Annotated in this window: 441 protein-coding genes, 8 tRNA genes, 2 pseudogenes and 2 riboswitches (2 of these 453 cut by a window edge); of the genes and pseudogenes, 193 read left to right on the forward strand and 258 right to left on the reverse strand. The window is 63.6% G+C overall.

The features are described from left to right. The 4 genes from V8J83_RS05920 to V8J83_RS05935 form a co-directional block, all read right to left on the reverse strand. A protein-coding gene (locus V8J83_RS05920) for an ATP-binding protein (RefSeq protein ID WP_339984439.1) crosses the window boundary here: on the reverse strand, positions 1 to 1,449 show its 5' portion. It extends 1,218 nt beyond the left edge of the window; 1,449 of the gene's 2,667 nt are visible here — the first part of the coding sequence; it begins with the start codon at positions 1,447 to 1,449; its stop codon lies off the left edge, out of view. A gap of 1 nt (position 1,450) precedes the next feature. Beyond that, entirely contained in the window at positions 1,451 to 1,810 is a 360-nt protein-coding gene (locus V8J83_RS05925) for a hypothetical protein (RefSeq protein WP_339984441.1), read from the reverse strand. A gap of 3 nt (positions 1,811 to 1,813) precedes the next feature. Then, positions 1,814 to 2,245 carry a response regulator transcription factor gene (locus V8J83_RS05930; RefSeq protein ID WP_339984443.1) on the reverse strand — a complete coding sequence of 144 codons (432 nt, stop codon included), beginning with the start codon at positions 2,243 to 2,245 and terminating at the stop codon, positions 1,814 to 1,816. Between the two features lie 102 nt (positions 2,246 to 2,347). Next, positions 2,348 to 3,652 (reverse strand): short-chain fatty acyl-CoA regulator family protein, encoded by a 1,305-nt coding sequence (locus V8J83_RS05935; RefSeq protein ID WP_339984445.1) that lies wholly within the window; start codon positions 3,650 to 3,652, stop codon positions 2,348 to 2,350. A 198-nt stretch (positions 3,653 to 3,850) separates the two neighbouring features. Between V8J83_RS05935 and V8J83_RS05940 the strand changes: the two genes are divergently transcribed. Continuing rightward, positions 3,851 to 4,381 (forward strand): hypothetical protein, encoded by a 531-nt coding sequence (locus tag V8J83_RS05940; protein WP_339984447.1) that lies wholly within the window; start codon positions 3,851 to 3,853, stop codon positions 4,379 to 4,381. 83 nt (positions 4,382 to 4,464) lie between these two features. On the opposite strand, the gene V8J83_RS05945 is transcribed toward V8J83_RS05940, so the two are convergent. The 9 genes from V8J83_RS05945 to aptA (V8J83_RS05985) form a co-directional block, all read right to left on the reverse strand. Continuing rightward, positions 4,465 to 5,460: an ABC transporter substrate-binding protein gene (locus V8J83_RS05945; RefSeq protein ID WP_339984449.1), complete on the reverse strand. Its 996-nt coding sequence runs from the start codon at positions 5,458 to 5,460 to the stop codon at positions 4,465 to 4,467. Positions 5,461 to 5,512: 52 nt separating this feature from the next. Then, complete coding sequence (locus tag V8J83_RS05950) at positions 5,513 to 6,352, reverse strand: ABC transporter permease (RefSeq protein ID WP_339986006.1); 840 nt, start codon at positions 6,350 to 6,352, stop codon at positions 5,513 to 5,515. Positions 6,353 to 6,481: 129 nt separating this feature from the next. Then, on the reverse strand, positions 6,482 to 7,384 hold the full coding sequence (locus V8J83_RS05955) for an ABC transporter permease (RefSeq protein ID WP_339986008.1): 903 nt from the start codon (positions 7,382 to 7,384) through the stop codon (positions 6,482 to 6,484). A gap of 60 nt (positions 7,385 to 7,444) precedes the next feature. Next, positions 7,445 to 8,218, reverse strand: coding sequence for an ABC transporter ATP-binding protein (locus tag V8J83_RS05960; RefSeq protein ID WP_339984451.1), 774 nt, complete (start codon positions 8,216 to 8,218; stop codon positions 7,445 to 7,447). After that, positions 8,215 to 8,682 carry a hypothetical protein gene (locus V8J83_RS05965; RefSeq protein WP_339984453.1) on the reverse strand — a complete coding sequence of 156 codons (468 nt, stop codon included), beginning with the start codon at positions 8,680 to 8,682 and terminating at the stop codon, positions 8,215 to 8,217. Before V8J83_RS05965 ends, V8J83_RS05960 begins: the two co-directional genes overlap by 4 nt. Positions 8,683 to 8,689: 7 nt before the next feature. Then, a complete protein-coding gene (hydA, locus tag V8J83_RS05970; RefSeq protein WP_339984456.1) occupies positions 8,690 to 10,153 on the reverse strand; it encodes a dihydropyrimidinase in 1,464 nt (487 codons plus the stop codon). A gap of 25 nt (positions 10,154 to 10,178) precedes the next feature. Further along, positions 10,179 to 10,430: a hypothetical protein gene (locus V8J83_RS05975; protein ID WP_339984458.1), complete on the reverse strand. Its 252-nt coding sequence runs from the start codon at positions 10,428 to 10,430 to the stop codon at positions 10,179 to 10,181. Beyond that, positions 10,427 to 11,677: a Zn-dependent hydrolase gene (locus tag V8J83_RS05980; protein WP_339984460.1), complete on the reverse strand. Its 1,251-nt coding sequence runs from the start codon at positions 11,675 to 11,677 to the stop codon at positions 10,427 to 10,429. The genes V8J83_RS05975 and V8J83_RS05980 overlap by 4 nt, the downstream gene beginning before the upstream one ends. Positions 11,678 to 11,749: 72 nt before the next feature. After that, the gene (aptA, locus tag V8J83_RS05985; protein ID WP_339984462.1) at positions 11,750 to 13,081 is read right to left on the reverse strand and encodes an omega-aminotransferase AptA; all 1,332 of its coding nucleotides are present in this window, start codon (positions 13,079 to 13,081) and stop codon (positions 11,750 to 11,752) included. A gap of 251 nt (positions 13,082 to 13,332) precedes the next feature. Here aptA (V8J83_RS05985) and V8J83_RS05990 point away from each other — a divergent pair, with 251 nt between their 5' ends. Continuing rightward, positions 13,333 to 13,944 (forward strand): TetR family transcriptional regulator C-terminal domain-containing protein, encoded by a 612-nt coding sequence (locus V8J83_RS05990; protein ID WP_339984464.1) that lies wholly within the window; start codon positions 13,333 to 13,335, stop codon positions 13,942 to 13,944. A 16-nt stretch (positions 13,945 to 13,960) separates the two neighbouring features. On the opposite strand, the gene preA is transcribed toward V8J83_RS05990, so the two are convergent. Both preA and V8J83_RS06000 read right to left on the reverse strand, forming a co-directional pair. Then, positions 13,961 to 15,265, reverse strand: coding sequence for an NAD-dependent dihydropyrimidine dehydrogenase subunit PreA (preA, locus tag V8J83_RS05995; protein ID WP_339984466.1), 1,305 nt, complete (start codon positions 15,263 to 15,265; stop codon positions 13,961 to 13,963). 19 nt (positions 15,266 to 15,284) lie between these two features. Further along, positions 15,285 to 16,619 (reverse strand): NAD(P)-dependent oxidoreductase, encoded by a 1,335-nt coding sequence (locus V8J83_RS06000; protein ID WP_339984468.1) that lies wholly within the window; start codon positions 16,617 to 16,619, stop codon positions 15,285 to 15,287. A gap of 278 nt (positions 16,620 to 16,897) precedes the next feature. Here V8J83_RS06000 and accB point away from each other — a divergent pair, with 278 nt between their 5' ends. The 3 genes from accB (at position 16,898) to aat (ending at position 19,706) form a co-directional block, all read left to right on the forward strand. Then, positions 16,898 to 17,392, forward strand: a complete 495-nt coding sequence (accB, locus tag V8J83_RS06005) for an acetyl-CoA carboxylase biotin carboxyl carrier protein (protein WP_339984470.1) — start codon at positions 16,898 to 16,900, stop codon at positions 17,390 to 17,392. An 18-nt stretch (positions 17,393 to 17,410) separates the two neighbouring features. Beyond that, positions 17,411 to 18,757, forward strand: a complete 1,347-nt coding sequence (accC, locus tag V8J83_RS06010; RefSeq protein WP_339984472.1) for an acetyl-CoA carboxylase biotin carboxylase subunit — start codon at positions 17,411 to 17,413, stop codon at positions 18,755 to 18,757. A 322-nt stretch (positions 18,758 to 19,079) separates the two neighbouring features. Then, positions 19,080 to 19,706 carry a leucyl/phenylalanyl-tRNA--protein transferase gene (gene aat, locus V8J83_RS06015; RefSeq protein WP_339984475.1) on the forward strand — a complete coding sequence of 209 codons (627 nt, stop codon included), beginning with the start codon at positions 19,080 to 19,082 and terminating at the stop codon, positions 19,704 to 19,706. A gap of 35 nt (positions 19,707 to 19,741) precedes the next feature. Here the strand turns inward: aat and V8J83_RS06020 are convergent, their stop codons facing one another. From V8J83_RS06020 to V8J83_RS06030, 3 genes are all read right to left on the reverse strand, one after another. Then, positions 19,742 to 20,332 carry a DUF2155 domain-containing protein gene (locus V8J83_RS06020; RefSeq protein WP_339984477.1) on the reverse strand — a complete coding sequence of 197 codons (591 nt, stop codon included), beginning with the start codon at positions 20,330 to 20,332 and terminating at the stop codon, positions 19,742 to 19,744. Continuing rightward, on the reverse strand, positions 20,332 to 20,787 hold the full coding sequence (gene mlaD / locus V8J83_RS06025) for an outer membrane lipid asymmetry maintenance protein MlaD (protein WP_339984479.1): 456 nt from the start codon (positions 20,785 to 20,787) through the stop codon (positions 20,332 to 20,334). Before mlaD ends, V8J83_RS06020 begins: the two co-directional genes overlap by 1 nt. A gap of 70 nt (positions 20,788 to 20,857) precedes the next feature. Further along, positions 20,858 to 21,235, reverse strand: a complete 378-nt coding sequence (locus V8J83_RS06030; protein ID WP_339984482.1) for an NADH:ubiquinone oxidoreductase subunit NDUFA12 — start codon at positions 21,233 to 21,235, stop codon at positions 20,858 to 20,860. Positions 21,236 to 21,540: 305 nt separating this feature from the next. Here V8J83_RS06030 and V8J83_RS06035 point away from each other — a divergent pair, with 305 nt between their 5' ends. Both V8J83_RS06035 and V8J83_RS06040 read left to right on the forward strand, forming a co-directional pair. Further along, positions 21,541 to 22,833 (forward strand): O-acetylhomoserine aminocarboxypropyltransferase/cysteine synthase family protein, encoded by a 1,293-nt coding sequence (locus V8J83_RS06035; protein WP_339984485.1) that lies wholly within the window; start codon positions 21,541 to 21,543, stop codon positions 22,831 to 22,833. 239 nt (positions 22,834 to 23,072) lie between these two features. Then, the gene (locus tag V8J83_RS06040) at positions 23,073 to 26,048 is read left to right on the forward strand and encodes a hypothetical protein (protein ID WP_339984487.1); all 2,976 of its coding nucleotides are present in this window, start codon (positions 23,073 to 23,075) and stop codon (positions 26,046 to 26,048) included. Between the two features lie 57 nt (positions 26,049 to 26,105). On the opposite strand, the gene mgtE is transcribed toward V8J83_RS06040, so the two are convergent. Further along, a complete protein-coding gene (gene mgtE / locus V8J83_RS06045; RefSeq protein ID WP_339984489.1) occupies positions 26,106 to 27,506 on the reverse strand; it encodes a magnesium transporter in 1,401 nt (466 codons plus the stop codon). A 97-nt stretch (positions 27,507 to 27,603) separates the two neighbouring features. Here mgtE and guaD point away from each other — a divergent pair, with 97 nt between their 5' ends. Then, positions 27,604 to 28,884 (forward strand): guanine deaminase, encoded by a 1,281-nt coding sequence (gene guaD / locus V8J83_RS06050; protein WP_339984492.1) that lies wholly within the window; start codon positions 27,604 to 27,606, stop codon positions 28,882 to 28,884. 123 nt (positions 28,885 to 29,007) lie between these two features. Here the strand turns inward: guaD and glmM are convergent, their stop codons facing one another. Both glmM and folP read right to left on the reverse strand, forming a co-directional pair. Beyond that, the gene (glmM, locus tag V8J83_RS06055; protein ID WP_339984495.1) at positions 29,008 to 30,351 is read right to left on the reverse strand and encodes a phosphoglucosamine mutase; all 1,344 of its coding nucleotides are present in this window, start codon (positions 30,349 to 30,351) and stop codon (positions 29,008 to 29,010) included. A 22-nt stretch (positions 30,352 to 30,373) separates the two neighbouring features. Then, a complete protein-coding gene (gene folP, locus V8J83_RS06060; RefSeq protein ID WP_339984498.1) occupies positions 30,374 to 31,387 on the reverse strand; it encodes a dihydropteroate synthase in 1,014 nt (337 codons plus the stop codon). 106 nt (positions 31,388 to 31,493) lie between these two features. On the opposite strand from folP, the gene V8J83_RS06065 reads away from it, so the two are divergent. Further along, positions 31,494 to 31,937, forward strand: a complete 444-nt coding sequence (locus V8J83_RS06065; RefSeq protein ID WP_339984500.1) for a GNAT family N-acetyltransferase — start codon at positions 31,494 to 31,496, stop codon at positions 31,935 to 31,937. Here the strand turns inward: V8J83_RS06065 and V8J83_RS06070 are convergent. From V8J83_RS06070 to V8J83_RS06095, 6 genes are all read right to left on the reverse strand, one after another. Beyond that, positions 31,921 to 32,850, reverse strand: a complete 930-nt coding sequence (locus V8J83_RS06070; RefSeq protein ID WP_339984502.1) for a dihydroneopterin aldolase — start codon at positions 32,848 to 32,850, stop codon at positions 31,921 to 31,923. The genes V8J83_RS06065 and V8J83_RS06070 overlap by 17 nt on opposite strands. 103 nt (positions 32,851 to 32,953) lie before the next feature. Further along, entirely contained in the window at positions 32,954 to 33,637 is a 684-nt protein-coding gene (locus tag V8J83_RS06075) for a cell wall hydrolase (RefSeq protein WP_339984504.1), read from the reverse strand. Positions 33,638 to 33,799: 162 nt separating this feature from the next. After that, positions 33,800 to 36,343 (reverse strand): putative PEP-binding protein, encoded by a 2,544-nt coding sequence (locus V8J83_RS06080; RefSeq protein ID WP_339984506.1) that lies wholly within the window; start codon positions 36,341 to 36,343, stop codon positions 33,800 to 33,802. 147 nt (positions 36,344 to 36,490) lie between these two features. After that, the gene (gene glyS / locus V8J83_RS06085; RefSeq protein ID WP_339984508.1) at positions 36,491 to 38,707 is read right to left on the reverse strand and encodes a glycine--tRNA ligase subunit beta; all 2,217 of its coding nucleotides are present in this window, start codon (positions 38,705 to 38,707) and stop codon (positions 36,491 to 36,493) included. 64 nt (positions 38,708 to 38,771) lie between these two features. Further along, entirely contained in the window at positions 38,772 to 39,248 is a 477-nt protein-coding gene (locus V8J83_RS06090) for a DUF6446 family protein (RefSeq protein WP_339984510.1), read from the reverse strand. Continuing rightward, a complete protein-coding gene (locus V8J83_RS06095; RefSeq protein ID WP_339984512.1) occupies positions 39,245 to 40,186 on the reverse strand; it encodes a glycine--tRNA ligase subunit alpha in 942 nt (313 codons plus the stop codon). Before V8J83_RS06095 ends, V8J83_RS06090 begins: the two co-directional genes overlap by 4 nt. Before the next feature lie 233 nt (positions 40,187 to 40,419). On the opposite strand from V8J83_RS06095, the gene V8J83_RS06100 reads away from it, so the two are divergent. The 11 genes from V8J83_RS06100 (at position 40,420) to V8J83_RS06150 (ending at position 51,645) form a co-directional block, all read left to right on the forward strand. After that, complete coding sequence (locus tag V8J83_RS06100; protein ID WP_339984514.1) at positions 40,420 to 42,246, forward strand: serine protease; 1,827 nt, start codon at positions 40,420 to 40,422, stop codon at positions 42,244 to 42,246. A 159-nt stretch (positions 42,247 to 42,405) separates the two neighbouring features. Next, positions 42,406 to 43,395 (forward strand): cobaltochelatase subunit CobS, encoded by a 990-nt coding sequence (gene cobS / locus V8J83_RS06105; RefSeq protein ID WP_339984517.1) that lies wholly within the window; start codon positions 42,406 to 42,408, stop codon positions 43,393 to 43,395. After that, complete coding sequence (locus V8J83_RS06110; protein WP_339984519.1) at positions 43,388 to 43,696, forward strand: hypothetical protein; 309 nt, start codon at positions 43,388 to 43,390, stop codon at positions 43,694 to 43,696. The genes cobS and V8J83_RS06110 overlap by 8 nt, the downstream gene beginning before the upstream one ends. Further along, on the forward strand, positions 43,693 to 44,664 hold the full coding sequence (locus tag V8J83_RS06115) for a hypothetical protein (protein ID WP_339984521.1): 972 nt from the start codon (positions 43,693 to 43,695) through the stop codon (positions 44,662 to 44,664). Before V8J83_RS06110 ends, V8J83_RS06115 begins: the two co-directional genes overlap by 4 nt. A gap of 82 nt (positions 44,665 to 44,746) precedes the next feature. Further along, on the forward strand, positions 44,747 to 45,208 hold the full coding sequence (locus V8J83_RS06120) for a hypothetical protein (protein ID WP_339984524.1): 462 nt from the start codon (positions 44,747 to 44,749) through the stop codon (positions 45,206 to 45,208). A 74-nt stretch (positions 45,209 to 45,282) separates the two neighbouring features. Continuing rightward, positions 45,283 to 45,654, forward strand: a complete 372-nt coding sequence (locus V8J83_RS06125) for a hypothetical protein (RefSeq protein ID WP_339984526.1) — start codon at positions 45,283 to 45,285, stop codon at positions 45,652 to 45,654. Positions 45,655 to 45,701: 47 nt separating this feature from the next. Continuing rightward, positions 45,702 to 46,643, forward strand: coding sequence for a threonine/serine dehydratase (locus V8J83_RS06130; RefSeq protein ID WP_339984528.1), 942 nt, complete (start codon positions 45,702 to 45,704; stop codon positions 46,641 to 46,643). A 143-nt stretch (positions 46,644 to 46,786) separates the two neighbouring features. Continuing rightward, positions 46,787 to 47,194 (forward strand): hypothetical protein, encoded by a 408-nt coding sequence (locus V8J83_RS06135; protein WP_339984531.1) that lies wholly within the window; start codon positions 46,787 to 46,789, stop codon positions 47,192 to 47,194. Positions 47,195 to 47,322: 128 nt separating this feature from the next. Further along, positions 47,323 to 49,203 (forward strand): cobaltochelatase subunit CobT, encoded by a 1,881-nt coding sequence (gene cobT / locus V8J83_RS06140; protein WP_339984533.1) that lies wholly within the window; start codon positions 47,323 to 47,325, stop codon positions 49,201 to 49,203. Positions 49,204 to 49,393: 190 nt separating this feature from the next. Then, positions 49,394 to 51,196, forward strand: a complete 1,803-nt coding sequence (locus V8J83_RS06145) for an aminopeptidase P family protein (protein WP_339984535.1) — start codon at positions 49,394 to 49,396, stop codon at positions 51,194 to 51,196. Positions 51,197 to 51,303: 107 nt separating this feature from the next. After that, on the forward strand, positions 51,304 to 51,645 hold the full coding sequence (locus V8J83_RS06150; RefSeq protein WP_339984537.1) for a DUF427 domain-containing protein: 342 nt from the start codon (positions 51,304 to 51,306) through the stop codon (positions 51,643 to 51,645). A gap of 11 nt (positions 51,646 to 51,656) precedes the next feature. Here the strand turns inward: V8J83_RS06150 and V8J83_RS06155 are convergent, their stop codons facing one another. From V8J83_RS06155 to V8J83_RS06245, 19 genes are all read right to left on the reverse strand, one after another. Then, positions 51,657 to 52,721 carry a hypothetical protein gene (locus V8J83_RS06155; RefSeq protein ID WP_339984540.1) on the reverse strand — a complete coding sequence of 355 codons (1,065 nt, stop codon included), beginning with the start codon at positions 52,719 to 52,721 and terminating at the stop codon, positions 51,657 to 51,659. A gap of 62 nt (positions 52,722 to 52,783) precedes the next feature. Continuing rightward, the gene (locus V8J83_RS06160; protein WP_339984543.1) at positions 52,784 to 54,472 is read right to left on the reverse strand and encodes a chloride channel protein; all 1,689 of its coding nucleotides are present in this window, start codon (positions 54,470 to 54,472) and stop codon (positions 52,784 to 52,786) included. Between the two features lie 185 nt (positions 54,473 to 54,657). Then, entirely contained in the window at positions 54,658 to 56,319 is a 1,662-nt protein-coding gene (recN, locus tag V8J83_RS06165; protein ID WP_339984545.1) for a DNA repair protein RecN, read from the reverse strand. A 41-nt stretch (positions 56,320 to 56,360) separates the two neighbouring features. After that, positions 56,361 to 57,299, reverse strand: coding sequence for an outer membrane protein assembly factor BamD (locus V8J83_RS06170; protein ID WP_339984547.1), 939 nt, complete (start codon positions 57,297 to 57,299; stop codon positions 56,361 to 56,363). A 150-nt stretch (positions 57,300 to 57,449) separates the two neighbouring features. Then, positions 57,450 to 58,367 (reverse strand): UDP-3-O-acyl-N-acetylglucosamine deacetylase, encoded by a 918-nt coding sequence (gene lpxC / locus V8J83_RS06175; RefSeq protein ID WP_339984550.1) that lies wholly within the window; start codon positions 58,365 to 58,367, stop codon positions 57,450 to 57,452. Between the two features lie 277 nt (positions 58,368 to 58,644). Next, positions 58,645 to 60,291 carry a cell division protein FtsZ gene (gene ftsZ / locus V8J83_RS06180; RefSeq protein WP_339984552.1) on the reverse strand — a complete coding sequence of 549 codons (1,647 nt, stop codon included), beginning with the start codon at positions 60,289 to 60,291 and terminating at the stop codon, positions 58,645 to 58,647. A 189-nt stretch (positions 60,292 to 60,480) separates the two neighbouring features. Further along, positions 60,481 to 61,809, reverse strand: coding sequence for a cell division protein FtsA (ftsA, locus tag V8J83_RS06185; RefSeq protein WP_339984554.1), 1,329 nt, complete (start codon positions 61,807 to 61,809; stop codon positions 60,481 to 60,483). Further along, positions 61,806 to 62,720, reverse strand: a complete 915-nt coding sequence (locus V8J83_RS06190; RefSeq protein WP_339984556.1) for a cell division protein FtsQ/DivIB — start codon at positions 62,718 to 62,720, stop codon at positions 61,806 to 61,808. Before V8J83_RS06190 ends, ftsA begins: the two co-directional genes overlap by 4 nt. Beyond that, positions 62,708 to 63,658 (reverse strand): D-alanine--D-alanine ligase, encoded by a 951-nt coding sequence (locus V8J83_RS06195; protein ID WP_339984558.1) that lies wholly within the window; start codon positions 63,656 to 63,658, stop codon positions 62,708 to 62,710. Before V8J83_RS06195 ends, V8J83_RS06190 begins: the two co-directional genes overlap by 13 nt. 78 nt (positions 63,659 to 63,736) lie before the next feature. Then, the gene (gene murB, locus V8J83_RS06200) at positions 63,737 to 64,669 is read right to left on the reverse strand and encodes a UDP-N-acetylmuramate dehydrogenase (RefSeq protein ID WP_339984560.1); all 933 of its coding nucleotides are present in this window, start codon (positions 64,667 to 64,669) and stop codon (positions 63,737 to 63,739) included. Continuing rightward, positions 64,666 to 64,953 (reverse strand): hypothetical protein, encoded by a 288-nt coding sequence (locus V8J83_RS06205; protein ID WP_339984563.1) that lies wholly within the window; start codon positions 64,951 to 64,953, stop codon positions 64,666 to 64,668. Before V8J83_RS06205 ends, murB begins: the two co-directional genes overlap by 4 nt. Then, on the reverse strand, positions 64,953 to 65,222 hold the full coding sequence (locus V8J83_RS06210; RefSeq protein ID WP_339984565.1) for a DUF2484 family protein: 270 nt from the start codon (positions 65,220 to 65,222) through the stop codon (positions 64,953 to 64,955). The genes V8J83_RS06205 and V8J83_RS06210 overlap by 1 nt, the downstream gene beginning before the upstream one ends. Further along, positions 65,222 to 65,488 carry a DUF2484 family protein gene (locus V8J83_RS06215; protein ID WP_339984567.1) on the reverse strand — a complete coding sequence of 89 codons (267 nt, stop codon included), beginning with the start codon at positions 65,486 to 65,488 and terminating at the stop codon, positions 65,222 to 65,224. The genes V8J83_RS06210 and V8J83_RS06215 overlap by 1 nt, the downstream gene beginning before the upstream one ends. Continuing rightward, positions 65,461 to 65,799 carry a hypothetical protein gene (locus V8J83_RS06220; RefSeq protein WP_339984568.1) on the reverse strand — a complete coding sequence of 113 codons (339 nt, stop codon included), beginning with the start codon at positions 65,797 to 65,799 and terminating at the stop codon, positions 65,461 to 65,463. The genes V8J83_RS06215 and V8J83_RS06220 overlap by 28 nt, the downstream gene beginning before the upstream one ends. 34 nt (positions 65,800 to 65,833) lie before the next feature. Next, positions 65,834 to 67,258 (reverse strand): UDP-N-acetylmuramate--L-alanine ligase, encoded by a 1,425-nt coding sequence (murC, locus tag V8J83_RS06225; protein WP_339984569.1) that lies wholly within the window; start codon positions 67,256 to 67,258, stop codon positions 65,834 to 65,836. Between the two features lie 15 nt (positions 67,259 to 67,273). Next, entirely contained in the window at positions 67,274 to 68,368 is a 1,095-nt protein-coding gene (locus tag V8J83_RS06230) for a UDP-N-acetylglucosamine--N-acetylmuramyl-(pentapeptide) pyrophosphoryl-undecaprenol N-acetylglucosamine transferase (protein WP_339984570.1), read from the reverse strand. Between the two features lie 3 nt (positions 68,369 to 68,371). After that, complete coding sequence (ftsW, locus tag V8J83_RS06235; protein ID WP_339984571.1) at positions 68,372 to 69,538, reverse strand: putative lipid II flippase FtsW; 1,167 nt, start codon at positions 69,536 to 69,538, stop codon at positions 68,372 to 68,374. A gap of 155 nt (positions 69,539 to 69,693) precedes the next feature. Further along, complete coding sequence (locus V8J83_RS06240; protein ID WP_339984573.1) at positions 69,694 to 70,455, reverse strand: hypothetical protein; 762 nt, start codon at positions 70,453 to 70,455, stop codon at positions 69,694 to 69,696. Next, entirely contained in the window at positions 70,452 to 70,952 is a 501-nt protein-coding gene (locus tag V8J83_RS06245) for a hypothetical protein (RefSeq protein ID WP_339984574.1), read from the reverse strand. The genes V8J83_RS06240 and V8J83_RS06245 overlap by 4 nt, the downstream gene beginning before the upstream one ends. 195 nt (positions 70,953 to 71,147) lie before the next feature. Between V8J83_RS06245 and V8J83_RS06250 the strand changes: the two genes are divergently transcribed. Continuing rightward, on the forward strand, positions 71,148 to 71,540 hold the full coding sequence (locus V8J83_RS06250; protein WP_339984576.1) for a hypothetical protein: 393 nt from the start codon (positions 71,148 to 71,150) through the stop codon (positions 71,538 to 71,540). Here the strand turns inward: V8J83_RS06250 and murD are convergent. The 10 genes from murD to V8J83_RS06300 form a co-directional block, all read right to left on the reverse strand. Beyond that, positions 71,509 to 72,909, reverse strand: a complete 1,401-nt coding sequence (gene murD, locus V8J83_RS06255) for a UDP-N-acetylmuramoyl-L-alanine--D-glutamate ligase (protein ID WP_339984579.1) — start codon at positions 72,907 to 72,909, stop codon at positions 71,509 to 71,511. The genes V8J83_RS06250 and murD overlap by 32 nt on opposite strands. Before the next feature lie 193 nt (positions 72,910 to 73,102). Beyond that, positions 73,103 to 74,188, reverse strand: a complete 1,086-nt coding sequence (gene mraY, locus V8J83_RS06260) for a phospho-N-acetylmuramoyl-pentapeptide-transferase (protein WP_339984582.1) — start codon at positions 74,186 to 74,188, stop codon at positions 73,103 to 73,105. Positions 74,189 to 74,205: 17 nt separating this feature from the next. Further along, a complete protein-coding gene (locus tag V8J83_RS06265) occupies positions 74,206 to 75,609 on the reverse strand; it encodes a UDP-N-acetylmuramoyl-tripeptide--D-alanyl-D-alanine ligase (RefSeq protein ID WP_339984584.1) in 1,404 nt (467 codons plus the stop codon). After that, positions 75,606 to 77,078: a UDP-N-acetylmuramoyl-L-alanyl-D-glutamate--2,6-diaminopimelate ligase gene (locus V8J83_RS06270; protein ID WP_339984586.1), complete on the reverse strand. Its 1,473-nt coding sequence runs from the start codon at positions 77,076 to 77,078 to the stop codon at positions 75,606 to 75,608. Before V8J83_RS06270 ends, V8J83_RS06265 begins: the two co-directional genes overlap by 4 nt. A gap of 12 nt (positions 77,079 to 77,090) precedes the next feature. Then, the gene (locus V8J83_RS06275) at positions 77,091 to 78,872 is read right to left on the reverse strand and encodes a peptidoglycan D,D-transpeptidase FtsI family protein (protein ID WP_339984589.1); all 1,782 of its coding nucleotides are present in this window, start codon (positions 78,870 to 78,872) and stop codon (positions 77,091 to 77,093) included. Next, positions 78,869 to 79,210, reverse strand: coding sequence for a cell division protein FtsL (ftsL, locus tag V8J83_RS06280; protein ID WP_339984592.1), 342 nt, complete (start codon positions 79,208 to 79,210; stop codon positions 78,869 to 78,871). The genes V8J83_RS06275 and ftsL overlap by 4 nt, the downstream gene beginning before the upstream one ends. Continuing rightward, positions 79,210 to 80,181: a 16S rRNA (cytosine(1402)-N(4))-methyltransferase RsmH gene (rsmH, locus tag V8J83_RS06285; RefSeq protein WP_339984595.1), complete on the reverse strand. Its 972-nt coding sequence runs from the start codon at positions 80,179 to 80,181 to the stop codon at positions 79,210 to 79,212. Before rsmH ends, ftsL begins: the two co-directional genes overlap by 1 nt. Further along, positions 80,178 to 80,708 carry a division/cell wall cluster transcriptional repressor MraZ gene (locus V8J83_RS06290; RefSeq protein WP_339984597.1) on the reverse strand — a complete coding sequence of 177 codons (531 nt, stop codon included), beginning with the start codon at positions 80,706 to 80,708 and terminating at the stop codon, positions 80,178 to 80,180. Before V8J83_RS06290 ends, rsmH begins: the two co-directional genes overlap by 4 nt. Before the next feature lie 575 nt (positions 80,709 to 81,283). Continuing rightward, positions 81,284 to 82,375 (reverse strand): Mrp/NBP35 family ATP-binding protein, encoded by a 1,092-nt coding sequence (locus V8J83_RS06295; RefSeq protein ID WP_339984599.1) that lies wholly within the window; start codon positions 82,373 to 82,375, stop codon positions 81,284 to 81,286. A gap of 27 nt (positions 82,376 to 82,402) precedes the next feature. Then, complete coding sequence (locus tag V8J83_RS06300) at positions 82,403 to 83,611, reverse strand: MFS transporter (RefSeq protein WP_339984601.1); 1,209 nt, start codon at positions 83,609 to 83,611, stop codon at positions 82,403 to 82,405. A 188-nt stretch (positions 83,612 to 83,799) separates the two neighbouring features. Between V8J83_RS06300 and V8J83_RS06305 the strand changes: the two genes are divergently transcribed. Then, positions 83,800 to 84,021 carry a DUF1127 domain-containing protein gene (locus tag V8J83_RS06305; RefSeq protein WP_339984603.1) on the forward strand — a complete coding sequence of 74 codons (222 nt, stop codon included), beginning with the start codon at positions 83,800 to 83,802 and terminating at the stop codon, positions 84,019 to 84,021. A 292-nt stretch (positions 84,022 to 84,313) separates the two neighbouring features. Here V8J83_RS06305 and V8J83_RS06310 read toward each other — a convergent pair whose 3' ends face one another. Beyond that, complete coding sequence (locus V8J83_RS06310; RefSeq protein WP_339984605.1) at positions 84,314 to 84,766, reverse strand: Lrp/AsnC family transcriptional regulator; 453 nt, start codon at positions 84,764 to 84,766, stop codon at positions 84,314 to 84,316. A 73-nt stretch (positions 84,767 to 84,839) separates the two neighbouring features. Here V8J83_RS06310 and V8J83_RS06315 point away from each other — a divergent pair, with 73 nt between their 5' ends. Beyond that, complete coding sequence (locus tag V8J83_RS06315; RefSeq protein ID WP_339984607.1) at positions 84,840 to 85,445, forward strand: LysE family translocator; 606 nt, start codon at positions 84,840 to 84,842, stop codon at positions 85,443 to 85,445. On the opposite strand, the gene V8J83_RS06320 is transcribed toward V8J83_RS06315, so the two are convergent. From V8J83_RS06320 to V8J83_RS06330, 3 genes are all read right to left on the reverse strand, one after another. Then, positions 85,442 to 86,008 (reverse strand): hypothetical protein, encoded by a 567-nt coding sequence (locus V8J83_RS06320; RefSeq protein ID WP_339984609.1) that lies wholly within the window; start codon positions 86,006 to 86,008, stop codon positions 85,442 to 85,444. The genes V8J83_RS06315 and V8J83_RS06320 overlap by 4 nt on opposite strands. A gap of 83 nt (positions 86,009 to 86,091) precedes the next feature. Beyond that, positions 86,092 to 86,631, reverse strand: a complete 540-nt coding sequence (locus V8J83_RS06325) for a hypothetical protein (RefSeq protein WP_339984611.1) — start codon at positions 86,629 to 86,631, stop codon at positions 86,092 to 86,094. Continuing rightward, on the reverse strand, positions 86,618 to 89,062 hold the full coding sequence (locus V8J83_RS06330) for an ATP-dependent helicase (protein ID WP_339984614.1): 2,445 nt from the start codon (positions 89,060 to 89,062) through the stop codon (positions 86,618 to 86,620). Before V8J83_RS06330 ends, V8J83_RS06325 begins: the two co-directional genes overlap by 14 nt. 188 nt (positions 89,063 to 89,250) lie before the next feature. On the opposite strand from V8J83_RS06330, the gene V8J83_RS06335 reads away from it, so the two are divergent. Continuing rightward, the gene (locus V8J83_RS06335) at positions 89,251 to 90,402 is read left to right on the forward strand and encodes an alpha-hydroxy acid oxidase (protein ID WP_339984616.1); all 1,152 of its coding nucleotides are present in this window, start codon (positions 89,251 to 89,253) and stop codon (positions 90,400 to 90,402) included. On the opposite strand, the gene V8J83_RS06340 is transcribed toward V8J83_RS06335, so the two are convergent. Together V8J83_RS06340 and V8J83_RS06345 are read right to left on the reverse strand one after the other, a co-directional pair. Then, positions 90,383 to 90,796: a hypothetical protein gene (locus tag V8J83_RS06340; RefSeq protein WP_339984618.1), complete on the reverse strand. Its 414-nt coding sequence runs from the start codon at positions 90,794 to 90,796 to the stop codon at positions 90,383 to 90,385. The two genes, V8J83_RS06335 and V8J83_RS06340, sit on opposite strands and share 20 nt — an antisense overlap. A gap of 62 nt (positions 90,797 to 90,858) precedes the next feature. After that, positions 90,859 to 91,299: a BLUF domain-containing protein gene (locus V8J83_RS06345; protein ID WP_339984621.1), complete on the reverse strand. Its 441-nt coding sequence runs from the start codon at positions 91,297 to 91,299 to the stop codon at positions 90,859 to 90,861. A 170-nt stretch (positions 91,300 to 91,469) separates the two neighbouring features. Here V8J83_RS06345 and V8J83_RS06350 point away from each other — a divergent pair, with 170 nt between their 5' ends. Continuing rightward, positions 91,470 to 94,910: a pyruvate carboxylase gene (locus V8J83_RS06350; protein ID WP_339984623.1), complete on the forward strand. Its 3,441-nt coding sequence runs from the start codon at positions 91,470 to 91,472 to the stop codon at positions 94,908 to 94,910. 92 nt (positions 94,911 to 95,002) lie between these two features. Here the strand turns inward: V8J83_RS06350 and V8J83_RS06355 are convergent, their stop codons facing one another. Then, positions 95,003 to 95,545 (reverse strand): superoxide dismutase family protein, encoded by a 543-nt coding sequence (locus tag V8J83_RS06355; protein WP_339984625.1) that lies wholly within the window; start codon positions 95,543 to 95,545, stop codon positions 95,003 to 95,005. 196 nt (positions 95,546 to 95,741) lie between these two features. Between V8J83_RS06355 and V8J83_RS06360 the strand changes: the two genes are divergently transcribed. The 5 genes from V8J83_RS06360 to V8J83_RS06380 all read left to right on the forward strand — a co-directional run bounded on the left by V8J83_RS06360 (position 95,742) and on the right by V8J83_RS06380 (position 98,892). Continuing rightward, positions 95,742 to 96,578 carry a metallophosphoesterase gene (locus V8J83_RS06360; RefSeq protein ID WP_339984626.1) on the forward strand — a complete coding sequence of 279 codons (837 nt, stop codon included), beginning with the start codon at positions 95,742 to 95,744 and terminating at the stop codon, positions 96,576 to 96,578. Between the two features lie 120 nt (positions 96,579 to 96,698). Beyond that, positions 96,699 to 96,773: transfer RNA gene (locus V8J83_RS06365), tRNA-Gly, on the forward strand. Positions 96,774 to 96,964: 191 nt separating this feature from the next. Beyond that, positions 96,965 to 97,552, forward strand: coding sequence for an imidazoleglycerol-phosphate dehydratase HisB (hisB, locus tag V8J83_RS06370; RefSeq protein ID WP_339984628.1), 588 nt, complete (start codon positions 96,965 to 96,967; stop codon positions 97,550 to 97,552). Between the two features lie 128 nt (positions 97,553 to 97,680). Next, on the forward strand, positions 97,681 to 98,319 hold the full coding sequence (gene hisH / locus V8J83_RS06375; RefSeq protein WP_339984630.1) for an imidazole glycerol phosphate synthase subunit HisH: 639 nt from the start codon (positions 97,681 to 97,683) through the stop codon (positions 98,317 to 98,319). A 144-nt stretch (positions 98,320 to 98,463) separates the two neighbouring features. Continuing rightward, complete coding sequence (locus tag V8J83_RS06380; protein WP_339984633.1) at positions 98,464 to 98,892, forward strand: hypothetical protein; 429 nt, start codon at positions 98,464 to 98,466, stop codon at positions 98,890 to 98,892. Positions 98,893 to 98,967: 75 nt separating this feature from the next. Here the strand turns inward: V8J83_RS06380 and V8J83_RS06385 are convergent, their stop codons facing one another. Next, entirely contained in the window at positions 98,968 to 99,360 is a 393-nt protein-coding gene (locus V8J83_RS06385) for a DUF2147 domain-containing protein (RefSeq protein WP_339984635.1), read from the reverse strand. A 137-nt stretch (positions 99,361 to 99,497) separates the two neighbouring features. Here V8J83_RS06385 and hisA point away from each other — a divergent pair, with 137 nt between their 5' ends. Then, the gene (hisA, locus tag V8J83_RS06390) at positions 99,498 to 100,214 is read left to right on the forward strand and encodes a 1-(5-phosphoribosyl)-5-[(5-phosphoribosylamino)methylideneamino]imidazole-4-carboxamide isomerase (RefSeq protein WP_339984637.1); all 717 of its coding nucleotides are present in this window, start codon (positions 99,498 to 99,500) and stop codon (positions 100,212 to 100,214) included. A 169-nt stretch (positions 100,215 to 100,383) separates the two neighbouring features. On the opposite strand, the gene V8J83_RS06395 is transcribed toward hisA, so the two are convergent. Beyond that, positions 100,384 to 100,830 (reverse strand): DUF302 domain-containing protein, encoded by a 447-nt coding sequence (locus V8J83_RS06395; protein ID WP_339984639.1) that lies wholly within the window; start codon positions 100,828 to 100,830, stop codon positions 100,384 to 100,386. Positions 100,831 to 100,936: 106 nt separating this feature from the next. On the opposite strand from V8J83_RS06395, the gene hisF reads away from it, so the two are divergent. From hisF to ybiA, 3 genes are read left to right on the forward strand one after another with little or no spacing between them, the layout of a single operon-like run. Further along, complete coding sequence (gene hisF, locus V8J83_RS06400; RefSeq protein WP_339984641.1) at positions 100,937 to 101,698, forward strand: imidazole glycerol phosphate synthase subunit HisF; 762 nt, start codon at positions 100,937 to 100,939, stop codon at positions 101,696 to 101,698. Next, complete coding sequence (locus V8J83_RS06405) at positions 101,695 to 102,006, forward strand: phosphoribosyl-ATP diphosphatase (RefSeq protein ID WP_339984644.1); 312 nt, start codon at positions 101,695 to 101,697, stop codon at positions 102,004 to 102,006. The genes hisF and V8J83_RS06405 overlap by 4 nt, the downstream gene beginning before the upstream one ends. After that, on the forward strand, positions 101,999 to 102,448 hold the full coding sequence (gene ybiA, locus V8J83_RS06410) for a riboflavin biosynthesis intermediates N-glycosidase (protein WP_339984646.1): 450 nt from the start codon (positions 101,999 to 102,001) through the stop codon (positions 102,446 to 102,448). The genes V8J83_RS06405 and ybiA overlap by 8 nt, the downstream gene beginning before the upstream one ends. On the opposite strand, the gene V8J83_RS06415 is transcribed toward ybiA, so the two are convergent. The 5 genes from V8J83_RS06415 to rlmB all read right to left on the reverse strand — a co-directional run bounded on the left by V8J83_RS06415 (position 102,445) and on the right by rlmB (position 105,568). Further along, a complete protein-coding gene (locus tag V8J83_RS06415; RefSeq protein WP_339984648.1) occupies positions 102,445 to 103,350 on the reverse strand; it encodes a hypothetical protein in 906 nt (301 codons plus the stop codon). The two genes, ybiA and V8J83_RS06415, sit on opposite strands and share 4 nt — an antisense overlap. A gap of 100 nt (positions 103,351 to 103,450) precedes the next feature. Then, a complete protein-coding gene (locus tag V8J83_RS06420) occupies positions 103,451 to 103,924 on the reverse strand; it encodes a CoA-binding protein (RefSeq protein ID WP_339984650.1) in 474 nt (157 codons plus the stop codon). A 174-nt stretch (positions 103,925 to 104,098) separates the two neighbouring features. After that, positions 104,099 to 104,416, reverse strand: coding sequence for a YHS domain-containing (seleno)protein (locus tag V8J83_RS06425; protein WP_339986010.1), 318 nt, complete (start codon positions 104,414 to 104,416; stop codon positions 104,099 to 104,101). 51 nt (positions 104,417 to 104,467) lie between these two features. Beyond that, positions 104,468 to 104,782, reverse strand: coding sequence for a hypothetical protein (locus tag V8J83_RS06430; RefSeq protein WP_339984651.1), 315 nt, complete (start codon positions 104,780 to 104,782; stop codon positions 104,468 to 104,470). A gap of 6 nt (positions 104,783 to 104,788) precedes the next feature. Continuing rightward, entirely contained in the window at positions 104,789 to 105,568 is a 780-nt protein-coding gene (gene rlmB / locus V8J83_RS06435) for a 23S rRNA (guanosine(2251)-2'-O)-methyltransferase RlmB (protein ID WP_339984653.1), read from the reverse strand. Positions 105,569 to 105,675: 107 nt separating this feature from the next. Between rlmB and V8J83_RS06440 the strand changes: the two genes are divergently transcribed. Then, positions 105,676 to 105,759 (forward strand) — tRNA-Tyr (locus V8J83_RS06440). 197 nt (positions 105,760 to 105,956) lie between these two features. On the opposite strand, the pseudogene V8J83_RS06445 reads toward V8J83_RS06440, so the two are convergent. The 4 genes and pseudogenes from V8J83_RS06445 to puuE form a co-directional block, all read right to left on the reverse strand. Continuing rightward, positions 105,957 to 107,377, reverse strand: a pseudogene (locus V8J83_RS06445) (uracil-xanthine permease family protein). A 28-nt stretch (positions 107,378 to 107,405) separates the two neighbouring features. Then, positions 107,406 to 107,918: an ureidoglycolate lyase gene (locus V8J83_RS06450; RefSeq protein ID WP_339984655.1), complete on the reverse strand. Its 513-nt coding sequence runs from the start codon at positions 107,916 to 107,918 to the stop codon at positions 107,406 to 107,408. Continuing rightward, entirely contained in the window at positions 107,915 to 108,703 is a 789-nt protein-coding gene (locus V8J83_RS06455) for a bifunctional allantoicase/(S)-ureidoglycine aminohydrolase (RefSeq protein ID WP_439649776.1), read from the reverse strand. Before V8J83_RS06455 ends, V8J83_RS06450 begins: the two co-directional genes overlap by 4 nt. A 79-nt stretch (positions 108,704 to 108,782) precedes the next feature. Continuing rightward, a complete protein-coding gene (gene puuE, locus V8J83_RS06460) occupies positions 108,783 to 110,201 on the reverse strand; it encodes an allantoinase PuuE (RefSeq protein ID WP_339984659.1) in 1,419 nt (472 codons plus the stop codon). A gap of 145 nt (positions 110,202 to 110,346) precedes the next feature. On the opposite strand from puuE, the gene uraH reads away from it, so the two are divergent. Next, on the forward strand, positions 110,347 to 110,691 hold the full coding sequence (gene uraH / locus V8J83_RS06465; RefSeq protein ID WP_339984661.1) for a hydroxyisourate hydrolase: 345 nt from the start codon (positions 110,347 to 110,349) through the stop codon (positions 110,689 to 110,691). A gap of 6 nt (positions 110,692 to 110,697) precedes the next feature. Here the strand turns inward: uraH and V8J83_RS06470 are convergent, their stop codons facing one another. After that, a complete protein-coding gene (locus V8J83_RS06470) occupies positions 110,698 to 111,600 on the reverse strand; it encodes a LysR family transcriptional regulator (protein ID WP_339984664.1) in 903 nt (300 codons plus the stop codon). A 102-nt stretch (positions 111,601 to 111,702) separates the two neighbouring features. Between V8J83_RS06470 and V8J83_RS06475 the strand changes: the two genes are divergently transcribed. From V8J83_RS06475 to V8J83_RS06485, 3 genes are all read left to right on the forward strand, one after another. Further along, positions 111,703 to 112,953 (forward strand): urate hydroxylase PuuD, encoded by a 1,251-nt coding sequence (locus tag V8J83_RS06475; protein WP_339984666.1) that lies wholly within the window; start codon positions 111,703 to 111,705, stop codon positions 112,951 to 112,953. A 117-nt stretch (positions 112,954 to 113,070) separates the two neighbouring features. Then, on the forward strand, positions 113,071 to 115,500 hold the full coding sequence (locus tag V8J83_RS06480) for a GcvT family protein (protein WP_339984668.1): 2,430 nt from the start codon (positions 113,071 to 113,073) through the stop codon (positions 115,498 to 115,500). A 102-nt stretch (positions 115,501 to 115,602) separates the two neighbouring features. Beyond that, positions 115,603 to 116,568, forward strand: coding sequence for a GT-B fold glycosyltransferase domain-containing protein (locus V8J83_RS06485; RefSeq protein ID WP_439649753.1), 966 nt, complete (start codon positions 115,603 to 115,605; stop codon positions 116,566 to 116,568). A 166-nt stretch (positions 116,569 to 116,734) separates the two neighbouring features. Here the strand turns inward: V8J83_RS06485 and clpX are convergent, their stop codons facing one another. Both clpX and V8J83_RS06495 read right to left on the reverse strand, forming a co-directional pair. Then, positions 116,735 to 118,000, reverse strand: coding sequence for an ATP-dependent Clp protease ATP-binding subunit ClpX (gene clpX / locus V8J83_RS06490; RefSeq protein ID WP_339984672.1), 1,266 nt, complete (start codon positions 117,998 to 118,000; stop codon positions 116,735 to 116,737). Positions 118,001 to 118,153: 153 nt separating this feature from the next. Then, a complete protein-coding gene (locus tag V8J83_RS06495) occupies positions 118,154 to 118,774 on the reverse strand; it encodes an ATP-dependent Clp protease proteolytic subunit (RefSeq protein ID WP_339984674.1) in 621 nt (206 codons plus the stop codon). Between the two features lie 128 nt (positions 118,775 to 118,902). Here V8J83_RS06495 and V8J83_RS06500 point away from each other — a divergent pair, with 128 nt between their 5' ends. Beyond that, positions 118,903 to 120,102, forward strand: coding sequence for an FAD-binding domain-containing protein (locus V8J83_RS06500; protein WP_339984676.1), 1,200 nt, complete (start codon positions 118,903 to 118,905; stop codon positions 120,100 to 120,102). A gap of 95 nt (positions 120,103 to 120,197) precedes the next feature. Here the strand turns inward: V8J83_RS06500 and V8J83_RS06505 are convergent, their stop codons facing one another. From V8J83_RS06505 to V8J83_RS06520, 4 genes are read right to left on the reverse strand one after another with little or no spacing between them, the layout of a single operon-like run. Further along, complete coding sequence (locus tag V8J83_RS06505; protein ID WP_339984678.1) at positions 120,198 to 120,602, reverse strand: PaaI family thioesterase; 405 nt, start codon at positions 120,600 to 120,602, stop codon at positions 120,198 to 120,200. After that, on the reverse strand, positions 120,599 to 121,606 hold the full coding sequence (locus V8J83_RS06510; protein WP_339984680.1) for a phosphotransferase family protein: 1,008 nt from the start codon (positions 121,604 to 121,606) through the stop codon (positions 120,599 to 120,601). The genes V8J83_RS06505 and V8J83_RS06510 overlap by 4 nt, the downstream gene beginning before the upstream one ends. Next, entirely contained in the window at positions 121,603 to 122,838 is a 1,236-nt protein-coding gene (locus tag V8J83_RS06515; protein ID WP_339984682.1) for an acyl-CoA dehydrogenase family protein, read from the reverse strand. The genes V8J83_RS06510 and V8J83_RS06515 overlap by 4 nt, the downstream gene beginning before the upstream one ends. Further along, positions 122,839 to 123,747 (reverse strand): NAD(P)H-dependent flavin oxidoreductase, encoded by a 909-nt coding sequence (locus V8J83_RS06520; protein ID WP_339986013.1) that lies wholly within the window; start codon positions 123,745 to 123,747, stop codon positions 122,839 to 122,841. 181 nt (positions 123,748 to 123,928) lie between these two features. On the opposite strand from V8J83_RS06520, the gene V8J83_RS06525 reads away from it, so the two are divergent. Continuing rightward, positions 123,929 to 125,143, forward strand: coding sequence for an acyl-CoA dehydrogenase (locus tag V8J83_RS06525; protein WP_339984684.1), 1,215 nt, complete (start codon positions 123,929 to 123,931; stop codon positions 125,141 to 125,143). A 91-nt stretch (positions 125,144 to 125,234) separates the two neighbouring features. After that, positions 125,235 to 125,621: a SpoIIAA family protein gene (locus V8J83_RS06530; RefSeq protein ID WP_339984686.1), complete on the forward strand. Its 387-nt coding sequence runs from the start codon at positions 125,235 to 125,237 to the stop codon at positions 125,619 to 125,621. Here the strand turns inward: V8J83_RS06530 and V8J83_RS06535 are convergent. After that, positions 125,618 to 126,013 carry a hypothetical protein gene (locus V8J83_RS06535; protein WP_339984688.1) on the reverse strand — a complete coding sequence of 132 codons (396 nt, stop codon included), beginning with the start codon at positions 126,011 to 126,013 and terminating at the stop codon, positions 125,618 to 125,620. The two genes, V8J83_RS06530 and V8J83_RS06535, sit on opposite strands and share 4 nt — an antisense overlap. Before the next feature lie 147 nt (positions 126,014 to 126,160). On the opposite strand from V8J83_RS06535, the gene xth reads away from it, so the two are divergent. Beyond that, the gene (gene xth / locus V8J83_RS06540; RefSeq protein ID WP_339984690.1) at positions 126,161 to 126,943 is read left to right on the forward strand and encodes an exodeoxyribonuclease III; all 783 of its coding nucleotides are present in this window, start codon (positions 126,161 to 126,163) and stop codon (positions 126,941 to 126,943) included. A gap of 143 nt (positions 126,944 to 127,086) precedes the next feature. Next, positions 127,087 to 127,794, forward strand: coding sequence for a hypothetical protein (locus V8J83_RS06545; RefSeq protein ID WP_339984692.1), 708 nt, complete (start codon positions 127,087 to 127,089; stop codon positions 127,792 to 127,794). 142 nt (positions 127,795 to 127,936) lie between these two features. Here the strand turns inward: V8J83_RS06545 and V8J83_RS06550 are convergent, their stop codons facing one another. The 3 genes from V8J83_RS06550 to V8J83_RS06560 are packed head-to-tail and all read right to left on the reverse strand — an operon-like array spanning position 127,937 to position 129,696. Continuing rightward, positions 127,937 to 128,818 carry an MBL fold metallo-hydrolase gene (locus V8J83_RS06550; protein ID WP_339984694.1) on the reverse strand — a complete coding sequence of 294 codons (882 nt, stop codon included), beginning with the start codon at positions 128,816 to 128,818 and terminating at the stop codon, positions 127,937 to 127,939. An 11-nt stretch (positions 128,819 to 128,829) separates the two neighbouring features. Then, positions 128,830 to 129,261, reverse strand: a complete 432-nt coding sequence (locus V8J83_RS06555; protein WP_339984696.1) for a DUF6691 family protein — start codon at positions 129,259 to 129,261, stop codon at positions 128,830 to 128,832. Between the two features lie 3 nt (positions 129,262 to 129,264). After that, the gene (locus tag V8J83_RS06560) at positions 129,265 to 129,696 is read right to left on the reverse strand and encodes a YeeE/YedE family protein (RefSeq protein WP_439649754.1); all 432 of its coding nucleotides are present in this window, start codon (positions 129,694 to 129,696) and stop codon (positions 129,265 to 129,267) included. Between the two features lie 139 nt (positions 129,697 to 129,835). Here V8J83_RS06560 and V8J83_RS06565 point away from each other — a divergent pair, with 139 nt between their 5' ends. The 13 genes from V8J83_RS06565 to V8J83_RS06625 all read left to right on the forward strand — a co-directional run bounded on the left by V8J83_RS06565 (position 129,836) and on the right by V8J83_RS06625 (position 144,277). After that, positions 129,836 to 131,425 carry an ABC transporter substrate-binding protein gene (locus V8J83_RS06565; RefSeq protein WP_339984700.1) on the forward strand — a complete coding sequence of 530 codons (1,590 nt, stop codon included), beginning with the start codon at positions 129,836 to 129,838 and terminating at the stop codon, positions 131,423 to 131,425. A gap of 240 nt (positions 131,426 to 131,665) precedes the next feature. Then, the gene (locus V8J83_RS06570; RefSeq protein ID WP_339984702.1) at positions 131,666 to 133,276 is read left to right on the forward strand and encodes a glutamate synthase-related protein; all 1,611 of its coding nucleotides are present in this window, start codon (positions 131,666 to 131,668) and stop codon (positions 133,274 to 133,276) included. Next, positions 133,273 to 133,644, forward strand: a complete 372-nt coding sequence (locus tag V8J83_RS06575) for a hypothetical protein (protein WP_339984704.1) — start codon at positions 133,273 to 133,275, stop codon at positions 133,642 to 133,644. Before V8J83_RS06570 ends, V8J83_RS06575 begins: the two co-directional genes overlap by 4 nt. Further along, entirely contained in the window at positions 133,641 to 134,699 is a 1,059-nt protein-coding gene (locus tag V8J83_RS06580; protein ID WP_339984706.1) for a Rieske 2Fe-2S domain-containing protein, read from the forward strand. The genes V8J83_RS06575 and V8J83_RS06580 overlap by 4 nt, the downstream gene beginning before the upstream one ends. Further along, positions 134,696 to 135,472, forward strand: coding sequence for a hypothetical protein (locus V8J83_RS06585; protein WP_339984708.1), 777 nt, complete (start codon positions 134,696 to 134,698; stop codon positions 135,470 to 135,472). The genes V8J83_RS06580 and V8J83_RS06585 overlap by 4 nt, the downstream gene beginning before the upstream one ends. Beyond that, positions 135,469 to 135,756: a hypothetical protein gene (locus V8J83_RS06590; protein ID WP_339984710.1), complete on the forward strand. Its 288-nt coding sequence runs from the start codon at positions 135,469 to 135,471 to the stop codon at positions 135,754 to 135,756. The genes V8J83_RS06585 and V8J83_RS06590 overlap by 4 nt, the downstream gene beginning before the upstream one ends. After that, entirely contained in the window at positions 135,749 to 137,725 is a 1,977-nt protein-coding gene (locus V8J83_RS06595; RefSeq protein ID WP_339984712.1) for a thiamine pyrophosphate-binding protein, read from the forward strand. The genes V8J83_RS06590 and V8J83_RS06595 overlap by 8 nt, the downstream gene beginning before the upstream one ends. Before the next feature lie 125 nt (positions 137,726 to 137,850). Next, on the forward strand, positions 137,851 to 138,285 hold the full coding sequence (locus tag V8J83_RS06600; protein WP_339984714.1) for a universal stress protein: 435 nt from the start codon (positions 137,851 to 137,853) through the stop codon (positions 138,283 to 138,285). 262 nt (positions 138,286 to 138,547) lie between these two features. Continuing rightward, complete coding sequence (locus tag V8J83_RS06605; protein WP_339984715.1) at positions 138,548 to 140,101, forward strand: ABC transporter substrate-binding protein; 1,554 nt, start codon at positions 138,548 to 138,550, stop codon at positions 140,099 to 140,101. 322 nt (positions 140,102 to 140,423) lie between these two features. Next, entirely contained in the window at positions 140,424 to 141,428 is a 1,005-nt protein-coding gene (locus tag V8J83_RS06610; protein ID WP_339984717.1) for an ABC transporter permease, read from the forward strand. After that, positions 141,428 to 142,390 (forward strand): ABC transporter permease, encoded by a 963-nt coding sequence (locus V8J83_RS06615; RefSeq protein WP_339984719.1) that lies wholly within the window; start codon positions 141,428 to 141,430, stop codon positions 142,388 to 142,390. Before V8J83_RS06610 ends, V8J83_RS06615 begins: the two co-directional genes overlap by 1 nt. Then, entirely contained in the window at positions 142,390 to 142,572 is a 183-nt protein-coding gene (locus V8J83_RS06620; protein WP_339984721.1) for a hypothetical protein, read from the forward strand. Before V8J83_RS06615 ends, V8J83_RS06620 begins: the two co-directional genes overlap by 1 nt. A gap of 1 nt (position 142,573) precedes the next feature. After that, the gene (locus V8J83_RS06625) at positions 142,574 to 144,277 is read left to right on the forward strand and encodes an ABC transporter ATP-binding protein (RefSeq protein ID WP_339984723.1); all 1,704 of its coding nucleotides are present in this window, start codon (positions 142,574 to 142,576) and stop codon (positions 144,275 to 144,277) included. Between the two features lie 110 nt (positions 144,278 to 144,387). On the opposite strand, the gene V8J83_RS06630 is transcribed toward V8J83_RS06625, so the two are convergent. The 7 genes from V8J83_RS06630 to V8J83_RS06660 form a co-directional block, all read right to left on the reverse strand. Then, positions 144,388 to 147,486 (reverse strand): alpha-mannosidase, encoded by a 3,099-nt coding sequence (locus tag V8J83_RS06630; protein WP_339984725.1) that lies wholly within the window; start codon positions 147,484 to 147,486, stop codon positions 144,388 to 144,390. Between the two features lie 16 nt (positions 147,487 to 147,502). Beyond that, positions 147,503 to 149,230 (reverse strand): ABC transporter ATP-binding protein, encoded by a 1,728-nt coding sequence (locus tag V8J83_RS06635; protein ID WP_339984727.1) that lies wholly within the window; start codon positions 149,228 to 149,230, stop codon positions 147,503 to 147,505. A 1-nt stretch (position 149,231) separates the two neighbouring features. After that, complete coding sequence (locus V8J83_RS06640; RefSeq protein ID WP_339984729.1) at positions 149,232 to 150,185, reverse strand: ABC transporter permease; 954 nt, start codon at positions 150,183 to 150,185, stop codon at positions 149,232 to 149,234. Positions 150,186 to 150,189: 4 nt separating this feature from the next. Beyond that, on the reverse strand, positions 150,190 to 151,185 hold the full coding sequence (locus V8J83_RS06645) for an ABC transporter permease (RefSeq protein ID WP_339984731.1): 996 nt from the start codon (positions 151,183 to 151,185) through the stop codon (positions 150,190 to 150,192). Between the two features lie 79 nt (positions 151,186 to 151,264). Then, on the reverse strand, positions 151,265 to 153,004 hold the full coding sequence (locus V8J83_RS06650; protein ID WP_339984733.1) for an ABC transporter substrate-binding protein: 1,740 nt from the start codon (positions 153,002 to 153,004) through the stop codon (positions 151,265 to 151,267). 95 nt (positions 153,005 to 153,099) lie between these two features. Further along, positions 153,100 to 153,780, reverse strand: a complete 681-nt coding sequence (locus V8J83_RS06655) for an MBL fold metallo-hydrolase (protein ID WP_339984735.1) — start codon at positions 153,778 to 153,780, stop codon at positions 153,100 to 153,102. Positions 153,781 to 153,941: 161 nt separating this feature from the next. Then, positions 153,942 to 154,769, reverse strand: a complete 828-nt coding sequence (locus tag V8J83_RS06660) for a phytanoyl-CoA dioxygenase family protein (protein ID WP_339986015.1) — start codon at positions 154,767 to 154,769, stop codon at positions 153,942 to 153,944. 149 nt (positions 154,770 to 154,918) lie between these two features. On the opposite strand from V8J83_RS06660, the gene V8J83_RS06665 reads away from it, so the two are divergent. Together V8J83_RS06665 and V8J83_RS06670 are read left to right on the forward strand one after the other, a co-directional pair. Further along, positions 154,919 to 155,764 (forward strand): helix-turn-helix transcriptional regulator, encoded by an 846-nt coding sequence (locus V8J83_RS06665; RefSeq protein ID WP_339984737.1) that lies wholly within the window; start codon positions 154,919 to 154,921, stop codon positions 155,762 to 155,764. A gap of 54 nt (positions 155,765 to 155,818) precedes the next feature. Beyond that, positions 155,819 to 156,391, forward strand: a complete 573-nt coding sequence (locus V8J83_RS06670) for a peroxidase-related enzyme (RefSeq protein WP_339984739.1) — start codon at positions 155,819 to 155,821, stop codon at positions 156,389 to 156,391. 3 nt (positions 156,392 to 156,394) lie between these two features. Here V8J83_RS06670 and V8J83_RS06675 read toward each other — a convergent pair whose 3' ends face one another. Next, positions 156,395 to 157,936: a tetratricopeptide repeat protein gene (locus tag V8J83_RS06675; protein ID WP_339984741.1), complete on the reverse strand. Its 1,542-nt coding sequence runs from the start codon at positions 157,934 to 157,936 to the stop codon at positions 156,395 to 156,397. A 217-nt stretch (positions 157,937 to 158,153) separates the two neighbouring features. On the opposite strand from V8J83_RS06675, the gene V8J83_RS06680 reads away from it, so the two are divergent. The 4 genes from V8J83_RS06680 (at position 158,154) to V8J83_RS06695 (ending at position 162,363) form a co-directional block, all read left to right on the forward strand. Continuing rightward, positions 158,154 to 158,582 (forward strand): GtrA family protein, encoded by a 429-nt coding sequence (locus V8J83_RS06680; RefSeq protein WP_339984743.1) that lies wholly within the window; start codon positions 158,154 to 158,156, stop codon positions 158,580 to 158,582. Continuing rightward, complete coding sequence (locus V8J83_RS06685) at positions 158,579 to 159,880, forward strand: FAD-binding oxidoreductase (protein WP_339984745.1); 1,302 nt, start codon at positions 158,579 to 158,581, stop codon at positions 159,878 to 159,880. The genes V8J83_RS06680 and V8J83_RS06685 overlap by 4 nt, the downstream gene beginning before the upstream one ends. Then, positions 159,877 to 160,611, forward strand: a complete 735-nt coding sequence (locus V8J83_RS06690) for an SDR family oxidoreductase (protein ID WP_339984747.1) — start codon at positions 159,877 to 159,879, stop codon at positions 160,609 to 160,611. Before V8J83_RS06685 ends, V8J83_RS06690 begins: the two co-directional genes overlap by 4 nt. A 270-nt stretch (positions 160,612 to 160,881) precedes the next feature. Beyond that, on the forward strand, positions 160,882 to 162,363 hold the full coding sequence (locus V8J83_RS06695; RefSeq protein WP_339984749.1) for a hypothetical protein: 1,482 nt from the start codon (positions 160,882 to 160,884) through the stop codon (positions 162,361 to 162,363). Between the two features lie 269 nt (positions 162,364 to 162,632). On the opposite strand, the gene V8J83_RS06700 is transcribed toward V8J83_RS06695, so the two are convergent. Both V8J83_RS06700 and V8J83_RS06705 read right to left on the reverse strand, forming a co-directional pair. Then, positions 162,633 to 163,661, reverse strand: a complete 1,029-nt coding sequence (locus V8J83_RS06700; protein WP_339984751.1) for an SUMF1/EgtB/PvdO family nonheme iron enzyme — start codon at positions 163,659 to 163,661, stop codon at positions 162,633 to 162,635. After that, the gene (locus V8J83_RS06705; RefSeq protein WP_339984753.1) at positions 163,661 to 165,370 is read right to left on the reverse strand and encodes a hypothetical protein; all 1,710 of its coding nucleotides are present in this window, start codon (positions 165,368 to 165,370) and stop codon (positions 163,661 to 163,663) included. The genes V8J83_RS06700 and V8J83_RS06705 overlap by 1 nt, the downstream gene beginning before the upstream one ends. 389 nt (positions 165,371 to 165,759) lie before the next feature. On the opposite strand from V8J83_RS06705, the gene V8J83_RS06710 reads away from it, so the two are divergent. The 5 genes from V8J83_RS06710 to V8J83_RS06730 all read left to right on the forward strand — a co-directional run bounded on the left by V8J83_RS06710 (position 165,760) and on the right by V8J83_RS06730 (position 173,194). Then, positions 165,760 to 166,167: a tetratricopeptide repeat protein gene (locus tag V8J83_RS06710; protein ID WP_339984755.1), complete on the forward strand. Its 408-nt coding sequence runs from the start codon at positions 165,760 to 165,762 to the stop codon at positions 166,165 to 166,167. Positions 166,168 to 166,437: 270 nt separating this feature from the next. Then, the gene (gene xsc, locus V8J83_RS06715) at positions 166,438 to 168,219 is read left to right on the forward strand and encodes a sulfoacetaldehyde acetyltransferase (protein ID WP_339984757.1); all 1,782 of its coding nucleotides are present in this window, start codon (positions 166,438 to 166,440) and stop codon (positions 168,217 to 168,219) included. A gap of 1 nt (position 168,220) precedes the next feature. Continuing rightward, entirely contained in the window at positions 168,221 to 169,216 is a 996-nt protein-coding gene (gene pta, locus V8J83_RS06720) for a phosphate acetyltransferase (protein ID WP_339984758.1), read from the forward strand. A gap of 133 nt (positions 169,217 to 169,349) precedes the next feature. Beyond that, positions 169,350 to 170,684: an omega-aminotransferase AptA gene (gene aptA / locus V8J83_RS06725; RefSeq protein ID WP_339984759.1), complete on the forward strand. Its 1,335-nt coding sequence runs from the start codon at positions 169,350 to 169,352 to the stop codon at positions 170,682 to 170,684. Between the two features lie 71 nt (positions 170,685 to 170,755). Continuing rightward, positions 170,756 to 173,194 (forward strand): GcvT family protein, encoded by a 2,439-nt coding sequence (locus V8J83_RS06730; protein WP_339984760.1) that lies wholly within the window; start codon positions 170,756 to 170,758, stop codon positions 173,192 to 173,194. Here the strand turns inward: V8J83_RS06730 and pdxR are convergent. Next, positions 173,191 to 174,666, reverse strand: coding sequence for a MocR-like pyridoxine biosynthesis transcription factor PdxR (pdxR, locus tag V8J83_RS06735; protein ID WP_339984761.1), 1,476 nt, complete (start codon positions 174,664 to 174,666; stop codon positions 173,191 to 173,193). The two genes, V8J83_RS06730 and pdxR, sit on opposite strands and share 4 nt — an antisense overlap. Before the next feature lie 131 nt (positions 174,667 to 174,797). On the opposite strand from pdxR, the gene ltaE reads away from it, so the two are divergent. Next, positions 174,798 to 175,847: a low-specificity L-threonine aldolase gene (gene ltaE / locus V8J83_RS06740; RefSeq protein ID WP_339984762.1), complete on the forward strand. Its 1,050-nt coding sequence runs from the start codon at positions 174,798 to 174,800 to the stop codon at positions 175,845 to 175,847. Then, entirely contained in the window at positions 175,847 to 176,806 is a 960-nt protein-coding gene (gene denD / locus V8J83_RS06745) for a D-erythronate dehydrogenase (RefSeq protein ID WP_339984764.1), read from the forward strand. Before ltaE ends, denD begins: the two co-directional genes overlap by 1 nt. A 4-nt stretch (positions 176,807 to 176,810) precedes the next feature. Here the strand turns inward: denD and V8J83_RS06750 are convergent, their stop codons facing one another. Then, positions 176,811 to 177,053 carry a hypothetical protein gene (locus V8J83_RS06750; protein WP_339984765.1) on the reverse strand — a complete coding sequence of 81 codons (243 nt, stop codon included), beginning with the start codon at positions 177,051 to 177,053 and terminating at the stop codon, positions 176,811 to 176,813. 172 nt (positions 177,054 to 177,225) lie between these two features. Between V8J83_RS06750 and V8J83_RS06755 the strand changes: the two genes are divergently transcribed. Further along, a complete protein-coding gene (locus V8J83_RS06755) occupies positions 177,226 to 178,350 on the forward strand; it encodes an aminotransferase (protein WP_339984766.1) in 1,125 nt (374 codons plus the stop codon). A 109-nt stretch (positions 178,351 to 178,459) separates the two neighbouring features. After that, positions 178,460 to 179,128 carry a GntR family transcriptional regulator gene (locus tag V8J83_RS06760; protein ID WP_339984768.1) on the forward strand — a complete coding sequence of 223 codons (669 nt, stop codon included), beginning with the start codon at positions 178,460 to 178,462 and terminating at the stop codon, positions 179,126 to 179,128. Between the two features lie 134 nt (positions 179,129 to 179,262). Here the strand turns inward: V8J83_RS06760 and V8J83_RS06765 are convergent, their stop codons facing one another. The 5 genes from V8J83_RS06765 to V8J83_RS06785 all read right to left on the reverse strand — a co-directional run bounded on the left by V8J83_RS06765 (position 179,263) and on the right by V8J83_RS06785 (position 182,340). After that, positions 179,263 to 180,120 carry a DUF4394 domain-containing protein gene (locus tag V8J83_RS06765; protein WP_339984770.1) on the reverse strand — a complete coding sequence of 286 codons (858 nt, stop codon included), beginning with the start codon at positions 180,118 to 180,120 and terminating at the stop codon, positions 179,263 to 179,265. A gap of 522 nt (positions 180,121 to 180,642) precedes the next feature. Beyond that, the gene (locus V8J83_RS06770) at positions 180,643 to 181,338 is read right to left on the reverse strand and encodes an anti-sigma factor (RefSeq protein WP_339984772.1); all 696 of its coding nucleotides are present in this window, start codon (positions 181,336 to 181,338) and stop codon (positions 180,643 to 180,645) included. Next, on the reverse strand, positions 181,335 to 181,877 hold the full coding sequence (locus V8J83_RS06775; protein ID WP_439649755.1) for a sigma-70 family RNA polymerase sigma factor: 543 nt from the start codon (positions 181,875 to 181,877) through the stop codon (positions 181,335 to 181,337). The genes V8J83_RS06770 and V8J83_RS06775 overlap by 4 nt, the downstream gene beginning before the upstream one ends. A gap of 105 nt (positions 181,878 to 181,982) precedes the next feature. Further along, positions 181,983 to 182,057, reverse strand: a tRNA-Phe gene (locus tag V8J83_RS06780). A gap of 100 nt (positions 182,058 to 182,157) precedes the next feature. Continuing rightward, positions 182,158 to 182,340 carry a DNA gyrase inhibitor YacG gene (locus tag V8J83_RS06785; RefSeq protein WP_339984776.1) on the reverse strand — a complete coding sequence of 61 codons (183 nt, stop codon included), beginning with the start codon at positions 182,338 to 182,340 and terminating at the stop codon, positions 182,158 to 182,160. A gap of 136 nt (positions 182,341 to 182,476) precedes the next feature. Here V8J83_RS06785 and V8J83_RS06790 point away from each other — a divergent pair, with 136 nt between their 5' ends. Further along, a complete protein-coding gene (locus V8J83_RS06790) occupies positions 182,477 to 183,739 on the forward strand; it encodes a lytic murein transglycosylase (protein WP_339984778.1) in 1,263 nt (420 codons plus the stop codon). A gap of 110 nt (positions 183,740 to 183,849) precedes the next feature. On the opposite strand, the gene V8J83_RS06795 is transcribed toward V8J83_RS06790, so the two are convergent. From V8J83_RS06795 to V8J83_RS06840, 10 genes are all read right to left on the reverse strand, one after another. Further along, entirely contained in the window at positions 183,850 to 184,887 is a 1,038-nt protein-coding gene (locus V8J83_RS06795) for a ribonuclease E/G (RefSeq protein WP_339984780.1), read from the reverse strand. Further along, positions 184,884 to 185,453 (reverse strand): Maf family protein, encoded by a 570-nt coding sequence (locus V8J83_RS06800; protein WP_339984782.1) that lies wholly within the window; start codon positions 185,451 to 185,453, stop codon positions 184,884 to 184,886. Before V8J83_RS06800 ends, V8J83_RS06795 begins: the two co-directional genes overlap by 4 nt. 12 nt (positions 185,454 to 185,465) lie before the next feature. Further along, positions 185,466 to 186,023 (reverse strand): hypothetical protein, encoded by a 558-nt coding sequence (locus V8J83_RS06805; protein ID WP_339984784.1) that lies wholly within the window; start codon positions 186,021 to 186,023, stop codon positions 185,466 to 185,468. Continuing rightward, positions 186,020 to 186,238: a translation initiation factor IF-1 gene (gene infA, locus V8J83_RS06810; protein ID WP_011455993.1), complete on the reverse strand. Its 219-nt coding sequence runs from the start codon at positions 186,236 to 186,238 to the stop codon at positions 186,020 to 186,022. The genes V8J83_RS06805 and infA overlap by 4 nt, the downstream gene beginning before the upstream one ends. 70 nt (positions 186,239 to 186,308) lie before the next feature. Next, a complete protein-coding gene (locus V8J83_RS06815) occupies positions 186,309 to 187,190 on the reverse strand; it encodes a carbon-nitrogen hydrolase family protein (protein WP_339984786.1) in 882 nt (293 codons plus the stop codon). Next, positions 187,181 to 187,771, reverse strand: coding sequence for a GNAT family N-acetyltransferase (locus V8J83_RS06820; protein WP_339984788.1), 591 nt, complete (start codon positions 187,769 to 187,771; stop codon positions 187,181 to 187,183). The genes V8J83_RS06815 and V8J83_RS06820 overlap by 10 nt, the downstream gene beginning before the upstream one ends. Then, the gene (locus tag V8J83_RS06825; RefSeq protein WP_339984790.1) at positions 187,768 to 188,178 is read right to left on the reverse strand and encodes a ketosteroid isomerase-related protein; all 411 of its coding nucleotides are present in this window, start codon (positions 188,176 to 188,178) and stop codon (positions 187,768 to 187,770) included. The genes V8J83_RS06820 and V8J83_RS06825 overlap by 4 nt, the downstream gene beginning before the upstream one ends. Before the next feature lie 44 nt (positions 188,179 to 188,222). Beyond that, positions 188,223 to 189,068: a metal ABC transporter permease gene (locus tag V8J83_RS06830; protein WP_339984792.1), complete on the reverse strand. Its 846-nt coding sequence runs from the start codon at positions 189,066 to 189,068 to the stop codon at positions 188,223 to 188,225. Next, positions 189,068 to 189,811: an ATP-binding cassette domain-containing protein gene (locus V8J83_RS06835; RefSeq protein ID WP_339984794.1), complete on the reverse strand. Its 744-nt coding sequence runs from the start codon at positions 189,809 to 189,811 to the stop codon at positions 189,068 to 189,070. Before V8J83_RS06835 ends, V8J83_RS06830 begins: the two co-directional genes overlap by 1 nt. After that, complete coding sequence (locus tag V8J83_RS06840; RefSeq protein ID WP_339984796.1) at positions 189,808 to 190,305, reverse strand: Fur family transcriptional regulator; 498 nt, start codon at positions 190,303 to 190,305, stop codon at positions 189,808 to 189,810. Before V8J83_RS06840 ends, V8J83_RS06835 begins: the two co-directional genes overlap by 4 nt. 56 nt (positions 190,306 to 190,361) lie before the next feature. On the opposite strand from V8J83_RS06840, the gene V8J83_RS06845 reads away from it, so the two are divergent. Beyond that, positions 190,362 to 191,381 (forward strand): zinc ABC transporter substrate-binding protein, encoded by a 1,020-nt coding sequence (locus V8J83_RS06845; protein WP_339984798.1) that lies wholly within the window; start codon positions 190,362 to 190,364, stop codon positions 191,379 to 191,381. Positions 191,382 to 191,488: 107 nt separating this feature from the next. Beyond that, the gene (locus tag V8J83_RS06850) at positions 191,489 to 192,742 is read left to right on the forward strand and encodes an adenylate/guanylate cyclase domain-containing protein (protein WP_339984800.1); all 1,254 of its coding nucleotides are present in this window, start codon (positions 191,489 to 191,491) and stop codon (positions 192,740 to 192,742) included. Between the two features lie 10 nt (positions 192,743 to 192,752). Here the strand turns inward: V8J83_RS06850 and V8J83_RS06855 are convergent, their stop codons facing one another. From V8J83_RS06855 to V8J83_RS06885, 7 genes are all read right to left on the reverse strand, one after another. Further along, on the reverse strand, positions 192,753 to 193,247 hold the full coding sequence (locus V8J83_RS06855) for an arsenate-mycothiol transferase ArsC (protein WP_339984801.1): 495 nt from the start codon (positions 193,245 to 193,247) through the stop codon (positions 192,753 to 192,755). Positions 193,248 to 193,252: 5 nt separating this feature from the next. After that, positions 193,253 to 193,720: a UPF0262 family protein gene (locus tag V8J83_RS06860; RefSeq protein WP_339986017.1), complete on the reverse strand. Its 468-nt coding sequence runs from the start codon at positions 193,718 to 193,720 to the stop codon at positions 193,253 to 193,255. Between the two features lie 2 nt (positions 193,721 to 193,722). Further along, on the reverse strand, positions 193,723 to 195,036 hold the full coding sequence (gene hisD / locus V8J83_RS06865) for a histidinol dehydrogenase (protein WP_339984803.1): 1,314 nt from the start codon (positions 195,034 to 195,036) through the stop codon (positions 193,723 to 193,725). Between the two features lie 115 nt (positions 195,037 to 195,151). Then, complete coding sequence (locus V8J83_RS06870; protein WP_339984805.1) at positions 195,152 to 196,159, reverse strand: GNAT family N-acetyltransferase; 1,008 nt, start codon at positions 196,157 to 196,159, stop codon at positions 195,152 to 195,154. Further along, the gene (locus V8J83_RS06875) at positions 196,156 to 196,638 is read right to left on the reverse strand and encodes a DUF2948 family protein (RefSeq protein ID WP_339984807.1); all 483 of its coding nucleotides are present in this window, start codon (positions 196,636 to 196,638) and stop codon (positions 196,156 to 196,158) included. The genes V8J83_RS06870 and V8J83_RS06875 overlap by 4 nt, the downstream gene beginning before the upstream one ends. After that, positions 196,635 to 197,894, reverse strand: coding sequence for a UDP-N-acetylglucosamine 1-carboxyvinyltransferase (murA, locus tag V8J83_RS06880; RefSeq protein WP_339984809.1), 1,260 nt, complete (start codon positions 197,892 to 197,894; stop codon positions 196,635 to 196,637). The genes V8J83_RS06875 and murA overlap by 4 nt, the downstream gene beginning before the upstream one ends. A gap of 10 nt (positions 197,895 to 197,904) precedes the next feature. Continuing rightward, positions 197,905 to 198,081, reverse strand: coding sequence for a hypothetical protein (locus V8J83_RS06885; protein WP_339984811.1), 177 nt, complete (start codon positions 198,079 to 198,081; stop codon positions 197,905 to 197,907). A gap of 86 nt (positions 198,082 to 198,167) precedes the next feature. On the opposite strand from V8J83_RS06885, the gene V8J83_RS06890 reads away from it, so the two are divergent. The 11 genes from V8J83_RS06890 to V8J83_RS06940 all read left to right on the forward strand — a co-directional run bounded on the left by V8J83_RS06890 (position 198,168) and on the right by V8J83_RS06940 (position 209,112). Continuing rightward, positions 198,168 to 198,242, forward strand: a tRNA-Thr gene (locus V8J83_RS06890). Positions 198,243 to 198,631: 389 nt separating this feature from the next. Continuing rightward, positions 198,632 to 199,663, forward strand: coding sequence for a LacI family DNA-binding transcriptional regulator (locus V8J83_RS06895; protein ID WP_339984813.1), 1,032 nt, complete (start codon positions 198,632 to 198,634; stop codon positions 199,661 to 199,663). Positions 199,664 to 199,757: 94 nt separating this feature from the next. After that, entirely contained in the window at positions 199,758 to 201,077 is a 1,320-nt protein-coding gene (locus tag V8J83_RS06900) for an ABC transporter substrate-binding protein (protein WP_339984815.1), read from the forward strand. Between the two features lie 125 nt (positions 201,078 to 201,202). Beyond that, on the forward strand, positions 201,203 to 202,069 hold the full coding sequence (locus V8J83_RS06905; RefSeq protein WP_339984817.1) for a carbohydrate ABC transporter permease: 867 nt from the start codon (positions 201,203 to 201,205) through the stop codon (positions 202,067 to 202,069). A gap of 13 nt (positions 202,070 to 202,082) precedes the next feature. Further along, entirely contained in the window at positions 202,083 to 202,913 is an 831-nt protein-coding gene (locus V8J83_RS06910) for a carbohydrate ABC transporter permease (RefSeq protein ID WP_339984819.1), read from the forward strand. 47 nt (positions 202,914 to 202,960) lie between these two features. Beyond that, positions 202,961 to 203,965 (forward strand): ABC transporter ATP-binding protein, encoded by a 1,005-nt coding sequence (locus tag V8J83_RS06915; RefSeq protein ID WP_339984821.1) that lies wholly within the window; start codon positions 202,961 to 202,963, stop codon positions 203,963 to 203,965. Then, positions 203,962 to 204,729 (forward strand): L-iditol 2-dehydrogenase, encoded by a 768-nt coding sequence (locus tag V8J83_RS06920; RefSeq protein WP_339984823.1) that lies wholly within the window; start codon positions 203,962 to 203,964, stop codon positions 204,727 to 204,729. Before V8J83_RS06915 ends, V8J83_RS06920 begins: the two co-directional genes overlap by 4 nt. Then, entirely contained in the window at positions 204,729 to 206,213 is a 1,485-nt protein-coding gene (locus tag V8J83_RS06925; RefSeq protein ID WP_339984825.1) for a mannitol dehydrogenase family protein, read from the forward strand. The genes V8J83_RS06920 and V8J83_RS06925 overlap by 1 nt, the downstream gene beginning before the upstream one ends. Positions 206,214 to 206,316: 103 nt before the next feature. Continuing rightward, a complete protein-coding gene (locus V8J83_RS06930; protein ID WP_339984827.1) occupies positions 206,317 to 207,510 on the forward strand; it encodes a 3-hydroxybenzoate 6-monooxygenase in 1,194 nt (397 codons plus the stop codon). A gap of 23 nt (positions 207,511 to 207,533) precedes the next feature. After that, a complete protein-coding gene (locus V8J83_RS06935) occupies positions 207,534 to 208,631 on the forward strand; it encodes a cupin domain-containing protein (RefSeq protein WP_339984829.1) in 1,098 nt (365 codons plus the stop codon). Then, positions 208,615 to 209,112 carry a DinB family protein gene (locus V8J83_RS06940; RefSeq protein WP_339984831.1) on the forward strand — a complete coding sequence of 166 codons (498 nt, stop codon included), beginning with the start codon at positions 208,615 to 208,617 and terminating at the stop codon, positions 209,110 to 209,112. The genes V8J83_RS06935 and V8J83_RS06940 overlap by 17 nt, the downstream gene beginning before the upstream one ends. Here the strand turns inward: V8J83_RS06940 and V8J83_RS06945 are convergent. The 5 genes from V8J83_RS06945 to V8J83_RS06965 all read right to left on the reverse strand — a co-directional run bounded on the left by V8J83_RS06945 (position 209,109) and on the right by V8J83_RS06965 (position 215,482). Beyond that, entirely contained in the window at positions 209,109 to 210,245 is a 1,137-nt protein-coding gene (locus V8J83_RS06945; RefSeq protein WP_339984833.1) for a CapA family protein, read from the reverse strand. The two genes, V8J83_RS06940 and V8J83_RS06945, sit on opposite strands and share 4 nt — an antisense overlap. Positions 210,246 to 210,297: 52 nt before the next feature. Next, the gene (locus V8J83_RS06950) at positions 210,298 to 211,500 is read right to left on the reverse strand and encodes a winged helix-turn-helix domain-containing protein (protein WP_339986019.1); all 1,203 of its coding nucleotides are present in this window, start codon (positions 211,498 to 211,500) and stop codon (positions 210,298 to 210,300) included. Positions 211,501 to 211,506: 6 nt separating this feature from the next. Next, on the reverse strand, positions 211,507 to 213,399 hold the full coding sequence (locus V8J83_RS06955) for an acyl-CoA synthetase (protein ID WP_339984834.1): 1,893 nt from the start codon (positions 213,397 to 213,399) through the stop codon (positions 211,507 to 211,509). Positions 213,400 to 213,505: 106 nt separating this feature from the next. Next, positions 213,506 to 215,320: an ABC transporter transmembrane domain-containing protein gene (locus V8J83_RS06960; protein ID WP_339984836.1), complete on the reverse strand. Its 1,815-nt coding sequence runs from the start codon at positions 215,318 to 215,320 to the stop codon at positions 213,506 to 213,508. An 88-nt stretch (positions 215,321 to 215,408) separates the two neighbouring features. Continuing rightward, a tRNA-Gly gene (locus V8J83_RS06965) sits at positions 215,409 to 215,482 on the reverse strand. Between the two features lie 187 nt (positions 215,483 to 215,669). Between V8J83_RS06965 and nthA the strand changes: the two genes are divergently transcribed. The 6 genes from nthA (at position 215,670) to V8J83_RS06995 (ending at position 218,973) form a co-directional block, all read left to right on the forward strand. Next, positions 215,670 to 216,272 (forward strand): nitrile hydratase subunit alpha, encoded by a 603-nt coding sequence (gene nthA, locus V8J83_RS06970; RefSeq protein ID WP_439649756.1) that lies wholly within the window; start codon positions 215,670 to 215,672, stop codon positions 216,270 to 216,272. Continuing rightward, positions 216,269 to 216,931, forward strand: a complete 663-nt coding sequence (nthB, locus tag V8J83_RS06975; RefSeq protein ID WP_339984840.1) for a nitrile hydratase subunit beta — start codon at positions 216,269 to 216,271, stop codon at positions 216,929 to 216,931. The genes nthA and nthB overlap by 4 nt, the downstream gene beginning before the upstream one ends. Further along, positions 216,928 to 217,236: a nitrile hydratase accessory protein gene (locus tag V8J83_RS06980; RefSeq protein ID WP_339984841.1), complete on the forward strand. Its 309-nt coding sequence runs from the start codon at positions 216,928 to 216,930 to the stop codon at positions 217,234 to 217,236. The genes nthB and V8J83_RS06980 overlap by 4 nt, the downstream gene beginning before the upstream one ends. A gap of 57 nt (positions 217,237 to 217,293) precedes the next feature. Then, positions 217,294 to 217,494, forward strand: a riboswitch (cobalamin riboswitch). A gap of 37 nt (positions 217,495 to 217,531) precedes the next feature. Next, a complete protein-coding gene (locus V8J83_RS06985; RefSeq protein ID WP_339984843.1) occupies positions 217,532 to 217,696 on the forward strand; it encodes a CbtB domain-containing protein in 165 nt (54 codons plus the stop codon). A gap of 15 nt (positions 217,697 to 217,711) precedes the next feature. Further along, positions 217,712 to 218,413 carry a CbtA family protein gene (locus V8J83_RS06990; RefSeq protein ID WP_339984845.1) on the forward strand — a complete coding sequence of 234 codons (702 nt, stop codon included), beginning with the start codon at positions 217,712 to 217,714 and terminating at the stop codon, positions 218,411 to 218,413. A 68-nt stretch (positions 218,414 to 218,481) separates the two neighbouring features. After that, positions 218,482 to 218,973: a hypothetical protein gene (locus V8J83_RS06995; protein WP_339984847.1), complete on the forward strand. Its 492-nt coding sequence runs from the start codon at positions 218,482 to 218,484 to the stop codon at positions 218,971 to 218,973. Positions 218,974 to 219,034: 61 nt separating this feature from the next. On the opposite strand, the gene V8J83_RS07000 is transcribed toward V8J83_RS06995, so the two are convergent. The 7 genes from V8J83_RS07000 to cbiE are packed head-to-tail and all read right to left on the reverse strand — an operon-like array spanning position 219,035 to position 224,433. Beyond that, positions 219,035 to 219,358 carry a DUF1636 family protein gene (locus tag V8J83_RS07000; protein WP_339984849.1) on the reverse strand — a complete coding sequence of 108 codons (324 nt, stop codon included), beginning with the start codon at positions 219,356 to 219,358 and terminating at the stop codon, positions 219,035 to 219,037. After that, entirely contained in the window at positions 219,355 to 220,092 is a 738-nt protein-coding gene (gene cobF, locus V8J83_RS07005; RefSeq protein ID WP_339984851.1) for a precorrin-6A synthase (deacetylating), read from the reverse strand. Before cobF ends, V8J83_RS07000 begins: the two co-directional genes overlap by 4 nt. After that, complete coding sequence (gene cobA / locus V8J83_RS07010) at positions 220,089 to 220,811, reverse strand: uroporphyrinogen-III C-methyltransferase (protein ID WP_339984853.1); 723 nt, start codon at positions 220,809 to 220,811, stop codon at positions 220,089 to 220,091. The genes cobF and cobA overlap by 4 nt, the downstream gene beginning before the upstream one ends. Continuing rightward, positions 220,808 to 222,112: a cobyrinic acid a,c-diamide synthase CobB gene (locus tag V8J83_RS07015; RefSeq protein ID WP_339984854.1), complete on the reverse strand. Its 1,305-nt coding sequence runs from the start codon at positions 222,110 to 222,112 to the stop codon at positions 220,808 to 220,810. Before V8J83_RS07015 ends, cobA begins: the two co-directional genes overlap by 4 nt. Next, the gene (gene cobM / locus V8J83_RS07020) at positions 222,105 to 222,899 is read right to left on the reverse strand and encodes a precorrin-4 C(11)-methyltransferase (protein WP_339984855.1); all 795 of its coding nucleotides are present in this window, start codon (positions 222,897 to 222,899) and stop codon (positions 222,105 to 222,107) included. The genes V8J83_RS07015 and cobM overlap by 8 nt, the downstream gene beginning before the upstream one ends. Then, positions 222,896 to 223,264, reverse strand: a complete 369-nt coding sequence (locus V8J83_RS07025) for a cobalamin biosynthesis protein (RefSeq protein WP_339984856.1) — start codon at positions 223,262 to 223,264, stop codon at positions 222,896 to 222,898. Before V8J83_RS07025 ends, cobM begins: the two co-directional genes overlap by 4 nt. After that, positions 223,246 to 224,433, reverse strand: coding sequence for a precorrin-6y C5,15-methyltransferase (decarboxylating) subunit CbiE (gene cbiE / locus V8J83_RS07030; protein WP_339984857.1), 1,188 nt, complete (start codon positions 224,431 to 224,433; stop codon positions 223,246 to 223,248). Before cbiE ends, V8J83_RS07025 begins: the two co-directional genes overlap by 19 nt. Between cbiE and V8J83_RS07035 the strand changes: the two genes are divergently transcribed. Beyond that, a complete protein-coding gene (locus tag V8J83_RS07035) occupies positions 224,432 to 225,184 on the forward strand; it encodes a cobalt-precorrin-6A reductase (protein WP_339984858.1) in 753 nt (250 codons plus the stop codon). The genes cbiE and V8J83_RS07035 overlap by 2 nt on opposite strands. Here the strand turns inward: V8J83_RS07035 and cobJ are convergent. From cobJ to V8J83_RS07070, 7 genes are read right to left on the reverse strand one after another with little or no spacing between them, the layout of a single operon-like run. Continuing rightward, positions 225,160 to 225,897, reverse strand: a complete 738-nt coding sequence (gene cobJ, locus V8J83_RS07040) for a precorrin-3B C(17)-methyltransferase (RefSeq protein WP_339984860.1) — start codon at positions 225,895 to 225,897, stop codon at positions 225,160 to 225,162. The genes V8J83_RS07035 and cobJ overlap by 25 nt on opposite strands. Beyond that, positions 225,894 to 226,634 carry a precorrin-2 C(20)-methyltransferase gene (locus tag V8J83_RS07045; protein WP_339984862.1) on the reverse strand — a complete coding sequence of 247 codons (741 nt, stop codon included), beginning with the start codon at positions 226,632 to 226,634 and terminating at the stop codon, positions 225,894 to 225,896. Before V8J83_RS07045 ends, cobJ begins: the two co-directional genes overlap by 4 nt. Next, positions 226,631 to 227,260, reverse strand: a complete 630-nt coding sequence (locus V8J83_RS07050) for a precorrin-8X methylmutase (protein ID WP_339984864.1) — start codon at positions 227,258 to 227,260, stop codon at positions 226,631 to 226,633. Before V8J83_RS07050 ends, V8J83_RS07045 begins: the two co-directional genes overlap by 4 nt. Beyond that, positions 227,250 to 228,119, reverse strand: coding sequence for a ferredoxin-like domain-containing protein (locus tag V8J83_RS07055; RefSeq protein WP_339984866.1), 870 nt, complete (start codon positions 228,117 to 228,119; stop codon positions 227,250 to 227,252). Before V8J83_RS07055 ends, V8J83_RS07050 begins: the two co-directional genes overlap by 11 nt. Next, positions 228,116 to 231,361: a cobaltochelatase subunit CobN gene (gene cobN, locus V8J83_RS07060; protein WP_339984868.1), complete on the reverse strand. Its 3,246-nt coding sequence runs from the start codon at positions 231,359 to 231,361 to the stop codon at positions 228,116 to 228,118. The genes V8J83_RS07055 and cobN overlap by 4 nt, the downstream gene beginning before the upstream one ends. 6 nt (positions 231,362 to 231,367) lie before the next feature. Then, positions 231,368 to 232,423, reverse strand: a complete 1,056-nt coding sequence (cobW, locus tag V8J83_RS07065; protein WP_339984870.1) for a cobalamin biosynthesis protein CobW — start codon at positions 232,421 to 232,423, stop codon at positions 231,368 to 231,370. 3 nt (positions 232,424 to 232,426) lie between these two features. Continuing rightward, on the reverse strand, positions 232,427 to 232,828 hold the full coding sequence (locus V8J83_RS07070; protein ID WP_339984872.1) for a DUF1636 family protein: 402 nt from the start codon (positions 232,826 to 232,828) through the stop codon (positions 232,427 to 232,429). Between the two features lie 33 nt (positions 232,829 to 232,861). Continuing rightward, positions 232,862 to 233,043, reverse strand: a riboswitch (cobalamin riboswitch). A gap of 79 nt (positions 233,044 to 233,122) precedes the next feature. Between V8J83_RS07070 and cobO the strand changes: the two genes are divergently transcribed. Together cobO and V8J83_RS07080 are read left to right on the forward strand one after the other, a co-directional pair. Then, positions 233,123 to 233,737, forward strand: a complete 615-nt coding sequence (cobO, locus tag V8J83_RS07075) for a cob(I)yrinic acid a,c-diamide adenosyltransferase (RefSeq protein WP_339984874.1) — start codon at positions 233,123 to 233,125, stop codon at positions 233,735 to 233,737. A gap of 32 nt (positions 233,738 to 233,769) precedes the next feature. Then, positions 233,770 to 235,215, forward strand: coding sequence for a cobyric acid synthase (locus V8J83_RS07080; RefSeq protein WP_339984876.1), 1,446 nt, complete (start codon positions 233,770 to 233,772; stop codon positions 235,213 to 235,215). Positions 235,216 to 235,346: 131 nt separating this feature from the next. On the opposite strand, the gene V8J83_RS07085 is transcribed toward V8J83_RS07080, so the two are convergent. The 3 genes from V8J83_RS07085 to V8J83_RS07095 all read right to left on the reverse strand — a co-directional run bounded on the left by V8J83_RS07085 (position 235,347) and on the right by V8J83_RS07095 (position 238,073). After that, entirely contained in the window at positions 235,347 to 236,000 is a 654-nt protein-coding gene (locus V8J83_RS07085; protein WP_339984878.1) for an SOS response-associated peptidase, read from the reverse strand. A 116-nt stretch (positions 236,001 to 236,116) separates the two neighbouring features. After that, positions 236,117 to 236,284, reverse strand: coding sequence for a hypothetical protein (locus V8J83_RS07090; RefSeq protein WP_339984880.1), 168 nt, complete (start codon positions 236,282 to 236,284; stop codon positions 236,117 to 236,119). A gap of 190 nt (positions 236,285 to 236,474) precedes the next feature. Next, positions 236,475 to 238,073 carry a bifunctional metallophosphatase/5'-nucleotidase gene (locus V8J83_RS07095; protein WP_339984882.1) on the reverse strand — a complete coding sequence of 533 codons (1,599 nt, stop codon included), beginning with the start codon at positions 238,071 to 238,073 and terminating at the stop codon, positions 236,475 to 236,477. A gap of 124 nt (positions 238,074 to 238,197) precedes the next feature. Between V8J83_RS07095 and V8J83_RS07100 the strand changes: the two genes are divergently transcribed. The 3 genes from V8J83_RS07100 to arsC are packed head-to-tail and all read left to right on the forward strand — an operon-like array spanning position 238,198 to position 239,931. Next, positions 238,198 to 238,533, forward strand: coding sequence for a DUF952 domain-containing protein (locus tag V8J83_RS07100; protein WP_339984884.1), 336 nt, complete (start codon positions 238,198 to 238,200; stop codon positions 238,531 to 238,533). Position 238,534: 1 nt separating this feature from the next. After that, the gene (locus V8J83_RS07105) at positions 238,535 to 239,593 is read left to right on the forward strand and encodes a quinone-dependent dihydroorotate dehydrogenase (RefSeq protein WP_339984886.1); all 1,059 of its coding nucleotides are present in this window, start codon (positions 238,535 to 238,537) and stop codon (positions 239,591 to 239,593) included. Beyond that, on the forward strand, positions 239,584 to 239,931 hold the full coding sequence (gene arsC / locus V8J83_RS07110) for an arsenate reductase (glutaredoxin) (RefSeq protein WP_339984887.1): 348 nt from the start codon (positions 239,584 to 239,586) through the stop codon (positions 239,929 to 239,931). The genes V8J83_RS07105 and arsC overlap by 10 nt, the downstream gene beginning before the upstream one ends. 141 nt (positions 239,932 to 240,072) lie before the next feature. On the opposite strand, the gene V8J83_RS07115 is transcribed toward arsC, so the two are convergent. From V8J83_RS07115 to V8J83_RS07125, 3 genes are read right to left on the reverse strand one after another with little or no spacing between them, the layout of a single operon-like run. Further along, on the reverse strand, positions 240,073 to 241,419 hold the full coding sequence (locus tag V8J83_RS07115) for an MATE family efflux transporter (protein WP_339984889.1): 1,347 nt from the start codon (positions 241,417 to 241,419) through the stop codon (positions 240,073 to 240,075). A gap of 4 nt (positions 241,420 to 241,423) precedes the next feature. After that, a complete protein-coding gene (locus V8J83_RS07120; protein ID WP_339984891.1) occupies positions 241,424 to 241,927 on the reverse strand; it encodes a PaaI family thioesterase in 504 nt (167 codons plus the stop codon). Next, on the reverse strand, positions 241,924 to 242,379 hold the full coding sequence (locus tag V8J83_RS07125) for a PaaI family thioesterase (RefSeq protein ID WP_339984893.1): 456 nt from the start codon (positions 242,377 to 242,379) through the stop codon (positions 241,924 to 241,926). The genes V8J83_RS07120 and V8J83_RS07125 overlap by 4 nt, the downstream gene beginning before the upstream one ends. A gap of 125 nt (positions 242,380 to 242,504) precedes the next feature. Between V8J83_RS07125 and V8J83_RS07130 the strand changes: the two genes are divergently transcribed. The 10 genes from V8J83_RS07130 to V8J83_RS07175 all read left to right on the forward strand — a co-directional run bounded on the left by V8J83_RS07130 (position 242,505) and on the right by V8J83_RS07175 (position 252,362). Continuing rightward, positions 242,505 to 242,870 (forward strand): MerR family transcriptional regulator, encoded by a 366-nt coding sequence (locus tag V8J83_RS07130; RefSeq protein ID WP_339984895.1) that lies wholly within the window; start codon positions 242,505 to 242,507, stop codon positions 242,868 to 242,870. 199 nt (positions 242,871 to 243,069) lie between these two features. Further along, entirely contained in the window at positions 243,070 to 243,459 is a 390-nt protein-coding gene (locus V8J83_RS07135) for a MerR family transcriptional regulator (protein WP_339984897.1), read from the forward strand. Positions 243,460 to 243,495: 36 nt separating this feature from the next. Next, positions 243,496 to 245,271, forward strand: a complete 1,776-nt coding sequence (locus V8J83_RS07140) for an acyl-CoA dehydrogenase C-terminal domain-containing protein (protein WP_339984899.1) — start codon at positions 243,496 to 243,498, stop codon at positions 245,269 to 245,271. A gap of 205 nt (positions 245,272 to 245,476) precedes the next feature. Then, complete coding sequence (locus V8J83_RS07145) at positions 245,477 to 246,046, forward strand: hypothetical protein (RefSeq protein ID WP_339984901.1); 570 nt, start codon at positions 245,477 to 245,479, stop codon at positions 246,044 to 246,046. Further along, positions 246,046 to 246,258, forward strand: coding sequence for a hypothetical protein (locus tag V8J83_RS07150; protein WP_339984903.1), 213 nt, complete (start codon positions 246,046 to 246,048; stop codon positions 246,256 to 246,258). Before V8J83_RS07145 ends, V8J83_RS07150 begins: the two co-directional genes overlap by 1 nt. Positions 246,259 to 246,591: 333 nt before the next feature. Further along, positions 246,592 to 247,215, forward strand: a complete 624-nt coding sequence (locus V8J83_RS07155; protein WP_339984905.1) for a glutathione S-transferase family protein — start codon at positions 246,592 to 246,594, stop codon at positions 247,213 to 247,215. A gap of 81 nt (positions 247,216 to 247,296) precedes the next feature. Then, on the forward strand, positions 247,297 to 247,848 hold the full coding sequence (gene yidD / locus V8J83_RS07160) for a membrane protein insertion efficiency factor YidD (RefSeq protein ID WP_339984907.1): 552 nt from the start codon (positions 247,297 to 247,299) through the stop codon (positions 247,846 to 247,848). A gap of 120 nt (positions 247,849 to 247,968) precedes the next feature. Next, on the forward strand, positions 247,969 to 249,180 hold the full coding sequence (locus tag V8J83_RS07165) for an acetyl-CoA C-acetyltransferase (RefSeq protein WP_339984909.1): 1,212 nt from the start codon (positions 247,969 to 247,971) through the stop codon (positions 249,178 to 249,180). Positions 249,181 to 249,195: 15 nt separating this feature from the next. After that, positions 249,196 to 250,164, forward strand: a complete 969-nt coding sequence (locus V8J83_RS07170) for a hypothetical protein (protein ID WP_339984911.1) — start codon at positions 249,196 to 249,198, stop codon at positions 250,162 to 250,164. Next, positions 250,161 to 252,362 carry a 3-hydroxyacyl-CoA dehydrogenase NAD-binding domain-containing protein gene (locus tag V8J83_RS07175; RefSeq protein ID WP_339984913.1) on the forward strand — a complete coding sequence of 734 codons (2,202 nt, stop codon included), beginning with the start codon at positions 250,161 to 250,163 and terminating at the stop codon, positions 252,360 to 252,362. Before V8J83_RS07170 ends, V8J83_RS07175 begins: the two co-directional genes overlap by 4 nt. A 64-nt stretch (positions 252,363 to 252,426) precedes the next feature. Here V8J83_RS07175 and V8J83_RS07180 read toward each other — a convergent pair whose 3' ends face one another. After that, positions 252,427 to 252,993, reverse strand: coding sequence for an outer membrane beta-barrel protein (locus V8J83_RS07180; RefSeq protein ID WP_339984915.1), 567 nt, complete (start codon positions 252,991 to 252,993; stop codon positions 252,427 to 252,429). 178 nt (positions 252,994 to 253,171) lie between these two features. Then, positions 253,172 to 253,867: a VPLPA-CTERM sorting domain-containing protein gene (locus V8J83_RS07185; RefSeq protein WP_339984917.1), complete on the reverse strand. Its 696-nt coding sequence runs from the start codon at positions 253,865 to 253,867 to the stop codon at positions 253,172 to 253,174. Positions 253,868 to 254,068: 201 nt separating this feature from the next. On the opposite strand from V8J83_RS07185, the gene V8J83_RS07190 reads away from it, so the two are divergent. Further along, complete coding sequence (locus V8J83_RS07190) at positions 254,069 to 255,700, forward strand: AMP-binding protein (RefSeq protein ID WP_339984919.1); 1,632 nt, start codon at positions 254,069 to 254,071, stop codon at positions 255,698 to 255,700. Between the two features lie 111 nt (positions 255,701 to 255,811). Beyond that, on the forward strand, positions 255,812 to 256,831 hold the full coding sequence (locus tag V8J83_RS07195; RefSeq protein ID WP_339984921.1) for a hypothetical protein: 1,020 nt from the start codon (positions 255,812 to 255,814) through the stop codon (positions 256,829 to 256,831). A gap of 86 nt (positions 256,832 to 256,917) precedes the next feature. Here the strand turns inward: V8J83_RS07195 and V8J83_RS07200 are convergent, their stop codons facing one another. The 9 genes from V8J83_RS07200 to V8J83_RS07240 all read right to left on the reverse strand — a co-directional run bounded on the left by V8J83_RS07200 (position 256,918) and on the right by V8J83_RS07240 (position 267,172). After that, positions 256,918 to 257,688, reverse strand: coding sequence for a hypothetical protein (locus V8J83_RS07200; RefSeq protein ID WP_339984923.1), 771 nt, complete (start codon positions 257,686 to 257,688; stop codon positions 256,918 to 256,920). Between the two features lie 74 nt (positions 257,689 to 257,762). Further along, positions 257,763 to 258,395: a uracil phosphoribosyltransferase gene (gene upp / locus V8J83_RS07205; protein ID WP_339984925.1), complete on the reverse strand. Its 633-nt coding sequence runs from the start codon at positions 258,393 to 258,395 to the stop codon at positions 257,763 to 257,765. Further along, on the reverse strand, positions 258,392 to 259,366 hold the full coding sequence (locus V8J83_RS07210; RefSeq protein ID WP_339984927.1) for an adenosine deaminase: 975 nt from the start codon (positions 259,364 to 259,366) through the stop codon (positions 258,392 to 258,394). Before V8J83_RS07210 ends, upp begins: the two co-directional genes overlap by 4 nt. Then, on the reverse strand, positions 259,363 to 260,571 hold the full coding sequence (locus V8J83_RS07215) for a phosphopentomutase (RefSeq protein ID WP_339984929.1): 1,209 nt from the start codon (positions 260,569 to 260,571) through the stop codon (positions 259,363 to 259,365). Before V8J83_RS07215 ends, V8J83_RS07210 begins: the two co-directional genes overlap by 4 nt. After that, on the reverse strand, positions 260,571 to 261,881 hold the full coding sequence (locus V8J83_RS07220; protein ID WP_339984931.1) for a thymidine phosphorylase: 1,311 nt from the start codon (positions 261,879 to 261,881) through the stop codon (positions 260,571 to 260,573). Before V8J83_RS07220 ends, V8J83_RS07215 begins: the two co-directional genes overlap by 1 nt. Next, positions 261,878 to 262,279, reverse strand: coding sequence for a cytidine deaminase (locus V8J83_RS07225; RefSeq protein WP_339984933.1), 402 nt, complete (start codon positions 262,277 to 262,279; stop codon positions 261,878 to 261,880). The genes V8J83_RS07220 and V8J83_RS07225 overlap by 4 nt, the downstream gene beginning before the upstream one ends. A gap of 83 nt (positions 262,280 to 262,362) precedes the next feature. Beyond that, on the reverse strand, positions 262,363 to 263,955 hold the full coding sequence (locus tag V8J83_RS07230) for a response regulator (protein ID WP_339984935.1): 1,593 nt from the start codon (positions 263,953 to 263,955) through the stop codon (positions 262,363 to 262,365). Between the two features lie 82 nt (positions 263,956 to 264,037). Next, positions 264,038 to 266,314 (reverse strand): NADP-dependent malic enzyme, encoded by a 2,277-nt coding sequence (locus V8J83_RS07235; RefSeq protein WP_339984937.1) that lies wholly within the window; start codon positions 266,312 to 266,314, stop codon positions 264,038 to 264,040. A gap of 90 nt (positions 266,315 to 266,404) precedes the next feature. Further along, complete coding sequence (locus V8J83_RS07240; RefSeq protein ID WP_339984939.1) at positions 266,405 to 267,172, reverse strand: NAD kinase; 768 nt, start codon at positions 267,170 to 267,172, stop codon at positions 266,405 to 266,407. 213 nt (positions 267,173 to 267,385) lie between these two features. Here V8J83_RS07240 and glyA point away from each other — a divergent pair, with 213 nt between their 5' ends. Continuing rightward, positions 267,386 to 268,681 carry a serine hydroxymethyltransferase gene (gene glyA / locus V8J83_RS07245; protein ID WP_339984941.1) on the forward strand — a complete coding sequence of 432 codons (1,296 nt, stop codon included), beginning with the start codon at positions 267,386 to 267,388 and terminating at the stop codon, positions 268,679 to 268,681. A gap of 94 nt (positions 268,682 to 268,775) precedes the next feature. Here the strand turns inward: glyA and V8J83_RS07250 are convergent, their stop codons facing one another. From V8J83_RS07250 to V8J83_RS07260, 3 genes are all read right to left on the reverse strand, one after another. Beyond that, positions 268,776 to 269,051, reverse strand: coding sequence for a hypothetical protein (locus V8J83_RS07250; protein WP_339984943.1), 276 nt, complete (start codon positions 269,049 to 269,051; stop codon positions 268,776 to 268,778). Between the two features lie 25 nt (positions 269,052 to 269,076). Beyond that, a complete protein-coding gene (locus V8J83_RS07255) occupies positions 269,077 to 269,766 on the reverse strand; it encodes a PspA/IM30 family protein (protein ID WP_439649757.1) in 690 nt (229 codons plus the stop codon). Between the two features lie 81 nt (positions 269,767 to 269,847). After that, positions 269,848 to 270,447, reverse strand: coding sequence for a TetR/AcrR family transcriptional regulator (locus V8J83_RS07260; RefSeq protein ID WP_339984945.1), 600 nt, complete (start codon positions 270,445 to 270,447; stop codon positions 269,848 to 269,850). 260 nt (positions 270,448 to 270,707) lie between these two features. Between V8J83_RS07260 and V8J83_RS07265 the strand changes: the two genes are divergently transcribed. Further along, complete coding sequence (locus tag V8J83_RS07265; protein WP_339984947.1) at positions 270,708 to 271,751, forward strand: fatty acid desaturase; 1,044 nt, start codon at positions 270,708 to 270,710, stop codon at positions 271,749 to 271,751. Between the two features lie 5 nt (positions 271,752 to 271,756). Here V8J83_RS07265 and V8J83_RS07270 read toward each other — a convergent pair whose 3' ends face one another. Beyond that, positions 271,757 to 272,341, reverse strand: a complete 585-nt coding sequence (locus tag V8J83_RS07270) for a TetR/AcrR family transcriptional regulator (protein ID WP_339984949.1) — start codon at positions 272,339 to 272,341, stop codon at positions 271,757 to 271,759. A gap of 77 nt (positions 272,342 to 272,418) precedes the next feature. Between V8J83_RS07270 and V8J83_RS07275 the strand changes: the two genes are divergently transcribed. From V8J83_RS07275 to V8J83_RS07305, 7 genes are all read left to right on the forward strand, one after another. Then, positions 272,419 to 272,667: a hypothetical protein gene (locus tag V8J83_RS07275; RefSeq protein ID WP_339984951.1), complete on the forward strand. Its 249-nt coding sequence runs from the start codon at positions 272,419 to 272,421 to the stop codon at positions 272,665 to 272,667. A gap of 76 nt (positions 272,668 to 272,743) precedes the next feature. Further along, entirely contained in the window at positions 272,744 to 274,030 is a 1,287-nt protein-coding gene (locus V8J83_RS07280; protein ID WP_339984953.1) for a homoserine dehydrogenase, read from the forward strand. A 3-nt stretch (positions 274,031 to 274,033) separates the two neighbouring features. After that, positions 274,034 to 275,461: an alkaline phosphatase D family protein gene (locus V8J83_RS07285; RefSeq protein ID WP_339984955.1), complete on the forward strand. Its 1,428-nt coding sequence runs from the start codon at positions 274,034 to 274,036 to the stop codon at positions 275,459 to 275,461. A gap of 185 nt (positions 275,462 to 275,646) precedes the next feature. Beyond that, the gene (gene glpX, locus V8J83_RS07290; protein WP_339984957.1) at positions 275,647 to 276,609 is read left to right on the forward strand and encodes a class II fructose-bisphosphatase; all 963 of its coding nucleotides are present in this window, start codon (positions 275,647 to 275,649) and stop codon (positions 276,607 to 276,609) included. 17 nt (positions 276,610 to 276,626) lie between these two features. Then, the gene (locus V8J83_RS07295) at positions 276,627 to 277,184 is read left to right on the forward strand and encodes a cysteine hydrolase family protein (RefSeq protein ID WP_339984959.1); all 558 of its coding nucleotides are present in this window, start codon (positions 276,627 to 276,629) and stop codon (positions 277,182 to 277,184) included. Continuing rightward, positions 277,181 to 278,920, forward strand: coding sequence for a single-stranded-DNA-specific exonuclease RecJ (recJ, locus tag V8J83_RS07300; RefSeq protein WP_339984961.1), 1,740 nt, complete (start codon positions 277,181 to 277,183; stop codon positions 278,918 to 278,920). Before V8J83_RS07295 ends, recJ begins: the two co-directional genes overlap by 4 nt. Before the next feature lie 77 nt (positions 278,921 to 278,997). Beyond that, positions 278,998 to 279,072 (forward strand) — tRNA-Glu (locus tag V8J83_RS07305). Between the two features lie 273 nt (positions 279,073 to 279,345). Here V8J83_RS07305 and V8J83_RS07310 read toward each other — a convergent pair. The 6 genes from V8J83_RS07310 to V8J83_RS07335 all read right to left on the reverse strand — a co-directional run bounded on the left by V8J83_RS07310 (position 279,346) and on the right by V8J83_RS07335 (position 285,472). Next, positions 279,346 to 280,587 (reverse strand): cytosine deaminase, encoded by a 1,242-nt coding sequence (locus tag V8J83_RS07310; RefSeq protein WP_339984963.1) that lies wholly within the window; start codon positions 280,585 to 280,587, stop codon positions 279,346 to 279,348. Positions 280,588 to 280,592: 5 nt separating this feature from the next. After that, the gene (locus tag V8J83_RS07315) at positions 280,593 to 281,648 is read right to left on the reverse strand and encodes an ABC transporter ATP-binding protein (protein WP_339984965.1); all 1,056 of its coding nucleotides are present in this window, start codon (positions 281,646 to 281,648) and stop codon (positions 280,593 to 280,595) included. Beyond that, positions 281,645 to 282,418 carry an ABC transporter permease gene (locus tag V8J83_RS07320; protein ID WP_339984967.1) on the reverse strand — a complete coding sequence of 258 codons (774 nt, stop codon included), beginning with the start codon at positions 282,416 to 282,418 and terminating at the stop codon, positions 281,645 to 281,647. The genes V8J83_RS07315 and V8J83_RS07320 overlap by 4 nt, the downstream gene beginning before the upstream one ends. A 3-nt stretch (positions 282,419 to 282,421) precedes the next feature. Then, on the reverse strand, positions 282,422 to 283,264 hold the full coding sequence (locus V8J83_RS07325) for an ABC transporter permease (protein ID WP_339984969.1): 843 nt from the start codon (positions 283,262 to 283,264) through the stop codon (positions 282,422 to 282,424). Positions 283,265 to 283,329: 65 nt separating this feature from the next. Continuing rightward, positions 283,330 to 284,457 carry an ABC transporter substrate-binding protein gene (locus V8J83_RS07330; protein ID WP_339984971.1) on the reverse strand — a complete coding sequence of 376 codons (1,128 nt, stop codon included), beginning with the start codon at positions 284,455 to 284,457 and terminating at the stop codon, positions 283,330 to 283,332. 136 nt (positions 284,458 to 284,593) lie between these two features. Then, on the reverse strand, positions 284,594 to 285,472 hold the full coding sequence (locus V8J83_RS07335) for a LysR substrate-binding domain-containing protein (protein ID WP_339984973.1): 879 nt from the start codon (positions 285,470 to 285,472) through the stop codon (positions 284,594 to 284,596). Positions 285,473 to 285,568: 96 nt separating this feature from the next. Here V8J83_RS07335 and V8J83_RS07340 point away from each other — a divergent pair, with 96 nt between their 5' ends. The 3 genes from V8J83_RS07340 (at position 285,569) to V8J83_RS07350 (ending at position 288,078) form a co-directional block, all read left to right on the forward strand. Beyond that, positions 285,569 to 286,315 (forward strand): BtpA/SgcQ family protein, encoded by a 747-nt coding sequence (locus V8J83_RS07340; RefSeq protein WP_339984975.1) that lies wholly within the window; start codon positions 285,569 to 285,571, stop codon positions 286,313 to 286,315. Further along, on the forward strand, positions 286,312 to 286,968 hold the full coding sequence (locus V8J83_RS07345; RefSeq protein ID WP_339984977.1) for a phosphoribosyltransferase family protein: 657 nt from the start codon (positions 286,312 to 286,314) through the stop codon (positions 286,966 to 286,968). The genes V8J83_RS07340 and V8J83_RS07345 overlap by 4 nt, the downstream gene beginning before the upstream one ends. 99 nt (positions 286,969 to 287,067) lie before the next feature. Then, positions 287,068 to 288,078, forward strand: a complete 1,011-nt coding sequence (locus tag V8J83_RS07350; protein WP_339984979.1) for a GlxA family transcriptional regulator — start codon at positions 287,068 to 287,070, stop codon at positions 288,076 to 288,078. A gap of 39 nt (positions 288,079 to 288,117) precedes the next feature. Here V8J83_RS07350 and V8J83_RS07355 read toward each other — a convergent pair whose 3' ends face one another. The 9 genes from V8J83_RS07355 to V8J83_RS07395 all read right to left on the reverse strand — a co-directional run bounded on the left by V8J83_RS07355 (position 288,118) and on the right by V8J83_RS07395 (position 297,862). Further along, a complete protein-coding gene (locus V8J83_RS07355; protein WP_339984981.1) occupies positions 288,118 to 289,320 on the reverse strand; it encodes an aminopeptidase P family protein in 1,203 nt (400 codons plus the stop codon). Positions 289,321 to 290,423: 1,103 nt separating this feature from the next. Beyond that, complete coding sequence (gene pcaG, locus V8J83_RS07360) at positions 290,424 to 291,038, reverse strand: protocatechuate 3,4-dioxygenase subunit alpha (protein WP_339984983.1); 615 nt, start codon at positions 291,036 to 291,038, stop codon at positions 290,424 to 290,426. Beyond that, positions 291,035 to 291,772, reverse strand: coding sequence for a protocatechuate 3,4-dioxygenase subunit beta (gene pcaH, locus V8J83_RS07365; protein ID WP_339984985.1), 738 nt, complete (start codon positions 291,770 to 291,772; stop codon positions 291,035 to 291,037). The genes pcaG and pcaH overlap by 4 nt, the downstream gene beginning before the upstream one ends. 87 nt (positions 291,773 to 291,859) lie before the next feature. Beyond that, positions 291,860 to 293,188 carry an ABC1 kinase family protein gene (locus tag V8J83_RS07370; protein ID WP_339984987.1) on the reverse strand — a complete coding sequence of 443 codons (1,329 nt, stop codon included), beginning with the start codon at positions 293,186 to 293,188 and terminating at the stop codon, positions 291,860 to 291,862. 319 nt (positions 293,189 to 293,507) lie between these two features. Beyond that, the gene (locus V8J83_RS07375; RefSeq protein ID WP_339984989.1) at positions 293,508 to 294,521 is read right to left on the reverse strand and encodes a GGDEF domain-containing protein; all 1,014 of its coding nucleotides are present in this window, start codon (positions 294,519 to 294,521) and stop codon (positions 293,508 to 293,510) included. After that, positions 294,518 to 295,105: a heme NO-binding domain-containing protein gene (locus V8J83_RS07380; RefSeq protein ID WP_339984991.1), complete on the reverse strand. Its 588-nt coding sequence runs from the start codon at positions 295,103 to 295,105 to the stop codon at positions 294,518 to 294,520. Before V8J83_RS07380 ends, V8J83_RS07375 begins: the two co-directional genes overlap by 4 nt. Before the next feature lie 85 nt (positions 295,106 to 295,190). Continuing rightward, positions 295,191 to 296,753, reverse strand: a complete 1,563-nt coding sequence (locus V8J83_RS07385) for a trimethylamine methyltransferase family protein (RefSeq protein ID WP_339984993.1) — start codon at positions 296,751 to 296,753, stop codon at positions 295,191 to 295,193. A 125-nt stretch (positions 296,754 to 296,878) separates the two neighbouring features. After that, entirely contained in the window at positions 296,879 to 297,580 is a 702-nt protein-coding gene (locus V8J83_RS07390; RefSeq protein ID WP_339984995.1) for an HAD family hydrolase, read from the reverse strand. Between the two features lie 3 nt (positions 297,581 to 297,583). Continuing rightward, positions 297,584 to 297,862, reverse strand: a complete 279-nt coding sequence (locus V8J83_RS07395) for a DUF3572 domain-containing protein (protein WP_339984997.1) — start codon at positions 297,860 to 297,862, stop codon at positions 297,584 to 297,586. Positions 297,863 to 297,974: 112 nt separating this feature from the next. On the opposite strand from V8J83_RS07395, the gene V8J83_RS07400 reads away from it, so the two are divergent. Next, positions 297,975 to 299,366 (forward strand): diguanylate cyclase, encoded by a 1,392-nt coding sequence (locus V8J83_RS07400; RefSeq protein ID WP_339984999.1) that lies wholly within the window; start codon positions 297,975 to 297,977, stop codon positions 299,364 to 299,366. Between the two features lie 13 nt (positions 299,367 to 299,379). Here the strand turns inward: V8J83_RS07400 and V8J83_RS07405 are convergent, their stop codons facing one another. The 4 genes from V8J83_RS07405 to V8J83_RS07420 form a co-directional block, all read right to left on the reverse strand. Beyond that, on the reverse strand, positions 299,380 to 299,880 hold the full coding sequence (locus V8J83_RS07405) for a periplasmic heavy metal sensor (protein ID WP_339985001.1): 501 nt from the start codon (positions 299,878 to 299,880) through the stop codon (positions 299,380 to 299,382). Then, on the reverse strand, positions 299,873 to 300,250 hold the full coding sequence (locus V8J83_RS07410) for a hypothetical protein (RefSeq protein WP_339985003.1): 378 nt from the start codon (positions 300,248 to 300,250) through the stop codon (positions 299,873 to 299,875). The genes V8J83_RS07405 and V8J83_RS07410 overlap by 8 nt, the downstream gene beginning before the upstream one ends. Further along, positions 300,240 to 300,827 (reverse strand): RNA polymerase sigma factor, encoded by a 588-nt coding sequence (locus V8J83_RS07415; protein ID WP_439649758.1) that lies wholly within the window; start codon positions 300,825 to 300,827, stop codon positions 300,240 to 300,242. The genes V8J83_RS07410 and V8J83_RS07415 overlap by 11 nt, the downstream gene beginning before the upstream one ends. A gap of 70 nt (positions 300,828 to 300,897) precedes the next feature. After that, the gene (locus V8J83_RS07420; RefSeq protein WP_339985005.1) at positions 300,898 to 301,395 is read right to left on the reverse strand and encodes an EF-hand domain-containing protein; all 498 of its coding nucleotides are present in this window, start codon (positions 301,393 to 301,395) and stop codon (positions 300,898 to 300,900) included. A 153-nt stretch (positions 301,396 to 301,548) separates the two neighbouring features. Between V8J83_RS07420 and V8J83_RS07425 the strand changes: the two genes are divergently transcribed. Continuing rightward, entirely contained in the window at positions 301,549 to 301,941 is a 393-nt protein-coding gene (locus V8J83_RS07425) for a DUF983 domain-containing protein (protein WP_339985007.1), read from the forward strand. Further along, positions 301,914 to 302,642: an NUDIX hydrolase gene (locus V8J83_RS07430; RefSeq protein ID WP_339985009.1), complete on the forward strand. Its 729-nt coding sequence runs from the start codon at positions 301,914 to 301,916 to the stop codon at positions 302,640 to 302,642. The genes V8J83_RS07425 and V8J83_RS07430 overlap by 28 nt, the downstream gene beginning before the upstream one ends. Before the next feature lie 33 nt (positions 302,643 to 302,675). Here the strand turns inward: V8J83_RS07430 and V8J83_RS07435 are convergent, their stop codons facing one another. Together V8J83_RS07435 and V8J83_RS07440 are read right to left on the reverse strand one after the other, a co-directional pair. Continuing rightward, the gene (locus V8J83_RS07435; protein WP_339985011.1) at positions 302,676 to 303,590 is read right to left on the reverse strand and encodes a DMT family transporter; all 915 of its coding nucleotides are present in this window, start codon (positions 303,588 to 303,590) and stop codon (positions 302,676 to 302,678) included. Positions 303,591 to 303,627: 37 nt separating this feature from the next. After that, positions 303,628 to 304,497 (reverse strand): fatty acid desaturase, encoded by an 870-nt coding sequence (locus V8J83_RS07440; RefSeq protein WP_339985013.1) that lies wholly within the window; start codon positions 304,495 to 304,497, stop codon positions 303,628 to 303,630. Between the two features lie 127 nt (positions 304,498 to 304,624). Here V8J83_RS07440 and V8J83_RS07445 point away from each other — a divergent pair, with 127 nt between their 5' ends. Together V8J83_RS07445 and V8J83_RS07450 are read left to right on the forward strand one after the other, a co-directional pair. Further along, a complete protein-coding gene (locus tag V8J83_RS07445; RefSeq protein WP_339985015.1) occupies positions 304,625 to 305,488 on the forward strand; it encodes a helix-turn-helix domain-containing protein in 864 nt (287 codons plus the stop codon). After that, on the forward strand, positions 305,485 to 305,925 hold the full coding sequence (locus tag V8J83_RS07450) for a MaoC family dehydratase (protein ID WP_339985017.1): 441 nt from the start codon (positions 305,485 to 305,487) through the stop codon (positions 305,923 to 305,925). Before V8J83_RS07445 ends, V8J83_RS07450 begins: the two co-directional genes overlap by 4 nt. A gap of 19 nt (positions 305,926 to 305,944) precedes the next feature. On the opposite strand, the gene V8J83_RS07455 is transcribed toward V8J83_RS07450, so the two are convergent. From V8J83_RS07455 to V8J83_RS07465, 3 genes are all read right to left on the reverse strand, one after another. Then, positions 305,945 to 307,078, reverse strand: coding sequence for a thioesterase family protein (locus tag V8J83_RS07455; protein WP_339985019.1), 1,134 nt, complete (start codon positions 307,076 to 307,078; stop codon positions 305,945 to 305,947). Positions 307,079 to 307,161: 83 nt separating this feature from the next. Further along, positions 307,162 to 307,869, reverse strand: a complete 708-nt coding sequence (locus V8J83_RS07460; RefSeq protein WP_339985021.1) for an SGNH/GDSL hydrolase family protein — start codon at positions 307,867 to 307,869, stop codon at positions 307,162 to 307,164. 19 nt (positions 307,870 to 307,888) lie between these two features. After that, positions 307,889 to 308,932 carry an aldo/keto reductase gene (locus V8J83_RS07465; RefSeq protein WP_339985023.1) on the reverse strand — a complete coding sequence of 348 codons (1,044 nt, stop codon included), beginning with the start codon at positions 308,930 to 308,932 and terminating at the stop codon, positions 307,889 to 307,891. A 271-nt stretch (positions 308,933 to 309,203) separates the two neighbouring features. Between V8J83_RS07465 and V8J83_RS07470 the strand changes: the two genes are divergently transcribed. The 6 genes from V8J83_RS07470 to metG all read left to right on the forward strand — a co-directional run bounded on the left by V8J83_RS07470 (position 309,204) and on the right by metG (position 315,780). Continuing rightward, positions 309,204 to 309,833: an ImuA family protein gene (locus V8J83_RS07470; protein ID WP_339985025.1), complete on the forward strand. Its 630-nt coding sequence runs from the start codon at positions 309,204 to 309,206 to the stop codon at positions 309,831 to 309,833. Between the two features lie 140 nt (positions 309,834 to 309,973). Continuing rightward, positions 309,974 to 311,257, forward strand: coding sequence for a 3-oxo-tetronate kinase (gene otnK, locus V8J83_RS07475; RefSeq protein WP_339985027.1), 1,284 nt, complete (start codon positions 309,974 to 309,976; stop codon positions 311,255 to 311,257). Beyond that, positions 311,254 to 311,901 carry a 3-oxo-tetronate 4-phosphate decarboxylase gene (otnC, locus tag V8J83_RS07480; RefSeq protein ID WP_339985029.1) on the forward strand — a complete coding sequence of 216 codons (648 nt, stop codon included), beginning with the start codon at positions 311,254 to 311,256 and terminating at the stop codon, positions 311,899 to 311,901. The genes otnK and otnC overlap by 4 nt, the downstream gene beginning before the upstream one ends. Continuing rightward, positions 311,898 to 312,662 carry a hydroxypyruvate isomerase family protein gene (locus tag V8J83_RS07485; protein WP_339985031.1) on the forward strand — a complete coding sequence of 255 codons (765 nt, stop codon included), beginning with the start codon at positions 311,898 to 311,900 and terminating at the stop codon, positions 312,660 to 312,662. The genes otnC and V8J83_RS07485 overlap by 4 nt, the downstream gene beginning before the upstream one ends. A 94-nt stretch (positions 312,663 to 312,756) precedes the next feature. After that, a complete protein-coding gene (locus V8J83_RS07490; protein WP_339985033.1) occupies positions 312,757 to 313,992 on the forward strand; it encodes an MFS transporter in 1,236 nt (411 codons plus the stop codon). A gap of 78 nt (positions 313,993 to 314,070) precedes the next feature. Then, complete coding sequence (gene metG / locus V8J83_RS07495; RefSeq protein ID WP_339985035.1) at positions 314,071 to 315,780, forward strand: methionine--tRNA ligase; 1,710 nt, start codon at positions 314,071 to 314,073, stop codon at positions 315,778 to 315,780. A 72-nt stretch (positions 315,781 to 315,852) separates the two neighbouring features. Here the strand turns inward: metG and V8J83_RS07500 are convergent, their stop codons facing one another. The 10 genes from V8J83_RS07500 to coxB form a co-directional block, all read right to left on the reverse strand. After that, positions 315,853 to 317,253: an FAD-binding oxidoreductase gene (locus V8J83_RS07500; protein WP_339985037.1), complete on the reverse strand. Its 1,401-nt coding sequence runs from the start codon at positions 317,251 to 317,253 to the stop codon at positions 315,853 to 315,855. 31 nt (positions 317,254 to 317,284) lie between these two features. Beyond that, positions 317,285 to 317,869 (reverse strand): GNAT family N-acetyltransferase, encoded by a 585-nt coding sequence (locus tag V8J83_RS07505; RefSeq protein ID WP_339985039.1) that lies wholly within the window; start codon positions 317,867 to 317,869, stop codon positions 317,285 to 317,287. Then, complete coding sequence (locus V8J83_RS07510) at positions 317,869 to 319,131, reverse strand: M16 family metallopeptidase (RefSeq protein ID WP_339985041.1); 1,263 nt, start codon at positions 319,129 to 319,131, stop codon at positions 317,869 to 317,871. The genes V8J83_RS07505 and V8J83_RS07510 overlap by 1 nt, the downstream gene beginning before the upstream one ends. Beyond that, a complete protein-coding gene (gene thrC / locus V8J83_RS07515) occupies positions 319,128 to 320,513 on the reverse strand; it encodes a threonine synthase (RefSeq protein ID WP_339985043.1) in 1,386 nt (461 codons plus the stop codon). Before thrC ends, V8J83_RS07510 begins: the two co-directional genes overlap by 4 nt. 18 nt (positions 320,514 to 320,531) lie before the next feature. Further along, entirely contained in the window at positions 320,532 to 321,200 is a 669-nt protein-coding gene (locus V8J83_RS07520) for an SURF1 family protein (RefSeq protein ID WP_339985045.1), read from the reverse strand. A 110-nt stretch (positions 321,201 to 321,310) separates the two neighbouring features. Further along, positions 321,311 to 322,120 (reverse strand): cytochrome c oxidase subunit 3, encoded by an 810-nt coding sequence (locus V8J83_RS07525; protein ID WP_339985047.1) that lies wholly within the window; start codon positions 322,118 to 322,120, stop codon positions 321,311 to 321,313. 22 nt (positions 322,121 to 322,142) lie between these two features. Beyond that, a complete protein-coding gene (locus V8J83_RS07530) occupies positions 322,143 to 322,703 on the reverse strand; it encodes a cytochrome c oxidase assembly protein (RefSeq protein ID WP_339986023.1) in 561 nt (186 codons plus the stop codon). 14 nt (positions 322,704 to 322,717) lie between these two features. Beyond that, a complete protein-coding gene (locus tag V8J83_RS07535; RefSeq protein WP_339985049.1) occupies positions 322,718 to 322,915 on the reverse strand; it encodes a cytochrome c oxidase system small membrane protein in 198 nt (65 codons plus the stop codon). Continuing rightward, a complete protein-coding gene (gene cyoE / locus V8J83_RS07540; RefSeq protein WP_339985051.1) occupies positions 322,915 to 323,850 on the reverse strand; it encodes a heme o synthase in 936 nt (311 codons plus the stop codon). The genes V8J83_RS07535 and cyoE overlap by 1 nt, the downstream gene beginning before the upstream one ends. A gap of 9 nt (positions 323,851 to 323,859) precedes the next feature. Then, entirely contained in the window at positions 323,860 to 324,750 is an 891-nt protein-coding gene (gene coxB / locus V8J83_RS07545; RefSeq protein ID WP_439649759.1) for a cytochrome c oxidase subunit II, read from the reverse strand. Positions 324,751 to 325,079: 329 nt separating this feature from the next. On the opposite strand from coxB, the gene V8J83_RS07550 reads away from it, so the two are divergent. The 5 genes from V8J83_RS07550 to V8J83_RS07570 all read left to right on the forward strand — a co-directional run bounded on the left by V8J83_RS07550 (position 325,080) and on the right by V8J83_RS07570 (position 332,182). Next, positions 325,080 to 326,504: a TldD/PmbA family protein gene (locus V8J83_RS07550; RefSeq protein WP_339985053.1), complete on the forward strand. Its 1,425-nt coding sequence runs from the start codon at positions 325,080 to 325,082 to the stop codon at positions 326,502 to 326,504. A gap of 133 nt (positions 326,505 to 326,637) precedes the next feature. Beyond that, positions 326,638 to 327,837 (forward strand): DNA-processing protein DprA, encoded by a 1,200-nt coding sequence (gene dprA, locus V8J83_RS07555; RefSeq protein WP_339985055.1) that lies wholly within the window; start codon positions 326,638 to 326,640, stop codon positions 327,835 to 327,837. Positions 327,838 to 328,081: 244 nt separating this feature from the next. Further along, positions 328,082 to 330,781, forward strand: a complete 2,700-nt coding sequence (gene topA / locus V8J83_RS07560) for a type I DNA topoisomerase (protein WP_339985057.1) — start codon at positions 328,082 to 328,084, stop codon at positions 330,779 to 330,781. 85 nt (positions 330,782 to 330,866) lie between these two features. After that, positions 330,867 to 331,472, forward strand: a complete 606-nt coding sequence (locus V8J83_RS07565) for a nitroreductase family protein (RefSeq protein WP_439649760.1) — start codon at positions 330,867 to 330,869, stop codon at positions 331,470 to 331,472. Next, positions 331,469 to 332,182 carry an EI24 domain-containing protein gene (locus tag V8J83_RS07570; RefSeq protein WP_339985061.1) on the forward strand — a complete coding sequence of 238 codons (714 nt, stop codon included), beginning with the start codon at positions 331,469 to 331,471 and terminating at the stop codon, positions 332,180 to 332,182. Before V8J83_RS07565 ends, V8J83_RS07570 begins: the two co-directional genes overlap by 4 nt. On the opposite strand, the gene V8J83_RS07575 is transcribed toward V8J83_RS07570, so the two are convergent. Then, on the reverse strand, positions 332,145 to 332,432 hold the full coding sequence (locus V8J83_RS07575; RefSeq protein WP_339985063.1) for a DUF1467 family protein: 288 nt from the start codon (positions 332,430 to 332,432) through the stop codon (positions 332,145 to 332,147). The two genes, V8J83_RS07570 and V8J83_RS07575, sit on opposite strands and share 38 nt — an antisense overlap. After that, positions 332,432 to 332,836 (reverse strand): methylmalonyl-CoA epimerase, encoded by a 405-nt coding sequence (mce, locus tag V8J83_RS07580; protein ID WP_339985065.1) that lies wholly within the window; start codon positions 332,834 to 332,836, stop codon positions 332,432 to 332,434. Before mce ends, V8J83_RS07575 begins: the two co-directional genes overlap by 1 nt. Before the next feature lie 155 nt (positions 332,837 to 332,991). Between mce and V8J83_RS07585 the strand changes: the two genes are divergently transcribed. Continuing rightward, on the forward strand, positions 332,992 to 333,699 hold the full coding sequence (locus tag V8J83_RS07585; protein WP_339985067.1) for a response regulator: 708 nt from the start codon (positions 332,992 to 332,994) through the stop codon (positions 333,697 to 333,699). A gap of 15 nt (positions 333,700 to 333,714) precedes the next feature. On the opposite strand, the gene aspS is transcribed toward V8J83_RS07585, so the two are convergent. From aspS to V8J83_RS07600, 3 genes are all read right to left on the reverse strand, one after another. Beyond that, complete coding sequence (gene aspS / locus V8J83_RS07590; RefSeq protein WP_339985069.1) at positions 333,715 to 335,490, reverse strand: aspartate--tRNA ligase; 1,776 nt, start codon at positions 335,488 to 335,490, stop codon at positions 333,715 to 333,717. Positions 335,491 to 335,568: 78 nt separating this feature from the next. Then, positions 335,569 to 336,348, reverse strand: a complete 780-nt coding sequence (locus tag V8J83_RS07595) for an FG-GAP repeat domain-containing protein (RefSeq protein ID WP_339985071.1) — start codon at positions 336,346 to 336,348, stop codon at positions 335,569 to 335,571. Between the two features lie 56 nt (positions 336,349 to 336,404). Beyond that, positions 336,405 to 336,728, reverse strand: a complete 324-nt coding sequence (locus V8J83_RS07600) for a 2Fe-2S iron-sulfur cluster-binding protein (protein ID WP_339985073.1) — start codon at positions 336,726 to 336,728, stop codon at positions 336,405 to 336,407. 113 nt (positions 336,729 to 336,841) lie between these two features. Between V8J83_RS07600 and V8J83_RS07605 the strand changes: the two genes are divergently transcribed. Together V8J83_RS07605 and V8J83_RS07610 are read left to right on the forward strand one after the other, a co-directional pair. Further along, the gene (locus V8J83_RS07605) at positions 336,842 to 337,225 is read left to right on the forward strand and encodes an OB-fold nucleic acid binding domain-containing protein (RefSeq protein ID WP_339985075.1); all 384 of its coding nucleotides are present in this window, start codon (positions 336,842 to 336,844) and stop codon (positions 337,223 to 337,225) included. A 67-nt stretch (positions 337,226 to 337,292) separates the two neighbouring features. Next, positions 337,293 to 337,871, forward strand: coding sequence for a peptidoglycan-binding domain-containing protein (locus V8J83_RS07610; RefSeq protein WP_339985077.1), 579 nt, complete (start codon positions 337,293 to 337,295; stop codon positions 337,869 to 337,871). A gap of 195 nt (positions 337,872 to 338,066) precedes the next feature. Here the strand turns inward: V8J83_RS07610 and V8J83_RS07615 are convergent, their stop codons facing one another. The 7 genes from V8J83_RS07615 to V8J83_RS07645 all read right to left on the reverse strand — a co-directional run bounded on the left by V8J83_RS07615 (position 338,067) and on the right by V8J83_RS07645 (position 345,806). Further along, on the reverse strand, positions 338,067 to 339,569 hold the full coding sequence (locus V8J83_RS07615; RefSeq protein ID WP_339985079.1) for a Do family serine endopeptidase: 1,503 nt from the start codon (positions 339,567 to 339,569) through the stop codon (positions 338,067 to 338,069). A gap of 240 nt (positions 339,570 to 339,809) precedes the next feature. After that, positions 339,810 to 340,004, reverse strand: a complete 195-nt coding sequence (locus V8J83_RS07620) for a DUF2065 domain-containing protein (protein ID WP_339985081.1) — start codon at positions 340,002 to 340,004, stop codon at positions 339,810 to 339,812. A gap of 6 nt (positions 340,005 to 340,010) precedes the next feature. Further along, positions 340,011 to 340,910, reverse strand: coding sequence for a protease modulator HflC (hflC, locus tag V8J83_RS07625; RefSeq protein ID WP_339985083.1), 900 nt, complete (start codon positions 340,908 to 340,910; stop codon positions 340,011 to 340,013). 1 nt (position 340,911) lies between these two features. Further along, on the reverse strand, positions 340,912 to 342,090 hold the full coding sequence (gene hflK / locus V8J83_RS07630; protein WP_339985085.1) for an FtsH protease activity modulator HflK: 1,179 nt from the start codon (positions 342,088 to 342,090) through the stop codon (positions 340,912 to 340,914). Between the two features lie 103 nt (positions 342,091 to 342,193). Then, entirely contained in the window at positions 342,194 to 343,666 is a 1,473-nt protein-coding gene (locus tag V8J83_RS07635; protein WP_339985087.1) for an FAD-dependent oxidoreductase, read from the reverse strand. Between the two features lie 566 nt (positions 343,667 to 344,232). After that, on the reverse strand, positions 344,233 to 345,021 hold the full coding sequence (gene rpiA, locus V8J83_RS07640) for a ribose-5-phosphate isomerase RpiA (protein WP_339985089.1): 789 nt from the start codon (positions 345,019 to 345,021) through the stop codon (positions 344,233 to 344,235). Between the two features lie 50 nt (positions 345,022 to 345,071). Then, a complete protein-coding gene (locus V8J83_RS07645) occupies positions 345,072 to 345,806 on the reverse strand; it encodes a thiamine diphosphokinase (RefSeq protein WP_339985090.1) in 735 nt (244 codons plus the stop codon). A gap of 104 nt (positions 345,807 to 345,910) precedes the next feature. Here V8J83_RS07645 and V8J83_RS07650 point away from each other — a divergent pair, with 104 nt between their 5' ends. Then, on the forward strand, positions 345,911 to 348,691 hold the full coding sequence (locus V8J83_RS07650; RefSeq protein ID WP_339985092.1) for a hypothetical protein: 2,781 nt from the start codon (positions 345,911 to 345,913) through the stop codon (positions 348,689 to 348,691). A 64-nt stretch (positions 348,692 to 348,755) separates the two neighbouring features. Here the strand turns inward: V8J83_RS07650 and V8J83_RS07655 are convergent, their stop codons facing one another. Together V8J83_RS07655 and V8J83_RS07660 are read right to left on the reverse strand one after the other, a co-directional pair. Continuing rightward, positions 348,756 to 348,983, reverse strand: a complete 228-nt coding sequence (locus tag V8J83_RS07655) for a DUF2842 domain-containing protein (RefSeq protein ID WP_339985094.1) — start codon at positions 348,981 to 348,983, stop codon at positions 348,756 to 348,758. A 22-nt stretch (positions 348,984 to 349,005) separates the two neighbouring features. After that, a complete protein-coding gene (locus V8J83_RS07660; protein ID WP_339985096.1) occupies positions 349,006 to 350,301 on the reverse strand; it encodes an adenylosuccinate synthase in 1,296 nt (431 codons plus the stop codon). A 268-nt stretch (positions 350,302 to 350,569) separates the two neighbouring features. Here V8J83_RS07660 and secG point away from each other — a divergent pair, with 268 nt between their 5' ends. The 3 genes from secG to V8J83_RS07675 all read left to right on the forward strand — a co-directional run bounded on the left by secG (position 350,570) and on the right by V8J83_RS07675 (position 353,585). Next, entirely contained in the window at positions 350,570 to 350,938 is a 369-nt protein-coding gene (secG, locus tag V8J83_RS07665) for a preprotein translocase subunit SecG (protein WP_339985098.1), read from the forward strand. Positions 350,939 to 351,131: 193 nt separating this feature from the next. Continuing rightward, positions 351,132 to 352,775: a CTP synthase gene (gene pyrG / locus V8J83_RS07670; RefSeq protein WP_339985100.1), complete on the forward strand. Its 1,644-nt coding sequence runs from the start codon at positions 351,132 to 351,134 to the stop codon at positions 352,773 to 352,775. A gap of 84 nt (positions 352,776 to 352,859) precedes the next feature. Continuing rightward, on the forward strand, positions 352,860 to 353,585 hold the full coding sequence (locus tag V8J83_RS07675) for a porin family protein (RefSeq protein WP_339985102.1): 726 nt from the start codon (positions 352,860 to 352,862) through the stop codon (positions 353,583 to 353,585). A 90-nt stretch (positions 353,586 to 353,675) separates the two neighbouring features. Here V8J83_RS07675 and V8J83_RS07680 read toward each other — a convergent pair whose 3' ends face one another. Then, positions 353,676 to 354,884: a DegT/DnrJ/EryC1/StrS family aminotransferase gene (locus tag V8J83_RS07680; protein WP_339985104.1), complete on the reverse strand. Its 1,209-nt coding sequence runs from the start codon at positions 354,882 to 354,884 to the stop codon at positions 353,676 to 353,678. A 32-nt stretch (positions 354,885 to 354,916) separates the two neighbouring features. Then, entirely contained in the window at positions 354,917 to 355,582 is a 666-nt protein-coding gene (locus V8J83_RS07685) for an HAD family hydrolase (RefSeq protein WP_339985106.1), read from the reverse strand. Positions 355,583 to 355,708: 126 nt separating this feature from the next. Here V8J83_RS07685 and glmU point away from each other — a divergent pair, with 126 nt between their 5' ends. The 4 genes from glmU (at position 355,709) to V8J83_RS07705 (ending at position 360,350) form a co-directional block, all read left to right on the forward strand. After that, the gene (gene glmU / locus V8J83_RS07690; protein ID WP_339985108.1) at positions 355,709 to 357,067 is read left to right on the forward strand and encodes a bifunctional UDP-N-acetylglucosamine diphosphorylase/glucosamine-1-phosphate N-acetyltransferase GlmU; all 1,359 of its coding nucleotides are present in this window, start codon (positions 355,709 to 355,711) and stop codon (positions 357,065 to 357,067) included. 4 nt (positions 357,068 to 357,071) lie between these two features. Continuing rightward, positions 357,072 to 358,880, forward strand: a complete 1,809-nt coding sequence (gene glmS / locus V8J83_RS07695; RefSeq protein ID WP_339985110.1) for a glutamine--fructose-6-phosphate transaminase (isomerizing) — start codon at positions 357,072 to 357,074, stop codon at positions 358,878 to 358,880. Positions 358,881 to 359,079: 199 nt separating this feature from the next. Beyond that, a complete protein-coding gene (locus V8J83_RS07700) occupies positions 359,080 to 359,670 on the forward strand; it encodes a GNAT family N-acetyltransferase (protein ID WP_339985112.1) in 591 nt (196 codons plus the stop codon). Then, on the forward strand, positions 359,667 to 360,350 hold the full coding sequence (locus tag V8J83_RS07705) for a DNA alkylation repair protein (protein ID WP_339986027.1): 684 nt from the start codon (positions 359,667 to 359,669) through the stop codon (positions 360,348 to 360,350). The genes V8J83_RS07700 and V8J83_RS07705 overlap by 4 nt, the downstream gene beginning before the upstream one ends. A gap of 90 nt (positions 360,351 to 360,440) precedes the next feature. Here V8J83_RS07705 and V8J83_RS07710 read toward each other — a convergent pair whose 3' ends face one another. Both V8J83_RS07710 and V8J83_RS07715 read right to left on the reverse strand, forming a co-directional pair. After that, on the reverse strand, positions 360,441 to 361,412 hold the full coding sequence (locus V8J83_RS07710) for a threonine dehydratase (protein ID WP_339985114.1): 972 nt from the start codon (positions 361,410 to 361,412) through the stop codon (positions 360,441 to 360,443). A gap of 154 nt (positions 361,413 to 361,566) precedes the next feature. Further along, entirely contained in the window at positions 361,567 to 362,577 is a 1,011-nt protein-coding gene (locus tag V8J83_RS07715; RefSeq protein ID WP_339985116.1) for a glycoside hydrolase family 113 protein, read from the reverse strand. A 108-nt stretch (positions 362,578 to 362,685) separates the two neighbouring features. On the opposite strand from V8J83_RS07715, the gene V8J83_RS07720 reads away from it, so the two are divergent. Both V8J83_RS07720 and V8J83_RS07725 read left to right on the forward strand, forming a co-directional pair. Next, positions 362,686 to 363,327: an SDR family NAD(P)-dependent oxidoreductase gene (locus V8J83_RS07720; protein WP_339985118.1), complete on the forward strand. Its 642-nt coding sequence runs from the start codon at positions 362,686 to 362,688 to the stop codon at positions 363,325 to 363,327. A gap of 66 nt (positions 363,328 to 363,393) precedes the next feature. Continuing rightward, positions 363,394 to 364,632: an aspartate kinase gene (locus tag V8J83_RS07725; RefSeq protein ID WP_339985120.1), complete on the forward strand. Its 1,239-nt coding sequence runs from the start codon at positions 363,394 to 363,396 to the stop codon at positions 364,630 to 364,632. A 181-nt stretch (positions 364,633 to 364,813) separates the two neighbouring features. Here V8J83_RS07725 and V8J83_RS07730 read toward each other — a convergent pair whose 3' ends face one another. Both V8J83_RS07730 and V8J83_RS07735 read right to left on the reverse strand, forming a co-directional pair. Then, the gene (locus tag V8J83_RS07730) at positions 364,814 to 365,131 is read right to left on the reverse strand and encodes a hypothetical protein (protein WP_339985122.1); all 318 of its coding nucleotides are present in this window, start codon (positions 365,129 to 365,131) and stop codon (positions 364,814 to 364,816) included. A 174-nt stretch (positions 365,132 to 365,305) separates the two neighbouring features. Next, on the reverse strand, positions 365,306 to 366,223 hold the full coding sequence (locus V8J83_RS07735) for a DMT family transporter (protein ID WP_339985124.1): 918 nt from the start codon (positions 366,221 to 366,223) through the stop codon (positions 365,306 to 365,308). A 141-nt stretch (positions 366,224 to 366,364) separates the two neighbouring features. Between V8J83_RS07735 and V8J83_RS07740 the strand changes: the two genes are divergently transcribed. The 5 genes from V8J83_RS07740 to V8J83_RS07760 are packed head-to-tail and all read left to right on the forward strand — an operon-like array spanning position 366,365 to position 369,207. Continuing rightward, positions 366,365 to 366,808, forward strand: a complete 444-nt coding sequence (locus V8J83_RS07740; protein ID WP_339985127.1) for a hypothetical protein — start codon at positions 366,365 to 366,367, stop codon at positions 366,806 to 366,808. A 4-nt stretch (positions 366,809 to 366,812) separates the two neighbouring features. Then, positions 366,813 to 367,379, forward strand: coding sequence for a hypothetical protein (locus V8J83_RS07745; protein ID WP_339985129.1), 567 nt, complete (start codon positions 366,813 to 366,815; stop codon positions 367,377 to 367,379). Then, positions 367,376 to 367,927 carry an SCO family protein gene (locus V8J83_RS07750; protein WP_339985131.1) on the forward strand — a complete coding sequence of 184 codons (552 nt, stop codon included), beginning with the start codon at positions 367,376 to 367,378 and terminating at the stop codon, positions 367,925 to 367,927. The genes V8J83_RS07745 and V8J83_RS07750 overlap by 4 nt, the downstream gene beginning before the upstream one ends. A gap of 1 nt (position 367,928) precedes the next feature. Further along, positions 367,929 to 368,387, forward strand: a complete 459-nt coding sequence (locus V8J83_RS07755; protein ID WP_339985133.1) for a rhodanese-like domain-containing protein — start codon at positions 367,929 to 367,931, stop codon at positions 368,385 to 368,387. Beyond that, positions 368,374 to 369,207: a CE1 family esterase gene (locus tag V8J83_RS07760; protein WP_339985135.1), complete on the forward strand. Its 834-nt coding sequence runs from the start codon at positions 368,374 to 368,376 to the stop codon at positions 369,205 to 369,207. Before V8J83_RS07755 ends, V8J83_RS07760 begins: the two co-directional genes overlap by 14 nt. Positions 369,208 to 369,323: 116 nt before the next feature. On the opposite strand, the gene mdoH is transcribed toward V8J83_RS07760, so the two are convergent. From mdoH to V8J83_RS07790, 6 genes are all read right to left on the reverse strand, one after another. Beyond that, entirely contained in the window at positions 369,324 to 371,216 is a 1,893-nt protein-coding gene (gene mdoH / locus V8J83_RS07765) for a glucans biosynthesis glucosyltransferase MdoH (RefSeq protein WP_339985137.1), read from the reverse strand. Next, on the reverse strand, positions 371,213 to 372,727 hold the full coding sequence (locus V8J83_RS07770) for an OpgD/OpgG family glucan biosynthesis protein (RefSeq protein WP_439649761.1): 1,515 nt from the start codon (positions 372,725 to 372,727) through the stop codon (positions 371,213 to 371,215). Before V8J83_RS07770 ends, mdoH begins: the two co-directional genes overlap by 4 nt. After that, entirely contained in the window at positions 372,724 to 373,986 is a 1,263-nt protein-coding gene (locus V8J83_RS07775) for an OpgC family protein (RefSeq protein WP_339985141.1), read from the reverse strand. Before V8J83_RS07775 ends, V8J83_RS07770 begins: the two co-directional genes overlap by 4 nt. An 18-nt stretch (positions 373,987 to 374,004) precedes the next feature. After that, positions 374,005 to 375,369 (reverse strand): tetratricopeptide repeat protein, encoded by a 1,365-nt coding sequence (locus V8J83_RS07780; RefSeq protein ID WP_339985143.1) that lies wholly within the window; start codon positions 375,367 to 375,369, stop codon positions 374,005 to 374,007. 210 nt (positions 375,370 to 375,579) lie between these two features. Next, positions 375,580 to 376,815 carry a CaiB/BaiF CoA transferase family protein gene (locus tag V8J83_RS07785; RefSeq protein WP_339985145.1) on the reverse strand — a complete coding sequence of 412 codons (1,236 nt, stop codon included), beginning with the start codon at positions 376,813 to 376,815 and terminating at the stop codon, positions 375,580 to 375,582. Continuing rightward, complete coding sequence (locus V8J83_RS07790; protein WP_339985147.1) at positions 376,802 to 378,412, reverse strand: thiamine pyrophosphate-binding protein; 1,611 nt, start codon at positions 378,410 to 378,412, stop codon at positions 376,802 to 376,804. Before V8J83_RS07790 ends, V8J83_RS07785 begins: the two co-directional genes overlap by 14 nt. Positions 378,413 to 378,605: 193 nt before the next feature. Between V8J83_RS07790 and V8J83_RS07795 the strand changes: the two genes are divergently transcribed. After that, entirely contained in the window at positions 378,606 to 379,457 is an 852-nt protein-coding gene (locus V8J83_RS07795; protein WP_339985149.1) for a rhomboid family intramembrane serine protease, read from the forward strand. A gap of 60 nt (positions 379,458 to 379,517) precedes the next feature. Here V8J83_RS07795 and efp read toward each other — a convergent pair whose 3' ends face one another. Further along, positions 379,518 to 380,081, reverse strand: coding sequence for an elongation factor P (gene efp, locus V8J83_RS07800; protein ID WP_339985150.1), 564 nt, complete (start codon positions 380,079 to 380,081; stop codon positions 379,518 to 379,520). Between the two features lie 213 nt (positions 380,082 to 380,294). Between efp and V8J83_RS07805 the strand changes: the two genes are divergently transcribed. Together V8J83_RS07805 and gnd are read left to right on the forward strand one after the other, a co-directional pair. After that, positions 380,295 to 380,606 (forward strand): DUF6280 family protein, encoded by a 312-nt coding sequence (locus V8J83_RS07805; RefSeq protein ID WP_339985152.1) that lies wholly within the window; start codon positions 380,295 to 380,297, stop codon positions 380,604 to 380,606. 128 nt (positions 380,607 to 380,734) lie between these two features. Next, positions 380,735 to 382,126, forward strand: a complete 1,392-nt coding sequence (gnd, locus tag V8J83_RS07810; protein ID WP_339985154.1) for an NADP-dependent phosphogluconate dehydrogenase — start codon at positions 380,735 to 380,737, stop codon at positions 382,124 to 382,126. Between the two features lie 103 nt (positions 382,127 to 382,229). Here the strand turns inward: gnd and V8J83_RS07815 are convergent. From V8J83_RS07815 to V8J83_RS07830, 4 genes are all read right to left on the reverse strand, one after another. Then, positions 382,230 to 382,316 (reverse strand) — tRNA-Leu (locus V8J83_RS07815). Positions 382,317 to 382,553: 237 nt separating this feature from the next. Then, positions 382,554 to 383,090: an adenine phosphoribosyltransferase gene (locus tag V8J83_RS07820; RefSeq protein WP_339986029.1), complete on the reverse strand. Its 537-nt coding sequence runs from the start codon at positions 383,088 to 383,090 to the stop codon at positions 382,554 to 382,556. A gap of 13 nt (positions 383,091 to 383,103) precedes the next feature. Then, on the reverse strand, positions 383,104 to 383,799 hold the full coding sequence (locus tag V8J83_RS07825) for a DUF2927 domain-containing protein (protein WP_339985156.1): 696 nt from the start codon (positions 383,797 to 383,799) through the stop codon (positions 383,104 to 383,106). Between the two features lie 81 nt (positions 383,800 to 383,880). Then, the gene (locus tag V8J83_RS07830) at positions 383,881 to 384,357 is read right to left on the reverse strand and encodes a GNAT family N-acetyltransferase (protein WP_339985158.1); all 477 of its coding nucleotides are present in this window, start codon (positions 384,355 to 384,357) and stop codon (positions 383,881 to 383,883) included. A gap of 73 nt (positions 384,358 to 384,430) precedes the next feature. Here V8J83_RS07830 and V8J83_RS07835 point away from each other — a divergent pair, with 73 nt between their 5' ends. Then, positions 384,431 to 385,036: a flavin reductase family protein gene (locus V8J83_RS07835; RefSeq protein ID WP_339985160.1), complete on the forward strand. Its 606-nt coding sequence runs from the start codon at positions 384,431 to 384,433 to the stop codon at positions 385,034 to 385,036. A 123-nt stretch (positions 385,037 to 385,159) separates the two neighbouring features. Here the strand turns inward: V8J83_RS07835 and V8J83_RS07840 are convergent, their stop codons facing one another. Further along, on the reverse strand, positions 385,160 to 386,770 hold the full coding sequence (locus tag V8J83_RS07840; RefSeq protein WP_339986031.1) for a SulP family inorganic anion transporter: 1,611 nt from the start codon (positions 386,768 to 386,770) through the stop codon (positions 385,160 to 385,162). A 292-nt stretch (positions 386,771 to 387,062) separates the two neighbouring features. Here V8J83_RS07840 and V8J83_RS07845 point away from each other — a divergent pair, with 292 nt between their 5' ends. Together V8J83_RS07845 and V8J83_RS07850 are read left to right on the forward strand one after the other, a co-directional pair. Continuing rightward, positions 387,063 to 387,932 carry an S-methyl-5'-thioadenosine phosphorylase gene (locus V8J83_RS07845; protein WP_339985162.1) on the forward strand — a complete coding sequence of 290 codons (870 nt, stop codon included), beginning with the start codon at positions 387,063 to 387,065 and terminating at the stop codon, positions 387,930 to 387,932. Positions 387,933 to 387,973: 41 nt separating this feature from the next. Next, positions 387,974 to 388,600 (forward strand): LysE family translocator, encoded by a 627-nt coding sequence (locus tag V8J83_RS07850; protein WP_339985163.1) that lies wholly within the window; start codon positions 387,974 to 387,976, stop codon positions 388,598 to 388,600. A 106-nt stretch (positions 388,601 to 388,706) separates the two neighbouring features. Here the strand turns inward: V8J83_RS07850 and ptsP are convergent, their stop codons facing one another. The 4 genes from ptsP to V8J83_RS07870 all read right to left on the reverse strand — a co-directional run bounded on the left by ptsP (position 388,707) and on the right by V8J83_RS07870 (position 394,841). Further along, a complete protein-coding gene (gene ptsP, locus V8J83_RS07855; protein ID WP_339985165.1) occupies positions 388,707 to 390,950 on the reverse strand; it encodes a phosphoenolpyruvate--protein phosphotransferase in 2,244 nt (747 codons plus the stop codon). Between the two features lie 174 nt (positions 390,951 to 391,124). Then, positions 391,125 to 392,519 carry a hypothetical protein gene (locus V8J83_RS07860; protein ID WP_339985167.1) on the reverse strand — a complete coding sequence of 465 codons (1,395 nt, stop codon included), beginning with the start codon at positions 392,517 to 392,519 and terminating at the stop codon, positions 391,125 to 391,127. Positions 392,520 to 392,722: 203 nt separating this feature from the next. Continuing rightward, positions 392,723 to 394,111: a TolC family outer membrane protein gene (locus tag V8J83_RS07865; protein ID WP_339985169.1), complete on the reverse strand. Its 1,389-nt coding sequence runs from the start codon at positions 394,109 to 394,111 to the stop codon at positions 392,723 to 392,725. A 76-nt stretch (positions 394,112 to 394,187) separates the two neighbouring features. Then, positions 394,188 to 394,841, reverse strand: a complete 654-nt coding sequence (locus V8J83_RS07870; protein ID WP_339985171.1) for a protein-L-isoaspartate O-methyltransferase family protein — start codon at positions 394,839 to 394,841, stop codon at positions 394,188 to 394,190. A gap of 375 nt (positions 394,842 to 395,216) precedes the next feature. On the opposite strand from V8J83_RS07870, the gene V8J83_RS07875 reads away from it, so the two are divergent. Beyond that, entirely contained in the window at positions 395,217 to 396,500 is a 1,284-nt protein-coding gene (locus V8J83_RS07875) for a mechanosensitive ion channel family protein (RefSeq protein ID WP_339986033.1), read from the forward strand. Positions 396,501 to 396,550: 50 nt separating this feature from the next. After that, positions 396,551 to 396,624, forward strand: a tRNA-Cys gene (locus V8J83_RS07880). 416 nt (positions 396,625 to 397,040) lie between these two features. Here V8J83_RS07880 and V8J83_RS07885 read toward each other — a convergent pair. Next, the gene (locus V8J83_RS07885; RefSeq protein WP_339985173.1) at positions 397,041 to 397,883 is read right to left on the reverse strand and encodes an EamA family transporter; all 843 of its coding nucleotides are present in this window, start codon (positions 397,881 to 397,883) and stop codon (positions 397,041 to 397,043) included. Positions 397,884 to 398,034: 151 nt separating this feature from the next. On the opposite strand from V8J83_RS07885, the gene V8J83_RS07890 reads away from it, so the two are divergent. From V8J83_RS07890 to V8J83_RS07905, 4 genes are read left to right on the forward strand one after another with little or no spacing between them, the layout of a single operon-like run. Next, on the forward strand, positions 398,035 to 400,416 hold the full coding sequence (locus V8J83_RS07890; protein ID WP_339985175.1) for a trimethylamine N-oxide demethylase: 2,382 nt from the start codon (positions 398,035 to 398,037) through the stop codon (positions 400,414 to 400,416). A gap of 3 nt (positions 400,417 to 400,419) precedes the next feature. Beyond that, entirely contained in the window at positions 400,420 to 400,824 is a 405-nt protein-coding gene (locus V8J83_RS07895) for a group II truncated hemoglobin (protein ID WP_339985177.1), read from the forward strand. Beyond that, entirely contained in the window at positions 400,821 to 401,201 is a 381-nt protein-coding gene (locus tag V8J83_RS07900; RefSeq protein WP_339985179.1) for a hypothetical protein, read from the forward strand. Before V8J83_RS07895 ends, V8J83_RS07900 begins: the two co-directional genes overlap by 4 nt. Beyond that, the gene (locus tag V8J83_RS07905; RefSeq protein ID WP_339985181.1) at positions 401,198 to 401,623 is read left to right on the forward strand and encodes a hypothetical protein; all 426 of its coding nucleotides are present in this window, start codon (positions 401,198 to 401,200) and stop codon (positions 401,621 to 401,623) included. Before V8J83_RS07900 ends, V8J83_RS07905 begins: the two co-directional genes overlap by 4 nt. Before the next feature lie 87 nt (positions 401,624 to 401,710). Here V8J83_RS07905 and V8J83_RS07910 read toward each other — a convergent pair whose 3' ends face one another. The 5 genes from V8J83_RS07910 to V8J83_RS07930 form a co-directional block, all read right to left on the reverse strand. Then, positions 401,711 to 403,045 carry a trimethylamine monooxygenase gene (locus V8J83_RS07910; RefSeq protein ID WP_339985183.1) on the reverse strand — a complete coding sequence of 445 codons (1,335 nt, stop codon included), beginning with the start codon at positions 403,043 to 403,045 and terminating at the stop codon, positions 401,711 to 401,713. An 81-nt stretch (positions 403,046 to 403,126) separates the two neighbouring features. Continuing rightward, positions 403,127 to 404,455, reverse strand: coding sequence for a type III glutamate--ammonia ligase (gene glnT, locus V8J83_RS07915; protein WP_339985185.1), 1,329 nt, complete (start codon positions 404,453 to 404,455; stop codon positions 403,127 to 403,129). A gap of 84 nt (positions 404,456 to 404,539) precedes the next feature. Continuing rightward, complete coding sequence (locus V8J83_RS07920) at positions 404,540 to 405,877, reverse strand: FMN-binding glutamate synthase family protein (protein ID WP_439649777.1); 1,338 nt, start codon at positions 405,875 to 405,877, stop codon at positions 404,540 to 404,542. 103 nt (positions 405,878 to 405,980) lie between these two features. Next, positions 405,981 to 406,658, reverse strand: coding sequence for a GltB/FmdC/FwdC-like GXGXG domain-containing protein (locus tag V8J83_RS07925; RefSeq protein ID WP_339985189.1), 678 nt, complete (start codon positions 406,656 to 406,658; stop codon positions 405,981 to 405,983). A gap of 42 nt (positions 406,659 to 406,700) precedes the next feature. Then, complete coding sequence (locus V8J83_RS07930; protein ID WP_339985191.1) at positions 406,701 to 407,597, reverse strand: class II glutamine amidotransferase; 897 nt, start codon at positions 407,595 to 407,597, stop codon at positions 406,701 to 406,703. A 195-nt stretch (positions 407,598 to 407,792) separates the two neighbouring features. Here V8J83_RS07930 and V8J83_RS07935 point away from each other — a divergent pair, with 195 nt between their 5' ends. From V8J83_RS07935 to V8J83_RS07960, 6 genes are all read left to right on the forward strand, one after another. After that, positions 407,793 to 409,178: an ammonium transporter gene (locus V8J83_RS07935; protein ID WP_339985193.1), complete on the forward strand. Its 1,386-nt coding sequence runs from the start codon at positions 407,793 to 407,795 to the stop codon at positions 409,176 to 409,178. 15 nt (positions 409,179 to 409,193) lie between these two features. After that, the gene (locus V8J83_RS07940) at positions 409,194 to 409,376 is read left to right on the forward strand and encodes a hypothetical protein (RefSeq protein ID WP_339985194.1); all 183 of its coding nucleotides are present in this window, start codon (positions 409,194 to 409,196) and stop codon (positions 409,374 to 409,376) included. A 164-nt stretch (positions 409,377 to 409,540) separates the two neighbouring features. After that, the gene (locus tag V8J83_RS07945) at positions 409,541 to 410,692 is read left to right on the forward strand and encodes an aminomethyl transferase family protein (RefSeq protein ID WP_339985196.1); all 1,152 of its coding nucleotides are present in this window, start codon (positions 409,541 to 409,543) and stop codon (positions 410,690 to 410,692) included. 67 nt (positions 410,693 to 410,759) lie between these two features. After that, the gene (gene dmmA, locus V8J83_RS07950) at positions 410,760 to 411,362 is read left to right on the forward strand and encodes a dimethylamine monooxygenase subunit DmmA (protein ID WP_339985198.1); all 603 of its coding nucleotides are present in this window, start codon (positions 410,760 to 410,762) and stop codon (positions 411,360 to 411,362) included. Beyond that, positions 411,359 to 412,342 carry a PDR/VanB family oxidoreductase gene (locus V8J83_RS07955; protein ID WP_339985200.1) on the forward strand — a complete coding sequence of 328 codons (984 nt, stop codon included), beginning with the start codon at positions 411,359 to 411,361 and terminating at the stop codon, positions 412,340 to 412,342. Before dmmA ends, V8J83_RS07955 begins: the two co-directional genes overlap by 4 nt. Before the next feature lie 14 nt (positions 412,343 to 412,356). Beyond that, complete coding sequence (locus V8J83_RS07960) at positions 412,357 to 413,424, forward strand: heme-dependent oxidative N-demethylase family protein (protein WP_339985202.1); 1,068 nt, start codon at positions 412,357 to 412,359, stop codon at positions 413,422 to 413,424. 21 nt (positions 413,425 to 413,445) lie between these two features. On the opposite strand, the gene V8J83_RS07965 is transcribed toward V8J83_RS07960, so the two are convergent. Then, positions 413,446 to 414,084 carry a helix-turn-helix domain-containing protein gene (locus V8J83_RS07965; RefSeq protein ID WP_339985204.1) on the reverse strand — a complete coding sequence of 213 codons (639 nt, stop codon included), beginning with the start codon at positions 414,082 to 414,084 and terminating at the stop codon, positions 413,446 to 413,448. A gap of 74 nt (positions 414,085 to 414,158) precedes the next feature. On the opposite strand from V8J83_RS07965, the gene V8J83_RS07970 reads away from it, so the two are divergent. Continuing rightward, positions 414,159 to 415,163, forward strand: a complete 1,005-nt coding sequence (locus tag V8J83_RS07970) for a GlxA family transcriptional regulator (RefSeq protein WP_339985206.1) — start codon at positions 414,159 to 414,161, stop codon at positions 415,161 to 415,163. Here V8J83_RS07970 and V8J83_RS07975 read toward each other — a convergent pair. From V8J83_RS07975 to V8J83_RS07990, 4 genes are all read right to left on the reverse strand, one after another. After that, entirely contained in the window at positions 415,160 to 415,723 is a 564-nt protein-coding gene (locus V8J83_RS07975) for a sarcosine oxidase subunit gamma (protein ID WP_339985208.1), read from the reverse strand. The genes V8J83_RS07970 and V8J83_RS07975 overlap by 4 nt on opposite strands. Continuing rightward, positions 415,716 to 418,670 (reverse strand): sarcosine oxidase subunit alpha family protein, encoded by a 2,955-nt coding sequence (locus tag V8J83_RS07980; RefSeq protein ID WP_339985210.1) that lies wholly within the window; start codon positions 418,668 to 418,670, stop codon positions 415,716 to 415,718. The genes V8J83_RS07975 and V8J83_RS07980 overlap by 8 nt, the downstream gene beginning before the upstream one ends. After that, positions 418,667 to 418,957 (reverse strand): sarcosine oxidase subunit delta, encoded by a 291-nt coding sequence (locus V8J83_RS07985; protein WP_339985212.1) that lies wholly within the window; start codon positions 418,955 to 418,957, stop codon positions 418,667 to 418,669. Before V8J83_RS07985 ends, V8J83_RS07980 begins: the two co-directional genes overlap by 4 nt. 61 nt (positions 418,958 to 419,018) lie before the next feature. Beyond that, a complete protein-coding gene (locus tag V8J83_RS07990) occupies positions 419,019 to 420,269 on the reverse strand; it encodes a sarcosine oxidase subunit beta family protein (protein WP_339985214.1) in 1,251 nt (416 codons plus the stop codon). A 305-nt stretch (positions 420,270 to 420,574) separates the two neighbouring features. Here V8J83_RS07990 and V8J83_RS07995 point away from each other — a divergent pair, with 305 nt between their 5' ends. From V8J83_RS07995 to V8J83_RS08005, 3 genes are all read left to right on the forward strand, one after another. Further along, positions 420,575 to 421,519 carry an ABC transporter substrate-binding protein gene (locus V8J83_RS07995; RefSeq protein WP_339985216.1) on the forward strand — a complete coding sequence of 315 codons (945 nt, stop codon included), beginning with the start codon at positions 420,575 to 420,577 and terminating at the stop codon, positions 421,517 to 421,519. Positions 421,520 to 421,588: 69 nt separating this feature from the next. After that, a complete protein-coding gene (locus tag V8J83_RS08000) occupies positions 421,589 to 422,611 on the forward strand; it encodes a quaternary amine ABC transporter ATP-binding protein (protein ID WP_339985219.1) in 1,023 nt (340 codons plus the stop codon). Between the two features lie 98 nt (positions 422,612 to 422,709). Further along, positions 422,710 to 424,596, forward strand: a complete 1,887-nt coding sequence (locus tag V8J83_RS08005) for an ABC transporter permease (RefSeq protein WP_339986035.1) — start codon at positions 422,710 to 422,712, stop codon at positions 424,594 to 424,596. 272 nt (positions 424,597 to 424,868) lie between these two features. On the opposite strand, the pseudogene V8J83_RS19050 reads toward V8J83_RS08005, so the two are convergent. After that, positions 424,869 to 425,455, reverse strand: a pseudogene (locus V8J83_RS19050) (Hint domain-containing protein). Between the two features lie 242 nt (positions 425,456 to 425,697). On the opposite strand from V8J83_RS19050, the gene V8J83_RS08010 reads away from it, so the two are divergent. After that, complete coding sequence (locus tag V8J83_RS08010) at positions 425,698 to 426,066, forward strand: hypothetical protein (RefSeq protein ID WP_339985221.1); 369 nt, start codon at positions 425,698 to 425,700, stop codon at positions 426,064 to 426,066. Positions 426,067 to 426,195: 129 nt separating this feature from the next. Here V8J83_RS08010 and V8J83_RS08015 read toward each other — a convergent pair whose 3' ends face one another. Genes V8J83_RS08015 through V8J83_RS08025 form a run of 3 tightly spaced genes read right to left on the reverse strand, consistent with a single transcriptional unit; the run spans position 426,196 to position 429,123 of the window. Then, positions 426,196 to 427,704 carry a tripartite tricarboxylate transporter permease gene (locus V8J83_RS08015; protein ID WP_339985224.1) on the reverse strand — a complete coding sequence of 503 codons (1,509 nt, stop codon included), beginning with the start codon at positions 427,702 to 427,704 and terminating at the stop codon, positions 426,196 to 426,198. Positions 427,705 to 427,708: 4 nt separating this feature from the next. Beyond that, positions 427,709 to 428,143: a tripartite tricarboxylate transporter TctB family protein gene (locus V8J83_RS08020; protein ID WP_339985226.1), complete on the reverse strand. Its 435-nt coding sequence runs from the start codon at positions 428,141 to 428,143 to the stop codon at positions 427,709 to 427,711. Further along, positions 428,140 to 429,123 (reverse strand): Bug family tripartite tricarboxylate transporter substrate binding protein, encoded by a 984-nt coding sequence (locus V8J83_RS08025; protein ID WP_339985228.1) that lies wholly within the window; start codon positions 429,121 to 429,123, stop codon positions 428,140 to 428,142. Before V8J83_RS08025 ends, V8J83_RS08020 begins: the two co-directional genes overlap by 4 nt. Before the next feature lie 276 nt (positions 429,124 to 429,399). Here V8J83_RS08025 and V8J83_RS08030 point away from each other — a divergent pair, with 276 nt between their 5' ends. The 4 genes from V8J83_RS08030 (at position 429,400) to V8J83_RS08045 (ending at position 434,347) form a co-directional block, all read left to right on the forward strand. After that, positions 429,400 to 430,359 (forward strand): hydroxymethylglutaryl-CoA lyase, encoded by a 960-nt coding sequence (locus V8J83_RS08030; protein ID WP_339985230.1) that lies wholly within the window; start codon positions 429,400 to 429,402, stop codon positions 430,357 to 430,359. Further along, positions 430,356 to 431,561, forward strand: coding sequence for a CaiB/BaiF CoA transferase family protein (locus V8J83_RS08035; protein WP_339985232.1), 1,206 nt, complete (start codon positions 430,356 to 430,358; stop codon positions 431,559 to 431,561). The genes V8J83_RS08030 and V8J83_RS08035 overlap by 4 nt, the downstream gene beginning before the upstream one ends. 672 nt (positions 431,562 to 432,233) lie before the next feature. Continuing rightward, positions 432,234 to 433,697, forward strand: coding sequence for a TrkH family potassium uptake protein (locus V8J83_RS08040; protein ID WP_339985234.1), 1,464 nt, complete (start codon positions 432,234 to 432,236; stop codon positions 433,695 to 433,697). Between the two features lie 2 nt (positions 433,698 to 433,699). Beyond that, the gene (locus V8J83_RS08045) at positions 433,700 to 434,347 is read left to right on the forward strand and encodes a potassium channel family protein (RefSeq protein WP_339985236.1); all 648 of its coding nucleotides are present in this window, start codon (positions 433,700 to 433,702) and stop codon (positions 434,345 to 434,347) included. Here the strand turns inward: V8J83_RS08045 and V8J83_RS08050 are convergent. The 7 genes from V8J83_RS08050 to V8J83_RS08080 form a co-directional block, all read right to left on the reverse strand. Continuing rightward, positions 434,344 to 435,708, reverse strand: coding sequence for an MATE family efflux transporter (locus tag V8J83_RS08050; protein ID WP_339985239.1), 1,365 nt, complete (start codon positions 435,706 to 435,708; stop codon positions 434,344 to 434,346). The two genes, V8J83_RS08045 and V8J83_RS08050, sit on opposite strands and share 4 nt — an antisense overlap. A gap of 86 nt (positions 435,709 to 435,794) precedes the next feature. Further along, on the reverse strand, positions 435,795 to 435,992 hold the full coding sequence (locus V8J83_RS08055; protein ID WP_339985240.1) for a CsbD family protein: 198 nt from the start codon (positions 435,990 to 435,992) through the stop codon (positions 435,795 to 435,797). A gap of 51 nt (positions 435,993 to 436,043) precedes the next feature. Continuing rightward, on the reverse strand, positions 436,044 to 436,271 hold the full coding sequence (locus V8J83_RS08060; protein ID WP_339985242.1) for a hypothetical protein: 228 nt from the start codon (positions 436,269 to 436,271) through the stop codon (positions 436,044 to 436,046). Between the two features lie 67 nt (positions 436,272 to 436,338). Further along, the gene (locus V8J83_RS08065) at positions 436,339 to 437,967 is read right to left on the reverse strand and encodes a thiamine pyrophosphate-binding protein (protein WP_339985244.1); all 1,629 of its coding nucleotides are present in this window, start codon (positions 437,965 to 437,967) and stop codon (positions 436,339 to 436,341) included. Continuing rightward, positions 437,967 to 439,307, reverse strand: a complete 1,341-nt coding sequence (gene gdhA / locus V8J83_RS08070) for an NADP-specific glutamate dehydrogenase (RefSeq protein WP_339985247.1) — start codon at positions 439,305 to 439,307, stop codon at positions 437,967 to 437,969. Before gdhA ends, V8J83_RS08065 begins: the two co-directional genes overlap by 1 nt. Positions 439,308 to 439,388: 81 nt before the next feature. Then, positions 439,389 to 439,556 carry a DUF1328 domain-containing protein gene (locus V8J83_RS08075; protein WP_339985250.1) on the reverse strand — a complete coding sequence of 56 codons (168 nt, stop codon included), beginning with the start codon at positions 439,554 to 439,556 and terminating at the stop codon, positions 439,389 to 439,391. Between the two features lie 62 nt (positions 439,557 to 439,618). Next, the gene (locus tag V8J83_RS08080) at positions 439,619 to 439,972 is read right to left on the reverse strand and encodes a hypothetical protein (protein WP_339985253.1); all 354 of its coding nucleotides are present in this window, start codon (positions 439,970 to 439,972) and stop codon (positions 439,619 to 439,621) included. A 111-nt stretch (positions 439,973 to 440,083) separates the two neighbouring features. Between V8J83_RS08080 and V8J83_RS08085 the strand changes: the two genes are divergently transcribed. Further along, complete coding sequence (locus V8J83_RS08085) at positions 440,084 to 440,812, forward strand: Crp/Fnr family transcriptional regulator (protein WP_339985255.1); 729 nt, start codon at positions 440,084 to 440,086, stop codon at positions 440,810 to 440,812. A 46-nt stretch (positions 440,813 to 440,858) separates the two neighbouring features. Here the strand turns inward: V8J83_RS08085 and V8J83_RS08090 are convergent, their stop codons facing one another. Genes V8J83_RS08090 through V8J83_RS08105 form a run of 4 tightly spaced genes read right to left on the reverse strand, consistent with a single transcriptional unit; the run spans position 440,859 to position 442,313 of the window. After that, a complete protein-coding gene (locus tag V8J83_RS08090; protein WP_339985257.1) occupies positions 440,859 to 441,050 on the reverse strand; it encodes a PLD nuclease N-terminal domain-containing protein in 192 nt (63 codons plus the stop codon). Positions 441,051 to 441,067: 17 nt separating this feature from the next. Beyond that, positions 441,068 to 441,280, reverse strand: a complete 213-nt coding sequence (locus tag V8J83_RS08095; protein WP_339985258.1) for a hypervirulence associated TUDOR domain-containing protein — start codon at positions 441,278 to 441,280, stop codon at positions 441,068 to 441,070. Continuing rightward, on the reverse strand, positions 441,277 to 441,453 hold the full coding sequence (locus V8J83_RS08100; RefSeq protein ID WP_339985260.1) for a hypothetical protein: 177 nt from the start codon (positions 441,451 to 441,453) through the stop codon (positions 441,277 to 441,279). The genes V8J83_RS08095 and V8J83_RS08100 overlap by 4 nt, the downstream gene beginning before the upstream one ends. Before the next feature lie 41 nt (positions 441,454 to 441,494). Further along, positions 441,495 to 442,313 carry a formate/nitrite transporter family protein gene (locus tag V8J83_RS08105; RefSeq protein WP_339985261.1) on the reverse strand — a complete coding sequence of 273 codons (819 nt, stop codon included), beginning with the start codon at positions 442,311 to 442,313 and terminating at the stop codon, positions 441,495 to 441,497. 114 nt (positions 442,314 to 442,427) lie between these two features. On the opposite strand from V8J83_RS08105, the gene V8J83_RS08110 reads away from it, so the two are divergent. Beyond that, on the forward strand, positions 442,428 to 442,925 hold the full coding sequence (locus tag V8J83_RS08110; protein ID WP_339985262.1) for a Dps family protein: 498 nt from the start codon (positions 442,428 to 442,430) through the stop codon (positions 442,923 to 442,925). A gap of 51 nt (positions 442,926 to 442,976) precedes the next feature. Here V8J83_RS08110 and V8J83_RS08115 read toward each other — a convergent pair whose 3' ends face one another. Next, a complete protein-coding gene (locus V8J83_RS08115; protein ID WP_339985263.1) occupies positions 442,977 to 443,804 on the reverse strand; it encodes a response regulator in 828 nt (275 codons plus the stop codon). A gap of 87 nt (positions 443,805 to 443,891) precedes the next feature. Here V8J83_RS08115 and V8J83_RS08120 point away from each other — a divergent pair, with 87 nt between their 5' ends. From V8J83_RS08120 to V8J83_RS08135, 4 genes are read left to right on the forward strand one after another with little or no spacing between them, the layout of a single operon-like run. Beyond that, positions 443,892 to 444,065, forward strand: a complete 174-nt coding sequence (locus V8J83_RS08120) for a NepR family anti-sigma factor (RefSeq protein WP_339985264.1) — start codon at positions 443,892 to 443,894, stop codon at positions 444,063 to 444,065. After that, positions 444,055 to 444,603: an RNA polymerase sigma factor gene (locus V8J83_RS08125; protein ID WP_339985266.1), complete on the forward strand. Its 549-nt coding sequence runs from the start codon at positions 444,055 to 444,057 to the stop codon at positions 444,601 to 444,603. The genes V8J83_RS08120 and V8J83_RS08125 overlap by 11 nt, the downstream gene beginning before the upstream one ends. Then, complete coding sequence (locus tag V8J83_RS08130; protein ID WP_339985268.1) at positions 444,600 to 446,375, forward strand: sensor histidine kinase; 1,776 nt, start codon at positions 444,600 to 444,602, stop codon at positions 446,373 to 446,375. Before V8J83_RS08125 ends, V8J83_RS08130 begins: the two co-directional genes overlap by 4 nt. A gap of 14 nt (positions 446,376 to 446,389) precedes the next feature. Beyond that, positions 446,390 to 447,883, forward strand: coding sequence for a phospholipase D family protein (locus V8J83_RS08135; protein ID WP_339985270.1), 1,494 nt, complete (start codon positions 446,390 to 446,392; stop codon positions 447,881 to 447,883). A gap of 460 nt (positions 447,884 to 448,343) precedes the next feature. On the opposite strand, the gene V8J83_RS08140 is transcribed toward V8J83_RS08135, so the two are convergent. Together V8J83_RS08140 and V8J83_RS08145 are read right to left on the reverse strand one after the other, a co-directional pair. Next, positions 448,344 to 449,345, reverse strand: a complete 1,002-nt coding sequence (locus tag V8J83_RS08140) for a DNA topoisomerase IB (RefSeq protein ID WP_339985272.1) — start codon at positions 449,343 to 449,345, stop codon at positions 448,344 to 448,346. 3 nt (positions 449,346 to 449,348) lie between these two features. Beyond that, a complete protein-coding gene (locus V8J83_RS08145; protein WP_339985273.1) occupies positions 449,349 to 449,606 on the reverse strand; it encodes a DUF7218 family protein in 258 nt (85 codons plus the stop codon). Between the two features lie 128 nt (positions 449,607 to 449,734). On the opposite strand from V8J83_RS08145, the gene V8J83_RS08150 reads away from it, so the two are divergent. The 4 genes in view from V8J83_RS08150 to V8J83_RS08165 are tightly spaced (at most 31 nt apart) and all read left to right on the forward strand, a layout consistent with a single transcriptional unit that may run on beyond the window. Next, positions 449,735 to 450,193: a DUF2383 domain-containing protein gene (locus V8J83_RS08150; protein WP_339985275.1), complete on the forward strand. Its 459-nt coding sequence runs from the start codon at positions 449,735 to 449,737 to the stop codon at positions 450,191 to 450,193. Between the two features lie 31 nt (positions 450,194 to 450,224). After that, entirely contained in the window at positions 450,225 to 450,725 is a 501-nt protein-coding gene (locus tag V8J83_RS08155) for a hypothetical protein (protein ID WP_339985277.1), read from the forward strand. Next, complete coding sequence (locus V8J83_RS08160) at positions 450,725 to 451,117, forward strand: phage holin family protein (protein WP_339985279.1); 393 nt, start codon at positions 450,725 to 450,727, stop codon at positions 451,115 to 451,117. Before V8J83_RS08155 ends, V8J83_RS08160 begins: the two co-directional genes overlap by 1 nt. After that, on the forward strand, positions 451,110 to 451,462 hold the beginning of the coding sequence (locus V8J83_RS08165; RefSeq protein WP_339985281.1) for a hypothetical protein. It continues 592 nt past the right edge of the window; 353 of the gene's 945 nt are visible here — the first part of the coding sequence; its start codon is at positions 451,110 to 451,112; the stop codon falls past the right edge of the window. Before V8J83_RS08160 ends, V8J83_RS08165 begins: the two co-directional genes overlap by 8 nt.

Here is a 451,462-nt window from a genome sequence, read left to right on the forward strand (position 1 = left end):
CTGAAGCCCAAGCGGCGTCGCGGGCGCGAGCCAGCCGATGCCAAAAGGACCCTCCGACAGGACCACGGGCATCAGGCCGCCGGTCTCCGCGACGTTGGGCAACAACAACAGCCACATCCAGATCAAGAGCCCCGCGCCGATCCCCAGCGCCGCCCCAAGCCGCGTGGCCCCGCGCCACAGGATGCCGCCGACCAGCGCCGGAAGGATCTGCGCCACGCCCAGAAACGAGATCAACCCGATGGAGGCCAGCGCCGCCGTGCCCCCCGACAGCCGATAATAGACCCAGCCAAGCGCCAGGATCGCCGCAATCGTTAGCCGCCGCGCGGTCAGGGCCACCTTGCGCATATCTTGGCTCATCGCCACGCGTGAGTTCGACGAATGCAGCCACAGCGGCACGATGATATGGTTCGACACCATCGTCGACAGGGCCAGCGCCGCGACGATCACCATGGAGGTGGCTGCGGAAAATCCACCCAGAAACACCAACAATGCCAACCAATCCTGCCCAAGGCTCAGCGGCACGGTCAAAACGTAAAGATCGGGGTTGTCGCCTGTGCCCGGCAAGCTCATTCCCGCCACCGCAATCGGCACTACGAAGAGCGAGATCACCATCAGGTACAATGGAAAGGCCCACCCTGCCGTCGCCAGGTGCCGCTCGTCCGAGTTCTCGACCACCATCACCTGGAACATCCGCGGCAGGCACAGGATCGCCGCCCCCGCCAAAACCGTCAGACCCAACCATCGCGCGCCGTTGACCGGCGTGTCGGCCACCGGTGAGGCCTCGATCCGCGCCAGCATATCCCCTGGCCCGTCCGCCACGCCCCAGACGACGAAAATCCCGACCGCGACGATTGCGGTCAGCTTCACGATGGCTTCCGCCGCGATTGCGCTGACAAGACCGGGGTGGCGTTCGTTGAGATCCAGCGATCGGGTGCCGAAGACAATCGTGAAAAGCGCCAGCCCCGCCGCAACCCAAAGCGCCGTATTGACCGTGTCGCCCGCGTCGGTGAACACCGAGAACGACAGGGCAACCGATTGTAATTGAAGTGCAATGTAGGGTGTCGTCCCCAGCACCGCCAGCAATGTGACAAGCACCGCAAGCCCGCCGGATTTGCCATAGCGGCTGGAGATCATATCCGCGATCGACGTCACTCGCTGCGCGCGCCCGATCCGCACCATTTTCCGCAAGAGCCAGAACCAGCCCACGAAGACCAGCGTCGGCCCGAGATAGATTGTCAGGTATTCCAATCCCGACCGCGCCGCCGAGCCGACCGCGCCGTAAAACGTCCAGGCGGTGGCATAGATCGACAGGGACAGCGTGTAGGTAATCGGCGAGTTCAGCCACCGCACCTCGCCCCGCTTCGCCGCGCGTTCGGCCCAGAACGCCACACCGAAAAGCACCAAGACATATAGGATACAGATCGTGACGAGGCCGTTGAAACTCAACATCTCAGCCGTCCCCGGGGCGCCCCGAACCGGCGGGGGTGTCGTCCACGCCCTGGACGCGGCTCGGTTCGTCCACGCCCTGGACGCGGCTCACATCGTCCACGCCATGAACGCGGCTCACATCGTCCAGCCCCTGCATACGGCTCAAAGCACGGCTGACCAGCGCGGTGAGCACGATCAGGCCCATCCAGATGGCGAAATAATAGACGAGCGTCGCCGACAGATTGACCGGCTCCGAGCCCGAACCCCGGATGAAAATCGGGCCGAAGATCAACACAAGACCCAGCACCGGCAACAACCGCGCAGCGTCTTGCAATCGGTTCAACCGATAGGTCCGCCGTTCCAGAAACAGCTGCCGGGCCATCCGTCAGCCCCGTCCCGCTGCCGCCTGCGGCATCATGCGATCGGGGGCGATCTCTTTGACAACGCTCAGCAATTCGTCGTTTGAGAATGGCTTGGTCAGAAACGCATTGGCGCCCAAAGCCTGCGCCTGATCGCGGTCCTGCGCCTGCCCCTTGGCGGTCAGCATCACAACCGGAAGATCACGTGTCTCGGGTGCGGCCCGGAGCCCGCGCAGGATATCGAAGCCCGAGCATCCCGGCAGCATCACGTCCAGCACCAGCACATCTGGGTTGAGCCGGGCGACCTCGGCCAGCGCGCTGTCGCCCTTGCCATGCCCCCGCACATCCCAACCCGCCCGGCTCAGGATAAAGGTCAGCGCCTCAAGGATATTGGTCTCGTCCTCGATGATGAGGATCGTGCCAGGTCCCGTGTCGGGCGATAGGTGTTCTTGTATCATGCCCAGTCCTCCGCCACGGGGCGGCTTCGGGGGAATGGTCGTTCACCCGCGCCTGATGTTCCAACATTGCCCAAAACGCGGGCAACACGCAACAATTTTGCGTCAAACCGCGGGCGCGCCTGCGCGACGGGCCGAACAGGCCGCGCGGGAACAGGTCTCGCACCCCGGCCCTGCGGCGATCAACGCAAGGCTGCGCGCGCGCGGGCGCGCCTGCATGATCAACATCACGCCTTGCACATGGGCGGCCGCCCCGAAATCCGCGCCATCGTGGATGTCTGCCACCGCCCATACGTGAAACCGCGCACCGTGCGGCATCTCGATCTCGGCCTCCTCGGCCTGTCCCGGGCGCGACAACGCGCGGTAAAGCGGCCACAGCGGGCACCCCGCCACCACCCGCGGCAGCGCAAAGCCCGACAATCGCCGCCGGTGCACCATCGCGCCCGCAGCATCGCAAATCGCCAGCCCAACAGGCGGCGCGCCGCACTCCATCGGAAGGTTCGCCATCCGCCGCAGCACCGGGGCCACGCCAACACCCATCCGCGCCACCAGGGCGACCGGATCAAACCCGACCTCTTGCGCGGCGCGGGTGAAGGGCGCAAGCGGTAACAGCTTGGCATCACGCGCATAATCCGCCAGCCGCGCCGCCCCCATCGCGCGCGCCTTCGGATGATCCATACCCGGCGCACGGTCCAGAACCGCCTCTATCGCACCCTCCCCACCGGCCTCGATCTGCGCAAACAGATGGCCCGCCGCCTCGAACATCGCCTCGACAGTTTCCGCAGGTGATCCGACATCCGCGTCGGGGGCCTCGAACTGCGCCAGAAGGCCCGTGGCCTGGGTCGACAGACGCTCCGCCTCCTCGTGCAGGTTGCGGTGAAACCGTCCGCGCCAAGCCGGGTCCAGGTCGGTCTCGCGCACCAGAATGTCGGCCGTGGACCGGATCGCCGCGACCGACGAGAGCACATCATGCATCGCCTCCGACAGGACCGGATCATGGGTCAACCGGTCGCGCAGCGCCTCGACCTGCGCATCAAGCCGTTGCACCCGCCGTTCCTGCGCCGCGATCAGCGCGGTCCAGCCAGGAAACCGTGCTGCCAATTCGTCGATCCGCTCGCTTTCCGGGCCCAGATCGCCCTGCGCCCGCGCCGCCGCATCCAACAGCGCGCTGACCTCCGCATCCGCCCCTTCCGTAAGCGCCGAGGGATCGACAACCAGAACCCGGGCGATCTCCAGCAAAAGCTTGCCGCCGATCCGCCGGTGGTTGTGTTCGATCAGGTTCAGATACGAGGGGGAAACCCCGACAGCTTCCGCCAAAGCCGCTTGTTTCAACCCGCGCGCCAGCCGCTGCTCGCGGATCCGGCTGCCGGTGATTTCCGACGGGGCGCTGGCGTTCGCCGTCTCTTTCATGGCGTTTTTCATGGGCAACCTTTACCATCTTTACAAGAAATTTACACGCTGAATTTCGCCGTGCCGTTCACCTCTTAATATTCTGATTTATAGCAACTTTGCCGCACTTTTGGCGCCGCGTTCATGGCTTGTTAAGGCGTGCGTATTATATGATGTCCGTGGGGCACTCTGAACGCATTGCGTTTGAGGAGAGCGAGAATGGACATTACAAACACACCGTCACGTGTGGAATTGGCGGTCTCCCCCGCGCGGGCCGACATCCGCACCAACGCCGGAAGTATGACCGGGCGGGCCGAAACCAAGAACCCCGTGACGGCCACCGACAAGACCGAAAGCACGGGTGCCGCCCGCCAACACGAAACCGCGTCGCAAAACCCCGGCCAAAGTGCCCGCGCGGTCAAACCTCTTGATGTCTTTCAAGTTGGCGATAACGACGATATCCCGCCACCGCCGGAACCGCCCCGGCATCCGCTGGCCATGCTTGCCATGGCCCCGCCGGATCCGGCGACCGAGGGTGACATTCTTGAGGTCGACAGCGACGCGGACGCGGCCGCACGCCAGGCCGACGCGACGATCGAAGGGCCGGACGGGGCCACGGGTGACACCCAGACGTCACAGACAAAGGTCCAGCCTTCGCCACCTGCCCCGGACCCGGCTGCGGCGGCACCGGAGTTCTACCAATCCGGCGCGCCCGAGCCGATCAATCGCACCGTCGATATCCGCCGCTGATCCGCTGCCCATCCCGTGCAGGAAAGAAAACGGCCCCGCGCAGAAGATCCGCCCGGGGCCGCTCGAAACTTTGGTCTACGCCATCATTCCGCCAGCGCGGCATCCGTGATCACGTGGGTGAAGGCACCCTCGGGCTCCGCCGAGATCACCGGGTCCGACCCGCCACCCAGAAGCGTATCAACCGTCCGCTGATAGGCCTCTTCATCCAGACGACCATCGCCGCCCTCCACAAGCAGCGCGATCTCGCCCATCATGCGCAACTGATGCTCCTCAGTCTGCGCACCGGTCTCGTCGTAATCCAGCACGATCATCGCCGCATCGTCGGGATTCTCTGCGGCCCAGGCCCACCCCTGCATCGAGGCACGCACAAACCGCGTCATCTTGTCGACAAACTCCGGATCCTCAAGGTTCTCCTCAAGCGCCCAGATGCCGTCTTCCAGCGTCGCAACCCCCTGATCTTCATAGCGGAACGTCACCAACTCTTCGGGCGTCACGCCCGCGTCGATCACCTGCCAATATTCGTTGTAGGTCATCGTCGACATGCAATCGGCCTGCCGCTGGATCAGCGGATCGACGTTAAAGCCCGCCTGCAAAAGCGTGACCCCATCGTCCCCGCCTTCAACACCGATGCCAAGCTGCGACATCCACGACAGGAACGGATATTCATTGCCGAAGAACCAATGCGCCACGGTCTTGCCCGCCAAATCTGCAGGTTCCACCACGCCGCTGTCGGCCCAACACGTCAGCATCAGGCCCGAGCGCACAAACGGCTGCGCGATGTTGACGACCGGAAGCCCACCTTCGCGCGCCGCCAGCGCCGAGGGCATCCAGTTCAACATCACATCGGCGCCGCCACCGGCCAGAACCTGCGGCGGGGCGATGTCCGGCCCGCCAGGGATGATGTTCACCGCCAGCCCTTCTTCCTCGTAATAGCCGTTCTCAAGCGCCACGTAATAGCCCGCGAATTGCGCCTGCGTGACCCATTGCAGCTGTAGGTTCACCTCATCGAGATGCCCATCCGCCCAGGCCATACCGCCCGAAGCCAGAAGTGCTGCCCCCGCAAATGTCAGTTTTTTCATCGTGTTTTTCCTCCAGGTTGGTCTTCTTGTTGGTCTTTGTGCCGGCCCCGCATCACCGTTGCGATGGGTGCCAGAAGGTCAATCGCCGCTCCAGAAGCGTCATCACTCCATAAAACCCCGTCCCAGCCAGCGCCGCCACCGTGATCGAGGCCCAGACCACGTCCATGGACAACCGCCCGACCTCGATCTTGATCCGAAACCCCATGCCCACGGTGGGGGAGCCGAAAAATTCCGCAACAATCGCCCCGATAAGCGCAAGCGTTGTGCAGATTTTCAACCCGTTGAACAGGAACGGCAAGGCCGTCGGCAGGCGCAGTTTCACCAGGCTCTGCCAATAAGACGCGGCATAGGTGTGCATCAGATCACGCTGCATCTTGTCGCTGGCCTTGAGCCCTTCGACCGCATTCACCAGCATCGGAAAGAACACCATCGCCACGACAACGGCGGCCTTCGACGCGGGCCCAAACCCAAGCCACATCACGAAAATCGGCGCTGTCCCCACGATGGGCAACGCCGCCAGGAACGCGCCCACCGGCAACAGCCCCTTCTGCAAAAATGGCGAGCGGTCGACGGCCAATGCCACTAAAAGCGCCGCCCCGCACCCGATCACATAGCCCACCAACGCACCGCGCAGGATCGTCTGCACGAAATCCGCCCACAGGATGTCTGTGTTCGCCGCAAACGCCGCCGCAATGGCACTTGGCGCGGGCAGGATCACGGGGCTGATCTCGTAGAGGCGGACGGTCATTTCCCACAAAACCAGCAGAGTTGCCCCGAAGATTAACGGCACCAGAACCCGCGCTCCCGGCACGCCGCGCGCGAGCGCGGCATTGAGGCACCAGGCCCCGAACCACACCGCCACGATGGCCGCAAGCCGTACATCATGGAGCATCGCGGCCGCCAGAAGCACGACACCCAATCCGTGCCAGATCACGCGTGCGTCAATCGCCATGGTCGCGCTCCCCGCCCTTCTTTGCTTCGAAAATCCCCCCGCCGGAGGCGTCCGTACCGCGCCACATGCTCATGCGCTCAACCCCATGCGTCGGAGCGTGCCACGCTCGATCAAACTTAAAACCGCCACCAAAACCGCCGCACAGATCGCCGCCATGAACAGCGCGCTCCAGATCTGGATCGTCTGACCGTAATAGCTCCCGGTCAGCAATCGCGCGCCCAATCCGAACCGCGCGCCGGTGGGCAATTCCGCCACGATGGTCCCCACCAACGCCGCCGCGATCCCCACTTTTAGCGAGGCGAACAGGAATGGCACCGATGCGGGCAGGCGCAGTTTGAACAACGTCGCCGTCCGGCCCGCCGAATAGGTCCGCAGGAGGTCCAGGTCCATCGCGCTGGGGCTGCGCATCCCCTTCACCATGCCCACGACCACCGGGAAGAACGACAAATACGCCGAAATCAATGACTTCGGCACCATCCCCGTGAGCCCCACCGCGTTCAGCACCACGATCACGATCGGCGCCACCGCGAGGATTGGGATCGTCTGCGACGCAATCGCCCAAGGCATCACGCTGAGGTCCATCGCCCGGTTATGCACGATCCCGATGGCGAGCATCAGCCCCGCCAAAGACCCGATCAAAAACCCCAACATCGTCGGCGCAAGGGTCTGATACGCATGGAAAAACAGGCTTCGTGGATTGGGGCGCAACTCGCCGCGCCGCTCCCGGAACATCTCTTCGCCCGCGGTCGTGTTCCACAGCTCCACCGCCACCTGATGTGGCGCGGGCAGCCGGGGTCGCTCTTGCGCCATCGTGTCGGCGAACACCTCTGCCGTGCTCAACGCCACCCCCCGCCGCTCGGCGGTGTCCAGTGTAATCGACCGGTTCATCAAATACGCACCCGCGTACCAGATCGCCACGATCACAGCGACCACGGTCAGAACCGGCAAAACCGCGCCCGCAATCCGCCGCATCGCCATGCAGAACGCGCAGGGCGCGACCTCGTTCTGGTCCAGCGCTACACTCATGCCGCCTCACTCATAGGCATGTCCTTCGCGCAGCCCCTCGCGCACCCGATGCGCCAGCGCCAGAAACTCGGGCGTGTCGCGGATATCGAGCGGACGTTCGCGCGGCAGATCGCTTTCGATCACATCCGTGATCCGCCCCGGACGCGGGCTCATCACGACGATCTTCGTGCTCAGGTAGACGGCTTCGGGGATCGAATGCGTCACGAACCCGATCGTCTTCTCCGTCCGAGCCCAGAGCTTCAGAAGCTCCTCGTTCAGGCGGTCCCGTACGATCTCATCGAGCGCGCCGAACGGCTCGTCCATCAGCAGGATATCGGCGTCGAACGCGAGCGCCCGCGCAATCGACGCGCGCTGCTGCATCCCACCGCTGAGTTGCCAAGGGAATTTCTTCCCAAACCCTTCCAGATCAACGAGTTGCAAGACGTGGTTCACGCGATCCTGCTGGTCCTTCGCTGAATATCCCATGATCTCCAACGGCAGCTTGATGTTCTTCTCAATCGTCCGCCACGGGTAGAGGCCGGCGGCTTGAAACACATACCCATAAGCGCGCGCTTTGCGGGCCTCATCTGGGGTCATCCCGTTCACGGTGACCTGCCCGCCCGTGGGCTGCTCCAACGCGGCTATCACCCGCAAAAACGTCGTCTTCCCACAACCCGAGGGGCCGATGAACGACACGAAGTCGCCCTTCTCGATGTTGAGGTCCACATCCTTCAACGCATGGACCGGGCCATCGTTCGTCTGAAACGTCAGGTTCAGGGCTTGGGCGGAGATTACGGTCACGCAACGGTTTCCAATCTTGCTATTTCAATCAGCGTTAAAACGACCGCTCCAAAACCTAAAAGAACAAGCAAAACCAGTATCATGGCAGCTATTTGCGACAACCAGATCGCGCTGCCTTTCTCATTCATGAGTCGATTTATGAAGAAGTAGACGAGTTTCGACGCGAAGAAGTCGTAGTTTAGCATTGCGATGCACACCACCATATAAAAAGCGAAGGCTGAGAAAGCCGAAGCCGACAAAAGCAATGACACAAGAGTTGCTCTGTAGAACAGGTCATGGTCAGGCCAGCCTGCAACTCGTTCAGCGAATAGCGCCGAGCAGACTATCGCAAGAGTAACAAAGACCAAAAACCGGATATGAAATGCCAGATAATCAGACCACAACTTTGCTCTTTCGAATGACTGGCGCGGTTGCTCAAATAGTTCTTCCACCCGCTTCAAAGTATCTTCCGCTTGGTTAGACACCAATAACTCAAACCCCCGCCGGAATATTCAGCGGATCGCGCTCGATCTTGCGGGGCGTGTTCAGCGCCTTCCACTTGCTCAAAGCTTGCGTCGGGCTCGCCGCAGGGGGCCGCTTCACAAACCGCCCGCGCCCGGGCTGCGGCTGGCTGTTCTGCCCCGCCGCCCAGACCACGTCCCCACGCGACAGCGTGTACCGGGGCGAGGCGCTGACCTCCATCCCCTCGAACACGTTGTAATCAAGGATAGATTTCGCCGTCGCCGTCGAGATCGTCCGCCCCAGTTTCGGGTCCCAGACCACCACATCGGCGTCGCCGCCCACGTTGATGCCGCCCTTCATCGGGTAAATGTTGAGGATCTTGGCGATGTTGCTCGACGTCACCGCCACAAACTCCTCCGGCGTCAAACGCCCCGTCTCGACCCCACGGGTCCAGAGCATCGCCATCCGCTCCTCAAGCCCGCCGGTCCCGTTGGGGATCATCGCGAAATTGTCCACACCCATGCGCTTTTGCTCGTCCGTGAAGGCCGCGTGGTCCGTCGCCACAACCTGCAACGATCCGGCTGCCAGCCCATTCCACAACCCGTCCTGATGGTCCTTGGACCGGAACGGCGGCGACATCACGCGGCGCGCGGCATATTGCCAATCCTTGTTGAAATACTCGCTCTCATCCAGCGTCAGGTGCTGGATCAACGGCTCGCCATAGACGCGCATCCCCTTTTGGCGCGCGCGCCGGATCGCCTCATGGGCCTGCTCACAAGACACGTGCACGATGTACAAAGGTGTGCCCGCCGCGTCGGCAATCATGATCGCGCGGTTCGCCGCCTCACCCTCAACCTCGGGCGGGCGGCTATACGCGTGCCCCTCCGGCCCGAAGACCCCTTCGGCGAGATATTTCTGCTGCAACTCCTGCACGATGTCGCCGTTCTCGGCATGGACCAGCGGCAGCGCGCCTAGCTCGGCGCAGCGCTTGAACGAGGCGAACATCTCGTCGTCCTCGATCATCAACGCGCCTTTATAGGCCATGAAGTGCTTGAACGTGTTGATGCCGCGCTTTTTAACAACGGCCTCCATCTCATTGAAAATGCTCTCGTTCCAGCCGGTGATCGCCATGTGGTACGAGATATCGACGCAGATCTGATCCTTTGACTTCGCGTCCCAGGCATCAATCGCGTTGAGCAGGCTGCCGTCCTCGCCCGGCAGGCAGAAATCGACCAACATGGTGGTCCCGCCCGCCGCCGCCGCAAAGGTCCCGGTCTCGAACGTTTCCGCCGCCGTCGTGCCCATGAAGGGCATCTCCAGGTGGGTATGCGGGTCGATGCCGCCGGGGATCACATAGGCGTCGGAGGCGTCGATCACCTCATCGCCGTTCAGGTTCTCGCCAATCTCGGCGATCTTCTCGCCCTCGATCAGCACATCCGCCACCCATTGACGGTCAGCGGTCACGATCGTGCCGCCCTTGATCACCTTGCTCATCTGGTCCCCCTCGTGTGTTAAACCCTTACGCTGTCACGCAAATCATCCTCTGGTCCCGCGTCATCAATGGGATGTAGGTGCTTTCGACCGGCCCGCGATGCAGATACCAATAACACCCGTCGGCCTCCAACCGGACCGAACTCGTATCCTGCCCCGGCCCGACAAGCGCCAGGACCTCTTCGGGAAGGCCTTCCTCGAACTGCCCCTCCGGCGTCGTCGCCACGCATCCCGCCAGCGCGATACTTGCGCCAAGCGCCAGCCAAATTCTTGATATCATTCCATAATCTCCGCCGTTTCCACGACCGCATGGAACAAGACATCCGTGCCGGCCGTTGCCCATTCCGGGCTGATTTCCTCGGCCTCGTTATGGCTCAAGCCGTCCACGCAAGGACACATCACCATCGCCGTCGGGGCCACATCATTGATCCAGCACGCATCGTGCCCTGCCCCGGATACGATATCCATATGCGAATATCCAAGCCTTTCAGCCGCTTGGCGGAGGCTCGTGACACATTTGTCATCAAACGCCGGCGGGTCGAACTGCCCCACGATCTCGGCCTCGAACGACACCCCGATCTCCTCGCAAAGCGTCGGCGCACGCGCCATCAAATCGTCAACCATCGCGTTCAGTTTATCCAACAGATGCGTGCGCATATCGACCGTGAACACGACCTTTCCCGGAATGATGTTGCGGCTATTGGGATAGACATCCACATGCCCGATCGCACCCACCGCACCCGGCTGGTTCTTCATTGCGATCTCATGGACCAACTCGGTGATCAACGCCAAACCACGCCCCGCATTCCTGCGCATGTGCATCGGCGTCGATCCGGTGTGACTTTCCTTGCCGGTGATGGTGCATTCGATCCAGCGCAGGCCCTGCCCATGGGTGACGATGCCGATATCGACGCCTTCCGCCTCCAAAATCGGCCCCTGCTCGATATGAAGCTCGAAGAACGCGTGCATGCGTCGCGTTCCGACCTTTTCCGTGCCCTTCCAGCCGATCCGCTCCAACTCGTCGCCGAACCGCTTGCCGTCGGCATCCACCTTGTCGAGCGCCCAGTCGAGCGTGTGCTTGCCCGCGAACACGCCCGAGGCCAGCATCGCCGGCGCGTACCGCGTGCCTTCCTCATTGGTCCAGTTCGTGACCACAATCGGGTGCTTGGTTTTGATCCCTAAGTCATTGAGTGTGCGTATGATTTCCAGCCCGCCAAGAACCCCCAGAACGCCGTCATATTTTCCGCCCGTGGGCTGGGTATCCAGGTGTGAGCCCACATAAACCGGCAGCGCGTCGGGGTCCGTCCCCTCACGCCGCGCGAACATGTTGCCGATCTCATCGACCCCCATGGTGCAGCCCGCTGCCTCGCACCAGGACTGGAACAGCGCGCGCCCTTCCGCATCCTCATCAGTCAGCGTCTGGCGGTTGTTGCCGCCCGCGACACCGGGGCCGATCTTGGCCATTTCCATCAGCGAGTCCCACAGGCGCTCACCATTGATTTTCATGTTTTCGCCGGGGGCTGGCATCTTTCGTCTCCGTTTGCGGTGGCGGACTACGCGCGTAATCCCGGCCGGAAAAAGCGCGTTTTCCGGTTGCGTTCAATGCAGCTGTTTCAACACATCACTCAACGTCCCAAACAACTGATCTATCTCGCTTTTCGAGATGATCAGCGGCGGCGACATCGCGATGATGTCGCCCGTAGTTCGGATCAGAACGCCCTTGTCGTAGCACTCCAGAAACGCCTGGAACGCGCGTTTCGTCGGCTCGCCCGCAATCGGCTCCAACTCCACCGCCCCGATCAGGCCCATGTTGCGGATGTCGATCACATGGGGCAGGCCGCGCAAGCTGTGCAGCCCCTCCTCCCAATAGGGCGCAAGCTCCGCCGCGCGCTCGAACAACCCGTCCTCCTTGTAGGTCTCCAGCGTCGCAATCCCGGCTGCCGAGGCAATCGGATTGCCCGAATAGGTATAGCCGTGGAACAACTCGATCAGATGCTCCGGCCCCTGCATGAACGCGTCGTGAATGGCCCCCGTGGCCAAGACCGCGCCCATCGGAATAACCCCATTCGTCAACCCCTTGGCGCAGGTGATCAGGTCCGGCATCACGTTGAAATGCGCCGCCGCGAAGCTGCTGCCAAGCCGCCCGAACCCGGTGATCACCTCGTCAAAGATCAGCAAGATCCCGTGTTTCGTGCAGATCTCGCGCAGCCGTTCCAGATAGCCTCTCGGCGGCATCAAAACCCCCGTCGAGCCCGCCATCGGCTCCACGATACAGGCCGCAATCGTCTCGGCCCCGTGGAGCGCCACGATCCGCTCCAACTCCTCGGCCAGGTGCGCGCCATGCTCGGGCTGGCCGCGCACGAAACTATTTTCGTCCGGTAAATGCGTGTGCGGCAGGTGATCCACACCCGTCAACAATGACCCGAAAACCTTACGATTGTTCACGATCCCGCCAACGGAAATTCCGCCGAAATTCACCCCGTGATAGCCGCGCTCGCGCCCGATCAAACGGGTCCGTGACCCCTGCCCGATGGCGCGTTGATAGGCGATGGCGATTTTTAGGGCCGTCTCGACCGACTCGCTGCCGGAATTGGTGTAGAACACATGCTCCATCGGGTCGGGCGCCATGTCGCGCAGCCGGTTGGCCAGCTCGAACGCCTTGGGATGGCCCATCTGGAAGGCCGGCGCGTAATCCATCTCGGCGACTTGTTTCTGGATTGCCTCCACGATCCGCGGCTGGTTGTGGCCCGCGTTGCAGCACCAAAGCCCCGCCGTGCCATCCAGCACATCGCGCCCATCGGCGGTCCTGTAATGCATCTTGTCCGCACCCACGAACATGCGCGGGGTCTGCTTGAATTGCCGGTTCGCCGTGAACGGCATCCAGAAGGCGGAAAGGTCGTTGGGAACCGGATTGCTGCGGTCAAGTGCCATGGCTGTCTCCCCATCGCCCGGTGGCCCGGTGGCCGGATGCCTGGCGATCTGATGGCCGAATGGTCGGCTTCATTTTCTTTTTGACCATTTGGTCAAGGACACGCTAGCAAATGCCTTGAGCCAGTCAACGGAAACGATACCACGATACGTTCAACTGAACGCATATTTTCAAGGAAACCCGTTCAGATGCATGGATATGCAATTTGGAAAACGGGATTTGCCCGCAGATCGGGCACAAAATGGACAGGCCCATGAGCAGCGAAAAACCCCGTACCCGCATTCAGGAAAAGAACCGCGCCCTGGCGTTGGAAGCCGCGTTGGAGGTGTTTTCAAGGCAGGGGTTTCGCGGTGCCACGCTGGATGAAATCGCGCGCGAGGCGGGGCTGTCAAAGCCCAATCTGCTGTATTATTTCGCTTCCAAGGACGAGATCCATGTGACACTTCTCGAAGGCCTCGTCGACACCTGGCTCGCCCCTCTGCGCGAGATGGATGCCGAAGGCGACCCGCGCGAGGAATTACTCGCCTATGTCCATCGCAAGCTTCAGATGAGCCGGGATTATCCAAGAGAATCAAGGCTTTTCGCGCAAGAGGTCGTGCAAGGCGCGCCCCGCATCGGTGCTGGTTTGTCCACCGATCTCAAAGCCCTGGTCGATGAAAAAGCCGCCGTGATCCGCGCTTGGTCACGGGCCGGAAAGATCGCCGATGTCGATCCGCATCACCTGATTTTCTCCATCTGGTCCCTCACGCAGCATTACGCCGATTTCGACGTGCAGGTCCGCGCCGTTCTTGGGCCCGGGCGCGACCCGGTGGCCGAGGCCGAGGGGTTCCTCGACACGCTTTTCCGCCGCCTGCTCGCGCCCTGATCGCGGCCGCGCCGGTCTATTCCGCCGCCTTCACCGCGCCCGGGTTGTTGGGATGCGTCGTCCAGTTCGCATAGTCCGGCGACACCACATTCCCCGTCCGCTCGTCCGTCGCGCCCGCGTCCAGCTCTTCCATGGTGATGCACCCCTCGACCGGACACACGTTCACGCACAGATTGCAGGCCACGCATTCCGCGTCGATCACTTCGAACACGCGATCCTCGCTCATGGAAATCGCCTGATGCGACGTGTCCTCACAAGCCGCATAGCAGCGCCCGCACTTGATGCAATCGTCCTGCGAAATCCTTGCTTTTGTTACATAGTTCAGGTTCAGATATTGCCAATCCGTCACATTCGGAACGGCCTTTCCGACCAGATCCTCAAGTCCTATATCCTTCTCATCGAGGTATTGCGACAGGCCGGAAATCATCTCGGACACGATCTTGAAACCATAGGTCATCGCCGCCGTGCAGACCTGCACATTGCCCGCGCCAAGCGCCATGAACTCCGCCGCATCGCGCCAGGTCGTGACCCCGCCGATGCCCGAAATCGGCAGGCCGTGTGTCTCGGGATTGCGCGCAATCTCGGACACCATCGACATCGCAATCGGCTTGACTGCCGGGCCGCAATAGCCCCCGTGGCTGCCCTTCCCGTCAATCGACGGCTCGGGCGACATCGTGTCGAGGTTCACCGACGTGATCGAGTTAATGGTGTTGATCAATGACACCGCGTCCGCCCCGCCGCGCTTGGCCGCTTCGGCCGGTTTGCGCACGTCTGTGATGTTCGGCGTCAGCTTCACGATCACGGGCTTGGAGTAATACTGCTTGCACCAGCGCGTGACCATTTCGATGTATTCGGGCACCTGCCCCACGGCCGCGCCCATGCCGCGTTCGGACATCCCGTGCGGGCAGCCGAAATTCAACTCGATCCCGTCCGCGCCCGTGTCCTCGACCAGCGGCAGGATCGCCTTCCACGCCTCTTCCTCGCACGGCACCATGATCGACACGATCATCGCGCGATCCGGATAATCGGCCTTCACGCGCTTGATCTCTTCCAAGTTCGTGTAAAGGTCGCGATCGGTAATAAGTTCAATGTTGTTAAGGCCCAACAGCCGCCGGTCCGCCCCGTAAATCGCGCCGTACCGCGGCCCGTTCACATTCACCACCGGCAGCCCTTCGGCCCCCAGCGTCTTCCAGACGACGCCGCCCCACCCGGCCTCGAACGCGCGGCGGACGTTGTATTCCTTGTCCGTCGGCGGCGCCGAGGCGAGCCAGAACGGATTCGGCGATTTGATCCCGAGGAAATTGCTTGAAAGGTCTGCCATCTGTTCGGCCCTCTCCGGATTACGCGCCAAGCGCAGTGTGAATGTCTTCCGCCGCGTCACGCCCTTCGGCCACGGCGGTCACGGTCAGGTCCTCGCCCCCATTGGCGCAATCACCGCCTGCCCAGACGCCCGCCATGCTGGTGCGCCCCGCGCCGGTCACGGTGATCTTGCCCCCCTCGATCAACAGCCCGTCCGGCGTCGCGCCAAGCGTCTGACCGATGGCCTTGAGGACCTGGTCGGCGGGAATGTCGAAGGTCTCGCCCGTGCCCTGCACCGACCGCCCTTCAATCCGCGTGTACTCGCAGCGCAACGCCGTGGCCGTACCATTTCCAAGCACCTCTAACGGCATGGCATTGAACACAAATCGCACGCCCTTGGAGGCCGCGAGGTCCTGTTCATAGGGGCTCGCGGGCATCGCCTCGCGTCCGCGCCGATACACCAATGTCACGTTTTCGGCCCCCAGCAATTTCGACTGCACCGCCGCATCAATCGCCGTCATGCCGCCCCCGACCACAACCACGTTGCGGCCCACCGGCAGCGCACCAAGGTCATCGGCCTGCCTCAGGTCGGCGATGAATTCGACCGCGGCGCGCACACCGTCGCGGGTCTCGCCGTTGGCCCGCAGCGTGTTCACACCACCAAGCCCCATGCCCAGAAATACCGCGTCGTAATCCGATTGCAGCTCCCCAAGCGTCAGTTCGTTGCCCAACGCGCGGTCCGTCAGAAGCCGGATCCCGCCAATTTTCATCAGCCAATCCACCTCCGACTGGGCGAAATCCTCGGTGCTCTTGTAGCTGGCGATACCGTATTCGTTCAGGCCGCCACCCTTGGACTTTTTGTCAAAGATATCGACGGCGTGCCCCTTCATCGCCAGACGATGCGCGCAGGCCAGCCCCGCAGGCCCCGCGCCCACAACGGCGACCTTTTTGCCGGTCGCCTCGGCGCGCGCGAAGGGATGCGCGCCCTTGGCCATCACGATGTCGGTCGCAAACCGCTGCAACCGGCCGATCTCAACCGGCTTGCCTTCCGCAGCCTCGCGCACGCAGGCCTCTTCGCAGAGCGTCTCGGTCGGACACACCCGCGCGCACATGCCACCCAGGATGTTCTGGTCAAAGATCGTCTCCGCCGCCGCTTCCGGCGTGCCGGTTGCGATCTGGCGGATGAACAGGGGGATGTCGATGGTCGTCGGGCAGGCCGTGATGCACGGTGCGTCGTGGCAGAAATAACACCGGTCCGCCGCGACCAAGGCTTCGTGCCCATCCAGCGGCGCGTGCAAGTCCGCGAAGTTCTCTGCAAGCGCCTCTGCGGGCAGGCGCGCTGGTGCAATTCCGGGAGTGAACGGGCTGTTTGTCATGCGTCTTTTGCCTCGCGTATCGAATTGGCTCGGGTACAATCACGCTGGCATGAGTTCAAAAATTTATCAAATGGTAAAAAATGAATGCGGGTGATAGCGGGGGGCTTTGCATCTGAAACGGCACGTTGCCCTGTTTTTGTGCGTCTCGGGGATGACCCTGCGCCCCTCGCTGCCCACATGTTCGCGAACGCGGCGGCTTTTCCCCGCGTCACCCCTGCGCTATAGCGCGTGGACCAACAGCCCCGGAGACGGGCATCAGGCGGATGGTGAGGAGCGACATGGCTGAAAAGACGCGCGACGAAGATGTGGCCTTTATCAAGGCCTTGGCGGAGCTTCTGCGGGAAAATGACCTGACAGAACTCCATGTGAAGCGCGAATATGCCGAATCCGATTGGCTGAATGTGCGCGTGGCCCGGCAGACGATGCTGGCCCCGGCCCCGGTACAGGCCGCTCCGATGGCGGCTCCGGCTCCGGTGGCACCTGCCGGTGCAGCTGCTCCGTCGGCACCAAGCGGCGCGTCCGATGATCCCGCGCAGGCGCCCGGCGCCGTGACCTCGCCGATGGTCGGCACCGCCTATCTGCAGCCCGAACCGGGCTCCGCCCCCTTCGTCAGCGTCGGCGACAAGGTCGCCGAAGGGCAAACCGTGCTGATCATCGAGGCGATGAAGACCATGAACCAGATCCCCGCGCCGCATGCCGGGACAATCAAACGCATTCTGGTCGAAGACGGGGCCGCGATCGAATACGGCGCGCCCCTGATGATCATCGAATAAACCGGAAAGGGGCGTCCGATGTTCCGCAAGATCCTGATCGCCAACCGCGGCGAGATTGCGCTTCGTGTCATCCGCGCCGCCCGCGAAATGGGCGTGGAAACAGTTGCGGTGCATTCCACCGCCGACGCCGACGCGATGCATGTCCGCATGGCCGACGAGGCGATCTGCATCGGTCCGGCCCCCGGTACCGACAGCTACCTGTCGATGTCCGCGATCCTTTCGGCCTGCGAAATTACCGGCGCCGAGGCGATCCACCCCGGCTATGGCTTCCTGTCCGAGAACGCCGCCTTCGTGCAGGCGGTCGAGGATCACGGGATCAAGTTCATCGGCCCCTCCGCCGAACACATCCGAATGATGGGCGACAAGATCACCGCCAAGGACACGATGATCAAACTGGGCGTGCCGTGCGTGCCGGGCTCCGACGGTGGCGTGCCCGATCTGGACGCCGCCCTCAAGGTCGGCGATGCTGCGGGCTACCCGGTGATCGTCAAGGCCACCGCCGGCGGCGGCGGGCGCGGCATGAAGCTTGCCAAATCACGCGACGAGATGGAGATCGCCTTCCGCTCTGCGCGGTCCGAGGCGAAATCGGCCTTCGGCAACGATGAGGTCTATATCGAGAAATACCTGGGCCGTCCGCGCCATATCGAGGTGCAGATTTTCGGCGACGGACGGGGACGGGCCGTGCATCTGGGCGAACGGGATTGCTCATTGCAACGCCGCCACCAGAAAGTCTTCGAAGAGGCCCCCGGCCCCTCCATCGACGCAGAAACGCGCGCCCGCATCGGCGAGACCTGCGCCAAGGCCTGCGCCGATCTGGGCTATGAAGGCGCAGGCACGATCGAGTTTCTCTATGAAGACGGCGAGTTCTTCTTCATCGAAATGAACACCCGGCTGCAGGTCGAACACCCCGTGACCGAGGCGATCATGGGCGTCGATCTGGTCCGCGAACAGATCCGCGTCGCGGCGGGCGAACCGATGAGCTTCCGGCAGGAGGATCTGCAGGTGCAGGGCCACGCCATCGAAGTCCGCATCAACGCCGAAAAATTGCCGAACTTCGCCCCCTGCCCCGGTACGATCACCCAATACCACGCCCCCGGCGGGCTCGGCGTGCGTATGGACAGTGCTCTGTACGACGGCTACCGCATCCCACCCTATTACGATTCGCTGATTGCCAAACTGATCGTGCATGGCCGCGACCGACCCGAGGCGCTGGCCAGGCTCAACCGCGCGTTGGGCGAGTTGATCGTAGATGGCATCGACACGACCGTGCCGTTGTTTCACGAGCTTCTGAAGGCCGACGCCGTGCAGACCGGCGACTATACGATCCACTGGCTGGAAGGCTGGCTGGATCAGAACATGGGCTAAGTTACAAAGTCGAACCGGCACCAAACGGGGTGAGCGCCCGTGGTGCCGGTTCTGATTTTCATCCTGTGACTTCGCCATGGGCCACAGGCTATTTCGGATTGTGCGCTTCGGCGTCTGACCCAACGGGGGTGGGTGGCACCGGACAAGCCCGCCAATCATTTCTTGGTCGAACTGGAACATGCGGTATTCCAGTCCCGACAAGCTGTATACAACCACACAGGCGTTAAACATCGGTGAATCGTCATAGGAGAATTCGCCTCTGCGCGTGATTTTGGTGGGCCTTTGTGCCCGCCTACCCTACGTATGCACTATGGCTCATGACATGTACCCTTCTGATCGGCCGCTCCTGACCCCGGAGCTGATGATCCGTGCCTATGCAGCCGGGATCTTTCCGATGTCCGAAGGGATCGACGATCCGAACGTTTTCTGGGTCGATCCGCAGCGTCGTGGCGTCTTTCCGCTGGACCGATTCCATGTGTCCAGGTCGCTGCGCAAACGCATCCGCAGGGGGGGCTACTCCGTTCATATCAATCGTGATTTTTCCGGTGTGATCGATGGATGCGCCGATCGCGAACCGACTTGGATCAACCATGACCTGATGGCGTGCTATCAGGTGCTGCATGCGCAGGGCCTGGCCCATTCGGTCGAGATCTGGGATGCCGATGGGCTGGCCGGTGGCGTCTTCGGTATCACTCTTGGCGCGGCGTTTTTCGGAGAAAGCATGTTCTCGCGCCGGACCGATGCGTCGAAACTGGCGCTTGGGCACCTGACCCATCGCCTGCGCGCGGGCGGCTTTACCCTGTTCGACACGCAATTCGTCACCGACCATCTTTTGTCGCTGGGGGCGTTGGAATTGCCGCGCGCCGATTACCGAGCCGAGCTAAGCCATGCGTTGCTGTTGCCGGCGGATTTCTTCGCCTTGCCCGAAGACGCCCCACTCGACGTCTGAGCGCCGCGCCGCACCCTGACGGCCGCACGCGGACGTCATCCGGTGCAGCGCAAAACCCAAACGTCATAGCGCGAATGTTCCAGCGCGCTCAGTGCCGGGCTGGATGCCACCATCCAACCGTCGAACAGGGCATTTCCTTCAAGATCAAGCACTTCCAGATGCGCGAATGCGTCTCCACCGGGATCCCCGGCCGGATAGCGGCATTCCACGGCACGGATCGCAATGCGCCCGAACACCACCGTCTGACCCATCGACAATTCCAGATCCGTGGGCTGGCCCAGTAATTTGTCGAGCGCGCGCAAGGTCACGATGGTGCCCTGTTCGGTCGCGGGTTGGCTGACGGATGTCACCGGTCCGGTGACACCCGGGAAGCTTTCGAATGTGCCCTGCGACCCACCATCGCCGAGGTTGAGCTGAACATCGCCGTCGCCGTTGTTGATGATCAGGCCACCATCCTCGAACAGGGTCAGATCGGAACCCTCGCCGTCCTCTGCCGCATCCTCGCCGGTGCCAAGCTGGAACCCGTCGAGTGCGTTGTCGTCATCGAAATTGTCGAATTGCTGCGCGGCCAACTGTCCGGCCAGCAGCGCCAGGATCGCAGCAAACAGAAGCGGCGCGCGGCGCATCACGTGTCTCCGTTCCCGCCGAAGAACCGCAACAGCAGCGTGATCAGGCTGACGGAGGATTGCGTGTCGATGAACTCGCCCCCCGCTTCGAGATTGAAAGGGGATCCGCCGGGGATGACCTCCACGAACGAGCCACCCAGAAGCCCTTCGGAGGCAATCGCAATCGCGCTGTCATCGGGCAGGATGATCGTGTCGGAAACGCTGATCGTGGTCTCGGCCAGGAAGGTGTCGGGGTTCAGCTCCATCGCCGTGACCGTGCCGACCGGGACCCCACCCAGGCGCACTTCGGTGCCCACGCCGATGCCCTCCGCGGAGCGGAAATGCGCCTGCAAATCATAGCTGTCGCCGCCCGCCCCGGCCCCGGAACCGCTGGCATAAAGGAAAAACCCCACCGCTGCGGCCAGTACGGCGCCGCCGGTGGCGATCTCGGTTATGGAATAGTCTGCGTCAGCCATGGCATGGGGATAGCCGTCGCGGCCGGTGAGGCCAAGGGGAAGCTGTGCGCATTCCCGCGCACCGGTGCGATTATTCCGGCGACCATGCCTCATAGTCGCGGCGATCTTCCGGCTCGGCGCGGCGGATCGAGCCTGCCGGCGCATAGGCCGCTGCCGAACCGGTCAGGTTCGGCAGGTGCGGCTTTTCCCACTCCTTGTGGACCAGCGGCGCATCGGTCGGTGGCTCATCCCAGGTATGATGCAACCAGCCATGCCATTCCGCCTCGACCCGACTCGCCTCGGCCTCGCCATTGAAGATGACCCAGCGCTTGGTGTCATCGGCGTTGCGGTAGAAGATATTGCCTTGTCCATCCTCGCCCACACGCTCGCCATTGCGCGCGGTGAAGAGCTGCGTGCCGAGGGTCTGGCCATTCCACCAGGTTACGGCGCGTTTGAGGAAATCGAGCATGGGGCGTTCCTGCTTGGTCTGTTGCTTTGCGTTCTGCCCGTTTGCCACGCAGCCGTCCAGTGCCAAGCCGTCGCGCCCCTTCCGAAATTGCGCGGCGCTCGCCGCAGGTCTTTGTCTTTGGTTTCAGGGGGCGTTGCCCCCATCGCCTTGCGGCGATTCCCCCGGAGTATTTCGAAAACGAGGAAGAACGGATGTTTCGGTGTTTCGCCATCGTCGGAACGGGCGGCCCTGCTTGGCCGGTGGCGGTTGCCGGTTGGCGACGGCCTGTTCTACAACCGCTGCGAAACATGACGACGGAGACTTCCATGACAGACGGCCCCAGCTACGGCTTCGACACCCTGCAGATCCACGCGGGCGCGCGCCCGGACCCGGCCACCGGCGCCCGGCAGACCCCGATCTATCAAAGCACCGCGTTTGTGTTTCGCGATGCCGAGCACGCCGCCGCTTTGTTCAACCTGCAGGAAGTCGGCTACATCTATTCGCGCCTGACGAACCCGACCGTGGCCGTTCTGCAGGAACGTATTGCGACGCTGGAGGGCGGCGTAGGAGCGGTGTGCTGCTCGTCGGGGCATGCGGCGCAGATCATGGCGCTGTTCCCGCTAATGCGGCCCGGCACGAACGTGGTTGCCTCCACCCGCCTCTACGGCGGCACGGTCACGCAGTTTTCCCAGACCATCAAACGCTTCGGCTGGTCCGCGAAATTTGTCGATTTCGACGATCTGGAGGCTGTGAAAGCTGCCATCGACGATGACACGCGCGCCGTCTTCGGTGAAGCCATCGCCAATCCAGGCGGCTATATCATGGACGTGCGCGCGGTGGCCGATGTCGCCGATGCCGCCGGGGTGCCGCTGATCATCGACAACACGTCGGCCACGCCCTACCTCTGTCGCCCGATCGAGCATGGCGCCTCGCTGGTGGTGCATTCGACGACCAAATACCTCACCGGCAACGGCACCGTCACCGGCGGTTGTGTTGTCGATTCGGGCAAGTTCGATTGGTCGGCCTCCGACAAATTCCCCTCTCTGAGCCATCCCGAGCCCGCCTACCACGGCCTCAAGTTCCACGAGACGTTCGGCCCGCTTGCCTTTACCTTCCACGGCATCGCCATCGGGTTGCGCGACCTGGGCATGACAATGAACCCGCAGGCCGCCCATTATACCCTGATGGGGATTGAAACCCTGTCGCTGCGCATGGAACGCCACATCGAGAACGCGGTGAAGATCGCCAAATGGCTGGAAGCCGATGATCGCGTCGATTTCGTCACTTACGCAGGCCTTGAAAGCTCGCCGTACTTCACACGTGTGAAGGACGTCTGCCCCCGGGGCGCGGGCGCACTCTTCACCTTTGCGGTGAAAGGCGGATACGACGCCTGCATCAAGCTGGTCGATTCGCTTGAGATCTTCAGCCACGTGGCGAATTTGGGCGACACACGCAGCCTGATCATCCATTCCGCCTCGACAACGCACCGGCAATTGAGCCCCGAACAGCAGGAAGCCGCCGGTGCCGCGCCCAACGTCGTGCGGGTCTCGATCGGCACCGAAGATGCCGACGACCTGATCGCTGATCTGGACCGCGCGTTAAGCGCAGCGACCGCGTAAGAAGAGAAAATTAACCAGTTTCGCGTTAGGTTTACCCCTGACGCGACCAAGTAGCCCGAGGGGGGCGCGGTCGCATCGCGGCAGCGCCCCCTTTTGCAAGGCGGGCAAAAGATTTACACTTGCACGCGCGGGGCGGGCCTGTGCGGCGATGCAACGGTTTTCCCCAGGCGGAAAGCACTGTAGAAGGGGGCGATTGTGGCGGGCGCGCAACGCCCTGGGATAAATGACTGAGGTCTGACTTGACGGTGAATATCGCACTCTTCCTTTCGGCAGATGGCCTCGCACTGGCGCATCGCCAGACCGCGGGCCATTGGGCCATGATCGGTGAGACGCCGCTGGCCATCGACGATCTTGATGGCGCGCTGGCGGCCCTGCGCGACGAGGCGGTCGCGCGCGAAGGCGAAAACTTCAAGACATTGCTCGTCCTGCCCGACGATCAGATGCTCTACACCTCGCTCACGGTGCCGACCGCCGACCCGGAATTGACCGCGTTCCGCATCGAGGAAGGCCTCGACGGCATGACGCCTTATGCCGTGACCGAGCTCGAATACGACTGGCGCGTCCTGGAAGAAGACCGCGTTTCCATCGCGGTGGTGGCCCGCGAAACCCTTGATGAGGCGAAGGGATTCGCCGCGCAATACGGCTTCAAGGGGGCCGGGTTCGCCGCCATGCCACCGATGCAACGCTTCCCCGGCGTGCCAACCTTCGCCGTCGATGCCGATGCGGATGATTTCGGCTTTTCCGCCGATGGCATTGCGTTCGGGCCGGACCGCCATGGCCAACCCGATCCGGAGCCAGAACCAGAGCCGGAACCCGAGGTCGCGCCGGACCCTGCGCCCGAAATTGCGGCACCCGCCGCGCCGGATACTCCACCAGCAGAAGCCGCCCCGGACCCTGCGCCAGACCCCGCCTCAGCGATCGCGGACACGCAATCGCCTGCCCCGACCGATCCGATGGACGCGCCCGATGCGCCCTCCGATGGGCCTGTTCAAGATGTGCCCGTCATCGACGACATCACCACGCCGATCCAACCGCTCACCGACGCGGAAATCGACCCGTCGCTCGACGATTCCCTGCCCGCAGCCCCCTCGCCCGCAGCGCAGGAGGCCCGGCAGCGCGCGCGCATCATTCGCGGCGAGGCCTCGACGCCCGTTCCCGCCACCGGGACCGAGCCGCAAGTCACGGCAAAACGTGGGCAGGTCGCGGCCCCTGATACCGGCACCGGCTCGCTTGTCGGCCAACGCAGTGCACGGATCGACCTCGCCGCGGCAGAAAACGCCGCGCCCACGGCGCCCGCGCCCGTCACTGACCCGGCGCCAGCGCCAGAGGTCGGCACCGCCCCGCAGGGCAAGGCAGGTATGCCGCGCCTGGCCGAACAGCTTCAGCGTGTGCGCAGCGCCAGCAAGACCAAGCCCAAATCCGACGCAGCTGGCGCGCCGCAGACCCGTCCCCGGGTCGAGATCGAGCCGCGCCCACCCGAAGAAACCTCCGCCCGCGGTCTCGACGACCGGACCTCGCCCTTCGAGGCCCCGCCACAGGGCGCCGCCGATACGACAAGCGCCCCGCGCAAGGGTGGCCTTGGCGGCGCATTGCGTGGCCTTGGTGGTGCGGCCGCCCCCACCGGGAAGGCCGCCACCGGCGCGGCCTCCGGGGGCTTCTTCCGGCGTGATCGCGGCGACGCCGCAAGCAGTGAGCCCGCCCAAGGCACCGACCCTGACGCAGCCGGGACCATGGCCGACGATGGCACCTTCGCCTCCGGCCTTCTGGCGCGCAAATCCGTGCCCGCCGCTAGCGGGCCGTCATTCAGGACCGGCCTTGTTCTGACCGTTATCCTGTTGCTTTTGCTGGCCCTTGTCGCGATCTGGTCGGCGGTGTTCCTGCCCAACAGTGCCGTCGCGCGCCTCTTCGGCTTCGGCGGAACCGACGTTCAGACAACGGCGGCGGCCCCCGCCGATGTGCAGGCCCCTGACGTCTTCACCGCCGCGCCGAGCATCGGTGGCACGGCCGCTCCGACGCTGGAAGACGAGGCCGCCGCCGATGGCATGGACCTCGCTGCCCTGCCCGAGATCGACGATGCGCCGCTGCCCCTTGATGACACGCCTGCCGCCGCGCCGGACGCGGCGACGGATGCCGATCTTCCCGATATCGACGCCGAGTTCGATCTCCCGCCGTTGCCGCCCATCGATCAAGGGCAGAACCCCTCCGTGGAAGAGGCCGAGGCGCTCTATGCGGAAGACGGGATCTGGGCGCGCTCGCCGGACCGTCCGGACTTGCGCCCATTCGATCTGCTCGACAGCATCTACACCGCCTCAATCGACCCGCGCATCTCCGCGCTCGACGCCGTGGCCCTGCCAGAGCCCGGCGTCAATCCGGGTGAATTGCTGCGCCGCTTCCCGCCGCCGCCGCCGTTCGGAACCGAGTTTAGCCTGACAAACCAAGGCCTTGTGGCCGCGACCTCGCAGGGCGTTGTGACGCCCGAAGGCGCCTTTGTCGTCGCCGGCGCGCCTCCCGTCTTCGCCCGTCAGCGCCCGCGCGAGATCGCCGATCCGACCCCCCCCAACACCTCGGTCGATGACGCGGTCCTTGGGACGTTCCGCCCCACCCAACGGCCCTCGAACCTGGCCGAGTTGCGTGAACGGCAGGTCCTGGGTGGGTTGACGCAATCCGAACTGGGCGAACGTCGCCCGACCTCGCGCCCGCAATCCCCGCAGGAAGCCGCCGCGGCCGCCTCCCTCTTCCCTTCCGAAGATAGCGCCACGGACACCGAGACCGCCACCGCGGTCCCCGACACTGATGTCACCGCAGCCCTCGAAGCGGCCATCGGCGGCACCGAGCTGGCCGTGGCGCGGTCGCGCCTGCCCGCCACCCGGCCCTCCAACATCTCCCAGATCGTCGCCAGCGCCGATCGCCAGCCGACCGCAGCGCCCACCACCGTGGCCGCCGCAGCCGTCGCACCCGGCCCCGACATCCCCTCCAACGCCGACGTCAGCCGCGCCGCGACCGAACGCGACGCCATCCGCCTGCGCAACGTGAACCTGATCGGGGTAACCGGCACCAATTCCGACCGCCGTGCCCTCGTGCGCCTGTCGTCGGGCCGCTTTGTCAGGGTCTCCGTGGGCGACCGCCTTGATGGGGGCCGGGTCGCCGCCATCGGCGAAACCACGCTGCAATATGTGCGCAGCGGGCGCACCGTCACGCTGGAAATCCCAGGCTGATCCAAGCGGCAAGACACACCGCAAACCTGGCGAGACGCGCACCGCCAAATCGCCGCCTCACAGCAGCAAGATCACCGCCAGGCCCAGGAACGAGAAGAACCCGACCACATCCGTCACCGTGGTCACAAACGCCCCCGACGCCAGCGCCGGGTCGATGCGCAACCGATCGAGCACCACCGGCACCAGGATCCCCGCCAGGCCCGCGACCAGCAGGTTGATCACCATCGCCGCCCCGATCACCACGCCCAACAACGGCGTGCCAAACCACACCACGCCCACGATCCCCATCACCACCGCAAAGACCGCCCCGTTGATCAGGCCCACACCGGCCTCGCGCGTGATCACCCGGATCAGGTTCGAAGACGTCAAATCCTTTGTCGCAATCGCGCGCACCGCCACCGTCAGCGCTTGCGTCCCCGCATTGCCGCCCATCGACGCCACAATCGGCATCAACACCGCCAGTGCCACGATTTGCGCAATCGCTGCCTCGAATTGCGCAATCACCAGCGACGCCAGGATTGACGTGATCAGGTTCACGAACAACCAAGGAAACCGCCGCTTCGTCGTCTCGACCACCGAATCCGACAGGCTCGATTCCTCGCCCACACCAGCGAGGCGCAGGATGTCCTCCTCCGCCTCCAGATCCTGCACGATCATCGCGTCATCGATGGTGATCACACCCACCAACCGCCCGTCGTCATCCACCACGGGGGCGGAGATCAGGTGGTATTGGTTGAACGCATAGGCCACCTCGCCCTCGGGCTGGCTGGCCGGAATCGGGCGGAAACTGTCCTCGGTAATGTCGCGCAACATGACCGAGCGGACCGAGGCCAACAACCGCCCCAACATTACGTAACCCGTTGGCTTCCAACGCGGATCTGTCAGGATTACATGGTAGAACTCTTCCGGCAACGCGCCGGCCTGCGCCCGGATATGATCAATCGCCTCCCCCACCGACCAATGCTCCGGCACCGCCACGATCTCGCGCTGCATCAGGCGGCCGGCGGTCTCTTCGGGATAATTCAGCGCTGCCTCGACCGCCGCCCGGTCCGCCGGTTCCAGCGCCTCGAGGATCTGCTCTTGCTGCGCCTCTTCAAGGTCTTCGACCAGGTCGACCACATCATCACTGTCTAGCTCGCGCACCGCGTCCGCGATCACCTGATCGGGCAGGATAGCCAGAACCGCCTCGCGCAGCCCCTCATCCAATTCCGACAGCACCTCGCCGTCGATCCCCTTCGACCACAGCGACAGCCATCCGTCCCGCTCAGCCGGCGTGATCTGCTCCAGAAGGTCGGCGATATCGGCAGGGTGCAGAGGCGCCATCAGCGCGTCGATCGAGGCCACATCCTGCGCCGCGACCGCCGCGCGCAACGCTGCCCTGAGCGAGATATCCAGCGAATAGGTGTCGCGCGTCTCCTCGCGCGGCTCGTCGATGACCTCTTCCGCTTCGCTCGACATGGCGCGCCCCCTCGTGACCGGTGTGATTGCCCCTAACATGGGCCGCGCGGAAGGGCTATCAATTGGCACGCCCGATCCACCTCCAAAGGGGCCGCAGATGCCAGACCGCCTGATCCTTGGGCAATGCCTGTTCTATGACGCTGACCCACGGCAGGCGGGGCCCGACGGGCTGCGTCACACCTCGCGCGGCGCGGTTTTGGTCCGCGCGGGCCAGATCATCGAAACCGGCGAAGCGGATGCCCTGCGCGCCGCCCATCCACAGGCCGAGATCACCGATCATGGCGACGCTCTGATCGTGCCGGGCTTCGTCGATGCCCATGCTCACTACCCGCAAACCGCGATCATCGCGTCGTGGGGCAAGCGCCTGATCGACTGGCTCAACACCTACACATTCCCCGAAGAGATGCGCTTCGACGACGACGCATATGCCGCTGAAATCGCGTCGCTTTACTTCGATCTGATACTGGCCAACGGCACCACCACCGTCGCCAGCTACGCCACCATCCACCCGGCCTCCGTCGATGCGTTCTTCGCTGAGGCCAAGGCCCGAAATCTGCGCGCGCTTGCGGGCAAGACCTGCATGGATCGCAACGCGCCCAAAGGGCTGCGCGACACCGCGCAATCGGCTTATGATGACAGCAAGGACTTGGTGGCGAAATGGCACGGTATCGGGCGCTTGTCCTACATCATCACGCCGCGGTTTTCACCGACATCGACGCCCGACCAGCTCTCCGCGCTTGGCGCGCTCTGGGCTGAGCATCCTGATTGCCTCATGCAGACCCATCTGAGCGAGCAGGTCGACGAAATAGCCTGGGTCCGTGACCTTTTTCCCGACGCGCGCGATTACCTCGACACCTACGAGGCGCATGGCCTTCTGGGCGCGAACGGCGTTTTCGGCCACGCCATCCACCTCGAGCCGCGCGAGGTGGACCGGCTGGCGGAGGTCGGCGCGGCGCTGGTGCATTGTCCGACGTCGAACACCTTCATCGGATCGGGTTTGTTCGACATGAAGCTGGCGGATCGGATGCGGGTCGGGCTGGCCACGGATACCGGCGGCGGGTCAAGCTTTTCGATGCTGCGCACGATGGCCGCCGCCTACGAGATCGCGCAGTTGCGGGGCCATGCGCTCCACCCGGCTGAGCTGCTTTGGCGCGCCACAGCCGGCTCGGCCGAGGCGCTGCGGCTGGACGACAGGATCGGAAGCCTCAAGCCCGGAATGGAGGCCGATCTTTGCGTGCTTGATCTGGCCTCAACACCGGCCATCGCGCAGCGTGCGGCGCGGGCCGATGACATCTGGGAGGCGCTGTTTCCCACCATCATGATGGGCGATGACCGCGCCATCGCGCAGGTCTATGTGGCGGGCGATCCACGGGGCTGATCGGTGCGGGCCGTGGGGGTCCTGAGCACGTTGATCATTCAAAAATGAATAGATAGCGGCTAAAATCGACGCCTGCCTATTCAAAAATGAATGAGCAACGCGCATCGAACACGCCAAAGCCGCCTAAATCGCGGCCTCAACCGCGCCGACGATATCGTCGACGACCTGCTCCATCAGCCCCTCATCCTCGGCCTCGGCCATCACACGGATCAGCGGCTCGGTCCCGGATTTGCGGATCAAAAGCCGCCCCGTCCCAGTGAGCCGCGCCTCGCCCTCGGCAATCGCCTGCTTGACCGCAGGCGCGTCCAACGGGGTTGCGCCAAGCTCGTAGCGGACATTTTTCAAAAGCTGCGGGACGGTCTCGAAACTCCGGCTGAGCGCGCTGGCGGGTTGGCCGGTGCGCACCATCTCGGCCAAAAATTGCAGCCCCGCCACCAACCCGTCGCCGGTGGTGGCGTAATCCGTCATCACGATATGGCCCGATTGCTCGCCGCCCAGGTTCAATCCATGGGCGCGCATCGCCTCGACCACATACCGATCACCCACCGCCGTGCGGTGCAACCGGATCGAGCGATCCGCGAGAAACCGCTCCAACCCGAGGTTCGACATGACGGTCGCGGCCAAAGTGCCCCCCTTCAGGCGCCCCTCTTCGGCCCACCGGTTCGCAAACAACGCCATGATCTGATCGCCGTCGGTCACTGCACCCGTCTCATCAATCAAGATCACGCGGTCCGCGTCGCCATCGAGGCAGATGCCGACATCCGCGCCGGTCTCGCGGATCATCGCGGCCGCCGCCTCGGGCTTGGTCGAGCCACAATCGAGGTTGATGTTATAGCCATCGGGCGCGACGCCCATCGGAATGACCTCGGCCCCCAATTCCCACAACACCTCGGGCGCGGCCTTGTAGGCGGCCCCATTGGCGCAATCGACAACCACCTTCAGTCCATCAAGGCGCAATTCCTGCGGAAAGGTGGATTTCACCCGCTCCAGATAACGAAACCGCCCATCATCAATGCGTTTGGCCCGCCCGATATTGTGCGGCTGCGCGGGCTCGATCTCACCCAGTGCGATCTCTTCAATCTCGCGCTCGGCGGCATCGTCAAGCTTGAAGCCGTCGGGACCAAACAGCTTGATGCCGTTGTCTTCCCACGAATTGTGGCTGGCCGAGATCATCACGCCGACATCCGCGCGCAACGATGGGGTCAACATGCCAACGGCGGGCGTGGGCACCGGGCCGAAGAGATAGACGTTCATGCCGGTGGAGGTGAACCCGGCGGTCAGCGCGGTCTCCAACATGTAGCCCGAGCGGCGTGTGTCCTTGCCGATCACCACCCGATGCTCGGATTTGCCATCCCGGCGGAAATAGCGCCCCGCCGCCGCCCCGATCTTGAGCGCCATTTCGGCGGTCATCGGATAGGTGTTCGCCCGCCCGCGCACGCCGTCGGTGCCGAAGAGTTTGCGTGTCATTTTACTCGTACCCCGGTTCTGCTCAGCCCGCCGCGAGGGCCGCCTGCCACAGGTCGATCGCCTGCCTGTGCAGGCTTATATCATGAACGCGCAGGATTTGAACGCCCTGCGCAAGCGCGTGCAGGCCGATGGCCGCCGAGCCGGGGCCACGGTGATCGGCGCGCGCCTCTCCCGAGATGCGCCCGATGAACCCCTTGCGCGACACGCCAAGCAGGATCGGACAGCCAAGCCCATGGAACAGCGACATCCGCGCAATCAGGGCGAGGTTCTGCGCCTCGGTCTTGCCGAAGCCGACACCGGGATCGACGACGATGCGCGTGCGGGCGACGCCCGCGGCCTCGGCGGTGGCAATCGCGGCCTCAAGCCCATCGTAGACGTCGAGCAGCACGTCGGAATACGCGGTCTCGGCGGCGGCCTGCATCGTGGCGGGGGTTTCGATGGAATGCATCACGATCAGGGGCTTATCGCTGTGCGCGGCGACCTGTGCCAGCGCCGGGTCGAAGCGCAGGCCGGACACATCGTTGAGCGCGCCGGCCCCTGCGGCGAGCCCTGCACGGGCCACGTCGGCCTTGCGGGTGTCAAGCGACACGAAGGTCGGGCCGGCGTCCTGAATGGCGGCGATCACCGGGGCAGTGCGGGCGATTTCGTCGGCGACCGGCACCTCGGTCGCGCCGGGGCGGGTGGACTCACCGCCGATGTCGATCAGGTCGGCACCCGCGGCGCGCATCGCGTGGGCATGTTGAACCGCCGCGTCGATCTGCATGAAGCGATTGCCGTCGGAGAAGCTGTCGGGCGTGGTGTTGAGGATACCCATCAGGCGCGGGCGGTCCATGGCGAGCGGGCCGAAGGGTGCGCGAGGGGCGCTGAGGCGGGCCAGATCGTCGACGGGTACGTCCGGGAGGGGTTTGATTTCGGGGGCCGCACCCCGACGGAGAATTTCGACGCGGTCAAACCACGCCCATCCCCCCGCCAGCGGCAAGGCGTCGGGCGGGCGGGCCGGGTCGATGGACGGGATCGGGCGAACATAGCAGCGCATGGGACCGGGGTATAATGTGCGGAAATCATGAGCAAGTCCGGGATGAATACCGGCGGTGGGCAAATTGAGTCTCGCGGGACGGGGCATTCTCTGAGAAGGTATGCAAATGTCAGATGCGGTCGCCTTTCGTACCATTCGCCTTTCGGGGCGCGCGCCCGGGCCGCAGGCGCTCGGGCTTTACAATGGCCTGTTCGATGGCCGCGGGGAAAGCGATCTGGACCGGGATATGCAGGATTGGCAACGCCACCGCATCGCGCCCTGGACCCTGTCGCATGCGGGCCATGATGTCGGTGTCGGCGGGTTTCGCATTGGCTTCGGCGATGACGGGCTTGAGGTGATTTTTCACTTTCTGCCCGAGGTCTGGGGTCAGGGGCTGGCCAGTGAGTTTTTGATCGCGGCGCTGGATCATGCGACCTATTCGCTGCGCGCGAACCGGTTTTTCGGGCGTGTGCCCGAGGCATCCGAACAATCGCGGCGGATCATGCAGAAGGTCGGGTTTCGGGCGGTGCAGGACGCGCCCGGGGGGGACGTTCTCATGCGCCTCGGGTGATCTCGGCGCGGCTCGGCAAGGCGTCGGCGGGGAATGCGGCGGGGTCATTTGCGCCGAAGATCAGCAGTGATTGCGCCTCGAACGCATCGGCCAGCCAACGGGTGAGCGCCAAGGGTTCGGTGACGCTGGTGTCGAGGCCATCGACCGCATCCAGCACCAGTTTCGAGGGGGCCCAAACGCTGATCTGGCCTTGTTTCATGGCCCAATCCAGCTCGGTCCGGCTTTCGACGACGACGCAGCGCGGGTCGCGGGCGGCCAGGACCCAGGCCCCCTGTTCGATGGCCAGCAGGGCAATCCGGCGCTGCGGCATGGCGTGATCGGCCAGGGGATGGGCCAGATCGGGCGTGTCGACGCACAGGATCACCGGCGCGTCGGCTTCTTCCAGCCGGTCGAGCAAAGCCGACAGGTCGGGGCGGGCGATGGCGGCGTTGGAGAGGAACACGACGATCGGATGCGGGGCGGCCTCGGCCAGAAGGCGCAGGCGGCGACGGCCCTTGGGGGGCGTGCGTACGATTTCGACGCCCAAGGTGTAGGGGCCGCGGTCGAGCTTGCCGATGCGGACGAAGACGCGGGCGGCCAGCGGGTGTTCGAGAATGCCGTCTGCGATTCGCGCAGCCAGCGTTTCGAGCAGGTTCACGCGCTCGGCCTGCAGCGCGATGTCGATGGCCTCGACAATGGTGTCATAGCTGAGAATACGGTCGACATCATCGATGGCCTGCTCGGCGCGGGTTTCGACCTCAACCACCACATCGAACTGGATTTTCTGGGTGATACCGCGCTCGGCCTGGAAGGCGCCGATCTCGACCTCGCGGATGTGGTCGGTCATCGAGATGCGGTCACGCGGCATGTCGCCGGCGGTGGCCTTGGCGCGCTCGGACGGATGCGTGAAGGCCTGGGAAATCTCGTCGCTCATGGGGTCCCTCGGGTTCGACGGGGGTCGGTCTACCATGCGACGCGCGCGCCGCAACGATCAGCTTGCGGCGCGTCCGGTGCCAATTCCGACCTTATGGCAAAGGTCAGTATTGCTGACGATAGAAGTAGTGGATGCCGATATCGGCGGTCCGGGGATAGAGCGAGGCCCATTGCGGGTTCACCCAATCGGCGTGGTAATGCGTGGCCCCCGCCGTCAGATCGCGCGGCGCGCCGTCGATCATGATGCGCGAGATCTGGCCCAGACGGCCCCAGGCGCCCTGATCATCGATGTCTTCGGGCCGCCCGTCGCAGGTGTAGGTGAACTGACAGGCAAATTGCCGCCCCGTCCCCTGATTGATCACACCGCATATGGAGTTGGGGTAATTCGGGTGATCCACGCGGTTCAGGATCACCTCGGCGACGGCATATTGGCCTTCGATCGGCTCGCCGCGCGCTTCGAAATAGAGCGCTTCGGTGAGGCAGCGCCATTCGTCGCCTCCCGTCGCGGCCCCCATCGACGCCAAACGGGTTGCGTCCATGATCCGGGGATCGTCGCCGATCGCATCGCGATAGGGGGAGGCCAGCGCCCGCAGGCGCAGCGCGTTCAATCCCGCGAGAGACGCGTTTTCAACGCCCATCAATTGATCCAGCACGCCAGACAAGCCCACCGCCGAAGCCGATGTGCTTTGCGTGACATCCAATTCCGTAACATTCTGCGCCGCCACCCCCGTGGCCGCACAAAGCCCCATCAGGCCAGCGGCAAGCGCGGCCTTGATCCCATGCGTCATCTTCGTACCCTTCCAGAGGCTCGATTATGAACCCGTTCTGCTCAACGGATCCTGACCCCTTGTAGTTTTCAGACTAGTTAACGCATTTTTCATAATCGGCAAAATTCACCCTGAATCTTGCGATAAACGGTTACCATGCCCCTAGGGATTGCGTTCACGCCCTTAAAGCGTCGCGTGAACGTCTTCCGCCAAACCCTTGTCACGAATGGCAAATTGCGCCGCCGCCAGTTTCGCCACCGGAACCCGGAACGGCGAACAGGACACGTAGTCGAACCCCGCTTTGCGCGAAAAATCAACGGCTTCGGGGTGGCCGCCATGCTCGCCACACAGCGCCAAAGTCACATCCGGACGTGCCGCACGGCCCCGTTCCGACCCCAAAAGCAACAATTCGCCGACCCCGTCGACGTCCAGTTCGCGGAATGGATCCTCGGGGAACACGCCCTGTTGCACGTAGTCGGACATGAAGCGTCCGGCGTCATCGCGCGACAGGCCATAGGTCATCTGCGTCAGGTCATTGGTGCCGAAGGACAGAAAAGCGGAATGCTCGGCGATCTCGCCTGCGCGCAGGGCAGCGCGGGGCGTTTCGACCATCACGCCAAGGCGATAGGTGAAGTCCTTGCCGGATTTCAGGCGCACCTCCGCGGCAATCGCATCGACACGCGCCTTGATCAATTCGACCTCGCGGCGGGCGGAGACGAGCGGGATCATGATCTCGGGCACAACCGGCGCGCCCTTGTTGGAGACCTTGATCGTCGCCTCGAAAATCGCGCGGGCCTGCATTTCGTAGATTTCGGGGATGGTGACGCCCAAACGGACTCCGCGCAACCCGAGCATGGGATTGAATTCCTGAAGGTTTTCAATGCGCGAGGCGACACGGCTGACCGGCAGGTCAAGCGCCTCGGCCAGCGCGCGGGTGCCCTCTCGGTCGCCCGGCAGGAACTCATGCAACGGCGGATCGAAGAGGCGGATTGTAACGGGCTGACCCCGCATCAGTTTGAACAATTCGATAAAATCCGCGCGCTGCATCGGCAACAAGCGGTCGAGCGCGGCCTGCCGATCCTGCGCGTTTTCGGCGAAGATCATCTCGCGCATCACGGTCAGGCGCAGCGGGTCGAAGAACATGTGTTCGGTGCGGCACAATCCGATGCCATCAACCCCGAAACGATGCGCCATTGCGGCATCTTCGGGGGTGTCGGCATTGGCCCGCACCCCGATATCACGCGCCTCATCAGCCCAATCCATCAACGTCGCGAAGGCCCCGCCGAGGGCCGGTTCGACCATCTCGACCGCCCCGTTGATAACCTCACCGGCGGTGCCGTCGATGGTGATAATGTCGCCCTCATGGAAGACTTTACGGCCCGCGACGGTCAGGGTTTTCTTGCGCACGTCCATCTGCAAACGGGTGGCGCCGCTGACGCAGGGCAGGCCCAATCCGCGTGCAATAACAGCGGCATGCGAGCTTGCGCCGCCGCGTTCGGTCAGGATCGCCTGCGCGGCGTGCATCCCGCGGATGTCTTCGGGGCTGGTCTCGCGCCGTACGAGAATGCAGGGCTCTCCCTGGGCGGCGGCGGCTTGCGCGGCGGCGGCGGAAAACACGATCTTGCCGGTGGCCGCGCCGGGCGCGGCAGCGACACCGGTGGTCAACACGTCGCGGTCGACCCCGACGGCGATCTGCCGGTGCAGAAGGCCGTTGAGGGTGAAGGGGGGAATACGGCTGAGCGCTTCGTGGCGCGGGATGACGCCATCCTCGGCCAGCGCGACGGCAATGGTCACCTCGCCCCGGGCCGAACGCGGCGTGCGCACCGCATCGAGAATCGACAATTGCCCATCCATCAGGGTGAATTCGGTTTGCATTTCCTCGCGCAGACGCACGCGCATGAGGGCGGCCGCCTCGCGCAGCGCCTGCACCTGCTCAGGAGCGACATCTTCGAGCGAGGGGCCGCGGGTGTCGTGTTCGATGAACTGTGCCTCGCCATCGGTAAGGGTTTCGCGGCCCTGTCCGCGCGGCAGGTAGCGGCCGGTGACCTGCGGCTCGCCGGTTTGCGACGAGACGAATTGCACGACGCCCGCGCCGGAAATCCCCTGACCCGGACCAAGCGCCATGTTCTGTACAACAAGGCCAAGGCCGGCATCGGCAGGCGCGCCCTGGGCCTGGCGCAGGATGCGGGCGGTGGTGCCGTCCCAGGCGCGGGCCATCGAGCGCAGCACTTCGGCCAGTTGCGCGGTCGGATCCTGGGGAAACGGCTCCTCCATTTCGGCCTCATAGGCCTCCTTCGCGATCCGGGGCGTGATGGGACCTTCGAATTCGTCGGCATCAAGGCGGTGCACGTCGACGGCGAAGGTTCGGATGAAGGCGGTGTAGGCGGCGTTGGCGACATCGGGTCCGTGGGTTTCGGACAGGCGCGCGGCGACCTCGTCGCCCATCCCGATGTTCAGGATCGTGCCCGGTCCACCCCAATCGGACATTTCCGAGGACGAGCGCACGGACAAGAGCGCGCCCTTGCCGAAGACGCCGACAAGCGCGTCGAGATCGGGCATGCGGCCATCAGCGATTGCGCGCACGGTATCGAAACTGAGTGCGACGGTGTGAGGGACGGGCAGGTCAAGGCGGATCAGCCGCTGCAGACACTTCGCGCGGTTGCCATGCCGGTCCTTGCGGATATCGGCGGTGGGCGTGATCTCGACAAAGTTTGGCGTGGTGAGCAACGGCGCGCCTCCGGGTTAACCTGTACACAAGATACAACCGAAAGGCACTGCGTCTACTGCGCCCAACGGGGAAAGTGTCATGTTATACACGAAAATGCTGCAATTGCGAAAAAAATGCGTGCTGCACTGCCGCATGGTTAACCGGGGTCAGCTTTCGATGCGGGACAGATCGGCGATGGCCCCGCAGGTCTGCGTGATATCATGCAGCAGGTTCAGACGGTTACGCCGGATGATGTCACTGTCGGCATTGACCTGCACCGCTTCGAAAAACGCATCAATGGGGGCGCGCAGGCGGGCCATTTCGGCCATGGCATCGGCGAAACGCTCGTCGGCCATGGCGGGCGCGATGGCGGTGTTGGCGGCGTCGAGAGCGGCAAAGAGGGCGCGTTCCTCAGTGGTTTCGGCGAATTTGACGTCGGCACCGTAGCGGTATTCGACGCCGTCCTTGTCCTCGGCCTGCGCAAGGATATTGGCGGAGCGTTTGTAGCCCTGGATCAGGTTTTCGCCATCGGGCGTGTCGAGGAAGGCTTGCAACGCGCGGGCGCGGGCGACGACGAGGGTGAGGTCGTCGGTTGGCGGTTTGGACAGCGCCGCGTCGATGACGTCGTGGCGGATGTTCTCGGCCTTGAGGTGGACCTTGAGGCGGTCGTGGAAGAAGGCGAGGAGGTCGTCGGATTTGTCGGGCACCTGCGACGCCATGGCCTCCAACCCATTCGAGGCTTTGCCACGGGCCTCCTTCACGGCCCGGAAGGCCGCGCCGAAGACGCCATGCTCCGCGATTTCCCGCAACAGATCCATGACCTCATCGGCTTGCACGTCGTCGATCAAGGCCCCCTTTTGGCGCACCAGCTGCGCGTCGAAGAACCGGTCGAGCCGCAGGCGGAGCGTGTTGGTCTCCACGATCCGAATAATTCCCAAAGCGGCGCGGCGGAGCGCAAAGGGATCTTTCGATCCCGTGGGCTTTTCATCAATCGCCCAGAAGCCGGTCAGCAGGTCGAGCTTGTCGGCAAGTGCCACGGCCACCGAAAGCGGCGCGGTGGGGACGGCGTCGGTGGGGCCGAGGGGGGCGTAGTGCTCTTCGGCCACCGCCGCAATCGCCGGATCCAGCCCGGCCTCAAGCGCATAGTATTTGCCCATAACCCCTTGAAGTTCCGGAAATTCATAGACCATCTCGGAGTTCAGATCGGCCTTGGCGATGCGGGCGGCGGTCTCGGCCGCCGTCGGGTCGGCGCCGACCATGGGGGCGATCTCGCGGGCCAGTGCCGCGATGCGCTCCACCCGTTCGGCCTGCGTGCCCAAGCGGCGCTCGAAGGTCACGTTTTTCAACGCCTCGCGCCACGCGCCCATGCCGTCGCGGGCGATGCGCAGATCGTTGTCCCAGAAAAATTTCGCGTCCGCCAGACGGGCCGACAGCACCTTGGCATTGCCCGCGATGATCGTGGCGCCGTGGTCGGCGGTTTCGCGGTTGGCGACGGTGATGAAACGCTCAATCCGGCCTGTAGCAGGGTTGCGGACGGAGAAGAATTTCTGATGCTCGCGCATGGAGGTTTGCAGGACCTCTGCGGGCAGGCCCAAGAAATCTTCCCCAATCTCGCCCATCAACACGACGGGCCATTCGACGAGGCCCGCAACTTCGGCCAAAAGCGCTTTGTCGTCAACGACTTCCATACCGGCGGCAAAAGCCATGTTGGTGGCGTCGTGCCAGATCGTCTCGGCCCGCGCCTCTGCCGACAAGACAACCTTGGCGGCGCTCAGCTTGGCCTCATAATCGGCAAAGGACGACACGGCGAAGCGGCCCGGGGCCATGAAACGATGGCCTTCGGTGGTGTTGGAGGCGGTGAAGCCGTCGACCTCGAACGGGACGACCTCCGCCCCGGCGTCACCGGACAGGACACACAGGATAGAGTGCAGCGGGCGGACCCAACGCAGGGTTCCGGTGCCCCAGCGCATACTCTTGGGCCACGGGAAATTGCGGATCACGCCGGGGACAATGTCGGCGATGATGTTGGCGGCGGGCCGGCCTTGGGTGACGACCCGGGCGAAGTAGAAGCTGCCCTTTTTCTCTTCGCGTTCAACGAGATCCTCGCGCGCGACCCCCGCCCCGCGAAGGAAGCCTTCGATCGCCTTGTCGGGCGCGCCGACCTTGGGGCCTCGGCGTTCTTCCGTGGTGGTGGGCGAGGCATCGGTCAGCCCCTCGATCGTCAGGACAAGGCGGCGCGGCGTGGCGAAGGCCCCGGCGGAGGCATAAGTCAGCCCCGCCTCGACCAGCCCATTCGTGACCAGCCGCTTGAGATCATCGGCGGCGCGGCCCTGCATGCGGGCCGGGATTTCCTCGGAGAAGAGTTCCAGCAGAAGGTCGGGCATCTTGATGGTCCTGTCAGGCGGTGTGCGCGGGTCTATCGCGCGCAGTGGTTAAGGGGCAAGCGGGCTATTCGAGCGTGCCGTTGAGCTGGTGCCAGGCGAAGGCGCGGCCATCAGGGAACAATGCGCCGACGCGGTCGACACCACGGGTGATGTCGCGCTGGATCAGCAGGGCCTGCGCATTGCCCTGCTCAAGTGCGGTTCCGATGGCCTCGGCGTCGAAACACCCGAACCAACCGGGCGCGCCAAGCGGTGTGGGGTCGTCGTACGGGAAGGCCTCGGCCAGAAGCGCGTCGGCCTGCGCGGGGTCGAGCGTGAAGCAGGCGCGGAAGCGCAGCGGAGAGGAGGAGGCATCAATCGCACGCACGGCATTCTGCGCCGGGTCGAGCGGCAGCTCGAAGCTTGAGCCGTCGCCGCGCTGCACGCTCAGGGAAAGGTCGTCTAGCTCTTCGTAGAACGCGTAGTTGACGAACCACCACAGGGCGGCGCCGAAGATCGCGGTGACGCCGACGATGACAGAGACAAGGATGCGCCCGGAGGTCATGCCGCGTCCGTCTGGTCGGCCGTGCCCCCGGCCTCGGTTTGCACGAAGGCGTCGGCGCACATCCGGGTTAACGCGCGCACGCGGCCGATATAGGCCTGCCGCTCGGTGACGGAGATCACGCCGCGCGCGTCGAGCAGGTTGAAAACGTGGCTGGCCTTGATCGCCTGGTCATAGGCGGGGTGGGCCATGATGATACGCTTGGCCGTCTTGGGGTCGTCATGGGCCTGATCGAGGATGTGTTTGCATTCGGCCTCCGCGTCTTCGAAGTGGCGCAGGAGGATCTCGGTCGTGGCGGTGTCGAAGTTGTGGCGGCTGAATTCCTCTTCGGTCTGGCGGAAGACGTCGCCGTAGGTCAACGGGATTGGCGCGTCTGGGTCGTTGAAGGGCATGTCCATGACGTGGTCGATGCCAAGCACATACATCGCGAGGCGTTCGAGCCCGTAGGTCAGCTCGCCCGAGACGGGGTGGCAATCGTGCCCGCCAACCTGTTGAAAATAGGTAAACTGCGACACTTCCATGCCGTCGCACCAGACCTCCCACCCCAGGCCCCAGGCGCCGAGCGTGGGGCTTTCCCAATCGTCTTCGACGAAGCGGATGTCGTGGATGTCGGTGTCGATGCCAATCGCGCGCAGCGACCCGAGGTAGAGGTCCTGCAGGTCGGGCGGCGAGGGTTTTATGAGCACCTGGTACTGGTAGTAGTGCTGCAGGCGGTTGGGGTTTTCGCCGTAGCGCCCATCGGTGGGCCGCCGCGAGGGCTGCACATAGGCCGCGGCCCAGGGTCTGGAGCCGAGCGAGCGCAGGGTGGTGGCCGGATGGAAGGTGCCCGCGCCGACCTCCATATCGTAGGGCTGCATGATCGCGCAGCCCTTCGCGGCCCAATATGATTGCAGCCGCAGGATGATTTCCTGAAACGAACGGGGGGCGGTTTGATCGGCCATGTGGGGCACTCCGTGGCTCGGGTTCGGCGCCTGACTAGACCCGCGAACGGCAAGGGTCAACGCGCCGCCTTGCGGGGGTTGTCCCATCTGCGCCACGCCCTGTGGAAAACTATCGCAAAACAGGGTGCAATTGGCCGAATCCAAAGATAAGTTCGCGGCTGGAGCGCTGCCGGCCCGCCTTCACGGGTCGTGCGCGATGACACGGGTTTAGCAACAGGGTTTCGATAGCACTCATGGTGAAACGATTTTTGCCGGGCCTTCTGGCCCTTACCTTCGTGGCCGTCTTTGGCCTGACGACCACTGCAACGGCACAGGCGCAGGACCGCGTTTGGGTACAGATCGAGGCACACGTGACCCAAGGGGCTGCCGAGGAGCGCATGCGCGCCTACACGCAGCTGGTCGAGAATGTAAACGGGTTTCGGGCGACGACAGGGCTTTATGCGATTGGCCTTGGCCCCTACGAGCGCGAACTGGGGCAGCTGGTGTTGCAGCAATTGCTGGCGCAGGGGCTGATCCCGCGCGACTCGTTTCTGGAAGATGGCGACCTTTACGCGAGCCAGTTTTTCCCGGCAGGCGTGAACACACTCGATGGGAGTGAGGCCGTCGTGCCGGACGCCGCCGAAGCGGCGGTGGAAGAGGAAGAGGTGATCGTCGACGGCCCGGTGGTCGTGGACGAGGGCGAAGAAGAAGTCGCAGCCGTTACGGAAGAGGCCGCACCCGAGCCGGAGGTCGTGCTGGAAGAAACGCCACAGGAAGCCCGGCAATCCGAGGCGCAGCTGACCCGGGAAGAGCGCGACGCACTTCAGATCGCCCTGCAATGGTTCGGCTTTTACACCGGTGGCATCGACGGACAATTCGGGCCCGGCACGCGCGCCTCGATGTCGGCCTATCAGGAAAGCCGCGGCATGGAGGTCAGCGGCGTTCTGACCACGCGCCAGCGGGCGCAATTGCTTGATGAATACAACGGTGAACTGTCGGCGCTTGGCATGCAGAACATCCTTGACCAGCGCGCGGGCATCCAGATCGACCTGCCGATGGCGATGGTGGACTTTGACAGCTACAACTTCCCCTTCGCGCAATACGAAGAGATCAACGACAGCGGCGTGCGGGTCCTTCTGATCAGCCAGCCGGGCGACCGGGCGACGCTTTTTGGCCTCTATGAGATCATGCAGACGCTTGAGATCGTGCCGCTCGAAGGCGAACGCCAGCGGCAGGGCGACAGCTTCCTTCTGACCGGTCAATCGGCCAGCCTGCGCAGCCACACCGAGGCGCGCCTTGTGGGCGGAGCCGTGAAGGGCTTCACCCTGATCTGGGAGCCATCCGCCGATGCGCAGATGGAACGCGTCCTGCCGATGATGCAGGCCAGCTTCACCGCCGTCGCAGGGTCGCTGGACCCCGCCGCCGTTCCCGAAGGCCTCGACGAGAGCATCGACATGGTGTCCGGCCTGACCGTGCGTACGCCCGACCTGGTACGGACCGGGTTCTTCCTGGATGGGCAGGGCACGGTTTTGACCACGACGGAGGTGGTGGGCCAATGTGATCAGATCCTGATCGACAACGTCTACCCCTCGTCGGTCGTCTACCGCGACGATGGTCTTGGCGTGGCTGTGTTGCAGCCCGATCAGGCGCTTGCGCCGCTTGGCTTTGCGCGGCTTGCAGATGTCCCCGGACGCCTGCGGGCCGACATCGCGGTGGCGGGTTATCCCTTCGGCGGCGCGCTTTCGGCGGCCTCCACCACCTTCGGAACGCTGGCCGATCTGCGCGGTGTGAACGGCGAGACCAACGTACAGCGCCTTGAGGTTGCCACCGCCGACAGCGAGGCGGGCGGCCCGGTTCTGGACGTGACCGGCAATGTGATCGGCATGGTTCTGCCCGGCACCGTCGAGGGGCGCACCCTTCCCGAGGAGGTCACGCTGGCGCTTCGGGCCGATCAATTGGTGAGCCTTCTGCAGGAGGCGGGCATCGGGGTGTCGGTGGCACAACCCGCAGGCGCGTTGAATCGCGAGAACCTGAGCCGGGAAGCCGCGGACATGACCGTGCGCATCAGCTGCTGGAACTGAACCGGCGTTCAGACCCTCAGGACAGGCCGGGCCACGCGCCCGGCCTTTTCATGTTCCGGTACATGTTATTCTCAGGCTCCCCTTCCCCTTGCAGCCCCCCGAGATATGTTGCATCCCGACGCGCACATGCGATGCGACATTTGACGGGGCGAGGGCACTATGGCCGACGGCAGCAGCTTGAATATTGATGCAAATCCGACCGAGGAACTTTCGGTCCGGGACGTCTTCGGCATCGACACAGACATGAAGGTCAAGGGCTTCGCCGAGCGCACCGACCGTGTGCCGGAGATCGACAGCACCTACAAATTCGACCCCGATACGACGATGGCGATCCTTGCGGGCTTCGGCCACAATCGCCGCGTCATGGTCCAGGGCTACCACGGCACCGGCAAATCCACCCATATCGAACAGGTGGGCGCGCGGCTGAACTGGCCGACGGTGCGGGTGAACCTTGATAGCCACATCTCGCGGATCGACCTGATCGGGAAGGACGCGATCAAGCTGCGCGATGGCAAGCAGGTCACGGAGTTCCACGAAGGCATCCTGCCGTGGGCGCTGCGCAATCCGGTGGCGATCGTGTTCGACGAATATGACGCGGGCCGCGCGGATGTGATGTTCGTGATCCAGCGCGTGCTGGAGCATGACGGCAAGCTGACGCTGATGGATCAGAACGAGATCATCACGCCGAACCCGAATTTCCGCCTGTTCGCCACCGCCAACACGGTGGGCCTTGGCGACACGACCGGTCTTTACCATGGCGTGCAGCAGATCAACCAGGCGCAGATGGACCGTTGGAGCCTCGTGGCGACGCTGAACTACCTCAGCCACGACGCCGAAGTCGCGATCGTCCTGGCGAAATGCCCGCATTACAACACCGAGGCCGGGCGCAAGCAGATGAACCAGATGGTGACGGTGGGCGAGTTGACCCGCACGGCCTTCATGAACGGTGAGCTTTCGACGGTCATGAGCCCACGCACGATCATCAACTGGGCGCAGAATGCCGAGATTTTCCGCGACGTGGGCTATGCGTTCCGGGTGTCGTTCCTCAACAAATGCGACGAGCTTGAGCGTCAGACGGTGGCGGAGTTCTACCAGCGCTGCTTTGACGAGGAACTGCCCGAAAGCGCGGCATCCATGAGCATTGGCTGACGACGCCGCGTCCTCGCGGCCCCGCCGCCCGGTGGCGTGGTGGGTTCTGTTTACCTTCGTCCTCCTTCTGACATTTCAGACAGCGGTGCCTGTCTACATCGTAATCTCGCAGGGGCTTGCACCGGGGTTTGACTGGGGCGGTTTCATCGCCGCGTCGCTTGGGTTCATTGCAATCCCCATGCTGTTGGGATGCCTTGGTTTGGTGTGGCGCAGCCGTCGGGGGCTTGGCTTTTGCATCGTGGCGGTGGCGGTGTATTTCGCCTTGGAGTTTGCCAGATTGACAGCGGCGGTTGGTGCATGAAACACGTCGGATTTCTTTGTCTTTTCAGTGTCTTTGCGATGGGGCCGGTGCAGGCTGGTCCACCGTCTGACGTGCCGCACGCCATGGCACAGAGCCTGTCGGACATTCGCGCTGCCATTGCTTGGCACGGGGCGGCCTGCGTCATGGGGGCGTCCGAGATCGACACCATGGACGGCCCTGTCTCGCTGAGCGGTCTGGCCGAAGAAACCGGCGTTGCGTTGGAGCAGATCACGGCCTGGGCCGCCGGGCGTGACGTGGAGCATTCGATTGCCGTGGACGTGCTGCTGCGCGGAGGAGAGCCATTGCGCGACCCGCCCGAGCCGTTCCTGACGATCCTGCGGCAGGCGCAGGTCGATTGTCAGGACGTTGTCCGCGAACGGCGCATGCTGCAGGCCGCGCTGGATCGGGGGAACGTGCCCGAGCGTGTGGCGCGCACGCCCGGGGCTTTGCGCACAGAGCTTGATCCCCTGCCCTTCGACTTCGATCGCCTTACGCGCCTGTCCTTCGTTCTGCGCGGTGTCGACGAGGGGTTGGCGGCAGGCGACTACACGGCGGATATCGAGGCGCTTTTGCAAGCGGTCAGCGGACGCGAGAGGCTGACGTTGGATGACATCGCGCAGATGCGGCCGCTCTATGACGCTATGCCCGATCCCCCGGCCCCACAATTGCTGTTTTTCGAGCCCATGGCGGCGGATCTTCTGTTGCCCAACCCCGAGACGGCGACCGACCTCTCAGCGGAAGAGATGGCGGAGGTTCTGGCGCGGTTGGAGGCGGATCCGACCGGCCCTTTCACGCGCTATTTCGTGGGCTTGCTGATCGCCAACCGCGACCGGCTTCCCGACGATATCGGGTTTTTCTGGAGCGATAACCTCGTGGAGGCGTCCCCCGTTGACCCCGAGGCCGCCACCGTCTTGCCCCAGTGCCGGCGCGTGGCCGACAGCGCGGCCATAGCCTGCACCGTGCCGTGACGCGGGGCCGGTGGGGCCATGTTTCCCCTAGACCGGACGGCGCGCCGTCGGGCTAGATCGGCGCATTATGCTGCGTGTTTTCATGACCCTGTGCGCTATCGGCGCGATGCTTGCGGCCTGTCAGCCGGTCCATGCGCCCGGGCATGCCGTGCCGCTGCCCGATGGAGAGGTGTGTCAGGTGCTGGGGCCCGACCCGCAGGGCACGCGCCTGCAATGCCCCACGCGCGGCGCCATCATCGCCGACATCCGTGCGCCCGACATCAACGAGCAGCTCAACCCCGAGATCGCGCCGGGCGTGAACCTGAGCGACATTCCCGGCGTGCCGAATATCCCGATCATCCCGCAAACCCGCGCCGAGGCGGAGTGCCGTGCAGGCCAGAACGTACAGGGCCGGGTGCGAGGCGCGGTGGAGGACGCGGTTCTGGACGCCGTGGGCCTTCCGGGCAACACGCTTGGCATCCTGCGCCGCAGTCAGGACATCGCGCGCCGGATCGAAGGGCGCCCTGCCGCGCCCGCCAGTCCGGATCCCTGCGACGGGCGTTGACGCACCCTTGACCCTTCGGGCATATGAAACAACCATCGACCTTGGCAGAGTGAAACGGCAGAGGTACGGTATCCATGGGACCCAAGCAGATTGCCCTCGCGACAGGTCTGGCGTTCGCAGCCGTTCCCACATCCGTCGTGGCCGATCCGGCGCGTGACGCGCTCGCCTGTGCCGGGTTCTGGCAGGCCAATCACCGCTATGAGCAGCAGACCTTCCTCGCGATCGATGTGGACGATACATGGGCCAGCATGGCGCAGGCCGGGGCCGCCGCCGCGACCCGTTTGGGCGCCACACGGGCGGCAGCAACGGTCGAGGCCACCGCGCGCGATATGGCGCCGCGGTTGCGAAACTTCCTGAACGGCGGAAACCGGCAGTGGTTCGAAGCCATCTCGCGGCTGTGCAACCGGGTACTGGACCGCGAACCCGAGCTTGCCCCGTTCCGCTAGAACGCCGCGCGATTGACGCTCGCCTCGCTCCGGTCCATCGTCGCGCCATGCCTTATCCCACACCCGACGACATCGCCAAAGCCGCCCCCCTGATCGCGCCGCATATCCGCGCAACGCCGATCCTGTCTGTCCCGCCCGAGGCACTGGGCCTTCCGGTTCCGATCACACTGAAACTGGAACACACACAGGTGACGGGATCGTTCAAGGTGCGCGGCGCGTTTTTCAACATGCTCACCCGCACGGTGCCCGCGGCGGGCGTCGTTGCGGCCTCGGGTGGCAACCACGGCGCGGCGGTCGCCCATGCGGCAACGAAACTGGGCCACAAAAGCCGCATCTATGTACCGCGCGCCATCGCCAAGGAGGAAAAACTGCGCCGGATGCGGGCGTTCGGCGGCGAGGTGGTGCTGACCGACGGCTCGGTCGCGGAGTGCATGGCGGAATATGCGGCCTATGCCGAAGACAGCGGCGCGCTGTCGGTGCATCCCTATGACAGTGTTCCGACGCTGACAGGTCAGGGCAGTGTGGCGCGCGAGATCGAGGCGCAGACGGGCGGGATCGACACCATTTTCGTCTCCACCGGGGGCGGTGGTTTGATCGGGGGCGTGGCGTCGTATTTCCGCGACCGGGTCAAGATCGTCTCGGTCGAGACCGAGGCCACCAACACGTTGGAGCGCTCGTTGCGCGAGGGGCCGGATATCGATGTCTCCGCCAGCGGTGTGGCGGCCGGGTCGCTGGGTGGGCCGCGCCTTGGCATCGACAGTTTCGAGGCGATCCGCGCCCATGTGGATAAGGCGATCCTGGTGGATGACGCCGCGACCTATGCGGCGGCGCAACGCCTGTGGGACGGGACGCGTTTGGTGGGCGAGCCGGGCAGCGCGGTGGCGTTGGCGGCGCTGACCTCGGGCGCTTATACGCCTGCACCTGATGAACGGATTTGCGTGCTTTTGTGCGGAGGCAACGCCGAGCCGGATTGGTTCACCCATCCTTAGCGGTCGCTTTCGCGCAACATCAATGGCTTAAGACGGCAGCTGCGCCATTTCCCGCTTTGGCGCTTTTCCGCATTCTGTTAGCATTTTGTTTAGCGTGTGGGTTTAGGCAGAGCCCACGCAGCACTTTCTTGTAGGGGAAAACGATGCGTCACTACCGGCTTTGGGCCGCCTCTTTTGCCGTGGCCTTGCTTGCCCCACCCGCCGGGGCCGTCTCGCCGCTGAACTGGCCCGATGAGGGCGCGGAAATGGCGGTGCATTGCGCCGCCGTTCTGTCGGCCTATGGCTATGCCTATGAATTCGCCAATGATTTGGCAGAGGTTGAGGCGCTGCCGTTTGGCGGGCCGCCCGCCTCCTTGCTGCAGGAAGCCGGTGGCATCGCCAGCCTTGCGGAAATAGCGGATCGCGCGGCGGGGTTCCAAAGCCACGCGGAAAGTGCCGCAAGAACAAGCTTCTATCCCCGCCTTGTCGGCGACGGCACGCCTTATCTGGCCGATGACGGGCGTGAATTGGTGATCGCGGTGCAATCCTGCGTGGATCGTTACGCGCTTTGATCTGTCGCTGCCGCGCGCTGGTTTCAGGCCAGGTTCGGGCGAGCTGAGCCGGCTTTATCCGCGCGCGCCCCCCCGCAATTGGCCCACAATCCCTTGCCCTCCCCGCCCCTGCGGTCCACATATCGGACATGAGCAAGTTCAACCCCTCCGACAATCCCGCAGATCCGTTCAAGAAGGCTCTGGCCGAGGCGACACGGGTGATGGCCGATGACCCTGAACTGGCGGTGACCTATACAGTCGACCCGCCGGGCCTGTCCGGCGATAGCGTGCGCCTGCCACAAGTAAGCCGCCGCATGACGCGCGAAGAGGTCCTTCTGGCGCGCGGGACAGCCGACGCATTGGCGCTGCGTCACAAGTACCACGATCAGGGCACCGCTGCGCGGTATGCACCGCAAGGCGCGATGGCACGCGACCTTATGGAAGCAATGGAAACCGCCCGTTGCGAGGCGATGGGCGCACGCGACATGCCGGGCACGGCGGGCAATATCGACGCCAAGATCGGCTCGGACGCGCGGCGCAAGGGCTATGGCGATATCAGCGATGCCGCCGATGCGCCTCTGGCCACAGCCGCGGGCTACCTGATCCGGCACCTCGCAACCGGGCGCGAAATGCCCGCCGAGGCCGCCAATGTCATGGAGCTTTGGCGCGGATTTATCGAGGATCGTTGCGACGGGACGTTGGGAAACCTGCAAGAGGTTTTGTCCGACCAGACTGGGTTCGCCAGACTTGCGCGGCAGTTGATTGACGATCTGGGTTATGGCGATCAGTTGGGCGATGACCCCGACGACATGGACGACGAAGCCGATGAAGAGGCGGGCGAGGATCAGGAAGAGGATCAGCCCGACTCGACCGGCGACGATGACGATCAGGACGAGGAGGCAGAAGCCTCGCCCGAGCGCAGTCAGGAAGAGCAGCAGGACGCCAGTCAGGCCCAGGTCGAGATGGACGATCAGGGCGACAGCGAAGAGATGGAAGAGCAGGAATTGCCCGACGGCGAGGCCCCGCTTGAGCCACCGCCCCCTGCCCCGCATTCCGAGGCCGACCCCGGGTATGTCGTGTTTTCCACCGACAATGACGAGGAAATCGCCGCCGAAGATCTGGCCGAGGCGCAGGAGCTTGAACGCCTGCGGGCCTATCTGGATCAGCAGTTGGAGCCGTTGAAGGGGGCCGTTTCGCGCCTGGCCAATAAGTTGCAGCGCCGCCTGCAGGCGCAACAGAACCGGTCGTGGGAGTTCGACAAGGAAGAGGGCATTCTTGATGCCGGGCGTCTGGCCCGTGTGGTGGCGAACCCGACCACGCCGCTGAGCTTCAAGATCGAGCATGACACCGAGTTCCGCGACACGTGTGTGACGCTTTTGTTGGACAATTCCGGCTCGATGCGGGGGCGGCCGATTTCCATTGCGGCAATCTGCGCCGATGTTCTGGCGCGCACGCTGGAGCGCTGTGGCGTGAAGGTGGAGATCCTGGGCTTTACCACACGGGCGTGGAAGGGCGGCAAGGCACGAGAGGAATGGCTTGGACAAGGGCGCCCGCAACAACCCGGGCGCCTGAACGATCTGCGCCATATCGTATACAAATCGGCGGATGCGCCGTGGCGACGGGTGCGCGATAACCTTGGCCTGATGATGAAAGAAGGCCTGCTGAAAGAAAACATCGACGGTGAGGCGCTGGAATGGGCCCATCGGCGGATGGCGGGGCGGCCCGAGGCGCGCAAGATCCTGATGGTGATCTCGGACGGTGCACCGGTCGATGACAGCACTTTGTCGGTGAACCCGGCCAATTACCTTGAAAAGCACCTGCGCGATGTGATCGCGATGGTTGAGAAACGCCGCGCGGTGGAGCTGCTGGCGATCGGGATCGGCCATGACGTCACGCGCTATTACGAGCGCGCGGTCACGATCACCGATGCGGAGCAACTGGCCGGTGCGATCACGGAACAGCTGGCCTCCTTGTTCGACACCGACCCGCGCGCGCGGGCACGGGTGATGGGGATCCGCAGGGCCGGCTAGCGATTGCGCCGGCTGCGCCGTCGCCGGGGGGCAATTTTCCAAGGGAAAATTGGGGCACCGTGGCGGGCGGAGCGCACCCGACGGGGGTTGGGACATGTTGATATGTCGGAGCCTCCGGCGGAGGTTTTTCTGGCAAGATGAAGGGGCACGCGCGCCGCGTCTCGGCGCGCCCCGTGTTCGGGAGAGGTCGATGTTTCAGAGTTTTGAGGCGACAACGCGTCCGGAGGATGGGATTGCGCGGCTTACGGCGATGCGGGCGCATCTGGCCGACGGTGGGCTCGACGGGTTTCTGGTGCCGCGTGCGGATGCCCATCAGGGCGAATATGTTGCGGGTTGTGACGAGCGGTTGGCGTGGCTGACCGGGTTCACCGGGTCGGCGGGGTTTGCGGCCGTGTTGCCGGAGATTGCGGGGGTCTTCGTCGACGGGCGCTACCGCGTGCAGGTGCGCGCGGAGGTGGCGGATGTGTTCACACCCGTGCCTTGGCCGGAGACGCGCCTGGAGGATTGGTTGATCGAGATGTGCCCGGGCGGTGGCAAGATCGGATTCGATCCGTGGCTGCATACCGAGGCGGAGATCGCGCGTCTGGGCAAGGCGTTGTCGCCGCATCAGATTACCCTGAGCCCAGAGGCAAATGCCGTTGACGCGATCTGGACGGATCGGCCCGAGCGCCCCGACGGTGCGGCGCGCCCCTATCCGGAGGCCCTCGCGGGGCAGAGCAGTGCGGCCAAACGCGCGGGCCTTGTGGAGGTGATGAACGCCGATGGCGACGCGGCTGTGGTGCTGACGCTGCCGGATTCAATCAATTGGCTGTTGAACATTCGAGGGCAGGATCTGAAGCGGCTTCCGGTATTGCAGAGCTTTGCGATCGTGACGGCAGACGGGCGGGTGCAGGTGTTTTGCGATCCGGGAAAACTGGACGATATCGCGCTTGATGAGGCCGTTTGCGTCGCCGATTGGCAGGCGTTTATCCCCGCCATGGCCGCACTCAACGGGCCGGTCCGGATCGATCCCGACAGCGCGCCGCGCGCGGTGTTCGCCGCCGTCGAGGAGGCGGGCCTTGAGGTTCACAGGGCGCAGGACCCGTGCCTTTTGCCGAAAGCGCGCAAGTCCGAGGCCGAAATTGCCGGGACAACTCAGGCACATCTGCGCGACGGTGTGGCTGTTGCGCGGTTCCTACATTGGTTCGACGCGGCTGCATCGAGCGGGGCGCTGACCGAGATCGACGTGGCGCAGAAGCTGGAGCAGTTCCGCGTGGAGACCGGGGCGCTCAAGGACCTGTCGTTCGACACGATCGCAGGGGCCGGTCCAAACGGGGCCATCGTGCATTACCGCGTGACCGAAGGGACCAATGCGCCGCTCATGCCGGGGCAGTTGTTCCTGATCGACAGCGGCGCGCAATATGAGGACGGCACCACCGATATCACCCGCACGCTGCCCGTGGGCGATGTCGGTGCGCAAGAACGGGAGTGTTTCACGCTGGTCCTGAAGGGGATGATCGCGATCCATCGCGCGCGCTTTCCCGAGGGTGTGGCCGGTGCGCATCTGGATGCGCTCGCGCGGGCGCCGCTTTGGGCGACGGGGCGTGATTACGACCATGGCACCGGCCATGGCGTGGGCGTCTACCTGAGCGTACATGAGGGGCCGCAACGCCTGTCGCGGGCCGGGCGCGTGCCGTTTGAACCGGGAATGATCCTGTCGAATGAGCCGGGGTATTACCGGGAGGGCGCGTTCGGCATCCGGATCGAAAACCTGATCCACGTGGTGGAGGCCCCCGAGGGCGCGGATGCGCATCGCAAGATGCTGGCCTTCGAGACATTGACCTTTGCGCCCATCAACAGGCACCTGATCGAGGCGGCGCTGCTTGGCCCGGACGAACGCGACTGGCTTGATGGCTACCACGCGGCGGTTCGCACAAAGATCGGGCCGCGGCTTCTGGCGGAGGGGCATGCGGAGACGGAGACGTGGCTTCAAAAGGCCTGCGCACCGATCTGATCGACGGGCCTGACAGAACGCGCGGCGCAGGTTGACACAGCGCCCTTGTGCCCACCCGTCGCCAGGGGATAAAAGCACCTTTCATCACCGCTTTGGGGAGGTTCAGCATGGCAGACCATATCAAAATCCGTCCGGCATCGGGCACTTGGGTCGTGCGGGCCAGCGGTGCTGTTCTGGGCGAAAGTGCAAATGCGCTGGAACTGACCGAGGGCACCTATCCGCCGGTGATCTACTTCCCGCGCGAAGACATCGGGATGAGCTTTCTGGAGCAGACCAGTTCGACGACGCGGTGCCCGCACAAGGGCGCCGCGACCTACTTCACCGTGTCCGGTCCCGATGGAGAGGCCGTGGACGCGGCGTGGAGCTATGAGACGCCGTTGGAGGACGTCACGGCCATCGCGGGCTACATCGCGTTCTATTCGGATCGTGTGGCAGTCGAAAAGCTTTAGAAGCATGCGCCCTAGCGCGACAGCATGAAGCCCAGGCGGCCACCGTTCAAAACACTCAAAAACACCTCATACGCGGCGTTGGTGGCTGCGCCATCCTCGCCCCAATCGCTGCGCATGGTGACGGTGACGCTGCGCGCATCCGCGGTGATTTCAGGGTCCGCCGGGGACGGCAATTCCGACAGAACCGGCCAAGCCTCGCGAAGGTTGTCTGCGAAGGCCTCGGCATCGCGGCCCTCTTCCAGCAACAGGACCATCGCTGCGCCTTCGGTCTCGCGGTTTGCGTAATCGGCAAGGGCCAGCGCCTCGATCGGGCCGCTTTCCGCACCGGCCACCGGCACCTCGGCCCCGTTGCGCAACCAGCATCGCACCGACACCAGCCCGCCCAGATTGCCAACCCGCCGCAAGCCGTTGATCACGGCCTGCGCATCCGCGCGTTGAGCCAGCGTTGACCCGCTTGGCGAGATCACCATATCAAGCGCCGGCCACCCCGTCGCCCAGATCGCGCGATCGCCGATGAACGCCACCCGAAGCGGCAGGCCCAGATCGCCGCCGAACGGGTTGGAGGCGTCCCGCCGCTCGGGGCTGGGTTCGAAATCCGCCTCTCCGGTCCACATCACGGGCGCGCCGCCGCGGATCTCTTCGGTCAGGCCGCGGACGTAGAGCGCGCCGCGCAGGCGCATTTCACTGTCGGGGAAGATGTCCATCGCGCCAACGCGGGCCACACCCTGCGCCACCTCCCAGGTGTTGACCCAATCGCTGGCCTGCAGTCCGATGGCGGCCCGCAGCGCGGCATCCTCGCTGGCGGCGATGACGGCCCGCTGGTTCGGAGCCGCGGAACGCAGGGCTGCAAAACGGTTGGGCGTGTTGGGATTGCGACCGGCCTGCGCGCCGCGCACCGCGATCCAGCGTACCGCATCGCCGTTGCCAAAGCCTGCCACGATGGGCCCCTCGCCCGCTGCAAGCGCGGCCTCCGGCACAAACCCCAGGGTACTTCGCAAGCGTTCCGCCGCACCTTGGGCCATGGCCCCGCTGGCGGAAAGGCTCAATACAATCGCACAAAAAAGAATCCGTTTCATCATGGTCAAAGCATGCCGCGCCTTTGCGAAATCGCCAAAGAAAAATTGTGTTTCCGGATGGTTCAGGAATGCTCTTCCGCAGCCGTCGCCGCCAGCGCGCGATTGTAGGCCTTGAGCGCATCGACATGGAACAGCGCCCCCTCCACCGCCGGCGCGCCCCCTTGCGGAGACAATTGCACCACCGGAATGAAGTCGAGCCCGGTACGGTCAAAGATCGGCAGGGCGCTTTCCAGCGTCGACTGGGTGTCGGTGAAGATGCCCTGCTCGATCAGGGTCAAGAGCCGGTCCTGCGGGGCGGCGTTTTCATGGGCCATCGGGCGCATCACATTGCCGACGCGGAACATGCTGAGCAGGTAGGCCTGCGGCCCCGCGGCGAGGTGGATGTTGCGGCGTTCAAGCTGCGTCAGGAAGAAGGACCGGTGCACCATCTTGGTAGAGATTGCCGTGGACATCGACACGGCGACCATCACGGCCAGCCCGGTCTGCCAGTCGCCGGTGAGTTCGAACACGATCAGCGTCGTTGAAATCGGTGCGCCCAAAACCGCCGCCGCGACCGCGCCCATGCCCGCCAGCGCATAGAGCGTCTCGGAACCGGAGACGTCGGGGAAGATGCCGGTGGCCACCAGGCCAAACGCCAGCCCCATGATCGCTCCGATCATCAGCGACGGCGAGAACACCCCGCCCCCCATGCGCCCGGCAATGGTGATGGCCGCCGCAATCGCCTTGAGGATTGCAAAAACCACCGCCTCCCACAGCAGCAATTCCCCGGTCAGCGCGGCGGAGGTGGTCTCGTAGCCAACGCCGATGATATGCGGGAACCAGATTGCGATGCCCCCCAGCAACAGCCCCGCAATCGCCGGACGCAGCCAGCGCGGCAGGTTGATCCGGTTTTGCAGGGCGGTGCCCATATCCTCGGCCCAGAAGGTGCCGCGCATGAACAACACGGCCACGAAACCGCTGAAGATGCCGAGCAGAAGGAAGGCGGGCAGTTCGACGTAAAATTGCAGCATCTCGTCGTTGACCAGCATGAATTCGGTCACGTTGCCGAATTCGATCCGGTTGATGATCGTGCCCGCAGCGCTCGCGATGACAATAGGGGCGAAGGCGTGTACCGCAAAATGGCGCAGCACGACCTCCAGCGCAAAGATCGCGCCCGCGATGGGGGCATTGAAGCTTGCCGATACGGCGGCGGCCACGGCGCAGCCCAGAAGGTCACGCCCGGTGATCCCGTCCGCCTTGATCCAGATCGAAATCTTCGATGAGATCACGGCGGCAAGGTGTACCACCGGCCCTTCCCGCCCGCTTGACCCGCCGGAGCCAAGCGTGATCAGCGACGCCAGCGCCGAGGCCAGGCCCGCGCGCCCCTCCACCCGGCCATCGTTCAGGGCCGCGCCCTCGATCACGTCGGCGACCGAGCGCACGCGTCCGTCGGGGGTGAAACGGTGCAAGATGAGGCCAACGACCAGTCCGCCGCAGACCGGGATGATCAGGATCATCCACCACGGCAGGCTTTCGGCGAAGGAGTGCAGCATGCGCACGTCCTCGACCCCGTAAAGCGTGGTTTGCAACCACGAGATGCCTTTGCGGAACAGCAATGCGGCAAAGCCCGCCAGAACGCCGATGATCAAGGCGATCAGCCAGAACTGGAACTGGCTTGGGCCCTTTTCCAGCAGAAGCGCCCAGGCCCCGCGCGCGCCCACAGCCGCCCGGTGGGCCTGCTGTTGGAGATATCCGCGCGTCGGTTCGGCCACGGTGGGCTCGCTTTCTGTTTGGCGCGGTGACGGCGTCCGAATGGGTTGCCCGGGCCCGGCATCCCGCGACCTGCCATTGTCCGGGGACAGGCCTCAAGTGGTAGACGAGGGCCAAGGCTTTGAAAACCCGGCATCTCTGCAATTCAGCGTTTCCGGCGTACGGCCCGGCGCCGGTGAAGCGCGCCCTAGCCTGCCGTGGCCCCGCCCAAAAGCGCGCGTGCGGCGTCCCGGGCGGCGTCGGTGATCGTGTCGCCGGCGACCATGCGGGCCACCTCGTCGACACGCTCTTCATCGGACAACGGCACCACGCGGCTGAAGGTGACGCCCTTCTCGACCGATTTCGCCACCTGCCAGTGATGCGCGCCCAGGGCCGCCACCTGCGGCGAGTGGGTGACGACCAGCACCTGCCCCTCGGCGGCAAGCGACGATAGGCGACGACCGACGGCATCGGCGGTGGCTCCACCCACGCCGCGGTCGATCTCGTCGAAGATCATCGTCAGGCCCGTGGCATCCGCCGTCAGACAGACCTTGAGCGCCAGTAGGAACCGCGACAGCTCGCCGCCCGACGCGATCCGGTTCAACGCGCCGGCCGGGGCGCCAGGGTTGGTGGCGACGGTGAAGGTGATCGCGTCGATGCCGTCGGGACCGGCGGGCGCGGCGTCGCGCCGGGTCTCGAACACCGCGCGCTCCATCTTCAGGGGGGCCAATTCGACGGCCATGGCTTTGTCGAGTTTGCTGGCCGCCGCGGCGCGCTTGGCGCTGAGCTGCTCGGCGACATCCGCGAAGGCAGCTTCGGCGGCGGTCAGGCGGGCCTGCAAATCCCCCAGCTCCGCTTCGCCGCCATCGAGGGCCGCAAGACGCCTGGACAAGGCCTTGGCCAAAACGGCCAGCTCATCGGCCAACACGTTGTGTTTGCGGGCCAGACCGCGCAGGGCGAACAGGCGTTCTTCGACCATTTCCAATTCAGACGGGTTGAATTCCAACCGTTCGGCAAAGGCCGCGACACCGGCCTGCGCGTCGCCCAGTTCCACCATCGCGCGCTCAAGGGCGGCCAGTGGGCCTTCCAGCTTGCCCTCGGCCTGATCGACGACCCCGTCGAGCCAACGCTGCGCATCGACGATCGCACCTTCGGCCCCGTTCAAGCCAAGCCCGTCAATGGCGCGGGCCACATCTTCGCGCATCTTTTCCGCGCCCTGCATGAGGCGGCGGCGGGTATCGAGTTCGGCCTCCTCGCCTTCGAGCGGGGCAAGCTTGTCCAATTCGGCCACCGAATGACGCAGAAATTCCTCCTCTGCGCGCATTTCGGCCAGGCGTACCTCGGCGGCGGTCAGTGCCTTTGCGGCGGCGGCCCTGTCGCGCCACGCGGCGGCAACCTTGGCGCGCAACGGGTCGAGCCCGCCAAAATCGTCCAGCATCGCGCGGTGGTTTTTCGGATCAAGCAGGCCCTTGTCATCCTGCTGCCCATGCAGCTCGACAAGGCAATCGGACAGAGCGCGCAGAACCTCACCCGAAGCACGGCGGTCGTTGACCCAGGCGGTCTTGCGGCCCTCGGGTGTGTTGATGCGGCGCAGGATCAATTCGTCGGACACCGGCAATCCGGCCTCCTCCAACACAGCGCGCGTGGGGTGGCCGGGGGACAGGTCGAACACGGCCACCACTTCGCCCTGCTCGGCCCCGCTGCGCACCAGATCGGCGCGCCCACGCCAGCCCAAGACAAACCCCAACGAGTCGAGCAGGATCGACTTGCCCGCCCCGGTTTCCCCGGTCAGCACGTTGAGGCCGGGCTGAAACGCAAGTTCCAGCCGGTCGATGATCAACATGTCACGTATGTCGAGATGGCGCAGCATGGGTCAGCCCGTCGGGTGGGGCTGCCCCCACCGCTTGCACATTACAGCCAATCGCCCCGAACCGTCTGCTGCCAGACTTCGCGCAACCAGTTCTCTCCGGCCGCCTCAAGTGACAGGCCCTGCCCGGTCAATTGCCGGAATGCATCGTCATAAAACGGCGAGGATTGGAAGTTGTAGCCAAGGATCGCGCCCGCGGTCTGCGCCTCGTCGGTGAGGCCAAGGGCGAGGTAGGCCTCGACCAGCCGCAGCAGAGCTTCGGGCGTGTGCGATGTGGTCTGGAATTCCTCGACCACGACGCGGAACCGGTTGATGGCCGATGTGTAATGCTCACGCCGCAGGTAGAAGCGCCCGACCTCCATCTCCTTGCCCGCCAGATGGTCGAAGGCCAGATCGAAGCGCAGGATCGCATCCTGGGTGTATTCGCTGTCGGGGTAGCGTTCGATGACCACGCGCAGGGCTTGAAGCGCCTGGTAGGTCACGCCTTGATCGCGGCCGACCTGATCGATTTGATCGTAATAGCTCAGCGCGAGAAGGTATTGCGCGTAAGCGGCGTCTTCGTTGCCCGGGTAGAAGTCCAGGTAGCGCTGCGCCGCGACACGGGCGGATTCGTAATCGCCATCCTCATGGTAGGAAAACGCCGCCATGATCAGGCCCCGCTCGGCCCATTGCGAATAGGGATGCAGGCGCTCGACCTCGATGAACAGCCCGGCCGCCTCATCGAAATTGCCGCGATCAAGTTCAAACTCAGCCTGCTGGTAAATCGTTTCGGCGTCCAGTTCTTCGAGTGGAAGGTTTGCACTGCGGCTGGCAAAGAACCCGCCGCGCTCGCCGCCGCCGCCACCAAAAAGGCCACCACCGCCGCCGCCGAACAGGCCACCGCCGCCACCGCCGCCGCCCAAAAGGCCGCCACCGCCGCAGCCCGCCAGAACGAGTGTCAGCGCAAGTGCTGCACCGGAGAGACGGATACGGGTGGTATTCATGCAGACGACCCCAAAAACAAAGCGCCCAGACCCGGCGCATCAATTCCAAATCGCCCCTTTCGAGGCCAATCGCGCAAGCTCTAGCACATTCCTTTTGTGTGCAAAATCCCCGATCCACCCCAGCGGATCAAGGATGCGTGCAAGACCGGGTCAGGCGACCTCGGCCAGATCGCGGGTCTTCACGCCGACGCCCGGCAGGCTGGCGGCCTGGTCCGCGGAGCACTCAACCAGACGCACGGCACCCGGCGTCGCGAAGAGCGCGCGCAGCAATTTGTTGGTCAACATATGGCCCGAACGCACGCCGATATAGCGCCCCAGGATCGGCGCGCCGGCCAAAGCCAGGTCGCCGAGCGCGTCGAGCATCTTGTGGCGCACCGCTTCATCCGCATGGCGGAATCCGCCAGGGCTGAGCACAGTGTCGCCATCCACGACGACCGCGTTTTCATAAGTGCCGCCAAGCGCCAACCCCGCTTGGCGCATCATATCGACATCGGCGCGGCGGCAGAAAGTGCGACTGTCGCAGAGCTCGCGCACGAAGCGGCCATTGGCCAGCCTTTCGAAGCGGCGTTGATAGCCGATCGCAGCATCGACGAAATTGATTGTGTAGTCCATCTCGAGGCCCGGCGCGGGCTCAAGCTCGGCCCAGGCGTCGCCGTCCTCCACCCGAACGGGCTTCAGCACTTCAAGCGCGTGGATCGGCGCGGATTGCCGTTGAATGCCTGCATCCAGGATACCGCGCACAAACGGGGCGGCCGAGCCGTCGAGGATCGGAAGTTCCGGCCCATCCACTTCGACCAGCGCGTTATGGATGCCACAGCCCACCAGCGCCGCCATGATGTGTTCGATGGTCGAAACCTCGGTCCCGTCTTCGGCGACCAGACGCGTGCAAAGGCGGCTTTCGGGCACAAGATTGTAGCGCGCGGGGATCATCGGCGCATCGTCAAGGTCGGTCCGGCGGAACCAGATACCGACATTGATGGATTGCGGAAGGATACTGACCGAGGCGCTTTGCCCGAGGTGGAGGCCAACGCCGTTGAACGCTACCTTCTTGCGGAGTGTCGCCTGCATGAGTTCGCCTGCCTTACTGTCCCAATGGTATCGCGGCACCCATTTCTTGTGCGTGCTCTGCGACATCGCGGCGAAGGTGACGCAACACCTTTCCGCTATTGAACGGCCTATCGGGGGGGCGCGCCAGGCGCAATTCAAGCTTTATGACGCGCTGCAACAATGCCTCAAAGTGTCGGCGAATTCTTGCCTGCAGTGTTAATGGCGTGCGCCAAGCGGTTGATAAGGCATAAAAAAAGGCCGGCGCGTGGCCGACCCTTTCTTGTTGTTTGTGACCCGTTCAATTGGCCTGTCGGCGCAAAAAGGCGGGGATTTCGATGCGTTCCTGATCCGGATCCACAATCCCGTCATCCGCAGCGCTCGGTTGCTGCGGCGCGACGGGGGGCGGTGCGGCCTGCATTGTGGGCTGACGACGCTCCACCGGGGCGGGGCCGTCATCGGCGCTGCCGGTCATCCGGTTGATCAGGGAATTAATCCCGAACCCACGCTTGGGTTCCTGCGACGGGGGCGTCACTTCTGCCTCGCCGCGCGGAAGGTCGCGTTGGATCGCAGCGCGCAGACGGGCCAGCGCCTCGGGCGTGGGCGAGCCAGCGGCGGCGGCGGGCTTCGGCGCCAGGTAGCCATGTTGCGGTTGCTCGGCGGCATGCGCCACCGGGGCGGCGCGCATCGGCGCCTGATTCAGGACCGGCGCTGGCTGCGGCGCGGGTGCCGGAACCGGCGCGGGCCGGTAGGCTGGCGGCGGGACATCATCGGAGGCCGCAACTTCGGGCGCGTCGGTCGCCGCTGCTGCTGCGTCGAACCCTTCGAAGAGCGAAGGCTCGGTGCCGGCGTCCGCGCCACCCTCTTCCGCCACCAGATCCGATGCGGCAGGCGCTTCTGCCTGCGCCTCAACCTCGGGGGCGGCAACCGCAGCGGCCGCCATGTGGCGCGCCGGGAGCGGGGCCGCTTCCTGCCGTTCGGCAGCGTCGATGCCGGTTGCCACGACGCTCACGCGCATTTGGCCTTCCATGTCGGTGTCGAGGGTGGAGCCGACGATGATGTTGGCTTCCTGATCCACTTCCTCACGGATGCGGTTGGCGGCCTCGTCCAGCTCGAACAGGGTCAGATCGTAGCCACCGGTGACATTGATCAAAACACCTTTCGCGCCTTTCAGACTGATCTCGTCCAGAAGCGGGTTGGCGATGGCCTTTTCGGCGGCACCCAAGGCGCGATTTTCGCCCTCGGCCTCGCCTGTACCCATCATGGCCTTGCCCATTTCGTTCATCACCGCGCGCACGTCGGCGAAGTCGAGGTTGATCAGGCCCGGGCGTACCATAAGGTCCGTCACACCCTTCACACCCTGGTAAAGCACATCGTCGGCAAGCGCGAAGGCTTCGGTGAAGGTGGTCTTTTCGTTGGCGAGCCGGAACAGGTTCTGGTTCGGAATGATGATCAGCGTGTCAACGACCTTCTGAAGGGATTCGATCCCGTCATCGGCCTGCTTCATGCGCTTGTTGCCTTCGAACTGGAACGGCTTGGTCACCACCCCTACGGTCAGAACGCCAAGTTCCCGCGCGGCCTGCGCGATGATCGGGGCCGCACCGGTTCCGGTGCCGCCGCCCATCCCGGCAGTGATGAAGCACATATGTGCGCCCGCCAGGTGATCAACGATTTCCTCGATGCTTTCCTCGGCGGCACTTGCACCAACGGCGGGCCGGGCGCCGGCGCCCAGGCCTTCGGTGACGCGTGCGCCCATCTGGATGCGGCTGTGCGCACGGCTCTGGCTCAGCGCCTGAGCGTCGGTGTTGGCGACCACGAATTCGCAACCGTCCAGCTGCTGGTCGATCATGTTGTTGACCGCGTTTCCGCCGGCTCCGCCGACCCCGAAAACGGTAATGCGCGGTTTCAACTCGGGCTGCGCGTCGGGCATGGTAAGATTAAGTGTCATAGGTACTGTCCGCCTGTTTCTATCCTGGCCCCGGTCTTCCGCCGGATCACCGTGCTGCCTCGTTTATTGCGCGCAAGACTACCGAGTCGCGGCGCGGGCGTCACGTGGAAAATACCCCCAATGGGCGAAATATGGCCACTTTGTGACGAGAACACGGGCGATTTAGCGTATACACCCCAGATGAAGGGGCTACCAGTTGTCGCGGAACCACTTCATGGCCCGACGCACGGATCGCGCGGGCAATCGGTCGGCGGGCAAATCGAAATCCCACCACTCGTCCTGAGGCGACGCCGCAAACAGCGACAGCCCCACACAAGCCGCAAACGCCGAGCCGTAGGCCGATTGCGGCAGGCCCGCCACGCGCATCGGGCGCCCAAGGCGCACCTGGTTGCCGAGAATGCGGCTGGCCAACCCGTCGAGGCCTGGGATCTGCGCACTGCCGCCGGTCAAAACGATGCGCTGCGAGGGCAGATGTTCGAATCCTGCCGCATCCAGACGTGCGCGCACCTCTTCGAGGATTTCCTCTACGCGCGGACGCATCACGCCGATCAATTCGGCGCGGCTGACGGTGCGGCGATCGTGGTGCCAATCGCCGGTCTGCCCTTCCAGCTCGATGATTTCGCGATCGTCGAGGCCCGTGGCCATCAGCCCGCCGAACTTGGTCTTGATCCGTTCGGCATCATCCATCGGGATTTGGAGCCCTTGCGAAATGTCGCGGGTCACATGCGCGCCGCCCATGCGGACGGTATCGGCGAAGATCATGTGCTTCTTCATGAAAATCGACAGCGACGTGGCCCCTGCCCCAAGGTCGATACAGGCGGCGCCAAGCTCCTGCTCGTCCTCAACCAGCGACGACATCGCGGCCACGTAGGGCGCGCTGGCAACACCGGCCAGTTCCAGGTCGCAGCGTTTCACGCAATGCAGAAGCATCTCGATCGCGGCGGCATCCACCGTCAGTAGGTGCATGTCACAGGCCAGCTTGTTGCCCACATGCCCGCGCGGATCGCCGAGGCCGGTGCGGTGATCGAGCGAAAAGTTCACCGGCTGCGCATGCAGCACTTCACGGCCCGGCCCGATATCGGGCATGTCGCACATCGACAGGACGCGGCCGATGTCCTGATCCTCGACGGTGCCGGTCTGAATATCGACTTCCCCGGTCAGGCCATAACTGCGCGGACGCGCGCCCGACAGGGACACGATCACATGATCGACGCGCGCGTTGGCCATCTTCTGGGCCGCCTGGACGGCGGTGCGGATCGCGCGCTCGGTCTCGTGCACGGTGTCAATCTCACCGAATTTCACCCCGCGCGAGCGCGTCGTGGCGGCGCCGATCACGCGAAAGGCCGATTGCCCGGCCATCGCGCCGATGCCCTCCTCCTCGACCTCTGCACCGTCGAAGCGCAGCACCAGGCAGGCAACCTTGAAGGTGCCGATGTCGAGCACGGCAATGACGCCGCGCCGCATGGCTTCGGTCCGCTTGGCGCGCATCGCCCGCTGCGTCTGATAAAGCAACGTCATCCCTGGTTCTCTCCACTCGTCCCGCTCGCCACAAGCCCACGGATGCGGCGAAACTCTTCCATTGCACTGTCGGACAGGCGCACCGTCAGGCGGCCCGGATTGCGCAGGTCCACACTGAGCAGATCGCGCGACAGGATCTCGCCGACATCGTGCAGCGCCAGCACCCGGTCAAAGGCCCCGCGCGCGCCGGTTTCCGGCAGCATGATCCGGCTGTCATTGGTCAGAACCACGTCCCAGCGCCGCTCGCCCATCCGCACCAGGCCGTGCAGGCGTTCGCCAAGGGGCGCGGCCGCCTCCACCAGCGCCAGCGCTTCCTCCACGGCCAGATCGGCCCCCTGTCCGGCCAGCAACGGCAGCGGGCGATCAAGCTCATATTGGCCGAACCCGGCGATGAAATGCCCCTCGCGGTCGATGATCGCCAAGCCCTCATGGGTCAGCCAAAGCGCCGCGGGCACGCGTTCGTCGATGCGCACGGCCAGATATCCGCCCGCCTGCACCCGCAAATCCGCAGTGCGCACGGCGGGCAAGGCCTCCAGTCGACCACGCAATTCCTCAAGGTCGAGATCGAAGGACGACATCGGCAGATCGAGCGCCAGTGCGGCCCGGACCTCTTCTGTTACTCCCTCGCTTGCACCGTCGATGCCAAGCACGTTGACGCGGAACTCTGGCCTGTTCTCGACCTCGCGCCGGATCTCGGAGGCCGCATCCACAAGGCTCGTCACCCGCGCTTCATCGCTCAGATACCAGGTGATCGCGGCGCACAGGATCAGCAGCGGCACCCCGATATTGAGCGCCCGGCGAAACAACGGCGTCAGCCACAGACGCTGCGCCCGGTAGCTCAGCCGCGACGGCGCCGGATCAAGCGGTGCTGCAGGAAGCGCCGCGGGACGGCGGGCAATCAACGGTCGCATGTGGCATCCTCCACCAACCAACGGCACAACGCGCCGAAACTCAGTCCCCGCGCCTCGGCCTGCTCCGGCGTCAGCGAGGTCGGCGTCATGCCGGGTTGCGTATTCGTTTCCAACACGATCAGGCCGTCGAGCCCCTTGCCCTCGTCCCAGCGGAAATCGGTGCGGCTCACGCCCCGGCATCCCAGCGCGGTATGCGCGCGAATGGCCATATCCATGCAGGCGTCGAAAATCTCGGACGGCACGTTCGCAGGCACCTCATGGCGCGATCCGCCGGGCTTGTACTTCGCGTCGTAATCGTACCAGCCGTCGGTGATGATGTCGGTCACGGTCAGCGCACCGGGGTCGTTCGGGCCGTCGCCAAGCACCGAACAGGTCAGCTCGCGGCCCGGTGCGAATTGCTCGACCAGCACCTCTTGCGGCATATGATCGTCAAGCTTGGGCGGGCCGTTCGCCACCTCGTTCACAAGGTAGACGCCGACCGACGAGCCTTCGTTGTTGGGCTTGACCACATAGGGCGGCGTCATCACGTGGCGCGCCGACACGTCGGCCTTGGCGCAGATCAGACTGTCGGCCACCGGAAGCGCGTGGCGACGATACACATCCTTGGCGCGGGTCTTGTCCATCGCGATGGCCGAGGCCAGCACGCCGGAATGCGTGTACGGCAGGCGCATCCATTCCAGCAGGCCCTGCACGCAGCCATCTTCGCCCCAGCGTCCATGCAATGCGTTGAAAACGACGTCGGGCTTCGCGGCGCGCAGCTTGGCGCACAGATCCTCGCCCGACCCAAAGGGGCCGGGATCAAGTTCGATCACGTCAAAGCCTTCTCCGCGTAGCGCTTCGGCGCACCCTGCTCCGGTGCTCAGCGACACCTCGCGCTCGGCAGAGGGGCCACCCATCAAAACAACGACACGGGAGGGGAGGCTGCTCTGCCCTGCCACCGCCTGGTCCTCAAATTGCCCGTTGGATACGTGCCCGCCGGGTCGGTTTTGCCCGCGATTTTTCGCGGACCCTTGCTCTTATATATCCTGCGCGGGTTTGCCCACGCGCATGATTTCCCATTCTAATTCGATGCCGTGCGACGCGTACACCCTTTTTCTGACCTCTTCGCCCAATCCTTCGAGGTCTGCGGCAGTTGCGCCACCCTTGTTAACGAGGAAGTTGGAATGCATCTGCGACATCTGCGCGCCGCCCCGCGTGGCCCCGCGCATGCCCGCCTCGTCAATCACCTTCCAGGCCTTGAGCTCATGGGTATCATCGGCCTGCCCGGTCGAGCTGAAGCCCGCGGGATTTCGAAAGGTCGAGCCTGCCGTCAGCTCCTTGGTGGGTTGGGTCGCATCACGCTTGGCCAGTTGGTCGGTCATCCGGGCGTGGAGGGTGTCGGGCTCGGCGTGATCCCCGCGCAAGGTCACGCTGGTGATGACCGCGCCCTCGGGCAGGTCCGTCTGCCGGTAGGCAAACTTGATGTCCTGCGCGCCAAGCGTGATCCGCGTGCCATCGCGCAGGACCGCGTTGGCCGAGACGAAATGATCCGCGACATAGCTGCCGTAGCAGCCGGCATTCATCTTGAGCGCGCCGCCGAGCGAGCCCGGGATCGTGCGCAGGAACGTCAGATCGATGCCCGCGTCGGCCGCCGCCTTGGCCACTCGCGCGTCCAGCGCGGCCGCCCCCGCGGTCACGGTGTCGCTGTCGACGGCCACATCCATGAACGGGCGTCCCAGCTTGATCGTGACGCCGGGCAAACCGCCGTCCCGCACGATCAGGTTCGAGCCCACGCCCATTGCGAACACCGGGATATCGCGGTCCAGCGCCGACAAAAAATCGCTCAAATCATCTTCATCGGCGGGCTGGAACAGCCATTCCGCCGGTCCCCCGACCCGCAACCACGTCAATCCCGACAGATCGCGGTTCGGCGTCAGCCGGCCACGTGGGTGCGGCAGCGGCTGCGTCACGTCCGGTCGCCCCGCGCGAAAACGGCGCGCATCACCGCGCCCGAGACGCTGCCTGCGAGAACCCCCATCGCAAAGGGAATTAGTCCGAAATACAACACCGTCGGTGCGCCCGGTATCTTCGATCCGACGCCGCGATCAAGCCAGATCGGGTAGAGGATCACGGCCAGCGCCGCGATCCCCCAAAGCGCCATCACATGGCTCTTTCGGCCGATCCGAGCCGCGATGTAGCCCGCCAGAACGCCCGCCATGGTGGCGAAGCCGGTGAACAGAATGGCCTGATCCATCACTGCCGCTCATCCTCTATCCGCGGCGGAAACAGCGCGCGGCGGATGCGTTGGCCAAGCCGGATGAGCGGCCACCGCAGCACCGAGGCGCCAGCGCATAACAGAACAAGGCCCCAGACCGGACCGGCCTGATAGGTGACAAAGCCCAAAAGCGGGATGCCCGTCAGGATCAACACCCAGGCCGCCGGAATATGGAACCGCCGTGGCCCCATGCCAGCCGCGCAAGCGATCAACGCCCAAAGGCACGCGAGGATCAACGACACCGGCATCAGGTGGGCCGCCCCATCAGGCGTTTCGCAAAATAGATCAGCGGATTACGGAACATCGAGGCCACCGCAAACAGAAACAGCCCAACCCAGATGAAACCATGGCTGATGCCGATGAAGATCAGCAGCGGCACGGACAGGAACAGAAGCGCGATGCCCGGCGGGAATTGCATCCGGTAGGGCAGCATCGCGGTGATGGCCGAGGCCAGGACCCAAACGCTTGCCAGGATCAACGCCGCGCTCATGCGGGCCGCGCCACCCGGCGCCATGCCCCCACGGTCGCGCCAAGCGCGGTCGCGACAAGGGTGGCGACGGCAAAGGCCGGGGCGGCGCTCGCCGTAAAGTCTACAAAACCAAACGCCGAGGCATCCGGCACGGCATAGGCCTCCACTTCGGTGCCTGGGCCGGGTCCGGTGGAGCTGGCCCGAAAAACCAGAAAGCCCACGATGTTGGGCACGTTCAGCAAGGCCACGCAGCCCACCATGAACCAGCCCGCGCGTGCGCCAAACCGGCGCGACAGGACAAAGGCCAGCAGGCCCAGGGCGACCATGCCCGCGATGACAAAACCTGGCCCGGACATCATGGGCCGACCGTCCCGAGAGAGAAATTCGCGATCATCCGCCAACCACCTTCTTGTCCAAATCCTTCAAGCGTTCCGGCAAGCCATTTGCCCAGGCACTGATCGTGCCCGCGCCCAGACAGACGACCATGTCGCCGGGCCGTGCCTCTTCGCGCACAAGCCGCTCAAGATCATCCTCGTCCATTATGGCACAAGCATGACGGTGCCCGTGCCGGATCATGCCGGCGACCAGATCATCGCGGCTTGCGCCCTCGATTGGGTCCTCACCGGCGGCGTAAACCTCGCCGATGGCAACCACGTCGGCCTCGGAAAAGCAGCCGCAGAACTCTTCGAACAGGCTGTGCAGGCGGCTGTAGCGGTGCGGTTGATGCACCGCGATCACGCGGCCTTCGCTGGCCTGGCGCGCAGCTGTCAAAACGGCGGCTATCTCGACCGGGTGATGGCCGTAATCGTCGATCACGGTGATCCCGCCGACCTCGCCCACCTTGGTGAAACGCCGGTTCACGCCCTTGAACCCGGCCAGCGCTTCGCGGATCTCGCGGCCCTTCATGCCCAGATGGCGCGCCACCGCAACGGCGGCCAAAGCGTTGGAAACGTTGTGATTTCCCGGCATCGGCAGGCGGCAGCCCTCGATCACCATATCATCGCCCTGCAACGCGATGTCGAAATGCGCCACGCCCCCCTTGTAGGTCAGGTTCGTCGCCCGCACGTCGGCCTGCGCGTTGAACCCGAAGGTCACCACGCGGCGATCGGTGATCCGGCCCACCAGCGTCTGCACATCGGGGTCATCGGTGCAGCACACGGCCACGCCGTAGAACGGAATGTTCGAGACGAAATCGAGGAACCCCTGGTGCAGGTTCTCCTCGGTGCCCCAATGCTCCATATGCTCGGGGTCGATGTTGGTCACGATTGCAATCGTGGCGGGCAAGCGGTTGAACGTGCCATCGCTTTCATCGGCCTCGACGACCATCCAATCGCCCTGCCCGACCCGCGCGTTGGAGCCATAGGCATGGATGATCCCGCCGTTGATCACCGTCGGATCCATGCCGCCATGATCCAGCAGCGTCGCCACCATCGTCGTGGTCGTCGTCTTGCCATGTGTCCCTGCCACAGCGATGTTCGACCGCAGGCGCATCAACTCGGCCAGCATCTCGGCCCGGCGCACCACCGGCAGGCCCCTAAGCCGCGCAGCGTCCAGTTCCGCGTTGCCCGGCTTGATCGCGCTGGAGACCACCACAACCTCGGCGTTTTCAAGGTTTTCGGCCTTCTGCCCGATGAAGATCTGCGCCCCCAGATCGCGCAAGCGTTCGGTGATCTTCGACGGCTTCAGGTCCGATCCCTGCACCTGATAGCCGTGGTTCAAAAGCACCTCCGCAATCCCCGACATACCGATCCCGCCGATGCCGACAAAGTGGATCGGTCCAAGTTGCGTGGGCAGTTTCGTGGCGGCGGCGTTCATGGGTCTGTTCCTTTTTCAGGCGCGCTCTTCGGCGAGTTTTTCGACAAGTGCAACCAGCCGTTCCGTGGCGTCCGGCTTGCCGACGGACAGGGCCGCGATGGCCATGCGCGTCGCGGCTTCGGGTTGTGTCAGGATGGATTGTATCACCTCGGCCAAGGCCTCGGGTGTGAGTTTGCTTTCGGGCATCAGGGCGGCGGCTCCGGCATCGACCGCGCCGCGCGCATTGGCGGTTTGTTCATCGCGCACAGCCGCCGCGTAGGGCACATAGATCGCCGGTCGCCCCACGACGCAGATATCGGCCACGGAAGATGCGCCCGAGCGGCAGATCACAAGCTGCGCCTCGGCCAGTCGCGTGGGCATGTCGTGCAGAAAGGTCTCGACCTCGGCGCGCAGCCCCATCGCGTCATAGGCGGCGCGGACGCGGTCGAGGTCCTCTTCGCGGGCCTGTTGGCTGATCCGCAAATGATGGCGCATGCCCTCGGGCAAAAGCGCCACTGCCGCGGGCACCACATCCGACAGGATGCGCGCGCCTTGGCTGCCGCCGAATACCAGAAGGTTCATTGGCCAATCGCCGGGCGGCGTATAGGGCGCGCCTGCACGCTCGACGATCCCGGCGCGCACCGGGTTGCCCACATCGCGCGCATCCGTGCCCTCGGGCACCTCCGTTGGCCAGGTGCCGCAGGCGACATGCATCACCCGCTTGGCAAACAGCCCGTTCACCCGGCCCAGAACGCCGTTTTGTTCATGCAACATACGCGGCCTGCGCGTCAGAACCGCCGCCGCCATGGCCGGGATCGTCGGATAGCCGCCGAAGCCCACCACAACGTCGGGCTTTTCGCGCCACATCCGCCAGGTCGCTGTCGCCACGCCGCCGAAGATACGAAACGGCACGGCCAGTTTGGCCAGCACGCCACCCCGAGTGAAGGTCGCACTCGACACCTGCCGGATCTCGACCGCATGGGAAAACCCGCCAACATAACGCGCGCCACGTGCATCCGTGGAAAGCGTCACGCGCCAGCCATTGCGCAACATCGCCTCGGACAGGGCCTGCGCGGGGAACATATGCCCGCCCGTGCCGCCCGCCGCGATGATGAGGTGCTTTTGCGTCATGCCCTACCGCGACCTCGTCAGAAGGTGATCGGCGATATCGCCCTGCGGCCGGGTCCGTGTGAACACCAGAAGCATACCCACCGCGATCCCCGTCGCGATCAGGGACGAGCCGCCGTAGCTGACGAACGGCAAGGTCATGCCCTTGGCGGGAAGCAAACGCACCGCCACGCCCATGTTGATAAACGCCTGCAGCGCCAGCAGACTGACCAGCCCGGTACCCGCGAGCCGCGCAAACGGATCACGCTCTTTCATCAGACGGAAGTAGCTGCGCAGCGTGATCGTCAAAAACAGCGCGATGATCACAGCCACCAGTACGAAGCCATATTCCTCGGCCGCGACGGCAATGATGAAATCGGTATGCGCATCGGGCAGCGTCCACTTCACGGACCCCTCGCCCAGACCGGTGCCGAACAGACCGCCCTCGCGGATCGCATCGGTGGCAAAACCAAGCTGCGTATTCTCGCCGACCTCATCGCTGAGGAACCCGTCGATGCGGCGCTGGAAGTGCTCGGAGGAGTTGTAGGCCAAAACCCCGACCGCCAACACGACCCCCGCCAGCCCCATAAGGATCACCATAGGCGCGCCCGCCACGAAATAGATCACGCCCCAGGCAAAGATGATCAACGCCGCCTGCCCAAAGTCGGGCTGCATCGCAAGGAACGCCACAAGCACGATGGTCACGAAAAGCGACACCGATTTGCCCGGCGGGCCGGCGACCTCCTGACTGGCCGCCATCATCCAGGCGGTGAAGACCACGAAGACCGGCTTGAGGAATTCCGACGGCTGCAACGAGGCAAACCCAAGCGAATACCACCGCGTCGCGCCCATCCCGTAATCCGTGCCGAATATCGGCAACAGGGCCACCGCCGCGACCGCCCCGAAAAAACCCAGCACGCCCAATCGGCGCACATTTGTCGGTGTCATCATCGACACGACGATCATCACAAACAGGGCAAGCCCCCCAAAGGCCGCCTGCCGGATCACGTAGTGGAACGGTTCATGGTCGTTGCGCTCGGCCAGCGGTGGCGAGGCCGCAAAGCCCAGAAGGATGCCGATCGCGAACAACCCGAAGATGCACCCGATCGTCACCCGATCAATCGTGCTCCACCAGCGCGGAATAACCGCGTCGCCCGTGTGCACAATAACTGTGCCGTGCGCCATTTCCGTCATGGGTCGCCTGCCTTGCGTTGCGATGTTTGCCATCGCGTATTCTGCTCAAGCCCGGGTTTTCCCGGATCTATTGCATCAGTTTACCCTGAAAAAGCAGCACTGGCTAGCGAAAGTGTCGCCCCCGGACCGCATTGGCGGGCCAGGGGCGGGGTCCGTCATTCACCCGGGCGCGCGTAGGGCAAGAATTCGAACCGGTCATGGTCAAACAACGGATGCGGCGCGGCGTAGGTGATCCGCTCCATGTAAAGCATCGACCCGATGGGGAAGCGCCGATGGGGTCCGATATCAAGCGCAATGACCTCTCCCTCCGGCAAACGTACCTCATGGCAGTCGAATTCCTCGTTTTCCGGAAGGCTGTGGGCAATACAAACGCCCTGATCGCTGACCAATTCCACGTCGATGAACTCCCGCTGCACCTGTTCCGGGTAAGGGATCGTATAAACCGGATGCACAGGCCTTGCCGGTGGCAGGGTGCAGAGATCTTGGGGGCACGGTCCCCATTCCTCACGCGACCACTGCCGATATTCGGTGCTCCCAACGTATTCAAAGGCCGGCGGGGCATAATCCCGATAGGTCCAGCCTTCATAATCGTAAGTCAGGCGGTCGACCTCGATTGTCAGTGGACCCGCGCGGTGGAAGCCCACGATCATTGCGGCCCGTTCCGTGCCGTCAGGCAGTCGTATGATCGGGCACGGGTCCCCGAAATTCACCAAGAGGTGCATACAAACACCGGTCTGCGGCAAAACCTCGACGATCAGCCGTTCACGCCCGATGACCGGCGGGTCAATGGCCCCGAAGATCAGGCCGGGAACGACGGGTTCGCTTGGTGTCACGGGCGGGTCTTCGGCCAAGACGGGATGGGCCATTGAAAGTGCAGCGACCATGGCCACGAGTGTCATGCGTGCGCGGTCCGTCATGATCCGTCCGCCACCTGAAAATACACCGTCTGGCGGCAGGCGTCCGCCGTTCCCATGCAGCTCGCGACGTTGATCGAACTGATCACGTCGATTTCGATGCGGGGTGCCACGGAATAATCAAATGTCCCCCTCGTTTCGTCCGCGATCCCGAGCGGGCCGGTCCGACCGTCCGGGAAAAGGTAATGCGCGCACGGCACGTCGCGATTGGAGCCTTGCGAAAATTCTACGCAGGTGAACAGGCCCGGCATCGCCACAAGCTCCACCCGCTCCACCGTCGGCTCGGCCCCGATGAAGGCATAGGCCAGCCCGTCGGTTTCATGGGCCATGTGCAACCCTCCGAATGGATTGGGGCTTTGCGCCGTGCCAGGGTGCTCAAACCCGTTGGGATCAAGCCCACCCTGCGGCACAATCACAACCCCCGGCGTGGCTTGCGCAACGGCAGGCAGGCTCAGCAGGGCACAGATAATCGCGGCGGAATGGATAGATTTCATGGTCATAATGGGCCTCCTTTCGGGAGAGGTCAGAAAATCGGACCGGGTCTGGAAAATGCGGTGGTTTTGCCCGGATTACCTCTTTTTCGCCCATCAGCCGCCGCCCCGATATGAGGGAGACTCCCCATATTGATCCGCGCCGCGCAGCACACGATCCCAGCGCCTCTTGCACCGGGTCGCGCGGACCGGCACTCTGCGCCCATGACGCAGCCCAATGCCCTGCCCCGCGCGCTTCGCGCCAACGCGCTCGTCTCGCTTGTGACGGGCCTTGCGGGTGTGTTGATGTCCGCCCCTTTGGCGCAGACCATCGGCCTGATCCAAGGCACCAGCTATCAGGTGATCGGCGGCGTGCTGGTCGGGCATGCGGCGCTGCTGATGTGGGTCACAGGCCGCGCGCGCATCGCCACATGGGCGCGGCGCAACATCGTGGGGCTGGCCGCTTATATGCTGGGTTTGTTGATCGTGCTGGTCGCAGGCGACATCGCCACGCCAATGGGCCGGACGCTTGTGATGCTGGATGGCGCGCTCGTGGCGGGCCTTGCGCTTTGGCAGGTCCGCGCGCTCAGCGCGTCAACGCCTCGACCTGCGCAATGAAATCCGCGCCTCTCGCCTCGAAGCTGTCGTATTGATCGAAACTGGCCGCCGCCGGGGCCAACAACACCGTCTCGCCCGGCTCGGCCTCCGCCGCCGCGCGCGCCACCGCGCTTGCCATATCACCGCAGACTTCGCTCGGGATATCGCCCAGATGCAGCGCGAAGGCCTCCGCCTCGCGCCCGATCACGTAGGCCTTGGTCACCGAATTTGCCGCCTCCCACAATCCGTCGAGGCCGCCGTCCTTCTCCAACCCGCCACAGATCCAGCGGATCCGCTTGAACGCGCCCAACGCCTTGGCCGCCGCGTCCACATTAGTGGCCTTGCTGTCGTTGACAAACGCCACGCCGCCGATCTCCGCCACCCGTTGTGACCGGTGCGGCAGGCCCTCAAAGCTTTGGAACGCCTCCTCGATCACACGCGGCGCCAGACCCAGCGCGCGCGCCACGCCATAGGCGCAGGCCGCGTTTTGATGGTTGTGCGCGCCCGGCAGCCCGGGCACCTCGCGCAGGTCCAGCGCGGCCACCTGTCGCCCCTTGCGCACCTCACTGAGCCAGCCCTTGCGCGTGCTCAACTCCCAACCCGGCGCATCGCCGATCTTGCCCGAGCGCACCCGGATCACACGCGGATCGCTTGGTCCTTCGGCCATTTGCCCCGCCAGATAGGCGCCCTCGGCCTCGTCCACACACAGGATCGCGCGCTCCGGACCACCTTCGGCAAACAGCCTGCGCTTGGCGGCAAAATACCCGCCCATGCCCCCGTGACGGTCCAGGTGATCGGGGCTGAGATTGGTGAACACCGCAATGTCCGGCGTCAACGCGCGCGCCAGCTCGGTCTGATACGACGACAGCTCCAATACCACGACGCCGCCATCACCCGGCGGGTCGATATCCAGAACCCCGCGCCCGATATTGCCGGCCAATTGGCACTCCATACCGGCCGCCCCCAACACATGGGCGATCAACGCGGACGTCGTGGATTTCCCGTTCGATCCGGTGACGGCCACAACCTTGGGCGGGCTCTCCATCCGGTCCCATTCCGGCGTCGCAAGCGAACGAAAGAACAAGCCCACATCGTTGTCGACCGGCACTCCGGCCGCATAGGCCGCCGCAATCGCGCGGTGCGGTGCGGGATAAAGATGCGCAATGCCCGGCGATGTCACCAGACAGGCCACGTCCGCAAATGCCCCGCCCGTCATCGGGTCGCGCAGCGCGAACCCCTCGTCTTCGGCCCGCGCGCGGCCTACTTCGCCGTCGTCCCAACACAGCGCCTCGGCCCCGCCGGCCCTTAACGCCCGCGCCGCCGCCAACCCCGAGCGCCCCAGCCCCAAAACCAGAACCTTTGCCCCCTCAAAGCCCAAGACCGGGATCATCGCGATCGCCCTTTCATCTTGCCAGAAAAACCCCACCCCAGTGCCCGATCGGTGGCTACGCCACCGTAAGCGGAGGGTCCGCACTCTACGCCCAAGCCACCGCCGGAAAACGCACGCCTTGCCCCGCCACACGCGCCCACCAACGAAAAGCCATGACGGCAAGGCCGTCGCACTATGACAGCGCGCGCCACGCTCACCGCAACTTCAGCGTGGCCAAACCGATCAGCGCCAGGATCAGCGAGATGATCCAGAACCGGATCACGATCTGTGGCTCGGCCCATCCGCGTTTCTCGTAATGGTGGTGGATCGGCGCCATCAGGAACACGCGCTTTCCGGTCGCCTTGAAATAGGCCACCTGCACGATGACCGACACGGCCTCGGCCACGAAAAGACCGCCGACAATCGCCAGCACGATCTCGTGCTTTGTGGCCACCGCAATCGCCCCCAACGCGCCCCCCAGCGCCAGCGATCCGGTGTCGCCCATGAACACCGCCGCAGGTGGAGCGTTGTACCACAAGAACCCCAGCCCTCCGCCGATCAGACCGGCGGTGAAAATCAACAACTCCCCCGTGCCCGGCACGTAATGCACATCGAGATATTCGGTGAAATCCACGCGCCCGACCGCATAGGCGATCACCCCCAATGTGCCCGCCGCGATCATCACCGGCATGATCGCCAAGCCGTCCAGCCCGTCGGTCAGGTTCACCGCATTGGCCGAACCCACGATCACGATCATCGCGAACGGGATGAAGAGCCAGCCCATGTTCCATAGCACATCCTTGAAGATCGGGAACGCCATCCGGCTCGACAGCGCCTCGGGGTGCAGTTGTGTCGCCACCAGCGCCGCCGCACAGGCGATGGCGAACCCCGCCGCCAGCCGCACCTTGCCCGAGACGCCGGCCGAGGTATTCCGGCTCACCTTGGCCCAATCGTCGGCAAATCCGATCAGCCCGAAGCACACCGTCACACACAGCACGAGCCACACATAAGGATTGTCGAGCCGCGCCCACAGAAGCGTCGACAGGCTCAGCGCCGCCAGAATAAGCAGCCCCCCCATCGTCGGTGTGCCCGCCTTGGTCTCCAGATGGCTGGCCGGGCCGTCCTCGCGGATCGGCTGGCCATGCTGATACTTGCGCCGCAACAGGTTGATCAGGGGCCGCCCGAAGATGAACCCGAAGATCAGCGCCGTGAAGAACGCACCTCCCGCGCGAAAGGTGATGTAGCGAAACAGATTGAGGACACCGCCACCGTCCGAAAGGTCACTCAGCCAATACAACATCTAGCGGTCCCTCACCCTTATTGCTCCGCCGACTGCCCGAGTTTGCGCAGCGCGTCAACCACGCGCGACACCTCGGAGCCCTTTGATCCCTTGACCAGAACGACGTCTCCGGGCCTCAGCTCCCGGGCGATCCGGGGGCACATCTGTTGCGCGGTTTCACTGTGCAGGCCGCGCTTGGCTTCGGGCAGGGCCGCGTGCAAATGCGCCATCAGCGGGCCGCTTGTGTGGACCTGCGCGATGTCCTCCATTGCGGGCAATGCGGCCACCCCGGCATGCATTGCCTCCGCCTCCGGGCCCAGTTCCAGCATATCACCCAAAACCGCGATCCGGCGCCCGCCGCGCGGGGGTGTGATCCCGGCCAACACCTCAAGCCCTGCGGCCAGCGAGGTCGGGTTGGCGTTGAACGCGTCGTCGATCAATTCAATGGCGATATCGTCCGTCCGGCTCAAAGCGATGCGCTCGCGCTGCCCGCGCCCTTCGACGGGCTGCCATTGCGACAAGGCCATCGTGGCCTGCGTCAGGTCGGCCCCGGCGGCGGCCACGCTCAACATCACACCGACCGCATTGCTCGCGTAATGCCGTCCAACCACCGACAGCTTCGCCAACCGCGCACCCTCGGGCGTGGCGATCCGCAGGATCGTTGCGTCATCCGACACCATCACATCGCTCAGCTGCAAATCCGCCGCCTCCGCCGCGCCGAAGGTCACAACCTCCGCCGCATGGGCGCGCCCCGCCGCCAGCAGGATATCGCGCTCGTTCACGTCCAGCGGCACCACAGCGATACCACCGGGCTCAAGCCCTTCGAAAATCGACGCTTTCTCAGCAGCAATCGCCTCCATCGAGCCCAGGTTTTCCAAATGCGCGGGCGCAATCGTCGTGATCAACGCCACATCGGGCCGCGCCATCCGGGCCAGGGGCGCAATCTCTCCGGCGTGGTTCATGCCGATCTCGATGATGGCAAAATCCGTATCCTCCGGCATCCGCGCGAGCGTCAGGGGCACCCCCCAGTGGTTGTTGTAGCTGGCCACGGCCGCATGCACCCGCCCCTGCCCGTCCAGCGCCTGCCGCAGCATATCCTTGGCCGTGGTCTTGCCGACCGAACCGGTGACCGCGATCACCTTGGCCTGCGTGCGCGCCCGCGCCGCCTGGCCAAGCCGTTCCAGACTCGGCAAAACCTCGTCCACGATCAGGCATTTCGCGCGATCCACGCCCGCCGGCACATGGACAACCATCGCCGCCGCGGCCCCGGCCTCCAGCGCCTGCGCCACAAACTCGTGCCCGTCGCGCGCCGCCTCCAAAGCCACGAACAGATCGCCGGGTGCCAGCGTTCGGGTGTCGATCGACACGCCGTCCGCCTCCCAATCGGCGGCCACAATGCCTCCCGTTGCGCTTGCGGCTTCGGCGGCGGTCCAAAGGCTCATACCATCCCCTCCAACGCGGCCACCGCAACGGAGGCCTGTTCCACATCATCGAACGGATAGACCACATCGCCGACCTGCTGGCCCGTCTCGTGCCCCTTGCCCGCAATCAACAGCGCGTCGCCCGGCTCCAACATATCCACACCGCGCAAGATCGCTTCGGCCCGGTCGCCAACCTCCGTGGCCTCAGGGCATCCGGCCAGGACCTCCAACCGGATAGCGCCCGGAGCCTCACTGCGCGGATTGTCGTCGGTGACCAACGCGATATCGGCAAATTCCGCCGCCGCGCGCCCCATCAACGGGCGCTTGCCCCGGTCGCGATCCCCGCCCGCGCCGAACACCACGATCAACCGTCCCAAAACATGCGGGCGCAGTGCCTTCAGCGCCACTTCCAGCGAATCCGGCGTGTGCGAATAATCCACGTAGATCGGCGCGCCATGGCTGCGCCGCGCCGCCAATTGCATGCGCCCGCGCACGCCCTTGAGCCGCGGCAGCACCGCGAACACGTCGTCTGGCGCCTCGCCGCCTGCAATCACCAACCCCGCCGCCGTCAGCACATTCATCGCCTGAAACGCGCCGATTAGGTCCAGCCGCGCCTGCCGCGCCTCGTCCTGCCAGCGAAACAGCACATCCTGCCCCGTCTCATCAATCCGCCGTCCCGTTATCTTCAACGCCGCATCGCCATATTGCGCCACACCCAACGTCTCGATCCCGCGCGCTTCGCAGACCTCTGCAACACGCGCGCCGTAATCGTCGTCAAGGTTCACGACCGCGACGCCATCGTCCGGCAAAAGATCGTTGAACAGGCGCAGCTTGGCTTGAAAATACGTCTCCATGTCGCCGTGGTAGTCGAGGTGATCCTGGGTCAGGTTCGTGAAGCCCGCCGCCGCCAGCCGAACGCCATCCATCCGCTTCTGATCGAGCCCGTGGGACGAGGCCTCCATCGCTGCATGGCTTACGCCGCCCGCCGCCATATCGGCGAGCACCCTGTGCAGCGTCACCGGCTCGGGCGTGGTGTGCAGGCCCGGCGCGGCAAACGCGCCTTCGACGCCCGTCGTGCCGATGTTGACCGCTGCACGCCCCAACGCTTCCCAGATCTGGCGCGTGAAACTGGCGACCGAGGTCTTTCCGTTGGTGCCCGTCACCGCCACCATCGTCTCGGGCTGCGCGCCATAAAACAACGCCGCCGCATGGGCCAACGCTCCCGCCGGGTCCTCCACCACCACCAAGGCCGCGTCCGATGCGGCCAGTTCCGCCTTGGCAATCTCGGCCCCCACGCGGTCGGTCAAAACCGCGCCAGCCCCCATGCGCAACGCATATTGTATGAACGCGCCGCCATGCACCCGCGTGCCGGGTAACGCCGCGAACAGATGGCCCTTTTCAACGTTTCGACTGTCCAGCGACACGCCCGTGATCGCCACATCCTCGCCGCGCGGCGTCAGGCCCAGATCGGAAAGTCTCTTCGCGGCCATCCGGAATTCCCCTCAGTTAGAGGAATTGGATAGCTGCAAACCAAGGGGATGTTCAATGTCGGGCCTGAGACCCAGAAGCGGCGCGGTGCGCCGGATGATCTCGGCCGCGACGGGCACCGCCGTCCACCCCGCCGTGCGGCGCGGCTCCGGCCCCGAAAGCTCCGCCGCCTCGCGCAGCGTGACGACCAGAACATATTGCGGATCGTTCATCGGAAACGCGCTGGCGAAGGTGTTGAGGTTGCGGTCCTCGTAATACCCCCCTTGCGGACGCGGCAGGTCGGCGGTGCCGGTCTTGCCGCCCACCATGTATCCCTCGACTTCGCCGAAACTCGCCGTGCCGTCGGTGACAACCGCGCGCAGCATGGCGTTCATCATGGCACTGGTCTGCTCCGAGATGATGCGCGCGCCGTTTTGCGGGGTCTCGCGGCGCTCCAGCGTCGGGATGATCTCAGTCCCGCCGTTCACAATCGTCGCGTACGCCGCCGCCAGATGCAGCGGCGAGGTCGACACGCCATGGCCGTAGCTGATCGTCATCGTCGCCAATTCGCCCCAGCGCGGCGGCGTCAGCGGCACGCCCGATGCGGCCTCCACGAGCTCGATTTCCGTGGGCTCCAGCAGGTTCAATTGCGCCAGAAAATGCTCCTGCCGCGACGCGCCGATCACCCGCGCAATCCGCGCCGTCCCGATGTTTGACGAATGGATCAGGACATCGGCCACGGTTTGCTCCGGGCCATAGCTGCGAAAGTCGCGGATCGCGAAACCCGCCATGCGCAACGGACCCGTCGTGTCGATCATGTCATAGGGGCTGAACAGGTTCAGCTCCATCGCCTGCGCAATGGTGAAGGTCTTGAAAACGCTTCCCAATTCGTAAACGCCCTGCACCGCGCGATTGAACAGCGGGCTGTCGGCCTGATCGCCTTCCGTCAGGGGGCGTGGCCGCGCGTTGGGGTCGAAATCCGGCAGGCTCGCCATCGACAGGACCTCGCCGGTGTGTACGTCCAGCAACACCGCTGCCGCCCCGCGCGCGTTCATCAACGCCATGCCCCCCGCCAGCACTTCCTCCACCGCCGATTGCACCGAAAGATCGAGCGACAACATCAACGGATCGACCCGTGCCGGGTCGCGCAATTCGGCGTCATATTGCGCCTCGACGCCCGCGATGCCGATCACCTCGGCCGCGTTCACCGCCTCTTCGCCGAAACTCGCCCCGCCAAGGACATGCGACGCGATCGAGCCGTTGGGATAAAGCCGCATCTCGCGCGGCCCGAACAGCAATCCGGGAGAGCCGATGTCATGGACCAACTGCTCCTGCTCGGGCGAGATGTAACGCCGCAACCAGATGAACCGACTGTCCCCGGTGAAGCGCCGATACAGGTCGTCCGCGTCCATCTCGGGGAAGATTTCAGCCAGACCGTCCGCCGCCTGACGCGGGTAAATGATATCATGGGGATGCGCATAAAGCGCGTTGGTGGCGAAATTCGTGGCCAACAACCGCCCATGCCGATCGGTGATGTCGGCGCGTGTGTTAAGGATCGTCGGCCCCTGGTTCAGGACCCGCGGCTCGGTCGGCTCCGTTGTGGCCAGCGCCGCCATCTTGTAGCCCACCGCGCTGAACGCCATCACGAAGACCGCCGCGACGAGCAACAGGCGGCTTTCGGCGCGCACCCGCAGCTTGTCACGCTGTGCTTCGTGACGCAGGCGCAGGTTCTCTTTCTCGACGTTATCCGGGTTTTCACCGCGTGCACGGGCGTCAAGGATCCGCGTCAGCGGACGCAATGGGATGCGCAGGCTCATAGCGGCTCCTCCTCATATCCATCCGGCAGCGACGCGTTGTCATAAAGCGCGTCAGGTGCGGGGAACGGGATCTGCGCCGCATCGCCGAACTGATCCGGCGCCAGCGGCAGCAGCCCAAGACGGTCGAAATTGAATTGCGCCAACTCGCGCAAGCGGTCGGGCCGGTTGAGATAGGCCCATTCGGCCCGCAACACGCCCAGACGCTCATGCTCGGCGGCAATCTGGCGTTGCAGGCGGTCCACATCGCGGTCGGCCATCTGGGTCTGGATCGTCTGATGGTAGGCCCAATACCCAAGGCCAATCACGATCAAGGCGGCAACAAGCGTGGTGAAGCGCATCACGACAATCTCACATCTGGCAGGCCAAGCAGGGCCGGATCAACGGGTTGGGCGGGGGCATCGGTCCGTGTTGCGATGCGCAGTTTGGCCGAGCGCGCGCGCGGGTTGCGGGCGATCTCATCGGCCTCCGGCGCAATCGCCTTGCGGGGGGTCAGTGCGAACCCGGGCGTCTTGGCATCGGCCTCGGGCGCATAACGCGACCCGCCGCCGCCGGTGCTTGACCGCTCCGTCAGGAACCGCTTCACGATCCGGTCTTCCGACGAATGAAACGTCACGACTGCCAGCCGCCCACCGGGTTTCAGCGCCCGCTCCGCCGCCATCAACCCTTGCGCCAATTGCCCGAATTCATCGTTCACCGCGATGCGGATCGCCTGGAACGAACGGGTCGCGGGATGGCTTTGGCCGGGCTTTTTGCGTGGCAGGCATTTCTCAATGATATCTGTAAGTTGTAAGGTGGTGTTGATGCGATACTTCAAGCGTTCCGCAACAATTGCCTTGGCAATCCGACGTGCCGCACGTTCTTCGCCGTAGTGATACAGGATGTCGGCCAAAAGCGGCTCGGACGCCTCGTTCACCACATCCTCCGCCGACACGCCCGCCTGCCCCATCCGCATATCCAGCGGCCCGTCGCGCATGAATGAAAAGCCGCGTTCCGCAAGATCGAGCTGCATCGACGACACGCCCAGATCCAGCGTTACGCCGTCCAGCGGCTCGCCGGCCAGAGCGTCCAGTTCCGAAAAGGTGCCCGGCACAAGCCGAAGCCGGTCCCCGAAGGTCCCGGCCCAGTCCGACGCCATCTCGAACGCCAAAGGATCTCGATCCACCCCAATCACCAGATCCGCACCCCTATCCAGCAATCCACGGGCGTATCCACCAGCGCCGAAGGTTCCGTCCAACCAGACGCCAGTAATCGGGCCCGCGCGCTCCAGGATTGCGCCAAGAAGAACGGGGGTATGGGGGGTGTCGGTCATGTTTCATGTTCTGTCACCGGGGTGGGTTTGGCCGGGTTGGCCAAGGAAATCGGGCGGAAGAATTCTTTGTCGCCGCGCTTGCGGGCCAGCATTTCGGCCAGGCGGTCTTTGGTGGCCTCGCTGTCGGCGGGTTTCAGGATGCGGAACGTCGTCCCTTTGCCCTGGAAAATCGCAGCCCCGTCAAGGTTCAGCCTCTCGCGGGCCGGGCCGGGTAAAACGAACCGGCCGGTGTCGTCCACCTGCACCTCGTCACACAGCGAAAAGTACAGGATTTCAAGGATTTCCCGGTCCTCTTCGCCCTGCGGCATCGCCTGAATATTGGCGCTCAGCTCGTCGAAGGCATCCCCTGACAGGCATTCCACGAAATCGACGTCGGGTTCACCATAGGCGATGAAAAGGCGTGGGGCTTCTCCGGGGGCGCAGCGGGCATCACCAGCCTGCAAGGCACGACGGAACTTGGCCGGGAGCGAAACCCGGCCCTTTCCATCAACCTTGCACTCGTTGGTGCCCTGGAACCACGTGTCCACGTCGCTGTCGCCTCAAATTCGCCACAAAGTGGCCGCAATGATTGTCCCGGAAATGGAAACGGCGGTTGAGGAAGCTGCCACTCCTCAACCGCCGCCCTCGTCCCATTTCTGGGGTGTCCGACTCCGCAAACTACCTGGGGGGATGTCTGCTCGCTTGCGGGCCGGATCTCGTTGTTCGGCGCAATTGAGATGCCTGTATGAACCTGCCTATTTTTATTTTGGTTCGGGTCTTGGTGACCCTTTGTTGTCTCGATCTGCCGATGAACAATATGTCTCACGGGACAGCTCTCCAATCAATACCTTTTTCTGCCACTTTGCCCCAATTTGTTGATTTTGGCCCCATTCCAACACTGCATCTTGTGTCGATCCGTGCCAGCGCGACGCGCCATGTAGTAGACACACGTCGGGCAGCACCCACGATATGGGGGCTGCAGGGCTCTGCGGAGAGAAGTGGCAGAAGATGGAAGTTTTTTACCGGAAAATCCCAAGATCCTCAGATGGTCTTGGTTTGTTCCGGTCTCGGGTGATTCGTTTCACCCGCATGCAGCCGCGAAACGGACGCATTCAGCCGCGCGTCAGGCCATGCCGCCGTCGATGAAGCGCCGCGCAAGTGCGGCATAAGCCTCGGCCATCGGGCTGTCCCCAGCGGCAATCGGCTCGCCCGCATCGCCTGCCACCCGCGTCTCAAGGTCGATGGGCAGCGTGCCAAGGAACGGCAAACCAGCCTCGGCCGCGGCGTTCATCACCCCGCCCTGCCCGAAGATATGCGCCTCATGCCCGCATTTTGGGCAATGGAACGCGCCCATATTCTCGATCAGGCCCAGGATCGGCGTCTTCAGCGTCTTGAACATATCAAGCGCCTTTTTCGCATCCAGAAGTGCTACATCCTGCGGCGTCGACACGATGATCGCGCCGGTCACTTCGGATTTCTGGCACAGCGTCATCGCCACATCGCCCGTGCCCGGCGGCAGATCGACCAGCAAAACATCCAACTCGCCCCATTCCACCTGCGTCAACATCTGTTGCAGCGCGCCCATCAACATCGGCCCCCGCCACACGACGGCCTTGTCCTCCGGCAGCATGAAGCCGATCGACATCAACGTCACGCCGTGCCCCTGCAAGGGGATGATCGTCTTGCCATCGGGCGAGGCCGGGCGTTTGTTCACGCCCATCATCCGCGGCACACTTGGCCCGTAGATATCCGCATCCAGCAGGCCCACGCGCCGCCCCTGCCGCGCCAAGGCCACCGCCAGGTTCGTGGACACGGTCGATTTGCCGACCCCGCCCTTGCCCGATCCGATCCCGATGATGCGTTGCACGCCCGAGGGGGTCATGGACCCCTCCTGCGGTTTCATGTGCCCGCCCACCTTCAGGCTCGGGGGCGGCGTGTTTGGTGCGGGTTTCGCCGCCGCTGCGGGTGCCGCGGGCGCGGTCAGTGCGACCATCGCGGTCTGGACCCCATCCATCCGCTCCACCAGCGCCTGTGCCGCATCGCGCGCCGGGCCCATCGCTTGGGCCGCCGCCGCATCCGGCGCTTCGAGGATGAAGCTGACCTTGCCGCCCTGCACCTGCACCGCGCGCACCATGTCGCGGCTCACCAGATCGCCCCCGTCGGGCAGGGTCACGGCGCGCAGCGCCTGCAGGATGGTCTCTTTCGTCTGGGGCATGGTCGGCCTCGGCTGATGGATTTCCTCTCACATAGGGCGATTTGCCCGGCTTCGCACCCCCATCGCGACACCCCCCATTGCCGCAGCCCCCAACGCGCCCGCAATCGCCAGCGCGGTGGAAATCCCGAAGCCATCCGCCAGCACGCCGATCCCCAGCGATCCGATCGCCACCGTCCCGAAGCCCACGACCACCCACAGGCTCATCACCCGACCGCGCAATCCGTCCGGCAGATCCGTCTGGATCGCCGATTGCAGGCTGACGCCGCACCATGTCGAGCAAAACCCCGCCAGTGCCGTCGCCAAAAGCGCCAGCGGCCAGCTTGGCGCAAGCCCCATGGCCACAACCGCACCCTGCCCCGTGATCGCCGCCGCCCAGACCGCCATCGGGATCCGTGCGCCCACCGCGCCCACGCCCGCCGCCTTCATCACCGCCGAGGCCAGCGCCCCCGCGCCCGCCGCCCCGGTCAGGAACCCAAGCCCCGCCGCCCCGCGCCCGAACCCGCCATCGGCCAGCACCGGCAGCACCTCCAACGCGCCGCGCGCCACCGTTGCGAAAACCAGCGTGATCAGCAGCGCCTGCCGGATCAGCGGCGTGGTCCATGCATGCGCAATCCCCTCGCGCAGGTCGCGCAGGAACGGCGACGGCGCGCGCGGGGCCAAGGCCCGTGGCTGCAGCACCGGCAGCACCGCCAGCATCGGCACATAACAGATCGCCGCGATCCAAAGTGCCGTGCCGCCGCCCGATGTCGCGATGATCCAGCCCGCGAAGACCGGCGCCACCAGCCGTGCGATATTGAAATTCAACGCCGTGGCAGAGACCACATGCTGCACCATGTCGCCCGACACCAACCGCGGCCCCAGCGACATCCGCACCGGGTGATGCGCCGCCGAGATCACCCCGATGGCCAGCGCCGCCGCCCCAAGGCCTAACGCCCCGACCTGCCCCGCCACCATCGCAAGGCCCGCCAGAACCACCGCCATCAACCCATTGGTCACAAGCGACGCGCGGCGGATGTCCACCCGGTCCGCCAGCACGCCAAAAAAGGGGCCCGCAAACAGGGTGGGCAACAAGCTCAACGCCGCCACCAGCCCCACAACCCGCGCCGAGCCCGTCCGCTCCCACGCCAGCCATCCCAGTGTGACCCGCTGGATCCAGATCGCCTGCACCGCAAAGAAAACGCCCCCGAAGAACAGCCGGAATTGCCGATCCCGGAACGCGCCGCCTGCGATTAACATGGTGTTAACCCAACGGAATGTAACAGAAATGTGTTATGCGCTTGCTGCATGGCAGCATTTCGCCATCGGTCATTGTGCAATCGCAGCATTTGCCTACATTCAATCGGGACAGGGCACAGACCCAACCACCAAAGCGGCGCACGGGCAACGGCCCGGTGCTGCCAGAGGATCGAAAAGAGAGTAGTACAATGGCTTACGTTTCAAGCACGAGAAAATCCAGCGACACGCTGATCAACCGCTTCGCCGCCCTGCGCGTGGATGCGATTGAAGCCTACAACAACTGGCGCGTGTACCGCACGACGCTCAACGAATTGAATTCGCTGTCGACACGCGAACTGGCCGATCTGGGGATCAACCCCTCGATGGTGCGCCGCATCGCTCTCGAAGCCGCTTACGGCAAATCCGCCTGAAGCGAACGACATACCATGCGCCGCTCCTCCCTTGGCGCATGGGACGGTGGGCACGCCTAACCTCCCTTAGGTTTGTCCACACCAATACGGCCCGGAAACGGGTCTCAAGATCGGTTCCCCTCCTCCCAAATCTGGGGACCGTGACGACCGGCAAAGCTCCTTCTCCTCCCTTTGGAGCGATGCCAACGGTGCCTTCCTTTCCTCCCATCGGAAGGGGCCGGAATATAGCGGCGATGATCCTCTCCTCCCTTGGATCATCGCCGTTTTTTTATGTCTTTTCGGATGTTTGACCTCAGGCCCGCGTGTCCTTGGGCGATCCCATCACCACAAAGGTCGTGATCGTGGCCACCTGCGGCAGCGCGCCCAAAATGTCTGTGTGGAACCGTTTGTAGGCCACAAGGTCCGCCACCTCCACACGCAGCAGATATTCCACCGTGCCGGTGATGTTGTGGCATTCGCGGACCTCGCCCGCGCGCGCCACCGCCGCCTCGAACGCGGATTGCGAGGCCTTGGTGTGGGTGCCAAGCCCGACCGTGATATAGGCGATGAACCCGATCCCCAGTTTCGCCGGATCCGTCACCGCGCGGTAGCCCTTGATCACGCCGGCCCGCTCCAACGCCTGCACCCGCCGCAATGTGGCCGATGGTGACAGCGCCACCTTCTCCGCCAGGTCGAGATTCGAGATCCGTCCGTCGCGGCTCAGCTCACGCAATATCTGATGGTCTTTTTCATCGATCTTCGTCATTTGTTGCGCAGATTAGCCGCTATCCCGCATCTTCGCAATTTCATTGCCGGCGGGCGGCCCTAATGTTGCGCCCATGACCTATGAGCTCCTCTCCGGCCTCGTGCTGTTCGCCTTCGCCTCCTCCATCACGCCGGGGCCCAACAACATCATGCTCATGGCCTCGGGCGTGAACTTCGGCCTGCCGCGCACGTTGCCACATATGTTGGGCGTTTCGCTGGGACATGCGGCGATGACGCTGATCCTCGGGCTCGGGCTGGTGCAGGTGTTCGAGGTTCTGCCGTGGCTGCGCACCGCGCTGACCGTGGTGTCGGTTGGCTATCTGCTGTGGCTGGCGTGGAAAGTCGCCAATGCCGCCCCGCCCAAGGGCGCCGACCACGATGCGCAGCCCCTGACTTTCCTGCAGGCGGCAGGCTTTCAATGGGTCAATCCCAAGGCGATCTACATGTCGATCTACGCCCAGACCACCTATGCCCCCGATGGCGGCGGCTGGACCTCTGCCGTGCTGGTCGCGCTGGTGTTCGGTCTGGTGAACCTGCCCTCGGTCGCCACCTGGGCCTGGGGCGGCACGCAGATCCGCCGCTGGCTCGATGGTCCGGGCCGCCTGCGCGCTTTCAACTGGACCATGGCTGCCCTCCTGGTCGCCTCGCTCTACCCGATGCTGCTGCCGTCGGATGGTTAACCCGACGGGATAATCGCCACACCGCTGGCAAAGCGCGGGATCAAGGCCACCGGGTCGCGCGCCTCGTCCTCGACCCCGTCCCGGAACACATGCTGAAACAGCGCATCTGGCCCGGCGTCGTCAATCGTGTAGCGAAAGCAGAAATCCCGCGGCGCGGTCTCGCGCAACATCTCGATCCGTTCGGGCAGAATCTCGTCCGGCAACGGCGTCAGCCCCAGCAAATCAAACGAAAACCGATAGCCCTCCGCCTCCCACATCGCGCGCAGCCCCTGGTTCTCATACGGAATACACAGCGCATCCCCCTCCCAGTTCAGGCGATATTCCTGCACCTCCATCGGCGCGTCCCACACCGCATTGGCCGTGTGCAGAACCACGTGATCGTCATAAAGCGCCGTGTAAATCTCGGCCCAGGAACACGCCAGCCGGTCATTGGGATGATAGCAAAACGCCTGCTCCCGCATAAGATCCTCAACCTCGATCCGGCTCAGGAACTCCTGCGCCGCGACGGCGGAGGGACACAGGGCCAACGCAGCACAGGTCGCAGCGATACGGGCAAGGGGCATCTCGCCATCCCTTCAAGCAAAAAAATACACTGAATCAAAGCCTAGGGGCATTTGACGAAAAGTCGAGAGGGCGCGATGCACCCTCAGTCGCCAAACGACAGCGCACCCTCGGAAAGCGGCACCAACCGCACGCGCACATCGTCGGTCGTACCGTTGGACGACCATACGGCGAACCCGTCCGCGTCATCCTCGATCAGGCCAAAGCAATAGCCCTCCACCCGAGTGGCTGTGAACTGCTCACGCTGCGCGGTCACAAATGCATCGCCAAGTGCGTCGGCGGGATCGAGCGCGAAGACGTACCGCGTGCCATCAGCCTGTCGCCAGGCCCCGCTCAACCCGCTTGCGTCTACAGGCAGGCAGAGCCTGTCCCCCTCCCAAAACAGCGTTTCGCGCAGAACCAGGGTCCGCCCGGCAAACCGGAACCCGGTCTGCACATCAATGCCGTCAGGCCCGATCGCAACCGGCGCCGCGCGGTACACTTCGCCGCTTCGGCAGGAGCCGCCGTTGACGTGATAGCACAGCGCATGATCCGCGATCAGAGCCTCGAACTGCGCGCGCGTAACGCTCGGCTCTGCGGCGACCGGCGCCGCAAGGGCAAACAGAACTACGCTAAAACGGTACATCGCCGCCCTCGTTCCCCGCCGCGACAAGGAACCGGCCCACCACGTGCTTGCTGCCCGCCTTGTCGAACTCAATGCCCAACTTGTCACCCTCGACGCTCATCACCTCGCCGTAGCCGAATTTCTGGTGAAACACCCGGTCTCCGATGGAAAACGCGCTGACCGCTTCGGCGTCGATGGTCATGTTCTTCGCGTCCGAGGGCTGGCGCATCTGGCGCTGGCCCTGATTGGCCTGCAACCTCCGCCAACCGGGGCTGTTGTACACATCCGCGCTCGCCGCCCGGTCGTGCAGGTTGCTGCCCGCCATGCTCTGCGTCACCGGGCTCGCCATGGCCGACGCCGTGCCCTGATGCCCGTAAAGCCCCGGCGCGGTCAGCACATCAACATGGCCCTCCGGAAGCTCATCAATGAACCGGCTCGGCAATTGGCTCTGCCATTGCCCGTACACCCGCCGGTTGCCCGCAAACGAAATCGTGCAGACGCGCTCGGCCCGCGTGATGCCGACATAGGCCAGCCTCCGCTCTTCCTCCAGGCCGGTCATGCCGCTTTCGTCCATACTGCGCTGGCTCGGGAACAACCCGTCTTCCCAGCCCGGCAAAAACACCGCCGGAAACTCCAGACCCTTGGCCGCGTGCAGCGTCATGATCGTCACCTTCGGCTCCTGATCATCGCTCTCATTGTCCATGATCAGGCTGACATGTTCGAGAAAGCCTTGCAGGTTCTCAAACGATTCCAACGCCTTGACCAGTTCCTTGAGATTCTCAAGCCGCCCCGGCGCTTCGGGTGTCTTGTCGTTTTGCCAATGCGCGGTGTAGCCGCTCTCATCAAGGATGATCTCGGCCAATTCGATATGGCTCACACCCGGCGCCGCGGTGTCTTCCTCGATCAGATCATCCGCCGGGCCCACTTGCCGCAGCGGCCCGGTCAGCATCTGCCGCCACCGCGCAACGCCCTCGACCAATTCGCCAAGCGCCTTGCCGCCCTTGCCGCCAATCGCCTTCGTCTCGACGCACAGCCGCGCACCTTCCAGCAGGCTCACCCCGTTGGAGCGCGCCATTTTCTGGATCGTCTGCTGCGCCTTGTCACCCAGCCCGCGTTTGGGCGTGTTCACGATCCGCTCGAACGCCAGATCGTCATCGGGGCTTACGACGACGCGGAAATAAGCCATCGCATCGCGGATTTCCATCCGCTCATAAAACCGCGGCCCGCCGATCACGCGGTAGGGCAGGCCGATGGTCAGGAACCGATCCTCAAAAGCGCGCATCTGGTGGCTCGCACGGACGAGGATTGCGATGGAATTTGGCCCGATCGGGTCCATTCCCCGGGTCCCGCGCCCCATCGCCTCGATCTCTTCCCCGACCCAGCGCGCCTCTTCGTCGCCGTCCCAATGCCCGATCAGGCGGACCTTCTCGCCATCCGCACCGTCGGTCCACAGCGTCTTGCCAAGCCGCCCCTTGTTACCTTCGATGACGCCCGAAGCCGCCGCCAGAATATGACCGGTAGAGCGGTAATTCTGCTCCAGCCGGACGACTTTGGCGCCGGGAAAATCCTTCTCGAACCGCAGGATGTTGCCCACTTCCGCGCCGCGCCAGCCGTAGATCGACTGATCATCATCGCCCACGCAGCAGATGTTCCTGTGCCCCGCCGCCAGCAGCCGCAGCCACAAATACTGCGCCACGTTCGTATCCTGATATTCGTCGACCAGAATATAGCGGAACCAGCGTTGATATTGCTGCAACAGGTCGTCGTGTTCCTGAAAGATGCGGATCATATGCAACAGCAAATCGCCGAAATCGCAGGCGTTCAGCTCGCGCAGGCGCTGCTGGTATTGCGCGTAAAGCTCCACACCGCGGTGGTTGAATGCACCATGATCGGCGGCGGGCACCTTGTCGGGCAGAAGCGCGCGGTTCTTCCACCCGTCGATGACCCCACCCAACGCGCGCGCGGGCCAGCGCTTTTCGTCGATCCCGGCGGCGATGATAAGTTGTTTGAGCAGCCGGTTCTGATCATCCGTATCAAGGATCGTGAAGTTGGATTTCAGATCCACCAATTCCGCATGACGGCGCAGGAGTTTCACACAAATCGCATGGAACGTACCCAGCCATGGCATCCCCTCGGCGGGCTGGCCCAGAAGCCCTCCCACCCGGTTCTTCATCTCGCGCGCGGCCTTGTTGGTGAAGGTCACGGCCAGGATCTCGTTGGTGCGCGCCGTCCCGGTGCTCAGCAGATGCGCGATCCGCGCCGTCAGCGCCCGCGTCTTGCCCGTGCCCGCGCCCGCCAGCATCAAGACCGGCCCTTCAAGATGCTCGACCGCATCGCGCTGCGCGGGGTTCAGCCCGTCCATATAGGGCATCGGGCGCGCGGCCATTGCGCGGGCGGCGAGGGATTGGCCCACCGCGGCCTCGAAGGCGTCGGAATCGTCGAAACTGCTCATGGGCGGAGAATAGAGCGGTCCGCGCGCATTTTAAAGGTTTGTTCGCAGATTGTTCTACAGCGCCGATCGAGAATGCGGACTGGGGCGCTGCCCCAGACCCCGAGGTTTTTCCGGCAAGATGAAAAGGCGCCCGCACCATTTGGGACAAATTTGATTGAGTTGCACGGGTTTGGCGGTATTCAAGCGGCATGGACCTGCATTCGAAATATCCGGCTCTGGTCGATCTAAAGGCGCGGGCGCGCGGGCGCATCCCGCATTTCGTGTGGGAATATCTCGACAGTGCCACCGGGCTCGAAGCCACCGCGCGGCGCAATCGCGCGGCACTCGACGCGGTGTTGTTGCGGCCCGCCGCCCTGCGCGGCGAGGTGGCGCCGTCGCTGGCATGCCGGTTTCTCGGCCGGGATTACCCGGTGCCCTTCGGCATCGCGCCGGTGGGTATGTCGGGCCTGATCTGGCCCGGGGCGGAGGCGCATCTTGCGGCCCATGCCGCGCAAGCGGGCATCCCCTATGGCCTCTCGACCGTGGCGACGGTCGTGCCCGAAACCATCGGCCCGCTGGTCGGCGATCAGGGTTGGTTTCAGATGTATCCGCCCAAAGCGCCCGAGGTTCGCGATGACATGCTTGCCCGCGCCAAGGCGGCCGGTTTTCATACGCTGGTTTTGACCGTCGATGTGCCAGCCGCTTCGCGCCGGGAGCGGCAGACGCGCGGCGGATTGGTGCAGCCACCCCGCCTGACGCCGCGCCTGTTGGCCCAAGTTGCGCGTTGCCCGGCCTGGGCGCTTGGCATCCGGGCCAGTGGCATGCCGCGCATGCGTCTGATGGACAGCTACGCCAAGGATTTGCTGGATCGCGGCCCCCTGCCCTCGACGGCCCATGTCGGCTATCTGCTGCGCGCCGCGCCGGATTGGGATTACGTCGCCGCCTTGCGCGCACGGTGGGACGGCGCGTTAATCCTGAAGGGTGTGACCGAGCCCGAGATTGCCCAGCGCGCGGAGACCGCGGGCGTCGATGCGATCTGGGTGTCGAACCATGCCGGGCGGCAATTCGACGGCGCGCCGGGCGCGGCGGCCACCTTGCCCGAGATGCGCGCGGCCACGGCGCTGCCGCTGATCTTCGACAGTGGCGTCGAAGGCGGGCTGGACGTGATCCGGGCCCTCGCGCTTGGGGCGGATTTCGTGATGATGGGCCGCGCCTGGCATTATGCGCTTGGCGCGTTGGGGCCCGAGGGGCCCGCGCATTGGCATGACATTCTGGTCAAGGACATCGAAAGCAACATGGCCCAGATCGGTGCGAAAACGCTGGCCGATCTGGCGGGGCGGCTTAGTTCGCCGGCACCGTGAGGGCGAGGGTGTGTGATCGCAGCGTCCTGGAATGACGCGTCATCGCAATGCGCAGCGCAGTGTTCAAGTGAACCACGCGAAAGGCGACATCAGCGCGCGCAGCGGTGACTTCGAGTTCCCATTGATGCGTGTCCTCGACACCATCGGTATCGATCACGACGACCATGGGCTCCAGATCACGTTGAATCGCGCCCGATACAGCCTGGACAATACTGTCACGCGACGACGCCGTGTTGTCGAAACCGACTTCGATGTAATGGGTGTCCGTTATGCAATCCGCGCGAATGTATCCTGCGTCTTCGTTGAGGATTATATCGGTCTGCACCTCGTCGGCCCCGCCGAACATTGCCGCACAAATGGCGGCGGAAAAAAACATCTCGGAAAAAGCGGTCATGACCAAACGTTAACAATTTGTTAACGAATTGGCAAAGCAAATGGCCGGATGTGGTTAATCCGCTACCCCGCCGCCGCGCTTGGCAATTGACGCAGCGTCGCCAGAAACGCGCGCAAATGGTTGCGCACCTCCGGATCGCGCCCGCGTTCCTGACTGTCGGGGCGCAGCAAGTCCTGGAGCGCCAGCGTCGTCGGCGTTGGCTTCGGCTGGTCCTCGGGCAAGGCATATCCCATGCGCCAGCCCTGAAACGATCGCGCCTCGATCGGCCCATGTTCGGCCAGCCGCAGATCCATGTGACGCTCGTCCTTGGTGATCGCCTGCATCACCTGCAAAAGCGCCGCATCATCGCCTTCAAGCACCTGAAAGAACCGCCCCTCGTGGTACAGCAGCAATCCCGTCAGCCCCAGAGCAGCGTTGTTGCGACGGCAGACATAGTTCAGCGCCTCAATGCCCTGAGCCGTGAAATACCGTGTGGCGCGACTGCTGTATATAACGCGATGCAAGGTGCCGGGCTCCTTCTAAGACAGGCATGATCTTTATGGTGTTAAATGCAATTGGTTAGAAATTGGTTTCCAAGGCCCCCATCGTCACCGCTAACATCACGCCGCCCGCTTGCCCTTCCGTCACCTGCCCCTTACAGCTTTTTCTGCAACTGCGAAGGGACCGCGACATCATGGCCGAATTCACCAAAATCCTTGTTGCCAACCGCGGTGAGATCGCCATCCGCGTGATGCGCGCCGCCAACGAATTGGGCAAGCGCACCGTCGCCGTCTACGCCGAAGAGGACAAGCTCAGCCTGCATCGCTTCAAAGCCGACGAAGCCTATAAGATCGGCGAAGGCCTGGGCCCCGTCGCGGCCTATCTCTCCATCGAGGAAATCATCCGCGTCGCCAAGCAATGCGGGGCGGACGCGATCCATCCGGGCTATGGCCTGCTGTCGGAAAACCCCGATTTCGTCGATGCTTGCGCCGCCAATGACATCACCTTCATCGGCCCCAAGGCCGAAACCATGCGCGCGCTTGGCGACAAGGCCTCCGCCCGCCAGGTCGCCATCGCCGCGGGCGTGCCCGTGATCCCCGCCACCGGTGTTCTTGGCGACGACATGAAGGCGATCAAGAAAGAGGCCGCAGAGGTCGGCTATCCGCTCATGCTCAAGGCGTCGTGGGGCGGCGGCGGGCGCGGGATGCGCCCCATCGCAAGCAAAGACGAACTGGAAGAAAAGGTCCTTGAGGGCCGCCGCGAGGCCGAAGCCGCCTTTGGCAATGGCGAGGGCTACCTGGAAAAAATGATCCTGCGCGCACGCCACGTCGAGGTGCAGATCCTCGGCGACAGCCATGGCAACATCTACCACCTCTATGAACGCGACTGCTCGGTGCAACGCCGCAACCAGAAGGTCGTCGAACGCGCGCCTGCGCCGTACCTGACCGAAATGCAGCGCAATGAGATTTGCCTTCTGGGCAAGAAGATCTGCGAACATGTGAACTACGAATGCGCCGGCACCGTCGAATTCCTGATGGATATGGACAGTGGCAATTTCTACTTCATCGAGGTGAACCCCCGCGTCCAAGTCGAACATACCGTGACCGAAGAGGTCACCGGCATCGACATCGTCCGCGCGCAGATCCTCATTGCGGAGGGCAAGATGCTGGCCGCCGCCACCGGCGTCGCCTCGCAATATGACGTCAAACTCGACGGCCACGCGATCCAGTGCCGCGTGACCACCGAAGATCCCGCCAACAATTTCATCCCCGATTATGGCCGCATCACCGCCTATCGCGGGGCCACCGGGATGGGCATTCGCCTCGATGGCGGCACGGCCTATTCCGGCGCGGTGATCACCCGCTATTACGACAGCCTGCTGGAAAAAGTCACCGCCTGGGCCCCCACCCCCGACGCTGCCATTGCGCGGATGGACCGCGCCTTGCGCGAATTCCGCATCCGCGGCGTCTCCACCAACATCGCATTTGTGGAAAACCTGCTCAAGCACCCGACCTTCCTGAACTACCAATACCACACCAAGTTCATCGACGAGACGCCCGAACTTTTCGATTTCCGCCCGCGCCGCGACCGCGCCACCAAGATCCTCACCTATGTCGCCGACATCACCGTCAACGGGCATCCCGAAACCCAAGGCCGCCCGATGCCGCCCGCCGACATCAAACCGCCGCGACCGCCCAAGGTCTCCTATGACGCGCCGCCGCCCGGCACCCGCACCATGCTCGACGACAAGGGCCCCGAGGCCGTCGCCAAATGGATGAAGGCGCAGAAGCAACTCCTGATCACCGACACCACCATGCGCGACGGGCACCAATCGCTTCTGGCGACCCGGATGCGCTCGCTCGACATGATCAAGGCCGCGCCCGCCTATGCGCATAAACTGCCCGGCCTCTTCTCCGTGGAATGCTGGGGCGGGGCCACCTTCGACGTCGCCTACCGCTTCTTGCAGGAATGCCCCTGGCAGCGCCTGCGCGACATCCGCGCGAAGATGCCAAACATCATGACGCAGATGCTTTTGCGCGCGTCCAACGGCGTGGGCTACACCAATTACCCCGACAACGTCGTGCAGGGCTTTGCCAAACAGGCCGCCGAAAGTGGCGTCGATGTCTTCCGCATCTTCGACAGCCTCAACTGGGTCGAAAACATGCGCGTCGCGATGGATGCGGTGGGCGAGACCGGCAAGATCGTCGAAGGCACGATCTGCTACACCGGCAATATCCTCGACCCCGACCGCGCCAAATATGACGTGAAATATTACGTCGACATGGCCAAGGAGCTTCAAGCCGCCGGCGCCCATGTCCTCGGCCTCAAGGATATGGCCGGTCTCCTGCGCCCGTCCGCGGCCGAGGTTCTGATCCCCGCCCTCAAGGACGCCGTCGATCTGCCGATCCACTTCCACACCCACGACACCGCCGGGTCCGCCTGCGGCACGATCCTCACCTGCTCCGAACATGGCGTCGATGCCGTCGATTGCGCCATGGATGCGCTTTCGGGCAACACGTCGCAGGCGACCCTTGGCACCATCGTGGAATCCCTGCGCTTCACCGAGCGTGACACCGGCCTCGACATCGCAGCCATTCGTCAGATCTCCGACTATTGGGAAGCCGTCCGCGCCCATTACGCCGCGTTTGAATCCGGCATGCAGGCCCCCGCCTCCGAGGTCTACCTGCACGAGATGCCTGGCGGCCAATTCACCAACCTCAAGGCGCAGGCGCGTTCCATGGGCTTGGAAGACCGCTGGCACGAGGTCGCGCAGATGTACGCCGACGTGAACCAGATGTTCGGCGATATCGTGAAGGTCACGCCGTCCTCCAAGGTCGTCGGCGACATGGCCCTGATGATGGTCAGCCAAGGCCTTAGCCGCGCCGAAGTGGAAGATCCGAAAACCGAGGTCTCCTTCCCCGAGTCGGTCATCGGCATGCTGCGCGGCGATCTGGGCCAGCCGCCCAACGGCTTCCCCAAATCCATCGTGAAAAAGGCGCTGAAGGGCGAGAAACCCAACCTGGAACGCCCCGGCAAACACCTCGACCCCGTCGATCTGGAGGCCACCCGCGCCGATCTGGCCGCCCAGCTTGATCAGGAGATCGACGACGAAGACCTCAACGGCTACCTGATGTATCCACGCGTCTTCACCGATTATGCCGCGCGCCACGCCGATTACGGCCCCGTGCGCACCCTGCCCACCAAGACATTCTTTTATGGCATGGAACCGGGCGAAGAGATCGAGGCCGAGATCGACCCCGGCGTCACGCTCGTGATCCGCCTGCAAGCCGTGGGCGAGACCAATGACGAGGGCGAGGTCCGCGTCTTCTTCGAGCTGAACGGTCAGCCCCGCACCGTGCGCGTGCCCAACCGCCTCGTGGCCAGCGCAACGCAGAAACGCCCCAAGGCCGAACTTGGCAACGCCAGCCATGTCGGCGCGCCGATGCCCGGCGTGGTGGCCTCCGTTGCGGTGCAACCGGGCCAGAAAGTCGCCGCAGGCACGCTGTTGCTGACCATCGAGGCAATGAAGATGGAAACCGGCCTGCACGCCGAAAAGGACGCCACGATCAAGGCCGTCCACGTCACCCCCGGCGGCCAGATCGACGCCAAGGATCTGCTGGTCGAGTTGGAGTAGGCGCGGCGGCCGCGCCGCGCCTTTCCCCGTCGCAAAACCCGCATTGCCCCTGCGCGCCCCCGTCCAAAGGGGCGCGCAGGGGCGGTTTCGGCTTAGCCCATCTCGACGATGCCGCACACGATGCGTGCGCCCGCGCCGCCGATGGGTTGCGAGATCTGATCATCCTCTTCGGCGTGGATGACAATCGCGGTGCCGTCTTCGTCCATCAACGCCATCTCGCTCCCGGTCAGGAACACGCCGTCCTTGAAGAACTGCATCTCGCCCACGCCGTCTGTGCCCAAAAAGATGTTGCCCAGATCGCCCTGGCCCGGCCCGGCCGCGTTCAGAAGTCCATGCTCCCCCTCGCCCTCGCCATGGTGGCCGTGCGACGAAGTGAACCCGTCATCCGCCGCGCAATGCGCCGTGCGGTGAAAGTGGATGCCCTTCGCGCCCGGCGGCAGGTCGCTGACCCGCACGTGCACCAGCACACCATGGGGCGTCTGGGTGATCTCGGCCAGGCCGATCGCCGCCCCGTCGAGGTTGTTCAACGTGGCGTTTGCCGTGATCGCGTGGCCATCGGCCACGACCATCTGGCCCGATACGCCAACGACCATCGAAAGCGCCAGGCCGCGCATCAAAGCGTTTGAGAATTTCATGATTTCGTGTCCTTGGTGAATTGCATGTGGTGAAGGAACAAATCAGCGCGCGATTTATTCGACCGAAGCCCCGGACATCTCGCGTATGTGACAGCGCGTGTGCGCACGGGCCCGCCACTCCGCAATCACCCGCCCGCAATCACCGGCCCGCAATCACCGGCTTGCCTGATCTCACCGGATCGGCCACCTTCCCCAAATGGCGGATTATTTCGACAAAGCCCTGATCTTCACCGATCTCCACATCACCCCCGCAGGCGAGACGATCATCGGCCTCGACCCGCTCGCCCGCTTCAAGCAGGGCCTCGCCCACGCGCTTGACCGGCACCCCGACGCGCAACACATCATCCTGCTCGGCGATCTGACCCATACCGGTTCGCCCGCCGAATACGCGCGCCTCGCGCCTGCGCTGGCCGATTGCCCGATCCCGATCACCGTCACGATGGGCAACCACGACCTGCGCGATCACCTGCGCGTCCCCTTCCCGCAGGCCTTCAACACCGACGGCTTCGCGCAAACCGCGCTCGATCTCGGGCCGCTGCGCCTGCTGATCCTCGACACCCATGATTACGAAGGGCGCGCGCCGCTGATCCATGACGGCTGGATCTGCGACACCCGCCTGGCGTGGCTCGACGCCGAGCTTGCCCGCGCGGTCACCGACGCCAAGCACGTCGTTGTCTTCGCCCATCACCCGCCCTGCCCCGTGGGCTTCTGGGCGATGGATGCGATCGGGCTGGCCAATGCCGACGCGCTGCTCTCGCGCCTGCACGCAGCCCCCCATGTCCGGCACCTGATCTGCGGCCATATCCACCGCACGATCCATGCCTCTGCGGCCAATCCCGCGGGCGGCGCGCTGCCGGTCAGCGTGCTCAAAAGCCCCTGCCATCAGATCCCGATGATCCTGGGCGAAGGCACCTCGTCGGATAGCGTCGATGAACCCGGCGCCTATGGCATCCTGCTCGCGCTCAAGGACACCATCGTGCTCCATACCGAGGATTTCGCCCTCTCCGACGGCTCCGTCCGCACCTACGAATAACCCCACCGCACCTGCGCCGCACACACGGCCCATCGACCCGCCGCATCGCGCCGCCGCTCCGCGCGAATTTCCTCTTGCGCCCTCCCGCGAACCTTACTAATACGCCCGCACACTTAGTGAGCGGGTGTAGCTCAGGGGTAGAGCATTACCTTGCCAAGGTAAGGGTCGGGCGTTCGAATCGCCTCACCCGCTCCAAGTTGTCCTTCCAAACATCGCAAATCGGCCAAAACCCCGGACCCCGGCCTACGTGCCGATGCGCGCCATCCGCACCCGCGCCCCGCCTGCGTCCCATTCGCCGCGTTTCGCGAAAAACCCGCCCACCCGCCTTGGCGCAGCCCGCCCCGCCTTTTATACCGCACCCGCATCCACCACAGGGACAAAGCCCCATGCGCACGGCCACGATCACCCGCAAGACCGCCGAGACCGATGTCTCCGTCGAGATCAACCTCGATGGCACCGGCAGCTATGACAACCGCACCGGCGTCGGCTTCTTCGATCACATGCTCGACCAGCTGGCCCGTCACGCGCTTATCGACATGGTGGTGCGCTGCGACGGCGATCTGCAGGTCGACGATCACCATTCCGTCGAAGATGTCGGCATCGCCCTCGGCCAGGCCCTGACGCAGGCCATGGGCGACAAGCGCGGCATCCGTCGCTACGGCGCCTGCATCCTGCCGATGGACGACGCGCGCGTGACCTGCGCGCTCGACCTCTCCGCGCGCCCGCATCTCGTATGGGATGTCACCCTGCCGTCGGCCAAGATCGGCAGTTTCGACACTGAACTCGTCCGCGAATTCTTCCAGGCGCTGGCCACCCACGGCGGCATCACCCTGCATGTCACGCAAGAGGCCGGGATCAACAGCCACCACATCACCGAGGCCGCGTTCAAGGCCGTCGCCCGGGCGTTGCGCGATGCGCTTGAAACCGACCCCCGCAAGGCCGCCGATATCCCCTCCACCAAAGGCAGCCTCTAGCGGCCCGCACGCGCCCGCCCCCGATGCGTTCATCCGAAGGCATCTTTCGCGAAACCCCCGTTCCACAATGCGCAAACCCATTCCGTTGACCGCATATCCCCCCGCCGCCCGCGCCGGAGAGCCCGCCGATGACCATTGCCCTGATCGACTATGATGCCGGCAATCTGCATTCCGCCGAAAAGGCCTTCCAACGCATGGCCGCCGAGGTCGATGCCGGCGATCTGATCGTGACCGCCGATCCGGATGTCGTGGCCCGCGCCGACCGTATCGTGCTGCCCGGCGACGGCGCTTTTCCTGCCTGCCGTCAGGGGCTCAAGGCCATCGACGGGTTGGAGGAGGCGATCCTGGATGCCGTTGAAAATGGCGGCAAACCCTTCCTCGGCATCTGCGTCGGCATGCAGATGATGGCGCGCCTGGGCCTTGAGTATGAACGGGTCGCGGGCTTCGGCTGGATCGACGGCGTGGTAGACCGCATCGCCCCCTCAGACCCCGCGCTCAAGATCCCGCATATGGGATGGAACGATCTCGAAATCGACGTTCAACACCCTGTTTTGGAAGACATTTCTTCGGGCGACCATGCCTATTTCGTGCATTCCTACGCGATGCGCGTGGACACACCCGCCCACCGTCTCGCCCATGTCGATTACGGCGGCGACGTCACCGCCATCGTCGGCTCCGGCACCACGATCGGCACGCAATTCCACCCGGAAAAAAGCCAGGCCGCAGGCCTCCGCCTGATCGCGAATTTCCTGCGCTGGTGCCCGTGAGCCGCACCCGACCTTTCCGATAGGTCGGTTATGCAACACATTGAGTTCGCCCGAAAAAAGGCGCATTTGCGTCCGGCATGCGCCATGAAACCGGGTAAGGATCACGCAACCGTGATCAAGCGCTTAACCCAAGGAGAGACTTCCGTGATCCGCATTGCCCTTGCCATTCTGGCACTTGTCGGCCTGTCGGCCTGTACCCCGACATCGAACACCAGCTACCCCGAAAACTATGTGGCCGCGAATTGCTTCACCGGCGATTATGTCTTCGACCTCGAAGTCTACGTACCGTCCGAATACGGCACGATCAACGCCATGACGCAATTCTCGAACGATTCCAACGGATTGCGCACCGTGTGCCGCCTCGTACCGGAGCCCAACCCGATCCCCGGCTTCGGCTATCCGATCTATTCCGGTGAGGTTGATCAGGGCCGCGATGGCATCTGCGTCTCCGCCCGTACCTCGAACGCAGGCCACGTCCTGTCCTGCGCCTCGCAGCGTCAGGTCGCCAACGCCATCCGCACCGGCAACAACATCCAGCTGAGCCGCTGGCAGCCCTTCGGCGGGTCGTCCTGACCGGCGCCACAGCCGCAAAACCCCAGGGGGGCGCGCCCTATGGCACGCCCCTTTTTTCTTCACATTCCCAGTAACTTACTGAATGCGCGCCCAGGTTTGTCGCGCACACAAAAGCCCACCGGCCACACATCCGCGCAAGGTCAACGTATTCCCGTTCACATTCATCCGCCCGATGTAGACCCGGTCATTCGACGGCCGCCAGACCGATCCTTCATACGCCCCGCCGCCTTGCGCGACCATGTCGATCACAATCTGACGCCCCAGGTTCGGGCTCTGGTATTCGCCCGACGGGTCAAACGTCCGGCTGATTGTGCCGCAGACCGCCGCGCCACAGGCCGCAAGCGTCACATGGGCATAGGCCCCGTCATCCACTTCCGTCTGCCAAACCCCATGTGCCGGATCCTGCGCCATCGCGCCACCGGCCATGCACACAAGCGCCAATACCGCGCCGAAAAGCGTTCTTTTCATAAGTTTTTCCTCCCTTTGGTCCTCTGTCGCGGATCCTCGCGACTGCGCACACGCGGTGCAAGCGTGACGTTGCGACCTTGCAGGGCCCGCGCGTCTGCGACACAAACCACCCGAAACTCAGCGAACGGACAGACCCCATGATCCTCTACCCCGCCATCGACCTCAAAGACGGCAACGCCGTGCGCCTTTTGCGGGGCGAAATGGCCGAGGCCACGGTGTTCAATACCGACCCCGCCGCCCAGGCGCGCGCGTTTCAGGATGCGGGCTGCCAATGGCTCCACCTTGTCGATCTCAACGGGGCCTTCGCCGGCACACCGGTGAACGGCGCGGCGGTCGAAGCCATCCTCTCCGCCACGGACGTCCCCACACAACTCGGCGGCGGCATCCGCGACATGCAAACCATTGAAATGTGGATCGCAAAAGGCATCTCCCGCGTGATCCTCGGCACCGTTGCCGTCGAGGATCCCGACCTCGTCCGCGAAGCCGCCCGCGCCTTCCCCGGCAAAGTCGCCGTCGGCATCGATGCCCGCAAAGGCCGCGTCGCCACCAAGGGGTGGGCAGAAGAAACCAACGTCATGGTCACCGACCTGGCCGCCCAATTCGAAGATGCAGGCGTGGCCGCGATCATCTACACCGACATCGACCGCGACGGGGCCATGGGCGGCCCCAACGTACCCGCCACCGCCGATCTGGCCCGCGCCACCTCCATCCCCGTCATCGCCTCGGGCGGCGTCTCGTCGCTGGCGGATCTGCACGCGCTGAAAGACACCGGCGTCATCTCCGGCGCGATCTCGGGCCGCGCACTCTACGACGGCGCGCTGGATCTCACCGAAGCCCTCGCCGCCCTGGCCTGACCCCGCCCTCTTTGCTTTGAAAATACCTCGGGGAGCGCGCGGGGCTGGCCCCTCGCACATAGCCGCAGCGCGCGGGGCCGGCCCCAACACAATCGCTGCCGCAAACCCACACGGGACGGCGGGCGGGGCGAGGCCGCAAGGCCAGCGTCGCCCCCGCGCCCGCCTGAACTCACTCCCCCGCAGCCGCCGCCGTCAGGTTCCCCAAAGCCCCGTTCATCCGCGCCAGATACGGCGCCTCCGCCCCGATCTCCAACCCGCTGAACATGCTTTCCGGCGTCTCCCAGACAATCACGCTGCCTGTATCCGCGCCATGAACCAGCACGCGCAGCGGCAATTGCAACCCCGCCCGGATGTCATCCTGCAACGCGGGCGTGCCCAGCATCGGATTGCCGAATACCAACAATTCCGCATCGACCAATTCCATATCCACCGACGCAGCGCCGCCACCGTGGTTCACCCGCGCAAAGACCGTAGCCCCCGCACCCTCCACCGCGGCCACCAACCGGTCCATCGTTTCGGCCACGCCATCCGCGCTCTGCCGCTCCATGAAGTCATCCGCCAATACGGGGCTTGCGGCCATGATCATCGCTCCTGCCAGGGTCATCAAACGTGTCATCTCTGTCCTTCCCAAAATGCACATACCAATCTCATACATTCACGCATCCGCGCCCGCGCGCCATACACCCTTCCGTGTGGCCGCGTTTCGGCCTAAACCCGCCACCATGTTGAAGACCCGCATCATCCCCTGCCTCGACGTCGCCGAGGGCCGCACCGTCAAGGGCGTCAATTTCGTCGATCTGATCGACGCGGGCGATCCGGTGGAGCAGGCCCGCGCCTATGATGCCGCCGGCGCGGATGAGTTGTGTTTTCTCGACATCAAGGCCACCCATGAAAACCGTGGCACAATGTATGACCTCGCCACCCGCACGGCCGAGCAATGCTTCATGCCGCTGACAATCGGTGGCGGCGTGCGCACCACCGAAGATGTGCGCAACCTGCTGCTGGCAGGCGCGGACAAGGTGTCGTTCAACTCCGCCGCCGTGGCCGACCCCGACTGCATCGCGCGCGCCGCCGACAAGTTCGGCAGCCAATGCATCGTCTGCGCCATCGACGCAAAGACGGTATCGCTTGGTAAATGGGAAATCTTCACCCACGGTGGCCGCAAACCCACCGGCATCGACGCCGTCGACTTCGCCAAGACCGTCGTCGCCAAAGGCGCGGGCGAGATCCTTTTGACCTCCATGGACCGCGACGGCACCAAGGCGGGCTTCAACCTGCCCCTGACCCGCGCCGTCTCCGATGCCGTGAACGTCCCGGTCATCGCGAGCGGAGGCGTCGGCACGCTCGACCACCTTGTTGAAGGCGTCACCGAAGGCGGCGCCTCCGCCGTGCTGGCCGCCTCCATCTTCCATTTCGGCACCTACACAATCGGCGAGGCCAAGGCGCATATGGCCGCCGCCGGGATCCCGATGAGGCTGACATGAGCGAATTGACCCGTCTCGCCGCCACGATCGCGGCCCGCAAATCCGCCGATCCCGACGGCTCCTGGACCGCGAAACTCCTCGCCCAGGGCCCTGAGAAATGCGCCGAGAAATTCGGCGAGGAAGCCGTCGAGGCGATCATCGAAGCCGTCAAAGGCGACCGCGCGGCCCTTGCTTGCGAGGCCGCCGATGCGCTCTACCACCTGCTGGTGATGTGCGCGGCCCGCGACGTGAGCCTGGCCGATATCGAAGCGGAACTGACCCGGCGTTCTGCCCAATCGGGCCTCGCGGAAAAGGCGTCGCGTGGATAATCCCGACACGATCTATTTCTACGCCCAGACCGATCCTTACGCGGAATTCTCCAATTTCGCGCCCTACGGCGTCGAGATGGAGGGCACTTATTGGCGCACGGTCGAGCATTACTTCCAGGCGATGAAATTCCACGATGCCGCGTATCGCGAGCGGATCCGCACGGCCTCCAAACCCAAGGATGCCAAGGCCCTCGGCATGACCCGGCACCTTCCGATCCGCCCCGATTGGGACGCGGTCAAGGATGGCATCATGTACACCGCCGTCTCGCGCAAGTTCCGCACCCATCCCGCGCCCCGCGCCCTGCTACTGGCGACCGGTGATGCCGATATCGTCGAAAACGCGCCGATGGATTATTACTGGGGCGGCGGGCAGGATGGCACCGGGCTCAACAAACTGGGTCGCATCCTGATGCGCGTCCGCTCAGACCTGCGCGCGGGCTAGCGCGCTGACGGCTTCGGCCAGACGCCGCGCAGCAACGCCGCAAGCCATGCGCCCGTACCCAACAGGACCAAAGGCAGGGCAAAAAAGGCGTTCAACTCGGGCACCCAGGCGACCTGCACCATCGCCGCCTGCACCGGGATCGCGACCACCGCGATCATGCCGCAGGCCAAGACGCGCCAGCCCGGGAAGCCGCCCAGCCCCATCCCCTCCGGTCGCCCCTTTCCCGAGCGCCACAGGGCCAGCACGCTGATCCCGATCAGCAAAGGCACCGCCAGCGACACCGGGAAAAGCGGCACGGCCCAGACCACGGCCCAGACCAGCGCCGCCTGCGCCGACAGCACCCACAAGATCCAATCCGGCACGCGCGACGCGCCCGCAGGCACATGGCCCAGAACCAGATGCCCCAGCCCGATCATCGCGCTTGCGATCAGGATCTGCACCGAAAAGGAAAGTCCGGCCCCCGGTGCGGCCACATCTTCCGCCAGTTCGGTCCAGCCATAGGCCCCCCAAAGCCCCGCGACCGCGCCAATCGCCGCGCAGGTGAGGACGCTGGCCAAAAGCCCCCGCCGCAACGCCCATCCCAACGCCACAACCCCGCCCATCACGCTGAGCGCCATGTGCCAGGCCAGTGGCGTCCAGGCCAGCGAGAGCGGCACCGCCTCGTAGGTCTGATCGACGACGACCCCCTCGATCAGCCATCCGAAAATGCCACCGCCCAGGACGAACGCGACCCAACCGCGCGCGCCCGATCGCTCCACCAGAAGCGCCGCCAACAGCGCGCAGAGCGCATAGAAGACGACCAATCCTGCAATCGTCTCCGCCTGCACCGGCCAGAACATCAGCTCCGATACCGGCACAACGATAAGCCCCAATCCGATCGCCAAAACCATAGCTTTGCGCATGCGCACTGATCCTTTCTAAAACCGGCACTAATGTGCGCCGAGCGCCAGATGTGCGCGCAGGATGCACTACAGAAAAACTACAAAAAAACGACAGAAAAATTCATAGCTTCGATGAAATGATCCCCGTGTTGAACCCGCCCATGCGCAGCTCGCCGAAAAGGCGCTGATATTCGATCTTCGGGCACCGGTTCTGGATCACCGTAAGGCCCTCGGCCTCGGCCCTTGCGGCGGCCTCGGCATGGGTCACGCCGATTTGCATCCAGATCACCGACGGGCGCACGGGCAAGGCCAGCGCGGCCTCCACAATCGCGGGCACGGCCTCGGGGCGGCGGAAGATATCGACCACGTCGAAGGCCTCGGGGATATCGGGAAGATCGGCGCGAACCTCTTGTCCAAAAAGGGTTTTTCCGGTGTGGCCCGGATTGACCGGGATCACCTTGTAGCCCTTGAGCGTCAGGTAGCGCGCAACGTAATGCGAGGGCCGCACCGGGTTCGGAGAGACACCCACGCAGGCAAAAGATTTCGAGCGGGTCAGAACATCGCGCAGCACGGCGTCGGAGGGGGATTCGGTCATGCCGAGAGGATATCAAAGAAAAAAGGCGCCCGCAGCGGTAACCCGGCGGGCGCAGTTACGGAACGAGGGACAGTGATGGGCGCGCGGGGTTCCGTCCCGCGGCGCCTGTCAAAGATATGGGGTCGCCCCACTGCCCAGAAAAGGGGCGCAACAAAAACGTGATCACAGGCCATTTTAGCCAAGCAATACAGGCCAATTCGCATCCCCCTCCGCGATCGCATCGGGCAGGTCATTCAACCAACGGCGGCGGATGCGCCGCGAGTAATTCAGGAACAAACGCCCGTCCACGACCGACCAGGCTTCGGACACTGTGCTGGCCACATAGCCGCGCGCCGCCGCAAAGGCGCAATAGCCGCCATATGCCGGCGCGTAGGCCCCGGGCGTGGCCTCGAACAGGGCGCGGTTCTCGTCGTTGGCGAAGTGCCAGGTGGCGCCATTCCAGTCCAGCGCATGCTCTGCCAGACCGATCACCGGATCGTCATCTTCGGCCAGCGCGAGTTGGAACCCGGTCCGGTGCGTTCGTGACCGCGCGTCAGAACGGTATCAGTCGAAGATATCTTCGATGACGTCGAACGCCTCCTCGAAGACGTCCTTTGCAATCCGCTTCCACATCGGCTTGCGCTTCTTCTTGCGGCGGCTCTTCAATTCGGGCTTGGGCAGGCCACGGCCATGGGGCGCGGGCCGTTGCGGGGAGCGCTTCGCCTGCGCCCGCTTTTCGGGTGGCTTGAGCCATTTCATCTCGTGCAATGGCGCGCCGCAGGCCCCGCAGGCCAATTCATGCCCGTCGCGCGCCGCGAAATTCAGCGTCTGACGCCGACCGCAATACGAACAGGTCGCGATCTTGGTGTTCTTCGGCATGCGCCACTACTCCCTTGTCAGGGCATATAGGGCAACTGCGGCAGCATTTGAGACGTTGAGCGATCCAAAATCGCGCGCGAAGGGGATTTTTGCCAGAACGTCGCACAAATCCCGCGTCCGCTCACGCAGGCCAGGCCCTTCGGCCCCCATGACCAGCGCGACGTGGGCCTCGGCATGGGTTTTCGCGACCTCGTCAATGGTTTGCGCGGCCTCCTCGGCCAAACCGACCATCCAGAAACCATCGGCCTTGAGCGCTTCCATCGCGTCGCCCAGGTTACCGATCCGCGCATAGGGCATCCGTTCCAACGCACCGCTTGCGGTCTTGGCCAATGCCCCTGTCTCAGGCGCCGAATGCCGCGCGGGCGCGATCACCGCAGTCGCCCCGAACACCTCCGCCGAGCGCAGGATTGCGCCCACGTTGTGCGGGTCACTGACCCGGTCGAGCATCACCACCACCGCGCGCCCGTCCGCGCCCCGCGCCAACGCGCGCCAATCGCCCCAATCGAGGGGTTTGACCTCGACCGCGGCCCCTTGATGGACAGAGCCTGGATCAAGCGGGACGGGAAACCGGCGTGGATCGGCAATCTCGGGCGTGATCCTTCGGGCGGCGACCGTCTCGGACAGCTTGTCGGCGGCATTCTTGCTGACCACCAGCCGCAGCACCTCGCGGTTCGGATTGGCCAGCGCGTCGCGCACCGCATGCAGCCCGAACAACCAGATGGTTTCCGCCGCCGCGGCCCGTTTCCCGCGTTCCTTGTCGATCACCCATGTCGGTTTTTTTGCCATAGGCCACCCATACAAGCGCGCCGCGTGAAGGCAAGCGCGCATTCCCGCTTGACCCCCCCATCGTGCGTGGATATTTCGCAGCAATGTTTCGCGCAACGCGTTGAAATGGGTGACAGGCCGCAAGGTGTGGCAGGGGACTGTAACTCCCTCGAGGCGACTCACGCCTGGTTCGATTCCAGGGTCACCCACCATTCCCCCCTCATTGTTTGATGGTACGGCCGGCCCCGGTTGGAACTGCGCTGTCATGGTCGGGGTTCCGGCGATCAGTGATCGTTTTGCGCGGCTCCCGCCGCAAGGCTTGTTTTTCACGCACCGTAAGCCGAAAAAGAAACAGCCCCCGATATCGGAGGCTGTTCCAAGCGGTACCTTAGTGGGCCGGGGACCCGGATCACTCTTTGGACAGGCTTCCTTCGCCATGACCCGCCATGCCACCCGAGACTTCTTCGGTGGCCTCCGCGGCCAGGTCTTCGGGCAGAACCAGGTTCAATACAATCGCGATCAGCGCCGCAGGCAGGATGCCCGATGTCGCCAGCACCTTGAGCGTGTCCGGCAGGTGCTGCAGGGCGCCTGGCTCAAGCTGAAGGCCCAGACCCAGCGACAGGGAAATCGCAAAGATCACCATGTTGCGCCGGTTCCAGTTCACATCCGACAGCATCGAGATGCCGGCGGCCACAACCATGCCGAACATCACGATCACACCGCCCCCGAGCACTTCGATCGGCACCGTCGAGATCACCGCACCGACCTTGGGCATCAGACCGCACAGGATCAGGAACAGCGCCCCGATGGTCACGACATGGCGGCTCATCACGCCCGTCATCGCGATCAGGCCGACGTTCTGGCTGAACGAGGTGTTGGGAAGCGCGCCGAAGAGGCCCGAGGCCGCCGTGCCGATGCCGTCGGCAAAGGTCGCGCCCTGGATCTCCTTGTCGGTGGCCTCACGACCCGCCCCGCCCTTGGTGATGCCCGACACGTCGCCCACGGTTTCGACGGCCGAAACAAACGACATCAGGCAGAAGCCGATGATCGCAGCAGCCGTGAACTCGATCCCGAAGTGGAACGGGTTCGGAAGCGCGACGGTCGCGGCATTGCCGACATTGCCGAAACTCACCATGCCCATCACGTAGGCGACAGCATAGCCGACCAGCAAACCGACCAGCACCGCAGAGACCGAAAGCATGCCACGGGTGAAGAACTTCAGGCCGAGCGTGACAAAGATCACCACCATGGCCACGGACCAATTCTGCAGCGATCCGTATTCCTCGGTGCCAACCGCAGGCACGCCACCGGCAGCGTATTGAACCCCGACTTTCACAAGCGCCAGACCGATCATCGTGACCACAAGGCCCGTGACGAGCGGCGGCAGCGCAAAGCGCAACTTGCCGATGAACAAGCCAAGCACCGCGTGGAACAGTCCGCCCACAACAATACCGCCCATCAGAACGGACATCGCCTCGACCCCCTGCCCCGCCACAAGCGGGATCATGATCGGGATGAAGGCAAATGACGTGCCCTGCACAATGGGCAAACGTGCGCCCATTGGGCCGATGCCAATGGTCTGGATCAACGTGGCGAGACCCGCGAAGAACATCGACATCTGGATCATGTAGATCATCTGCGGAAAATCGGGGCTGTTGGAGCCAAAGCCAAAGCCCGCCGCACCGCACCGCACACGATGATCGCCGGTGTCACGTTTGACACGAACATCGCCAGCACATGTTGAATGCCAAGCGGCACTGCCTTGACCAGCGGTGGGGTGTAATTCGGGTCGCGGAGTTGCTCCGGCGTTCCGATCGAAGTGTCAGCCATGGTATTGTCCTCCCATATGACTGTGATCCTAAGGGGTCGTGATGACGAACACCGGCTCCTCCAACCGGTGCTCCTCAAGGTTGTCTCCGCTTCCGATGCGGTCGATTACGGCGAAAAGGCCGGATCCGGAGATCGGGGCCAGCACGCCATGCCAGGTGTTGCGCGCGATGTTCACGGCCACGTCGTTGGTGGCCAGGAAGGCCGACGCAGGGCCGGGGCGCCCGCCCTCATCGGGGGCGACGATCACAAGGAACGCGGCCTGGGACATCGGAATGAAGCATTGCGAGCCGAGCGGGTGCCGCTCCAGCAGGTTGCAGCGATAGGGCATCTCGCGCAGCTCGGCCTGAAACAGGCTCATCGCGATGCGCCCACCCGTCTGATCGAACCGGGCAAGGTCCGAAAAGCGCCGGCACAATCCTTCATTGATCATCTGCGGCGGAACCGTGTCGGTCTCGATCACATCGCCAAACGGCGCGAAAGCCTTGGCCGTGATCGGGCGCGCGGTGATCTGAACCCCGCGCGCCTCGGGACGCGCGCTCACAGCTCTAGCCCGACGTGGCGGTTCACGTCCTTGTAAAGCAGATAGCGGAACATCTCGTCACCCGTCGCAATACAGGCCTGCGGGCAGAACGCGCGCAGCCACATGAAATCGCCGGGGCCGACCTCCACCCAATCCTCGTTCAGAAGATAGCGCGCCGTGCCCTGCAGTACGTACAGCCCGTGCTCCATGACATGGGTTTCGGCAAACGGGATGCGGCCACCGGGGGCGAAATTCACGATGTTGACGTGAAAGTCGTAGCCCATGTCCATCGGATCGAAAAAACGCTGCGTGGCCCAGGTGTTGTCCGCCCCCGGCATTCCGTTGGCCTCGATCTCGGTCTCGTGGCAGATGATCGGTTCCGGCACCAAAACGCCGTCGATCTTTTCGTAGGTTTTCCTGATCCAGTGAAACCCGGCGATTGTGTCGCCGATATTCCAAAGCTGCCACGGCGCGCCGGCGGGCAGATAGGCAAAGGATCCGGCCCGCAGCGCATGTGTTTCCGTCCCGATGATCAGGCGCAGATCCCCCTTGGCCACGAAAATCGCGGCCTGCGCGTTGAGATTGGGCTCTGGCGTGGCAGACCCACCGCCGGGTTTCAGCTCCACCGCGTATTGGGCGAACGTCTCGGCAAAGCCGGTCATCGGGCGGGCAAGGATCCAAGCCCGGTGATCCGTCCACCCCGGCAGGAAGCTCGTCACGATATCGCGCTGGGTTCCGGCGGGCACGACCGCATAGGCCGACTTGAACACAGCCGTGCCGACCGGATCTGCGGCAGAGTCCGGCATGCCACCGGGCGGGAAGGCGTAAGTCGTCGCATGGGTCACGGACGGATCCCCTGTTGATGGCGCGGACCGGGGGTCATGGTCATTGGAACAGCTCGTTGAGGCGGTGATAGGCGATCCGCTCGACCTGATGGCAGGCTTCTGCAAACTCTTCATCACGGCTGTTGTTGAGGCGGGTCTGGAACGCCGCGAGGATGCTGGCCTTGTCGTGGTCACGCACCGCGATAATGAACGGAAAGCCGAACTGTTCGACATAGGTCGCGTTCAGATCGGTGAAGGTCTGGCGTTCCTCATCGGTCAACGCGTCGAGCCCGGCGGAGGCCTGCTCGGACGTAGACGCCTCGGTCAAGCGCTTGGCCTGCGCGAGCTTCCCGGCGAGATCGGGATGCGCGGTCAGAACGCCCAGACGCTCGTCTTCGGAGGCCAGGCGAAACTGGATCGTCAGGGCCGAATGAATGCCCGTGAGCCCATCATGGGCCGGTCCCAACTCCCCGGCGAAAGCGCGTTGCGCAATCCAGGGCGAATGCTCGAAAATACCGCCGAACGTGTCGACGAAACCGGCCTCATCCATGGCCGTCGGACGCAGTTTGGCGGGCTGGTAGGGGTGATGCGCGGCCCAATGCGCCGCAATATCCACGCGGCGCGCGACCCAGACATCGTCATGGGATGCAACGTAATCGAGGAACCGTTCGAACGCCGCTGCACGACCCGGCCTCCCGACAAGGCGGCAGTGCAAGCCAACGCTCATCATCTTCGGAGACCCGGCCTGCCCTTCGGCATAGAGCTTGTCGAAGCTGTCCTTGAGATAGGTGAAAAAGTGCTCGCCCGTGTTGAACCCCTGCGGTGTCGCAAAGCGCATGTCATTTGCGTCAAGTGTATAGGGGATAACCAATTGCACGCGCTCGCCCACCTCGATCCAGTACGGCAGATCGTCGTCATAAGTGTCTGAAACGTAGGCGAAACTGCCATCTTCCGCGATTAGGCGCACGGTGTTTTCCGAACACCGCCCCGTGTACCAACCCCGCGGCGGCGTGCCCGTGACGGCCGTGTGCAGGCGCTTGGCCTCGGCAATCTGGGCGCGCTCTTCGGCCTCGGGCATGTCCTTGTGCTCGATCCATTTCAGCCCGTGGCTGGCAATCTCCCAATCGGCCTCAACCATCGCCGCAACCTGCTCGGGCGAGCGGGCCAGCGCGCTCGCCACGCCGTAGACGGTGATCGGCATTTCGCGGCGTATGAACATGTCATGCATCCGCCAAAACCCGGCCCGCGCACCGTATTCATAGATCGATTCCATGTTCCAATGCCGCTGCCCCTCCCAGGCAGCGGCGCCCACGATCTCGGACAGAAACGCCTCCGACGCCGCATCGCCATGCAGGGTGCAGTTTTCTCCGCCTTCTTCGTAATTCAGAACGAATTGAACGGCGATCTTTGCCCCGCCGGGCCAATTGGCCACCGGCGGACGCCCCCCATATCCTGACATATTGCGACTATATCGTTGCAAAGCGCTCTCCCACTTCTATCTTCGCATAAACCGTGATGAAGATTTGGTCTTTCAAGAAAATTTTGAAAGACTTTCCACGGTTCTTGCATTTCCAACGATCGGGACATGCCGCAGATCTGTCGCGAGGTTAATCAAAAGGTGCACCATGGCTGGCTATCTTACGACCCACGTTCTGGATACGGCAAAAGGCAGCCCCGCCGCGGGCCTGCGCATCACGCTCTACCGGATCGACGGGGAGGCGCGGACCAAACTGGCCGAGGCGGTCACAAACGCCGATGGCCGGACCGATGCGCCGATCCTGCCGCAGGACGCGTTTTTGACGGGGACGTTCGAGTTGGTGTTTGAAGCCGGCGATTACTTGCGCGCGATGGGGGCCCCGACCGATTTCCTCGACGTGATCCCGCTGCGCTTCATTATGACAGAGCACGACCATTACCACGTGCCCCTGCTGCTCAGCCCGTTCAGCTTCAGCACCTATCGCGGCAGCTAGGCCCCCTCATCCCAATTCGGCTTTCAGCTTTTCTGACATGAATTCAATGAAGAATCTGCTCTTGGGGTCCTGGTTCTTTCGATGTGGATACAGCACCGCCAGTTGGGCATCCGGCGGCGGTGAGGCCTCGCAAACCCGCACCAATGCGCCGCTCTCAAGATGGTGCTGCACCTCGAACGTGGGCTTGTTCACAATCCCCCGCCCATCCAGCGCCCAGGCCGTCAACACATCGCCGTCGTCGCAAGCATAGGGCCCGGAGACATCGAAGTTCTGATAGCCGTCGGTCGTGTTCAAGGCCCACCGAAATTCCGTTGAGCCGGGAAACCGCAACAGCAGGCAATCGTGGTTCTGCGTGATCAAGTCCGATCCATGCTCCGGATGGCCCTTGCGCTTGATGTAATCCGGCGCGGCGCACAACACCCGTGGGAACGTTGCGATGGGCCGCATCATCAACCCGGAATCCGGTGGATTTCCGACCACAAACGCCACATCCAGCCCTTCCCCCGCCACGTCCAACGCCCGATCCGACAGACGGAGCCTTGTGTGAACCTCGGGGTAATTTTCGCGGAACAGCGCCACGTTCGGTGCGATCAGGCGCCGTCCTATCCCAAGTGGCGCGGATACGAAGATGGAGCCTCGGGGATTGAGCGTGATCTCATGGATCGCCGCCTCCGCCTCTTCCAAAGCGTCGAGCACTTTCAACGCCTTGGGGTAGAAAATCCGCCCCTGTTCGGTGGGCTGTATGGACCGCGTGGTGCGCGTGAACAACCGGATCCCCAATTGCTTCTCGAGCTCTCCGATCCGGCTTGAGGCCACGGCGGCCGAAACCCGCAGATCGCGCGCCGCCGCGGACATGTTCTCCAACTCGTAAACCCGCGTGAACATTCTAATATTGTTGATGCTGGCCATGGATTGTTCGGCTTCATTTGAAACTGATCCGGATAATCAGGAATTATCATATAGCAGCCCCGCCGTATAGCGTCCGAAACAAAGCTGGGAAGGATACCGCTCATGTATGATTTCGCCGTGTTGATGGATTGGCTTGCCTTTGCCTTCCGTTGGCTGCACGTCATCACCGCCATGGCGTGGATCGGGGCGTCGTTCTACTTCATCGCACTCGATCTGATGCTCAAACCCGCCGACGATCTGCCCGAGGGTGCCACCGGCGAGGAATGGGAGGTCCACGGCGGCGGCTTTTACAACACCGTGAAATACAACGTCGCCCCCGCGCGGCTGCCCGAGCATCTGACCTGGCACAAATGGCAAAGCTATTGGACCTGGTTGTCCGGTGCGGTGCTTTTGATGCTGGTCTATTGGGGCGGAGCCGAGATGTTCCTGATCGACTACGACAAGATCGAACTGACCGCCTTTCAAGCGATCCTGATCTCGGGCGGATCGCTGGCAATTGGTTGGGTGCTCTACGATTTCCTGTGCAAAAGCGCGCTTGGCAACCACCCGACGGCCTTGATGCTGCTGCTGTTCGTGATCCTCGTCGTGATGTCGTGGGGCTACAATCAGGTCTTCACGGGGCGCGCCGCGCTGCTGCATCTGGGGGCCTTCACCGCCACCATCATGACGGCGAATGTCTTTTTCATCATCATGCCGAACCAGCGCATCGTGGTGAAGGATCTCAAGGACGGCCGCGTGCCGGACGCCAAATATGGTAAGATCGCCAAGCTGCGGTCCACGCACAACAATTACCTGACACTGCCGGTTATCTTCCTGATGCTGTCGAACCATTATCCGTTGTCGTTCGGGACCGAATACGCCTGGATCATCGCGTCGCTTGTGTTCCTACTGGGCGTCCTGATCCGGCATTATTTCAACTCGATGCATGCGGGCAAAGGGCGGCCGCATTGGACATGGGGTGCCAGCGCGGTGATTTTCGTCGCGATCATGTGGCTCTCCGCGATCCCGATGTATCGCGATTACGATTACGAGGCCGAGGTCATCGTGCCCGAGCCATTGGACTATATCGTCGCCTCCGCCGGGTTCGACGACGTGCGCAACACTGTGCTGGGGCGGTGTTCGATGTGCCATCAGGCGGAGCCGGTCTGGCCCGGCCTGCACTGGCCCCCGCGCGCGGTGCGGCTCGACGATGACGCGCAGATCGCGTTGAATGCGCGCGCCATCTACCTCCATGCCGGCCTGAGCCATGCGATGCCGCCCGGCAACATCACCGGCATGTCCGATGAAGAACGACGGCTGATCGTGCAGTGGTATCGCGGGCTCGACGCCGAGGTGGCAGAGCTGGCCAACTGAGCCCGTCCTGTCCCCCGCACCTGACGAAAACCTGCCCCCGCCTGTCGCGCTTTGACCAGACCGCGCACGCGCCCCGCCGCACTCTTCCCGGGCACAGACCGCGGAAGGACCCACAGAATGAAGACCCATGCGCAGGCCGTTGTCATCGGAGGCGGCGTTGTCGGCTGCTCGATCCTCTACCACTTGGCGAAAGCGGGTTGGAGCGATGTGGTCCTTCTGGAACGCGATGAACTGACGTCCGGGTCCACTTGGCACGCCGCCGCCAACATCCACGGGCTGCACGACAGCACCAACATCTCGCGGCTGCAGCACTACACGATGAACCTTTACAAGGAGTTGGAGGCCGAAACCGGCCAATCCTGCGGCGTCTTTCAACCCGGCTCTCTCTACCTCGCGCAAACCCAAGACCGCGAGCACCAGCTCCGCCTACAAGAGGCCAAAGCGCGCCGCTACGCGATGAATTTCCACGAAGTCTCCCGCGATGAGGCCGAGCGCCTGCACCCGCTGGTCGATTATGACGGTGTGCGCTGCATCATGTTTGAGCCCGACGGCGGCAACGTCGACCCGTCCGGCGTGACCAATGCATACGCCCTTGGCGCGCGCCAACGCGGCGCCGAGATCATTCGCTTCTGCCCCGTCACCGGGACCGAGCCGCAGCCTGACGGGACCTGGATCGTGCGCACCGAAAAAGGCGATATCCGCACGCCCTGGGTGGTGAATGCGGCAGGCCTTTGGGCACGAGAGGTGGCCGCAATGGCGGGGATCGAACTTCCCCTGATCCCGACCGAACACCAGTATTTCGTGACCGAAACCATTTCTCAGATCGCGGACATGGACCGCCGACTGCCGTCCGTCGCCGACCGGGACGGTGAATATTACCTGCGCCAAGAGGGCCAGGGCCTGCTGGTCGGCGCCTATGAGCGCGACATGCGGTTCTGGGCCGAGGATGGCACGCCGCAAGGCTTCGGACACGAACTGTTCGCCGATGATCTCGAGCGCATCGAGCCCAACATGATGCGCGCCATCGACCGGGTGCCTGTGGTGGGCGAGGCCGGGATCAAACGGGTGATCAACGGCCCGATGATCTGGTCGCCCGACGCCTCCGCGCTGTTCGGTCCGGTGCCGGAACTCAGGGGCTATTTCTGCTGCAACGGGATCATCCCGGGCTTTTCGCAAAATGGTGGTCTGGGCAAACTCGCCGCCGAATGGATGGTGGAGGGCGAGCCGTCGCTCGACCTTTTCGGCTGGGACCTTGCGCGCTACGGCCATTGGGCGGGCAAGGCCTTCACCAAAGCCCGCGTCGAAGACCAATATGCGCACCGCTTCAAGATCCACTTCCCCGGCGAAGAACGCGACGCCGGCCGCCCCGTTCGCACCCGCCCGGCCTATGCCATGCAGGCCGACATGGGCGCAAAATTCGGCTTGAACTACGGCTGGGAACACCCTGCATTCTTTGACGCATCGGTGGATGACAGCGCCGGATTTGCGCGCCAACCCTGGTGGGATGTGGTTGGTCGCGAGGCCCGCATGCTGCGCGATGCGGTCGGCGTCATCGACATTTCAAACTTTGCAAGATACCGGGTGCGCGGCGCGGGGGCCGCGGCCTGGTTGGACGCACTTTTTCCCAATCGGATGCCCGGCATGGTAGGCCGATCCTGCCTGACCCCGTTGATCGGCAAGCGCGGCGGTGTGGCGGGCGATTTCACCGTCACGCGCCTTTCGGAGGATGAATTCTGGGTGCTCGGAGGCGGCGCTGCGGAACGCTTTCACCAGCGCTTCTTCCGCGCGCTCCCCCTGCCCGATAGCACCACATTCGACAGCCTGACTGAGGCAACCTCCGGCTTCAACGTCGCGGGCCCGCAGGCACGCAACCTACTGCAACGGCTCACAAACGCCGATCTGTCGAACGCAGCCTTCCCGTTTTTCCGATCGCAACGCATCAATGTCGCGGGCGTGGATTGTGTCGCGCTTCGCGTGTCGTTCACCGGCGATCTGGGGTGGGAATTGCACTGCGCCGAGGCAGATCAGGTCAACCTTTACACCGCCCTTCTTGAGGCCGCCAAAGCCCTGGACGGCGGACCTGTCGGCAGTCGAGCCCTGATGTCGCTGCGGCTTGAGAAAGGCTATGGCTCCTGGGGTCGGGATTATTCGCCGGAGTACTGGCCGCAGGAAAGTGGGCTTGATGGTCTGATCAAGCGCGGCAAGGATTTCCTCAACAAGGACAGCTGGTTGAAGGTAGCGGCGCGCCCTGCCCGCGAAGAAATGGTGTTGCTGTCGATCGACGCAGATCAGGCCGATGCCAGCGGCGGCGAACCGATATTCCTGCCTGACGGCACGCCCATCGGGCAGGTCACCTCGGGGGGATACGGCTACAGCGTGGCGCAATCGCTCGCGCTGGCCTACATCAGGGCGGGCAGCGCGCGCGCCGGAGATGTCGTACACGTGTCCCTCCTGGGCCAGCCTCATACGGCCCGCCTCCTCGCAGAGCCTCCGTTCGACCCCAAGGGCCTGCGTTTGCGCGACCTGTCCCCTGAACCCGCGCTTTAAACCCGTTGGAAGCGGACGGGAATTGCCGCTATAGTCGTGCGAAAGACCGAGCAGCGGACAAACTCGATGGCGAAACCGCCAGAAACGCGCCCTTTCAACGTTATGATCGTTGGCCAGAACGGTCGCCTGCAATACGAAGCGGCGCTGTTTGTGGCCTCGTTCCGGGCGGCCAACCCCGGCTTTTCGGGCCGCCTGTTCGTGGCCGAGCCGCAGCCGAATGGCTGTTGGTCCCGCGACCCCCGGATCGCTGATCCAGCCGTGCGCGCGCTTTTGTCAGACCTTGGAGCAGAGATACTTCCGTTCGAAAACAAGCACTTCGGCGAGAGCTATCCCTATGGCAACAAGATAGAAGCGTTAAGCGCCCTGCCAAAGGGTGAGCCGTTCGTGTTCTTTGACACCGACACGCTGGTGATGGGGGATTTGACCGAGGTTCCGTTCGATTTCGCCAAACCCTCCGCCAGCCTGCGGGTCGAGGGCACGTGGCCGAAGGTTGAGCTTTATGGTCCGGGCTACACCGCCATATGGTCAGCCCTTTACGACCTGTTCGACCTCGATTTCGAAAGCTCGCTCGACCTCTCGCAGCCCGACGAGCACTGGCGCCGCTACCTCTATTTCAACGCCGGTTTCTTCTACTACACCTGCCCCCACGCCTTCGGCCAGAAATTCGCCGACTACGCCACCACGATCCGGGATCATGGCCCGGCCGAGATCGTCTGCCAAACCCTCGATCCCTGGCTCGACCAGGTTGCGCTACCGCTTGTGATCCACTCATTCGGGGGCGGGCGGGACGCGCTGCAAGTCGGGTGGCTCGATGGGAACACCACGTGCCACTACCGGTTCCTGCCGCTGCTTTATGCGCGCGAGGGACAGCACGTGGTCGATACGCTCGAAGCGGTCACGGCCCCCAACAAGATCAAGAAGGTGCTCAAAGGGTATGAGCCGATGAAGCGCATGATCTACCACGGCAAAGGCCAGAAGGCCCGTGCGCTGTTCGACCGTGCCAACCTGCCCCGCCGTGAACAGGCAATCCGAAACACGCTGAAACGCGAGAAGCTCTGGCTGCGTTGATCGCCACACCGAACAACAACCGCACAACCGGGTTGCCGCTGTCGTGCGCCCGAAAAAGCGAAGTAAATGAATACCGGCGGTCGCGCACGAAAAGACCACCCAACATAAGCAGGGTGGCCCCAGTGCAGATCAACACCGAAAGCGCCTCTGAGATCAGCGCGCGATCTTACCCCGCGCTGGCAGGTTCTTCCTTCGCCTTTTCCGCGTAGATCATCAGCGGCTGCGCCTCGGAGGTCACGGCGTCGTCGTTCACGACGACCTCGCCAACTCCATCGGCGCCCGGCAGGTCAAACATCGTATCCAGCAAGATGTCTTCCATGATGGAGCGGAGGCCACGTGCCCCGGTCTTGCGTTCGATCGCGCGCTTTGCAATCGCACTCAACGCATCTTCGGTGAAGGTCAACTCCACATCTTCCAACTCGAACAGGCGTTGGTATTGCTTGACCAGCGCGTTCTTCGGCTGGGTCAAAATGGTGACCAGCGCATCTTCATCAAGGTCTTCCAAGGTCGCGATCACCGGCAAGCGCCCGACGAATTCGGGAATAAGGCCGAATTTCAGCAGATCCTCAGGTTCGAGGTCCTTGAAGTATTCGCCGACCGATTTCGAGTCCGGGTCGCGAACATCGGCCCCGAAGCCCATGGCACTTCCCTTGCCGCGCTGCGCGATGATCTTGTCGAGGCCCGCGAATGCACCGCCGCAGATGAACAGGATGTTCGTCGTATCCACTTGCAGGAATTCCTGCTGCGGATGTTTGCGCCCACCCTGCGGCGGCACAGAGGCCACGGTGCCTTCCATGATCTTCAGAAGCGCCTGCTGCACCCCTTCGCCCGAAACGTCGCGCGTGATCGAAGGGTTGTCGGACTTGCGCGTGATCTTGTCGACCTCGTCGATATAGACGATGCCGCGCTGCGCCCGGTCCACATTGTATTCGGAGGCCTGGAGCAATTTGAGGATGATGTTTTCGACATCTTCCCCGACATACCCCGCCTCGGTAAGCGTCGTTGCGTCGGCCATGGTGAACGGCACATCGAGGATGCGCGCGAGCGTTTGCGCCAGAAGCGTCTTGCCGCAACCCGTGGGCCCGATCAGCAAGATATTCGACTTCGCCAGTTCAATCTCGGATTTCCCGGAATGGTTCAGGCGTTTGTAATGGTTGTGCACCGCGACCGACAGCACGCGCTTGGCGTGGGATTGACCGATCACGTAATCGTCCAGCACACCACAGATCTCTTTCGGGGACGGGACGCCGTCTTCGGATTTCAAACCCGCCGATTTCGTTTCTTCGCGGATGATATCCATGCACAATTCGACGCATTCATCGCAGATGAATACGGTCGGGCCCGCGATCAGTTTGCGGACTTCGTGCTGGCTTTTTCCACAGAACGAACAATACAGCGTGTTCTTGGAATCGTTGCCGGAGTTACTTGCCATCTCGTCTACCTCGTGCGCGCCATCAGGGGCGGAATGGCCCCTTCAGGGTCGGTGCTGGACCCGAGTTTGGGCAAGCCTAGAACAGCCCCGCCCGGGCCACAATCGCAAATTCCGGAACAATCCCGCTCCGTCTTACACGGATGCGCGAGCGCCTCAGCCCTCGTCCGCAGTCCGGTTTTCGACGATTTCGTCGATATGGCCCCATGCCTTTGCTTCTTCCGGCGACATGAAATTGTCGCGTTCCAGAGCCTCAAAGATGTCTTTTGTACTCTGACCGGTGTGTTTTTCGTAAATACCGATCAATTTATCTTTGATTTTCTGCGTTTCCTGCGCGTGGATCATGATGTCCGTGGCCTGACCCTGATACCCGCCCGAGGGCTGGTGAACCATGATCCGGCTGTTGGGCAGGCTGAACCGCATGCCCTTTGCGCCGCCCACCGACAGGATCGACCCCATCGATGCCGCCTGCCCGACCACAAGGGTCGAGACGGCGGGTTTGATGTATTGCATCGTGTCGTAGATCGACAAACCGGACGACACCACACCGCCGGGCGAGTTGATATACATGCTGATTTCCTTGGACGGATTCTCCGCCTCAAGGTGCAAAAGCTGCGCCACGATCAGGTGGCTCATACCGTCATGGATCGGGCCATTGACGAAAATGATACGCTCTTTCAGCAGACGGCTGAAGATGTCGTAGGCGCGCTCGCCACGGCTGGTCTGTTCGACCACCATGGGAACGAGGTTGTTATACGTCTCAATCGGATCTTGCATCGTGCCTGCCTCTCACGTGTCGCGTTTCGAGAGTGAGTCTTATGTCCGCCCCCGTGGGCCTGCAAGGGCAGGTCGGGTCGAATTCGCTGCGGTTGATTATCCTGGCCTTAGGAATAATTCGCCCTGCCATGACCGAGTTGTTCCCCCCGACCCGCCTTGAAGCCCTCTCCCGGCTGTCGTCCTTCGTTCCGAGGGCCGGGCGGGATTACGCGACTGGACGCAATTACGACCTGCCGGAGAAGGGGCATCCGCATGTCAGTCAGCTGTCTCCTTACCTGCGCCACCGCCTGCTCACCGAAGCGGAGGTCTGCGAAGCGGTGCTGGGACGTTACTCGCTGAGCAGTGCGGAAAAATTCATACAAGAAGTTTGCTGGCGCAGCTACTGGAAGGGTTGGCTTGAACTGCGGCCGCAGATCTGGGCCGATTATGCCAATGCGGTCAACATGTTGGATGAGGATGTTCATGTCGCAACGGCAGAGGCCGGGCAAACCGACATCGACGCGTTCAACGCCTGGGCGCAGGAGTTGGTCGAAACCGGGTATCTGCACAATCACGCCCGGATGTGGTTCGCCTCGATCTGGATTTTCACCCTCGAACTGCCGTGGCAGGCCGGGGCGGATTTCTTCATGCGCCACCTGCTTGACGGGGATCCCGCGTCAAATACGCTCAGCTGGCGTTGGGTCGCGGGGCTGCAAACACCCGGCAAACACTACATCGCGCGGTCGTCCAACATCTCGAAATATACCGAAGGACGCCATAACCCCGAGTGGCGCCTGAACACGCAGGCCGACCCGCTGTCCGGCCCGCCCCATCCCGAGCGTCGGGCGCTGCGCGATCCGGGCGAGGTTCAACCCGGTCTGCGCACCGGCATCTTGCTGCACGAAGATGACCTGTCTCCGAAATTTCTCCTCGAGGCCTTGCCGGATGCGCCAGTCGCGGCCGCGGCCCTTCTGTCGCCCGCCCGCCGCTCGCCCGGAACGGTCAGCGCGAAAATCCTCGGCTTTGTCGATCAGGCCGCGGCCGACACGGTGGATCGATGGCAGGATCGCTTCGGCGCGCGTGGACCGATTGAAACGTCTGTGGATAAGATCGCGGAGTGGGCCGTGACGCAGGGGTTGGAACAGGTCGCTGCCCCCTTCGCGCCGGTCGGCCCCGCCGGGTCGAGCCTAAGATCGCTGCGCAAACGTCTCGATGCCGAGGGGATCACCCTGACCGAGGTGCGCCGCACCTGGGATAACGCCGCCTGGCCCCATGCAACGCACGGATTTTTCCGGTTCAAGAAGACAATTCCGGATTTGGTCGCCAAACTAGGTGCCGAAACTGAATAGAGGTTCGAAAAAGGTGATTATTTGGCTACTTCGGGAAGCTGATCCATTTTTTGCATTCTAATTATTCAATTTCTGGACGGCAAAACTGTGGATAACTACCGCTTTCGATAGCGAAAAACGCCCGTTGCGGTCGCGATGAGCTCCCGCAAGTCGTCGCGCACCTCCCCCGAGGCGAAAAAGGTCGATTTTCCACCGCCCGTCTTGCGCGCTGTTGCGATCAATCGCGTCCCCTTGGGGCGCGACAAGTAGTTCACGTTCAACGAAAGCGTCAGCGCCATTTGCCTGACCTCAGCATCGCCTGTGTAGCACCCCGCATAGCCCATCGCCGTATCCAGAAGCGTTGCGTGCACCCCTCCGTGGGGAAGGCCCTGCCGGTTCGTCAGATGCGGCAATAGCGGCTGTTCAACCATCGCTTCGCCTTCGGACCAAGCGGTCAGCCGATACCCCAGATGCGCCTCCAAAGCGTAGGGTTCTTCGTTCAGATCCGGGTCGAAACTCATCCCAAGGCCTCCAAGCCCGCCTCCGCGTAAAGGGGCACGAACGCGCCAAGTTTGCGCCCGCGCTCCGGGTCCGAAGCGTTGCCATCCAGGGCGCGCTTCGCCACGCCTTGCAGGATCGCGCCCATGCGAAAGAAGCAAAACGCAACATAAAAGCCAAAGTTATCAATCCGCGCGATACCCATCCGTTCACAATAGGCGGCAACGAATTCCTCATCGGAAACAAGTCCTTGCGCCGCGCGATCGACGCCGCGAAGGCCGCGTCCCTGATCACCGGGTGGCATTTGCCATTGCATGATCACACCGGCCAGATCGGCGAACGGATGGCCGAGCGTCGACAATTCCCAGTCCAAAACCGCCCGCACCCGCGGCGCTTGTGTATCGAACATCAGGTTGTCGATGCGGTAATCGCCATGGACCAGCGTCACGCGGCCATCATCCTCGGGGCAGGTCCGGTCGAGATCCACCATCAGGCGGTCCATCGCGGCGATCGGTTGCGTTTCACTCGCCCGATATTGCCCAGACCAGCGGTCGATTTGCCGTCGGAAATAATTCCCCGAGGGTCCATAATCCGTAAGGCCCACTGCCGTCAGATCAACCGAATGTATTGCCGCAAGAACGCGCCCTATCTCTTTGCAGTATATCAATCTTTCCAACTTATCCACACCACCCAGTCGCGGGTCATCGAAAACGCGTCCGGTGATGTGCTCCATGACGTAAAAGGTCGCGCCGATCACACTTTCGTCTTCACACAACGCATGCACATCGGCCACCGGCACCTCGGATGTCGCGAGTGCGCGTTGCACCCGGAACTCCCGGTCCACTGCATGAGCGGATTTCAGCAGCTTTCCCGGCGGCTTGCGACGCAAAACGACCGCGCCCGACGCGCCCTCAACCAGGTATGTGGGATTCGATTGCCCACCGGAGAATTTCGTCGCTTTATGAGGGCCTTGCAGCCTGACATTTTCCTCGAGCCAGGGTCCCAACCGCGCGAAATCAAGGCTCATGACGCTGCGTTGGAATACTTGCGCAGTTCCGCGCGCGCCACCTGCCGGCGATGCACCGCATCGGGTCCATCCGCCAGTCGCAGCGTGCGAAGATCGCAATAAAGTCGCGCCAGGGGGGTGTCCTGGCTCAAGCCCGTCGCCCCGAACATCTGCATCGCTTCGTCCACCACCTTCAAAGCCATCAGAGGCGCCACGACCTTCACCTTGGAAATCCAGGGCTGCGCCGCGCGCACGCCCGAATTGTCCATCATCCACGCAGCCTTCAGACACAAAAGGCGCGACATCTCGATCTCCATCCGGGCGTTGGCAATGATGTCATAATTCGCCCCCAGATCGACCAGGCGCTTGCCGAATGCTTCGCGCGAAAGTCCCCTTTTGACCATCAATTCAAGGGCATACTCGGCACGACCAATGGCGCGCATGCAATGGTGAATACGCCCGGGCCCCAACCGTCCCTGCGCCACTTCGAACCCGCGCCCCTCGCCCAGAACCACCGCCTCGGCGGGGACGCGCACGTCGGTGAAGCGGATATGCATGTGCCCATGGGGCGCGTCGTCGTGGCCGAACACCTCCATCGGGCGGAGTTTTTCGATTCCGGGACTGTCGGAGGGCACCAACAGCATCGTGTGTCGGGCGTGTTTGGGTCCTTCCGGATCGGTACAGGCCATCACGATATATAGCATACAGCGCGGATCACCGGCGCCAGTTGCCCAATATTTCTCGCCGTTTAGGATGTATTCTTCACCTCGTCGTTCGCATTCTAATGAGATTTGCGTGGCATCGGAGGACGCGACTTGCGGCTCCGTCATCAGATATGCGGACCGTGTGCGCCCTTCCATCAGGTCCGGAAGCCAGCGCGCCCGCTGTTCAGCCGTCCCGTACCGTTCCAGCACTTCCATGTTGCCAGTATCGGGCGCGTTGCAATTGAAGATCTCCGGCGCGATCGACACCGCCCCCATCTCCTCCGCCAGATAGGCATATTCCACCGTCGACAGGCCAAAGCCTCGCTCCGACTCCGTCAGCCAGAAATTCCACAACCCCTCTGCACGGGCCTTTTCTTTCAAGGACTTGAGGATCTCCACCTGCCGGTCCGTCATCGCAAAACGATCCCCCGAGGGATGCTTGCCGACCTCCGCATGATATTCCCCATCCAACGGCGCAATCTCGTCGCGCACCATGCGGCGAACCGCTTCGATCAGCGGCTTCACCCGTTCAGAGACACCCAAATCCATCTACAATCCCTCCCGTGCGGCGCGATACTCGCGCTCCAACCGGTCCACCAATGCAGCCACCGGTTCGACCGACTTTACCGCTCCGATCCCCTGACCCGAGCCCCAGATCTGGCTCCAGGCCTTCGGTTTTGACGACCCGCCGCCGAAATTCATCGACGCGGCATCCGCGCTTGGCAAAGCGTCCGGGTCCAATCCCGCCGCCGCGATAGACGGCTTCAAGTAATTCCCCGAAACACCTGTAAACAAAGCAGATGTCACGATGTCTTCCGCGCCGCCGTCGACAATCATCTGTTTGTAGTCGGGCATCGCGTTGGCCTCTTCCGTCGCGATGAAGGGCGAGCCGACATAGGCCAGATCCGCCCCCATCGCGCGGGCCGCCAGCACCGCGCCGCCCGTCGCGATCGACCCGCTGAGCAACAGCGGCCCGTCGAACCATTCCCGGATTTCTGCGACCAGTGCAAACGGCGATTGCGGCCCTGCGTGGCCACCCGCCCCCGCCGCAACCGCGATCAAGCCATCGGCCCCCTTATCAATCGCCTTCTTCGCAAAGCTGTTGTTGATCACATCATGGAGCGCGATCCCACCGCAGGAATGCGCGGCCTCGTTCACCTCGACCCGCGCACCGAGCGACGTGATCCAGATCGGAACCTTCCATTTCGCGCAAATCTCAAGATCCCGCTCCAGCCGCGTGTTAGACCGATGTACGATCTGGTTCACTGCAAATGGGGCCGCGGGCGTGTCTGGGTTGGCCTGGTTCCACGCGTCCAATGCCTCGGTGATCCGCTTGAGCCAGACCTCCAACATCACCGGATCGCCTTCCGCCTCGCGGGCATTGAGCGCGGGGAAAGACCCCACGATCCCCGCGCAACATTGCGCAATCACAAGCTCCGGCCCCGACACGATGAACATCGGGCTGCCCACCACCGGAAGGCGCAAACCGCTCAAAACCTTGGGTAATTCTCTGCCTGTCACGATGCGCCCCTCCAACCGGGCAAACGCTAGCCCGCCCGCGCCCAAGCGGCAAGTCGTCGCCCTTGCCAATCGCCGCCCGTGGCCGCAGACTCGGCCCCAAAGACACGAGGAGAGACCCATGCCCGACGGTCAGACGCGCCACACCGGACCTTCCCTTGCCCCGTTCGACTGGGCCGACCCGTTCCACCTGCAAAGCCAACTCACCGAAGAAGAGCGCATGATCGCGGAAAGTGCGGCCACTTTCGCGCAGGACAAGTTGCTTCCGCGTGTGACCGACGCCTATCTCGACGAACATGTTTCGCCCGAGATTTTCGCCGAAATGGGCGAGATGGGCCTGCTCGGCACCACGATCCCCGACGCCTATGGCGGTCTTGGCGCGGGCTATGTCACCTATGGCCTTGTCGCGCGCGCGGTCGAGCAGGTCGACAGTGGTTACCGCTCCATGATGTCGGTGCAATCGTCGCTCGTGATGTATCCGATCCACGCCTACGGCACGGAAGAACAACGCCAAAAATACCTTCCCGGCCTCGCCGCTGGCACCAAGATCGGCTGTTTCGGTCTAACCGAACCGGACGCGGGCTCGGACCCTGCGGGCATGAAAACCACCGCCAAGAAGACCGACGACGGCTATGTCCTGAACGGCGCGAAGATGTGGATCTCCAACTCCCCAATCGCCGATGTGTTTGTTATCTGGGCCAAGTCCGAGGCCCATGGCGGCAAGATCCGCGGCTTTGTTCTTGAGAAAGGCATGAAAGGTCTCTCTGCCCCGAAGATCGGCGGCAAGCTCAGCCTCCGCGCCTCTGTCACCGGCGAGATTGTGATGGACACTGTCGAGGTCGGCGAAGACGCGCTTCTGCCCGGGGTCGAAGGCCTGAAAGGTCCGTTCGGCTGCCTAAACCGCGCCCGCTACGGCATTGCATGGGGCACGATGGGCGCGGCCGAGGATTGCTGGCACCGCGCCCGGCAATACGGCCTGGATCGCACGCAATTCGGTCGCCCCCTGGCGCAAACGCAGCTGTTCCAGAAGAAGCTCGCAGACATGCAGACTGAGATCACCCTTGGCCTGCAAGCCGCCCTGCGCGTCGGTCGCCTGATGGATGACGGGGCCGCAGCACCCGAGATGATCAGCCTGATCAAACGCAACAATTGCGGTAAGGCCTTGGACATCGCCCGCCAAGCCCGCGACATGCACGGCGGCAATGGGATCATGGCCGAATACCACGTCATGCGCCATGCGCAGAACTTGGAGACGGTCAACACATACGAGGGCACGCACGATGTGCACGCCCTGATCCTGGGACGGGCGCAAACCGGGCTTCAGGCGTTTTTCTAAACCCCGCCAGCGCCGCAGATTTGATGGGCATCAAGGCGCGCAGGCGTCATCCGTGTTATACTCCGTGCACACAAGCCGAGGAGGATAGCAGATGTCAGATCCCAAATTCGAAGTGACCCGCGAAGGCCCAAACAGCTTGCGTATCGCCATCTCGGGTCGCATTGACGCGGCCTTGATGGAGGTCGCCCTGCAACAGATGTCGACCGAGATGGAGGGCATGGCCCACGGCGATGTGCTGATGATCGACGAGGGTGCGGAATGGCCGACGCTTGGCGCGATCGGGGTCGAATTACGCCACTGGCCGCAGATGATGGCCATGCTGCACCAGCTCGACCGCGCGGCACTCGTCAGCCACAATCAACTGTTCCGCAGCGCGGCCACCCTCGAAAGCGCCCTGATCCCCGGCTACGAGATCCGCAACTTCAATGACGAGGCCAGCGCCCGCGCCTGGCTCAAGACCGGCGCCGACCCCGCTTAGGAGCGGGCCTCGGGCACACGCGGCTGGGGCGGACTGGGTTGCGGATTGGATTTCGGAGGGGTCGGCACCGACACATGCGTGGCCGCAACGCCATCGCCTTGAGCGCCCTTGTCGCCCGCCTCTGCCGCAGTCTTTGCCTCCGGTGCCGATTCGGCTTGACGCACTGCCGCGTTTTGCGGTTCCGGCGCGGGCAGGGCGAGGGCTTCGTCGGCGAATTGCTCCGGCTCCTCCAACTCGATGCGCCCCGTCGCCGGGTCGAGCGTCACCTTCGGCTTGACGGCCAACGTGTCAATCAACGCATTCAGGTCGGTTGTGAGCCGCTTGAACTGCTCCCGATCCGTCTCCGGCACGGCTTCCGGCGTTTTCTTTCCGCCAAACAGGAATTTGAACATATCTCACCTCGCGAGCTTCTTCGCCCATGCTCTAACTGATGCGGCAGTGCAGCAAAACCCAATTGGTGCGGGGAATTCCGATCGGCAAGGCCCCGCTTGGCATCGCCCCGCGAACCGGGCAAAAGGGCATGAACCGGGGAGAGCACAGTGAAAATCGCGACTTTCAACATCAACGGCGTCAAGGCGCGCATCGGCGCGCTGAGCGATTGGCTCGACGAGGCCCAACCCGACGTGGCTCTTCTGCAAGAGATCAAATCCGTCGACGAAGGCTTCCCGCGCGAGATGTTCGAGGACAAGGGATACAACGTCGAAACCCATGGCCAGAAGGGCTTCAACGGCGTCGCGATCCTGTCGAAACTGCCCCTTGAGGACGTCACCCGCGGCCTGCCCGGTGACGACAGCGATGAACAGGCCCGCTGGATCGAGGCCACCGTGATGGGCGACACAACGCCCGTCCGCCTCTGCGGCCTTTACCTGCCCAACGGCAACCCTGCCCCGGGCCCAAAATACGACTACAAACTGGCCTGGATGGACCGCCTGCACGCCCACGCCCAGACCCTTCTGGCCCAGGAAACGCCGCTGGTGATGGCGGGCGACTACAACATCATCCCCCAAGACGAAGACGCCGCCCGCCCCGAAGTCTGGCAAGAAGACGCGCTGGCCCGCCCCGACAGCCGCGCCGCCTTCCGCCGCCTCCTGTCCCTTGGCTTCACCGAAGCCTTCCGCGCCCGCAACCAAGCCCCCGGCATGTATTCCTTCTGGGATTACCAAGCCGGCGCATGGGACCGCAACGACGGCATCCGCATCGACCACCACCTGCTCTCGCCCGAAGCCGCCGACCTCCTGCGTGACTGCTGGATCGAAAAGGACGTCCGCGGCCGCGAAAAGCCCTCTGATCATGTCCCGGTGTGGATTGACCTGGCGGCGTGAGGGCATCACAAAAGCGGCCCGTCATGTGGATCAACCGTGCCCCACGGCGCTGGCGTGGTGTGGCACATACATTGAAAAACCATAATACGGGTTATGGGTCGATACGGGTGTGTTAAATTTTAGCCCTATTCTCGTGTCTCTTAATGGCTATTGATCGGTTTGTAATGGGTATTGGATCTGACAATAAATCGTCATTTCTTTCTCGGCTTGTGCTCCAGGCCGTCGCAACTTTCGCGGCGGTTCTGGCAAGCGCGGCGTCTGGTTTTGGACAAGACATTAGCCCAGACACCGCCGCGCCGATCGCATGTGGACCCGAGCAATGCCTTGTTCCGCTTGAGGCTTTGACCCATCAAGACGATATGCCTTTTGTATTCTCGAACAAGATCATGGACGAAGAACACCCTAGATGGGACCAATTCCGCAGGCCAATTCTACGCCATCCCGACGCGCGAAGTTGCCTTCTTGATGAAGCCGTTCAGGGAGACGTGGTCGATCTCCTCGCTGTCGACTGGAGTCAATTTGGCTCTTCTCCCTCATTTGTTCGTTTCCACAGAATTTTCTCGACGCTTGATCAAGCGGCTTTAATACTTGGATGGATTGAAGCAGTTGGCATGCAGCACGGAGGGATTGTGGAGTGGGGCGGTATCACCCTTGCGCGGGACGAACTGCCGCCGCGATCTTTCGCGATTTATGCGGCATGGTCGCGCGAACAATATTATGAACATCGACCGACCATCTTGAATTCCCTCTTTGACTGGGGGGCGCTCACGAGCTGGGGACCATATGTGTACCTTTATTCTGATGGGACATTTCACTCGGTCTCAGTCAATGGTCGCTCCACCTGGAATTGAGCGGGTACTATGACTTCTCGGTTTCCCATGTGCGTGCGGGAACTAACATAACGCCCGTTCTTCGCTGAGGCTCCCCCCCAACGGGACGGCGGGAGGGGCGATGGCCCAAAGGCCGAGCGTCTCCCCGCCAACCGCAAAACCCTCACAACCCGTTCAACGGCACCTTCAACACAGGCCGCCCTTCCCCATCCGTCGGAATATCCCCCGCCCGCATATTCACCTGCAACGACGGAATGATCAGCTTCGGCATCGCCAGCGTCGCATCCCGCTCCTCACGCAGCCGGATGAACTCTTCGCGCGACGTGCCCCCCGCCAAATGGATATTCCGCTCGCGCTCCTCGGCCACAGACGTCTCCCACGCAATCGCGCGCCCGCCGGGGCCGTAATCGTGGCAGATAAACAACCGCGTCTCGTCGGGCAGGCTCAACACCTTCTGAATCGAGTCGTACAACTCCCCCGCATCCCCGCCCGGGAAATCGCACCGCGCCGATCCGCCGTCGGGCATGAACAACGTGTCCCCCACGAACGCCGCGTTGCCCGCCACATGGACCATGCAGGCCGGCGTATGGCCGGGCGTGGCCATCGCAAAACACGTCATCGCGCCCACCTCGTAGGTGTCGCCATCGCGGAACAGGGCGTCGAATTGCGAGCCGTCGCGCTGGAACTCGGTGCCCTCATTGAAGACCTTGCCGAAAACCTCCTGCACCTCGACGATCTTTTCGCCGATCCCGATCTTGCCGCCCAATTCCTGCTGAATATACGGCGCCGCAGACAGGTGATCGGCATGCACATGGGTCTCGATCACCCAAGCCACCTCAAGCCCGTGTTCACGCACAAAGGCGATGATCTCATCGGCACTTCCATGTGTGATCCGCCCCGCCGAATAGTCGATATCAAGCACCGTATCGATCACCGCGCAGGCCGGGCCATCGGGTTCCTGCACCACGTAGGAAATCGTGTTGGTGGCCTCGTCGAAAAAGCCCGTCACTTTGGGCCGCACGCCCATATCAACCGGATAATCCATCTCACCCTCCCTCAAACTGACGCCCGCCGCGCAATAAGGCCCGGACCCAGACGCGCAGCCATGATACCCGCCACAAGCGCCCCGGTGAAGAGCCACACCGACGCATCGAACGCCCCCAACACCGGAAGCGCACCGCCGGGGCAGAAACCTGCAATGCCCCAGCCGATGCCGAACACCGCCGAGCCGCCCACCAGGCGACGGTCGATCTGGCGCGCCAGCGGCAGGTGAAAGGCGGTGTCGAACAGGGGCCTGTCCTTGGGCAGAACCAAGCGGTAGCCGACCAATGTAACCGCCAACGCGCCACCCATCACGAAGATCAGGCTCGGGTCCCACGTCCCCGCGATGTCGAAGAAATTCACTACCTTGGCCGGGTTGCCCATGCCTGAGATGACGATTCCAAGGCCAAACAGCGCCCCGATCAAAAAGATCAAAACCAACCGCATGGGTTACCCTCCCACCACGTGGCGCACGACATAGACCGTCGCGAAACACGCCACCATGAACACCGCCGTCGCCGCGATCGACCGGGTCGAGATCCGCGCGATCCCGCAGACCCCGTGGCCCGACGTGCAGCCGCCGCCGAAGGTCACGCCAACCCCCACCAGAAAGCCGCCGATCAACAGCATCGGCGTGCTGACCGGCACCGTGATCTCGGGCCAGCCGCCCGTCGCCACAAGATAGAGCGCCGGCGCGCTCACCATGCCCGCGATCATCACCCACCGCCACGTCGCGTCCGCACGGCTGGCCGGTATCAACGCGCCCGCCAAAATCCCCGTCGCGCCCATGACGCGCCCGGCCACCAACATCAGCAACACCGCCGCCAGCCCGATCATCGCGCCGCCCGCCAGCGACGCCCAAGGCGTGAACTCCGTTTCCATCGCGCACCTCCTGCGTTTCAACTCTGCCCACATATCGGGCGTTGCCCCGGCTGGACAATCCCGACGTCGCACCAATACTCTGCGGTGTCGGCAACGACTGACACCTGCGCCCCATACGGGGACCAACCGGGAGAAGACCATGAAACATCGTATCGCCGTGCTCGGCACGGCCCTTCTGGCCACCACCGCCCTGACGGCCACCACCCTGAACGCCGAGACCCTGCGGTGGGCGCGCGCCGCCGAGGCGCTGACGCTTGATCCGCATTCGCAAAACGAGGGCCCGACCACGACCCTCATGCACCAGGTGTATGAACCGCTTGTCCTCAACGACATGTCGGGCGCCATGGTGCCGACGCTTGCCACCTCGTGGGAGCCGTCCGCTGACAATCCCAACGTCTGGGTCTTCCAGATCCGCGAAGGCGTGACCTTCCACGGCGGCGAGGCGTTCGATGCCTCCGACGTCGTGTTCTCGCTCAACCGCGCGATGCAGGAGACCTCGAACTTCAAGGAGCTGCTGTCGGGCGTGGTCGACGTCCGTGCCGTGGGCGATTACACGGTCGAGGTCGAAACCGACGGCCCCAACCCGCTTTTGCCCAACAACCTCACCAACATCATGATGATGGACGAAGGCTGGTCGACCGAAAACGGGTCCGCCGAAGTGCAGGATTACGCAAGCGGTGAAGACACCTTCGCCGCGCGCAACGTCAACGGCACCGGGCCGTTCACGCTGGAAAGCCGCACGCCCGATACCGAAACCGTGCTGAGCCAGAATGTTACCTACTGGGGCATGGATGAATATCCGATGGATATCACCCGGATTGAATTCACCCCGATCCAGAACCCCGCCACCCGGCTCGCGGCCTTCCTCGGCGGCGAAGTGGACTTCATCCAGGATGTGCCGGTGCAGGACCTTGAACGGGTCGAAGCCGCCGATGGCATCGGGCTTCTGTCGGGCCCGCAAAACCGCGTGATCTTCTTCGGAATGAACGTGGGCGACGCCGACCTGACGCTTGATGATGTCGAGGGCGAAAACCCCCTCGCAAACCCGCTGGTGCGGCAGGCGATGAACATGGCGATCAACCGCGAAGCCATCCAGCAGGTGGTGATGCGCGGCCAATCCGCCCCCGCCGGTGTCCTCTCGCCCCCGCCCGTCAACGGCTGGACCGCCGAGCTCGATGAATACCCCGCCTATGATGTCGCCGCCGCCCAGGCGCTGATGGCCGAGGCAGGCTATCCCGACGGCTTCACAATCCAGCTCGACTGCCCCAACGACCGCTACGTCAATGACGAGGCGATCTGTCAGGCCGCCGTCGGCATGTTCGCGCAACTGGGTATCAACGTGAACCTCTCGGCCCTGCCCCGCGCGCAGCATTTCCCGCTGATCGCCAACCTCGAGACCGACTTCTACCTCCTGGGTTGGGGCGTTCCGACCTATGATGCAGAATATATCTTCAACTTCCTCTACCATGGCCGCGCCGAAGGCCGCGGGTCGTGGAACGGCACGCGCTTCGACAATCCGGAGATGAACGAGATGATCGTCTCGCTCACCTCCAACACCGATCTCGACGCCCGCAACCAGACCATCGCCGAGCTTTTCGCGATGGCCGAGGAAGAGCTGATCTACCTGCCGATCCACAACCAGATCCTCAACTGGGGCATCTCGGACACGTGGTCGGCCGAGGTCGACGCCGACGATCAGGTCCTGTTCAAGTATTTCGAACTGAACTGAGGCATTCGGCTTTCCGCGAAGCCTTGATCTGACACATCCCCACGGCCCGGCGGTTCCCATCGCCGGGCCGTCTTCATGGGCCCCTTCGAAATCGTGACGGCGCGTCGCGTTTGACACCGGTGACACGGCTCGCGCTCTGCGTGTATGGTTCTTCAAAACGCAACCGATGGGCGTGCCCGCCCCCTCATTCCGACCCCTCAACCGGCGCACCAAACCCGCATCCCAGAAAGGGACACCCCCGTGAACAAGACCGCCGTCGCGACCTATAGCGAGATACCCGACCGCTCCCCGCAATATGCCCTGGTCGGCGAAGTCGATCTCGTCGTCGTGCGCTTCGATGACGAGGTCTCGGTCTTCTACGGGCGCTGCCTGCATCGCGGTGCCTTGATGTCGGACGGCTTCGTGCGTGGCAAAGACCTGATCTGCGGGGTGCATGATTGGGATTACCGCCTCGATACCGGCGTTTCGGCCTATGCCAACGAAGAGGTACTGCCGAAATTCACCGCCTGGGTCGAGGACGACAAGATCCTCGTCGATGCCGATGAGATCGCCGCCTGGGCCGATGACAATCCGCAACCCTTTGACCGCGACGCCTATCTCGGGCTTTACGCCGACACCTCCCACGGCACGGCCGAAGAACCCGCCAACGCCCTGATTCAGCAATACGCCCGCGACGGTCTGTCGAAAACCGGCCATCACGGCGTCATCGACAGCATGGGCGTGCCGCGCGATGACCTGCCCACATGGGACGATATCCAGATCCTGACCGCGCAACTGGCCCGCCCGCCAATGCTGGAAGATGTCGCGGTCGGCACCGATGTCGTGATCGGGCCCAACGCGCAAAAACCCCTGCGTCTTAAGATCCCGCTTTTCGTGTCCGACATGTCCTTCGGCGCCCTGTCCCAGCCTGCAAAGATCGCGCTGGCGCGGGGTGCGGAGCTTTCGGGCACCGGTATCTGTTCCGGCGAAGGCGGCATGCTGCCCGAAGAACAAGCCGCCAACAGCCGCTATTTCTACGAACTCGCCTCCGCCCGGTTCGGCTTCGGCTGGGACAAGCTCGACCGGGTGCAGGCGTTCCACTTCAAGGGCGGCCAAGGGGCCAAGACCGGCACCGGCGGTCACCTGCCCGGCCACAAGAACACCGGCAAGATCTCCGAAGTGCGCGACATCCCCGAAGGCGAAGATGCCATCTCGCCCGCGCGGTTTCCCGAATGGACCTCACCCACGCAGATCAAGGCCTTCGCCGACGAGGTACGCGACCGAACGGGCGGCATTCCCATCGGCTACAAACTCTCCGCTCAACATGTCGAACGCGACATCGACGCGGCCCTTGAGGTCGGCGTGGATTACATCATCCTCGACGGGCGCGGCGGGGGCACCGGGGCCGCCCCGTTGATTTTCCGCGATAATATCTCCACCCCGACCATCCCCGCGCTGGCCCGCGCGCGCCGCCACCTCGACACACTCGGGCGCGACGATGTCACTTTGGTCATCACCGGGGGGCTGCGCACGCCCGCCGATTTCGTCAAGGCGCTGGCCCTCGGCGCGGATGCCATCGCGCTGTCGAATTCCGCCATGCAGGCCATCGGCTGCCTTGCCATGCGCGCCTGTCACACCAACAATTGCCCCGTCGGCATCGCCAGCACAAAGCCGCATCTGGCCAACCGCCTGGTGATCGAGAAATCCGCCCGCCAGCTGGCCAATTTCTTCGACGCCAGTGTCGAGCTGATGCAGGTCATGGCGCGGGCGTGCGGGCACGACCACCTGCGCGGCTTCACCCTTGATGACCTCACGACATGGAAGAAAGACATGGCTGATCTGTCCGGTGTGGCCTACGGGGGCGTAAGGTGAGCGCCGGCGCGATCATAATGGCCGCGCAGATCTACACCCTGATCGGCGCGGGCGTGGCCGCCCTCTTCCTAACGATCGGCATGGACCGCATCGACGAAGACGCGCGCGGGGCATATGCGTTTCGCCCGCTCCTGATCCCTGCGGTCCTGCTCATCTGGCCCTTGGTCATCTGGCGTTGGCTGCGCGAGGAAACCGGCACTGCCCGTTGGCAAGCGCGCCATTCCCCGCCACGCGCGGCCCATGGCGTCGCCGCTGTGCTGATGGCGCTGGTCGTGATTGTCACGCTGGCCACCGCCTTGACCATCCGTCAGACTTGGCCCGCCGACATTGCCCCGGTTCAACTCACCGCCCCGGAGCCCGCGCAATGAGCGTCAAATACACACCCGTTCAATGGAACCCGTCGAAATATTGGTATGACGCGGTCATGTTGGTGGGCATCGTCGGCTTCCTGTGGGTCTTCATCTACGCGGCACCCGGCGCGCTGAACCATGAATTTCCGATCAATGCACCTATCCGCAACGCCCGCGCTTTCGGGGCCTGCGCCTTTGTGATGCTGACCGTGATCCTGTGTATCGGGCCGTTGGCGCGGCTTGATCGGCGGTTCCTGCCGCTGCTCTACAACCGCCGCCATTTTGGCGTGATGACCGCCGCCGTCGCGCTCAGCCACGCCTATTTCGTGCTTGGCTGGTACTTTTCCTTCCGCCAGGGCACCACCCAGTGGGAGGCCGTGCTGTCGTCGAACACAAGCTACGGCCAAGTGCTCGGTTTCCCGTTCGAAGCGTTGGGCATCTTCGCCCTGATCTGCCTACTGCTTCTGGCCGTCACCAGCCATGATTTCTGGCTCAAGTTCCTGACGCCGCCGGTGTGGAAGGCCCTACATTTCCTGATCTATCCGGCCTATGCCGCCGTCGTGGGCCATGTCGCGCTTGGCGCGTTCCAATCGCGCGGCAACGACACGCTCGCCGTGATCTTCACCGCAGGCGCCCTGCTGGTCGCGGCGCTCCACGTCCTGGCCGCCCTGCGCGAACGGCACGCCGCCCCGGCCACCACCGCCGCCGCGTGGGTCGAAGTCGGCCCCGCCGCCGACATCGGCGAAGGCCGCGCCAAAATCGCGATCCTGCCCGGCGGTGACCGCGTCGCCGTGTTCCGCCACGAAGGCATGCTCTCGGCCATTTCCAACGCCTGCGCCCATCAAAACGGGCCGCTCGGCGAGGGCCGCATTCTCGATTGCCTCGTCACCTGCCCATGGCACGGCTTTCAATACGATGTCCGCACAGGCCGCTCGCCCGCGCCGTTCACCGAAACCGTTCCGACCTACCGGGTGAAGCTCGACGGCGGCACGGTCTTCGTTGATCCCACGCCCAATGCTCCCGGCACCCCCGTTGACCCTCTGCCAGCCCCAAACCCGGAGGTCCTGCCATGACCGCCCCCAAAGACGACACGCCGTTTTTCGTCGGCTACCTGGCCACCCCGCCCGGCCTGCGCCTGTTCCTCACCGCGACGTGCCTTGCCCTGATGCTTGGTGCGGCGGGCCTCGCCTATGCCGTCGCGGTGACGCAGGATGATCCCGGCGATGGCCGCCTGCGCTTCGACTTCGGCCCGCAGACCGTCATGGGCGTTCTCGAACTCACCCCTGCCCCCATTCTCCACGTCACCCAAGGCACCGACGCGATCCCCGTCGGGCACACGCTTATGTTGTCGGGTCAGGGCAAGAACGGCGCCGTGGACCGCGCGCGCGCGCTTGAAGGGCAACTGGTCTCGGCCACCGGCATCCTTCTGCAACGCGGTAATCTGGACATGCTGCAACTCAATGGCGGCAACAATTTCCGCGCCGCCGACGATCAACCCGCGACCCTGCCCGACATCCCCGAGCCCGAGCCTCTTGGCCGCTGGCAGATCACCGGTGAGATTTGCGACGGCAAGTGTCAGGCAGGCGCCATGCGCCCGGGCAATGGCATCGCGCACCGTGCCTGCGCCAACCTGTGCCTCGTTGGCGGCGTGCCGCCGGTTTTCGTCTCGACCCAACCCGTCGATGGCGAGGGTTTTCTGCTGATCACCGGCGCGGGCGACGACGTCCTGCCGCCCGCGCTGTTCGATTACGTCGGCCTTTACGTGACCCTCGAAGGCGATGTGGCGCGCCACGGCGATCTGCTGGTGCTGAGCGTGGATACCGACACAGTGGTGCTGGCCCAATGATCCCCCAAATAATCCGCCGCGTGCTCTTCCTCGGGCTGTCCGCGCTCACGGCGGCGTTCTTCTACTATATCTCGCGCTTTTATGACCTGCGCCTGTGGGACCGCGACGGCCTCTTCGGGTTTGAAGCGCTCCGGCCCCAGGGCGGCCTGCTTGCCCGCTGGTTGCGCGGCACCGACGCCGCCCCGTTCGAGCTGCTGATCTGGGTGGCGGCACTCTTCGTCACCCTCACCTTCCTGCAAAAACTCTTCGACGCGCTGAGCCCAAAGGACGATGACCATGACTGACGGCACCCTCGACTGGATCCGCGTCGCCGACATCTCCGAAATCCCCGAGGGCCGCGTCAAAACCGTCACCGCGCGCACCACCTTCCTGTGCCTGTCGCATTTCGATGGCCAATGGGCCGCGATGGACAACCATTGCCCGCACCAGGGCGGCCCCTTGGGCGAAGGCACGATCGAACGCGGCATCGACGACAAATGCTGGATCCGCTGCCCCTGGCATGGCTGGGATTTCGACCCGCTGACCGGCGCACCTCCGGGCGGGCACGAAGACACCGGGCAGGCCACCTACCCCGTCGAATTGCGGGACGGACAGGTCTTCGTCGGCCTGACGCCCGAGCCACCCCACACCCGCACCGTGACCGATGCGATGACTGAGACGTTGGTCAACTGGGGCGTCAAACGCGTCTTCGGCATGGTCGGCCATTCCAACCTCGGGCTCGCCGATGCGATCCGGCGACAAACGCTCACGGGCGACATGGCTTACATCGGCATCCGTCACGAAGGCGCCGCCGCCTTCGCCGCGTCGGCCTACGGCAAACTGACCGGCAAGCCCGCCGCGTGCCTCGCCATCGCGGGGCCGGGGGCCACCAACCTTCTGACCGGCCTGTGGGACGCCAAGGTCGACCGCGCACCCGTGCTCGCGCTCACCGGACAGGTGCAGACGCAGGTTTTCGGCCCCGGCGCGTTTCAGGACATCGACCTGAAATCCGCCTTCGACGCCGTCACCCGCTTTTCGCAGCCGGTGCTCTCGACCTCCAACCATGCCGAGCTGGCCACCCTCGCCGTCAAAACCGCCCTGATCGAACGCGACGTGGCCCACCTCATCTTCCCCGACGACGTGCAAACCCAACCCAGCGACGCGCCCGCCGGAACGCCCGCGGGCCGGATCGGCGCGCCCGTGGTCAAACCCGGCGACTCCGATGTTGCCGCCGTCCTCGACCTGATTGCCGCCGCCAAACGCCCGCTCATCATCATGGGCCACGGCGCGTGGGACGCGAAAGATCCCATCATCGCGCTGGCCGAAATCTTGGGCGCGCCGGTCGTGACTACGTTCAAGGGCAAGGGCCTGATCCCCGACAGCCATCCCAATGCCGCCGGTGTCCTGGGCCGCTCCGGTACGCCTATCGCCAGCTGGTTCATGAATGAATGCGACCTGCAAATCGTGCTTGGCGCGTCGTTCTCCAACCACACCGGCGTGGACCGGGGCAAACCCACGATCCAGGTCGATTTCGAGCGGATGCAGCTTGGCAAATTCCACCCCGTCACCCTGCCGGTCTGGGCCGAGATCGGCGCCTTCTGCGACGCCATCGCCCCCGCCGTCCGCCGCCACCCCGAGGCCGCCGATCAGATCACCGATGTCGCCGACCGCTGGCGCATGTGGCGCGCCGAAAAGCAGACCCGCCTCACTGAAGAGGGCACCAACGGTGTCCATTCCGCCGCCATTTTCGAGGCCCTCTCGCGCGTCGCCCCTGCCGATGCCCTGATCGCGGTCGATGTCGGCAACAACGCCTATTCGTTCGGCCGCTATTTCGAGACCAAGGGTCAGCACGTGATGATGTCGGGCTATCTGGGCTCCATCGGTTTCGCCCTGCCCGCCGCCATGGGTGCGTGGTCCGCGACGCAGGATTTCGATTATCTGCGCGGGCGCAAGGTCATCTCGATCTCCGGCGACGGCGGCTTGGGCCAATACGCGATGGAGCTGACCACGCTTGTGAAATACGGCATGGATGTCACCCATGTGCTGTTGCACAACGACGAGCTTGGCAAGATTTCCAAGGAACAGCGCGCCGGTGAATGGCCGGTGTGGGAAACCTCGCTGGTCAACCCCTCCTTCGCCGCATTTGCCCGGCTTTGCGGCGCCCATGGGGCCAAGGTCACCACGGGCGCGGATGTCGAAGCCGCCCTGATCGAGGCGCTTGCCATCGATGGCCCCGCGCTGGTTGAGATCATGACCGACGCGGAATTGGTGTAACTCCCCCACCTGGTCCCCCACGCGCCTTTTGCGCGGACCTTGATCCATCTCAAGGCCCTCCGGTCGCGCCTCTGCCATACTTGCAGGCGCAACCAATTGCGCGCGCAACCCCAGGAGGACACCCCATGTTCAAGACCATCATCGCCCCTGTCGACGGCTCCGACCCGGCCAAACACGCGCTCACCAAAGCTTGCGAATTGGCCAAGCTTTTCGGGTCCGAATTGCACCTTGTGCACACGCCGCAGATCGACACCACCATCGTCGCGGTGGGCTATTCCGTCGTTGAATTGCCCCTGAGCCAGGCCAAGATCGAAGAGGCCGGGGCCAAGGTCATGGAAGACGCCGTGGCCCAAGCGACGCAGGCCGGTGTCGCCCCCGCAAGCACCACCACCATGGCCGGTGATCCCACCGAAACCATCCTGCACATCGCCAAGCTCAACGATGCCGATCTGATCGTGATGGGTCGGCGCGGCCTTGGCTCGGTCGCAAGCCTGTTTCTCGGCTCGGTCAGCCAAAAGGTCGGGCATGGTGCGACATGCTCGGTGCTGACGGTGCACTGAGCGGTGCTTCCGACCCGCGCGCGGCTCACGAACCCGTGAGGCCCCGCGCGCGGGCCGGGTGAAAGAGTTAAAAATGTGTAAAGAAAATTGTCTTTATGTATTTTTTCAGAAGCTTATAGATTTGTGCACGCGTGCACAACTCGACGTCAGGCGCTCAAATCCGCGCCAGTCTCCCCCCGTGACTTCCCCAATCCCCCTGCTATGCTCGCCCCCAAGCGGCGGCCGGGCCGTGTCAAAAAATGAACCTCCGGGGAGAGATTTTATGAACCGCTATATCGTCGCCAGCGCCCTTGCGTTGGCCACCGCCTTGCCTGTGCAGGCCGAAACCTTCCGGTGGGCCGCCACCACCGATCCGCAAACCATGGACCCCCACGCCGTCAGTTCCGCGCCGGTTCTGGGCTTTCTGAACAACGTCTATGAGGGCCTCGTGCGCCGCGGCCGCGACATGGCCATCGAAGGCGCGCTGGCGACAAGCTGGGAGCCGCTGCCCGATGGCGCGGGCTGGCGCTTCAACCTGCGCGAGGGCGTGACGTTCCATGGCGGCGAAGCCTTCACCGCCGAAGACGTCCGCTTCTCCTACGAGCGCGCAAGTTCAGAGGACAGCGACGTGGCCAGCTGGTTCGCGCCGGTCTCCGACGTGGTCGTCGTCGACGAGTTCACCGTCGATATCCTGACCTCCTCGCCGCAGCCGATCTTCCCCGACAGCATCGCCAACTGGATGATCATGGACAGTGGATGGGCCGCCGACAACGGCGCCGAGCGCCCGGCCCGCGACGCCGAGAATTACGCCACCCGCAACGTCAACGGCACCGGCGCCTTCCAGCTCGCAAGCCGCCAGCCCGATCTTGAAACCGTGCTGGTGCCGTTCGACGGCTGGTGGGGCGAGGTCGAGCACAACGTGACCGAGGCCGTGTTCACCCCGATCCAGAACTCCGCCACCGCCGTCGCCGCGCTTCTGTCAGGCGACATCGACCTGATCGACCCGGTCCCGGTGCAGGACGCGGCCCGCGTCAACGAGTCCGACGGCGTCTATGTGCTCGACGGGATCGAAGCGCGTGTGATCATGTTGGGCTTCGCCCATGACCACGACACGCTGCAAAACGGCGGTGAAAACATCTTCGCGGATGTTCGTGTCCGCCAGGCCGTGGCACATGCCGTGAACGTGCCCGCGATCCTGCAGGCGATCATGGGAGGCAATGCCGAAGAGGCGAGCCAGCTCGTCTCCCCCGCAATGCGCGGCTATTCCGAGGCCAACGCCGAGCGCCCGGCCTATGACCTCGACCGCGCGCGCGCTCTGATCGCCGAGGCGGGCGCGGATGGCGCGGAATTCACCCTGTCCTGCCCCAACGACCGCTACCTCAACGACGAAGCCGTCTGTCAAGCCATCGTCGCGATGCTGGCGCAGGTCGGCCTGACGGCAACGCTCGATGCGATGCCGGTCTCGAATTACTGGCCCGAACTGCGGGAAGACAATTTCGACATGTATCTTCTGGGCTGGTCGCCCGGCACTTTTGATGCCGAACACCCGATCCGCTTCCTCGTCCACACCAATGGCGAACGTCTGGGCACCTGGAACTTCGGCGGCTATTCCAACCCGCGCATCGACGAGATGCTGCCGATGATCCAATCCGAGATCGACGACAGCGCCCGTCAGGCAATGCTCGATGAAGCGGCGTCAATCATCCAGGACGACATGGTTTACGTTCCGATGTATGTCCAGCCGCTACTCTGGGGCGTGCGCGACGGGATCGAGCTGACCCAGCGGCCCGACAACTTCTTCATCCTGCGTTGGGTGAATGTCGGCGCCGAGAACTGATCTGGCGCGCCCTGCTCCAGCGGTCGGGATCCCTTTACGGGTGCGAGGGGGCAAGACCCCCCTCGCGCGCCCCAATCCTCTAAAGGGGGGCCTGCCCCCTTGAGCGGGGTTTTCTGCGGAAAACCCCGCTCACCCCCGGAGAATTTCGGAAACAAGGAAGCAGGCGCGAGAGGATACGGCACAGCCCGGCCTCGCCCATCTGTTGCGCGCCAGACGCATTTGACAGCGCAGGGTTGCATCGTGCGGCAAATTTCGTCCCCAACGCGTCGCGACGATGGTGTCGCGCCTTGACCCTTCCACAGTGAGGCCGCACAACCGACCCATGCTCAGCTTCATCCTGCGTCGCGTCTTCCAATCCCTGCTCGTCCTTCTTGTCGTGGGACTCGTGGCCTTTGCCATGTTCCGCTTCGTGGGCGATCCGATTGACACGATGCTCGGGCAGGAGCGTACGATGCAGGACATCGAACGCCTGCGCGAGCAGCTGGGTCTGAACAAGCCGTTCTTCGTGCAATATTGGGATTTCCTGGTGCGCGCCGTGCAAGGCGATCTGGGGATATCTTACCGGCAGGGTCGGCCCGTCGCCGAGATCATTGCCGAACGCCTGCCCGCGACGCTTGAGCTTGCGATGATCTCGGGGGCGCTGGCGCTGATCTTCGGGATAGGCCTGGGCATTTTCACCGCCATCCGCCGCGAGGGCGTGACCGCCAATTTCATCATGACCGTCAGCTTGATCGGCGTCTCGCTGCCCACCTTCCTGATCGGTGTGCTGCTGATCTACGGCTTCGGCGTCGGGCTCGACATTCGCATCCCCTTCACCGACACGATGATCAACACCGGTGGCATGCCCACCTTCGGGCGCGGCGATACCGTTGATCTGGGCTGGTGGACCACCGGGTTCGCGACCTGGGACGGGGTGCAAAGCATCATCTTGCCCGCGATCACGCTTGGCCTTTATCAAATGACGCTGATCATGCGGCTGGTGCGCGCCGAGATGCTCGAAGTGCTGCGCGCCGACTACATCCGCTTCGCCCGCGCCCGGGGCCTCGGCGACCGCGCGATCAACTTTCGCCACGCGCTCAAGAACACCATGGTGCCGGTGATCACCGTCACCGGCCTGCAGCTCGGCTCGATCATCGCCTTCGCGATCATCACCGAAACCGTGTTCCAATGGCCGGGCGTCGGGCTTCTTTTCATCAACGCGATTCAGTTCGTCGATATCCCCGTCATGGCCGCGTACCTGATGCTGATCTCGGTCATGTTCGTGGCGATCAACCTGATCGTGGACCTGCTTTACGTGTTCATCGATCCGCGTCTGAGGGTAAGCTGATGACAGATACACCAGACGACATTCCAGCGATCCCCCAGGCCCGCGCGCAGTCGCGCTTCGCACGCGCCTGGGACAGCGACGTGGGCTACGCCTTCCGGCATTCGCCCGTTGCGATGATCTCGGCCGTCGTCACGCTCGTGCTGATCCTGGCGGCCGTGTTCGCGCCGCTCATCGCCCCGCACGATCCGTTCAACCCGGCCACCCTGAACCTGATGAACGGCCTGACCCCGCCCGGCACCCCCTCCGTCTTCACCGGGGAAAGCTTCATCCTGGGCACCGATGACCAGGGCCGCGATGTGTTCTCCACCATCCTTTACGGGATGCGCGTGTCGCTGTTTGTGGGATTTGCCGCCGTGACCTTCGCGCTGGTTCTGGGCGTCACACTTGGCCTGATCGCGGCCTATGTCGGCGGCTGGACCGAGACGATCATCATGCGCATCGCCGATATCCAGCTGACCTTTCCCTCGATCCTGGTCGCCATGCTGATCTTCGGGATCGCGAAGGGGATCACACCCATCGAATACAGAGACCAAGTGGCGATTGCCGTCCTTATCCTCGCCATCGGCCTGTCGGATTGGGTGCAGTTTGCCCGCGTCGTGCGCGGCGCCACGCTGGTCGAAAAGAACAAGGAATACGTGCAGGCCGCGCGCCTGATCGGGCGCTCGCCGTTCACGATCATGGCGCGCCACATCCTGCCGAATGTCCTGTCGCCCGTACTGGTGATCGCAACGATCTCACTGGCACTCGCCATCATCGCTGAGGCCACTTTGTCATTCCTGGGCGTCGGCGCACCGCCCACCGAGCCCTCGCTCGGCACGCTGATCCGCATCGGCCAGACATTCCTGTTCTCGGGCAATTGGTGGATCCTCGTGTTCCCGGCCGCGACCCTGCTGGTGCTGGCACTGTCGGTGAACCTGCTGGGGGATTGGCTGCGCGACGCGCTTAATCCGAGGCTGCGGTGATGCAAGAGTTCAACATCCTCCTGATGCTTTTCGTTGGCACCTCACTTGGACCGTCCGCAGCGCTCGCGCACTACATCGCGGAACGGCGCGGCCTGTGCGAGACATGGCGCTATGCCGTCCTGTCCATGACAACGGTGGTAGCAACCATATCTGCCAACTTGTTTTGGCCGGAGGACGGCTGACATGCCCCTTCTCGAGATCGAAAACCTCACCGTCGAATTCCCGACCCGCCGTCAGGTCTTTACCGCCGTGAAATCCGCTCATCTCAGCGTCGAACCCGGCCAAATCCACGGCCTTGTCGGCGAATCCGGCGCGGGCAAATCGACCATCGGGGCCGCTGTGATGGGCCTTCTGGATCGCCCCGGTCGCATCGCGGGCGGGATCATCCGCTATAAGGGCGAAGAAATCTCGGGCCTCGATGCCGACGCCATGCGCGGCCTCCGGGGCAAGAAGATCTCCATGATCTTCCAGGACCCGCTGACCTCGCTCAATCCGCTTTTCACCGTGCGCCAACAACTGGTCGAGACGATATCCGAACATCTCGACGTGTCCGACGCGGAGGCCAACCAGCGCGCCCGCGACCTGATCGACCGCGTCGGGATCCCCGACCCCGAAACGCGCCTTGACCAATACCCGCACCAATTCTCCGGCGGGATGCGGCAGCGCGTGGTGATCGCGCTGGCGCTGTGCTCGGAGCCCGACGTCATTATCGCGGATGAGCCCACCACCGCGCTGGACGTCTCGATCCAGGCGCAGATCCTCGACCTGATCAAGGAGCTGACCCGCGAGCGGCAGGTCGGCGTGATCCTGATCACCCACGACATGGGCGTAATCGCCGATACGACCGACAAGGTCACCGTCATGTATATGGGCGAAGTGGTGGAATCCGGCGCGACCAAGCAAGTGTTGGGCGAGCCGAACCACCCCTACACCAAAAGCCTCATCGCCGCCGTGCCACGGCCCACCCGCAAGCTGCATCGCTTTCCTTTGATCTCCTACGGCGGGCGCGTCACGGAATTCGCCATCGAAGACCTCAAGCGTAATTGGCCGCGGACCAAGGTCGACCGCTCAAAGGCACTGGTTGAGGCACGTGGGCTGACCAAGACCTTCCTGCAAAGACGCGCGATCCTGCCCCGCAACCGTCAGTTTTTCACCGCCGTCGATCAGGCGCGCTTCGATATCAAGGAAGGCGAAGTCTTTGGCCTGGTCGGGGAATCCGGCTCGGGCAAATCCACCATCGCGCGGATGATCGCGGGGCTCTACAGGGTCGATGGCGGCGAGGTCTGGTTCGACGGCGCACAGGTCGCCCCCGCCCCCGGCGGCGTGCCCGATGCCTATCGCAAGCAGATCCAGATGATCTTCCAGGACCCCTATTCCTCGCTCAACCCGCGCATGCGCGTCGATGAAATCGTGGCCGAACCCGCCGCCCATCACGGGCTTCTGGCGGGTCAGGCGTTGAAGGATCGGGTTGGCGAATTGCTCGACCGCGTGGGCCTTGGCGCGGACGCCGGCCTGAAGTACCCGCATGAATTTTCCGGCGGTCAGCGGCAGCGCATCTCGATCGCGCGCGCGCTCGCCACGCAGCCCCGTTTCCTGATCTGTGATGAGCCGACCTCCGCCCTCGACGTGTCGATCCAGGCGCAGATCCTCAACATCCTCAAGGATTTGCAGGAACACCTTGGGCTGACCATGCTGTTCATCTCCCACGACCTTCCCGTCGTGCGGCAAATGTGCGATCGGGTCGGCGTGATGAAGAACGGCGAGTTGGTCGAAGTCGCCGAGACCGAGGCGCTGTTTGCCGACCCGCAACATCCCTACACGCAGAGCCTTCTGTCGCTGATGCCGCGTCTGGATGGGCTGAGCGACGAAGGGCTGGCGGTGGCGTAAGGCCCGGATTTTCCGCCGCCTGCAACGCGCGACCTGCCGGGGGATTTCATCCCCGTCGTCCATTGGGCTTGAACCGATGCCGAACCGATGGAAGAGCGGACCCGCCGCGCTCAGAACCGCAGGAGGAGGGTCACAATTTCATAGGGCCGCAGTGGCAATTCCACGCGCCTGTCCTTCATCTCAAGCGCCGTGCCGCCCTCTTCCAACAGACCCACGCGCGCCACCTCGCTCACCGCCCCACCAAATGTCAGCGCAACCGGGCCGCGCGTGGCATGGGCCTCAAACAGCCGAACGATCACGCCGTCGCCGTCTTCTGCCGGTTTCACCGTCTCGATCACCGCGCGCCCAGACGAACAGCGCACCAACGGCTCAACCGCATCGCCCTGCCCGCCACCGCCACCCGAGAACACCCGCGGCGGGTAGTTCAGCGCATAGGCCTCTGCCCGCACGTCAACCCGCGTGTTGCCCAGATGCGGCAGCAGCGCATAGGTGAAGCGATGCGCGCCCTGATCCGCGCCGCTGTCGGGCATCGTCGCCGATTTGATCAACGACAGGCGCAGCACATCATCGCGCACGTCATAGCCATATTTGCAATCGTTGAGCAGCGCGACACCGTAGTCGCCCTCGCTCAGATCGGCCCATTTCTGCGCCGGAACCTCGAATTGTGCCGCATCCCACGAGGTGTTGCGATGGGTGGGCCGGTCGATCTGACCCCATTGGATATCGAAGATCGCGCGGCTGGCGCGGATATCCACCGGGAATGCCGCCTTCAGCAGCAGATGCGTTTCGTGCCAATCGACATCGGTCTCGAAATCCACCCGGGCGGAGCCGCGGCGCAGCACAATCCGCTGCGTGATGCGGCTTTGGCGGAATGCGCGCTCGACCTCAACCACCGCGCGCAGGGGGCCGGTTTCGACCACCTTGATCCGGGTCAGACCGCCGACCACTTCGCCGCGATCCTCAAAGAAGATATCGATGTCCCAAGCGTCCCAGCTTACGGGGCGGTCTTCGAACAATTCCAATCGGTTACCGAACGTACCCGGCTTCAAGACTTCGCGCCGGGCGCGCTTGTCAAATAGCCGGGTGATCATCCCGTGATCGCCGATCTCGACCCGCAGAAGCTCGTTTTCCATCACCGCGCCTGCGTCCTCGGTATAGGCCTGCGCGCCTGACACCTCGGCCCCCGCCGCCGCGTGTTCCAACGCGCGCGCCGCCAAAGGCACGCCCTCGGGCAGTTCCACCAACACACCGTCCGCCACCACCTGCGCCGGCAGGGCCATGCCGTCCTCCGCCGCCGGGCCGTCCAGCACCACCTGCCGTCGGCCCGCAAGCGGCGCCCCGTCCAGCACCAGCCAATCCGCGCCCTCGGGCATCAACGCGGAACCGGCGCGCGCCAACGCGCCCTCCGCCGCGCCCATGATCCAGTCGAAATCGGCCCGCGCGTCCTCGAACACCACGCCGATTGACGTACCCGTCAGGATATCGTGGAACTGGTTCGTGCACAGCCGTTGCCACACCGCCGTCAGATCCTCGGGCGCATGGCCGCGTTCCATCGCCAGCGCCATCGCCAGCTCTGCGTCATGCAGCGCCACCTCCGCCTTGCGATTGGCGCGTTTGATCCACCCTTGCGAGGTCAGCACCCCGCGATGCCCCTCAAGGTAGAACTCCCCCTGCCACACAGGCAACCGATGCGCCTTGTCCTCCAGGGCTTCGAAAAACGCCCGCACGGTCGACGGCGTCAATCGCGGCGCGCCCGGCATGGCCGACCAGACCTTGGCCTTGCGGATCAACTCATCCGTCGGCCCGCCGCCGCCATCGCCAAAGCCGTAGCAGATCAACAGATCGCACACCCGGTCCTTGACCGTCGAGCGCGTCCACGTCCCCACGACCTCCTCCGCCGTCAGGTCGCTTTTGTAGTTCGTCGGGAACGGCAGGTGCTGCACCTCGCGCGGGGTGGTCAGGAATTGCGCCATCACGCGACTGCCGTCTATGCCTTCCCACAGCGTCGTGGAGGCGGGCATCTGGTTGTATTGGTTCCAGTTTACCTTGTTCGTCACGAACCACCTGAGTCCTGCCTGCACCATCAATTGCGGCAGGCATCCCGGAAATCCGAACGTGTCGGGCAGCCAAAGAACCGGCGTCTCCGCCCCCTCCCCGAAAGCTGCATCGCAATACCGCCGCGCCAAGGCGATCTGCCGGACCAGTGCTTCGGGCCCCGGCATATTGGCATCGGGCTCCACCCACATGCCGCCCAGAACCTCCCACCGGCCCTCCGCCACACGCGCCTTGATGCCATCGAAAATCTTCGGGTAATCCTGCGCGGTCCAATCGTAGAGTTGCGGCTGGCTATGGCTGAAGCGAAACTCTGGGTGCTTCTCCATCAGCCGCAGCACATTGGAATAGGTCCGCGCGTTCTTTTGCCGGATCTGCGCGATGGGCCAGAGGTAGGCGACATCCATATGCGCATGGCCCGCCGCATGCAGGTCAATGTCCAGTGATGGCCCGGCTTTTTCGAGGCCCTCCAACAGCTTTGCCGTGGCGGGCGCGACCGAGCGGCGGAAATCCTCACCCATCGGATCGCGCGTATCAAGCGCCAGGAACGCCTGATCAAGTGCTGTGAGGATCGCGTGTTTCTCGGGCCGGTTGTCGTTCAATTCCGAACACAGATCGAGCGCGACCTCCGCCGTGGATTGAAACGTCTCAAGCGCCCGGTCGATCTCGATCACACTGCATTCCTGCATCAAAAGCTGCGTGCGGTTGCTCGGATCGGGCGGCCACCCGGTCAGGCCCGTCCAGCCGTGGATCAGCAGATCATGGGGCAATCCATCGGCAAATTGTTCGGGGATCTCGATCGTGTGGTGATAGCGATCGGCCGAGGCAATTGCCGCTCCGTCGATGTACAAAAGCCCCTCGGGATGGGTGAAAATATCGCCCGCCACCCCCATCGGCAAATGCAGCGCCGGATGCTTCCAGCCTTTCGGCACCGTGAACCGCGAGCGCAGCACGAAGTGCAGGTCCTGCCCGCCCCAATAGGCGTTCCAATCCAGCGTCACGCCCCGTCCGTCGCAGGCAAAAACCGACAGGTCGGGCCGCGCCACCGCGTCGGGCAAGGTCTCCAAAACGAACCGGTCAATCGGCGCCCGCCGCGCGGCGACCATTGGCGCAATAAGGCGCAGCCGCTGCGCGACCTTCTCGGCCGTCAATCGCATCCGATGCGACGGCATCCTATCCCTGCCTCAACGTGAACCCGGGGATGTCGCCGCGATAAACCGTCTCGGGCGTGCCGCCGATCTCGGCCAGCTTGTCCAACGCCGCGCGCGCATCCCCTGCATCGCCCCAATCGCGGTCCAGATCCGGCCAGGGGATCGAATCGATCAACAGCCGCGTATACGCATGCTGCGGATCGCCGATCACCTCCGTCGGCGGCCCCGCCTCGACCACATGGCCGTGGTACAAAACCATCACGTAGTCGCTCACGTGATAGGCCGTGGCGAGGTCATGGGTGATGTAGATGATCGAAATCCCGTGCTTGTCCTTGAGGTCATGGATATTGGCCAGGATCGTTGCGCGCAGGCTGGCATCCACCATCGAAACCGGCTCATCCGCGATCAACAATTTCGGGCTGAGCATCAAGGCGCGGGCCACAATCAGCCGCTGCCTCTGCCCGCCCGAAAGCTGGTGCGGATAGCGGCCCAGAACCAGGCCCGGATCAAGGCCCACCGCCTCGCAGGCCTCCCTCATCGCCGCATCAACATCGCCTTGCATCCCAAAGTTTTCAAACGGAAATTTCAACGCGTGGTTGACCCGGTAAAACGGGTTGAAACAGGCGTAGGGGTCTTGGAACACCGCCTGCACCTGCTTGCGAAACTCCAGCCGTTCGGCAGCATTCATCGCGTTGATATCGTCGCCCTTGAACCGCACCTGCCCGCCCGTGGGGTCGTTGAACCCCAGCATCAGCGAGCCCATCGTCGATTTGCCCGACCCCGATTGCCCGACAATGGAAATGATCTTGGGCTCTTCGCCATCCAACGCGAAACTCATCGGATGCAACGCCGTGACCGAGCCGTAGACCTTGCTCACCCCGTCCAGCTCCAGAAGCGGCACATCCAGCGCTTCGCCCTTCGGCGGCGCCGCCTGTGCCTGCAGGAAACTCTCGCCGCCCACCAGCGGCACCGAGGAAATCAGCTCCCGCGTGTAAGGGTGCGTCGCGTCCTCGATGATCTTGCGCACCGGCCCGAATTCCACCAGAACTCCCTTCTTCAAGACCGCGATATCATCCACCGATTGCGCCATCAGACCCATGTCATGGCCAATCAAGATCAGCCCCGCACCGATCTTCGCCTGCATCTCGCGCAGTGTCTGCATCACATGGCGCTGCGTGATCACGTCAAGCGCGCTCGTCGGCTCGTCCGCAATAATCAGATCCGGCGTCAGGCAGGTGCCGATCGCAATACACACCCGCTGCTTCATGCCGCCGCTCAACTCATGCGGATAGAGCCGCCCGACCACGCGCGGATCGAGACCAACACCGTTCAACGCCGCATCCGACCGCGCCTGCAACGCGGCCTGCTCCATCGCGCCCTCATGGGCCACGACCGCATCCCAGATCTGCGCTTCCACCCGCATCACCGGGTTTAGCGAATTCATCGCGCCCTGCGGAATGTAGCTGATCTTGCGCAGCCGCACGCGCCGCATCCCCTCCTCGTCGAGGTGCAGGACGTTGGTGTCGCCGTCGAGAGAGTTCAGATGCACCTCGCCCGATGCCACGAACCCCGGATTGGCCAGCATCCGCATCGCCGCCAGCGCGGTGGTCGTCTTGCCCGACCCGCTTTCGCCGATGAACCCGATCCGGCGACCCTTCTCCACGGAAAGCGTCACGTCGGTCACCGCATGAACCACCCCCTTCGAAGTCGGAAAATCGATGTGAATGTTCTTGATGTCGAGGATGCTCATCTCACAACCTCCTCAACCGCGGGTTCGACACTTCATCGAGACCCAGATTGATCAACAAAAGCCCGATGAACATCACCATCAACAACACCGTCGGAAAGCCCCACCACCACCACATGTCGCGGGTCAGTGCCGCGCTATCAATCGCGTCGTAGATCACCCGTCCCAACGTCGGCACGCGCTGCGGCCCAAGGCCCAGAACCTCAAGGCCCACGGCTGTAACGATGGCGGTGGTGACGTTGGCGATGAAGGACCCAAAAAGGTACGGCACCAGGTTGGGCAGCATTTCACGGAACATGATGTGCCGGTCCGACGCGCCGCTCAGTCGCGCCATCTGCACGTATCCGCTCTCGCGCATCGACAGGACCTGCGCCCGGATCAGGCGCGTGGGCGATTGCCAGACAAACGCCGCGATCAGCACCGCCATCATGGTCAGTGTTATGTCCCCGAAACTGGCCTGCACCACCACCAGGATCAGAAGCGGCGGGATCGTGATCATCACGTCCGAACTGACCCGGATTACATCATCGACCCGGCCCCCGGTATAGCCCGCGGTAAAGCCCAGGAAGATGCCCAGTGACATCCCGATCAGGCTGGCCAGCACGCCGACGTAAAGCGAATTGGGCGCCCCCACGATCAGCAGCGCCAGAAGGTCCTTGCCCGCCACATCCGTGCCCAACGGGCTGGACGCGAGGCCCACTTGCCCGCGCAGGTTCTCGAACCCCACCGGCGCCTGGCTCGGCATCACCGCGCCGGTGAACACCAAGTCCGTATCCCAGAACAGCCGCCCGAAAATCCCCAGTGCCACGATCCCCAAGAGCAGCGAAACACCCCAGATCAGTTTGGGATTGTTCCACGGATTGTCGAAGCGTTTCATACGCTTGAGCTGCCGTTTGGTCAGGCCCGCCATATCTGGCGCGGCGGTTTCCGGGGCGGCGGCGTTTGTAGGATCAGACATCTCTTTACCCTCCCAACCGGATGCGTGGATCAATCAGCGGATAGATCAGATCGACCAGGAATACAGCCAGCGCCGTCATCAGGATGATCACGAAACTGACCCCCTGGATGACCGGGTAATCCTGCGTCAGGATCGCGTCATAGAGCAGCTTGCCCATGCCCGGATATGCAAAGATGCGCTCCACCAGGACCTGCCCCGCCACCAGCATACCAATCTTCAGCGCAAAGGCCGTGATCTGCGGCAGGATCGCGTTGCGGATCATGTATTTGTATAAGATGTAGCGCTTTTTCAGGCCCTTGGCCTTGGCCAGCACCGTGTAATCCTCGCCCTGCACCGTGATCATCAGACCCCGCATGCCAAGCGCCCAGAACCCGAAGGTCACCACCACGATCGACATCGCCGGCAGGACGCCGTGGTGGATGACCGACCCGATGAACGACAGACTCCATTCCGGCTCGACATTGATCCCGTATGCCCCGTTCAATGGGAACCACGGCAAGGTGCTCGAGAACACATACATCAACAACAGCCCCGACAGGATCGGCGGCATCGACGTGAACACCATCATCGCCGGGATCACCGCCTTCCACGGACGCGGCGTGTGCTCCCACACCATCAACGCGCCCAGAAGGTTGCCGATGATGAACGTGATGATCAACGCCACCATCATCAACCCGATGGTCCACGGCAGCGCGCCCCCGATCATCTGTGCGACCGGGGTCGGGAAGGAATTCGTCGACAGGCCGAAATCGAAGGTCAGAGTGTTCTTGATATATAGGAAATACTGCACGTACCACGGGTCGTTGAAGCCGAAACGCTCCATCAACTGCTCCATGATCGCGCCGGAATTCTCGATGGTCCCCCCGCCCGAGGCCATCCGCCCCAGCATCGCGTCAATCGGATTGACCGGCGACAGCCGCGGGATGATCCAGATCAGCGTCGCCGCGATGAACACCGTCAGAAACAGCGTGAACAGACGATTGGCGAGATATCGGGCCATGTCGGTGCCTCCCCGGAACGAAATCTGGTGACCGGGGGCACGGTGCCGCGCCCCAGGACCTGTTATCAATGGTCGGTGATCACTCCGCGCGCGTCAGGTTGTGGATGATCTGGTGACCGGAATTCCAATGGAAGAACGGGTGGTTGTAGTAATTGTCCGCCGACGGCCACCCCTCCCAATAGGTGGTGGCAAACGGCATCAGTTTGAACGCCTGCACCAGCGGCACGAAGGGCATCTCGGCATCGAGATACTGATAGGCCTCCGCCACCATGCCCGGGATCGCCGGATCACCAAGCGCCATCGTCTCCATTTCGTCAACAATCGCGGAGTAGGCTTCCGCTGCCTCCCCGTCCCAGCGCGACGTGTTGTTGAACCCGGGGCTGCGCTCGCCGACCGGCACCACATCTGCCACCGTGTAGCGGCCCATCGACGCCCACGGCTCGTTCACCGACCCGCACGACAGCCACGAATAGCTCATCGTGAAGGCACCGAACGGCAGGACCTCGCCCCAGAACACACCGTTTTCCACCGGCACCGACCGCGCATCAATGCCCGCCCGCTGAAGCTGTTCCACGATCATGTCAATCGTCCGCGTATACTCGGTCGAGGCGGAATTGACGTGGATCTCCACCGACAGCGTTTCTCCATCGCGGGTGTAGTAATCGCCGTCACGGGTCCAGCCCTCGGCCTCCAGAAGCGCCTGCGCGCCTTCCACATCCGCCGTCGGCGACAGGCCATGGCCTGCCTCGACCACTGCATCGATGAACGGGCTCATCGAGCCATATTGCGCGAACATCGTGCTCGACGCCGTGGTCGCACCCTCGGCGGCAATGTTCACGATCTGCGTCCGGTCGATGATCATCGACACCGCGCGCCGCATGTTGGCATTGTCCCAAGGGGCGACGGTCGTGTTGATCTCCATCTGCCGCGCGCAAGGATCGGCAACCGCATAGGGATAATCGGAATACCACGCCATCGCATCGGGGTTTTGCGCCTGAATGGCTTCGAATGTGCCAACGCTGAGGTTCTGCGCCGCGTCCAGATCGCCCGCGATCATCAACTGCGCCCGGCTTTCTTCACCGCCCGATTCAAGGAAGATCACGCGCTCGGGCTCGGGCATGTCCATGAAGCCCGTCTCTGCGCCCCACCAGCTGTCCGCCCGGTCCCAGATCGCACGGTTCGACGCGCTGCTCTCGTAGACATACGGCCCCGTCCCGATCGGCGGGAAGAAGGTGAACGTCGCGGGGTCCTCCGCCGCCGACCAAACATGCTCTGGCATGATCAGGAAACTGCCAAAGATCCGCACGCCGAAATTTTCCACGGCAAACCGGGGGTTTGGCGCGTTCAAAGTGAATTGCACGGTGTGACTGTCAAGCGCTTCAACGCTGGCCACCTGACCGCGCAATGTCGCAACTTCGCGCGCCGTCAGCTCTTCGTTCTCCAGCGCCATGTTGACCGTGAACACCACGTCATCGGCATCGAACGCCTCGCCATCCGACCAGGTCACGCCTTCGCGCAACGCGATGGTCCAAACAGCGCCGCCTTCATCCGAATTCGCCTCAAGCGCCAGCCACGGGTCCAACTCACCGGTGTTGTAATTCAGAATGAAAAGCGGCTCCCACATCGTCTGATGCGCGCCGTGCATGCGCCGAATGCCGGTACCATCCGTCATCCAGTTGAAGTTTTCCGGGTCCGCAATCGTGCGGTCCAAATCGAAGATCACCGTGTTCTCTCGCGACACATCCTGGGCGAAAGCGCCACTTGTCAGGGCCAGCGTCATTGCCGCCGTGCCAAGAAGCAGTTTGGTTGTCTTTTTCATCAAGTCCTCCCTAGGGCTTTTGGTGCGACCCGCGGCGTCCCGCGGACCGGTTTGGCCACCCGCACCTGCGCGCGGATGGCAATCTTGCGCGCGCGCTACCGCAGGTAATCCATCACCATCACGCGGCTATGATCCGGTAGATCGGCGCGTGTCAGGTCGATGGTATGGGACAGTGCGAAATCCACATGATTGTCGCGGAAATGCGCCAGGAAACTCTCGATCCACATCGTGTTTCGGGGCTTGTAGGTGAGCGTACGGAAATGCATCGGAATGATGATCTTCGGCTGCACCCGGTGGATCATTTCCATCAAATCCGGCAGCTCGATCGTCAGATACCCGCCGGCCAGCGTCAGAAGCACATCTGTGTCTGCAAAGAAATCCTGCTGCGCTTCGGTCAGCGGGTTTCCAACATCGCCCATATGCGCGATTTTCATCCCGTCCATCTCGAAGCGATACATGCCGTTTTGCCCCGGAATGTCGTGTTCGGGGTGCAGCTCCCATTCCATCGCTTCGATGGCATGGACCGTGAGCCCTCCCGCCTCCCCCGCGCCGCCCGCCTTGGCCACGTCCAGCGCGTTCAGGACCAGTGGCTCGCCGGGGATCAAATCGGCGCGGCAATGGGCGCTGTCGTCATCCGACGAGATCACCACAACATCGGCGCTTTCGCGGATCGGCGCATAGCCGACGCCCTCGGGTGTGTAGGGGTCGGTGATGATCGAAAAGCCGGTGGCATCCGTCAGCTTGAACGCCGCATGTCCGAACCATGTGATCTGCATCGCCGATTAACCCTTCCGTAAGACGTGTAGAGGATTGATGCGCGGACCGTGCGGGCGCATGTCTTCGGCTGCGCTCCTGCAAAGCGTGCAGATGAACGCATTTCTTCGGATGAATGCGGTCTTCTCCACGCATGTCCGGTCCGGTGAACGCATCTCATCCCTCAATTGTTGCCCACCACATGCGGGCTCGACGTGGCGAGGATATCGTCATTTTCCGGGCGCGGGTGATGGGTCCAATGGCCGCTTGGGTCGCTCCCGCGCGCGATGATCGCCTCCACCCCGCGGGCCCATTCAGGGTCCGTGATCCGGCTGTCGGGGCTACAATAGCGCAACGTCAGGCCGCAGCGCCGCCGATCCGACCGGTTCACCTCCGAGCCGTGCACGAGCATATCGGCATGCAGGGAAATTTGTCCTGCTTTCAATGCGTTGACAAAGGGGGCACCGTAATCCTCGGCATTTGCGATGCCTTTGTGGAAGACGCTGTTCGCGCCCATCTCCGACGTGGCCAGCGCGCCGCGCGCATGGGTGCCGGGGATGAACCGCATCGCTGCGTTCGCGGCATCGGCGTCGTCAATGGCGAGCCAGACCGTCACCGTGCGTGCCGGCGACAGCTTCCAGAACGACGCGTCCTGATGCCAAGGCACATTACGCGAACCTTCTGGTTTCTTTGATAAAATCGCGCTCGCCCAACAGATGATATCCGGGCCCACGATGTCTTCCACCAGGTCCAGGATCCGCGCATCCGTCGCGATATCCCAGATCCCCGCCATCCGCGCCTGGTAGCAATTGATCCCGTATGCCCCATCCGGCCCGAGATCCGTCATCAACCTGTCGAAATAGGCCCGGACCCGCGTGATCTCTTCGGTTGCGAACACCTCGAAGGGCTGCACAAAGCCCAGTGCATTGTACTGCGCGATCTGCGCCCCGCTCAAGCACCGCGCCCGCGCCGCATCCGCCGGACGAAATCCCAAATCCATCTTCACGCGCATCTGTCCCAAACCCTCTCCTCTGCGCAACTAAACCATCCGCCCGGCCCCCTTTGCAGACCCGTCCTTGACAAAAACATATATTATTTTGACAATTACAAAGCCTTTGCACATGCAGAAAGCCCCTTATTTTCATGCGCTTGCCGCAAAAAATGTTCAGGATTGATACCTACTTGCCGCCTGGGGACGCTTATCATTTCGCGCGAAAGAACCTGCCGGAAACCCCGCCGGTGATCGAACACAGTCATGATTATTTCGAGCTTTTTCTCGTCGAACAGGGTCAGGTACACCATTGGATCAACGGGCTGGAGGAGCTGCTCGAACCCGGTCAGCTCACCTTCATCCGCCCCCCCGACCGCCACGCGTTGCAAGCTGCGCCGGGCACCGGCGGGCGCATCCTCAACGTGATGTTCCGCGAGGACAGCGCCACGCACCTTGTCTCACGCTACGCACCTGAAATCGCGGGAAATTTCTTCTGGTCCAATGGCGAATTTCCGATGTCGATCCGGCTCGCCGGGCCGCAGAAAGAGCGCGCCGTGAATGCCATGCTCACCCTGCAATCCAGTCACCGCAGCCTTGCGCGGATCGAACATTTCCTGTTGTCGATGATGACCCACGTCCTCGACGCCACCGCCCGCACGCAAACCCCCGCCCCGCCCTGGCTGATCACCGCGGCGCAGGCCGCGCGCGAGCCGCGGGTGTTTCGCCGTGGCGCCGAGGGCATGATCGAAGCCGCAGGCCGCTCCCAAGCCCATGTCTGCCGTGAAAGCCGTCGCCATCTGGGCCTGAGCCCGACGCAATACGTCAACCGCATCCGCATCCAGCACGCCGCCATGATGCTCTCGGGCAGTGAATACGCGGTCGCCGTGATCGCGCAGGATTGCGGCTTCGAAAACCTCAGCTATTTCCATAGGTTATTCCGCGAACAATACGGCACGACACCGCGCGGCTATCGGCAACGGCACAAGAAACCCACCCCGCTCGACGCTCCGATCTGAGTGGACAATCCCCGACCAAGCCGCCAGCATCGCGGCCAAACGCCGGAGGATCCCATGCCACAACCAGACCACGTCTCGATCTACGACCTGCCCGATCCCGCAACGCTTGACGATGACATGCAGAGCTACCTTGAGGTTTGTCAGGACAAGCTCGGCATGGTGCCCAACGTCCTGCGCACCTTCACCGTCAATCAGGACAAACTCCGCGCCTTCGCCCAATACTACAACACCCTGATGCTCGCCCCCTCGGGCCTGAGCAAGCTGGAACGCGAGATGGTCGCCGTCGTCGTCTCGTCGGCCAACCGCTGCTATTATTGCCTCGTGGCCCATGGGCAGGCCGTCCGCGCGCTCTCGGGGGATCCGCATCTGGGCGAAATGTTGGTGATGAATTACCGCGTCGCCGATATCGAACCACGCCAACGCGCAATGCTCGATTTCGCATGGAAGCTGACCACCGCCCCGTGGGAGGTCGACGCACCCGACCGTCAGGCGCTGCGCGATGCGGGGTTGAGCGAGGCCGAGATTTTCGATCTGTCCGACGTCATCGGGTTCTTCAACATGTCAAACCGCTTCGCCATCGCGTCCGACATGATGCCAAACGCCGAATATCACGCCATGGACCGCTAACCCCTATTCGGACGCGGCCAACCCATCGGCCGCGCGCCGCGTGCCCGGCCCCACGTCACCATCAATGCGCATCGTGTAAAGGCCGCGTTCGGACAGGATGGTCTGGAACGCAATCGCCGTGTCGCGGTCCCACGGTGGGGTCTGGCCGTTCACCGTGCCGCGCATCGTGTCGATGTTGACCTCACCGCTTTCAAGCGCGGCCACGTAATCGGCGGCGGCGCGCTCGGGGTTGGCGGGGCGTCCGATGCCCTGTTCATACAGGAACCCACGCTCGGCAATGCCCACCGGATCCCCGGTTTCGGCCAGCATCTCGACCCAGCCGCCGCGTAGGAAATCACTGGGCGCGATACCATCGGCCCCATCCGAATATAGCGTGATCAGCGATTGCATCGCCTCGGCGCTGCCCGCATTGGCCAGCGTCACGAACAGCGGCACCGCAGCGCGCGGATTGGGCAGGTCAAGCCCCTCCAGCTCATCGCGCGGCACGCCCTCGCCGCTCAGGTAGGTCTGCGCCAGGTTCTGCTGCGCAAAGGGATAATCGCGCTCCGCGGCCTCCTCCATCAGGCGCAGGTATTCCGCCCCCGATTGCTCCACTCCGCGCCCGAGCCGGTACATGAATGCCAACGTCGCCGTGCCGGCCGTATCCCCGGCCTCTGCTGCCTGACGATAGAAATCGACCGCTTGTTCGGCATCCTCGCGCACCGGGCGCAGGCCGAAATTGTGGTAATCGCCCAACCGCGTCAGCGCGGGCGCAACACCGGCTTCGGCGGCCTGTTCATAAAGCGGAACCGCGCGACGGTGCCGACCCGAGGCCTGCGCCGCCGTGGCCAGATGGAAGAACGCCGCCCCCGCCTCGTCTGGCAGGGCCCGCGCCGCGTCACGGCAAAACGGCAGCGCCTCGCGCAGCGCGCCCAAGGCGGCAACCTGCGCCTCTTCGCTGGGGAAGTTCTCTGCGGACGGCGTGCCGGCGGTCGCAACGCAGGTCTCAAGCGCGGCCCGCGCCTCGGCCCGCGCGGCACTTTCGGCGGCCAGCGCATCGAACGCGGCCTGCGCCTCGGCGATGGCCGCCTGCCGGGCGGCTTCGGCCTCGCGCTCGGCGGTCAGGGCGGCGAAAGCCGATTGCGCGTCCTCAACCGCTTCGGCGCGGGTGGCCTGCGCTTCGGCCTCAGCGCGGGCGGCGGTTTCCGCGGCAAGCGCCGCAAAGGCGTCCCGCGCCGCGCCAACCGCATCGGCGCGCTCCGCCGTCGCCTCTTCCTCCGCCCGCGCGGCGGTCTCGGCAGCCAGCGCGGCAAAGGCTGCGAGCGCTTCTTCCACCGCACCTTCACTCGCTTCATCGGCCTCCGCAGCCACCTCGTCCTCGCCTTGTGCCGCGGCCCCCGTTTCAGTGTCCGGCGCGGCCTGCGCCAGCGCATCGAACGCGGCCAGGGCTTCCTCCACCGCTGCCGCGCGCTCCGCCGCTCCGTCATCCTGCGCCGTGGCCGCTCCCGCCATCAGCGCCAAAGCGGACACAAGTGAGATCGTACGCAACGCAACAGGCAGCTTCATGGCAGGCAATTCCCCTATAAAATCAACATCAATGACGATAGCCACCGACCACGCAGCTGTCGATACCAATGCGTCACCAATGCGTCGATGGGCGCGGGAAATTGGACTGGCCAAGGCGTGGGGGCTGGGGCAGGTTCAAGCCGGACACAAAAGAGGCCAAGGCGCTGACACAGATCCACACCATCAAGCCGGCTGATCACGCCGCACAACGCCGTACATGCGGAGTACGATCGGCATGAGCCGCACCACGCTCGTCGTCCGCTACACGGCTTTCGCCATCGTGGCCGTGATCGTGAACCTCGCGGTGCAACGGCTGGTGCTTATTGGCGGGGGCAATGCGCTTTGGTTCACCCTTGCCCTTGGGGCGGGAACGCTGGCGGGGCTGATGGTGAAATACGTCCTCGACAAGCGCTGGATCTTTTTTGATCGGACCGCCGGGGCGGCGGCGCAGGGCAAGCAATTCGGGCTCTATTCGCTTATGGGTGTCGTCACCACGGTAATTTTCTGGGCGACGGAAACGGCGTTTTGGCTGATCTGGGGTACCGAATTCGCACGCGAGACAGGCGCCATAATTGGCCTTACCATCGGCTATGTCACCAAGTACCAGCTCGACCGCCGGTTCGTGTTCCGCGAGGCCACGCCATGAGCCTGATCAGCGGCTGGGGCCGGTATCCGAAGGTGGATTGCAACGTCGTCTCCGCCCGGTCGCAGGCCGATGTCGCACAGGCCGTGGCCGCGGCCCCCCTGATCGCGCGTGGCAACGGGCGCGCCTACGGCGATGCCGCGATGAACCCCGGTCAGACGCTTGCGATGACCGGCATGGACCGCATGTTATCGTTCGATGCGGGCGTTCTGGTGGCCGAGGCGGGCGTGCTTCTGGCCGATATCATCCACACATTTCTGCCGCGCGGCTGGTTCCCAATGGTCACGCCCGGCACCAAATACGTCAGCCTCGGCGGCGCGATTGCGGCGGATGTGCATGGCAAGAACCATCATATCGACGGCTCGTTCCGCGCCTGCGTCGATTGGGTCGACGTGATGGGCCCGGACGGCGCCGTGACCCGTGCCGCCCCCGGCGACACCCTCTTTGACTGGACCCTCGGCGGTATGGGCCTGACCGGTGTGATCCTGCGCGCCCAGATCCGTCTGCGTCCGGTCGAGACGATGTATATCGCGCAGGAAACCCGTGCCCTGACCTCGCTTTCTGCCACGCTCGATGCCTTCGATGAAACGCGCGATGCGCCCTATTCCGTCGCCTGGATCGATTGCTCGGACGGGCCGCACCATGGCCATTCCCTCCTGCTGCTGGGGCGGCACGCAACCCCTTCGGAGCTCCCCTCGGGCTGGAACCGGTTCAACGTCAAACGCAAACGCAAGCTGCCGGTGCCGTTTGGCGCCCCACCCTTCGTGTTTCGCGGCCTGTGGCTGCGCGCACTCAACGGCATCTACTGGCGGCGCGGGGCGCGGCGCGCGGGCCAGGCGCTCGTGGACTGGGACAGCTATTTCTACCCCCTCGACGCGCTGGCCAACTGGAACCGGCTCTATGGCCGCGACGGCTTCGTGCAATTCCAATGCGCCCTGCCCATGGAGACCTCCGCCACCGGCCTCGCCGCCCTGATGGATGCCATCGCCGCCGCGCAAACCGGATCCGTCCTGTCGGTCCTGAAACGGTTCGGGCCGCAATCCGGCCCTTTTTCCTTCCCAATGCCCGGCTACACACTGGCCCTGGATTTCCCCGCCTCAGATCGGAGCCTTGCCCTGATGCGCCAACTCGATGACATCACCCTTGCCCATGGCGGGCGCTTCTACCTCGCCAAAGACGCCCGCATGCCGGAGGCCGTCGCCAAGGCCGATCCACGCGCGGAGGCTTTCGCGGCGATGCGCAAGCAATCCGGCCTCTCTGACCACTTCACCTCGCTGCAATCGGAAAGGTTGGGGCTATGAGCGGCCCGGTCCTGATCCTGGGCGCGGCCTCGGGCATCGCGCGGGCCGTCGCGCGCAGCTTTGCCGAAGCGGGTCACCCGATCCAACTGGCCGCGCGCACTGCCGCGCGCCTGGAAGATGACGCCGCCGATCTGCGCACCCGCTATGGGGTCGCGGTCAGCTTGCATGATTTCGATGCACTCACCCTCGACAGTCACGCTGATTTCATCGCCGCCCTGCCCGCCCTGCCCGAGGTTGCGGTTTGTGCCGTCGGCGCCATGGGTGATCAGGATCAATCCGCCGCCGATCCGCAGGCCGCCGCCCACGTCATGCGCTCGAACTTCGAAGGCCCCGCCAGCATCCTCGCCCATCTCGCCAACGCGATGGAGGCGCGCGGCTCGGGCTGCCTCGTGGGCATCTCGTCGGTCGCGGGCGATCGCGGACGTGCCTCAAACTACATCTACGGCTCGGCCAAGGCGGGCTTCACCGCCTTCCTGTCGGGTCTGCGCAACCGGTTGGCCAAAAAGGGCGTCCACGTCGTGACGGTTCTGCCGGGCTTCGTGCGCACTGCGATGCTTGACGGAATGGACACACCCGCCCCCCTGACCGCCGAGCCATCCGAGGTCGGGGCCGCCGTTCTTCGTGCCGTGCAGAAACAGACCAATGTGATCTACACGCGGCCGATCTGGCGTGTTGTGATGGCCGTGATCCGCAATATTCCCGAGCCGATCTTCAAGAAGACCTCGCTCTAAGCCTGCGGCCAAGCGCGGCTGGCGGGATTCCGCGCAAAATACAAGCGCTGCGGAAAAACTGAATTGATCTTGTTGCTAATTTAACACTTCCGTCATAGGCACGGTCAAAGTGATGGGACAGCACACCGCGGAAGGCACCGCGGACGCATAACGAAGGGGCAGTGCCTCAAGATGGATGGGACAGCAACGGCCAGAGTCGTGCGGGGACGCGCGCTATCGGAAGACGTGCGGGGACGCACGTTTCCTTGCGATGCACCGACATGCGATGACGTGCATGAGCGGACGCAAGGCCTGCGCGCCGCCACCAATGCCGGCCCCTTCGACCATGCCAATGCCGTTCTTGGCCTTGTCCTGGGCACCACGCTTGCCGTTCTGAGTGGCGGATATGTCATTTATTCCAACGCCTTCGACGCGCAACGCGCAGCGTTCGAACGTGTGATCACCGGCGAGACCGCCAGCGCGCCCGCATCCGATGTGCAGCCCGACCGCGCCTATCCGCTTCCTTCTGTCTTCGACACCACCGTTTCCGTGGCCATCGATAGCGGCCCGCGCACTCGTGTCGCGCCGAGCCTCGCCGAGGGCGCCGTGCCGGCGTCCCGCGCGCCAAACGCGTCTGACCGCCCGCTCTACACGATCGTTGAAGGCCGCCCCGAGATTGCGCCCGATCCGCGCCCCAGCCAGGGGCCCGACATCCTGACCGTGGCCCGCAACATCACCATCGCCCGCGCGCGCACCTTCCCGCTGCCCGTGGCGCGCCCCGATGGCACGACGACGCCCGCCTGGCCCGATCCCGAGACCGGGCCTCAAACCTCTACCCTTCTGGCCGCCGCAAGCCCGCGCCCGGCGCTGCGGCCTTCGGATTTGGTGACACGCGTTGCCGCGCGCCCCGATGAGCTCGACTTCGAACTCGCGCGAGGCGAGGTCGGTGAAATTCCCGGCGGCAGCCTCTTTGGCGGTGGCGCGGGCGATTGCTCCCCCCGGCAGGCGCGCGAGATGCCGCGCCGTCCCGGCTCCGCTTCGGGCGGTGCGGCGGTGATGGCGGCGGTCGGCAACGGCTCGGGCTCGGGCCGCGACAATCGCCTCGTGCAAGAGGCGCTTCACGGCAATATGCCAAGCTATATGCGCGATCTGCAGCCCGTCACCTTCGACAACACCGTTGGCGGGCGCTCCGTCACCGTTACGATCTGCGTCACGCCCGACTACCTTGCCATCGGGTCCGACAGCGACCATGTCCGTGTGCCCCTTGGCCTGCCCGCAGCACTGCGCGTGGCCGACGCCTTCGACATGATGCTGCCCACGACCTCGATGGTCGATGCCATTTACCGGCAAGCGGATGTGCGCATTGCACCCTCGCCGATGACGCCCGGTTCGGCCATGTCGTCGACGAACTATTTCGTCACCCATGATCAAACCGTCGATGGCCAATTTTCCCGCGCGGGCGCGCAACAGGGCATGCTGGTGGCCGGTCACAAGAAAGACCTCGTCATCGCCAACCGCCTGTCGCGCAATCCGGGCCGCGTCGCGATCTATGGCTGGCACCGCACCAATGGCCGCGCGATCCAGCCGCTGTCGACCGTGCATGGCGAGTATTACGCCGATTATTCCCACGGCATCCGGCTGGTCAGCCGCACCGCCTTCGTGAACGGCGAGGCCGTTGATCTGCGCGAACTTCTGACCGATGAACGCTATGCCGGGTTCCTGAATTCTGACGGGACCCTGACCGGGGCGACCATCCGGCTGGCGTCCCTTTAAGGCCACCGGAAACCCGCGTGATCGGCGCGGAACTCCGTGACCTGCCGCCAGCTCTTAGGCCAACATCCCGATCGGGCGAAGCGCTCACTGCAACACCCCCCGGAAAACGTGATTTCCCGGGGGCGTTTCGCGGCAATCTGCCCTGCACCCCGCCCACAATCCCGCGCATAAAAAGAAAAGGCGCCACACCGGGCGCCCTTCGTAGTTAACATCAGCTTCACACGTTAACCCATTGTTAACGAAGGATTATCGTTTCGCGCGCGAAACCCCTACCGCACGTCCCGGAAACAGCGGAAGCCAAGGTGATAATTCCTGTGGCTGCTCTCGCTCATCACGCGGGTGCCGTGCCAGAACGGCGCGCGCCAGCGGGCCCAATGTTCATGGGCGCGGATCGTGTCCCAGATGAACCAAGACCCTTTCATTTCCGTCACACCCAACGTCGTGGACCCGGCCGAGGCCATCTGGTCCTCCGACAAAGGCAGGTTCATATGCTCCGCCGCGTTGCCGTCGATGTCAAAGACCCCCAGCGGCGATTGGCAGGCCGGAAAGCTGCCCGCCGGATAGGTGTTTGACCCGCAGCCCTGAAAGCTGCCGCCATTGCACGAGGCGTTCTTGAACGAGCCCGTCGCGCAGACGCCCGATTGCCATGCGCCGATGGAATAGGTGCCCGAGGTGCTTGCGTAGTGATTGTTGTGCCAGTTGCGGATCGTGTTGACCGCGGCCGACCCGCTCATCCCGCGCACCAGATCGAAGGGGTAATCGGGCGGCAAAAGCTGACCGGCGGCGGCCCCTTCCCATTCATGCGCGTCACCGATGCGCGCGCCTTCGGCCGCACAAAGCTGCGCGGCCTCATTGGCGCGGACCCACACGACCGGATAGGCCATCGGGATGTTGGGATATTCGAACATGTCCGCGCAGACCGTCGCATCCGCCGGGGTCTGGGTTTCGGGATCATAGAGTGGTACCATGTAGGGCCCGCCGCAGATCCGCTCGAACTCTCGGTTGCGGTAGCTGGCTTGAACCTGCTCGACCGAGCCGCCGATGCGGGTTGCTGCCTCTTCGGGGGTCAGCGGGTGCTGCGTGACCGCTGGGTTGCCCTGCCCCATCCAGCCGTTGGGCGAATTGGCGAAGATCTGGCGCACGCGGTTGATCTCGGAATTAGACAGGCCGCGGATTTCCTGCAGTTGCTGGAACAAAAGTTCGTTGCGTTCGCCAAGCGTCTGAGCATCTGCCGCAGCGCCCGTCACCGCCAGGGCAAGCGCCGTGCATGCCGTCTTCAAACTCGTGCCAAATCCCATCACTGCCTCCGCAAAAGGTAAAAGAAATCCCGGTTGTCAGGCGCTTGAATGAAGCGCGCGACACGGCCGTTGTCCGGATCGGCCTCGGCCATGCCCGAGACGAGGTGCTGCCAGCGCATCTCTTCCTCGCCTTGCTCATCGTGGATGTAGAGCGCCATGTACGTGTGCTCCTGCGAATTCATGTCGAGAAGCATCGCATAATCGCAGTCGTAGGCCTGAAATGTGCGGGCCATGGCCGAAGGCGTGGCCGACGAGAAATACGCGTAGATCAGGAATTGCCGGCCCTCGACCGTGCGCATGCAGGCCCCGCCGCGCAGGGTGCGCAGGGTCGCGTTGGCATCGCCCGACCAATTGCCGCCGCCCCAGTTTGTCACGCGGTCGCCGGGCACGCCGTTCTCGATGATCGGCACGCCGTTTTGCCGCGCAAACATCAGCTCCGGCAGAAGCGCGTCATCCGCGTCAGACCACGTGCGCATGTTCACCTCGCCGTCCTGGGTCAGGTAAAGCGTCGCAAGGTTGGGCCAGAGCCGCGACAGCAGAACGCCGTTCTGCATGAAGCCGTAGTGGTGGCCGTAGTTGAAGGTCGCGTAATCGCCGAAGCGCCACGCACCATGATCCCGCTTGAAACCGCCGGTGAAGGTCGCAGCGACGCGGTCCACGAAAGCGGGGCTGAGCATACCGGTGCGCACGAGCGGGTCAGGCCGGTTGAAGCCGTCGGGGCCGGAGCCCTGCCCATGCCGGTTCGACGGGCGCGAAGACCAGCCAAGGCGCGGGTGTTCGGTGCCAAGCTCGTATCCGATATCGAACCGCGCCATGTCGAAGGCCACAAGATACACGTCTGCGCGCCGCTCGGTCCCGTCGAGCCCATTGGCGCCGGGAACCTGAAAGACGTCACCCGCAATCATCGCGGGCTGCATCGCGGAGGCGTAGACGCCGGGGCTGTCGGCCACCTCGTACCAAGAGCCCGCCGTCATCGCGCCGGCATCTGTCCCGGTCAGCTCGAATCCCATGAACGGGCGCATGTTGGGTGTGCTGTCGAGACGTGCGGTGCCAAGCAGTTCAACGCCGTCGATCTCTTCCACCGCTTCCTCGTCTTCGGAGGAGACCATGAAGGCATCCTCGAAAAACGCTCCCTTGATCAGGTTCACAATGGATTCGCCGAAAACGATATTGTCACGCAGGAATTCCGCAACGGCTTCGCGGGTGGTGCGATTCCCGCTTACGGGATTGCGGACGAAAAGGCTCCAATCGCAAACCGGGGCAAATGGCAGGGCGCCGGATTGGGCCTCATCCAATTCGCCATCTTCCCACGGGGCGCATGCAAAACTGTCGCCATCGCCTTCAATCAAAAGGGCCGGTCCATCTTCATCAATCAGCGACACGTCCCAGATGTCCGGCGCGCCATTTTCGAAATGCGCGAACCGTGAGCGCCCACCCTCGGGGGTGATCTGCAGCACGAACCATGAGTTCACCGAAGGGTTGAGTGAGGTCAGTGTAAAGGTGGTGCCATCTGCGTCGATCAGCGTCTGCGCGTTGCGCAATGGCTGCATGGCGAAGACCGAGCCCGGCACGTTCTGGTTGAGTTCCGCAAGCTGGGTGTCGAGAGTGGATTGGTCCGGCAAGTCAATGCCTTGTGCGGCCCCGATCCCGGTGGTGAACAAAAGCGCAGAAACACAGGAAACAGCGGCGGAACGGAAAAACGGCGGCAACGGAAAGCTCCACTAAAAAATCTGAGGGCCCGCGAAATCTGGCAGAGTGCGGGGGAAGGTGCGAAAGGCAGCTTGCCCCAAAGCGCCCCGTGGCGCAACGGCCCAACACGGGTTTCGCGCATGCAGGTGACAGGCACTTTGTCGCTGATGAATCGGCGGAGCACAGCCGCACTTCCGCACTCCAATGACCGCAAATATTTGTGCTGCGGATTTTTAGGTATACATTAACCAACAATTAACCGAGATGCGCGTTATGCTCCATCTACGGGACACGTCGCTATCACTTGGCGAAAATACCGAAACAACATCGCGAGAATTATGGGGGTGCTGCCATGGGCCGCAATATCAATGGTGCCGTATCGGAACATGAGGTTCGACGGACAACCAAGGTGTCACAGGTTAATCGGCGGCAAGCTCCCCCATTGCCCCCCGAGAGTGGCACATTCACCGAGAACCTGACGGCGGCACTGGCCGAAAACGATATCCGCCGGGCCCGCACGATCGTCTCGGAGGCCGAAGCGCTGCTGTTCAGTAATGACGCCAACGCAGCGGAGGTCACCCGCACCGACATTGCCGCCGCAAAAGCGCGGATCGCCCTTGCAACAGGCGACGGACCGGCAGCGCATGCCATCCTTGTTGCCGCGATCGAGGCCGCGCCGACGCATCGCGCTTTGCGCGTTCTGATGACCGAGGCGATGCTGGCGATGGGCCGCGCGACGGATGTGCGCCCGGTGTTGCAACATATTGGCAAGCGTCCGAAAGATGACGCCAAAGAGACCCAGAACGCCGGATCCTGACGCGGATCATTCGGCGGCGCGCACCTTTGTCGACAAGGTTTGAACGGCGCGCGCCGCGTCCAATTGGCGTGGCGCGCGCGATGACTTGCCATCGACCGCTGACTTGTGCAGATGAGGGGCCGACCAGGATGTCTTGCCCGTTCCAGGGGGGTGGCCTCGGGTTGGCCTTACCCACCCTTTGGTATTGGCCCTACCGATATCGAGACTTCTAGGCTCAATAGCGCGCAAATGCGGACCCGCGGGGGAGTCCGCCTCTTCCGGAGATTAGCCATGAAAATGACCACCGAAGAAGCCTTCGTCAAAACACTTCAGCGTCACGGCATCGAACATGCCTTCGGGATCATCGGCTCGGCCATGATGCCGATCTCGGATCTGTTCCCGGCCGCGGGCATCAAGTTCTGGGATTGCGCGCACGAAGGCTCGGCGGGTTTCATGTCCGACGGCTACACCCGCGCGACCGGCAAGATGTCGATGATGATCGCGCAAAACGGCCCCGGCATCACCAATTTCGTGACCGCCGTAAAGACCGCGTATTGGAACCACACGCCGCTTTTGCTGGTCACGCCGCAAGCCGCCAACAAGACCATCGGTCAGGGTGGCTTTCAGGAAGTCGAACAGATGGCTTTGTTCCAGGACATGGTCGCCTATCAGGAAGAAGTCCGCGACCCGTCGCGCGTGGCCGAGGTTCTGACCCGCGTGATCAGCCAGGCCAAGCGCCTTTCGGGCCCCGCGCAGATCAACATTCCGCGCGATTTCTGGACCCAGGTTGTGGATATCGAAGTGCCCGAGCCGATTGAATTCGAGCGCTCGCCCGGTGGCGAGAACTCGGTCGCCAAGGCCGCCGAGATCCTGTCGAACGCGAAGAACCCGGTGATTCTGAACGGTGCGGGTGTTGTGTTGTCCGATGGCGGTATTGCGGCGTCCAAGGCGCTGGCCGAGCGGCTCGATGCGCCGGTTTGCGTGGGCTATCAGCACAACGACGCCTTCCCCGGATCGCATCCTCTGTTTGCCGGGCCGCTTGGCTACAACGGCTCGAAGGCGGGCATGGAGTTGATCAAGGAGGCGGACGTGGTTCTGTGCCTTGGCACGCGCCTGAACCCGTTCTCGACCCTGCCGGGCTACGGGATGGATTACTGGCCCAAGGATGCCACGATCATTCAGGTCGACATCAACCCCGACCGGATCGGCCTGACCAAGAAGGTCACGGTTGGCATCGTTGGTGACGCGGCCAAGGTCGCCAAGGGTATTCTGAACGGCCTGACCGATACGGCGGGCGATCACATGCGTGCCGAGCGTAAGGCGAAGATCGCCGAGACCAAATCGCGGTGGGCGCAGCAGTTGACCGAGATGACCCATGAAGACGACGATCCCGGCACCACCTGGAACGAGCGCGCGCGTCAGGCCAAGCCCGATTGGATGAGCCCGCGCATGGCGTGGCGCGCGATCACCGCCGCCCTGCCGCGCGAGGCGATCATCTCAAGCGATATCGGCAACAACTGCGCCATCGGCAACGCCTATCCCGATTTCGACGAGGGCCGGAAATATCTGGCGCCGGGTCTGTTCGGGCCGTGCGGTTATGGCCTTCCGGCGATTGTCGGCGCCAAGATCGGGCAGCCCGATGTTCCGGTCGTGGGTTTTGCCGGGGACGGCGCGTTCGGGATTGCGGTCAACGAACTGACGGCGATTGGCCGGGGCGATTGGCCGCCGGTGACGCAGATCGTGTTCCGCAACTACCAATGGGGCGCGGAAAAGCGGAACTCGACCCTTTGGTTTGACGACAATTTCGTGGGCACCGAGCTGGACGAAGAGGTCAGCTACGCGGGCATCGCCAAGGCCTGCGGTCTGGAAGGCGTGGCCGTGCATGGGATGGAAGAGCTGACCGCCGTGCTGAACAAGGCGATCAAGGACCAGATGGAGAACGGCAAGACCACGTTGATCGAGGTCGTGCTGAACCAGGAACTGGGCGAGCCGTTCCGCCGCGATGCGATGAAGAAGCCCGTCTCGGTCGCTGGCATCAGCGCCGACGACATGGTTCCGCAGCAGGTCGCCTGACATGAGCGTGGCGGCAGGTGATCCGCTTGCCGCCATCGCCGCCCGCGCGACGGCGGACAAAAAGCACATCGTTCTGAGCGAAGGCGATGATCCGCGCGTGCAAGATGCCGCACGGATTGCTGTTGAACGGGGTCTGGCCGAGGTCACCATCCTTGGCCCGACCGAAGTGCAGGTGGCGATTTCGCCCGGCGTGCAAGTGCTTAACCCTGAAAACTCGCCCCATCATGACGCCTTTGTAGCGCGCCTCATGGAATTGCGCGGCCACAAGGGCATGACGGAGGCGCGCGCAACCGAGGCCATGCGCGACCCGTTGGTTTTCGCGGCGATGATGGTGCGCGAGGGGCTGGCGGATGGCACGATCGGCGGCTGCGTGCGCACGACATCGGACGTGGTGCGCGCGGCGTTGCAGGTCATCGGCAAGGCGCCGGGTGCGCCGTTGGTGTCGAGTTTCTTCCTCATGGCACTGCCGCCGGAGCATCCCGCAGGCCCACGGGGCATGGTGTTTTCCGATTGCGGGTTGGTCATCGACCCATCGGCGGAGGAACTGGCCGGAATCGCTCAGCAGGCAGCGGCCTCGGCCGAAGCGCTTCTGGATACGGAAGCCAAGGTAGCGATGCTGTCGTTTTCCACGATGGGCAGCGCCAAACACGGTGCCGTCAACAAGGTCACGGAGGCGTTGACGCTGGCGCGCGAAGCGGCACCCGAGCTGGCCATTGACGGAGAGTTGCAATTCGACGCGGCCTTTGTGCCGTCGGTCGCAGCGCGCAAGGCCGAGGGGTCGGCTGTTGCGGGCGTGGCCAATGTCTTCGTTTTTCCCAATCTCGACGCGGGCAATATCGGCTACAAGATCGCGCAGCGCATCGGCGGTGCGACGGCAATCGGCCCAGTCCTGCAGGGTCTGGCGAAGCCGGCCAACGACCTGAGCCGGGGGGCGACGGCGCAAGACATTGTCGATATCATCGCGGTTACGGCGGTACAGGCGCAGGCGCCTGACTAATCCGCCGCCGCACTTCACGCGCTTGGGTGGCCTTAATCAACGTTGCCTCTGGCCCTACTCCGACTCTTCACTCGGAGCGATTTTGCGCCATCGTTTTCGCGCGCACGACGCGCCATTTGGGAGGGATCGACCCATGGCCTATGACGCAGCCAACAACTCACTTGAAGCGCATTGGATGCCGTTCTCGGACAACCGCGGGTTCAAGGAAGACCCGCGCCTCGTGGTCCGCGCCGAAGGCGTGCACCTTTACGACCATCGCGGCGGACAATTGCTGGATGGCTCTTCGGGCCTGTTCTGCTCGCCTGCGGGCCATTGCCACCCGAAGATCGCCGAGGCCGTCGCCAAGCAGATGACCGAATACACCTATGTGATGCCGTTTCAGGCGGGTCATCCGGGATCTTTCGCGCTGGCCGAGAAGATCGGGCGCATGTTGCCCGAGCAGATGAACCACGTGTTCTTCACCAATTCCGGGTCGGAAAGCGTGGATACGGCGATGAAAATCGTTATGGCCTATTGGAACGCGCGGGGCGAAAGCCGCCCGCGTTTCGTCAGCCGAGAGCGCGCCTATCATGGTGTGAACATCGGTGGCGTAAGCCTTTCGGGGATGGTCAAGAATCGCGATATCTTCCACGCGACGGTGCCCGGCGTGATGATGCTGCGCCATACCTATGATCCGGCCGAGACGTTCATTCCGGGCGGTCATTCCGAGCATCGCGGCGTTGAACTGGCCAATGATCTGGAGCGGATGGCGCAAACCTATGGCGGGCAGAACATCGCCGCCGTCTTTGTTGAACCGGTCGCGGGATCGACGGGCGCGCTGCCGCCGCCCAAGGGCTACCTTCAGCGCCTGCGCGAGATCTGCGACCAATACGGGATCTTGCTGGTCTTTGACGAGGTGATCACGGGATTTGGCCGCATGGGCACCGCGTTTGCCGCGCAGAAGTACGGCGTGGAGCCGGATATCATCACGATGGCCAAGGCCCTGACGAACGGGTCGATCCCGATGGGCGCGGTCGGCGTGAAGGATGATATCTACGAGACGGTTGTTGGCCAATCCAAGCGCGGCCTGACCGAGTTCTTCCACGGCTACACCTATTCCGGGCACCCTGCGGCTTGTGCGGCGGGCAATGCGATGATGGATATTATCGCCGAGGAAGACCTGATTGCACGCGCCGATGCGATGATCCCGTATTTCGAGGCGGCCCTGATGGACGGCCTCAAAGGGCACGAGATGATCAAGGATATCCGGGTCGCGGGCCTCATGGCAGGGGTCGAAGTTCACGCCGAAGGCGGGCCGGGCATGCGCGGTACAGAGCTTCAGAAGCGGATGTTCTGGCAGGGCCTATCGGTCAAGTTCACCGGCGACAACGCGATCATCGCGCCGCAGTTCATCGCCGAGCGGCACCATGTCGACGAGATTGTCGACCGTTTCCGCGCAACGCTTGACGATATGCGCGACAACGGCTGAACCTGATCGGGCGGGCCTTGTGAAAGACCCGCCCTTTTTCCTATTGCCGAGCTTCGACCGGGGTTTACCAGATGCCAGACGTACCTTCCCACGCGCGCGTTGTGATTGTCGGCGGCGGGGTCGCCGGGTGTTCGGTGGCCTATCATCTGACGAAACTGGGGTGGAGGGATGTGGTACTGCTAGAACGCAAGCGCCTGACCTCCGGGACGACGTGGCACGCGGCGGGCCTGATCGCGCAGCTGCGCGCGACCAAGAACATGACCCGGCTCGCGAAATATTCTCAGGAGCTCTACGGCAACCTTGAGGCTGAGACGGGCGTGGCGACGGGGTTCCGCCGCTGCGGGTCGATCACCATGGCGCTGACCGAGCACCGGGCCGAAGAGATCCGGCGGCAGGCCTCGATGGCACGCGCCTTCGGGGTCGAGGTCGAGGAGATCGACGTCGCCGAAGTGCTCCGCCATTATCCGCATGTGAACACCGAGGGGATGACAGCCGCCGTTTGGCTGCCGCTCGACGGGCAAGGCGACCCATCCAATATCGCGCTATCCATGGCCAAGGGCGCGCGGATGGGCGGCGCGCGTGTGTTGGAGAATGTGAAGGTCACGGGCGTGTCGCAGGCCGAGGGCCGCGTGCGCGGCGTATCGTGGGAAGCGGACGGCGACAGCGGCGAAATCCAGGCCGATATCGTGGTCAATTGCGCCGGCATGTGGGCGCGCGATTTCGGCGCGATGGCGGGGGTGAATGTGCCGCTGCAGGCGTGCGAGCATTTCTACATCGTGACCGAGCAGATCCCCGAATTGACGCAGCTTCCGGTCCTGCGGGTGCCGGACGAATGCGCGTATTACAAGGAAGACGCGGGCAAGATGTTGCTTGGCGCGTTCGAGCCGAAGTCAAAGCCCTGGGGGCCGATCCCCGAAGATTTCGAGTTTGACCAATTGCCCGAGGATTTCGACCATTTCGAGCCGATCCTTGAGGCCGCCTGCGCGCGGATGCCGATGCTGGCGGAGGCAGGCATTCACACCTTCTTTAACGGGCCGGAAAGCTTCACGCCCGATGATGCCTACCACCTTGGACCTGCGCCGGAATTGGATGGCTATTGGGTCTGTGCCGGGTTCAATTCCATCGGCATCCAATCCGCGGGCGGCGCGGGATGGGCGTTGGCGGAATGGATGGAAAACGGCATTCCGCCGTTCGATATCGGCGATGTGGATATCCGCCGGATGCAGCCGTTTCAGCAAAACCGCCGCTACCTGCGCGAGCGGGCGTCCGAGACACTGGGGCTGCTCTATGCGGATCATTATCCCAACCGTCAGAAAGCCACCGCGCGCGGTGTGCGGCGCTCGCCCCTGCACGAACACCTGAAGGCCAACGGGGCCGTCTTCGGCGAATTGGCCGGGTGGGAACGGGCCAATTGGTTCGCCAATGAGGGGCAGGAACGCGCGTATCACTACGATTGGAACGGCCAGAACTGGTTCGCCAATCAGGCGCAGGAACATGCCGCGATCCGCGACGGTGTGGGCCTTTATGATATGTCGTCGTTCGGCAAAATCCGCGTCGACGGGCCGGATGCGGAGGCCTTCCTGAACCGGATCGCGGCGGGCAATATGTCGGTGCCTTTGGGCAAGATTGTCTACACGCAATTCCTCAATGCGCGCGCCGGGATCGAGGCGGACGTGACGATCACGCGGCTGGCAGACGACAGCTATTTGATCGTGACACCTGCCGCGACGTTGATCCGGGATATGGCGTGGCTCAAGGCGCATCGCCGCGATGAGGTGGTGATCCTGTCCGATGTCACGGCGTCCGAGGCGGTGATCTGCGTAATGGGGCCGCGAGCGCGCGCGGTGATGCAAGCCGTCAGCCCCCATGATTGGTCCGGCGACGCCTTCCCGTTCGGCACGGCGCAGCAGGTCGAGATCGGGCTTGGCCTCGCACGCGCACACCGGGTGACTTACGTGGGCGAGTTGGGCTGGGAGCTTTACGTCTCCGCCGATCAGGCAGCCCATGTGTTCGAGACCCTACTTGAGGCGGGCGCGGACCATGGCCTGCGCCTGTGTGGGCTGCACATGATGGACAGTTGCCGGATCGAGAAGGCGTTTCGCCATTTCGGCCATGACATTACCGGCGAGGATCACGTGTTGGAGGCGGGCTTGGGCTTTGCCGTGAGCAAGCAGAAAAACACCTTCATCGGGGCGGATGCGGTGGCGCGCAAACGCGACGAGGGGCTACAGATGCGGATGGTGCAATTCAAGCTGACCGACCCCGAAGCGATGTTGTTCCATGCCGAACCGATCGTGCGCAACGGCGAAGTCGTCAGCTACATCACCTCGGGCAATTACGGGCACACGTTGGGCGGGGCGATCGGGCTTGGCTATGTCCCCTGCCCCGGTGAAAGCCCAGACGACGTGCTGGCGTCGACGTATGAGGTTGAAGTGGCCGGGACGCGCGTGCCGGCCGAGGCGAGCCTGCGGCCGATGTATGACCCCAAGTCCGAGCGCGCGCGCGTCTAGCCGAGTTCGGCTATGGCTTCGGCGATCAGGGCGACACCGTCGGCGATCAACGCCGTTTCGATGGTTGCAAAGCCAAGGCGCAGTCGGTTTCGCGGCGCATCCGGGCCGGCATAAAAGGCGGACCCGGCCTCCACCAACACCGATTTTTCGCGCAAAGCGGTTACGACTTCGGTGTCGATCATGTCGACCGGCCCCCGCAACCAAAGGGTCGTTCCACCCGTCGCGCGTTTCAGCGCCGGGGTCAGGCCATGACGCGCAAGTGCCTCGCGCAGGACTTCGTTGCGGCGTGCCATCCGCATCCGCATCCGCCGCGAATGGCTGTTGTAATGCCCTTCCGACAGGAAATAGGCGACGGTCTTTTGGGTCAGGCCAGGGGGGTGGCGTTCATTGAGCGTCCGGATCGCGCGCGCCTGATCAATGACACGCGGATCAGCGTTCAGGTAACCCAGCCGCAGACCGGGAAAGATCGATTTCGAGAAGCTGCCGACATAGGCCACGCGGCCCCGCTGATCGAGGGATTTCAACGCGGGAAGCGCCGGGGAGGCATAAGCCATTTCGTAGTCGTAATCGTCTTCGATAACGACGAAATCATCCTGCTCGGCGCGCTCCAGCAAGGCCTTGCGACGGGCCATCGACATGGTCGCGCCTGTGGGCGCTTGGTGCGAGGGCGTGGTGAAGACCGCATCAACGCCGTCAGGGATCTCGGCCACTTTCATGCCTTCCCGATCAACCGGGATCGGGTGGATTGTCAGGCCATGAAACCGCAGAAGGTTGCGCATTTCCGGATAGCCCGGGTCCTCCATCGCCACGACACCCCGGCGCTTGGGGAAGAGCACCTGCACCATGAGCCACAGCGCATTTTGTGCGCCAGCGGTGACCAAAACCTCGTCCACCGCAGCCGCAACGCCGCGGCCCGACACCGACCGGCGCACGATTTGTTCCAGCAGGAACGGGTCGTCCCGGTCGCGTGCATCAAAGGCGATCTGTTCGAAATGGCGTTTGCCAAGCGCGCGGCGCACGCAATCGCGCCAATCATCGACCGGAAACCGCGACACATCCGGTTCGCCAAAGATGAACGGGTATTTGTAGCGCCGCCAATCTGGCGGATTGGCCTGCGCGCCAAGGGCGGCAGGCATCGGGCCAAGCCGGGCCTGCCAATCGACATGATCGACCAGCGCTGCGCCCAAAGGTGCGACGCCTTCGATCCGCGTCGGCGCGTCGGAGGCCACGAAATAGCCCGAGCGCGCCACCGACACGATATATCCCGTCGCCAGAAGACTATCGTAGGCGAGGCTGACGGTGATGCGGCTGATCCCGAGATGGCGCGCCAGCGCGCGGGTGGCCGGCAGGCGATCCCCGGCGGCAAAGCGCCCGTCCCAGATCGCACGGGTGATCGCGTCCTTCAGACGGGTCTGAAGCCCGACATTGGCGTCTTCCGACAGGAAGACGTGATGTTCAGAAATGATGGCCATATGCGCCTGCAACCTGGATAAGGCCAGAATGGCGGCTTTCGGGAAAAACGACAAGGCCAAGCCGTCCGATGGGGTTGCGGCCCGCGAAAGTGCGTGATGCGGTGGCGCCGATCAACACGGGAGCTGCCGCGATGTCTCAATACTCATCCCTGTCCAACAGCCTTGGCCCGGTTGTGGCCGACTTGCGATCGGACACCGTGACGAAACCCTGCACCGCGATGCGCGCGGCAATGGCCGAGGCGGAAGTGGGCGATGACGTTTACGGGGAAGACCCCCTTGTCAACAGGTTAGAGAGCAGCCTCGCCGAGCGACTGGGCAAGGAGGCGGCGGTATTCGTGCCATCCGGAACGCAGTCGAATCTCCTGGGCATGTTGGCCCATTGCGGCCGCGGGGAAGAGGTGATCGCGGGCGAGAGCTACCATGTGATCCGCTACGAAGCGGCGGGGGCCTCGGTCCTGGGTGGGGTGGCGTTGCAGGCGTTGCCTGTAGCGCAAGACGGCGGGCTGGACCCGTCGGCGATTGCGAGCGCGGTCAAAGAGGAAGACATCCACCATCCAATCTCGCGGCTGTTGTCATTGGAGAACACCAATTACGGACGCGCGGTGCCCCTCGCGCGCATCAACGCGGGAGTTGAGGCCGGGCGTGCGTTAGGCCTGTCCACCCATCTTGACGGGGCACGGTTCTTCAACGCGATCACCGCACTTGGGTGCTCGGAGCGGGAATTGGCGGCTCCGTTCGATACGGTTTCCGTGTGCCTCTCCAAAGGCTTGGGCGCGCCAGTCGGCTCGGTCCTATTGGGGCCGGTTGATTTGATGACGAAGGCTCGGCGGATGCGCAAAATGCTGGGGGGTGGCATGCGGCAGGCGGGCATCCTGGCGGCGGCGGGGTTGTTCGCACTGGAGCGGAATGTGGCGCGATTGACGGAGGATCATCAGCGCGCGGACGCCTTGGCCGCCCACTTGCGCGCGCTCGATATCGGACCGGTCACGCAGGCCACGAACATGGTGTTCCTGACTCCGGTGCCGGGTGTCGATCTAGGCGGTCTGGCTGCGTATGGCATCGCAACGTCGGCTCCGGACCCGGCCTGCCGGATGGTCCTGCACCGGGACATCGACGAGGCCGCATTCGCTCATGTTCTGAGCGCGTTTGACGCCATTGCAGCGCAGCGCGGGGCGGCCTGATGCGGGTGTTGATCACTGGCGCGGGCGGGATGATCGGCGCGCGACTGGCGCGGCGGATCGCATGCGACGGTGCGGTGGTAGACAGAGCTGTGACGTCTTTGGTGCTGGCCGATCTTGCGGCACCCGATAGCCCGGACGCGGCGTTTCCGGTGCAGACCATGGCCGCCGACTTGGGCACAGGAGCGGGACGCGCATCGTGCCTGGCGGAGGCGCCGGATCTGGTGTTCAACCTCGCCGCTGTCGTGTCCGGTGCGGCGGAGGCAGATTTCGATTTGGGTTACCGCGTCAATCTGGAGGCAACGGCGGCGTTTCTGAATGATATCAGAGCGCTGGACCGCGTGCCTCGCGTGGTTTCGACCTCCTCCGTTGCGGCGTTTGGCGGCGACTTACCCGATGTGGTGCCTGACGCACATTGCCTGACGCCGCAGAATTCCTACGGCGCGCAGAAGGCGATGGGAGAGCTTCTTCTGGCCGATCATACGCGGCGCGGTCACATGGATGGGCGCTGCGTGCGGCTGCCAACGATCTCGGTGCGGCCGGGGCGCCCGAATGCGGCGGCTTCGAGTTTTATCTCAGGTATCATACGCGAACCGCTGGCCGGCGAGGATGCGCCATTGCCGGTTGATCCGGGGCTGACCGTCTGGATAGCATCGCCCGATTGTGCGGTCGAGACTTTGCTGCACACGGCGAGCCTGCCGAAGGGTGCGTTGGGTCCGGGCGCGGTCGTGTCCGGGCGCGGGCTCAGCGTTACGGTGGCCGAGATGCTCGACGCATTGGAACGGGCAGCGGGGGCTGAAGCGCGGGCGCGGGTGATCTGTGCCCCGGACCCGGTTGTGGCGGCGATTGTCGGAGGCTGGCCCAAGGCGTTCGCCTGTACCCTCGCAACCGCGTTAGGGTTCCCGGTGGACGACGGCATCGACGCGATCATCGAAGCGCATATGCGCGACATCGGCCACTAAAGCGTCAGGGCGTGCCGGAGCCGAACACCGTGCCGATGAGGTAGGGCAGCGACAGGCCAAGTGCGACGACGACCCCGATCAGGATCGCCCATTTGACGCCGTTCATCAGCCGTTGCAGCACCTGTTCGACCGCGAACCAGGTAAAAAGACCAAGCCCGAAGGCAACCGTGCCCGGCAGACCGTTGACGCCAGCGCCGATGCTGACGACCCAATCGACGAGGGTCTGAATGAGGGTTGAGAACTCCATGCCCCCCGATGCCGGGTTTTGCGGCGCGGGTCCAGTGCCGGTCGTCTTTGGCCGCGCGGCAGGGTGTCGATGAGGTCACGCGGGGTTTGCGCGACAGGCCCCGCTCCCCCTCGCATCTAGCCTTGCCGCTTGGTATGCCGGGAGGAGACAGCCATTATCGAAAGACCGTCGCATGTATATCGAGCCGTTCAAGGTCGAGATCTGGATGAACGAGTGGGAAACGCGCTGCGCCCACAATCTGGCCGAGACCTGCGTGGCAAGCATCACCATTGACGAATTGCTGCGCATTTCGGGACGCAACGACAGCGATCTTTCGGCGCTTTTGCCGATGAAAATGACCTACGGGGCCATCGAAGGATCGGAGCGGTTGCGCACAGCGATTTCGGCACTTTACCATGACATGCCAGTGGAGCGGATCACCGTGACGCACGGGACCATCGCGGCGAATATGTTGGTGCACAAGACGCTGGTGTCGCGCGGTGATCGTGTGATTTCGATCGTGCCAACGTATCAGCAACATCACTCGATCCCCACTAGCATCGGGGCGGATATGCAGGTCTTGCCGCTCCGGGCGGAGGACGGGTTTCTGCCGGATCTGGATCAGTTGCGGGCCTTGGCATTGCCGGGCACGAAGCTGATCGCGTTGACCAATCCGAACAATCCAACCGGCGCGCTGATCGAGCGCCCGATGCTGGAAGAAATCGCCCAGATCGCGCGCGACGTGGGTGCCTATGTGCTATGTGACGAGGTCTATCGCGGCACCGGGCAGGAGGGTGACGGGATGGGGCCCTCTATCGTGGATGTCTATGAAAAGGGCATCGCAACGGCGAGCGTGTCGAAGGCGTTTTCGCTGGCGGGGTTGCGCGTGGGCTGGATCGCAGCACCCACGGAGGTGACGGAGCAGGTGCTGATCCAGCGCGACCATGATACTATCTCTGTCGGGATGATCAACGATCATTTTGCGGCTATGGCGCTGGAAAACCGGGAAAAGATTCTGGCGCGCAGCCGTTCGATCACTCGCGGGAACCTTGAAATCCTCGACGCGTGGGTCGCCACGCAGCCGCGCGTCGATTGGGTAAAGCCGCGCGCAGGGACTACGGCGATGTTGCATTTGGATATCCCCATCTCGTCGCGCGACTTTTGCGTAAATCTTGTAGAAGAAACCGGCGTGATGCTGACCCCCGGAGACGCCTTTGATATGGAAGGTTATGTTCGGATCGGCTTCGCCAATGACCCCGCGATCTTGCAAGACGGGCTCGCCATGCTGGGTGCGTATCTGCAGACGCGTTTCGGGTGAACGCCCGTCAATTCGACCAAAATGATTGAACCGTCGATTTTGAAGATCAATACATGTATGCAGGCCCGAGCATTGCGCCGAATGACACGCGCAGGGAGGGCTCGATACAATGCCACAGAAATCCGTTTCAAGCACCAAGCGCGCGATCCACGAGCTGCGCGCGCGGATATTTTCCGGCGACCTTCCAGCTGGATCGGATCACCTTGAAACGGAGCTGGCCGAACTTCTTGAGATGTCCCGGACGCCGGTGCGGGAGGCCATTCTGACGCTTGCCGGCCAGGGTCTTTTGGCGATGCGACCGCGTAAAGGGGTGCGGATCTTACCGCTTTCGCCAGATGATATGGCGGAGATTTATGACGTTCTGACCGAGCTAGAAGCGCTTGCCGCCGAGCAAGCCGCAAAGGCGCGCTATGACGAGGATGAGCTGAAGATCCTGACGCGGGCAATTGATGACATGGACGCGGCACTGGCGTGCAGTGATCTGGACCGTTGGAGCCGGGCAGACGAGCAGTTCCACCATGAGTTGGTGCGGTTGGGCGGCAATACCCGCGTCAGCGCGATTGTTGAAATGATGAGTGATCAGGTTCGGCGTGCGCGTAATACGACGCTCTACATACGCCCGATGCCGGTGAAGTCGAACGAGGATCACCGCGCCGTGGTCGAGGCGATCCGCAACGCCGACGCCGAGGCGGCGCGCTGCATCCATCACCGGCACCGGAGCGACACCAAAGAAATCCTCGTCGCCCTTTTGCGCAAACACAGGGTGCGGTTTCTTTAACCCGGGGCCGTCGGGCGGGGGCTTGGCAATCGTGGTTCAGGGTTGCCGGGAACGACTGGGTTGGCATCGCCCTGCCCCACTGCCACGCAAACAGCGCCCCCGGGGATCAGGGGCGCCGTTGTGGTCAAAGAGGATTACATGCCGCCTTGCGACACCGCAAAGCCCGAGATGCCGACCATGCCCAGATCGGCAAGCAGGGTGGCCTCGGCTGTCTCAAGATCGATGCTGTAGAGGCCTGATGTTTCGGCGCCGTCCATCTGCAGGATCGCAAAGGCCAAATCGGTGCCCTCTTCTGGCGAGACGATGTCGAACCCGCCTGCGGTGACGATATCGACCGTAGCACCATCGACCATCACCGGCGCGACACTTGTCAATTCACCGGCGTTGTTGGCCAAACTGACCAAAGCGTTGGTGCGGGCGTCGAGCGCGTATTGGAACGTGCTTTCCGCCGTGCTGCCCGCGATGGCGTTGGTGTAGGCGTTGGCGAAGATCATCGGCGCGGTGCCCGCGTTTTCATCTGCGTCGCCATAGAAGGCATCGGTGAATCGCAGCACGCTGTTTGCGCGCTCATCGCCATCGCCGAACCCGATCGGGAAATAGACCAGGTTGGCACCGTCCGAGCCCACGGCGCGCACGGCGTCGATGGCATTGTTGAAGTCGAACGCGGTCGCGACGCCGGAGATCATGGCGTCATCGGCAAAGCTGGCTTCGAGGTTGGTCATCTCGCCGGTCATTGCGTTGATCGTGTAGACCGCACCCTCGGTAGAGAAGCCCAACAGCTCTCCTGTGACGGGGCGGTAGGCGATGGCATCAAGGCGATTGGACAGCTCGAACATCGTCGTCTCGCCCGGGTTTGCGATGCTCGGCATGGTCACAAGCGTCATTCCGTCACCGGCAAGCGCGTGGCCCATCAGATTGGCATGGCCATCGGCATGGGCGGCACCGGCGCTGAGCAGGGCAAGGGTGGCGACAGAGGCAAAGCGGTTGAACATGGTGAGACTCCTATGGGTTGGCGTCGGTTCATCACCGACTTGAAGAAAACCACGCAGCGGGCCTTGGGAAAGTTTCGGTGTTGCGCGAAAAAAACCATCAATGGACGCGACGTGAACGGGTGCACTAGAGGCAAGCCGTTGATGCAGTTGAGAAAAAAATTGCGTGGACGCGGCGGATGCCAGCGTGGATTGGGGACAGATCGCTGGCACCCGGCTCACCACCGGCGCGACCACGTCCACGCTTGTGCTCCGACCAGCCCATTGCCCGGCCGGAACACCCCGCTGCGGTGCGCGTTCAAGGCGCGTCGGGCAGCAGGAAACGATACCGCAGCCGGATGGCACCACCGTTCGCGGCGGCGATCGGCCAGAGGCGAGATTTGGTCCTGGAGGTCATGGGCACTCCCGATTGTCAGGGCCGGTCTGAACCGGCGTCATCAAGAACCACGGGAAAAACGACGAGAGAGTTTCAGCTCAACGGAAAAAAGTGCCGAGGGGCGTCCGTGCCTTGAAGGCATTGAACGTTCACAGAGAGATCACCGGACCTGCGGCAAGGACATCACCCGTTGGCGCGCCGGTCGGCGACCCACCGGGCGGCTCGTCAGAGACCGCAAGAACAGCCTCCGTCAGGACCGCGCGCAGGTCTTCGGACACCGTGATGGACGTCGTGACACCCGCCGCCAGAAGACCAAGGGACACGGGCGCGGCATCACCAGCGATCAGCCACAATTCCTGAACCCGGTTGTCGAGCGGAACGCCCGCGGCCTGTTGCACCCGAAGTGTGGCGACGTCGGGATCAAAGAGGGCGACGAATTGCGCCTCTCCGGTGACCGGCGCCAGCTGCGCCACGAAAGCGGGCTGCGGTTCCACCGGCGCGGCGGTGTTGAAGATCAAAATCGCTGCCAGCGCAAGGCTGCTGGCGAATCCGGCAAGGGCCAAGCCGCGCCAGATCGCCAAAGGCGACCAGGTGGTGGGTCGATTGTCGTCGAAAAGGCGGGCCTCGATCCGCGATTGCAGCGCCCGCGGCGGCATCGCGGAATCGACTTCCGCTTCGGCCAATGCGGCAAATTCCGACTGCCAAGACGCGACCAGAGCAAACAACGACGTCTCTCTGCGCAGGCGCACTTCGAAACCCGCCAGCTCATCCGCGGGCAGCAGGCCCAAGACGTATTCCGCTGCCAGTGCGTTGTCGTCGGGCGATATGTCGGTCGGTTGCGTCACCGCGCAAGGCACTCCCTCAGGTTCGTCAGGCTGCGCCGCAGCCACGTTCGCATCGTGTTCAGCGGCACGTGGAACCGCTCGGCCAAATCCGCATAGGATTGCCCGTCAAGATAGGCACCGCGCACCGCCGCCGCGCGATCTCCGTCCAATTCATCAAGGCAGGCGATCACCCGCCGCGCCTCGTCCGCCGCAATGGCCTGGGCCTCCGGCCCCGGCCCCGCAGCGGCAATCGGAGCGACCTCGTCGATATCCGAGGTCGCAGGTCCGGCAGCGCGCAGACGATCAATCGCCTGATTGCGTGCGACCGTTATCAACCAGGTCATCGGACTGTTGCCGGTGACTTTGTACTTGTCGGCCTTGTTCCAGATCTTCACGAAGACATCCTGCAAAACGTCTTCCGCCAAGGCGCGGTCCTTCAAGACACGCAGACAAACGCCAAAGAGTTTCGCAGAGGTCGCAGAATAAAGCTCCGAGAACGCCGCCCGGTCCCGCATCTGCACCCGGGCCAGGAGATCTTCGATATGTTGAATGTCCATCATCGCCTTTCACTCAAGGCGTTTTAGGTCAGCATGCCAAGCGGAAAACGACGTGCGACCAGGATCTTAGGGTCGCGTTGGGCGAATTTGATGAATTCGAGGATGGTGTGGTGCCCGGGGGCGGAATCGAACCACCGACACGAGGATTTTCAATCCACTGCTCTACCCCTGAGCTACCCGGGCACGGGTTCAGCGGGGGCGTTGCTCCGCTGTGGGTAGCGGCGTTCTAGGGGGATCAACGGGCGCTGTCCATAGGGGCGAGCGGATTTTTCGGCGGGCCGGCTCAGTGCAGTTTCGGATCGGATTTAGCGGCCTCTTCAAGGGCCTGTTCGATATCTTCGGGATCGGTGGACGGGACGGCGTAGGTGCCGTTCAGCCAGCGGCCGAGATCGACATCGGCGCAGCGGCGTGAGCAGAACGGGCGGTAGGCCGGAGCCGTGTCGTTGTCGCAGATTGGGCAGGGCATGGGACCTCCTTTGCAGCGCGGGCCGGTGCAATGTGAGGCAGCCTGTTCCCGCCTGCAAGGGACTTTGGAGCGCTTGGGGATTGCGCCGAACGCAGTGGGGCCGTTAGCTGTCACGCAGGATGGGGAGAGCGGTCAGATGCTTGTTTCACGACGCGGTTTATTGGCGGGATCGGGCGCGCTGGCGCTGTCGGGATGCGTGCGCGGGGGGGGCTTCGCGCTGCCCGAGATTGGCGCGGCAGGGGGCGGCGGACCTTCATCGGATCCTGCATTCACACCGCAGCCGAACGCCGATTTTGACACGTGGATTCAATCCTTTAGGCCCCGTGCGCGCAGTGCCGGGATCAGCGACGATGCGCTCAACACGGGCCTGCGCGGCGTCGGGTTCTTGCCCGGCGTGGTGGAGCGGGATCGCAATCAGACGGAGTTTCGACGCTCCACCGAGGATTACCTGGCGCTGGTGGCGGGTGAAGATGATTTGGCCATTGGCCGGGGTCGGTTTGCGACCAATCGCGCTGTGCTGGACGACATCGAAGCTGCGTATGGGGTGCCGCCGGAAATCACCGCTGCCGTTTGGGGTGTAGAGAGCCGGTTCGGAACGCGTTTGGGCGACATTCCGGTGATCTCGGCGGTGACGACATTGGCGTGGGAAGGACGGCGCGGGCGGTTCTTTGAGGCGCAGCTGATCTCGGCCCTGAAGATCATTCAAAACGGCGATACGACGCCCGACAGAATGCTGGGATCATGGGCGGGCGCGATGGGACATACGCAATTTATTCCAACGACTTACGAGGAATACGCCGTCGATTTCAGGGGCGATGGGCGGCGCGACATCTGGTCGAACGACCCCACGGATTCGCTCGCCTCGACGGCCAATTATTTCAGCCGCTTCGGCTGGCAACGGGGCGCGCCGTGGGGAATGGAGGTCGCGCTGCCGTCGGGGTTCAGCGCGGCGACAGGGCGCGACAATCGGCGGTCGGTGGCGGCGTGGCGCGATCTGGGCGTGACGCGCGTGGGCGGCGGCGCGTTGCCGGATCATGGGTCCGCGGCGATCCACGCGCCCGGCGGCGCGGGTGCGCCTGCATGGATTTTGTACAGCAATTTCAATGTGATCCTGCGCTACAACGCTTCTGTGAATTACGGAATCGGCGTCGGATACATGTCGGACCGACTGGCCGGAGGCGGGCCCTTGCGGCAGTCGTTTGGAGCGGATTCCTCGGGCCTGACGCAGGCGCAAAGGCGCGAATTACAAGAACGCCTGAATGCAGCGGGCTTTGACGCGGGCACGCCGGATGGGGTCATCGGATCGGGCACGGAAGCCGCGATTGAGGGCTATCAGGCGGCCAACGGATTGCCCGTTACGGGGCAGCCGTCGCTCGAGCTGTTGCGGCGACTGAGGTAGGCATTTTCGGGTGCATTTTTCTGTAGTTTTTTTGTAGTTTTTTCGGCGTTACCAATTCGCGCACAGAATATGGTCGTTGAACGGCTTTCGGTGCGCGAGTTGATGGGTGACTACGCGTCCGGCCAGACCTGCGACAGGGGCATTCGGTCGCGTTTGCGGGTCAGTTCGAGATGGCCAAGCGGGGTCCAGCCCGCGACGACAATGTCCGAGCCGTCGAGGCGGAAACTTTTCTTCACCGCATCCTCGATCTGCTTGCGGTCGCGTTTGGGCATCGGCGCGAGGTCGAGCACGATCTGCCCGCCCAGACCCTTGATCCGCAGAAGACGCGGAAGGTCGCGGACGAGCGCAAGGTTGGCCTTGAGCCCGGCCGCAAGCGAATGGTCCGCGCCGGTGTTCACGTCAACGGCGATCAGGGCGCGGGTGGCTTCGATGTAGGCGTGGCCGCCGCCGTTCAGCTTTTGATAAGGCCCACGCGCTATATCGATGGCATCGAGAATATCGTGGGTTTCGAAACAACCGTCCTGCGTGACGACTTCGTCGGGATTGTCCCAGTCGCGCCAGGCAAGGCCATGGGCGCTTTCGGCGGCCAGCAACAGCTCAGGGGTGGTGTCCTGGTGGCCAAGGACCTGTTGCGCGAGCAGGGCCATGGTGTCGATATCCTCGGCAATCGCTTGCGCCTCGGCCCCGTCGGCGGCGGAGCGCAGGATGAGACCGTGCTCGCCCGACATCGCGCCATGGGCGATTTCGAGCAGGCGATCGCGTTCATCCTCATCGCGGATCGCGCGGGAGACGTTGATACCGGGTTTGTTCGGAGTGACGATGGCATACCGGGATTTGAAAATCAGATCGGGCGTGACGGGGATCGCCTTACCCGGTTCGACCATGCCGGAAACCTGCACGAAAAAGGCGTCGCCGGGTGAGATATCCCTGGCGCGCCGCAGGTAACCGGTCAACCCGTCGCCCAGTTGCAAGGTCAGTCCCCCCTGCCCTTTCAGCGGACGATCAGCCACGGCGAAGAAGATCGCGCCAACGCCGGGCGGCGCCTCCGCCGGCGGGTCAATCAGCAGATCATGGAGCTTGCCATCAACCATGAGCGCGGCGGCCTGCCGCCCCGCTATATGATCCAGAAGGACCGTTTTTCCCTTCATTGCCAGACCTTTACGCCAGCGCTTTGCAGCAGGTTTGCGGTTTCCACGAGCGGCAGGCCCACGATGGCGGAATGCGAGCCGCTGATCCACGGGATGAAGGCCCCGGCGGGCCCCTGGATGGAATAGCCGCCCGCCTTGCCCTGCCAATCACCGGTGGCGATGTAGCCTTCGCGTTCCGTTTGGCTGAGCCGCTTCATCTGTACGCGGGATTCGACCACGCGGGTGCGCAGGGCTTCGGGCGTTTTCACGGCGAGGGCGGTGAACACGCGGTGACGGCGGCCACCGAGCAGATCGAGAAACGTGCGCACCTCGTCGGCATCGGCGGGCTTGCCGAGAATGCGGCGCCCGACGGCAACGGTGGTGTCGGCGGCAAGAATGACCTCGTCGTCGGCGCAAGGGATCGCTTGCGCCTTTTCGCGGGCCATGCGTTCGACATAGGGGCGCGGCAGTTCGCGGTCGCGCGTGTCTTCATCGATGTCGGGGGGGCGGATATCGGCGGGCACGAGGCCCAAAACAGCCAACAATTCAAGGCGGCGTGGACTGCCGGAGCCGAGGATGAGCTTCATTTCGCCCCCAACTTACTTGGCCAAGGCCGTTCGGGCGGCGGCGTTGTAATCGCGCTGCAGGCGTTCCATCCGGCGGTGATCTTTGCCTTCGGGGATCACGAATTCGGATTTGTCGCCCTTGAAGATCGTGTGGCGGAATTTGAACAGGTCGAATTCATCGGCGAGTTTGGCCCATTGGCGCACGTCCCGATCCTCGGTCAGCAGATGGCGCGCGGGTTTGCGCAGCGGCTTGGGGTCGAGGTAGTCGAAGGCCCAATCGCTGTCGCGCACGAAGAGGATTTGAGTTTCCTCGTCGATAGGCGGCGTGATGTCGACAAGCGCTCCATCGCGATCGAGAACGGCATGGCGTTGCGCCTCGAGCCAGAAACCGGTGAGCTCCCAAATCAGCCAACCGAAGACGGGTTTTGCGCCATCGCCAGCGACGATGACATTGTAGAACGGCTGATCTTCGATAGCGTTTTCAAAGGGTTGGACGGGGACGAATTCCGCCACCCCGTCGCCCAGAGACGCCGCATAGGTCCGCACCCCATCCGAGATTTCGGCGGGGGTGGTGATCGTGCGGTCCGTCACTTGAAGCGGTAGTTGATACGGCCCTTCGTGAGGTCGTAGGGCGTCATTTCCACCTGGACTTTGTCGCCTGCCAGAACCCGGATGCGGTTTTTACGCATCTTGCCTGCCGTATGCGCGATGATCTCATGGCCGTTTTCGAGCTCGACCCGGAATGTCGCGTTTGGCAGGAGTTCCTTCACGACACCAGGAAATTCGAGCATCTCTTCCTTGGCCATGGTCACTCCATAAGTTGCGCCCCGAAACTGGGGCTTGATGGGCGGTAAATGCGCCTAAAGGTGCAGGGTTTCAAGGGAAATCGGTTTGTGACGCACGGTCGTGGCTTTCGGGCCAATGGGCGTGGTTGAAGACCTGTCCTTCGGCACGAACGCGGGCAATGGCGGTAAGGTCGATGTCGGCAAGAACCCATCCGGGCTCGTTGAGCACGCCTTGGGCCAGGATACCGTCGTCGGGAAAGCCATGGTCGGGGGGCGCGTAAATGCCTGCAGCGCCTACGTTTTCATCGACTGCGGGAGACCAGCGCGCGTCGCCGACAGTGGGCGATTGAACGGTGATGCACTGCCCTTCGAGGGCGCGGGCCTGAGCGCCGATGCGCACCCGGTTGTAGCCCTTTTCACTGTCGGTGCAGGAGGGGCAGAGCAGGATTTCGGCACCCTGTTCGACAAGGCGGCGCCCCAGAAGCGGGAATTCGGCGTCGTAGCAGATCAGCACGCCGATCTTGCCGAGCGGCGTGTCAAAGATTTCGAGCGGCTCGCCGGGGACGACGTTCCAGTGCTCACGCTCAAACCGGGTCATCACCTGCTTGTCGGTATGGCCAATGAACGGCGCGTCGGCGTCCGGCCCGAGAAGCCAGGCGCGGTTGACGGGGCGGTCTCGGTCTTCGTCGAAGACGGGACCGGAGGGGCAGAGGATGTGGACGCCGTAGCCTTTGGCGAGATCGGCCATGAGGTGATCGGCCTTCTCGGCGAGATCGGAGGCGGCGTGGAGCGAGGCTTCGAGATCGCCGGCGGCGTCTTGCAAGGTGGCGAGTTCGATGCGGCCATATTCGGGAAAGACCAGCAAATCGGCCCCAGCGCCTGAGGCTTCACGGACCCAGTGGATCTGCTTGGCGGCGTAGTCTTCCCACTTGTCGAACGGGTCGAGGGGATAGGCGGCGGTGGCTATGCGCATAAGCGTTTTATCCAGAACTGGAGGGGTTTGGAAGTCTCGCCCGCGTCGCCGATATCGCGCCAGCTGAGGTGGCCGATGGCATCGGGAACGGGGGTGTAGCCGAAGTGTTTCCACACCGGATCGAGCGGGTGATGGCCTTCGGGACGGGCGGGATGAGTGTCAGGGCGGATAATTCCGCAAAAGGTGGCATATGTATAACCGATTTCGCGGGCATGAACCTCGCGCCCGGCGAAGAAGTGACGGTAGAGGCCTTGGCCACGTGCTTTTTTTATCAGGACAGATTCGGCGCAATAGAACAGCGTTTCGGGCGTATACCCGGTTTCGTCAAAGGCTGTGGATAAGCCGTCGTCATGTTCGATAAAGGGAAGCCCGGTGGAGGCTCCGACCATCGTTTCACCGTCGAATGCAGCCACGACGAGGGCGTTTTCGGTGGTATAGCTGGCGAGGTAGCGACGCTCGTAGTCGAGATCGCCATCGTAGAGGTAAGGCCAGTCGCGAAAGACCTCAATCCGCAGGCGGGCGAGGTCGTCGATCACCTGCGCCACGGCGGGGCCACGAAAGGTTTCGACCCGAAGGTTCATCCGCTTGCGCCGACTTGGGCGGTCCAGTCGGCGAGGTTGTAATAGGTCACGACGCGGGTGATCAGGCCGGATTCGACGGAGAAAAACCCGCCGGCGGGGAGGCGATAGGTCTGCCCGCGCGCCTCGGGCAGGCCCGCGTCAGTGGCGAGGTAGGTGCCGTTGACGGTGAACTCGGCGGCGGCACGGGCGCCGTCTTCGGTGGCCATGACGATGATGTCGGTGAGATGCTCGCGGTAGCAGCGATTCATATGGGCGCAGAAGGCGCGGAATTGATCGTGGCCGATGCGGATAGCGCCTTCGTTGACGTGGTGGGCGACGTCGGGGGCGAGACAGGCGATCATCGCCTCCGTTTCGGCGGCGTTGAAGGCGGCGTAATAGCGGGTGATGAGGGCGATGGCGTCTTGCATGGGCGCAGAATAGGGGCGCGGACCGGCGGTGAAAAGGGGCGCGGCTATGCCCTGCCCTGCCCGCGCCAGCCGATCGCGGCGAGCAATGCAAAGAGGATCGCGGCGACGCACACGATGGACGGGCCCGCAGGCGTGTCGAGGATGTATGCCCCTTGCAAGCCGCCGACGACGGAAACGGTGCCGATAAGCGCGGCGATGACGGCCATCGCCTCGGGCGTGCGCGCGAGACTGCGCGCGGCGGCGGCGGGGATGATGAGCATGGCGGCAATCAAAAGCGCGCCGACAACCTTGATCGCGACGGCCACGGTGATGGCAAGCGCAAGGGTTAAGATCAACTGCTCTCGCCTTGGGTCGATGCCGCTGGCGTAGGCGAGTTCCTCGTTGAGGGTCGCAGTCAGAAGCGAGCGCCAGCGCCAGACCAGAAGGCCCACCACCAGTGCGCCGCCAGCCCAGATGATGCCGAGGTCGCACCGCGCGAGCGCCCGCCAGCCGAGGGTAGCGAAATCTTCGCCATCACAATGGCTTACGGCCAGAATATCGCCGAAAAGATAGGCCATGAGATCAATGCGCACACCCGACAGGAAGGACACCGCGACCAGCCCGAAGGCGAGCGCGGAATGGGCCAGAACGCCCAGAAGCGTGTCCATCGCATAGCCGCGCCGGGTCAGCAGCGTAACGGTTAACGCCATCGCCAGCGCGACGGCGGCGGCGCCTGCGAAAACGGAAATCTCAAGGGCGAGCGCCAGGGCCACGCCGAGGATCGCGGCATGGGCGGTGGCGTCGCCGAAATAGGCCATGCGTCGCCAGACGACGAAGCACCCGAGGGGGGCGGCGGCCAGGGCCACGCCGATGCCCGCGACCGTCGCGCGGGCCATGAAATCGTCGAGCATTATTCGGCGGCCTCATGTGCGTGGTCATGATCGTGATCGTGGTGGTGATCATGTTCGTGTTGATAGAGCGCGAAAGCGCCTCCGGTGCCGGTGCCGAACAGCGCGCGGTATTCTGGGGCGGAGGCGACCACGGCGGGCGTGCCTTCGCAGCAGACATGGCCGTTGAGGCAGATCACGCGGTCGGACGCACTCATGACGACGTGCAATTCGTGGCTGATCATGACGATGGCGCAGCCGGTGTCGCGGCGGACGGCCTCGATCTGTTGATAGAAGGCGGCGGAGCCGGGTTGGTCGAGACCCTGCGTGGCCTCATCGAGGAGCAAAAGATCGGGCGTGTTCAGAAGTGCGCGGGCCAGCAGGACGCGTTGGAACTGCCCGCCCGAAAGGCCCGACATCTGCCGGTTGAGCAAGTCCGGCACCCCGGCGCGGTCGAGCGCGCCCTGGCAGGTGGCGCGGCTGGCGCGGTCAGTCAGGCGCATGAAGCGGTCGACGGTGATCGGCAGGGTCGGGTCGATGTGGAGCTTTTGCGGGACGTAGCCGATCTTGAGGCGCGGCGCGCGCGTGATGGTGCCCGAGGCCGGGGCAACCGCGCCGATGATGGCGCGCAGGAGGCTGGTCTTGCCGGAGCCGTTGGGGCCCACGATGGTGACGATTTCGCCCGGATCGACGTGCATATCGACGTGGCTCAGGACGGTCTTCGCGCCATAGGCGACGGAGAGGCCGCGGATATCGAGAAGGCTCATTCCGCCCCCTTCGACGCGCAATCGGGGCACAGGCCCTCGGCCTCCATCACGGTCTTTTCGATCTGGAACCCGGCGGCTTTGGCAGCGGCCCCGAGCGCGCCCTTGGCGGGGGTCGATTGCGCCTCGGCGACGGCGTCGCAGGCTCGGCAGATCATGAAGGCAGGCGCATGTGCGGCGTTGGGATGGGCGCAGGCAACGAAGGCGTTGAGGCGTTCGATCTTGTGCACGAAGCCATGTTCAGCGAGGAAGTCGAGCGCGCGGTAGGCAACGGGCGGTTGCGAACCGAAGCCCGCATCGCGCAACAGGTCGAGGATCGCGTAAGCCCCCAGCGCGCGATGTTCTTTCAGCAACAATTCCAACACTTTGCGGCGCACAGGCGTCAGGCGCAGACCGGCTTCGGCACAGCGCGCCTCGGCCGCACCAAGGGCATCGGCGACGCAGGCGCTGTGGTCGTGGCGGGTGAAGCCGATGGACGTTGGGGTGGGGCTTGTCATGTTATAGTGTATCGTTTATCCGGGCTGAAGCGTTATACAATCACATGGGGTCTCCAATGTCCAGAATGCGCGTTTCTCTGTCGATCATGGCAAGTTTGATGGGGGGCACCGCGATGGCGGAGGTGCCGAACGTGGCGGTTGATATTGCGCCGGTGCATTCGCTGGTGACGCGGGTCATGGCGGGCGTCGGAGAGCCGGCGCTGGTGATCCCGGCGGGGGCCTCGCCGCACGAATACAACCTGCGCCCGTCCGAGGCGGCGGCGTTGCAGGATGCGGATCTGGTGTTCTGGATGGGCGAAGACCTGACGCCGTGGCTTGAGGATGCGGTCGAGACGCTGGCCGAGGGGGCGGCTGTGACGGAGCTTTTGTCGGTGGACGGGATCCGGCTGCTCGATTTCCGCGAGGGCGCGTTGTTCGAGGCGCATTCGCATGGGGATCATGGCGATCACGATGATCACGAGGAACATGCGGATCATGACGAGCATGATCACGAGGAGCATGCGGATCATGACGAACATGATCACGACGACCATGGGCATGACGACCACGCGGGCCATGACCATGGCGAACATGATCCGCACGCATGGTTGGCACCGTCCAATGCGACGGTTTGGCTGAACGTGATCGCGGCGGAATTGTCGGCGGTGGACCCCGAGAATGCGGGCACATATTTCGCCAACGCGGCGGAGGCGATTGCCGAGATGGAGGCGCTCTCGGCGCAGGTGCGCGAGACGCTCGCCCGCGTACAGGACATGTCGTTCATCGTGTTCCACGACGCCTATCAGTATTTCGAGGCGGATTTCGGGTTGAGCGCGGCGGGCGCGATTTCGATCGGCGATGCCACGGACCCGAGCCCGGCGCGGATCGCGGAAATCCAGGGCCGGCTCCGCGACGAAGGTGTGGATTGCGTCTTGTCGGAGCCGCAGTTCAACCCCGGCCTGGTGGAGGCGGCTCTTGACGGGACCGAGGCCGCGACGGCGGTGATCGACCCGCTGGGGGCCGAGCTTGAGCCGGGGCCGGATCTGTATCCGACGCTGATCCGCAACATGGCGGCGACGCTGGCGAGTTGCGGCTGACGCGACCGGCGATGGCGGGTCTGCGTTGACATGCGGGCCCGGCCGACCCGATACCTGCGCCCGATGTTGAACCCGCCGATCCACCGGCGAAGCGGCATGGGGTGCAGATGCAGACACCACGCGACCACGAGACGGTCCGCCTGCCCCGCCCTGTGCAGCGCTGGGTCGACTATGGCACCGAAGGCCTGCGAGGGCCGGAGCTTCGCCAGCGGCGAACACTGAACGCGATTGCAGGGTTGGTGCCGATGTCGGGGCTGTCTTACGCCGCGCTCTACCTCGGTGTTGACGCGCAGGAATTGTGGCCGGCGGCGGGGGCGTCCCTGCTCTTTTGCCTGTTTGCGGCCTGGCCCCGGATCGCCGCGCGGAGCGAGCTTGCGGCCTGGCTTTTTGGCGCGACGCTGGCGGTCGGGGTACAGGGCCTTTTGGTCTGGCTGTTGGGACGCCCTTCGGGCCTGCACCTCTATTTCCTGAGCGCGCCGGTGATCGCGGTGGTGTGTTTCGGCACCGCACGGATCGGGTTGTTGTTGGGGCTTTGCTTGATCTGCGCGGCTGCGATGCTGTTCACCGAGATGTACCTGCCCGCCCCTGCCCCGTTCATCACGGTGGACGAGCGATTGCTGAACTTCCTGCAGACCAGCGTCTTCGTGGTGGTCACGGGCTTTGTCACGCTTGGGGTCTACGTGGGCTTTGCCCATGCAGATCGGGCCGAGCGCGCGTTGGAGATCGAATATGCCCGCTCCGAAGATCTTCTCTACAGCCTTCTGCCCCGCGAAATCGCCGCACGGCTGAAGGCAGATCCGCACGCCACGATTGCCGACACGCTGCCGAATGTGGCCATCGTCTTTGCGGATATCGCCAATTTCACACCGATGTCGCGACACATGGCACCGGAGGCGCTGGTCGATCTGCTCAACGGCATCTTCCGGACCTTCGACCGGCTGGCAGACGGCCACGACCTGGAAAAGATCAAGACCATTGGCGATGCCTATATGGTTGCGGCGGGGATGCCGAATGCGGTGGGCGATCCGGCGCAGCGGGCGGCGAACATGGCGCTTGATATGCTGGAGGTTGTGCGCGCGTCGTCGGTTGACCTGCCCGAGGGGTTGCAGCTTCGGATCGGGATGCATGTGGGCCCGGTTGTGGCCGGTGTGATCGGCACGCGGAAGCTGTTCTACGACGTCTGGGGCGAGACGGTGAACACGGCAAGCCGAATGGAAAGCATGAGCGCGCCGGGACGCATCCTGGTCACACCGGCGGCGCATGGACAGCTTGGCACCGAGTACGTGTTCGAAGAGCGCGGCGAGATCGAGGTGAAGGGGATCGGGCCGATCCGGACATGGTGGCTGACAGGGCGGGCATGAGCCTTGGGGGTCAGGCGGTGGGCGGGCCGAAGCGGTCCTGCATCCGGGCGATGATCTGATCGCGGGCCTGGCGGTAGCTGGCCAGCTTGGCATCGCGGGTTTCGCCCAGGCCGGTGGGATCGAGGATGGGCCAGTATTCGACGTCGGTGTGGAAGGTGCGCGTCATGTCGAGGGCGCGGCGTTGGGAGGCGGGCGAGAGGGCCACGATCAGGTCGAAGCCCGACAGATCATCGCCCCATTCCTCCATCTCGTCGAAGGAGCGGACGCGGTGGCGTTCGAGGGCGACGTCCAGTTCGGCACAGACCGCGACGGCGAACCCGTCGATCTCAAGCTCGTGCTTGACGCCTGCGGATTGGACATAGGCGGCGTGGCCGTAGAGCTTTTTCATCAGCCCTTCAGCCATCGGCGAGCGCGTGGAATTGTGGTCGCAGCAAAACAGCACCGATTGCGGAAAGTCCCGCGGTTGCCCCGCGGGTTGGGTTGGGGGTTGGGTTGGAAACGCCACCCGTCTCAGCCCCCGAAATGCAGCACGCAGATCAGGGTAAACAGGCGCCGGGCGGTGTCGGTGTCGATCTCGGCCTTGCCGTCGAGCCGTTCCTGCAACAGGCGCGCGCCTTCGTTGTGAATGCCACGCCGGGCCATGTCGATGGTCTCGATCTGATTGGGCGGCAGGGTTTTGACCGCGTTGAAATAGGATTCGCAGATCTGCCAGTAATCCTTGACGGTCTGGCGGAAGGGTTGCAGCGAGAGGTGGAACTCGGTCGCATCCTCGCCCGCTTCGGTGTCGATGTCGAAGACCAGCCGCTTTTCGCGGATCGCGAGCGTCACGCGGTAGGGCCCGTCGGGAGCATCATCGCGCGGGATCGAGAAGGTGTTTTCCTCCAACAGGTCGAAGATGGCGACCTTGCGTTCCTGTTCGATCTCGGGCGTGGGGGCGGGCAGCCCGTCGGTTTCAATTTCGATATGGCAGATGTGCATGGTCACGCGTCCTCCCCCCGGTTGAGTCGGTCGAGGCGGGCCTGAACGGAGGCGCCATGGGCGCCCAGGCCTTCGGAGGTGGCGAGCGTAACGGCGGCGGGGCCGATGGCCTTGAGCGCTTCTGGGGTCATGCGGGCAAGCGTGGTACGTTTCATGAAATCAAGCACATTCAGCCCACTGGAAAACCGCGCCGAACGGGCGGTGGGCAACACGTGGTTCGGCCCTGAGATGTAATCACCGATGGCCTCGGGCGTCCATTGCCCAAGAAAAACCGCGCCGGCATGGGTGATTTTGGCAAACAGCGCCTCGGGGTCGGCGACGCAGAGTTCGAGGTGTTCGGGGGCGAAACGGTCGGAGACGGCGGCGGCCTGATCGAGGGAGTGGGTCACGATGATGGCGCCGAAATCGCGCCAGCTTGGCCCCGCGATCGCCGCGCGGGGGAGCGTTTCGAGTTGGTTTTCAACGGCTTGGGCCACAGCTTGGGCGAAGGCGGCATCATCGGTGATCAGGATGGATTGCGCGCTTTCGTCATGCTCGGCCTGCGACAGCAGGTCGGTGGCGATCCAGTCGGGGTCATTGTCGCGGTCGGCGATCACGAGGATTTCGGAAGGCCCCGCGATCATGTCGATGCCCACGCGCCCGAAAACGCGGCGCTTGGCGGCGGCAACAAAGGCGTTGCCGGGGCCGGTGATCTTGTCGACGGCGGTGATCGTGTCGGTGCCATAGGCCATGGCGGCCACGGCCTGCGCGCCGCCGATGCGGTAGATCGTGTCGACGCCCGAAAGCTGCGCGGCCAGCAGGACCAGCGGATTGGCGATGCCGTCGGGCGTGGGCGCGCAGATGACCAGCCGCTCGACGCCCGCGACCTGCGCCGGGATGGCGTTCATCAGGACCGAAGACGGATAGGACGCGAGGCCACCGGGCACATAGAGACCCGCCGCGGAAACAGGCCCCCAGCGCCAGCCGAGCGTCGCGCCATCGGGATCGGTCCAGCGGGCATCATCGGGCATCTGGCGGACGTGGTAGGCGCGGATGCGGTCGGCGGCCAGTTCAAGGGCTGCGCGTTCGTCTGCGGGTACGCGTGCCACGGCCTCGGCAATTTCGTCAGGCGAGAAAGCCAGCGTTTCGGGGGTGAGGTCGAGGCGGTCGAATTTCGAGGTGAGCTCGATCACGGCCTGATCACCGCGGGCGCGCACATCTGCAATGATCCCGGCCACGACATCGTCGACATCGGCGCTGTCTTCGCGCTTCATATGCAGAAGGGCGTTGAGGCGTGTGTCGAAATCTGCGTCGGTTGTGTTGAGAAACTGCGGCATGTCCCCTCCGGCATCGGTCAGAGGCAGATAGCGCGGGGGGGACCTGGCCTCAAGGTGCGCACGGCTTGGGGGGGCTACTCGGCCTCAAGATGCGCACCGCACGATAGGCCAGAGGTCAATCGACAAGCCGTTTGACCATGTAGTGTTGATCGGTGATGTGGCCGTCGTGGTTCAGCGCTCCGGGGATGGTGCCAACGATCTCGTATCCGGCGCGGGCATAGGCGGCGCAAGCGGCGTCGTTGTCGGCGCCGACATCGAGTTCAAGCTGCACGATGCCCTCGGATCGGGCGTCCTCTTCGACCTTTTGCAGAAGGCCCGCGACAAGCCCCTGCCCCCGGATCTCGGGCTTGGCGTAGGCGGCGATGACGTGGCCGCGATGGGCCTGCACCGCGCCGGGCAGTGGGTGCCAGCCTACGGTTGCCACCACGCGCCCGCCGCGCACCACGGCCCAGAGGCTGATCGCATCGAGCCAGGCGACGATCTGATCGGGGGCCTTGGCCTGCCATTCGGCAAGGGTCGCACCAAAACCGCGCGGGGCGTTTTCCAACATCTCCAACCGGATCTCGCGGAACAGACGCCAATCGCCGGGACCAAGGCGGCGGGTGCCGTCGCGGCCCGGTTTCGGGCGGGGCGTGCGCAGGTTGCGGACCATGAAGAGATCATCGCTATGCGCGCCATCAAGGATCACGGCGGAGGGGATGCGGCCATGGGCGGAGAAGCCGTGTTTGGCGTAGAAGGCGCGGGCCTGCAGGTTGCTTTCGGCCACCCACAGCTCAAGTTGGGAGGCGCGGGCCTTGCGGGCGGTGTCAACGAGATGATCCAGCAGCAGCTCCGCCGCACCGGTGCCATGGTGATCGGGCGTGACGTAGAACGGCCCGACATGCATGCGGTGCCGCGACAACGCGTAGCCCTGCCCGTGCATGCCCGCGAAGCCAACGAGGCGTTTGCCATTACCGATCCCGTGGGCGTTGCCGGACATGAGCCAGTTGAGCACCTTGGTCTCGGGGGCTTGCAACGCCTCGGCCTCGGTCAGGAGGAAGGCGGCGGGGTACAGGCGTATACCTTCGAGGCGGAGGGCAGAAAGGGCGCTCAGGTCTTCGGGGGTGAGCGCCCGCGCCTTCACGCGCCGTGGTCCGGGGTCTTGCCCGATGGGGCGTGGTAGGGCCGTGTGACATCCTTGAGCAGGATTTCGAGCGCTTCGACGTCGATTGCGATGGCCCCGTCCCCGGCCAGCGTCAGGGTGATCCGACCGGTGCCGTCTTCGCCCGGATCCCATTCCAATGCGAGGGCCGACAGGATCGTGTCGGTGTCGGCGCGGTCGATGCCCTGGCTCGAGACCTTGAGCGCGTCTTCGATGGTCAACACGGCCTGCGTGCGCTGCGGGCCGTCCTTGCCGCCACGCTCCTCCCAGCGGAAGCGGTTGAGCAGGATGGCAAAGCGGCGGCGGGTGCGGTCCCAGGTCATCTCGGTGATCGGAAAAATCGCGTCCTGCACCAATGCCGAGATCACCGGCACGTCCTCGGCCTCCAGCGCGCGCAGGGCCACGGGCGCTTCGCCGCCATCTTCGAACCGGGCGTCTTCCATGCGGGGGTCATCACTCATTCGGAGAGCCTTTCGACATTGGCACCCACGCCGCGCAGCTTGCGCACGAGATGCTCGTAGCCGCGATCAAGATGGTAAACGCGGTTCACGATTGTCTCCCCCTCGGCAGCCATCCCGGCCAAGATCAGGCTGACGGAGGCGCGCAGATCGGTCGCCATCACGGGTGCGGCGCGCAGGTGATCCACGCCGGTGACGCGCGCGGTGTTGCCCTGCACATCTATGTTGGCGCCCATGCGGATCAATTCGGGCGCATGCATGAAGCGGTTCTCGAAAATGGTTTCCTCAAGGGTGCTGGTGCCCTCGGCAAAACACATCATTGCCATGAACTGCGCCTGCAGGTCGGTCGGGAAACCGGGGAATGGCGCGGTAGTGACGTCGACCGCTTTCAGGCGTCCACCGGGGTGGCGCACCTTGAGGCCCGCGTCGGTTTGCGTGATTTCAAGGCCCGCGGCCTCCATCTTGTCGCAAAACGCGGCCAGCAGATCGCGGGTGCCGCCGAGGCATTCGACCTCTCCGCCTGCAATGCCGGGGGCGACCATATAGGTGCCAAGCTCGATCCGGTCGGTGATCACGCGGTGGGTCGCGCCATGCAGTCTGTCGACGCCGCGCACCACGATCTGCTCGGTGCCCGCCCCTTCGATATCGGCCCCCATGGCAATCAGGCAATCGGCCAGCGCCTTGGTGTCAGGCTCGCGCGCGGCGTTCTTGATCACGGTCGTGCCGCGGGCGCGGACGGCGGCGCACATGACGTTTTCGGTGGCGCCGACGGAGGGGAAGGGAAATTCGACCTCCGCCCCCTTGAGGTCACCGGAGGCGTAGACGTAGCCGTCCTTGAGATCGACCTTCGCACCCATCGCCTTGAGGCCCTCAAGGTGGAAATCGACGGCCCGCGCCCCGATGGCGCAGCCGCCCGGCAGGCTGACGATCGCCTCGCCCGTGCGCCCGATCAGGGGCCCGAGCACATTGAAGGAGGCGCGGAGTTTGCGCACGATATCGTAATGCGCGAGATGCGAGGTCAGGTCAGTGGCCGAGAGCGCCAGCGTGCGCCCTTCGTCGAGGCGGCCGATCTGCACGCCAAGGCTTTCGAGAAGCTCCGACAGGGTCGCGACATCGGACAGGCGTGGCACGTTGGTCAGCGTCAGCGGCTCATCGCTCAACAGGCTGGCGCACATCAGCTTGAGGCAGGTGTTCTTGGCGCCCGCAATGGGGATCTGGCCGGAAAGCGGCCCGCTGCGTTTGACGACGATTCTGTCCATGTGCCTGCCTTTAATTCTTGTCGTGCTCGTTGGCCTCTTCGTCGCGCGGCTGCGCGCGCGCCCGTGCCTGTGCCTTGCGACGTGCCATATTTGCCTTGAGCGCCGCCTTCAGCCGATCTTCGCGGGTCGCGTTGACCTTCGGTTGGGCGGGCTTTGCCGGTGGTTCGTTGCCTTGGTCGGACGCCATGGAACAGCCTTTACCCTGCTGCGCGGACAGGGTCCAGATTGCGCTTGCATGGGTTGAGTGAAGACACTAAACCGCCGCCACCCGGCGCTGCTGTAGCTCAGAGGTAGAGCACTCCCTTGGTAAGGGAGAGGTCGAGAGTTCGATTCTCTCCAGCAGCACCACGGTCCCCCTTCCCGCCGAACCGATGCCACCCGTGTCCGACCTTTGGTCTCGACTGACGAGCGGCCGCAGGGCGGACACGCTGCGGGCGTGCCTACGTTTCTTTCCAGCAGCACCATCTCGCCTTTTTGCGGCAAAGATCCGGGCGGGTTTCGCCAGAGCGGCAGGCGGCAAGGGGCTCTGCGGCACTGTGCGTGCGTTGGATTAACGGTGTTGCTCTCCGTTGATTCACATTTTGCCGTGTTGGGTACGTCCAAAGCACCGTGCAGCGTGGGGTTTTCCGAGATTGCTTCTGGGCTCGCGTGGAATTCTTTACGCGCGCAAAGATTTTTTGCTTCTCCGGTCGGGCTTCGTGCCCTAGTCTGACGCAAACCAGCGGTGAAACGGGGCCATGCCGGGCGAAACGATCAGGAATATGGAGGACTTTGCAGCGGTCAGCGGGATTTCGCGACCGACGGTGTCGAAGTATTTCAACGACCCCGACAGCGTCCGGCCCCGCACCCGTGAACGCATCGAGGCGGCGCTGGACCAATATGATTACCGTCCGAACATATATGCGGTGAATCAGAACCGGCAGCACACGAAAAACATCGGCATCGTGGTGCCGTTCCTGTCAGACCCGTTCTTCACCGAGATCTCACGCACCATCGAGGCGCTGGTGATCGAGGCGGGGTTCCGGCCCATCCTGCTGAGCTCGCACGGCGGACAGGCGCAGGAGAACGAAAACCTCGAAAGCCTGCGCGCGCTCAAACCGGCGGGGGTGCTGTTCGCGCCGCTGGGTCGCGCGTCGGACAAATCGGCGATAGAGACGTTTTCCAAACACGTGCCCACGGTTCTGTTCGACAGTAACCTTGAGGGCCTGGGCGAGGCGTTCATCGGGTCGGATAATCGAAGTTTCGTAAATCAAACAGTGGATTACCTGTGTCGCAGCGGCTCCACCCCTTGCTTTTTCGAAATGGCCACACCCGCCAACCCAAACGCAAACAAACGCCGCGCGGCGTTTATTGAGGCGATGGATGCGCGCGGCCACGACCCGCGCGTGCACAAGATCGACGGGCGCGGATGGGCCTTTGAGGAGATCGGGCGCGCGGGCGCACACGCGGCCTTCGACCGGGGTGAATTGATGTCGGGCACGGTGCTGTGCAGCAACGACCGCCTGGCCATCGGGTTCTTGGCCGCCGCCTATGAGCGCGGCCTTCGGGTGGGCCGGACAGAGGGCAGTGACCTGCGAGTCGCGAGCCATGACGACCACCCGTTTTCGCGATTCACCTGCCCGTCGCTGACAACAGCTGCCCATGATTACGACGCTGTGGCCAGCCACGCGGTGCAGGCCCTGCTGGAGCTTATCGAAGGCGGATCGCTCGCAAGCGCCCGCAATGAAACGGTTTATCCGGCGCGCCTGGTTTTGCGCGCATCGGCATAGGGACAGAAATTTTACGCGCGTAAAATTATTTGTTGACGCGACGCATCTTTTTCAAGCAGGTTGTGAACATCACATCCAATCAGGGAGGATCCGGATGTTCACGAAGACCGTACTTCGCACCACCAGCGCGCTGGCGCTGTGTGCCACGGCCACAACGGCATTTGCCGACGGCCACTCGCCCACCATCACCATCGCGACCGTCAACAACGGTGACATGGTCCGGATGCAGGGCTACACCGATCAGTTCACCGAAGAGACCGGCATCGCCGTAGAGTGGGTGACCCTGGAAGAAAACGTGCTGCGTCAGCGCGTGACCACCGACATCACAACCAACGGTGGCCAGTTCGACATCATGACGATCGGCATGTACGAAGCGCCGATCTGGGGCTCCAATGGCTGGTTGGTTTCGCTGGATGGCCTGTCGGACGAGTACAACGCGGACGACATCCTGCCCGCCATGCGCGGCGGCCTGTCCCATGACGGCACGCTCTATGCGGCACCGTTCTACGGCGAATCGTCGATGGTCATGTACCGCACCGACCTGATGGAAGCCGCCGGCCTCGAAATGCCGGAAGCCCCCACCTGGGAGTTCATCCGCGAAGCTGCGGCTGCAATGACCGACCGCGACAACGACATCAACGGCATCTGCCTGCGTGGCAAGGCCGGTTGGGGTGAGGGCGGCGCCTTCATCACGGCGATGTCCAACTCGTTCGGCGCACGCGTCGTTGACGAGAACTGGATGGCTCAGCTCGACAGCCCCGAGTGGGCCGCAACATTGAACTTCTTCAACGACATGATGCAGGAATCCGGCCCCGCCGGCTTTGCGACCAACGGCTTCAACGAGAACCTCTCGCTGTTCAACCAGGGTCTGTGCGGCATGTGGATCGACGCCACGGTGGCAGCATCCTTCGTGACCAACCCCGACGACTCGGAAGTCGCGGACTCGGTTGGCTTCGCGCTTGCCCCCGACAACGGCCTCGGCCCGCGTTCCAACTGGCTCTGGGCCTGGGCTCTGGCGGTTCCGGCCGGCACGCAGCAGCAGGACGAAGCCATGCAGTTCATCGAGTGGGCCACCGGGACCGGCTACATCGAGATGGTTGCCGAGAACGAAGGTTGGGCCAACGTTCCCCCGGGCGCACGTCAGTCGCTGTACGACAACCCGAACTACCAGGAGGTGCCCTTCGCGCAGATGACGCTCGACTCGATCCTGTCGGCCAACCCGACCGAGCCGACCGTGGATCCGGTTCCGTACACCGGTGTTCAGTTCATGGCGATCCCTGAATTCGCCGGCTTCTGGACCGAAGTGAGCCAGGAATTCTCGAACGCTTACGCCGGGCAGCAGTCCGTCGAAGAAGCGCTCGCGAACGCCCAGGCGATCGTCAACGAAGCCCTCGAAGGCGCGGGCTACCAGTAAGCCTCTGGCTTCATAAGATCGAAGGGCGGCGACATCCGCCGCCCTTCCCCCCCTTCTGCGACCACCCCATAATTCACCCTGCGTTTCACCGGGCCAAATGTGCCTGACCGATGAGGATATGTGTCATGGCGACCCAAAGCTCCCGCTCAGCAGCCCGGTTCATGATGGCCCCCGCAGTCTTTCTGCTTCTTGTGTGGATGCTGGTGCCGCTTTGCATGACGGTGTGGTTCTCGTTCCGCGATTATCGCCCCTTGCGCGGTGGCGATCTGGGCTTTGCGGGGTTTGATAACTTTTCGCGCTTCGTCAGCTCCAATTCTTTCTGGCCCGCGGTGGGCACGACACTTTTGATCGTGGGCGGCGTCTTGCTGGTGTCGATCCTGCTCGGGATCCTTCTGGCGATGCTGCTCGATCAACCGATGTGGGGCCAGGGGATCGTCCGGATCCTCGTGATCGCGCCCTTCTTCGTGATGCCGACGGTGTCTGCGCTGGTCTGGAAGAACATGTTCATGGATCCGACCAACGGGTTGTTCGCCCATTTGTGGCGCGCCTTTGGGGCCGATCCGGTGGTGTGGCTGAGCGATGTTCCGATCCTGTCGCTGATCCTGATCATCTCGTGGCAATGGCTGCCGTTCGCCACTTTGATCCTTTTGACCGCGTTCCAATCGCTTGACGGCGAGCAGCTTGAGGCCGCCGAAATGGACGGCGCGAGCCCCGTTGCCCGGTTCTTCTTTATCGCGCTGCCGCACCTGAGCCGCGCAATCACCATCGTGATCCTGATCCAGACGATCTTCCTTCTGGCCGTGTTCGCGGAAATCTTCGTAACCACCGGTGGCGCCTTCGGGACCCGGACCCTGACCTACCTGATCTACCAACGCGTTCTGGAAAGCCAGAATGTCGGCCTTGGGTCTGCGGGCGGTGTCTACGCCATCATCCTTGCCAATATCGTTGCCATCTTCCTGATGCGCATCGTCGGCAAGAACCTGGATCGCTGAGGAGGCTGGACCCATGGCACGCGCCGTTACGACAAATCGCAAGGCATTCAACACATTCCTTGCATGGACCATCGGGTTCTTGATCTTCTTCCCGATCCTGTGGACCATCCTGACCTCGTTCAAAACCGAGGCAGACGCCATCGCGAACCCGCCGATCTTTCTCGGGTTTGACTGGACGCTGGAAAATTACGGCGTGGTGATGGAGCGTTCGAACTACGCGCGCTTTCTGGTCAACTCGATCGTGATTGCCGGTGGCTCCACGATCCTCGGCCTGCTCGTTGCGATCCCTGCGGCGTGGTCGATGGCCTTCGTGCCGTCGCGCCGGACCAAGGATATCCTGCTGTGGATGCTGTCGACCAAGATGCTGCCGGCGGTGGGTGTTTTGTACCCGATCTACCTGCTGTGCATTCAGTTGGGTGTGCTGGACAGCCGGTTGGCGATGGTGGTGATCCTGATGCTGATCAACCTGCCGATCATGGTCTGGATGCTCTACACCTACTTCAAGGAAATCCCGGTGGATATTCTTGAGGCGGCGCGCATGGACGGGGCCACGCTCCGCGAAGAGCTACTTTATATCCTGACGCCAATGGCCATTCCGGGCATCGCATCAACCATGCTGCTCAACTTCATCCTGGCCTGGAACGAAGCGTTCTGGACCCTCAACCTGACCTCCGTGGACGCGGCCCCGCTGACGGCCTTCATCGCCAGCTATTCCTCGCCCGAAGGCCTGTTCTTCGCGAAACTCTCGGCGGCCTCGACCATGGCCATCGCGCCGATCCTCATCCTTGGCTGGTTCAGCCAGAAGCAACTCGTCCGGGGTCTGACCTTCGGCGCCGTGAAGTAGGGTTGCAAGGTTGCAACCTGGCGTAACGGATTGAAAGGGAACGAAAAATGGGACGCATCACGCTTGAGAAAGTCCAAAAGAAGTTCGGCGATGTGGAAGTCATCCCGCCGCTGGACCTTGAGATCAACGATGGGGAATTTGTCGTCTTCGTCGGTCCGTCGGGCTGCGGCAAGTCCACCCTTCTGCGCCTGATTGCAGGGCTTGAAGATGTCAGCGGCGGGCAAATCAACATCGACGGAGCAGACGCCACCAATGTGCCGCCCGCCAAGCGCAGCCTCGCGATGGTGTTCCAGTCCTACGCGCTCTACCCGCATATGACGGTGCGCAAGAACATCGCGTTCCCGATGCGGATGGCAGGCATGGAGCAGGCCGAGCAGAACCGGCGTATCGAAAGTGCGGCTGCGGCCCTGAACCTGACCGATTACCTTGACCGGCGGCCAGGACAGCTTTCGGGCGGTCAGCGTCAGCGTGTGGCCATCGGTCGGGCGATTGTGCGCGAACCGGCGGCGTTCCTGTTTGACGAACCGCTCTCGAACCTCGACGCGGCGTTGCGTGTCGGCATGCGGATGGAAATCAGCGAGCTGCACAAAAAGCTCGACACCACGATGGTCTACGTGACCCACGACCAGGTCGAAGCCATGACCTTGGCCGACAAGATCGTGGTTCTGCGCGCGGGCCATATCGAGCAGGTCGGATCCCCGCTGGACCTGTACCGCGCGCCGCGCAACACCTTCGTGGCGGGCTTCATCGGCTCGCCGAAGATGAACCTCATCGAAGGGTCTGCCGCGGCCGAGCATGACGCCACCACCATCGGCATCCGCCCCGAACATCTCGACGTGTCCAAGACGTCGGGCAAATGGCAAGGCACGGTGGGCGTGGCTGAACATCTGGGCTCGGACACGTTCATCCACATTCACGGGATCGAGGGCTGTGACCCGATGACCGTGCGGGCGGGGGGCGAGGTCGACGCCAAACATGGCGACACGATCTACCTCACGCCGCAGGTCGAACATCTGCACCGCTTTGATGCGCAGGGGCTGCGGATCGCATGACGCGGCTGGCTGGCAAATGCGCGCTGATCACCGGGGCCGCGCGCGGCATCGGACGGGCCTTTGCCGAGGCATACATCCGCGAAGGCGCGCGGGTGGCGATTGCCGATATCGACCTCGACCGCGCGCAGGCGACGGCGGCGGACATCGGCGCCGTGGCGGTGCATATGGACGTGTCGGATACGGCCAGCATCACGGCGGGCGTGGCAGACGCTGTGGAGCGGCTTGGACAGATCGACATTCTGATCAACAATGCCGCGATCTTCACCGCCGCCCCAATTGCCGAGATCACCGAGGACGACTACGCGCGCTGTTTCGACATCAACGTCAAGGGCACGCTGTTCACCCTTCAGGCCGTCGCCCGCGACATGATCGCGCGCGGTGAAGGCGGCAAGATCATCAACATGGCGAGCCAGGCCGGGCGGCGCGGCGAGCCGTTGGTCGGCGTCTATTGCGCCACAAAGGCGGCAGTGATCAGCCTGACGCAATCGGCGGGCCTGAACCTGATCGAGCACGGAATCAATGTGAACGCCATCGCCCCGGGCGTGGTGGATGGCGAGCATTGGGACGGCGTGGATGCCTTCTTTGCGAAATACGAGAACAAGGCCCCCGGGCAGAAAAAGCGCGAAGTGGGGCAGGCCGTCCCGTTCGGGCGCATGGGTGTGGCCGAGGATTTGACCGGAATGGCGGTGTTTCTTGCCTCTGCGGAAGCCGATTATATCGTCAGTCAATGCTTCAATGTGGACGGCGGACAATGGATGAGCTGATGAAAGATGTGACCCCTGCCCTGCCCCTGAGCCGCGAGGCTCTGGCAGCGCTTCCGTCCGAGATCGAGACGCCGACCTACGACCGCGCCGAGCTTACGCCGGGCATCGTACATATCGGTCTGGGCAATTTTCACCGCGCGCATCAGGCGTGGTATGTGCACCGGTTAATGCAGCAGGGTCAGGCAAAGGATTGGGCGATCATCGGCGCGGGCGTGCGGCCCTATGATGCGACGATGCGCGAGAAGCTTCTGGCGCAGGATTGCCTGACCACGTTGATCGAACTGGCGCCGGGATCGTCCAGGGCCGAGGTGACGGGCGCGATGATCGACTACCTGCCCATCGAAGAAGGCAACGAGGCGTTGATTGCGCAGATGGCCGATCCGGCGATCCGCATCGTATCGCTGACCGTGACCGAGGGGGGCTATTACCGAGACCCCGTGACCGGCGCCTTCGACGCGGCCCACCCCGACATTGCCCATGACGCGGCGGTGCCCGATGCGCCCGTGACCGCCTTTGGGGCAATGGTGGCCGCGCTCAAGCGGCGACGGGAGGACGGGCATGGCGCGTTCACCGGCCAAAGCTGCGACAATCTTCAGGGCAACGGCGCGATCCTGCGCCAGACCGTGGTGGGGCTGGCCGCGCTGTCGGACCCGGATCTGGCCGACTGGATCGACGCGAACGCGAGCTTCCCCAATTCCATGGTGGATTGCATCGTGCCCGCCACTGGCCCAGACGAGCTGGAGCTGGCCGCGAGGTTGGGTGTGGCGGACAACGCGCCTGTCACCCATGAAAATTACCGCCAATGGGTCATCGAGGATGCCTTCTGCGCGGGGCGCCCACGTTGGGAGGACGTGGGCGCGACGATCACGCCACATGTCCACGCCTACGAGGCGATGAAGATCCGCATCCTGAACGCGGGCCATCAGGTTCTGGCCAATGCGGGGGAGCTTCTGGGCTGCGAGACGATTGCCGATTGCATGGCCGATCCCGACATCCTGGCGTTCTGGCGCAAGGTCGAGGGCGAGGGCATAGCCCCCTATGTCGCGGCGGTGCCGGGCATGACGCCTGCAGCCTATGTCGACCTGATCGAGACGCGGTTTGCCAACCCCACGATCAAGGACACCGTGCGCCGGGTGGCGTTCGACGGATCGTCCCGGCACACCGGTTTCATCCTGCCAATCCTGCGCGAGGCGCTGGCGGTGGAGGCCTCGGTCGAGGCGTTGGCCTTGGTTGAAGCCCTCTGGGCGCGGATGTGTTACGGCACGCGGGACGATGGCTCGACGATCGAAGCCAACGACCCCGATTGGGACAATCTGAACGCGGCTGCGATGGCGGCGAAGGACGATCCGGCGGCATGGTTGGCGCAGGGGCAGATCTATGGCGATCTCGCGTCGCAAAGCGCATTCGCAGAGGCATTCGGGCGCTGGTTGACACGGATCTGGCAGGATGGGACGCGGGCTTCGCTGAAAGCATTCGTCGCGTAAGCATTTGTTATTTCCCTTATAAAGCGTCATGGGCCAGAGTTGTCCGGACCCTTGACGCAGCCCCACCTCTGGTTAGTATGTATACTTACGAAAGAGAGGCAGGATGAGCGATGCAATCCTTATTGCCGGTGGCGGGATCGGCGGGCTGGCGGCTGCGGCGGCGTTGGCGGGCAAGGGCATCCGGTCGCTCGTGCTGGAGCAATCCAACCAATTGCGCGAGATCGGCGCAGGCATTCAGATCGGGCCCAACGGCTTCCATTGCTTCGACGCGTTGGGGATCGGCCCGCAGATGCGCGAGACGGCCGTGTTCATCGACGCCCTGCGCCTGATGGATGCACAGACCGCAGAAGAAATCACCCGTATCCCCCTTGAGGCCGCGTTCCGCGCCCATTTCGGCAACCCCTATGCGGTGGTCCACCGCGCCGAATTGCATCAGCTTTTGCTGGACCGGTGTCGCGACAGTGGGCTGGTCGAGATTCGCACAAACCATGCCGTCACGGGATATGCGCAAGATGGCGCGCGCGTTACGATTCACTGCCGGGACCAACCGCCGGTTCAAGGCCGCGCCCTGATCGGGGCGGAGGGGCTGCGGTCGCCCATTCGGGCGCAGATGCTGGCCGATGGCGACCCGGTGATATCGGGGCATACCACCTATCGTTCGGTGATCCCGCGCGAGGTCATGCCCGAAGATCTGCGGATGAACGCGGCCACGCTCTGGGCCGGGCCGAAATGCCATATCGTGCATTATCCGCTCAAAGGCGGGACGGTGTTCAACCTTGTGGTCACCTATCACCGCGATGTGGAGGAAGCCGTTTCCGGCCGCCCCGTCACCCACGAAGAGGTCGCAGTCGGCTTCGACCATGTGCACCCCAAAGCCCGCGCGGTAATCGAACATGGGCGCGACTGGAAAGTGTGGGTGCTGTGTGACCGCGAGCCGGTTAGCCGCTGGACCGAGGGCCGCGTGGCCCTTCTTGGGGATGCGGCGCATCCGATGCTGCAATACTTCGCGCAAGGCGCCTGCATGGCGATGGAGGATGGCGTCGCGCTGGCAGTGGCGCTGGACGGGGCGGGTGATATCGAGGCCGCGCTCAAGCGATACGAGGCGATGCGCGCGACCCGTACGGCGCGGGTGCAGATGAACTCCCGGCTGATCGGCGATTACATCTACCACCCCGACGATGCCAAGGCCGCCGTGCGCAACGATGTGATGCAAGCCATGTCGCCGCAGGACTGGTATGATCGGCTGACGTGGATCTACCGCTCGAACGGATTGCCGCAGGATCAAGGTGGGATTTGAATGACTTATGGGACGCACAACGCATGACAGACGAGACCCACGAAACCGTCGCCCACGGGATGCAGCCCGAAGACACCCCGGAATTGCGCGCGCTCTACGAGGGGTTCGCGGCGCAATCGCTGATCCCTCTGTGGACGCAATTGGGCGATCTGATGCCCATGAACCCGGCACCAAAGGCGGTGCCGCATGTCTGGAAATGGGCCGATCTGCTGCCCCTTGCCGAAGCCTCCGGCGCGCTGGTTCCGGTGGGCCGGGGCGGCGAGCGGCGTGCCATCGGGCTGGCCAATCCCGGCCTTGCGCCGAACGCCTACATCTCCCCCACGCTTTGGTGCGCGATCCAGTACCTTGGGCCGCGCGAAACCGCGCCGGAACATCGCCACGCACAGAATGCGTTTCGGTTCGTGGTCGAAGGCGACGGGGTCTGGACGGTGGTGGACGGCGACCCGGTGCGCATGTCGCGCGGCGATCTCTTGCTGACCCCCGGCTGGCGATTTCATGGGCACCACAATGACCGTGACGCGCCCATGGCGTGGATCGATGGGCTCGATATTCCCTTTTCACAACAAATGGATGTGGGGTTCTTTGAGTTTGGCTCTGAGCGGGTGACGGATTACGCGACTCCGAACTTTTCGCGCGGCGAGCGGCTTTGGGCGCATCCCGGACTGCGGCCTTTGTCAGGCTTGCAAGACAGCGTATCCTCGCCGCTGTGTGCGTTTCGCTGGGAGCATACCGACCGCGCCCTGACCGAGCAGCTTTTGCTTGAGGATGAAGGACAGCCCGCGACCGTGGAGCAAGGTCACGCCGCGATCCGTTACACCAACCCCACCACCGGCGGCGACGTGATGCCGACGATCCGCTGCGAATTTCACCGGTTGCGCGCGGGTGTTGAGACGCCCACGCGCCGCGAGGTCGGCGCGACCGTGTTCCAGGTCTTTGAAGGGCGTGGCGCGGTGGTGATGGGGAGTGTCGAGCATCGGCTGGAAACCGGCGATTTGTTCACGATCCCGTCCTGGGTGCCGTGGCGCTTGCAGGCCGAGACCCAGTTTGACCTGTTCCGCTTTTCCGACGCGCCGATCATGGAACGGCTGGCCTTCATGCGCACCCATGTCGACGGCGGCTGAGCGCGCGGCACTGGTCGCGCGGCAAGGCCCCGGCGCGCGCTATGATGCGCCCGAGGCCCCGTCCGATGCGTTGCTGCTCGCCCGCCGGGGAACGGCCTATTTTGCGCGTGTTTTGAACGGGTTGAGCGATGCAGACTTGATGGAACGGCACCATGCAAAGGTGGTAGCGGGCATCGGCTACCACGGCCGAAGCTTGGCAGAACATCTGGCGGCGCTCCGGGAAGACGCGCCGGTGCCAGAGGCGCGGCACGAACACGAAGCGATCAGCCTGCCCGCCCGCGCTTTGCGGGGTTTGTTTCAACACGCGGCCATCCATCTCGACGTCGAATGGCGGGATCTGCCGGGGGACATCTGGGCCGTTGAGGTGCCGGGTTTGGGCATGAGCGCGGCGCAAACGCCCCTCGCCCGTGCCGAGGCGGTTTGGCAGGCTAGCTTGCGACTGGGCGGGCGCGTGCGCGACCTGCCGCCGGCATTTCGCTAATCGGTCAGGCAGCCGTCCGGCCCGACCGCGCGGGGGCCTAGGACCCCGCGGGCGTGGGCCACACTGGCTCCGCCGTCCGGCAAAAGCGCCGCCGGTGAGACCGCCACACCATGACCGGCGAACCGTTCGACACGTGTAGGCAGATAGCGGGTGTTGGTTGCGATTGTGCGCCCGGCTTCATCACGCGCAAGGTCGAGGTAGAGGATCGCCCCAGTGCGGCGCGGCAAACTCCATTGCGACGAAATCAGGTTGCCAAGGGAATACGCGACCGGCACCTGCCGCCCATCGCGCGTCGTAAGCGTTTCAATGGGTTGCAGCACATGGGGATGCGCGCCGACGATGGCGGTCGCTCCGGCCTCGGCCGCGGCTTGTGCCAAACGGCGTTGTCGGGCATTGGGACGGGCGGCATATTCCGTTCCCCAATGCGGCAACAGGATCACTGCATCGATAGTTGGAGTATTCGTGAGGGTCTGGATAAGGTTGGGGATGGAAGGGCGATTTCCATAACAATCCAGCACTTGAGAGCGGCCATTGGTCAAATTGTTGGTTGAAAATGTGCAAGCCACAAAGGCCACATTACGGCCGGAAATCTGTCGCGTGACGTGCCAGATGGGGTCGGTCCCGCGCGCGATGGTGCCGGTCGCGGGCAAGCCTGCCTCAGCCAGGGCCTGAAGCGTCAGATCCACGCCGAGCGCACCCCGATCCAGGGCGTGGTTGTTGGCCGTTTGGACCACGTCGACGCTCGCGTTGCGCAAGGCCCGCGCGATCAAGGGATGGTAGTTGAACCGTGGATAGCCGGTATAGGCGCGTCCGTCATATATGGTGCCAGGATCGGCAATCTGGCGGTTCGCAAGGCTGATATTGCGCGCGGCGGGACCTTCGAGGTTCACAACGGCAACCTCGGCGCGGGCCAGAGCCGCCGCAATCGGGGCAAAGGCGGGTGCGAAGCCTTCAGGGCGTGTGGCGGCATCGCGTTGGATCAAGCTATGCAACAGGACATCACCCCCGAACGCCAGATCAGGCCGGGCGCAGGAATTGCCGCTTGGGCCTGTTGGCGTGCAGGACACGAGCGACAGTAAAGCCATCGCTTTAAGGGCAGTGCGGAAGCTTCTGCTTTGGTTGGACAATCCCATGACGCATACCTGTGGATAACTTATCCACAGAAGCCCACCGGCGCGCGTTCTGTCAATCTACAGGCAGGGCATCGCGCAACCAGCCGTCACTAAAGCGCAACGCGCCACATCCGCCAAATCGTGCCGCGCGTTCGATTTCCGAGGTGAGGCGCTCCACCCGCCCCCGGCCCATGCGAACCTTGTTTTCGGGCCAAAAGGCGCGGACGGACAGCTCATCGCCCTGGCGCGCCATATCGATGCGGCCGATCAGGTCGGTGCCCTCCATCACCGGGAAGACGTAATAGCCGTACCGGCGTTTCGGGGCGGGCACGAAGATCTCGATCCGGTAGTGAAACCCGAAGAGACGCTCGGCCCGGTTGCGGTCGCGCAGGGCGGGATCGAACGGCGACAGGATGCGCACGCGCCGGCCGGGATCGGGCGTCTCGGCCAGATGTCTCTCGATCGCCGGCCAGGCGATGGATCGGCGGGTGCGACCATCGACGCAGACGACATCGACCTCGACCACGCGCCCCTCGGCCAGCGCTTGCGTAACCCATGCCTTGGCGTCTTGCGGGCGCACCAGATCGAAGAACGCGGCCAGTTCGCCGCTGGTGGCAAAGCCCAAACGGTCCAACGCGGCCGCGCAACCCCAGTCGATGATCTCGGCGTCGGTGAAGCGCGCGTTAAGCCGCTCAGCCGGGATGACACGCTCGGCCAGGTCATAGAACTTGCGAAAACCCCGCCGCTTGGCGACGGCCAGATCACCGGATCGCCACAGGTATTCAAGGGCCACTTTCGAGGGCCGCCAATCCCACCAACCTGTTGATTTCTCTGCCGTATCATCGGCCAGATCGGTTGTGCAGCACGGACCGTTATCGGCCACATGGACGAGGACCTTGTCGATCTCGGCATGAAAGCCCTGCCCGTGCCAATCCTTCCATTTCCCATGCAGACGCGCGCGGTCCCGGTCAAATCGCATCCGCCACATCGGGTAGAATTCCATCGGGATGATCGACGCGTCGTGGGTCCAATGTTCGAACGTGGTGCGGGCGCGGTCATTGATCCAGCGCAGGCCCTCGGGTCGGTAGCTTTGCCGACGCGACCAGAGGATCAGGTCATGGGCGCGCGCAAAGGTGTTCACGCTGTCGACCTGCACAAAGCCCAGGCGCTGCACGAGCTCCGACAAGGCCGCTCCCTTCGCGGGACCGGCGGGTGGTTCGATCAGGGCATGGCGATGCAGGAACAACTTCCGCGCCGCCGCATTGGACAGCTCGATCACCCGTCAGGCCGCATCATGCCAGTCCCACGGTCGGGTGAATTCCCCCAGAACCGCCTTCACGCCGGCTTCATCCGCCTCACCATTGCGGGCCAGATGGGCGACCAATCCGCGCTTCTTGTCCTCGCCCACGGCAACGACGCGCGCGGCATGCCCCGCCTTTTCCAGGGCACCATTGTAGACCCGCATGATCGCCCGTTTGCGCAGGTCCGGTTTGAACACCTTCCCAACGGCGGTCTTGGGCAATTCATCCAACACTTCCAGATGCTTGGGGATAGCCGCCCGTTCGTGAATATGTGCGGAGGCATGCGCCATCAGGTCCGCCTCGGTCACGGAGGCGCCGTCTACCAGCTCCACGTAGACGCACGGCAATTCGCCCGCAAACGCGTCGGGTTGCCCGATCGCACCGGCAAAGGCCACGGCCTCGTGACCGGCCAACGCTTCTTCGATCTCGGCGGGGTCGATGTTGTGACCGCCGCGAATGATCAGATCCTTGGCGCGGCCCGTGATCCAAAGGTAGCCGTCCTCATCAACCCGCCCCAGATCGCCGGTGCGCAGGTAGGTTTCGTAGTAGAATAGGTCCTTGTTCTTTTGGGTTTCGGTGTAGGTGTGCCCCGCAAAAACGCCCGGGCTTTCGATGCAAATCTCACCTACGGTGTCCGGGCCGCATTCGGTCGGGCCGCCGGGCGTTTCGCAGACAATTTTGACATTGGTATGCGGAAACGGCACGCCGATGGAGCCGATCTTCTTCTCTCCGTCGACGGGGTTGCAGGACACAAGGCAGGTCGCTTCGGTCAGGCCGTAGCCTTCGATCAACGTCACGCCGGTCGCCTTTTCAAAGCGGTGAAACAGCTCGACCGGAAGCGGGGCGGAGCCTGAGAACGCGGTCTTGACCGTGGACACATCCGCATCCACCGGCCGTTGCATCATAGCAGAGATCGCCGTGGGGACGGTGATGATGAAGCTGATCTTCCAGCGCTCCACCAGCTTCCAGAAATTGTCGAACACGCCATCGCCGCGGTAGCCTTGCGGGGTCGGAAACACGACATGCGCGCCGGAGGCGACCGAGGCCATCAGGATCACGTGGCTGGCGAAGACGTGGAACAGCGGCAGGGGACAAATGATATTGTCCTGCTCGGTGAACAGGAGCGTATGACCGATCCAGCCATTGTAGATCATGCCGGAATACGTGTGCTGTGCGACCTTTGGCATACCGGTCGTGCCGCCAGTGTGGAAGTAGCACGCGACGCGATCTTCTTGCGGGTCGTCGAAGGCCAAAGTGGTCGGTTGCCTGGCGCATTCGGCTGCGAAGCCGAGAACCCGCGCCTTGTGTGCGACGGGGTTTTTCGGGCGCAGCAGGGGCACGATGAACTTCTTCAGGCCCGTCAGGTACCGCAGCAAATCCACCTCGAGCACCGTGCGCACATTGGGCGCATGGGTGAGCGCCTCGGCGACCTTTTGGGCGACGTCAGTTTTGGGGAAGGCCTTCAGCGTCACGACGACTTTTGCGTTTGTTTCCCGCAGGATGGCGCCGATTTGCTCGGCATCCAGAAGCGGGTTAATTGGGTTGACGATCCCGGCCACCGCCCCGCCCAAAAGGGTCACTGCCGCCTCGTTGCAATTGGGCAGGACGAAGGCAATCGTGTCGTTGGGGCCGACGCCCAGGGACCGGAACAGGTTGGCGGCCTGCGTGATGCGGCTGTGGAATTGCGTCCAGCTGAGCGTTTCGGCGGGGTCGCTCGCGCCAGAGAGCAGTTGGAAGGTGATCGCGTTCAGCGGACCGTGGGCCGCCGCTGTTTGGCTCAGAAGACCGTAGAGCGTGGTGGCAGGCTGGCTTTCCGGCCATGGCTTCTCCTGCTCAAGTGTTTTGATATCCGCGGCCGACGCAAAGCGTGCCATGGCATCCTCCCGTTTTTCTCTCCCCGCGGGCCCCGTTTGGCGGTGCCTCCTGACGAAAGCATCGGGCAAAGTTGCGCGCCGCGCAACTCTGACGCGGCGTAGCGGGTTACTCGGCGGCGAGGCCGGAGGTGAATTGCAACTGCGCCAACCGCGCGTAAAGGCCGCCCTCCGCGACCAGCGCGTCATGCGTGCCCTCGGCGACGATTCGGCCTTCCTCGAAAACAAGGATGCGGTCGGCCTGTTTCACCGTTGCAAGGCGGTGCGCGATGATCAGGGTCGTGCGCGTCTTCGACAACTCGCCGACCGCGTCCTGCACGGCGCGTTCGCTGGCGGCATCAAGCGCGCTTGTCGCCTCGTCCAGCAACAGGATCGGTGCATCGCGCAATATGGCGCGGGCAATGGCGATGCGTTGCTTCTGGCCACCCGAAAGCATGAGGCCGCGCTCACCAACATAGCTGTCGTAGCCCTGCGGCAGGACACATAGGAATTCATGCGCCGCGGCAGCACGGGCGGCGGCCTCGACCTCGGCATCCGTGGCCTCGGGGCGTCCGAAACGGATGTTTTCGCGGGCGGAAGCGGCGAAGATCACCGGATCCTGCGGGACCAAGGCCATGGCGGCGCGGAACGTCTTGCGCTCCATCTCCGGGAGAGCCACGCCGTCCAGCGTGATGGCCCCGCTTTCGGGGTCATAGAACCGCATCAAAAGCTGGAAAACGGTCGATTTTCCGGCACCCGAGGGGCCGACAAGGGCCACCGTTTCGCCGGGTGCTATGGTGAACGTGACCCGGTCCAGCGCCGTTGTTTCAGGCCGCGTCGGATAGCGGAACAGCACGTCATCGAAGACGATCTGCCCCCGGCCACCCCGGGGCAGCGGTACGCCGTTCTGCGGGTCGTCCACGCTGTCGTCCGTGTCGAGCAATTCGATCAACCGCTCCGTCGCGCCAGAGGCCCGCTGCAACTCGCCCCAGATCTCGGACAGGGCCCCGACGGAGCCTGCGACCATGATCGCGTAGATCAGGAACTGGATCAGGGCGCCGATGCTCATCTCTTCTGCGCGCACGTCGCGGGCGCCGACCCAAAGCACGCCCACGATCCCGGTAAAGACCAGCGTGATGACGATCACCGTCATCAACGCGCGGATCGCGATGCGCTTCTTGGCGGAGCCGAAGGATTTTTCCGTCACATCGTCAAAGCGCGCGGCAGAAGGGCGTTCGTGGGTGAAGGCCTGCACCGTTTGCGCGGCCAGCAACGCCTCGGACGCGTTGCCCGAGCTTTCGGCGATCCAATCCTGGTTTTCGCGCGACAGGGCCCGCACCCGGCGACCCAACACAACGATCGGCACGATCACCACCGGCACGATCAGCAACACCGCCGACGTCAGCTTCGGCGATGTCCACAGCATCAGCGCAATACCACCCAGAAGGATCAGGGCATTGCGCAAGGCGATGGAAACGCTGGACGAAATCACGCTCAGCAAAAGCGTGGTGTCCGTGGTGATCCTGCTCAGGACTTCGCCGGTCATGATCCGCTCGTAAAACGCGGGGCTCATACCGATCATCCGATCAAAGACCGATTTGCGAATGTCCGCGATCACCCGTTCGCCAAGCCGCGTCACAAGGTAATACCGCAGCCCCGTGCCAAGGGCCAAAAGCCCCGCAATTGCCAGCGCGGCAAGGAAATACTGATCAAGAAGCTCAACACTTTCGGTCTCGAAACCGTCGACAACGCGGCGCACGGCCAAAGGCAGGGTAAGCGACACGATCGCGGTCATCACCAGCGCACCAGCCGCACCCGCCAGCATCAACTTGTAGGGCGCAAGAAACGGCAACAACCCTTTCAGGCTGCCGATGCGCTTTGACCGCTCCCTCTCTTCCTTGGCCGAGGGGGGCGGCGGGGTTTGCGTGGTCTGATCGCTGGCCATATCACTGAGGTCGTTTCAGGTTTTCCGTCGATACAGCCGGAGCGGGTCCGTCGCAAGAGTGCACGCAGGTTACCAAGTTTGGAAGGGATGGAGCGGGCGACGGGAATCGAACCCGTATCATCAGCTTGGAAGGCTGAGGTCTTACCATTACACAACGCCCGCGTTGCGGAGTGTGACCTATGGAAGGAATGCGCCGCCGTCAAGCCGGGTGGGGGTCGGTGCGCGGTTCGGGCGGGATATTTCAGTGCGTGTTCCATAGCCAAGAGGTCCACCGCCCGCGTCCAGCAAAGAACTGGTCAGCGCGCCCGATCCGAGGCAATGTGTCGCCAGCCGCATAGCCCCAAGGCCCGTGATGCACGATCATTCCGACCATTCGCATATGTCCGATATCGAAGCCCGCGTTCGTGCGCTTGAGACCGTATTGACCGAAAAGGGCTACATCGATCCCGCCGCCGTCGATGCCATCATTCAGACCTACGAGACCGAAATCGGACCACGCAACGGGGCCCATGTTGTGGCCAAGGCCTGGACCGATCCCGCCTTTCGCGATTGGCTGGAATTGGATGGCACGGCGGCGATCCATTCCCTTGGATATGCCTCGCGCCAGGGTGAGCATATGCAGGCGGTGTTCAATGGGCCCGGTCAACACCACCTTGTCGTGTGCACGCTGTGCTCTTGCTACCCATGGTCGGTGCTTGGCCTGCCGCCGGTGTGGTACAAATCCCCGGCGTTCCGATCCCGCGCCGTGATCGACCCGCGCGGGGTGTTGGCCGACTTCGGGCTGATCCTGACCGAGACCACAGCGATCACCGTGCATGATTCCACAGCCGAGATGCGATATCTGGTCATCCCCGAACGCCCCGACGGCACGCATGGCTGGTCGGAAGAGGCCTTGGCGAGACTTGTGCACCGCGATGCGATGATCGGCACGGCGCTGGCGGACGCGCCATGAACGGGGGTGCGGATCTGGGCGGGATGATGGGGTTCGGCCCGGTGCGGCCCGAGCCGGACGAGGCGAATTTCCATGCCGATTGGGAGGCCCGCGTGATGGGCATGGTCGTGGCCCTCGGCGCGGCCGGGCAATGGAACCTCGACCAATCGCGCTTCGCGCGCGAGAGCCTGCCGCCCGCGGATTACCTCAGCGACAGCTATTATGAGATTTGGCTGAAGGCCGCGACCCGGCTGATGCTTGAGCGTGGCATGATCACCGAGCGCGAGGTGATGGAGGGCCGCGCGATCACAGCTGCGGTCCCGATCAAAGGCACGCTTGCACCCGCCGATGTGCCCGCTGCCCTCGCCCGGGGCGGCCCCGTCGACCGCCCCGCCGACACGCGTCCGGCCTTTGCGGTCGGAGATGGCGTGCACACACTGAACATCCACCCCGACACTCACACCCGCCTGCCCCGCTATGTCCGCGACAAGACAGGGAAAATCGAGCGTATACACGGCCACCACGTCTTTCCGGACACCAATGCCCTTGGCGAAGGGGAGCAGCCCACCTGGCTTTACAAAGTCAGCTTCGAGGCGCGTGTCTTGTGGGGGGACCGAGCCGGCCCATTGGATCGCGTGACGCTGGATCTGTGGGAGCCTTACCTCAGGCCCGCGCCATGACCGAGCCGGAGCAGCCGTTCACCGAACCTTGGCAGGCGCAGGCCTTTGCCCTGACCGTGCATCTGCACGCACAGGGCCATTTCACCTGGGGTGAATGGGCAACGGCCCTGTCGGCGCAGATCCATTCCGGGGCAGAGCGCGCGTATTACGGCCACTGGCTTTGCGCGTTGGAGGACGTGATCGCCACCAAGGGGCTTTCGACGGCGGCGCGGCTGCATGAGACCGCCCGGGCCTGGAAAGACGCCGCCGCCCGCACGCCCCATGGTCAGCCGATCACACTGAACGCCGATCCGGCCATTCGATGACGCGAAGCGGCCCCGAAACGGTCGTTTTCGGGTTTGACACCGCTCCGGCCCGTCTGTCACAACAGGTTTACATTCGGTTCCCGGCACCTGCCGGGTCGTAAAGAGGGAATGTCGTGCGCGCCCACAGGCGCAAGTCGACAGCTGCCCCCGCAACTGTAAGTGGGCCGTCTGGATGCATATGCCACTGGGATCCGTCCCGGGAAGGCCATCCGGACCAAGGCCACGAGCCAGGAGACCTGCCGTATGTGCCAACGCAATCCAGCCGCCGGGGTGGCGGTTTACAGGAGCTGAAGACATGACGACGCAAACACAGACCTCTGCAAAGTCCACCATCGGTGCCGCGACCCTTGTCGCGATGATCGGCTTGGCCATCATGGTCGTGACCGGCCACGTTCAGGCGGCCACGCTGCACGATGCGGCCCACGATGTGCGCCACGCGACGGGCTTTCCCTGCCACTGATCCACGGGGACAATCATGTTTACACGTTTGCTGACCAGCGGTCTGTTCGCTGGCGCGGCTGCAGGGCTGATCACGGCCCTGTTGCAGCTTTGGTTTGTGCAGCCGGTGTTGCTGCATGCGGAACTTTATGAGGGCGGCGAGCTGATCCACTTCGGTGTCGACAGCATCCTGCCAGCCGCGCAGGAGCTTCCCGGTTTCGATCCGCTGCGCGATGGCCTTTCCATCGTCTTCACCATGTTGATCTACTCCGGCTACGCGCTGATCCTGACGGCGCTGATGTCGGTCGCCGAAGGCCAGGGCGCGGTGATAGACGCGCGCAATGGCCTGCTCTGGGGGATCGCGGGCTTTGTCGCGGTGCATTTCGCCCCCGGCTTCAGCCTCGCGCCCGAGGTGCCCGGCGTGGCGGCGGCCGATGTCGGCCTGCGCCAGATCTGGTGGTTCATCACGGTGGCCATGGCGGCAGGCGCGATGTGGTTGATCGCGTTTGGGCGCAATTGGGCCGCGTGGATCGGGGCGGCCATTCTGCTTCTCGCACCGCATGTCTACGGCGCGCCGGAACCGGAGGTCTTCTCCGGACCCGTCCCGACTGAGCTTGGCGCGCTTTTTGCCGCCCGCGCCTTCGGGATCGGCATGGTGGCGTGGGTGCTTGTGGGCACTTTCGCGGGCCATTTCTGGTCACGGGGCATCGGCGCATCCGAGCATTCGCAAACCGCCTGAGAGACGGGCGGCGCGGGCGCTGCGCCCGCGCCGCCGCTCCCCTTCCTTATGGTAATCCGGAGCGTCCCATGAACACAGCGCTTCCCATGCTGGCCATCGGCCTGATCTTCGGCGGTGGCATCGGCTTCACCATCGCGGCCTCCAATGGCATCACCCTGGATGGACACGACCATTCCGAACATCACGGCGCGATGACGCATGGTGACGCCGAGCATGCCGCCGCGCACGAGGCGATCCTTTCGCTTCCCGATGACGCCGACGCGCCACGTCTGGCCGTGCGTATCGAACAAGATCCGATGTCGGGCTGGAACCTGAATATCATGGCCGAGAATTTCACCTTCTCACCCGAAAACGCGAGCCGCGATCACGTGCCCGGTCAAGGGCATGCGCATGTCTATATCGACGGGGTGAAACTGGGTCGTTTCTATGGGCCGTGGGTGCACCTCGACGGCCTGCCCGAGGGGTCGGTTGACGTGCGCGTGGGCCTTTTCGCCAACGATCACAGGCAATTGGCGGTGGGCGATCAGCTTCTGAGCCAGACCATCGCAATTGAGAACTAGCATAAGGCCCCGCGCGCGCGCGCGGGCCTTCCTTGTTTCAAAAATACTCAAAAAAAGACGCTTAATCGAGCGCAGGCACCCGGCCCTGAAGGCAAAACCGCAGACGCCCACACGCGGTCGCATCCTCGATCCATCCGCCCGGAGCCTCGAGATACGTGCGCAGGGTTGCGATGATGTCGGCGCGGTCCGTCACCGGATCGACACCGGCGAAAAAATAGGTCGCCCGCCCCGTCCCCTGAAGCGCAAGGCTCACCGGATTGGCACAGGCGTTCATGCAGGATTGCGGTTCAACCTGTGCCCGCAGACCGGCCGCATCCACCGCCGCCTGAAGCGCCGCGATATCCGCCCCGTCGCAGCTGGTGCACAGCCGCAGGACCGCGCTCATTCCAACCCCTCCGGACGCAGCAGATAGGTGTCCATGATCCAGCCATGGCGCGTGCGGGCCTCCGCCCGACGCGCAATGATCCGTGGCGCCGCCTCGGCCAGTATTCCGGCTTCGAGCACCTGCTCCGCCATCCCCAGATACGCCCCCCACCAGATCCGCAGATCGGTCCGGTCGAGGGTGGTGAAGCTGCACTCACCATCCAACATCACAACCATGCTTTCGGTCCCGTCCGGCCAGCCATGGGCCCGCAATCGCCGTCCCGTCGTCACGGTGACGGCTCCGGCGAGCGTGTTGAACGTGATCCCATGGGCCGCGGTCAGCGCGCTCAGCGCCGTGATCCCAGGTACGACGCGAATGCGGGGCACCGGCCGCAAGCGCTGCGCGATCCTCAGGGTGCTGTCGTAGAGCGATGGATCACCCCACACCAAAAGCGCAACCGGGCCGCCCTCATGCCCAAGTGCCGCCACCCAACGCCGGGCGATCTCATCGTGCCACGCCATCACCCTCGCGCGATACGGCACTGCCTCATCGCGCTCCGGGTAATCAAATTCCACGATCCGTCCCGTGGCCCCCGCATCTTGCAAAATCCGGTGCCGCAGGTCCGCCAGATCGTCTTTGCCGGGCCCCTTGCGTGGCACCAGAAGGACGCGGGCCGTCCGCAGCGCGCGCTGCGCCTCAAGCGTGACATGCTCCGGATTGCCCGTGCCGATCCCAATCAGAGACAGCTCCATCATTCCGGTTCTGCCAGCGGCCCATAAAGGATCAGCGCCGGGGCGGTGCCGATTTCGCCCTTCAATCGCTCCACCAGATCCGCCACGCACATCCGGAAAAGCGCCTGTTCCGGCGTGCTGACGCACTCGGCCAGAAGCGCGGGCGTCTCGGGCGGCAGGCCCCGTTCGATCAGGGCCGCAGCCAGGATCGGAAAGGTCCGCTTACCCATGAACACCACGGTCGAGGCCGTTGGATCGGCCAAGGCCTCAAGCGAAATATCGTCGGGCAATGCGCCGCTTGCGTCATGGCCCGTGACGAATTGCACCCGCCGCGCCGTCAGCCGCCGCGTCAACGGGATGCCATGGGCCGCCGCCGCCGCAATTGCGCTTGGCACGCCGGGGATGATCTCATAGGCGATGCCCGCCTCCCGCAACGCGACAAGCTCCTCTTCCAGCCGTCCGAACAGCCCGCTGTCGCCGGATTTCAACCGCACGACACGCCCGCCCTGTTGTGCATATTCCACGAGCAATTGGGATACGTGGCGCTGCTTTGGAGACGGGCGACCGGCGCGTTTGCCGACGCCGACCAAATCGGCCCCCGCACGCGCATGGGTCAGGATCGGACCGCTCGACAGGTCATCGAACAGAACCGCATCGGCGCGTTTCAACCGGTCCACCGCCTTGAGTGTCAGAAGCTCCGGATCACCGGGGCCGGAGCCAACGAAGGAAACGAAACCTGTCATCCTTCCTCCGCGATCATATGAAAGAACGTGCCCGTCACATTGCCCCTGATCGAGCCGGTCTCGGGCACCGGATTGCCGTCTGCATCGGATACTTTGGCCAGTGGGGCGTCGGGTTCTTCTACAACAACTGTATAGTGAAATTCATGCCCGCGCAGGACGGCACCGGGCGCAAAGCCCATCATGCCCGCCTGCAGCACCGCGCGCCGGTAGCCGAGGTGAAACTTTCGCTTCTCGAACGACGTCACAAGCCCGAGCAGCCCGGCCATCGCGTGACGCGCACCCGACTTGTCGATCAACACCTCGCCCAACGCCATGTAGCCGCCGCATTCACCATGGACCGGCTTGGTCTGAGCATGGGCGCGCAGCCCGTCCAAGAAGGTCGTGGCGGCCGCCAATCGCCCGGCATGGAGTTCCGGGTATCCGCCCGGAAGCCAGACCAGATCGGCCTCGGGCGGCGCCTCGTCGGCCAAGGGAGAAAACGGAAGAATCTCCGCTCCGGCCGCGCGCCAGCCTTCCAGAAGATGCGGATATGTAAAGGAAAACGCGGCATCCCGGGCCAAGGCGATGCGTTGCGCTGGTGGCTTTGGCAAAGCGCCCGAAGGCAAGGCCCCACCCCGCGCGGCCGCCCTGATCGCGTCAAGATCCACATTCTCGCGCAGGAACGCGGCATATCCCGCAATCGCCGCTTCCAGATCGGGATGCTCCACCGCCTGGATCAACCCCAGATGCCGCTCCGGCAGGGCCAGATCACCGCGTCGGGGCAACACGCCGAGCACGGTCAAACCCGCCGCATCCATACCCCTGCGGATCAGCCGTTCATGCCGGGGGGAGGCCACGCGGTTTACGATAACGCCCGCGAACGGCAGATCCGGCGCGTAGGCTTGAAACCCAAGTGCGGTGGCCGCCGCCGATTGCGCCTGTCCGCCCGCGTCGATCACCAAAACCACAGGCCAACCCATCCGCCGGGCCGTCTCGGCGCTTGAGCCGAAGCCCGCCTGCCCCTGCGTGGCGACCCCGTCATAGAGCCCCATTGAGCCCTCCGCGACGCAGATCTCCGCGCCCGCGGACTGCGCTGCGATTCCGTCCAGCAAGGCGCCGTCCATCGCCCAGGTATCAAGGTTGAACGAAGCTCGCCCGGCTGCAGCAAGATGGAACGCCGGGTCGATGTAATCCGGCCCGCTCTTGAACGGCTGCACCGCCATCCCATCCTCGCGCAGCGCTCGCAAAAGCCCCAACATCACGGTCGTCTTGCCCGTGCCCGAAGCCGGGGCCGACACCATCAGACCAACGGGATCAGTCATCGCCATGCTTCCATTCGCTCCAGGGGCTGTCGGCACTTTGGGGCCGATAGCGACGATCATAATCCGCCGCGTAAAGCCGCGACTCCGCAAAATCGCCCGCGCCGATCGCCGGTCCGACCAAGATCAGTGCGGTGCGCGCGATGCCGTCGTCGACGGCCGCTTCCAATGTGCCAAGCGTCGCCCGGATCACCCGCTCATCGGGCCAGGACGCCCGGTAGACCACCGCCACCGGACAATCCGCGCCGTAACATGGCACCAGGTCCGACACGACTTTCGCCATCTGCCCAATCGACAGATGCAGCGCCAGCGTCGCGCCCGTGCGCCCGAAATTCGCCAAGCTCTCGCCCTCCGGCATCGACGTGGCCTTGCCCTGCGTCCGCGTCAGGATCAGGGATTGCCCGATCCCCGGCAGCGTCAGTTCCTGCCCCAGGCTTGCCGCTGCCGCCGCGAAGGAGGGCACGCCCGGCGTCACCGTGTAGGGGATGCGCAGCGCTTCCAATCGGCGAATCTGCTCGCCCATCGCCGACCAGACGGACAAATCACCCGAATGCAGCCGCGCGACATCCTTGCCCGCGTCATGGGCGACCGCGATGGTTCCGATGATCTCGTCGAGCGACAGGGGCGCCGTGTTGACCACCTGCGCGCCCTCGGGGCAATGGTCCAGCACCGCCTCGGGTACCAGTGATCCGGCATAAAGGCAGACCGGGCATGACGCGATCAAATCGCGCCCCCTCAGGGTCAGAAGGTCCGGCGCGCCGGGACCCGCGCCGATGAAATGCACACTCATTCCGCCGTCTCCGCCAAGGCGCAGGTCGCGCATCCATCATCGGAAATCACCCGGACCTTAACCAGCTTTGCCCCTGCACCGGCCGCCGCCAACGCGGCCGCCTCCGCCACCGATCCGGTGCCGCGTTCCGCCAGAGAGGTGAAGCTTTGCGTCACCGTTTCCTGCCGCACCAAATCGCGCGCTTCGACCGCGACAATTGTGAGGTGGCGGGCCGTTGCGAATTCTGAAAACACCCCCGGCACCTTGTCCAGAACGGTCGCCAACCGCCCGGCAGCGCCCGCTTTTTCGTAGGCATCGGCCAGGCTATCCACCGTGGCCGCGCCGCGAAATCCGAACCCCGCCACAATCATCGCGTCACGCTCCATTGAACCACCGGATAAGCCGCTTTCCAGCCGCGTTTCGACCCCATCGGAGCGGCTGTAGCGATCTCCACTTTCATCAACTCCCCCCCGAAGGCCGCGTGCCATCCTGCCAGCAGCGCCTCCGTCTCCAACGTCACCGAACTTACCACGACACGCGTGCCATCTGGTACCACGTCCCACAGTTTCGTGCGCATCTCGGTGTCCATGCCGCCACCCACAAAGACCGCCTCGGGGCGGTCCAGCGCGGACAAGACCTCCGGCGCGCTGCCTTCGACAATCGTCAGACGATGCGAGACGCCGAACGCCTCCGCATTCGCACGGATCAACGCACATCGATCGGCGCGCGGCTCCACGATCGTTGCCCGGCACGACGGCTCCGCCAACAGCCATTCCACCGCGATGGAACCCGACCCGCCACCGATATCCCACAGGTGTTCGCCGTGGCGCGGAGCCAATGCCGAGAGCGTCATCGCCCGCAATGGACGTTTGGTCATAACGCCGTCGGTCTCGAAAAGGTCGTCCGGAAGGCCCGACGTTTTCGGCACCACCGCCCCGTCGCCCGCCACTGCCAGAGCAATGGCCACGGGATGCGCAAATCGGCCCTGCAGCGCCTCCGCCGTGCTGTGGGTCACGTGTTCCTTCGGCCCGCCCATGGCTTCGCAAATGGTCAATTCCGACGCGCCGAATCCGCTCTCGTGCAGCCACGCTGCAAAGGCGTGGACCGCGTCACCGTCACGCAAGGTCGCGATCACCCGTGCGCCCGGTGCCAAGTGCGCCCGCATCCGCGCAAAGGGCGCCGCATGCAAGCCGACGCAGGCCACATCCTCCAACGGCCACCCCAGCCGCGCCGCGACCAGGCCAAAAATCGACACGCCCGGAAACGCCCGCCATTGCCCCGAAAAATGCTTCGATATCCCACGCCCCGCACCGAACCAGAACGGATCGCCCGAGGCCAGCACCGCGACCTGTCGTCCGCGCAGCCCTTCAAGCACCGCATACCCGTCAGCAAAGGGTACCGGCCATTCCACCTTTTCCGCCGCATCCACCAGGCGCAGATGCCGCGCAGGGCCCATCACGACCTCAGCCGCGTCAAGCGCCTCACGGCTTGCAGCCGACAAGCCCCCCGGTCCATCTTCGCCAAGACCGATGATTGTGATCCAGGGCTCAGCCATGCAGACCAACCTCCTGATCCTTGGCGGCACGACTGAGGCCACAGCGCTGGCCCGCGCCGTGGCCGAGGCGGGCCTTGCCGGCACCGTCAGCTTCGCGGGCCGCGTCGAGCGTCCCGTGCGACAGCCCCTGCCGCAGCGCGTGGGCGGGTTCGGCGGGACGGACGGGCTCGCAACCTACCTGCGGGATCACAAGATCACGCATCTGGTCGACGCCACGCATCCATTTGCCGCCCAGATGAGCTTTAACGCCGTGGCCGCCGCGACTGCGGCGCAGGTGCCACTGGTCGCGCTGACCCGCCCGCCGTGGCGCGCGCAAGCGGGCGATGACTGGACCCACGTCCCCGACATCGGCGCGGCCGTCGCGGCCCTCGACCGTGCGCCGTGCAATGTCATGCTCGCCGTGGGCCGCATGCATCTGGCCGATTTCGCACCTAACCCGCAGCATCGCTATCTCTTGCGCCTCGTGGACCCGCCTAAAACCGCGCTGCCCCTGCCGCTGACCGAAACCGTCGTCGATCGCGGCCCGTTTTCCGAGGCCGCCGACACAGCCTTGATGCAGGCCCACAACATCGACCTCATCGTGTCGAAAAATTCCGGCGGCACCGGTGCTTATGCGAAACTTGCCGCCGCACGCAGCCTGCGGCTTCCGGTCCTCATGATTGACCGTCCGGCGCAGCCCGAGCGGTCTGAGTTGGCCACCCCCGCCGACATCCTCAATTGGGTTCATCATTCCACCGACCTCGGGGTATAGACCCAATCGCCAACGCGCCGCGTGCGCGAAGATCCCACCAAAACCACCGTCCGCATATCCGCCATCTCCGGTGTCGCATCGGCCAGCCGGACCACATTCAAAGCCTCTTCCGCCGTCGACACAGCCCGGGCGAACACGATCAGCCGCTCCGGTTCACAAGCCTCGCGCAACACCTCCAACACCCGCCCGAACCCTTCGGGCCGCGCCTTGGAGCGTGGGTTGTAGAACGCCATCGCGAAATCCGCCTCCGCCGCAAGGCGCAAACGTTTTTCTATAAGATCCCACGGCTTGAGATTGTCACTCAGGTTGATCGCGCAGAAATCATGGCCCAGAACGGCCCCCGCCCTGGCCGAGCCCGCGAACATCGCCGAAATGCCCGGCAGCACGCGCACATCCAGCGACAACCACCCGAGCGGTCCGGCCTCCAGCGCTTCGAATACCGCGCTGGCCATGGCGAAGACACCCGGATCGCCGGACGACACCACAACCACGCGCTTGCCTTCCGCCGCCATGTGCAGGGCATGTGTGGCGCGGTCCAACTCCACCCGATTGTCGCTTTCATGCAGCGTCAGGCCATCGCGTGCCGCCACGCGGCGGACATAGGGGATATAGCCCACCACGTCGGTCGCCTGCGCCAAAATGTCGGTTACCTCCGGCGTCACCATGGCCGTATCTCCCGGCCCGAGGCCCGCAACGACCACCCAGCCGGTCACGGTCGCCGCCCCTGCCCATGCACGACGATAATCGAAAAATAGGGCAATGTTTCACCCCCATGATCCGACAGGGCGCAGACGCTCTGCCCCTCCATCGCGGCGTATTGCACCAGGACCGCACGCTCCGCCTTGCCCGCCGCCTGCAACGCCCGGCGCACCTTCGTAAGGTTGCGACCGATCTTCATAACGACCAACGCATCCGCCCGCGCCATGGCGTCGCGCAACGTGTCTTCGTCCAGCGTCCCCATCACAACCGATAACACATCGTCGCCCCATGTGATCGGGGTGCCCGTCGCGGTCCAGGCCGCCGACATGCCCGTGATCGCGGGCACGACCTGCACCTCGCATCGGTCTTTCAACCGCTCATAAAGATGCATGAACGAGCCGTAGAAGAACGGATCGCCCTCGCACAACACGACCACGTCCTCGCCCCCTGCCGTCAGCTTGCACAGATGCGCCGTGACCTCTGCGTAGAAGCCCGACAGCACCTCGTTGTAGCGCGGATCACTCAGCGGGATTTCCGTGGTCACAGGGTATTCCATCGCAAATTCAACGGCATCCGGGCGCAACATTCCGTCCACGATCTTTCGCGCACGACCGGCCCGGCCCGCTTTGCGGAAGAAGGCCACATGCTTGGCCGCGCGCAGAAGCCGATCCGCCTTCACGCTCATCAACTCCGGATCGCCCGGCCCGAGGCCGACGCCGTAAACACGGCCTTTTTTCCGTGGGGCGCTCATTCCGCGCGGCTCGCGATGGCGTTGATCGCCGCGACCGTGATGGCCGAGCCGCCCAACCGCCCCTCGACAATGATCGACGGCACCGGCTGCGCGGCCCATAACGCGTCCTTGCTTTCGCGCGCGCCCACGAAACCCACCGGGCATCCGATGATCGCCGCAGGGCGCGGGCAATCGGGGTCTTCCAACATCTCCAACAGGTGGAACAGGGCGGTCGGCGCGTTCCCGATGGCCACCAACGCGCCGTCAAGACGGTCGCGCCACAGCTCCAGCGCCGCGGCCGACCGCGTCGTGCCCAACTGTGCTGCCAGTCCCGGGACCCGCTCATCGCGCAGGGTGCAGACCACATCATTGGCGGCCGGAAGGCGCTTGCCCGTCACACCCTCGCTGACCATGTGGGCATCACACAAGATCGGCGCACCTGCTTCCAACGCCGCACGCGCCGCCGCGACCATGCCGTCAGACACCTTCACATGCGCCTCCAGCCCGACCATCCCGGCGGCGTGGATCATGCGCACCACAACCTGCTCCGCGTCTTCGGCGAAGCGTTCCAGATCGGCCTCCGCCCGGATCGTCGCAAAGCTTTCCAAGTAGATCGCCGCGCCGTCCTTTTCGTATTCATACGGCATCGACGCCGTCCCCTTCCGTGGTCGTTTCGGCCTTATTGTCCCGCGTCTGCGCCAGCGCAAGCTCCGGCAGATACAACGCGCGAAACGGCGTCACCCGCAATGCCGTGACACCGGGTTTCAACGCCATTCTCAGGGTTGCCGGCCGCAATCGACCTTCCTGCGCGACCACCCATGCCGGCCCGTCCGTCGAGATCGTTTCGGGCGCATTGGGCCGCGTCTCCCCGCACAAATCCTCGGGCAGGCGTGCGGCATGATCGACCAACCGGCCCCGGCCATCCGCGCCGATGCACCCCGACGCGATGAACCAACGCGCGATCTCAACGCAGCGCGCCACCGGGTCTGCAACAACGCCGCCGGTCTCGACCCCGTCCGCGCGCACGATCACCGCGTCACCGGCGGCTTCGATACGCACATCGCCCGGCACGTCCGACAGGACCCGTTTCGGGCCGACATCCACGACGAAACCGAATTTCTGTGGCAGCGTGCCGAAGGTCTTCTCCGCCAGCTTTTCGGCGAGGTCAGTCGCCAGAAGACTCGCTCGCTGGTCGAGAAATGGGCTTTGCGTTATGTTGACCCGTCCGCTTGGCGTGTGGTCGATCTCGGTCAGCCCCAGCGCGTCCAGTTCGGGCACCAGGGCCGCGTGATCCGCTGTGCTCAGCCCGCGCAATTGCAGGTTTGCGCGGTTCGTCAGCTCGATGAACCCTGCCCCGAAGCTCTCGGCCAAATCGGCAAGGCCCTGCGCCTGTGTGCGGGTCAAGGCCCCGCCCGGCACGCGAATACGCACCATCAACCCATCGTCCAGCGGCATGGGCCGCAAGACCGAAGGACACCAGCCCCAGGCCTTTCGATCGGCGTTCATTCCGCCGCCTCCAGATCGGCGAGGATCGAATTGCGCCGTGACACCCAAAGCCCCGCCGCGTGCAGGGCGGCAAAACGGTCGCGCATCGCGGCCAGCGCCTCGGGGTTGGCCGCGGCCAGAAACGCCTCGACGGCTGCGTCTCCCAGCGTCGCTTCATAGTACAAATCGAACAGGTGTGAGGGCACGACACCGGCCAACTGCGCGAACGCCGCCATGTTTTCCAAGGTTGCCGCGATCTCCGCAGCCCCGCGAAATCCGTGCCGCTGCATGCCCGTGATCCACCCCGGATGCGCCGCACGCGCATGCACAACGCGGGCCACTTCCTCGGTCAGCCCGCGCGCCCGGGGCCGTGACGGGTCCGTCACATCCATATGGTACAGCGCGGCCTTTCCGCCGGTGACGCCCTGCGCGGCGGCAAAACCCGCCTCATGGGTCGCGTAATCCTCGGCCAGAAGAATATCGGTCTCCGGCAGGTCCTGCAGATGCACGAAGGCCTCCGCCCCCGCGACCCGCGCCGCGATCCCATCGGCATCCTTGGCGATGGTTTCCCCGTCCAGCGCATAGGCCGAGGCCGCCAGCCAGGCCTCGCCCACCATCCGCTTCGCTTCGTCCGAATAATCGCCAAGATGTGCGCCAATCCCAACGCCGAAGGACCCAGGTGCCGGGCCATAGACCCGCGCTCCGGCGCGCCCGACAAACGGGTTCCAATCCGCCGCCTCGTCGCGGCCCGCCAGCGCCCGCACCGCCTGCTGGAACAACGCCGAAAGCGTCGGGAACACGTCGCGGAACAACCCTGACACGCGCAAGGTCACGTCGACGCGGGGCCGGTCCAATTCCGCGATCGGCAAAACCTCTATCCCGCTGACCCGTTCCGATCCCTCGTCCCACACCGGCCGCACGCCCAGTAGCGCCAGAGCCATGGCGAATTCCTCGCCCGCCGTGCGCATCGTCGCCGACCCCCACAAATCTACGATCAACCCCTTCGGGTAATCGCCCTCATCCTGCAAATGCCGCCGGATCAACTCGTCCGCCATCACACAACCCTGCGCATAGGCCGCGCGCGATGGCACCGACCGCGGGTCGGTCGTATACAAATTCCGCCCCGTCGGAAGGACATCGAGCCGCCCGCGATAGGGCGAGCCGCTTGGCCCCGCCTCGATCCGGTGCCCCGCCAAAGCGGCAAGGAGGCTGGCGCGCTCCGCAACGGCGGAGGCGCGGCTGTCGAACGCCGCCTGCCCCGGTTCTTCCCGCCCCCAGACGTGCAAGCCATCGCCGAACTGGCTCTCCTTCACGTCGCAGACAAACCGGTCGATCCGCGTGATCGCCTCTGCCGAACACGATGCCGCCTCCAGCCCCAGATCGCCCTCAACCCCCAGCGCCTGCGCCTCGGCGCGGATGTCTTCCTGCAACCGGTCGCGCCGCTTGGGATCCAACCCGTCGGCGTTGGAAAACTCGTCCAGCAGCGCCTCCAACCGTGCCAACCGCGCCGGCGTTTCCGATGGCCTCAAAGGCGGCGGGATATGGCCCAACGTGATGGCCCCGATGCGCCGTTTCGCCTGCGCCGCCTCGCCCGGATCGTTGACAATGAACGGATAGATCACCGGCAAATCCCCGGTCAGCGCCTCGGGCCAGCACCCCTCCGACAGGGCCACGGCCTTGCCCGGCAACCACTCCAGTGTTCCATGCGCCCCGATGTGAATGAGCGCGTCCGCATGGGCCTGCATCCACAGGTAGAACGCGACATATCCATGCCGTGGCACCCGCGCGAGGTCGTGATATTCCGCGTCCCTCAGCGCCGGGTTGCCCCGCTCCGGTTGCAACGCCACCCAGGTGTTCCCGCGCCGCAATATGGGCAGGGCCAGCCCCTCTTCGACTGCGTCCGCATCCGCCTCGCAGGCGCCCCAGGCTGCATGAAGATCATCCTGCAAGCTTTTGGTAAGGCTGGATAAAGCCGCCCTGTACTCTGGGAATGGCCAGACCACCTGCGCCGCGCGCAAATCCTCCGCCCCCAGCCCACCGGCCTCGCCCAAATCCTCCAGGATGGCCGAGGCCGAAGCCATCGCATCCAGCCCCACCGCATGGGCCATATTCCACGCGCGCCCGGGATAGGTGCTGAGCACCAGCGCCACCTGCCGCCCCTCCGACATGGCCAGCCTGTGCCACGCCGCCACGCGCCGCGCGACCGCCTCGACGCGGCCCGCCTGCGCCCGGTGCACATAGCGCGCGTATTGCAAATCATCATCGCGCGCCTGCGGCTCCTTGAAGCTCACCGCGCCGCCGAAAATCCGCCCGTCGACCTCCGGCAACACCACATGCATCGCCAGATCGGCGGGCGACAATCCGCGCTCGGCTTCGGCCCAGGCCTCTTCCGTAGAGGTCGCCAATGCCACCTGAAACACCGGCACTCCGCCTGCATCGAGTGGCGAGGTACCCGCCGCGCCCTTGCCGGAAAATGACGTCGCATTGACCACCGCCACTGGCTCAAGATGCGCCACCATACGGGCCATCCATTCCGCCGCCCCCGGCGCCTTCAGCGACGGCGCGAACAGGCCCGTCACGGCAAAGCCCTGCGCCCGCAACGCGCCAAACAGCGCCTCGATCGGGGCCAGATCGGCCGCCACCAGATAGGATCGGTAGAACGTTATCAGAACCAGCTTTTCATTGCCCGCCAGCACCGGACAGCACACGCCATCTTCGGGCGTCCAGCCGCCAACCTGCGCCACGCCCTTCGCGCCCTTCACCGGCCCCGCATAAAGGCCGGAGGCCAACGCCATCTGCTGTAACGCGGCCTGCGCGGCCACCGCCCCACCCGCATCGCAAAGATGCTGCAACCGGCGCAATGTGCTGACAGGCAATGTCGAGATATCATCCAACCGCCTGTCCTCGCGCCCATCGGCGGGCAGCACCGCCAAGGCAATTCCGCGCGCCCGACACAGGGCCTCGATCTGCTGCAACCCGTAGGGCCAATAGGGCACGCCACCGATCAACCGGATCAGGATACCCTTCGCACCGGTAAGCGTCTGCTCCACGTAAGTGTCGACGGACAAAGGATGTTTCAGCGCAACGATATTGGCCAGCCGCAAGCTCGGAAGCGCGCCATCGGCACGGTTCCACCCTTCCGCAAACGCCCCAAGGTCGGAATCCGACAGCGACAGCACCACAAGATCGCCGGGCGTCTGGCCCAGGTCCTGCGGGGTCTCGGTCTCTTCTAACCCGTGGCTTTCGCGGAATATGACGTGCATGTCATGTTACTCAGCCGCCGTCGCCGTTTCCGGCGCCAGAACGGCCCGGATCGCGACCGGATCAACGTCGTCATGCTCGGCGATCACCACCAAACGCCCCGCACGGGGTCGGTCGCCCCAAGGCTGGTCATATTGGTGCCGCACCCGCGCGCCCACGGCCTGCACCAAAAGGCGCATCGGCTTGCCCGCGACGTCCGCATAGCCCTTCACGCGCAGGATATTCTGCTCCGTGGCAAGCCGTTCGATCCGCGCCACCAATTCCGCCGGATCTGCGACGGGCGCGATGTTCACAACGATGCTCTCGAAATCATCATGCTCATGAGCGTCGTGGCCATCGTGATGCGACGGGCGCGCTTCCATATCGTCTTCCGCCGCCGCTTCCAGCCCAAGGATAACGCGCGGGTCCACGCGACCTTCCGCGACCTCGACAATCGGCAAGCTGCGCGGTGCCTCCGCCTCGATCACAGCCTTCGCCTTCGCCACGCCGTCTGGCCCCGCCAGATCGGGCTTGGTGAGCAGCACGATGTCGGCACATGAAATCTGATCCTCGAACACTTCGCTCAATGGAGTCTCGTGGTCGATGCTCTCATCCGCCAATCGCTGCGCATCCACGCGCGCCACATCCGGCGCGAACCGGCCTGCCGCCACCGCCTCCGCATCGGCGAGCGCGATCACCCCGTCGACCGTGATTTTCGAGCGGATATCGGGCCAATCAAACGCCTTCAAAAGCGGCTTGGGCAACGCCAGGCCAGAGGTCTCGATCACGATATGTTCGGGCCGCGGCTCCAGTTTCATCAACGCTTCAATCGTCGGGATGAAATCATCGGCGACGGTGCAACAGATGCAGCCGTTGGCCAGCTCCATGATGTTTTCCGCCGGGCAATCGGGGATCGCGCAGCCCTTCAGGATCTCGCCATCGACGCCCACATCGCCAAACTCGTTGACCACGATGGCCAACCGTTTGCCGCCCGGGTTCTGCATCAATTGCGAGATCAGGGTCGTCTTTCCCGCCCCCAGAAACCCAGTCACGATCGTCACCGGCAGTTTCGCCAAATCAGCCATGTCTCATCCCCCCAGCTTGGGTGCGCCCGCCACGACCGGCGGAATGCGCGCAATGCAGTTTTTCTTGAAGTGATCGGGTCGTTGCCGCCACGGGATCACCCCATCGCTTGCGTCCCGGTATAGGGCCATGCCATCGGTCAGCAGGCCCAAATGCGACCCCTCATGGAGGTTTCCGTAGACATAAGTCCAGCGCGCGTCGCCGCCGCGCATCGCGACCGAACACCCGTGGTCGCAATTTTGCAGGCATTCCACCGCCGTCAACGTCACGCCATCGGGCATGCCGCCCGCTCGCAGACCCTCATAGAGCCGCTGGCCGGGCCGCTCCCCGTCTTCGGTCACATCCGCCCCGCGCTTGCATTTCACACAAACCAGGAGCTCGACCGGCGCCGTATCGGTATCCATCATTCCCCCAAGCCCGAGGCACCCCGCCCGGATCTAAAAGTTCCAAACCCGATGGCAGGTCTCCTGGCTTGTGGCTTTTGCTTCTGCCGCCTTCCCGGGCGTCTCGCCCAGTGGCCTATCGGCAGTCGCATACCACTCACAGTTGCGGGGGCAGCCGGGGCATCACACCCCATTCCCTCTTCGGCACCCGGCGGTGCACCATCGGCGAAAACACTGCTCACGGCCCGGCCCGCTTGTCAATCGGTCCGCGCGATGTCACCCCTTTGTCCGACGCCCCCAACCGCGATGCAGGACCCCATGACCCAGACCGACGAAAACGCCCGCCACAACGAGAAGATGAAAAAGATCAAGGCGGCCCGCGACAAGATGATGGAGACCAAGACCGAGGAAAAGGGCCTGATCATGGTCCATACCGGGTCGGGAAAGGGCAAATCGTCGTCGGGGTTCGGCATGGTCATGCGCGCGATCCAGCACGAGATGGGCTGTGCGGTGGTGCAGTTCATCAAGGGCAATTGGGACACCGGCGAGAAAAGCTTCCTGCGGACGCGCTTCGCCGATGAATGCCGCTTCTTCGTCTCGGGCGAGGGCTTCACCTGGGAAACCCAGGACCGCGAACGCGACATCGCCGCGGCGCAAAATGGCTGGAAAATCGCGCAAGAGCAAATCCTCGACCCCGCGATCGACTTCGTCCTGCTCGACGAAATCAACATCGCCCTGCGCTACGATTACCTCGACATCGACGAGGTCGTCGATTTCCTGCTCCACCAGAAACCGCAGATGACCCACGTCTGCCTGACGGGCCGCAACGCCAAACCCGAGCTGATCGAGGCCGCCGACCTGGTCACCGAAATGACCCTCGTCAAGCATCCCTTCCGCGATGGCGTTAAAGCGCAGAAAGGCATCGAATTCTGATGCCCACGCCCCCTAATCATGGCGCCTGATCCATGACCCGCGCGCTGATGATCCAGGGCACCGGCTCCAACGTGGGCAAATCCATGCTCGTCGCGGGCCTGTGCCGGATCGCGCAGCAAAACGGCCTGTCGGTCGCACCCTTCAAGCCGCAGAACATGTCCAACAATGCCGCCGTTACCTCCGATGGCGGCGAGATTGGCCGCGCGCAGGCCCTGCAAGCGCTGGCCTGTGGGCTCGCGCCCCACACCGACATGAACCCGGTCCTGCTCAAGCCCGAAACCGACACCGGTTCCCAGGTCATCGTGAACGGCAAGCGCCTCACCACCGTGCGCGCCCGCGACTACGCCACGCTCAAACCGCAACTCCTGCACGCCGTCACCGAAAGCTTCGACCGCCTCAAATCGCACCACGACCTGATCCTCGTCGAAGGCGCAGGCTCGCCGGCGGAGGTCAACCTGCGCCCCGGCGACATTGCCAATATGGGTTTCGCGCGCGCCACAGACACGCCCGTGGTCCTGTGCGGCGACATCGACCGTGGCGGCGTCATCGCGCAGATCGTGGGCACCCAGGCGGTCCTCGACCCCGCCGACGCCGCCCTCATCAAAGGCTTCATGATCAACAAGTTCCGTGGCGACCCGCACCTCTTCGACGATGGTTACAAGATCATCGAAGACCACACCGGCTGGCCCGGCTTCGGCGTCATCCCATGGTTCACCGAGGCCCACAGGCTGCCCGCCGAAGACGCGCTCGACATCACCACGCACGCCCGCACGCGGGGCCTGCACATCGTCTGCCTGCGTCTGTCGCGGATTGCCAATTTCGACGATATGGACCCGCTCGCGCAGGAGCCCTCCGTGCGCCTGACCATGCTCAACCCCGGCCAGGCCATCCCCGGAGACGCCGACGTGGTCATCCTCCCCGGCTCAAAATCCACGCGCGGCGACCTCGCCTTCCTGCGCGCCCAAGGCTGGGATATCGACCTCGCCGCCCATATCCGGCGCGGCGGGCACGTACTTGGCATTTGCGGAGGCTATCAGATGCTCGGCCGATCCATCGCCGACCCCGACGGCATCGAAGGCCCGCCCGGCACCGATCCCGGCTTGGGCCTGCTCGACGTCACGACGACCATGACCCCGAAGAAAACCCTCACGGAGGTCACCGCCCGCCACGCCGACACCGACGTGTCCGTGCGCGGCTACGAGATCCACATCGGCGAGACAGATGGCCCCGACCGCGCCCGCCCCTTCGCCCGGATCGACGGCACCACCGAGGGCGCGCAAAGTTCAAACGGCCTGATCACCGGAAGCTACTTGCATGGCCTGTTCCGCGATGACGCCTTCCGCGCCGCGTGGCTCGCGCGGTTCAATGCGACCAGCACCACCCAATACGACCAAAGTGTCGAACAAACCCTCGACGTCTTGGCCTCCCACCTGCGCCACCACCTCGACACCCGCGCCCTTTTCGCTGCCGCAAAATAACACCCGCCTCCAGGCGAACGCCCCCGCCCTCTTTGCTTCCGAAATACCTCGGGGGTCAGCGTCATTCCCTTGGGAAAGACGCGTCAGGGGGCAGCGCCCCCTCGCGCCCGTCAGGGCGCAAAAACAGACTCTCAAATCGGCTCAATCAACTCCGGCCCAGCCGCGCGGTTGGAATTCACCGCCCGGTCCACACGCCACCGCTGGTACGTCCCCTCCGGTGCCGCGCGCATCAAAGGCGCGCCCTTGTCACCGCTCTCGCCCAGCCACGTCGCCCAATCCGCCTGCGTGACCACGACAGGTTCCCGGTGATGGGTCTCGGCCATCCAATCGCTCGCCCCGGTCGTGACAATCGCGCAGGTCGGGATCGGATCGTCCGTGCCCCAGTTTTGCCAGATCCCCGCAAACACCAGCGGCCCGCCATCGGGACGCGAGAAATACCACGGCAGCCGCGTGTCGTCGGCATCCTTGGTCCATTCATAAAATCCCGTCGCCGGGATCAGGCACCGCCGCGCGCGCACCGCCGCCTTGAACGCGGGCTTCTCGGCAATCGTCTCGGCGCGGGCATTGATCAACAAAGGGCCGCCATTGGGGGCCTTGTACCAATGCGGCAGGAACCCCCAGCGCATCGCCCTGTACGACCGCGCGCCGTCGGACACGACCACGCCCACGCTCTGCGTCGGGCACAGATTATACGTGGGCGGTTCCGGCAGATCATTCGCCGGCGCAGCCTCAAACAGCTGCGCCATGGCGTCATTTGGATGGGTCATGGTCATGCGGCCACACATAGGCGCAGCCTAGAGCGCGGGCCGAAAAGTGGGAACCGGTTTTCGGATCAAACCGCGCGATATAGATGTCTCGACGCGGGCCGGATGGGGCGCCAAAATCCGGCGCCCGCTCCGTTTTATTTGCCGTAAACGCTCCTGTAGGCGATCTTCTGCGCGTCTTCGGGGAAGATGCCCAGGTCTTCCACGGCCAACTCGGGCGGCAACGCGGAAATTTCGGATACGATGCGGTTGTAGGCGGCCCGTTTGTGGGCTGCGGTGCGGATCGTAGTCAGGATCGAAGCCATGGTGATACTCCTTTAAGGCCTGCGGTTTCCGTCTCTCTCGATCGCAATATGGGAGCGCTAACATTTCTTACCAGTAAGTGTTTTTCAAAACCGGCCTTGCACCCAATGCATAGCACGCGCAGCGCATGGAAAACCGGCCCGGGGTGGCCCCGGACCGGTTCAATTTTACTGACAAACGACCAGGGCCGGATCATTCCGCCTGCGTGATACGCCCGTCGGTGTAGGGCTGATAAGGGCTGTTGGCGGCCACGTAATCGGCCACGACCTGCTCCAATCCGGGGCCGAAATCATACGCGTTCATGCCGTTCTCGGCGAAGACGGAATAACCGTCGCCACCGCCGCGCATGAAGTCGTTGGACACCACGCCATAGGTCGCCTCCATGTCAATCGGCTCGCCTGCGACCATCACGTTGGAAATCCGGCTGCCCGGCTCCGCACTCAGATCGAAGGTGTAGGACATGCCCGAGACCTGCGGGAACCGCCCCGCGCCGTCCTCGATCTCGCTCACCCCGTTCTCCAGCGCGGCCACAACATCGGCCCCGGTCAGGTCGAACGTCGCAAGCGCATTCTGGAACGGCAGCACGGTGAAGATCTCCCCCATCGTGACCTCGCCCGCATCAATCGAAGCGCGCAGGCCGCCACCGTTCTGAATGGCAATATCGACGCCCTGATCCCGCACCCGCTCCAGCATCGCGTCCGCCACAAGGTTGCCCATCGAGCATTCCATCGCGCGGCACACCGCCCGGTCACCCTCGATCATCTCGGCACTCTCGCCGATCACATCGGCCATCGTCTCTTCGATGGGCCCGCCAAGCTCGGCTACGCGCGCCGCGATCTCGGCATCGGGCTCCACCGACGCATCCAAAAGCATGCTGTCGCCCTGCGCGAAGATCACATCGCCCGCATCGTCGAAGGACACCTCAAGATGGCCAAGGTATTTCGAATAGGCATAGGCCTGAACGATCGGCACCATCGTCCCCTCGGGGTTCGAAATCCACGTCGGATAAGCATAGGCGCGATCGGGGTCCCGCGCGCTGAACAACGTGTGCGAATGCCCACCGACGATCACGTCGATGCCCGTCACCGCCTCGGCGATGCGGATGTCATCGGGCGTGCCGACATGCGTGAGCGCGATGATGATCCCCACACCCGCCTCGGTCAGCGCATCGACATCGGCCTGCAATGCGGTGATCTCGTCCTCGAATACCACATTCTCGCCGGGCGACGAAGTTTCGACCGTATCGGTGGCCAGCGCGCTGATCACGCCCACCTGCGTGCCATCCACATCCAGCACCACATGGTCCAGCAGCAGATCGGCCACCGCAGGTTCCGCGCTCACATCCAGGTTGCCCGCAATCACCGGGAAATCCACCTGGCTCAGGAACCGCGCAAAGCCCTCGGGGCCGTTGTTCCACTCGTGGTTGCCCGACGCCATCACGTCGAACCCGATGGCGTTCATCATTTCGGCGGCCGCATCGCCCTCGTAGGTGGTGAAAAAGAGGCTGCCCTGAAACTGGTCGCCCGCATCCATCACCAGCACGTTTTCACCCGCGCCCTCCAACTCATCGCGCAGCGTGTTGACCGCCGTGGCCACCCGCGCCACGCCACCAAAACACTCGCCCGCCGCGTCATCTTCGGCGCTACACGTGCTGTCGAACCGGTTGATCGGCTGAATGCGACTGTGCAGATCGTTGATATGCAGCAGGTGCAGCGTCGTATCAGCGGCTGCCGGCGCGGCAAGGCTCAGGCCCGCCAGAATCGCGGTTGATCCCAGAATGCGTGCAATCATTGAATTTCTCCCAGGTTTTTGTTGGACTGCCGACAGCTTGGCCTCGCGTCCGATGCAAGTAAAGCGCCCACATCACGCGACCGTGACACTTGACGCCACGCCACCCGCGGGCGAAACGCGCCGCATGCTGATCTACAAAATTCTCCACGCCGCCGAATGGGCCGAGCTTCAGGCCAGGGGCGAAACCCCTGGCGCGCCCATCGATGTGGCCGATGGCTTCGTGCATTTCTCCACCGGCACGCAGGCCCGCGAGACCGCCGCGCGCCATTTTGCGGGCGCCGAAGGCCTGATCCTCGCCGCCCTCAATGCCGACGACCTTGGTCCGGCCCTGAAGTGGGAGGTCTCGCGGGGCGGCGAGAAATTTCCGCACCTCTACGGACCGCTTCGTCTCGCCGATGTGCTCTGGCACGCGCCGCTGCCGCTTGAAAACGGCGCGCATGTGTTTCCGGACATGCCCTGACATGCTGGAACGCCTTGGCCTCAAACTTCTGCGCTCCGTCGATCCCGAACGCGCCCATGGCCTGGCGCTCACCGCGCTGCGCATGGGGCTTACGCCGCTGACCGGCCCCTACACCACACCGCGCCTCAGAACTCAGATCGCGGGCCTTGATCTGCCTAACCCGGTGGGCCTTGCCGCGGGCTTCGACAAGAACGCCGAAGCCGCGAAGGCCCTGCAACGCGCGGGCTTCGGGTTCATCGAGGTCGGCGCCGCCACCCCCCGTCCACAGCCCGGCAACCCGCGCCCGCGTCTGTTTCGCCTGACCGAGGATCGCGCCGCGATCAACCGCTTCGGCTTCAACAACGACGGGATGGACGCCATCGCAGACCGGCTCGCCGCCACCCCGCGCGAAATCCCCATCGGCCTCAATCTTGGCGCCAACAAGGACAGCGCCGACCGGCTGGAGGATTTCGCCGCCGTCTACCGCCGCTGCGCGCCCCATATCGATTTTGCCACGATCAACGTCTCTTCGCCCAACACCGAAAAACTGCGCGACCTGCAGGGCAAGGCGGCCTTGGCCGAGATCATCAAACGCGTCGATGCCGTACGACGGACCGCCGAAGACCCCGCCGCCCTCTTCCTCAAGATCGCGCCCGATCTGACGGCGCAGGACATCGAGGATATCGTCGAGGTCATTCTCGACGCCCCCGGCTCCATCTCCGCGATCATCGCCACCAACACGACCCTCGATCGCAATGGCCTGCACAGCGCCCATGGCGGCGAAAAGGGCGGCCTCTCCGGGCAGCCTCTGTTCGAGAAATCCACCCGCGTGCTCGCGCAACTCCACGCGCTGACACGCGGCACGATCCCGCTGATCGGCGTCGGCGGTGTCGCCTCGCCAGAGCAGGCCTATGCCAAGATCCGGGCGGGCGCGTCTGCGGTGCAGCTTTACACCGGCCTTGTCTATGGCGGGCTCAGCCTCGTGACGGATATCGCCAAAGGCCTCGACACCCTTCTCGAACGCGACGGGCATGCGCATGTGTCCGACGCCACCGGCACCGGAGTATCGGAATGGACCTGACCCTCTGGCACAACCCGCGCTGCTCGAAATCGCGGCAGGCGCTCGCGCTTCTCGAAGATTCGGGCCACGCCCCCGCCGTGCGCCTCTACCTGACGCAGCCGCCGTCCGAGGACGAGATCACCGCCCTGCTGGCCAGCCTCGGCTGCACGCCGCGCGACATGATGCGCACCGGCGAAAAGATGTACCGCGATCTGGGCCTCAAGGACGTCGACGACCCGGCCCTGATCGTGGCGATGGCCACACATCCGATCCTGATCGAACGCCCGGTTCTGCTGGCGGGCACACGTGCCGTGATCGGACGCCCGCCCGAACGCGTGCTGGGGCTTCTCAGCGACTGAACACGCGCCGAAGTCAGGTTAAAGAAACGTAAACAAAATCGCGTTTTTCGTTCCTTTTCAGCGCCCTGCCCCCTGGTTGCAACCTTGCAACCCCAGGTCGGACCGCCGCTTCCTTGTTTCAAAAATACTCAAAAAAAAAGATCACGCCGCCCCACGCTCCAACCCCGGATATTTCGCCCCCAACGTCACCCCGCGCGCCGCAAAACTGATCAGCAGCGCCATCCAGACCCCGTGGTTTCCAAACGCCGGGATCAGCGTCAGCACCGCCACCAGGTAAACGCCCGCGCTGATGATCATCATGTTGCGCATGTCCCGTCCCCGCGCCGCGCCGATGAAAATCCCGTCCAACATCCACGCCGCGCACCCCACCAGCGGCGCCGCGATCATCCATGGCAGGTAGATCCGCCCCGCCGCCTGTACCTCCGGATCCTTGGCCAGCACGTCGATCAGCACCGGCCCCAACGTCCAGAACAGCAATGCGAAGGCCAAAGATATCCCCAGACCCCAGATCGAGGTCAGCACCGCCGAGCGCCGCACCCGCCCCGGATCGCCACGCCCATAGGCCCGCGCGATCAAGGTCTCCGCGGCAAAGGCAAAGCCATCCATCGCATAGGCCGTCAGGTACATGAACTGGATCAGCACCTCATTCGCGGCCAGCGTCACGTCGCCGAATTGCGCACCCAGAAACGTGAACGAGGTGAAAATCGCCATCAACAACGCCGACCGGATCAGGATATCCACGTTCAGCAGCGCCATCTTCACCATCCGCGCCCGCTCGAACACCCGGCCCCAATCGCGCCAATCCGCCCGCGCAAACGCGTCGCGGCAAAACCAAAGCGCCAGCCCCGCGCCCACCACCTCGGCGATGGCGGTCGACAAAGCCACACCCGCAACGCCCCAGCCAAATCCGAGCACGAACAGGAAATTCAGGCTGATGTTCAATCCATTCATCAAGAGCTGAATCCAGAACACCGCCCCCGTCCGCTCCTGCGCGATCAGCCAGCCCGTCAGCGCATAAACCGAGATCGCAAATGGCGCGGCCCAGATGCGAATGAACAGATAGTCCCGCGCCAGCGCCTCGACCTCCGCACTCGTCGGCTCCCACGAAAACGCCGCCCACACGATCACCGGATAAAGCGCAATCAGCAATATACCCCCCGCCCCCGCGATCATCAGCGCACGCGTCAGGATCGCCGAGACCTCCGCCATGTCCCCCGCGCCCTCGGCCTGCCCTACAAGGCCCACCGTGCCCATCCGCAGGAATCCGAAGATCCAGAACACACTGGTCAATATGATCGCGCCAATGCCCACCGCACCAATCGGCGCGGCCTCGCCCAACTGCCCCACGACACCCACATCGACGATCCCCAAAAGCGGCACCGTCGCGTTGGACAACACGATCGGGCCCGCGATCTTGAGTACCCGCTTGTGGGTCAAGGGTTTCGGCGGCGAAGTGTGCGGCGTGCTGGCGTCGGCTGGCACATCCATGGCGCTACGGGCGTTCCGGCATCAGGAAATGCCCCGTCGCCTGCGCAAACAGGCGCTCGCGATTGTCCTGCCACGCTTCGACATGCACGCTTGCATAGCGCCGCCCGGACCGGTTCACCCGCGCTCGCGCATAGGCATCGCGCGGCAGGCCCGAACGCAAATAATCCACGGTGAAATCAATCGTCTTGGGCAGCCGCGGCAACGTGTCTGGCGTCAGGCTGTCGGCATCCAACCGACCGCTTTCCACCTCATCCCACAGCAGGTGGAACGACAATTCCATGATGGCGCAGACTTCCAGAAAAGACGCCGTTGCGCCGCCGTGCAGGGCGGGCAACATCGGGTTGCCGATCAACTTTTCATCATAGTTCAAGACCGCGGTCAGCTCATCGCCGCGCCGGTCGAAACTGACCCCGAGGGTGCGGATATAGGGCACGCCTTCAACCAAAGCGGCCAGCGCCTTGTCGCGCCGCTCCTTGATGACATGGACGGGTTCGGGGGCTTGTCTCATGGGGCCACCTCGTTGCGCGTGACGGTGAAGGCTCCGGTTGCCGCCGCAACCGGGCGCGTGTCGTCGGCGTCAAACGCTTCGGCCCGCACAAACGCCACCGAGCGCGTGACATGGTAGCAATGCGCACGCGCCGTGATCCGGTCACCGGGCGTGGCCGGGCGCATGTAATCAATACGAAGGTCGATGGTTGCGGTCGGCAAAACGGCATCCGGGTGCCCCATCACAGCCGCCCCACCACACGTATCCATCAGGGCCGAGACAGCCCCGCCATGGATCACATTGGTGCGCGGATCGCCCACAAGGCGCGTATCATAGGGCATCGAAATCACCGCAAGGCCATCGCCAAACTCATCCAGCCGCATCTGCAACGCCTTGGAAAACGGCAGCGCCTCGATGAATTGCCGTGCAATCGCCCCCTTGCCGGATGCGGTGGTCTGTGACGTCGTGCGCATGACATGCCCCTCATTTGTCCCTGGATCATGCGGTGTCGCGGGGCGGGTGCAAGAGGGAAGTGACTTAACAAAAATCGCCGCGCGGGTCATACTGCGTCCCAGGGGAAGACAAGAGATAAAAAGCGATGCCCGACGACCGCCTTGATTTCAAAGCGATGTGTGCAAAGTTCGAGGTGACCCCGCGCACGTTGCGCCATTACGAATACATCGAATTGCTGTCCCCCGAACGCGAGGGCCGCGCTCGGTTCTATGGGCCGCGCGAAGTGGCGCGGATGACCCTGATCCTGCGCGGGCGGCGGTTCGGCTTCAGCCTTGAAGAAATCCGGCAATGGCTTGAAATCTACGACAAAGGCGAAGGCTGGGAGGCCCAGAAGGAAATCTGGCTCGACTATGCCGACCGGCAATTGGACGAATTGGCCAAGCGGCGCGTCGAACTGGACGAGATCATCGCCGAGTTGAAGGCCCTGCGCGACGCAACCGCCGCCGGGTGATCGCCGGGTGACCCTTGTCAACGCGTTTCGTGGGCTTCGAAAATTACCCCTGACCTTACGTCATTTTGACTGACCTTTCGTCAGCCGGAAAATGACGCAACGTCCCATTTACGTAAACGTCATCGATGCTTGTAGAAATGGGTATCGACTCGCAAGTGGGGCAGACAACACGGATGTTTTTGTACGGGGAAGCCTGACCATGACCCAGCAAACCATGACGATCCGACAGATGTGTGATGCATTCGACGTGACCCCTCGGACCTTGCGCTTTTATGAATCGAAGGAGCTTTTGTTCCCTCTTCGCGACGGGCAACGCCGCCTATTCACCCGCCGGGACAGGGCGCGTCTGAAGCTGATCCTGCGCGGCAAGCGTTTTGGCTTCAGCCTCGAGGAAATCCGCCAGCTACTGGACCTTTACACCGTCGACGACAGTCAGCGCACACAACTCAGCCAGACGCTGGCCATCGCGAAAGAGCGGTTGTCGGATATGGAACGCCGCCGCGCCGAGCTTGATGAGGCGATCGACGAATTGCGCAATCAGATGCTGTTGGTTGGCGACATGCTCACCAGCAACAAACCCGCCGCCTGACCACGACCCAACACCACCCTCAGGGAGGATATAAACATGCCGAGCTACACCGCCCCCACCAAGGATATGCAGTTCATCCTGCACGACGTGCTCAAGATCGAAGCCAGCGACATCCCCGGCTATGGCGATCTCGATCGCGACTTCACAACGGCGATCCTGGGCGAAGCCGGCAAGATCAGCTCGGAAGTGCTTGCGCCACTCAACGTGGTCGGCGACACCGAAGGGTGCCGGATGGAAAACGGCATCGTCTACACGCCCACGGGTTTCAAGGACGCCTTTGACCAGATGCGCGACGGCGGCTGGCCCGGCATCGACATGCCCGAGGATTACGGCGGCATGGGCCTGCCTTATGTGATGAACACCGCCACCGGAGAAATGTTCTCCTCCGCCAACCAGGCCTTCACGATGTATCACGGCCTGACCCACGGTGCGGCCTCTGCGATCCTCGTGCACGGGACCGACGCGCAGAAAGACACCTACCTGCCCAAGATGGTGTCCTGCGAATGGACCGGCACGATGAACCTGACCGAGCCGCATTGCGGCACCGACCTCGGTCTGATGCGCACCAAGGCCGAACCGCAGGACGATGGCAGCTATAAAATCACCGGCCAGAAGATCTTCATCTCAGCCGGTGAGCATGACATGGCCGACAACATCATCCACCTCGTGCTCGCCAAAATCACCGGCGCGCCCGAGGGCATCAAAGGTGTGTCGCTCTTCATCGTGCCGAAGTTCATGGTCAATGACGACGGCTCGCTTGGGGCCCGCAACGCGGTCGCCTGTGGCAAGATCGAAGAAAAGATGGGCATCCACGGCAATTCGACCTGCGTGATGAATTACGACGGGGCCACGGGTTTCCTGATCGGTGAGGCGCACAAAGGCATGCGCGCGATGTTCACCATGATGAACGAGGCGCGCCTGGGTGTCGGCATGCAAGGTGTCGCTCAGGCCGAGGCGGCGTTCCAGAATGCGCTCGACTACGCCAAGGACCGCCTGCAGGGCCGCGATGTCACCGGCGTCAAGAACCCCGATGGGCCCGCCGATCCGCTGATCGTGCATCCCGACATCCGCCGCAACCTGATGGAGCAGAAAAGCTTCACCGAGGCCGCGCGCGCCTTCCTTCTGTGGGGCTCGACCCTGATCGACCGCGCGCATCGCTCCGAAGATGCCGATGCCGACGGGCTGGTGTCGCTGCTCACGCCGGTCATCAAGGGCTTCCTGACGGACAAGGGCTACGACATGACCGTCCAGGCGCAGCAGATCTACGGCGGGCACGGCTACATCGAGGAATGGGGCATGTCGCAATTCACCCGCGACGCCCGGATTGCGATGATCTACGAGGGCGCGAACGGCGTCCAGGCGCTCGACCTGGTGGGCCGCAAGCTCGGGCAGGACGGCGGCAAACACGTCATGGCCTTCTTCGATCTGGTCAAGGGCTTCTGCAAGGACAACGCCGATGTCGAGGGGATGGAGGCGTTCGTTGAGCCCCTGAAGCGCGCCTCCAAGGATCTTCAGGCCGCGGGCATGTATTTCATGCAGGAAGGCATGAAGAACCCCAATAACGCGCTCTCGGGCAGCTACGATTTCATGCACCTCTTCGGCCACGTCTCGCTTGGCCTGATGTGGTCGATGATGGCCAAGGCCTCGCTTGAGGCGCTGGCCAATGGCACGACCGATCCCGATTTCCACAACACGAAGCTCGCCACGGGCCGGTTCTACATGCAGCGCTCGCTGCCGATGACGGCCACGCATCTGGCGCGGATCCAGACCGGGGCAGACCCCGTGATGGCGCTGGACGCCGCCAACTTCTGATCCCGCCCCGGCGCCATGTCGTTGCAAACGGGCCGGCCAGCTTTCTGGTCGGCCCGTTTCCGTTCGCGGGCCTTTTGCCAACTGCATTCTTGCGCAGTGCGGCGGGCGTATCCGGCCATGAACCGCACGTCCGGGGCCGCACCGCCCTTGTCGTCGGCGGAATTCTGGCCATGATCGGCGGCAGTCTCATCCCAAAGGATCAACGATGCTCCGACGCTTCCGCCCCGTGCCATATCCCATCCACAGCCGATTGTTCGCCCTTGCCACCGTGGCCGCCGTCGCGCTCGCCGCGCCGACAATCGCACAGACCGAGGCCGAGCTTGCCGAAGCGCGCGGCGCGATCGAGCAATTCGAGGCGGCGTTTTCGGCGGGTGAGTATTCCGCGCTTCTGACCGCAATGCCCCCGCGCATTCTGGAAACCATCGCGGCGCAAGCGGGTATTTCGGCCGACATCCTGACGGCGCAAATGGAAACGCAGATGACGGCGATGATGTCACAGATGACGCTGGAAAGCTTCGGGATGGATCTGCGCTCGGCGACCTGGGGCGAGACTTCGACCGGTTTGACCTACGCGCTTGTGCCGACCCAAACCGTCATGACGCCGCCCGGGTCGGACAGCGTCCGGTCGCGGACAACAACCCTGATGCTCAACGAGGCCGGAACCTGGTACCTGATCCGCGTTGACAGCGCACAACAGACAGACATCTTGCGCCAGGCCTACCCGGAATTCACCAACGTCAGCTTCCCTGACGGCTCCATGGAGGTTCTCGACTGATGCCCAAACGCCTGCGCCTGACCCGCCGACCGAACATCGCCATGTCCGAGGATGGCTTTCGCAAATTGCGCGGCCTTGCGAAAGAAACGGGACTGGATGAGGGCGAATTCCTCAGCTTCCTCTTCGAGCATTGGGGCAGCGTGATAAACGAAGAGAAATTCATCGCGCGCCTGCGCCTGTTCAATTCCGAGATCGACGCCCGCAAACGGTAACACCCGGCGCCGCCGGAACAATCAGCGGCGCGTCACCGCAAGAGCGACGCCGAACACCAAATGAAACGGGAGGCAAGGAAGGGGACGTCGCATCGGCCCGACTGAAGCTCCGGGGTCCAACGAAGCGATGCACGGGTCGACACGACGTCTTCACCTATTGCAGCCACCGGCGTTTCCACCAATGCCACATCCCCACAATCGCGCGTTAACCTTAACAAATCATTACCTGCGCCTTCATCTTTTCAGAAAAAACGCATCACCGGTTTTTGGGTGTGAAACCCACGACCGGCGCAGTAAGAACCTTAAGGCCCGAACCGGGCACAGAGAGGGATCATGACCAACACGCTTTATTGCTTCGGGGAATCCGGCAACGCCTACAAGGCCGCGCTGGCGCTTGAATTGGCCGGGGTCGACTGGACACCGCGCTTTGTCGATTTCTTCAAGGGCGCGGCCCGCAGTCCAGAGTTTCTGGCCATCAACCCGATGGGCGAGGTGCCGGTGCTGGACGCGGACGGGACCCTCCTGACCCAATCGGGCGTGATCCAGAAATGGGTCATGGACACGACCGGAGCGCTCGGCGATGCGGATCCGCTGGAGATCCTGCGCTGGACCATATTCGACAACCAGAAGATCTCGGGCGTCGCCGGACCGCTGCGGTTCATGATGAATTTCCTGCCCGAGGACAAACGCAATCCCGATGTGAACGGGTTCCTTTCGGGCCGCCTGAAGGCCGCGCTCGGCGTATTGGAGGGCGAATTGACCAACCGCGACTGGCTGGCCGGGGATACGCTGACCTGCGCCGACATCTCCTGCGCGGGCTATCTGTTTTACGACGAGCCCTTCACGTTTTCGCGCACCACCTATCCCGCCATCGACGCCTGGCTGACCCGCATCAGCGAAACGCCGGGCTGGAAACACCCTTACGACCTGATGCAACGCGCGTTCGGGACTTCTTAATCCCGCCCCGCGTCACAGTTTCAACGGAAACGCGGACTATCCCCCGTCAAAGCCAAGACACCGAACAAACGGGCGGCATCCATGGTCAGTCAAATCGCTCTCGGGGCCATCTGGGGTTACCAACGCTACATCTCGCCGCGCAAAGGCTGGCGGTGTGCGCATTCCGTTCTGCATGGCGGGACGGGGTGTTCGGGTTTCGCCAAATTCGCAATCCGCGATCATGGGCTTTGGTCGGCGCTGCCGCTTGTCCGGGCCCGCTTCCGGGCCTGCCGTGAGGCCTCGCACACCTTGCGCGCCAATTGCGCCGTGCATGCACAGCGCAACCCTGAGGATGGCAGCGGCGAAGATGGGCGCCCATACCGCGGATCGCGCCGTGGCAAACGCAAGAAAGACGGCGGTTGGACGGCTGCATCTGACGCCTGCGACTGCGGTGCGACCGGATGCCTTCCGGCCCTTGCCCTGCCCGCATTTTGCGCCTCCTCGGCAGGCCCGGAGGCACAACCAGCCCCCCTGCCCGATAAGGTGCCCTCCGGCAATCCGGACGCGAATGGATGCGATCTTGGCGGCATGGAGTGTTCCGTGCCATCCTGCGATGGGTGCGGGAGCTGTGACTGCGCGCCGTCCTGCGGCTGAAACCAGCCACAAAAACGTTACGTCGTAAAGGCTTCTGGCGCTTGCGCCGCGCCATTTGATACGCACATGTCTAAGACGACCGCTGCGCTCGGCGCAGTTCTCGCACGATGGAGACACCCGATGACCGACGCCTATATCTACGACGCGATCCGCACCCCCCGTGGCAAGGGCCGCAAGGACGGCGCATTGCATGAGGTCACCGCTGCCCGTTTGTCGGCCTTCACGCTGAACACATTGAAAGAGCGCAACAACCTCGAAGGCCACGCGGTCGAGGACGTGATCTGGGGCAACGTCACGCAGGTCATGGAACAGGGCGGCTGTCTCGCGCGCGCCGCCGTGCTGGCCTCCGATCTCGACGAAAGCATCCCGGGGCTCGCCATCAACCGCTTCTGCGCCTCGGGGCTAGAGGCCGTGAACCTCGCCGCCAATCAGGTCAAGGGCGGCGCAGGAGACGGCTACATCGCAGGTGGGGTCGAGATGATGGGCCGCGTCGCGATGGGCTCGGACGGGGCCGCGATGGCCGTTGATCCGCAGCTTGCCATGGACAGCTATTTCGTCCCGCAAGGCATTTCCGCCGATATCATCGCAACCGAATACGGCTTCAACCGCGATGAGGCCGATGAATTCGCCGTCGAAAGCCAACGCCGCGCCGCCGCCGCCTGGGCCGAGAACCGCTTTGACAAATCCGTCATCCCCGTGCACGATCAGAACGGCCTCACCATCCTCGATCGCGATGAATACATGCGCCCGCAGACCGACATGCAATCGCTCGGCGCGCTCAAACCCGCCTTCAAGGAGATGGGAGAAATCATGCCCGGTTTCGACGCCGTGGCCCTGATGAAATACCCGCATCTCGAAGCGATCAACCACATCCACCATGCGGGCAACAGCTCCGGCATCGTGGACGGCGCCGCCGCGGTTCTGATCGGTAACAAGGACTTCGGCGAGAAATGGGGCCTCAAACCCCGCGCCCGGATCCGCGCCAATGCCAAGATCGGCACCGATCCCACGATCAACCTCACCGGCCCCGTCCCCGTGACCGAAAAGATCCTGTCCGAAACCGGGATGGCGATCGGCGACATCGACCTGTTCGAGGTCAACGAAGCCTTCGCGTCCGTGGTCCTGCGCTTCCTGCAGGCCTTCGACGTGGATCATGGAAAGGTCAACGTCAACGGCGGTGCCATCGCGATGGGCCACCCACTGGGGGCGACGGGTGCGATGATCCTCGGCACGCTGCTCGATGAGATGGAGCGCGCCGACAAGGAAACCGGCCTCGCCACACTTTGCGTCGCCGCAGGCATGGGATCGGCCACGATCCTCGAGCGCGTCTGACCGGGGCCAGCGTCGATGCCGATGGACCCCGCAGGCAACAAGATGCCGGACCCCTCGGCGGTCTACCAGGATTGGTTAGACCGCGGGTCCGCCTGCCTGATGGAGGGCAAGGCAGACGCGTTTTGTGAGATGATCGGCCTGCCGTTCCGCATGGCCACAATCGGTGGCGAAACCATCTTCGAAACGGTCGACGCATTACGCACCGACACCATGAACGTGATCGAGTCGCTGCAAGGCAATGGCGTGACGCACTACATCCGTCTGGTCAAAAAGGCCCGCTACGTGCGCGAGGACCTGATCGAAGGCTGGCATTCGACCCATGTATTGCGCGACGCGATCGAGGTCGTGCCATCCTACCGCAATCGGATGATCCTGCGCCGGACCGGCGGCGAATGGCGCGTCACAGAGGCCGAGCACGAACTCTCCGGCACCCGCACGCCGGTTGCCCTGCTGCGCAGCTTGCCGGGGGCGATGGCCGAGCAATGGGAACAACCGATGAGCGACATCCGCGCCAGTCAGGCGCGCGCCGAACCGCTCTACGCGGCCTTTGTGGATGCTCTCAGCGAGACCGTCCATACCCGCGATGTCGACGCCTGGTGTTCCTATTTCGCAGAGCCCCATGAGGCGCATTTTGACGATGCCGATCATATCGTCGGTGCCGATGAGGAACGGCGATTCTTCGCCAGCCTCTGCACCAAGATGGATGCGTTGAAGGCCAAGCGTTTCGTGCGGCGGGTGAAATTCGCCGAGTTCGTCGCGGCGGACCGTATCGTCGGATACCACGACACCACCATGGAGCGCGACAACGAGATCCTGTTCGGCCCCGTGCGCAGCCGCATGGTTCTAACCCTCAAAGGCGGACGCTGGCTGTGCAGCTCCGTGACAAATTCCCTGTCGAACAAGCAATTCGCGCTGAACGATTTCATCGTGAGTGAAACCTTGCCGACCCTCAGAGACATCGAAAAGAGGATGAAGACAAGATGACCGATTTTACGATGCAAGTGCATGATGATGGCGTGGCCGTTATCACTTGGAATGTGCCGGGCAAGTCGATGAATGTCCTCAACCGCGAGGCTTTTGCGACCTGCGAGGCCCTGATTGACCAGGCGCTGGCCGACGACGCCGTCAAAGGCATCGTGATCACGTCCGGCAAGAAGGATTTCGCCGGCGGCATGGACCTTAACGTACTGGCCTCGATCCGCGAGGAAAGCGGCGACAACCCGGCCCAGGGCCTGTTCGATTTCATCATGAACGGCCACCGCATCCTGCGCAAAATCGAACGCGCGGGCATGGAGCCGAAAACCAACAAGGGCGGCAAACCCATCGCCTGTGCGCTGCCCGGCACCTGCGCGGGCATCGGCACCGAGATCGCGCTGGCCTGCCACCATCGCGTGATGGCCGACAATCCCAAGGCCAAGATCGGCCTGCCCGAGATCCTCGTGGGCCTCTTCCCCGGCGCCGGCGGCACCACGCGCTATTCCCGTATGGTCGGCGCCATGGCCGCCGCTCCCGTCCTGCTTGAAGGGCGCATGCTGGATCCGAAGAAGGCCAAATCCGCCTCGCTGATCGACGACGTTGTCCCTGCTGAAGAGCTGCTCGCCAAGGCCAAGGACTGGGTTCTGAACGCCGCGCCCGCAGATATCGTCAAACCCTGGGATGCCAAGGGTTACAAGATGCCCGGCGGCGCGCCGTATCACCCCGCGGGCTTCATGACCTTCGTGGGTGCTTCGGCGATGATCCACGGCAAGACCAAGGGCGTCTATCCGGCTGCCAAGGCCCTGCTCAGCGCGATCTACGAAGGCGCGCTGGTCGATTTCGACACCGCGCTCAAGATCGAGGCGCGCTATTTCACCCAGGTTCTGCTGAACCCCTCGTCCTCGGCGATGATCCGGTCGCTCTTCCTCAACAAGGAAGCGCTGGAAAAGGGCGCGAACCGCCCCGATGTCGCTGATCAGACCGTCAAAAAGGTCGGCATCCTGGGCGCGGGCATGATGGGTGCGGGCATCGCCTATGTCTCCGCCAATGCCGGGATCGACGTGGTCCTGATCGACGCGGCGCAAGAGAGCGCCGACAAGGGCAAAGCCTATTCCGAAGGCCTGCTCGACAAGGGCATGAAGCGCGGCAAGGTCACCGACGAGAAGAAAACCCAGGTCCTGGACCGCATCACCGCCACCACCGATTACGACGCGCTGAAGGGCTGCGACCTGATCGTGGAGGCCGTGTTCGAGGACCCCAAGGTCAAGGCTGAAGTCACCGCCAAGGCCGAGGCCGTGATGAACGCCGACGGCATCTTCGCCACCAACACCTCCACCCTGCCGATCACCATGCTCTCCAAGGCCTCAAGCCGGCCGGATCAATTCATCGGCATCCACTTCTTCTCGCCCGTCGACAAGATGCTGCTGGTCGAGATCATCAAGGGCAAGCAAACCGGCGATATCGCCGTTGCCAAGGCGCTCGATTTCGTCCGGCAGATCCGCAAGACGCCCATCGTCGTCAATGACGAGCGCTTCTTCTACGCCAACCGCTGCATCCTGCCTTACGTCAACGAAGGCGTGCGGATGGTGCAAGAAGGGGTCACGCCCGCATTGATCGAGAATGCGGCGAAGCTTGTGGGCATGCCCCTGGGCCCGCTGCAACTGACCGATGAAACCTCCATCGACCTCGGTGCCAAGATCGCGCGCGCCACCAAGGCGGGCGATCCGGAGTATGATGACACCACCGACGAGCTGATCTTCTGGATGGAAGACGAGGGCCGTCTGGGCCGCAAGGCCGCCGCCGGGTTCTACGCCTATGACGACAAGGGCAAGCGCACCGGCCTCTGGGATGGGTTGTCCACACGTTATCCCCAAAGTGATACACAGCCCGAGCTGATCGAAGTGCAGCATCGCCTGCTCTTCGCGCAGGTGTTGGAGGCCGTCCGCGCGCTGGAGGCGGGCGTGCTGATGGACATCCGCGAAGGCGACGTCGGTGCCATTCTGGGCTGGGGCTTCGCGCCGTGGTCCGGTGGCCCCTTCGGCTGGCTCGACATTCTCGGGACGGCTTATGCCGCCGAGCGGTGCGATCAACTGACGGCGGATTATGGCGACCGCTTCGCTTGTCCGCCGCTCCTGCGGGAGATGGCCGACAAGGGCCAAAGCTTCTATGGCCGCTTCGGCAGCGGGACCGACGCGAAAGCCGCCTAATCCCCTATCGCGCAATGAAAAAGGGCGCCCAACCGGCGCCCTTTTTGCAATCTGAACGCGGGGCTCAGAACCGGAACGCAGCCCGAGCGCCAAAGGTCGTCACGGTCACGTCACTGCCGCCGAAATCATCCAGATCAATGCGCGAGATACCACCGCCGATCATGATCTGTTCATTCAGCATGTAGTCCGCCCCGATCCCGTATTGGACGCCGCCCTCATATCTACGTCGGTCGCCCGCATCCGAGCGCGTCGCCCAGGTGTGGCCCAATTCGCCATAGACCAGGAATTCACCCAGATCATAGCCGACCTCGACCCCGACCGTCGCCAGCGACCCAAACGACGCATCGCCGCCGCCACCGCCCACTGGCGGCGTATCGAAATTGCCGAACGACAGTGACGCCGCCGCGCCCAGTACAACCTGCCCAAGGTCCTGGCGATACCCGCCGCTGAGCCCGTACATCAGGCCGTCACCATCGGCGGTCGTCGTACCACCGCCCGGCACCTCCAGCTCGACATCGGCGAAATCCAACTGCGCCCCGGCATAAAGCCCGGTCCAATCGCTTCCCTGTGCCTGTGCGGCAACGGGGGTCATCAACACGGCACAAGCCGCGAAAACGCGTATATACTGCATGCTTGCCTCATATTTTTGTATATTTTGTCTATACCGCTACAGTATCGCGGACGACTTGCGCAAAGGCTTTCTGTGGATAACTCGAAGAAGTGATCGTAGCGATCCGGGCCACGCGCCAGCCGCAGAAAAGAAAAGGGGCCCTAAGGCCCCTTCCAATAACTTCGATCTGCAGACCGGATTACGCTTTCGCGCGGCCCCGGCGACGCGCCACGGCGATCCCACCGATACCGGCCAGCAGGAGCAGGCCGGAGGCCGGAAGCGGAACCGGCGCAAGGCCAACCTGTGCGCCGTCGATGGAGAAGCCGTCGTTGCGCGCCTGATCCAGCGTGATCAGGGCCGAGCTCTGCGGCGTATCGTAGACAATCGTCACCAGTTGCGAGGTCGACCCGCGCAGGCCCGAGATCGCTTCCGATGCGCCCCCCGCGTTCACCGTCAACTCCGAGAATTCACCATGGTCGGTCAGCACGAACATCACCGTGTTGAACATCGATCCGGTCGAGGCGAACCAATTGATGCCGAGCGTGTCGTTGCTGTCGAGGAAGTAGGTGCCGCCCACCTGATCGGTGCGGCCGAACACGTTGCCATCGCGCAGCGCAAGGAACTGACCCGTGTTGCCGGGCAATTGCGTAACCGTCCCGCCCGAGCCCGTGCCACCGGCCGTGTTGAACACGCCGACGGAGGTGGAGAAGTTCAGGCCAACTTCGCCTTCGCCCTGCGCCGTTCCGGCCGCTTCGAAGTTCTCGCCGACAAACGCACCGGTGCCGAAGCCATTTCCATAAGAGTTGCCGTCGAACGCTTCGACGGTGATCGTTGCTGCGCTGGCAATACCAGCCGACAACGCAAAGCTAAAAAGGGCCGCTAGGGTGGTTTTCATGACGGGTCTCTCTCGTACAAGTTTACTCAATCTTGACCGGTGATACCGGGCAGATGCGGCATAACAAAGGCTCGGTTAGGAAACACTGTGTTCCGCGGTCGGAATCGGCGATGTGACGTGACGTTCTTTTTGGGTGCCACCGGACCGATAGCCAAGCTAAGGTGCCGAACGTTGGGCGAAGCGTACCGGAAAGGGTGGACCATGGGTTGGATGAAAGACGAAACCGGGCTCGACAGAACGGCGGCCAATTACGTGCCGCTGACCCCGCTCAGCCACCTCGCACGCGCCGCCCGGGTGTTCCCGCAGCGCACCGCCGTTGTCGATGGCACGCATCAGGCCACTTATGGCGAATACCACGGCCGCGTCTCGCGCCTGGCTTCCGCGCTTGTCGCGCGCGGCATCGCCCCCGGTGACGTCGTCGCCACCGTCCTGCCCAACACCTACCCCCATGTCGAGGCGCATTTCGGCGTGCCCGCCGCGGGGGCCGTGCTGAACGCGATAAACATCCGCCTCGATACCGGCACCGTCGCCTATATCTTCGACCATGGCGAGGCCAAGCTGATCCTGGCCGACACGCAATTCCTGCCGCTGGTCGAAGCCGCCGTCGCTGCCATGGAGGGGCCGCGGCCCACGATCATCGAATGCCCCGACCCCGATGCCGGCCACGCCGCCACGGGCCGCTTCACCACCTACGAAGAGCTTCTGGCCGAGGGCGATCCGACCGCCCCCTGGCACATGCCCGAGGATGAATGGGAAAGCCTGGCGCTCAACTACACCTCCGGCACAACCGGGCGGCCCAAGGGCGTCGTCTACCACCATCGCGGCGCCTACCTGATCACCATGGGCACGCCGATTGCCTGGCGCATGACCCTCTACCCCACGCTCCTGACCATCGTGCCGCTCTTCCATTGCAACAATTGGTGCCACACCTGGACCATGCCCGCGGTCGGCGGCACGCTTGTGTGCTGCCGCGAGATCACCGCGCGTGCGATCTACGATGCCATCGCCGATCGCGGCGTGACCCATATGGGCGGCGCGCCGATTGTGCTCAACATGATCGTCAACGCCAAACCCGATGACCGCCGCGCCTTCGATCACACCGTTGAGGTCTTCACCGCCGGTGCGCCCCCCGCCGCCGCCACGCTGGCCGCGATCGAAACCATGGGCTTCAACGTCACGCAGGTCTATGGCCTGACCGAAACCTACGGCCACGCCACCGAATGCCTCTGGCAGGACGACGATTGGAACGCCCTCGCCCCCGATGACCGCGCCACGATCAAGGCGCGGCAGGGCGTGCCACTTCCCAACATGGACGACATCGCCGTGATGGACCCCGCCACCATGACCCCCGTGGCCCGAGACGCGACCGAGCAGGGCGAGATCATGATGCGCGGCAATTCCACGATGAAGGGCTATTACAAGAATCCGGCCGCCACCGCCGAGGCCTTCGCGGGCGGCTATTTTCACACCGGCGACATCGCCGTGCAACATCCCGACAGCTACATCCAGATCGCCGACCGCGCCAAGGACATCATCATTTCCGGCGGCGAAAACGTCTCTTCCGTGAAGGTCGAGGGCGTGCTGATGGCCCATCCCGACGTCTCGCTCTGCGCGGTTGTGGCCAAACCCGACGACAAATGGGGCGAAGTGCCCTGCGCCTATGTCGAGTTGAAAGAGGGGGCCACCGGCGACGCCGATGCGATCATCGCCTTCGCCCGCACGCAACTCGCCGGGTTCGAGACGCCCAAGCGCGTGGTTTTCGAAGAGCTGCCCAAAACCTCCACCGGCAAGATCCAGAAGTTCGAGCTTCGCAAACGCGCCGCCGCGCTTTAGCCCCCGAACGGGCCCCGTGCGCGTTGTCGCACGCGCGTGTCTCGTGCTACTCTCGCGCCATAACAAGCGTGCGAACGGCGCGCGACAAACCCGGGCACCGCAAAACAGGCTATGACAGCGCTCCAGGAATACCGGCGGCTTGAGGCCATTGGCCTCTGGCGCGAACACGCCGAGGATCAACGCCGCGAGGTGATCGTCGCGCTCGGCGATGTGTCCCTTGTGATGTCATCGCCCTCCGGCGAGGCCATCGGCCACTGGTCCCTGCCCGCCGTTGAACGCCGCAATCCCGGCAAGCGCCCCGCGCTCTACGCCCCCGCCCCCGACAGCGAGGAAGAGCTTGAGCTGTCCGACCCCGAGATGATCGCGGCCATCGAACGCATCTGTGCGGCCATCGCCCGGACCCGCCCGCACCCCGGGCGCCTGCGTCTCTACCTTGCGGGCGGCGCGATCCTGGTCGGCGTGCTGGCCGCCGCCCTGTGGCTGCCCGATGCGATGATCCGGCAGACCGTGTCGCTTCTGCCGCCCGCCAAGCGGCTCGACATCGGGCATCAGCTTCTGGCCGAGATCTCCAACATTGCCGGCCGTCCCTGCGGCGCAAGCAGCGGGCGCACCGCCCTGGTCCGCTTGGCCAGCCGCACCTACGGCCCCGATAATCCGCCCCGCATCGTCGTCTTTCCCGCCACCATCCCCGATACGCTCACCCTGCCCGGCGATATTGTCGTGGCCTCCGCCGCGCTGGCGGAGGATTACGAGACGCCCGAGGTCTTCGCGGGCTACCTTCTGGCCGAGCGCACCCGGTCCGAGGCCACCGACCCGGTCGAGGCGCTCTTGCGCCACGCGGGCATCGGCGCGACCTTCCGGCTTCTGACCACCGGTGATATCGCCGCCGAGCCGATCCATGCCCATGCCGCGACGCTTCTGTCCCATGACACGATGCGCGCCGATGAGAGCGTGTTGCTTGATCATTTCGCCGAGGTCGGCATCTCCTCGCAACCCTATGCCTTCGCGCAGGATGTCTCGGGGGAATCTGTTCTGGGCCTGATCGAGGCCGATCCCCTGCGGGGCCAAACGACCGAACCGGTCCTGACAGATGGCGATTGGGTCAGCCTTCAGGAAATCTGCACCAGCTAAACGCATCCGCCCCCGACCAATGGGCCGAGGGCGGATCATATCACCTGAAATCCGGCGCTTGCGGCCGGAAGCTCACGGACGCGCGGTTACTGCCGCAACAGGATCTGACGCGACCCAAGCGGCACCGCGACCAGACGCCGTGGCACCGTATCGGTCCACACCATGCGCATCTGCTGCTCGCCCTCTGCCGTGCCGATCCCGCGATAGGGGTTCAACCGATCGTCCTCCCACGCAAAGCGGTAGCCCGCCGGTGGCCGGTTCATCACAAAGGTGCGCGGCACGCCTGTGGCCGGATCACTTGTGGCCGGTACCAGCAAGGTTCCCGATCCAACCGATTGGCCGTGGCCCGGATGCACCGCATTCGCGCCACAGACCGCCTCCGCCCCGTTGAAATAGGGCTGCGCCGACACCGGATGATGACCGCAGGTGGGGCTGGCCGCATGGGCAACCGCCGTCGCCGGGGCTGTTGCGCGCCCCTGCGCTGCGGTGGCCGGTGCGGGCGCAGAGGCCACCACGCGCGATGGCGCTTGCGGCACCGGTGCGGGCGTCGCGGGCGTCTCGCCGATGACCACGACACTGTCGTTGGAGAACGGATCTTGCACCGCGACATCGCCTCCGCCCGTGGGTTGGAACCCGCAGACCGGCTGCCGGTCGCGTCCGACGCGCGGCACCCATTGCGTTGTCGCCCCAAAGCCCACGCGCACGAAGACGCAGCCCTGACTGTCGACATATTGATCGCCGGTAAACCCAGACGACGGCGTTTCCGCCGGAACCGATTGTGCAAATGCAGCGCCGCTCAGCAAAAGCCCGACCGTCAGGCTCAATGCAGCAGCGCGAAAACGTGGCGTCTTGGCCATACGAATATCCCCCCGGAAATCGTTATCCGCTCAGTTTGGGCGAGTCGCAGGGCCAAGTAAAGGCAACGCAACGTTTATTTGGTCCCGAACATCCGGTCGCCCGCATCGCCAAGCCCCGGCACGATATAGCCGTGGTCGTTGAGATGGGTGTCGAGCGCCGCGGTCACGATCGGCACATCCGGGTGCGCCTGCCGCATCCGCTCCACCCCCTCGGGCGCTGCCAGAAGGCACAGGAACCGGATGTTCTTCGCGCCCCCCTCCTTCAACAGATCAATCGCCGCCGCCGAGGAATTGCCCGTGGCCAACATCGGATCGACCACAATCGTCAACCGCTCGCCAATCGCTTCGGGCACCTTGTAATAATACTGCACCGGTTGCAGCGTCTCGGGGTCGCGGTAAAGCCCCACAAACCCCACCCGCGCATTCGGTATCAGCTCTAGAATACCGTCGAGCAACCCGTTGCCCGCCCGCAGGATCGACACCAGCGCCAGCTTCTTGCCCGCAATCGTCGGCGCCTCCATCGGCTGCAACGGGGTATCGACCGTCATGGTTGTCATGGGCAGATTGCGCGTCACCTCATAGGCCAACAAGTGGCTGATTTCCCGCAACAATTGCCGGAACGACTTGGTCGAACATTCCTTATCCCGCATCAGGGTCAGCTTGTGTTGCACCAAGGGGTGATCCACCACGGTCAAATGCTCACTCATGTCAAACGCTCCCGAAGTCTGTCTTTTGTTGTCGCATCGCAAAAGGCAGCCGCAAGCGCGGTCTCCGTCACCTCCGCGAAATCCTCTTCGCCCCATCCGAATGCGCGCTCCAACCCCTCGTATTCACGGGTCATATTCGTGTGGAAGAACGGCGGATCATCGGTCGAAACCGAGACCTTCACGCCGCGCTCGCGCAGGCGCTGGATTGGATGCGCCTGCAGCGTCGGGTAGACGCCCAGAAACACATTCGATCCCGGGCAGACCTCCAACACGATCCCCCGCTCGGCCAGCGCATCGCACAGCGCGGGGTCGTCAATCGCCTGCACCCCGTGCCCGATCCGCGCCGGTGCGATGTCCGCCACCGCTTCCCGGACCGAGGCCGCGCCGCCCCATTCCCCCGCATGGGTGGTCAGCGCCAATCCCGCCTCCCGCGCGCAGTCGAACGACCACAGGTAGTCGCGTTGATGGCCGACCATCTCGTCGCCCGCCATGCCGAATCCCACGATGAAATCGCCCGCCGTCTCTGCCGCGCAGATCGCCGCCGGGCGCGCCTTGTCCGGCCCGAAATGCCGGATGCAGGTCACGATCCCGCGCAAGGTGATGCCCATGTCACGTTCGGCCTCGGCCCCCACCTCGGCGATCGCCGCCAGATACTCGCGCCACGCCGCCACATCGCCCCCGCCGCAGAAATCCGGGCTCAGGAACGTTTCGGTGTAAATCACACCCTGCGCCGCACTTTCCTCCAGAACCGCACGGGTCAGCCGCGCAAACTCCTCGGGCCCCGTCAACACGCTCGTTGCGGCCTCATAGACCGACAGGAAATGGTTGAAATCGCGATAAGCATAGCTGCCGTCCTCGCGGAAAATCGCGCTCAGATCGACGTTCTTCTCCGCCGCCAGCCCCCGGATGAACGCCGGCGGGGCCGCGCCCTCATGGTGCAAATGCAGCTCGATCTTCGGCAAATCCTTCACAGGAAATTCTCCCCCGCGCCGCGCGCGCGCAACCCCAGATGTGCCGCCACCGAGGCACCCACATCCACAAATCCTCGCACGCCGATCTGCCCCGAATACGGCCCCGCCGCAACCACCGGCACGCGCTCGCGGGTGTGATCGGTCCCGGTCCAGCTCGGGTCATTGCCGTGGTCCGCCGTGAAGATCATCAAATCGTCGGGCCGCAGCCCCGCCAAGACCGGCGCAAGATGCGCGTCGAACCATTCCAAATGCCGCGCATAGCCCGAAATATCGCGCCGGTGGCCGTAAAGGCTGTCGAATTCCACGAAATTCGCGAAGGTCAGGCTACCATCATCCGCCTCTGCCACCGCCTCGGCCAGATGTACCATCAACTCCGCATCCGGCCCTTTAGCCACCTGTCCCACGCCGCGGCCTGCGAAAATATCGCGGATCTTGCCAATCGCGCGGGTCTGCCGCCCCTCCGCCATCGCCCAATCCAGAAGTGTGTCGCCCGGCGGTTCAATCGCGTAATCGCGCCGGTTCGACGTCCGCGTGTAGTCCCCCGGCGTGCCCACAAAGGGCCGCGCGATCACCCGGCCCACCCGCATCGCGTGCAACATCGGCGCCAGCCCTTCGCACAGGGCCAGCAACCGCTCCAATCCAAAACGCTCCTCATGGGCGGCGATCTGGAACACGCTGTCGGCGGAGGTATAGCAAATCGGCCAGCCATCGCTCTGATGCTGCGCGCCGAAATCCTCGATCACCTTCACCCCGTTGGAATGCTGGTTGCCGTGGATCCCCTCGGTGCCCGCGATCCGGCACACCTCCGCCACCACCTCGGGCGGAAAAGACTGCGTCTTGTCCGGGAAATAGGTCCAATCCCACGGCACCGGCAGGCCCGCCAATTCCCAATGTCCCGTCGGCGTGTCCTTGCCGGGCGAGATCTCCTGCGCCGCGCCCCACAGCCCCGTGGGCACAGCATCAAGGCCTTCGCCCTGCGCCCCCGACGCCAGCCGCAGCGCCGCGCCAAGCCCCAGTGCATCCAGCACCGGCATCCTGAGCGGCCCGCTGCGCCCCTCTTCCGCCCGGCCCTGCACGCAGGCCTGCGCGATATGGCCCAACGTGTTCGCGCCCGTGTCCGGCACGCCGTCGTTGAAGAAATCGCCCGCATCCGGCGCGCCGCCGATGCCCACCGAATCCATCACCACCAGGAACGCCCGCCCCATCACCCAACCCTTTCATGGATCAGTGGCGGCGGCTTCACCGCGCGATCCGAAAGCCGGAACGCCTTGCGCAGCTTGGCCGCCACCGCGCGCCCCGCCTCTTCCGTGGCGCAATGGATCCGCGCCAGCGGCACCGCCGCGTCGACCGCCATGCCGATCCGCGCGATATCGCTCAGCCCCACGGCCGGGTCGATCCGGTCGCCCTCCGCCTGCCGCCCGCCGCCCAGCGCGACCACAACCTCGCCCAAAGCGCGCGTGTCGATCTCCGACACCACACCCGCCTCTCCCGCATGAATGTCCATCATCACCCGCGCCGCCGGAAGCCGGTCGGGCCAGCGGTCCACAAAATCCATCGGTCCGCCCAATTCCGCGACCATCTCGGCGAAAACCCCGGCCGCAGCCCCGCTTTCAATGGCCCGCGCGATCCGCATCTCGCCATCCGCCGCATCCTCGGCCAGCCCGCCAAGGGCCAGAACTTCACCGCCCAACGCCTTCGACAGCCAGAACAAATCACTCTCGGCATCCGCCCCCGTCAGCACCTCCATCACCTTGATGACCTCCAACGCATTGCCCGCGCTGTTGGCCAGCGGCTGGTTCATGTCCGTCACCAGCGCCGAGGTCATGCACCCCGCGCCCTGCGCCGTTTTCACCAGCGCCTGCGCCAGTCCCAGCGCATCCTCCGCCGCGCCCATGAACGCCCCCGTCCCGACCTTCACGTCCAGAACCAGCGCCTCCAACCCCGCGGCCAGCTTCTTGGACAAGATCGAGGCCGTGATCAAATCAAGCGACGCCACCGTGCCCGTCACATCGCGCACCGCATAAAGCCTCTTGTCGGCGGGCGCGATATCCGCACTCGCCCCCACGATCGCGCAGCCAACATCGGCCACGATCTCCTGCAAATCGTCCGGGTCCACGTCCACGTTGTAGCCCGGTATCGATTCCAACTTGTCCAGCGTCCCACCGGTATGGCCAAGCCCGCGCCCCGAAATCATCGGCACAAACGCGCCGCAGGCCGCCAGCGCAGGCGCCAGCACCAGCGATACACAATCACCCACACCGCCCGTCGAATGCTTGTCCAGAACCGGGCCGTCGAGGCGCCATTTCAACTTGCGCCCGGTCTCCCGCATCGCGGTCGTCAATTGTACGCGACCCGCCTCGCCAAGGCCCTGCTGGCACACCGCCATCGCAAAGGCCCCCGCCTGCGCGTCGCTTACCTCTCCGGTCGCCAACCCCTCGGCAAACCAATACACCTCCGCCTCCGTCAGCGTCTCGCTGCCCCGCAGTTTCAAAAGGATCGAACGCGCGTCGCTCATGGCGTCCCGGACACGTGCCCGGCGGTGAACTGGCCCGGCAACAAATCCGCAACCGTCACCGTTTCACTGGCTCCGCCGGTCGTGCCCATCGTCACCGTCACATCGCCCTGTGCAAATTCCGCCAGTTTCTGGCGGCACCCGCCGCAGGGCGGCACCGGCGTGGGGCTGTCGGCAATCACTGCGATCTCCGCGATCCGTGTGTCGCCGGCCGCAATCATCGCCGCAATCGCGCCCGCTTCGGCGCAGGTGCCCTCGGGATAGGCCACATTCTCCACGTTGCAGCCCAGATGCACCCGGCCTTCGACCGAGCGCAGGGCCGCTCCGACCTTGAAGTTGGAATAAGGCGCATGGGCGTTTTCGCGCACCCGCGCCGCATGCGGAAGGAGAGGCTCAGCCAAGGGAACACCTGTGGGTCTGTTGATCGTGATCGCGCCCACCTTGCGGCCCGCGCGGGCCAAGCGCAAGGCGTCACGCCGCGGGGTCATCCCCCCGCAGCATCCTCGCGCCCGGCACCGCCATCGTTGCCGCCATCGTTGCCGCCATCGTTCGGGGCGCCATAGGTGTCCCGAAGCCGCGCGACCTCCTCGATCAGCGCCACGAGATCGGCCCGGATCGGCGGGAACAGCACATCGAAGCGCTCCGTCGAATGGCGCTTGGCCGCGATGTTCAGCGTCTCGGCATTGTGGCACAGCCGGTCCGCGCCCACCGCCCCCGAAATCGCGATCAGGATATGGGTCTGCGCGCGCATCTCGTCGGTGTCGGCCGCCGCGTGGGCCCCATCCATCGCCTCCAGCGTCACGGCCAGGTCCTCACCCAGACGCTGCAGCAATTCCGCCCGCCCGTCGGGCCCCGCGACCTCCATCAGGCGGTCGAACCGCCCACGGTCCAAGAACGCGCCCCCCACTTCCACCGGCGCGTCCGCGTCGCCGGGCGGCTGCGTGGCCTCGCCCACATGGCGCAGGATCGCGCGGCCCAGATCCTCGGCGGAGGGCACCGGCTTGCCGATGATCCCATCGGCCCCCGCTGCATAAATTGCCTCGCGATTGTCGCGTAGCACATAGGCGGTGATCGCCACCAACGGCATCGCAGCCACCGCGCCCGGCATCGCGCGCACCGCCTCCATCACCTCAAGGCCCGACATTTCCGGCATCTCGATATCCAGAAGCGCGATATCATAGGGTGCCTCCGACAACGCCCGCAGCGCCGCACGCCCGTCTTCCACGAAATCTGCCTCGGCCCCCATCGGCTCCAGCATATGCCGCAGGATCGTCTGGTTGGTCAGGTTGTCTTCAGCCACCAACAGGCGCAGGCCCGACAGGCTGACGGCTTGCGTCGGCCCATAGGGGATCTCCGTGTCATCGGTCAGGGCGCGCGCGATCCGCAGCCGTGCGCAGGCCCCGCCCGCCTCGTTGCGCAGCGTCAGATCCAGCCCGAGATCGCGTGACAGGTTCCGCGCGATCTTCAACCCAAGGCCCGACCCCGCCGTCGCAGCCGGCTGACGCGCGGCTCCGCCCCGCAGAACCTCTTCGGGAAAGCCCGGTCCCGCGTCGCAGACCTCCACCGCGACCGCCCCGTCGTGCAGCGCGCTGACCCGGACCTCGACATCGCCGTCGGGCACGTGGTGCAAGGCATTGGCAACAAGATTGCCGACCACACGGTTCAATGGCACGGCGGCAAGTTTCAGCCGCGCAGGCAAGTGCCCCTCGCGGATGATCCGGAACCGCCGGTCCTGCTCTGCCGCCGGTCCGCGCCACCGATGCGCCAGGCCCCGCAACCATTCCTCAAGCCCCACCGGCCCCGCATCGTCGCTCGCCGGGCGCTCGCCCGCCGCCTCCAGCAGAACGTGATCCACAAGGGCCGCCAGCGTATCGGCGGCGGCCCGCACCCGGTCGATCTGAGTCTGCGTCTGTGGGTCCAGCCGCGACGGATCGACAAGGCGCAGCCCGCCGATCACGTCCGACATCGCGGCGCGGATATCGTGGGTCATGTGCCGCAGGCTGCGCGGGTCGTCTGCGGTGTCCGAAAGGCTGGCCGCGTCACGCACCGGGTCGCGCGGGGGGATATGGTCCATCATGGCTACAACTATGCGATCGGCCCGGGCCCGGTGTCAGCGCAAAACGTCTCGACCAAACCGGTTTGGCCCGAACTGCGACCGCTCAGCCATAGTGGCTGACCGGCGTCCCCGCGAGCGCCGAGATATTGAGCAACCCCCGTGCCGTGATCGACGGCGTCACGATATGCGCGCGGTTGCCCATCCCCATCAGGATCGGGCCAACCTCCAACCCGTTTGCCTTCATCTTCAGGATGTTACGCGTCGCCCCGGCCGCATCCGTAGACGCAAAGACCAACGCATTCGCCGCTCCCTCCAGGCGGCAGTTCGGGAACACCCGCGCGCGCAATTCCGGGTCCAGCGCACTGTCGACATGCATCTCGCCCTCATAGACGAAATCGCGTGTCTCGCTATCCAGCAACGCAAGTGCCGCGCGCATACGCTGCCCGCTGTCACTGTCGAGATTGCCGAACTGGCTTCCCGAACACAGCGCGATTTTCGGCTCCACCCCGAAGCGGCGAATATGGCGCGCGCAGCCGATCACCGTCTCCGCGATCTGCTGCGGCGTCGGCGTCGGGTGGATCTGACTGTCGGCAATGAACAACGGCCCGTCTTCCAGGATCAAAAGGCTGAGCGCCGCCACCGGATGAAAATCATCCGCCCCAAGGACTTGGCAGATGTAGTTCAGGTGCCAAAGGTATTGCCCGAACGTCCCGCAGATCAGGCTATCGGCCTCGCCGCGCTGTACCATGACCGCGCCAATCGCCGTGGTGTTGGTGCGCATGATCGCCCGCGCGAGGTCCGGCGAGACCCCCTTGCGCGCCATCAGACGGTGATACGTCTCCCAGTAATCGCGGTAACGCGGGTCGTTTTCGGGGTTCACCAATTCGACGTCGCGCCCCGGCTCGATCACCAGCCCCGCGCGCTCGATTCGTGCCGCGATCACCTCCGGTCGCCCGATCAGGATCGGCACATCCGTGGTTTCCTGCACCATCGCCTGTGCGGCGCGCAGCACGCGCTCGTCCTCGCCCTCCGCGAACACGATCTTGCGCTCTGCCGTTGCCGCGGCCTCGAAGACGGGCCGCATGACCAGCGCCGACTTGAACACCGACTCGTTCAGTTTGGCCCGATACGCACCCAGATCCGCGATTGGCCGCGTCGCCACGCCCGACGCCATCGCCGCCTCCGCCACCGCCCCGGCCACCACCGCCATAAGGCGTGGATCGAACGGTTTCGGGATCAGGTAGTCCACCCCGAAGGTGAGTTGCTCGCCCTTGTAGGCCGCCGCCGCCTCCGCGCTTGTCGTGGCCCGCGCCAACGCTGCAATCCCGTCGATACACGCCAGCTGCATCGCGTCGTTGATCTCGGTCGCGCCCACGTCGAGCGCGCCGCGAAAGATGAACGGAAAACATAGCACGTTATTGACTTGATTGGGAAAATCGCTCCGCCCCGTGGCAATAATCGCATCCGGCGCCACCGCACGGACCGCCTCCGGCAGGATCTCGGGCGTCGGGTTGGCCAGCGCAAAGATGATCGGACGCTCCGCCATCTTGCCCACCATCTCAGGCGTCAAAACCCCCGGCCCGCTCAGGCCCAGGAACAGATCCGCCCCCGCGATCACATCGCCCAGACCCATCGCCCGGTCGCCTTGCGCATAGGCATCTTTCTGCGGCGTCGAATTGCCCCGCCCCTCATGGACCAGCCCGTCGATGTCGCACAGCCAGACATTCTCGCGCCGCACACCCAGCTTCAGCAGCATGTTCAGACACGCAATCCCCGCAGCACCCCCCCCTGTCGAGACCACCTTGATGTCCTCGAATGCCTTGCCCGCCACATGCAGTGCATTGGTCGCCGCCGCCCCAACAACGATGGCCGTGCCGTGCTGATCGTCGTGGAAAACCGGGATGCCCATCCGCTCCCGACAGATTTGTTCAACGATGAAACAATCCGGCGCCTTGATGTCTTCCAGGTTGATCGCACCGAACGTCGGCTCCAGCGCGCAGACGATGTCCGCAAGCTTTTCGGGGTCCGGCTCGTTCACCTCGATGTCAAAGCAATCAATCTCGGCGAACTTCTTAAACAGAACCGCCTTGCCCTCCATCACCGGCTTCGACGCCAGCGCCCCGATGTTGCCAAGGCCCAGAACCGCCGAGCCGTTGGAGACCACCGCCACCAGGTTCCCGCGCGCCGTATATCGCGCCGCATTTCCGGGATCGTCCTTTATTTCAAGGCTCGCCTCCGCCACGCCGGGGCTATAGGCCCGCGCCAGATCGCGGCCGTTGGCCAGCGGTTTCGTGGCCCTGATCTCAAGTTTTCCGGGGCGGGGATATTCGTGATAATGAAGCGCCGCTTCGCGCAGGCCGTCGGGTTTATCGTCGCTCATCCACCGTGTCCTACCAATGGTTTAACGTTAAACGATCCCTTAACATCGCCACGCCATGTTGACCCTGCGACACCTGCGCGCCGGGCGGGCCTATTGGAATTGTTCGCGCAGCAGCCGCTCTTCCAACCCGTGACCGGGATCAAACAGGATGCGATGTTCGATTTCGGGCTCCGAGCGGATTTCCACGGCGGCCACCTCTTTCACCGACCGGCTATCGGCATCGGCCATCACCGGGCGCTTGGCGGCTTCTACCACCTCGATCCGCACCAGTGCACCCTTCGGCAACAACGCCCCGCGCCAGCGCCGGGGGCGGAAGGCCGCCACCGCCGTCATCGCCAGGACATCCGCGCCGATCGGCAGGATCGGGCCGTGGGCCGAGTAATTATACGCCGTCGATCCCGCGGGCGTGCTGACCAGCGCGCCGTCGCAGACCAATTCATCCATGCGGAGCTTGCCGTCCACAAAGATGCGCAGTTTGGCCGCCTGCGGACCCGCGCGCAGCAAGCTCACCTCGTTGATCGCAAGCGCATCGGCCGTCGTTCCGTCCACACATTCCGCATTCATTTTCAACGGGTTGATCACCGCCTCTTCGGCATCCTCCAGACGCGCGATCAGGCCGTCTTCGCCATATTCGTTCATCAGGAACCCGACCGTGCCCCGGTTCATCCCGTACACCGGCGCGGGCAAGTCCTGCGTCGCGTGCAGCGTCGAAAGCATGAAACCATCGCCCCCGAGGGCCACGATCACGTCGGCCTCCTCAGGCGGATGCGCGCCGTAGCGGGCCTCGAGCGTCGCCTTGGCCTCCTGGGCCAGCGCCGTGTCCGAGGCCAGAAAGGCGATGTTGCGCGCGGCGGGCATGGCCTCTCTCCCCTTGCGTCCTTGCCCGCGAACCATCGCGCGCGCCTATCGGAAACACAATATCCCATCGGCCTCCGCCAGCCACACTGTATCCCGTTGCATGCCGCGAAATGCCGCAAAACAAGGCCGCCGCGCCGTTTTACACCCTTCCCCGACCGGCGCATTTGCCCTAAGTCGCCCGGCAAGACCCCATCATGGCAGGAGGAGACGCCCATGAACGCCCCGCACAAAGACGACGGTTTCTTCACCGAAAGCCTTGAAAGCCGTGATCCCGAGATTTTCGCCGCCACCACGCAGGAGCTTGGCCGGCAGCGCGACGAGATCGAGCTGATCGCGTCAGAAAACATCGTCTCGGCCGCCGTGATGGAGGCCCAAGGCGGCGTGATGACCAATAAATACGCCGAGGGCTACCCCGGTCGGCGCTATTACGGCGGCTGCCAATATGTTGACATCGCGGAAGAACTTGCCATCGACCGGGCCAAGCAGCTGTTCAATGTGGGCTTTGCCAACGTGCAGCCCAACTCCGGCAGCCAGGCCAATCAGGGCGTGTTTCAGGCGCTCCTGCAGCCCGGCGACACCATCCTCGGCATGTCGCTGGACGCGGGCGGCCACCTGACCCACGGCGCCAAGCCGAACCAGTCGGGAAAGTGGTTCAACGCGGTCCAGTATGGCGTGCGCAAGCAGGATCTCGAACTCGACTACGATCAGGTCGCCGAAATGGCCGCCACGCACAAACCCAAGATGATCATCGCCGGTGGCTCCGCCATTCCGCGCGTCATCGACTTCGCCCGCATGCGCGAGATTGCCGATAGCGTCGGCGCCTACCTGCTTGTCGACATGGCACATTTCGCCGGTCTGGTGGCGTCGGGCCATTACCCCTCGCCCTTCCCGCACGCCCATGTCGCCACCACGACGACGCACAAAACCCTGCGCGGTCCGCGCGGTGGCATGATCCTCACCGATGACGAGGCCATCGCCAAGAAGTGCAATTCGGCCATTTTCCCCGGCATTCAGGGCGGGCCGCTCATGCATGTGATCGCGGGCAAAGCCGTGGCGTTCGGCGAGGCGCTTCGCCCCGGCTTCAAGGAATATCAGGGCCAGGTCATCGCCAACGCCAAGGCGCTCGCCGATCAGTTGATGAAAGGCGGCCTCGACATCGTCACCGGCGGCACCGACACGCACCTGATGCTGGTCGATCTGCGGCCCAAGGGCGTGAAGGGCAACGCCACCGAAAAGGCCCTCGGGCGCGCGCATATCACCTGCAACAAGAACGGTATCCCGTTCGACTCTGAAAAGCCGATGATCACCTCCGGCATCCGTCTCGGCTCGCCCGCTGGAACGACCCGCGGCTTCACCGAGGCCGAGTTCCGTCAAATTGCCGATTGGATCGTCGAAGTCGTCGACGGTCTCGCCGCCAACGGGGAAGACGGCAACGCCGAGGTGGAGGCCAAGGTCCGCACCGAGGTTAAGGCGCTGTGCGACAAGTTCCCGATCTACCCCGACCTTTGACAACCAACCCTTAACGCCAGTCGAAAAAGCGCCCCGCGGGGCGCTTTTTTTGTTTCAAATATTGTCCAAACCGGCGGGGGACCGCCTTCGGGGATCAGGCCGCGTCCTTGATCGCCTCCTCCAGCATCTTCTCGTTCCGCGCGTCCTCGATCCGCTTCAGCCTGTCCTCATCGAGCCGCATATCGAAGCGGTATTTCACAACGTTGATCAGGCTCAGCGTCAGCAGGAAAATTCCCATCGCCCAATAGCCCTTGGTCGCCAGCGGCACGTCCGTAGACAGCCACAGCGACAGCGCCAGCAGCGCATAGGCCAGGCCCACGCCGATGAAATTCAGGTTCAAGATCAATGTGTTATGGTGGCGATCAAACATGGTAATACTCCTTTTTGGATCGAATTTACTTGCTGCCGGTCTGCGCCCGCAGTCGGCGCAGCACATCGGCGGCATTGGATTTCGTCGGCGCGCCAAAGCCCGCCTCGCCCAGCTTTTCGGCCACGTCCGCACGCTCCAAACCGCTGTCGATCTCGCGCAGGATCTGGCCCTGCTCGAACGGATCATCGCGGTTCAGCACCCGCTGGATCAACGCCTCTGCCTCCTCAAACGCCGAATCCTGCGCCACATGACGGCCCAATCGGGTCTGGATATCGGCCTCTTTCTTGGCGGCGCGCGCGGCGAAAGCCCCCTGTTTCAAATCAATAATCCGACGGTTTGCCGCCTCCACCGATTGCCGCAGCTGCAAGATACGACCCTCAAGGCGCCGCACCGTGTCCCGCCGCACCTCCAGCTCGTTTTCCGTCTGTGCGATGGCGCCTGCGGCTTCCGTCGCAAGGTCTTCACGGCCCTCCGACAAGGCCTCCCGCGCGCGCCCCGTCAGGTCCGCCACCCGGTTTTCCAGCGCCGTCACTTGGCGCGATTCCGTGCGTTCGCGCTGAATAAGCGAGGCCAGAGAAAACTTCGCCGCCTTCAGGCTCGCCTCCGCCTCACGGATCTTTTGGTCGATCAATTCAATGCAGAAGTGGTCGCGCAGCCGGTCTTCGGCCCGCGCATTCGCGCCATCAATCAGCGTGGTCAGGGTTCTCAACATCATCTACTCCCAAATCTGAACAACGTTCATGAATTCGATGTAGTGAGAAAATGAACTGCGTTCAAGAATAAAATTGAACGGCGTTCAACTTTTTTGGCCAACCTGCTCCAAAAGCAGCCGGATCATGGCGCGCAATTGCTCGCCCGGCACTCCGGAGATCCGGTTTTCAAGCCCCAGCAACACGATCCCATGCACCGACGAAAACAGCGTCCGCGTCATCAAATCCAGCTCACGCGGTTCATAATGCGGAAAGATTTCCGCCAGCGGTTCCGAGATAAACCGAAACAGCCGCGCCATCGCCGCCGCATACCATTCCGGCACCGGTCCGTCGGAGCGCATCTCTACATCGAACAACGCGCGCCACAGCTTCGGGTGATCGGCCGCAAACCCCAGATAGGCATGCGACATCGCGATCAGGCGCTGGTTTGGCGCCTGGCCCGCCGCTGCATCGACGGCTGCGCTCACGACCGCGCCCAGGCGCACGAATGTCCGCCCGTTCACCTCAAGCGTCAGCGCATGCAGATCGTCGAAATGCGTGTAGATCGCGCCCACCGCACATCCCGCCTCTTTCGCGAGATCGCGTGCCCGGAGTGCGGCCAGTCCCTCCGCCTCGATCCGCGCCTCGGCCAGATCGACCAGCTTTCCGCGCAGCGCCGCTTTGCGCGCCTCAACCTTGCCAGCCATGTGCCCTCCCTGAACGCCGTTCAACCCGCTTAACACGGGCCGCGCATCGGCGGAAGGTCGCAACAATCAGCTTGTTTCAAGCCGATTGTCGGCTCCGGCTTGCCGCAAATTCTGTGGGGTGAGAGTTTGCGAAAGGTAAACAGAATACTAAATAAACCTGTCGAGGGGGCAACCAAGGGGTGTCATCCACCCGTCTGCCACCGGCCCCCATCCGCTAATCTATTGAAAGACAACACAGCTTCACGACCTGGACCGGACCAATGCACGCAACATCGTCCCTTCCCGAGATAACACCGACCTACCGCAAAGATGCTGAACGCGAGATTCGCCGCTTCACACGCGACTGGACCAAACGCGACAACCGCCTCGCGTCGCTCAGCTATTTCGGCACCTTCGCCGGATATCTGCTGACCCTCTGGCTCGCCGTACAGGCCTGGCCGGTCTGGTGGCTCGTCGTGCCGCTGATCGTCATAAACGCCTTCGCAGGCGTGCGTCTCTACGTGATTCAGCACGATCTGGGCCACAATTCCTTTTTCACGACCAAGCGGCTCAACACGCTCGCCGGTCATGCCAGCAGCGTCTTCACGCTCACCCCGTTCAGCGTGATGCAGCACAATCACAACGAACATCACAGTCATCTCGGCAATCTCGACGAACGCGACACCACCGAGATATTCACCATGACGCAGCGCGAGTGGCACGACGCCGGGTTCTGGAAACGGCTGCAATATCGCCTGTATCGCAACCCGTTTCTGATGATCCCGCTGGGGGGTCTGTTCACCTATGTGATCGTCTATCGCTGGCCCAAAAACACGGCCCGCCTTGCCCCGTGGCAGGTGCTGGCGCACAATGCGGGGCTGGCGTTGTGGGTTGCGCTGATCTGGGCCTGGGCCGGGTCTGTCGGCCTGATCATCTATGCGGGAACTGTCTTTACGGCGGGCTGCATTGGCGTGTTTCTGGTGTATCTGCAGCATAATTTCGAAGACACGTGGTGGGATCGCAAGCCCGACCTCAACCCGGCCCGCGCGGCTTTGCAAGGCTCCTCGGCGCTGGATCTGGGCTGGCTGTTTGATTTCGCCGTGGCCAACATCACCTACCACGATATCCACCATTTCAACGCCAACATCCCCTCCTACCGGCTGCGCGCCTGCCACCGCGCCTTGCGGCAGCGCTACGAAGTTCAGACGATCGGCTGGATGGAGGCCTTCCGCTCTTTTACGCTCAAACTCTGGGATGAGGATCAGGGCCGTCTGGTGCCCTTCCCCAAGGTGCCCGCCCCGCAACGCGTGGTCCCCGCACAGTAGCGCGTTCAGCCGCCCTGCACCGCCTTGCGCACCATGTCCCAATACGTGGATTCCACATCCGCCCGCGACAGCCGCCCGCCATCGCGGAACCATGTCGTGACGCCCGTCAGCATGGAAATCACCGCCATGGTCGCCAGTTTCGTGTCCGACACATCGAACACCCCCTCGGCCACACCGGCGCGCAGGATCGCTTCCAGCCGGTCCTCGTAATCGCGCCGGAGTGCCTCGATCACCGCGAAATTCTCGGGGCTGAGGTTGCGCAGCTCCATATAGGCGATGAACACCAGCTCCGGTCGGTCGAGGTGATAGGCGATGTGATGCCGCGCGAAATGCTCCAACTGCGCCATCGCGCCACCCACGGGCGGGGTCCAGTCGGCCAGAAGATCCTGCAAATGATCGCGCATCAGGTCGAACAACAAAGTCTGCTTGTCCGGCGTGTAAAGGTACAACGCCCCCGCCTGTACCCCCACCTCGCGCGCGATCTGGCGCATCGAGACGGCCGCAAAGCCATGCCGCGCAAACAGCCGCAGCGCGGTCGCGCGGATCTTGGGGCCGGTGGTTCCGGCGTGCGAGCCCTGGGTGCGTGCCATGGGGCCAAGCTTATCTGAACGGGTGTTCAATTCAAGGCGTCTGGACTTGCCGCCGCCCGCCGCGCTACGCTGGGTGCATGCGATATGCCACCCTGCTCCTTTGCCTGCTGCCGATGGCCTGCGCCCCCAGCTTTCCGGATCTGGACGACCGCCTGACCGCGCAATCGCAGGCCGCGGACTACCCGCGCCTGGTCCCCCTCGAACCGCTTCTTGCCAGCGCCGAGGCCCCTGCGCCGCGCGCCGCCGCAACCGAAGGCGCCAGCCTTGAGGCGCGCCTGGCCAACCTGCAGCGCCGGGCCGATTGGCTGCGCAATATGCCCCTCTGAGCGACCGTGCGTTGCAGCCTTCGGGCAGAGCCGCTAAACGGGCGGCGCAACCCACCCCGCGCCCGGAGTTCCCGCAATGACTGACCCCATCCGTCTTGGCATCGCCGGGCTTGGCACCGTTGGTGTCGGCGTTGTAAAAATCGTCCAGCGGCAGGCGCACCTTCTGTCCGCGCGCACCGGGCGCGCCATCACCATCTCCGCCGTCTCCGCGCGCTCCAGGGACAAGGATCGCGGCGTGAACCTTGCCGATTACGCCTGGGAAGACGATCCCGTCGCGCTGGCCAAACGCGCCGATGTCGACCTTTTCGTGGAGCTGATGGGCGGCGATGACGGCCCCGCCAAAGACGCCACCGAAGCCGCCCTGGCCGCAGGCAAGGACGTCGTCACCGCCAACAAGGCCATGCTCGCCCACCACGGCCAAGCGCTCGCCGAACGGGCCGAAACCAACGGCGCAGCGCTCCGCTACGAGGCCGCCGTCGCGGGCGGCATCCCGGTGATCAAATCCCTGACCGAAGGGCTGGCCGGCAACCGCATCAGCCGCGTCATGGGCGTGATGAACGGCACCTGCAATTACATCCTGACCCGGATGGACGAAGCGGGCCTGTCCTACCAGGCCGCCTTCGATGAGGCCGACGGCCTGGGCTATCTGGAGGCCGACCCGAACCTCGATGTGGGCGGCATCGACGCGGGCCATAAACTCTCCATCCTTGCCGCCATCGCCTTCGGCACGCGCGTCGCGTTCAACGACATGCGCCTTGAAGGCATCGGCAAAGTCTCCATCGACGACATCCGCCGCGCGGGCGATTTGGGCTACAAGATCAAACTCCTGGGCGTCGCGCAGATGACCGGCCGCGGGCTGGAACAACGCATGACCCCCTGCCTCGTGCCCGCCACCTCGCCGCTCGGTCAACTGGTCGGCGGCACCAACATGGTGGTGATCGAAGGCGACGCCGTGGAACAGGTCGTGTTGCGCGGCCCCGGCGCGGGCGAAGGCCCCACCGCCTCGGCCGTGATGGGCGACATCTGCGACATCGCGCGCGGCCTGCGCCTGCCGGTGTTCGGCCAACCCGCCGACACGCTGGTCGAGGCCACGCCCGCAAACGCCGAAAGCCCCGCCTGTTTCTACCTGCGGCTGGACCTGGTCGACAAACCCGGCGCGCTGGCCAAGGTCGCCACCGCGCTTGGCGAAAACGGCATCTCCATCGATCGCATGCGCCAATATGATCACGACGCCAGCAACGCGCCGGTGCTCATCATCACTCACAAGGCCGCGCGCCCCGATCTTGACGCCGCTTTGGCCGCCCTGCCCGCCACCGGCGTCGTGTCGGGCGATCCCGTGGCCCTGCGGATCGAGGACGTCTGAGGCGTGACACCGGACCGGATCCTCGGCCCCCTCCTGATCCTTGACCACATCGCCGACGGGCGGCTGCATCTGGCCGCCCTGTTTGCCGCGCCGCCCGGCGACACGCCCGGCCCGCTGACCGTCGACGACGTGCACGTCGCGCCTGTCGAACTGCTCTGCTACCCGCAGGTCGCACTTTTTCGCGCGCGCTTTTCCGTGCCCGCCGATGCCCCCGCCGCCTACGTATGGAACGGCGAAACCTATCCCGTCGCCTCTGATCTCACCGGCGACCTGCGCCTCGCCTACGTGTCCTGCAACGGCGAGGAACACGGCGATCTGGACCGCGATGGGGCCGAGCGCAACGCCATGTGGGCCTGCCTCGCCACACAGCACCGCGCGCGGCCCTTCGGCCTCCTGCTCCATGGCGGCGATCAGGTTTACGCCGACGAGGCCACGCACGGCCATCCGCTTTCCGAAGACTGGCCCGACAAGATCCCCCGCGATCCGCTGCCCCATGATCTCGACGATCTGCGCGAGCATCTGCGCGCGCGCTTCGCCGAGCGCTACATCGCACAATTGCAGCACCCCGACTACGCTTGGCTCGTCGCCCGCGTGCCGTCGCTGGCGCAATGGGACGACCATGATATCTGCGACGGCTGGGGCTCCCTGCCCCGCTCGCGCACCTATTCGCCCGTGGGCCAGACCCTCTTCGAGGTCGCGCAGGAGGCCAATCTGGCCTTCCAACACGGCACGGTTGCGGGCGATCTGCCCGCGCGTTTCACCGATCCAAAGGGCTATCACCTTGGCTGGCAGGTGGCGTTGCCCGGCCTGCGCCTGCTCGCCCCCGATCTGCGGTCGGAACGCACCCGCAGGCAGATCATGGACGACGGCGGCTGGACGGCGATGGAGGCGGCGGCGGCGGCGGCGTTCCGGGGCCGAACGCTCGTGATGTCCTCCGTGCCGCTCCTCGGCCCGCGCCTGTCGATCCTGGAGGCGTTGATGGTGCTCACGCCGAAGATGCAGAAGTACGAAGACGATCTGCGCGATCAATGGCAAAGCCGCGCGCATCGCGAAAGCTGGCAGCGCATGCTGGGTCTGATGATGCAGATGCAAGAGGCCGACGGGCAGGACGTCACCCTTCTGTCGGGCGAAATTCACCTTGCCACCCGCGCCGAAATGGCCGCGCACAACGGCCAGCCCCTGCATCAGCTTGTCGCCTCCGGCATCACCCACCGCCCGCCGCCCCGCGCCTGGGCGCGCGCGCTCGGGGCGCTCTCGCGGCTGGGGCAAAGCCCCTTGCCCGGCCATCCGATCCGCATCCGGCGCATACCCGGCCAGAACCTGCGCTATGTTGCCGAACGCAATGCGCTGGTGCTGGAACGGCAGGGCGAAAACTGGCAGGCGATCTGGCATTTCGAACATCAAGGCCCGGCCCCCGCGCTGGAGATCTGAGCCGTCAACTATTCATTTGCGAATAGTTATGGGTTGGGGATTGACCCGATCTATTCATAAATGAATGATCAACGTGCACAGGCCGCCTTCGTGCCCGCCCATCCCGTTAGCGCCCCCAGCCTTGTCGCGCCCAACCCCGCCCGCTATGGCAGTGCCAACCGCTTACAACTTGCGCAGGGATTTCCATGGCCAAGAAAGACTTCAACGACCGTTTGCTTTCACTCGGGCTCGCCCGCGTCTCCGAGGCCGCCGCCATCGCTTCAGCCGAATGGGTCGGGCGCGGTGACGAGAAAGCCGCCGATCAGGCCGCCGTCAACGCCATGCGCGAGCAGCTCAACCGCCTCGACATTTCCGGCGTCGTCGTCATCGGTGAGGGCGAGCGCGACGAAGCGCCCATGCTCTACATCGGCGAAGAGGTCGGCGCAGGCAACGGCCCCGAGGTCGACATCGCCCTCGACCCGCTCGAAGGCACGACCCTGACCGCCAAGGATATGCCCAACGCGCTCACCGTGATCGCCATGGGCCCGCGCGGCTCCATGCTGCACGCGCCCGATGTCTACATGGACAAGCTCGCCATCGGCCCCGGCTTCCCCGAAAACATCGTCAGCCTCGATCAGACACCCGGCGAGCGCGTGCGCCTTCTCGCCGCCGCCAAGCAATGCACCACCGCCGATGTCACCGTCTGCGTGCTCGACCGGCCGCGCCACGAACCCATGATCAAGCAATTGCGCGAAACCGGCGCCGCGATCCGCCTGATCACCGACGGCGATGTGGCCGGCGTGATCCATTGCGCCGAATCCGAGAAAACCGGCATCGACATGTACATGGGCTCTGGCGGCGCGCCCGAGGGCGTTCTGGCCGCCGCGGCGCTGAAATGCATGGGCGGGCAGATGTGGGGCCGCCTGACCTTCCGCAACGATGATGAAAAGGGCCGCGCGGCCAAGGCCGGGATCAAGGACCTCGACCGGATCTATTCCCGCGACGACATGGTGACCGCCGATGTGATCTTTGCCGCGACCGGCGTCACAGACGGCTCGATCCTGCCCGGCATCGTTCGCGAACCGACGCACCTGACCACCGAGACGATCCTGATGCGCTCCAAAACCGGCTCCGTCCGGCGGATGAGCTACCGCAACCCGCGCGCTTGACGGGCGGGCGGACGGGCATGGCCTCGGCGCTGATCCTGATCGACATCCAGATGGGGTTCGAAGCCCCCGTCTGGGGCGCGCGCAACAACCCCGGCGCCGAGACAAACGCGGGCCGCCTGTTGGCCGAATGGCGCAAATGGGCCGCCCCGATCTGCCACATTCGCCATGTCAGCAGCGAATTCGGCAGCCCGTTGGTGTCCGAGGGCACGATCTTCAAACCCGAAGTCGCGCCGCTTGACCATGAGCCGATCTTCGAGAAATCCGTCAATTCCGCCTTCATCGGCACCGAGTTGGAAGATCACCTGACCCAGTCCAGCGTCGGTGACCTTGTGATTTGCGGGCTGACCACGCCGCATTGCGTCTCGACCACAACCCGAATGGCCGCAAACCTCGGCTTCAACGTGCGGCTGGCCCATGACGCCTGCGCCGCGTTTGCATCCAACGCCGCCACCGATTGGGCCCCGACCCTCACCGCACCGGATCCGCAGGTGATCCACGACACCGCGATCAGCCACCTGCACGGCGAATTCTGCACCGCGCTTGCGACCGATACGATCCTGACCGAGGGGCCATGAGCTACCTTGGTGTCGAAACCTCGCTGACGGGGCGTCGCTGGGTCGGCCCCTCCGACGATCTCACCCGGAAGGCTGAGGCGCTGGTTCAACGCGCAGATCTACCGCCTGCCGTGGCCGCGATCCTTGCGCACCGGGGTGTGTCACCCGACGAAGCGTCCGCGTTTCTGGCCCCGGCTCTGCGCGACCTCCTGCCCGATCCGATGACGTTGCGCGACATGGAGCCCGCTGCCGAACGACTTGTCGCGGCGGCCCGCGCCGGCGAACGCATTGCGGTCTTTGCCGATTACGATGTGGATGGCGGGTCTTCTGCCGCGCTGTTGATCTGGTGGTTGCGAGCGCTCAACCGCTCTGCGACGCTCTACGTTCCCGACCGGATCGACGAAGGCTACGGCCCAAATGACGAGGCGATGTCAGCGTTGGCGCGGGATCACGACCTGATCATCTGCGTCGATTGCGGGACCCTCTCGCACGGGCCGATTGCGGCGGCCGTGGGGGCCGATGTGATCGTGTTGGATCACCACCTGGCCAGCGCGGAACTTCCCGAGTGCGTGGCTGTCGTGAACCCGAACCGGCAGGATGAAAGCGGCGCGCTTGGCCACCTTTGCGCGGCGGGCGTGGTCTTTATGGTGCTGGTGGAGGCGAACCGCCGCCTGCGCGCGGACATGGTGCAGGGCCCGGATTTGATGGCGATGCTGGACCTCGTGGCACTGGCCACGGTGGCGGATGTGGCGCCGTTGACCGGGGTGAACCGGGCGCTTGTGCGGCAGGGCCTGAAGGTCATGGCACGACGTGCGCGACCCGGCCTTGTGGCGCTGTCGGATGTGGGCCGCCTGGACCGCGCGCCGACCTCCTATCACCTGGGCTTCGTGCTGGGGCCGCGTGTCAATGCCGGTGGACGGATCGGCGCCGCAGACCTCGGCGCGCGGCTTCTGTCCACGGACAGCATGGCCGAAGCCGAGAATATCGCCGCGCGCCTCGATACCCTGAACACCGACCGACGCGAGATCGAGATGCGGGTGCGCGAAGCCGCCCTTGCCCAGGCCGAGGGGCGCGGGCTTGACGCGCCGCTGATCTGGGCGGCGGAAGATGGCTGGCATCCGGGCGTCGTTGGGATTGTGGCCTCGCGGCTGAAGGACCGCACCCGCCGACCCGCCGTGGTGATCGGCTTCGACGGAGACGACGGGAAAGGCTCGGGCCGATCCGTCGCGGGTGTCGACCTTGGCGCATCGATCCAGAAACTCGCCGCCGAAGGGCTGATCGAAAAAGGCGGGGGTCACAAGATGGCGGCGGGCCTGTCGCTCACCCGCAGGCAACTTGACCCGGCGATGGCCCGCCTGTCGGAGCTTCTGGCCAAGCAGGGCGCGGGGCAGAGCGGCCCGGCCGACCTGCGCCTGGACGCCACGCTTATGCCGGGCGCCGCAACGCCCGAGCTTCTGGAACAGCTCGAGGCCGCGGGCCCGTTTGGCGCAGGTGCCCCCGCGCCACGTTTTGCCCTGCCCGGCCTGCGCATCCGTCACACACGCCCCGTTGGCGAAACCCACCTCAAGTTGACCTTTGGTGATGGCGGACCGGTCACGCTTGATGCGATCTGTTTCGACGCTGTCACATCGGGCCTCGACGCACTGCAATCGCACAACGGGCGCGCGGTGCATGTCGCGGGACGGGTCGAGTTGAACCATTGGCAGGGCCGCACGACCGTGCAACTGCGCCTGGAAGATGCCGCCTGGGCCGAGTGAAGTTTCGCGGGCTTAGGGCAAAGAATCCGCTTGAACCCGCGGCATGGTTTTTCTAGACACCACGTCACTGCCAGCGTGGCCCGTTCGTCTATCGGTTAGGACGCCAGGTTTTCAACCTGGAAAGAGGGGTTCGATTCCCCTACGGGCTGCCACTGTTCAGAAAGATCCCGTAATTTCCGCGACTTGCGACGCGAAATTGTCCCGCCGCTGTGGTGCGTGGCAAAACGTGGGACACTTTTTGCTTTCTGATTGGGTCGTGCGAGGTTTTGCAACGCACTCGCAGCCCTCAATTCTTGTGACTCACAATTGGTGTAGCCGGTGACTTCTTTCGATGTCTGATGGCCGGCCATCCCAGGCCAAGTTCTTACGGTCCCCGGTTGGAATACTCCCTGTTAGGCCATCCTATAGGCCCACATTGCGGCCCGTCAGAAGTCGGCAGTCATTTCCGTCGTAGAGGGGGTAGTGCGCGCGACGACGCATCCGTTTGAGACGACAAGAAGTCGCGCGGGCCGCAGGCGAAGTGCATCAATTGCACTGGTCGCATCAAGAAGCACCAAGCTGGCCCGTTTGCCAGGCTCCAGCCCGAAATTCAGCCCCAAAATGCCCGCAGGCGTCCGTGTGACCATATCAAACGCCGTCCGCATGGCATCAGGCGATGTCATATGCGCGACGTGCAGGCCCATATGAGCCACATCCAGCATGTCGCCAGAGCCCAACGGATACCAAGGATCCTGGACGCAGTCCTGCCCAAAGGCGACCGTAACACCTGCGGCCAGCAACTCAGGCACGCGGGTCATGCCGCGTCGTTTGGGGTAGCTGTCCATCCGCCCCTGAAGCGTGATGTTAATCAGAGGGTTTGGAATGGCATTGACACGTGCCTCTGTGATCAGAGGCAGCAGTTTGGCAACGTAATAGTTGTCCATCGAGTGCATCGACGTCAGGTGCGATCCGGTCGCGCGGCCCTGTAGACCGCAACGGATGGTCTCAGATGCCAACGTCTCGATATGTCGACTGAGCGGGTCGTCGCTTTCATCGCAATGCAAATCGACCATCAAGCCACGGTCCGCTGCCAATTCGCAGGCCGCGCGCACGGCGGCTGCCCCGTCGGCCATGGTCCGTTCAAAATGCGGGATGCCGCCCACAACATCGACGCCTGCATCCAAGGCGCGCACAACGTTGGCGTCGGCTCCCTCAGATCGGAACCAACCATCTTGCGGGAAGGCCACGAGTTGCAGGTCCAACACGCCGCGCACGCGGTCGCGGACCTCTAGCAACGCTTCGACGGTGTTGAAGCTCTCGTCGGTGACATCGACGTGACTGCGGATCGCCAGCACGCCTTTCCCGATCGCCTCGCGGCAATATTTCAACGCGCGGGCAACGATGTCTTCACGGGATTGAAGCTGTTTCAACTCGCTCCAGAGAACGATCCCTTCCAGCAACGTGCCCGATTGGTTTACGCGCGGCTGGCCGTAGCTTTGCGTCGCATCCATATGGAAATGGGCGTCGACAAAAGGCGGACTTACCAGCTTGCCACCCGCATCGATCACCTCGGCGGCCTCTGCCGTGATGCCGGGTTCGACCGCCTGAATGAAGCCGTCCGACATCGCGATATCGGCGCGGCACCCGTCCGGCAAAACGCCATTCTTCAGCAATAAATCAAACGCCATCGTCTCTATCCCGCCATCACGTGGGCCGCATCCGGGAGCCAGCTGAGCCAGAAGGTCTGTCCCGGCTCCGGCGCGAGGGCCGCAAGCTGCGTCTCATTGACTTGGGCTTTGAGTTCCTCGCCGTCCGGGCCCTCAAAGTAGCAGATGATCCCGGTGCCTGCGAACTCTTCAGAGACAAACTCGGCGGGGATCGCGGCCGCGTCGGACACCGTGGCATGGATTTCCATCCGGTCGGCGGCCACCACAATCTCGGCCGGGCCATCTGCGGCTCCGGGCAGCGGATATTCCGCGCCATCGATGGTGATGATGCCGCCGCTCACGGTGCCTTCAAGGATGTTGTTGCGGCCCACGAACTCGGCCACGAAACGATTGTTGGGGGCGCGGAAGATTTCTTGCGGAGTCCCGATCTGCGCGATCTCGCCCTGTCCCATGATCACCACCCGGTCCGCCATGGCGAAGGCTTCGGACTGGGAGTGGGTCACGTAAACGAAGGTGATCCCCAGTTCCTTTTGCAGCTTGGTCAACACACCTTGCATCCGGATCACCAGATGCGCGTCGAGCGCGGACAGCGGCTCATCCAGAAGGAGCATCTGCGGTTCGGTCACCAGCGACCGCGCAAGCGCAACCCGCTGCCGTTGGCCGCCGGACAAAGCATCAACGGGACGTGTCTCGAACCCCTTCAAGCCCATCCGGTCGAGCCACAGCATCGCGCGGTCGCGGCGCTCTTTCGCCTCCACACCACGCATTTTGAGGCCGAATTCAACGTTTTCCACGACGTTCAGGAACGGAAACAACGCCAGAGATTGCCACACCAGCGGCGTGTCCCGCTCATGCACCGGCACGTCGTTCATGACCTGGCCGTCAATGCGAATGGTTCCTGCGGTCGGATTCTCCAGCCCCGCCAACATGCGCAGCGTCGTCGTCTTGCCGCAGCCCGACGGCCCCATGATGGCAACGAATTCACCACGCCCGATGGTCAGGTCCAGTGTCTTGACGGCCTCGAAGGTGCCGTAGTTCTTCTTGACGCCCGAGAAATCGACGAGGGGATCGGCAGCGGTCATTTCGCGGACTTTCTGAGAATGAGCAGTTGCGACACGATGACCAAAGTCATCGAGGTCAGGAAGACAACGGTGCCGATGGCGTTGATCTGCGGATCGACGTTGCCTTGCAGAATTTCGAGGATGATGACGGGCACCGTGCGATGCAGACCCGAAACGAACCAGGCGACCATGAACTCATCAAAGCTGACCGCCGCTGTCAGGCAATAGGCCGAGATGATCGCAGGCATGCAGAACGGAATCACGACGGTGCGCATGGCCCGCCAGGGCGACGCACCCAGGTTGCGCGCGGCGGCCTCCAGCGACGGGTCCATTTGTTGCAGGCGCAGGCGGCAGATCGCCATGGCGAAGGGCGCGCCCATCACGGTGTGGGCGATGATTATGCCCTGGATCGTGCCCGACAGGCCCAGTTGCGACAACCACGCCAGCATCGCGAGGCCCATGATCACCAGCGGGATCGTCGGCGGCAGAAGCGCGAGGGCGAGGTAGGCGCTCTTGAACCGGAAGCCGAAGCGAAAATCGGTATAGGCGGTGGCAAAGCCGATGAAGGTGGACAGGGCCGCCGCCGAGGCCGCGACGACCAGCGAATTGCGGAAGGCGGTCCAGACCTCGGGGCGGGAAAACGCCGTCTCATACCAATGGGTCGTGAACTCGCCCAAGGGAACCGTCGGGAAACGGTCGGAATTGAATGAAAACACCATCGAGGTGAGGATCGGCGCAAAAACGAAAGCAAAAAGCGCCGCAACATAGACCCAGGAGAGTGACCTACCCATGGCTCACTCCTTCCGCCGATAGGCTGCGGCGACCGCTGCGAAGGCCACGATGAAGAGCGTAACGATCATCATCAGTGCGACCACAGAGGCGCGTGGCCATTGCTGGCCGGATTTGGTGGTATCCACGATCAGGATCGAGAGTGTCGGCGGGTTGGACCCCCCCAGATAAGCCGGGCTGACGAAATCCCCAAAGGTCAGGATGAACGCAAAGACAAAGCCGATGATCAGACCGATTTTGGCAGCAGGCACGATGACCCGGAACAGCGTTGCACGCGGATTGGCACCCAAGTTGCGCGCGGCCTCGATCAGGTTGCGGTCGACGGCGGCGAGGCTGAAGGTCTGCAGAATGACTACGAGCGGCAACACCAACGTCATGTAGCCCACCATCGCCCCGAAGCCGGAGTTGAGCATGGTGAACGGGCCAAGGCCCACATAGCCAAGCAACCCGTTCAACGGGCCGCTTTCGGCAAGAAGCACCTGCCACGCGTAGATGCGCACAAGGTATGACGTGAAAAACGGCACAATCAGAAAGAAAATGGCCCAACGACGCACTGTCTCGGACGCGCGGAAGGCCAGCGCGAAGGAGGCCGGAAACGCGATCAGACTGGCCAAAGTGGCGGCCAATGCGGCGCGACCCAAGGTCACGAAATAGGCATCCCAGAAAAAGCCGCGCGTCAGCATCCGTTCCCAATTGTCGAAGACGAAATCGGGCTCCATCCGGTAGTTGCGCACCAGCCAGAAGGTCATTGCCACCATCAGGAGCAGCGGGCCGATGAAGAACAACCCCTGCCAGATCAACAAGGGCCATTGCCAGACGGATCGATAGACGAAGTTGCTTCTGGGCACAGGCGCGGGTCCGAAATGGGGAAAGGCCGCGCCACACGATGCGGCGCGGCCCATAGGTCGGTGGATCAGGCTGTCTTGTATTCAGACCAGAAGTCGTTCCAGTCCTCCAGCGTCTGCTGACGCGGGATGTCGCGGAAGAACAGGCGTTCTTGCTGCAACAGGTTGATCGGGCTTTGTGCATGGCCCTCGATCATGCCGGAACGCTCTGCCTCCGCCGGGTTTTCCGCCTGGATCGCTGCCCAACCGGAGCGGGTGGGCGACAGGCCCGGATAGGCCGCCATCTGGATGGATTTCAGCTGACCGCGCGGGCTGAGCATGTATTGGATAAACTCGTTCACGATCTCCTGCTTGGTGGAGCCGCGACCGATGGAATAGCTTTCCGTCCACTGAATGCCACCCTCTTCCGGAATGACACTGGCCACCGGCGCGCCGTCCTTTTGCAGAACGCCCGTGATCCAATCCCCGATGCCCGCCATCGCGGTGATCTCGCCGTTGCTCATGGAGGCAAAGGTGCCACCGTAATCAAAATAGCCGCCAACCTGCGGCTTGAGGCTGAGGGTGCGTTCCTGCACCGCCTGCCAGGCCGCGTCGTCGATATCAAACGGCGAGGGCGCACGGTTTCCGGCCAGCAGAGAGATCTGGCCAAGGTTCGGCAGGTGCCAGTCGAAATGACCGACGCGACCCGTGACCTTCTCATTCCAGAATGCGTTGTAGCTCATCGCTTCTTCGGCGGTCAGCACATCGGTGTTGTAGGACACACCAAGCAGGCCATAGCGCACCATGACGGACCAAAGCTGGTCGTCGGTCCAGTGGCCGGGGAAGTTCTGATACTCGGGGAAGAAGTCGTCGAAATTGAACAGCGAAGCGTCCATTTCCTCGATATAGCCTGCGGCGTTGAGCTGCTGCACGAACTCGGCATCCGACAGGATAAGGTCGTAAGTGCCCGGAGGCGATTGTGCGATCAGCGCCAACATGTTGTCGCCGCCCGCGTAATACTGCGGGACGAATTGAACGTTGTTCTCTTCCTCGAACTCGGCAACTACGTCCGGCTCTGCATGACCAAACCACGCCAGCATGTTGATCTGCGTGGGCTCCTGCGCCCAGGCGCGGTTGATCATCGGGACCGCAAGTGCGGCACCGGCCGCGGTTGTCATCAATCCGCGCCGGGTGAGCGTCATCTTCGAATGGGACATGGGACCTCCTTGTCGATCGTTCAGATTTCTTGGACCAAGCGCCATTTGCGGAGCCAGCCGATCAATTAGGAACAAGCGTAGTCGCGAGTCCCTCCATTTTGGAAATTTACAGTTTGTATATAGTGATTAAAAATTCTTATGCAGGTGCGGGTTGGTCGTTCTTCTGAATATGGTCGAGCAGATGCTGCGTCAGTGCATGACCGGCGTCGTGCAACACCGCATGCTTGTAGAATAACCCGATCTTCAACGGGGCCAGCTTTGGAAAGCGCTCATCTTCGCCTGCAACCCGCATTCCAGGCTTTAGCGTCGCGGGCGTCAGCGCTGTGGCCCCCAACCCGGCCAAAACAGCAGACTGCAAGCCTTCCACGTCACGTGACACCAACTGCGTGCGCCAGCTTCGGCCCGACATGCGCAGAGCGTTCCGCATCCGGGACGCATATTCGCAGGGGTCGGGATGGCGCACGATGGGGATGGGGGCTTTGCGATCAAACAGCACGTCTTTCTTGACGGCCCAAAGGGGCTCCACCGTTGTTGTCTCGACAAGATACGGCACGTCACCTTCCGGCACGAGAGCCACGCTGATATCAATCCGATCATTGGCCAAGGCGACCCGAAGGTCTGACGACAGCATGCTTTCGATCTCGATACGTACATCGGGATGGCGTGCGGCAAACTCTGAAATCGCCTCCAGAAGGAAACTGTGGGAGAAATCCGTCGGCACACCGACCCTGATCCAACCTGCCAAGGCAGAATCCGAGAAATAGGCGATGAGATCATCGTTCAACCGCAGCATCTGGCGTGCATAGGGGCCAAGCGCCACGCCATCATCGGTCAACCTGAACTGTCGGCCCGACGTGCGGATCAGCTTGGTTTGCAGAATATCCTCCAACCTGCGGATTTGCAGGCTGATGGCGGGTTGCGTTCGGCCAAGCGCCTTGGCCGCCTTGGTGAAACCACCAAGATCGACAACGGTCACGAAGCTGCGAAGAAGGTCTGTGGGGATATTGTTGGGCATCCGTGCATTTTGATAATTTATGAATGCATATCAACTATCAATTTCTGAAATTTCGATGCGTTGGCTAGGCTGCATTGCAAACGGCGGAGGCATCCCTTGAACCACGACACATTCAAACAGGCCGCGCGGGCCGGCGAAACATTGGTGACACCCGTCATTCATGTCATTGACGCCAATCAAGCCCTCCGCAACCTTGATGTGATCGACGCGGCGGGTTGCCCGGGCGCGTTCTTGATCAATCACGACTTCCCGGTTGATCCGTTTTTGCCAATCCTGAAAGAGGTTCGTGCCGCCCGGCCTGATCTATGGTTGGGCGTCAACTTCCTCGATCAACCCGGCAACATAGCATTCCCGATTCTAGGCCAACTGGCCCGCGAGGGATGCCGCATAGACGCGTATTGGGCCGACGATGCCAGGATAGATGAGCGCAAGGACCGCCAAGCCACGGCCGATGAAATCGAACAGATCCGTAAGGACAGCGGTTGGACCGGCGTTTACCTGGGCGGCGTTGCCTTCAAGAAGCAGCGGCCCGTGGCCGAGGACCAATACGCCCGGTCCGCGCGCCTGTCCGTGCCCTACCTCGACGTTGTCTGCACATCGGGCATCGCCACCGGGCACGAGGCGGATCTTTCGAAAATCGAAACCTTCCGTGAGGCCATCGGAGATGCCCCGCTTGCGCTCGCCTCGGGCATCACGCCCGAGAACGCGGCCAGCTACCGCGGGCTGGTCAACTGCTTCCTTGTCGCCACAGGCATCAATTACCCGGGCGACTTCTACAACATCGATCGCGACAGGCTGGACGCGCTTCTGGCGGTCACCCGCAAACAAGGAGAACCCGTATGACTGATCTCAAAGGCCCCCGCGATGCGCGCTGGTATCTGTCGCTGATGTCGCCCAACACCAAGGGCCCGCAATTCGCCTGGCTGGACCCGACGTCGATCTACATCAATTCGACCGCGTTCAACGACTTGCTTGATGATCTGTGTGCAGAACTGGATGCGAACGAGATCGACGTGGTCGCCGGTCTGGATGCGATGGGGTTCGTTCTGGGCGCCGCCTTGGGCGCGCGGTTGGGGCGTGGGTTCCTGCCGATCCGCAAATCCGGCAAGCTCTGCGTGGACACCGACAAGGTAAGCTACGGCAATTATTCCGGTCGCACCCAGGATATGGAAATGCGCACGCCCGCCTTTGCCGAAGGCACCCGCGTGCTTCTGGCCGATCAATGGGTGGAAACCGGCGGCACCATGGACGGCGCAGTCCGCCTGGTGGAGCGCCAGGGCGGCAAGGTCGCGGGAATGGTCGCCGTTGCCATGGAAGAAAACCCTGCCACTGACGCCTACCGCGCGAAGTACAAGGTGGTCACGGCGGTGCAACAGAACACGCCCTGGCAGGCTGAGTGCAACGCACAGCGCCTATCGAGCTTCGACACCTATCAGCCCGAGCGCACCTTCCCCAACGCGGGCCGCACCCCAAGCCCGGAGCCTGTCGGCGGGTAAGCATGCCATGTTGACGGCGGTGAAGCGCGCGAACACAATCCCTTCACCGCGACAACATATTGAGCGCTTGGCAAGATGACGCTCCGAGACCAACATTCGATGGACAGCGCCGTCATCCCGGAAGGTGCTTTCACCAGTGCGATCAAGGCGCCGCGACCGACGCGTTGGTTTGGCTTTATGCTGGTCCCGGACTTTACCTTGCTGGCATTCAGTTCCGCGCTCGATCCCCTTCGGATCGCGAACCAGCTGGCGCAACATCCGCTCTATGGCTGGCACGTCGTATCAGAAGACGGCGCGCCGGTTGTGTCATCCACCGGCCTCACCGTGGGTGTCCATGGAAAGCTCTCTGACATTGCGGACGACCTTCCACTACTCGTCTGTTCGGGAAACAGCTGGCAGAAAAATGTGAGCCAGAAAGCCATTGCGAAAATTCGCATGCGGGCGCGGTTTGGCGCGCAGCACGGCGGCATCTGCACGGGCGCGGGCACATTGGCGCGCGCGGGCCTGCTGGCGGGCAAAAGGTTTACCCTGCATTGGGAAAACCAGCCCGGTTTCACCGAGAGTTTTCCCGATCTTGTGCCGACCCAGAACCGCTTCGAAGAAGACGGGACCATGCTGACATGTGGCGGCGGGTCAGCAGCCGCCGAAATGATACTCGATCGGATCGAAAAGGATTATGGCCGGGATTTTGCCGTTCTCGTCGCAGACATGTGTCTCAACGACCCCGATCCGGGCGGAAATCGCCCGCAACGCTCCTCGCTCGCAACAGCACTTGCCACACGCAACCCGAAGTTGGTCAGTGTCGTGCAACAGATGTACCGCCACATCGAAGAGCCATTGTTGATGGACGACCTGGCAGAGCTTGCAGGCGTCTCCCGACGTCAGTTGGAGCGTCACTTTCGCAAGTTTCTTGGCGAAAGCCCGGCCAAGACCTATTCGAAGATACGCTTGGATCGTGGCCGCTCCCTGCTTGTCGAAACCGACATGCGTGTCGGTGAAGTCGCTGCGGCCACAGGGTTCAGCTCTGCCCAGGTCTTTTCGCGACTTTACAAAGAGCGGTTTGGTCAGACGCCTTACGGCATGCGCAAGGGAACCGACGCCGATACTTAGGGCCAGCCACTTTCGTTTGTGGCGAGCCCCCTGGCTTCCTCAGCCGACCACGTTGAACTCCGGCCCATAGGGATAGCCGGTGATGTTCTCGTTGCCCTCTTCGGTGATGATCAGGATGTCATGCTCGCGGTAGCCCCCTGCCCCGGGTTGGCCTTCGGGGATCGTCAGCATCGGCTCCATCGAGATCACCATGCCGGGCTCCAGAACCGTGTCGATGTCTTCGCGCAGCTCAAGCCCCGCTTCCCGACCGTAGTAATGCGACAACACGCCGAAGGAATGGCCGTAGCCGAAGGAGCGATATTGTAGAAGATCCCGCTCTGCGAAGAAGTCGTTGATCTTGTGGGTGACCTCCGCACAGGACGCGCCGGGTTTCAGCAGGCTGATGCCAAGCTCGTGGGCCGCGACATTGGCCTCCCAGATCTTGAGCGAGGCCGCATCGACCGTCTCAACGAACAACGTCCGCTCCAGCGCCGTGTAGTAGCCCGAGATCATCGGGAAGGTGTTGAGCGACAAAATATCGCCCCGCTCCAACGCGCGGCAGGTGACGGGATTATGGGCCCCGTCGGTGTTTATGCCGGACTGGAACCAGACCCAGGTGTCGCGGATCTCGCTGTCGGGGAAACGGCGCGCAATTTCCAACTCCATCGCGTCACGCCCTGCCATGGCAACGTCTACCTCGCGCGCGCCTGCCTTGATGGCCTCGCGGATGGCATACCCGCCCACGTCGGCCGTGGCCGCGCCTGCGCGGATCAGCTCGATCTCAGCGGCGGATTTGTGCATCCGAAGCTGCATCGTGGTGGGTGCGATGTCCTTTTTGCCCGAGGGCGCCAGGAATTCATCCAACAGCGCCATCTGCGCAATCGAAATGTGATCGCCCTCGAACCCGATGACCTTGCCCACCCCGGTCACAGACACGATCGCGCGCCAGTAGTTGTTCCGCTGCCAATCGGTGTAGGTGATGTTGTCGCCATACCCGCGACGCCACGGCTGCGCGGCGTCAATGCCCGCGCTCATCGTCACGGTCTCGGTCGCGGTCACCACCTGCGCATAGGGCCGCCCAAAGGCGCAATACAGAAAGCCCGAGTAATACGCGACGTTGTGCATCGAGGTCAGCACACAGGCATCAATCCCCTCCGCCGCCATGGCCGCGCGCAGCTTTGCGAGGCGGCCCTCATATTCCGCATCGGAAAACGGAAGGGTCTTTTCGCCCTGGTGAAAACGGTAGAATTGTGGACGGTCCATCAAACCAACTCCTATCAAGCGCAGGGGCGATCGGATGACGGGAGTGGAACCCTCCCCCATCGCCCACGCGACAAAGCAAGATCCCGGCGTTCAGGATAGTGAATAAGGGTTTGCACCAAGTGCTGGCGACGCCATCGCCGACCCTTAGCTTCTATTAGACAAAGGGACGCGGCATTGGCTAGCGTGATCGCGGCAAGCAGGGTCGGAAATGACCGATTTTTCCTTTGGTTTTTCATTCGGCCTTCGCGCGGTCCATCCCCCTGTGGACAGAAGTTCATCCTTGGTGCGCGTCAGAGATGCTGAACCAGGCCTAGCGAACGCAATCCGAAGATCTGCGTCAAACACTGCCGAATTGCTCGCAACCTGGAAAAACACCATCACACGTCCGGACAACTTCTAGAGCCGCCGCTATAGAGACTGCCTTTGAGCACCGCTCATCTGGTTCGCAGATTTTCGCGCCCTATCCGACGCTGACACCAACCAATGCACTGTGCTCTCCCAATGGTCACGTGTTGCAACAAGTGCCTCATCCACATCGCCGGCCTCCAGGGCGGCAATATTGGCCAAATGCTTTTTCAAGGCTGACACGATACGGCGCGACGGGGGGGCAGGTCGTTTTGTGCTGCTGACACATCGCGCAGACGCTTTGCTGCCTTTGGCACACCTTCTGTATGACGCTTCCTCCGCCGCATAAGTCTTGCGGGGTCTTGCGCAAGACGCCCTTGACCATTTTTTCAGCTGCGTCTCCCGATGTTCCGGACTTCTTATTCATCATTGCTTCTTGAAGGCCACGATGAACCAGAAACCAACAATTGCTCAAATCCCCAATTCTGTCCAACGGGTGCTCGCGCCAGACAGAGCGCGATAGATCAACGGCACGACTGTCGGCTTCTGATCAAGCCCTGCGACCTGCGGAACGTCCAAAAAACGAGCGGGACAGGACTTGCAGGAAACTACGGACGCCTGTGGCACATTGAACTATGCCACCTCCATTCAACCTTCTGAGTCGTCATCTCTTCCCCGCCCCCCCAAGGGGCTGCCACGTCCCCTACATTTCACACCCAACTCCGCCTGCGCTTCAAATCAGCGCATCCGATCCCGCGTCAGACGTCGAAAAAGATCGTTTCTTTCGGCCCCTGCAGATGAATGTCGAACCGATAAACGCCGCCCTCTTCGGGATGCGCCAAAAGGGTCGGAAGGCGGATCTGATGTTCAATCTGCGACAGCACCGGGTCAGCCGCGTTGGCTTCGGCCTCGTCCGCGAAATAAATCCGCGTTTGCAGGCCGATGTTGATCCCACGCGCCACGATCCAGACGCTTACATGAGGCGCCTGCATGCGCCCGTCCGGAAATGGGACCGGGCCGGGCTTGACCGTCTCGAAGGTGAATTCTCCCGTCTCCATATCGCCCGGTGACCGGCCCCAGCCGGTGAAGTGCGGATCCGCCTGCCCGCGCGTTTCATTCGCAGAGTTGAACAGACCCGCCGCGTCTGCTTGCCAGATCTCGACCATCGCATCCTTCAGCGCCGTCTCGGTTCCGTCGAACACCGTGCCCTTGATCGTGATTTCCTGTCCTCGCACCGGCCCGGTCTTCATCACGGCACCCAAATCGCGGTCGTAAATCCCGATCCCCGCGAAATTCGGGGTGCAGCCGATGTGCACATACGGACCCGCCGTCTGGCTTGGGCTCTCCTTGAGTTCATCGCGCAGCCCCATCATAGCCCCTCCACCCGGTTCTCGAAATGGGTTTGCCGTCGTCCCCGCAGCACCATGTCGAAGCGATAGGCGCGGGCGTCCATCGGCACCGTGCGCTTCATGTCGAGCGTCGCCGTCAATGCGTCTACTGCCACTTGGCTTTTCAACACTCCCACGATCGGGCAGAGCGGGATCAACGGGTCACCGTCGAAATACATCTGCGTGATTAAACGCTGCGCAAACCCTTGGCCAAAAAGTGAAAAATGGATATGCGCCGGCCGCCAGTCATTCGCGCCGTTCGGCCAGGGATAGGGGCCGGGCAAGATCGTGCGAAACTCATAGCTGCCGTCATCGCCCGTGATGGTGCGTCCGCAGCCTCCGAAATTCGGATCCAGCGGGGCCAGATAGCCCTCTTTCTTGTGCCGATAACGCCCGCCGGCGTTGGCCTGCCAAAACTCCACCAAGGCACCGGCCACCGGGCGGGCATTTTCATCAAGCACGTGGCCGTGCACGATGATCCGTGGCCCGATGGCGCTCTCGCCGGGTTGCGCAAAATTCCGGATCAAGTCGTTGTCGAGCGGCCCCAGAATATCGTGGCCGAAAACGGGCGACGTCTCTTCGCTCAATGTGGTCGGGAACGAGATCAGTGCGGCCTGCGGGCTCCGCTTCACGCTGGTCTTGTAGGGCGGTGTCAGCGCATCGGGTTGCCATGCGCGGTCCCGCGCGATGTACCCACCACGCCGCGTGTCGTCGACCATAGGGCGTCTCCCTTGCCTTGCCTCGCGTAGCGCAGTCGAGCGCAGATTTCCCCGATGCACAAGGCCGCATAGACTGCGAAGACTTGCTCAGCGCAGGAAGCTGGACATGATCGCGCGCAAATCCACCCGCGCCCCAAGCCGCGTCGCCAGCAGGTACAAGCCACCGATCTTGCGCTGTAAAAACAGCGTATCGGCGGGCGGGATATGCCACAGGTCGCGCTCCTGCCCGATGATCTGGCCGCGTTTTCGCAGGTCGTTTGCAAGGTCCGTCGTGCCAAAATCAAAGGCCTCGGGCTGGCGAAGCGCGGAAAAACCCAGCTCCGACATATCGAGGATCGCGTCACGATGGGCCGCAGACAGGCCTGGCCTGATAAACCCTATGGCTTCCAGCTGCGTCAGGATATCACTGCGCTGTCCGTCCAATCCCGCTCTCAGCAGCCGCAAATGACCGTCCGCAAGCGGCGCAGGGATTTCGCGCGTGGCACCAAAATCCAGCAAAACGATCTGGCCGGTGTCCGCGCGCCAGCGGTAGTTGGCAAAGTTCGGGTCCGTCTGCATGACGCGAAATTCGAACAATTCGCGAAGGCACAATTCGATCAACGCTGACATCGCCGCATCGCGATCGGTCGGAGCCTCGGCCAGCGCCTCAATCGGAGCCGCATCCTCAAATGACATCGCGAGCGCCACGTCGGTCGACAGATCGTCGCGATATGTCGGCACGACGAAGCGAGGGTCGTCGGCCAGATGCGTTGCAAACCGGGCAAGATAACGACCCTCGCGCGCGTAATCAGCCTCTTCATGGAGCTGAACGCGCGCCTCGGTCAAAAGCGGCCCCAGGTCGAGTTCCTTCGGCCAAAGGCCGGACCACCGGATCAGCGCCGCAGCGTTGTCGAGGTCGCTGTCGATGGCATCTTTCACGCCCGGATATTGCAGCTTCAACGCAAGCCGCATGCCATCACGCGCCACGGCGCGGTGCACCTGCCCGATCGAGGCCGCCGCCAGCGGCGCCGTTGAGAAGCTTTTGAAATGGTGTCTGAAATCAGCGCCATATGCCGCTGTCAGCACATCCTTCACCTGCGCGGGCGTCATTGCGTCACCCTCGGCGCGCAGCCGTGCGAGGATGCCGGCCAGTTCGGGCGGCAAGACATCGCCCGTTTCCATCGACAAAAGCTGCCCCAATTTCATCGCCGCTCCGCGCATTTCCGCAAGGCGATCGGTTATACGTGTCAAGTTGCGCGGGGTCATCAGCGCGCCCGCCATATCGGCTTCCCCGCCTTTGACGATCGCGCGCGCCTTGGCCAACGCGGCCTGTCCGGCCAGGCCTGTGGCAAGCCCGCCCATGCGCGTGAACCGCGTCAGTCGGCCCGTCGGGACAGCCCGAGGCCGGAGGGAGTTTGCAGGGCTGGGGTCTGACATGATCGGAGCTCAATGCGGCGGAGGGCCGACGAAGGAGAAACTAGGCCGCGGACGCGCCATGTACAGGTCAGCGGGCTGACTTGCTTTCGAGCGCCAATGGCCAGCGCGGCCGGGAAGCCTTCTTGGTGGCAATCGTGTTGATGTGCCAGTCGAACGGCGCATCGCCTCACCCCGAACGCTACGAGATGCAGTCGATCTGTCGTGCCGCCCAGGCTCCTGCAGGACGTATCGGATCTGCGTGGGCGAAACAGCCGTGGGGGACCCTCGCTCCGCGTACGAGCGTGCAGCGTCAAAGGGAGGACAGCACGACGGTAATCCGTCACGCCAGCTCCGGATCAAAGATACTGTATTGGCCTCGGCCATTATGTTTGGCCGCATAAAGCGCATTGTCGACATCTTCCATCAATTGCTTCAACTCGGGACGCCTTTGATAAGATGGGGTCGAGGCAATCCCGACACTGGCGGAGATCCGGACCGTGATATCTTCGATGTAGATCGGTTCCTCAATGCGCCGAATGATGCGGTTTGCAATCCGCGCGACGACAGCGTCGGATTGCGCCGGGCGCAGGGCGATCAAGAACTCATCGCCACCGATCCGCGCCGGAAAGTCGTGGCGGCGCAATTCGCTGTCGAGGATTTTGCCGATCTCCATCAACACCGCATCGCCTGCGGCATGGCCATGGGTGTCGTTGACTTGTTTGAACAGATCGAGATCGAGGTGCATCAGGGTGAAGTCCTGATTGCGCGATGAAATCAGATACTTCAGCTCGTCGTCCATCGCGCGCCGGTTCGACAGGCCCGTCAGCACATCTGTACGCGCCTGTGCCTGGGCGATGGCATGGGCATCCTGCAGCCGGTTGGTGAGGTGTTCTGACAGCCGCGTGGTGGAGGCTTTGGCCTCATTCAGATACAGCAATTCCACCGTCTGATCGGTGGGGGCAAAATCCGTCAGCGTTAGGGAAAATTCGGTCACGGCCCGTGCGAACGAGAGGCCGAAGGACAAGTTCATCACGGCCCCGGCCCCGCCGGGCAACGGCTGGATCACACCGCGGAAGGGCAGATGATCCGCCTGCCGGAGCGACAGGCTCAGGCGTTGATTGGCCGCTTGCATCAATGCATCAAAGTTATCGATCCCATCAGGCCGCCTGATGCGAAAGACATCAAGGATCTGGCGTCCGACACTGCCCGGAGAACCAACCATCCGTTCGCAGGTCGGACCCGCATGCAAGATCGTGCCATCGGCGCCGATATGAATATGCATGGGCAGAAGCGCATCCATGACACTTTGCGGCAGGACCAGCGCGCCGCCGGCTTTGGGGGTTTGGATGTTCACGCCGGCACCTCGCCCAAGACGAACGCGTTGCCCTTGGAATGGGCGGTATCGAAAATGTCGATGTGCAGGCATTCCTTTTTGCCGTCGAAGCCGTCGAGGCTCAACGTGGCCAATGCGCCATAATCATCCGCCATGGCCCGCAGAGCCCCCAGGAGAATCGGACCGATTCCCGGCAAGACCCACCGTGCTTTCAGCTGAAAGGTGCGCTCATCGACCGCGAACACCTCGATCTCGGGCATCTCGATATTGGGCATCGCCATGCGTCCGCGTTCCGGCAGCTCATCCAGCGACAGCAGAAAATCCGATAGGGTCGACCCACCAAAACGCAGCAATCTCTTGAGCGGAGCGTAGGGCGGATGTGTGATCAGGAACGTGCCAAGATCCTCCAGCAACACATTGGGATGTTTATGTAAAAGCGTCCTTGCGGCGTCGAAGCAGGATAGGGTGAGCCGGTCGTCATATTGCAACATCGCCTCGAAATCGACGAAACGGAGTTGCGCAACGCTGCGCACCTCATCCCAGACCTCACGACCGTAGGTATCGACCAGAAACCCCTGGAAGGCGCGATTGATCATCCCGTGCATTGAGCGGCCTGCCTCTCATACGGACCATTGCTGAAGCGACCCTAGAGAGGAGAGGTAAACATTCCCTTGCCACGCCAGGCGGGCCTCAGAAATCGGTCGGCGCTCCGCCTTCGGCTTTTCTGCGGGCCACGAAATCCGCCAGTTCGTCACGGATCGCGATATCCATGGGCGGGGCTTCGAAGTCGTTCAGGATCGCTTTGTACGTGTTGTGCGCGCGTTCCGCCGTCCAGACCGCGCCATCCAGCCGCCACGCCTCATAGTTGCGCCAATCCGACAGGAACGGGCCGTAAAACGCCTCCTGATATCGGTCTTGGGTGTGCTGGCAGCCGAAATAATGCCCGCCCGGACCAACTTCGCGGATCGCGTCAATGGCGATGTCCTCGTCTTCGGTGCCCAGAAGCTGCGGCTCGAAATAGCGTTGGATTTGCTGCAAAACCTCGCAATCCATGACGAATTTCTCGGGGCTGGCGATCAAGCCACCCTCAAGCCAGCCGGCGGCGTGATAGATCATGTTCGCCCCGGATTGGACCCCGGACCACAGCGAATGCGCCGTTTCCCACATCGCCTGCCCGTCGGGCACATTGGCGGCACAGACCCCGCTGGCGCGCATCGGCAAACCATAAAATCGCGCCATCTGCCCGGTCATCTGGGTCGCGCGCATGTATTCAGGGGTTCCGAACGCGGGCGCGCCCGATTTCATGTCGACATTTGAGGTAAACGTCCCGATCGCCACCGGGCATCCGGGGGCAATCCATTGCAAAAGTGCAATGGCGGCAAGCCCCTCCGCAATGCTGAGCGTGACCGCGCCCGACAACGTCACCGGCGCCATCGCACCGGCCAGCGTGAAGGGGGTCACAACCGTCGGCTGGCCACGCCGCGCCAGTCGCATCGCGCCGTCGAGCATCGGGAAATCGTGCTTCAAGGGGCTGACCGAGTTGATGTTGGTATACATCCTTGGCGTGGCGTCGAATTCTTCGTGGCTGAGCCCGCTCGCAATCCGCACCATCTCCATCACGTCTTCGACGCGTTCGGCCCCCAGCGAATAGGCATGGGCGACCTTGTCTGTCAGGGTCAGCTTCTCGAACAGGCAATCGAGGTGGCGCACACTGGCGTGCACGTCGATCGGTTCCACCGGATAGCCGCCCGCAAAATGGATGCAGTTGAAATACTGCGTCAGCTTTATGAATTCGACATAGGTTTCCATGTCGCCGGGCCGCTTGCCGCGCTCCATGTCCCAGGCATTTGGCGGGCTGGAGACGTTGCCAAAGACCATGTGTTTGCCGCCCATGGTGAGCGTCCGGTCCTTGTTGCGCGGCGTGATCGTGAAGGTCTCGGGCGCTTTGGCGACCATTTCCTCGACGAAATCACGCTCGAAGAAGACGTTTTGCCCCTCGACCTTGCAGCCCGCCTGTTTGAGGTAGCCCACCGCTTCGTCGTTCAGGAACTCGATCCCGATCTCCGACAGGATCCGCATCGCACCCCGATGGATCGCCTGCACGCCCTCCTCACCCAGCGGCTCGGTCGGGCGGTCGTTGTTGACCGGCACACGCCAGGGCGTCTGGTCGATTGCATGGGCGGCGGCGCGGGCGGCACCGGCGGCACGACCACCGGAACGGCGACGACGGGGCGGGGCAGAGGCTTCGGTCATGGGACGGCACGTTCGATTAGGATCTATTGTGCGCCATCATCTCCCAAGGCCCACCACATTGCATTGGCACAATGCGACGCAATCACGTCGCATTTGGCCGATCACACGACGCATTGCCCGACCGATCACTCCCCGCGTGCATCAAGCCACGCGCCAAGTGCGCCGATATCGGGCAAAACGGCGTCCGCATGGGGGGCAAGATCGGCGTGGGTGGCCACCCCGGTCAGCACCGCAACCCGCGCAAATCCGGCGGCACGTGCGGCGATCATGTCGTGGGTACTGTCGCCGACCATTACCAAAGCTTCCGGCGGCAAGCCCATCGCCTGCGCAAAACCAAGACACATGCCCGGAGCGGGCTTGGCGCCAAACCCGCTATCCGATCCGGCAATGAAATCAAACGGTTCAAGCGCGTCGACGCTGGCGACGTTCGCACGCGCTGCCGCTTCGGCGTCATTGGTCGCGATCCCAAGGCGCAGGCCGCGCGCCTTCAACGCGTCGAGCGTCGGGCGCAGCCGCACCGCCTCCACCTGCGGGGCGCGCGCGGTCTGCTGTTTGATGTGATTGTATAGCGCATCCGGTTCCCAATCCGGCAGCTCCCGCGACAGCGCATCGACCACTTGCTGCGCCGTGCCCGCGATCACGAAACTGCCGCGCCGGAATGTCCCGGCCTCGGCGTCGAAATCCAGCACATCCGCTAGGCGTTTGGCCAATCCCGGATCGCCATCCGCAAACCCTGCGATCACCCCTTTCGTCCAGGCGCCCCAGGTCTTCTGGAAGTCGAACAGCACGCCGTCCTTGTCGAACAGGATCCCCTCGATCGCAGCCATGGCTCAGGTCCAGTTCGGCAATGCGCCGCCCGGCAGGCCCGCCCGGATCGCGGCGAAATCCTCGGCCCGGATGCCTGTGGCGTCCGACGCGCTGAGGATCCATTGGTCGTCCATCATCAAAAAATCGAGCAGCGACGCCAGAAACTCCGGCTCCCCCGCGCGGTGGCGCAAATCGGTCTCGCTGGTGCCCGTCGCACCCATGAAGATCGGCAACAGGTCCTCGTCGGTGGCCAGCCATGCCAGCAATGTAAGCGCTTGCGTCTCGGCGAAATCTTGCCGCATAATTTTTGTTCCAATTGATACTAAAGGGTTTGTTAACCTTTGAGAGACAGTGTCATGGTGTATTAGCGGGGCGGAATGCGTCTGCCCAGTCTGTCTTGAAGGTGAGGTTCGCATGGCCGGTCGTATTCTGATCGTAGATGACGTCGCGACAAATCGCATTGTCATGAAGGTCAAGCTTGCGGCTGCCTGTTACGAGGTCGAACAGGCGGAGAACGGCGCCGAGGCGTTACGCGCGGCGCGGGAGGGCAAGCCTGACCTGATCCTGCTCGATATCATGATGCCGGACATGAGCGGCGTTGACGTCTGCCGCGCGCTCAAGGCCGATCCCGCGACCGCCGCGATCCCCGTGGTTCTGATCACGGCGCTGTCCGATCATGACGCCAAGATGGAAGGGCTGGAAGCGGGGGCCGACGATTTTCTGATCAAACCGGTGGAAGAGGTCACGCTGCTGGCGCGGGTCCGCTCGCTGTTGCGGGCGCGCGACACGGTTCGCGAATGGCAGGGCGGCGATGACACCGTCGCCGCGTTTGGCTTTGCCGAGCAGGCGGCCGGTTTCAACGGAAAGGTCGCGCCGGGCAAGATCGCCCTCGTCGCACCCGGTCAGCGCGGCGCAATCCTGTGGAAAGCGGCGATCGACGACCGGATCGGGGCCGAAGTCCGCGTGATCCCGCGCGAAGCAGCTCTCTCGCAAGCCAGCTCGGCCGAGGGCGAGGCCACGGATGTCTTCGTGATCTCCGTCGATCTCGCGCAACGCAACGAAGGCCTGCGCCTGTTGTCCGATCTGCGCTCGCGCCCCGGTACGCGCCATGCGGCCACGATCATGATCCTGCCCGACGGCGATACGGAACGCGCGGCCATCGCGCTGGATCTGGGCGCAAGCGATGTGTTGCACGACCCGTTCGATGCCAAGGAACTCGCGATCCGCATCTCGGCGCAGCTTGACCGCAAACGCCAATCGGACCGGATGCGCGCGGGCGTGCGCGCCGGCCTCGAGGCGGCGGTCATCGACCCGCTGACCGGCTTGCACAATCGCCGCTACGCTATCCCGCAGCTTGAGCGCATGTTGGCCCGCCCCGGCCCGGGGCCCGCGGTGATGATGCTCGACCTCGACCATTTCAAGCAGGTCAACGACACCCACGGCCACATGGCCGGGGACAAGATCCTCAAACAGGTCGCGGCGCGGCTTCGGACAGAATTGCGCAACGGCGATCTGCTCGCCCGGATCGGCGGGGAAGAGTTTCTGATTGGCCTGACGACCATCAATCATGCCAACGCGATGGATTGCGCCCAACGGCTCTGCCGGTCGATCGGTGATCTGGCCTTTGATATCGGAACGGAAGTGCCGGTAAGGGTGACGGCCAGTGTCGGGCTTGCCTACCCGTCGCAATCCGCGACCTGTTTCACCACGCCAGAGATCATGATCCACGAGGCCGATACCGCGCTTTACCGGGCCAAATCCGACGGCCGGAACCAGGTCAGCGTCGTCTCCGAAACCGCCGCCTAAGCAGGTCAGTGCCTTAGCGCCGTCCCCCGTAACGCCGCATCACGCGGTTCAGGTTTTCGGCCAATGCGGCGCGCTCGGACGGCGACATCGTCTCGATCTGGTCCAGCAGCGCGCCATGGCCCACTTCCTGCAGGCTCACAACCCGTGCGCGGGATTGCGTAAACGCCGCCTCCGCTGCGCCGCGGTCAAATGGATCAGACAAAAGGGCGGCTTGCACCGCGCGCAGCGCCTGCCCGATGGCGCGACGTTCCTCTCGCAGGGGGTCCGCTTCGGCTTCGATCCGGCCGCGCAAGGCCGCACGATCTTCGCGGTCGAGCGCCACTACAAACGGCCCGAGCCCCAGCGTGCGCAATGCCGGCGGACCATCGCGCTGCCCGTCGCCGAACCCGCCGCGCGCCCCCAACACCGCGCCGCCGACCAGCCCGACAATCGCCAGGTTCAGCGCCAGCGACAACGCCAGTGCGATTTTCAAGCCGCGCCGCTTGGGTGCCGGGGTTTCATTCGGATCAGACATCATCGCCCTCCAGCCAGAGATCCGCCATATCCGGCGTAAAATCATCGCTCACAAACTGCACGCCCAAGGCCTCACCGCCGACCCAATCGACCACGGTTTCGGGCGCATAAAGCCCAATTGACAGCCCCATTATCCCGGCCGCCGTAACGCCCCCGACCGCGCCCCAACCACCAAGCGTTTCCACCACGCCAGCCAGCCAGCCGCGCCGCCGCACCACGGGCCGGTGCACCGTCGCGCTCTGCGCAGGCTGCGCGGCCTCCGCATCCACAAGGACCCGCGCAACAAGGCCGGCGTCCGGCGCGTCGTCGCGCGCGGCGTCAAACAGGCGCTCAAGCCCTGCGTCGTTTTCTGTATCTGTGTCACGTGTCATAGCCCAAGGCCTCCTTCTGACCTTCCAGCGCCGCTTTCAACGCCCGCTTGCCGCGCGCCGTCAAGCTTTCCACCGCCTCAACCCCGATCTCCAGCACCTCGGCGATCTCGGGATTCGACAGCCCCTCGATATGGCGCAGAACCACCGCCTGCCTTTGCCGCTCGGGCAAGCTCGCCAGAGCCTGGTCCAGCGCCGACAACCGCGCGCCCTCCTGCAAGCGCGCCTCCGCGCCCGACGCGGGATCGGCAAACTCCTGATCACCAATCTCGACCGACCGGCCCGACCGCCGCAGCCGGTCAATGACAAGGTTTGCAACCACCTTGTGCAGCCATGTTGCGGGCTGTGCCGCGCCGTCCTTGCGCCAATCGGCGGCGGCCTTCCACAGGCGCACCATCGCCTCCTGCGCAACATCTTCTGCCCCATCCCGGTCGCCCAGAACCCGCGCGGCGTGGCGAAACGCGCGCGGCAACAGCCGCTCGGTCAACAGCCGGGCCGCCTCGGGCGCGCCATTGCCGAACAGCACCATCAATGTGCCGTCGTCCAACGCCTCCAGATCCCGGCCATCCTGCCCCATCATGCCGCCTGTCTACCCTGCTCCGGCCCCGGTGCGGAAGGGGCGGCGCGTGTGCACCACCCCGACCCGCGCCTCACTCGCCGCGATTGCCGTGCCGACGGCCCATCCGTTCGAGGAACCGCGCCACACCCTCGTCGAATTCGGCCTCGGTGACCGCACCGTCGCCATCGGCATCCAGACGGTCGAACATCCGCTCCGGCGACGGACCACCGCGCCCGAACCGACCACCGCGCCCTTCGCGGGCCTCTTCCAACTCGGCCTGGGTCAATTGCCCGTCGCCGTTGTTATCGAGCCGTTCCAGCATCCGGTCGACGCGGGCCTCAACCCGGTCCTGCCCCTGCGCGATCAACTCCGCCCGGCTCAGCGCGCCGTCCCCATCGGCATCGGCACGGGCAAAGCGCCCCTCACCTGCGGCCTGCACTTCTTCGAGGGTCACAGAGCCGTTTCCGTCTGCGTCCAATTCCTCGAACATCATGCGCGGACCCTCGGGCCCGGCCCGCTGTGCGAAGGCGGGTGCGGTCAGGGCGACCGGGATCATCACGGCCAACAGGCCCAGTTTCATCATCGACATGTCAAAGTCTCCTTGTTGTCTTGCGTGTCTGATGGGTTTCACGGACCTGCCCGCCGCTTCCGTCGCAGAAAACTGAAAAAACTGCGCCGATCTTGCGTCCACCTCACGCGGGAAGGCCTTTACCCGCCCCGCCAAGAGGCCCATCTTAGACCTATGGATATTGACCAGACCGAAATGTACCTCCCCGCAGCGCCCGAGCGGCCCACATGGCCCGCAATGCGCCGGGGCCTGCGCCACAAATGCCCCTCCTGCGGTGAGGGCGCGCTTTTTGAGCGGTATCTCAAACTCCGCCCCGAATGCCCGGTCTGCGGCGAAGATCTCAGCCATGCCCGCGCCGATGATGGCCCGGCGTACCTGTCGATCCTGCTCACCGCGAAGGTCATGGGGACACTGCAATTGCTGGTCTATGAGCTGTGGCAGCCGAGCCCATGGGTGCTGGCGACCAGCTTTTCCATCGGCGTGGTCATCATGGCCTTGGCGCTTTTGCCCCGGTTCAAGGGGATGATCGTCGGCATTCAATGGGCCAAGCGGATGCACGGGTTTTGACCGACGCACCGGACGCGTCCAATTCAACGGACAAGACCGCTGTCCCGGTCCGCGACGCGGCCACCGTGATCGTGTTGCGCGACGCGCAGACGCGGCCACGTGTGTTGATGGGGCAGCGCGGCAAATCTGCCGTCTTCATGCCGTCGAAATTCGTCTTTCCCGGCGGCGCCGTCGATGCCGTTGACGCAACGATCCCTCTAGCCCGACCGCCCGCGCCCGCCTGCGATGCCCGACTAACGGACGGGTCCGGCACGCCCCCCTCCGCCCTTCTCGCAGCCGCCGTGCGTGAGCTGTGGGAAGAGACCGGGCTTTTGCTTGGCACCCGCGATGCGCGCGCAGCCGTGTTGGACGCACCGCGGGGTTGGCGGGGCTACCTGGCGACGGGCCACCTGCCCGATGGGGCCGCGCTGGAATATGTGTTCCGCGCCATCACACCGCCGGGCCGCCCGCGCCGCTTTGATGCGCGGTTCTTTCTGGTCCAGGCCGAGGCTTTGGCCTCCGACCCCGACGACTTTTCCGGGGCCGAGGATGAATTGAGCCATCTGCAATGGGTGGGCCTGGATGAGGTGCGCGGTTTCGACATGCCGTTCATCACCGAAGTGGTGCTCTCCGAACTGACCGCCCGCGTCGAGGGTCGCGCGGTGCCGGGTGTACCGTTTTTCGACAATTCGACGGCGGAAAGCCGGTTTCGGCGGCTTTAGCGTTTGCGTGACAACGGCGCCCGCTCCGTCTGTTCATCCCGGCCAGGCGGCCCAGAACACCAGAGCAATCGACACCACGATCAGCGCGATACCGATCACCTCATTGCGCGACGTCTTTTCACGTAGCCAGAACGCCGAAAAAAGGAAGGTGAAGACCAGCTCGATCTGGCCCACCGCCTTTACATAGGCCGCCGTTTGCAGGGCGAAGGCCGTGAACCACGCCAGCGATCCCAACATGGAGGTCAGCCCGGTCAACGCGCAGATCCGCCAGGCGTGCGCCACGCGGGTGATTTCGCCCGGCTCGCGCAGCGCAAGGTAGACGCCCAGGGTCACGCTTTGCACGATCGTCGCCGTCACAAGCGCCACCGCCGCGCGCAATGGGGCATCGCCACCCTCAAGCGCCAGGGTCGCCCCCCGGTAGCACACCGCCGAGACGCCGAACAAAAGCCCAGACGCCAGCCCATAGCCGGAGGCCGCGTTGAACACCCGCGCCGTCCACGGCAGGCCGGTGTCGCCGGGCGGGTCCGACAGCGCGAGCACTCCCGCAAAGCCCACCGCGATGGCCAGCAGAACCGGCGGCGAGACGGCCTCTCCCAGCACCACAAGGCCGATGAGCGCCGTCAGGATCACCTCGGATTTCTTCAACGTGATGCCGACGTAGAAATTGCGCCGCGCGAACAGGGCCACGACGCAGGCCGTCGCCAACATCTGCGCCAGCGCGCCGATCGCCACGAACCGCCAATAGCCCACGCCGGGCACGGGCCAATCCTGTGCGCTGAGGGCCTTGTAGGCCAAAAGCACCACCGCCACGCAGGGCACTGCAAAGGCAAAGCGCGCCCACGTTGCGCCACCCGTCGACAGCGTTGTGACCTTCAACTGCCGCTGCAGAAGGAACCGCAGGTTCTGCATGAAGGCGGCAAAGACGGAGGCGATAATCCACAGGGGCATGGCGCCTCCCTGCCCGCTTTACCCCCGCGCCCGCAATCTATTTCTGTGGATAATGGGGATGGGGTACCGGGTCTTTCGCGCATAACAGGTGGCGGCGCAGGATCTGTGCGTAGTTGTCATAGCGGTAGCCGCCATTGCGCCGCAGGTATCGCGCGCGGTTGTTGAAATAGATCCCGCGCAGGCGATACCAAGGCAACGCCGGATGCATGTGGTGGACGACATGCAGGTTGTTGTTGAGAAACAGAAACGCCAGAAGTCCGCGGTCCTCGATGATCACACTGCGCCCTCCCGCATGGCTGTGGGCCTGATGCTCCAGGAAGGTCCGGATCTTCAGCAGGCTCAGGCCCGCGTAGCATGCGACCAGATACGCCCAGATCGGCAGGGGGGACGCCGCCACAATCGCCAGCACCGCCGCCCCCGTCACCAGATGCCCCATCCAGGTCCACAGCACGCCCCGCGCACCCCCTCGGATCAGATGCCAATCGCCCGCCATGAACGCCACCTGCCCAATCATCGGACCCAGCACCATTCGCCCCAGAAGCGTGTTGTTCCACCGCAACAAAAGCCGCGTCGGCGCCCCCATCCGCGCCCAGTGCGCGGGGTCGAGGTAATTGCTTTCGGGGTCCTCATAGGGGTCGGTCAGCGTAGCATCCCGATGATGGGCCAGATGCGTATCCCGAAACCGTATATACGGAATGGCGAGGTTCAGGCTTGTAAAGACAAGCGGCTCTCCCAGGCGTCGATCGCCGAAGGGATGTCCGTGCAGAACCTCGTGCTGCAACGAGGCCTGCAACGCAATCGCTATCGCCAGAACGGGCACGGCCACCCAGGTCGGCAGGAACAGCGCCCCGGCCCATACGCAATAACACAAGGCGATCAGCCCGAGTGTCGGCCACTCGATCCGCATGTCGTCTCTCCACAATGTCACAAAGCGGCGCGCCCCTGCGCCGTGTGCTGACCCTACGCCCCCTTGCGCGGCGGGCGCAGTCCGTGTTTTCTCCACATGAAACCAACATCGTTTGATAATTTCAACAATGGTGCAAGAAATCGACAAACGGGATCGCGCGCGCCTGTTCCATGATCGGCTCGCCGCCGCCCTGACCACGTCGGGGCTCAGCCGTGCGGCGCTCGCCCGCGCCGTTCGTGTGGACCGCTCCACCATCACGCAGATCCTCGCAGGCGACACTGCGCGCGTGCCCGGCGGCCATATTGTGGCGGCCTGCGCGCAGACGTTGGATGTGTCCGCCGATTGGCTTCTGGGCCTAACAGACCGTCCCGAACAGGCGGGCAAATTGCTCGAAAGCTCGCTCTCGATTTCGGAAACCGGGCGCGCCACGACGCTCGATGACCAGATTTTCGAATGGCAGCGCGAGGCCGAGGGCTACAAGATCCGCCATGTCCCCGCGACCCTGCCCGACATGCTGAAGACCAACGCGATGCTGCAATGGGAATACGCGCCCATCACCCACAAACGCCCCGAGGCCGCGATCCATGCCGCCGCCGAACGGCTCGATTGGCTGCGCCTGACCGAAAGCGATTACGAGATGGCCCTGCCGATCCATGAACTCGACAGTTTCGCACGGGGCGAGGGGTACTACGCGGGCCTCGACCCCGCGATCCGCACCGCTCAGCTTGACTGGATGGCCGAGGTCTACGACCGCCTTTACCCCGGCCTGCGGATCTTTCTGTTCGATGCGCGCACGGTCTTTTCCGCCCCCGTCACCGTGTTCGGACCCAAGATGGCGGTCATCTACATGGGCCAGCATTACCTTGCCTTCCGTGACCGCGACCGCGTGCGCGCCATCTCGCGTCATTTCGACGGTCTGGTGCGCGAGGCCAGCATCTCGGCCCGCGACATCCCCGGTCTGCTGACCCGGTTGAAGGGGCAGGTGGCATGAGCGCGCTGCACGCCGCAATCGGCCAATCCCTCGGGGCCTCGCGCTGGATCGCCGTTGATCAAACCCGCATCGACACCTTCGCCGATGTGACCGAGGATCGCCAATTCATCCACATCGACCCGGACGCCGCCGCGCGTGGCCCCTATGGCACCACTGTGGCGCATGGCTTCCTCAGCCTGTCGCTCCTGTCCACCCTCGCCTACGACGTGATGCCAGCGCTGGGGGGCTACAAAAGCTCGATCAACTATGGCTTCGACCGCGTGCGGTTCCTCGCCGCCGTGCCCTCAGGCGCGCGGCTCAGGGCGCAGTTCACCTTGGCGGATGTGACCGAGAAAGCCCCCGACCGCGTGCTGGTCAAACTGACGGTAGAGCTTGAAATCGAAGGCGCAGACAAACCCGCGCTATGCGCCGATTGGCTGGTGCTCCTGCACCTTTAAGGAAGGGGCAAACGCCCGCTCACCGCTGCCCGACAAACCGCCCCAGCCCCTCCGGCAGCGGCAAATCACGCCCCGCGGCGCAGGCCCGGCGCAACCAATCGCCGACATCCGCGCGTGGCTGCGCCGAGCGTCGCGTGGACAGATCCATATGCAGCAACAATTGCTCGCCCGTCGCGCAGAGCGCCTCCCCAACGCGAAGCTCATGCCACACATGCAGCTTCTTGGCCCCGCCCTCGATCACACGCGTGCGCACCTCCAGGACATCACCGATATCGACCTCGCCCAAATGCCGGATATGCGTCTCGACGGTGAACACCGAATGGCCCTCCGCCACGCAATTCGCATCCATCCCCGCCCATTCAAGCATCTGATCCGTCGCATCCGAAAACGCCCGCAGGTAATGCGCCTCGTTCATGTGACCGTTGTAATCCACCCAGTCGCGCGGCACCTGCATCGCCAGCGTCCGGAACAGACCGCCGCAGCCCGGATCCGGCGCATCCAGCCCGCCGGGCGCCTTGGGCACCGCCACATCGATTAATGCGGCGACCGCCTCGGCCATCACCGCGCCAAAGGTCGTGTGCGCCTCCGCCTCCCAATGCACCCCGTCCACGTCCGACACCGCCACATACGCCCCGGCCGCCACGAATGCGGCCCCTACCCGCTCCGCCGCGGCGCGGATATGACCGGCCAGCCCTACCTGCCGCGCCTCCGCCCCGGCGAAGGCCTCCGTCAATACGCCCGCCTCGCGCACCGGCGCGGGGGCTATCGCCATCAACGCCACCTCGGGCAAAAGTGCCCGCGTCTCGCGCAACAACCGCTCCACCGATTTGCCGATATCGAACGCCGAGGTCGCAAAGCGCGGCTTCAGGTCGTTGGTCCCCAACATGACGATCACCAGATCGAGCGGCGCATGGCTCAAAAGCACCGCGGACAACACCTCCGCCCCGTTGCGATTGCCGCCATCGACGGGATCGTGAAACACTGTCGTGCGCCCCGGCAGACCCTCGCAGATCACGTCATGCCCTGGCCCCAGCATCCTGGCCATCACCTCGGGCCAGCGCGCCTGCGCGCCATACCGATCAAACCCGCCCAAAACCTTCAACGGCTTTGTGCCATGGGAATTGCTATCCCCATAAATCAGGATGTTGGCCATATCGTCCCTCCGCGCCGATCACCCTGCCCGGGCAACGGCACCCGCGCAACCCGGCCGTTCATCTTCACGGCAAAGCCCTCTTCTCACCGCGCCCGCATCAAGTCGGCCCGCATCACAGCCGCCGCGTGGCGCGCCCAATCCGCGTAGATCTGCGGGCCTGGATGAAACCCGTCCTCCGCCATCAGCGACACATCATCGGTGAAATCCATCGGCAAGAACCGCGCGCCCTCCTGCGCCTCGGCCAGCCGCGCGATCACCCGGTCAAACCGCGCCGCCCGTGCTCCCAGAACATCGCGCAACGGGCGGGGCAGCAAGGTAAAGAACCGCGCCGGCGGCAGGCCCGAGCACACGATGGAGCGTGCACCGAACCGCTCCGCCAACATCCGCAAAAGCGCCGCGTAATCCGCCTCGAACGCAGGCTGCAAGCGCCCGTTCTTGGCGTCATTCAACCCCAGACAGATCAACGCGCAATCAAACGGCCCCTCCCCCCGCGCCAGCATCGCCTGTGCATCCGGCACCACCGCACCGGACCGTGCCACGACCTGCCAGCTGACCGTGAAGTCCCGCCCCAACGCAGCGGCAAGCTGTCCCGACAGCGCTTCGTCTTGCGTAGGCACACCAACGCCCGCCGCCGTGCTGTCCCCCAATACCAGCACCCGCACCGGCGGCCCGTGGCCCACCACGCCCGCACGCGGCCCCGCCGCCTCGGGCAAGCGCGAGGCCCGCAGCCGGACCCAAACAAGCTGCGGCACGATCACCGGTGATAACAAAGCCGCCCGCCACAGCGCCATCCGATCCCCCCGAAATCCCTCAGTACGGCATTGGATGCGCCCGGTGCGTGACATCCAGGTCGGCCAGCACCTCATCGCTCAACACTACATCCTTGCCGTCGATGATATGGGCCAACTGCGCACAGGTCGTCGCCCCGAAGATCGTCGACACCGCAAACGGGCGTTGCACCGTGAAGGCCAGCGCCATGTGTACCGGGTCCAGCCCATGTTTTTCGGCCACGGCCAGATACGCCGCCGCCGCCTCGAACGCGCGCGCCGTCTTGCGCCCGCCCAGTTCCGGCGTCAGCGACATGCGGCTGCCCTCGGGCACCGCGCCGCCCTGATACTTGCCGGTCAAAAGCCCCGTGGCCAGCGGCGAAAACGCCAGCAACGTCACCTTTTCATGCATCGACAATTCGCCCATATCCGTGTCATACATCCGGCACAGCAGCGAATATTCATTCTGCACCGATTGGACCCTCGGCAACCCATGCTCCTCCGACAGGCGCAGCCATTGCGCCGTCCCCCAAGCGCTCTCATTGGACAGCGCGACATGGCGCAATTTGCCCGCTTTCACGGCGCGCCCCGCCGCCTCCAGCACATCTTGCATGTTGGCCAGGATCTGCGCCTTGTCGCCCTGCGGCCGATAGGTCCAGTTCTGGCGGAACATGTAACTGCCCCGGTTCGGCCAATGCAGCTGGTAGATATCGATGTAATCGGTCTGCAACCGCTTGAGCGAGCCGTCGAGCGCCTCGGCAAACGTCTCGCCCGTGATCGGCTGACCAAAGCGCACGAACCGCTCGTTCAGGCCCGAGATTTTCGTCGCCAGCTTGTACGCCCCGCGCCGCGCACGATGGGCGCCGTTCCAATTGCCGATCACCGTTTCCGTCAGACCCACGGTCTCCGCCTTCACCGGGTTGACCGGATACATCTCGGCGGTGTCGACCACATCGATCCCTGCCTCCAGCGCCATATCCATCTGACGATGCGCCTCGACCTCCGGCGTCTGCGTGCCCCAGGTCATGGTACCCAGGCAATAATCGGAAATCGTCTCGTCGGTGGTGCCGAGGGGGATGGGGCGCATCAGGCGGTCCTTTTGTCTGGCTTCGGATGCGCCGAACCCTAGCGGGCGGTGGGCCAAGGGCAAGGGCGCTTCGGTGCTCGCCCGCGCAGCCCCTCCACCGCACCGCGGGAGGCCCGCGCGCCCGGCTCCGCCGCGCCCCTGCTTCCTTGTTTCAAAAATACTCTCGGGGGAGCGCGAGGGGGCAGACAGCCCCCTCGCAGGCCCGCCTCCTCTGCACCCCCCTCCCTCACACCTCTTGAGAACAAATACAGAACATATATACTCACACCCCATGGACATCACCCGCCTCACCCGCCAATCGCACCGCAAGGCGCGCCCCGGCCTGCGGCTTCTGGACCGCTTCGAGCTGACCGGCGCCCGCGCCCATGAAGCCTGCGGCCCCGCCCGCCGCCGCCTTGCGCTATGGCTTGCCCAAAGCAGCACGCGCGACGTGCTCTGGATCCGCCCCGACTGGCACCCCGACCGGCTGCACATGGCCGGGGTCCGGGCCGAGATTGACCCCGGCCGCCTGATCTTCGTGGAATGCTGCCGCGCCGCCGATCTGCTGTGGTGCATGGAAGAAGCGTTGCGCGCGGGCCTGATGGATCTGGTGATCTGCGACCTACCTGAACCGCCGGGCCTGACCCCCGTGCGACGCTTGCATCTGGCCGCCGAAGCCGGGGCCGAGCGCAGCGGCCGCGCGCCCCTGGGCCTCCTGCTGAGCCCAAGCGATGGCGGCGCGCCGGGGGTGGAAACCCGCTGGCATCTCGCCCCCAAACACCACTCAGAGGCCGACAGCTGGACCCTCACCCGTCTGCGCGCCCGCGACGCCGCGCCCGCAGACTGGACCATCGCGCGGACCCGGGCGGGCGCGCCCGAGGTGCAGACGGCCGACACCCCTGCGGATTTGCAACCGGTCTGACCCACGCGCCCGCCTCTGTCCCTCCCAGCCAAGACCCGCACCGCCCAAGCCCGCCCTTTCACAAACCGCGCCGCCGTGGCACATCTTTGCGCGCAAAGGCGGGATCGGCACGCCAGTCACACCGAAGGAAAGCTTGGAGCATGGCCACCATTCTGGGCTGCATCGCGGATGATTTCACCGGCGCCACCGATCTCGCGGGCCTCCTCGCGCGCAGTGGCCACCCGATCAGCCTGCGCATCGGCGTGCCCGATCAGCCCCCCAATGAGGCCCCCGGTGACACACCGCAGGACGCCGCCGCGTTCGAAGTCATCGCACTGAAATCGCGCACCGCCCCCGTCGCGGACGCCGTCGCCGAAAGCCGCCGGGCCTTGGCGTGGCTGCGCGCGGCCGGTGCCCAACAGGTCTTCTGGAAATATTGCTCCACCTTTGACTCCACGCCTGAGGGCAACATCGGCCCGGTGGCCGAGGCGCTGATGGCGGATCTGGGCACGGCGCAGACAATCTATTGCCCCGCCTTCCCCGAAAACGGGCGCGCGGTCTTCATGGGCAATCTCTTCGTCGGCCAACACCCATTGGCCGAAAGCCCGATGAAGGATCACCCGCTGACGCCGATGCGCGACAGCAACCTGATGCGCCTGCTTGCGCCGCAAGTCACAGGGACGGTGGGCCTCGTGGACCGCCTGACCGTCGCGGAAGGGCCCGACGCGGTGCGCGCCGCGCTCGCCGAACACGCCGCGAACAAGGTGGCCCATGTGGTCGTGGATGCAGTTGCCGAGGCCGACCTGCACACGATTGCGGCCGCCTGTCATACCATGCCCCTGCTCACCGGCGGCAGCGCACTGGCCATGCCCCTGCCCGCCTTGCTGGCCGCCGATCCGCCCGCGCCGCAGGCCCGCACGCACGCCATCGAGGACGCGGCCATGATCCTGTCGGGCAGCTGTTCGGCCATGACCCGCGCGCAGGTCGGCCATTACGCCGCCCTTGGTCCCAGCCGCCTGCTCGACCCGGTCGCACTGGCCCGCGATGGCGTGCAATGCGCCCGCGATTGGCTGGCCGCGCAAGCGCCAACCAGCGCCCCGATGCTCTACACCTCTGCCGAACCCGCCGATGTGCAGGCCGCGCAGGCCGCCCTCGGCCCCGACCGCGCCGCGCAGATCGTCGAAGACGCGCTGGCCAGGCTGGCACTGGCCGGACGCGACATGGGCCTGCGCCGGATCATCGTGGCGGGCGGCGAGATATCCGGCGCCGTCACCCACGCCCTCGGCGTTACCCGCCTCGACATCGGCACGGAAATTGCGCCCGGCGTGCCATGGACCTTCTGCACCAGCGGCGGACATGCCATGGCGTTGGCGTTGAAATCCGGCAATTTCGGTGCGGAGACGTTCTTTTCCGACGCCCTTACCCATCTGCGGGAGGCGACATGACCGACACCGCCCTGCGCGAGCATATGTGCCTGCTGGCCAAATCGCTCTTTGACCGCGGCCTGACGCACGGCAGCACCGGCAACATCTCGGCCCGGACCGAGGATGGCGGGCTTCTCGTCTCCCCCACCGGCACCAGTTTCGGCCGGCTCGATCCCGCCCGGCTCAGCCGCTTTGATGCAAGTGGTGTGCCGGTCTCCGGCGATCCGCCGACCAAGGAAATGCCGCTCCACACCGCCTTTTACGACACCCGCAGCACGGCGGGCGCGGTGGTCCATCTGCATGCTTGCCATTCCGTTGCCTTGTCGATGATGCCCGACGCAGATGCGGATGATTTCCTGCCCGCGCTGACGCCTTACGCGATCATGCAACTGGGCCGGGTGAAGCTCTTGCCGTTCTTTTTGCCCGGCGATCCGGCCATGGGGGGTGCGGTGCGCGGCCTGGCCGGAAAACGCTCCGCCGTGATGCTCGCCAACCACGGCCCCGTCGTTGCAGGCAAGGATATCGAAGCCGCCTGCAACGCGGTGGAAGAGCTTGAAAACACCGCCCGCCTCGCGCTCTTGACGCGGGGCACAGCGGCGCGCGGCCTGACCGATGCGCAGGTCCGCTCCGTTGTCACAACCTTCGATGTGGAGTGGGACACGTGACGCGCTTCTCCGCCAATCTGGGCTTTCTCTTTGCCGAATATTCGCTGCCTGACGCGATCCGCGCGGCCCATGTCGCGGGCTTTGACGCCGTCGAATGCCATTGGCCCTATGACACACCCGCCGCAGATGTCGCTGCCGCGTTGGCGGAAACCGGCCTGCCGATGCTGGGGCTGAACACACGGCGCGGCGATGTGGCGGCGGGCGAAACCGGCCTCGCCGCGCTGCCGGGCCGCGAGGCCGACGCCCGCGCCGCCATTGACGAGGCCATCGACTACGCCCGGCGCATCGGCGCCCAATCCGTACATGTCATGGCCGGTGTCGCGCAGGGCCCGGAGGCGCGGGCCACCTTCGCCGCGAACCTCACCTACGCCTGCCGGAGGGCCGCCGCGCATGGGCTGATCCTCCTGATCGAGCCGCTGAACCGTTTCGACGCGCCTGGATATTTCCTTTCCACCACGCAGCAAGCGGCGGATTTGATCGACACGATTGACTGTCCCAACCTGCGGCTGATGTTCGATTGCTACCATGTCGGCCGCACCGAGGGCGACGTGATCGCCCGACTAACCGCGCTTTATCCAATCATCGGGCACATCCAATTCGCCGCCGTTCCCGATCGGGGCGCCCCCGATCACGGCACGCTCGACTACGCGGATGTCTTCGCCGCGATCACGGCCTTGGGATGGTATCGCCCGCTCGGCGCCGAATACAAACCCGATGGCCGTACCGAAGACACCCTCGCGTGGATGACCGATCTCGCGTGAAACACACACACCGCCAGCGGTCCATGTCGCAAACGGGCGCGCCGCGCCGCCCGCGCGCGGCTAGACCGAACCGGCACAATCCCGGACCGGCCCCATGCGCCTTCTGATCTCCTTCGCCGCCCTGTTTCTCAGCGTCATCCTCCTGCAACTCTCCTCCGGCGGTGTCGGCCCGCTCGATGTGCTTTCGGGCACAGAGCTCGGCTTCACCTCCGGGCAGATCGGCCTGCTTGGCTCCGCGCATTTCCTCGGGTTCTTCGCAGGCTGCTGGTGGGCGCCGCGCCTGATGGGATCGGTGGGCCATTCGCGCGCCTTCGCCGTCTTCACCGCCACCGGGGCCATCGCCCTCATCGCGCATATGATGGTCGTGGACGCCTACGCCTGGGCCATCATGCGGGTCGGCACGGGCCTGTGTATCGCGGGCTGCTACACAGTGATCGAGGCCTGGTTGCAAGCCAAGGTCACCAACCAGACGCGCGGGCGCACCATGGGCATCTACCGCATGGTCGACACCGGCGGGTCCTTCGCGGCACAGCTGATGATCGCGGTCCTGACGCCCGCATCCTACGTCTCCTACAACCTGCTCGCGATCCTGTGCTGCGCCGCGCTGCTGCCGCTGGCGCTGACCCGCCTGCCACAACCCGCCACCCCCGGCGCGCCACGCCTGCGCCCGTCGCTGGCCTGGCGGCTCTCGCCCCTTGCCGTGGCGGGGGTCATGGTGGCGGGCGTCTCGGGCGCGGCCTTCCGCATGATCGGGCCGCTTTACGGCACCGAGGTCGGCTTGCGCGCCGATGAGATCGGCCTCTTTCTTGCCGCCTTCGTCCTCGGCGGCGCTCTGGCCCAATGGCCCGCGGGCTGGCTCGCCGACCGCTATCCCCGCCGCAACGTGTTGATCTGGCTCTCCATCGCCTCCGCGCTGGCCTGCGCCGTGACCGTGGCCGTTCCGGCCTTCGGGCCACTGGGCATCTTCGCCGCGTCGTTCCTGTTCGGCGCCACGACCTTTCCGATCTACTCGGTCTCCGCCGCTCACGCCCACGATTGGGCCGATGACACGCAGCGGGTCGAATTGTCCGCAGCGCTGATGTTTTTCTACGCCTCCGGCGCAATCGCCGCGCCACTTGCAACCTCGGCGCTGATCAACGTTTTCGGTCCGGCGGCCCTGTTCTACTTCATCTCCGCAGCACACCTCGCCCTGATCGCGTTCAGCCTACTGCGCATGCGCCGCCGCGCGCCCACCGAACACCGCAGGCCCTACGTCTGGATCCCGCGCACGTCGTTCCTCGTCGGTCGCCTGTTCCGTAAATCCGACGATGACCGCCCCCCAAACGGCTGAACCGTCACCGGGGTCTGGCCCCCGCGCGCCCGGGGCGCTAAAGGCATGGGCCAACACATCCGGCAAGGGCCTATCGGCATGGCACGCACGCTCATCACTTCAGCGATCCCTTACATCAACGGGATCAAACACCTCGGCAACCTGATCGGAAGCCAGCTGCCCGCCGATCTCTACGCCCGCTACCTGCGCGCGCGTGGCCAAGAAGTCCTGTTTCTGTGTGCCACCGATGAACACGGCACCCCAGCCGAGCTTGCAGCTGCCAAGGCCGGCAAACCCGTCGCCGAATATTGCGCCGAAATGTGGGCCGTTCAGGCCGAGCTGGCCCGCGGCTTCCGGCTTAGCTTCGATCATTTCGGGCGCTCCTCCTCGCCGCAGAACCACAAATTGACCCAGCATTTCGCCGGACGTCTGGCCGATGCAGGTCTGATCTCGGAAGTCTCCGAGAAACAGGTCTATTCCAACGCCGATGGCCGCTTCCTGCCCGACCGTTATATCGAAGGCACCTGCCCGAATTGCGGCTACGATAAAGCGCGCGGCGATCAATGCGAGAACTGCACCAAGCAGCTCGACCCGACCGACCTGATCGATCCACGCTCCGCCATCTCCGGCTCCACCGATCTGGAGGTCCGCGAAACAAAACACCTCTACTTGCGTCAATCGCAGCTGCGCGGACAGCTGAGCGATTGGATTGCCTCCAAAGCCGACTGGCCGATTCTTACGACCTCGATTGCCAAAAAATGGTTAAACGACGGCGACGGATTGCAGGACCGTGGCATCACCCGCGACCTCGATTGGGGTGTGCCCGTCAAACGCGGCGATGCCGATTGGCCGGGCATGGAAGGCAAGGTGTTCTACGTCTGGTTTGACGCCCCGATCGAATATATCGCCTGCGCTGCCGAGGCTGTGGAGGAAGGTACGATTTCTGATTGGGAGCGCTGGTGGCGTGTGGATAAGGGCGCAGATGACGTCCGATATGTCCAATTCATGGGCAAGGATAACGTCCCCTTCCACACCCTGTCATTCCCCGCCACGATCCTTGGCTCGGGAGAGCCCTGGAAGCTTGTCGATTACATCAAGTCCTTCAACTACCTGAATTACGACGGCGGCCAATTCTCCACCTCGCAGGGGCGCGGTGTCTTCATGGATCAGGCGTTGGAGATCCTGCCGTCGGATTACTGGCGCTGGTGGCTGTTGTCCCACGCCCCCGAGACCTCCGATTCTGAATTCACATGGGAGGCGTTCCAGCAGGACGTCAACAAGGACCTCGCCGATGTGCTGGGAAATTTCGTCAGCCGGATCACCAAATTCTGCCGGTCCAAGTTTGGCGAAACCGTACCCAACGGCGGCACCTATGGTGAGCAGGAAACCGCGTTGATCGCCGATCTCGAAAACCGTCTCGCCGCCTATCAGGCCCATATGGATGCCATCGACATCCGCAAGGCCGCCGCCGAACTGCGCGCCATCTGGGTCGCGGGCAACGAATATCTGCAATCCGCCGCGCCGTGGACCGCGTTCAAGGAAGACCCTGACCGCGCCGCCGCGATCACCCGCTTCGCGCTCAACCTGATCCCGTTCTACGCGTCGCTGTCGGCGCCGTTCATCCCCGACGCTGCCAGGACAATGGCGGATGCGATGGGCGTCGACCTCGATTGGCCGTCGAACGCCGCAAGCGCGCTGGAGCGACTGCCCGCCGGGCATGCCTTCACGGTGCCGGAGGTGCTTTTTGCGAAGATTGCCGATGAACAGCGCGAAGAATGGGCTTCAAAGTTCTCAGGTATTCGCACCTAAACACGATCTTTTTTGTCGTTCTGTGCGAAAGCTGTGTAGTTACAGAAAAACTACAAAAGAACTACAGAAGAACTACAGCCCCTCAGCGCGCAAAACCGCGCCGGGATTGAGGATATTTTTTGGATCCAGCGCCGCCTTGATCGCCCGCATCGCCGCCAGTTTTCCGGGGTCACCGTAACGCTCGAGATCTCCGACTTTGAGCCGCCCGATCCCATGTTCCGCACTGACCGATCCGCCCAGTTCATGGGCAAGATCATGCACGCAAGACTTCACCGCGTCGCGTTCATGTTCATGGTCCGAGCGGGATTTTCCCTTTTGCGGGAAGACGTTATAGTGCAGGTTTCCATCGCCCAAATGACCGAAGCAATTGATCCGAAACGCGTTGATATTGGACAGCCGCCCCGGCGCCTGCGCAATGAAATCGGGGATCCGCGCAACCGGCACAGAGATGTCATGGGACGACACCGACCCGATCCGCCGGTTCGCCTCGGGGATAAGCTCCCGGATCGCCCAGAATTCCGCGCGCTGCTGCTCGGATTGCGCAACCACCCCATCCATCACCAAACCCTCTTCAAACGCCTGAATAAAAAGACTTTCCAGCGCGTCGGCGCACGATCCACTGGCCAGGCCAAGGTCGATCAAACAGCACCATTCCGGCACCTCTTCGAACGGCTGCCGCACCTCCGGCCCGACCTCTGACAGGAAGTCGAACCCGGTCCGCCCTATCAGTTCGAACGCCGAAATCCCCTCTCCGATCATGTCGTGCGCAAGGCGCAAAAGCCGCAACGCCGCCACCGGCGAGGGCACCGTCATCAAGGCCGCGCCAGTCTCTCGCGGTTTCGGAAACAGCCTGAGCGACGCCGCCGTGATCACCCCCAGCGTGCCTTCCGAGCCGATCAACAGGTGGCGGAGATCGTAACCCATGTTGTTTTTCCTCAGTGGAGACAAGGTGTTGACGATGGTTCCGTCCGCCAGAACCGCCTCCACCCCAAGCACCAGATCGCGCGCGTTTCCGTAACGGATCACGTTCACACCGCCCGCATTCGTGGCCAGCAATCCGCCGATCCGAGCGGAGCCTTGTGAGGCCAACGTCAGCGGGAAGATCCACCCTTCAGCCTGCGCGATCGCGTGCACCTCCTGCAAGATCGCGCCCGCCTCCACCGTCAGTGTTCCGGCCTCGGCATCGAACTCCCGTACCGCCTTCATTCGCTCCAGAGATAAGAGAACCGGCGCAGGTCCGTCTTCGACGATCTGCCCGCCGACAAGTCCGGTCCCCCCGGAATAGGGCACGACCGGAATGCCGAGTTCATTGCACGTTTTCAGGAGGTTGGAGACCTCATCCACGGAACCAGGTGCCACCACCGCACGGGCCTGACCCTGCCAACGCCCGCGCGGTTCTTCAAGGTAGCGCGCCGTATCTTCGCGAAACGCAGCGGCAGGCAAGAGCCGCTTCAAATGATCCAGATTAGTCATGCGACAGACCTAGCGCGATGGCGCCCCAAGGTCACCCGGCATCGGTTCTTCCGCGCCGGTCATGGCGCAAGTTCGCGTAAAGCACATGGTTTCGCCAACGCCCATTGATCTGCAAATAGCTTTGCGCGACACCTTCGTATTTGAACCCGGACTTCTCCAGAACCCCCCGCGACGCGGCATTTTCCGGCAGGCACGCCGCTTCCAGCCGCGACAGATCCAGAGAGCGGAAGGCAAAATGGCTCGCCGCATCAATGGCTTCGCGCATGTAGCCTTGCCGGACAAACGGCAGCCCGATCCAGTAACCCAAGGTCGCCGATTGCGCTGGACCACGCCGCATATTGTCGAGCGTGATCGCCCCCAACAGCGCATCATCCGAGCGGCGCATGATGAATAGCGGCACGGCAGAGCCTTGGTTAACGGAGCGCTGTGCCCAATACACGCGGGCCGTGAAGCTCTTGCGCGTCAGGTGATCGTCGGCCCAGGTCGGCTCCCACGGGGTCAGAAATTCGCGGCTTTGCTGGCGCAGCGTCGCCCATAGCCGGAAATCGGCGTGACGCGGCAGACGCAGGGTCAGACGCTCTGTCTCAAGGCGCAGATTGCGTTTGCGCACGAGCATCAAGCGGCCAGACGCTCCCTGACATGATCGAGGGACGGCGCATTCTCGACCGGCCCATAAAGCGCCATTGCCGCGCGGCCAGATGCCCCCAACGTGCCGGCCTGGTCCGTGAGCGCCTCCAGGGACACCGCGTCGATCTTGGCGACGGTTTCGTCCAACCCCGGCACCCGGTTCCAGATCGCGACAAGTCGGGCCAACCGTTCCGCACGCGCCGACGGGCTTTCAAGCCCCATCAGAAGCCCCGCCTTCATCTGCGCCCGGGCGCGCGCCAATTCGGCCTCGGTCATGGTGTCGGCGGAGCGCTTCAACTCATCAATCGTGAGGCCCACAAGCTCTGGCAAATCCTCGCCCGACGTGCCCGCATAGATGGTCAGAAGCCCGGTATCATCGTAGCTGCCGACCTGACTGTAGATGGTGTAACACAGGCCGCGTTTCTCGCGGACCTCCTGAAACAGACGCGACGACATCCCGCCGCCCAACGCCGTGGCAAAGATCTGTGCGGCATAGATGTCGTCCGAACGGTAGCCCGGCGCTTCCAGCGCCAGGGTGAAGTGCGCCTGCTCCAACCCTTTGATAACGCGATGTTCTCCACCGGCGAAGCTTCCGGGTTGCGGCACCGATCCCGACACCGGGGCGAGATGGCCGAACGCCGCTTCGGCCAGACGCACGATCTGAGCGTGATCCACTGCACCGGCCGCCGAAAGGATCAATTGCTCTGGCCCGTAATGCTGCGCGATGAAGCGGTCGAAATCGCCGCGATCAAAGCTGCGCACACGGTCCACGGGGCCAAGGATCGTGCGGCCAAGCGGTTGTTCGGGAAAGGCCTGCGCCTGCAACCAGTCAAAGATGATATCGTCCGGCGTATCGGCGGCTTGTCCGATCTCCTGCAAGATGACGCCGCGCTCAACCTCGATTTCACGCGGGTCGAAGATAGGGTTCAGTACGATGTCCGATATCAGGTCCAGCGCCAACGGCACGTCATCCTTCAAGACCCGCGCATAATAGGCCGTCACCTCGCGGCTGGTGTAGGCGTTGATGTAACCGCCGACATCCTCGATTTCCTCGGCGATCTGCAGGGCCGAACGCCGCTGCGTGCCCTTGAACGCCATATGTTCAAGGAAATGCGCGATGCCGTTTTGCTCGACCGCTTCGTGGCGTCCCCCGGCGCTGACCCAGACACCGATGGCCGCCGATTCAAGGCTCGGCATATGCTCGGTGACGATGCGCAAGCCATTGGAAAGGGTGTGGATTTCGACACTCACGCGAAGACACTCCCTTCGATGATCGCCTCGATCTCGTGCAAATCATCCTCGACCCGGGTGATGCGCTCGGGCCGCTCGAAAAGGTCCGCCATCCGCGCGGGCAGGGGCGGACGGATGCCCGAGGCTGCTTCGACAGCGTCGGGAAATTTCGCGGGATGGGCGGTCGCCAAGGTGACCATGGGTGTTGCGCCCATGAATTCCTGCGCGACGTGCACGCCGACGGCGGAATGCGGGCAGAGCAATTCGCCCATCTCGGGCAACGCGCGGGCGATCATCGCAGAGGTTTCCGCCTCGGACGCACGGCCGCTCACGAAATGGTCACGCAGAACGCCGATCGCGCCCTGGCTGATCTTGAACCCGCCGCTCTTGAGTTCGTCCATCAACTGCGTCACTGCCGCCCCGTCGCGGCCATAGGCGTCGAACAGCGCGCGTTCGAAGTTTGACGAGACTTGGATATCCATCGACGGGCTGATCGATGGCGTCACGCCTTCGGTCAGGTAACCGCCCGACACCATCGCGCGGTGCAGGATGTCGTTCTGGTTCGTCGCGATTACCAGCTTTTCAATGGGCAAGCCCATGCGCTTGGCGATGTAGCCTGCAAAGATATCGCCGAAATTACCGGTGGGCACACAGAACGACACAGCCCGCTGTGGTGCGCCAAGCGAGACGGCGGCGGAGAAGTAATAGACCACCTGCGCCAGAACCCGGCCCCAGTTGATCGAATTCACCCCGGCCAACTTCACCCGGTCGCGAAACTCGAAATGGTTGAACATGTCCTTGAGGCGCGCCTGGCAGGTGTCGAAATCACCGGTCACGGCCAGCGCATGGGCGTTGGCCTCGGTCACGGTCGTCATCTGTCGACGCTGCACCTCGGAGACGCGGCCATGGGGGTACATGATGAAGACGTCGACATTGTCGAGGCCGCGAAATGCCTCCATCGCGGCGGAGCCGGTGTCGCCCGACGTTGCGCCGACAATCGTTACCCGATCACCGCGCCGCCCAAGCGCCTTTTGGAACATCTGCCCGATGAGTTGCATCGCGAAATCCTTGAACGCGAGCGTTGGGCCGTGGAACAACTCCAGCAAGAAATGGCCCGGTTGCAGCTGCTTGAGCGGTGCGCGCGCCGCATGGCCGAACCCGGCATAGGCCTTATCGACCAGCTCGGCAAACTCCGCGTCGGTGAATGTGTCGCCGATAAAGGGCCGCATCACGCGGAAGGCGATCTCCTCATAGGACAGGCCCGCCATCGCCGCGATATCCCCGTGGCTCAGCGCAGGGATCTCGGTCGGGACATAGAGCCCGCCGTCGCGCGCCAATCCCGTCAACATCGCGTCTTCAAAGCTCAGGTCAGGGGCCTGCCCCCGGGTCGAGACATATCGCATCGAAAATCCTCTAGGCCGTTAGCTTCGCCTGATACGCCAAGCCAGGAACGCTGTCATCCCCAACCACACCAGAGCCAGCCCGAACCATTGCACGGCATAGCCCAGATGATTGTTCGGGATCCCTTCGGCGGTCACCGGCAAGGGCGTTATGGGCGCGTCCGGCACAGATATCTCGCGCAGTACGATGAAGGTCGGCTCGGTTTCCAGATGTGCGGCCATCGCGTCCACGTCACGGGCGAACCATTGGTTGCGGGCAATATCCGCGTCAGGAGTGAAGCTATCGATCTCATCGGGCCAGTGCAGGTTTCCGGTCACGGTGACAGCCCCTTGCGGCGTGGGCGGAAGTGCGACCCCTTCGGCCAGGAATCCGCGGTCCACCAGAACGCGCCGCCCGCCCGTCTCAAGCACAGAGATCAGGCGATAGCCCGGGCCGCTGCCCTGGACCGACACCAAAACCCGCAATGGATCGCCTGTAAACGTGCCCTCGGCTGCAACGGGCAAATAGCGGTCGTCGATCGGATCGGGCGTGGCGGGCAAGGCGACGGGGGCGGCGGCGATACGCGCGTCGATCTCGGCCAGCACGCTTTCCTTCCAGGCGAGGCGTTGCAACTGCCAAACCCCCAAACTGATAAGGATCGCCGCCCCGATCAGGCCAAAAACACTTACCGTCACAAGTTTGCGCGTCATCTTATCCCATCTGACAAAAAGGGCCCACCGATCCGGCAGGCGCCCTTTTCATCTTGCTCATAAACCTGGTCCGTGCGGGCCTCGGCCCGACGCGCGGCGGCGGATGGGCCCTAGCCCTGCCCCCAGATATAGACCGCCACGAACAGGAACAGCCACACCACGTCCACGAAGTGCCAATACCAGGCAGCAGCCTCGAACCCGACATGTTTCTCGGCGGTGAAATGGCCCTGTTTCACCCGCAAATAGCAGATGAACAGGAAGATCGTGCCAACGACCACATGGAACCCGTGGAAGCCCGTGGCCATGAAGAAGGTCGAATAGAACTTGTCGCCGTTGATGAATTCCCAGCCGTGGTGAACGATCAACTCGTAGTATTCATACGCCTGCAGCCCGGTGAAGATCACGCCCAGAACCACCGCGCCGATCAGACCGTGCTCGATATCCCTGCGCGCGCCGCCATGGACCAGCGCATGGTGCGCCCAGGTCACAAGACAGCCCGACAGCAACAGAATCAGAGTGTTGATCAGCGGCAGGTGGAACGGGTCCACGATGTAGATCTCCGGCGGCACATAAGTGCTGGCCTCGTAGCTGTTCATGGGGAACAGCGCGTGTTTGAAGAACGCCCAGAACCAGGCCACGAAGAACATCACTTCGGACATGATGAACATAATGAACCCATACCGCAGGCCCAGGCGCACCACCGGAGTGTGGTCGCCCTCGTGGCTTTCGCTGACCACGTCGGACCACCAGGCGAACATGACGTAAAGCACCGCCACGAACCCGATCAGGAACATCCACGGGCTGCCCGCATGCATCCAGTTGACGCCACCAAAAAGCATCACAAAGGCCCCGACCGCCGCCACAAGTGGGTGCAGTGAGGGGGGCAGGATATGGTAGTCGTGGTTCTTGACGTGCGCCATTGTGGTCTCTCCGGTCTGTCGTTCAGTTGCCTGCGTCAAGCGCGGCGTAATCGTCATCTTCGGGCATGTCCGTCACATGGAACGTGTAGGACAGCGTGATTGCGGGCGTGTCGCGCACCGTGGTGTCATCTAGCAATTCGGGGTCGACGAAAAAGGTCACAGGCATCTCGACCCGCTCGCCCGGTTGCAGCACCTGCAATTCAAAGCAGAAGCACGCGATCTTCACGAAATAACCGCCCGCATCAAAGGGTGCGACGTTAAAGCTGGCCGTTCCTGCAATCGGCTCGCTCGTCGGGTTGTAGGCTTCGTAGAACACCAGCCCCGTCTCGCCGATCCGGATGTCGACATGGGGCTCGACCGGGCGAAATTCCCACGGCATGTCGCGCGCGGTGTTGGCAGCAAATCGGACGCGGATTTCCTGATCGAGGATCGTGTCGCTGCCTTGATCGGCCTGCACGGTTGCGCCGCCAAAGCCGGTCACGCGGCAGAACCAGTCGTAGAATGGCACCGCCGCCATGGTCAGCGCGCCCATGAAGCAGATCACGCCCAGGAGTTGCAGGACGGTCTTGGACTTGGGATCCATCGCGCGGCGGGTGCTCACTGGCTGATCTCCTCGGTAATCGGCAGGGCCGAAGCGCGCGGCTGGTGGTCGTGGGCCTCCAGAAGGCTGCCTTCACGCACTTTGGCGATTGTGAGGCCGAAGACGATTGCGCAGAAGCCGATCAGGCACAATGCGGTGCCGAAGTTGCGACCAAAGCGGCGCTTGTGGATTTCGTGGGTCTCCACCAATGGCATCAGATCAACCTCCACAGCGCGTCCGCAAGCAGCGCGCCGAAATGCAAGAAAAGATAGAACAGGGAGAAGCGGAACACCTTCTTCTCGACCGCATATTCATCGGCCTCGGCCATCGCCTCATCGCGACGCCAGATGTCCCAGGCCCCTTTCAGGAAGATCGCGTTCAACACCACTGCCGTCGCCAAATAGACCGGGCCCGCGACGGACGTGAACGCCAGGCCAAGGGCGACCGGAGCCAGCAGAATCGTATAGATCAGGATCTGCTTACGCGTCTCGGCGCGGCCGTGAGTCACGGTCAACATCGGCACATCGGCCTTGTGGTAGTCGGATTTCATGAACAGGGCGAGCGCCCAGAAATGCGGCGGCGTCCACATGAAGATCAGGCCGAACATCAGGATCGAGGCCAGCGACACATCCCCGGTCACAGCCGCCCATCCGATCACCGGCGGAAACGCCCCTGCGGCCCCGCCGATCACGATGTTCTGCGGCGTCGAGCGCTTCAACCACATGGTGTAGACGACCGCGTAGAAGAAGATCGTGAAGGCCAAAAGCCCCGCTGCGATCCAGTTGGTCGCAAGACCCAGCATCGCCACCGAAATCACGCTCAACCACAGACCAAGCGACAACGCCTCGCCCGCCGGCACCTTACCCGCCGGAACGGGGCGTTTGGCGGTGCGCTTCATCACCGCGTCGATATCGGCATCGTACCACATGTTCAGCGCGCCCGAGGCCCCGGCCCCCAGCGCGATGAACAGGATCGCGGTGAAGCCGATCATCGGGGACACGCCGCCCGGCGCAACCAGAAGGCCTACCAAAGCCGTGAACACGACAAGCGACATCACCCGCGGCTTGAGCAGCGCGACATAATCGCCAAAGCCCGCCTCGCCCTCGCTGGTGCGGGGCACGCTTCCGGTCTGTGCAGTGAAATCACTCATGGGGTTCGCTTACTCGGCTGCGGCCAGTTCGATATATTGCGGCGCGCGCGCGCCTTCGAGCGAGGCAAATTCCGCCGCCTCACCAGCCAGCCACGCCGCGTATTCCTCCGGGGTGACGGCGAAAACGGTGATCGGCATGTAGGCATGGGCCGCGCCACAAAGCTCGGAGCATTGGCCGAAGTAAATGCCTTCCTGGCCTTCGTTCACCTCGAAATGCAGCTCGGCCAAGCGACCCGGTACGCCGTCTTGCTTCACGCCGAAGGCCGGGATCGTCCAGGAATGGATCACATCCGCTGCCGTGACCTGCACCACGACCGTCTGCCCCGTGGGAACAACAACGGCGGTGTCGGTGGCCAGCAGGAATTCGTCGCGGCTGTAGCCGTAATCGGCCAGCTCATCCTCGGCCAGCATGAAGCTGTCGTAGGCGATGCCCTCTTCGGGATATTCATAGCCCCAGTACCACTGGTAGCCGGTGGCGCGCACGACGACGTCGGCCTCGGGAATGGTTTGCTGCCGGAACAGAACCGGCAACGAAAACGCTCCAAGAAACATCAGCAGCAGCAGCGGCACGATGGTCCACGTCACCTCGATCTTGGTGTTGTGCGTGAAGGTCGCAGGTTCGGGGTTGGCCTTCGCGTTGTGCTTGACCGCCGCATAAACCATCAGCGCCAGAACGAAGAGCGTGATCAGGGCCGCACCAATGTGCAGCGCGTAGTCGAGCGCCTGAAGGTCCTGCGCGCCCGCGGTCACGCCGGGCTGGAAGTCGATGCCGCCCGGCACCGGTGCGCCGATCACCTCAAGTCCGTCGCGCATCCCGGTGGTCTGCGCCGAGGCCGCAGTCATGGTAAGAGTTGCGCCAAACGCGGCCCAAAGGCCGCAGAGCTTCATGCGAAGTGCCATGTGGTCTGTCCTGTTGTCCGTTCGGGCCTTTGGGGCGGGGTCATGCCTGCCGTGCGGGTCCGGTCGTGTTCGCTTGGGCCAGACCATATCGTGTGAACCTGCGCAAGGCAGTGGCGTAAATTGTCTCACTTGCGGCTGCATTCCCGGAGCAGTCAGACCGTCAGGGTTGCGCGGACTGGAATTGCCACGCAGTGGGTTGTGGCCTGAAAAATCTGACTTTTCTTCGGCATGCTGCCCGCCCATCCGCGAATTCGGCGATCAGGCGAGACGGGGTGTCGCACCTTGGGCAAATCGGCATATGTATGAAGGGCAACTCAGGAGAGCTTCCGATGTCCGACACGCCCCCGTTCCGCCCGTTCGAGACCCACCTTGATGAGGGCGCCGCCCTGCGCATTCTGCGCGCGGCCACCGACGGGGCTGAGGATGGCGAATTGTTTCTCGAACGCCGTCGGTCCGAAGTGCTGGTGTTTGACGATGGCCGCGTCAAGACCGCTTCTTATGATGCGGCACAGGGTTTCGGCCTGCGCGCGGTGAAGGGCGAAGTTGCGGGTTACGCACATTCCACCGAGATGTCCGAGGCGGCCTTGTTGCGCGCGGCGGAAACCGCACGCCTTGCGGTGGGCGATGGCGGCGGCACGTTGGCCGATGCGCCGCGTGGGACGAACGAAAAACTCTACACCGACGCCGACCCCATGGCGGGTGCCGAATTCGGCGTGAAACTCGATACTCTGGCCGAGATTGACGCCTACGCCCGCGCCCTTGATCCCCGCGTCGTGCAAGTCAGCGCATCGATGGCCGCGTCCCATCAGGAGGTTGAGATCCTGCGCCCCGAAGGCACCCGCGTGTCCGATGTCCGCCCGATGGTGCGCCTGAATGTCTCGATCATCGTCGAAGAGGCGGGCCGCCGCGAAAGCGGGTCCGCAGGCGGCGGCGGGCGCGTCGGTCTTGTGGGTCTGATGGAGCGGCCGCATTGGGAGAGTGTCGCGCGCGAGGCTCTGCGCATCGCAATTGTGAACCTTGCGGCCGAACCCGCCCCCGCCGGCGTCATGGACGTGGCTCTCGGGCCGGGCTGGCCGGGTATCCTGTTGCACGAGGCCGTGGGTCACGGGCTGGAGGGCGATTTCAACCGCAAGAAGCAAAGCGCCTTCGCCGGTCTGATGGGCCAGCGGGTGGCGGCCAAGGGGGTCACGGTGCTCGACGATGGCACTATCCCGGATCGGCGCGGCTCGATCTCCGTCGATGACGAAGGCACGCCGTCGCATGCCACCACCCTTATCGAGGATGGCATCCTTGTGGGCTACATGCAGGACCGCCAATCTGCCCGTCTCATGGGTGTCGAGCCCACCGGCAACGGGCGCAGGCAGGGCTTCGACCACACCCCCATGACGCGGATGACCAACACCTACATGCTTGGCGGCGACACGGATCCCGGCGATATCGTGGGCGATGTGAAGGACGGGATTTACGCCGTCGGCTTCGGCGGCGGGCAGGTCGACATCACCAATGGCAAATTCGTCTTCTCCTGCACCGAGGCCTACCGTGTGAAAAACGGTGTCGTCGGTGCGCCGGTCAAAGGCGCCACGCTAATCGGAGACGGCGCCACGGCCATGACGCAGGTGCGCGCGATCGGCAATGATATGGCGCTGGACCCCGGCATGGGGAACTGCGGCAAGAACGGCCAATGGGTGCCGGTGGGCGTGGGACAGCCGACGCTTCTGATCGGTGGGCTGACCGTGGGTGGTTCGGCGGCGTAAGGGGCGCGACGCGACTGTCGAGGAGGTGCCAACTATGCGTGACTGCGCCAGTTTTGCCGCGCCCCGCCGTTTGATGAACCTGCCAACGCGATTGGTAACCTTCCGTTAACCATTCCATCCCAAGCCTGTTCGCATGTGGACAGCGCCCGATTCTCAATTGCACTATACCCCCGACCCAGGTTTCTATGAGGCTCCGGTCGGTTTTGTTCCCCCGCCCGCAAGGGGCGACGACGACAGGTTCACGCGCCTGCGCCTGATCCGATCGCGGCGTGTCGGGCCCGCCACCTACCTGCGTTTGCTGGCCGAACATGGGTCCGCCGCCGCCGCCCTGGACGCTTTGCCCGAGGTGGCCAAAGCCGCGGGCGTGCAAGGTTATGAGCCCTGCCCGGAGCCGGTGATCAAGGCCGAGCTGCGCGCCGCCGCGCGCGCCGGGGCCCGGATGCTGTGCCTGGGCGATTCCGAATATCCCGAACATCTGGCGACCATTTCCGACGCGCCGCCGATCCTTTGGGCGATGGGTCAGACCGCGCTGATGATGCGCCCCTGCGTCGCGATTGTCGGCACGCGCAACGCCTCCAGCCTTGGGGGCCGGATGGTGCGCAAACTGGCCGGAGAACTGGGCGAGGCCGGTTTCACGATCGTCTCGGGCTTGGCGCGTGGCATCGACGCGCTGGCCCATGCCGCAAGCCTCGACACGGGAACGATTGCAGTGATGGCGGGCGGCGTTGATGTGGTCTACCCGACCGAAAATGCCGATCTCGCGGCGCGCATCACCAAAGCTGGCCTGCGCCTGTCCGAACAACCCCTCGGCTTGCAGCCGCAGGCGCGCCATTTCCCGCGCCGCAATCGGATTGTGTCCGGCCTTGCCCAAGGCGTGATCTTGATTGAGGCCGCCGCGCGGTCCGGCTCGCTCATCACCGCGCGCCTTGCCGCCGATCAGGGGCGCGAAGTCATGGCGGTTCCCGGCCATCCGATGGACAGCCGCGCCTCAGGCGGCAACATCCTGTTGCGGGACGGCGCGACGCTCGTGCGCAGTGCCGAAGACGTCATCGAAGCACTTGGCGCACCCGGTCACATCATGCGCCCGGCCGCCCCCGAGACCGCGCAGGCCGCTCCGGAGTCCGCCACGCCCGCCGTGCCCTCCACCGACAATTCCGGGCCGATCGAGGCGCGCATCCTGGCCGTGTTGGGACCTGTGCCCACGCCCGAGGATCAGCTGGTCCGTGACCTGCAAACCACCCCACGTGATCTCGCGCAGGCGCTGGCCGTACTCGAATTGTCGGGCCACCTGCGCCGCGCGCCAGGTGGAATGGTGCATCTGACAGGCAGCTGACCCAGAACGACGCTCACAGTTTGGGCGCGCACCTCGCGCCCTGTGGGTTCCATGAAGATGCAATTCCGCATCTCCCAGCCCGCGCGCCGCCCGATCCGCCCAATCCGGTGGTCGGGTTCCACGCGCCCACTCGGTGCTCGAACCCGCAAAATCGCGGACCCTCAAACACCCCTCATTGACAACCACCCCCAAGGCCCCACATGTTCCGCCGCCAACCCGAGTGTCCTTGAAAGGTGTCCCGTCCATGCCCGTTGTTGTTGTCGAATCCCCGGCCAAGGCCAAGACAATCAACAAGTATCTGGGCAAGGATTACACGGTTCTGGCCTCTTATGGACATGTGCGCGACCTGCCGTCCAAGGACGGATCGGTGGACCCCGAAGAAGGGTTCTCGATGAAATGGGAGATCGGATCCGACTCGAAAAAGCACGTCAAAGCTATCGTTGATGCACTGAAAGACGACCCGTCGCTGATCCTTGCGACCGACCCCGACCGCGAGGGCGAAGCGATCTCATGGCACCTGCAAGAGGCGCTGACTTCGCGCAAGGCGATCAAAAAGGATACGCCGGTCAAACGCGTCACCTTCAACGCGATCACCAAGGACGCCGTGACCAAGGCCATGGCCGAGCCGCGCGAAGTGGATATGGAACTGGTCGAGGCCTACCTCGCCCGCCGCGCGCTGGATTATCTGGTGGGGTTCACCCTTTCGCCGGTGCTCTGGCGCAAACTGCCCGGCGCAAAGTCGGCGGGCCGAGTGCAATCGGTCAGCCTGCGGATCGTGGTCGAGCGAGAGATGGAGATCGAGGCGTTCAACGCCCGCGAATACTGGTCGGTGCGCGCCGTCCTCGAAACACCACGCGGCCAGCAGATCGAAGCGCGCCTGACTGTTCTGGGCGGCAAGAAGCTGGAACGCTACGACCTGCCCACCGCCGCCGAAGCCGGCCTCGCGGTGCAGGCCGTCGCCTCCCGCGCCCTTGAAGTGCGCGACGTCGAAGCCAAGCCCACCACACGCAACCCCTCGCCGCCATTCATGACCTCAACCCTGCAGCAGGAAGCCAGCCGCAAATTCGGAATGGGCGCACGTGCCTGCATGTCCACCGCGCAGCGCCTCTATGAAGCCGGGCACATCACCTACATGCGGACCGACGGGATTGACATGGCGCCCGAAGCTGTGGACGACGCCCGCTTGTCGATCAAGGACCGCTACGGCGATGCCTACGTTCCCGGCAAGCCCCGGATCTACAAGAACAAAGCCAAGAACGCGCAGGAAGCTCACGAATGCATTCGCCCCACGGATATGTCGAAGGCGGCGGATGATCTGAAGCTGTCAGAAGACGATCAGCGCAAGCTCTACGACCTGATCTGGAAGCGCACGATTGCCTCGCAGATGGAAGCCGCGCGGATGGAGCGCACGACGGTCACAATCGGCGACAAGGCCGGTGAGGTCGAGCTGCGCGCCACAGGTCAGGTCGTCCTCTTCGACGGCTTCTTGAAGGTCTACGAGGAAGGCCGCGACGATGTGCAGGGCGATGACGAAGACAGCCGCCGCCTGCCGCAGGTCTCCGCCGGTGATGCCATGGCACTCAGCGCCGAGGGCTTGGCGGGCGATTACACCAAGCTCGCCGGGGACGATGTTATAGAAGAACAGGACGGCGACCTGCGCCGATCAAAGGCCGCACTTCTGTCAGCAAACGGTGCCGTGCTGGGACAGCAACACCACACCCAACCCCCGCCGCGCTACACCGAGGCGACCTTGGTCAAACGGATGGAAGAGCTCGGCATCGGGCGTCCCTCCACCTACGCCTCGATCATGGATACGATCCAGAACCGCGGCTACGTCATCAAGGACAAGGGACGCCTGATCCCCGAAGACAAGGGCCGCCTGGTCACCGTGTTCCTGTCGAATTATTTCAATCGCTACGTGGGCTACGACTTTACCGCCGATCTGGAAAACCAGCTTGATGAGGTGAGCGCGGGCGACCGGCACTACAAGGACGTGCTCGACCGCTTCTGGCGCGATTTCCACGCCGCCATCGAAGAAACCTCCGAGCTGCGCATTACCGAGGTGCTGGAGAAGATCAACGAGGTGCTTGAGCCACATCTCTTCCCCGCGAAGGAAGACGGCTCCGACCCGCGCCTCTGCCCCAATTGCGGGATTGGTCGCCTGTCGATGCGCACGGCGCGCGCGGGCGGGGCCTTCATCGGGTGCTCGAATTATCCCGAGTGCCGCTACACGCGCGCCTTTGGCCCACCTCAGGAGGGCGCCGATCAGACCGGAGATATCCTTGGTCCCGACGGCAAGATGTTGGGCGTCGACCCCGACACTTCCGAAAAAGTCACCTTGCGCACCGGCCGGTTCGGGCCCTACGTACAACTCGGCGATGTCACCGAAGAGAACAAGAAACCGCCCCGCGCCTCCCTGCCCAAGGGATGGGAGGTCGACGATATCGACCTCGAAAAGGCCCTGACGTTGCTAAGCCTGCCGCGCAAGATCGGCGATCATCCCGAGGATGGCGAACCGGTCGAGGCCGGGATCGGGCGGTACGGGCCCTATGTCAAACATGGGCGCATCTACGCCAACCTTCCCGAGGTCGAAGAGGTGTTCACCGTCGGCATGAACCGCGCCGTCGAGTTGATCGCCCAAAAAGCCGCGGGACGTGGCGGACGTGGCCAAGCCGCAGCCCCGCTCAAGGAATTGGGCGAACATCCCGACGAGGGCGGGCCGGTGCAGGTCATGAAGGGCCGTTATGGGCCCTATGTGAAATGGGCAAAGATCAACGCGACCCTTCCCAAGGACGTCGACCCCGAAGCCGTGACCATGGAAAAGGCCCTCGAGGTGTTGAACGAGAAGATCGCCAAGGGCGGCAAGGGCACCGGCAAGCGCAAGACGACGGCCAAGAAAAAACCTGCCGCCAAGAAGAAACCGGCGGCGAAGGATAAGACCTGAGCGGCGCACCGGGCCGTCGATTGGCCCTGCTGGCGCCGCGATCGGATAGTGACGGGGTCTTGACCCCGGTTCACTGGCGCACGACATGCCCCCTATGGACAATACGATATCGCCCCTCGCACCCAAACCCGATGTGCTCGATTTCCTGCTGAAGCGCCGATCACGCCCGCCGCGTTCATTGGGGACCGACACACCCGATGACGCCACCCTGCGCCGGATTCTGACCGCCGCACTGCGGGTACCCGACCATGGAAAGCTGGAGCCTTGGCGGCTGATCGTATTGCGACGGCCCGCGATTGAACGCCTTATTTCATTGACCAGGACGCGCGGGGCGGAGCGCGGACTTGGGACGGAGCGCATTGAGCGTGACATCAACAGCTACACGGACGCTCATCTGATCGTGGCTGTCGTGTCGTCCCCCAAACCTTCGGAAAAAGTGCCCGAGCCCGAGCAACAGGCCTCCGCCGCTGGTGTCTGCCTCAGCCTGCTCAATGCCACGCTCGCGTCCGGCTGGGGGGCCGTTTGGCTGACCGGCTGGCGGGCGACGGATCGGCCCTATCTGAGCCAAGGGCTTGAACTTTACCCCCATGAAACCGTCGCGGGGTATCTCCACATTGGCAACGAGATCCGCACCCCGCCGGAGCGCCCGCGCCCCGATGTGGATGCGCTGACAACCTGGGTAGAGACATGATCATAAACGCTTTTCTGAAAGCTCTCAGCCAATTGACCGACAGCCGCTTCCTCGGCGTGCTCGGTCTTGGCCTGCTTCTGACCGTCGGCCTTCTGGTCGGGTTCTACGCGCTGTTCGCAGGTGTCGTCGGCTGGTTCGTCCCCGACACGTTCACCCTGCCTTGGATCGGTGAAGTCAACTGGATCGACAACGCGCTTACGCTCGCGGGAATCCCACTGATGCTGGTGCTGTCGATCTTCCTGATGGTCCCGGTCTCGGCCGCGTTCATGGGCATTTTCCTCGACCGGGTGTCTGAGGCGGTCGAGGATCGCCATTATCCCGGTCTGCCGCCCGCTCGCGGCTTGTCAATTGGCGAAGCCCTTGTGGACGTTGCGAAATTCCTGGGAATCCTGACGCTCGTCAACCTTTTGGGCCTGGTGTTCTACCTGATCTCAGGCCCGTTCGCCCCGATTGTGTTCTGGGTTGTGAACGGCATTCTGATCGGTCGCGAATATGGTCAGATGGTCGCCCTGCGCCGCCACGATGCCCGTGGCGCGGCAGAGTTTCGCAAACGCAACCGTCCGACCCTGTTTGCCGCAGGGGTGCTGATGGCGGTGCCGCTGACCGTTCCGGTGGTCAACATTCTCGTCCCCATCCTCGGCGCGGCAACGTTCACGCACCTCTACCACGCGCTCAGCGGTCGGGAGTCGAGCCCATCCCGAAGCGCGTGAAGAGGTCGATGTCTTCCAACGTGATCAGCTCGAAGATGATGATCACCGCGACGACAACCCAAATGCCCGCCGCGACGAGGCTGGTCCATTTGATCCGCGTCTTGAGCTGCGCGTCCGCCGGCGCGGAGCCATGGGTGCCCGCGACACGTTCGCCCGCTTCATCCTGACTGGTGACGCGCACCTGCAACGCCACCAGAAGTGTCATGAACCAGATGATGGCATAGAGAACAATCCCGGTCACAATCCCCATCAGACCTGCTCCAACTCGACCAGCGTGCCGGTGAAATCCTTCGGGTGAAGGAACAGAACCGGCTTGCCGTGAGCCCCGATCTTTGGCTCGCCATCGCCCAATACCCGCGCGCCTTGCGCCTTGAGATGATCCCGCGCTTCTAGGATATTCTCAACTTCATAACAGACATGATGCATTCCGCCGGACGGATTCTTTTCCAAAAACGCAGTAATGGGGGAGTTATCCCCAAGGGGGTAGAGAAGCTCGATCTTGGTATTGGGCAGGTCGATAAACACCACGGTCACGCCGTGATCCGGCTCGTCCTGTGGGGCACCGACTTTGGCGCCAAGCGTGTCACGGTATTGCGCGGCGGCCACATCGAGGTTGGGCACGGCAATGGCCACGTGGTTCAAACGTCCGATCATGGGGTCCATCCTGAGCTTGCAATTCAAGGGCGTGATATGGCCCGCGCGCGGGCGAGGCAAGCCGGACCAATGTCGCATTTACCTTTCATAAACCGAGATCGTGTCAGGGTTCCTGGGACCTAGGGGAATCATTCCCGTTTGATAGGGGCATCATTATGGACGATCTGCTTTCCGAGTTTGACATGCGGCCGCAACCGACGGCCGAGCGCCCACTGCTGGGATTGACGATCCTTGTGGTGGAAGACAGCCGTTATGCGTCCGAGGCGATCCGCTTGATGAGCCTGCGCTCGGGCGCTCGCCTGCGCCGCGCAGATTGTCTCGGATCGGCCGAGCGACATCTGAACGTTTATGCCCCGACCGTGGCGATCGTCGATATCGGCCTTCCGGATGGATCGGGCCTCGACCTGATCCGCTCGATGGCGGAGCACAAGACAGCGGGCCAGGTCATTCTCGGCACCTCCGGCGCCGAACGTGAAGAAGCCGAAAAACAAGTGATGGAGGCCGGCGCCGATGGGTTCGTTTCCAAACCCGTCCCCAGTATCGCAGCTTTTCAGGCCGCGATCCTGGCGCATCTCCCGCAGGATCTGCATCCGAAGGGACCGCGCATGGCTGCGATCACCTCCGTTGATCCCGACCCATTGGCGTTGCGCGAAGACCTGAGCCACGCGATGGATCTTTTGGCGCTCGACGCGCCGCCGGTGGGCTATCTCAAGCGGTTCCTCATCGGCCTCGCCCGCGGGATCAAGGATCAAAGCCTTGAAAACAAAGCCCAAGAAATGTCTGACACGCTCCGTGCCACCGATCGCGCGGCGCTGCGGACCTTGCTGTCGGTCCGAATTCAGGCGATGCCCGAAATCGTCTGAACCGACGCGCAGCGCTTACTCCTGCGGGATCACGCGCAGGCCCAATTCCATCAGCTGATCCGGCATCGGCTCCGACGGCGCAGCCATCATGAGATCTTCCGCCCGCTGGTTCATCGGGAACAGGATCACTTCGCGGATATTGGCCGTATCAGCCAGCAGCATGACAATCCGGTCGATACCTGCCGCACACCCACCGTGGGGCGGCGCGCCATATTGGAACGCATTGACCATGCCACCGAAGCGCTTTCGCACTTCATCCGCGCCGTATCCGGCCATTTCAAAAGCCTTGAACATGATCTCGGGCTTGTGGTTGCGGATCGCGCCCGACACCAATTCATAGCCGTTGCATGCCAGGTCATATTGATAGCCGAGCACCGATAACGGATCCCCGTCCAGCGCCGCCAGCCCGCCCTGCGGCATCGAAAACGGGTTGTGCGAGAAGTCGATCTTGCCCTCGTCATCTGCCTCATACATCGGGAAATCGACGATCCACGCAAAGGCAAAGCGGTTCTGTTCCGTCAGGCCAAGCTCATCGCCGATCACCACGCGTGCGCGGCCCGCAACGCCTTCGAACTCCGACGGTTTGCCTGCAAGGAAAAACGCCGCATCGCCGACGCCAAGGTCCAATTGCTGCCTGATCGCCTCCGTTCGCTCCGGCCCGATATTCTTGGCTAGCGGACCGGCCGCCTCCATCCCATTCTCACCGTCGCGCCAGAAGATATACCCCATCCCCGGCAGGCCTTGTTCCTGCGCGAACTTGTTCATCCGGTCACAAAACTTGCGCGAGCCGCCTTTCGGCGCGGGGATCGCGCGGACTTGCGTGCCGGCTTGCTCCAGAAGTTTCGCAAAAATCGCAAAACCGGAGCCCGCAAAATGCTCCGATACCACCTGCATCTTGATCGGGTTGCGCAGGTCCGGCTTGTCGGTCCCGTACCACAGTGCCGCATCTGCATAGGAGATCTGCGGCCAGTCCTGATCGACCGATGCGCCCTCACCGAATTCCTCGAATACCCCGCGCAGGACCGGCTCAATCGTGTCGAACACATCCTGCTGCTCGACAAAGGACATTTCCAGGTCGAGCTGGTAGAAATCCGTTGGCGAGCGGTCGGCGCGCGGGTCTTCATCACGGAAGCACGGCGCAATCTGGAAATACTTGTCGAAGCCCGACACCATCAGCAGCTGCTTGAATTGCTGCGGCGCTTGCGGCAGCGCATAGAACTTGCCCGGATGCAGCCGCGACGGCACCAGAAAGTCGCGCGCGCCCTCCGGGGACGAGGCCGTGATGATCGGCGTCTGGTATTCGCGGAAATCGATGTCCCACATGCGTCTGCGGATCGAGGCCACAACATCCGAACGCAGCGCCATATTGGCCTGCATCTTTTCGCGCCGCAGGTCGAGATACCGATACGACAGCCGGGTTTCCTCAGGGTATTCCTGATCGCCGAACACCTGCAGTGGCAGATCACCGCTCACGCCGCCAAGCACTTCCATATCGCGAATGAAGACCTCGATCTCACCGGTGGGCAGTTTGGCGTTCACCAACTCCGGATCGCGCGCCTTCACCGAGCCGTCGATGCGGATGCAAAATTCGCTGCGCAGCTTTTCGACCTCGGCAAAAACCGGGCTGTCGGGATCACACAGAACCTGCGTGATGCCGTAATGATCGCGCAGGTCGATAAAGATCACCCCACCATGGTCGCGCCGGCGATGCACCCACCCCGACAAGCGAACGGTGTCACCAACATTGGCGGCGGTCAGGGCGGCGCAGGAGTGGCTGCGATAGGCGTGCATGGGGCTCTCCGGGATGGGTCTTTGGCGGTCCGCCCGGATAGACCGCCCGCGCGCGGTGAAGTCAAGTCCACCGCATGGCTAGAGCGTGCAGTTCAAGGCGGCGTCCACATTTTCGGCGCTGAACGGCGCCACGCGACGGCTGCTCAGCTGGCCCTCCCGAAACCCCGTCACCCGAACCTCGGACCAGGTCGTGTCCGCCGTCACCATCTCCGGCCCCGCGCCGCACTCCCGCACGCCACCGGTGATGAATGTCTCGCCGATGCGGTGATTGGTCAGACCCTCCCGCGTCGCAATCTCGCTGAGGGTCTCATCTTCGAACCGCCAGACCCGCAGCACACGCGCCAGATGCGGACGGTCGATATAGGCGATGTCCATCGCGCCATCGCCGTCAAAATCCGCCATGCCGATGGGCGCGAGCCAGCGATTGCGCCGCCCGATGAACGGCGTCGTGGCGACCAGATCGAGGGAAATCCCATCCATAGCAGCCCGATAGATCGCCAATTGCGCACCAAGGCGTTGATGGCTTTGCACCACGATGATCTCGGGCGTCCCGTCCCCGTCAAGGTCGGCCAACCGGGGCGCGGTGTCTTCAAACACGAGCTCGTCGGGCAAGATCAGCGCCTGAACCCGGCACGAGGACACGGCCCCGTGCGTGTAGACATGAAGCTGCGTTCCCTCGACTGCGTCGCCCAGAACGCCATGGGCGTATCGGGTGGTCGGCCCGTCATACCAGGCACGCACCTCGGGGTCCCCGGACCATGGCGCCGACACGCTCTCCGGCATTTGCGTGGCGGTATGGGGCGCAATTGTGCAGGCCGACGCCCCCAAAGCCGCCGCCAGCAGGGTTGGAGCTGCCAAAAGCGCAGACCGGAGGAGCGTTTGCCGCGCCACCCTAAGCGGATGCCCCAGCCCCCTCAAATCTGCTTTTCGGGCATCTGCACCACAAGGCCGTCCAGCGCATCCGTGACCTTCAACTGGCACGTCAGGCGCGAGCGGGTCGTGTCCGGCTCATAGGCGAATTCCAGCATATCCTCTTCCATCGGATCGACGGCCGGCAACTTCTCCACCCAATCCGGCGCAACATAGACGTGACAGGTCGAGCAGGCACAGGCGCCGCCGCAATCGGCCTCGATCCCCGGAATGCCATTGTCGCGCGCGCCTTCCATGACGGTCAGGCCATTGGCGACCTCCACCACATGCTCAGTTCCATTGTGTTCGATATAGGTGATTTTCGGCATCATCCGTCCCCAATGCTCGCATTCGTTCCGACGTAGGTAATACGCCACCGCTCCGCTTTCCAGTCAGAATACAATGGCTTGCACGCGGCAGTGTTTGTTCTATCTTTGTTCCAATGATTGAACCTGAAATCCGCCCACCGGACTGGCCACGCCCGCCTGATTGCCTGCCGCATCATCTGCTGCACCTACCGCCCGAGAATGCGCGGATCTGTGTGGCAGGTCTTGTGCTGGTGCGCCAACGGCCGGGCACTGCGAAGGGGGTGATCTTCCTCACGCTGGAAGATGAATTCGGGGTCTGCAACGTCATCGTCTGGCAGAAGCTTTTTCAGCAATACCGGCGCGCGGTGATCGCGGGGCGGCTTTTGCGGGTCACCGGACGGGTGCAGCGTCAATCCGGTGTGACCCATGTCATCGCCGAGCATGTCGAGGATATCTCTCCGCTTCTGGACCAACTTGTGCACCTGCATCAGGGCGCAAAAGCAGGCGATCAACCGTAATCCTTCCCAGCCGCGGTCAAATGCGCTACCCTTAACGAATAACAAAAAGCAGGACCCGAGCAGGCCCATGCGCAAACTGATCCTACTGGCCGCCGTTGGCGGTTTGTCTGCGTGTCAAACGTCCATTCCGGACGACACCGCGTTCACGTCGGTGATCGAACCCGTGATCCATACCGGCGTGTCAGGGGTCGAGGTCATGCGCGGGTTTGGCCCGCCCAATGCCAATCCCAGCAGCTGCTATGGCCGCGAGATCGAGCCCGCCGTGATCGAAACCATCACCGAGCAGATCATGGTCGAACCCGAGCAACTTGATCGCGACGGCAACGTCCGCAGGCCCGCCGTCTTCGTGACAGCCACCGAACAGCGGATTGTCGAGGATCGGACCGAAACCTGGTTCGAAACACCCTGCGCGATGCAAAGCGAAGATCCCGATTACATCGCCACTTTGCAACGCGCCCTGGCCGCCCGCGATCATTATGCGGGGCCGATCACCGGTGTTCTCGACCGCGACACGGTGGATGCGGTGCGCGCCTATCAAGCGCCGCAAGGGCTTGATTCCGGAGTGCTGAGCCTCGCCGCCGCGCGTCAGCTTGGCCTGTCGGTCTGGGATCCGGAACTGGCCGCAGGCGGCGCCCCCCTCGACTAAAGCGGTTCGGTTTGAACCTGCGTGAGCATATCAAATCGAAGCGCCCACGACGGTCGAATGGTGTGCGCGGTCCGAGACAAGCTGATGTCTCGGGTTTGTCTCGAAACGCTTTGGGCCGCGCCCGGCATCGCAGCACAGAAGAAAGCCCCCGACGCGATCACGCCGGGGGCTTTTTCAATCGTCGGGCGGGTGAGGTCAATTGCCGCCGTCAATCGCCAGCGCCATGAAGCGTGGGTTGCCGTCGCGCCGGATCAGAAGCAGGATGGATTGCTGCCCCGCATCGCGCGCAGCCTGCACAAGCGTCTGAAACTCGGCCACATTTTCAACGGACTGCTGGGTCACTTCGGTGATGATATCGCCGACACGCAATCCCATTTCCGCCGCTTCCGACACAGGGTCCAGCTCTTGGATCACGAGCCCGCCGCTGACGTTTTGAGCGTTGAGCTGTTCACGCAGCTCATCGGTCAGCGGTGCCAGCGACATGCCGAGGATCTCGCTCGTCGGGGCTACATCCGGCGTCGTGTCCGATCCTTCGGGCGCGGCGTCTGCGGCTTCCGCCGTTTCGCGGCGTCCCAACGTCACCCGCAGGGTTTCGGTGGCGCCGTCGCGAAACACCAGCACACGTACCGTTTCGCCGACATTCGACTCGCCCACGATGCGCACCAACTCCCGCGTGTCGCTGATGTCGCGCCCGTCGAACGACAGGATTACATCGCCGACCTCAACACCCGCGTCGAGTGCCGGGCCGGTGGGCACATCCGTGACCATCGCGCCGCGCGCTTCTTCCAGGTCCATGGCCTCGGCCATCGCCTCATCGACATCCTGAATGCGCACGCCCAACCAGCCGCGGCGAGTCTCGCCGAATTCGCGCAATTGCGCCACGACGTTTGTCACCACGTCCGACGACATCGCGAAACCGATGCCGATAGAGCCCCCGGTGGGCGACAGGATCGCGGTGTTGACGCCGATCACATCCCCTTCGAGGTTGAAAAGCGGACCGCCCGAGTTGCCCTGATTGATCGCGGCATCGGTCTGAATGAAGTCGTCGTAACTGCCCTGAAGCGAGCGGCCGAAGGCGGAAATAACGCCGACTGACACCGAAAATCCCTGCCCCAGCGGGTTGCCCATGACCATCACCCATTCACCAACCCGGTGATCCGCCGACACGCCGAATTCAACGAACGGCAGCGGCGCATCGTTTTCGACCTTAAGAAGCGCGATATCGGTGGTCGGGTCGGTTCCGATCAATTCGGCAACCAATTCGGTGCCATCGCGGAACTCGATCATGATCTCGTCAGCGCCCTCGATGACGTGATTGTTCGTCACCAGATAGCCGTCTTCGGAAATCACGAAACCCGAGCCCAAGGCCTGACTGCGGCGCGGCGCGCCATCGGGGCCCTGCCGGTCGAGGAAATCCTCGAAGAAGTCTTCCAGCGGGGAGCCATCGGGCACCTGCGGTTGCGGCCCACCGGCGCGACCGGCAACCACGGACGAGGTGGTGATGTTAACGACCGCATCACCAACCTGATCCACGAGGTCTGCGAAATCCGGCAACGCGCCCGTTTGCGCGCGTGCGGGCAAGCTCGACACGACCAGGGCCAGCGCCATCAGTGTTGCCAAAACGGCGCCCAGGATCAGGCGCGGATCAAAGCTGGGGGTTTGCGAGCGGGCGATTACACGCGCCTGCGATCGCTGCATATGGGGGGGTCTTGAGTGGATCGTCACGACTGCTAAGCCTCCTGAAATACCGTCCGACAGGCACGCCTGTCTGCTATTGAATATTTGTCCGCCGCGGGCCGTAATCAAGTTCAGGGACCCCGACCCCACCTACACCCATTGTCACATGGACGTGAGGCGCCGGACCTGTCCCGCGCCGCAACCGCTCGGGAACTAGAACACAATTTAGCGCATCCTGTCTTGGAATAAATGCCGCGCCCGTCAGTTCAGGCTGAGGGCCCAGGAGGTCAGGACCGCACCCATGGCCACGGCGGCGAAGCCGATCATCCGACGTGTTTCCGGCGGGATCGCGGTCAACGCCTTGAGGAGGTCCTCCAAACGCGAAGGGGCCAGTGCGAACACCAGCCCCTCAATCACAAGGACCATGCCAAGGCCCATCAGAATGGCAATCCACATCGGATTTTACTCGGACGGGCCCGCCAGCGAATTGCCACCGCCGAGCGCCGAGCCATCGAAATATTCGAAGAACTCGCTATCGGGGCTGATCACGAAGGTCGAGTTCTGCCGCAGCGCCCGTTCATAGGCCGCCAGCGAGCGGGTGAAATCGTAGAACTCCGCGTCCTGTCCGAAGGCTTCGGCAAAGATCCGCGTCCGCTCGGCGTCGGCTTCACCTCGGGTAATCTCGGCCTCCCGGTTGGCGTCGGAGACAAGCTCCACCACGGTCCGGTCCGCGGTGGCCCGGATCCGCTGAGCGGCCTCTTCACCGCGTGCGATTTCGTCCGCAGCTTCGCGTTCGCGTTCCGCCCGCATCCGGGCGAAGGTCGCATCGAGGTTCTGCGCGGGCAGGTTTGTCTGCTGCAGACGTACATCAAGCACCGTCACACCCAAGGAGTTGGAGCGCGTGCGGGCCTGCACCGTGATCTGCTGCATCAAAGCGGCCCGTTCTTCCGAAAGGATCGTGTTGGAGGTAACACCATCGGCACCCAGAACCGCGCGAATACGGTCGTTCAGGATGCCCTCAAGCAAGCCTTCGACCTGACGCACACCACCCGGCACAGCTTCGACGAAGCGTTCAACGTCCACGATGCGGTAACGTGCAAAGGCGCTGACGACCAGGCGGCGATCATCCGACGGCGTCACCTCGGTCGGGTCGGTGTCGAGTGACAGGATCCGGTCTTCGTAATATTGCACGTTCTGGATGAACGGCAGTTTGAAGTTCAGTCCAGGGTCATTGATCACCTGACGAATCTGACCGAATTGCAGGACCAGCGCGCGCTGGCGTTCATCGACCACAAAAACGGACGACGAGATCAATACGACCGCAAGAACGGCAACGGGAATGAGATAAGCGATACGCGACATCTTAGTTCGAGCTCCCCGTGGTGGTGGTGTTGTCGCCCGACGGACGGCGCAATTCGTTCAACGGCAGGTACGGAACAACGCCTTGGCCGCCGCCGGTATCCCCGTCGATGATGACAAGGTCCGTCTCGCCCAGTACCCGTTCGAGGGTTTCAAGGTATAGACGACGTCGGGTCACCTCCGGTGCGACCTCGTATTCCGTCAGAACGGCGAGGAAACGGCTGGCTTCACCCAACGCTTCGTTGACCACGCGCGCGCGGTACCCTTCGGCAACCTCAAGGATCTGCGCGGCTTCACCACGCGCCCCGGCAGTCACCCGGTTCGAATAAGCGTCTGCGGTCCGCTCAAGGCGATCGCGTTCCTGCTCGGCGGCCTGAACGTCGCGGAAGGCGTCGATCACTTCGGCGGGCGGGTCGGCCCGGTCGAGGTTCACACGCAGGATGTTGATGCCCGCGTCATAGCCATCGAGCGTCTGCTGGATCAGCACCTCGGCCTGTTCACCGATCAACTGACGATCCCGGTTGAGGATCGGCGCCAATTCGGAGGCCGCGATAATCTCGCGCATCGCCGATTCAGAGACCGCGCGGATCGTGGATTCTGGATCGCGCAGGTTGAAGAGGAAATCGGCCGGGTTCGAAATGTTCCAGACCACGTCGAAATCGATATCGACGATGTTTTCATCCGTGGTCAGCATCAGGCCCTGATCGGACGCGCCGGAGCGGTTGTTGCCGATGCTTTCGGTACGCTCCTGCTCGGTCGCGAGCACTTCGGCGGTGAAGACTGGCCACCAAGCGAAATTCAGACCATCATCGGTGATGCGGTATTCGGAGCCAAGGAACAACTCGACCCCCTGCTCACCGGGTTGCACCGTGTAGGCCGAGGCGAAGAGATAGGCCGCCACCGCAGCGATACTGCCCCCAATCCACATCGTGCGTGGGCTGATCGGGCTTTCGCCGCCGCCGCCCGAGCCACCGCCGGTGCCACCGCCGCGACCGCCCATCAGGACGCGCAGCTGTTCCTGGCCCTTGCGGACAATATCGTCGATCTCGGGGATGTTCTGGCCACTGCCGTCCCGACCGGGCCCACCGGGCCGCCGAGGATCGTTGCCGCTGCCATTGCTGCCTTGGTTGCCGCGGTTTCCACCGCCACCGCCACCCCAGGGTCCGCCACTGTTACCCGCCATCTGTCGTCTCACCTTTTGGATGCGTCATCTGTTGTAGCCCTATATGGGGCAGAAAATTCGCTTTGCACCTGCTCCTGCGCGTTTTCGCCGCGAAAAAGCACCGTTATGCGGTGCGCATCGGCTCTCGCATGGTCACGATCTCTTCCGACATCGTGGGGTGGACTGCAACCGTGCGATCGAAATCTTCCTTGGTCGCGCCCATTTTCACCGCAATCCCGGCCAACTGTATCATCTCACCGGCCCCCGGTGCCACGATGTGACAGCCCAAGATTTTGCGCGTCTTCTTAGACACGATCAGTTTCATCAGGACCCGCCCCGGTTTGCCGGCAAAGGCCGTCTGCATCGGGCGGAACGAGGTGCAGTAGACCTCGATCTCCTCCTGCTCGCGCGCCGCCTCCTCGGTCAGTCCAACGGTGCCGTATTCCGGCTGCGTGAAGACCGCCGACGGGATCAGGTCATGGTCTATGGGCGTGGGGTTGCCGTTGAAGACAGTCTCCACGAACGCCATGCCTTCGCGGATCGCCACCGGGGTCAGGTTCACACGGTTGGTGACATCGCCGATGGCGTAGACTGAAGGGACGGCGGTCTGGCTGTACTCGTCGACCACCACCTCGCCGCGCCGCCCGACCTCGATCCCGGCCTCTTCGAGCCCCATGTCGATGGTGTTGGGTGCACGACCCGTGGCGAAAAGCACCTGATCGAAGACGCCCTCGCGCCCGTTGGTGGATTTCACCCAGATCGGGCCGCCTTCGACATCTCCGTTGACGTCGTCCTGCAGGGCCTGCATTTGCTTGACGTCGGCGCCCATCGCCGCATCGCTGCCGGTCGGGATCACCTTTTGGGCGTCCTGCGCATCGGCGGCGGCCGGTTTCATATCGACGATATTGGTCCCGGTGTGCAGGTCGATGCCCTGCGCGCGCATCATCTCCGCGATCAGCCCGCGCGCCTCGTCATCGAACCCGCGCAGGATCTGCGCCCCGCGGTAGAATTGCGTCACCTCAACGCCGAGCCCCGCCATGATACAGGCGAATTCGCAGGCGATATAGCCACCGCCCACGATCAGGATGCTCTTGGGCAGGGTGTCGAGGTTGAAGATATCGTCCGAAACGATACCCAGGTGCGCATTCGGCATATCAGGCTTCACGGGGTGTCCGCCCGTGGCCACAAGGATATGCTTGGCCGTCTTCGTCACGCCGTTGCCGAACTGGATCGTATGGGCATCGGCGAGCCGCGCGCGGCTGTCGAAAATTTCCACGCCCGATCCGTCGAGCAAATTGCGATAAACCTGTTCGAGCCGGTCAAGCTCCTTGTGCAGGTGATCGCGGAATACGTCCCAGTGAAACGCGCCGTCCTGCACCTCCCAGCCATAGGCACGCGCATCGGAAAAGCCCTCGCGGTAGGACGAGGCAAACACCATCAGCTTTTTCGGAACGCAGCCCCGGATCACACAGGTCCCGCCCATGCGGTTGTCCTCGGCCAGCGCAACCTTGGCACCCGTCGCCGCCGCCACACGCGCGGCCCGAACCCCGCCCGACCCTCCACCAATAACGAAGAGGTCGTAGTCGAAATCGGCCATTGTGCGTCTCCGGCAAAGCAAGGATGCGCACGGTCTAATCCATGAACACGACCTTAACAACCAAAGGGGGTGCGAACGCAGCCCCGTGCGTTCACTTTTCCGTAGGAAACCGCTGTATAATCGTGGACGATGATCATCGCATCCGAAGCTGTCGGTCACAGCCGGAGGCCCCCAGACCACCCCCGACGCGCAGGCGTTCCATCGGGTGCAGGGTGTCCGGCCACAGGACCCGCGCAATTGTCCCACCCCGTCGGCTGAAACCCGAGGGGCCCACGTGACCGCATTCAAGCGGCGCCGCTTTCTTTTCGCTTCCCCCCACCCACCGGAAGCCCCAACACGAGCCCCCCGCCACACGGCCCGCCAGCCCCCCTGCCCTGCAGACATGCAAAGGCGGGACGCCACACCTCCGTGCACGCATGTCTTCCTTGTTTCCGAAATACTCCGGGGGAGGCGCCGAAGGCGACGGGGGCAGAGCCCCCGGATCTGAGGCAGACGCGCACGCGTCGGACGAGGTGAACAGACGGCGGCGCAAGCCGTGCCTTCAGGTCAGAGGCACGCCGAAAAGCTCAATCGCGCACGTCGACGAACAGGTTCTCGCTGTCGGCCACATCAACGCGTTCATGCTCGATCGTGCCGTTGTTGATGTCGCGCACCTCAACGGTACCGTCGGCATTGCCGATCACCAGCACATCGCAAATATCAAGGAACAGGCCGTTCTCGACCACACCGGGGATCTGGTTCAGCACCAGGCTGACCTGCGCGGGTTGCTCGATCCGGCGCAGATGCAAATCGAGGATGTAATTGCCCTCGTCGGTGCGGAACGGCTCCGTCCCGCTTTGCCGCAATGAGGTGGAGCGGCCCAGAACGCCAACATTCGACAGCATCTCTTCGATCAGCGCCTTGGTCGTCTGCCAGCCAAACGGGATGATCTCCACCGGCAGCGGAAACGAGCCAAGCGTGTCGACCTGCTTGGAGAGATCCGCAATCACGACCATCAGGTCGCTGGCCGTCGCCACGATCTTTTCATGCAACAACGCCCCGCCGCCGCCTTTGATCAGGTTCAGGTTTGGATCATATTCATCCGCCCCGTCGATCGTCAGGTCGAGCCAGCGCACCTCGTCGAGCGTCTTGACGGTCACCCCCACCTCGCGCGCCAGATCGGCGGTCCGTGTCGAGGTCGCGACGCCGGTGATCTGCATCCCCTCTTCGCGGACCAATTCCCCCAGGCAGCGCACCATCCAGGCCGCGGTCGATCCGGTGCCGAGCCCCACGCGCATGCCGTCCTCCACAAATTCCACCGCCCGGCGGGCGGCCACGTACTTGGCTCTGTCGATGGGGGAAAGCTCGGCCGTCATGGGCAGGTCTCATTCGTTAATGGCAGCTATGGGACACCCTTAACGCTTGCTCAGGCGGGGGGCGAGTGGAAATCCGCGTGCGCCAAAGCGCCGATCACCAGATCAAGCTTCTCGCGCGGCAGGATGAGCAGGCATCCCGGCCGGTCCGCCTGCATCTCCACGACCCCGCCCGCCGCCCGGTTCGACGTCCCGATCCGGCGCGCCGGGTGCAGGTCGATCGCCTCGAACGACCATTCCAGCCCCGACAGGCCCAAGCGCACGGCATCAAAGGGAAACAACGACACGCGCGTGCCCGCAGCCAGGTCGATGCTGAGCCGTGCGGGAAGGTGCACAATCAGGTCGCTCGCCCCGATCACGATGACACGCTGCTGGGGAAACCGCACCAGCCCATGCAAGACGGCCAATTCGTGATCAAGCCGCGCCCCCGAAAACCCTGTCGCGAGGATCAAGGGCGCGTCGATGCGGGTCAGGGCCTTTTCGAAATCGGTGCTGTCCTGTTCGCTCACATCGATCAGCCGCGCGGGGGGAATCGCCGCGCGTCCAGCCTCCGAAAACGAATCCATATCGCCGATCACAGCGTCCGGAACCGTGCCACGGCGCAGGATTTCATCCCCACCACCATCCACCCCGACAAAGAATTTTGCGCGCTTTTGGGACAATTCGAAGGCAGTTTCATCCGCAACACCGCCCCCCACAAGGGCCACAGGAGCGTTGTATTTCAAGGACAATCCACCCCTGTCCGTTGGATTGTCCACATTGTTGCCATGGTCGAAGGCTTTGATCACCAAAAGGTCCAATTCGTGTCGCTTTTTACTGGAAACAGTTTGTTACACCTTTTGTGAGGATGATAAATTCCGGTTTCAAGCCGGACGAGCAGAGTGGCAGAGCTATGAGTGATGAAAACAAGATCCTGACGGTTTCCTACGGCACGTTTTCCTGCACCCTTGAGGGTTTTGAACGCCCGTTCGAGGCGATGAAGGCGGTGGCAGAATATTTCCGCGATCTGGCGGCGGAAGACCGCTATTTCGGGGCCGAGCCGCCGACACCGGATGCCGACACGCTGCACCGCATCACCGAAGCGGCCATTCAGCGTCGTGTCGAATCCCGCATGGTCGAAAACGGGCTGATCATGCGGCCAGAAGGGGCCCCTGCGGAAGACACGCCCGCCTTTGAAAGTGCAACCGAGCGCGCGTTCAACCGCAGCCCCGAAGTTGAAGACGCCGTCGAGAGCGTCGCCCCCGATGCCCCCGCACCTACGTTGGCCACGACCGCGGCGGCAACCGCCGCAACCGCCGCTGCTGGTCTGGCGCAGGACGAGGATGAAAACGCGTTCGAAGAAGAGGGTGATACGGACGAAACAGCGGCCGAGGCCGCTTGGCCCGAAGATATCTCCGAGGACGCGGCCGAAGAGGCCGTGGAAGAACACGAGACCAAGGAAGAATTGGCCGAAGTCCCTGAGCTGTCCGACATGGACGCCGCGCCCGAAATGGATGAGGGCGCAGCTGACGCGGAGCTTGAAGCGGAAGAGACCGCCGAAGACACAAGCGCCGACATCGCCGCCGACATTGAAACGGACATCACGCCCGAGATCAGCCTTGAGACGGCGGATGATCTGGCTGGCGACGATCTCGCCGAAAAGGATTCCGTCGAAGAGGATCCCGTCGAAACCAACCCGGTCGAAATCGAGCATCCCGATGGCGCAGCCGGTGAGGATACGCTGATCGCGGTTGCCGCGGCGCTTGCCTCCGAAAACACGGCACTGGAGCAAGACGAAAGCGAACTTGCTGCGTCCGACGTGGATCTGGAAGAGGTCGATCCCGAAGAGAACACAACCATCGCCGCAGGGCTCGACGATCTTGATCTGGGCAGTGACGATTTGGACGACGAAGGCGGGCTCGACTCGATCTTCGCCGAAGAGCAGGACGAAGAGGCCGCGTTCGACGGGGCGTCTGTGGCCGCTCGGCTCGCGCGCATCCGCCGCGCGGCGCTGGCCGATATTGACGAAACCCAGGCCACGGTGCAGCCCGACGACGAGCTGATTTCGGCTGGTGGGGAGGGCGCAGACCCGGAGCCGGTGCTGGAGACCGACGACGATGCGGCCGTCGCGGCTCTCGCCGCCGCCTTTGCGACCACGCCCTCCGCACGGGCAGCCGCGCCGGACGTGACTGAAGAAAAGATGGACGGTGCGGGCACCGAAGCCGAGGCCGGATTGGATGCGGCGGACGATACACTTGGCACTGATGCCGAGCTGACCGCGCCCGAAAACGACGTCGTCGCAGATGACGCCGCCCCCGATGCCACGATTGACCCCGTCGCGGAGCCCCCTTTCGGCGATGATCTGCCGGAAGATGAGACATCCGATCGCGCCCCTTTCACGGACAATGAGGAACGCGGTGACGGGGATATGGATCGCCTTTTCGAGGCAACCGAAGGGCGTTTGGCCACGGTGGAGACGACCCGCCGCCGCGCCAATATCGAGCATCTGAAAGCCGCCGTTGCCGCCCGTGCCGCCGAGTCACAGCTTGCCGCAGAGGGCCAATCGGTCGCGGATATGACCGGCAACGAGGATGACGCCGCCGAATATCGTGAGGATCTGGCTCGGGTGATGCGTCCGCGTCGTGTAAGCGTCGATGTTTCGCGCCGCCCGCAAGCCGCCGAAGAACGGCCCGCTCCGCTGGTGCTGGTCTCCGAACAGCGCATCACGGATGACGACGCTGCGCCAGCCGCGGCCCCGGTGGCCCCGCGCCGCGTGTCGGCCGCCGACACCGAAGCGCCCGGCCGCGCCGCAACCACTTCGGCGCCGCTGGTGTTGGAAAACACCGTCGCCGCGGACGAAACGGATGCCATTGCCGAACAGGATGACGTCGCGGAGCAACAGCTCACGCGGTCCGCGCCAAGCAAGATGGTCAGCTCTCTGGCCAACCTCGCCCAACGCGCCGGTTTGATCGCCGCAGGTTTGGGCCGCAACAGCCAGGGCAAAGCGGAGGTCGAACCCGAAGAAAAGGCCGAAGCGCAGGTCGACCCAGAAGACGCAATGCCCGAAACCGACGTTGACCAAGCGGTTGAGGCGGAGGCCGAAGCTGCCGTCGAGGACGTCGCAGAAGCGCAGCCTGAGGCGCCAGCCGCATCTGAGTTCGCCGAACCGAAAAAGGAGGCCGCAGCAGAGGTGGACGCAGAAGGCATCGAAGCGGACGCAACCGAAGTGGATGCCGACGCCCCCGACGCCGACGAAGCGGTCATGGCAGCCGTTGCCAGTGCCGCCGAAGAGATCTCGGAAGCCCCCGACGAAGACGACGAAGACGACCCCATCGCCGCGCTGGAGGCGCAACTGGCACGGGAAATCGACGAAGGCGGCAAGGATAGCGCAGACGAGACCCCGGCCACCACCGACGCAGAGGAAGATATCGACCATTTCGCCGCATTCGCGAAATTGCTCGATGCCTCGCCTGCAACGGAGATCGAAGAAGTCGTCGAAATGGGCGCGTCCTACCTCAGCAATGAGGCTGGCCTGACCCAGTTCAAGCGCATGCAATTGTTACGCCTCGTGCGGATCGCCACAGACGGGTCGATCTCGCGCGACGAAGCCATCACGGCCGTGGACGAATTGACCGAAAGCGGTGTGCTCGAAGATCTGGGCGGCAACCAATATCGCGTGACGCGCGCGCTCTGATACAAACAATCATCGACACTGGATCAGGGGCGCTTAGGCGCCTCTTTTCTGTCGTGCGCCCGCTTCACTCGTCGGCTTGCGCGTCCGGATCGGCCTGCCCCACCCCCAGGAAGACCGCTTTGAGCGGGAAGGCCCAGAGGATGCTGAAGGCGAGGCAGATGCCCATTTGCAGCCATATGTTCCAGCCCTCGATCAGGCTGAGGATGAACCAGACCGCCGCGATGTAGACCGGCAATCCGACCAGCAAAACAAACAACGACCAGCGTTTGCGGGACTTGTAGCTGAGCGCCATGGGGCCTCCGTCAATCAGCGGGTCAATCGGCGAACGGGTCGGTCACGAGGATCGTGTCGTCGCGTTCGGGCGAAGTGGAGAGTAGGGCCACGGGGCAGTTAATCAACTCTTCGATGCGGCGCACGTACTTGACCGCATTGCCGGGCAGCTCGGCCCATGACCGAGCGCCTTCGGTCGACTCAGACCACCCCGGCATCTCTTCGTAGATCGGCGTGCAGCGCGCCTGTTGGTCGGCGGCGGTCGGCAGATAATCCAGCCGCGTTCCATCGAGGTCATAGCCAATGCAGATCTTCAGCGTCTCGAATCCGTCGAGCACGTCGATCTTGGTTAACGCGATGCCGGTCACGCCCGAGGTCACACAGGTCTGCCGCACGAGACAGGCATCGAACCAGCCGCATCGGCGCTTGCGGCCCGTGGTGGTGCCAAATTCATGGCCGCGCTTGCCCAGACGTTCGCCGTCGGCGTCGTTGAGCTCGGCTGGGAACGGGCCCTCGCCAACGCGGGTCGTGTAAGCCTTCACCAGACCCAGCACATAATCGATGGCGCCGGGTCCAATGCCGACACCGGTGGCCGCCTGCCCCGCGATCACGTTGGACGACGTCACGAACGGATAAGTGCCGAAGTCGATGTCCAGAAGCGCGCCTTGCGCCCCTTCGAACAGGATCCGCTTTCCGGCCCGACGCTTTTCGTTCAGCACCTTCCAGACTGGCGCGGCGTAGCGCAGGATTTCGGGCGCGATCGCGCGCAGTTGATCCAACAAGGCCTCGCGGTTCACAGCCTTGATGCCCAAGCCCTTGCGCAGCGGATCGTGGTGCTGCAACGCACGATCCACGCGCGCCTCAAGCGTGGCGGGATCGGCCAAATCGGCCACCCGGACCGAACGCCGCCCGACCTTGTCCTCATAGGCCGGCCCAATGCCGCGCCCGGTGGTGCCGATCTTGGTGCCCTTGGAGGCCGCTTCTTCACGGGCGCGGTCCAACTCTCCGTGGATGGGCAGGATCAGCGGCGTGTTCTCGGCGATCATCAACACCTCGGGGCTGATCTCGACGCCTTGCTCCTGAATGGCGCGGATTTCCTCGACAAGATGCCAAGGATCGAGCACGACCCCGTTGCCGATGATAGACAATTTGCCACCGCGCACGACACCCGAGGGCAGCGCGTTCAACTTGTAGACCGTCCCGTCAATGACCAGCGTATGGCCGGCGTTATGACCGCCCTGGAACCGTGCAATCACATCGGCGCGCTCGCTGAGCCAATCAACGATCTTACCCTTGCCCTCATCGCCCCATTGGGCGCCGACAACCACGACGTTGGCCATGAATTCCTCCGGACCGCGAAAACCCCCGGCGCTATAGCGGCACAGGCCACGCGGGGGAACCGGAAACTTTCGTCGGATTGGTTAACGTCCTTTTAACACATTGGCCGTTGTTTGATGGAATTGAAAAAGATCGGTTCATATGAAACGATCACGAAGCGGAATTTGCGGAATCACTGGTGTGATAGTCTGCGGGGCCTTGCGGCTCCCTGTAGCATCTCATAGATGAGGCGCGGATCAGGGCTCCGCCCGATTGAAAGAAAGCGCGACCATGGAAAACGTCATCCTTGTCATCCACTTGATCCTTGCGGTCTGCCTGATCGGGGTGGTTCTTTTGCAGCGCTCCGAAGGGGGCGGGCTCGGCATGGGTGGCGGCGGTGGCGGTGGCGTGATGAGCGGCCGGCAGGCGGCTACGGCGCTTGGCAAGTTGACCTGGGCCTTCGCGATTGCGTTTTTGGCCACGTCGATCACGCTGACGGTCATTGCGGCGCAAAACTCGGCGAACTCATCGCTTCTGGATGATCTGGGCGGCTTGCCTCCGGCCAACGGCGGCGAGGCTGACGACAGCGCCCTGCCCCCGGTCGACTCGCTCCTGCCACCCATTGACGGCGACAGCCCGGCCCTTCCGCCGGTAGAGTGACCCCGCGCCGGTCAGTTCGCGAGAGCCACCCGATTTTGGGTGGCTTTTTTCTTTGTCCACATGATCTTCGATTTTTGGCGGCCCGCTGCCTTGTCTATTGGGGCCGAATCCGGATATTCTCAAATCCCGTGGAAAGAGACATGGATGGACCGCCAATCGGCGCGCGAACCATCCGCACGGGGGACTTTCGGGCATGGCACGATTCATCTTTATCACCGGCGGCGTTGTGTCGTCGCTTGGCAAGGGTTTGGCCTCGGCCGCGCTCGGCGCTTTGTTGCAAGCGCGCGGTTTCTCGGTGCGATTGCGCAAGCTCGACCCCTATCTGAACGTCGATCCCGGCACGATGAGCCCATTCGAACATGGCGAGGTGTTTGTCACCGATGACGGCGCGGAAACCGACCTCGACCTTGGCCATTATGAACGCTTCACCGGAGTGCCCGCGCGCAAGACGGACAGCGTGTCGTCGGGGCGCATCTATACCTCGGTGCTCGAAAAGGAGCGCCGCGGCGATTACCTTGGCAAAACGATCCAGGTGATCCCGCATGTCACCAATGAAATCAAAGACTTCATCGCCATTGGAGAGGATGAAGTCGATTTCATGCTGTGCGAAATCGGCGGCACCGTCGGCGATATCGAAGGCCTGCCGTTCTTCGAGGCGATCCGCCAGTTTGGGCAGGAGCGCCCGCGCGGCGAGTGTATCTTCATGCATCTGACCCTGCTGCCCTACATCGCGGCGTCGGGCGAGTTGAAGACCAAGCCCACGCAGCATTCGGTCAAGGAATTGCGCTCCATCGGGCTGGCGCCGGATATTCTGGTATGTCGGTCGGAGGGGCCAATCCCGGAGAAAGAGCGCGAAAAGCTGGCGCTGTTTTGCAACGTGCGCCCCGATAGCGTGATCGCGGCGCAGGACCTGAAATCGATCTACGAGGCGCCGCTGGCCTATCACCGCGAAGGCATGGATCAGGCGGTGCTCGATGCCTTTCAGATCAGCCCCGCCCCCAAGCCTGACCTGAGTGTGTGGGAGGATGTCGCAGACCGGATCAACAACCCCGAAGGCGAGGTAAAGGTCGCCATCGTCGGCAAATACACGCAGCTTGAGGATGCGTATAAGTCGATTGCCGAGGCGCTTACCCACGGCGGCATGGCAAACCGGGTGAAGGTCAAGGTCGAGTGGGTCGATGCGGAGGTGTTTGACCGCGAAGACCCGGCGCCGCATCTGGCGGGCTTCCACGCGATCCTGGTGCCTGGCGGTTTTGGCGAGCGCGGAACCGAAGGCAAGATCAAGGCCGCCGAGTTCGCACGCACCCGAAAAGTGCCGTATCTGGGCATCTGCCTAGGCATGCAGATGGCAGTGATCGAGGCGGCACGTAACCTGGCGGATCTGGGCGATGCGGGATCCGAGGAATTCGACCACGAATCCGGCAAAAAGCGTTTCACGCCGGTGGTTTACCATCTTAAGGAATGGGTGCAGGGCAACCACAAGGTGGAGCGCAAAGTGACCGACGACAAAGGTGGCACGATGCGGCTTGGGTCCTATGACGCAGTGCTTGCGGAGGGCTCGAAAGTGGCCGAGGCCTATGGCGGCACGGCGATCGAGGAACGCCACCGCCACCGCTACGAGGTCGATATCAAATACCGGGACGCGTTGGAGGAAGAGGGCCTCATGTTCTCGGGCATGTCCCCCGATGGTCGCTTGCCCGAAATCGTCGAAGTGAAGGACCATCCGTGGTTCATCGGTGTGCAATTCCACCCCGAGCTCAAGTCGAAACCTTTCGCGCCGCATCCCCTGTTTCGCGATTTTGTGCGCGCCGCGAAGGAGAACTCGCGCCTCGTATGAGGGGTGCGCTCGGCGGGTCGTGCGGCTGCGCAGCAAGGCCGAAAACCCCGACAGATCAGCGACATCCCCCGGTTTGAGGATCACATGAGCGTGAAAATGCCAAAAACTGTCACCGAAATGGTGCAGTTGCAGCACATGCGGTGGCCGACCGTCTTTGCGCAGGCCCATCTTAACGCTATTGTAACGGTACCGGGTCACATTTCCCGCGTGCCAGAAGGACAAATGATGCGCCTGACCGTTCTTACCCTGACTGCTTTACTTGCCTCTGGCACTGCATCCGCGCAGGACGCGAGCCAGTGGACGGGTTTCTACGCAGGTTTTGCCACCAACATCATCTCACCTGAATTCGACAATTCGACCGCGACGACCCCCCTGCAGGAAGGCACCGGTTTTGGCGCCTACGGCGGCTATAACCAGGCGTTCGGTGACAACTTCGTGGTCGGCGCTGAGTTGGGCTTTTCGGGCCCGGCCTCGTTCCAGACCTCCCTTGGCAACCCCGACTTCGAATTTGACCGCGTGTTGAATGCGCGGGTGCGCGGCGGCTATGCGCTTGGAAACGCATTGGTTTACGGCTCGCTCGGCTACCAAACGGTAGAATATGGCGCGGCAGCGGGTGTCTCGGATGCGGGCAGCGCGGATGGCCTGGTCTATGGGATCGGCTTGGAAATGCTTCTGCAGGACAATGTTTCGGTGCGTCTGGACTACACTTCCACGCATATGGCACCGGACCCCGGTACCATTGTTGGCGGATCGTCAGGGGAGCAGATTGACGCAAATGCCGTTGGCTTGGGCGTTGCGCTGCATTTTTGAACTTCGACACAGCTGGATTGCGCAAGGCGGCCTGATCGGGTCGCCTTTTTTGATGGCGTTTAGCGTGCGACAGGGGCTTTCGCCGAATTCCTACTCCGCCGCTTGCGGCAGGGCGGTGATCACCTCATCACGGATGATCTCGGCGATCAGCTTTGCGTCCTCGACCGAGAATGTCAAAGGCAAGCGCATGTCGAGCAGGCCAGCGAGGATGTCATCGGTCTTTGGCAAGGTCTGCGCGGGGGCATAACGCCAGCTGTCGTAGCGCGATGTGAAGGCGACCGGTTCCGCCGCGCCGAACCATTTCAACTCCACCCCACGGTGCAGGCAACCGTCGACGATCGCACCGATCACGTCAGCCGAGGCACCGGGCAAGAGCAGCTGTATCGAGGATCCGACGATGTCTTCCTCGGCCGGGCGCTCGATCACTTTCAGGCCGGGCGTGTTGCGCAGCCCATCCTCCAGCGCATGATAAAGCGCGTTCCACCGCGCGATCTGCGCAGGCAGATCGGCCAGTTGCGGGCGCAGGATCGCCGCCCGCAGATTGTCCATGCGACCCGATACATTTGGCGTCACGTACTTTACATTTTCGAACGTATCCACAGGGGGAACTGCGCCGTTTTTGCCATAAAGCATATAGGAACCCGACAGCATGACGGCTTTTGCCATCACTTCGGCATCGTCGGAAATCAGCAGCCCGCCCTCACCGGAATTGATATGTTTATAGGTTTGCGTGGAGTAGCAACCCACCAACCCGTGCCGCCCCGAAGGCACGCCGCGCCAGGCGCCACCCATGGTGTGTGCGCAATCCTCGATCACCTTCACACCGGCCGCATCACAGATTTCCATCAAGCGATCCATGTCGCACAGATGCCCGCGCATATGGCTCAGCAGAAGGACCCGCGCGCCTGAGCGTTCGATCTTGGCGGACAGGTCCCCAAGGTCGATCACGAGCTGGTCGGTCACTTCAACGAAGACCGGCTCTGCGCTCACGGCCGCGATAGCACCCGGCACCGGGGCAAGCGTGAAGCCGTTGGTCAAAACCTTGTCGCCCGGGCCCACACCGATGGCACGCAGGGCCGCCCCCATCGCATAACCGCCCGACGCCACCGCGAGGCAATATTTCGCGCCGGTAAAGGCGGCGAATTCCTGTTCCAGAAGCGCGGTCTCCCCGGCTTCACCGGGCACGACATTGTAGCGGTGCAAGCGGCCCGACCGCATGACAGCGACCGCGGCGTCGATCGCGGCCTCTGGGATGGCTTCCTGCTGTGTGAAGCTACCGGTGAAAACGGGTTTACTCATGGGCGGGAAGATCGTGCGCAACGCGCGTTTCGTCAATGGAGGAGTTGGTCGAGCACGGCGTCAAGTTGATCGTAGTGATCCAGGAGCGCGTCGGGCGCAAGGTCTGCAACCGCCCGCCCGGTGGGCCCAAACGTCACCAGAACGCAGGGAATGCCCGCCGCGGCGGCGGTTTTGCGGTCGGTCACCGTGTCGCCGATCAACACAGCGTTGTCGGGTGATCCGCCAAGGCGTGCGATGGTCTCGAACAGCGGCGCGGGATCGGGCTTGCGCGTGGGGAGCGTGTCGGCCCCAATCAGCGCAGGAAAGCGGTCGGTGAGACCGAGGCGCGCAATCAGTGTGACGGCAAGGCCTTCGGGCTTGTTGGTGCAAATGCCCGTTGCATGACCGCCCCTTCGCAGGCGATCCACCGCCGCGACCGTACCGGGATAAAGCGTCGTATGGGTGTCAATCTCTGCGCCATAGGCGTCAAGCAGCGCCTGATATCCGGCGTCGGCCAAGCCTTCGCTATCAGCAATCCCAAGGCGCGCCGCCGCCAGTCGCAACATCGCGCGCCCCCCCGCGAACGCGGTCGCATCGTCGTCGCCCATAACCAGTTGAGGCGTATGACCCAGGCCTTCCAGCGCAGCATTTGCTGCGGCGATCAGATCGCCCGCCGTGTCCGCAAGCGTGCCATCCAGATCAAAAACAACACTGCGCATGGCATTCCTTTCGGCAGGTTTCCGCCCAGACCTGTTACAGGCTGACGGCCAAATTGAACGGCGCAGGGCTTTGCGCCGCCGCGTCGCTCTGGTTAATAGGCACAAAGCGCGAAGGAAAGGCGTTACATGCAGGCGAAATCGCGATCATTGGCGCTGGTGGTGCTGGCCGCCGGTGCGGGCACGCGGATGATGTCCGACCTGCCCAAGCCGCTGCACCCACTCGGGCAGGCGCCGCTTTTGGCGCATGCGCTGGCCTCGGCCGCGCCTTTGGCACCGTCGCGGATCATCGTGGTGACTGGCCACGGGGCCGACGCGGTGGAAGCCGCTCTTGCCGATATCGCCCCCGAAGCGGTCAGTGTGCGGCAGGCGGAGCAACTGGGCACCGGACATGCGGTCTTGCAGGCGGCGGAGATGTTGCAGGGGTTCGAGGGCGACGCGGTGGTCCTTTACGCCGACACGCCCTTTATCCGCGCCGAAACGTTGGACGCGATGCGCGCGGCGCGGGGCGCCCATGATGTGGTGATGCTGGGGTTCGAGGCCGCCGATCCGACCGGGTACGGGCGCATGATCATGGACGGCGAGGCCCTGTCGCGGATCGTGGAACACAAAGACGCAAGCGATGCCGAACGCCAGATAAGCCTTTGCAATTCAGGCCTTCTATGTGCCGATGCGCAGGTGTTGATAGCGCTGCTGCGCAAGGTCGGGAACGCCAATGCGAACGGCGAATATTACCTGACCGATGTGCCGGAGCTGGCGACGCAGGCGGGCTTGAGCGCGACGGTTGTGGTCTGCGACGAGGACGAGACGCGCGGCATCAACTCGCGCGCCGAACTCGCCCGGGCAGAAGCGCAATTCCAGGCGTTGCGGCGCACAGAGGCGTTGGAAAACGGCGTCACCCTGCAGGCGCCAGAGACGGTGTTCTTCGCCCTGGACACGTGGGTGGGGCGCGACGCAGAGATTGAGCCGAATGTCGTCTTCGGGCCGGGTGTCACGGTCGAATCCGGAGCGCGCATCCGGGCCTTTAGCCATCTGGAAGGCGCCCATGTCAGCGCCGGGGCCATCGTCGGACCCTATGCGCGATTGCGGCCCGGTGCGGAGATCGGCAACGACGCGCGGATCGGCAATTTCGTCGAGATCAAAGCCGCCGAAATCGGCGAAGGCGCAAAGGTGAACCACCTCACTTATGTGGGCGACGCGACTGTCGGGGCGCGCGCGAACCTCGGCGCGGGCAGTGTGACCTGCAATTATGATGGCGTGATGAAGCACCGCACCGAGATCGGCGAGGACGCGTTCATCGGGTCGGACACGATGCTGGTCGCGCCGGTCAAGGTCGGGGCGCGGGCGATGACGGCGAGCGGATCGGTCGTGACCGAGGATGTGCCGGAGGCCGCCTTGGCCCTTGGCCGCGCGAAGCAGGTGAACAAGCCGGGGCTGGCCGTGAAGCTGATGGACCGGCTGCGCGCGATCAAGGCGAAGAAGGGGTAAGCCCATGTGTGGTATCGTTGGCGTTCTGGGCAATCACGAAGTCGCGCCGATCCTTGTCGAGGCGCTGAAGCGGCTGGAATATCGCGGCTATGACAGTGCCGGCATCGCGACGGTGCAGGACGGCACGCTCGATCGTCGCCGCGCGGTGGGCAAGCTGGTTAACCTGTCCGACGCCTTGGTCCATGACCCGCTGTCCGGCAAATCCGGGATCGGCCACACGCGGTGGGCGACCCATGGCGGGCCGACCGTCACCAACGCACATCCGCATCAGGCGGGCCGGGTGGCGGTTGTGCACAACGGCATCATCGAAAATTACCGCGAGCTGCGCGACAGGTTGCGCCATCGCGACTTCGTCACCCAGACCGACACCGAGACGGTCGCGCAATTGTGCGAGGAATTCATGGATCAGGGCATGGGCCCACGGGATGCCGCCACGGAAACGCTCAAGCACCTCGACGGGGCCTATGCATTGGCCTTCCTGTTCGAGGGGGAAGACGACCTGATCGTTGCGGCGCGCAAGGGGTCTCCGCTGGCGATCGGGCATGGCGAGGGCGAGATGTTCGTGGGTTCCGATGCCATCGCGCTGGGGCCGATGACCGACAAGATCACCTATCTGGAAGAGGGCGATTACGCTTTCGTCACCCGCGCCGGAGTGGAAATCCACGATGCCGATGGACGGCTGGCGAACCGCGAGGCGCGCACGATCCCGGTGCAGGCCGCCGCGCTCGATAAGGGTGGGCACAAACACTTCATGGCGAAAGAGATTTTCGAGCAGCCCGTGGTGCTGTCGGATTGCCTGAACCAATATTCCGCTGCGGACCGTGTCACCGTCCCCGAGGGCCTTGATTTCACAAAGACCGACCGGATCACGATGGTCGCCTGCGGTACGGCCCATTACGCCTGCGCGGTGGCGAAATACTGGTTCGAACAGATTGCGGGCCTGCCGTGTGACGTCGATATCGCCAGCGAATTCCGCTATCGCGAGGGGCCGGTTTCGCCCGCATCGACCGCGATTTTCGTCAGCCAGTCGGGCGAGACCGCCGATACGCTCGCGGCCCTGCGGTATGTGCAGGAGAAGGCCGCAAATGTCGTGGCGGTGGTCAACGTGCCGGAGAGCTCCATCGCACGCGAAGCGGATGTCATCGTGCCGATCCTGGCAGGTGTCGAGGTTGGCGTCGCCTCCACCAAGGCGTTCATGAACCAGTTGGGCGTGTTGGCGCATCTGGCGATCCTCGCCGCCCGGCAGCGTGGGAATATCGACGCCGCGCGGGAGGCGGAGTTGCTGCAGGCGTTGCGCGGCATGCCCGCCTTGATCAACCAGGCGCTGGCGCTGGAAGACAGGATCGTCAAGCGCAGTGCACGTCTCGCGGAGGCGCGCTCTGTCTTGTTCCTGGGGCGCGGGGCGATGTTCCCGCTGGCGATGGAAGGCGCACTGAAACTTAAGGAAATCAGCTACATCCACGCCGAGGGCTATGCCAGTGGTGAGCTGAAGCACGGGCCGATTGCGTTGATAGACAAGACGGTTCCGGTCATCGTCCTGGCCCCCAAGGATGCGCTGTTCGACAAGACCGTGTCCAACATGCAGGAGGTCATGGCTCGCGACGGGCGTGTGTGGCTGATCACCGATGCCGACGGCGCGGCGGAGGCCGGGGATGGCACCTGGGCCACCTTGGTGATGCCGCGGGTGGACCCGGTGTTCGCGCCGATGCTCTATGCGATCCCGGCGCAGCTGATCGCCTATCACACGGCGCTGCACAAAGGCACGGATGTGGATCAGCCGCGCAATCTGGCGAAGTCGGTCACGGTCGAATAAGCTGCGACCATGCCCCTGCGCCGGATCATCGCGCGGCAGGGCAACAAGGAACCCGCACCATGGCCAAGCCTTTCGCGCCGCACGACCACGCCGATGTCGGTTGCACCCGGGCACGCTCGCTGCTGCGCGGCGGTTTGGCTGTGCATGCCGCGTGGACTGCACTTCACAGGTTTTGTGGCTTGCCATCGGGAACGGCGCAATGACGCGGCTTGGACCGGTCGATCTTGAGCTGCGCGGGCGCCATGTTGCGTTGGTTCCGCTGCGCCCCGAGCATAGGTCGGCGCTGGCGGCAGCGGTCGGCGATCTACACCGGCTGTGGTACACATCCGTGCCCGATGCAGCAGGAATGGAGGCGGAAATCGCGCGCCGGATCGCGCTGCGTGACGCGGGTTCGATGATCCCGTTCACATTGCTCGACACGCGCGGCACGCCCATTGGCATGACCACCTACATGCACATCGATCATGCGGTGCCACGGGTGGAAATCGGCTCTACCTGGATCGGGCAAACCGTACAGCGCGGCCCCCTGAACACCGACGCCAAGCGTCTGCTTCTGGGCCATGCGTTCGAGATCTGGCATTGTGAAGCGGTCGAGTTTCGGACCCATCGTCTGAACCAGCAATCGCGCCGCGCCATCGAGCGGCTCGGGGCGCAGCTTGACGGTGTGTTGCGCGCTCATCTGCGGATGGAGAACGGCACGATGCGTGACACTGCCTGCTACTCGATCGTGAAAAGCGAATGGCCGACCGTGCGCGCGCATCTGGAGTGGCAGATCGAGAAACCGCGATGACCCCCGACGCAGCATTGGCCGCGCTCAGGGCCGAGGCTGACCCGGCGCGGGCGATTGAGATGGCCGCGTATCACAAGGCCCCGCGGGAATATCTTGGCCTGTCGAATGCGGTGACCGGCGCGTTGGCGACCGAGTGGCGGAAGGGCGCGGTGGATCAGGCGGCGCTGGTGGCGCTGGCGCAGGGATTATGGGACAGCGACATTTTCGAGGCGCGCGTGGCGGCGGGCAAGATGTTCGTACAGGCGCGGATGCGGCCCAACGATGCGCTGGCGTGGGATTGGATCGAGGGCGTGGTGCCTCAGTTCGATTCCTGGGCCATCGCGGATGCGGTGGCGCAAGGCGGGCAGAAGCGCGTTGTGCAGGTGCCACAGCGGCTCGACGTTCTTGAGGAATGGACAGCCTCCCCGCACCTCTGGACGCGCCGGGCGGCGTTCGTGTTTGCCCTGCCGTTTTGCAAGGCGCGCCATCCGTCTGGGGTTGAAGCAGCGGCGCGCGGGCGGGTTATGGGATGGGCGGAGCGGCTTGCCGAGGACCCGGAATGGTTCATCCAGAAGGCTATCGGCTGGTGGCTGCGCGATCTGTCAAAGCACGATCCCGAGGCGGTTCGGTCGTGGCTCGAAACCCATGGCGCGCGGCTTAAACCCTTTGCCCGGAAAGAGGCCGCCCGGCACCTGCCCTGAGCTCTCGCGCGCCTGCGAGCGTGGCCGGGCGTCCTGACCGAGATGGTGGCGATCTTTGTGCGTGGCGCGGCATGGGATGCGAAAGCACTCTCAGACGCTCGGGACACCGCCTTGCAGTACGGTCAGGAACCAGTCGGTGTCGATATTGCCGCCGCAGAGGATCACGCCGACTTTTTTGCCCTGCATCCGGTCGCGCTCCTGCATCAGGGCCGCAAGGGGGGCGGCACCTGCGCCTTCGGCGAGGTTGTGCAGGTCGCGGTAATAGACGCGGATGGCCTCCGCGACCTCGGTGTCGGAGACCGCGAGGATGCGGGCCGCGCCGGTGCTGTAGATGTCGTAGGCCTCCTTGATCGGGACGCGCACGGCCATGCCATCGGCGAAGGTTGTGGCGCTGTCGGTTTCAATCAATTCGCCGGCCTCAACCGAAAGTTTCGCGGTCTGGGCATTGGTACTGACGACGCCAACGACGTTGGCCTTGGCGCCAAGCGCATCGCGGGCGAGGATCGTGCCGCAGATGCCCGAGCCACAGCCAATCGGGACGTAGATCGTGTCGAGGTCCGGCGCGGCGCTCAGAAGCTCATAGGCATAGGTGGCGACGCCGCGGACGAGTTCCTCGTGGAACGGCGGGACGATCATCAGGCCTTCGGCGGCGGCGACGTCGATGGCTTTGGCGCGGGCCTGTTCGAAATCATCGCCATGTTCGATCACCTCGGCCCCGAAGGCGCGCATGGCGGCGTTCTTCTCAACCGAATTGCCATGGGGCACGTAGACCTTGGCGGTGAGGCCTGCGGCGATGGCGGCGCGGGCCTGGCTCTGGCCGTGGTTGCCGCGGGTGGCGGTGCAGATGCCGGGCACGTCCGGGTGAGTGCGTTTGAGCCAGTCGATATAGGTGATACCGCCGCGCACCTTGAAAGCGCCGGTCGGTGTATGGTTCTCGTGCTTGACCCAGACCTCGCAGCCGAGCCTCCGGGCCAATTGCGGCCAGGCATATTGGGGCGTGGGGTGCATCTGGGTGTAGACCAGATCGGCGGCATTGCTGAGGTCTTGGGCAGTGAATTTCATCGGCGTGCTCCGGTTGGCTCAGGCCAGCCTAGGCAGGGCGAGCGGCCCGTGCAAGGCGTGGGTTGCAAGGTTGCAACCAGGGTTTAGGTATCTGAATTTCCACCATAAAACCCATCTTGTTTACCTTTCTTTAACCCCTGATCACAGGATTTCATCACCGCGCATTCATCCACTGGGAAAAGACGGAGAGCGCCGGTTTTGCCTGTCCCTCCACATCATACAGGCCGGACGTCGCATGGAAGGTTTCGGGGTCGTCGGTGAGCTTGAAATAATACGCGCGGTCGATGGGCAGGGCCGCGATCGTGTCGAGATAGACGGCCAGACGCTCGGCCTGATAGGCGGGGTCGGACGGCTCGTTCCAGGGCCACGGGCCGCCGAATTCCGTGACCCAAACGGGTCGGTCGGTCTGCCGCTGCATCCAGGCGACGGCCCCGGGCCAGAGGCCGGGCGCATCGTAAAGGTGGATATCGGCGACGTCGTAATCGGCGATGGCCAGCGCGGCGGAGACACCGGCCTGCGCGGCCTCGTTGAAGGCCATGCCACGGTTGCAGAGCCATTGCCGAGCCTCTTCATCGCGCAGGCCCGGCACGCCGTGCTCATCCCCCTCAAAGCAGAGCGCATGTGACAGGCCCGCGCGCCCTGTGACCCCGCCCAGAACCAACGTGAGGTCAGGGCGTTCGGCGCGGATCACAGCCGCCGCTCGGGCGTGGATCGCAAGGAAATCTGACGTGCTGCCGGGAAAGCGGTTGTCCCATTCATTACCGATCTGGATCGCGTCGAGATCGTCGCCGACGACATGCAGGAGGGTGCGCAGATAGGCCTCGAACGGGGCGTCGTCGCGGATCACGCAGGCAGGTTCGTTGGACGGACCGCAGGCGGCGTCGGGAGCGCGGAGTTCGACGGTGAGCAGGATGTGAAGGTCTGCTGCGCGCAGCTCGGCGATACGGCGTGCGAGGGGGGCGAAGTCGTTAGGCGTGGGGTGGAGCGCGCGGCGTGACCAGGCCTCGGCGATGCGAATGTGACGGACATCGAGATCGGACAGTGCGGCGATGGTGAAGGCGCGGTGATCGGGCTGCGCCACCGGCGGAAAGGCGATGCCAATAATGGGCTCGGCGCGCAATGGGGCGGTGAAGAGCAGGAGGAAAAGGGCGAGAACGAAGCGCATGGCGGCAGCTTGGCGCAGCATGACGCAGGGGACAAGGCGCGCGGAGGCGCCAGTTGTCGGGATGGGGGGCGGCGCTAGTTTGGCGCAGGGTCAAGGAAAGGGACCCCCATGCATATCCTCATCACCGGCGGCAATCGTGGCATCGGGCTTGGACTGGCCGCGCATTACCGCGCGGCGGGCCATGCGGTGACGGCGACATCTCGGGATGGGGCAACGGGCGTGGCACTCGACGTGGCGGATGCGGGGTCGGTGCGCGCGATGGCGGGACAGATCGCAGAGCCGGTGGACTTGCTGGTGTGCAACGCGGGCGTGTTCCACGACCGGGACGAAGCCTTGGCGGGGGGATACGGGGCAGACATGTGGGCAGAGACCTTTGCGGCGAATGTGACGGGGGTGTTCCTGTGCGTGCAGGCCTTGTTGCCGAATTTGCGGGCGGCGGACGGCGCGAAAGTGGCGATCATTTCAAGCCAGATGGGGTCGAGCACCAAGGCCCCAGGAAATGCGTTGATCTATCGGGCGTCGAAGGCGGCGGCGTTGAATTTGGGGATCAACCTTTCGGCGGCGCTGCGGCCCGAGGGGATCGCGGTGGGGATTTACCATCCCGGCTGGGTGCGCACGGACATGGGCGGCGACGCGGCGGCGATCGCGGTGGCGGAAAGCGTGGCGGGCCTGTCGGCGCGGTTCGCGGCGCTGGACCTTGCGACAACGGGGTGTTTCGAGAATTGGGACGGGCGGCCGCATGCGATTTGATGGGGCGGCTCTTGCCTCCTCTGCGCCTGCCCCGTAAGACGCGCCGACGCCAGAGGGACCCAAGACATGCCCACCCTTGTGATGAAATTCGGCGGCACATCCGTCGCCACGTTGGACCGTATCCGGCGCGCTGCCAAACGCGTGGGGCGCGAGGTGGCCAATGGCTACGACGTGATCGTCATCGTCTCGGCGATGAGCGGCGAGACCAACAAGCTGGTGGGCTTCGTCGAGGAGACGGGCGGATTCTACGATGCGCGCGAATATGATGCGGTGGTCTCGTCGGGCGAGAACGTCACCGCGGGGTTAATGGCGTTAACCTTGCAGGAGATGGACGTACCGGCGCGGTCCTGGCAGGGCTGGCAGGTGCCGCTTTTGACCACATCGGCCCATGCCAGCGCGCGGATCGAAGAGATCCCGACCGAGAATATCTCGGCCAAGTTCGCAGAGGGCATGCGCGTGGCGGTGGTCGCGGGCTTTCAGGGGATCAGCCCGGAGGGGCGGATCACGACGCTGGGGCGCGGCGGGTCGGACACCACGGCGGTGGCCTTTGCGGCGGCCTTCGGAGCGGAGCGGTGCGATATCTATACGGATGTAGACGGCGTATATACCACCGATCCACGGATCACATCGAAGGCGCGCAAGCTCCACAAGATCGCGTTCGAGGAGATGTTGGAGCTGGCCTCGCTCGGGGCGAAGGTCTTGCAGACGCGCTCGGTCGAATTGGCGATGCGCTACAATGTGCGCCTTCGGGTGCTGTCGTCGTTCGAAGAGCCGTCGGATGACGCCGGCACGCTGGTTTGTTCAGAGGATGAGATCATGGAAAGCAATGTCGTGGCCGGTGTGGCCTATTCCCGGGACGAGGCGAAGATGACCTTGCAAAGCGTCGAGGATCGCCCCGGCATCGCGGCGTCGATCTTTGGACCGCTGGCAGAGGCGGGCGTGAACGTCGACATGATCGTGCAGAACATCTCTGACGGGGGCATGACGGACATGACGTTCTCCTGCCCGGTGGGCGAGGTGGCGCGGGCCGAGAAGGCGATGGCGGATGCCAAGGCGGCGGGCGATATCGGGTTTGCCGGGCTCGTCGCGGATACCGACGTGGCCAAGGTGTCGATCGTGGGGATCGGGATGCGGAGCCATGCGGGCGTAGCCTCGAAAATGTTCCAGACGCTGCGCGACGAGGGGGTGAACATCAAGGTCATCACCACGTCCGAGATCAAGGTCAGCGTGCTGATCGACCGGAAGTACATGGAGCTGGCCGTGCAAGCGCTGCATGATGCGTTCGGGTTGGAGAAGGCGGCCTAGGGCGGCGATTGGGGTCGCGTGTCGAGCGCGGGTGCAAGCAGGCGCTGACCTTTCAGAAAAAAAAGCCCCCGGCCACGAGGACCGGGGGAAGTCAAGTTCATCAGGCGCGCATCAGCGCGTGTGAACGGCGCGGCCCCGAGGCAGAGGGGCGGCGCAGGTGATCCGGGCAAGGCGCGCCGGATCAGGCGGCCAGAGGCAGATCTGGCCGGACGTCTGGAGTGGGCGGCACGGAGGTCGCGGCTGTCAGCATCGCCGCCGCCCGGAGCAGGCGGGCACGGCTGCCGCCGATCCGCGTGATCGGGGTATTTGCAAGCGTCTGACGGCGCGCGATGACGTATTCGTCGCCAACCCGGTAAGCGATTTCGATATCGATCAACGCCTCAAGGCAATATGCGAAGCGATCGCGCCTGGCCCAGAGGACGTTGGCCTCCAGCACGAGGATGCCACCGGCGGTCAGACCGATGCGGTCAGCGAGGTCCTTGGGAGGAAATATTGTCATCATCTTGGCTCCAAATTGCCGGCGCAGGCCGGATCGTGATCCGAAGTTGTCCACAGGTCTGCCCCCAATGTTGGGGCTGTGGATAACTTTGCAACGACATATAGGGGGGAATTGTTCCCGATGGCGCGTCATTTTTCTGCACGAAGGCGTGTGTTCGAAGCGATCAAGGGGGGATCAGGAGGTGGAGCCGTCCGCGCCCCCTGCCCCGTTTGCACGACGCGTGGGCCAGATCTCCAGTACCGCGGCCACCAGAACCAGAGCGCCACCTAGGATTTCGGCGAAGCTCAGGGTTTCGCCCGCCCAGAGCGCAGCGGTGGCGGTCCCGATCAGGACCTCGGCCATCAGCAGGATGCCGACCCGGGCCGGGTCGAGGCGGGCGGCGGCCCACATCAGCGCGGCCATGGCCGTCCCCCACCAAAGCGCGCCGGTGCCGATGGCGACGGGGATCAGGGCAGCGGGATTTGCGATAGCCCCGAGATCCGGCCAGGGCGCGAGGAGCGGGGCAAGCGCGAGGCTGGTCAACGCGGCCCCGAGGGTGAAGATGAAGCCTGCGGTGATCGGCTCAACCTCCGGGCGGAGCCGGACGCCCGTGGTCGACACGGCCCAGATCATGCCCGCAAGCAAGGCCATCCATTCGCCGATTCCGCGCGGCAAAGGCACCTGCCCACCCGCGCCGAGCATGACGAGAAGCCCGGCGAGACCGGCAAAAATCGCCCACAGACGCAGGCGCGTGGTGGGCCAGCCAAGGATAAACCGCGTGATCAGCGTGCTCCAGATCGGGGTCAGGAACCACAGCAGGATGATCATCGCGACGCGGCCATAAACAAAGCCGATGGAATAAAGCGCAAAGGCCGCCCCCCCGAGCGCCACGGCCGTCAGTGCCATGGGATCGGCGGCGCGCACGGCATCGGTGCGGCGCAGGATGCGGGGCAGCAACAGGAGGCTGCCCGTGAGCGTGATGGCGAAGGTGCCCCATGCGCCGGGCAGGCCCATTTCCGCGATTTGGCGAACGGGCATCCAGTAAAGGCCGTAGAGCACGCCGATGGCGATCACGATGGCGGTGGCCAGACGGGTTTCGCGCGCGAGGATCATGGCACCGGCGTAGCGGGCGCGCGGGATGGGTGCAATGCGGGCGGCGACGATCACATTTTTGCATTCGGCGAAAACGTGATGAAGGGGGGTGCGACATTCCTGCTAGGCTGCATGCACAGGGACAATTTGAGAGGTTCAGTTATGCGATATGGTTTGGCGGCGGCGCTGATCTGTGCTGCAGCACCTGGGTTTGCCCAGGGCGAAGATGTGGAAATCCGGGGCGAGGTGATCGACACCTGGTGCTATTTCTCGGGCGTGATGGGCGGGCCCGACGCGGTGCAGGGCACGGCGCATCATACCTGCGCGATCTGGTGCTCGGCGGGTGGCATTCCGGTGGGCCTGCTGGCCGATGACGGCACGGTTTACATGATCCTGGCCATCGGCGGCGATGACCAGAGCGCAAGCGGTCAAACGCAGTTGGAATTGGCGAGCCATGAGGTCACCGTGTCGGGGCAGCATTTCGCGCGCGACGGGTTGAACTATCTGGTGATCGACGCAGTGGTCGAGGACCACGGCATCACCAATATCAATCACACGGATTTCGGCGTCGTTCCCGGCTTCGCAATCCCCAATCCGGAGGGCTGAAACGATGTGGAAATATATGATTCCGTTGGCGTTTCTGGCAGCACCCGCCGCAGCGCAGGAGGGCCCGTTCTCGGAAGGCTCCGAGGCGCGGTCCTGGAACCTGGCGTGGGAGGAACCGGCGCGGTTCGAGGCGGACGTCGTTGATATGTTGTGCGAAGTGGCGGGCGATTGCGCCAATGCCTGCGCCACGGGACGCCAATTGGGACTGCTGCGCGCGGCGGACGGCGTGCTGACGTATCCCAACAAGAACAATCAGGGGATTTTCACCGGCGCGGCCGTTGATTTGCAGCCATTTTGCGGGATGCAGGTCGAGGTGGACGGGTTGATGATCGAGGATGAGTTCCTCGGCGCGACCAATGTCTACCTGGTGCAAATGATCCGCGAGGTCGGGTCCGAGGACTGGGTCACGGCCAATGGCTGGACCGCGGCCTGGGCCGAAGAGCAGCCCGAGGCGGCCGCACAGGACGGGCGGTGGTATCGCAACGATCCGCGCGTGCTGGCCGAGATCGAAGCGGACGGATACCTGGGCACCGGCGAGACCTGGACAGAGGCATGGGAGATAACACGTTGAGATTGCTGGCATTCGCGATATCTCTCTGCGCCGGGGCGGCCTCGGCGCAATCGTTGGAGGACGGGCTTGGCGGGGCGTTCGAATTGATCGACCACACCGGGGCCGTGCGCACGGAGGCAGACCCGGACGGGCAGCCGCAACTGGTGTTTTTCGGCTATGCGAATTGCCAGGAAATCTGCTCGGCGGTGTTCCCGACGATGGCGTCGATCGTGGAAATCCTGGAGGCGGACGGGACGGCCCTACGCCCGGTGATGATCACCGTCGATCCAGAACGCGACACGGTGGAGACGATGGCGGAGGCGCTGCATGTGCACCACCCGGCGTTTGTCGGCCTGACCGGATCGGAGGCCGCGTTGCAGGTGGCCTATGACGCCTACTCCGTTGAATTCGAAGAGCTATTCGTCGATCCGTTTTATGGCACGGTGTTTTCGCATGGCTCGTTCATCTATTTGCTGGACGGGGCGGGCGAGGTTCTGACGCTGTTGCCGCCGGTGCTGGGGCCGGAGATGATGGCCGAGATCGTCGGCGGTTATCTGGAGGCGTCCTGAGGTGAACAGACGGCGGTTTTTGATCGGCGCGGGTGCGCTTGCGCTGGTGGGCGCGGGCTTTGCGGCGACGGAGGGGCGGAACCTGTTTTATGCCGCTTTGTCGGAAAATGTGGGCGAACAGATCCGCGTTGGAGCCGCCCATGAGATGGCGCAGGCGGGTGAGATCGTGTTGATCGACATTCGCCGTCCGGACGAATGGGAGGCGACCGGATCGCCCGCGTCGGGGCATCGGCTGGATATGCGGCGCGACGATTTTTCCCAAGCATTGCTGGAGCTTACGGGCGGCGCTACGGATGCGCGGGTCGCCCTGATTTGTGCGCGCGGGGTGCGATCCTCGCGGCTGACGAACCGGCTGATGGAGGCCGGATTTACCAACATCATCGACGTGCCGGAGGGCATGCTGGGGTCGGGCGCAGGGCCCGGATGGATCAGGGAAGGATTGCCGGTTGATCGCTCGTAAATGTTTGACGGCGCTTGGTGTGTTGCTGGCCGCCGCTGTGCCTGCGCTTGCCGATTGTGCGGGCGTCGAGGGCGCCTGCGAGGTGCCGATGGGCGCCTACCATATCGCGCTTCCCGAGGGCGAGGGTCCGTTTCCAGCGGTGATGATGCTGCATGGCGCGGGCGGGCGCGGCGAAGGCATGGTGAACATGCTGCGCGCCGCCGTCACCGCGCGGGGCTATGCGTTGATCGGGCCGCAGGGCCTGCAGCGCGAAGGGTCCCGGTTCGGCTCGACCTGGTCGTTTCACCCCGAGTTCGAGCCGATCCGCGACGAGGCCGCGTTCTTCGAAGAGGTGCTGAGCCACGCGGCGGAGACCCACAATGTTGACCGGCAAGATATTGTAATCGCGGGTTTTTCCATTGGCGGGTCCATGACCTCCTACCTGGCCTGCGCCGCGCCCGGCATCGCGCGGGCCTATGCGCCGGTGGCGGGGTCGTTCTGGCGACCGCATCCGGCGCTGGATGCCTGTGCGGGGCCCGTGGATGTGCTGCATACCCATGGCTGGACCGACGGAACGGTGCCCATCGAGGGCCGTGTTTTCCGCGATGGAACGGTGCGGCAGGGGGATGTTTTCGCGGGCATGGAGATCTGGCGCGAGACCAATGGATGCGACCGCTCCGCGCCCGATGAGATCAACAATGACGGTTTCTACTGGCAGCGGATCTGGACGTCATGCGACGCGGGATCGCTGCGCTTTGCGCTGTTTCCTGGCGGACATGCGGTGCCGCGCGGATGGGCCGACCTGGCGCTGGATTGGTTTGAGGCGCTGCCCCGCGACTGAGCTCTGCGGAACAATTATGCGCACAATTGCACGGGTTTTTCCGAAATTGCGTCGAGATGAACGGGGTTTTGCGGCGGCGGAGCGGAGGACCGCGGGTCCGTGGAGGGGCTGAGGGCTTATTCGGCCGCGTCGGGCAGATCGCCGAGCGTGGCGCGCAACTCTGCGCGGTGGGCCTTGGCGGCGCGAATGATCGCCGGCGCGGCGTAGACCTCGGGCGTGCCCATGGCGCGCGCGGTGGCCCGGAAGCGGGTCAGGTTCAGGCCCGAGAGCGCCGAAAGCGGTACGGCCATGGCCAGCGACACCGCAATCGGCAGCAGCCAGAACGAGACAATCCCCGCCCCCATCCCCGCGATCAGGCCGATGCCAGCGACGGTTTCCAGCCAGTGAAATTTCAGCATCGACCAGACGGAATACTTCCCGGCGGCGCGGGTCTGCGGTTTCCAGTCGACGCGCAAGCCCAGGGTCGTGCGGAGCACGGCGAGGGTCTGTTGCACCATCAGGATCGGCGCATAGAGGATCGACAGGATCAGTTCGGACACGAAGGAGGCGGCGAAGCGGATCGGCCCGCCAAGTTCCGCGATGCGAACGCCGATGGAGCCTACGGCGGCCGCGCCAAGCGCCTTGGGGGCGAGCAGCATGCCGTACATGAACACCAGCAGCGCGCTGGAATGCACGACGGTCATCTCGGGCCATTGCACCTGTGGGTTGAGGCCGGAGAAGTAGCGGATCACGTTTTGCTCGGTGCCCGTGCCGATCAGGGCCCAGACCATCAGGAGCGCGAACCACATCGGCGACAAGAGGTAGCTGATCGCGCCGTGGAAGAGGTGGAAGCGCGAGACGCCGTGAAAGCCGCGCGAGGCCAGCAGCTTGAGGTGTTGCAGGTTGCCCTGGCACCAGCGTTGGTCGCGGATCACGTAATCGATCAGGGTGGCGGGGACTTCCTCGTAGCTGCCCTTGATGCGCGGCGAGAAGCGCACGCCCCACCCGGCGCGGCGCAAAAGCCCCGCCTCGACGAAGTCATGGCTCAGGATCAGCGCGCCCTTGCCGGTGCCCCGACCCATCAACGGGCGGATTTTCGGCAGGCCCGCGCAGGAGGCGAAGGCGGCGGTGCGTATAATGGCGTTGTGGCCCCAGTAATTGCCCTCGCGGTCGGACCAGGTGGCCAGCCCCTCGGCCAGGCCCGCGCCGTAGATCGTCGAGGCGAATTGCTGCACCCGAGCGAAGACGGTTTCGGCCCCGAAGAGTTGCGGCACCGATTGAATCAGCCCGGCGGAGGCATCGGTCGAAAGCTCATCGGTGAGTGCCACGATGGCGGCGCCCGACATCAGGCTGTCGGCGTCGAGCACCAGCATCGCGTCATGGGCCCCGCCCCAGTTTTCCACCCAATCGGCCAGATTGCCGACCTTGCGGTCGGTGTTCATGGCGCGGCGGCGGTAGTGCAGGCGAATATGATCCGGCAGGCGCGCGCGCAGGGTTGCGAAGGCGCGCAGTTCCTGCTCGGCGGTGGCCGCGTCGCGGGTGTCGGACAGGATGAAGAGCGTGTAGCGGTGGCCGGTCGGATGCGCGTCGAGTTCTTCGAGCATGGCGCAGGCATTGCCGAAGACGTCCCATGGCACCTCGTTATAGCACGGCACCAGCAGGGCCACATCCATCGCAGGCCCCGGTTTCGGGGCGGTGGCGGGACGGCTCAGCGCGAGGCGCGCGACGCCGATGGTGACGGTCGAGACCGACAGCGAGATCCAGAAGAACGTCAGCGCGATCAGCGTGACCAGCGCGATTTCGAACCCGTTGAGCCCGCCCATTGCGAACCAATCGGTGAACGCCGCGACCAGGGCCAGCGTGGTGGCGAAGGCCGGGATGAAGGTGGCCAGCCGCCACATCCACGCGCGGGTGTGAGCGATGCCGGGGGCGGCTTTGTCGGTATAAGGCGCGCGCAGGTCCTGGACCGGGTGGGCCAGAGGCGCATGCGGTGGCATGTAGGGATCGACGCGGGGCAGCGGGGCCGTCATGCCGACCACCGGTAGAGCCAGACTTCCGTCGCAGGCTCCCCATCCTTCAGCAGTTGGGCGCGCAATTCCATCGACGGGTGATCCTGCGGATCAACGGCAAAGGTCAGGCGCAGGCCACCGGTGCCGGGGTTGCGCTCCAGCACGCCTTCGGTGGTGGTGCCCCGGCTGGATTGCACAACGCGTGTGAAGTCCGCCGGATCGCCCGCGACCGTTTCGTGATCGGCAAAGTCGATGGCAATCAGGGTTTGCGTGCGGTTCCAATTGCCGCCGATGGCTGTGTTCATCACGCGCGCCACATCGCGGGGGCGTTCGGGTTCGGCGCACCAATCCATGCCGTAGGTGAAGCGATATTCGGTGCCTGCGGTCAGGCCGCCCCGGGGCCGCCAATAGGCGACGATATTGTCGTAGATTTCCAGCTCGGACGGGATTTCGACCAGTTGCACCGAACCCGAGCCCCAGCCTTCGCCGGGCGTGATCCAAAGCGCGGGGCGGCGTTCGTAATGGGCCTCGAAATCCTCGAAATCGGCGATGTCGCGGGCGCGTTGCACGAGGCCGAAGCCAAGCGGATCGGTGTCGACGAACGACGAGACCTGCAACATGTCGGGGTTCTTGAGCGGGCGCAGCAGCAGCTCGCCGTTGCCGTTGTGGATCATCAGCCCGTCATTGTCGTGCACGGCGGGGCGGAAATCGTCATGGCCCGCGCGGTTCGTCTGATCGTAGAGGAACATGGAAGTGAGCGGCGCGAGGCCGACATCGGGCAGGTCGACGCGGGGGTAAAGCGTCGCCTCGACCTCCATATGGGTGACGGGGCCGGGCGTGATGCGAAAGGTGTAGGCACCGGTGCAGCTGTCGCCATCCAAAAGCGCATGGAGCACCTGCGTGGTGTCGCCGGGCATTGGCGACTCCAACCAGAAGCGGGTGAATTCGGGAAATTCCTCGCCCGCGTCGGTGGCGGTGCCGATGGCGAGCCCGCGCGCGGAGAGGCCGTAGTTCATGCCGGTGCCGATGGCGCGGAAATAGCTGGCCCCTTGGAAGACGGCAAATTCGGTGAAGATGTCGGGGCGTTCGAGGGCGGCGCGCAGGCGCAGGCCGGAATAGCCCATCGTCTCGGTGATCGGCAGATCGGGAAACTGGTCGGTGCGGTCGAAGAGCGACAGGTCAAACGCGAGGGTCTGCGCCTCGCCGCCCTGGACGACGTTCACCTCGACCGGACGCGGGAAGTAGAGGCCGGGGTGGAAGAAATCGACCTTGAAGGGGCGGTCTTCGTCCATCCAGAGGCCACGCTGGGGGTTGAACCACATCCAGCGGTATTCGTCGTAGGTCAGGTCCTGCCAGCCCTGCGGCACCTCGGGGAGTGGTTGGTAGGGCTGCTGGCTGAGGCGGCGGGCCTCGGCCTCCAGCCAGGCGCGGTCGAAGGGATGAGCGGTGCCATCGCGGAACATCGGCAGACCCACCGCGGGGCTTGCGGCGAGGGCAGCGAGCAGGGCGAGCGTGTCACGGCGGTTCATCATTTGTTTTTCACGCGCCAGGGTTGGCCTTTGAAATAGCTCGCCGCGTAGGCGGTCAAGATCAGGACGGCGCAGCCGAAGCCGTTGACTAGCAGCGTCATGGCGACATCGCGGCCCAGGACATCCATCGCGAAGCCGTTGAACCGCGCGATGAAGATCGACACGACGAAGACGGCGAGGCTTTGCTGCCCGACCTTGAGGAAGGTGTTGAGCAGCGGCGCCCAGAGATTGCGCCCGACCCAGCCCGCGCCCGCGCGCAGCCGGTCGCCACCATCGCCCGCGATGACCCATGCGAGGTAGGCGAGCGACAGGAATTGCACATAGCGCAGAATGCCGAAATCGGTCTTGGAGATCAGTTGCCGGTTCTCGATGCGCCAGTCGCGGGCCCAGTCAAAACCGAACTCCCGCACGCCGATGCTGCTGAGGGGGATGTTGGCCAGCACGATGAACGCGGCCAGCCCGATCAGCAAAGCGTTGACCGGCGGCTTGGGGATCCAGCCGCGCATGAAGGCGAAGCCGGTGAAGAAGACCAGTTGCCAGCCGAACGGGTTCAGGAACCAGCGGCGTTGCCAATCGTCGCTGCCGACCCACGGCTCGGCGGTAAAGTTGAGGTAGGGCAGGCCAAGGGCTTCGGTGAAGCCGCGCTGCGCGAAGAACCACAAGATGAGGGAGACCGCCGCAAGCGCGCCCAGATGCACACGGGCCAGCGCGTAATATACGGGCATCATCGCGAGGATCACCATGTACATCGGCAGGATGTCGAACAGGTTCGGCACCCATTGCAGCGTCATGAAGCGAAACAGCATGTCGGGGTTGGCCCAGAGGTCGTCCTGATGTTCGACGAAGAGCATCCAGAGGTTCATCTGGCCCCAGTAATTGCGGTCGGTGAAGGGCAGATCGGTGAGGAACACCAGCAGCGCTGCGGTGGCGAAGAAGAGGCCGACATGGGCCCAGTAGACCTGCCAGATGCGATAGCCGACGCGCACGGAGCCAAGCCCGATCCCGGCACGATCAAAGGTGCGCCCGAAGGCGATGGCCGAGGCCATGCCCGAGCAGAAAACGAACATCTCGGTCGCGTCCGAAAAGCCCCATCGCGCGGGGATCCAGGCGGTCAGGAAATTGCCGGGCGTATGGGCGAAGAGGATGATGAACATCGCCATGCCGCGGAAAAAATCGAGGCGGATGTCGCGCACAGTCGGGGCCGCAGCACCCTGTGCGGCGGCGGAAGGGGTCGGTTTGAAGGTTGGACTCGTGCTTACCATGGCCACCGGGCGTGTCCTTTATTCCGCAGGAACGCGCAAGGGGGTGGACCGGTTCCCGAGCATCTCGCGGCGGGTGCGCGCGAAAGTATCGTCGCGTCCGGCGCGGCGGGCGGAGCGTTCGTCGATCATCTGCGCGGCCTCGGACATACGGCCTGCGCGCAGGCCCGCGTCGATGGTCAACCGCTCGAACACGTCGCGTTGCGCATGCGAGCCACCGGCCAGTTGCATGTGCTTGCGCGCGCGGGCGAGGCCGCGGAAGGCGGTGGCGTAATCGCCCTCGCCGAAGGCTTCGAGACCGAGGGCGGCGGCGGTGCCGGGATTGGCCATGCGCAAGGCAACCTCGCCCTGCCCGGTCGCGCCGTCCTGCGCGATGCGCGCGACAAGCTTGGCGGTGGCGTCTTCGCGGCGTCCGCCGATCAGGGCCAGAAGGTAGTGCAGATCGGCAAAGATCAGCGAGCCGTCATCGGTGCGCGCGGCGGAAACATCGGCCAGCTCATCCCAACGGGTGCCGACGTCGATGCCTTCAAGTTCGAGCCGCATCAGAAGCGAGGTGGCGTTGGAGATATCGCGGTAATCGTCGGTCTTGTCGGCCCGGATCAGCGTGTCGTAGAGGTCGAGCACGATATCGGTCTGTCCCAGATCGAGATGCATCAGCGCCTTGTGCCACCAGACGTGATAGCGGAAATTGTTGCAATGCGCCCAGGCAGCCTCGCGGCCTTTGAGCCAATTCAGGCCCTTCGCGGGCTCGGCGACCATATCGTAGACATGGGCCACGGCATGCAGGCCCCAGGCGTCGTCGGGCGAGAATTCCAGCGCGGCGGATCCGGCAGCGGCGGCACGGCCATATTCGCCGGTTTCCTCAAGCGCGAAGGCGTGGCAGCCCATGACATAGCCACGGGCGGGATGGTCGGCACCGTAGGCGGGCATGACCTGTTCGATGGAGCGGCGCATGCCCTGGGCGTCGCCAAGGATGAAGCGGATCGCGTGGCTGATCTTCATCGCAAGCGGGTCGCCGGGATGGGTCAGCAGCACCTGGTCGAGATGCGCAACGGCCTTGGACGGATAGCCGCCAAGCCAGACATCAAGCCCGTCGATGAAGGCCCGTTCGCGCGGCGTGACGGGGCGGTTGCGGTCGGAGGCGCGGGCGATATTGGCCGCCTCCTGCGCGGTCTGGACAAGCTCCCGCCGGCCCAGAAGCAGGAGGAAGAAGCCTTTCACGGCATGGGCGAGCGCGAAGTTCGGATCGGCGTCCAGCGTCTTGGCAAGGTGGTCGGGCGTGGCCGCGCTGTGGGCGAGAAACGCCTGTTGTGTCTGCGTCCAATGCGCCAGCCCCGCGCCTGCGGTGATCGTGGTCGGCTGCCCGAATGCGTCGAAGTGCGTCATACGCCTGTCCGATTCTGAAAGTAACTTCCACCTTCAGGTAGACTATGGCCCGGCTTGCGCGAAGCCTCGTCCGGCCCAGATGACGGACATGTGAGCCGTGGACAGGTCCGTGTGAACGGATATACGCCGAAACGCGGGCGAATCGGCGGATTTTTGCTTTATTTTCAGGTGTAAACGTTCCGAGAGCGCCTGATTTGGCGGCACCTGTGCCTAAGCGTCGGGCGCGTCGCGGCGCCCTGCGAGCCAGTCGAGGACGGCCTGCGTATCCTCGCCCAGATGCGGTGGCGGACGGCGGTAGGTGACCGGCGTGGCGGAGAATTTCAGCGGATTGCCGATAAGCTCGACACCGCCACGATCAACGCCGGGCTTGGCCATGTCGATGCGCATGCCACGGGCCGCGACCTGGTCGGAGGCAAAGGTCTGCTCCACGGTATATACGGGGCCGACGGGGACCTTGCGCCCCTCTAGCCCTGCAACGATATCTGCTTGATACTGCTCGAACATCAGCGCTTCGAGCATGGGGATAAGCGCCTCGCGGTTGCGCACGCGATTGGCATTCGTGGCAAAGCGCGGATCATCGGCGAGGTCGGGCCGTCCGAGGAAATCGCAAAAGCGTATATACTGCGTGTCATTGCCCACCGCGACGAGCACGTGGCCATCGGCGCAGGCAAAGGTCTGATACGGCACGATGGTGGCATGTTCATCGCCCCGGCGCGGGCGGGGTTGGCCGGTGGTGAGGTGTGCCACGCCCTCGTTGATCATCCAGGCGACGGTGGCATCGACGAGGCTGAGGTCGATATGCTGCCCCTGCCCGGTCTGATCGCGGTGGCGCAGCGCGGCGAGGATCCCGGTGGTGGCATACATGCCGGTCATGACATCCGCGATGCCGACGGCGACCTTGGCGGGCGGGCCATCCTTGGCGCCGGTGAGCGCCATGATCCCGGAATAGCCTTGCGCCATAAGGTCATAGCCGGGCTTTTCGCGATGCGGGCCGGTTTGGCCGAAGCCGGAGATCGAGCAATAGACAAGCTGTGGATAAGCTGTGAGCAAGCTGTGGAAATCCAACCCGTACTTTTCGAGGCCGCCGGGTTTGAAATTCTCGATCACGACATCGGCGCGGGCGGCGATGTTGCGGATCGTCTCCTGCCCCTCGGGCGTAGCGATATCGACACCGACCGAGAGCTTGTTGCGGTTGGTGCACATGAAATAGCTGCTGAGGTCGGTGGGCGTGCCGTCGGAGCCATTGGCAAAGGGCGGGCCCCAGCCGCGGGTGTCATCGCCGCGTTCCGGGTGTTCGATCTTGATGATCGTGGCCCCGAGATCGCCCAGGGCCTGCGTGCAGGTCGGACCGGCAAGGATGCGTGACAGGTCGAGAACGATGAGCCCGTCGAGCGGCCCCTTGAGGCCGGTGCCGTCGTAGGTTTGCGGACCTTCAGATGCGCCCATCGTAGCCTCCCTTTTCAATTTGCGCCGCGATCACGGTGAAGGTGTCGGCGGTCAAAGCGGTCTCAATGGCGGCGCGCAGCTCGGCCCGGTTGGTGACATCAACCCCGGCGCCGCCCATCGCACGGCCCATGGCAGCGAAATCGTGACGGTGGGCGTAATCGACACCGGCGTTGGCGAGTTGGCGTTCGCGCTGTTTCTTTTCGATCAGCGCAAGCGAGGCGTCGACGAAGGTGATGATGATGGGTTTGAGACCCAGCTCTGCGGCGGTGGTCAGATCACCGGGGCTCATTAAAAATCCGCCATCGCCGACGAAGGCCACGGCGGGGCGGTCGGGTTCGGCGAGGGCGAGGCCGATGGCCATCGGCACGGCGCAGCCCATGGTGCACAGACCGGACGATTGGATGACGGATTTGGGATAGGGCGCCTCCCACATCTGGGACAGCAGGATGCGGTGCGCGCCGCTGTCGACGGAGATGCGCGTGTCGGGCGGCAGGGCGGCGCGGGCCTCGGCGATGACACCGGCAGGGCCCCACGCATCGTCGTGCGGAAACGCCTTGGCCAGGGCGGCCTTGGTGGCGGCGGGCTCGCCTTCGGGCCAGGTGTCATGGGGGCGGGTGCTGGACAAGGCCGCCAGCCCTGCCCCGATATCGCAGGTGAAGCTGAGCGTGGCTTGATGCATGTAGTGGTGGTTCGGTGCCGCCTGAAGGTCGATCACGCGCTGGGTTTCGGGATCCCAGATCTCGCGCCAGCCAGGGCGCATCTCGATGGGATCGTAGCCTGCGCAGATGATCAGGTCAGCCTTTCGGACAAGCGGCAAGAGGTGGGTGTCGGCCAGAGGCGATAGACCTGCACCGCCAAGGGCCAGCGGGTGGTTTTCGGGGATCACGCCCTTGGCTTTGTAGGTCGTGATGACGGGGATTGAATAGGTCTCGGCGAAACGCTGCAGGTCGGGGGCCGCGGTATCGGCCATAACGTCGAGGCCCGCGATGATCAAAGGGCGCTTTGCCTGCAGCATCCATGCATCGGCCAATCCAAGCGCCTCACCAAAAGGCGCGACAGAGCGATCCGCCATCCGGCGGCGGCCTTTGGGCAGGCTCGGCGCGTCGGCCACTGCGATGGGCACGTCGATGAGGACAGGGCCCTGCCGGCGCTCCATCGCGATGGCGACGGCCTTGTCGGCGATGGTGTCGGCCTCCCCGGAGGTCAGCGTGAATGTCGCCTTGGTGACGGGGGCAAGCACGGCGCGGTGGTCGAGCACCTGATGGGTATAGGTCAGCGCCTCGTCGGCATCGAGGCAGCCGGTCAGCACGACCATTGGCACGCGGTCCTGTTCGGCATTGGCCACGACATTGACGGCGTTCATCAACCCCGGACCGACGGTGGCCACCAGAATGGCGGGCGCGCCGTCGACATGGTGCACCGCCTCGGCCATGAAGCCGCCGGCGTTTTCGTGTTTCACCAGATGGAACGCGATCCCGGCCTTTTCCAGCGCGTCGACAATCGTGAGCACCTCGCCGCCGGGCATCCCGAAGGCATGGCGGCATCCGGCCTCGAAAAGCCTGCGCGCGACCAGATCCGCCGCTCTGAAATCTGCCATGGTATGCCTCCTGCCCCGGTTGCAGAAGCCCCTACCCCATCGCGCGCCCGCCTCCAAGCGCGGCATGGATCAAAGCCGCGTGTGCGGGCGCGTGTGCGGGTGGGGCGGGGGCGGTTGCCGGGGGCCGTGTGGAAACACTCAATCCCGAAGCCGCCCCTTGACCCCATCCGTGTGACGCCCGACGTTGGGCCCCATGTTTCCGATCCGCGACCACAACCCGTCCAACCGCACGCCAATTGTCACCTGGGCCCTGCTTGTGGCCAATGTGGTGATCTTCCTGAGCTATTTCCCGGCACTGTCGGGCAGTCAGGCGGATCTTCTGAGCTTCTATCAGGAGTGGGGCTTGATGGCCGGCGAGACGACGCAAAACGGCATCGGGCGCGGAATGGTGACGCATATGTTCCTGCACGGAGGCTGGATGCATCTGATCGGGAATATGCTGTTTTTGTATATTTTCGGCGACAATCTTGAGGATCTGATGGGGCATCTGGGCTTCGCGGCCTTCTACCTGCTTGGCGGGTTGGCGGCGGCCTATGGTCAGATCCTGGCCGATCCCCTGTCAGACGTGCCGATGGTGGGTGCGTCGGGCGCGATTGCGTCGGTGATGGGGGGATATCTGTTGATGTTCCCGCGCGCGCGGATTGACGTTTTGGTGATCCTGGTGGTGTTCATCAAGGTCTTCACGATCCCGGCCTGGCTGATGCTGGGGCTGTGGTTCGGGCTGCAATTGGTCAGTGGATTGCAGATGGACCTTGTGGGCGGCGGGGTTGCCTATTGGGCGCATGCGGGAGGGTTTGTCGCCGGTGTGCTGCTGACGCTGCCCATGTTCTTGCGGCGCGGGGGAGCGGCGTTTTGGGCCGCGTTCGGCGGCAAGCCGCCCCATGACGAGGTCGAATACCGGGTCGAGAAGCGCCGCTCCGGCATCCCGCGTGTGCGCCGGGTGCGCTCAGTCCAAGGGATGGACCGGCCGTTGTCGGACCTGGCCCGGGTGCCGCGCAGCGGGACGCCGCGCGGGCCGCGAGGGCCATGGTCGGGCGGGCGATAAGCCGCGTGCCACACCGCGAAGCGTGAGGTCGCGTGCCACGCCGACGAGCGTGAGGCCAGATCAGGCGCGTTCGGAATATTCCATCGTTTCGGTGTTCACGACGATATCTTCATCCTGCCCCACAAACGGCGGCACCATGACCTTGACGCCATTGTCGAGCGTGGCGGGCTTGAACGAATTTGCCGCCGTCTGGCCCTTTACGACCGGCTCGGTCTCGACGATCTTGCAGGTGACCTTCTGCGGAAGCGTCGCGTTGAGCGCCTCTTCCTCGTAGAATTCCACGACGATGGTCATGCCGTCCTGCAGGAACGGGCGGCGCTCGCCCAGAAGATCGGCGGGCAGCTGGATTTGTTCATAGGTTTCGGCATCCATGAACACGAGCATCCCGTCGTCTTCATACAGGAATTGCTGATCCTTCTGCTCCAGGCGCACGCGCTCGACTTTGTCGGCGGATCTAAACCTTTCATTAAGCTTTGATCCGTTACGCAGGTTGCGCAGTTCGACCTGCGCAAACGCACCGCCCTTTCCGGGCTTTACATGATCCACCTTAACGGCGGCCCAGAGACCGTCATTATGCTCAAGGACGTTCCCTGGCCGTATCTCATTTCCGTTGATTTTTGGCATGTGGCAAAACCTTGGCAAAACCTTGAGAATTTGTTGACGCGCCCTATATATCGGCGTTGGAGGGGTGTCCATACACCGGAAAACGTGCAGTTTCCCGCCGATCTATGCATCTGGCGAATACCACACATGCGAAAATCGCATGCCACAAATGCACAGAATCCGGGCATACCGAACGGCACGCCGAAAAATGCAAGAGCAAAAAAAGGATACCGCATGCGGGATTTTGTTGATGGGACTGCCTTCAACTTCGAACAGGGAACTCGGGCGCGCAAATTGTTTGCCGCCGTTGTCCTGGCGGCGTTGGACGATGCAATCGCCGACGACAAGAAATATGGCAACGGACCGGAGCAGATCGCACGGTGGGCGCGCTCGCGGGATGGCCGCGAGGTCTTGTCCTGCGCGGGTATCGACCCGAACGAACGTGTCGTGAACGGTCTCATGGCCTTTGTCGGAAATGGCGTGCGCACCTCAGTGGCGTTGAGCCGCGAGGAAAGCGAACGGCGCAGCCAGGCCGAAGCGGCCTGAGCGATCCCAAAAGACGACAAGCTGCCAGCTTCGAAAACGCGCCCCTCTGCAGGGCGCGTTTTTCGGTTTCGGGGGTGGTGTTCGCCCGTGCGCCCGCACAGGTTGGGCGAAAGCGCTCGGAGGATGGCATGGCAGACGCGGACATCGGATTGATCGGGTTGGGGACGATGGGATCGGCGCTGGCGCTGAACATCGCGGAGAAGGGCTTTACGGTTGCGGTGTTCAACCGGACGACGGCCAAGACCCACGCGTTTGTCGAAGAGGCCGGCGATCTGGCGGCGCGAGTGGTGCCGTGTGAGACGCTGGAGGCGCTGACCGCTGCTGTGCGCGGCCCGCGTGCAGTGCTTTTGATGGTGCCCGCAGGCGCGCCGGTGGATGACCAGATCGCGGCGCTGGACCCCTATCTTGGGGTCGACGACCTGATCATCGACGCGGGCAATGCAAATTTCCGCGATACGATGCGGCGCATGGAGACGCTCGACCGCCCGTTCCTGGGCGTGGGCGTTTCCGGCGGAGAGGATGGCGCACGGCACGGCCCGGCGATCATGGCGGGCGGCGACAAAGCGCATTGGGATCGGGTCGAGCCGATCCTGACGGCGATTTCCGCGAAATTCGACGGCGTGCCCTGCGCCGCGCATCTGGGGGAGACCGGCGCGGGCCATTTCGTCAAAGCCGTACACAACGGCATCGAATATGCCGACATGCAGCTGATCGCCGAGACCTACGGGCTGATGCGCGACGGCTTGGGGATGGCAGCGGCGGACATCGCACCGGCCTTCGCACACTGGAACGAAGGGCGATTGTCCTCCTACCTGATCGAGATTTCCGCCGCGGTCGCCGCCGCCCATGACGCGACCACGGACGGCCCATTGCTTGACGTGATCGTCGACGCGGCGGGCCAAAAGGGCACTGGACGCTGGACCGCGATCGAGGCGCAGCATCTGGGCACGCCGATCCCGGTGATCGAGGCGGCGGTGGCCGCGCGCAACATGTCGGCGCGGCGCGATTTGCGCGCGGCACTGGCCGACACATTCGGCGGGACGGAGCGGTTGCAGCTTGGCGAAGACAGGCTGGAGGCGGCGCTGACCTGCGGCAAGGTGCTGTGTTACACGCAAGGGTTCGACATGCTGCGCGCCGCCGCGCGTGCGTTCGAGTGGTCGTTGATGCGCGAGGACGTGGCCCGCAATTGGCGCGCGGGCTGCATCATCCGCTCGGCCATGCTCGACGATATGGCCGAAGCATTCGAGGTCGCGCCGGGCAAGACCCTGATGGAGGCGCCACATTTTGCCGACATCCTGTCGCAGACCATCGGCGCGTTGCGCGAGGTGGTCGTCACGGCCAGCGCCGCGGGCCTGCCGGTTCCCGCGATGGCCGCCGCGTTGGGCTATTTCGACACAATGCGCCTGGAGCGCGGGACCGCGAACATGATCCAGGGGCAGCGGGATTACTTCGGGCTGCACGGGTTCCAGCGGCTCGATAGCGGCGAAAGCGGGCAGCATGGGCCCTGGGCGGAGGGATAATTTGCAGGCAAATCGGGGCACAAGGCTTTCGTGGTTTTTTCGAAACCACTGCCGCTGCTGGTGTCCTTCGGGCGTTCCGGGAGCTTTCTGCGAAAGCGCCGGATGGTGCGGGCGGTGGGACTCGAACCCACACGGGCCAAGGCCCCACGGATTTTAAGTCCGATATGTCTACCAATTCCATCACGCCCGCAGCGTCTTCACGCCTAGCGGGACGCGGCGCAAATGACAATCCGGTGGCGCGAGGAGCCTGGACTAGGAGGGGGCGCCGCAGTTGCTGCACGTTCCGGATTGGGGTCGGAACGTGCAGCGTCTGGGTACGGCAAGCAGAGAAGTCCACACACTACACTGTGGATGTGTACGGTATACCGGGGCGTGGTTAACGCAGGGTTAATCAACCGTAGGGCGATAATCTTTTTCTTGCAGCGCCTTAAAGGCCGTCGAACGCGCAGATCGCATGCACCGGAACGCCCATCGCCTCGAGCCGTTTGCGCCCGCCCAGATCGGGCAGATCGACCACAAAAGCACAGCCCAGGACTTCGGCCCCGAGCCGTTCAAACAGCTTGATCGAGGCCTCCGCCGTGCCGCCGGTGGCCAACAAATCGTCCACGATCAGGATCTTGTCGCCGGCGGCGACGGCGTCGTCATGGATCTCGACCACTGCCTCGCCGTATTCGAGTTGATAGGCCTGCTCGATCGTGCTGCCGGGCAGTTTGCCCTTCTTGCGCACGGCGACAAAGCCTTTGGAGAGCTGATGCGCCACGGCTCCGCCGAGGATGAAACCGCGCGCCTCAAGGCCTGCGACGGCGTCGATGTGCTGCCCCACGAAGGGCGACAGGAGTTGATCGACGGCGAGCCGAAAGCCACGCGGATCCGAAAACAACGTCGTGACATCGCGGAACAGGATGCCCTCATGCGGGAAATCGGGGATGGTGCGGATGTAGTCGCGCACGGGTTTGTCGGCGATCATGTCAGACCTTTCAATCCGATCCGCGTACGGGCACGCCGGGCCGCGGATAATGGCGCCGGAGGGCGGCGGCATCCTGCCCGCGCAGGCGGGTCATGGAATTGCCGTTCTCGGCAAAGATCGACCGCTCATAGGCAGGCGACGCGATATCGGTGACAAGCCCAAGCGATTGCACCAGTTCTTCAAGCACGACCGATGCGATTTCGCGGCGCCTGATGTCGTGGCTGATGGCGATGGAGGCGGCGACGATGTCTTCGCCGCGCGAGCGGATCGCGACCCGGCCGATGGCAATGGAGGAGCCGTCGAGTTCGTCGAGGCCGGTGCCTTCGATCACGCCGCCCTGCGGGGCGTCGACGAGGAACACGGGGATGTCCATTTCGCCCTCGTAGACCCGTTCGAGAAACAGGTGCGCCCCGGCGCCGTTGATCTCGTCAATCGCGGCGTCGATGGCGGCATCCACCAGATCGAAGCGGTAATCGGCAAAGCTTTCGGCGGAGGCGGCGATGCCGACGCGCAGGCCCAGGCGGCGCTCTTCGGGCCAGTAGATGAACGGTTTGGAACATTCGCCAGCCGGTTGCGCCCCACAGGCGACCAGCCGGTAGAACGCATTGTCCGAGATGAGGTCGGGAACGGTGATGAATTCCTGTGCCGCGGCGGGGCGCGGAAGAAACACAAGGCTCAGAAGAATAAGAAGAATGGACCGCAACATGGGCAAAGTGATGGCGTGCCGGGCGGCGTGGATCAAGCGCGCGGTGCACAAAGCCCGCAACCTGTTGCGCGCGGGCAAAGGTCAGCCGCCCCAGCGCGTCACCGCCCCCGCGAGACCGTCCCAGCTGCCCCAGCCCAGGACGCGGGCGGGGTTGGTCGGCGGCGGCATGCGCACGGCATCGAGGCGCGCAAAGCCGAAGCGCGCGTAATAGGGCGCATCCCCCACCAGAAGCACCCGCGACCAGCGCGCCTGCACGGCCGCCTGAAGCCCTTCTTCCATCAACAGCGCCCCCAGGCCTTCGCCCTGCCGCGTCGGGTGGACCGCGATGGGCCCGAGCAGCAGGGCCTCGGCCTGCGCGACCCGCACGGGCCAGAAGCGCACTGCACCGGCCACGATGTCGAGATCATCGCGCGCGACCCGGCACAGACCCGCCACCGGCGGCACGCCATCGCGCAGCCGGTACGACGAAAGGGCCTCCCGCCCGGGTGCAAAACATGTGTCGTAGAGCGCTTCGACCTCCGCGTGATCTTCCGCGCATTCCTGAATGATCCGGTACATGGCCTTCCCGCCGCCTCTGGTCAGCGGCCTAGCACGGGGGTAGGTCTTTGCCAAACCACGAGGATTATCGCACATGTTCTATCGACCAGCCGAGGGCCATGGCCTGCCGCACAACCCCTTCAACGCCGTCGTCACCCCGCGCCCGATCGGGTGGATTTCCACGCGCGGATCAAACGGCGCCGACAATCTTGCGCCGTATTCCTTCTTCAACGCGGTCGCCTATGTGCCGCCGCAGGTCATGTTTTCCTCGACCTCGGCCAAGGACGATCGCGGCGACACCAAGGACAGCGTCGCAAACATCCGCGAAACCGGGGTGTTCTGCGTGAACATCGTGGAATACGCGGCGCGGGACGTGATGAACCAGACGTCGGGCCCCTGGCCGAAGGAGACGGACGAGTTCACCGATGCGGGCATCGCGCGCGCGGCCTGTTCCGAGATCGACTGCGCCCGCGTGGCGGACGCGCCTGCCAACCTCGAATGCCGGGTGACGCAGATCGTAAAGCTGGAAGGGGCGGCCAATTTCGCGGTGTTCGGCGAGGTTGTGGGCGTGCATCTGCGCGACGATTGCCTGGTCGATGGCCTGTTCGATGTGACCCGTTTCAACCCGCTGACGCGCTTGGGGTATCGCGACTATTCGGTCGTGCGCGAGGTGTTTTCACTCACCCGACCGGGCGAGTGAGGCCTGGCGGGGCGCTCGCGGCCGAGCGCCCCTTATGTGTGACTGCGCCCTCTTTGGTTTGAAAAATACCTCCCGCAGAGCGTCCTCCCCCCACCACCCCGAGACGGCGTGCGTGGCTCAAGCTCAATGATCGCCGAGAATACCGGTGCGCACCGAGTAATCGGTTGCAATCTCGTAGTCGGGGTCATCGTCGCTGTCGATCACCAGATGGCCCGCTTTTTGCAGCAGCGCATGGCAATCGCGGGTCAGGTGGCGCAGCTCGATCTTCTTGCCCGCCGCCTCGTATTGCCCGGCCAGCTTTTCGATGGCTTGCAACGCGGATTGATCGGCCACCCGACTCTCGGCGAAATCCACGATGACGCGGGTGGGGTCTTCGGCAGGGTTGAACAGCTCGCCGAAGCCTTCGGCGGATCCGAAGAAAAGCGGCCCCTTCACCTGATAGACCCGCGCGCCCTCGGGCGTTTCATAAGCGGTGGCCGAGATGCGCTTGGCGTTCGACCAGGCATAGGCCAGCGCCGAGACGATGACACCGACCACCACCGCGGTTGCAAGGTCCGTGGCGACCGTGACCACCGTCACGAGCACGATGACGAAGGCATCGGTCAGCGGCACTTTGAAGAGGATTTTCAGGCTGTTCCACGCGAAGGTGCCGATGACGACCATGAACATCACACCGACCAGCGCGGCCAGCGGGATTTGTTCGATCAGGGGCGCGCCGACCAGGATGAAGGACAACAGGAAAAGGGCCGCCGCAATGCCCGCGATGCGGGTGCGCGCGCCGGATTTCACGTTGATCATCGACTGCCCGATCATCGCGCAACCGCCCATGCCGCCGAAAAAGCCGGTCACGGTATTGGCCACGCCCTGCGCCACGCACTCCTGGCTCGCGCCTCCTTTCTCGCCGGTGATCTCGCCGACGAGGTTGAGGGTCAGCAGGCTTTCGATCAGGCCGATCGCCGACAGGATCAGCGCGTAGGGCAGGATGATCCAGAGGGTTTCAAGCGTGAACGGGGCCAGCAGATCGCCGTAGAGCCCCTGCACTTCGCCGCCCGAGAAGGTGAAGGGGATGTGGAAGGGCGGCAAGCCCCCCGCGATTTCCGCCAGATCGCCGACGCGCGGCACGTCTATGTTGAAAATCAGCACAATCGCGGCGGTGATCCCGATGCCTGCCAGCGGCGCGGGCACGACGCTTGTGACCTTTGGCAGAAGCCAGATGATCACCATCGTCAGGGCCACAAGCCCCAGCATCATCGCCAGTGGCCAACCGCTCAGCCATTCGCCCCCCGCCATGCCGTGGCCCGATACTTCCGCGGTGCCCGGAACCTGGAATTGCGTCAGCTGTGCCAGGAAAATCACGATCGCCAGACCGTTCACGAAGCCGAGCATGACCGGGTGTGGCACCAGGCGGATGAATTTGCCCCACCGCATGATCCCCACGAAGATCTGGATCAGACCCATGAGGATCACCGTCGCGAACAGGTATTCCACCCCGTGCACGGCCACGAGGCTGACCATCACGACCGCCAGGGCCCCCGTCGCGCCGGAAATCATGCCGGGTCGCCCACCGATCACCGCCGTGATCAGGCCCACGAGAAACGCGGCATAAAGCCCAACCAGCGGGTGCACGCCCGCCACGAAGGCAAATGCCACCGCCTCAGGCACCAGCGCCAGCGCCACGGTCAGGCCCGCGAGGATCTCGATCCGGATGCGGCCCGGTGTCATGCCCCCGCCCATGTTCGACAGATCAGGAGAAAAGCGGCCAGACGTGACCGCCGCCAGAATGCGGCTCATATGTAAAACCTCGAAGGATGATGTGCGCGTCACAGGCCCGGCACGGGCCCTTGTTTGGTAGGCTGGTAGAATGAATGCAGCGTTAAGTCACGGGTTTCCTGCGCGGTGCTGATGGGCCGCGTTGCGCAAAAACCATAGCCAGAGCGCTTGTGGCACACCGGGTTTTCCGACGCCAATGCGCTTGCGGCTGCGGCCCTGCGGTGCAACGCTCGCCCGGCAGCAAACGGGGGTGCCCATGGACAGATATCTTGCCATCATCGGGGGATCGGGCCTGTATCAGATCGACGGGCTGACGCATGCAACCTGGGTCGAGGTCGACAGCCCTTTCGGCAAACCATCGGACGCGATCCTGACTGGGCGGCTGCACGGGATTTCCGTCGCCTTCCTGCCCCGCCACGGGCGCGGCCATGTGCATTCTCCCACGACGGTGCCCTACCGCGCCAATATCGACGCGCTCAAACGTCTGGGCGTGACGGATGTGCTCAGCGTGTCGGCCTGCGGCTCGTTCCGTGAAGATATGGCACCGGGCGATTTCGTCATTGTGGATCAATTCATCGACCGGACGTTCGCGCGGGAAAAGTCTTTCTTCGGAACGGGTTGCGTAGCTCATGTGTCGGTCGCGCATCCGGTGTGCCCGCATGTGTCCGCCACTGCGCGGGCGGCCGCACAGGCGGCGGGCGTGACGGTCCATGACGGCGGCACGTACCTTGCGATGGAGGGGCCGCAATTCTCGACACTGGCGGAATCACAGCTGTACCGCGAGCGTTTTGGCTGCGACGTCATCGGCATGACCAACATGCCCGAGGCCAAACTCGCCCGCGAGGCCGAGCTTTGCTATGCCTCCGTCGCCATGATCACCGATTACGACAGCTGGCACCCCGATCACGGCGCGGTCGAGATCACCGAGATCATCGAAACCCTACACGGCAACGCGGCCCACGCGCGGTCCATGGTCGACGGTGTCGCCCACGCCCTGTCACCCGTCCGCGCGCCCTGCCCCGCAGGATGCGACCGGGCGTTGGAGCATGCGATCATGACCGCGCCCGAGGCCCGCGACGCGGACGTGATGGCGCGCCTTGATGCCGTGGCGGGCCGGGTGCTGTGACGCGCGGGATCGGGGCGACATAACAAAAGGGACTACGTTTCATGCCAATGGACACCTGGCTGACCTTCGTCGCCGCCTCGACATTTCTGGTCCTGATCCCCGGCCCTACGGTGCTTCTGGTGCTCAGCTACGCGATCAGTCAGGGCCGCCGCGTCGCGGTTTCCACCGCAGCCGGTGTCGCAGTGGGCGATCTGGTTGCGATGACGGCGTCGCTGGCGGGGCTCGGCGCGCTGGTGCTGGCCTCGGCCACGCTCTTCACACTGCTCAAATGGGTGGGCGCCGCCTATCTGGTCTACCTCGGCGTCAAGATGATCCGCGGCGCGCGCACCGCCGCGTTCGCCCTACCCGAGGCCGCGGCCGTTTCCGCCCGCCGCACCTTTGGCCACGCCGCCGCCGTCACCGCGTTGAATCCCAAATCCATCGCCTTCTTCATCGCCTTCGTGCCGCAGTTCATCGCGCCGCAGGCGCCGCTGCTCCCGCAATTCGCCATTCTGATCGCCACATTCGTGACCATCGCGACCCTCAATGCGTTGGCCTATGCGCTCCTGGCCGGAAGCCTGCGCAACCGCTTGTCGCGCCCGGGGGTGATCGCATGGCTGACGCGTACAGGCGGCGCAACATTGATCACGATGGGGGTGCTCACCGCTACTTTGCGACGGGGCACCTGACCTGACTTTGACTTCCTTGTTTCAGAAATACTCCGGGGGAGTCGCCAAAGGCGACGGGGGCAGCGCCCCCCAGACCCCATAACACCTACGCGCAAGGCCCGCGGCCTCAGCCCTGCCGCTTGAGCCACGCCATCACGCCGTCGCGCACCGACTGCGCCCCGGTCGCGCGCGCCTCTGTGATCACGGCGCGCGCTTCGCGCAGGTCCACCCGCCGCAGCAGCGATTTCACCGGCCCGATGGAGGCCGGGCGCATCGACAGGCTGCGCAGCCCCATCGCCGCAAAACAGACAGCCTCAACCGGACGTCCGGCATCTTCACCGCAAAAGCTCAACGGCGTATCCCCTTCGGCGCAGCGATGCACAACCTGCTCCAGGAAGGTCAGGAAGCTGACGTTGAGCGTATCATAGCGCCGCCGCACCCGTTCATTCTCGCGATCCGCGGCGAAGAAAAACTGTTTCAGATCATTGCCGCCAATGGAGATGAAGTCGGCCAGTTCGAAGAAATGCGGGGGTGCAAAGGCCAAGCTGGGGGTTTCCAGCATCGCGCCCACCTGAAGCGTTTCCGGCAGCGCATGGCCCAGTGCCGCTTCACGGTCCATCTCGCGCATCAGGTGATCGCGCGCCTGGGTGAACTCATCCAACTGTGCGATGAACGGGAACATCACCGACAGGGGACGCCCGTTCGCGGCGCGGATCAGCGCCTGCAATTGCATCCGCATCACGCCGGGCTTGTCGAGGCCCACGCGGATCGCGCGCCAGCCCAGGGCCGGGTTCGGCTCATCCTGCGGCTTCATGTAGGGCAGGACCTTGTCGGAGCCGATATCCAGGGTACGGAAGACCACGCGCTTGCCACCCGCCGCATCCATGACCCGCGCGTAAAGGTTGGCCAATTCGCCCCGCCGCGGCACACGCGCGCGGGTCAGAAATTGCAACTCCGTGCGAAACAGGCCAACCCCTTCCGCGCCCGAGGTCGGCAGCGACGGAAGATCGGCCATCAGGCCCGCGTTCATGTTCAACTGCACCACGGTGCCGCATTTGCTTTCGGCGGGCTTGTCACGGATCGAGGCATAGCGCTCCTGCGCCTCGGCCTGCATGGCAAGCTTGTCACGAAAGGCGCTGGCGACCGTGTCTTCGGGGCGCAGGTGCACGATGCCCTGATCGCCATCGACCAACACCGGATCCCCGTTGAGCGCCTCGGTCGCGATGCGTTTGGCGTTGATCACCAACGGGATCGCCAGCGCGCGCGCGACAATCGCGGCATGCGAGCCGACCGAGCCGCCCTCCAGCACCACCGCCTTCAGGCTGCGCCCGTAATCCAGCAGTTCCGCAGGCCCGATATTGCGCGCCACCAGCACCGGATCGGAGGGCAATTCCGCGCCGGTGTCCTTGCCCTGACCGGTCAGTCGCCGAAGCAGGCGGTTCGACAGGTCATCGAGATCATGCAACCGGTCGCGCAGATACGCATCGGGCACCGTTTCCATCCGCGCGCGCGCGCTGGATTGTTCCTTCTCGACCGCGGCCTCGGCGCTGAGGCCAAGGGCGATGTCCTCTTCCATCCGCCGCAACCAGCCACGGGATCGGGCGAACATGCGATAGCTTTCCATCACCTCGCGCTGTTCGGCGTCACCCACCGGCGCGCGGGTCAGCATCTGATCAATATCCGTGCGCAGCTGATCGACGGCTTCCACAAGGCGCGCGCGTTCGGCATCGGGGTCCTCGGCCACGGGGCGGGTCACGACAACGCGCGGCTCGTGCAGCCAGACATGGCCCATCGCGGCGCCTTCCTGCGCGCAGACGCCTTTGAACATGAACTGGCTGGTGTGCCGTGCCGACAGGGCCGCGCCCTCGCCGACAAACGCACCAAGCTCGGTCATCTCGGCCAACACCATCGCGACAACTTCGAGCCCATAGACCTCATCCTCGGAAAACTCGCGCGCGTCCTTGGATTGCACCACCAGAACGCCAAGACGTTCCCCCAGGCGCTGGATCGGCACACCCAGGAATGACGAAAACCGTTCTTCGCCGGTCTCTGGCATATAGCGAAAGCCGCGCTCGTCGGGGGCATTGGCGGTGTTGATCGGGCGGGCGCTTCGCGCCACGCGCCCCACAAGCCCCTCGCCGATGCGCATCCGGGTGACGTGGACTGCTTCAGCGGCAAGCCCTTGCGTCGCGCAAAGCTCAAGCGTTTCGGCATCGCGCAGAAGGTAGATGGAGCATACCTCCGAGCCCATCGAATCCGCGATCAGATGTGTGATCCGGTCCAGACGCTCCTGCCCGGCATCGGCTTCGGCCATGACAGCCTGCAGCCTGGAGAGCAATTTCCGGCTTTCTGTTTCAGGTGTTTTTGTCATCTGTCCCGCATCTTGGCGGCGCATGTGCAGCCGTCACACAGGATGTAGCCCGCCCACAGGCGGTCGCGCAACAGCGGCTGTGCCGGTGGGCCACAATCGTGGCCGTCTAAGTGCCGGTCGCGACGGGGGTGATGTCAGGGACGCAAGCGGATGTTGAGGGCCCGGATCAGCGGGTCACTCCAGATCTTCCGCCGCAAGTGCCAGCCGAATTTCCCGGCGAACCATCTTGCGCACGTTGCGCGTGATGCGCTGGCCAAGGACGCCCTGCAACTCCTCGCGCACGACATCGACGATGATGTCGCGCAACGTCTCTTCATCGAGCACACCTTCCTCGGCGTCGAAGATCGTGGCCGATGGGACCGCATCTGAGGCCTCGTCGGCGGCAAGGGAGGCCAATTCGGGCTCGGCCTGCGTCTCGACCTGCGGCTCTGGCGCGGCGTCGGACTGCACGGGAGGCTCGGCGCGCGGTCGTTTGCGTGAGAACACCGGCGTGATCCGCATCGCGTCGTCGGTGTCTGTATCGGCTTCGGTTGCGGTCTTGGTTGCGGAGGCCTCGGATGCAAGCGCCACAGATTTTTCGATGGGGTTGGCTTCTGCATTGGCGGCATCGCTGTCTGGCTCCGCCGCGGGTACGTCTGCGGGCCTTGTCTCAGCGGTCTCCGGTGTCTCTGGGTCGCTTTCGATTCCATCTTGCGCCGAGTCTTCCGGCATGTCGATTGGCGCATCCGCTTGCGTCATCTCCGACTCTGCTATGTCCAGTTCGGCCTCGGGCGCATCCGCTTCGGCGTCGGATGCGTCCGTTTCAACGGGGCTGCGCAGGTCATCACTCGGCGGTGATTCTTCCGCCACCTCCGGCCCTGCGGCGTCCGGCGTATCCTCGGGTTCAGGCATGGCCTCTGGCTCGGCCCGGACCGGGTCGCGGCGGGCCACAAGGGTAAGCAGAGCGGCCTCCGCGCCGTCGCCCGGCCAATTGTCATCGCCGGTCTCGGATTCGAAATTCGAAGGCTCGGGAGCCATGCCGTCCAACAGGGCCAGGTCGGCCACATCTTCGGCGCTGGCGATGTCATCTTCGGGGGCTTTTGATGGCGCGGGATCGGCGGTGTGGTCCTGTGTCGTATCCTCGATGAACGGCTCATCTTCGGCATGCGCGCCGCCCGCGCCGACGGTGTGATAATCCATCAGGCGATCTTCGGGCTTCCACGCGCTTTCATCCGCAATCTCGGAAGGTATTTCAGACCCTTCTTCTTGCGTCGGCGCGCGGGAGAGCACGTCGAGAACATCGGCTTCCACGGCTGCGTCAGGCGTTGCATTCTGTTCCGTCTCGGTCACCGGAGCCCAGGGATCATCGGCCTCGCTGACGCGCTGCGATGGGGTCAGGACGAGGCGTTCGGCCGAGGTGTCGTCGGCTGCTTCTGCGGCCTCGGGTGCCTGTGGCGAAGCGGCGTCCTGGGCCAGCTCTGCGACGTCCTGCGTCGCGTCTGTTCCTTCGGAGTCGTGGTCGGAGACAAGCCTGCGAATGGACGCAAGAACATCTTCGATCTCTGCCGGCGTTTTCGCGGGGTCGGACATTCCATGCTCTCCTCTGGCGCGGTCCCGATCATGGAAATCGCACGCACCACTGGCGGCCCTGTGCCGGGCCGTCCTGGACCTCAATTGGCCTTCTAGATACTCAAAAGCGGTTAATCATACAATAAGCCCGGCCCGCTGCGTGCGGCCGATTTGCTTCAAATACGGCAGGCTACGGCCACGAGCAGGCACATCAGAGGTCGGGTTCAGTCCCGGCCGATCCGTTCCAGCATCGAATCGAGTTGCGCGCCCTGGGGGCTGTTGAGCCGCGACGGTGCGTTCGAGAACAGATCCGCATAGGCCGCCGGATCGTATTCCGGCACGTTCAGATGCAGGTTCGACACCGTCAGCAAGCCAGAGGCCGCGAGCAACTGATAGCAGGAGAGATAGAGGTCGGTCTGCGCCTGGATCCGGCTGATGCGCGCATCGAGCACGTCCTGCTCGGCGTCGAGCACGTCAAGTGTGGTGCGCGCGCCCAGGGACGCCTCTTCCTGTACGCCGCGAAAGGCCAGTTCGGAGGCTTCGATCTGCTGATCGGCGGCCTGGATCTGCGCGTTGGCGATTTGCATCCGCGCCCAGGCATTGCCGACCGCTTGCAGGTTCAGGCGCACCTGTTGGCTCAGGCTGGAGCGCACAGCGGAGGCCTGCGCGCGCGATTGGCGTTCCAGCGACAAAAGCTGCCCGCCGCGGTAGATCGGCTGGGTCAGGGTGATGCCTACGGTGCCCGTTGTGCCCTCGGCGAAGGGATTGGCAGAGTTTTCAAAGACTTCCGTGGCGCGGCCTTCGAGGCTGATCTGCGGACGCACGCCGGCGCGGGCTTGTTCGATCCCCAACTCGGCGGCTGTGACCTCGTGCTGCAAGGCGCGGATCGCGGGGTGTTCCTGCCGCGCGAGGGCCTGCGCGGCGGCCTCGGTGCGGGGCACGTTGGGCAGGCTGCCGGGGCCCGACAGGCCGTTGGGGTAGCGCCCGACGGCGAGGTTGAACAATTCGCGGCTGATATCGAGCGCGCCCTGCGCGGCGGCCAGTTGCGAGCGCGCTTGCGCCAATTGCGCTTCGGCCTGCGCCACGTCTGTGCGGGTGTCTTCCCCGACCTCGAAGCGGTCCTGCGCGGCGCGCAGCTGCTGGGTGATGACGCGCACGTTGCGTTCACGCACACCCACGACCTGAATGTCGCGCCAGACGTTCATATAGGCGGTGACGGCGTCCATAAGCACCTGCTGCTCAAGCGAGATGAGTTGCTCACGCGTGGCGAGCACGGTTTCCTCGGCCGCCTCGACCGCGAAGCTGCGCGCGCCGCCGTCATAGAGCAGGTATTCCAGCACGAGCGAGGCCGACGCGTTCGATGTGTCGTTCACCAGCTCGCGGTTCATCGACGCGACGAAGGTGAGCACCGGGCGCAATTGCGCGACGGCCTGCGCCACGCCCTCGTCCTGCACCCGCAGCAAATAACGGTTTTGTTCCAGTAGGTTGGAATGGCGGTAGGCGTCAATCATCACCTGCCGCAGAGTGTCGGCCTGCACCGGAAGAATTGTGATGCACGACACGCCGAGAGCCCAGGCCGTGGCCTTCGCCCGCGCGATCCATTGAAATGCCATGCCGATCCCCCGATTGACCCGGACTGTCCTGGAGCAGCGCCAGTCGTCCCTTGATGTTTGCGGGCAGCCGCTGCCCTCAGAAAGCGAAACTTGGTGCGTTTTCGAAGCCGGGCAAGACCGGTGCGGTTGCGTTGAAAACCATGCGCCAGCTGACCTGACCGCCGGTCTTCACACCAACGCGCGCCTCGCCCAGAGCGCCGTCCATGAAGATCGCTGCGATGTGGCCGCCGTCCTTGAGCTGATCGAGGAGCGTGACCGGCACGTCCTGCACCCCGCCGAAGATCATGATCATGTCGAAGGGGCCGTGCTTTGGGCTGCCGTCAGACAACGGGCCGGTCACGAGGGCGGCGTTGTCTACGCCTTGCTCGGCCAGCGCGGCCTCCGCGTCGCGCGCGAGGTCTTCGTCTTCTTCGACCGCGACGACCGCCTCGGCCATACTGGCCAACAGCGCGGTGGTGTAGCCGGTGCTGGCACCGATTTCGAGCACCAGATCCGTCGGCGCGGGCGTCAGCGCTTCGAGCAGCTTCGCGATCGCGCGCGCATCCAGTAATTGGCGCGCGCCGCCCAGATCGACGGGCGTGTCGGCATAGGCAATATCGCGTTTCGCATCGGGCACATAGGCCTCGCGCGGGACACGCAGCATCGCATCCAGAATTGGGAATTTGGTCACATCCGAGGGCCGCACCTGCGTGTCGACCATGGTGACCCGGCGTTGCGTGAAGTCCGGCATGAAACTGAACCACTCCGTCTAGTTTTCCGATTTGTTGTTGCACAAGCGCGTTTTGGTGGCAACCGCCCTCGCCGCGCAGCGCGCCCGATGCGACGAAAGGCACCGGGTCCGCGCCGCGCAATTCGCCCGCACCCTTGCCCTTTCGGGAAATCACGCGGAAAAGACGGCATTCTAACACCCCTTCAGCGGATCTCAGGCCTCGCCATGGAAAACGACACCGAAATCGACGACGGCGCGGACGTCGGCGCGGCAGAAAACGGCGCGGACGCCACAGCCGAGCCCGCAATGGAGGCGGTCGAAATTCCGCCCGCGCCGCCCCTTCCGGAATGGGCCGAGGGCTTGCCGCCCGTCGCACAGCAAGCGGTCGAATTGGCAATGCAGGGCCTCAACATCGCGCAGGCGTGGCTGCTGAGCCCGGCGGCGTGGTCGCAATTTGCGCTGCTCTTGCTGGCCTTTTTGCTGGCGCGATTCATCACCAAACGGCTGCGGCCCAAGTTGCGCGTATGGTTGACACCGCCCGAAGGCGCGGCGCGCATCTTCGACAAGGCCCGCGTGTTCTTACGCCAATTCCTGCCGCTGACCATGCCGCTTTTGGCATTTGCGTTCACCGCATTGGGGGAGCAGGCGACGCGCACGATCTTCGACAGCGGCGCGGTGATCGCGCTCGGAAAGGGATTGTTCTTGTTCCTCGCCGTACGCGCGCTGGTCCGAGATATTCTGGCGGACGGATTCCTGAAACTGCTGGGGAAATTCGTCCTGCTGCCGATGGCAGCCCTTTACGCGATTGGCCTTTTGGGGCCCGTGATGGCCCGGCTTGAGGCGGTCATCGTGCCGCTTGGCAACCTGTCATTCAGCCTGCTCGACCTGATCCGCTTTGTGGTGATCGGCGGCGTGATCTTCTGGCTCGGGCGCTGGTCGAACGACCAATCCGCGACGCTGATTGAACGCCAGGCCGAGATGCGTCCGGCGACCCGCCAACTGGCCGTGAAAACCGCCGAAATCGCGATTTTTGGCGCGGCCTTTCTGGTGTTCATGAACATCATGGGCATCCCTTTGACGTCCCTCGCTGTGCTGACCGGTGCCATTGGTGTGGGTCTTGGGTTCGGGCTTCAGAAGATTGCATCGAACTTCATCTCGGGCGTGATCCTGTTGCTTGAGGGGCAGGCCACTGTCGGCGATTTTGTCGAGCTTGACGGCGGTGAGGCCGGGACGATCATCAAGATGACCGCGCGCGCGGTGATCCTGGAGACTTACGATGGCCGCTGGATCGTGGTTCCGAACGAGGATTTCATCATCACGCGAGTGGTGAATTATTCCGACAGCGGCTCCGCAAACCGGTATGAGGCCGCGTTTTCCGTCAGCTACAACACTGATATCAACACCGTACCCGCCATCGTCGAGGCCGCCGTAGCGACCCATGCGGACGTGCTCGACGCGCCCTACCCGCCCGATTGCGAATTGCGCGGCTTCGGCGACAGCGGCATCGATTTTGCGGTGGAGTTCTGGGTCAACGGGATCGACGATGGGGCGAATAAATACACCTCCGACGTTCTGTTCCTGATCTGGAACGCGCTCAAGGCGCACGACATCGAAATCCCTTTCCCGCAACGCGTGGTCGAGATCAAAGGCGGCCTGCCAGACGCCGGGTCCCGCGATTAGGGCTTGCCGCGCTCGGGCCGCTCACATATTGCATGCACCACACCACGGACGGCGAGTTGGCGGAGTGGTGACGCAGCGGATTGCAAATCCGTGTACACCGGTTCGATTCCGGTACTCGCCTCCATTTCATTCTAAATCATAGGGTTAGCGGCTGAGCGCTCGGGTGGGACACAAAGTGGGTCACCCGCCCTGTGATGCTGTCATCCTATCTAAGCCCTTCTCTGCACGGTGTTTATTGCTTCCGTTGCCCGTTCCCTCCGTCCAAAGAGGGAAAGCGAACCACCGTTCATATCTTGTTGCGGACCCATTGTGCGGATCGGGCTGGTGATTTGGCCCGCCATCTTGCATCGTGCGGTCGAATACTGCGCGAGAACAATGCATTGGCGGGACTGAGACATCCGAACATGGTGCATCGCCGCACGTCCCATGATCTCGGGGCTCAACGTGGAATATCAAACGCCGGTGCGTTTGGTCATTCGGGAAGGCTCCTTCGACACCCGGCCCGTCTTACGGAAAGCGCCACTGATGATGCCGTGTCATCTAGATGCCCAGGCTTCCGATGGCCACGAACACCGCCAGCACCGCCGCCCATTGCGGGACGCGCATCCGCTCGCCCATGAAAATCGTGGCAAGAACCACCGTGATCAACCCGAAGGTCGAGGCTGCAACAGCGGCAAATTCCGGATAGGGCAGACTGCCTGCCGCCGACACAGCGCTGATGGCAATCAAGTCGAGCGTGCCCATGATCGCAAAGATCCAAAGCGAGCCTATCCGCGGCAAAAGGCTTGTGCGCCACAGCACTGCAAGGGCCATGACCATCACAATGGCCGCGACGCGGAACGGCAGCATCATCGTCCATTCATCCGCAAGGACCGTGGCGGATTGGCTTAGCGCGAAGGCAATCGCAAAGCTTGGCCCCGAGACCAGCGACCAGAAGATCGCCGCACCCTTTGACCCGTCGGAGGCGCCGTCATCGCTGCTCATCGCGATGAAAGCCACGCCGCCGATCACGACGAAAACCGCGGCCCAGTGAAACAGCGTCAAGGGACTGCCCGTATAGGCCGCCCATCCCATGGAGATGATCGGATAGGCCCCGATGATCGGTGCGACCAGCCGGACGGGACCGATTTCAAGCGCCTTGTAAAGGCCCAGACCCGCCACGCCGTACACCAGCCCCGCCGCGAATGCGCGCACATATGCCTCTGTCGGGGCCTCGGACGCCGCCCCCCACGCAAGCGCGAACGGCAAGGCGACCAATGTGCCAAGGGTCAGGACCGACACCAGCGACGCGAATGTCCCCTCCGCGGCGCTGACCTTGCGCACGCACAAGTCATGTACCGCCCAGGAAAACGCGGCCAGAAGACCCAGAAGAAGTGAGGCCAAAGGTCTCTCCGATCCGAAACTTGAGCTGTGTCCAAGTGTCTGTGACACTGCCAGGACCGGCTGAGCAGATTGCAGTTGATCCCTGCATCATTATTCTTAAAGTTAAAGTAATTTTCCGCTGAGGCAACACTTGTGTGCTAGGGAGGTCAGCGTGCTAGACGAAGCTTACCCCAATGTTGTGCCCGGTCCGCCAAGGCCCAGCCGGGTCTTTGTCCCGTCGGTCTTTACCCTCCCGCCGGGCACTGAACGCTATGTCGTGGAAGGCTGCGGCGCGGCCCTGATACCGATCGAGGCCGGCGACACGATCCGCGTCGTCAACACCGAGGGCGGCCAGCCCTGCGAGATCATCACCGCAGGTGCAGGGGGGCGTCTGGTGGACCTGCTCGACGCCAGGGCCACCGCCCCGGCAGGCGGCCTGCAACGGCTCCTTACCTCCGCCGACCACTCGCTGCGCGGCCTGCGTCTTGGCATTGAGACACGCGGCATCGACATCGCCGCCGCCAATGCAATCCATCTGTTTGAAGCCACAACCCCCGCCGGCACCGACGAAACCCTGACCGCCCAATCCGACGGCATTCTCATCGTCGCGGCCCCGCACCCCAACCCCACCGGCCAGATGGACCCGGAGGTCCAAGACACCGCCTCCCCCCTCACGGTCTGGATCACGCGGGCCACGATCAAGCCGCAAACGGGCTTTGCGCTTCCCGATCCGCTGGCCGAGCCGATTGAAAACATCCGCGTCCACTCAGCCACCGCCGAGGCCTATTTCGTCAAGGCCGGGGACTACATCCAGATCCTCGACGTCGATGGTCGCCAATGCACAGACTTCGAGTGTTTTTCCGCCCGCAAGCTCGACCAGGGCATCGAACACGCGCTTGACGTCACCACCACACGCACGCTCATGGGCCACGCCTATCCGATGCCCGGCCTGCACGCGAAATACTACGATCAGGAAATGCTGCCACTGGTCGAAGTGGTCCAAGACACTTGCGGACGCCACGACGCCTTCGCGCTGGCGTGTTCCGCCAAGTACTACGATGACATCGGCTATCCCGGCCACGCCAACTGCTCGGAAAACTTCAACTCTGCCCTGGAACAATTCAACGTCTCGGGGCGCCGCGGCTGGATGGCGATCAACTTCTTCTTCAACACCGCCATCGACGAGCACGGTGTCATGTATGGCGACGAGCCGTGGTCGCGCCCCGGCGATTACGTGCTCTTGCGTGCGCTGACCGACATTGTCTGCGTCACCTCAGCCTGCCCCGATGACACCTCGCCCGCGAACGGCTGGAACCCCACCGACATCCACGTCCGCACCTATTCGGGCGACACGACCTTCCAACGCGCCATCGCCTTCCGGGCGACCCCAGAGGCGGAGCCCAAAATGACCAAACAAACCGGCTTTCACGAGTGCTTCGCCCGCCACACCCGCAATTTCATCGAATACAACGGCTACTGGCTCGCCAATTGCTTTGCCGAGGCCGGGCCCATCGAGGAATACCACGCCTGCCGCGAGGCCGTCGTGATGATGGACCTCAGCCCCTTGCGGAAATTCGAGATCACGGGGCCCGATGCCGAGGCGCTTTGCCAATACATCTTCACCCGCAACATGAAGACGCTGGCCGTGGGCGGCGTGGTCTATACCGCGATGTGCTATGAACACGGCGGGATGATCGACGACGGCACGGTCTTCCGGCTTGGCAAGGACAACTTCCGCTGGATCGGCGGCAATGATTATGGCGGTGAATGGATCCGGAAACAGGCCGAAAAACTGGGCCTCAAGGTGCTCGTGCGATCGTCGACCGACCAACTCCACAATGTCGCCGTGCAAGGCCCAAACAGCCGTGATCTCCTGCGGGAACTGGTCTGGACCGCGCCGCACAATCCCGAATTCGACCAGCTTGGCTGGTTCCGCCACACGCCTGCACGCCTGCGCAACGAATCCGGCACGCCCTTCGTCTTGTCCCGCACAGGATATACCGGCGAGCTTGGGTATGAAGTCATGTGCCACCCCAAGGATTGCGAGGAACTTTTCGGTGCGATCTGGGACGCGGGCCAAAGATACGGACTCAAACCCATGGGGCTGGAAGCGCTCGATCTGGTCCGTATCGAGGCGGGTCTCATCTTCGCGGGCTACGACTTTTCCGATCAAACCGACCCGTTCGAGGCCGGCATCGGCTTCACCTGCCCGCTCAAATCCAAGACCGACGATTTCATCGGCCGTGACGCGCTGATCCGGCGCAAGGAGAACCCGATGCGCAAGCTGGTGGGCCTCGACATCGACAGCAATATCGACATCGCGCACGGCGACTGTCTCCACATCGGACGTGCGCAAATCGGAGAGGTCACCTCCTCCATGCGCTCGCCGGCTTTGGGCAAGAACATCGCCATGGCCCGCATTGACATTGCCCACGCCGCGCCGGGCAACCAGATCGAGATCGGCAAACTCGACGGCCACCAGAAACGCATCCCCGCCACGATCCGTCCCGATCTGGCCGCCTATGACCCCAAGAAGGAAAGGCCCCGGTCGTAATCCATGCAAACCGCGCTGGACCAGATCGGCGGGGAAGACGCGCTCTATCGCCTTGTCACGCGCTTCTACGATCTGCTGGAGAGCGACCCGGCGCTTTATCCCCTTCACCGCTTGCATCTTCGCGGCCACGGCCTGAACCATACTCGATCCGAGCAGTTCAATTTCCTCAGCGGCTTTCTGGGCGGGCGGCGCCATTACCACGAGAAGCACGGCCATATGGACCTGCGCGAAATTCACGCCCATGTGCCGATCCGCGACGCCGACGCGCAGATGTGGCTCGACACCATGGACCGCGCGATCTCGGATTGTGGCCTCGGCGCCGATTTGCCCGAGCCCGTCCGCGCGACGTTGCGCAGAGCCGCGCTGATGCTGGTCAATGATGTGGCCGATTGGAGGATTGAATCGTGAAACACCTTCTCACCACTGCCGCGATCTGGGCCGCAACAGCGCTGAACGCCCAGCCCGTGGCCGTGCAACTCGACGCCGACGAGGTCACCGCGCTGCTCACCGGCAACACCGCGATCGGCGACTGGGATGGCGTGCCCTACCGCCAGTATTTCGGCGAAGACGGCGTGACGCTCTTCGCGCAGACCGAGGCGCGCACGACGCGCGGCCAATGGCGCATTGATCCCGAGAGTGACGAATATCAAAGCCTCTGGCCCGGTGATGACGATTGGGAAGGCTGGATCGTCATGGTCTGGATGGACGAGTATTATTGGCTCAGCCGCTCCACGCCGCCCACGGTTTTCGAAGTCGTCGAGGGCCAGCAATTGGTGGAGGAATGAAAGGCGCGGCCACGGGTCTCGCGCTCTTCCTTGCCGCGAATAGCGCCTTGGCTGATGAATTTTGCGATACGCTGGCCGCGATGCAGGCCGTGGCGGGCGACCCGGATGCCCGCCACGTCACGGTAGCCTTCCCCGATGCTGCAGCCACCGAGGCGCCATGCCGCGCGGTGCTGGAACTGGGCGGCATTCGCTCGCTCTCGTGCAATTGGTCGTTTGCGTACCGCGCGGCGGAGGCGCAGGCGGCGTTCGAGGCGCTCTCCACGGCGATCACGGAATGTCGCGGCGACGCGCTCGCCAGCGACGCGCCGGTCAACCATCCCGACACCTATGATCTGCTGAGTTTTGAGGGCGGTGTCAGTGCCGCCCTCAAGGACAAGGCGAACCTTGGCGAGACCTTGGTGATCTTGCGTGTGCAGGGCTGAGGCGTGGTTAATCAAAGGTAAACGAAAACGCGTTTATCGTTCTTTTTCAGACTCTTAACCCCCGGTTGCAACCTTGCAACCCTGCCCTCAGTTCCGCAGGTAGACCTCCAGACTGTCGTCCAGGGCATCCTTCCACGGCGTGTGGTGCCTGGGCGCCATCGTGCCCGTGATCACCGACTTATACCCGTTGTCGCGGAAGGTCATGATGCCCTTCTTCTTGTGGCCCTTCCATTCCTTGAACGCCATGCAAGCGCCCTCGACATCGAAGCTCGGGTAATCCGTCTCGTCGATCAATTCCTTCACATAATCACCCTGGTACCAGATCGCATCATAATCATCCGCACCCGCATCCTCGCGCGCCTCGCGCTCGGCCACGTCGGCCTCCATCGCCGCGCGGTCGGGCAGCGCGATCTTGCCCAAGATCACATCCCGGACCCACCAGGCCTGCGCATCGAACATGTTGAAGGTGAACCATTGGTCCTGCATCCCGATGTAAAACAGCGCAGGATTGTCAATAAACGTAGTGCCCTTGTAGAGCATCGCCGTCGCCAAGCGGTTGGTCGTCTTCAGCCGCAATTCATCAGACATGAACGGGAAATGATGCTGATAGCCGGTGCACAGGATTACCGCATCGACCTCACGCGAGGACCCATCCTTGAAATGCGCGGTCTTGCCCTCCAGCTTTGTCAAAAGCGGCACCTCCGCCCAATTGTCTGGCCAATCATACCCCATCGCCGCCGTCCGGTGGCTCACGGTGATCGACTTCGCGCCGTATTTCCAGCATTGCGATCCGATGTCCTCCGCCGAGTAACTTGTCCCGATGATCAGAATGTCCTGGCCCTTGAACTCCACCGCGTCGCGGAAATCGTGGGCATGCAGCACGCGACCCTGAAAGCTCTCGAACCCGTCGAACTGCGGCACATTCGGTGTCGAGAAATGCCCGGTGCAGCAGATCACATGGTCGAACTCTTCCGAATACAACCGATCGCCCGGCAGATCCTTGACCGTCACGGTGAACTTATTGTCCGCAAAAGACACATCTTTCACTGCGGTCTCAAAGCGGATCCAGTCGCGCACACCCGCTTTCTTCACCCGACCTTCGATATAATCGAAGAGCACTGCACGCGGCGGATAGCTGGCGATCTGTTTGCCGAAATGCTCCTCAAAGGAATAGTCGGCGAACTCCAACCCCTCCTTCGGTCCGTTCGACCACAGGTAACGATACATCGACCCATGCACCGGCTCGCCGTATTGATCGAGCCCCGTGCGCCAGGTGTAATTCCAAAGCCCACCCCAATTCGCCTGCTTCTCGAAGCAGACGATCTCGGGGATTTCTTCGCCCTTTTTTGCCGCCGATTGAAAGGCACGCAGCTGCGCAAGCCCCGAGGGGCCTGCGCCCAGAACAGCAACACGTTTGGTCATTCAGTGATCTCCTAAAGCATGAACGGCCGGCTTATCCCTGCGCCGGCACATTTCCGGTGAAATGGAAAAACGGCGCGCGCATCAAATGTCGAGCGTGTTGTCCTTTTCCCACTGGCTGAAATGCGAGACATAGGAATTCCATTCCTGCATCTTCATCTTCAGATACGCGGCAGAGAATTCATCCCCCATCGCCGCCTTCAGCCCCTTGTCCTTGTCATATTCGCGCAACGCGTCGAGCAGGTTCAGCGGCAGTTTCGGCGCCCCGCGCACCTTGTGACCTTCGGCATACATGTCGATGTCGTGCCTCTTCCCGGGATCGGCCTTCGAGCGAATGCCCGACAGGCCTGCCGCGATGATGACTGCTTGCAGAAGGTACGGGTTGGCGGCCCCATCGGGCAGGCGCAATTCGAACCGGCCGGGGCCCGGCACCCGGACCATGTGGGTGCGGTTGTTGCCGGTCCACGTCACGGTATTCGGCGCCCAGGTTGCGCCCGACATGGTACGTGGCGCGTTGATGCGCTTATAGCTGTTGACGGTCGGATTGGTGATCGCGGCCAGCGCCGAGGCGTGCTTCATGATCCCGCCAAGGAAATGCTTGCCGCGTTCGCTAAGGCCCACCTCCCCGGTTTGCCCATCACCTTTGCCTGCGAAGACGTTGGTCTTGGACCTGTCGCCCGGCGCGTCCCAGACCGAGATGTGCGCGTGGCAGCCATTTCCGGTCAGACCCTCGATAGGCTTAGGCATGAAGGTCGCACGAAAGCCGTGCTTTTCGGCGACAGATTTGGTCATGAACTTGAAGAAGGAATGCTTGTCGGCGGTGCGCAGGGCATCGTCGAATTCCCAATTCATCTCGAATTGGCCATTCGCGTCTTCATGGTCGTTTTGATACGGGCCCCAGCCAAGCTCCAGCATGTAATCGCAGATCTCGCGCACCACATCGTAGCGGCGCATCACGGCCTGCTGATCGTAACACGGCTTTTCGGCGGTATCGAATTCATCGGAAATCTGCGACCCGTCGGGCGTCAGCAGAAAGTATTCCGCCTCAATCCCGGTCTTCACGTGCAGCCCCTCGGCGGCGGCCTCGTCGATCAGGCGGCGAAGCACGTTGCGCGGGGCCTGGGCAACGTCTTCATCTTCCATCACGCAATTGCCCGCGACCCAGGCCACTTCGGGTTTCCATGGCAGCTGGATCACCGAGGACGGGTCGGGCACAGCCAACATGTCGGGGTGCGCCGGTGTCATGTCGAGCCATGTTGCGAAACCCGCAAAACCCGCCCCATCTTCCTGCATATCGGCAATCGCCTGCGCCGGAACCAGCTTGGCGCGCTGGCCGCCGAACAGGTCAGTGAAGGATATCATGAAGTATTTGACGCCGTTGTCCTTGGCGAATTTGGCCAGATCAATGGTCATGTTTTGGTTCCCTGTCGTGGTCTTTTATTTCGTATTTACATAGACAAAAGGCGCGGCGTTCGATCGCCGCGCCTTTTGCGCTGTTCAGTAGGTTGAACCGGGTTTGCCGGGATACCAGTCGGTGCCGGCCAGCGGGATCTTCGCCATCGCCGCAGCCTCCATCGTCAGGGCGCAAAGATCTTCCGGCTCCAGATTGTGGAGGTGGTTCTTGCCGCAAGCCCGCGCGATGGTCTGGGCCTCAAGCGTCATCACCTTGAGATAATTGTTGAGCCTGCGCCCGCCCTCGATCGGGTCGAACCGGGCCATCAGTTCCGGATCCTGCGTCGTAATCCCAGCCGGGTCCTGGCCTTCGTGCCAGTCATCATAGGCGCCAGCCGTTGTTCCGAGGGCGTTGTATTCCTCTTCCCAGCGCGGGTCATTGTCGCCCAAGGCAATCAGCGCGGCGGTACCAATGGCAACCGCATCCGCACCAAGCGCCATGCATTTGGCCACATCTGCCCCGGTTCGCACCCCGCCTGACACGACAAGCTGCACTTCGCGGTGCATGCCGAGATCCTGCAGAGCGCGGACGGCTTCGCGGATGCAAGCCAGGATCGGTTGGCCGACATGTTCGATAAACACGTCCTGCGTCGCCGCCGTGCCACCCTGCATCCCGTCCAGCACGACCACGTCAGCGCCCGCCTTCACGGCCAGAGTCGTATCGAAATAGGGCCGTGCCCCGCCAACCTTGATGTAGATAGGCACGCGCCAGCTGGTGATTTCGCGCAATTCGAGGATCTTGATTTCAAGATCATCAGGGCCGGTCCAATCCGGGTGCCGGCAGGCCGAGCGCTGGTCGATCCCCTTGGGCAGGTTGCGCATCTCGGCCACACGGTCAGAGATCTTCTGACCCAGCAGCATACCGCCACCGCCGGGCTTTGCGCCCTGCCCCACGACCACTTCGATGGCATCAGCCTTGCGCAGGTCGTCGGGGTTCATCCCATAGCGAGACGGCAAGTATTGGTAGACCAGCTTGTTGGAATGACCGCGTTCTTCCGGCGTCATACCCCCGTCACCGGTGGTGGTCGAGGTTCCCGCAAGTGTGGCGCCCCGGCCCAAAGCTTCCTTGGCAGGACCGGAAAGCGCGCCGAACGACATGCCCGCGATCGTGATCGGAATATCCAACTCGATCGGGTTGAGCGCATGGCGCGTCCCAAGCGTGACGGAGGTTTCGCATTTCTCGCGGTAGCCTTCGAGCGGATATCGCGAGATCGACGCCCCAAGGAACAGCAGATCGTCGAAATGCGGCACTTTCCGCTTCGCGCCACCGCCGCGAATATCATAGATGCCGGTCGCTGCCGCTCTCCGGATTTCGGCATTGATGCTTTCGGAGAACGTGGCCGATTGAATCGGCGTCGTACGCGGGGGGCCGTTTTGCTTCATGTCTTTCATGGTCGTTTCACCTCAGTCGGCGTCGCGCGTCATCGCGCGCATTGTGTCCGTACGCGTTTCCACGCGTCTGGCTTTCAAACGCGTTACCGCGCGCTCAGTAGGCATTGTCGATGTTGAAGTTGTAGAGTTTGCGGGCCGAGCCGTAACGCTTGAACTCCTCAGGCTTCGCATCGCACCCGCCGCGTTCCAGCAGGTCGGCCAGGATTTCCAGATGCTCGGGCCGCATCTCTTTCTCGATGCAATCCGCGCCGAGCGATTTCACCGACCCGCGCACGAACAGCCGCGCCTCGTAGATCGAATCTCCCAACGCATCGCCCGCATCGCCGCAGACGACAAGGTTCCCCGATTGGGCCATGAACGCGCTCATGTGGCCGACACTGCCATGCACGACGATGTCGATGCCCTTCATGGAAATTCCGCAGCGCGAGGACGCGTTGCCCTTGATGACAAGCGTGCCACCATGGCCCGTTGCGCCCGCGTATTGCGACGCGTCTCCATCAATGACGACCGTGCCGCTCATCATGTTTTCTGCGACACCGGGGCCTGCCGAGCCGTGGACGTGGACGGTCGCCTGCTTGTTCATGCCGGCGCAATAGTACCCGGTGGACCCCTTCACATTCACCTCAATCGGCGCATCGAGACCCACGGCAATCGCATGACTGCCTTTCGGGTTCACGACCTGCCAAATTGTCTGGTTGGTTTGTTCACTCTGCGCATGAAGCGCCGAGTTCAGGGCGCGGAGGCCTTCAGCCTCCAGATCGAAAGTCTGCATGCTTATCCCCTTCGCGCTGTCGCTTCGCTTTCTGAGCGCATGTTAGTGGTTCCAGAAGTAAACGGTTGCGGGTTCAGGCTCCCATACGCGGGCGTCTGCAATACCGGGAAGGTTCACCAGGGCGCGATACTCGCTTCCAAAGGCCACGTATTGATCCGTTTCAGCCATCACTGCGGGCTTGCAGGCAATCGGGTCGCGCACAACGCCGAAGCCGTCCTTCGTACCGACCACGAAAGTGAAGAACCCGTCGAGGTCATCAAGGCTGCTTTCCAGCGCCTCACCCAACGTCGCGCCGTTCTGCATCTTCCAGGTGAGATAGGCGGCGGCGACTTCGCTGTCGTTCTCGGTCTCGATATGTACCCCCTCGCGGCGCAACTTCCGGCGCAGTGAGTTGTGGTTCGAAAGCGAACCGTTGTGCACAAGGCACTGGTCGGCGCCGGTGTTGAAAGGATGCGCGCCCATCGTTGTCACGGCAGATTCGGTTGCCATCCGGGTATGACCGATTCCGTGACTGCCACCCATTTTTGCAACTTCGAAACGCGCTGCCACATCTTTGGGCAGTCCGACTTCCTTGTAAATCTCAAGGATTTCGCCCGTACTCATCACCCGGATCGAGCTGTCGATTTCACGCAAAGCGGCGCGGGCTTCGACCACCTTTTCAGCAGGCATTTCAAGCACGGCATGCGTGTCCTTACGGCGCAAACTTACAGGTGCACTGATCGCCGCGGACATTGCATCGGCGAGGCCGTCATAAGCCGTATCTGCGGCATCCGACTGGATCGTCAACTTGCCGTTAGCCTCTGAATCTTCGCTGTAAATCGCGATCCCGGCGCTGTCGGGACCACGATCTGTCATCGTGATCAGCATATCCGTCAGCATGTTGCCCAGTTCGGACTCTAGCGACTTGTCTTTCAAAAAAAGCCCGACGATCCCGCACATGGCGACGCCTCCCTTTTCGGCCCTTGCACTCTCGACTCAGACGCTAGCACCAAATTTGCGAATGCGACAACCGCCAGGAAACTTTTTTTCACTGAAGGCAAAAAACCCTTTGGAGATACCGCGCGGCCATGTTTCATTTTCGACGCGCTTCCGCGCGAAATGGACAACGATCAATAAATCCACAAGGAGGGACCCGTGGAGGAACAAATTGCAGAGCTGGCCGCACAAGTCGCGGCGCTCGAGGGGCGGGGCGCTCTGACGAACACGATGTTCGCGGAAATGTTCTACTACATCACCATCCCCTTGATGATCATCATTCACGCGGGCTTCCTGGCCTATGAGATGGGCGCATCTCGCGCTAAGAACGCCTTGTCATCGGGCGTCAAGAACATCCTCGCCTTCGCGTTTGTCATTCCGGCCTTCTACTTCTTTGGCTGGTGGATTTATTGGGGCCTGCCGCAAGGTTTTTCCGGCGCTGCGGGGCCAAACGGGTTGTCCGGCGCGGAGTTTGCCAATTCCATCGCGTGGGGCTGGGGCGAGTCGGCTGCCTTCATGGGGCCGAACCTGAGCGACCAGATTTCTGGCGTATTTTGGGGCGCTTTCGCGCTGTTCGCGGCAACAACCGCTTCGATCATGTCAGGTGCTGTGATCGAACGCATCCAGACGGTGGGCTTCGTGATCCTCGCGATCATTCTTGGAGGCTTTAGCTGGACACTTGCAGCGGCCTGGGGCTGGCATGCGGATGGCTGGCTGGTCCTGAATTGGGGCGTGCATGATTTCGGCGCCGCCGGCTTGGTGCACGCGGTCGCCGCATTCTTCGCGCTTGGTGTGCTGATCAACCTCGGCCCGCGTATCGGCAAGTTCAACGCCGACGGCTCGTCCAACGATCTTCCCGGTCACAATATGCCGTTCACGGCGACGGGCCTGATGCTGATTATCGTCGGTTTTTGGGGCTTCCTCATGGCCTGTGTGGTCGTCGGCGGCGAGGCCTGGTCCTGGGGCGGCAACTACGCGACCATCTACGGCACGCCCATCACGCTTGGCGCATTGGCGTTCAACATCTTGATGTCTATTGCCGGCGGCATCATCGGCGCGTGGATTTACACCAAGGATCCATTCTGGATGATGTCTGGCGCACTGGCCGGGATCATTTCGGCAGCCTCAGGTTTGGATCTCTACTTCCCGGCGCTCGCGTTCATCGTGGCCTTCGGGGCCGGTATCATCCTCAAGCCCTGTGCATCGATCCTTGAACGCATGGGCATCGATGACGCGGTTGGCGCGGTCACTGTGCACGGCACCATCGGCATCTACGGCATGTTGATGCTCGGAATTGTCGGGGCCGGCTACCCGGCGGCATTGGGCGAAGGGGCGGCCACCATCAGCCTCATCGGCCAGCTTGTCGGCGCAGTGGTGTTCATCGCCATTGGCCTGATCACAGGCTACGGATCCTCGTTGATCCTGCGGATGCTTGGCATGCTGCGCGTGCCGGAAGCGGCCGAAATCGCAGGTCTCGACACCGTCAAGGTGCCCGCACAGGCCTATCCCGAAGGCATTCTGGCCTCCGCGCCGGCAGCCGAATAATAAGGAGAAAGACTCATGTTCGGATTTCCATACGACAATGGCGGCACATGGGACGGCGTCGACGGCGCGGTTTTCATGGGGGCCAATGGCGGCGCCGGCACCTTCACCGTGATTGCGATCATCATATGCGTCGTCGCGTTGGTGATTGGCCAGTTGGCTGAAAACGGCAAGTACAAGAAGCACAGCGCCCGCGTCTAGGCTGAGCCAAGGGCAAGCTGGAAGGGCCGTCCATTTGGGCGGCCCTTTCGCTTGAGGGTGGCATTTTGCCTATCAGGAAAAAAATCTGCACCACAGTATTGATTTTGAACGTCGCATGCGCCTGAATACCTCTAACCAAAACGTCAAACAGGGGGGCCGATCGCATGGCCATTTTATGGAGAACATCCGCGCTTGCGCAGCGGCACGCCGAAATCGGTGGCGAGCTGGAGGATTGGAACGGCATGGGAACCGCCTGGTTCTATGACGATACGCCCGAGCGCGCGAAGGCCGATTACGAAGCGATCCGCACAAAAGCGGGCCTTATGGATGTTTCGGGCCTCAAGAAGGTTCATGTCGTTGGCGAAGACGCGGCCTATGTGATCGACCGCGTCACCACCCGCAATGTCGAGAAAATCGCACCGGGCCGGGCCGTCTACGCCTGTATGCTTGATGACCGCGGCCTGTTTGTGGACGATTGTGTGATCTACCACATTGCCGTGAACTCATGGCTGGTGGTGCATGGCACGGGCATCGGGATGGAACAGTTGACCACTGTGGCTGCGGCAAAGAACTGCTCGGTCATCATGGACGACGACCTGCATGACATGTCGCTGCAGGGGCCGAAGTCAGTGGATATTCTGGCCAAAGAGATTCCCGCAATCCGCGATCTGGCCTACTTTGGCATCATGCAGACCCGCCTGTTTGGGCGTGACGTGATGATCTCGCGCACCGGCTACACCGGCGAGCGTGGGTACGAGATTTTCTGCCGTGCCAAGGATGCGGTGCATATCTGGGACAACGTGCTTGAGACCGGCGGTGACGATGTGCGCCCGACGCAATTCTCGACGCTCGACATGTTGCGCATTGAAAGCTACCTTCTCTTCTACCCCGGCGACAATTCTGAAACGTTCCCCTTTCAAGATGGCACGCCCGCAGGCGACAGCCTTTGGGAACTGGGCCTCGACTTCACCGTGTCGCCGAACAAGACCGGTTTCATCGGGTCCGAGAACCACTACGCCATGAAAGGCAAGGAACGGTTCAAGATCTACGGTGTGCAACTGTCCGGTGGTGCAATGGATCAGATGGAAATGTTCGCGCGGGTCCATCACGACGGCAAGGATGTGGGTGTCATCACATATGGCCTGTCGTCCGAGCTGAACAGCTATTCCGTCGCCATCGCGCGGCTTGATCCGTCGGTGGCCAAGCCCGGCACCAAGTTGACCGTGGTTCAGCCCGATGGCGCCAAACTGGCGGCCACGGCCGAGGAGATGCCGTTCTACGACAAGGACAAAACGATCCGCACCGCCAAGGGCTGATCATGGTTGGGCGTCCTTGGTGGGGCGCCCTTTTTCATTCCGACTGACGCAGGGAGCACCCGACGAAATGTCGAAATTCCAGTTTCCGGAAAGCATCAAGAGCCGTCCGGTTTACGGCACGTTAGAAACTCGGCCCGGCAAGGCACATTTGTTCGTCGCAGATGCCGAAGGAGCCGAGGCAATCCTGGATCTTGCGGCGCAGGACCCTGGCCTGATGGCCAAATCCCACATCATCTACATCGCCAAGGGCACAGATTTCGCCGACAAGCTGCGTTCATTGGGCCCGGCGCAGTTCTACGAGGGGCCGACTTATGAGGCCTCCGTCTCGCGCTTGCGGCATGTGTTGGAGAACGCGCACCAGGGCTTGCAGGTATATCTGGCCGGCACAGAAGGCCTGATGGGACAAGCGCAAAACGAGGTGATGCAGGCCGGCATTCCCCATACCGCGATCCAGACCGAACATCGCGGATCGGTCGCGCGGCGGATGCAATGTGTGCATTGCAAAGGCATCACCGAGGACGTGATGACCGACCCGTTCGTATGTGCGCATTGTGGGCTAAACCTTTTTGTGCGGGATCACTATTCGCGCCGACTGGCCGCCTATCAGGGCGTCTGCATCGACGCCGAAGACCCCGGAAATGTTCCTGACCCTGTGGAGCTTTACAAATGAGCGCCGCCCCCCAGAAAGCCAAACCCGGCGCCGAGCAGATCCCCGTTGTGGTCAGTGCTGTTGTGCCTTTGAACGACCTTGTCACCCGGTTCGAATTTCAGCGCCGCGATGGCGCGCCCTTCCCGCCGTTCTCCGGCGGCGCGCATACTGTGGTGCAGATGCAGGACGGCGACCTGACCCGTCTGAACCCATATTCTCTGATGAGTGATCCGGCCGACAGCTCGACCTACGCGATCTCGGTCCGGCGCGAGGATGAGGGGCGTGGTGGCTCCTTGTTCATGCACCAGCGTGTGAAGCAGGGCGACGAGATGGTGATCTCCTATCCCGTTAACCTCTTCTCGCTCGATTTGCGGGCGAAGAAGCACATCTTCTTTGCAGGTGGTATCGGCATCACGCCCTTCATAGCGATGATTGCTCAGCTCGAGCGTTCGAACGGCAATTGGGAGCTTCACTACGCGTGCCGCACCGAAACACTCGGCACCTACGTCGACATGCTGTCCAACAAGTACCCCAACAAGGTCCACGTCTACTACGACGACCAGAGCCAGGCGATCCCGCTGGAGGATCTGCTGGACGGCCAGCCCCTTGGCACCAACGCCTATGTTTGCGGTCCCAAGGGCATGATCGACTGGGTCCACGCCACGGCGTCGGCCGCCGGATGGCCCGAGGCGCAGGTCCATTCCGAAGAGTTCCTCAAGCCTGAGCCTGGCAAGGAATTCGAGGTCCGGCTGTGCAAGTCCGACAAGACGATCACGGTGGGCGAAAACGAGAGCCTGCTGGAAGCAATCGAACGCGCAGGCGTCGAGGCTCCGTTCCTCTGCCGCGGCGGAGCCTGCGGGCAATGCGAAACAGACGTGGTGACAGCGGACGGTGAATTCGTCCACCGCGATCACTGGCTGGACGATGATCAACACGCCAGCGGCAAGAAAATCATGCCATGCGTCAGCCGGTTTCTCGGCACGCTTGAGTTGGACCGATAGAAAGGCCCGAACAGATGACCATTCAGTTCAACGACGAAACCTTCCGCGACGATTACTCGTTCCACAATTCCGACTGGGCGATCAAACGCTTCCCGTTTCCCTTCCATGAGGACAGCTACATGTATGCCGTCAACATGGAGCAGCACCGAGGCGGACCGGAGGGCTCGGTCTACGAGAAGCGGTTCGATGTGGACGAACACTATGTCTCGGAGATGCGCGACCGCGCGATGGTGCTGGCCGACGATCCGCTGCGCTGCCAATCGCTGCCGCATATGACGCTGGCGGGCTGGGACCTGCTGGAGCTCATCATGGTCTCCAAGTCCGAGGATTACCCGGACCTCTTCCAGCTGCACCGCGATGGCAACAAGTGGCGCTGGATCAACAAGCCACTCGGCATCGACGATACGTTCACCTTCCTTGATGAAACCACCCTGTCCTACGGCCCGATGGAATATATCACCCGTCAGGCGCAGGGCGATTTCTGTGTGCTGGACCAGCGCGATGAGATGCTTTGGATGGACGCAGGCATGGTCACGACGCAGGCGGACTGGAGCCTCGATTTCGACATCGGCATGAACTTCTTCGAATGGCATGCGCCCGTGCCGCTTGCCCATGAAATGGGCATCTTCAAACGCGCGCTGAAGTTCCTTTTGAACATCCAGCAAGGCGCCCCCGCGCGGCGGTTGAACTGGACGATGACAGTCAATCCGCTGCTCGATACCAGCCCCGAGAATTACCACAAATGGGGCATCCAGAAGACGACGCTCACGCCCGAGAACATCGGATCGAAGCAGCATCTTCGGGTGGAACTGCAAACCTTCTTCCGCCTGCCGCGATCAAACGCGCTGGTATTTCCGATCCGCTGCTATCTGTGCAGTTTCCAAGACCTGATGACGATGCCCAAATGGGGTCGTCGCCTGCACCGCGTCGTGCGCGACCTTCCCGAAGAGCTGGCGACGTATAAGGGCTTCATAGACAACCGTCCGATGATGCTGGATTACCTGAGCCAGTTCGATGATGGCCTGCCCACATCCCCCGGTGTGTGGCCGGATCAGGAGACCGAACCGCCATTGCAGAAGTGACGACGCGCGGGCAACAGCGCCTTAGGCATTCTGCGGATAACTGATGATGGCCAGGTAACGGGCTGGGAGTTCCACCAAACGCTCCGGCCCGTGCGGCGCATCTGCATCGAAGTGCAACGTATCGCCGGGACGCAATGCAAAGATCTGATCACCGTGACGGTAATCGACTGCGCCCTCCAACATATAGATCGTCTCGATCCCGCCATGTTGGAAGACCTCGAACGTGTCAGACGTGCTGGTAAGGGTAATCAGGTAAGGTTCAACAATCACGCCGCTGGAATTTGACCCGATATGACCCAATAGATTATATTGATGGCCTGCGCGCGTCCCCTCTGCCACGACCACGGACCCGGTTCCCGCTGGCGTGTGAACCGCTTGTCGACGCTCCTCGAACTTGCGGAAGAACGACGTGAGCGGCACAGCCAACGCGTGCGACAGCGCTTCCAGCGTTCCGAGAGACGGAGATGTATTCCCGTTTTCGATTTTCGACAGCATCCCGATGGACAACCCGGTCATCGTGGAAAGCTCGGCCACGGTGATGTTTTGCTGCTTTCGGAACGCGCGCACCTCGCGCCCGATGGCCACTTCAAGGATGTTTTCTCGCTGCTCGCGAATGGAGTGCGGATTTTGCGTCAGCACGAGTTTATCGACTTTGCTCATCGAGCCCCCCCTTTTATGTAGACACCCTAAAGAGTTTCTTGTGAAGGCGCAAATTTTTCCTCACAGTAGCGATCATGTTCGACTCGGGACCATATAGAATTGGGTTTCTCCTGTTTCCAGGGTTCCCGATGGCGTGCCTGACGTCGATGATCGAGCCCCTTCGGGCCGCCAATGAAATCTCTTCCTCGGAAACGTTCATTTGGTCTCTCGTATCCGAGAGCGATGAAAAGGTCGAGGCGAGCGCCAATGTGGCGTTTGAGACGGAATTGACGCTGTCCCAATCACTGGATCTTGACTGCCTCATTATCCTTGCAGCCCCGGTGTCCGAATTCCAAACGAACCAATCGGCGGCGTGCCTGCGCGCGCTGGCGCGCCATGGCATGACCTTGGGGGCGGTGTCGGGCGGCGTATTCCCGTTGGTGCGAGCGGGCGTGCCGTTGCGCGATCCGATTTCGGTTCACTGGTGCTATGAAGCGGCCTTCGAAGCCGAGTTCCCCGACATCGAGAAAACCGAACAGGTGATTGAAACATCGGACCAGATCATGACCGCCGCCGGTGCCACTGCCGCCTTTGATTTGTCGCTGCAGCTTGTGCAGGATCGTTTGGGCCCGGCTGTCGCAACGGAGGTGGCTTGCTGGTTCCAGCATCCGATGATGCGCAATACCGATGTGAAGCAATCCATCCCCGCCATCAGCAGCATCGCGAAATCAGAGCAGGCCCTCCCGGCGAAAGTCGCGCGGGTTATTGAAATCTACTCTGCCACCCTGACCGATCCACCAAGACTGAGCGATGTGGCCGACGAGATCGGGATTTCGACCCGTCAGCTTGAGCGCAGCTTCAAGAAAGCCACCGGCGTAAACCCGTCGCGCTACCTGCGTCGGATGCGGATGAAGGCGGCGCGGCAGTTGGTGATGTATACCAATCAGTCATTTACCGAGATCGCAGAGGCGGTTGGCTACAGCAGCACAACCATTCTGAAGCGCTATTACACCGAAGTGTTCGGGATGAGTCCTCGCGAGGATCGCGAGCGGATCAACCTGTTCCGGGTCACCGGAAACATGCCCTTGCCCTCAACTTAAACTGCTGAATGCATCGCGGTCAGAATGGCATGGTGCAACGATCCCGCGGCCGAGCGTGGCCCCAGGATGCGAACCCAATCGGCGGGGTCGCGGCGGAGTACGAAACACCCCAGATGATCGATTACCGTTCGGGTTCCGTCGCCCGTTTCCATCGCACGGATGTCGATGGCGCAAAGCCGCTCCATGACATCCTCCATTCCTGACCCGCGCAGATCAAACACCACCCAGGCGTCCGTTTGCTCAGTGATCGACGCCGTCTCGCCAAACCGCGCCTTCAGTTGATCTGCCAAATCCTCGTGAGTGTCGAACGGGGCACCAACCATCCACAAATCCGGCCCCATCCAGAAGCCTGCTTCAGGATCATGCAATTGCACCTTGCCCGGTTCGGGCACAGCATCAATGACATCTTTCAGGTGCTCGCGGCACGCCTTTTCCTGACCCAGGCGCGCTGCGACGGAGGCAAGGGCAATGCCTGGTTTTTCGGTCAGGATCACAGAGCCCACGACGTCTTCGCGAGGTTCTGTGCCACCCAGGGCGGTCATCGGAGCCAGATCATGCACGGAGCCTCTCCCCCTCTGGATCAACGAAATGGGCGGAGACGACTTCGACCTCATGGTCCACGCCGGTCAGCGGACTGACCAGTCGGATGATCTCGCCCAATCGCGTGTCGCCGGATTTCAAGAAACCGATCCCGATGGCGTGGCCCAGGTTCGGCGAATAGCAGGCCGACGTGACGTAGCCCTGATCATGTGCCGCATCAACTGGCGACCCCTTGGTCATCAGATGCGCCCCCGCGGGTACGGCATGGGCCCGATCAACCGGCTTGAAGCCCACAAGCTTGAGCGCATCTGGCTCATTCAGGCCTTCACGTTCCGAAAGGGTGGAACCGATGGAATCCTTTTTCTTCGACACCATCCGCGCCATCCCAAGGTTCAACGCGGTGGTCGTCCCGTTCAGTTCATTGCCCGCCGCATGGCCCTTCTCGATCCGCATCACGCCAAGGGCTTCGGTGCCGTAGGGTACAACGTCAAACTCTGCGCCTGCCTCCATAATCCGGCGCATCAGCGCATCGCCATAGCGCGTTGGCACGGCGATCTCGAAGGCCAACTCGCCTGAGAAGGAGATCCGGAAGAGCCGCGCACGCAGGCCACCGCAGACGGTAATATTTGCGCAGGCCATGAAGGGAAAACCCTCGTTCGTGATGTCAAACTCCGGGTCCACGATCTTTTGCAACAACGCGCGCGAATTCGGCCCCGCTACGGCATATTGCGCCCAAGCCTCGGTGGTCGAGATCAACTGCACGTCCAGGTCCGGGTAAAGGCACTGCCGCACGAATTCCATGTGGCGATAGACCGGCACGGCATTGGCGGTCGTGGTGGTGACGACGAAATGATCCTCTGTCAGACGCCCGGCGGTGCCGTCGTCCATGGCAATGCCATCCTCGCGCAGCATCAGGCCGTAGCGGGTCTTGCCAACAGGCAGCTTTGCGAAGGCGTTGCAGTAGATCTTATTGAGGAACGTGGCCGCGTCGGTGCCCTGCACATCTACTTTACCCAAGGTGGTCACGTCACAAACACCCACCGATCTGCGCGTTTGCAAGACCTCACGATCTACGCTTTCGCGCCAGTGGTTCTCTCCGGGTTGCGGGAACCACTGAGCGCGCAGCCACATCCCGACTTCAACGAACACGGCCCCCTGTTCCTCGGCCCAAACATGGGATGGCGTTTTGCGTGTCGGGCGGAAGTCTTCATCTCGCGATCGGCCTGCGAAGGCGCCGATGGCCGTGGCCGTATAGGGCGGGCGAAAAATCGTGGTGCCGACTTCCGGGATCGGCTTGCCTGCCAGCTCGGCCATGATGGCCAGGCCACCCATGTTCGAGGTCTTGCCCTGATCTGTCGCCATGCCCAGGGTCGTGTAGCGCTTGAGGTGCTCGACTGAGCTGAAATTCTCTTGATGGGCCAGTTTCACATCCTTGACGGTCACATCGTTTTGCTGGTCGACCCAAGCCCGAGTGGCACCGGGGACGGTCCAGTAAGGGGTGATATTGACGGGGCTATCTTCAGCCTCGGGGACGTGCATGGCCGTCGCCTTGATCCCAAGATCGCAAAGCGCCGAGACAGCCTCCGCCGCGCCGCTCTCAAAAGCACTGCGCGTTGACATATGGCCTGCGGCGGCCCCCGCAACGCGCTGCCCCGGTACGCCCATGACATCGGGCACAAAGGCCGAGAGCGCCTCGTTCCACCGCGGTCGCCCGCGCTGGTGGCAGGTCATGTGCACATTGGGGTTCCACCCGCCCGAGACCGCGAGCGCGCCACAATCAAGCTGAAAGGTGGAGCCATCAGGCCGCGTCACCGTCACCGCATCCACGGCCAGGCGCCCGCGCGCATTGCAGATGTTGCCGCCCGCAATCACCCGATATTCGTCGCTTCGCGGCGCGTCTTCCCGCACGTCAATGACGGCAGCGATCCGCACGCCCTTGGCCTGCAAATCCGCCGCAGTGCGGTGGCCATCGTCGTTGTTGGTGAAAACAGCGATCTTACGCGCGGGCGTTGCGGCGAAACGGTTGGCATAAGTCCGCATCGCGCCGGCCAACATGATGCCGGGGCGGTCGTTGTTCTCGAACGCAATGGGGCGCTCGGTCGCGCCGCCCGCTACGATGGCGCGCTTGGAATAGATGCGCCACAGGATCTGCCGGGGTTTGCCCCGCGCTGGCATGGCGAGGTGGTCGCTGATCCGTTCAACCGCGCCATAGGTCCCGTGGTCAAAGGCCCCGATGATCGTGGTGCGCGGCATAACACGGACGTTGTCGAGGCTTTCCAATTCCGCGACCGCCTGCTTCGTCCAATCCGTCGCGCTATTCTGCCCCACACCGAAGGTTTCCGAGTTGAGCCGCCCGCCGAGCACGAAATCCTCATCCGCCAGGATCACGCGCGCACCCGCCCGGCCCGCCGTCAGCGCCGCGGCCAATCCCGCAGGGCCTCCGCCGATGATCAGCACGTCGCAATGCAGGAACCCCTTGTCATAGCTGTCAGGGTCCGGCTCGAACGAAATAGATCCCAGTCCGGCGGCCCGGCGGATGATCGGCTCGTACAGCTTTTCCCAGAAGGCTGCGGGCCACATGAAGGTTTTGTAGTAAAAACCCGCTGTCAAGAACGGCGACAGGCGGTCGTTGATCGCCATCGCGTCGAACACGAGCGACGGCCAGCGGTTCTGCGACTTCGCCTCCAGCCCGTCGAAGAGTTCTGCCGTCGTGGCCCGCGTGTTGGGTTCTTGCCGCGCGCCAGCGCGCAGTTCAACCATCGCGTTTGGCTCTTCCGAGCCAGCCGTCAGAGGCCCACGGGGGCGATGATATTTGAACGAACGGCCCATCAGGCGCACGCCATTGGCCAGAAGTGCAGAGGCCAAGGTATCGCCGGGATGGCCCTGATATGCCGTCCCGTCAAAGGTGAAATTCAGGCAAGCGGAGTGGTCAATCTGCCCGCCCTGAAGCCGGTTCTTCTGGCTCATGCGCTGCGTCCCTCGGCCCGGGCCACATCACGGGCCAGTTGCACGTCGGTGATCTCGTGGGTTGTCGTGTCACGCGTCACGACAAGCCAAGAGCGATCGCCCTGTTCGTGGAACCACAGCTCCCTGTGCGCGCCGGCTGGGTTATCGCGCAGGTAACCATACTCCGTGAACTGAACCACGGCGTCCTCGGCCTCCCAATCGGTGGGGCGGTAGATCATTTTGGCGTCGCCGAGGTAGGTGAACTCTGCGGCATCGCGGGGGCCGAGAAGGGGGTGATTAATAATCATATCGTCTCATTCCTTCGCACTCCCAAGCCGCAAAACCGGTGCCCACTTTTGCAGGGGGTTCTCAATGCAGATTGGGCTGGTTGCCCATCCCTTTTTCGTCGATCATCCGGCCCCTTTCGAACCGGTCGAAGCGATAGGCGGTCGCGGTCTCATGCGGGCGGTCGGTGGCCAGAAGATGCGCATATGCAAAGCCGCTGGCAGGCGTGGCCTTGAAGCCGCCGTAACACCAGCCGCCGTTGAAATAGAGCCCGTCGATATGGGTGCGGTCGATGATCGGCGAACCATCCATCGACATGTCCATGATCCCGCCCCACATGCGCAGAAGCCGCACGCGCCCCAGCATCGGGAAGATCGCCATTCCGCCTTCGCAGACGTCCTCGACAACGGGCAGATTGCCGCGCTGCGCGTAGGAATTGTAGCCGTCCAGGTCCCCGCCGAAGACCAGCCCGCCCTTGTCGGATTGGCTGCAATAGAAGTGCCCCGCGCCAAAGGTGACAACGCCCGGCAATACCGGTTTCAGCCCTTCGGACACGAATGCCTGCAAAACGTGGCTCTCGATCGGCAGGCGCATCCCGGCCCTCTCCATCAAGCGGCTAGACGAGCCCGCCACGCAGGCCGCAACCTTCTTGGCCCCGATGAAACCCCGCGATGTCTCCACGCCGAGACATTTGCCATCCACGATCCGGAAGCCCGTGACCTCACAATTCTGGATGATATCCACTCCGCGCCGGTCCGCCGCCCGCGCATAGCCCCATGCGACCGCGTCGTGGCGCACGGTGCCGCCGCGGTGCTGCGCTAGCCCACCCTTGATCGGGAAGCGCGCGTTGTTGACGTTCAGGAACGGGTAGCGCTTCTGGATTTGCTCGGTCGTCATCAGATCCGCATCTGCTCCGTTCAAAACCATGGCGTTGCCGCGCCGAATGAAGGCGTCGCGCTGTGCGTCAGAGTGGATCAGATTGAGGATGCCACGCTGGCTGACCATCGCGTTGTAATTGAGGTCCTGCTCCAATCTTTCCCAGAGCTTCAGTGAGAACTCGTAGAACGGCTCGTTGCCGTCCAGCAGGTAATTCGAACGGATGATCGTCGTGTTTCGACCCACATTGCCGCCTCCGATCCAGCCTTTCTCGATAACCGCAATACGCGACTGGCCAAACTCCTTGGCAAGGTAGTGGGCGGTAGCAAGGCCATGCCCACCACCCCCGATAATAACGTAATCATATTCAGGTTTGGGTTCAGGGCTCCGCCAGGCTGGCCCCCAACCGCGATGGCCAGTCAGTGCCTCTTTTATGACCCGAAAACCCGAATAGCTCATTTTAGCAGCCTCCACGCCGCATCTTGCGTTCGGAATCGGACATTTTCAGCGGCAATTTCGGACAAAAAACCTTCCAAATTCGACACGTTTTAGAAACGCACCGTCTGATCCTTTGCCAATCGGAGATGAAAACGGCACCCTTGTCAGGAAAATTTCTTGATCTGTAGGAAAATCCTTGTGACGCTGTACACAGGCCCGGCGTTCTACCAGAGATTCGACGCGCGTCTGCTGGCCAAATCGTTCGGAACGAACCGACCACGCATGGGGGCATCGGAGCTCGCGTGCAACGAACAGGGAGACCGCAAATGAAGAAACTCACAACAGCACTGGTGACGAGCCTCGTCGCGTTTGCACCGGCCGTGGCCGCAGCGGACAGCGAGGATCCGATCGTCATTCCGATCCACAACTGGTCGTCGCAAATCGTGATGTCCAACATCGTGGGCCAGATCTTCGAAGGCATGGGCCTGAACGTGGAATACGTGACCACCGACAGCCAGGCCGTCTACGAGTCGATCCGTCTCGGCGACGTGACGCTCGAAATGGAAGTATGGGAAGGCGCATTCGGGGCATCTTTTGACGCCGCGATGGAAGCAGGCGGCATCGTCGAAGTGACCACCCATGACGCGATCACCCGCGAAGACTGGTGGTATCCGGAATGGACCGCGGACGCTTGCCCTGGCCTGCCCGATTGGGAGGCGCTGAACGAATGTGCGGCGCTTTTCGCGACGGCGGAAACCGGTGCACAGGGCCGCTACCTCGACGGTCCGGTCGACTGGCTCAAGCACGGTCAGGAGCGGGTTGAATCACTCGGCATGGACTTCGTTGTTGTGAACGCAGGCTCGGCCGCAGCACTTTGGGCCGAATTGGCCGCAGCTGAAGCTGACCGCACACCGATCGTTTTGTTCAACTGGACGCCGAACTTCGCCGAAGCCGTCTGGCCCGGAGCGTTTGTCGAATTCCCGGAGTGGGAAGATGGCTGCGACAGCGATCCGTCGCTCGGGCCGAACCCTGATATGGCGTATGATTGCGGCAACCCTGCCGACGGCTACCTGAAGATCGCCGCTTGGGAAGGGATGCAGGAAAACTGGCCCGATGCCTATGCGGTTCTTGAGCAGGTAAACTTCAGCAACGCTCAAATCGCCGAGATGGCCCGCCTCGTGGACATCGAAGAATATGAGCCCGATGAGGCCGCCGAGATCTGGCTCGAAGCAAACACCGAAGTCTGGCAGCCGTGGGTTGGCGGTTCCTGATCCAACGACTTTGCACAAACATGCCCCGTCCGGACCAACCGGGCGGGGTTTATTGAAAGAGGCACCCAAATGACCACAGGCACCGCACCCGTCATCTCCTGCAAGAATGCTTGGAAAATCTTCGGGGCGGGTCCCAAGGGGTATCTAAAGACCCTGCCCGAAGGTCGCAGCTTCGACGAGATCCGCGCAGACGGCTATATCGCTGGCGTGCGCGACGTATCGCTTGAAGTCTACAAGGGCGAGATGCTGGTGATCATGGGCTTGTCTGGCTCGGGCAAATCCACATTGGTGCGCTGCTTCTCACGGCTTCACGAAATCACCGGCGGCACCATCGAGGTTGAAGGCATCGATATCGGGCGCCTTCCGGAACGTGACCTGATCGAATTGCGCCGCTCGAAAATGGGCATGGTGTTCCAATCCTTCGGCCTGCTCCCGCACCGCACCGTGCTGGAGAATGTGGCCTTCCCGCTTGAAATGCGCGGACAGGAAAAACACGCCCGCCGCGACCGTGCGATGGAAGTCATCAAACTCGTGGGGCTTGAGGGCCGCGAGGAATATTTCCCGCGCGAGCTTTCCGGCGGTCAACAACAGCGCGTGGGGATTGCACGCTCGCTCGCCATTGAGCCCGATATCTGGTTCCTCGATGAACCATTCAGCGCCCTCGACCCCTTGATCCGACGCGAGATGCAGGATGAATTCCTGCGACTGCAGGAGATGCTCGGCAAGACCATCGTTTTCATCACCCACGATTTTGACGAGGCTTTGCGGCTCGCAGATCGCATCGCAATCATGAAGGACGGCGCGGTCGAACAATGCGACACGCCCGACCAGATCGTCCTGAACCCCGCCACCGAATATGTGCGCAAGTTTACCGAAGACATCGACAAGGCGCGGGTTGTGCACGCGCGCGTTCTCGTTGAGGCCGGCGCCACCGCAGAGGGCGCGCCAATAGACGGCGCGGTCTCGGTTCATGACATGGCCAAAATTCTGATCACCGACCCGCGGGACGCCTTCCCGGTGACTGAAAACGGCGCGTCATTGGGCGCAATGCCCAAGGCCAAGGCGCTCGATGTGCTGCTGGGTGAACGATGAGCGCGGCAGATCAACAAAGCTTGCCAAGCGCGCCACCTGTTGTGGGCATCGATCGCCCAAAGGCCGCGCTGATTTGCGTCGCCACGGCGCTTGCGCTGATGATCGCGCAATATTCCGGGCTGTTGCCAGCTTTTCTGCATCGCCTGCCTGAAAGCGTAATCCCGCCTTTTGCGGACTGGCTCGATGTGATTTTCGAGTTCGTGAAAGATGATCTGGGTCTCTTGGCCTTCACCCGCTTCCTTACCGAAGGGTTGGAATGGGTGCTGGACGTGACCGGCAACCTGCTCTTCGGGCGCCGTCGCTGGCCCTATCTCGGCCCTATCCCCTGGTCGGCAACTGCCGCAGCCGTTGCCGTTCTGGGCTACTGGCTTGGCGGATGGCGCATGGCATTGCTCGCAGGTGGCACATTCCTGTGGACCGCATTGATCGGCCAGTGGGAAATCGCGATGCAGACGATGTCCGTCCTGGTTGTCGCCGCCCCCATGGCCTTCGTCATTGGCTTGGCTCTTGGCATCACCGCGTGGAAATATCCGGCTTTCGAGAACACAATCAAACCGATCCTCGCCGTTCTGCAGACCCTGCCTTTCTTCACCTACCTGCTGCCCGCCGTGATCTTCTTCAAAGTCGGCCCCACTGCCGGTGCGGTGGCCACGATCATCTACGCCATTCCACCGATGATCCTTATGACAATCCTCGGCCTACAAAAGGTCTCGCCTGAGGTGGTCGAGGCCGGAAAGATGAGCGGCTGCACACGGTTTCAGATGTTGCGACATGTCTACATCCCTTCGGCCCGGACCGAGATCCTGGTCGGCGTGAACCAGGTGATCATGCTGTGCCTGGCGATGGTCGTTCTGACGGCGTTCATCGGCATGCCTGGCCTTGGCGCGACATTGCTGCAATTCATGGGCAGCTTCCGTCTGGGCCGGTCATTTGAAATCGGGATCACCATCGTCCTGATCGCAGTCGCCTTGGATCGGATGTCGAAAGCCTGGGTCGCCAAACAGCCGGAGCACTTTGAGAAAGGCACGCCGTGGTGGCAGCAGCATCGCTTTGCATTGATCGGTCTTGGCGCCTTTGTCTTTTTCTACATCCTATCCCAGTTCGTTCCCTACCTCTCGGAGATCGGGCGCCGCCAAAGCCTGTCGATGGGACGCGAGATCGACGGGATCATGCGCACCTTCCTGGCACTCGATTGGGTGACGGCCATCACCGGAGGCCTGCGCGCGTTTCTCAACAACAACGTTTTCATCCCATTCCGCAACTTCCTCCTGTCGATTCCGACACCGGCTTTGATACTCCTGATCGTCGCCTTCGGCCTGTGGTTGGCCGGGCGCAAGCAGGCGATGCTGGCGGGCCTGTTCTTCTCGTTGGTCGCTTTATCGGGCTGGTGGGATCGCGCCGTGATCACGCTCTATTCCGTACTCGCCGCTGTGATCCTCGCCACGCTCATCGGCCTGCCCATTGCAATCCTCGCCGCCCGAAATGAGAACTCCGCCCGCCGCGTCCTGCTGGCCTGCGACACCGCGCAGACTTTCCCGAGCTTCGTCTATTTGCTGCCCGCGATCATGTTGTTCGGGATCACCGATATCGCGGTGATCTTTTCGATCTTGATCTTCGCGACGGTTCCCCTTGTCCGCTACACCATCGAAGGGTTGCGCACCGTCCCGCCGGAAATCACCGAGGCCGCTGACATGTCCGGAGCCACGCGTTTGCAGAAACTGCTCAAGGTGCAGATCCCGCTGGCGTTCCCGACGATGGCTGTAGGTTTCAACCAGGCCATTATGTTCGCCTTCTTCATGGTCATCATCGCGGCCTTTATCGGCACGCAAGACCTGGGCCAGGAATTGCAGCGAACATTGGCGGGCACGAACCTGGGGACAAACTTCGTGCTCGGCATCTGCGTTTCGCTGATGGCGCTCAGCTTTGATCTGATCATAATGAAATGGGCAGAGGACAAGAAACGTATGCTGGGGCTGGGTGGGTAAGGGGCCATGCGCCGAACCTTACGGCATCCGCTTAACGCCGCGTGCCGTCACACCGATTTGAATCCGTCTCAACTAGGACACGTTGGCTGTCGCTTACCTGACACACAGGTCCCGCCCCTTGGCAGGTTCTCGAAGAGCTTGATGGTCGGGGCCGCAAGCGGAACGCCAGCCGGTCGACCGGATGTCAGGGTCCTTGAGGACTGTCGATTTGTGTTACAACCCAAAGCGCAAACAGACGAACACCGGCATGCTGTCGCCGGTTGACCTCGAGGTCAGGCGGTGGAACCTGAACGCGGCAGATATCTAGGAAACTTGGACCACCTCAACGATCCTGTTCGGCCCTGTGGCAAGACATCCAACAAGCCCCAAAGCGCACGTTTGGACAGCATCCGTAGCGCGCTGGAGCCGGGATAGAAGCTTTCGCTCGGGATGCCATTGGTGTCGATCGCTGCGTGTCGCGACAGCAGGATGTGATGGCAGGTGACCTTCGTGCGACCAAACGCTAAGGACGCAAGTTCGGTTTCTTCCGCGAGGTGTTTTCCGCGCGCGAACACGGGATCTCGGGTGAACGGATCCCGGATCAAGATGCATTGCTGTTGCGACACGAGCAGAGCTCTCTGGTTGCCGAGCGGCCCGCGCTTGATCCTGACCGGGACAGCGTTTGGGACAAGCTTCGATGTGCCATTTCCGCGGGCCGTCTTGTCCGCTCACAGCACCGCTGCGGGCCGACGTCAGTGGTATGGACCAAATCACCGCATACAAGGGTTTCCTCCGAGCGCGCACCGTTCGGCGTGTCGCTCCGTGTGCCGGATGTGAAACAGGGCATGCCTGCGTGGTGGAGTGCTACAGTCGTGCCCATCTCGGAGGGTGAGACGCCCAGTGGGACCACCGTTTCGCCTTTGAGAAAGGTCTGGCGAGCGTTTCCGGACCCGCCATCGGTGACAACCCAGCGTATCTCCGCCTCCCGTCGACGGCATCATCGCCCAAGGCGGCGCAGGTGCTTCCATCGCCGTCACCACCATGGATGGTATCATCATTGCGCGGACCCGGAGGGGCGTTGGTTGAAAACACCACCTTCGGGTTGGGGCTGGTGCTGTTGTCGTGAAAGATGTCGAACGCCTGTTGGTTTCCGTTGGCATGGGTCAGCGTGTAGGAGACATTGGCGCCGGGATCCTTGGACGTGCTGGAAAACACCCCTTCGCCGTAGCCAGCAGGGCCACCGAGGCCGGAATTCACGGCTGGCACGGATGGTCCCTGGGATCATCCATCGAACCGAAATGGCTGACAAAGACCCAGCGCGCCGAAATTACAATTGGCCTCAAGCGGCTTATGCTTTTGTTGAACCTCAAGAAACTTGCTGCCGACGCGCTTACGGATGCTTCCTTTTCAGGAGCATCGGTTTGGCCACTTCTGCCATTGTCACACATTCCGACACTGCGCGCCGCCACCGTGGCATACGGATACTCGTAAAGGGTCGTATGGGCTGCAATCGGATGGACCCTTTTAGCAATTACCGTTCGCTTGGCGCATAAGCGGGGCCCTTCAAGACAATGGCATTCATTCTGGCGCGCATTTCGGCTTGTGTCCCGCGATCTCGCGTCAATTTCCGCTGGTTCTTTGACGCTTGCTATCTCGCAGTGCGAGCCAGACGGAAAGTGCGAGGAACGCCGCCGTCGCGACATAGAGGGCGATCGAGATCCAGCTCGATACGAGCACTTTGTAATCTCCGCCAGAGATCGACAGGGCACGGCGAAGGTTGTTTTCCATGTCGGCCCCCAGAAGCAGGCCAAGGACCAACGGGACGAGCGTGATATCGAGCTTGCGCAACACGTAACCAAGCACACCGAAGCCAATCATCAGGTAGAGATCGAAGGTTGAATTGCTGATCGAATAGACACCAATGAAGCTGATCGCGACGACGAGTGGCATAAGCGCCCAGGTCGGGGTCGCCATGAGCCGCGTGAACAGCCCGATCAGCGGCAGGTTCAGGATCAGCAGCATCACATTGGCCATGTAGAGCGAGGCCACGAGGCCCCAAACGAGATCCGGCTGACGTTCGAACAGGAGCGGGCCGGGCTGCACGTTCAGCGAGATCAGCATGGCCAGCATCACGGCCGTGGTGCCCGAGCCGGGCACACCAAGCGACAACATCGGGATCAAGGCCCCGGCAGAGGCGGAATTGTTTCCCGCCTCGGGGGCGGCCACGCCTCTGGGATCGCCCTTGCCAAAGGTGCCATCGCGGTTGGAGACCTGCTTTTCGATCGAATAGCTCATCACCGCGCCAAGGGAGGCACCAGCACCGGGCAAGACGCCCGCAACGAAACCAACGACCGCGCCACGCACAGTGGCCCAAGCGGTCGAGACGATCACGCGGACCTCGGGGATCCAGGTGGTCAGGCGGATCTGCGCATCGCGATCCTTCATGGCGCGTTCCAGAAGGAATAGAAGCTCGGAAATCGCGAAAAGGCCGACAAGAGCGACGATCGGATCGATCCCGTCGTACAGCTCGAACGCGCCGGCAGTATAGCGCGGAATACCGGTGGCCGGGTCCAGGCCGATGGTCGCGATCATCAACCCGATCAGAGCCGACAATAGCGTCTTGCGGGGGTCCACGCCCGCAAGACCGCCGATGGTGGCGAAGGCCATGACGTAGAGCGCGAAATAATCAGCCGGGCCGAAATAGATCGCGGCGCGGGCGAGCAGTGGCGCGAACAGCGTCAGGCCGATGATGGCCACGGTTGCGCCCACGAACGAGGCGACGCCGGAGATTGCGAGCGCGTTGGCGGCCTGGCCCTGCTGTGCCATCGGGTAGCCGTCGAGCGTGGTCATGACCGCGGGCTCATCGCCGGGAATGTTGAGAAGAATCGAACTGATCCGCCCGCCGTACATGCAACCGAAATAGACGGCGCTGAGCAGGATCAGCGATGCGGTCGCATCGAACCCGAACGCGAAGGTCAGCGGGATCAGGATCGCCACGCCATTGACCGGGCCAAGGCCGGGCATCGCACCGATCAAGGTGCCAGCGAAGCACCCGAACAGCAACAGGGCAAGGTGCAGCGGTTGCAGGGCGACGGAAAAGCCGAGGCCAAGGGATGCGAGTGTTTCCATGAAGCTATCCGCCGAAAACCGAGCCGAGGAAGTCGATCGGCAAGCCAAGCAACTGGTCGAAGAGCGCCCAAAGCGACAGCGCTCCGGCCAAGCCGATAATCGCGGATTTCAACACTGGCCCGTCCATGATGATCGCGATCACCGCAACCAATGCCGCCGTGGCCAGCGGAAAACCAAGCGGTTCGAGAAGGACCGAATAGGCCACCAGCGCCACAATCGCCAAACCCTGCCGCAGCAACCGAGCCGGCGCGGGCCAACTGACCGTTCCGCCAGGAAACACCACCAGCGACAGGGCGAGGATCATGGCAGGCACACCCACCATGATCGGAAAGACGGACGGCCCAAGCACATCGCCGAAGCTGACGGTGTAGTCTTGTGCCGTCCAGGCGTAGAGCGCCGCGACCAGAAAGATCGCGACGCCCGCAAGCCTGATGCTCATTCAATCACGCCGATATCGCGCGAGATGTCGGCCATGACCTGCTCCTGTTCGCGGACATATTCCTCGAACTCGGCACCGCCGCGCCAGATCGGCACAAGGCCGAACTCCACGGCGGCCGTCTGCCACTCGTCGGAATTGTACAGGGCTTCGAGCTGTGCGACGCGCGCATTGTAGTCTTCGTCCGACACCTCGCCGCCGGTGTAGAGGCCGCGCCAGTTATAGCCGGTCACATCAATGCCCTGGCTGATCGCCGTGGGGATGTCGGGGAAGGCCGGGATCGGGTCGGACGACAGGGCCGCGAGGATCCGGATGTCGCCGGATTCAACGAAGCCTGCAATTTCACCAAGATCGGTCGAGACAACATCAAGCTGGCCACCCATCATCTGCGTAACCGCATCGGTGCCGCCGTCGAACTGCACCCAGCGCAGGGCGGGCAGGTCTTCCAATCCGCCTTCGCGGGCAACCATCAGAAGGCGAATGTGATCCCAGCCCCCCGCGCCCGACGATCCAGCCGTCACAACCGAGGACGGATCGGCCACAATGGCCTCGTTCAGCTGCGCCAGCGTCTCGTATTCGCTGTCGGCGGCCACGGCAATCACGCCCACATCGGCCCCAAGCATCGCGAGATAGCGCATCGTGTCGATGCCGGAGGGATAGCGCCCCTGCGCAATTTGCGTAACACCCACGGTGGACGTCGCCACGATCAGCGAGGCGTCGTCGGGACGCTCCGCATCGACCATCGCATAGGTCACGGCGCCCACGCCGCCGGGCATGTTGGTGATCTGCATGTTGCCTTCGATCAGGTCCAGCTCACCGAGAATGCGGCCGATCGTGCGGCAGGTGAAATCCCAGCCGCCGCCCGGGTTGGACGGCGCGATGCATTCTTCGGCCTGGGCCACCTGCGGTGCGGCGGAAAGGGTGAAAACGGTTGCGGCTGTGGCAAGGGCTGCCTTGGCCGAAATGATGGTGCGTACTCCCATTGGTCTTGATCCTCCCTGATAAAACCAGCGCCCAAGAGAGGCGAGCGAAGGGGAATATTCAAGCCCTCTCTGCGCCTGTCATGGGCGATGGGCGTTCATATGCCTGTCTTTGTTGGGGAAACTTAACCCTACGGAATGCTCAGCGGGCCGGGCCGCTGCCCGCTTTAAGTTATCCACCTGAAAAGCAATCAACTTTGGCGGGTATTCTTGCCGAATTCGAGCGCTCGCTATAGAAATGACACGTTACAAAATCCCAAACCGATCAGAGGTTGGCAGATGTCGAACACGCCCCATGCGCTTCCCGAGGGAAGCCAGATCACCGTTTGCGAGGTCGGCCCGCGCGACGGATTTCAAAGCGAAAAGACAATCATCCCGACCGCGCGAAAGATCGAGATCGCAAATGCAATGTTCGCCGCCGGATTGCGTCATATTCAGGTGACATCATTCGTCAGCCCCCGCGCCGTGCCGCAACTGGCCGACGCGGCCGAGGTGATCGCGGGGCTCGATCGGCCCGAAGGCTCGGTCCTCTCGGCGTTGATCCCGAACCTCAAGGGCGCAGAGCGCGCAGCGGCGGCGGGCGTGGATGCGGTACACACGGTCGTGTCGGCCAGCGAGACCCACAACCTGAAGAACGTGAACCGCCCCATCGCCCAGTCGCTGCAGGATTTCGCGGCGGTGGCAGACCTGATGCACCGCGAAGGTATCGTGGTCGAGGGCGGCATGGCCACGGCCTTCGGTTGCCCGTTCGAAGGCGTCGTGCCGCCCGAACAGGTCGCGATGATTGCCAGGCGTTACCAAGATCTCGGGGCCAAACGCGTGAGCCTCGGCGACACCACCGGCATGGCAACGCCCGCGACCGTGCGCGCCGCGGTGCAAGCAATCCGGGCCAAGGCCTCCGAGATCGACATTTGCCTGCATTTCCACAATACGCGCGGGGTCGGTCTTGCCTGCGTGATGACCGGGCTGGCCGAAGGGGTGAGCTATTTCGATGCCTCCATCGGCGGGCTTGGCGGCTGTCCGTTTGCCGCCGGGGCGACGGGCAATATCTGCACCGAAGACCTTGTCTACCTGCTGGAAGAAAGCGGGTATTGCACCGGGATCGACCTTGAGCGCCTGATCGCCGTGGCTGGATTGACCCAAGACACAATCGGGCGCGACCTTCCGGGGCAGGTCCTGAAGGCCGGGCCGCGCCTGCGGCGATACGACCCCGACCTGACCGTGACGGCCACCGGATGACCGACGCCCCCCTGCCGCTTGCGGGCGTCAAGGTCGTGGACCTGACACGGATCCTGTCCGGGCCGTTCTGTTCCATGATCCTGGGCGATCTGGGGGCCGATGTGATCAAGGTGGAAAGCCCAGGAGGCGATGCCGTGCGCGGGCAGGGCAGGATCGTGGGTGGACTGTCGTGGTATTTCGCGGGCTTCAATCGAAACAAGCGCTCGATCACACTCGACCTGCGCAGTGATGGTGGCAAGTCGGTACTGCACCGTCTTCTTCAAGACGCCGATATCGTGACCGAGAACTTTCGACCCGGGGTGATGGCCAAGATGGGGCTCGGCCCCGACCGGCTGAAACAGATCAACCCCGACCTGATCGTGGTCAGCGTGAATGGCTACGGCTCGACCGGGCCATATGCCGACCGCCCGGCGTTCGATTTCATCGCGCAGGCCATGTCGGGCTTCATGTCGACCAATGGCACGCGCGAGACGGGTCCTTTCCGCGCCGGCAATCCGATCAGCGATCTGGTCGCTGGCCTCTATGCCGCCCTGGGTGCTGTTGCCGCGTTGCGCGGGAGGGAAGCCGGTGGCCCGGCGCAATCGGTCGAGGCGTCGATGATGATGTCGACGCTGTCCATGATGGCCTACCTGTCGTCCGATGCACTCGCCAGCGGCGAGAACCCTGTGCCCACCGGCAACGACCATCCGATCGCCTCGCCCTATGGCTTGTTCCACGCCTCCGACGGCGATATCGCGGTCTCTCCCTCGACCGAGGCGATTTGCGCGAAGTTCATGGCCGAACTCGGCCTATCCGACCTGTTGAACGACCCGCGTTTTGACACCAACGCAAAGCGTCTTGCCAACCGTCCCGCGTTGAATGCGCGGATCAACGATGTGACGGTCGGCGACACGCAGGCCAGCTGGATCACACGGCTCAATCAGGCCGGAGTTCCCTGTGGCCGCGTCCAAAGCATGATCGAGGTCTTGAACGACCCACAAGTCGCTGCGCAGGAAATGGTGCTTGATGTCCCGCATCCAGGCCATGGATCCGCGAAGATGACAGGTTTCCCCGTGAAGTTCAGCGAAACGCCCTTGGAGGTTCGCCATGCGGCCCCCAAGTTGGGAGAGCATTTTGAGATTATTCTGCGAGAGGCTGGATACTCGGACCAAGAGATCGAGCAATTGCGCGCTGAGCAGATGAATTCGGGCGGTTCACGGTGATGTACTCTAGGCAGCTCCCGAGGGGCTGTTCAAAGCAGAGCAGAAGCAGCATGCTGTCGGGGCATGTCAGGATCGATGTGTTGCGGAATGGCTCCGCTGGGGTCGTTTGGCGCGCCGCGGCCCTTTTTCAACCACAACTCACGTCTTTGCAATGTGTGGATTTTCGCCATGGCCCGATCCATTGGCCCGATACCAACACGCAAGCTTTGACGGATATCTTGATAAGCCCGGTCGTCGGACAGAAGACCCAAATCATTCGGACAAGCAGGATTGCTTGGGCGGCGGCCACTGTCAGAGGAGCCCTGTTTGCGATGTGCGGGTGACTATGTGGCTTTGTCGGATGCCCAAACGTCCCCCACTTTCAAGAACCCGGAAACGGATCATGGATCCGCGAAACTGACAGACCAAGGGACAAAGCCAGGCCGTTTGCGATCGTGTCTGGATGACGTGTTCGCCAGTAAGCACGGCGGACGGCCCAACACCTTGGGGATCTTTTTCGGTGCGTGAAAGGCAGGCATCCTTCCATAGATGATAATCGTTTAAATTCTCCCCATGGCAGCCGTGAAGCAGGCTTTGGTCAAAGCGGGGATCGAAATCCCTTTCCCCTACCGCACGTTCAAGGGTAACGAGTTCTAAAGTGAATGGCCTTGCGCCACGGGAAATTGCCGCCTGATGAAATCGAACTCCACCCTCGGTGATGGCGCGGACACATTGCGCCAGCAAATCCGCGCCGGCGTTATCTTGTTGACGCTAGCCAAACATGCCCCTGTATTTGCCGTGCTGTACCTACCGCCAGCGCTTTGGGGCATGGCGGAGGGGGAATGGACCTTGGCGCTGAGCCTTCTCGGTCCGGTCCTGATTGCAATCTGCACCTATGCCGCCGTCGCGCGGCGGGATCTGCCGAAAGACCTGCGTGCTGCCGAGGCGATGGCAAGCGTTGCGCTGGTCTTCTTGATCGCCGCCATCGGTTCAGTTCCCGCCTTCCTCACACTCGGCTTCACACCCGTCAGCGCGTTGTTCGAGGGCATGAGCGGGCTGACAACCACAGGTCTGTCGGTCGCACAGGATCCCGACAGTTGGCCCTTCGCAGCCCATTTCATGCGAGCGTGGTTGCAATGGATCGGAGGTTTGGTGATGGCAACGGCGGTCTTGGCGCTGATCCTGCCGGCGGGCATGTCGACCAGGCGATTGGGACAGGCCGGGATAGATCAGGGCGATCGCATCGCATCCACCCGGGCGAAGGCGCGGCAATTGCTTGTCGTATATGTGGGCCTGACCGCGCTCATGACGGGCCTCACGATTTTGGCGACCCCCGATTGGCGCGAGGCAGTGGCGCTGACGCTGTCGGGGATTTCAACGGGCGGCTTTGCGCCGCGATCCGACAGCCTCGCAAGCTATGGGCCGGTCGGGCAAGCGATGGTGATCCTGTCTTGCGTCTTGGGGGCTGTGTCGCTTCTCACGTTCGCATTGATCCTGAAAGGTGACTGGCGCGGCGCGTGGCGCATCGGATCGGCGCGTCGGGTTGGGACAGCCATCGCGCTGCTGGGGTTTGCTTTCATGCTGGCCTACGCGCTTTCACCCGACGCCCGCGCGGCGAACGACGCTTATGGCAGCTTCCTGAATTTCGTCTCCGCGCTGACAACCGCCGGCTATTCGACCAGCGCCATGCCGGGCGGCGCGCTTCTTGTTGTCGTGCTACTGGCGATGTTGATTGGTGGCGACGCAGGCTCGACCGGCGGCGGGTTGAAGCTTGCGCGCGCGGGCTTGCTGTTTCGGGCCTTCCGCCACGCCTTCCGTGCCCCCGCGATGCCCGACCGCGCCGTAGCGCCCCTGCGTATGGATGGCGAAAAGGTCAGCGATCAGACGATCATCGGTGTGCTCGCACTGATCTTTGTCTATGTCACTGCGATGCTGGCGCTTCTGGTACACTTCACGCTTCATGGTTACCCCGTCGCGCAGAGCCTGTTTGACACCGTCTCGGCCCTCTCGACTGTTGGCTTGTCGAGTGGCCTGGTCGGGGCGGATCTACCCTGGGACCTAAAGGTCTCACTTACCTTGGCGATGTGGTTGGGACGGCTTGAATTCATTGCCGTACTCGTTCTGCTTTGGCCGCGAAATTGGATAAGAGGACATTGACGATGCGCGTTACAATCCTTGGCGCTTCCCGGTTCGGGGCCGCGATTGCGGAGCAGCTGATCGACGCCAACCACGAAGTCGTGCTGGTCGATAAGGATCGCGCGCGCCTCGACAAATTGTCCGAGCGGCTCGATTGCGGCATGATCGAAGGCGACGGCACCATGCCGACGGTCCTGCGCGAGGCGTTCCGTGACGGTGACGATGTCTTTATCGCCGTGACCAATGCCTCGGACGACAATATCCTCGCCTCGATTGTCGCGCGATCTGTGGGCTATGGGCGTGTGATCCCGCAGATCACGTCAATGGAGTTGATGGATGTCTGCCATGAGCTCGAATTAAACGACGTGATCAATCCGCATGCGACCGTCGCTGACAGTATCTGCTCAGGGCTGGAGGATCGCACCGCCGTGGATCAGGATGCGACACTGCACCATGAACTGGCGTTCAAGCGGATCTTGGTATCCGAGGCGATGGCGGGTCAGGTGTTCGGCGATTTGGACGTACCAGAATACGCTCGCCCGATTGCTTTGGTTCGCGACGAGCGTGAGGCCTGGCCAAAAGCGGACACCAGCTTGCAAGCCGACGATTACATCCTCTTTGCGGTAGAACGAGACCGGATCGACGATCTGACCCAGCACTTTGGCGGCTAAGCGCCTACCAGGTCCGACATCCGCTTTTTGGACGGCAAAAGATCGGCGCGTTTAGCAAGGTAGATTGCGCCGATGACAGCTGCGGCGTTTGCCAGAACGGCCGCGCCAAGGATCCCCGCATAGCCAAACAAAATGACCCCCGCCCATGCCGCTGGCAGGTAGATTGCGAAAATGCGCGCAAGGCTCAGCGTCATGGAATAGACCGCCTTGGATCGCGCGTTCATGGCGGCGTTTGCGGTGACCAGGATGCCGTAGCCAAACAAGCTCCAGCCGACGACTTTCAGGTACAACGCCGCAAACTCTGCGGCTTCGCTCTCTCCCGCGAAGGCGCGGGCCAACGGATCGGCAAAGGCGGTCAGAGCGATGGCCAAGAGCACGCCATAGGCAAGGCAAAAGGTCCAGGCTTGCACGACAGCGGCACGGGCGCGGTCGTTCTTTTTCGCGCCCCAGTTCTGCCCGACCACCGGCCCAATCCCGGCCGAGAGCGCCAGAAGCACGACGATTGCCACCGACTGCACACGGCTCGCCGCGCCGAAGCCGGCGACCGCGGCCTCGCCCAAGGTTGCTACGGCGGCCGTCACCAAAGCCATCCCCGCCGGGTTGATTGCGTTTGAGAACGCCGCAGGTCCTCCAACCGCACCCACCTCGCGCATGCTGGATCCAAGGCCTTTCAGGACGTCCCCGCAGACCCGCAAATACCCATATTTGATCGCAACGATCGATGCGGCTGCGACGGCGACGAGGCGCCCGATAAAGGTCGCCAATGCCGCACCGCCCGTACCCATACCCTCCACCGGGCCCCAACCGAAGATCAGGACCGGATTGAGAGCGATATTGACTGCCGCCGCGCAGATCATGAACACCGACGCGTAAACCGCATCGCCATGAGCGCGGAAGATGGCGTTGATGATCATCATCACCACGAGAAACGGGAATGATGCCGACCAGATCGGAACATAGGCCCGGATCTCATCCATCACGGCGACGCCTGCGCCCATTGCGCCGAAAATCCACGGGAAGATCAGAAAGAAAAGCGCCGCGACACCGGCCGCAAGGACGGCGCCCAAGCCAAGCGAATGCAGTGATAGGCGAAAGATCTCGGCGCCCGTGGCCTCGCGTCCAATGGCCTGTGAGATGGTGGCATTCGCCCCGGCAGATAGACCGATGGCCAAGGACGATAGCGCCGTGGTGACAGGATAGATGAAGCCGACCGCCGCCAACGGCTCGCCCCCCAATTGCCCCAAGAAATACGCGTCGGCCAAGCCGATGGATAAGACCGCCAGAATGCCAAGCGACATCGGCGCAGATACACGTGCCAGCGCACGCCAAACTGGGCCCTCGGTCAGGTTTCTTTTCGCCATATTCTATTCCGTCGCCCGCCTTACACAAAAAAAAAAACGCGCCGCCCGCGGTGGCGGACGGCGCAGTATGAAATCAATTGAACGCCTCAGATCTTGGCGAGGATCTTGTCCATGGTCTCGCGCACTTCTTCCTTGGATTTGCCAAGCTTCTGCTGAAGTTGACCCTCCATCTGGTCGCGGTCACCTTTGGCCTGCTCAAGATCGTCATCGGTCAGGTCACCATAAGCTTCCTGAAGATGACCCTTGATCTCAGTCCACTTGCCTTCGATTTGGTCGCGATTCATTGCGTGTCCTTTCCTGTTTGGTGGAATGCCGTGCGTACACGACAGATCCGATTAGCTGTCGTCTGCTTCGGGCGGGGTCACCTCGATGCTCGGCACGGTGACGGTTTCCTCGGTGACTTCGACGTCGCCCACCTCGGCGTCGAACTCAGGCAGCTGACCACCTTCAACGGACACCTCCGGAAGTTCGCCGTCCTGCGTCTGATCAATGTCGACCATGTAGGCCCCACCAATGGCCAGAAGGGCGATGGCGACAGCCGCAATGATAATTCCGGTTCTCATAATCAATCTCCTTCGTGTCTGCTTGGAAAACGCGGCCCGCCACAGAAGGTTCCGGAAAAAATACGTTTCAGGCCAATGATCCGTCGTAGCGAACCGGAACAGTGATCAAGTGCCTGCGCTCGGGCGCAGTGCGCACCGCCAGGCAATCGCGAAGGTCGCGCGCCGTGTTGCACGATGTATGGTGCCAGCCAAACGCGCCGGCCAGTTGCGCCCAGTCGATCTGACTGAAGCCGAGGTCGGGGCGCTGCCCGGTCTCCCCTTCCTGCTTGTCCTCGATCAGGCCGTATCCGCCATCGATCCAGACCACGACGCTCATGGCCAGATCCAGCCGCGTGGCCGTCTCCATATCTTGGATGTTCATCATGACGTCGCCGTCGCCACACACCGCCAGCACACGGTCGTAGCGGCCCAACCGGGCGGCCGCGATCGTTCCGGGCAAGGCAAGCCCCATCCCCGCAAGGCCATTTGCGATGATGACCTGTCCAGGTTCGCCCGGCATCAGGTTGCGCGCCAGCGACAACTTGTGCGTGCCGACACCGGAGAGGATGAGATCGCCGTCACCCAGCGTGTTGTTCAGCGCCGCGACAAGGGCCGTATCGGACGGCGGCGTGTCGTCCAGTTTGCCAAGCGCATGGTTCAGATCGCTCAGCAATCCGGCCCGTGCCGCCCGCGCATCTGCCCAGAGGTCAGCCTTCCGTGACGCCGCGCGGCCCAAACCGTCCAGGGTCGCCTCAAAATCCCCAATCACCTCAGAGGTCACGCGCCAGCCGAGATCGCGCTGACCTTCCGTCGTGTCGATCCGAAGGGTCGGGATCTCGCCACCTTGGGATAGCTTTGAGACAGGGTATTCCACCGGATCCAATCCGACCGCGATCAACAGGTCCGACGCGGCAATTGCGCGATCCACATGGTCGTTCACAGGCAATCCGAAAGCACCCAAATGCAACGCATGGTCCGGCGGCAAAAGGCCCTTGGCCATAAAACTGGTGGCCACCGGGAGGCCTGTGCGGTCTATGAAGTCCGCAAAGGCCCCATCGGCCCCGGCGCGTCCGACCCCGGCACCGGCGAGCACCAAGGGTCGCGTTGCAGCGTTGAGCTGATTGACGGCGTCGGAGAGTGCTTTCGGGTTTGGGAAAGGCGCGGCGATCTGCGGTTTGCCGATGCTGCTCGGCGCAGTATCCAGCGTGGCACCGGCAAGATCTTCGGGAAGCGAGACATGCACAGCCCCTGGCGTGCCACCAATTGCCGTGCGCAGGGCCTCGGCAACGAGGTCGCCGATTTGGCTCGCCTCGCGGATCAGCACAGATTGCTTTGCAACCGGTTGGAACAGGCGTTCAAGATCAATGATCTGATGTGAGGCGGCGCCCCGATGCAAACGCGAGCGTGCGCCCTGTCCGGTGATGGCGATCAACGGCACATGGTCAAGCGTTGCGTCGGCCACCCCGGTCACCAGATTGGTGGCACCCGGCCCAAGCGTTGCAAGGCACGCCGCGGGTCGCCCGGTCAGCCGACCGTGAACCGACGCCATGAAGGCGGCCGCCTGTTCATGGCGGCACAAGACGATTTCGATTTCGGAAGCCTGCAGCGCAGCCATCAAGTCGCTGGTTTCCTCACCCGGAAGAGCGAAGACCGTGTCGATGCCTCCATCCGACAGGCATTGTACGAAGGCCTCCGCGCCCGTGATCGGCTTCGTCATCAAATCGCTCCCATCGCAGCGATCGCATCTGCCACGGTTCGGAAGGCCGCAATATTTGCCCCCTTGGAATAGTCGATCCGGTTGCCCGACCGCCCCTCGTCGGCGGCGCGGGCATGAATGCGTTTCATGATCTGCTTCAGGTCTGCGTCAACCTCTTCTGCGGTTGCATAGCGGCGATGGCTGTTCTGGCTCATCTCAAGGCCCGACACCGCAACACCTCCGGCATTTGCCGCCTTGCCCGGCGCGTGCAACAGCCCGCCGTTGGCGATAATATCGATGGCATCGGAAGTCAGCGGCATATTCGCGCCTTCGGCAACGATTTGAGTGCCTTGATCGACGAGCGCCTTGGCCATGTCCTTGTCTAACTCGTTCTGGGTGGCGCAGGGCAAGGCGATATCGACGTCCTGCTCCCACGGCATTGCCCCTGCCACGTAGCGTGCTTTCGTATCTTCAGGCGGGTGAGAGATATCTTCACCGGCCTGTTTGCGGGCCCGGACCCAGGCGATTGTGGCAGCATCGATTCCATCCTCGGCCACCAATGTGCCTGAGGTGTCGGACAACGTGATCACGTGGGCCCCAGCTTCCACGGCCTTTTCCGCCGCATGGGTGGCGACATTGCCCTTACCCGAGATTGCGACGCGCTTGCCCGCCAAATCGGCACCCTGTTCGGCCAACATGGCCTGTACGAAGTAGATTAGCCCATAGCCCGTCGCCTCCGTCCGGATCTGGGATCCGCCAAACGATGCGCCCTTGCCGGTCAGCGCGCCGGTAAACTCCAGCGCATGTGCCTTGTAGGCCGCAAAGAGCCAGCCGATTTCTCGTGTTCCGACATTGATGTCGCCCGCCGGGACGTCCCGGTCAGGCCCGATAAATGGCGCAAGTTGGCACATGAAGGCATGGCAGAAGCGCATGATCTCTGCGTCTGACCGGCCGGTAGGGTCGAAGTCCGCACCCCCCTTCCCGCCGCCAAGCGGCAGGCCCGTCAACGCGTTCTTGAACACCTGCTCAAAGCCAAGAAACTTTAGGATCGACGGCGACACCGTCGGATGAAAGCGCAGGCCACCCTTATACGGGCCGATCGCATCGGAATATTGCACGCGCCAGCCGCGATTGACCTGCGTCTCGCCCGCGTCGTCTTGCCAGACAACCCGAAAGCCGATGACCCGATCCGGTTCGGCCAGCCGGTCGAGCACTTTCGCGGCGGTATAGCCAGAATGCGCCTTTTCAATGGTGATCACGTCTTGCGCAACATGGCGCACGGCCTGATGAAATTCGGTTTGGTTGGGCGAGTGTGTCTCGACCCTGTTCATGAATTCGTTGACGAGCGTATGCCGTGACATCCACTGCCCTTTCGTTTTTGCCATGCAAAAAGGGCAGCCAATCCGCGTCGGATCAGCCGCCCTCTTTCGATCTTCGCCGCTTTACGACGAGCTTCTGACAGCCCGCACGATCAGCGTGACAACAAACAGCGCCACGAAGATGAAGAACAGGATTTGCGCGATGCCCGCAGATGCGCTGGCAATACCGCCAAATCCAAACAGTGCCGCGACAAGCGCGACGATCAAAAATGTGATAGCCCAACCAAGCATGGTATATCTCCGTTACAGTTACGGATAAGCAACCGGCCCACGCGCGTTGGGTTCCAAAAAAATCAGAAAACCTTCACCTGGGTCAACAAGTTCTGCACATCTTCGCTGCGAAATGGCTGCTTCAGCAGATGGACGCCACGCGGGACGGACGCCATGCCGCCACATCCGTTCATGGCGACCACGGGCGTGCCACGACGAAGCCAGCCCTGAATCTGCACTGCCTGCAGCAGCAATTTGGCCGAGCCTTCGACAAACGCAATTGCATCACTCTCGATCTGAACCTCGTCAAGGCTCCGGATCACCAGCACCTCACCTGCCCCCTCCGACAACAGCAATTGGCGCAAATCCTCTCCCACCAGCGGGTTGCCGTGGCAGACGACGGCCCTGCTGCGTGGCCCGTCTATCAAACGGTCCATCACTCACCTCTAAATCACATTTGGAACAAACCGATTGCTTGTTCGTTGACCCCCAATGCCAACAATGCGCTGGCCGCGCATTAAACTGCGACATAGCTACCGCAAGGAAACATGGTTACCGATTGTCAGAACTGCCCGCTTCGCAAGATTGAGATTTTCGAAGATCTCGGTCGTGATGAACTTGCCTATATGCAGCGTTTCAAACACGGCGAGCTGAAGATCGACCCACAGACGACCGTGATGATGCAAGGCTCCAACAGCCCGCAATTATTCACGGCGCTCAAGGGCATGGGATTGCGTTACAAGACATTGCCCGACGGTCGGCGACAGGTGGTGAATTTCGTGCTGCCCGGCGATTTCATCGGTCTGCAGGCCGGCGTCATGGGCGAGATGAAGCATTCGGTCGAGGCGACGACGCCGATGGTTCTGTGTGTCTTCAACCGTTCGGAATTCTGGTCGCTTTACAAAAATCAGCCCGAGCGCGCCTTTGATGTGACGTGGGCCGCTGCCGTAGAGGAGCATTTTCTCGGCGAGGCTCTTGCGTCGCTCGGGCAGATGAACGCTACGGAGCGAATGAGCTGGGGCCTGTTGCGCTTTTTCCTGCGATGTCAGGCCCTCGGCCTGGTTGATGGCGACCGCTGCCCCTTCCCCTATCGTCAGCAGGATCTTGCAGACGCCTTGGGATTGTCACTTGTCCACACGAACAAGACGCTGATGAAGCTGCGCGAGCGCCAGCTTTTGTCACTGGAGGACGGGATCTTGGCCCTCCATGCGCCGGAAGAACTCGAAGAGCTCGCCACACTTGAGATTGATCCGGTTCTGCGTCGACCGCTCATCTGAACCGCAAAGAAAAGCCCGGCACGAAGGCCGGGCTTTTCATTCGTTATCAAACGTTTTGAGCGGCGCCTCGCGGTCCAATGAAGAACCACAAGATAAAGCCGATCAACGGCAGGATCAGGACCAGCAGACACCATAGAACCTTCTTGCCGGTGCTCGCGCCAGATCCGATGATCGACACGATGGCCCAGATGTTGAGTACGAGCAAAATCAGCCCGCCGATACCAGTAACTTCCAACATGATTTATCCTCTCTTTATTAGGCTGCTTTGATCTCGGTACAGGATTTCAGGACCTTGTCACCGTCGGCCTGTTCAATCAGAAAAGCCGGCTCATCTGCAGACGCGTTGCGCGACACTTCCGTACCCTTGATCGTACGGCTCACATCGTCCTCAAAGCGCTCGGCAATCTTGCCCTCGCCTTCGCCGTTGCCCCAATCCCATTTCACGTTTTGGCCGACCTGAAAGCTCATTGATCGGCGCCTTGCACGGTGACGGGTGCGGCCTGGCTCTCGGGCTCCAGACCGTCCCAGGCAATAAAAACTGCCGCCGCTACAGCAGCGACGATCAGGGCCAGTGCAATGCCGAATAGGGATGGCTTGTGACGGCGCGTCTGCTTGTCGATGTTTGTGTCAGGTGCTGACATGCTTATACTCCTTTGATCTGGCAAGCCAACGCGCGGCGCGCTCATTTGTTCCCTACTGCGTTTTCCTCCGGCTCGACTTCGGCTTTCACCTGCCCCCAGGCGAGCAAGGTGAAGACCAACGTGCCGCCCACGATGTTGCCTGCCAGAACAGGCAGGAAAAACTGGACCAGAGCCGGGCCAAAGCCCAGATTGCCTTGCAATGCGAGGAACCACATCTCGACCGATCCGGCGATGATATGGGTGAAATCGCCTGCTGCGATCAGCCATGTGAACAGCACGATCAACAAGACCTCGCTGCCGTTCTGGCCAGGCATCATCCACACGATTGACGCCACAAGAACGCCCGCCGGGATCGCCCGAAAGAACGCCTCGCCGGGCGGGAAGCCGGTGGCATGACGGGACAAATCTCCGATAACGGCCAACAGGTCGGCGTCGAACGCACCGCTGAAGGCCATGAAGGCGGCCGCGCCCAAAGCGCCGACGATATTGGCAGCCAGGACGATGCTCCAAAGGCGCAGGACGCGACCGAAGCACGACGCCGACCGTTCAGCAACCAGCGGCAGGATGGTCGTAATGGTGTTCTCGGTGAACAATTGCATCCGGCCGAGGATCACCAGCAGAAAGCCGAAACTGTATCCAAGATTTTCAATCAGATACCGCCATGGCGTCTCAGGCAGGTTATCGCGCAGGACCGCCTCGCCCAAGACCGAGAATGAGATCAAAAGGCCCGCCGCGATGCCAGACCAGACCAAGGACTTGGCCGGTCGCTCCAACTCCTCTTCGCCGTCGCGGCGGATCACCTCATAGATCAATTTCGAATTGAGCCGAGTGGCTTCGCGGATCGCTTGTTCTTCGGCCATGGCATCCTCGCTGGTTGGCAATGCCTAACGCGCGCCACGCCCAGTGGTTCCGCTTAAAATCAATGGAACCTTGCGCCAGGTTCTTCGTTAAACATTCCGAGAGGAGTTCCATGCATGACCGAGACATTGAAAATTACACCACAAGCCGAAACCGTAAATACTGGCGTACGGAAAATCGAGGGGATCGCGGATGGCCTGGCCGACGTGTTGGCCGACACTTACCGTCTGATCTTCAAGACCCACGCCTATCATTGGAACGTGACTGGCCCCGCCTTCTATTCCATCCACAAACTCTCCGAAGAGCAGTACGAGAACATGTTTGCCGCTGCCGATGAGCTCGCCGAACGCATCCGTGCGCTTGGTCAGCTCGCACCGATGCGCATGGATGACATCATGAAGCGTTCAAAGATCGAAGATCTCGACAAGATGCCGAGCGCCCAGGAAATGGTCGACGATCTGGCAAGTGATCATGAGGCGTTGGCCCATCGCTTGCATGCGTTGATTGACCTGGTTGAAGGTCGCAAGGATCCGGTGACGGAAGATCTGGCGACCGAACGTTCGGCGTTCCACGAACAAGCCGCGTGGATGTTGCGCGCCCTGTCGGCCTCGTAGACACGATTTAAGCCCCGGCCTTTCGCCGGGGCTTTTTTCTTGCGCTCGAAATCATACGGTGACGTCGATGCGTTCGGAGGTCGCAAAGAACATGGCCTGACTAACGGCGGCGCGCACTTGTTCCTCGGAGTAAGGTTTGGTGATCATAAACGCGGGCTCGGGCCGGTCTCCTGTCAGCAGCCGTTCAGGGAACGCTGTGATGAAGATAACGGGGCGGTTGCCCAATTCCTTCAGCAGATCGTTCACCGCGTCGATGCCAGACGACTTATCGGCCAATTGGATATCGGCCAGGATCAGATCCGGCGCTGTCGCGCGCCCCTTGGCAAAGGCCTCGTCGCGCGTCCGCGCGATATCCGTCACCGTGTGACCCATGCCTGAGACGATGGATTGCAGGTCCATCGCAATGATGCCCTCATCCTCGATGATCAACACGTCGCCGGTCACCATCTCGCCCATGTCGTCCATGGCGCGCGCGAAGAGTTGCTCGACCTCATTTTGTCCCAACCCCATGATCTGCGCGATGGACCCGAAACTGAAACCTTCGATTGTGCGCAGCAAAAGCACCTCGCGGGAATTGTCGGTCAGGTGTTTCAACCGCCATCTGGCACGCATTTCCAGAAGGTCATCGCCCGAGGCGCCTTCATCCAATTTCGCTCCGGAACTCGACCAGATGGTGTGGAACGTTTTGAACAACGCGGTTTTGGCGTCATTCGCCGCAGCCAAAAGATCGGGGTCGGCCACCACGGTTTCCAACGCCGCAATCGCATACCGGTCGCCGCTCTCCTGAGCGCCCGTCAGGGCGCGTGCGTAACGCCGCAAAAAGGGGATCTCAGCACCAATTTTCGCGCTCAGATCGCCCTGATCAGTCGCATCATTCATTCCAATTCTCCCGTCATGAATTTTGTTTGGAACCTTTGGCGCGCTAGTTGGTTCCATAGTGAACCCAAATTTTCTCGTAGTGAGCACATGGACCAGAAGCCAAAAAAATCCAGCACGCGACCCAAGGCAATCGACAGGCAGATCGACGAAAACTTGCGTCGGGTCTATGATGAAACGCTGAACGAGGCCCTGCCGGACCGATTTACAGACCTGCTTACGCAGTTGAAATCCGGTAAAAAGGTGGCGTCGAATGACAAATGACCCTCGCGACGAGATCGTGGAACACCTGGGCTCCCTGCGGGCCTTCGCGCGCTCGCTGACCCGAAATGCAACCACCGCCGATGACCTGGTGCAGGACACCGTGGTCAAGGCCTGGTCAAACATCGACAAGTTTGAGCCGGGCACCAACATGCGCGCCTGGCTTTTCACGATCCTGCGCAACACGTTTTATTCGCTGCGTCGTAAACGCTCGCGCGAAGTGGCGGATGTGGATGGGGTCATGGCCGAACGATTGTCCGAAAAGCCCGCCCATGACGGTCGCCTGGTGATGCAGGATTTCACCGCCGCCTTCGCTGAACTGCCCGATGAACAACGTGAGGCTCTGCTTTTGGTCGGGGCCTCGGGCTTTTCCTACGAAGAGGCCGCCGATATGTGCGGCTGCGCGGTGGGTACAATCAAAAGCCGCGCCAACCGTGGTCGCAAACGCCTGGCTGAATTGATGCATCTTGATGAAAACGAGCCGCTTGAGATGACCGATCAGGCCACGATGGCGGTCGTGACGGGGCGACCGGCTGCATGAACAAAGCGCAGGATCAGCGGCGATGGTGGACATCGTTGCGGGTGCGATTGGCGGCCTTGGTCAGCATCGCGATCCTACCTCTTGGGATCGTGGCGGTGTTCCAGACCGCCGCTGTCGTGCGCGAGGCCCAAGCGTTGGAGCGTACCGCGCTCATGTCGCGTACCTTGCGCGCCGTTTCGACGGAACGCGCCCTATTGCGGCGCGCTTACGGATCTGCCGAAGCATTGGCGGTCGCCGCAAAAAGCGTCGGGTCGGAAACACCGCTGTGCGGAACCATCATGCGCAACTTTGTTGCCGAGAACGATACGATTGTGTTCGCCGGTTTCATTGACGCCTTCGGCTTCATGCAGTGCTCTTCCACCGGCGACACACAGGATTTCTCGGACTTCGACGATTGGCAAAGTTTCGTCGCCGATCCAAGGCCGATGATCGCCTTCAATCCCCAAGGTGCACTAAGCGGACGCCCGGTCATGATCGCCACGATGCCGGTTTTCGATGCAGATGGTCAGTTCCTCGGCGGCGCGTCCGTTTCCATCTCCGACGCCCTGTTGGGAACGGCGCAGGACCCCGAATTCGATGGTGTCCGCCTCGCGCTTCTGGATGGGGAGGGGGCGGTGCTCGCCGCATCGGTCGAGCCCGAGCAAATCGCGCGCTTCGGCTTTGTCCCGGCGGACCTTGTGATCACCGAAACGGGCTTCACCCGAGATGTAACAACGCGTGACGGGCGAACGGATTTGGCAGTGCTGGTGCCACTGATCGCCGACAGGGTTTACGTGCTGGGTCTTTACGAGGCCGGAACACAGGCCCAATCGGTCTCATTCCTCGGCACGGGCGCGCCCCTGTTCCCGATCTTGATGTGGGCAATCGCGCTTTGCGTGGCAATTTTTGCGATGGACCGTTTGGTGTTGCGTCACTTGCGCGAAGTGCGCGCACGCATGGCCAGCTTTTCGTTCGAAGATCCCGGCGACAGCTTTGCCATGCTGGAGTCTGCGCCTGACGAAATTACCGAAATCGCCGATACCTACAATCGCATGGTGGACCGTATACTTGGCGACCGCACCGAATTGTCGGAAGCACTGGCCGAAAAGGAACTTCTTCTGCGCGAAGTGCATCACCGCGTGAAGAACAATCTTCAACTGATCGCGTCCATGATCAACATCCAGATCCGGTCGGTCCCCGACGGTGAAAGTCGGCGCGTGCTGCGGCGTATGCAAGATCGGGTGATGGGCCTGTCGTCGATCCACAAAGCGCTTTATTCCGGCAACACACTTGCGCGCGTCCGAGCCGACAGGCTGCTGCACGATGTGCTGCAATCAACCTTGAGTATCGGATTGCCGCCCGGTCAGGGCGTCGAGACGCGAATGCAATTTGACCGATTGAGCCTTGAGCCCGACCATGCCGTGCCGCTGACCCTGCTGGCCAGCGAACTGACCACGAATGCCGTGAAGTACGTTGGGCGCCCCAATACCGGGCCACCGATGATCCGCCTGAAACTGGAGTGGAGGGAACGCGATGTCGTGTTGACAGTGGAAAATACGCTTGGCCGCGTTGTGCAGGAGGAAGACGGCGCACAAGGCACCGGCCTTGGCGCGCAACTGATCAGTGCCTTCGTGTCACAATTGGGTGCCACAATCGACGTGGATCATGATGCGGAGTTGCACAAGACCACGGTCATCTGCCCGGGGCTAGCAGCCGAAACTGTCGATGACGAGGAAGACACCGACGAGGATGACGCCGACGCCCCCGAGATCGAATTGCCCCGCGCCAGTTAAGGACCCCAACGCCCATGACGGTCGACCTATCCACCGCGAATGCCATCGAAGCGTTCGACCTTCTGGTGACCGCCGAGGAGGCGTTCGCAGCCTTTGAAGACGCCGTTCTTGCGGCTGAGCATTCTGTCGTTGGCTGCTTCCGCGTCTTCGACCTGCGCACGAAATTGCGCGGGGCATCCGCGCGAAAAATCGGCGACACATGGTTCGACCTGATCCTCCATGCGCTCAATCGCGGTGTCGCCTTCTCGCTGACGGTCACCGATTTCGACCCGATCATCGCAACCGAAGACCACCGGCGAAGTTGGTCCAGCGCCCGTCAATTCGCGGCCGTGAACGAGCTTTCAACCGACGCCCGTTTCACCTGGACGATTGCCGATCATCCCGCGCGCGTCGGCCTGATCCCGCGCGTCGCGCTGCAGGCCAAATCGCGGCCCGAAATGAACGCGACGGCAGAGGATCCGTTGACCCCGGGATTGGCGGACCGCAAATCGCGGATGGACCTGCCGCTGATTCCGGCCACACATCACCAGAAACTGGCCGTAATCGACAACCGCAGCCTTTATATCGGCGGGCTCGACCTGAATGAACGGCGCTATGACACCAAGGATCACGCTCTCCCTGCGGAGCAGACCTGGCACGATATCCAAGCCGTCGTAGAAGGCCCGGTGGTCGCCGCTGCTCTGCGCCACCTCGACAGTTTTCAGGCAGTCACCGCAGGACAACGCCCCGCTACCGCATCTGCGCCCGGTTTTCTTCGAACCCTGTCTATGAAACGCAGCGCTGAGGTGTTGCACTTCGGGCCCAAAGACCATGTTGCGGAGATCGAAAAGGCCCATCTGGACGCAATCGCCGAGACAGTTGGGCCGATCTATTTTGAAACGCAGTTCTTTCGTCACAAACCATTGGCCGAAGCCCTGGCCAAGGCCGCCCGCACAAAGCCGCAGCTGACGTGCACCATGGTGCTTCCCGCCTCGCCCGAAGATGTCGCTTTCGAGGGCAATCGCCGCGAAGATGCGCAATTCGGCGCGCAGCTTCAGATGGAGTGCATTGACATCGTTGCGGAGGCCTTCGGCAATCGCCTCTCGCTGGCTTCTCCGGCCCGCCCCGCGGTCGCACCAACTGACAGTTCACGTTACAGCACACTTTTCGACGCGCCGATCGTCTACGTCCATTCGAAAGTCTCGCTTTTCGGCGCGCAACAAGCCATCGTATCGTCGGCCAACCTCAATGGGCGCAGCCTGAGATGGGATACCGAAGCGGGCGTGCATCTTGTCGACCCCGACCATGTCCAAACTCTGTGGCACCGGGTGCTGAGCCATTGGTTGGGCCGCCATCCAATCGACCCTCTGGAGGATCAAACGACCTTCATCCACTGGCTGAACGGAGCTTTGGCGCAGAACATTGCAACCCCGCCGGAAGAACGTTCGCATTTCCTTTTGCCCTACCCACGGGGGCGCGATATCGAATTGGCGTCGCCCCTGCCCGGCGTCCCCGACGAGATGGTTTAGGACCGAACCAAGGGGAACTTGCCACGTGGTCGCTCCCTTGCCCGCCAGCGCACACCAACGACGCTTTCGTAGGTCGGCGACACGTTCCGATGGTTTTTGTCCGTCGGAAACGACCCGTGGCTCACCGCAGGCCCGGCGGGCGACTTGGCGCTTCGCTTGGCAATTGCCAACACCGTCCACCGCGGACCGACTACGCTGCCAAACGTCCCTTAAATACCTGATGCATATGAACGGGCGGCCAAGGCCCCATCGGGATTGATGCCGTCATCGCAAGTCTGCAACACAATGACAAAGGAACGCACGCGCCCACCAGGGCGGAACGCAAGGCCCTTTCATCGGGGTCCGTCGCTCTAGGGCCGGACTTACCTGTTCTGCAAAGGCCAGAGGCGTCCTGCAAGAAATCCACCCGGCAATCGCAACGTCGGCTTCGATCCGCCGTCGCGGCTGAAGCGCTCTTGGCTCAATCCGATGCTCTCAGAAATGCGGTCATCCCGTCTTCACCGATCCGCAAAAGCTCCGGCGCGTCCGTCCGGTCCTTCGGCAACACCGCACCATCGCGCACTGCGTCGATGATACCCGGATGGATGTAGCTGTTACGCGCAATTGTGGGCGTGTTGTGGAGGGTCTGCGCGGCTGCCGTCGAGACATGTTTGATCGTGGGCTGCTCTGCGGCCCGCGCAGCCAGAAATGCCGCGCGACTGCCGTTCCAGGTGCGCATCAGGCGCGGCGTCACCTCACAATCCAGGATCTCGCGCATGGTATCGACCACCACTCCCGGCTGTACCGCGCGCCAGCGTCCGCGCGCATCACGCCACCCAACCAACCGCTCGCGCGCCCCGTCCGGACCGATATGCAAACGCCGCCTGAGCGCTTGCGACAAGCCCGATTTCGTCACCTTCGCGCCCCCTTTGGCCGAATAGGCGAGCATCATGCCCTCATCCATTTCAATCAAGTGGCGCTGCTGCAAGGTAGTGGCCGCGAAGCTACCATTCTGGCGGCTGTAATCGGGATGACCAACGCGCAGTGAATGGCGATCTATGAGGCAAAGTATTGTGGCAACCGCCGCCTCCTCGCTCGGGTCATTGCTCCGGATCTGGCGGGAAATCCACCGCCGCAGGCGCGGAAGGCGCGGCCCGATATTGCTCAAATGCTCAAATTTCCGTTCCTGATGATGGCGGGTCCAATCCGGATGATACCGGTATTGCTTGCGCCCCGCCGCGTCACGCCCCGTCGCAAGCAGATGCCCCTGCCTGTGCGGGGAAAGCCAAACCTCGGAATAGGCCGGCGGGATGGCCAGTGCATCAAGAGCTGCACGGTGCTTGGCGTCTGTGATCCTGTTGCCGTCGGGCGCGCGGTAGATGAATCCCGTCCCGCGGCCCGACCGCGTGATACCGGGCTCACTGTCGGGGTAGAAAATCAGGCCCAACTGGCGACACAGGTCCTCTGACGCGGCGACGCCCATCTCCTATGGCGCACGCAGCGCGTCAATCAGCTCATCTTTCGTCATGTCCGACCGGCCGTTGATTTCCAATTCACGCGCACGCCGGACCAGATCGTCCTTTGTCCAATCCTCGTAGGGCGGTTGCTTGCCACCCTTGGCAGATGGGTCGCGGTCAGGGTTCGCGTTGGCATTGGCGATCCGGGCCGCCTTTTCCTTGCCCATACCGTCCGCACGCAGGGACTCATACATGTCTTCGTCTTTGATACTCGGTCGATCAGCCATCTTCGGTCCTCCATGGAACCGAGACGAACGCACAAAGACCTTGGGGGTTCCGCCAAGGTTCAAAAATAAATCTCGGAACTCATACGCAGGCCGGTTTGTTCATTCTGCAACCAATCACGGAGGATCACATGCCTGAAACAATGCACACCGCAGCGCCCGGCACGACAACCGGAGATCCAGCCATTTCGGCTATGAGCGACATCGCGAACACCCTTGCCGATCTGATCAAGGGGTATGAAGAGATGGTCGACCGCGCGGACGACGATCTGAAGCCGATTGTTCAACGTCTCCTGGCCATTCATCAAGGCCATGCCGCAGAGGTTTTCGAACATTTCGAACGTCTTGGCGGGCAGCCCGGTGAAGCGGGCTCGCTCATGGGTCTCGTTCACACCGCCGTCGCAACCGTGCGCGATTGGGCCGATGCGCTGGATGCGTCGGCCATCGAAGCCATCGCCGATGGCGAAGAGCAGATTGTCGACACCTATGACAAGGCGATCGAGAAGGTCGCCGATCGACGCGACTACGCCGATCTCCTCGTGAAACAGCGCGACGACCTGAAAGTCCAGATCGACGCCCTGCGAAGCTAACCGAATTTCTTGCATTAAAAGGAGCATGCTGATGAGCACGCAACAGCAAAAAAGTGACCCGAAAACCGCGGCCAAGGATGTCGCGGCGAAGGCAAAAGCCGAAGCGTCCAGCACCGCAGATGACATCAAGGACGCGGTCGCGGACAAGGCCGATGACGTCATGGATGACGTTGCGGCCAAGGCCGACGCGCATGCGGATGACCTTCGCGACGCTGGTGCCGCGTTCGAGAACAACCCATATGCCCGGCAGGCCGCCGAGCAGATTTCCGACAGCCTGACGCAAATGGCATCCACCCTGCGCGACACGGATCTCAGCACGTTGCAAAATGACGTGTCGGCATTCGCGCGCCGCAACCCGCTGGTGTTCTTCGGCAGCGCAGCCGCTTTGGGTTTCCTTGCCGGGCGGGCCGTGAAGGCCTCCGAACGCGCCGACTATCAGGTCAGCGCATCGGATCGACACAATTACCCGTCCGTGCCTGATGCGCAGCGCGCCTACCCGGACCAGAACAAGCACCGCTGGGGGTATTCGTGATGCCAGGACCCTCTCCCTCGCCGCTGTCTCACGCAGCGCGGCTGCTTGAAGCCGCGGCGGGCATGGCGAAACACGAATTCCGTCTGGCAAGGGCCGAGATATCCGAAAATCTCGGCCACGCCAGGGTCGGGGCCGCATTGATTGGCGCTGCCGCGATGATTGCCCTTGTCGCCGTGTTCGTCCTGTCCGTGGCCGCGGTCGCCGGGCTTGCGGCGGCCGGCTTGCCGGTCTGGATGGCCGCTCTGATCATGGGCGGTGCCCTTGCGCTGATCGCCGGGGTCTTGCTGGCACTCGGGCTTTCGAAGGTGAAGGCCAAACGCCTGATCCCTGACCGCACGCTCAGCAACATCCAACGCGACATGCAGGTGCTGAAGGAGGCCGCAAATGCCTGATCTGAACGAAATCGAATGCGACCTAGTTCGCGAGCGTGACGCGCTCCGAACACACATGTCCGCCTTGGGTGGCGATTTGCGCCCCGCGCGCCTGATCGACGGCGCCATGGCGCAGATGACAGGCGGCGATCTGGCCGCAGCGGTCGGCCCGGCATTGCGCAGCCCCAAGGTGCCCCTGGCCCTTGCCGGTCTGGGCATCAGCTGGTTCGCGGCGCAAATGGCAACCACCAAGGCGTCCCCGCGTATTCACCCCGCGTCCAGTTCACCCTCATACGACCCGAGCGACACCGGCAGCGTGCAGGGCTTTCGACGCCCCACGATGGATGGACCGGAAATGGCCGAATT

Origin of the sequence: Gymnodinialimonas ulvae (assembly GCF_037543845.1) — a bacterium.
Classification (GTDB): domain Bacteria; phylum Pseudomonadota; class Alphaproteobacteria; order Rhodobacterales; family Rhodobacteraceae; genus Gymnodinialimonas; species Gymnodinialimonas ulvae.

Coding starts and splice junctions, on each gene's coding strand:
- V8J83_RS06670 (WP_339984739.1), top strand. CDS start 155,819: ATGCCACAACCAGACCACGTCTCGATCTACGACCTGCCCGATCCCGCA.
- yidD (WP_339984907.1), top strand. CDS start 247,297: ATGGTCAGTCAAATCGCTCTCGGGGCCATCTGGGGTTACCAACGCTAC.
- V8J83_RS06350 (WP_339984623.1), top strand. CDS start 91,470: ATGGCCGAATTCACCAAAATCCTTGTTGCCAACCGCGGTGAGATCGCC.
- V8J83_RS06635 (WP_339984727.1), bottom strand. CDS start 149,230: ATGAGCATCCTCGACATCAAGAACATTCACATCGATTTTCCGACTTCG.
- V8J83_RS07130 (WP_339984895.1), top strand. CDS start 242,505: ATGCCCGACGACCGCCTTGATTTCAAAGCGATGTGTGCAAAGTTCGAG.
- V8J83_RS07840 (WP_339986031.1), bottom strand. CDS start 386,770: ATGGGCGGGGGCATGACACCGGGCCGCATCCGGATCGAGATCCTCGCG.
- V8J83_RS08160 (WP_339985279.1), top strand. CDS start 450,725: ATGCCAGGACCCTCTCCCTCGCCGCTGTCTCACGCAGCGCGGCTGCTT.
- V8J83_RS07080 (WP_339984876.1), top strand. CDS start 233,770: ATGACCCGCGCGCTGATGATCCAGGGCACCGGCTCCAACGTGGGCAAA.
- V8J83_RS06675 (WP_339984741.1), bottom strand. CDS start 157,936: ATGAAGCTGCCTGTTGCGTTGCGTACGATCTCACTTGTGTCCGCTTTG.
- V8J83_RS08120 (WP_339985264.1), top strand. CDS start 443,892: ATGGACCAGAAGCCAAAAAAATCCAGCACGCGACCCAAGGCAATCGAC.
- V8J83_RS06510 (WP_339984680.1), bottom strand. CDS start 121,606: ATGAGCCTTGATTTCGCGCGGTTGGGACCCTGGCTCGAGGAAAATGTC.
- V8J83_RS07870 (WP_339985171.1), bottom strand. CDS start 394,841: ATGCCGGACTTCACGCAACGCCGGGTCACCATGGTCGACACGCAGGTG.
- V8J83_RS06305 (WP_339984603.1), top strand. CDS start 83,800: ATGGCTTACGTTTCAAGCACGAGAAAATCCAGCGACACGCTGATCAAC.
- V8J83_RS06915 (WP_339984821.1), top strand. CDS start 202,961: ATGGGACGCATCACGCTTGAGAAAGTCCAAAAGAAGTTCGGCGATGTG.
- V8J83_RS06730 (WP_339984760.1), top strand. CDS start 170,756: ATGCCAGACGTACCTTCCCACGCGCGCGTTGTGATTGTCGGCGGCGGG.
- V8J83_RS07830 (WP_339985158.1), bottom strand. CDS start 384,357: ATGTACCGGATCATTCAGGAATGCGCGGAAGATCACGCGGAGGTCGAA.
- V8J83_RS06600 (WP_339984714.1), top strand. CDS start 137,851: ATGTTCAAGACCATCATCGCCCCTGTCGACGGCTCCGACCCGGCCAAA.
- V8J83_RS06900 (WP_339984815.1), top strand. CDS start 199,758: ATGTTCACGAAGACCGTACTTCGCACCACCAGCGCGCTGGCGCTGTGT.
- V8J83_RS07105 (WP_339984886.1), top strand. CDS start 238,535: ATGCTGGAACGCCTTGGCCTCAAACTTCTGCGCTCCGTCGATCCCGAA.
- V8J83_RS07825 (WP_339985156.1), bottom strand. CDS start 383,799: ATGTTGCGGTCCATTCTTCTTATTCTTCTGAGCCTTGTGTTTCTTCCG.
- V8J83_RS07500 (WP_339985037.1), bottom strand. CDS start 317,253: ATGACTAATCTGGATCATTTGAAGCGGCTCTTGCCTGCCGCTGCGTTT.
- V8J83_RS06875 (WP_339984807.1), bottom strand. CDS start 196,638: ATGAGTGATGACCCCCGCATGGAAGACGCCCGGTTCGAAGATGGCGGC.
- hisH (WP_339984630.1), top strand. CDS start 97,681: ATGACCATTGCCCTGATCGACTATGATGCCGGCAATCTGCATTCCGCC.
- V8J83_RS07610 (WP_339985077.1), top strand. CDS start 337,293: ATGCGCAAACTGATCCTACTGGCCGCCGTTGGCGGTTTGTCTGCGTGT.
- gnd (WP_339985154.1), top strand. CDS start 380,735: ATGGCAGACGCGGACATCGGATTGATCGGGTTGGGGACGATGGGATCG.
- V8J83_RS08040 (WP_339985234.1), top strand. CDS start 432,234: ATGAAATCGAACTCCACCCTCGGTGATGGCGCGGACACATTGCGCCAG.
- V8J83_RS07410 (WP_339985003.1), bottom strand. CDS start 300,250: ATGACACGTGACACAGATACAGAAAACGACGCAGGGCTTGAGCGCCTG.
- denD (WP_339984764.1), top strand. CDS start 175,847: ATGCGGGTGTTGATCACTGGCGCGGGCGGGATGATCGGCGCGCGACTG.
- V8J83_RS07680 (WP_339985104.1), bottom strand. CDS start 354,884: ATGAGTAAACCCGTTTTCACCGGTAGCTTCACACAGCAGGAAGCCATC.
- V8J83_RS05950 (WP_339986006.1), bottom strand. CDS start 6,352: ATGCTCCATGATGTACGGCTTGCGGCCATCGTGGCGGTGTGGTTCGGG.
- V8J83_RS07585 (WP_339985067.1), top strand. CDS start 332,992: ATGGACGATCTGCTTTCCGAGTTTGACATGCGGCCGCAACCGACGGCC.
- V8J83_RS06645 (WP_339984731.1), bottom strand. CDS start 151,185: ATGGCCCGATATCTCGCCAATCGTCTGTTCACGCTGTTTCTGACGGTG.
- V8J83_RS06550 (WP_339984694.1), bottom strand. CDS start 128,818: ATGGATTATCCGGTTGATATGGGCGTGCGGCCCAAAGTGACGGGCTTT.
- V8J83_RS06250 (WP_339984576.1), top strand. CDS start 71,148: ATGACGCAGCCCAATGCCCTGCCCCGCGCGCTTCGCGCCAACGCGCTC.
- V8J83_RS06660 (WP_339986015.1), bottom strand. CDS start 154,769: ATGCGCGTGAAGATGGATTTGGGATTTCGTCCGGCGGATGCGGCGCGG.
- cobM (WP_339984855.1), bottom strand. CDS start 222,899: ATGAGTGTGCATTTCATCGGCGCGGGTCCCGGCGCGCCGGACCTTCTG.
- V8J83_RS06090 (WP_339984510.1), bottom strand. CDS start 39,248: ATGACCTCCGGGCGCATCCTTGTCTCTGTCATCGTCGGCGTCACCGCG.
- V8J83_RS06315 (WP_339984607.1), top strand. CDS start 84,840: ATGACCTATGAGCTCCTCTCCGGCCTCGTGCTGTTCGCCTTCGCCTCC.
- V8J83_RS08135 (WP_339985270.1), top strand. CDS start 446,390: ATGACGGTCGACCTATCCACCGCGAATGCCATCGAAGCGTTCGACCTT.
- V8J83_RS07315 (WP_339984965.1), bottom strand. CDS start 281,648: ATGACCGCTGCCGATCCCCTCGTCGATTTCTCGGGCGTCAAGAAGAAC.
- V8J83_RS06170 (WP_339984547.1), bottom strand. CDS start 57,299: ATGAATACCACCCGTATCCGTCTCTCCGGTGCAGCACTTGCGCTGACA.
- V8J83_RS07120 (WP_339984891.1), bottom strand. CDS start 241,927: ATGAGACAAGCCCCCGAACCCGTCCATGTCATCAAGGAGCGGCGCGAC.
- efp (WP_339985150.1), bottom strand. CDS start 380,081: ATGCCAAAAATCAACGGAAATGAGATACGGCCAGGGAACGTCCTTGAG.
- V8J83_RS06270 (WP_339984586.1), bottom strand. CDS start 77,078: ATGGCCGCGAAGAGACTTTCCGATCTGGGCCTGACGCCGCGCGGCGAG.
- aptA (WP_339984462.1), bottom strand. CDS start 13,081: ATGGCACTTGACCGCAGCAATCCGGTTCCCAACGACCTTTCCGCCTTC.
- V8J83_RS07070 (WP_339984872.1), bottom strand. CDS start 232,828: ATGATGGATACCGATACGGCGCCGGTCGAGCTCCTGGTTTGTGTGAAA.
- ftsA (WP_339984554.1), bottom strand. CDS start 61,809: ATGACGTTGCTTTATCAGACGCAGCGGGCGATGCGCGCCAAGCGGACC.
- V8J83_RS08075 (WP_339985250.1), bottom strand. CDS start 439,556: ATGCTTGGTTGGGCTATCACATTTTTGATCGTCGCGCTTGTCGCGGCA.
- xsc (WP_339984757.1), top strand. CDS start 166,438: ATGAAAATGACCACCGAAGAAGCCTTCGTCAAAACACTTCAGCGTCAC.
- pdxR (WP_339984761.1), bottom strand. CDS start 174,666: ATGGCCATCATTTCTGAACATCACGTCTTCCTGTCGGAAGACGCCAAT.
- V8J83_RS06470 (WP_339984664.1), bottom strand. CDS start 111,600: ATGGCCAGCATCAACAATATTAGAATGTTCACGCGGGTTTACGAGTTG.
- coxB (WP_439649759.1), bottom strand. CDS start 324,750: ATGGCACTTCGCATGAAGCTCTGCGGCCTTTGGGCCGCGTTTGGCGCA.
- V8J83_RS07520 (WP_339985045.1), bottom strand. CDS start 321,200: ATGACGCGCAAACTTGTGACGGTAAGTGTTTTTGGCCTGATCGGGGCG.
- V8J83_RS06145 (WP_339984535.1), top strand. CDS start 49,394: ATGTTTCAGAGTTTTGAGGCGACAACGCGTCCGGAGGATGGGATTGCG.
- V8J83_RS06455 (WP_439649776.1), bottom strand. CDS start 108,703: ATGCCGGACTCTGCCGCAGATCCGGTCGGCACGGCTGTGTTCAAGTCG.
- V8J83_RS06945 (WP_339984833.1), bottom strand. CDS start 210,245: ATGGGATTGTCCAACCAAAGCAGAAGCTTCCGCACTGCCCTTAAAGCG.
- V8J83_RS06585 (WP_339984708.1), top strand. CDS start 134,696: ATGACCGCCCCCAAAGACGACACGCCGTTTTTCGTCGGCTACCTGGCC.
- V8J83_RS07370 (WP_339984987.1), bottom strand. CDS start 293,188: ATGTCAGACCCCAGCCCTGCAAACTCCCTCCGGCCTCGGGCTGTCCCG.
- V8J83_RS06505 (WP_339984678.1), bottom strand. CDS start 120,602: ATGAGTTTCGACCCGGATCTGAACGAAGAACCCTACGCTTTGGAGGCG.
- V8J83_RS06520 (WP_339986013.1), bottom strand. CDS start 123,747: ATGTTCATCGTGTCGGGGCCGGAGCTTGTGATTGCGCAATGTTGCGCG.
- V8J83_RS07550 (WP_339985053.1), top strand. CDS start 325,080: ATGTCCGACACGCCCCCGTTCCGCCCGTTCGAGACCCACCTTGATGAG.
- V8J83_RS06960 (WP_339984836.1), bottom strand. CDS start 215,320: ATGGCCAGCGATCAGACCACGCAAACCCCGCCGCCCCCCTCGGCCAAG.
- V8J83_RS06480 (WP_339984668.1), top strand. CDS start 113,071: ATGAAGACCCATGCGCAGGCCGTTGTCATCGGAGGCGGCGTTGTCGGC.
- V8J83_RS05930 (WP_339984443.1), bottom strand. CDS start 2,245: ATGATACAAGAACACCTATCGCCCGACACGGGACCTGGCACGATCCTC.
- V8J83_RS06785 (WP_339984776.1), bottom strand. CDS start 182,340: ATGCCCTGCCCAATCTGCGACAACGACACGGCTCCGGCCTACCGCCCG.
- V8J83_RS06620 (WP_339984721.1), top strand. CDS start 142,390: ATGCAAGAGTTCAACATCCTCCTGATGCTTTTCGTTGGCACCTCACTT.
- V8J83_RS06680 (WP_339984743.1), top strand. CDS start 158,154: ATGCGGAGTACGATCGGCATGAGCCGCACCACGCTCGTCGTCCGCTAC.
- V8J83_RS06930 (WP_339984827.1), top strand. CDS start 206,317: ATGAGCGATGCAATCCTTATTGCCGGTGGCGGGATCGGCGGGCTGGCG.
- V8J83_RS06340 (WP_339984618.1), bottom strand. CDS start 90,796: ATGACCGCTTTTTCCGAGATGTTTTTTTCCGCCGCCATTTGTGCGGCA.
- V8J83_RS07930 (WP_339985191.1), bottom strand. CDS start 407,597: ATGTGCGGGATCGTCGGGCTTTTTTTGAAAGACAAGTCGCTAGAGTCC.
- V8J83_RS08060 (WP_339985242.1), bottom strand. CDS start 436,271: ATGAGAACCGGAATTATCATTGCGGCTGTCGCCATCGCCCTTCTGGCC.
- V8J83_RS05940 (WP_339984447.1), top strand. CDS start 3,851: ATGGACATTACAAACACACCGTCACGTGTGGAATTGGCGGTCTCCCCC.
- V8J83_RS07440 (WP_339985013.1), bottom strand. CDS start 304,497: ATGCGGATCGAGTGGCCGACACTCGGGCTGATCGCCTTGTGTTATTGC.
- V8J83_RS07265 (WP_339984947.1), top strand. CDS start 270,708: ATGCACGCAACATCGTCCCTTCCCGAGATAACACCGACCTACCGCAAA.
- cobS (WP_339984517.1), top strand. CDS start 42,406: ATGGCCGACGGCAGCAGCTTGAATATTGATGCAAATCCGACCGAGGAA.
- V8J83_RS06000 (WP_339984468.1), bottom strand. CDS start 16,619: ATGACAAACAGCCCGTTCACTCCCGGAATTGCACCAGCGCGCCTGCCC.
- V8J83_RS07405 (WP_339985001.1), bottom strand. CDS start 299,880: ATGTCTGATCCGAATGAAACCCCGGCACCCAAGCGGCGCGGCTTGAAA.
- V8J83_RS06800 (WP_339984782.1), bottom strand. CDS start 185,453: ATGAAGCTCATCCTCGGCTCCGGCAGTCCACGCCGCCTTGAATTGTTG.
- V8J83_RS06905 (WP_339984817.1), top strand. CDS start 201,203: ATGGCGACCCAAAGCTCCCGCTCAGCAGCCCGGTTCATGATGGCCCCC.
- V8J83_RS06640 (WP_339984729.1), bottom strand. CDS start 150,185: ATGTCTGATCCTACAAACGCCGCCGCCCCGGAAACCGCCGCGCCAGAT.
- secG (WP_339985098.1), top strand. CDS start 350,570: ATGGAAAACGTCATCCTTGTCATCCACTTGATCCTTGCGGTCTGCCTG.
- V8J83_RS07700 (WP_339985112.1), top strand. CDS start 359,080: ATGACGCGGCTTGGACCGGTCGATCTTGAGCTGCGCGGGCGCCATGTT.
- V8J83_RS07425 (WP_339985007.1), top strand. CDS start 301,549: ATGGATATTGACCAGACCGAAATGTACCTCCCCGCAGCGCCCGAGCGG.
- V8J83_RS07350 (WP_339984979.1), top strand. CDS start 287,068: ATGGACAGCGCCGTCATCCCGGAAGGTGCTTTCACCAGTGCGATCAAG.
- V8J83_RS06300 (WP_339984601.1), bottom strand. CDS start 83,611: ATGTTAATCGCAGGCGGCGCGTTCCGGGATCGGCAATTCCGGCTGTTC.
- murD (WP_339984579.1), bottom strand. CDS start 72,909: ATGATCCCGGTCTTGGGCTTTGAGGGGGCAAAGGTTCTGGTTTTGGGG.
- V8J83_RS07180 (WP_339984915.1), bottom strand. CDS start 252,993: ATGCAGTATATACGCGTTTTCGCGGCTTGTGCCGTGTTGATGACCCCC.
- V8J83_RS07135 (WP_339984897.1), top strand. CDS start 243,070: ATGACCCAGCAAACCATGACGATCCGACAGATGTGTGATGCATTCGAC.
- V8J83_RS06320 (WP_339984609.1), bottom strand. CDS start 86,008: ATGCCCCTTGCCCGTATCGCTGCGACCTGTGCTGCGTTGGCCCTGTGT.
- V8J83_RS05935 (WP_339984445.1), bottom strand. CDS start 3,652: ATGAAAGAGACGGCGAACGCCAGCGCCCCGTCGGAAATCACCGGCAGC.
- hisB (WP_339984628.1), top strand. CDS start 96,965: ATGCGCACGGCCACGATCACCCGCAAGACCGCCGAGACCGATGTCTCC.
- V8J83_RS07710 (WP_339985114.1), bottom strand. CDS start 361,412: ATGAAATTCACTGCCCAAGACCTCAGCAATGCCGCCGATCTGGTCTAC.
- V8J83_RS07575 (WP_339985063.1), bottom strand. CDS start 332,432: ATGGGGATTGTGACCGGGATTGTTCTCTATGCCATCATCTGGTTCATG.
- V8J83_RS08030 (WP_339985230.1), top strand. CDS start 429,400: ATGTCGAACACGCCCCATGCGCTTCCCGAGGGAAGCCAGATCACCGTT.
- V8J83_RS07330 (WP_339984971.1), bottom strand. CDS start 284,457: ATGTCCCATTCGAAGATGACGCTCACCCGGCGCGGATTGATGACAACC.
- V8J83_RS06420 (WP_339984650.1), bottom strand. CDS start 103,924: ATGACCGAATCCCCCTCCGACGCCGTGCTGCGCGATGTTCTGACCCGC.
- V8J83_RS07615 (WP_339985079.1), bottom strand. CDS start 339,569: ATGCAGCGATCGCAGGCGCGTGTAATCGCCCGCTCGCAAACCCCCAGC.
- V8J83_RS07955 (WP_339985200.1), top strand. CDS start 411,359: ATGAGCGCCGCCCCCCAGAAAGCCAAACCCGGCGCCGAGCAGATCCCC.
- V8J83_RS06100 (WP_339984514.1), top strand. CDS start 40,420: ATGGTGAAACGATTTTTGCCGGGCCTTCTGGCCCTTACCTTCGTGGCC.
- V8J83_RS07970 (WP_339985206.1), top strand. CDS start 414,159: ATGTTCGACTCGGGACCATATAGAATTGGGTTTCTCCTGTTTCCAGGG.
- V8J83_RS06815 (WP_339984786.1), bottom strand. CDS start 187,190: ATGCGCATAGCCACCGCCGCCTATCCCCTCGACCCGTTCGACAAGTGG.
- V8J83_RS07965 (WP_339985204.1), bottom strand. CDS start 414,084: ATGAGCAAAGTCGATAAACTCGTGCTGACGCAAAATCCGCACTCCATT.
- V8J83_RS06240 (WP_339984573.1), bottom strand. CDS start 70,455: ATGACGGACCGCGCACGCATGACACTCGTGGCCATGGTCGCTGCACTT.
- hisA (WP_339984637.1), top strand. CDS start 99,498: ATGATCCTCTACCCCGCCATCGACCTCAAAGACGGCAACGCCGTGCGC.
- V8J83_RS07720 (WP_339985118.1), top strand. CDS start 362,686: ATGCATATCCTCATCACCGGCGGCAATCGTGGCATCGGGCTTGGACTG.
- V8J83_RS06395 (WP_339984639.1), bottom strand. CDS start 100,830: ATGACACGTTTGATGACCCTGGCAGGAGCGATGATCATGGCCGCAAGC.
- V8J83_RS07730 (WP_339985122.1), bottom strand. CDS start 365,131: ATGACAATATTTCCTCCCAAGGACCTCGCTGACCGCATCGGTCTGACC.
- glmS (WP_339985110.1), top strand. CDS start 357,072: ATGTGTGGTATCGTTGGCGTTCTGGGCAATCACGAAGTCGCGCCGATC.
- V8J83_RS06980 (WP_339984841.1), top strand. CDS start 216,928: ATGACCGAGCCGGAGCAGCCGTTCACCGAACCTTGGCAGGCGCAGGCC.
- V8J83_RS06910 (WP_339984819.1), top strand. CDS start 202,083: ATGGCACGCGCCGTTACGACAAATCGCAAGGCATTCAACACATTCCTT.
- V8J83_RS08005 (WP_339986035.1), top strand. CDS start 422,710: ATGATCGCGCAATATTCCGGGCTGTTGCCAGCTTTTCTGCATCGCCTG.
- V8J83_RS06430 (WP_339984651.1), bottom strand. CDS start 104,782: ATGCCGAAGAACACCAAGATCGCGACCTGTTCGTATTGCGGTCGGCGT.
- pta (WP_339984758.1), top strand. CDS start 168,221: ATGAGCGTGGCGGCAGGTGATCCGCTTGCCGCCATCGCCGCCCGCGCG.
- lpxC (WP_339984550.1), bottom strand. CDS start 58,367: ATGCAGGCGACACTCCGCAAGAAGGTAGCGTTCAACGGCGTTGGCCTC.
- V8J83_RS07185 (WP_339984917.1), bottom strand. CDS start 253,867: ATGAAAACCACCCTAGCGGCCCTTTTTAGCTTTGCGTTGTCGGCTGGT.
- accB (WP_339984470.1), top strand. CDS start 16,898: ATGGCTGAAAAGACGCGCGACGAAGATGTGGCCTTTATCAAGGCCTTG.
- V8J83_RS06135 (WP_339984531.1), top strand. CDS start 46,787: ATGCGTCACTACCGGCTTTGGGCCGCCTCTTTTGCCGTGGCCTTGCTT.
- V8J83_RS06580 (WP_339984706.1), top strand. CDS start 133,641: ATGAGCGTCAAATACACACCCGTTCAATGGAACCCGTCGAAATATTGG.
- V8J83_RS06685 (WP_339984745.1), top strand. CDS start 158,579: ATGAGCCTGATCAGCGGCTGGGGCCGGTATCCGAAGGTGGATTGCAAC.
- V8J83_RS07745 (WP_339985129.1), top strand. CDS start 366,813: ATGTGGAAATATATGATTCCGTTGGCGTTTCTGGCAGCACCCGCCGCA.
- V8J83_RS07420 (WP_339985005.1), bottom strand. CDS start 301,395: ATGTCGATGATGAAACTGGGCCTGTTGGCCGTGATGATCCCGGTCGCC.
- V8J83_RS07085 (WP_339984878.1), bottom strand. CDS start 236,000: ATGTGTGGCCGCATGACCATGACCCATCCAAATGACGCCATGGCGCAG.
- V8J83_RS07250 (WP_339984943.1), bottom strand. CDS start 269,051: ATGTTTGATCGCCACCATAACACATTGATCTTGAACCTGAATTTCATC.
- V8J83_RS07735 (WP_339985124.1), bottom strand. CDS start 366,223: ATGATCCTCGCGCGCGAAACCCGTCTGGCCACCGCCATCGTGATCGCC.
- V8J83_RS08065 (WP_339985244.1), bottom strand. CDS start 437,967: ATGACGAAGCCGATCACGGGCGCGGAGGCCTTCGTACAATGCCTGTCG.
- V8J83_RS08150 (WP_339985275.1), top strand. CDS start 449,735: ATGCCTGAAACAATGCACACCGCAGCGCCCGGCACGACAACCGGAGAT.
- V8J83_RS07895 (WP_339985177.1), top strand. CDS start 400,420: ATGCAAACCGCGCTGGACCAGATCGGCGGGGAAGACGCGCTCTATCGC.
- V8J83_RS07150 (WP_339984903.1), top strand. CDS start 246,046: ATGCCCAAACGCCTGCGCCTGACCCGCCGACCGAACATCGCCATGTCC.
- V8J83_RS06190 (WP_339984556.1), bottom strand. CDS start 62,720: ATGCGACCGTTGATTGCCCGCCGTCCCGCGGCGCTTCCTGCAGCACCG.
- V8J83_RS06215 (WP_339984567.1), bottom strand. CDS start 65,488: ATGGCGCCGGGTGGCGCGGCCCGCATGAGCGCGGCGTTGATCCTGGCA.
- V8J83_RS07705 (WP_339986027.1), top strand. CDS start 359,667: ATGACCCCCGACGCAGCATTGGCCGCGCTCAGGGCCGAGGCTGACCCG.
- V8J83_RS06765 (WP_339984770.1), bottom strand. CDS start 180,120: ATGTTCAACCGCTTTGCCTCTGTCGCCACCCTTGCCCTGCTCAGCGCC.
- V8J83_RS07445 (WP_339985015.1), top strand. CDS start 304,625: ATGGTGCAAGAAATCGACAAACGGGATCGCGCGCGCCTGTTCCATGAT.
- V8J83_RS07090 (WP_339984880.1), bottom strand. CDS start 236,284: ATGGCTTCGATCCTGACTACGATCCGCACCGCAGCCCACAAACGGGCC.
- V8J83_RS07725 (WP_339985120.1), top strand. CDS start 363,394: ATGCCCACCCTTGTGATGAAATTCGGCGGCACATCCGTCGCCACGTTG.
- V8J83_RS07280 (WP_339984953.1), top strand. CDS start 272,744: ATGACTGACCCCATCCGTCTTGGCATCGCCGGGCTTGGCACCGTTGGT.
- ftsL (WP_339984592.1), bottom strand. CDS start 79,210: ATGCGCTTCACCACGCTTGTTGCCGCCTTGATCGTGATTGGCCTTGGG.
- V8J83_RS06590 (WP_339984710.1), top strand. CDS start 135,469: ATGATCCCCCAAATAATCCGCCGCGTGCTCTTCCTCGGGCTGTCCGCG.
- V8J83_RS06310 (WP_339984605.1), bottom strand. CDS start 84,766: ATGACGAAGATCGATGAAAAAGACCATCAGATATTGCGTGAGCTGAGC.
- V8J83_RS07385 (WP_339984993.1), bottom strand. CDS start 296,753: ATGACCGAAGCCTCTGCCCCGCCCCGTCGTCGCCGTTCCGGTGGTCGT.
- V8J83_RS06295 (WP_339984599.1), bottom strand. CDS start 82,375: ATGCCCCAGACGAAAGAGACCATCCTGCAGGCGCTGCGCGCCGTGACC.
- V8J83_RS06825 (WP_339984790.1), bottom strand. CDS start 188,178: ATGCAAGACGCCATCGCCCTCATCACCCGCTATTACGCCGCCTTCAAC.
- recJ (WP_339984961.1), top strand. CDS start 277,181: ATGAGCTACCTTGGTGTCGAAACCTCGCTGACGGGGCGTCGCTGGGTC.
- V8J83_RS07170 (WP_339984911.1), top strand. CDS start 249,196: ATGCCGATGGACCCCGCAGGCAACAAGATGCCGGACCCCTCGGCGGTC.
- glyS (WP_339984508.1), bottom strand. CDS start 38,707: ATGCCCGACCTTCTGCTGGAACTCTTCTCCGAGGAAATCCCGGCCCGC.
- V8J83_RS06265 (WP_339984584.1), bottom strand. CDS start 75,609: ATGAGCCTTTGGACCGCCGCCGAAGCCGCAAGCGCAACGGGAGGCATT.
- rpiA (WP_339985089.1), bottom strand. CDS start 345,021: ATGACGGCCGAGCTTTCCCCCATCGACAGAGCCAAGTACGTGGCCGCC.
- rlmB (WP_339984653.1), bottom strand. CDS start 105,568: ATGGCAAAAAAACCGACATGGGTGATCGACAAGGAACGCGGGAAACGG.
- V8J83_RS07910 (WP_339985183.1), bottom strand. CDS start 403,045: ATGACCAAACGTGTTGCTGTTCTGGGCGCAGGCCCCTCGGGGCTTGCG.
- V8J83_RS07465 (WP_339985023.1), bottom strand. CDS start 308,932: ATGCGCCCCATCCCCCTCGGCACCACCGACGAGACGATTTCCGATTAT.
- guaD (WP_339984492.1), top strand. CDS start 27,604: ATGCCAGACCGCCTGATCCTTGGGCAATGCCTGTTCTATGACGCTGAC.
- V8J83_RS06835 (WP_339984794.1), bottom strand. CDS start 189,811: ATGAGCCTTCTCGATATCCGCGGCCTCTCCGTCGCCTATGGCGCGAAG.
- V8J83_RS08140 (WP_339985272.1), bottom strand. CDS start 449,345: ATGGGCGTCGCCGCGTCAGAGGACCTGTGTCGCCAGTTGGGCCTGATT.
- glpX (WP_339984957.1), top strand. CDS start 275,647: ATGGCCAAGAAAGACTTCAACGACCGTTTGCTTTCACTCGGGCTCGCC.
- V8J83_RS07355 (WP_339984981.1), bottom strand. CDS start 289,320: ATGGACCGTCCACAATTCTACCGTTTTCACCAGGGCGAAAAGACCCTT.
- V8J83_RS07715 (WP_339985116.1), bottom strand. CDS start 362,577: ATGCGCTTCGTTCTCGCCCTTTTCCTCCTGCTCTTCACCGCCCCATTG.
- V8J83_RS07095 (WP_339984882.1), bottom strand. CDS start 238,073: ATGATTGCACGCATTCTGGGATCAACCGCGATTCTGGCGGGCCTGAGC.
- V8J83_RS06150 (WP_339984537.1), top strand. CDS start 51,304: ATGGCAGACCATATCAAAATCCGTCCGGCATCGGGCACTTGGGTCGTG.
- V8J83_RS06845 (WP_339984798.1), top strand. CDS start 190,362: ATGTCCAGAATGCGCGTTTCTCTGTCGATCATGGCAAGTTTGATGGGG.
- V8J83_RS06535 (WP_339984688.1), bottom strand. CDS start 126,013: ATGTTCAAATTCCTGTTTGGCGGAAAGAAAACGCCGGAAGCCGTGCCG.
- V8J83_RS06030 (WP_339984482.1), bottom strand. CDS start 21,235: ATGCTCGATTTCCTCAAACGCGCCGTAACCTGGTGGAATGGCCAGACC.
- V8J83_RS06565 (WP_339984700.1), top strand. CDS start 129,836: ATGAAACATCGTATCGCCGTGCTCGGCACGGCCCTTCTGGCCACCACC.
- V8J83_RS07415 (WP_439649758.1), bottom strand. CDS start 300,827: ATGATGGGGCAGGATGGCCGGGATCTGGAGGCGTTGGACGACGGCACA.
- V8J83_RS06790 (WP_339984778.1), top strand. CDS start 182,477: ATGCTTGTTTCACGACGCGGTTTATTGGCGGGATCGGGCGCGCTGGCG.
- V8J83_RS06615 (WP_339984719.1), top strand. CDS start 141,428: ATGACAGATACACCAGACGACATTCCAGCGATCCCCCAGGCCCGCGCG.
- V8J83_RS07675 (WP_339985102.1), top strand. CDS start 352,860: ATGAGCGTGAAAATGCCAAAAACTGTCACCGAAATGGTGCAGTTGCAG.
- V8J83_RS07270 (WP_339984949.1), bottom strand. CDS start 272,341: ATGGCACGCACCCAGGGCTCGCACGCCGGAACCACCGGCCCCAAGATC.
- V8J83_RS07530 (WP_339986023.1), bottom strand. CDS start 322,703: ATGGATCCCAAGTCCAAGACCGTCCTGCAACTCCTGGGCGTGATCTGC.
- mraY (WP_339984582.1), bottom strand. CDS start 74,188: ATGTTGTATTGGCTGAGTGACCTTTCGGACGGTGGCGGTGTCCTCAAT.
- V8J83_RS05945 (WP_339984449.1), bottom strand. CDS start 5,460: ATGAAAAAACTGACATTTGCGGGGGCAGCACTTCTGGCTTCGGGCGGT.
- V8J83_RS06750 (WP_339984765.1), bottom strand. CDS start 177,053: ATGGAGTTCTCAACCCTCATTCAGACCCTCGTCGATTGGGTCGTCAGC.
- V8J83_RS07960 (WP_339985202.1), top strand. CDS start 412,357: ATGACCATTCAGTTCAACGACGAAACCTTCCGCGACGATTACTCGTTC.
- V8J83_RS07055 (WP_339984866.1), bottom strand. CDS start 228,119: ATGAACGCCGATCGAAAGGCCTGGGGCTGGTGTCCTTCGGTCTTGCGG.
- hydA (WP_339984456.1), bottom strand. CDS start 10,153: ATGAGCAAGGTGATCAAGGGCGGCACGATCGTGACCGCTGACCGTCAA.
- V8J83_RS07535 (WP_339985049.1), bottom strand. CDS start 322,915: ATGCCATTGGTGGAGACCCACGAAATCCACAAGCGCCGCTTTGGTCGC.
- ftsZ (WP_339984552.1), bottom strand. CDS start 60,291: ATGACACTTAATCTTACCATGCCCGACGCGCAGCCCGAGTTGAAACCG.
- cbiE (WP_339984857.1), bottom strand. CDS start 224,433: ATGGCTGAGCCCTGGATCACAATCATCGGTCTTGGCGAAGATGGACCG.
- V8J83_RS08090 (WP_339985257.1), bottom strand. CDS start 441,050: ATGTTGGAAGTTACTGGTATCGGCGGGCTGATTTTGCTCGTACTCAAC.
- V8J83_RS05955 (WP_339986008.1), bottom strand. CDS start 7,384: ATGCGGCGGATTGCGGGCGCGGTTTTGCCGGTTCTGACCGTGGTCGCT.
- V8J83_RS06355 (WP_339984625.1), bottom strand. CDS start 95,545: ATGAAATTCTCAAACGCTTTGATGCGCGGCCTGGCGCTTTCGATGGTC.
- V8J83_RS07600 (WP_339985073.1), bottom strand. CDS start 336,728: ATGCCGAAAATCACCTATATCGAACACAATGGAACTGAGCATGTGGTG.
- otnC (WP_339985029.1), top strand. CDS start 311,254: ATGACCGACACCGCCCTGCGCGAGCATATGTGCCTGCTGGCCAAATCG.
- V8J83_RS07785 (WP_339985145.1), bottom strand. CDS start 376,815: ATGGGCGCATCTGAAGGTCCGCAAACCTACGACGGCACCGGCCTCAAG.
- V8J83_RS07255 (WP_439649757.1), bottom strand. CDS start 269,766: ATGATGTTGAGAACCCTGACCACGCTGATTGATGGCGCGAATGCGCGG.
- pcaG (WP_339984983.1), bottom strand. CDS start 291,038: ATGATGGGGCTGCGCGATGAACTCAAGGAGAGCCCAAGCCAGACGGCG.
- pcaH (WP_339984985.1), bottom strand. CDS start 291,772: ATGGTCGACGACACGCGGCGTGGTGGGTACATCGCGCGGGACCGCGCA.
- V8J83_RS07605 (WP_339985075.1), top strand. CDS start 336,842: ATGATTGAACCTGAAATCCGCCCACCGGACTGGCCACGCCCGCCTGAT.
- V8J83_RS07660 (WP_339985096.1), bottom strand. CDS start 350,301: ATGGCCAACGTCGTGGTTGTCGGCGCCCAATGGGGCGATGAGGGCAAG.
- V8J83_RS07050 (WP_339984864.1), bottom strand. CDS start 227,260: ATGCCGTATGAATACGAAAAGGACGGCGCGGCGATCTACTTGGAAAGC.
- glmU (WP_339985108.1), top strand. CDS start 355,709: ATGCAGGCGAAATCGCGATCATTGGCGCTGGTGGTGCTGGCCGCCGGT.
- V8J83_RS07685 (WP_339985106.1), bottom strand. CDS start 355,582: ATGCGCAGTGTTGTTTTTGATCTGGATGGCACGCTTGCGGACACGGCG.
- arsC (WP_339984887.1), top strand. CDS start 239,584: ATGGACCTGACCCTCTGGCACAACCCGCGCTGCTCGAAATCGCGGCAG.
- uraH (WP_339984661.1), top strand. CDS start 110,347: ATGGCTGGCTATCTTACGACCCACGTTCTGGATACGGCAAAAGGCAGC.
- mdoH (WP_339985137.1), bottom strand. CDS start 371,216: ATGACGGCCCCGCTGCCCCGCGTCGATCCCTACATGCCACCGCATGCG.
- V8J83_RS07775 (WP_339985141.1), bottom strand. CDS start 373,986: ATGGTAAGCACGAGTCCAACCTTCAAACCGACCCCTTCCGCCGCCGCA.
- V8J83_RS06095 (WP_339984512.1), bottom strand. CDS start 40,186: ATGGCCGATCAAACCGCCCCCCGTTCGTTTCAGGAAATCATCCTGCGG.
- V8J83_RS06840 (WP_339984796.1), bottom strand. CDS start 190,305: ATGACAAGCCCCACCCCAACGTCCATCGGCTTCACCCGCCACGACCAC.
- V8J83_RS07390 (WP_339984995.1), bottom strand. CDS start 297,580: ATGGCTGCGATCGAGGGGATCCTGTTCGACAAGGACGGCGTGCTGTTC.
- V8J83_RS06205 (WP_339984563.1), bottom strand. CDS start 64,953: ATGGATCAGGCCATTCTGTTCACCGGCTTCGCCACCATGGCGGGCGTT.
- V8J83_RS06630 (WP_339984725.1), bottom strand. CDS start 147,486: ATGCGATTGACGGCCGAGAAGGTCGCGCAGCGGCTGCGCCTTATTGCG.
- aspS (WP_339985069.1), bottom strand. CDS start 335,490: ATGCACGCCTATCGCAGCCACTCCTGCGCCGCCCTGACCGCCGCCAAT.
- V8J83_RS07770 (WP_439649761.1), bottom strand. CDS start 372,727: ATGATGAACCGCCGTGACACGCTCGCCCTGCTCGCTGCCCTCGCCGCA.
- V8J83_RS07490 (WP_339985033.1), top strand. CDS start 312,757: ATGCGCCTTCTGATCTCCTTCGCCGCCCTGTTTCTCAGCGTCATCCTC.
- V8J83_RS08110 (WP_339985262.1), top strand. CDS start 442,428: ATGACCGAGACATTGAAAATTACACCACAAGCCGAAACCGTAAATACT.
- mlaD (WP_339984479.1), bottom strand. CDS start 20,787: ATGGCTGACGCAGACTATTCCATAACCGAGATCGCCACCGGCGGCGCC.
- V8J83_RS07460 (WP_339985021.1), bottom strand. CDS start 307,869: ATGGCGCTGTGGCGGGCGGCTTTGTTATCACCGGTGATCGTGCCGCAG.
- mgtE (WP_339984489.1), bottom strand. CDS start 27,506: ATGTCGAGCGAAGCGGAAGAGGTCATCGACGAGCCGCGCGAGGAGACG.
- V8J83_RS07525 (WP_339985047.1), bottom strand. CDS start 322,120: ATGGCGCACGTCAAGAACCACGACTACCATATCCTGCCCCCCTCACTG.
- V8J83_RS06330 (WP_339984614.1), bottom strand. CDS start 89,062: ATGAGCAGTTTCGACGATTCCGACGCCTTCGAGGCCGCGGTGGGCCAA.
- dprA (WP_339985055.1), top strand. CDS start 326,638: ATGTGGACAGCGCCCGATTCTCAATTGCACTATACCCCCGACCCAGGT.
- V8J83_RS06885 (WP_339984811.1), bottom strand. CDS start 198,081: ATGGCGTCCGACCAAGGCAACGAACCACCGGCAAAGCCCGCCCAACCG.
- V8J83_RS08025 (WP_339985228.1), bottom strand. CDS start 429,123: ATGGGAGTACGCACCATCATTTCGGCCAAGGCAGCCCTTGCCACAGCC.
- dmmA (WP_339985198.1), top strand. CDS start 410,760: ATGTCGAAATTCCAGTTTCCGGAAAGCATCAAGAGCCGTCCGGTTTAC.
- cobO (WP_339984874.1), top strand. CDS start 233,123: ATGACCCAGACCGACGAAAACGCCCGCCACAACGAGAAGATGAAAAAG.
- V8J83_RS07985 (WP_339985212.1), bottom strand. CDS start 418,957: ATGATTATTAATCACCCCCTTCTCGGCCCCCGCGATGCCGCAGAGTTC.
- V8J83_RS08055 (WP_339985240.1), bottom strand. CDS start 435,992: ATGAATCGCGACCAAATCGAAGGCAAGTGGACTGAGATCAAGGGTCAT.
- V8J83_RS06995 (WP_339984847.1), top strand. CDS start 218,482: ATGAACACAGCGCTTCCCATGCTGGCCATCGGCCTGATCTTCGGCGGT.
- V8J83_RS06935 (WP_339984829.1), top strand. CDS start 207,534: ATGACAGACGAGACCCACGAAACCGTCGCCCACGGGATGCAGCCCGAA.
- V8J83_RS05925 (WP_339984441.1), bottom strand. CDS start 1,810: ATGGCCCGGCAGCTGTTTCTGGAACGGCGGACCTATCGGTTGAACCGA.
- V8J83_RS06830 (WP_339984792.1), bottom strand. CDS start 189,068: ATGCTCGACGATTTCATGGCCCGCGCGACGGTCGCGGGCATCGGCGTG.
- V8J83_RS07295 (WP_339984959.1), top strand. CDS start 276,627: ATGGCCTCGGCGCTGATCCTGATCGACATCCAGATGGGGTTCGAAGCC.
- V8J83_RS06545 (WP_339984692.1), top strand. CDS start 127,087: ATGGCTATTGATCGGTTTGTAATGGGTATTGGATCTGACAATAAATCG.
- V8J83_RS07430 (WP_339985009.1), top strand. CDS start 301,914: ATGGGCCAAGCGGATGCACGGGTTTTGACCGACGCACCGGACGCGTCC.
- V8J83_RS07345 (WP_339984977.1), top strand. CDS start 286,312: ATGACTGATCTCAAAGGCCCCCGCGATGCGCGCTGGTATCTGTCGCTG.
- V8J83_RS06820 (WP_339984788.1), bottom strand. CDS start 187,771: ATGAACCTTCGGGTCGAAACCTTTCGTGGCCCCGCCGTGGCGCAGGTG.
- V8J83_RS06245 (WP_339984574.1), bottom strand. CDS start 70,952: ATGACCATGAAATCTATCCATTCCGCCGCGATTATCTGTGCCCTGCTG.
- murA (WP_339984809.1), bottom strand. CDS start 197,894: ATGGACAGAATCGTCGTCAAACGCAGCGGGCCGCTTTCCGGCCAGATC.
- V8J83_RS07320 (WP_339984967.1), bottom strand. CDS start 282,418: ATGGGTAGGTCACTCTCCTGGGTCTATGTTGCGGCGCTTTTTGCTTTC.
- V8J83_RS06325 (WP_339984611.1), bottom strand. CDS start 86,631: ATGTACCGTTTTAGCGTAGTTCTGTTTGCCCTTGCGGCGCCGGTCGCC.
- V8J83_RS06385 (WP_339984635.1), bottom strand. CDS start 99,360: ATGAAAAGAACGCTTTTCGGCGCGGTATTGGCGCTTGTGTGCATGGCC.
- recN (WP_339984545.1), bottom strand. CDS start 56,319: ATGCTGCGCCATCTCGACATACGTGACATGTTGATCATCGACCGGCTG.
- nthB (WP_339984840.1), top strand. CDS start 216,269: ATGAACGGGGGTGCGGATCTGGGCGGGATGATGGGGTTCGGCCCGGTG.
- V8J83_RS07635 (WP_339985087.1), bottom strand. CDS start 343,666: ATGGCCGATTTCGACTACGACCTCTTCGTTATTGGTGGAGGGTCGGGC.
- V8J83_RS07740 (WP_339985127.1), top strand. CDS start 366,365: ATGCGATATGGTTTGGCGGCGGCGCTGATCTGTGCTGCAGCACCTGGG.
- cobW (WP_339984870.1), bottom strand. CDS start 232,423: ATGGCTGATTTGGCGAAACTGCCGGTGACGATCGTGACTGGGTTTCTG.
- V8J83_RS08105 (WP_339985261.1), bottom strand. CDS start 442,313: ATGGCCGAAGAACAAGCGATCCGCGAAGCCACTCGGCTCAATTCGAAA.
- V8J83_RS07920 (WP_439649777.1), bottom strand. CDS start 405,877: ATGAAGCAAAACGGCCCCCCGCGTACGACGCCGATTCAATCGGCCACG.
- V8J83_RS08080 (WP_339985253.1), bottom strand. CDS start 439,972: ATGGACCGTTTGATAGACGGGCCACGCAGCAGGGCCGTCGTCTGCCAC.
- V8J83_RS07875 (WP_339986033.1), top strand. CDS start 395,217: ATGCAGGGCCTCAACATCGCGCAGGCGTGGCTGCTGAGCCCGGCGGCG.
- V8J83_RS08125 (WP_339985266.1), top strand. CDS start 444,055: ATGACAAATGACCCTCGCGACGAGATCGTGGAACACCTGGGCTCCCTG.
- V8J83_RS06130 (WP_339984528.1), top strand. CDS start 45,702: ATGCCTTATCCCACACCCGACGACATCGCCAAAGCCGCCCCCCTGATC.
- V8J83_RS08095 (WP_339985258.1), bottom strand. CDS start 441,280: ATGAGCTTTCAGGTCGGCCAAAACGTGAAATGGGATTGGGGCAACGGC.
- infA (WP_011455993.1), bottom strand. CDS start 186,238: ATGGCCAAGGAAGAGATGCTCGAATTTCCTGGTGTCGTGAAGGAACTC.
- V8J83_RS07175 (WP_339984913.1), top strand. CDS start 250,161: ATGACCGATTTTACGATGCAAGTGCATGATGATGGCGTGGCCGTTATC.
- V8J83_RS06895 (WP_339984813.1), top strand. CDS start 198,632: ATGCCGGGCGAAACGATCAGGAATATGGAGGACTTTGCAGCGGTCAGC.
- ltaE (WP_339984762.1), top strand. CDS start 174,798: ATGTCTCAATACTCATCCCTGTCCAACAGCCTTGGCCCGGTTGTGGCC.
- V8J83_RS07145 (WP_339984901.1), top strand. CDS start 245,477: ATGCTCCGACGCTTCCGCCCCGTGCCATATCCCATCCACAGCCGATTG.
- V8J83_RS06700 (WP_339984751.1), bottom strand. CDS start 163,661: ATGGGATTTGGCACGAGTTTGAAGACGGCATGCACGGCGCTTGCCCTG.
- V8J83_RS07455 (WP_339985019.1), bottom strand. CDS start 307,078: ATGGCCAACATCCTGATTTATGGGGATAGCAATTCCCATGGCACAAAG.
- V8J83_RS06415 (WP_339984648.1), bottom strand. CDS start 103,350: ATGCGCAAAGCTATGGTTTTGGCGATCGGATTGGGGCTTATCGTTGTG.
- gdhA (WP_339985247.1), bottom strand. CDS start 439,307: ATGTCACGGCATACGCTCGTCAACGAATTCATGAACAGGGTCGAGACA.
- V8J83_RS07565 (WP_439649760.1), top strand. CDS start 330,867: ATGCCCCCTATGGACAATACGATATCGCCCCTCGCACCCAAACCCGAT.
- hisF (WP_339984641.1), top strand. CDS start 100,937: ATGTTGAAGACCCGCATCATCCCCTGCCTCGACGTCGCCGAGGGCCGC.
- V8J83_RS07795 (WP_339985149.1), top strand. CDS start 378,606: ATGTTTCCGATCCGCGACCACAACCCGTCCAACCGCACGCCAATTGTC.
- V8J83_RS07905 (WP_339985181.1), top strand. CDS start 401,198: ATGAAAGGCGCGGCCACGGGTCTCGCGCTCTTCCTTGCCGCGAATAGC.
- preA (WP_339984466.1), bottom strand. CDS start 15,265: ATGGCAGACCTTTCAAGCAATTTCCTCGGGATCAAATCGCCGAATCCG.
- cobT (WP_339984533.1), top strand. CDS start 47,323: ATGAGCAAGTTCAACCCCTCCGACAATCCCGCAGATCCGTTCAAGAAG.
- V8J83_RS07940 (WP_339985194.1), top strand. CDS start 409,194: ATGTTCGGATTTCCATACGACAATGGCGGCACATGGGACGGCGTCGAC.
- V8J83_RS07380 (WP_339984991.1), bottom strand. CDS start 295,105: ATGCACGGGATGATCAATCGCGCCTTCCAGGGGTTTCTGGTCGATACC.
- V8J83_RS07125 (WP_339984893.1), bottom strand. CDS start 242,379: ATGCGCACGACGTCACAGACCACCGCATCCGGCAAGGGGGCGATTGCA.
- V8J83_RS07450 (WP_339985017.1), top strand. CDS start 305,485: ATGAGCGCGCTGCACGCCGCAATCGGCCAATCCCTCGGGGCCTCGCGC.
- V8J83_RS07000 (WP_339984849.1), bottom strand. CDS start 219,358: ATGAGCGCGGTCCTGCGGCTGTGCACCAGCTGCGACGGGGCGGATATC.
- V8J83_RS07260 (WP_339984945.1), bottom strand. CDS start 270,447: ATGGCTGGCAAGGTTGAGGCGCGCAAAGCGGCGCTGCGCGGAAAGCTG.
- otnK (WP_339985027.1), top strand. CDS start 309,974: ATGGCCACCATTCTGGGCTGCATCGCGGATGATTTCACCGGCGCCACC.
- V8J83_RS06775 (WP_439649755.1), bottom strand. CDS start 181,877: ATGATGGACATTCAACATATCGAAGATCTCCTGGCCCGGGTGCAGATG.
- V8J83_RS06125 (WP_339984526.1), top strand. CDS start 45,283: ATGGGACCCAAGCAGATTGCCCTCGCGACAGGTCTGGCGTTCGCAGCC.
- V8J83_RS05980 (WP_339984460.1), bottom strand. CDS start 11,677: ATGCCAGCCCCCGGCGAAAACATGAAAATCAATGGTGAGCGCCTGTGG.
- V8J83_RS08035 (WP_339985232.1), top strand. CDS start 430,356: ATGACCGACGCCCCCCTGCCGCTTGCGGGCGTCAAGGTCGTGGACCTG.
- V8J83_RS06755 (WP_339984766.1), top strand. CDS start 177,226: ATGTATATCGAGCCGTTCAAGGTCGAGATCTGGATGAACGAGTGGGAA.
- V8J83_RS08045 (WP_339985236.1), top strand. CDS start 433,700: ATGCGCGTTACAATCCTTGGCGCTTCCCGGTTCGGGGCCGCGATTGCG.
- V8J83_RS08020 (WP_339985226.1), bottom strand. CDS start 428,143: ATGAGCATCAGGCTTGCGGGCGTCGCGATCTTTCTGGTCGCGGCGCTC.
- V8J83_RS06495 (WP_339984674.1), bottom strand. CDS start 118,774: ATGCAAGATCCGATTGAGACGTATAACAACCTCGTTCCCATGGTGGTC.
- V8J83_RS06500 (WP_339984676.1), top strand. CDS start 118,903: ATGACCGAGTTGTTCCCCCCGACCCGCCTTGAAGCCCTCTCCCGGCTG.
- upp (WP_339984925.1), bottom strand. CDS start 258,395: ATGAGTGAGCATTTGACCGTGGTGGATCACCCCTTGGTGCAACACAAG.
- V8J83_RS07015 (WP_339984854.1), bottom strand. CDS start 222,112: ATGACTGATCCCGTTGGTCTGATGGTGTCGGCCCCGGCTTCGGGCACG.
- V8J83_RS06760 (WP_339984768.1), top strand. CDS start 178,460: ATGCCACAGAAATCCGTTTCAAGCACCAAGCGCGCGATCCACGAGCTG.
- V8J83_RS06665 (WP_339984737.1), top strand. CDS start 154,919: ATGTTCAGGATTGATACCTACTTGCCGCCTGGGGACGCTTATCATTTC.
- cobN (WP_339984868.1), bottom strand. CDS start 231,361: ATGCACGTCATATTCCGCGAAAGCCACGGGTTAGAAGAGACCGAGACC.
- V8J83_RS07045 (WP_339984862.1), bottom strand. CDS start 226,634: ATGAGCGCCCCACGGAAAAAAGGCCGTGTTTACGGCGTCGGCCTCGGG.
- V8J83_RS06605 (WP_339984715.1), top strand. CDS start 138,548: ATGAACCGCTATATCGTCGCCAGCGCCCTTGCGTTGGCCACCGCCTTG.
- ptsP (WP_339985165.1), bottom strand. CDS start 390,950: ATGACAAAAACACCTGAAACAGAAAGCCGGAAATTGCTCTCCAGGCTG.
- V8J83_RS06275 (WP_339984589.1), bottom strand. CDS start 78,872: ATGAGCCTGCGCATCCCATTGCGTCCGCTGACGCGGATCCTTGACGCC.
- V8J83_RS07570 (WP_339985061.1), top strand. CDS start 331,469: ATGATCATAAACGCTTTTCTGAAAGCTCTCAGCCAATTGACCGACAGC.
- folP (WP_339984498.1), bottom strand. CDS start 31,387: ATGCGCTGCTATGTTCGCCCGATCCCGTCCATCGACCCGGCCCGCCCG.
- V8J83_RS06070 (WP_339984502.1), bottom strand. CDS start 32,850: ATGAGCGACGAGATTTCCCAGGCCTTCACGCATCCGTCCGAGCGCGCC.
- V8J83_RS06115 (WP_339984521.1), top strand. CDS start 43,693: ATGAAACACGTCGGATTTCTTTGTCTTTTCAGTGTCTTTGCGATGGGG.
- V8J83_RS06475 (WP_339984666.1), top strand. CDS start 111,703: ATGTATGATTTCGCCGTGTTGATGGATTGGCTTGCCTTTGCCTTCCGT.
- V8J83_RS06220 (WP_339984568.1), bottom strand. CDS start 65,799: ATGTCCGGGCCAGGTTTTGTCATCGCGGGCATGGTCGCCCTGGGCCTG.
- V8J83_RS07200 (WP_339984923.1), bottom strand. CDS start 257,688: ATGGCCAAGACGCCACGTTTTCGCGCTGCTGCATTGAGCCTGACGGTC.
- glmM (WP_339984495.1), bottom strand. CDS start 30,351: ATGACACGCAAACTCTTCGGCACCGACGGCGTGCGCGGGCGGGCGAAC.
- V8J83_RS06655 (WP_339984735.1), bottom strand. CDS start 153,780: ATGCAGATCACATGGTTCGGACATGCGGCGTTCAAGCTGACGGATGCC.
- V8J83_RS07215 (WP_339984929.1), bottom strand. CDS start 260,571: ATGGGGCGGGCGTTCCTGGTGGTGATGGATTCGGTGGGCATCGGCGGC.
- V8J83_RS07835 (WP_339985160.1), top strand. CDS start 384,431: ATGTTCTATCGACCAGCCGAGGGCCATGGCCTGCCGCACAACCCCTTC.
- V8J83_RS06920 (WP_339984823.1), top strand. CDS start 203,962: ATGACGCGGCTGGCTGGCAAATGCGCGCTGATCACCGGGGCCGCGCGC.
- V8J83_RS08050 (WP_339985239.1), bottom strand. CDS start 435,708: ATGGCGAAAAGAAACCTGACCGAGGGCCCAGTTTGGCGTGCGCTGGCA.
- V8J83_RS08155 (WP_339985277.1), top strand. CDS start 450,225: ATGAGCACGCAACAGCAAAAAAGTGACCCGAAAACCGCGGCCAAGGAT.
- V8J83_RS07190 (WP_339984919.1), top strand. CDS start 254,069: ATGGGTTGGATGAAAGACGAAACCGGGCTCGACAGAACGGCGGCCAAT.
- V8J83_RS07165 (WP_339984909.1), top strand. CDS start 247,969: ATGACCGACGCCTATATCTACGACGCGATCCGCACCCCCCGTGGCAAG.
- V8J83_RS06335 (WP_339984616.1), top strand. CDS start 89,251: ATGGACCTGCATTCGAAATATCCGGCTCTGGTCGATCTAAAGGCGCGG.
- V8J83_RS07990 (WP_339985214.1), bottom strand. CDS start 420,269: ATGAGCTATTCGGGTTTTCGGGTCATAAAAGAGGCACTGACTGGCCAT.
- V8J83_RS06690 (WP_339984747.1), top strand. CDS start 159,877: ATGAGCGGCCCGGTCCTGATCCTGGGCGCGGCCTCGGGCATCGCGCGG.
- V8J83_RS07845 (WP_339985162.1), top strand. CDS start 387,063: ATGGACAGATATCTTGCCATCATCGGGGGATCGGGCCTGTATCAGATC.
- V8J83_RS06065 (WP_339984500.1), top strand. CDS start 31,494: ATGTCAGATGCGGTCGCCTTTCGTACCATTCGCCTTTCGGGGCGCGCG.
- V8J83_RS06525 (WP_339984684.1), top strand. CDS start 123,929: ATGCCCGACGGTCAGACGCGCCACACCGGACCTTCCCTTGCCCCGTTC.
- V8J83_RS07230 (WP_339984935.1), bottom strand. CDS start 263,955: ATGATGGACCATATCCCCCCGCGCGACCCGGTGCGTGACGCGGCCAGC.
- hflK (WP_339985085.1), bottom strand. CDS start 342,090: ATGGCGGGTAACAGTGGCGGACCCTGGGGTGGCGGTGGCGGTGGAAAC.
- V8J83_RS06985 (WP_339984843.1), top strand. CDS start 217,532: ATGACGACGCAAACACAGACCTCTGCAAAGTCCACCATCGGTGCCGCG.
- clpX (WP_339984672.1), bottom strand. CDS start 118,000: ATGGCAAGTAACTCCGGCAACGATTCCAAGAACACGCTGTATTGTTCG.
- V8J83_RS08145 (WP_339985273.1), bottom strand. CDS start 449,606: ATGGCTGATCGACCGAGTATCAAAGACGAAGACATGTATGAGTCCCTG.
- thrC (WP_339985043.1), bottom strand. CDS start 320,513: ATGCGATATGTCTCGACCCGGGGGCAGGCCCCTGACCTGAGCTTTGAA.
- V8J83_RS06360 (WP_339984626.1), top strand. CDS start 95,742: ATGGCGGATTATTTCGACAAAGCCCTGATCTTCACCGATCTCCACATC.
- V8J83_RS06860 (WP_339986017.1), bottom strand. CDS start 193,720: ATGCACATCTGCCATATCGAAATTGAAACCGACGGGCTGCCCGCCCCC.
- V8J83_RS07435 (WP_339985011.1), bottom strand. CDS start 303,590: ATGCCCCTGTGGATTATCGCCTCCGTCTTTGCCGCCTTCATGCAGAAC.
- V8J83_RS06035 (WP_339984485.1), top strand. CDS start 21,541: ATGACAGACGGCCCCAGCTACGGCTTCGACACCCTGCAGATCCACGCG.
- ftsW (WP_339984571.1), bottom strand. CDS start 69,538: ATGACGGAAATGGCGCACGGCACAGTTATTGTGCACACGGGCGACGCG.
- V8J83_RS06610 (WP_339984717.1), top strand. CDS start 140,424: ATGCTCAGCTTCATCCTGCGTCGCGTCTTCCAATCCCTGCTCGTCCTT.
- V8J83_RS06925 (WP_339984825.1), top strand. CDS start 204,729: ATGAAAGATGTGACCCCTGCCCTGCCCCTGAGCCGCGAGGCTCTGGCA.
- V8J83_RS07035 (WP_339984858.1), top strand. CDS start 224,432: ATGCAGACCAACCTCCTGATCCTTGGCGGCACGACTGAGGCCACAGCG.
- V8J83_RS07470 (WP_339985025.1), top strand. CDS start 309,204: ATGGACATCACCCGCCTCACCCGCCAATCGCACCGCAAGGCGCGCCCC.
- V8J83_RS06155 (WP_339984540.1), bottom strand. CDS start 52,721: ATGAAACGGATTCTTTTTTGTGCGATTGTATTGAGCCTTTCCGCCAGC.
- V8J83_RS08130 (WP_339985268.1), top strand. CDS start 444,600: ATGAACAAAGCGCAGGATCAGCGGCGATGGTGGACATCGTTGCGGGTG.
- V8J83_RS07925 (WP_339985189.1), bottom strand. CDS start 406,658: ATGCAGACTTTCGATCTGGAGGCTGAAGGCCTCCGCGCCCTGAACTCG.
- V8J83_RS07310 (WP_339984963.1), bottom strand. CDS start 280,587: ATGGCGTTTGATTTATTGCTGAAGAATGGCGTTTTGCCGGACGGGTGC.
- V8J83_RS06595 (WP_339984712.1), top strand. CDS start 135,749: ATGACTGACGGCACCCTCGACTGGATCCGCGTCGCCGACATCTCCGAA.
- aptA (WP_339984759.1), top strand. CDS start 169,350: ATGGCCTATGACGCAGCCAACAACTCACTTGAAGCGCATTGGATGCCG.
- V8J83_RS06530 (WP_339984686.1), top strand. CDS start 125,235: ATGTCAGATCCCAAATTCGAAGTGACCCGCGAAGGCCCAAACAGCTTG.
- cobA (WP_339984853.1), bottom strand. CDS start 220,811: ATGACAGGTTTCGTTTCCTTCGTTGGCTCCGGCCCCGGTGATCCGGAG.
- accC (WP_339984472.1), top strand. CDS start 17,411: ATGTTCCGCAAGATCCTGATCGCCAACCGCGGCGAGATTGCGCTTCGT.
- V8J83_RS06795 (WP_339984780.1), bottom strand. CDS start 184,887: ATGAAGGGAAAAACGGTCCTTCTGGATCATATAGCGGGGCGGCAGGCC.
- V8J83_RS07865 (WP_339985169.1), bottom strand. CDS start 394,111: ATGGCATTTCAATGGATCGCGCGGGCGAAGGCCACGGCCTGGGCTCTC.
- V8J83_RS07805 (WP_339985152.1), top strand. CDS start 380,295: ATGCGGGATTTTGTTGATGGGACTGCCTTCAACTTCGAACAGGGAACT.
- topA (WP_339985057.1), top strand. CDS start 328,082: ATGCCCGTTGTTGTTGTCGAATCCCCGGCCAAGGCCAAGACAATCAAC.
- aat (WP_339984475.1), top strand. CDS start 19,080: ATGTACCCTTCTGATCGGCCGCTCCTGACCCCGGAGCTGATGATCCGT.
- hisD (WP_339984803.1), bottom strand. CDS start 195,036: ATGCCGCAGTTTCTCAACACAACCGACGCAGATTTCGACACACGCCTC.
- glyA (WP_339984941.1), top strand. CDS start 267,386: ATGAACGCCCCGCACAAAGACGACGGTTTCTTCACCGAAAGCCTTGAA.
- V8J83_RS06405 (WP_339984644.1), top strand. CDS start 101,695: ATGAGCGAATTGACCCGTCTCGCCGCCACGATCGCGGCCCGCAAATCC.
- V8J83_RS07860 (WP_339985167.1), bottom strand. CDS start 392,519: ATGTCCGACCCCGCGAAAACGCCGGCAGAGATCGAAGATGTTCTTGCG.
- V8J83_RS07235 (WP_339984937.1), bottom strand. CDS start 266,314: ATGAGCGACGATAAACCCGACGGCCTGCGCGAAGCGGCGCTTCATTAT.
- V8J83_RS08015 (WP_339985224.1), bottom strand. CDS start 427,704: ATGGAAACACTCGCATCCCTTGGCCTCGGCTTTTCCGTCGCCCTGCAA.
- V8J83_RS08100 (WP_339985260.1), bottom strand. CDS start 441,453: ATGTCAGCACCTGACACAAACATCGACAAGCAGACGCGCCGTCACAAG.
- V8J83_RS05990 (WP_339984464.1), top strand. CDS start 13,333: ATGAGCAGCGAAAAACCCCGTACCCGCATTCAGGAAAAGAACCGCGCC.
- V8J83_RS06955 (WP_339984834.1), bottom strand. CDS start 213,399: ATGGCACGCTTTGCGTCGGCCGCGGATATCAAAACACTTGAGCAGGAG.
- V8J83_RS07100 (WP_339984884.1), top strand. CDS start 238,198: ATGCTGATCTACAAAATTCTCCACGCCGCCGAATGGGCCGAGCTTCAG.
- V8J83_RS07025 (WP_339984856.1), bottom strand. CDS start 223,264: ATGGAGCGTGACGCGATGATTGTGGCGGGGTTCGGATTTCGCGGCGCG.
- V8J83_RS07505 (WP_339985039.1), bottom strand. CDS start 317,869: ATGCTCGTGCGCAAACGCAATCTGCGCCTTGAGACAGAGCGTCTGACC.
- V8J83_RS06940 (WP_339984831.1), top strand. CDS start 208,615: ATGTCGACGGCGGCTGAGCGCGCGGCACTGGTCGCGCGGCAAGGCCCC.
- V8J83_RS07945 (WP_339985196.1), top strand. CDS start 409,541: ATGGCCATTTTATGGAGAACATCCGCGCTTGCGCAGCGGCACGCCGAA.
- V8J83_RS06020 (WP_339984477.1), bottom strand. CDS start 20,332: ATGCGCCGCGCGCCGCTTCTGTTTGCTGCGATCCTGGCGCTGCTGGCC.
- V8J83_RS07155 (WP_339984905.1), top strand. CDS start 246,592: ATGACCAACACGCTTTATTGCTTCGGGGAATCCGGCAACGCCTACAAG.
- V8J83_RS06560 (WP_439649754.1), bottom strand. CDS start 129,696: ATGGAAACGGAGTTCACGCCTTGGGCGTCGCTGGCGGGCGGCGCGATG.
- pyrG (WP_339985100.1), top strand. CDS start 351,132: ATGGCACGATTCATCTTTATCACCGGCGGCGTTGTGTCGTCGCTTGGC.
- hflC (WP_339985083.1), bottom strand. CDS start 340,910: ATGTCGCGTATCGCTTATCTCATTCCCGTTGCCGTTCTTGCGGTCGTA.
- rsmH (WP_339984595.1), bottom strand. CDS start 80,181: ATGACCGACACCCCCCATACCCCCGTTCTTCTTGGCGCAATCCTGGAG.
- V8J83_RS08115 (WP_339985263.1), bottom strand. CDS start 443,804: ATGAATGATGCGACTGATCAGGGCGATCTGAGCGCGAAAATTGGTGCT.
- V8J83_RS06625 (WP_339984723.1), top strand. CDS start 142,574: ATGCCCCTTCTCGAGATCGAAAACCTCACCGTCGAATTCCCGACCCGC.
- V8J83_RS06120 (WP_339984524.1), top strand. CDS start 44,747: ATGACCCTGTGCGCTATCGGCGCGATGCTTGCGGCCTGTCAGCCGGTC.
- V8J83_RS07780 (WP_339985143.1), bottom strand. CDS start 375,369: ATGACGCACTTCGACGCATTCGGGCAGCCGACCACGATCACCGCAGGC.
- V8J83_RS06210 (WP_339984565.1), bottom strand. CDS start 65,222: ATGCCGGTGTCGTTGATCCTCGCGTGCCTTTGGGCGTTGATCGCTTGC.
- V8J83_RS07790 (WP_339985147.1), bottom strand. CDS start 378,412: ATGGCAGATTTCAGAGCGGCGGATCTGGTCGCGCGCAGGCTTTTCGAG.
- V8J83_RS06850 (WP_339984800.1), top strand. CDS start 191,489: ATGCAGACACCACGCGACCACGAGACGGTCCGCCTGCCCCGCCCTGTG.
- V8J83_RS06485 (WP_439649753.1), top strand. CDS start 115,603: ATGATCGTTGGCCAGAACGGTCGCCTGCAATACGAAGCGGCGCTGTTT.
- V8J83_RS07275 (WP_339984951.1), top strand. CDS start 272,419: ATGCGATATGCCACCCTGCTCCTTTGCCTGCTGCCGATGGCCTGCGCC.
- V8J83_RS06075 (WP_339984504.1), bottom strand. CDS start 33,637: ATGACGCATGGGATCAAGGCCGCGCTTGCCGCTGGCCTGATGGGGCTT.
- V8J83_RS06990 (WP_339984845.1), top strand. CDS start 217,712: ATGTTTACACGTTTGCTGACCAGCGGTCTGTTCGCTGGCGCGGCTGCA.
- V8J83_RS07850 (WP_339985163.1), top strand. CDS start 387,974: ATGCCAATGGACACCTGGCTGACCTTCGTCGCCGCCTCGACATTTCTG.
- V8J83_RS07400 (WP_339984999.1), top strand. CDS start 297,975: ATGGCCGGTCGTATTCTGATCGTAGATGACGTCGCGACAAATCGCATT.
- V8J83_RS07655 (WP_339985094.1), bottom strand. CDS start 348,983: ATGGCGCTCAGCTACAAGTCCCGCAAACGCTGGTCGTTGTTTGTTTTG.
- V8J83_RS07620 (WP_339985081.1), bottom strand. CDS start 340,004: ATGTGGATTGCCATTCTGATGGGCCTTGGCATGGTCCTTGTGATTGAG.
- V8J83_RS07335 (WP_339984973.1), bottom strand. CDS start 285,472: ATGCCCAACAATATCCCCACAGACCTTCTTCGCAGCTTCGTGACCGTT.
- V8J83_RS06515 (WP_339984682.1), bottom strand. CDS start 122,838: ATGGATTTGGGTGTCTCTGAACGGGTGAAGCCGCTGATCGAAGCGGTT.
- V8J83_RS07240 (WP_339984939.1), bottom strand. CDS start 267,172: ATGCCCGCCGCGCGCAACATCGCCTTTCTGGCCTCGGACACGGCGCTG.
- V8J83_RS07115 (WP_339984889.1), bottom strand. CDS start 241,419: ATGGATGTGCCAGCCGACGCCAGCACGCCGCACACTTCGCCGCCGAAA.
- V8J83_RS05975 (WP_339984458.1), bottom strand. CDS start 10,430: ATGATATCAAGAATTTGGCTGGCGCTTGGCGCAAGTATCGCGCTGGCG.
- V8J83_RS06230 (WP_339984570.1), bottom strand. CDS start 68,368: ATGACGCAAAAGCACCTCATCATCGCGGCGGGCGGCACGGGCGGGCAT.
- V8J83_RS06650 (WP_339984733.1), bottom strand. CDS start 153,004: ATGAAAAAGACAACCAAACTGCTTCTTGGCACGGCGGCAATGACGCTG.
- V8J83_RS07980 (WP_339985210.1), bottom strand. CDS start 418,670: ATGAGCCAGAAGAACCGGCTTCAGGGCGGGCAGATTGACCACTCCGCT.
- V8J83_RS07395 (WP_339984997.1), bottom strand. CDS start 297,862: ATGCGGCAAGATTTCGCCGAGACGCAAGCGCTTACATTGCTGGCATGG.
- glnT (WP_339985185.1), bottom strand. CDS start 404,455: ATGACCATTGATCTGGCCAAATTCGCCAAGGACAACGGCGTCAAATAC.
- metG (WP_339985035.1), top strand. CDS start 314,071: ATGGCACGCACGCTCATCACTTCAGCGATCCCTTACATCAACGGGATC.
- V8J83_RS06555 (WP_339984696.1), bottom strand. CDS start 129,261: ATGCGGTTGGTTTTGATCTTTTTGATCGGGGCGCTGTTTGGCCTTGGA.
- V8J83_RS07220 (WP_339984931.1), bottom strand. CDS start 261,881: ATGAGCGACGCGCGTTCGATCCTTTTGAAACTGCGGGGCAGCGAGACG.
- V8J83_RS07140 (WP_339984899.1), top strand. CDS start 243,496: ATGCCGAGCTACACCGCCCCCACCAAGGATATGCAGTTCATCCTGCAC.
- cyoE (WP_339985051.1), bottom strand. CDS start 323,850: ATGAGTGATTTCACTGCACAGACCGGAAGCGTGCCCCGCACCAGCGAG.
- V8J83_RS08000 (WP_339985219.1), top strand. CDS start 421,589: ATGACCACAGGCACCGCACCCGTCATCTCCTGCAAGAATGCTTGGAAA.
- mce (WP_339985065.1), bottom strand. CDS start 332,836: ATGATCGGACGTTTGAACCACGTGGCCATTGCCGTGCCCAACCTCGAT.
- V8J83_RS07650 (WP_339985092.1), top strand. CDS start 345,911: ATGAGTGATGAAAACAAGATCCTGACGGTTTCCTACGGCACGTTTTCC.
- V8J83_RS07195 (WP_339984921.1), top strand. CDS start 255,812: ATGACAGCGCTCCAGGAATACCGGCGGCTTGAGGCCATTGGCCTCTGG.
- V8J83_RS07995 (WP_339985216.1), top strand. CDS start 420,575: ATGAAGAAACTCACAACAGCACTGGTGACGAGCCTCGTCGCGTTTGCA.
- V8J83_RS08085 (WP_339985255.1), top strand. CDS start 440,084: ATGGTTACCGATTGTCAGAACTGCCCGCTTCGCAAGATTGAGATTTTC.
- cobF (WP_339984851.1), bottom strand. CDS start 220,092: ATGATGGAGCTGTCTCTGATTGGGATCGGCACGGGCAATCCGGAGCAT.
- murC (WP_339984569.1), bottom strand. CDS start 67,258: ATGAACGCCGCCGCCACGAAACTGCCCACGCAACTTGGACCGATCCAC.